The sequence below is a fragment of the Candidatus Pantoea formicae genome (assembly GCF_011752625.1).
In the GTDB taxonomy this organism is placed as follows: domain Bacteria; phylum Pseudomonadota; class Gammaproteobacteria; order Enterobacterales; family Enterobacteriaceae; genus Pantoea; species Pantoea formicae.
Window position 1 is genome coordinate 171,386 of record NZ_VWXD01000002.1, and the last position, 461,373, is coordinate 632,758.

The following is a 461,373-nucleotide window of genomic DNA, read 5'->3' on the forward strand; positions in this document are numbered from 1 at the left end:
CGGCACTGTCGCTTCAGTTTGCCATGCATCGTGCCGCTGTCTTCATGAGCCTACAGCAACCATTCCACCGGCAAGCGCCACACCAACCGGACCAGCAATCTTTGCAATACCGTACACTGGGGTTCGTGCTTGTGCACAATTTCCCCTGATTCACCTGCATACTCTACCCAGTTAACACGTCCCCAATTATCCAGACGCAGTGTCCAGGCACGATCGCGCATCCCAGCGATGAAACGCTGATGGGTTTGCTGAGCCAGCGTTTCACTTTCAATTACCAGCCCCATTTCCGTATTGAGTACCGCTGAACGGGGATCAAAATTGAACGAACCGATGAAGACTTTACGGTTGTCCACCGTGAAGGTTTTGGCATGCAAACTGGATCCTGAATTACCGGTAAGGCCACGATCGTGCGGGGCTTCCCGGCCATTGTCCTGGGGCTTCATTTCATACAAAGCGATGCCATGACGCAGGAGTTTTTTGCGCCAGCGCGCATAACCCGCATGCACCACTGAAACGTCGTTAGCGGCAAGGGAATTGGTCAACACGGCGATTTTTACCCCGCGACGCTTAAGCGCCACCAACTGCGCCACACCGGCGCGCGTCGGCACAAAGTAGGCTGAAATAATGTCGAACTGCTGCTGAGGTGTACCGATAACCTCCAGCATGCGCTGCGGTAAGAGGCTGGAGCGTTTGGCCTTGCCCAATCCCTTGCGCGGATCGTCACTAAGCAAGCGCGATTCAGCCCACGTCATCTGCATCGAGCCCTGTTCCATTTGGCTGACAAATGAAGAGTGTTCCAGCCGCGCCAGATAGCGTTGAACGGCCTCACTCTGCTGCCACTCAGCGGGCAAACGCACCGCCTGATGCGCATCACCCGATACATCCACCACACTGCGCAATGGTGACACCGCTTTGCTCTGCCAATAGCGCTCAAAATCATGGGCGACCTGCTGTACCACGGGGCCAATCGCCAGCACATCCAGATCGGTGAACAACGGCTCATTACCCGTGCCGAAATATTCATCACCAATATTGCGTCCGCCCACCAGCGTCGCTGCGCCATCCACCGTCAGGCTCTTATTGTGCATGCGGCGATTCAAACGCGCGAAATCGGTCAGATAACCCAGCGCTCGCAGCGTGCGGAAAGAAAAGGGATTAAACAATCTCACGGCGATATTTGGATGGCGATCAAGTTCAGCCAGTGTGTCATCCAGACCGGGTGTGTTGTTATCATCCAACAGCAGACGCACTTTTACTCCGCGCTCGGCTGCATCCAGCAAGGCGCTGAACAATAAACGCCCAGACATATCGTTGTGCCAGATGTAGTACTGCACATCAATAGTATGTTGCGCCATGCCCATTAGCAGGTAACGCGCAGCGAAGGCGTCCAGTCCATCGTTTAGGGGATGAATGCCACTCATGTCAGGATGCAGCGCACAGCGCGCATCAACAATCTCTCGTAGCCCATCGCCTGCTGGCGACGGGGGTTGCACAGATGCTGCTTCACTCATACCGAATCCCTGAATTCACTGGATCTTTTATTGTTGGTATTCCTACGCCTGAAACCAATCAGAGACTTCTGCATCGGCTCGCTGACGCGACGTTAGTTTAGAGTCTAGACTTAGGCTTGCGTTCTGCATCCGGCGTTTACCGTGAGGAGAGGATTATGACTCAGCAATCCCCACACCATCACCCGCATCTTTTTAACAGTTTCTTCCAGGGCAGTTTCCCCTGCTCCACCGCCTGTCGCAGCGGAGGGCGTCGAATTGATATGGTCATCAGCAGCGGTCATGACATGCTGCTGGAAAAAGATTACGCGGCGCTGGCGCAAGAAGGTTTACTCACTGCCCGGGATGGCGCGCGCTGGCACCTCATTGAAGCCACACCTAATGAATATGACTGGCGCAGCTTCCTACCGATGATTCACGCTGCGGCCCGCCACGATATGCAGATCATCTGGGAGCTGGCGCATTTTGGCTATCCCGATCACCTCGATATCTGGCGCACCTCGTTTATCGATCATTTCGAGCGCTTCGCACGCGCGATGGCGCAACTGATGCGCGATGAGGGCGTACAACACCCCTTTTTTACCCCCATCAATCAGATCTCATTCTGGTCTTGGGCAGGGGCTGATGTCTCGTGGCTCGATCCCTATGCCAGCGAACGCGGGCGCGAACTCAAGCGCCAACTGGTGCGCGCGACGCTCGCGGCCATGCATGCGATCCGTGATGTTTATCCTGATGCCCGTTTCGTACTCACTGACCCACTGGTGCAGATTGCCCCCGATCCCGATAATCCAGACAGTAAGCCCTACGCTGATGCGCAAAATCAGGCGCAGTTTGAAGCCTGGGACTGGATTGCCGGACGGGATGCACCTGAGTTGGGCGGACGTGAGGATTTTCTGGATATCCTTGGCCTGAATTACTATCCGGATAATCACTGGTTTTTATCCGGAGATACGCTCTCCGCACAACATGCAGCCTATCAACCGCTGCATCAGTTACTGCTGCAGTGCTGGCAACGCTACCAGCGTCCGCTGCTGCTGGCTGAGACGGGGGCGGAAGGTGATGCACGCGCGCCTTGGTTAAGGCATGTGACCGAAGAAGCGATACTGGCGCTGGCGCAAGGCGTTGCATTGGAGGGAATATCGCTTTACCCGGTAGTCGAATATCCCGCGTGGGCCGACGATCGTCGTTCACCTGGTGCACTGTTTGGCCTTGGCGATCCTAATGGCAATCGGACGCTGCATGAGGCACTGGCGCTGGAGTTACGCAGCCAGCAGATCAAATGGCGTAATCAGAACTAAGTGTGTTGTGAAGGTACGGTTTTAGGCGGGCAGGTTTGGACATCTAGTGTGGGATCGGCCGGGTGACGCACATCAGTCAGCCAGGTCATGGTGAACAGAAACACCACACCAATTAAACAGGCAGAGAGCAAGCCAATTATGGCTATCAGTTTGTCATCTCGGGCTTCCATCGACATCTCCTTGCAGGCTTCCTTGAACCGTTGCTGACCTTAGCTCATCCATAACGTCACCATCAGGACGAAGATTATAAGGGTAACAGAGGTCACTGCAAGCACCACAATGGCGAAGTGTGCGTCGTCCAATGACTGCCGTATGGGTTCGTCTTGATCGTTAGGAGGCGCGGGTGAACTCATGTTCGCTCAATGAAAGAGATACTTTTTAGTGCAGGATTGCCGTACTGAGTGTAATGGATTACGTCATAAGATACAGAATTATTTCAGAATGAAATGACAACGGGGCGCAACCGCACCCCGTTAAGAGCAGATTAGAAATCGTAGCTCATAGAGACTTTCAGCGTACGTGGATCGCCCTGCGCTAAATAAGTACCGGTACCATCGACGTTAGCCCAGTACTTTTCATTGGTGACGTTATCTACGCCAACACGCCATACCAGATCGTTTTGACTGACTTTCATCCGGTAGCGCACACCAAGATCCAGCGTGGTATAACTGTCCAGCTTCAAGGTGTTGGCAGAGTTAGCATACTGAGAACCCGTATGGTTGAGCATCGCTGTTGCCGTCAACCCTTCAATAGGTTTGATGTCATATTCCGCACCTATTACATAGTTGTAACGCGGTACACCGACGGCTTGTTTACCATCATAGGTGCCACCTGAGGTTTTGGTCATCACCGGGTCAATCCAGGTCGCGCTGGCATTCAAACGCAGCCCCAATATCGGCTCACCAAATACGTTGGCTTCCAAACCGCGATGGCGCTGCTCTCCGTCCATCACATATGCACCATCGCTATTAAGCAGGCCAGAAGGCTTCTTGATTTCGAACAGACCCAACGAGCCGCCCACGCGGCCAAAGTCGGTCTTCACACCGATTTCGTTCTGCTTGGAGTGCGCCACACCGGTAACACTGCCGTAGTTTGTCGCCGTATTCGGTGCCACATCACCCGGTTGGAGTGCTTCAGTATGGTTCGCGTAGAAGGAGACTTCTTTCCATGGCTTATAAACTACGCCGTAAGTGGGCATCCAACGGTCATTCGTGTAACGAGAAGCAACATCCTCAGCTCCTGTGCCGTAAGCATAGTTGCGTACCACCACTTTCTGATGACGCGCCCCCACGGTGAACAGCAACGTGTCATCAAATACGCCCAATGTATCGCTCAGCAGATAACCCTGAGTACGGGTACGTGAGGTGGTTAATGGATCAGAGAACTTGCCACCCGCGAAAGTCGCTGCTGGCTCAGCGACATCACCGCTGTTGTAGATGTTAAATGGCGTACCGACCAGCGACATGTTGTAGGCGTTCTTCGCATTGGTGGTCAATGCAGAGTAACCCACGTTCACTTTGTGGCTCACGAAGCCAGTATGGAAGTCGCCGCGCAGCCCCACCATACCGCTCATGTTGTCCTGAATACGGTTGGAGTAGAAGCTGCTGATGGTGCCATCGCCATTCGTACTGGTAACGGTTGGCGCACCATAGTTACCGGTCTCATGGGCGTGTTGTGCACCCAAACCTGCATAGGCGGTCCAGCTATCAGTGATGTCGTATTCTGCTTTCGCCATACCGAATTCAGATTCCATATCGCTGTACACCCATTTCTGGCTGTAGTTATGCGAGTTGGAAGGCACGTCTGGAATGAAGTTGCCAAACTTAATGCCCTGCAGCGCATCATGGTAAGTCTTTTTCTGGTAGCCCACGTCCAATGAAGTACGCAGACGGTCACCACGATAATCAAGACCCAAGGATGCGGCAGTGGTACGTTTCTTCTCGCCATCAACACCGGTTTCACCTTCACGGTGTACTGCGTTGAAACGTACGCCGAACTGGTTGTTATCGCCAAAGCGACGACCCACATCCAAGGTTCCGCCAATTTGCGAAGAGGAGGTGTAATCCACACCGACACGCGTGATTGGCGTGTCTTCGGCGTGTTTAGGTTCAAGGTTAATCATTCCACCGACGCCGGAGGAAGCTGCCCCGTTCACCAGACTGTTGGCCCCTTTAAAGATCTCTACGCGGTCGATCAGTGACGCATCCATCACCTGGCGCGGGACAACCCCCGGCAAACCGCCAAAGGTCATATCATCCCCGTCCAGTTCAAAACCACGGATGCGGTAAACCTCAGCAAAGTTGCCGTAGCCCTTTACATTTTGCACACCTGCGTCGTTACGCACGACATCCGCGATGGTCTTCGCCTGCTGGTCCTGAATCATCTTCGAGGTAAAACCAATAACGTTGAACGGTATATCCATCGCATTCTGCTCACCCAGCATGCCGAGGCGGCCGCCATGGGCGATCTGACCATCCAGGTAAGCTGGCACTAAGTCATTGCCGCCCGGCTTGAAGTCCGATTGCGGTGTGGCGGTCACGACGAGCGTCTGCTGATCATTTTTTGCAGCCGTTGAAGGAGTACTGGTGGTGTTGGTGGTAGCAGCCATCACTGGCAAACAACCGGCGCTGACCATGACGGCAAGCAGCGTCGGTTTCAGTCCGGGATTGAAAGGCGTAGAACGCATGAAGAACCCCTGATTAAGAAGGAAATTGATAATCATTTTTATTACGGTTTGCGATTATGCGTTCTGCTAAAAGGAAATCAAGAAAAATCTTGGAACTTTTAAGACCACAAAAGGTCAGGGGAAAAGCCGAAGTTATCGATTTGAACTCATTAAGGGGTGTTGTGAGAAAATATCGTCACTTTCACACAGGCTATGTAGGGGATTTTAGGCGGGTCATCACCGAAAAACAGCGGCCTCCAGACCGAAAGCCGCCTTGCAACTGGGGTTAGGCCTCGCACCAGCGTTTAAACACCAAAGAAGTGTTAATACCGCCAAAGGCAAAGTTGTTAGACTGGATGTAATCCGTATTAATCTGCCGGGGTTCGCCGACGATGTAATCCAGTTCGCCGCACTCTGCCGCCGGTTGCGACAAATTCAATGTAGGCGCAAACCACCCTTCGCGCATCATCTCGATACTCATCCAGGCTTCCAGCGCACCACAAGCCCCTAAGGTATGCCCAAAGTAGCTTTTCAATGAAGATATCGGTGTCTGTCGGCCGAAAATCGCCGCCGTCGCCTGGCTTTCCGCGATATCGCCGCGATCGGTAGCCGTGCCATGTGCATTGATATAACCAATCTGGTCTGGCGCCACGCCCGCGGTCTTCAACGCTCTCTCAATGCAAATTTGCATGGTTTCACGCTGCGGCTGGGTAATATGCGCCGCGTCACAGTTAGTGTGGAACCCCACCAGCTCGGCATAAATGGTTGCGCCGCGTGCCTGCGCATGTTCCAGCGATTCGAGGATCAGCGTACCGGCACCTTCACCAATCACCAATCCATCGCGCTGCTGGTCAAACGGTGCCGGTGAGGTATGAGGCGCATCATTGCGCTGGCTGGTGGCAAACAGGGTATCAAACACCGCCGCTTCAGACGGGCAAAGCTCTTCTGCCCCTCCCGCGACCATGACGGTTTGATAACCATGACGAATCGCTTCCCACGCATAACCAATCGCCTGGCTGCCTGAGGTACAGGCACTGGAAGTCGGGATCACGCGACCCCGTAAACCAAAAAATAGCCCCGCATTCACCGCCGTGGTGTGTGGCATCATCTGCACGTAAGTGGTGCCGGTAATATTATTAGTGTGCTTTTCCGTCAGCATGGTGGCGAATTCACTCACCGGGCCGGTACTGCCGGTGGACGAGCCATACGCAATACCGGTTTCACCGCTGGTCAGCACCGGATGGTCAATCAGCCCCGCTTGTTCCAGTGCGAGTTCAGTCGCACGCGTCGCCATCAATGAAACGCGGCCCATGGCGCGAATGCGTTTACGGGTGTAGTGCGCAGGCAGAGCGAAGTTATCGACCGGGGCGCCGAGTAAGGTATGGAGGCCATCATAAATCTCCCACTCAGGCATCTTACGCACGGCATTTTTCCCCTGCTTCAGACGCGCAGCCACTTCAGGCCAGCTTTCACCAAACGCCGTGACGCCGCCCATGCCGGTTACCACTACACGCTGAATCACAACATACCTCCGTTAATTGAAATCACCTGACGTGTGACATAGCCCGCGATATCTGACATCAAATAGCTGGCCAGCCCGGCGACTTCATCCGCCGCGCCCATACGCTTCATCGGAATCATCTTCAGCGCTTCATCGATCACCAACGGCTCCAGATCGGTCATCCCAGTGTCGATCAACCCCGGTGCGATACAGTTGACGGTGATTTTTCGTTTCGCCAGTTCTATCGCCAGCGCTTTGGTTGCACCGATAATCCCGGCTTTCGCTGCGCTGTAGTTCACCTGACCACGATTGCCCATCAAGCCAGATACCGATGACAATGTAATGATACGTCCGCCTTTACGCAGACCAATCATTGGCATCACACAGGGGTGGATGACGTTATAGAAGCTGTCGAGATTGGTATGGATCACCGTATCCCACTCCTCTTCGGTTAGCGCCGGGAACGCACCGTCCCGCGTGATACCCGCATTGTTTACCACACCGTAGTATGCGCCATGGGCAGCAATATCCTGTTCAATGGCTGAGCGTGTCGCCTCGCGCTGTGCGACATCGAAAGCCAGCAGGCGCCCGTTGCCGCCTGCCGCTTCAATCTCCGCCAGCGTCCGCTGCGCGCCCTGCTCATCACGGTGATAATGCACTACCACCTGAAATCCATCCTGCGCCAGACGCAATGCGATGGCACGGCCAATACCTTTACTTGCACCGGTCACTAATACGTTGCGTGTCATGGCTGAGTTCCTTGTTGTGCTAATCGAGTAAGTTCCTGTTCATCCGGCTGATAGGTATTCAGCCGACCACTGGCTATCACCTTGTCCTGACTTCGGATCTCACCTTCAAAACTGCCGAGTTTGTCATCCCGCATCAGCAGGTGCATAGCAACGCGTAACCTGCTGTTCGCCGCAAAGCTGGGCGCGGTTGCACGATAGCCACGCCCCCCTAACAGCATGCCGGGACGAATATCTTTATCGCCGCGTTGGCGGGCATGAAAGCCGGACCAGACGCCCACCGTTTGCGCCATGATTTCAACGCCATACCACGCGGGTAATTCACCTTGCGCGGTCAGAAAAGGAGCCAGCACGCCTAAGTTATTCACTGTCACTTCACACACAACACTGTCTTCGGTGACCTGAAGGACGCGGTCTAATAACAACATCGGTGCGCGGTGCGGCAAATATTGGCTCACCGGCAGAAAATCAGTCATGTGGCTTTCCTACAATCAGGCAGGTATTGTTCCCGCCAAAAGCAAAAGAGTTTGAAGCAATAATGGGACGTGCCAGCGGCTGTGGTGACGTGAGTAACCCGCAGGCTGGCAACGTAGAATCCTGGGTGCTTGCGCTAAAATCCTGCGGCGGTAAGGGCAAGTTTTGCTGCACAATCAGCGCTGCCAGGGCGGCTTCCGTCGCACCAGCGGCACCCAACGTGTGGCCCGTGAGATGTTTGGTCGAGCTGCATGGCACGCTGTCGCCAAACAGACGATGGATAACACCGGCTTCGACCTGATCGTTGAGCGGCGTAGCCGTACCGTGCAGATTGATGTAGCCCATATCCTGCGGCTGCAAACCCGCCTGCTGTAGCGCCATCCGCATCGCGCGCTCGGCCCCCTCACCTTCTGGATGCGGTGCTGACATATGCCAGGCATCCGACGACTCGCCAGCCCCAAGCAGTGCCAGTGGCTGGGGTTCACGCGTGAGTAAGATCAGCGCCGCGGCTTCCCCGATGGAGATGCCATCACGCTCGGCGCTGAACGGCGCGCACTGGGATGCAGAGAGTGAATCCAGGCTGGCGAAACCGTTAATCGGCATACGACTGAGGGAGTCGGCTCCCCCCACCAGCGCCACGTCCGCCAGTCCAGCCTGAATCAAGCGTTGCCCGCTAATCAGAGCACGAGCGCTGGAAGAGCAAGCTGTAGAAATGGTGTAAGCCGGGCCGTCGAGTTCAAGGTAGTGCGCCAGGAAACGTGAGGGGTCGCCTAACTCTTGCATGCGATAATCGTAACCCGCCAGGCCTTCATCGACCTGCCGATCACCCTCATCCACACCCGACGTACTGGTGCCGAGCACAATTGCCACGCGCTCACGCCCATACTGAGCAATGGCGGCCTCGACGGCTGGCCGCATCTGAGCCAGTGCCGCTAACAGTAGTTGGTTATTGCGTGTGTTATGCGCAGCAAGTGCCACCGGAATCGGCGGTAACTCGCCCTGCACTTCGCCGAGCCAGCAACCTTTCCCCTGTTGCAACCACCCCTCGCGCAGCTGCATGCCAGGAGCACGGCCTTGCGTCAGCTGCGCAGCAATCTGTGCCAGGCTGTTGCCCAGCGCATTCACCATACCGAAAGCCGAGATGTAGATCATGAAGAAGCGTCCAGATGCTGGATGTCAATGTGATAACCAAAGGCGCGCTGATCGATGCTGATCGGCTCACGGATCTTCCCGCGTTGCAGATAGCGAATCAGCGTCACCAGCTCGCCGGACGCATCGCGCAACTCGCGACGGTCGCCAATGTCGACCAACTGCCAGCCTGGCGGCAACTGCGGCTGCCAGGCGCTAACGGGCCAGTGGCTGAGCATCACATCTGCCAGCACCTGGCTCGCGGGTGGCATCTCTGGCAGTGCCATCATTTGCTGCGTATGAATACCGTTTTTATCATAGGTCACGCGGAACAAGCGAATCCCCAGCGAGGATAATCCCGCCAGGCTGATCTGTTGTGAGTCAGCACTCAGCAGCACCAGCAGCGACTGGGTTTTCCCTTTCGCGTGACCGGTCAACAATTGCTGCTGCTGAAACGCAGGTGAAATACCCGGAGCCGGTAACGTGACGCGCACGCCTGGCTTGAGCCATGCGGTTGGCCGATTGGACTGACTCTCATGCTGCGCACAGCCGCTTAACAGCAGGCTCAGCATCAGCAGAAATACACCCGTTCTCATCGTTGTTTCCTTTTCCCCGGAGCCAGCGCCATTGGCGCCAGCAAGAATGCACAAAAAATACCGCTACACAGCACCGTACCAAAGCCACTGATCGCCGCCGTGCTGCTGAACACCAACATGCCCAGCGTTAACAGCGTAGTCATCATCGCCATTGTCACGGCCAGCATCGACGTCAGCGGTGTGCCGCGCGGATTGCTGAAGAACAGCGTGTAGTTGATCCCAATGCCGAGCACCAGAATCAGCGCCAGCAGCGCGAATAAGTTTAAACTCGCCCCAATCCACCCCAGCGTTGCCAATGCCGCCGCCAGCGATAGCCACGACGGCAAGGCGCTGCGTAAGCCCGCTTTAAAACCAAGGCGCACGGTGTAACTCACCGTGATCAAGAGCAACGCCAACGCCAGTAAGCCACTCAACAGCGTGCGCCAGAAACGGAACAGTTCATCATAGCTGGCTTTGCGATCGACCCAGCTAACGCCAGATTGCTGGGTTGCCAGCTCCAACAGCGCCGCACTGTTTTTCACCCCATTAACCGGGACCAACACACTGCTGCGCCCATCCGGCAACGACAGCCAGAGCAATCGCCAGCCCTCACTCAGTGGGCTGGCCAGCCAATCTTGCGGGGTGACCGACATCGCATTCAGATCGGCGTTCTCGCCGGTGATACCCGCCTGCTGTAAACGGTGCAAAATGGTCGGTGCTGCCTGTTGTAACAGCGCCATATCTTGCTGCTGCTGTGCCAGTGAATTGAGCGGCAACACCCGATAACCGGTAAGCCACCCCTTCTGCTGGGCCTGTTGTAACTTTGGTGACAGTGCACTTAAGCGCTGAAGCGCCTGCTGCTCATCATCGCCCCAGACCACAAACCAGGTTTGATCTGCCTGCTGTCCAGTGAGCTGCGCCAACTGGCGATCCTGGGCTAAAAGTTTGGCCGGCGCACTTTGCAGGTGGGCAATATCATCATCAACACGCAGTTGGATCATGCCGCTCATCGCATAAATAGCCACCAATAGCGGCAAGCCAAACTTCAACCCGTTGTGACGACGCCACGCCGCTAACCAGCGTGCTAGCCACACCATGGCAGGAACCGGGCGTACGGGTAAACCGCGCACCAGCCAAGGGTAGAAAAAAATCACCGTCAGGCAGGATGCGCTTAACCCACTGGCGGCAAAGACCGCAAGCTGACGCAGGCCAGGGAACGGCGCTAATAGCATGAGCAACCAGGCTATCGCAGTGGTGCCCAGTGCCAGCAGCAAGGTCGCACGCACTTTATGCAAGCTTTGCCAAGGTGTCGCGTGCTCGCCATGCACCATCCGCTCCGTCAGATAGTAGAGGGTATAATCGGCAGAGATACCGACGATACTGAGGCTCATGACTAAGGTGGTGAGATGCAGCTCACCAAAAAACAGCAACGTCAGGACGGTTCCTGCCATCGCGCCGATGGCTACGGATAAAGCGCACAGCGCCAAAGGTCGCAGCGAGCGGAACACCAGCCAAACCAGCAGCAGCAAACCGCCCAAGGTCACACTGCCCAGCGTTTCAACATCATGTTGTGCCCGCTGGCTGGCATCATCGCTAAACAATACCGTGCCACGCGTCAGTAACTGCGCATCCGGCCATCGGGTTTTCAACTGTTGTTCTAACTGATTCAGCGCGGTGACCAGTTGATGGCTCTGCTGGATACTGAACGCGTTGTTCGCCAGTTCACCGTGCAGGAAATACCAGCGACGCTGCTGCGCGTCATTCACCGTGAGCCAGCCGTTGTGCAACACCATTTTGCTGGCGTTCTGTTGCAGCGCCAATTGCGCACCACGCACCAGCAGCAGCGGATCATTTTGGATCTCTTTGCTACCCACACCGGCAAAGGCTGAAAATAGCTGCGCCAAAATCCAGTCTGCCTGCGCCCCACCGCCATTTTGCAAGCGTGCGCGCGTCAGCGGATCAATCAGTCCATTACGATGCTGAAAGGCGTAGCTGCCCCAACGTTGCATCTGGTCATCATCCAGCGCACCACTCACTTGTTTCAGCATCGGCAACGCCTGTAACTGCGTTTGCCACCACTGTGCTACCGCATCACCCTCCTGCGGATTGGCGCTGAACAACCACACCAGTTGACGATCCAGGCGCTGCATAAAGCCTTGCTGAATTTCAGCCGGTGCCTGCCCCAGATTTTGCTGGGGCAGCAAGGCCAGCACGCTGCTGTTTAACTGGCTGCGTGGCAGTAAGATTGCCAGCGCGACCGCCAGTGCCAGACACACCGCTAACCACAGCAATGCGAAGGTTTTTTCACTGCGCTGGGGCAAAACGCGCTCGCTCTTCATCAGTCAGTTGCTTGGGTTCAGTTCGGGTATCGCTGAGGGTAATCACCGTTTTATCGCCCTGTTTGTCATCCAAAGTGATGCCATTCAGGAAGGCCGCGCCTTGCAGATCGATACGATTAAAGATTTTATTCAGCGGTGCCGCCTTCGGTATCAGGCTGAGCTGCCAGCTATCGTTACCCCGGTCCTGAAAATCGAGGTCAAAATTCTCCCGCAAAACCTTTTCATCGGCCTGAAAAAGCGCGCGCAGTAGGTGATTAAACTGGAACATCTGCGGGTTGCTGTCAGCGGTGATCACCTGTGACGGCTGGCCGCTCATGCTCTGCACCATACGTTTGTCGTCAAGGATTAACGTCATGACAAACGGCGTGACCTGATGCCACCACAGGCCCTGTTGCTGGGCAATCAAAAGCTGGCCGCGCGACACCAGCGGCTGCGACATGCCGGAAATGGTGCGCACCTGTTCGAAGTTAGCTCGAATCACCGGCTGGCTAGCGAAGCGTTGCTGTAACTGGTCGAGCGTGACGGCGTGGGCACCGGCAGCCACCAGCGTGAGTAACAGGCAAAAGATTCTGATCACGGTTTCACCCCCAAGCGTTCAAACAAAATGTCGGGGGAAACGAATTGCATCTCCTGGCTCTTCGCATCCACCGCCACCTGCAAAGTATGTGCTTTGGTGGTAACCTGCCCTGCGCCATTGCGGATCACATAATCGATGCGCAGGCGGTTCTCATATTCGCTGATGCTGGCTTCTACGCTGATAGCCTCTTCACAGCGCAGCGGTTGGCGGTATTTCACACGCGTATCCACCACCGGCCAGACAAATCCGCTGGCGGCCATCTCGCCATAGCTGTAGTTGACGCTGCGCAACAGCGCTTCTCGCGCCACTTCAAAAAAACGGAAGTAGTTGCCATGCCACACGACGCCCATCGGATCGCAGTCGTGGAATGACACGGTTAATGCAACTTCAGCGCGCCAGATGCGTTCACTCATCGCGGCTTTTCTCCTCTGGTAAGGTCCAGAAATCGTAAAAGTTAAACCAGTCCAGCGGCGCCATCAGCGCATGCTGTTGTAATCGTTCGGCATAGCGATCCACCGCTGTTTGCAACGCCTGTTGGCGCTGGGCACGTGGCAGCAATAGCGGATCGGCGAAGGGTTCACAGTGCACCCGCAATATGCCCTGTTCACGCAAAGCAAACATCAGCAGTACGGGACAGCGCAGCGCGGCGGCCAGCACAAAGGGCCCTTGGGGAAACGGTGCCGGACGCCCCATAAACGGACTCCACACCACACGACGTTCACCGCCGCGTTGGCGATGCACTGCGGTACGATCGCCCACGATGGCCACCCACTCGCCGGCATCCAGTTTCTGTTGCAGCAGGATCGCCGTATCGGGGCCAATATCCGTCACCGGCATCAGGTTAACCCCGGCCTGTGGCGCGATGCTCTCTAACACCTCGCGAAAGCGCTGCGCGTTATCGGTAAACACCAACGCATTAATCACCAGCCCGCTCACCTGTTTCGCCATGGCGCGACAGGCTTCGATATCACCCAGATGTGAGGCCAGAATCAAATGCCCTTTACCGTCAGCTGCACGAATAACCTGTTCAGCACCTGGCGCAAAATCGATATCACGCCCCCATTGCACATCACCGCGCCAGCTAGCGACTTTATCCAGCATGCTATAGCCGAAACGCAAAAAGTGCTGATAGCTGTTAAGGGGGGCAGGCAATGTAATCTGTTGCTTGCTGGCTTCCGCTTGCACACGCGCCAGCCATTGTTGGGATGCCGCACGCGCTTCACGCCCGCTCAGCCAATACACCGCCACCACTGGCCACAGTAACAACATAAACGGCAATCGCCCGGCACGACGATATAACCACAGCATGAAGCGTAAGCCATGCTGACCACGACGTTCCGGCGTGGCTGACCAGTGCTGCTTCGGGTCGCGTCGGCGCAACAGTTGAGGGATGCGCGGCAACATGCCAAAGAACAGACGCGTGTGCATCCATGAAATACGCAGGTTGTCACGCAGCGCATCGAAGTGTGACAGACCGGTGGCGGGATAGGTTACGCGCGTGCTGATAAAGCGGCTTGGCGTACCCTGCCAATACAAACGCACCATGATTTCGGTATCAAAGTCCATGCGATGGCCGATCGCTCGGCGATCGCACAGTGAGAGCGAAGGTTGCAGTGGATAAACGCGAAAGCCGCACATGCTGTCTTTCAGTGAGAATGACAGTGTTTCAACCCATACCCAAAAATGGGTGATGTAGCGGCCATATAAACGAGATTTGGGAATGGAGGCATCGTAAATCGGTTGGCCGGAGATCAGGCAGTGAGGATGACGTTCAGCTTCCGCCAACATCCGTGGTGTATCCTCAACCTGATGCTGGCCATCTGCATCAAGTTGCAGCACATGGGTGTAGCCTGCCGCTGAGGCTTTACGCATCCCCGCAATCACGGCTGCGCCTTTACCCTGGTTGTGCGGCAAAGTCAGTATCTCTAACTGTGGCGCAGTCAATGCGGCGATATGCTGTTTCGTCTGTGCATCACTGCCATCATCAACGATGATCACCGGCAGATTAAAGGGGGCAAGTCGTGCTAACACCGATGCCAACATTGCACCGTGGTTGTAGCAGGGAATCAAAACACAGGGCTTCAGCACAGGCGAATCTTCCCGCTGCTCGCAACGTCAACGCTGTCATGGCCTGGCAGGCTATAGCTAAAGCTCAGCAGCGATTTCTCTTCCTGCCAATGGAGTTGCAGCTCCAGTTCCGCATCCGGCGGGACGGGCTGCTGGAATTTGATGTTATCAATGGAGGCAAACGCTTTGCCGGGTGCCAGCCGAGTTAAACCGTAGTGCATTACCCAGTCAAGTTGCGCCACACCGGGCAAAATCGGCAACGTGGGGAAGTGGCCGCGAAACCAAAAAAGATCGGCGGAGGCGCGCAGGCGCAACGTCAGCGTCGTCCCCTGCTGCTGGGCGTCTAGTTCAACCGGCAACATCAAATAACTCCTCAATTTGTGGCCATGCGCGTTTGCTCTGCGCCGTGACGGGAATACTGGTCACCACGCGCCAGTAACGCGGCATCGCCACCGGTTCAAGCCAAGGCTGTAACGCGTTTTTCCACTGCTTCTTATATTGTGACAGCGTTGCCGCATCCGGGATGTCAGGCAAGGCGAGCACCACACCGATCGCATGACGACCATGGCGCTGAATCGCCAGTGCCGCTGCATCTTCGACGCCAGACAACGCTAACAAACGGCGTTCAATTTCGCTCAACGAGACACGCTTATCTTCAATTTTGACCACGCGATCCTGGCGACCAGCCAGCTGAAATTCACCAGTAGGCTGTTGAATAATACGGTCATCAAGCGGCCAGCCGGCTTCGGTTTCCAGCAAGGCGGAAAAGACCCGCCAGCGTCCAGCCTCCTGCTCACGCAAGGTCACATCGGGAAAACAGCGCCACACTGCCTGCTCGGCATCGGCATGGCGCCAACCAATCACCCCAGTTTCGGTGCTGCCGTAGATTTCATCCACGACACAGTGCAAAGCGGCTTGTGCACGCTGCGCATCAGGCCACGGTAAGGCGCCTCCGGCAGAGACCACCAGTGCACAAGGCGGAGTGGTTAACGACGTGTCCAGACGGCGTAAAAAGGCTGGGCTGCTAATAAAAAGGTAGCGCCGATCGCGGCGCTGATCGGCCAGCTGTTCACTGTAGAAGATTTGCTGTGCGGCGAGTGGCAAACTGAGCGCCATTGGCAGCACGATGCGGAATGTCAGCCCATACAGATGTTGATGGCTGACGGAAGCGATAACATGGCACTGCTGTAAGCGCTGGCCCCATAAGGCAGACAGCCATTGCGCTTCCAAATCCAACGCCCGTAAGGATTTTACCACCCTACGTGGCGTGCCCGTTGACCCTGATGTGAACAGTACTAGCTCGGCGCTCTCGTCTATTACCGGCAATTCACCCAGCGCTAACGCCCCGTCCCAGCGTATTTGTGGCAGCGAGATGGCTAACGGCATATCACTGATGACGCCATCAAGATGTTCCGCCATCTCTTCAAGTTGCGCCGCGCGGCAATGTCCCGGGATCACCGGCGTCTTACCGGCATACCACAATGCCAACAGCGCGGCGGTGAAATGGTAGCTGTTATCGAAGCACAATGCCCAGTGTGGGCCGGGTTGGCTGCGGAGCTTATCTGCCAGCGCCTGCACCTGCTGACGCATTTCTGATAACCAGTGTTGCTGCTGCCCTTGCCAGGCGACCACGCGATCCGGTGCGGTAAACCAGTCGCGGATACTCAAAACCTTCATGTCTTGTTCCTTAAGCGCTGGCGTAACAGCCATTCGCCGCCCATCAGCGTCCCCATTAACAGGTAGCTGATGCACCCATTCCAGAGTGTCCATAGCGTGACATCATTGAGCAGGCAGGTGATCAGCGCCACACTGCCATTGCCGATAAAAAAAACGCACCACACCTGCGTAACGCGTCGCGTGTATTGCACCGCTCGCGGCGGCAGTTCTGGCTCACGTAGTCGCGCCAGCCGCTCAATCAATGGCATTGGACTCCATAAGGAGCCACCAAAAAGCAGCAGCATCAGTACATTGACCACCACTGGATACCACAGCAGCAGATGCTGGCTACGTAACAGCACACTGGCCATGCACAACAGGGTGCCAACCAACGCCAGCAGCAGCATCACGCGGCCCATCGCACCCTGCGCATGCCGCAAATTCCAGATCCGCCAGCCAAACACCAGTGCCAGCAGGACAATCACTCCGCGCCACTGCGGGTGTGTCACCGCCAGCCAGACCAAAAATGGCCATGCCAGCAGCGCCAGCGCATTCAGCAGGCGCAGAAGTGCAGGCATAGGGCTAATCAGGCCTCGTGGCGCATGAGTTGGTCAACGGCGTCAACCACGTCCTGCACCGTGCGCACTGCGCGGAAGGCTTCCGGTTTGATTTTGCGTCCAGTACGCTTTTGCAGATGGACGACCATATCGACCGCATCAATGCTGTCTAGCTCAAGGTCTTCATACAAACGTGCGTCCGGACGGATATCATCAGCATCAATTTCAAACAGCGAGGTCAGCAGCGTAGCCACTTCCTGGTAAATTTCGTCTTTGTTCATCATTTTGACTGTTCTCAGGCTTGCTGTTGTTCAACAAACGCGGCCAGTGTGGCCACGGAAAAAAAGTGCGCGCGCAAGGTTTCGCTCTCTGCTGAGAGCTGTACGCCGAAGCGATTTTTCACTGCCAGCCCTAGCTCCAGCGCATCGATGGAATCGAGGCCCAGCCCCTCGCCAAACAGTGGCGCGTCGGTTTCTATATCGTCCGGGCTGATATCTTCCAGATTCAGCGTGTCGATAATCATGATTTTGATGTCGTCAATCAGTGCTTGCATGCTTACTTCGTCTCTTTAGGGACCAGCGCCTGTTGCAGGTGACGCGTCAGGCGACGTGCGGCCAAGGGCTGCGCATCTTCATCCGCTTCGCAAAAGGCCTGGCTATCAATACGCGATTGTACGCGTACAGTAAAAAGCGGTTTAACCAGCGGAATCTGATACCAGCGGCTTTGTTTGTCGAGCATACGCTGGGTACAGCTAATATGAACCACGCGCAGATCGCATCCGGCACGTACCGCAATGTTGGCCGCACCGCGTTGTAGTTTTAACGGCTCGCCGTAACGGGTGCGGGTGCCTTCTGGAAAAATCAGGATGGTGTCGCCCCGCGCCAAGCGTTGTTGGCTATCAGGCAGGAGCGTATCGGCTTCGCTGTTAATTAAATAATCGGCAGATTTAATCACACCATTAAAAAAAAGGTTGTGCTGCAATTCGGCCTTCACCAAGCAATCCATTTCTGGCAATACAGAGGCAATCATCACGTAGTCGATGAGCGAGGGATGATTGGCGACAATCAGGCATCCGCGATCTTCACGCAGCCAGTCTGCACCGATAATCTGATAATCAAACACACCAACGAAGCGACAAAAGCGCAGGAAACAGCGGAAGCTCCATGCAATACTGCTGCGCGCAATGTGTCGGCGACGCAGACCATCCCGCTGCACCAGCAATAACAGATTAAACCAGGTGAGGGAGAGCAATAAGCCCCCCAAGCTGAACAGCGTGAAACTGATGGCTGTCATGACCAGACGCCAGTAATAATTAAAACCAGGCCGGCGCGGCATTGGCTGTGAATTATCATTCATGACGGCGTTCCCAATGCCACTGATGACGTTCACCGGGGATGGTCATATGCTCGGCATCCTGTAAGAGCGCACGCAGGAACTGCAAACTTTGCGGTAGAGCAGCGGCTTGAGGTTGCGCAGCCTGCCCTTTACAACACCATGATTCTCCGGCACGCAATAGCAAGGCAACGGCATAGGGCGCATTAAAGTGCTCCGTTTCCGGCAGCCAGGGACGGTAGTAGCCCGGCACCGCACCTTCAAAATCCACCAGTAATACTTGCTGATACCCCGCCTGATGCAACGCGGTCACGTCGATTAACCCCTGCTGGAAACTGTCGATGCCAGCGGAGAGGGAAGAGGAAACCAGTGGCTGACGTGCAGCGATGGTTAAACTGCCGACGGCTGAGTTGTGTACTGACATGGCGAAATCCGTCGGCGATAGCGCCTGCTGCTCTGCGAGCGCGGTCAGGATACGTAAGTTCCGTTCGAGTTCCCCATGACGGCTGGTGAAGACCACGGCATCAACTGATTGGCGCGACAGAAGCGTTAACCCGCACTCGACAGCAGCACGGCTACCGGCACTGAGACGACGCGCAGTCATCATGGGTAAGCATTGCGGTTTTGCGATGGGTTGGCTGGCATCCAGCACAGGCGCGTGTTCAGCCCAATAACGCCATTCATCGGCGGTGCTGTGGCCCGGAGCTATTGCGTGCCAGTCAACCAAGGTGTAAGCGAGTTTCATACCAGGATTCTTTCTTCAGCCTCGGGAATGGTCAGATTTCGCTGCGCGGCATCCCTTCCCTGCTTGTATGCTATTCCTATCACCCGTCTTATGCGGATGTCACCGATTAACAAGGCGGGCACATGGCCCGCCTGTTTTCAATTTCGGCAGCGTTTTGGCTAACTTTATATCAATCTGTCAGCCAAAATGCTTGGCGTTTATTTCACCGCCTGAACGGCAAGACGAGTCTGAATGCCCTGATTCAGGTTCTGAATCCAGCGATTGTAATTACGGTGAATCTGACCACTGCCCGCTTTCAGATTGGTGCTGCTCACGTAATCAATACGATAGCTGTTCGCCGTGTAGGCGATGCGAATGTTGGCAGTATGGCCACGCTCGGCCAGTTGACCGTTCATCACACCCGGTCCCGCGGGTGAAATCACCCAGTGGTTCGCTGCGCCCGCTTCGACAATCGCACGTTGCATCTGGCTGTCTGTATAGTTCTGACCAACGGTCTGGCTCACGTTTTGAATCGGTGCGGTACGCGGTGCGCAACCGCCCATCAGTGCAGCGGTCACCACTAATGCGAGAACGGCTTTTTTATTCATCATTTCCTTTATTTCCCCTGTCATGGCAAGTCGCGTATTACCGCGACCGTGCAAGTCAACCCAAGTGCACTATTCCGTTCAGACTTTGTAAAGCGGGCGAATAATACCACTATATGTAAAGACAAGTAAAAAAAAGCACGAATGCCTAAAGAACGGACGCGCTTTACGGCAAAAACAGAATTTAACGGGTTTACCGCGCTGAAAATGCCGCAAAATCCCATTACCGCATAAAATTCAACCCTGCCAGCCGCCCCCCAACGAACGGTAAAGTTCGATTTGTGAGAGCAAGAGCGTATTTTTCACTGAAACGATATTTAACTGCGTGCTGAACAGCGTGCGCTGCGCATCCAGCTCATCCAGATAGGAGGCATAACCATTCTGATAACGATTCTGCGCGATACGGTACGCCTCGGCGACGTAGCCCTCTTGTTTCTGCAACTCGTCTAGTTGCTCCTGACTACGCCTGATCGCGTCAATCGCGTTATCGACATCGGAGAAGGCGCTGCGCACCACTTTTTCATATCCATAAAGCGCCTGATTGCGCGTCGCCATCGCGACATCGACCTGAGCCGTAAGCGCTTCACGATTAAGCAGCGGGGCCAGTATGCTGCCGCCAATACTCCACAGGCGGAAAGGATTATCCAGCAGCTGATGTAACTCGTTGCTTTGTAACGTACCTGTGGCCGTGAGATTGAGTGACGGCAACAGGTTGGCTTGCGCTGATGCCAGTGAGGCATCCGCTGCAATGAGTTGGCGCTGTGCCTGCACAATATCCGGTCGACGATTCAGCAATTGTGAGGGTAACAAAGATGGCAATGTTTGCGGCTTGATGTGGTCGAACTGACTGGTGCGCGCAATCTCACGCGGATTCATGCCCACCAGCACGCTAAGGGCATTCTCCTGTTGCTCAATCTGGTGCTGCAACTGGGGGATCTGCGCTTTAGCAGTTTGATACTCTGATGCCGCTTGCATCCACTCCAGTCGCGAGGTGTAGCCGGTTTCAAACTGACGTTGTGCCAGATTGAGGGCGTTTTCACGTGTGGCCAGCGTCGCCTGTGTGACACGCAGTTGCTCGTCCAACGCACACAGGCTGAGATAGCCTGACGCAACGGAACTGGCTACCGTTAACTCCGCCGCTGAGGCTGCTGCGCGCTGCGCATCCAGCGTGGCCTCTGCTGCCCGAATGCTGTTGCTGCGGCTACCCCAAAGATCGACTTCATAGTTCGCCTGCAGCAACCCCTGAAACACGGCGTTTTCATAGGGCAGCCCGGTGGCGGCCGACAAGGCACGTTGATGCGTTGCGGCAACACCTGCTGATAAGGTAGGGAAATTATCCCCCTGTGCGGCCCGCAGTTGGGCACGATACTGATCAACCCGTGAACGAGCCGTGAGAATATCGCTGTTGTGGTTTAAGGCCTGATTGACGAGTTGATTCAGGTTATCGTCACCGAAGCTCCGCCACCACTGTGCTTCTGGCGCAGCAGTAGGCCCAACTTGCTGCCGCCAGCCATCAGGTATCGGTAATGATGAGGGGGCTTTTTCGACTTCCGTCGCACAGCCGCCAAGCAGGAGTGCAACCCATGAAGCCAGTAATATCCGCTTCATTGTGCATCCTTTTGCGATTCTGCTGCGGTATCAATATTCACTTCCACTGACATGCCAGGGCGCAGGTCTTGGGTGTCACCGAGTATGCTGATGCGTACCGGGATACGCTGAGCAATCTTCACAAAGTTGCCCGTGGCGTTGTCTGGTGAAATGGCACTAAATTCGGAGCCAGCAGCAGGGGAAATGAACTCTACGCGTCCGTCAAAACGCCGCCCTTCCAGCGCATCGACACGAATGGTGACCGGCAAACCAGGTCGTACACGTGCCAGTTGGGTCTCTTTTAAGTTGGCGATCACCCATTTGTTGTCTGGCACTACCGATGTCAGTCGCGTGCCCGCGGTGACGTAAGTCCCTTTGCGTACCGACAACTGCCCTAACTGACCACTGTCTGGCGCAATAATCCGGGTGTTGGCCAGATCAATATTGGCCAACTCCAATGCGGCTTTCGCGCTAGCAACATCCCCTTCTAACGAAGCCCGATTCACCACGACGGTTTGCAAACTCTGTTGCGACACGGCAACTTGCGCTTCCGCCTGGCGCAGCGCGGCTTGCGCTTGGGCATTAGCGGCGCGTGAGGCATCGCGCTCACGCACAGACAGCGACCCATCGGCCGCCAGATTCTCCACGCGTTTAAGATCAAGACTACTTTTTAACGCCTGGGCTTTGGCGTTTTCCAGCGCGGCTTTGTTGCTCAGGATGGTCGCTTCGGCGCTACGACGCTGCTGTTGGTTGTTATTCTGCGCGGCAATCTTCATATCCAACTGCGCCTGCGCCTGATGTACCCGTTGACGATAGATTCGGTCGTCAATGGTCATGAGCAACTGCCCTTTCGTCACGGGTTGCAGGTCCACTACCTGTACATCGGTGAGGTAACCGCTCACCTGTGGGCTGATAAAGGTCACCTGACCGCGCACGTAGGCATTTTCCGTGGACTGAATGGTGCTGGTGAACGGCCAGAGTTGCCAGGCATACAGAATGACCAGTACACCAACAATCGCGATACCGCTGCCGAAAGCGATAGAAAGAATGCGTCGGCGGTTAGCGCGATCGCGTTCCGCGGCCTGAAGATCATCCTGTTGGCTCATGAATTCTCCGTCTGATTTGATGCTTGATATTGTTGTTCTGCTAGATTGTGGCGCGCCTGACGCCAATTGATATAACGCAGCCGCGTGAGTCGCCATAGCACCCACATAAGAGTAATGAATGCCACAGCGGCGGTGAGTAAGTAGGTGTCGTTGTAAGCCAACACGTTCGCCTGTAGGGTGGCGACGGTTTGTAACTGGCTGGTGCTTTGCGCGCTGAGCAGCACGTTGTCAGGTAGCTGGCTGCTGAACAGCGAGCTGTATTGGCTCAGCCGCTCGATGACATTGGGATCAAGCTGCGATAGCTGATCGCCCAACTGGCTGGAGTGGTATTTCTCACGCCATGTCTGAAAGGTGCCGAGAATGGCGGCGCCAATCAATCCCCCCAAGTTTTGGCTCATGCCAAATAGCACCACGAAGCTCACCAGGTTTTTCGGCTGCGTCACCACACCGCCAATCCCTAACAGCATCGCGGGTGCAAGGAAGAAAGCACTACCGAAGCCAAGCAAAAACTGGCTCACATACAAATTGTTGCCACGCGTCACTGGGCTGGATTGCGCATCCATGTATGACGCTATAATCATCACCACCAGTGAAGTCACAATCGGCCAGCTGAGGTGCGTGGGTTTAATGGTGAGCGCACTGGCCACCATGCCACAAATCACACCCGCTATAATCGCCAGTGCCAGCCCACGCATCTGATCATTCAGTAAGCCCAGCTGCTGCAGAAAGCCCACTGCACCAGTGTTCTGCTCAGCCAGCACGATACGCATCATAATCATCACAATGCCGAGTCGGACAATCATGCCGTTGCTCAGCCAGCGTGTATTGATCAGCGGGTTAGCTCGGTTGTGCTCCACCACGACGGCCGCGACGATCAGCACTAAAGACATGGCCAGCGCGATACCCAGCCAAGGCGTAGTGAACCACCACTCAATGCGCCCTCGCGATAGCACAGCGCACAGCAGCGCCATACCCGGAGCCAGCAGCATGAAGGTGACAAAATCCATTTTCTCGAAGGCTTTGATGCGGTCACCCGGTGGCAGTTTCACCACCAGCACGCACCCCAAAGCAATCATTGCCAACCCCAGCTCAAACAGATACAGGCCGCGCCACTCTTCTAACTGCAACAGCTCGGTGGAGAACAGGCGTGCCAGCGGAATCGCCAGCTGTGAGGCGGTAATACCGATGACTAAGGCTTTGAGTCGATGTTTCGCCGGCCACGCCTGGATTTGGTAATAGATGCCAAGGGAACTCAGTGCTGCTCCGACCATACCGTGTGCCGTCCGCACGATGATGGCCGAGCTCAGATCGTTCGCCAGAATGTGGAAGAACGCCACAATCACATACAGCACCAGAAACGCTTCGGTAAACAATCGCAGACCAAACTGTTGGCGGAATTTCACCAGCAATAAATTGATGGAGATATTGCCCATCACATATACCGCCGGTAACCAGGCGATCTCGTTGGTATAAGCCCCGAAAGTGCCTTGCAGATTGGTGAGATTGGCCGTCACCAACGCGTTACTCAGTGCGCCGGTGATCGAAATAAGGAGACCAATGATCCCAAAGGCTACCCGTTTTGACGGCGAATGGATCGGCGTGGAGGGCGACCCTGGCAGCATGGGTTTTTCATGGGGTAGCCATTCACGCTGTGCATAAGGATTGCGTTTGGCCACGTTCAGCTCGTTCCTAGCCGGGTCAGCAGTTGTTGCAGCACTTTTTCAGTGACAGCAAGCGCTTCAGGATCAATATCTGCCAGCAGCTGCGCACGTAATGCATCCGCCTGGGTCTTCACCTCGGCGAAAGCCACACTGCCCTGCTCCGTCAATACCAACAGGCGCTTACGGCGATCTTCTTTGGGTTGTACGCGGGCCAATAGCTGTTGTCGGACCAGCCGATCAACCAATGGCACGACGCTCGCCTCTTCCAGACCCAACAATTGTGCCAGCGCTTTTTGCGTGGGTGGTTCAGTGGCCGTGGCAACCGTGGCAATCGCCATCCAGCTGCTCATACTGAGCCCACTCTCTTTCAGGCGGCGATCCACCGCCAGCCGCCAAGCGTGGGCCGTCAGATGAAGTAAACGTGAAAAAGGTTGTGGATAGTCGCTCAAAACGTAGTAGCCTAATGGTTAGGTATCTAACTAAACGGGTGCGTTATTATAATCAAAGCATGAGGCCATTGAAAAGATTGCTTACAACCTCAAATTTAGACGCTCACCTGCTATAAAACCAATTTTCAGTTTTTCGAACGACAAAACCGCAACAATACGATCCTGTACAATTATCCTGTATAGTTTTAAAGTCCAAACCCCAGCCCATTACATTGATTTATAACAAATAGCACAAAATACTTAAAATTTACCTTGTACAACTTACCTGTAATTGTATAACTTTAGTCCCCGTGAGCTAGCGAATAGCTCCGTAACGAATGATGCAGTTTGCGTCGCCTCTGAAGGTGCAGTGGATTTCCACCTTCAGAGGTGTCTTTTTTGCGTTGGTTGATGAGTTTGGGTTTTACGTGCCTGTCCGCACGTAAATTTTTTCATCATGGCGCTGTGGGCAGCACGCCCTCGCTCCAATCCTAAGGGCTTCACTATGCAAAATGCTGTCTCCAGCGGCGAAGCTATCGCTGACTATTTTAAATTGCCGGGTAACAGCGACAGCGCTGAGATGGAAGTTTTCGGTCAGATCATCGCTGAAATCCTGCAAACCGGTATGCCGGTCACCAATAAAGCGATTATCTCATCACTTATCTATCGCCTTGAGTTGGAGAGTGATGTAGTACAGCTGGATATTTATCGCCATTTGTTGGAATTAGTCGTCAATAAAACGCCTGACGACCTTTCCGTCTAATGTCTGATTCCAAGGATGGAATCTTCTTTGTTTACCCGCCATTGCTACTGGTATCCCTCTTCATTGCCCGGTAACATCATTTCCGTCTAATTCCTGTCTGGTGACTGCCATGTCGTGACGGCATGCGCAAAAAAATAAAAGAGCCTGCAAAATTTATGAGCCAACCCGCTGAACACGCCCCTGCGGCGAACGATATCACCGTGGGCAGCGTCCTACGCTCGCCCGCTTTATTGACCCGAGAGTGTCTGGCAGGTGTCATCACTGCGCTGGCACTGATCCCTGAAGTGATCTCCTTTTCGGTGATTGCCGGGGTTGATCCCAAGGTAAGCCTGGTGGCATCGGTGGTGCTGTGTTTGACCCTGTCAATCCTTGGCGGACGCCCAGCCATGGTGACCGCTGCCGCCGGATCGGTCGCACTGGTTATCGGACCGATGGTGCATGCCCACGGCGTGGAATACATTCTTCCTGCCGTGATTCTCGGCGGAATCATCCAAATCATCTTTGGCCTGGCTGGCCTGTCACGCATGATGCGCTACATCCCTCGTTCGGTGATGATTGGCTTCGTTAATGCCTTAGGTATTCTGATCTTCTTTGCTCAAGTCCCTCATGTTTGGGGGCAGTCGGGGTTGGTTTGGGCATTGTTCGCCGTGACGTTAGCCATCGTGCTATTGCTGCCGAAAGTTCTGAAGAGCGTTCCCTCCCCGCTGGTGGCGATTGTGGTGGTGACCGGCGTTGCGTTGCTCATGGGATACCGCGTACCTAATGTTGGAGACGAAGGCCCAATGAGCTCAGGCCTGCCTGGCTTCACCACCCTGTTAGTGCCTTTTAATCTGCAGACGCTTTCGATTGTCTGGCCCACGGCGTTGAGCATCGCCTTTGTGGGTTTAATGGAATCGCTGCTGACCGCCAAATTGGTGGATGACATTACTGATACGCCTTCAGGTAAACGCCGCGAGTCGTGGGCACTGGGCGTAGGTAATATACTCGCCGGTTTCTACGGTGGCATTGCCGGTTGCGCAATGATTGGTCAGACGATTGTTAACGTTGAACTTGGCAAGGCACGCACCCGCATTTCAACCATTGCGGCGGGTGTGGTGTTGCTTTTGCTGGTGACAGGGCTGAGCCAAATCATGGCGCAAATTCCCATGGTGGTACTGGCTGGGATCATGATGGTGGTGGCGGTGAAAACCGTGAACTGGCATAGCCTGCAGCCCGCCACCCTCAAGCGTATGCCGTGGTCCGAAACCTCAGTGATGGTCCTCACCGTCGCGGTCACCGTGTGGACAGGTAACCTGGCGCTGGGCGTGCTGATTGGCGTGATCCTTGCCATGATGCTCTTCGCCCGCCGCATTGCGCACGTTATCCATGCTGAGCGCCGGTTAAGCGATGATGGTGAGCAAGTGCATTACACCGTGCGTGGGCCGCTGTTCTTTGGCAGCAGCAACGATCTGTTTGAACATTTTGATTATGGTCACGACCCGAAAAACGTCACCATTGATCTGACCCATGCGCAAATTTGGGATGCCTCCAGTGTTGCCGCGCTGGATGCCATTGAGTACCGCTATCAACGGCACGGGGCATCAGTGCACTTTATTGGTTTGGATAACCGTAGCAGTAATTTCCGCGACCGCTTGAGTGGGAATTTAGGCTAGCCCTTTCTCACCCAGGTTGATCACTGAAACGGCCATCTCTCACGCGATGGCCGTTTTTTTATCGGCGTAAAGGGCAATGCACATCGATGGTGATGGTGATAGTGAAGGTGATAGTGCGATATCAACTACGCTTAAGGAGCAACACTGGGTTGCTGATTAAAGGACGCTGTTATGCATCACATCTTAGGTGGGATACTGATTGTCACTTGCCTGACGGCATTGATGGGCTGCCAACAGCCAGAAAGACCTATCGGCCCAGATGGTCGCCCAAATGTACCTACTGAGCAGCCGATTCCCGGTGGCCCAATGAGTAAAGGCCCGGTCGGACAGCCGCAAGCTTAAAAAGGCTTGTCAGATTCATCTGCGACAAAAACCAAAAAACCGCCCTGGGGCGGTCACGACATTGCTGCTTATTGCTTTGATTTTATTTGGTTTTAGCGGTTACTAAATATGGTGCCCGGGGCGGGACTTGAACCCGCACAGCCATAAGCCGAGGGATTTTAAATCCCTTGTGTCTACCGATTTCACCACCCGGGCAGGGTGTAAATTGGAGGCGCGTCCCGGAGTCGAACCGAGGTAGACGGATTTGCAATCCGTTGCATGGCCACTCTGCCAACGCGCCTTTATTCTGATGTGTTATCCGTTAAAAACGGATGACTAAATTTGGAGCGGGAAACGAGACTCGAACTCGCGACCCCGACCTTGGCAAGGTCGTGCTCTACCAACTGAGCTATTCCCGCATAATCTTCGTCTTTCACTTTGCTGCCGCGTTAGCTTCCTTCACTCACACAGGTCACTTACTGGAGTAAGCTCTCTGTGATTCGTTCAGTTGCTGCCTTGCTGCAAACCGAAATACTCGATTCTGGAACTTCGTCTTCCACTTTGCTGCTGCGTTAGCTTCCTTCACTCACACAGGTCACTTACTGAAGTAAGCTCTCTGTGATTCGTTCAGTTGCTGCCTTGCTGCAAACCGAAACACTCGATTCTTCAATCTACCAAACTTACTGATTTTACTCAGCTTCTTGCAGACTCGCTGCCGTTCGATGCGATGCATTCTACTTATCTGACGCAATGAGTCAATAGAATTATCCACACACTGCGTCCGTTTGCTGCTTTTTAAATCGTATCGATCAGCTATCGAGCAAATCACCGCGCGCAGCGCTCAAATACTGGAACATCGACCAGAACGTCAGAACCGCAGCGATATACAACGCAACCACGCCCACACCGACTACCGTCGCATCTGGGCGCCACAGCAAGGCAAAAAGCGAGAACATCTGCGCGGTGGTTTTCACTTTACCGACCCATGACACTGCGACGCTGCTGCGTTTACCAATCTCAGCCATCCACTCACGCAAGGCCGAGATAATAATTTCGCGGGCAATCATGGTAGCAGCGGGCAAAGTGATCCACCAAGCGTGGAAATATTCTGCCACCAGCACCAAGGCAATCGCGACCATCACCTTATCGGCAACCGGATCGAGAAAAGCACCAAAACGGGTGGTCTGCTTCCAGCGACGAGCAAGAAAACCATCAAACCAGTCAGTGACAGCGGCAACCACAAAGATCAATGCGGTGACAAAAGGTGCCCAGTGAAATGGCAAATAGAATGCCAGCACAAAGAAAGGAATCAGTACAACTCGAAACAGGGTAAGACACGTCGGAATGTTAAATTGCATATGCCAGTAACTGTCTGGTGTGAGTAGGATTTAACGTATGTTCCTACATTGCCCACACTGTTTCAACGTTAGTGTTTCAGCGAGTGGTAGATTTTTTCTGCCAGTGCGAAAGAAATTCCCGGCACTTTGGCAATCTCATCCACGCTGGCATTCATCAGCGGTTGCAGGCCCCCCATGTACTTAAGCAACTGTTGACGGCGTTTTGGCCCTACTCCTTCGATGCTTTCCAGGGCACTGGTGTTCTTCACTTTGGCGCGTTTTTGTCGATGTCCCGAAATTGCGTGATTGTGAGAGTCATCACGAATATGCTGAATGACATGCAGTGCGGGTGAATCTGGCGGCAGCGAGACCCCCTCACCTTCGGCTTCAAAGAACAGCGTTTCCAGACCTGCTTTACGATCGCTGCCTTTTGCTACCCCAAGCATAATCGGTCGATCTTTATCCCAAGGCACATCCAGCTCAGCAAACACTTGCTTTGCTTGCGCCAGCTGACCCTTGCCGCCATCAATGATAATCACATCGGGGATCTTGTCCTCTTCCAGCGCTTTGCCGTACCGACGGCGTAGCACTTGATTCATCGCCGCGTAGTCGTCTCCCGGCGTGATCCCCTCAATGTTGTAGCGACGATAATCGGATCGCAGCGGACCATCGCGGTTGAAGACTACGCAAGAAGCAATGGTCTGTTCACCCATGGTGTGACTGATATCGAAGCACTCCATGCGTTTGATGCTATCCAGTTCAAGAAATGCCGCCAGTGCTGCCAGCCGCTGTTGGATGGTGGAGTGCTGAGAGAGTTTAGTGGTCAAAGCGGTGGCCGCATTAGTGCGTGCCAGTTTAAGATACCGCGCGCGATCGCCGCGTGGTTTGCTCTGAATGTTGACCTTGCGCCCCGCCAGTTCACTCAACGAGTCGGCCAGCAAGGCACGTTCCGGCAAATTGAAATCAAGTAAAATTTCAGCCGGCAAAGTGCGCGCTTCACTGCCCTGCAAATAAAACTGACCAACGAAAGTTTGCACCACTTCGGTCAAATCCGTATCAGCAGGCACTTTCGGGAAATAACTACGGCTACCCAACACTTTGCCCTGACGAATAAATAGCACATGCAGACATGCCATTCCCGCATCAAAGGCCACGCCCATCACATCCAGGTCGTCTCCCTGGTTAGAAACAAACTGCTTCTCTGTCACACGGCGCACCGCCTGAATCTGATCGCGTAGACGTGCTGCCTCTTCAAAGCGAAGCGCATGGCTGGCGTCTTCCATACGTTTAACCAACTGGTTGATGACCTGATCATCTTTACCCGCCAGAAACAACCGCACGTAATCGGTTTGCTGTGCATATTCATCTTCTGAAACCAACCCCGCTACGCAGGGTCCCAGGCAACGCCCAATCTGGTATTGCAAACAGGGACGCGAGCGATTGCGATAGACGCTGTTCTCACACTGGCGGATGGGAAAGACTTTCTGCAACAGCGCCAGGGTTTCACGCACCGCGTAGCCGTTGGGAAACGGCCCAAAGTACTCGCCTTTGGCATGTTTGGCTCCCCGGTGCATCGCCAGACGCGGGTGAGTGTCTGCGCTTAGAAAGATATAAGGGTAGGATTTATCATCGCGTAACAATACGTTGTAACGCGGCTGATAGAGCTTTATATAGTTGTGCTCAAGCAACAGCGCTTCCGTTTCAGTATGGGTAACCGTGACATCGATGTTCTGGATGTTACTCACCAACACTTCGGTTTTGCGACTGCCTACCTGAGTCCGGAAATAGCTGGTCAGGCGTTTTTTGAGATCTTTGGCTTTACCAACATAGATCACCGTGCCTGTCGCGTCGTACATGCGGTAGACGCCGGGCTGACTGGTCACGGTGCTGAGAAAGGCTTTAGAGTTGAAGACGTCACTCACTACTGATTAATGGCTCCGCATTGTACAAGCCATGACGAATGGCTAAATGCGTTAACTCTACATCTCCGCTGATATTCAGTTTACTGAACATGCGATAACGGTAGCTGTTAACGGTTTTCGGGCTCAGATTAAGCTGTTCGGAAATCTCCGTCACTTTCTGCCCGCGGGTAATCATCAGCATAATCTGCAATTCCCTTTCCGACAAACAGCTAAAAGGCGATTCCGTCTTTTGTGGCTCGATTTGACTTAGCGCCATTTGCTGAGCGATATCTGAAGCAATATAGCGCTGACCAGAATGCACGGCACGAATGGCACTCACCACTTCCTGCGGCGCGGCGCCTTTGCTCAGATATCCAGAAGCGCCGGCCTGCATGACTTTTGCTGGCAGCGGGTTTTCTGTGTGAATGGTGAGCATAATGATACGAATGTCTGGATTAAAACGCACAATCTTGCGCGTGGCTTCCAGGCCGCCAATACCGGGCATGTTCATGTCCATTAACACCACGTCAACCGGGGTATTGCGACACCATTTTACCGCATCTTCACCACACGCCGCTTCCCCGGCAATCACCAGTCCCTTCATATCTTCAAGTACGCGGCGAATACCGGCGCGTACCAGTTCATGGTCATCAACAAGAAGCAAGCTGATCAACGGGACGTACTCCGCAGGTTAGTGAAGGGGAAATATATTACAGGGAGGCCATCTTACCGGGTTTAAGGCTGAAAGAACATCTGGTGATGCAGATAAATCCCTAATGAAATGATGCAAATCAATTAGGCCCCTACGGCGCTTGTTTTTTTAGTAAAACGCAATAACATGCAAGAATTAAAATGTGAAATTGTGACTAATATCATTATGTTATAATTTATAACGCTTTTACTGATTGATTCGTTGTAGGCACATTTAATAATTCTCTATTTTCGATTTTCTTCTGCTGACAAATACATCAAATCAGAATTAACCCCCTCCCTCTCATTACCGCTTCGCCTACAATAAATTCATCCAACAAGCTTATGATATACTCTGTTTTTTACACACACAGGTAATGTGTCAACGTTCAGTAACACCACCAAGGAGTCAATGATGAGTGATGAAGATTTTGCAACTTCACAGGATACCCAAGCGCTGGCGGATGAAGTCGCCTGCCTGAAAATGATGGTGACACTGATTCTGAAGGGAATGGGCCAGGCAGATGCTGGTAAAGTGATCATCAATATGGAGCGCTATGTGCAGAGCGCATTAGTGGATAAGCCTCAGGCGGAAGTGTTTAGCAACACCATTCGTCAAATCAAAACCGCTTATCGTCAATAAGCGGTAGTCCCCGCGCATTCTGCGCGGGGGAATTAGCTGTGCGCCTGCCAGTTAACGGACACACCCAGCGAGGGCAACACCTCTTCAGGACTAAAGCGTCGTGTACCGCGATATTTCTCGGCGAGTGCAGGTTGTTGAACTGGAATACGAATAGCGAACAGATTGTCTTCAGATTGAATTAAGCCCGGTGATAACGGCTCGTAAACGACCTGATGCTTTTCAAACATCTTCTCTAACATCGGCGTCGCTGAGCTGATCAGGAATGCCATCCCACTCAATTCTGCCAACTGTACCGAATGCCATAAAATATTGAGCGGCAACTCTGCGTCCACTTCGAGACGAGCTGAAAAACGCGACATCTCCCAGACTTTATCTTGATCGAATGGCAGCACCAATCCTTCAGGCACTTCAGGCTCGTGCCAGGGCAGCAGACGCGCACAGCCACAAATACCCTGACGCGCGTTCCAGGCAATCAGCCAGGTCACATCTGAACGATCGAAACGATCGTACTCCTGACCCGGCGTACTCAATCGCGGCGGAATAGACCAGCCCTCGCCGCGCGCAAAAACGCTGTAGCGATAGGTTCCCAATTCAGCCAACAGAGAGGACGGCATATCCTTAAGCTGTGTTTGAATTATTTTCATCATGCGCCCCTGACATCCCCATGTTTGCAATGATTTCTTTGCGCCAGCCTGGCAAAGTCCCGGCGCAGGGTAGACAACAGACTCAACACTGGGAACTACTAAAATTAGTAGTTGCCTTTTTGCTATATCAAGCCAATCGCTGCTGCGTAACAGGCAATCTGCGTTTTATTGGAAACATTAAAACGCTTTTGCATATTCTTTTGGTGAAAATTCACCGTGTGTTCAGATATCGCTAAAATAAGTGAAATTTCAGCAGAGGTTTTTCCTTCTGCCGTCCATTTCAGAATTTCCAGTTCGCGTTGGCTAAAATCGTTAGATAAAACTGCCATTGAACCGTCATTTAGTCTTTCCAGCACGCGCAAACTCAGTTCCGCCAGGAAGTGTAGTTTCACCTCCAGCTGGATACGTATATGTTGGGTATGACTATGAAGCGACGATGCAATAGATAATATACCAATGGCACGATTTGGTGCCATTGCCGAGCAAGAAAAGCCACTATTGAGGCCCGCCGCATTGGCTTCTGCCCATAAATTGCCCGCACCAGTAAATAAATCACGCGTCCATTCCACGCCTCGCCCCGGCCGCTGGCAAAGCAGCAATACCGGATCCACAGCGTAATAATTTTCGCTTTCATAACGCTTAACCCAGCTGTCTGGGTAAGTGCTAAACAAAAACACACGTGGCCGGGTAAAAGGCACTGGATGCTGAACCAGAAAAGCGAATGAATCAAAACCCAACGCTTCGATATGTGTTTGTAATAGCGATTTTACTTGTACTACTTCCGTCAGCGCCTGAAATTCATTTTCAGTCTCGCCGCGCCAGACGAAATAATTATCGGTTGTCATTATTGCCTCAGCGTTGTTTCACGCTTTAACCTTGTTATTCGATCTGATTAACACAAAAAAATAAATTAACCTGAGAAAAAATATTGATTGAAATGAAATCAGCCCGGTCAGTAACAATCATAACTATCCAGTTGTCAATGCGTTACCATAGCGGTGCTGCGCAAACGGGTGTTTTTTGAAAACAGCTTCATAACTTTAATCGACTTTTTCAATTAGAATAGGATTTTTCTGAAGATGTTTCAATCACCCTATTCATCGAAAATTATCATTAGATTGATAAATTTTTAGCATCGTCGTTAACCAAAATCACCCACATTTCGAACGGATACTGAGGTACGAGGCTGATTTACAAGCAGGTGCGCTTCGCTCTTTCCGTCATATCCGTTATTTCCATGATGAACATAAGAGCGTGATTTTCGTCACCCTCTTTTTCCAGCTACTCTTAGAAGATAAGCTGTGAACGTGCCATAAGATTTTGCAAAGGGGAGACAATGACGCAGGACGCCTCAGGCGCATTGTCGCGCGTATTCGGGAAACTCAGCGGGACTGACTATGTTGAACCAGTTGGCATTACCTTTACTTGTTCTGGGCGGTTGCACGGCCCTGATGATTTTAAAAGATCTTTTCCGTCACCCGCACCCTGTGCCGGTAATGAATATCATCTGGCCATTGACGGGCTTGTATTTACCATTCATCGGCTGGCTAGCCTGGTGGTATCTGGGACGCAAACCGTCTCGTCAGGTTAAACTCGCCGTGCTCGTTCCGCAAAAAATACAAGGCTATGCCAGCTGGCAAACTATATTTATTTCTACTTCATTATCTGCCGCCGCCTGTATATTCGGTGACCTGATGACCTTGCCAATAGTCACCCTACTAAATCAGTTCGCAATTAACCCAACAATCTGGATGCAGGGTCTTATTTGTGTGCTCATTTCGTTAGTGGTTGGATATTTTTTGCAGTTTCTAGCTATTCGGCAACGTGAAAAACGTTCATTCATCAGCGCCTTATTATTAGCATTAAAGACGGAAACTTTTCCGCTTTTGATTTATCAATTAGGTATTTTTATCTTTATGGCGCTGGCCCTAAAATTCATTCTTAACCAGCAAATCAACCCATTACTGGTGACATTCTGGTTTATGCTGCAAATGGCGATGTTTATCGGCTTTGTATTCTCCTGGCCTGCTAATCATTTCCTCATAAAGCGTGGGCTTAATCCCGCCGTTTAGTTAACGACAGTAGCCCGCCCCGCGCATGCCGAGGTGAAAATGCCCGGCATGTGCGGCGTTATAGTCCGGTCCGAGCACGTTGCCGAAAGTGGCACATCCCTCCCTCCACAGTGCGTGTAATCCCGCTGCTGCTTCTGTGGGTTGTCGCCAGTTTTTCCCCACCATTAACCACTGACCATTCGCCAGTTGGAATCCACTGATATCCCACGCCTCAGCCGTGGCATGTTCACTTAATCGTCCCTGCTGACGATGATAGATATTGCGGCAAGCGTAACTTCCCACGTGCGCGATACGGCTCAACCGATTGTTGATGCCAGCCTGTAGTAGAGCCTGGTGGCTGTTAACCACAAATACTGTGCTACTGACGGCCATCGGACAACTGGCGAGAAAACTGCTACTCACCGAAACCTCGCCAAAACCGCTCACACGTAGAGGTTGTTCAATCGGACAATCGCCTTGCTGTGGTGGAACGCGACGGAACTGCACAAATCCTTGTTGGCTGGCACGCTGCATCACCGCCAGACACGCTGCGGGGTCGTGGCTGAGTCGCTGTAATTTATACCGCATCATCCATCCTGGCGGATCGGTCACCGCCAACGGCGTAAAAGGATTCCATTGCGGCGGCAGATGCGATTTGAGCCAGGGAAGCCCCCACCATCCACACAGCGCCAGTAACACTATGGCCATGAATACACGCACATCATTTCACTTTTACTTATACATGATGTCGTTAAGTGTAGGCGCCACACGGGTGAAAATCGGCAGAAAAGGCTTAATTGTTGAAGATTTACGCAAAATGCATGGCAATTATGCCATGTAAATTTTTACTGACAGAGCAAAGCGCGTAAAAGGTCACAATTGTAAAAAAACAATTACCGAGAGTCGCCGCCTTTCCACTATCTTATGCCACTTGCCCTATACAACGGCACCTTATCAAACAGCCAGTAGAGCTGACACAACATCAAAACAGGAAAGACATATTTATGGTTGACCAATCTAAAGAGGCGCTTATTGAGGCCGAACAGCCGGAAAAACTCCGGCGTAATCTGCATAACCGTCACATCCAACTTATCGCTATCGGCGGCGCCATTGGTACCGGGCTGTTTATGGGCTCCGGAAAAACCATCAGCCTGGCGGGTCCATCGATCATTTTTGTCTACATGATCATTGGCTTTATGCTGTTTTTTGTTATGCGTGCAATGGGTGAGTTGCTGCTCTCCAATCTCGAATACAAATCCTTTAGCGACTTCGCTGCCGACCTGCTCGGCCCCTGGGCCGGCTACTTCACCGGTTGGACCTACTGGTTCTGCTGGGTGGTCACCGGGATCGCAGATGTCGTGGCCATCAGCGCCTATTTCCAACTCTGGTTCCCCGGCTTCTCCATTTGGATGAGCGCATTACTGTGTATCTTTGCGTTCCTGGCACTGAATATCGCAACGGTGAAACTGTTTGGTGAGATGGAGTTCTGGTTCGCCATTATCAAAATCGTGGCAATTGTTGCGCTGATTGTCACCGGTATTGTGCTGGTCAGCATGCATTATCCCTCCCCCAATGGCACCACGGCTTCACTGAGCAATATCTGGGATCATGGTGGCATGTTCCCGAAAGGTCTGAGCGGATTCTTTGCCGGCTTCCAGATTGCGGTCTTTGCCTTTGTCGGGATTGAATTGGTCGGTACTGCGGCGGCAGAAACCAAAGATCCTCACAAGGTTCTGCCGCGCGCGATCAACGCCATCCCCGTCCGTATCATTATGTTCTACGTACTGGCACTGCTGGTGATCATGGCGGTCACGCCGTGGAACCAGGTGCTGCCAAACCGCAGTCCTTTTGTTGAAATGTTTGTGCTGATCGGCCTGCCTGCTGCGGCAAGCATCGTTAACTTTGTGGTATTGACCTCTGCTGCGTCATCGGCCAATAGCGGTATTTTCTCTACCAGCCGCATGCTGTTCGGTCTGGCCGAGTTGGGCGTTGCGCACAAAGCCTTTGGTCGCTTGTCTGCACGCGCCGTACCTACAACAGGCTTGTTCTTCTCCTGTTTATGCTTACTGGGCGGTGTGGCGCTAATTTACCTGATCCCCGATGTGATGACGGTGTTCACTATGGTGACCACGGTGTCAGCGATTCTGTTTATGTTCGTCTGGACCATCATTCTGTGCAGCTATCTGGCGTATCGTAAGCAACATCCACAACGCCATGCGGCGTCGAAATTTAAGATGCCGCTGGGTAAATTTATGTGCTGGGTGTGTATGGCCTTCTTTGCCTTTGTACTGGTGCTGCTGACTTTACAGGAAGATACCCGTCAGGCCCTGATGGTCACGCCACTGTGGTTTGTTATCCTGACCATGGGTTGGTTGTTACGTCGTCGTAAAGCCTGATTCTGCCTGCCATAAAAAAGCCCCATCCGGGGCTTTTTTTATAACCTTTCTCGTAACTTATGCCACGCCTGCGCCAATGAAGGTCGCACCGAAGCTCCCCTTTCCGGGGCCATTGCAGGGGCTGTCGGCGAGCCCAGGTTGAAGGTAAAGGTATAATTCGGCGCCTCACCCATGCGCAAATCCGATATCAGCGTGTCATCACCCTGCTGTTGCATGGCATAAAAACCGTGGCTGAACCACGCCACGCGCTCCGCATGCCACTGGCCTCTAAAGGCGTCGAACAGCTCGGGATGGCGTGGATACCAGCGAATCTCTAACGGACGCTCAGGGGACATCAATGACCAGTAAGCTTCACCGTATCGTTCGGGTGTCAGGATGACCGTACGCCAAACCAAAGTATTAAACGCGGTGGGCGTGACCAACACTTGTTGGGGCATTACGGATTGATGCACCAAATCCTGCTCAATATGCCGCGTAGCGATGCCCTGTATCACCATGCTCCAGGCAAGATAGAGGGTGCTGACCAGCAATCCGAGCTGATTCCAGCGCAAATTATGCCGCCATAACGTCACCACCAGCGCCACCAATAAAGGCAAGGTATAGAGTGGATCGATGATGTACATACTGCCGATGGCGTAGGGGAAATCTGTGAAAGGTAAGCCCAGTTGCGTACCGTACACGGTCGTAAGATCGAGCAACGGGTGGGTGATCAGCGCCAGCCAAATCGCCAGACACCAGCCTCGCCAGTAGGGGCGGCTATGTGTTACGCCGGCCACTAGCCACGCCAGCAGCGGTGCAACCAGCGTCAGCAAGATCAGCGCATGGCTTTCGGTACGGTGCAACGTCATGTTGCGGATCGCGTCACCGTGATCGATAAAGACATCAAGGTCTGGCAATGTTCCCGCAATGGCCCCCACCAGCGCCGACTGCCACAGCGGTACGCGTTTGCCCATTACGGCAACCGTGACGGCTGCACCCAAGGTTAACTGCGATAGCGAGTCCATGCACTCTCCTGGTCTAAGCGGGATCAGCGCACGCGGATCCCTTCGATAATCATGCGCTGCACATTTTCCAGCGTCTGCTCAAAGAAATCTGGATCATTCAAGGTTTGCCCGGTAATGGCTTCAACCTGTGAGGCAAAATCGGCGTAGTGTTGCGTGGTGGCCCACAGCAGGAAGAACAGATGTTGCGGCTGCACCCCTGCCAGACGCCCCTCAGCAATCCACTGCTCAATAATCGCCGCTTTCTCATCTACCAGCGCTTTTAAATCACCCGCCAGTTCGCCTTTCAACAAAGGCGCACCTTGCAGCATTTCCAGACAGAACAGGCGTGAAGCCTGTGGATGGTCGCGCGACACTTCCAGCTTGAGGCGAATATATTTTCGAATGGCGGTCAACGGGTCATGATCATGTTGCAACGCACGCAGCGGGGCGAGCCACACATCCAGGATCTCTTTTAATACCGCCACATACAGCGCTTCTTTTGACGGATAGTAATAAAGCAGATTGGTCTTTGAGACATCGGCACGCTCCGCGACTTTATCGAGGCTGGTGCCATGAATCCCGTATTGCGAGAAGAAGGCCAACGCTGCTTCCAGAATAGCTGCCCGTTTTGCCGCTACCGCTCGCGACCGTCGTCCTGGCTTTTTTTCATCGCTTTTCACACTGTTACCTCTTCCATCCTACATATCCGCATCATAACAAAGCCCCTCTTTCCTGCCTAATCGCTCTCCCTGCACCTTTTTTGACCGCAGTGCGCATGAAAAACGTGCAAAAAGTTTTGACCAAACGGTCTGATTTAGACCAACCACTCCACTTTCACCACCAGGTGGTTTTTAACACATTGTTGTATAAGACATTTAAAAATGTGGCACAGGCTTTGCAATTTTGTGACTGAGCGCCGCTCGCAGGATGCGTGCAAGGAGCAACGCAGCGCGTAGAGCAATGCCCGTTCAACGCAGAGAGGTTTCACATGAAAATTGGCGTATTTATCCCGATTGGCAATAATGGCTGGCTCATCTCCACCCATGCGCCGCAGTACAAACCGACTTTTGAACTGAATAAAGAGATTGTGCTGAAGGCCGAGCACTATCACTTCGACTTTGCGCTCTCGATGATCAAATTGCGTGGCTTCGGAGGTAAAACCGAATTCTGGGATCACAACCTCGAATCCTTCACGCTGATGGCGGGACTCGCGGCGGTGACCTCACGGATTGAAATTTATGCCACGGCAGCCACCCTGACGCTGCCTCCAGCGATTGTGGCACGTATGGCCGCCACCATCGATTCGATATCCAATGGCCGTTTCGGTGTCAATCTGGTCACCGGGTGGCAGAAACCCGAATACGAACAGATGGGATTGTGGCCCGGTGATGAGTACTTCTCCAGCCGTTACCAATACCTCACAGAATACGTCACTGTACTGCGTGATTTGTGGGGCACCGGTCAGAGTGACTTCAAAGGTGAATTTTTCACCATGAACGACTGCCGTGTCAGCCCGCAACCGCAGAAACCGATGAAGGTGATCTGCGCCGGACAGAGCGATGCCGGTATGGCGTTCTCCGCGCAGCATGCGGATTACAACTTCTGCTTCGGCAAAGGGGTCAATACCCCCACTGCCTTCGCTCCGACCGCCAGCCGCATGAAAAACGCAGCGGATCACGTCGGGCGCGATGTCGGCTCTTACGTGCTGTTTATGATTATCGCCGCCGAAAGCGACGAGGCCGCGCGTGCCAAATGGGAGCATTACAAAGCGGGTGCCGATGAAGAAGCACTCGCCTGGCTCACCACGCAAAGCCAGCAGGACACCAAGTCGGGTAGCGATACCAACGTGCGTCAGATGGCCGATCCCACTTCAGCCGTCAACATCAATATGGGCACCCTAGTGGGTTCATACGCCAATGTGGCACGAATGTTGGATGAGGTTGCAGAGGTTGACGGCACACAGGGCGTCCTCCTGACCTTTGATGACTTTCTGCAAGGCATTGAAGATTTCGGCGAGCGTATCCAGCCATTAATGCAGTGTCGTCAAAACGTTATCACTTCGCAGAAGGAGGTTGCCTGATGAGTACCGTGACTTGCGCCCATACGTCGAGTTTGCCCCAAATCACCCTGCCCGCTCGGCCAGAAGCTATCGCACTGCCGCCGGCGCAAAGTGCATTGATTGTCGTGGATATGCAAAACGCCTATGCCACCGAAGGGGGTTATTTGGATCTTGCCGGCTTTGATGTCTCCGCCACAAAACCAGTGATCGCCAAAATTCATCAGGCGGTGACCGCGGCACGCGCCGCTGGCATGCAAATTATCTGGTTCCAGAACGGCTGGGACGATAAGTACGTCGAAGCGGGTGATGCTGGCTCGCCTAACTTCCATAAATCGAATGCACTGAAAACCATGCGTAAGCGCCCAGAGTTACAGGGCACCCTGCTGTCAAAAGGCGGCTGGGATTACGCGCTGGTGGATGAACTGGTGCCGCAGACAGGAGACATCGTTCTGCCTAAACCGCGCTACAGCGGCTTCTTTAATACCCCACTCGACAGCATGTTGCGCAGCCGCGGCATCCGCCATCTGGTGTTCACCGGCATAGCCACCAACGTGTGTGTCGAATCCACGCTACGTGATGGCTTCTTCCTCGAATATTTTGGCGTAGTGCTGGAAGACGCCACTTATCAGGCCGGCCCCACGTTTGCTCAGCAGGCAGCCATTTTCAACATCGAAACTTTCTTTGGCTGGGTCAGCGACACGGACACCTTTTGTGAAGCCCTGAAGGCATAAGGCCAATTTCACCTGCAAGACCATAACGATAAGGAACTGCGACGATGCCTAAAAGTGTGATTATTCCTGCCGGTAGCGGCACCCCGATTGCGCCATTTGTGCCGGGAACCTTGGCAGACGGCGTGGTGTACGTCTCCGGTACACTACCGTTCGATGGCAATAACAATGTGGTACACGTTGGCGATGCGGCGGCACAAACCCGTCACGTACTGGAAACCATTAAAAAGGTGATTGAGACCGCTGGCGGCAACATGAGCGATGTCACCTTCAACTCCATTTTCCTTACTGACTGGAGCAACTACGCCGCGATTAATCAGGTTTACGCCGAGTATTTTCCCGGTGACAAGCCCGCGCGCTTCTGTATCCAGTGCGGATTGGTTAAACCAGACGCACTGATTGAAATTGCCAGTGTCGCGCACATCGGGCCCCAGGAGGCGTAATGCACCTTGAGATTCATGGTTTGACCGCTGCCGACGCGCCCACGCTGGTGCTGTCTTCTGGTCTTGGTGGTGTGGCGGGCTTCTGGCAACCCCAGTTATCCGCACTCACACCTCATTATCGCGTGGTGACTTACGACCAACGCGGCACCGGTCGCAGTGCCGATACACTGCCAGAAGGCTATAGCATGGCGATGATGGCCGCAGAGCTGGCTGAGCTACTGGCGCAGCATGACATTCAACATTACGACATTGTTGGCCACGCACTGGGAGGCCTGATTGGTCTGCAACTGGCGCTGGATTATCCCGACCGTGTCGGCCGCATCGTGGTGATTAATGGCTGGCTTTCGCTGGATCCTCACACCCAACGCTGTTTCCAGGTACGGCAGGATTTGCTGCTCAACGTGGGCGTCGAAGCCTTTGTGCGCGCGCAGCCGCTGTTCCTCTATCCGGCCGAGTGGCTGGCACGCCATCAGGCACGCATTACAGCTGAAGATGCCCATCACGTGACCCATTTTCAGGGTATGGAGAATCTGCTACGTCGACTACATGCATTGATGAACTGTGATTTCCGTGCCCATGCGGCGCGGATTCAGCAACCGGTGTTAGCCATCTGCAGTCAGGACGACCTGCTGGTGCCGTGGAGCTGCTCTCCGCTGCTGGCACAAGCGTTACCTAACAGCAGTCTGATTGAGATGCCGTGGGGTGGGCATGCGATGAGCGTGACCGATGCCGATAACTTCAACGCACTGCTGCTGCAATGGCTGGCCGAAACGGCTGCACCCGCACAGCGCGCCGCAAGTTGAACAGAGGAGTTGAATCATGAGTGTGCATGAACTGCCACTGCTGCCAAATGTTGACCGCGATGCTTTTCGCCATGCCATGGCGCGATTGGGTGCGGCGGTAAACATTATTACCACCGATGGACCCGCCGGTCGCGCCGGATTCACGGCTTCAGCAGTTTGTAGCGTGACAGATACGCCGCCCACTTTGCTGGTGTGTCTGAATCGTTCGGCATCGGTCTGGCCGATCTTTCGTGACAATGGCTATCTGTGCGTTAACACCCTGGCAGCCGGTCATGAGGGTCTTTCAACGCTGTTTGGCGGCAAAACGCCGATGGAGCAGCGCTTTGCTGCCGCTGACTGGCATAGGCTCGCCAGCGGCTCACCGCTGCTGGACGGCGCCACCGTGTCGTTTGACTGCAAAATCACTCAGGTGGTCAGTGTTGGCACACACGACATTCTGATTTGTGAAGCGCTGGCGCTGGTGCGTAACGATGAAACGCATGGCCTGGCGTGGTTTGACCGTGGATATCATCACCTTTTACGGCAGGACGCCCGCTAACGCCGCCTTGTGCGGCCCAGTTCCACCGCTACCCTGGAGAAGACGATGGCGAATTCCTGGTTCCCCCGCTGGCAGAAAAAGTCAGCCATGACCGAAGATGGGCTGATTGCACCGGATGAAACCCTGCCGTTTGGGCAGACGTTTGTCCTGGGCCTGCAGCATGCTGTAGCAATGTTTGGCGCGACGGTGCTAATGCCGTTGCTGATGGGACTGGACCCCAACCTGGCGATTCTGGTTTCCGGTATCGGCACGCTGCTGTTCTTTGTGGTCACTGGCGGCCGCGTGCCGAGTTATCTGGGATCCAGCGCCGCCTTTGTCGGCGTGATTATCGCGGTGACCGGATTCAACGGCCAGGGATTGAACCCTAATCTGTCGCTGGCGCTAGGCGGTGTCATTGCCTGCGGCGCGCTTTATACCTTCATTGGCCTGATCGTCATGAAGGTGGGCACGGGTTGGATTGAGCGGCTCATGCCCCCTGTCGTCACGGGTGCAGTGGTGATGGCAATTGGCCTGAACTTGGCGCCAATTGCTGTCCATGGCGTATCAGCATCAATGTTCGATAGCTGGATGGCCGTCATGACCGTGCTGTGCATCGGCGTGGTGGCGGTATTTACACGAGGTCTGGTTCAACGTCTGCTGATTTTGGTTGGGCTGATTGTTGCCTGGGCCATCTACGCCCTGCTCACCAATGTGATGGGTTTAGGAAAACCCGTCGATTTCAGCGCGGTGGCCAGTGCGCCTTGGTTTGGTCTGCCACACACCACAACACCGGTGTTTGATATGCAAGCCATAGTGATGATCGCACCGGTTGCCATCATTCTGGTGGCAGAAAATCTTGGGCATATTAAAGCCGTTGCGGGTATGACGGGACGCAATCTCGATCCTTGGATGGGGCGTGCGTTTGTTGGCGATGGCCTCGCCACCATGCTATCAGGTTCCATGGGGGGCAGCGGCGTCACCACTTACGCCGAAAATATTGGGGTGATGGCTGTCACTAAAGTCTACTCAACACTGGCTTTCGTCGCGGCCGCCATTATTGCACTGGTGCTGGGCTTCTCACCTAAATTTGGGGCTTTGATTCATACCATACCCGGCCCAGTGATTGGCGGTGCATCTATTGTGGTATTCGGCTTGATTGCTGTAGCAGGTGCGCGGATATGGGTGCAAAACAACGTTGATTTCAGTCAGAACGGAAATTTAATCATGGTGGCCACCACGTTAGTGCTGGGCGCGGGCGATTTCGCCTTAAAGATTGGCAGCTTCACCATTGGAGGTATTGGCACCGCGACCTTCGGTGCCATCATTCTTAATGCGATCCTCAAACGTCGCGGCGCCGCGCTGGCAAACCAGGCGGCAAGGCAGCATCCTTAAGGTTCCTGCGGTGCCTGTTCGGGCACCGCTTTCTTGCGACGCAGTTTTAATTCACTCACGATCACACCGCAAACAATCAGCACGCCGCCTAATAATGCAGTGGCCGGTAAACGCTCCCCTGCAATACGCCCAACGATACCGGCCCAAACGGGCTCTCCAGCGTAGATCACTGTCGCACGTGTTGGCGACACGCTGCGCTGTGCCCAGTTCATGGTGATCTGAATTAATGCACTGGCAGCCCCCATACCCATTGCACTGAACAGCAGCGGCGCAGACATCGTTGGCACGGATTCACCATTGGGTATCATAAAAACGAAAGCACAGGCGGAGGCCACCATCAGCTGAACCAGCGTGACCCGGCGAACATCGACTTGCCCCGCATAGCGACCAATCAAAATAATCTCAGCGGCAATCGCTAACGTACTGAACAGCGTTGCAATTTCACCCGCATTCAGTGCTAAGCCACCCTCTTGCGGCCCTGCCACCAGCACTAAGCCTATAAACGCCAACAGAATACCGATCCAGGCCATCAATCCGGGTGGTCGACGCAGGAACAGCCATTGCAGCAGCGGCACCACCGGTACATAAAGTGCAGTCAGGAAAGCGGACTGGCTACTGGAAATAGTTTGCATCCCCCAAGTCTGCAAACCGTAGCCGCCAGCAATTGACAGCCCGATCAACGCACCAGCTTTCACTTCGAGCCAGGTCATCTGTTTGAGATAACGCCGGAAGAAAAACGCCAGCAGCAGTGAGGCCGTAGCGAAACGCAGCCCGACAAAGAAGAAAGGACCTGAGTGCGCCATGGCCCGGTGCACAACTAAAAAGGTGCCACCCCAGACCATGGTAATGAAGATAAGAACCAACTCCTGCCGGGAAATACGCAGGCTGAGACGGGAAGTTGAAGCGGACATAATGCACCAGAATAATCAATTAGCCGTTATTCTTGCGCAGTAGACGGGGAAAATGCAATGTTTGTGACCGCCGGGAAGGCCCGGCGGCAAGGGAACGCTCAATAGCCACGTTATTTCTTACTGCGGCTGCGTCCCCCTTTTTCACCTGCTTCGGAAGCGCGTTGCGGGTCGTTTCTAAAATTACCGCCGCTGTTCTTGCCGCCTTTGCGACCGGCTTCCGCAGCTCTTTCACGGTCTTCAGCGAAATTGCCTGATCCTCCACGATGTTGTGCCATCATTTCCTCCAGGGATTGAGCATCTGTGGTTAGGACTTTTCATCCAGTTTGGTGAAAAGCAGGGTGGCAAATTTTCCGTACCACCAGAGAAAAGATTAGACAATCATGCCTGATATTTGGCTGACATTAACAACTTGAAACATATAAATCACTTATTTTCCACTAACAAACCCGATAAACCGCCATTCAACAAACAGTTATCCGCGTAAATCACGTCGCGCTTAATTCACATCATTAAGCGCGCCCCAGCACCTCGCGCAGGCTCTTCTATACTTCTGAATACTTATCACCCTCAGTAGGATGGAAAACCATGGCAAAAGTTTTGGTGCTTTATTACTCCATGTATGGACATATTGAAACCATGGCGCACGCCGTGGCCGAAGGCGCAAAAAGTGTGACGGGGGCTGAAGTCACGGTGCTTCGTGTGCCAGAAAGTATGGACGCCGAACGCTTCGCGCAGGTTGGCGGCAAAGTAAACCAAGCGGCAGCGGAAGCCAAACCGGAAGACCTGACGCAGTATGACGCCATTATTGTGGGCACCCCGACCCGCTTCGGCAACATGGCAGGCCAAATGCGCAATTTCTGGGATCGCACCGGCGGCTTGTGGGCCTCAGGTGCCCTTTATGGCAAGCTCGCCAGCGTATTTGCTTCTACCGGAACCGGTGGCGGCCAAGAACAAACGATAACCTCAGTCTGGACCACTCTGGCCCATCACGGCATGGTGATCGTACCTATTGGTTATGGCACGAAAGAACTCTTTGATATCTCACAGGTCCGTGGCGGCACACCTTATGGCGCCACCACCATTGCGGGAGGTGATGGTTCACGCCAACCTTCTGCTGAAGAGCTAGGAATTGCCCGCTATCAGGGCCAATACGTCGCCGGACTGGCGGTAAAACTGCAAGGATAAATTCACTACAGGAGACCTTTATGGCCACAGATCAGTCGAAAGCTCACCACGTTGGCGAATGGGCTACGTTACGCCACACCTCGCCAGAAATTGCTGAAGCCATATTTGAAGTGGCGAACTACGACGAACGGCTTGCGGAAGAAATATGGCGTCAGCAAGGTAGCGATGATGTGCTGCTCCGCGCCTTTGATAAGACTGACCAAGACGTTCTGACGTGGGACGACAAAACGGTCGAGCGCAAAAACGTTTAACGTGCAGGCGGGCTGGTCCCGCCTTTGTCATTTTTACCCGCCAAGGAGCCTATATGTCAGCCTATCAAAGTATCAATCCGGCCAACAACCAGCTGCTGAAAACCTGGCCTACGCATGATGACACCTCCGTTCAACACGCACTCACCACGGCAGACAACCTCTACCATTCAGCCTGGTGTAAAGGGGATATGCAGCCGCGGTTACAGGTGCTACATCGGCTTGCGGATCTCATCGATCAGCGTGTTGACGAACTGGCCACGATTGCCAGCGTTGAAATGGGGAAATTGATTGGACAGAGCCGAGGCGAAGTAAAAATCTGTGCTCAGATTGCGCGCTACTATGCTGAGCACGCGGCGAATCTGTTGCAAGCGCAGCCCTATCCGAGCGCGGTAGGGGATGCATGGTTGGAATATCACCCGATTGGTGTGGTCGTGGCAGTTGAACCCTGGAATTTCCCCTACTACCAATTAATGCGAGTACTGGCACCCAATCTGGCGCTCGGTAATCCCGTGCTGGCAAAGCATGCCAACATCGTGCCGCACTGTGCTGATGTTTTTGAAAAACTGGTGGAAGAAGCCGGCGCGCCGCAAGGTGCCTGGACCAATCTGTTTATCTCTAATGAGCAGGTAGCCGATCTGATCGCCGATCCGCGGGTGCAGGGTGTCGCGTTAACCGGTTCCGAACGTGCCGGAAGCGCCGTAGCCGAGCAAGCGGGTAAGCACCTGAAAAAATCCACGCTTGAACTGGGCGGCAATGATGTGTTTGTGGTGCTGGATGATGCCGACCTCGACGAAGCGGTCAGACAGGGTGCTCAGGCGCGGTTAAGCAACTGCGGCCAGGTTTGTACTGCGGCAAAACGTTTTATTCTGCACGAAAAAATCGCCAACGAGTTTATGGCGAAGTTCAGCGCAGCGTTACAATTGGCCACGCCCGGTGATCCACTCGATGAGAAAACCACCTTGGGTCCACTCTCTTCCAAAGAAGCACGCGATCGACTGGAGAAGCAGGTAGATGATGCAGTGAAACATGGTGCTCACGTGGAGTTCGGCGGCAAAGCGATAGAGGGCGTCGGTTGCTATTATCAGCCCACGATCTTAACCGGCCTGACACCTAATAATCCTGCTTACTATCAAGAGTTCTTTGGCCCCGTGGCGCAAGTGTATGTAGTCGCCGACGATCGCAGTGCCGTGGCTCTGGCGAATGATTCACACTATGGATTAGGAGGATCAGTGTGGACGCGCGACATCCTCAGAGGCCGTCAGATGGCGTCGCAGATTGAAACGGGCATGGTGTTCATCAACTCGCAGAGCGATACCGCCGCAGAGTTGCCGTTTGGTGGCGTCAAGCGTTCCGGTTACGGCCGCGAGCTATCAGATCTGGGCTTGAAAGAGTTTGCTAACCAAAAGCTGGTCGTTGTCGCCGGTTAACCGGCATAAAAAAACCCCGTCTCGACGGGGTTTTTTATGCCAACCAGCCGATTAATTACTGGCTGGCGCCGCTTGCTGAGCAGGTTTTGCTGCATCACCTTGCGGTTTGGCTGGCGTTGCATCAGCCTGTGCTTTCTGAGCGGCTGCGGCATCTGCTTTGGCTTTATCTTCCGCCGCTTTCTGCGCAGTGGCTTTCTCTGCCTTGGCTTTATCTTCAGCAGCCTTTTGCGCGGCCGCTTTGTCCGCTTTCACTTTCTCTTCCGCTGCTTTAGCGTCAGCCGCTTTCTGAGCCGCTGCTTTATCCGCCGCGGCTTTATCTGCTGCCGCTTTATCTGCAGCAGCCTGATCGGCCTTCACTGTCGCATCGTCATTGGCTGGAGCGGCTGGAGCCGGTTGCGCTGGAGCGGGTTGCAGTGGTGTGCCCTGCAGTGCCGTATTTAATACGGTCGCAAATTGATCCCAACTGCAGTAACCATTGGCATCGGCATCACAACCTGCCAATTGCAACGTGACACGTTTTGGTGGGTTTTTCAGGCTCAACATATCGGCATCGCGCAGTTGTTCGGCAGTCTGATAAACGTACTCGACCTTCAACAGGTCTTTGTTGTTCTTGGCATCGTGCCAACGTTCAAACACTACCTGACCGCCAATCGGTGTTTTTTCATCGTTGCCTGGCAGTTCATAAGGTTTAACCTGCAATGCACTGAGCAAGGACGCAATATTCGAATCGTGGCCGACCATCACCGTGACTTTCGGCGCGTTAGCCTTATCTTGATCAATTAACTGGCTACGAATGTAATCCACCAGCGGAGCCGCGACTTCACGCGCCACTTCCGGCGACGCGAAGAGGGCATCCTGGTAACCATTCTTAATCGCTGCGAGTGCTTTCCACTGTTCTGGCGTTTTGATTTGACCCCAAGCTACCTGATCGGCCGGGAAACCTTCGTAATACTGCAGGGTGAAGGCGTCAACCAGCGAGTTACACACTTTCAGCGGGCCATTCACGTTAGGTTCTTTACCATTCTCAGCGCTGAAAGTGTTATCACCGCTACTCAGGTCGCACTGTTTTTTACCGTTACAGGCAGGCGCAGATTTGTAATCAACAATCTTTTCCAACTGCTGGAAGGCAGGTTTCAACGCAAGCTTCTCATTCGCCGCAGTCATAGCCGCCAACGCTTTCTTGTTGAAGTCATCGCTGCCATCAGTAATGACAGGATTGAAGATCGGATCCATGGTTCCCATCGCATCCTGATGGGTCACTGGGATATCACAACCCGGGAAGGCACCGGTAATGAAGTACTGCGCGGTCGCCACGGTACGCTGCAGACTGTTTGCGTACACAAAAACATTACTGCTGTCGGGACAGGTCCCCTCTTGCACCAGACCCTGTTGTGCCAGCCACTGACGGGTATATTTACCCATGTAGACTTCCAGCACACCACCTTTGGTGGTCAACTCTCCGCCGGGAACATCCCATTGCGGCCAGCTTTTCTTGGTTGATTGCTCCAGCACGCTACCATTGTTCGCCAACGGTGCGCGTAAATTGTGACGACTCAGTACCAGCACCTGCTGCAGCTGCATATCCCCTTCTGCCGCATAAGCAGACATACCCATCGGGAGCGCAGCGATAACTGACAACGCGCAAAGACTCAGTTTCTTGATCATTGTGCCTATTCCATAATTCATCAGTGAAACACTCTGGCATTCAAACGATTAGCTCGCCATTGAGCGAATTACCGCACAGTGTAACCCAGCTTGCCTCGGAAAATCGCCAGATGTTTGCAAAAACCGTGAATGGAATATAGCAGTAAACGTGCGTGCCGTCGGGGTTCGGCAGCAGATTGAAAAGCAACGGGATGTTTTTCGGATTCTATGAATGCAGAAAAGCAAAAAGCCCGCATTGCTGCGGGCTTCTTTAATATGGCGGAGGAACAGAGATTCGAACTCTGGGATGGTTTCCCATCGACGGTTTTCAAGACCGTTGCCTTAAGCCACTCGGCCATCCCTCCGGAAATTTTTTTGTAACTTCACTCTGCAAGAGTGATGGCGGAGGAGGAGAGATTCGAACTCTCGGATGGTTTCCCATCGACGGTTTTCAAGACCGTTGCCTTAAGCCACTCGGCCACCCCTCCGCAATGAGGCGCACTATAAACATCCCCCTTAACGATGTAAAGCATGGATTGAATCGTTCGCCTGAAAAACAGCCAAAATGCGTTTTTTCGCTGTCAAAATCACCATTCTGCTCAGTGAAACAGCAATTTATCGCGTAAAGATGGGTAAAACGTCTTTGCTGCCTGCCAGCCGTTGCGTATCCTCAGCTCATATTTGGTGTTCTCTCTCTATTAAGGAGCGCATAGTGGATAGAATTATTAGCTCGTCGCAGCAACAGTCGCTACTCAGCACGCATAAAGTACTGCGCAATACCTATTTCTTACTGGGTCTGACACTGGCATTTTCAGCCGTCACGGCCACTCTTAGTACCGTTTTCGCCTTACCGTCACCGGGATTAATTCTGATGCTGGTTGGCTTTTACGGCCTGATGTTCCTGACCTATCGCTTAGCCAATAGTCCGGCAGGCATTCTGGCAGCCTTTGCTTTCACCGGTTTCCTTGGCTACTGCCTGGGTCCGATTCTCAGCTCCTTCCTCGCGGCAGGCATGGGCGATGTGATTGCCATGGCGTTGGGGGGTACGGCGCTGGTGTTCTTCTGCTGTTCGGCCTACGTCCTGACCACACGTCGTGATATGTCGTTCCTTGGCGGCATGATGATGGCCGGTTTTGTCGTGCTGCTGGTTGCGGTGGTAGCGAATATCTTCCTGCAACTGCCAGCATTACATTTGGCGATTAGCGCACTGTTTATTCTGTTCTCAGCGGGTGCCATCCTGTGGGAAACCAGCAATATCATTCAGGGCGGCGAAACCAACTACATCCGCGCGACCGTCAGCCTGTATGTGTCGCTGTATAACATCTTTGTCAGCTTGCTGAGCCTTTTAGGCTTCGCCAGCAAAGATTAAGCTGCAGACGTAAATGTCCAAAACCCCGCTTCGGCGGGGTTTTTGCTTTTTAATAGCCGGCCAACTTACAATATGCCGATTAATGCTGTGAGGAATGACTGTGATTTTTGCCGGTAAAGAGATCGCCACCGATGCGGAAGGCTACTTAAAAAATGGTGCAGACTGGAGCGAAGCACTCGCTGCGGTGATTGCGCAAAACGAAGCGATTGAGATGAGCGACGCACACTGGGAAGTCGTGCATTTTGTGCGCGCCTTCTATCAGGAGTTCAATACTTCCCCTGCGGTGCGCATGCTGGTTAAAGCCATGGCGCAGAAGTATGGCGAGGAAAAAGGCAATAGTCGTTACCTGTTCCGTCTGTTTCCAGAAGGTCCGGCAAAACAAGCCACCAAAATTGCCGGGTTGCCAAAACCCGCCAAGTGCCTGTAATTAGCCAGTCGTAAATCGCGTGGGAATCGGCGTGGGTTGATGAGGCTCCACCAGCACCTTATCAACCCGTGCACTTGTCGGCCCACCCGCTTTCAACCAAGCGATTAACGCATCCACCTTTTGTTCATCACCAGCGGCCAGCACTTCAACACTGCCGTCGCGCAGGTTATGCGCATAGCCAGTAACGCCTAATTTATTGGCCTGTGACTGGGTGTAATATCTAAAGCCCACGCCTTGCACGATACCGTGCACCCAAATTTTGTAGCAAGTGTTCGCCATGGCGATCTCCCCGTTGTGCGTTGCAATTTGCCGCCATCCACCGGAAAATGGCGCCTCATTTTTTCAGGTAAGCATAGCAAACATGACCGTTCGATTGATTCTCGCAAAGGGACGTGAAAAATCCCTGCTCCGCCGCCATCCGTGGGTATTCTCTGGTGCCGTTGCACGTATGGAAGGGAAAGCCCAGTCTGGTGAAACTATTGATGTCTGCGACAGCAATGGCAAATGGCTGGCCCGTGCCGCTTATTCCCCACAATCACAAATTCGCGCGCGCGTCTGGAGTTGGCAGCAGGATGAGTCAATCGACATCGCTTTCTTCGTGCGCGGTTTCGAAAAGGCACAACAATGGCGTGAGTGGCTGGCACAACGTGATGGCCTTGACAGTTATCGTCTGATTGCTGGCGAATCCGATGGGATGCCAGGCGTGACCATAGATCGCTTCGGCAACTTCCTGGTATTACAGTTGCTGTCTGCCGGTGCGGAATATCAGCGCCCTGCTATTCTTTCCGCCTTGCAGCAATGTTTCCCTGACTGCGCAATTTACGATCGCTCAGATGTCGCCGTACGTAAAAAAGAGGGCCTTGAGATGACGCAGGGGCCGGTCACTGGTGAGCTGCCACCGCCGCTGTTGCCTATCACCGAACACGGTATGAAATTGCTGGTCGACATTCAGGGCGGCCATAAGACGGGCTATTATCTCGATCAGCGTGACAGCCGTTATGCCACACGTCGCTACGCAGAAAACGCACGTGTGTTGAACTGTTTCTCTTACACCGGCGGTTTTGCTGTGTCTGCACTGATGGGCGGTTGCCGCGAAGTCATCAGTGTTGATACCTCACAGGATGCGCTGGACGTCGCAAAACAGAACGTAGAGTTGAATGGTCTCGATGTTTCACGTGCCCAGTTTGTGCGCGATGACGTGTTCAAACTGCTGCGTCGCTATCGCGACAGCGGTGAAAAGTTTGACGTGATCGTGATGGACCCACCGAAGTTCGTCGAAAACAAGAATCAACTGATGGGCGCTTGCCGTGGATATAAAGATATCAATATGCTGGCGATGCAGTTGCTCAACCCGAACGGTATCCTGCTGACCTTCTCCTGTTCCGGCTTGATGGCAACCGACCTGTTCCAGAAAATCATCGCTGATGCCGCAGTTGATGCGGGTCGTGATGTACAATTTGTGGAGCAGTTCCGTCAGGCAGCCGACCATCCTGTAATTGCCAGCTATCCTGAAGGGCTTTATCTGAAAGGGTTTGCCTGCCGCGTACTGTGACTTGAAAACCTGAACCCTGCCTCCATATTGGTAGCAGGGCACAGTTTTGGGAGGTCACAATGATTACCAGTAAATTTGGAATTGGACAGCAGGTCCGTCACCGTCTCTCCGGGGTGCTCGGCGTTATTGTGGATGTCGATCCGGAGTTTTCACTCGATGAACCCGAGCAGGATGATGTGGCCGCCAGTGAAACACTGCGCGCCGCACCGTGGTATCACGTGGTGATGGAAGACGAAGAAGGCGAACAGGTACACACCTACGTTGCCGAAATTCAGCTAGCGGGTGAAACGTCGTATGAGCATCCTGAGCAACCGTCAATGGATGAACTCGCCGCCTCCATCCGGCAGCAGTTGCAGGCGCCAAGCCTGCGCCATTAATGCCAACGGCGACTCAGGTCGCCGTTTCTGTTTTAGTGCGCTTAAGGTGTGATGCCTAACCGCGGTATTTCAATTTTTGGGCAGCGATCCATAATCACCGTCATCCCTGCATCGCGTGCCAATACCGCCGCCTGCTCGTTAATGACACCCAGTTGCAGCCACAACGTATCTGCGCCGATGGCAATGGCTTCTTGCGCCACCCCCCAAGCCGCTTCCGCATTACGGAACACGTCAACCATATCGACTTTGCCCGGAATATCCGCCAATGAGGCATAAGCGGTTTGCCCCAATAACTGCTGCCCAGCCAGTTTGGGGCTAACTGGTATCACTTCATATCCCTGATCAAGTAAGAATTTCATCACGCCGTAGCTTGGGCGATCAGCGCGATCGCTAGCACCCACCAGCGCAATGCGTTTCGTTCTACTCAATACATCGCGAATCGTTTGATCATTCATGCATTTTCTCCTTGTCCAATCGCCTGAGTGTAGAGGGCTATGCCTTGCCTGACGCAAGTATTACAGGTGAAAACTTTGCGCAGCAGCACGAATAAATATGTAAAAATGTAAATTTACTGCCATAATGTAATAATTTGCTACACATCACCGATTTATCCCCCCCACTTCCGGGAGTTGAAATGAAGCTGTCATTGGCTGTTACGGGTTTACTCGTGTTGCTCGTATCGGCATCCTGCCATGCCATCACCCTCAAGCTCGATCCAGAGATCGACCTGCTGGTGCTGGATGGTCGCAAAATCTCAGGCTCGCTGCTGAAAGGCGCGGACAGCCTTGAGCTGGAGCGCGGACAGCATCAATTTCTGTTTCGTGTAGATAAGCCCTGCGCCGATGCGACACACTTTCAGTCGGTGCCAATGATTGTCACCTTTAATGCCAGTGCCAACTCAGTCGCCATCCGCCTGCCTTCGCTTGGCAATCGCCGCGAACGCACCCTTTTCGATAGAGCACTCAATTTCCAACTGATTGACGAGCATGGCAATGAAATTGTCAGCGTTCGCGACCATCTGCCACAAGGCAGCGACAGCGATCTTGAGAAAGCCATGGTGAATTATAACCGCAATGCACAGGCCGCTTCGGTTCCGCGCTTTGCGATGCAATCAGCAAGTTTACCCGCCGCGCAGATGGATCTTGATTTTGCCTGGCAAGACGCGAGTGACCTTCCCTCTTTACAACGTTGGTTTCAGCGCTTTGACGCTGCAACACGTCAGCGTTTCATCAGTTGGATGAAAACCTTACGCACAAGTTGATAGTCATGAAATGCCAAGGGTAAACTCATGCCTCAATAACGATGACATGAGAAGAAACAGGAAGCCCTATGGAGCAGACCGTTCGTACCCTTGAAGAAAAAAAACATATTGCTCTGGTTGCTCACGACCACTGCAAAGCCTCCCTGCTTGAGTGGGTGAAAGCCAACCAGAGCGCGCTACAACCTCATGTACTTTATGCCACCGGCACTACCGGGAATCTGATTAATCGCCATACGGGATTGGATGTTAACGCGATGCTAAGCGGTCCAATGGGCGGGGACCAGCAAGTGGGGGCGTTGATTTCAGAAGGGAAAATTGATGTGCTGTTCTTCTTTTGGGATCCGTTGAACGCCGTTCCTCACGACCCCGATGTGAAAGCACTGCTGCGCCTGGCCACCGTATGGAATATCCCGGTGGCGACCAATCGCGCCACCGCAGATTTTATTATTAAAGCACCGATGTTTGCCCAGCAGGTTGAGATCCAGATCCCTGATTATCAGCGCTATCTTACTGACCGCCTGAAAGGCTAATCATCAGGCCTTCCGACTCTGCGGCACACCCAATTCGCGGAAGTGCTCGACAAAGACGGAAGGCTGTTCTTTATCAAACATCATCCATACTTGTTGACGCGCACGCGTAATCGCCACATAGGCCAGCCGTCGCTCTTCAGCATCAGGGAAATCTTCCGGTTGCGGCAATAGCCCCTCTTCCATGATGGATTCACGCGTCTGAGCGGGGAATCCATCACGCCCTTCATGCAGCCCAAGCACGATGACAAAATCGGCCTGCTGCCCCTTGCTGGCGTGTATCGTCATAAAATCAATCTGCAACTTTGGCCAGCGCGTTTTGGCTTTTTCCAGAATCTCCGGGCGCAGATGATGATAACGCGCGAGCAGCAATACACGCTCGTGTGGCTTGGCATATCCACTTAACTTATTCAGCAGAGGTTCCAGTTGATCCTGCGGTAATAGGGTGACCGATTTTTTGTTCCCCTTACTGAGGCTGTTAAGGGGTTTCCGCAATTGATGCGGGTTTTGCTGTACAAAACGGTTAGCAATCTCACCAATACGATCATTAAAGCGGTAAGTGGTGTCGAGCACACAACGATCCCCTTCGCCGAAATAGTGGTGAAAGGCAGTCGTGAGGCTCATTTCCGCACCACTAAATCGATAAATAGCCTGCCAGTCATCTCCGACGGCGAACAAACTGGTGCGTTTATTTTGCTTGCGTAATGCCGTCAACAGCGCCGCTCGCTGCGGTGAAATATCCTGGAACTCGTCAACCAGAATGTCTTTCCACGGGCTGATAAATCGACCCTTTTCGAGAATGGCGATGGCTTGATGAATCAGGCCAGAGAAATCAACCGCGCCTTCTTCTTTCAGCGCACTCTTCCAGGCTTTTAAAAGTGGTGCCATCAACTTAATGCGTTTGCTGAAATTCTCACGTATCTCTTCAGGAACATCTTCAATCATCGCGGCCTGCGCGCCGCCGTGCATACGCATCAAACCCAGCCAGCGTTCTAAGCGCGAAGCAAGGCGTTGTGCCAATTTGTCATCCTGCCAGAAAGGTCCCTCGGCCACATCCCATTCCATCTCATCTTGCAACCATTGTCGCCAGCCGCTCGCTTGGGCCTTCTTGCTATTACACTGCTCTCGCCAGGTATCGATAAGTAACTGACGACGGGCCTTGCTGTCACTTTCCAGCTTACTGATAACGGGCTGTTTATTGCTGCCTTCACGGATAATGTGCATCGCCAGTGCATGAAAGGTTTGCGCCTGGATAGCGCTTTCACCCAATCTCGCCTGAATGCGTTCATTCATCTCATCCGCAGCCTGGCGACCAAAGGCCAGCAGCAGTATCTGGTCCGGCTGGGACAGTTTACGTTCCAACAGCCAGCCCGCACGCGCAACCAGTACCGATGTTTTTCCACTACCTGCGCCCGCCAGCACCAGCAGAGCGTCTTCCCCATTCACCACGGCTTCACACTGAGAAAGATTGAGTGGCGTCGTTTCAACGGTAGAGAAGAAATCGTGATACTCCTTGATAACTTTCGTTGTCCATTCGCGGTTACGCTGCCGAATGGCCGTTTCGCCCTGCTCCAGCCACTGCTGGCAGAATTGCCACAGCGCACGGCAGTTATCAAATGCTTCCAGACGCGCCAGCGGAAGAGGTAACGCTGAAAACTGACGCCTGATACTCTCTTTCACCGCCGATAACTCACGGCGTTTTAGCCAGCGATCCTGCTGAGTAAACGTCAGGATCTCCTGCTCCAACGCCGTGAGCACCTCGGCGCTCACATCGCTCATCTCCTGGCTCCACTGCTGCCAGGCCTGCTGCAAATAATGGAAAAAACGTTGGGTTTCCTGCCACTCCGTCCCGTGCAGGCGCACCACTTTATCTTCGGGGAGCTGAAATTCTAACTCGCCCCAGACCATGCCGCGTTTACAGGTAATGTCCATTAATTGGTTAAAGGGGATCAGATATTCATGGCGATCGCCACTGACTTCCACTCCGGCGGCCAGCAGACGTACCCGATTATAGGGATGCTGAGCCAGACGCTTGCCCATTGATGTTGCTTTCAGTTCCATGCCCGCACCGTCATGTGGAATTCGATTATCGCGCAGTTTACCTGTCAGACCCTTGGCGCTCCAGCCTTAAAACAGGCTAAACTTGGCGGCACATATTGCGGATTGCAAAAGGAAAAACGCGTTATGCGCACCGTACTCAATATCCTCAACTTCGTTCTGGGTGGCGTGTTCACCACCTTAAGCTGGCTGTTTGCCACCCTGGTGAGCATTGTGCTGATTTTTACTCTGCCATTAACGCGATCATGCTGGGAAATCACCAAACTTTCACTGTTGCCGTTTGGTAATGAGGCTGTACATGTTGATGTGTTGCGCCCAGATAGCAAGAGCCAGGTGTTAAATGCCGGTGGCACTTTCCTGAATATCTTCTGGCTGGTGTTTTTTGGCTGGTGGCTGTGTCTGATGCATATCTCAGCGGGCATTGTGCAGTGCCTGACCATCATTGGTATTCCCGTGGGTATTGCTAACTTTAAAATTGCGGCCATTGCGCTGTGGCCTGTGGGTCGACGCGTGGTGTCAGTGGAAGAAGCACAAGCTGCGCGTGAAGCCAATGCGCGCCGTCGTTACTGAGGCCGCCCCCTGATGCGACAAAACGCAATGCCAGGCTGGCGACACTATCTGTTCAACAGTAGCCTGCGCTATTTGTTGCGCATCCTATTTGCACTGGCCGGTTGTGCGGCCGTGCCCTGGTGGTTGCAACAGATAGAATGGACCATTCCTTTGACACTCGGCGTGGTGGCTGCGGCGCTGGCTGATCTGGATGACCGCTGGACGGGTCGCCTGCGTAATTTGCTGATTACATTGGTGTGCTTCTGTGTTGCCTCCGTCTCAGTTGAGCTGCTTTTCCCCTATCCTTGGGCCTTCGCAATTGGCCTGGCGCTCTCCAGTTGGGGTTTTATTCTGCTCGGTGCATTGGGACAGCGTTATGCCACCATCGCTTTTGGTGCGCTGTTAATTGCGGTCTATACCATGCTGGGAATCGGGCTATTTCCACAGTGGTGGATGCAGCCCTCTCTGCTGTTAGTGGGCGCCGTGTGGTACAACTTGCTCACCTTTATTGGGCATCTCATTTTTCCCGTACGCCCCGTTCAGGAACAGTTGGCCGCCAGCTTTTCGCAGTTGGCGCGTTATCTGGAAGCGAAGGCAAATCTGTTCGATCCTGACGCAGGCGAACAGGATGATGCAACGATGATTGCCACCGCGATGGTGAACAGCCAACTCGTCGCACAACTTAACCAGACGAAAACCACAATTCAGAGCCGGTTACGGGGTGACCGCGGTTCACGCAGCACGCGCCGCAGTTTGCACTACTACTTTGTCGCACAGGATATTCACGAACGCGCCAGCTCTTCCCATCTGCAATACCATTTATTACGTGATGATTGGCGCTATAACGAGATTCTGTTTCGCTTTCAACGTTTGCTTAATATGCAAGCCCAAGCCTGTCGCCAGTTGGCCGAAAACATTTTGATGCGGCAGCCATGGCATCACGACACGCATTTTGAGCGCACTTTTGCGCGACTGGAGACCGCGCTGGAACGTCTGGCACAAAGTGAGCCGCAAGACCCTCACCTTCGCCCTCTGTCCTGGTTATTACGTAATCTTCGAGCGATTGATGCACAATTAGCATCGATTGAATCAGAGCAGATGCTGGCAGAGCCCCCCTCCTCTGGCGATAATCATCTCTCACGAGAAGGACTCAGCGGTTGGCCTGATATTCGCTTGCGCCTGAGCCGTCACCTTAGCCCGGCATCTGCGCTGTTTCGCCATGCCATTCGCATGTCGCTGGTACTTTGTGTGGGTTACGCATTCATTCAAATAACAGGCGTGGAGCGCGGTTACTGGATTTTGCTCACCAGCCTATTTGTCTGCCAACCCAACTATAACGCCACACGACGCCGTCTTGCGTTGCGTATCGGCGGCACGCTAGCAGGTATTGCTATCGGCTTGCCCGTACTGTGGTTGGTGCCCTCCATTGAAGGGCAGTTGGTTTTGATTGTACTCAGCGGGGTGCTGTTCTTTGCTTTTCGTCAGGTTCAATATGCGCAGGCAACCTTGTTCATCACCCTGCTGGTGTTACTCTGCTTTAATCTGTTGGGTGAAGGCTTTGAAGTCGCGTTGCCACGCATCGTTGATACTCTGCTAGGTTGCGGGTTGGCCTGGCTGGCGGTGGCTTTTGTTTGGCCAGACTGGCGCTTTCGCAAGATCAGCGCCGTGGCGGATCGTACGCTCAACGCCAACTGTCGCTATCTTGATGCCATTATGGAACAGTACCATCAGGGCAAAGATAATCGTCTGGACTATCGCGTTGCACGTCGCGATGCGCATAATGCCGACGCAGAACTCGCTTCTGTGGTATCGAATATGAGCAGCGAACTGAAACTGCAACAACCCCTGCGCGAAAATGCTTTTCGTCTGCTGTGCCTCAATCACTCATTCCTGAGTTATATCTCTGCATTGGGCGCGCATCGTGAAAAGTTGTCAGATAGTGAACTGTTAAAGATGCTGGATGATGCGGTCTGTTTTGCCGAAGATGTCCTGCAAATCGAGAGCGTTACCGATGCGCAAGCGCTGGAGATGCAACAGCAGTTGATCCTGCGATTAAGTGCGCTTAAAAACAGTCCCGAAGTGCAGGCGCCGTTAGTGATGCAGCAGCTAGGTTTGCTCATCACCCTGCTGCCGGAAATTGCCCGCCTGCGTCGTACGTTATCCAGTGATTAATGTCAGAAATGCTCCACTTTAGGGTCAAGGTGGAGTGTTTTCACATACCACGCACTAAGTGCTTCTCGTGTTGCCACAGGCAGAGCCGCTTGATGATGGCCGGAGATTGCCCCCTCTAGTGAAAACAGGGTTTTCAAACCAATATGTTTGTTCTTTGCGCGTAGTTTTAGCCAGGTCTGCCTTGAACCCGTTTCACAGAGCAATTTCACTGAACTAATGCCCACTTTATGCAGCATCATCTCCATGCGTAAACTGAGGTTAGGCAGATCTTTTAAGCGTAGCGTGACAGTACGCGTTGCCATTTCATTCTGAGCGGCACGCAAAGAACTGGCTGAAAGGCGCAATAATTGCTCAGGGTCTTGCCATAACTTCGCGTCCACTTTGTAGTAATTTAACTGCACTGGCATACCGCGCTTGCTGTACACCAAAGGCTCCAGTGCCCGTTTAGCGTGATACATCTGCAGCGCTTCGCTGGCTCGCAAATACAGCGCATCCTCATTGATATAGGCAAAAGTCACCTTTTCTACTGTCAGGGCATAGCCCCCAAATTGGGTGCGAGACTCGATTTTCCCTAGCGAAGCCAACTGCATTTTCGATTGTTCAACGACGGGATTGCGGTTTTTCATTACAGCTCCTTTCCGTAAATTCTCATGTGAGAAAATTCCTTAAAACTCTGGTTAATCATCTGGTTAGAAGATAAAAAAAACAAATTAGCTGTTCAATGAATAAAAGCGTTTAGGGTAAGAGTTGTTGAGAATTTGCGAGGTGTTTTCAGAAATTGAGGTTGATCTTTATCCAGGGAAACATTACTGTACATCCATACAGTTCATTACTGAGTGATTAAATTATGCGTACTCAATTCTCTGGCTTTGCTGATCGTTCTTCCCCTTTTGCTAATGCTGGCTTAACGCAACCTGCTCTGGGTGGAATCACTGAACTGCGCTATAGCGAACAACCAGGAATTATGCAGATGTTGCTGCTCCCTGTGCTTAAGCAACTTAGCGAACAATCACGTTGGCAGCTATGGTTAACCCCCGCGCACAAGCTAAATCGCAGCTGGATGCAGCAGTCGGGCCTGCCGTTAGAGAAAAGTATGCATATCACTGAATCTGAACGACTCAGCACGGTTGAAAGTATGGTGAAAGCCCTGCGTACCGGTAATTACAGCGTGGTACTGGCCTGGATTCCCTACGAATTGAATGACGAAGAGCGTCTGGAACTGGAATTGGCAGCGTCGGAAGGGGAAGCGCTTGGGCTGATTATGCGTCCACAAGGTCATGAACGTGTCCTGACAAGACAATCAAATCCGTCAAAAATTCCCTCGGATTTGTTTCATTAAGTAAAACCAGGAATTTTCTCACGCTATTTTTTCTTTAGAATGCGGCTAAGCCACTGATTCTTTTCCCGCCAGCTTTGACAATGGTTTAGACGCATTTTCTCAATTTGCTAGCGAAGATTTTGCCATGTGATTTGTTAAAATGTGTGTATAAATCCCTGTTTTTTTGCTGGCTAGCCTCACATCATACTTGTAACTTTCCAATCTCGTTGTAGACTTTATCTCGCCAGGGTGCTCAATAACCTCCGTTTTTTCGGTAGAGTCAAAAGCGAGCGTTTAGACCCGGCGAAGGATTAACACAAAGAGCAACCTTTTTGCTCATTGCCTATTTGGATGATAACGAGGCGCAAAAATGAAAAAGACAGCTATCGCAATTGCAGTGGCACTGGCTGGCTTCGCTACCGTAGCGCAGGCCGCTCCTAAAGATAACACCTGGTATACCGGTGCTAAACTGGGCTGGTCTCAGTATCACGATACTGGTTACTACGGTAACAACTACGTGAACAACAACGGTCCAACCCACGAATCTCAGCTGGGTGCTGGTGCTTTCATGGGCTATCAGGCTAACCCGTACCTGGGCTTCGAGCTGGGCTACGATTGGCTGGGCCGCATGCCTAACAAAGGTTCTGTGACCAATGGCGCATTCAAAGCACAAGGCGTTCAGCTGGCGGCTAAACTGAGCTACCCAATCACTGACGACTTCGACGTGTACACCCGTCTGGGCGGCATGGTATGGCGTGCAGACTCTACTCAGTACAATGGCAACACTGATGTTCGTCGCAGCAACCACGACACCGGCGTTTCTCCGCTGGCTGCTGTTGGTGTTGAATACGCACTGACCAAAAACTGGGCTACCCGCCTGGACTACCAGTGGGTTAACAACATCGGTGACGCAGGTACCGTTGGTGCGCGTCCAGACAACAGCATGCTGAGCGTCGGCGTTTCTTACCGTTTCGGTCAGGATGAAGAAGCTGCACCAGTTGTTGCTCCAGCACCAGCGCCAGCGCCAGTTGTTGAAACCAAGCGTTTCACTCTGAAGTCTGACGTGCTGTTCAACTTCAACAAAGCAACTCTGAAGCCAGAAGGCCAGCAGGCTCTGGATCAGCTGTACAGCCAGCTGAGCTCAATGGATCCTAAAGATGGTTCTGTTGTCGTACTGGGCTTCACTGACCGCATCGGTTCAGAGCAGTACAACCAGAAACTGTCTGAGAAACGTGCTCAGTCTGTAGTTGATTACCTGGTTTCTAAAGGTATCCCTTCTAACAAGATCTCTGCACGCGGTATGGGCAAATCTAACCCAGTTACTGGCAACACCTGTGACAGCGTGAAAGGCCGTAACGCCCTGATCGACTGCCTGGCGCCAGACCGTCGCGTTGAAATCGACGTGAAAGGTATCAAAGACGTTGTAACTCAGCCACAGGCTTAAGTTATCACGCAATAAAAAACCCCGCTAAGGCGGGGTTTTTTTATGTATGAGATACAGCAAAAAACAAAAACGCTATTCGCTTTCCGTTCCGCCTTTGCCCAGAATCGCCTGGAGATCTTGCTTCAGGGTAGACATTTGGCTGGCATATTTCTCTTTGCGTTCGGCATCTTCAATCAGTTGCACGATCGTTTCTGACAACGTATTACTCCGACGCTGAGCCAAACCCGCCAGACGTTGCCAGACCAAATACTCCAGGTCGATAGACTTTTTCCGCGTATGTTGATGCTCCGCGTTGAAATGGCGCTTACGGCGCGCGCGGATCGTTTGCTTTAGGCGATTCTCAAGATCGGGATGAATATGCTGAGCAATCCACTCATTGACGTCTACTGGGCTGTTTTCCATCGTCAGTAACGATTCAACCGCAGCCTGCGCAGCACTGAGTTCAAGATGACGCGTGATCAGCTCACCCTCCCGATGCTTTTTCACCAGGTATTTCCACTTCCATCCACTTTCAAGATTTTCGAGTTGCTGGTATTTCATCGGAATCTCATCGTGATCACGTAACAAACTAAGAATAACAGCTTTTTTCCCGGATGCAGCAAGGAAAAAACATGTTGTAGCCATCACATTTCGGGCCGGAACTCCGCAGTGCTTAACCAGGTCGATTCCTGTATAATCGCGCTTTTCCTGAATCTGACTAATGCGAATATTTTGACCAGCACTCAAATTACGTGGCAAGCCCTGCAGCCGGATAGCACCCGCTACCAATCCATTTTCTCAAATGTCTCACTGGAAGATAGCGATAGCCTTGCCGCGGTTCAGCCGCGTCTGCTGAATGCGCTGGCGCATTTGCATCATCAAACCTTAGGTTTTCCGCTGCTGTTACTGCGCAGCCAGGAAAACAGCGATTATCTCGCCTGTATCGCTGAAGCAGCGCAGCGCTTTCAGCCAGATGAAGTCAGCCTGTATGGCGGTGACTACCATGTCATGGGCGATACCGTCAGCCTGATGCCAGCCAGTGATGCAAATCGCCCTTTCACCAGCCAGGGCGGTGTACATTTCGCTGACTGGATTGAACCTGAGCAACTTTTCGGTTGTGTCCGTCAGTATAAAGATCGCATTCAGCCTGAACCAGGCCTGATTCATCGCGCCAACGGCGGAACGCTCATTCTTACCGCCAACACCCTGCTGGCGCAGCCACTGCTGTGGTTACGCCTACGTAAGTGCATTGAACAAGGTCGTTTTGACTGGTATTCACAAGACGAGCGTCAGCCCCTGCCCGTTGCCATTCCTTCCCTGCCACTTCAACTGCGCCTGATTTTGTGTGGCGACCGTGATGCGCTAGCCAGCTTCCAGGAACTGGATGCAGAAGTGCATGAGATGGCCCTGTATAGCGAGTTCGAAGAGAACCTGCAGATTAATGATGAAGAGGACATGACCTTCTGGTGTCAATGGACTCTCACGCAAGCCGAAGAAGCCGGACTGGATCAGCCTGATGCCGACTTTTGGCCGCTGCTGATCACAGAAGCCGTTCGCTTTACGGGCGATCAAGAAACGTTGCCGCTCTGCCCACGGTGGCTGCGTCGCCAGTTGCAGGAAACCGCCCTACATGGCGATAGCATCAATGCGGAAGCGTTGAAAGATGCGTTGGAAGCACGTGAGTGGCGTGAAAGCTACCTTGCCGAACGCATGCGCGACGAGATTTTGCTTAATCAGATCATGATTGAGACCGAAGGTGATGTGGTCGGGCAGATTAACGGATTATCCGTGGTCGAGTTCCCTGGCCATCCACGCCCATGGGGCGAGCCTTCACGTATTACCTGTGTCGTGCACCCAGGCGATGGTGAATTTACCGACGTTGAACGCAAGGCGGAACTGGGTGGCAACATTCATGCAAAGGGCATGATGATCATGCAGGCCTATCTGATTGCTGAGCTGGAACTTGAACAGCAATTGCCCTTCTCTGCTTCGCTGGTATTTGAACAATCCTACTCCGAAGTTGATGGTGATAGTGCCTCCCTGGCCGAACTGTGTGCGTTGATCAGTGCACTGGCAAATCAACCACTCAGCCAACAGATTGCGGTCACCGGCTCTGTGGATCAGTTTGGTAATGTGCAACCGGTCGGTGGCCTTAATGAGAAAATCGAAGGTTTCTTCCAGATTTGCCAGTCACGCGAACTGACCGGTAAGCAGGGTGTGATCTTGCCTGCCAGCAACGTTCGTCATCTGAGCCTGAGTCAGGCCGTGGTGGACGCCGTTAAAGAAGAGCAGTTCCATATCTGGGCGATCGAAAGCGTAGATGAAGCCTTGCCGTTGCTGACCGGTATTGCATGGCAGAGTGAGAATGGTGAGTCACTGATGGATACCATTCAGGAACGTATTGCACAGCTGAATCAGCAGGAAATTCGTCATCGTCCTTGGCCATTACGTTGGCTTAACTGGTTTAACCACAGCTGATTGATTTGCCCAGCGTACAACTGTTCGCTAATATTCGGGCTTCACTAAAAGAAGGCATATTGAGAACATGGTAGATAAACGCGAATCCTATAGCAAAGAAGACCTGGTTGCCTCAGGTCGCGGCGAACTGTTTGGCGAAAATGGACCGCCGCTTCCCTCTGATAACATGTTGATGATGGACCGCGTGGTCATGATGACCGAAGACGGCGGTAAATTTGACAAAGGTTTTGTGGAAGCCGAACTGGATATCCGCCCTGACCTGTGGTTCTTCGACTGCCACTTCAAAGGCGACCCGGTGATGCCAGGCTGCCTCGGCCTCGACGCAATGTGGCAGCTGGTGGGTTTCTACCTCGGCTGGTTAGGCGCAGAAGGTAAAGGGCGCGCACTGGGTGTGGGCGAAGTGAAATTTACCGGTCAGGTACTGCCAACCGCGAAAAAAGTCACCTATAAAATTCACTTCAAACGCGTGATCAACCGTAAACTGGTGATGGGCGTGGCGGATGGTGAAGTCTTTGTTGACGGTAATCTGATCTATACCGCAACCGATTTGAAAGTGGGTCTGTTTAAAGACACTTCAGCTTTCTAATCCCCCAAACGAAAACCTCCGCACTCAGCGGAGGTTTCTTCCTTATTCATAGACACCCGACAGTGCTAGGCCACTGCCGACCTGTCCTCCATGGCTTGACGCCAACCTCCCAACCAGTAAGACCGCGCATCGATCATTTGATAAGGGCATATCTCTTTTGAGCGGCCCGTAATACCGGCTTGATAGCCTCGTGAGTGTGCTCGTTCCAGGCGGTCTCTCTTCTGTCTCTTCATGCCTCGTTTCCCTCATTTCAGGTCTGGTGGAATCTGGGTGGAAAGAAAGAGTGGCGATATAATGTTCAACCACAGTAATGTTCTAACCCCAAGCAGAAGAAAGGTCAATGCGCAAAATTCACGCCAATGTCATCATTTCGACGTTAAATCGACATATATAATTGTCAACTGCACGTATATCTGGCTGATTCGGCAATAAAAAAGCCCCTGATTTGACTGCGATCACACAGCAGCAAATCAAGGACTTAGCATAAGCTTCGAACAAATCTTAATTTAGCGAAATGACACTATTTGCGATTTGTTGCGCCGTTTGCTGCCAGCCGATAGCGAGCGTGCGCACCAGCGCGTCATAACCGTCTTCTGTTTGCGGCAGTGTCAGATTAAAGCCATGTTTGATTAGACGCCCTTGATGTTGCAGCAACCACTCGCCGCTCACCACCACCTGACCATCGTAACGTCCCTGGAATCCGGTGACATTCACTGTCAGTGTATCGTGAGTGTCTCCTAGCGGTGTGCTGGCAACGAGACGGCCTGGCAAGGCTTTGCTTAGGTTGGTCACCAGCGTTTGCTGCAGTTGTTGATCTAAGGGGCTGGCCCAAAGATTATTCGCCGCAATCACGTATTTCACATCACTGGTTTGGTACACCAAGCCGTTCCCCGCCATAAAATCGGGTACGGTGACCTGTTCGACCCAAATCATTGGCTGGTTGCCGTTAGCTGTGCTTTCCACCCGCGCCATATTGCTGCCCGAAGGCAGCTGATAATAGGTATTTTCAATCGTACTGCTGCAGCCTGCCAACAGTAGCAGCGCAGCCATAATCAGCCCTTTTCTCACTGTTTCGCCCTCTTTGGCTGGGGATCCTGGCCCGGTTTGGCTTCAAACACCAACGCGTTGCTCTTGGTATTGAGCGTTTTCAGCACTGGCTGCAACTCGCGCAGCACCTGATCAAGCCGCTGCATGTCACCCACCAGCTTGTTGTAGGCTGGCGATCCTGGTTGCAGACCTTTCATGCTGCGATTCAGCTCACGCAAGGTTTGCTGCATATCTGCTGGCAGCGTTTTCATTGCCGGGCTGGCCGTGATTTGATTGAGGTTATCCAGTGTCTTCTGCAACTGTTGCAGCGTGCGCTGGCTCTCTTTCAAGGTTCCCGTCGCTTCATTCAACATTGGATTGAGTGGCAGACCGTTGATCTTATCCAGTGCCGCCATCAGTTTCTGTTGAATCTGGTTCAGGCCACCGCTGACGGTTGGGATGACTTCCAAGCCCGCCACTTCATTCGGCCCTTTATACGCTGGGGCGTTGTCATAGAAATCCAAATCAACAAACAGCGCACCCGACAGCAGATTGCCGGTTTTCAATGTCGCACGCAGACCACGCTTCTTACCGTCTTGCAGGTGCTGTTCAAGGTTGAAGTCGCCACCCAGTCGATTGATAAAGCGGTCCGGCTCAATACGAATTAGCACCGGTACGCGATAGTCCGTATTCAGTGCCTGATTCACACCCGGAATCGTGTAAGGCACCTGGGAAACGGTTCCCAGACGAATACCCCGGAACTCAACCGGTGCGCCCACCTGCAGACCACGAATGGAATCGGTAAAGAACAGCAGGAAGTCGGTGTGATTGGTGTACAACGAGTCCTGAATGCTGCGTTGATCGTCAAACAGATGGTATTCCGCTTTGTTTTCAGCGACCTGCCCCAGCTCAGCGCCGTCTGGTACGTCGAAACTCACACCACCGCTAAAGAGCGTGGTTAATGAGCCCATTTCCACACGCATACCTGAGGCTGACATATCCACGGCGATCCCGCTGTCCTTCCAGAAACGTACATTGGTGGTCACCAGACGGTCATAAGGGGCCGCAATAAACAGCTGATACGTCATCATGCGCTTGTCAGTATCGAAGGTACTGGTTTCCACCGTCCCTACACGATAGCCGCGGAACAATACCGGATCGCCTGCGTTTAACTGCCCCGCTTTCTTACTGTCGAGGGTCACACGAATACCCTTGGCATCCGGTGGTGCCAGCGGTGGCGCATCCAGCAGCGAATAGCGCTCGGGCTGATCGCCCTTAGTGCCCGGTTGCAGTTCAATATAGGCACCTGACAGCAAGGTGCCGAGGCCAGTGATGCCCTCACGACCAATCTGCGGCTTTACTACCCAGAATACGCTGTCACCATGCAGCAGCTTTTCCATACCCGAATTGAGTCGAGCCTTGATCTCAACATGATGCAGATCGTCAGTCAGCACGGCGCTCTCCACCACGCCGACATTCACACTGCGGCTTTTGATGGTGGTTTTTCCGGCCTCAATACCCTCAGCGCTCTCGGTGATCAACGTCACTTCCGGGCCTTGATGGCTAAAATGATAAAACAGGATCCATCCGCCAATTAATAGCGTGACGATGGGTACAATCCAGACCGGTGACCAGCGTTTTATCTGGTCAACTTCAGCAGTCCCGTGATGGTTGTCCGTCAAGACGCGGCTCCTTACGTTCAGTTTCCCGTAGTCGATCCCAAATCAGGCGCGGATCAAATGTCATGGCTGCAAACATAGTGAGAATCACCACCATGGCAAACAGCAGCGCGCCTGGCGCAGGATAAACACTCATCAACCGTCCCATGCGCACTAACGCGGACAGTACGGCTATTACAAACACATCAATCATTGACCAGCGGCCAACAAACTCCACCACCTCATAAACCAGGTGCATTTTCTCATCATCACGCTGACCACGGCCGCTGGCATGCCAGCATAGCCAGGCAATCGCCAGCATCTTTAGCGAAGGCACCATAATACTGGCGATAAAGATCACCAGCGCTACCGGCCATGAACCATCGCTCCACAGTAAAATCACGCCTGCCATAATATTGGAGGGATACTGGGAGCCAAGCGTTTCAGTCACCATGATGGGCATAATGTTAGAGGGAATATAGAGCATCACCGAGGTGATCAGCAGCGCCAGCGTCCATTGCAAACTGTGCTTACGACGCGGCTGTGCGGTCACACCACAACGCGGGCAATCAACCTGAGCGACGGGTAATATCGCGGTACAACAAGGGCAACTGCGCAATCCTTGCTTCAGGCCGCTGGTACCCGCAATGGGTATCATAGGCAGAGGCGGAAGCGGATCGATGGATTGCCACATCCAGCGGCGGTCAACACACTGGAAGGCGCGCAACTGCAAGAGACAAAACAGGCACCATGGCCAAAAACTAATGCCAAGACCAATCTCACCATAGGCCATGAGTTTGACAAAACTCACCAGCACGCCGGCCATAAAGATCTCAGCCATACCCCAGCTACGTAAATGAAAAAGAATACGCGCTAACCCAAGACGCAGGCTGTGCGGCATGCGCACCCGATTCACCAGCAGAATAATGCTCAACATGCAGAAGGCAGGAATGCCTTGCACAAAAAGCAGGAACAGCGTGGCCAAACTGCGATAGTCCTCGCGGTCCATCACTTCCGGGATTTCAGGCAGCGAAATCTGACTACTCAAGCCAGCGACATGCATAGTGATGAAGGGAAAAAGGTTCGCCAGTACTAGCATGAACAGTGCCGCGCAAGCATACCCAGTAGGACGTTTGCGCGGTTCATGCCAGTTAGCTGTCAGTGTGGTGTGACAACGGGGACAACGCGCCCGACTGCCCACCGGCACGGCAGGCAGTTTGACGGTTAAATCACATTGTGGACAGAGTATCCACTGCTGCGCCTGGCCCGTTGCACACATGATCACTTCCTCTGTATTACGCGCCGTTTTTCAGCGCTTCCAGCTCTTCCCAGCGTTCGAAGGCCACTTCCAACTCCTGCTCCGTTTGCGCTAACGCATCCAGAACCGGCTGGGTTTTATCGTGTGGCTGGCTGAAGAAGTCAGGATGGCTCATCTTCGCCTGCAGTTCACCAATACGCGTTTCCAGTTGCTCCAGTTTCTGTGGCAACTGTTCCAGTTCACGCGTCAGGTTATAACTGAGTTTGTTCGCGCTACGTTTGGGCTCCTGACTTTTATCTGCCGCTTTAGGCGCAGCGGATGACGTTTTCACCGTGGCGGATTTGGTTTGCTTATAGGCACTACGCTGCAGCTGCGCATCGTGATAGCCGCCCACAAAGGCACCAATCTCACCGTTGCCTTCAAAGATCCAGCATTCGGTGACGGTGTTATCGACGAATTGACGATCGTGGCTCACCAGCATGACGGTGCCCTGATAACCATCCACCAGCTCTTCCAGCAGCTCCAGCGTTTCCACGTCGAGGTCGTTGGTCGGTTCATCAAGAATCAACAGGTTGCTGGGCTTCAGGAACAGACGTGCCAGCAGCAGGCGGTTACGCTCACCACCGGACAATGCACGTACAGGCGTCATCGCGCGTTTTGGATGGAACAGGAAGTCCTGCAGATAACCCAGCACATGGCGCGGCTTGCCGTTCACCATGACTTCTTGCTTACCCTCAGCAAGGTTATCCATCACGGTACGATCCGGATCCAGTTCAGCACGGTGCTGATCGAAGTACGCGATCTCCAGCTTAGTCCCGCAGTGCACGCGACCACTGTCCGCTTTTAACTCATCCAGCATCAGACGCAGTAAGGTGGTTTTACCACAGCCGTTCGGACCAATCAGGGCGATCTTATCGCCGCGCTGCACCTGTGTGGAGAAATCACGCACCAACGTTTTGCCATCCACGCTGTAGTTGACGTTTTCCATCTCAAACACAATCTTGCCTGAGCGCGCCGCTTCGCCGACCTGCATGTTGGCTTTGCCCATCACATCACGGCGTTCTGAACGTTCACGACGCAGCGCTTTTAATGCGCGCACGCGGCCTTCATTACGGGTACGGCGCGCTTTGATGCCCTGGCGAATCCAGACTTCTTCCTGCGCCAGCTTGCGGTCAAACTCCGCGTTCTGCATCTCTTCGACGCGCAGTGCTTCTTCTTTACCCAGCAGGAATTGATCGTAATCGCCCGGCCAGGAAACCAGTTTACCGCGGTCGAGATCGACAATACGCGTCGCCATATTGCGGATAAACGAACGGTCGTGCGAGATAAACACGATGCTGCCTGTAAAGGTCTTGAGGAAGGTTTCCAGCCAGTTGATAGTTTCAATATCGAGGTGGTTAGTCGGTTCATCAAGCATCAGCACGCGTGGATTGCTCACCAGCGCACGGCCCAGCGCGGCTTTACGCAGCCAACCACCGGAGAGTGAGGAAAGCTCAGTGTCAGCTTCCAGACCAATCTGCTGCAATACGTCATTGATACGGCTATCGAGCTGCCACAAATTCTGATGGTCCAGAATGGTTTGCAGACGGCCCATCTCGTTGAGGTTTTTCTCGCTCGGATCTTCCATCACCAGATGGGAAATCGCATGGTAGGCTTTCAGATGCTCGGCCTGTTCCGCCACGCCCTCAGCCACGAAATCGTAGACTGAACCGGTAATGTTGCGCGGTGGGTCCTGTTGCAGACGTGCCACAACCAAATCTTGTTCGTAAATAATGCGGCCATCATCCAGCGGTTGTTCGCCGTTGATGATTTTCATTAGTGTGGATTTACCGGCACCGTTACGGCCCACCAGACAGACGCGTTCGCCCTCTTCGATGTGCAGTTCGGTGTTATCCAACAGCGGCGCATCGCTGAATGAGAGGTAAGCGCCATGGATACTGATCAGTGACATAAAACTTATTCCTTACCGGCGTGGCTAACCAGCCAGCAGTTGTGAATTTGACGGTTGCGTGCGAAATCTTGCGACAACGTTTTTTGGGTAATTTCCTGCGCCTGCAGACCGAGAGCAGCTAAGCCGTCGAGGTCCATTTTGAAGCCGCGCTTGTTATTCGAGAACATAATGGTGCCACCGCGACGCAGCAGACGTTTCAGATTCTGCATCAGCATCATGTGGTCACGCTGCACGTCAAAATCGTCTTCCATTCGTTTGGAGTTCGAGAACGTCGGCGGATCGATGAAGATCAAATCAAATTGTTCGTCGCTGTCACGCAGCCAACTCAGGCAATCGGCGTGCATCAGTCGATGCTGACGTCCGGTCAGACCGTTAAGACGCAGGTTGCGCTCGGCCCACTCCAGATAGGTACGCGACATATCGACGGTGGTGGTGGTTTTCGCGCCGCCTAATCCCGCGTGCACACTGGCGGTACCGGTGTAAGCAAACAGGTTCAGGAAGTCTTTGCCAGCGCTCATTTTGCCCAGCATCTGACGCGCCAGACGGTGATCAAGGAACAAACCGGTGTCAAGATAATCGGTCAGATTCACCAGCAGGCGCGCGTCAAACTCCTGCACTTCGAAGAAGTCGCCCTTCTCGCCCAGTTTTTGATACTGATTTTTTCCTTTCTGGCGTTCGCGGGTTTTCATCACCAGGTGGTTGGCCGGGATCTCCAGCACGCTCAAGGTTGCGCTGATCACATCGAACAGACGCTGACGCGCTTTGTTAACATCCACGGTTTTGGGTGGGGCATACTCCTGAATCACCACCCAGTCGCCGTAACGGTCTACCGCGACGTTGTATTCTGGCAGGTCGGCATCATACAGGCGATAGCATTCAATGTTGGACTGCTTCGCCCACTTTTCCAGCTTCTTGATGTTCTTACGCAGACGGTTGGCAAAGTCTTCGGCAATCTGCGCACTGCCTTCTCCGCTGGTCGCGGCCAGCTGATAGTTTTTCTGCACACATTCAAGTGGGCCATTTTTGGCTTTGAACTGGCGATCGGCACGCAGTTGCAAACAGCTCAGCAATTCCGGTGACGCACTGAACAGTGACAGATTCCAGCCACCAAATTGCTGCTTCATGATGCGTCCCAGCAGGCTGTGCAACGCAATCAACGCCGGTTCACTTTCCAGACGCTCACCGTAAGGCGGGTTGCTCAGCACGGTGCCGGTGATCTCCTGGCCTGCCAGCGGGTTCTTCAGCTTAATCACATCCTGCTGGGCAAAGGTGAACAGTTCGAATACCCCTGCACGACGCGCATTGGCACGCGCGGATTCCAGCACACGGCTGTCATTGTCGTAACCGAAGAAACGCGCGGTGGTGGCCGCCGTGCCCACACGGGCACGCTCTTTCGCCTCAGCCAAGACCTCTTGCCAGACCGCCTGATTATGGTTTTTCCAGCGGTTGAAGCCCCAATGGGTACGCAGCAGGCCCGGCGCGCGATCGGTGGCGATCAATGCCGCTTCCAGCAGTAAAGTACCGGAACCGCACATCGGATCGATCAATGGCGTGGTGCTCTGCCAGCCAGAACGCATCACAATCGCGGCTGCCAGCGTTTCTTTCAGCGGTGCCTGACCGGTTTGCTGGCGATAGCCACGCTGATGCAGCGCATCACCGCTCAGATCCAGTGCGATGCTGACACGATCTTTATTCAACCAGGCATTAACACGGATGCCCGGCTGTTCACGATCCACGCTTGGACGCTCCAGATTCTGACGCGTAAAGCTATCAACAATCGCATCCTTGATACGCAACGCACCAAACTGACTGTTGCGGATTACCTCGTTCGTGCCGCTAAAGTGAATGGCAAAGCTGGTATTGCTGTCGAACATCTCGGTCCAGGGAATGCTCTGCGCACCCACATACAGATCGAGATCGCTCCAGACGCCAAATTCTCCCAGCGGCAGCAAAATACGCGAAGCCAGTCGGCTCCACAGCAGGCTTTGGTACATGACACGGTCATCGGCACGGAAGTGGACGCCGCCCTGCACCACCTGCAAATCCTGCGCACCCAGCGCGTCTAGCTCAGTTTTTAACAGCTCTTCGAGCCCACGCGCCGTACTGGCAAACAGAGAATTCATATCGTCACTTTTTACTCTTGCTAAAATTGTTGCGCATTATAGCGAATCAGCGTCCTATGTCATAAAGTTAGCTTCTTTTTGTCAGTCTGGAGGTGCGATGATCACCCTGTCCCGTCTTTATATTCACCCGGTCAAATCCATGCGTGGCTTGCAACTGTCTCATGCACAGGTGCTGGAGAGCGGTTTAGGGTTTGATCGTATCTTTATGGTGACCGAACTGGACGGCACTTTTATCACCGCAAGACAATATCCAGAGATGGTACGTTTTACCCCGGCATTGTTGCCTGACGGCCTGTTTCTGAATGCGCCGGATGGCACTCAGGCGCTGGTGCGCTTTAGCGACTTCACCTCACAGCCATCACCGACTGAAGTCTGGGGCAACCATTTCACCTCATATATTGCCCCAGACGAGATAAACCATTGGTTGAGCAATTTCTTTCCCCGCCCGGTACAACTGCGCTGGACCGGATTAACACCGACACGGCGTGTAAAACGCTTTGACGATGTGCCTCTGAGTTTCGCTGATGGTTTCCCCTTCCTGCTGGTGAATATGGCGTCATTGCAGGATCTGCAACAACGTTGCCCAGCCAGTGTTCGTGTTGAGCAATTCCGTCCTAATCTGGTGGTCAGCGGCGCCGACGCCTGGGATGAAGATAGCTGGAAGCGGGTGAAAATTGGCGATATTACCTTCGAAATGCCCAAACCTTGTAGCCGCTGCGTCTTTACGACCGTGGGAACAGAAAGCGGGCGTAAGCACTCGGAAGGTGAACCCCTCGCCACGCTTCAACGCTTCCGTAGCGGCCAGGATGGCAGTGGGGATATTGATTTTGGCTTGAATCTTATTGCGCTGAACAGCGGTGTTATTCGCGTAGGCGACCGGGTGAGCGTGGTTGAACGCCAGACCCCGCGTGCCTATGGGCCAGGTTTGGTGGTTGAAACATTGAAACCTGCTGCCAGCCAACAAGCTGAAGTGGTGATTGGCTATCAGGGACGAGAATTTACCGGTGACAATCAGCAAGTGCTGCTAGAACAGCTGGAGATGCAGGGTTTTCGTATTCCCTACTCATGTCGCGCCGGGATTTGCGGCAGTTGCAAAATGACTTTGGTCAGTGGCGAGGTGAAAGCACTCAAGAAAAGCGCAGTGCGCACGGATGGCACCATTCTGAGCTGTAGCTGTATCCCAGTAGGCGATATCGAACTGGCGTAAACGCTTAAACCGCTCGCGCCAAATGGGCAGCTTGCTCCAACTGATGTGGGCGCAAACGATCGTTCATGATCTTGATTGCATCACCCAGCTGCATGCCTTTGCCTGCCACGGAAAGCGCATTTTGCGCCAGCAGACACAAAGCTGCATTTTCACCGCTTTCCACTACCAGCAGTTGCGCCTGCTCACCGCTGTCGGCCAGCGTCACCGCGACCATATCACCCGCGGTAGGTTGCCAGCTGTGCGCATGAGAGGTGAAATGCCAGCTTTTTGGCATCAGGGGTTTAAGAAAACGGCTGGCAACTAAGGCATTTAACACGAGTTCGGCACGTTGATCGCCTTTTAATCCGCTCTGACGGCAACGCTCTTCGAAAGTAAAATAGAGTGCGGCATCATCCACGCAAAAGCCGCTTTCATTAAAGGCATCCGGCGTCAGCATTTTACGTGAATAGCGCGAGCGAAATAGCATCCCATCAGCCAAATCCAGCATCATGCGGTCATGCTCTGCGTCAAAATACCAACGCCAGTTATCATCAGGTTTAAACTTCATGATATGCCCTGTAGTTATCGCTGCGCTAACCCCGTCATGCTTCACTTCTCAATTGCGCTGGCTAATGTTTTCACCCCAGCACTTACTTAAGTAAGTTCGAGGGATTCACTCACTTGCCGCCTTACTGTAAAGCGAATTATTTAGGGCTCTGAACGCTTAATTAAAAAAATATTGCGCTAAGGAAAAGCTGAAAAAAACATCAGCAGAACAAAATATAAACGAGCCGAAGGGATAAATAAACCCCCCGGCGCGGGAAAGTGAGAAATGTCTTAGAGGTGGGTCACGATATCTTTAATTAAACCCGGGCCTTTATAAATAAAACCGGAGTATATCTGCACCAAGGTAGCGCCTGCGGCGATTTTCTCACGCGCAGAAACCAGTGAATCAATACCACCGACACCAATAATAGGCAGGCGTCCTTGCAGCTCTAATGACAGACGGCGAATCACTTCAGTACTGCGCGACTGCACCGGGCGGCCACTTAATCCCCCCATTTCGTCTGCATATTTAAGCCCAGCAACCAGCGCGCGATCGAGGGTAGTATTTGTAGCAATCACACCATCAATTTCATGACGCACTAAGCTGTCGGCAACCTGGATCAATTCTTCCTCAGAAAGATCCGGCGCGATCTTCACCGCCACTGGAACATATTTAAGATGCCGTTCTTGCAGCTCTTTTTGTTTTAATTTGATGGCGGATAACAGATCGTCCAGCGCTTCGCCATATTGCAGCGTGCGTAATCCTGGCGTGTTGGGTGATGAAATATTGATGGCAATATAACCGGCATGGGCATACACCTTTTCCATGCAGATCAGATAATCGTCTTTGCCCTGCTCCACCGGCGTATCTTTATTTTTGCCAATATTGATACCAAGGATGCCTTTAAAACGCGCTTTTTTAACGTTCTCAACTAAGTGGTCAACGCCGTGGTTATTAAAGCCCATGCGATTGATAATCCCTTCCGCTTCCACTAAGCGGAACATCCTCGGCTTGTCATTACCTGGCTGCGGACGAGGCGTCACCGTTCCCACTTCAACGAAGCCAAAGCCCATCGAACCAAAGGCATCAATGCACTCCGCGTTCTTATCAAGCCCTGCAGCCAGTCCAAGTGCATTGGGAAAGGTTAATCCCATGCAGTTCACAGGACGTGACGGCAGCGACTGACGAATCAATCCCTCCAACGGTGTACCGCTGATGAAACGCAATTGTTGAAAGGTGAGTTCGTGCGCACGCTCTGGATCGAGCTTAAACAGTGCTGGCCGGACGATAGGATATAACATGCACTCTCCTGAATAGCGGAAGCAAGGGAAGTCGGGTGCACGAAATTTTGTGCGCCAGAATGGTAAAGGCCTCTGGCGCAAAAGTAAATTCAATCAGGTGAACAGGTGTTGATCAAAATCAGCGCTTAACGGTATAGCGCGCTAACAGGCTGCGGCTCGCCTTCAAGCCGTTGTAAAGCGTGGGATAATACCATTGCAGTTTCATGCGTTTACTCTCACTCGTCACTTTGCGGATCAGCTGGTCGATGGTGACATGCCACTCCTTTGGGACGTCAATGTTGTTTTTGCGCATCTCAATCAAACAACCATACATCACCGGTTCGTAATAGCGGTCCAGCAGCCATTCGTCGGCAGGCATTCCCCACGTTTGCATAAAACCTTCGCTGTTGCCGCGGGCAATAAAGTAATTTTCCACCCAGGCAAACGTCGCTTTACGTTGCGATAACGATGTCACCATAAATCGCTTGTAGTAATAGCTTTCGCCTGTGAGCACCACTTCCTGTGCTTGCATGTACAGGGCAAACATATAAGGCGCATCTTCATGGTTTTGAATCGGCAAAAACTGTACGCCCACGCGCTCAATGAGATGGCGGGAAACAATGCTGCTCCACAACACGCGGTGCGCAGATTGTTGGGTGATCATATTACGTAGCGTGGTACTCCCGCCCGGAAAAGCACCATGGATGTTGCGCTGGTGAAACAGCTGATACTGACGCTGGGCAACGGGCGAATCTGTAAACATTTTTGCGCCAAAGCAAAACAGCTCCATTTCAGGATGCTTTACCTTGGCACGACGGAAATCGGCAAACAGCGTTTTGCCGACGAAATCATCCGCATCCATAAAATAGATGAAATCCCCGGAGGCGATCTCCAGCCCACGCGTTCGCGCGGCGCTGACACCACCACGCTCAGCCTGCAACAGGTCGATTTGAGGATAGCGAGCGGCCATTGCCTGCAGCAGTGCAACGCTGTTATCCGTTGAGCCATCATCAATTACAATAATTTGCTCAGGGGGGGAAGATTGTCCCACCAGCGAATCCATTGCTTCCTCAAGCCACGGCGCACAGTTCCAATTCGGGATGATCACCGTGATGGTCGCAGCAGCCGCTTTCTGACTCTGGCCGTTCATTCTCTCTCCTCAACGCTAAAGCCTTTATTGAACGGCAGTTGCAGGCGCTTTAGCACCAGACTGTGCAACAAACAGCACACCGCCAGGTTCACCATGCCAATCAGACCAAGCCACATTAGATTCAACCAGCGATTTTGGTCCCAGCTAATCGGTAACAACGTACAGAGCCAAGCGATAAACCCGGCCACCACCCACACCAGCAGCACGTCTCGAGTTAACCAGGTGAAATGAATACCCGGAGCGAAACGGCGATGTACCAGCCACGCCCAACCCAACAGGTAGAACACGTTTTGACCTAACCACAACCAGCCAGTGCCGAGCGCACCAAAGTGAAGTGCTGCAAATATGTTGAGCGGTACCAGGATAACGGCAAAGCATGAGAAGCCTTTCACGTGTAGCTTGAGGTTGCCGTTGACGTACTGCAGGTGATAAAGCAAACCACAGATAGCCTGCACGCCACTGCCCAACGCATACAAACTCAGTACAAAAGACATCTCATTTACAACTTGCTGATTTTGTGTCCACGCCCACAACAGGGGGGCAGCAAAGCAAGCAATGGTGATGCTGAGTGGTGCCATGAAGATCGCTACCGCCTGTGTGGTGTAGCGATAAAGCACCAGCGACTGCGAATCACCCTCTTTCTTCGTTTTCATCCCGGTCATGCGTGGCACGATGGCCTGCATAATCGGGCTACTGAGTAAGATGATGCCGGTGGCTGCGGTCGCTACCACCGTAAAGGAACCGTACTCACTCAATGGCAGGGTTTTCGACAGCACCAGGCGGTCAATCTGAGAGATGAAAGTCCAGACCGCACTGGCGTAGGCTGCACTGAGTGCAAAGCGAATGAACGGCTTTAATACTTCTTTTAAATTCTCATGCTTCTGTTTGCGCGCAGAAGCTGGCACCAGTTGGAAACATTTGTAGATAAGGCAAACGGCTTCGGCAATTGAGACCAGTAACTGCCAGATAAAGAAGCTCAGCACCGGATTAGCAAACAACTGAATGACCACTACCGCACCAAAGGTACGTAGCGTCACGATCACCAGATTGACGCCATTCAGCCACACCTGATGTTCGAAACCCACGATCACGCTACGGTATGGGCTGGTTCGCCAACGAATGGCGGCAGTAATCACCATGATCGCCACGGCGGTGACCACATCAGAGGAAGGCAGATGCTGTGCGTCCAGCCAGTGATGCGCAATCCAGGGCGTTGCCAGCCAACCGATGACCACCAATATCACCGTGGAAATCAGGAAGAATTTGGACAGCGCGGCAAATAAAGAGGGGAACCAGATAAACTCAGATTGGTTGGCACGATAACGCGCGGCTTCACGCATCAGCGTGGTCGAGACACCCGCATCCAATAGCTGCAACCAGGTTAATAAAATCGAAAAGAATCCGACTAAACCATACGCTTCCATCCCCAAATGATGGATATAAAGCGGTACAACCAGAATACCCGAGAGCGTCAGGTAAATCTGGCCTACATAGTTGGCAATAGCGTTACGTTTAATTGACATAAGTATTGAGGCGTCTGGGAAATTTCGCTAAAAAATAGAGCCTGACACAGAACATCATGACTGCCTACCAGACTTATTCTTAATTTTATCCTTGGTGCTAAAATGACAATACAGGCATAACGACACACTTTTAAAAAAAAGCTTGTCAACGATGAAAAATAAACACCCTCCCTTCTTCTTATCGATAGCAGAAAGGATGACATTAAGATGAAATGCACATTACCTGAATCATTTTTAACAGCAAATAACGTAACGCTTACACTTTAAGTTCAACCGTCACTGATATGGCTATTTATCTGGCATGGAATAAAATGGAATTACGCCGCGCTTCGCAACGCTTTGTTCACTTTTATATTCTGTAATCGGATAAACATGTGTGGGCGGTGTATAAGTAGCCACTCTTTGATATTTGCTGGTTCATGCTGACCGCCTAAAAAACGAATGGCGTTAACCACATACTCGGGCACGGCGGTACCGTTATACAGTGAGAGATAAATCATCAAACGGAAAGAGTGCATTAAATACTCTTTCTCAAGTTTTTTTCTCAATGGAGAACGCCCTAACGCAACCTTTAACGTGCTGTAGGCACGCATAAATGCGTTATAGCGTTGCAGGAAATAGTCATCGCTTTTTCTGCTGTTCGTCAACGAACCGTGACGTACGCGCTGATGGTAATAAATTTCCTTACTCACCCATGCATGCTGCGAGCAAACATAGGCCGCCAGTGTGAACTGATGATCCTCATGCACACGGTCACGAAAACGCATCCGATGTTGTTCTACCAAGTTTCTTTTTACAGCATAACTCCAAGCGGCTGAGGTATAGCTGCCGTTGCACAGCAGGCTTGAGAACACCTGTTGAGAGGCCTGTTTACCCACCATATTATGTTGGACTTTAGAGCGAGTGATGTGCCGCTGGCCCTCTTCAAACATCTGCGAGTTAAAGCAAAAGAGCTCCGTTTCTGGATGCGCTAAGAAAACCTGTTGCAGTTCATGCACAAACCCATCAACAACGATATCATCCGGATCGCAAAAGAAAAGAAATTCACCTTGTGCTGCTTCAATCCCCGTATCGCGTGCTTGGCCAGCACCGCCATTGACCGTGGTGATAATTTTCACCTGAGGCAAATGGCCATAATGCTGATTGACTAATGCCAGTGTTCCATCTGTTGAGCCATCATTAACGATAATAATCTCATTGGGTGCGCTTATTTGTTTCAACAACGCGTCCACGCACTCAACAATATAGGTTTCCACATTATAGGTAGGAATAATCACAGATAACAGAATGTTAGACATAAACGCTCCCCGAATACGGTTAAAAGAAAATGAAAATACCACAGTGAAAAGTCCCTGTGTAAAAGCATTGCGTCAAAGAGTTAAACGCAATATAAACGACCAGTTTTTAAATTCTGGTTCAGTTAAGCAGATGGATTTTTTATTTTACAGGACCAATAAATAATTAAGTTAATTAAATCATTCTCGACACATTACTCTTACTAACCTCTTCATGTGCTCAACCTAAAATCGCATTAATACTATTTAGCTTTGTCGCAACTCTGAGGGGGAAGTTACATATTTATGTGTACACCAATGTAAGCAAATGCGTACTCATGAAAAATAAGAAGTTAGGCGAAATGTTTCTATTGAGAAATAACATTAAACGGTAGCTAAACGATGAAGCACTCGATGCTGATTTATCTCATCTTTTTTTAACGTCATAACAGCATGCGCTCATGTTAATTCTCCCACCGCCCATCAGCCTATTTTTAACCAAACGTAACCGTGGTTACACTTACCTTAGGCTCGATATATCATTTCAGGGATAATCATTAGCCACGGATTGATTCGCTGCCATTAATCAATGAAGCGGGTCGCAATCGCTGTTTTTAAGATTATTCGTAAATGGCTTATACCAGCTCAATGACCAAGGCGCTGAGGGCAAGCGCCTATTTGCACTTTCCACCTTTTGATTGCCAGATAAATCATTTAAGCCCATCCCCCTGCTCTGCCAGTATTGACCACATCAGTTCTCAATAACAGATAATCAATAACTTTCAGTTATAAGGAGTGACCATGCGAGTTATTACGCTGGCGGGCAGCCCTCGCTTCCCTTCACGCTCTACCGCGCTGCTGAGCCTGTGCCAGCACGCCCTTGAAGCACGCGGTGTGGAAGTCATTCCGTGGAATATTCATAACTTCCAGCCAGAAGACCTGCTTTATGCACGCTTTGACTCTCCCGCGTTGGCGGCACTCAAAGCAGACCTGCTGTTAGCGGATGGCCTGATTGTCGCGACCCCTATCTATAAAGCCTCGTTTTCCGGTGCGTTGAAAACGTTGCTCGACCTGCTGCCAGAACGTGCACTCGAGCATAAAGTGGTTCTGCCATTAGCCAGTGGCGGCAGTGCATCACATCTGTTAGCAGTGGATTACGCCCTCAAACCCGTGCTCAATGCGCTGAAAGCGCAAGAAGTGCTGCACGGCGTATTTGCCACTGACGGCCAAATCATAAATTACGACCGTCAGCCGGAGTTAGATCAGCAACTCGCTGAGCGCCTTGATGATGCGCTGGATACCTTCTGGCACGCGCTGCATCGTCGCCACCCACCCTACGCCCAAGCGGTATAAAGGAAGAGTAATGAAAAGGATGTTTACAGGTTTACTGTTGCCGGCATTTGCTGCCCTGTTTGCCATCAGCGCCACGGCAGCCGATGCCCCTGCTGAGTTGCGGATTGGCTATCAAAAGGGGTCGGTCAGCATGGTGTTAGCCAAGTCGCATCAACTGCTGGAGCAACGCTTTCCGCACACCCACATCAAGTGGATCGAGTTTCCTGCGGGGCCACAGATGTTGGAAGCCTTAAACGTCGACAGTATTGATTTGGGCAGCACCGGTGATATTCCCCCGCTCTTTGCCCAAGCTGCGGGGGCCGATTTGCTCTACGTGGGTGCTGAGCCACCGAAGCCACAGGCTGAAGTCATTCTGGTACCGAAAGACAGCCCGATTCACAGCGTGGCCGATCTGAAAGGCCATAAAGTCGCCTTCCAGAAAGGCTCCAGCTCGCACAACTTGTTACTGCGCGCGCTGGAGCAAGCAGGGCTGAGTTTTAAAGACATTCAGCCCACGTATCTGACGCCAGCAGATGCGCGTGCCGCATTCCAACAGGGTGATGTCGATGCCTGGGCGATTTGGGACCCTTACTACTCTGCCGCGCTATTGCAAGGCAATGTGCGGGTGCTGGTTGATGGCAGCAAACTTAATCAGACCGGTTCCTTCTATTTAGCCACGCGCCCCTACACCGAAGCCCATGGTCCGTTTGTACAACAGGTTCTACAGGTCTTTAGCGAGGCCGATGCGCTAACCCTTAGCCACCGCGACCAGAGTATTGATTTGCTGGCACAAGCGATGGGGTTACCTAAGCCGGTTATCGCCAGTTACCTTGACCACCGTCCACCGACCACTATTACGCCGGTCAGCGCCCACACCGCGCAGGCCCAACAGCAAACGGCCGATCTGTTTTATGCCAACCATTTGATGCCGGTAAAAGTGAATATCGCTGACCGCATCTGGCATCCACAATCTGCCCAGCCATAAGGAATTGAATCATGAGCGTATCCGTATTCTGGTTTCTCCCTACTCACGGCGATGGACACTACCTCGGCACCGCTGAAGGTTCACGCCCGGTTGACCACGGTTACCTGCAGCAAATTGCTCAGGCCGCCGATCGTCTCGGTTTTGGCGGCGTGCTGATCCCGACTGGCCGCTCTTGCGAGGATGCATGGCTGGTGGCTGCGTCACTGATTCCGGTCACACAGCGTTTACGTTTTCTGGTGGCGCTGCGTCCTGGGGTGATTTCACCCACGCAAGCTGCACGCCAGGCCGCCACACTGGATCGTCTGTCAAATGGTCGCGCACTGTTTAACCTGGTGACGGGAGGTGATCCCGAAGAACTGGCGGGCGACGGCGTGTTCCTTGATCACCGTGAGCGTTACGAGGAGTCCGCTGAGTTCACTCGCGTGTGGCGTCGCGTCTCCGAAGGTGAAACCGTTGACTATGAAGGTAAGCACGTCAAAGTACGGGGTGCGCGCCTGATGTTCAAACCGGTACAGCAACCGCGTCCCCCCCTGTGGTTTGGCGGTTCATCGGATGCAGCACAAGACCTCGCTGCGGAACAAGTCGATGTCTATCTCACCTGGGGTGAGCCGCCAGCCTTAGTCAAAGAAAAGATTGAACAAGTGCAGGCAAAAGCCGCAGCACAAGGACGCAAAGTGCGTTTCGGTATTCGTTTGCATGTGATTGTGCGTGAAACCAATGCGGAAGCGTGGCAGGCAGCCGAACGCCTGATTGCGCATCTTGACGATGCCACCATTGCCAAAGCACAAGCGGCATTTGCCCGTACTGATTCAGTGGGACAACAACGCATGGCAGCGCTGCATGGCGGCCGTCGTGATAAGTTGGAGATCAGCCCCAATCTGTGGGCAGGTGTGGGACTCGTACGTGGCGGTGCGGGTACTGCGCTGGTCGGTGACGGCCCCACTGTCGCCGCACGCATGCAGGAGTATCAGGATCTCGGTATTGAAACCTTTATCCTTTCGGGCTATCCGCATCTTGAAGAAGCTTACCGCGTCGGTGAACTGCTCTTCCCACACCTCGATTTAGCTGTACCAGAAGTGCCAAAACCGCGCGTAGTGCAAGCCCACGGCGAAGCGGTGGCGAACGATTTCACGCCGCAAAAAGTGTCACAGAGTTAAGGGGTTCAAGATGGCTAAAGTTCAAAAACAGCTGAGTAATGCGCTGCTCCCTTGGGTGTTGCCCGTGCTGCTGGTTGCCGTCTGGCAGCTGGCTTCACAAATTGGCTGGCTCTCGACGCGCATTCTGCCTTCACCTGAAAATATCGTTATCACCTTTTGGAGTCTAACGGTTAGCGGTGAACTGTGGCAGAACCTGGCGATCAGCAGTTGGCGTGCCGCCATCGGTTTCGCTATTGGTGGGTCGATCGGCCTGATTCTCGGTTTGATTACTGGCACCTCACGGATCGGTGAACGCTTACTGGATACCTCAGTGCAAATGCTGCGTAACGTGCCGCATCTGGCCCTGATTCCGCTGGTCATCTTGTGGTTCGGCATCGACGAATCGGCAAAAATTTTCCTGGTGGCACTCGGCACACTGTTCCCGATTTATCTCAACACCTACCACGGTATCCGCAATATCGACCGTGGCTTGGTTGAGATGGCACGCAGCTATGGTCTCTCCGGTTGGAGCCTGTTTATTCAGGTGATCCTGCCGGGTGCGCTGCCATCCATCATGGTGGGAGTGCGTTTTGCCCTTGGATTAATGTGGTTGACGCTGATTGTTGCGGAGACCATCTCCGCTAACTCAGGCATTGGTTATCTGGCCATGAATGCCCGTGAATTCCTGCAAACCGATGTGGTGGTGGTTGCCATCATTCTCTATGCGCTACTCGGCAAGCTGGCCGATGTCGCCGCCCAACTGCTGGAGCGCGTATGGCTGCGCTGGCATCCAGCGTACCAATTGAAGGAGACCGCATGAGCAACGTAACTTTGAGTCCATCACGTCTAAACAGCGGTACGCCCGTCGGTGTCAACGGCGTCAGCAAACTTTATGGCGACCGCACGATTCTCAATAACATCGATCTGCACATCCCGGCGGGACAATTTGTGGCAGTTGTTGGCCGCAGTGGCTGCGGTAAAAGTACCTTACTGCGTCTGCTTGCCGGTCTGGAATCCACCACCCGCGGCGAGTTACTGGCAGGCACTGCGCCGCTGGCTGATGCACGCGAAGATACGCGCTTGATGTTTCAGGATGCCCGTCTGCTGCCGTGGAAAAAAGTGATTGATAATGTCGGACTGGGTTTGAAAGGGCGTGAGTGGCGTACCGCCGCGCTAGAAGCCCTTGAAGCCGTCGGCCTGGCCGACCGCGCCAATGAGTGGCCTGCCGCCTTATCTGGCGGACAAAAACAGCGTGTGGCCTTAGCCCGTGCGCTGATCCACCGTCCCGGCTTATTGTTGCTGGATGAACCCTTGGGGGCGTTGGATGCTCTGACCCGTATTGAAATGCAGGGGCTGATCGAGTCCTTGTGGCAGCAGCATAACTTCACCGTGCTGCTGGTCACACATGACGTGAGCGAAGCCGTCGCTATTGCCGATCGCGTGCTGCTGATTGAAGAGGGGAAAATTGGCTTGGACTTAACAGTGGATTTGGCACGACCTCGCCGCCGTGGGTCGGCGCGCTTAGCCGAGTTAGAAGCCGAAGTGTTAGATCGTGTGATGAAGCGAAATCACTCTGACCAACCGCTGAAATTCGCCCAGCAGCGTTAAGGCAAAATTGCGCCGACACAGACAGCAACGCTGTGGCGGCGCAGTTCTATTGCGCGGTTTTTATTTATGCATTCAAGGCTTTACTGATCTTCTCATACAGATCGCCTGACAGCTTATCCAACCCTTTTAAGGTCTCCAGCGCCTGACGCATCAGCGCCTGACGACCGGCATCGTAGCGCTTTAAGCGAATCAGCGGCTCAATCATTCGCGCAGCAACTTGCGGATTACGTGTGTTGAGGTCGGTCAACATCTCCACCAGGAACTGATAGCCACTGCCATCTTTGGCATGGAATGCCGCTGGATTGCCCGAGGCAAAGGCACCAATCAGAGAGCGGATACGGTTCGGGTTGCCCATGGTGAATGAGCGGTGATTGAGCAGCTTACGCACATGACTCAACACATCCTCCGCTGGACTGGTCGCCTGCAATACAAACCATTTATCCATCACCAGACCATCCTGATGCCACTGCTCATCATAAGCAGCCAGTAAGGCTGCACGACAAGGCAGTTGTGCAGCAACCGCTGCCGAGAGCGCCGCCAGCGCATCCGTCATATTGTTGGCATTATGGTACTGCGCCTGCACCAATTTATCCGCCTGCTCCGCATCTGCAAATGCCAGATAGCTCAAGCAGACGTTCTTCAGTGCGCGTCGACCAATTTCCGCATGTTCAACTTTGTACTCCTGGCTTTGATTGGCCAGATACACCGCGTAAAACTCATCACTGAGCTCCGTCGCCAGCGCGTGCACCAGCGCGGTTCGCACTGCGGAGATAGCAAGAGGATCGATCACGTCAAACAGTTCAGCGATTTCGTTCTCAGAAGGCAGCGAGAGGATCAGTGCCATCAAGGCCGGATCGCCCTGCTGATCCAGCAGCACGGCACGGAAAGCGTCGGCGACATGAAGCGGCAGTGACAATGGCTGTCCCTGCTGATGGCGTGCCACATTCAGGCGAATGTAGGTGGCCAACAGGCTTTGTGCGGCATCCCAGCGGGAGAAATCATTGCGCGCGTGGCGCATCAGGAATGTCAGCTGCGCATCGCTCCATTTATAGTCGAGCTTCACCGGCGCAGAAAATTCGCGCAGCAGTGACGGCACTGGCTGGAAGTGAACGTTATCGAAAATAAAGGTCTGGAACTCTTCGGTGACATTCAGCACGTGATGCACCGGATGGCCGTTGTGCTGCAACGGAATCACCTTGCCTTCGTTGTCGTACAGTTCGATATCCAGCGGAATGTGCAGCGGTAACTTTTCTTTCTGCTCGGCCGTTGCCGGCGTATGCTGCGTCACATGCAACGTGTACTGTTCCAGCTCTGGATTGTAGTCATCACGCACCGTCAGCACCGGTGTACCCGCTTGACTGTACCAGCGACGGAACTGCGACAGATCGACATTAGACGCATCTTCCATCGCCTGCACGAAATCGTCGCAGGTCGCGGCACTACCATCATGACGTTCGAAGTAAAGTTGCATGCCTTTCTGGAAATTCTCTTCACCCAGTAGGGTATGCATCATGCGAATGACTTCAGAGCCTTTCTCGTAAACGGTCAAGGTATAGAAGTTGTTCATCTCGATGACTTGATCGGGACGGATCGGATGCGCCATTGGGCTGGCATCTTCGGCAAACTGCGCGCCGCGCATCACACGTACGTTGTCGATACGGTTTACCGCACGCGAGCCGAGATCAGAACTGAACTCCTGGTCACGGAATACCGTTAAGCCCTCTTTCAGGCTGAGCTGGAACCAGTCACGACAGGTGACGCGGTTGCCGGTCCAGTTATGGAAATATTCATGCCCAATCACCGCCTCAATGCCGAGGTAATCTTTATCGGTCGCGGTTTCGGCTTTCGCCAGCACATATTTGGAGTTAAAGACGTTAAGGCCCTTATTCTCCATCGCGCCCATATTGAAGAAATCCACCGCAACGATCATGAAGATATCGAGGTCATATTCCAGATTGAAGCGCTCTTCATCCCACTTCATGCTGGCTTTCAATGAGGTCATCGCCCAGTCGGCGCGATCGAGATTGCCACGATCGACAAAGATCTCCAGCGCCACATCACGGCCTGAGCGCGTGGTAAAGCTATCACGCAGCACATCAAAGTCACCGGCCACCAAGGCAAACAGGTAGCAAGGTTTCGGGAACGGATCCTGCCACTTCACCCAGTGACGACCATCCTCGTGACGACCACTCTCCAGTTTGTTGCCGTTTGACAGCAAGAACGGATATTTCGCGGCATCAGCAATAATGGTGGTGGTAAAACGTGCCAGCACATCTGGGCGATCAAGATACCAGGTAATATGGCGGAAACCTTCAGCCTCACACTGGGTACAGAGCGCATCACCCGACTTGTAGAGCCCTTCCAGCGCGGTGTTTTTGTCCGGATGGATGTCATTAATGAGGGTCAGCGTAAAGTTTTCCGGCAGTTGGCTTAACACCAACGCACCTTCTTCCTCACGATAGTGTGACCAAGGATTGCCATCCACTGCCAGCGAGATCAGCGTGAGATCTTCGCCATCAAGACGCAGGTCAGCATCCGCAGCACCGAGACGCTTCACCTGACTGACGGCGGTCACGCGCGTGGAAGCCGCATCGAGGTCAAAAGTCAGGTCAATATCAGTGATGGTGTAATCGGGCGCACGATAGTCGTGGCGATATTTAATTTGCGGCTGTTGCGTCATAAGTCCTTCTCGCATCGTTGAAATGTCTACCCGTCAAAGTCTAAGCGGGTTGTGCCTTCGTTGCCACGCACAATGCGTGCCTTTGCTGAAAAGGCTACAATTCATTAACAATGGCACAAATGACCCTCGACCTGCCACCCGCAATTATGGTGTGATCCCGGTCATTACTGTTTTATACTCCTGCGTCTTTATGACTTTGTTGACACCGGGCTCTGCTCCGCGGAAGAGGATGCTGAAACGCACCATGACTGGACACGCTTCCCCGATTTTGACCACGCTGCTTGATACCGATGCGTATAAGCTTCATATGCAGCAGGCCGTTTATCATCGTTATTACGATGTCCCGGTTACGGCAGAATTTCGCTGTCGCGGCGATGAATTACTCGGCCAGTATGCCGATGAGATTCGTGCGCAAATCGATATGCTGCCCTCCCTCGCCCTGAGCGACGACGAATACAACTACCTCAGCGGCTTACCTTTCTTTGAAACCGACTACCTCAACTGGCTGCGTCAATTCCGTTTTGATCCTTCCCAAGTCCATGTCCGTAATGACAATGGCCGTCTGACCATTCAGATCAGTGGTCCGTGGCGCGAAGTGATTTTATGGGAAGTGCCGCTGCTGGCGCTGATCAGTGAAGTGGTACACCGCCATCGCACACCACAGATGGGTGTTGAGCAAGCCGTCGCACACTTGCAACACAAGCTGGTGGATTTCCGTCAACAGGTAGGCGACCTTGATATGTCGCGCTTCCAACTCATGGATTTCGGCACTCGCCGTCGTTACTCCAAAGGGGTGCAGGAAGCGATTGTCAGTACCCTTAAAGCTGAATTCCCGTGGTTGGTCGGAACCAGTAATTACGATCTGGCGCGCCGCTTACAGCTTAATCCTGTTGGGACCCAAGCTCATGAGTGGTTCCAGGCACACCAGCAGATCAGTCCTGTATTGGCAAACAGCCAGCGTGCGGCTTTGCAATCGTGGCTGGATGAGTACGATGACCAGCTCGGCATTGCGTTGACAGACTGCATCACCATGGATGCCTTCCTGCGTGATTTCGGTCCAGGCTTTGCAAATCGCTATCAAGGCTTACGCCATGATTCGGGTGATCCGGTGGAATGGGGTGAAAAGGCCATTGCGCACTACCAGCGTCTGGATATTGACCCTAGAAGCAAAACGCTGGTGTTCTCAGACAACCTCAATCTGGATAAAGCCCTGGTGCTCTATCGTCACTTTGGCCAGCGAGCCAATGTGGTATTTGGCATCGGCACACGCCTCACCTGCGATATCCCTGGCGTTACGCCACTCAATATTGTGATTAAACTGGTGAGCTGCAATGGCAAACCGGTGGCGAAACTTTCCGACAGTCCGGGTAAAACCATCTGCCAGGATAAAGCTTTTGTCCGCGCCCTGCGCAAAGCTTTTGACCTTCCACTGGTGAAAAGAGCCAGCTAATTGATGATGCAGGGTGCTCACACCCTGCTCTCTTGCAACAAATCTCCCCTGCTCCCGGCAAAATTGCTTGTTTCCTGTTGGCTCGCAAGTAACATAGCAAAACCCTAATTTGGGCTTTTATCCACTTCTATATATAGAGAGATATTTATGAGCGTAGTGCCTGTAGCGGATGTACTGCACGGCCGTGTCGCGGTTGACAGTGAAGTCACCGTACGTGGTTGGGTGCGTACCCGAAGAGATTCCAAAGCCGGTCTTTCCTTTATCGCCGTTTATGACGGTTCCTGCTTTAATCCCGTTCAGGCCGTCGTCAATAATTCTCTGAATAATTATCAGGATGAAGTGCTGCGTCTGACCACGGGCTGTTCTGTGATCGTCACCGGTAAAGTGGTTGAATCCCCTGGTGAAGGCCAGGCATTCGAACTGCAGGCGACCAACGTAGAAGTCACCGGCTGGGTAGACGATCCGGACACCTATCCGATGGCGGCAAAACGCCACAGTATCGAATACCTGCGTGAAGTGGCACACCTGCGCCCACGCACTAACCTGGTCGGTGCGGTAGCCCGTACACGCCACACGCTGGCGCAGGCGTTGCATCGCTTCTTCCATGAGAACGGCTATTTCTGGGTTTCTACCCCGCTGATCACCGCTTCAGATACCGAAGGTGCGGGCGAGATGTTCCGTGTTTCTACGCTGGACATGGAAAACCTGCCGCGCGATCCACAGGGCAAAGTCGATTACGATAAAGACTTCTTTGGCAAAGAGGCTTTCCTGACGGTTTCCGGTCAGCTGAACGCCGAAACTTATGCCTGTGCGCTGTCAAAAGTTTATACTTTTGGCCCAACCTTCCGTGCAGAAAACTCCAACACCAGCCGTCACTTAGCGGAATTCTGGATGCTGGAGCCTGAGGTTGCCTTCGCTAACCTGGACGACGCCGCCGCGCTGGCAGAAGCCATGCTGAAATATGTGTTCAAAGCCGTATTGGAAGAGCGTGCTGATGACATGGCGTTCTTTGCGGAGCGCGTAGACAAAGATGCGATTGCTCGCTTAGAACGTTTTGTCACAACCGATTTCGCGCAGGTGGACTACACCGATGCGGTCGACATTCTGCTGAAAAGCGGTCAGACATTCGAAAACCCGGTCTCCTGGGGCGTGGATCTTTCCTCCGAACATGAACGTTACCTCGCAGAGAAACATTTCAAGGCGCCGGTGGTGGTGAAGAACTACCCGAAAGACATCAAAGCCTTCTATATGCGTATGAACGACGATGGTAAAACCGTGGCAGCGATGGATGTTCTGGCGCCGGGTATTGGTGAAATTATCGGTGGTTCACAGCGTGAAGAGCGTCTGGATGTACTGGATGCGCGTCTGGCAGAAATGGGCCTGAATAAAGAAGATTACTGGTGGTATCGTGACCTGCGTCGTTATGGCACCGTTCCACATGCTGGCTTCGGATTAGGTTTCGAACGATTAATCGCCTATGTCACCGGCGTACAAAATGTAAGGGATGTTATCCCCTTCCCACGTACTCCACGTAACGCCAATTTCTAAAATTCGCGATTAAATATAAGTAATTCATATATATAACGAGGTCGGCACTGCCGGCCTTTTTTATTTTTGTAAATTTTGAGTTCTCTCACAAAGTTCCCGATATTTTACAAATTGTAATACAAAATTTCTTTTTGATACGTAATTGCGAGATTTGAATCATTTTCGGGCTAGAAATAGCAACCCCGTGATGGAAAGATGCGTGCAGACACAGGAGACATCAAACTTCTTTCAAGGTTCCGTAAAGGTTTCTTGACGGCAGTGGCAGATGTCCAAATAACTCCAATGAGGGTAATAAAAAATGATGAAGCGCAACATTCTTGCAGTGGTTATCCCTGCTCTGTTAGCTGCCGGCGCAGCAAACGCAGCAGAAATCTATAACAAAGACGGCAACAAACTGGATCTGTACGGTAAAGCTGTTGGTCTGCACTACTTCTCTGATGATGCTGGTAGCGATGGCGACCAGACTTATGTTCGCTTCGGCTTCAAGGGTGAAACCCAGATTAACGACCAGCTGACCGGTTACGGCCAGTGGGAATACAACATTCAGGCGAACAACTCAGAAGGCGGTACCGACGCGCAGTCTGGTAACAAAACCCGTCTGGGCTTTGCTGGTCTGAAATTCGGCGATGCCGGTTCATTCGACTACGGTCGTAACTACGGCGTAGTGTATGACGCAATCGGCTGGACCGACGTACTGCCAGAGTTCGGTGGCGATACCGGTTACTCTGATAACTTCCTGGTTGGCCGTTCTACTGGTCTGGCGACCTACCGTAACACCAACTTCTTCGGTCTGGTTGATGGCCTGAACTTTGCTCTGCAGTATCAGGGCAAAAACGACCGTGACGACATTCGTCGTGCAAACGGCGACGGCTGGGGTACCTCTGTTTCTTACACCTCACCAATCGGTGTAGGCATCGTTGGTGCTTATGGTTCAAGCGACCGTACCAATGCTCAGAACAGCGCCTTCTATGGTAAAGGTGACAAAGCTCAGCAGTGGGCAACTGGTCTGAAATATGATGCGAACAACGTGTACTTGGCTGCCATGTACAACGAAACCCGCAACTCTACCTACATCTCTAACAGCAACGTCAACAGCGTTGACAATGGTCAGGTTGGTTTTGCTAACAAAACCCAAGGTTTTGAAGTTGTAGCTCAGTACCAGTTCGACTTCGGTCTGCGTCCATCCCTGGCATACGTTCAGTCTAAAGCCAAAGACGTCGACGGTATCGGCGATGTTGATCTGGTTAAATACTTCGATGTGGGCGCAACCTACTACTTCAACAAAAACATGGCGACCTACGTCGACTACCGTATCAACCAGCTGAAAGACGACAACGCGCTGGGTCTGAACACCGACGATATCGTAGCTGTTGGTCTGGTTTACCAGTTCTAATCATCTGATTAGTGACTTGTAACACCCTATAAACGGAGCCTTCGGGCTCCGTTTTGCGTTTCAGTGATCGCCCTCTCAATTAGCGCCACTACTTTATACATGTGGCTTATTTCTTTTTTATGTCAGCGGTTGGCAAGCGTATCATCTGACGCTACCCTGATAGCTCATTTTGCTAAAGTTCACCCAAACGGAACTGACTCATGTTTGAATCGATCTCTGCCGCACCCGCCGATCCTATTCTGGGACTGGCTGACCTGTTTCGCGCCGACGACCGCCCGAATAAAATCAACCTTGGCATTGGTGTCTACAAAGATGAAACCGGTAAAACACCGGTGCTGACCAGTGTTAAAAAAGCTGAGCAGTATCTGCTGGAAAATGAAACCACCAAGAATTACCTGAGCATTGATGGCTTGGCTGATTTCGCCCGCTGCACTCAGGAATTGTTATTTGGTAAAGAGAGCAACCTGATCGCTTCTGGCCGTGCATGCACTGCACAAACGCCAGGTGGTACCGGTGCGCTGCGCGTGGCGGCAGATTTCCTGGCAAACCAGACCAACGTTAAACGCGTCTGGGTGAGCAATCCAAGCTGGCCGAACCATAAGAACGTGTTCAACGCTGCGGGTTTGGAAGTCTGTGATTATCAGTATTACGATGCTGCCAGTCACAGCCTCGACTTTGCTGGCATGGTCGCCTCTCTGCAAGAAGCAAAAGCGGGTGATGTGGTGCTGTTTCACGGTTGCTGCCATAACCCAACCGGCGTAGACCCGTCTGCTGAACAATGGCAGCAGCTGGCTAAGCTGTCACAGGAGAAAGGCTGGCTGCCGCTGTTCGACTTTGCCTATCAGGGCTTTGCTCGTGGCTTAGATGAAGACGCCGAAGGTCTGCGAATCTTCGCGGCATCCCATCAGGAGTTGCTGGTTGCCAGCTCCTACTCCAAAAACTTTGGCCTGTATAACGAACGTGTCGGTGCGCTGACGCTAGTCGCGGCCAATAACGAAGTGGCTAAAACGGCGTTTAGCCAGGTGAAGTACAGCATTCGTGCTAACTACTCGAATCCACCTTCTCACGGTGCGGCTGTGGTGGCCACCATTCTCGGCAATGATGCGCTGCGTACCATCTGGGTGCAGGAGCTGAGCGATATGCGACAGCGTATTCAGCGTATGCGTCAGCTGTTTGTGAACACGCTGGCAGAGAAAGGGGCAAACCAGGACTTCAGCTTTATCATCAAGCAAAACGGTATGTTCTCATTCAGCGGCCTGACCAAAGATCAGGTGGTGCGCCTGCGTGAAGAGTTCGGCGTCTATGCGGTCAATTCCGGGCGCGTCAACGTTGCCGGCATGACGCCAGATAATATGTCTGCGCTGTGCGAGGCGATTGTCGCTGTGCTTTAATCTCTGAATGTTCAGTATGAAAAATGGGCCATAACGGCCCATTTTTTTATTGCAGGAAAGGATTACTGATCCGCTCACGGCCCAACGTCGAAATTGGACCATGCCCTGGTACAAAGGTCACATCATCACCCAGCGGTAACAGTTTGGTGTTGATTGCATCGATTAAATCGCTGTGGCTGCCCTGCGGGAAATCAGTACGTCCAACACCGCCATTGAAAATCACATCACCAGATATCAACAGCCGACCGATACGGTCAAAGAAAACAATGTGTCCCGGCGTGTGGCCAGGGCAAAGCAGGATTTCCAGCGTGACATTCCCGACCTGTACCGTTTCACCCTCTTCCAGCCAGCGATCGGGCGTCAGTGGCGCACACTCAGGCAAACCAAACATACGGCTTTGCGTGGGCAGATTATCCAGCCAAAACGCATCCAATTTATGCGGCCCAACGATAGGCACCTGGTAGTGTGACGCCAGTTCAGCGGCAGCACCCACATGGTCAAGGTGCCCATGCGTCAGCAAGATTTGCGACGGGGTCAGCCCCTTCTCTGCCAGAATAGCGATAATCGTCTCGGCATCACCGCCGGGATCAACCAACGCTGCCTGCTGGGTATCTTCATCCCAAATAACCGAGCAGTTCTGAGAAAAAGCCGTAACCGGAATAATGTGATAATTCATAGCGCTCCATGACCGACACACGCAGCGCTGTCGGTATCAGGACCAGTGCCTTGCAGGCCCGGTATCAATGTGTACGAAGTTGCTGCGAGGGTAATATCCTACACCACCCGCGCGCATTGATAACGCCGCTTTGCGAACATTGCTCAATGAAATCCCCTCAATGTGGAAGTCCATCGCCTGTCCTTTGGTGTGATAACTGTGTTTCGCCACGCCAGGCCCCGATTCACGCAACATATTATTCGTTGCCAGCGTACGGTAGCCCGAAATCAGCTGCACCGGCTTACGGGTGTTTAACACCATCTGTAAACGATAAAGCTGATCAAACAGATGCGGATCAATGTGTTTCACTTGATTGGCGCGGTAATCACGGAAGAAGTGGTTTAACCGGGCTAACTCATCCTTGTCATAACTCTTACCGTTAAAAAACTCCGTTTTAAGGGTTTCACCGGTGTGAAGGTTATTAAGCGTCAATACTCGGGGACGGGCCGTGGAAAGCGAAGCCAGTGCTGAACCAGGAAGCAGTGACAGACCTGCCGCTGCGCCTCCAATCAGGAGTAATCGACGACGTTGGGAATCAAAATTAGCCATGTAGCGGGGTTACCTAATCTAAAGCGACAAAAAAATGTGTAAAAAGTACACAAGGCCGAACAGTAACCGCAGCCTGGAAGTCAGTCAACCCGCAATGTGTCACAGAATGACCAAAACCAGCGCAAAATCGGAAATTTGCGACTGGTCTTGGTCTTTTCGAAGAGAGGTGAAAACTGGCAAATCAATGACTAGAGGAGAAGTTTTCCTGCTTTTGACAGCACCTGGCTACCAGAGCGCGCAGGATTATCATAATTGTAAATATCTGTACGATACTGCGGCTGGCCATCCGCCGCGACCCACGCAGTTAAGTAATAAAGATTCACCGGGATGCGGTGACGAATCGGCACGTAGCGCGTGTCGCCCTGCTTTAACGTGTCGGAGATGCGGCTGTCATTCCAGCCCACATCCTGCAACAGCAAATCGGCCAGTTCCGAGGCTTTATTGACGCGTACGCAGCCAGAACTCAACGCACGGATATCTCGCTGGAACAAGCCATGGTTGGGTGTGTCATGCAGGTAGATAGCATCCGAGCTAGGCATATTAAATTTATAGCGTCCCAGTGAGTTCATTGCCCCCGGCGCCTGGCGAATGCGATAAGGGAAACTCGCGGCGGAAACCATATGCCAGTCAATCATCGACGGATCGATCACTTCTGCATCTGCACTCCAGCCCGAAAGCAAGGTATAACCGTGCTTATAAAGGTAACCGGGATCCTGCTTGACCTTGGGTACAATATCCTGACGCACCAGCGTGGTGGGCACATTCCACGGTGGATTGAGCACCACGTTATTTAACGCACTGCGCATCAGTGGCGTTTTACGATCGGGACGTCCTACGATCACCCGTGATGACAGAATCGTGGCACCATTGTTGTAATAGGTGAGTGAATAGTTGGGAATGTTCACCATAATGCCGTTGTGCATATCATCCGGCAGCAGACGCAGACGCTGGATGTTCAGCGCCAGCAACGACGCTCGCATTTGCGGTGACACATTTAGCCACTCACGTGTACGAGGACCTATCGCCCCATCATCCGCTAAGCCTTGCCAGTGCTGGAAGCGTTTTACCCCTTCCACCAGCGCGTCGTCATAAACATTGTCGCCAGCGGGTGTTGCACTCGCCACAACGTTGTCGGTCGCAGCAGGTGCCTGCGCAGACAAATCATTGACGCTGGCAGCCGATGGGCTCACCGCAATCGGCTGATTGCTCTGGCTGACCGGCACAGGCGCGGTTGGCACGGCATCGTCGGCTGGGGTCGGTGTGCTGCTGTGCGTGGCAGCCGTCAACATACCGGTGCGCTGCAAAATCTCACGCAGTGCGGGCACATCGTTACTGATTTGGCCGGGGCGCAGCGTTCCGCTATCGCGCAACTGCGGCCATGGGCGATGATCGGTCAGCAATGCTTTAAGCGCGCTGTGCATCGGTGCATATTGCGGATGCTGCGGCGCCAGAGAGACCACAAACGAACGGCTACCTCCCCCATTCACCGCATTCTGCCATTGATTGATTGCAGCCACTGAAGGCATGGTGAGTTTGTAAGGTACGTTACTGTAGAGCCAGGTTTCACCCTGTGTTGGCACATTAGCCACAAACTGCAAATATCCCAACATCGCATCGCTCAGAACGATATCACGCGCCAAGCCCTTGATTTCGGGGTTAGTGAGCCGTTCAACCCAACGCGTAAACTGCGGCTGCACACCTGAAAGCGCGACTTCCGCCAGCTGCTGCTGAAAAGCCTGTACTGCCTCGCGATCCTGCCACAGTGGCGCCATATTGCGTGAGGCATAAATCCCGGCCAGACCGGGCAGATAGAAAGGTTGTTCGCTGGGGCTAAATGCTTGCTGGATCTGATGCTGGCTGGCTGCCACTGACATAACGCTATGTGACGTGCCCGGCAATGCGGCGATAATCGCGGCATGGCTGGCAGCCAACGGCGATAATCCCCATGCAACACTGAGTGCTAATACAGCACGACTGACTCTGCTTCTTTTGTTCAGCAACATCCCTGCCCCCTTCTCACCTAAGACACAGCGCCCTGTTATCGCCATGTACAGCCTTACTCTTATTGTTGAGTATACAAATAAAAAACGGCATCTGCCTCAGTGTGCAAATGCCGCTTACAGATTAAACGGTGCGCTGTTTTTTAACCAGATTCGGCGCTAGGTATTTTCTGTTTCTAAATTGATATCGCTGTTCACAGTCTTCACTGGGGTTGGGTCAGCCGAGAAACCGCGCAGGCCGACCACATGGACGTGTTCAGTGTTGTTGAACACTTTACGTACCAGTTTGTAAGTCGTGCCTTTTTCTGGGCTGATGTTCTCTGGCGCAGCAATGACCAGCTGCATCTCCAGACGCTCGCACAGCTCGAACAGGGTGGCGATGGAACGAGCATCCAGACGCGCCGCTTCATCCAGGAACAGCAGACGGCACGGTGAAATATCTTTACCGCGCAAGCGTCGTGATTCCTCTTCCCAGCTCTGTACCACCATCACCAGAATTGACATACCGGTACCGATCGCCTCACCAGTCGACAGCGCACCACTCTCTGCGCGCAGCCAACCGTCAGAACCACGGTTGACCTCCACTTCCATCTCCAGATAGTTGCGGTAGTCGAGCAGCTCTTCACCGATGGTTTGCGGCGTACGCTGACCCATATCGATTTGCGGGTTGAGACGCTGATACAGTTTTGCCAGTGCTTCCGAGAAGGTCAGGCGATTGCTGGTGAACAGATCCTGGTGCGCCTCATGCTCCTCTGACAACGTATCCAGCAGCGTGGAGTGCGCTTCACGGACGTTAACATTAAGACGCACACTGCGCACCTGGCCGAAGCTCACGGCCTGCAGGCCTTGGTTCAGCTGACGAATACGGTTCTGCTCGCGCTGAATGGTTTTGCGAATAATATTCGCCGCACTGCGTGAGCTGATGGCCAGCGTCTGCTCACGGGCGGTCAGCTCTTCCGTCAGACGATTCAGCTCGATCTCCATCTGTTCGATGGCTTCGACAGGATCATCGGTACGGATGATGTCCTGGCGAATACGCTCACGCAGATGCTGATACACCGCGATAAAGAACTGCACCTTACGTTCAGGACGTTTGGGGTCTTCCGACATGCGTAACACATCGCGAAGGTGTTCGTTATCCGCCACCGCCAGGCGCAGCGCACCCAATGCCTTATCCGACATCGAACGCAGCTCATCACCGCCCAGATAGGCCATCTCACGGCGATGCAGTCGACGCTCCATACCGTTCTCTTTCACCAGACGCAGCACCGTACACCAGCCCGCTTTAGCACTGACGACCTGCTCACGAATCTGATGATAATCGCGCTCCAGCTTGCGCAGTTTTTTCTGCAGGCTATCCATCTCGGCTTCACAGAAGGTCAGCTGTTTTTCCAGCTGATTGCGGCGCGCGCGATTGTGGCTTAATGCGGTATAGAGTTCATCGCGGCGGATACGCGCACGCTCTTCAGCGCTGGCATCGGCTTGAACGCCAATATCCTGCATCTCCTGCTGCAGCTCCTTCAACATGTCGCGCTTGGCGTCATAGGAGCTTTTCAACGAGGCCAGCACTTGTGAATACTGCGTCAACTGAGCCTGATGCTCACGCAGACGCTCACGAGCGCGACTGCGCTCGCCTTCTGCCTGCTCCAGACGCTGGCGCAGCTTGTCGTTGAGATCGCTGTTGCCCGTCAGCATGCCTGCTGAATCTTCATAGCTGAAGTGAGCGCGACGCTGCACCACTTCCGTCAGCGCAAAGGCTTGCTGACGTGCATCACGCTGCTGCTGCTGTGCTTGTTGGTAATCGCGTTCCAGCTGATCGTGCTGCTGCGGGTCGCTCTGCAACACTGCCACCAGCGGCTCCAGCTTACTGAGTTTGTTGCTGTGTTGATGCAGGAAACGCGCCGCTTCTTGTGCTTCTTCGACGCGCTCGCGAATCTCTTCACAGCGGTCGCCTAGCGAATCATCCAACAGCAGGTTAACGCGCGGCAGCAAACGGTTAAGCTGGCTGACGCCCTCTTTCGCCTGCTCGAATTGCGCGCGCTGCTGTTGGTTATCATTTTCATGCTGTGCCAGTGCACGCTCCAGCTCACCACGGCGACTGTTCAGCTGACGGATAAGCGCTTCGGGATCCTCATCAAAGGCCACAGCCAGATGACTGCCGATAAAACGGCTGAAGGATTGGTGCAAACGCTGAGTTTTCTGCACATCAAATGACAAGGTGGCGAAGCGTTCAGCCAACTGCTCACGCTCATTGCCGAGTAGCTCCAGCTGATTTTCACGCGCCGCGCGGCCAAATAGCGGCACTTTCGGGAAGCGGGAGTAGCGCCACTGGCGCTCGGCCACTTTCACCACCACGGCATTTTCCAGCTCATCGACGCTGAATACGCTGTCGTCAAATGACTGCGGATCCCCTTCAATCAGGTAGAGATCTTCTGGGCAATCGTCGAGGCCATCAAGCAGATCGCGCACCAATGACAGGTCTGGCACCACAATCGCGTGGCGTGATGGGCCATAAAGTGCGGAGAAGTACGGTGCATCATCCAGTGTCACGTCATCGTAGATTTCTGACAACAACACGCCACCAAAGCGTTCAGCGAGTTGCGTCAGTCGCGCATCCTCGGCACCACCAGGCTGGCTGAGACGCTCAATCTGCTGTTCGACTTCACGTTTCCGTGCCGCCACATTGTCACGTTCAACGGTGGTCTCACGCTCACGCTCCAGCAGTTGCTGCATAAATTCGGTGATCTGCTGGCTGCTGGTCAGCTCTTGTCCGGTCTGCTCGCTCAATTGCGTCAGGATTTCCTGCGCCGCCAGCCAGTGTGGTGCGCGCGCCGTGAGCGCGGTAATGCGTTCACGCAGCTGTTCCAGCTCCTGACGCATCAGCATGCGGCGTTCACCGGCATCCGCCACGCTTTCATTCAGCTGTTCAATCTGTGCTTCCAGCTCACGTTGCAGCCCTTCCAGCGCGTCGGCGTCATACTGCTGCCCCTGACGTTTGCAGAAGTCAGCCAACAGACGCTCGGCCTCGTGCTGCTCACGCAGGCGGGTTTCCAGCTCATTCAGGCGCAGGCGCAGCGAGGAGAGCTGGTCAGCATGATGGCGCTGGTTGGCCGCATCGCGCAGCAAATCACGCCCTACCTGCCAGGCTTCCTGGCGACTGACTTCACCGGCAATGCTGGTGACCAGTGCTAACGCTTGCTCAAACTGGCTGTGTGCCGCTTCAGCCACGCTGAGTTTCTGTTCCAGACGCAGCAGGTGTTCGGTGGCTTCTTCTTCACGCGCCTGGAAGGTTTCCTGCCATTCGGCCGCGTTATCGATAGTCAGATCCGGTAACTGGCATTGTGCACGGGCTTTTTCCAGCGCCTGCAACGCTTGCTGATATTGAATTGCCCGCGTTTGCTGCACATCGAGCGCCTGCTGGAAATCGGCCAGTTGGCTTTTCAGTTCATCAACTTCAATTTCAGCCGCTTCCGATCGCGCTTCATTCTCTTCCTGCACTTCACGCGCTTCGGCGACCACTTCGTTCTGTTCTTCGAGACGGTAAGTCAGCTCTTCAAGATCGGCATCATAGCGTTCGATCTTTTCCTGCTGACGCATCGCTGTCTGCACCAGATTCAGGTGATCGCTCGCACCTTGATAATCGGTTTCCAGATCGTTTTCTGCGCCGTTGTGCTCGGACAGCTCACGCGCCATCTCAATATGGCGATACTGTTCTGATGCCAACTGGTTACGGCTGGTAAACAGCTCATTGCGCAGTTGCAGTGCCCCATCAAGGTGGATGCGACGCTCGTTGGCGTGGCGCATATAATCCGCCGACACATAGCTGGTGGCTTCAGAAATCAGATGCTTAAACAAATCGCGATCGGACTGCGTAACGCGAATGGCTTCCAGCGTCATGCGGTTTTCACGCAGCGCCGCTTCCATATCCTGGAAGGCTTTACGCACGCCGCCATTCTCTGGCAACAGATAATCACGCAGTGAACGGGTGATGGCGCTGGAGATACCGCCATACAGCGAGGCTTCAATCAGGCGATAGAATTTACTGCGGTCACTGGCAGTGCGCAGGCGACGCGGCACCACACCCAGCTCAAACAGCACGGCATGATAGTCAGTGACGGAGTTGTACTGACGGAACTGCACACCTTCCTGCGCTTCAACACGTTCTTTGACTTCCGCCAGCGGCAGTACACGCGCCTGGCGGCTATTAAGAATCTCGGTCAACATATCCGTCGGCAACGAATCAGTCGGCAGGCCATGGATACTGAAAGGCTTGATATCCACCTTCTTATCGCGACCAGCCACCTGTTGCAGACGGACACCCACCACGACGCGCTGATGCCGGGAGTTGACCACATCCAGCACCGCATAACAGACGCCGGCGCGCAGTTTACCGTGCAGGCCTTTATCGCGTGAGCCTGAGGTGGCCCCCGCTTCGGTGGTGTTACGGAAATGCAGCAAGGTGAGATCGGGGATCAATGCCGTGACGAAAGCCGCCATGGTGGTCGATTTACCCGCACCGTTACCACCGGAAAGCGTGGTCACCAGCTCATCGAGATCAAAGGTTCGCGCAAAGAAGCCGTTCCAGTTAATCAGCGTTAGCGAACGAAACTTACCGCGTTCAATCATTCCTGTTCATCCTCCGCGTTATCATTCGCATCGCTTTCAACGTCATTCTCGTTATCTGCATCATCACTCTCGTTGGCCGCGGCTTTGTTCTCCAGCGTCATGGCTTCGCCATCGCGGATGAGACGCAGCTGTGCTTCACGCGCATCATCACCGCTGCGCACATCCGCGCCGAAGCGAAACACCGACTCCATGATGCGGAACTTGCTGCTGTCATTGCCCATGTACCACACCATACCTAAGCGGCGCAGGCGGCTGATCGAAGCACGCATTTTTTCCTGCAGCTTGGCGCGATCCAAGTCAGAGCCGGTCGAACGCTGGTTCACCAGCTTGAGCAGTTTGCTCTCATCCGCCAGTGACAGCAGCTCGTCATACAGCTCCTGCTGGGTGAAAATCCCCTCATTGGCCAGACGCTCTGGGCTGAGGTAGAGATAACACAGGATCTTACCGACCATCATATCCAGCTCGGACAGCACCGAGCGTGGAATCAGGGTGGTGGAACGCGGACGCAGATAGAAGAAACCTTCCGGCGCTCGCATCAACTCAACGTTGTAGCGCGCATAAAACTCTTCCAGGTACTCCTGGTAATCCATCAGAAAAGCGTGATTATCCAGCTCTTCAATACCAATGTGGCGTCCCGCGCGTAACTGGCTATCGAGCGCCGGGAAAATCGGGTTTGCCAGTGCCAACGCCAGTTTAACTGGCATCACTTGTTCAATATTTGTCGATGACATGTGCCTGCACCTTGGCTCCGTAATCATTAATAGTCTGCCATTCTGCCGGCAGACCGGCTAAATCAGCTTCGGCGACACCGAGGCGTACTGCCTGATCGATGACGATACGCGCCAAATCAAAGTGGCGCGCACGCGGGTATTGCGCCAGATAATCGCGCATCACCGTAGCGAGATGGAGCGGCTTTTGCTCCAGCTTATAAATCTGCAATGCTTCTTCGATCATCGCGGCAAGCTGCTCACGAATCTCGTTAAACTCTTCGTACTCCATCTCCGGCGGCAGTTCGCCCATCACCTCATCATTACGCAGCGTCATCTCTTCATCGCGCATATCGTATAGACGGTCGGCATTCGCGTAGGTCAATGCCCAAGGCTGGTCGAAATAGTTCTGCACCGACAGGCGTAAACGTTGCGCGAAGACGCGGTTCTTATCCATGTCGATGGCGGTACGGATAAATTTATGCACGTGGCGGTCGTAGCCAATCCATAAATCAATGGCCTGTTGACCCCAACTGATGATGCGGTCCAGCTTATTTTGCAGGTCAAACACCAGCTTATCGACAAAGCCCAGATCCGGGCTGCTCAGCGTAGCGTCCTGAATGCGCAACAGATTAGCCTGCAATTTGTCACCCGCCGCTTCCAACGTATCCTGCAGTTCACGCAGTGTGCCGGAGGTTTCGGACAGCAGCAGTTCACAGCTTGAAATCGCGGCACGCCAGTCTTTGTTGAGCAGGTCAGCGATATCGGTTTTCACCGCTTGTTGCTGCTCATCCATCAGACGTTGTGTCATGTCGATGCTGTCGAAGATCTCTGCCACGGAATATTTCAGCGGGGCAAAGACATTGCGATGCCAGTGAAATTCATCACCGTCTTCTTCAGCAGCATCGGCGGCGCGTTTCAGTTCCTGTGCCACAATCGACAGCTGCATTGACAGGCGCAGCGTGGAAAACTCGCGCTGGCGAATGTAGTAATCGGTAATGCCGATGGCCAGCGGCGTCAGACGATAAATCGCATGGCCTTCGGTTAACTCGCTGGTAAAGCGATTGAGCAGGCGCTGACGCACCATATCATTGATGGCGTTGTTGGCACGCACCTGCACGGTTTCGTGGGTTTGCTCAAAGGCTTTACTGACGTGACGAAACGCGTCGATCAGTTCACCTTCACTCATTTCACCGTCCATGCGCTCACCGTTTAGGGTGGCGATAGCCAGCAAAAAGGCCAGACGTTCTACCGGCAACGCAAGTGAAAAGTCATTCTTGCGCGCCCATGCCACCAATTCGGGGACCGTCTGGGAAAATTCGCTCATAGTTGATCCTTCTACCTGGGTTTGCGCGCGGTCACGTGGATATAACGCCCTAAACTCAAAAAGGGCTCCTGACGACAGTAGCGCCGTTCCATCTCAATAATGTCTTCTACGCTTTTCACGATGCCGGGCGGTGGCGGTTTCATGTAGTCAGAAAACACGCGAATTCCCGCACGGCATTCAATCTCAAAGCCTGCATCGACTAGCCAGCGATTGACATCCTCAGGATCGCGGGGGAAATCGGGCGACAACGTGCGTTTTTTGCGTTTAGTCATATTGGCACGCAGATAGCCGAAATTGCCGAGCTGAAGTGTGCGAAACGTCAGGCTGTGCGCGTTGTAAAACATCAACGACAGCACGCCGCCGGGCTTCAGCGTTTGCCACAGTGCTCGTAATACCGCTTCCGGTTCCGCGACCCACTCCAATACAGCGTGAAACAATACCAGATCAACCGGCTTATCCAAATGTTCGCCAACCTGCTGTGCGCTAATTTGTTTGAATTGCATGTTGTGGCTCACACCCTCGGTGTGCGCATGCGCTTCAGCCAGTTTAAGCATTTCAGCAGAGAGATCGCACAACAGGACCTGATGACCGCGCGCGGCCAGACCACAAGAAATTTGTCCGACTCCGCCACCGGCATCCAGCACGGCAAGAGGGCCGTCCGGCAAGGTCGGCAGTAGTGCATCAAGTTCGTCCCAAAGGATCGCCTGACGCACCAGCCCCTTACGGGTGCCATAAATGTTCTGCGAGAATTTGTCCGCCAGATCGTCAAAGTTACGATCCTGCATGATGATGGCTCCGGTTTGCTGCATTCAACTTGTGCTATTTTGTCACAGGCTCAACAAGAATGAACCTTTCACGCCACAGTAACTGTCTGGCTGCTGTTTTTTCGGACAAAAGGAGCAATTTTCCATGTTTTTTGCATTAAAGAAATGGATTGGCGCGATGTTATTGCCTTTGCCACTGCTGTTGTCGCTGATGGCGGCGGGACTTTTACTACTCTGGTTTAGCCGTTGGCAAAAAAGCGGCAAAATCCTGATCTCTGCCAGTTGGCTACTGCTGTTACTGCTCAGTTTGCAACCCATCGCTGACCGTTTGCTGCTGCCTCTCGAACGACAATATCCCACCTGGAACGGCACTGAACCGGTGGATTATATCGTGGTGCTGGGCGGTGGCTATACCTTCAATCCGAATTGGGCACCGAGTTCAAACTTGCTCAACAATAGCCTGCCACGCGTCACCGAAGGTGTGCGGCAGTGGCGCCGTTACCCGCAAGCTAAAATGATTTTCACCGGTGCTGCCGCTGGCTTTAATCGTCGTAGCAATGCCAGCGTAGCGGCCGCCGTCGCAGAAAGTCTGGGTGTACCGCATGATGCGATCATCACACTGGACCAACCGCACGATACCGGCGAAGAAGCGCAGGCAGTGAAACAGACAATTGGGCAACACCCGTTTCTGCTGGTCTCCTCAGCCAACCATCTGCCGCGTGCGATGCACTTTTTCCAGAGTGCAGGGATGAATCCATTGGCCGCTCCTGCCAACCAGTTAGCGATTACGTCGCCAATCAGCGTATGGGATCGCCTTCTGCCGTCACCCTACTGGTTGAGCCACAGTGAACGTGCAATTTATGAAACCTTGGGGCGCATGTGGCAGAGACTGAGGGGGGATGAACTCACCTCAGCCGAGCCAGGGCAGTAACTGCTCGCGGGCATGATTAAAGCGTGGGCGGTCAAACTGCCCACTGCTCACTAACGTATCGACACAATCCCACAACTGATAGAGCCAGCGACGCCAGAGAAAACCTTCTGCGACAGGTGCGCGCTGCAAATAGTGGCGCAGTAGCGACGCTTCAGCCCCGCTGTCTGCCAGCCGCATCAGCTCATACTCACGCGGTGCCCACAGAATATTCCCCGGTTGCATCATCGCCACCAGTTGATCGCTGTGCGCATCCTTCAACATGCTGGCCAGGCGCAAATTACCGTGCATCAGCACGCAAGGGTCATCGAAATCGACAAACAATTTGCTGAGCTGCTGACGACTGCGAAATAAAATCTGTCGATCTTCCAGTGTAAAGGCGGGAGGAGAGAGATAACCCAGCGTTGACCACAGCACCTCAACACGCTGGCGATACCAGGCAGGCCAGCTGTTTTCCTGCACACTGTCCACGCGCCCCACCAGGCCGTGGCTATCGATGCGGTGCCAGCCCAGTACCCCTTCAACAATTTGCTCACACAGCTGTTCCCAGCGCAGTGCGGTGCGTGTCGGTGCTTCAGCGGAGACACCATTGAAACGCGCCATCAGTAGCATTTCGTGTGCAGGTTGCTGTTGGCTTAAGACCAAACCAAACACGGCAGGCACCGCGACCAGTCCGTCATGGCCCAACATGGTGAGTTTTTTAGCTTCCAGCGCGGCACGGCCCTGATGACGGAAGTACTTCGCCACCAGCGGCATGGGTTTACCTTCGTTATCGTAGAGAGCGTACAGCCGCGATTGCGCCTGTTCACTGATGGTTTCGAGGCGGCTGATACCTTCTCCCAGTACCAGCGCCAGTTCTGAACGGAGCTGTTCCATGCGTTATCCTCCGCAGTCAAATGACTTCACTATCCTGGAGGCCATGGTCGCGTAAAACTTAGCGCCAGATCAAACTTTGTGGCCAGCATCGAAAGCTGGCCGATAAGATATCAGCGCTGCATGGCTGCACGCACGCGTGCCAGATCTTCCGGCGTATCCACGCCAACACTTGGCACCGTCTGCGCCACAGCGACGTGAATTTTTTCGCCGTACCACAACACACGCAACTGCTCGAGCAACTCAATGTGCTCTAGCGGGCATGGCTCCCACGCAATGTAGCGACGGACAAAGCCGGCACGATAAGCATAGATACCAATGTGTCGCAGCAGGGTATCACCAATTTGCTCGCGCGATTGGGCATAGCGTTCGCGATCCCAGGGAATAGTGGCGCGCGAGAAGTACAGCGCATAGCCTTTCGCGTCCATCACCACTTTCACTGCATTCGGGTTAAACGCTTCTTCTGCATCGGTAATGGGTACCGCCAGCGTCGCCATTCCCGCCTCGGCTTGTGCCAGGTTGTCGGCAACCTGACGCACAATTTCAGCTGGAATCATCGGCTCATCGCCCTGCACGTTGACGATAATGGTGTCATCGGCAAACTGGAATTTCTCAATCACTTCCGCCAGGCGCTCAGTACCGGACTGGTGATCGGCGCGTGTCATGCAGACTTCACCGCCCGCTGCCGTGACAGCCGCCGCCACTTCCGGATGGTCAGTGGCAACAATGACACGGTCTGCGCCCGACTCACGAGCACGCTCCATCACATGCACCACCATGGGTTTGCCTTGAATATCGACCAAAGGTTTACCTGGCAGACGCGTAGAGGCATAACGCGCGGGAATAATGGCAACGAAACTCATGGATGGATCTCTTCAACCGACAGCGTACGCGCTTCCACTTCCAGTAACACAGGAATGCCATCACGCACCGGGTAAGCCAGGCCATCAGGTTTGCAGATCAGTTCCTGCTGTTCTTTATTGAAATACAGTTTTCCGTTGCAAACCGGACAGGCAACAATTTCAAGTAAACGGTGATCCATCATTTTCTCCTTTCAGCACCGACTATTCAGGCGCTAAGCATACCATAGCGTACCCGACGGCAGTGCGCTGGGTACGGCAAAATTAGGGGGATATCAACTGTTGATGGCCCATTGATGAGACCAAGCCGCGAGTATCTCTGGCGGCGCATTTTCGAGTATGACGTGATTCGCACCTTGCCACTGCGCAAATCGGTTAATGGCTTTTTGCACGTCATTGAGAAAGGCGTTGCTGATACGCACTCCGGGTTCCAACCAGAATGCCCGAATCACGAGCTGCTGAGCCTGCCGCTCCATTTTCGCATCAATACGTGCCTTTAACGCGCCACGATGCAGAACCGGCAGGACAAAATAACCATATTTGCGCTTCTCTGCGGGTGTGTAACACTCAATGCGGTAGTCAAAATCGAACAACTCCAGCGCCCGTCGACGATCCCACACCACCGGATCAAAGGGTGAAAGCAAAGTGGTATGGGTCGCAGAGGGCAGGTTTTCCAACAGCGGCAACAGGCTATGGTGAAGCCACATTTCACCCAGTTGCTCGACCTCAACCCGCACGATTTCATCACGCGCTTGTGCAGCAGCCAACCAGCTCTTGAGGGGGGCGCGTTTCAAACGATAATAATCCGCCAGCCAGCTAGCACGAAAAATGCCGAGGCTGCGTGCGCTGTGACTGAGCATCGCCTGCACGGCATCGTCTTCACTTAATGCATGCTGCGCGTCATCCCATGACGGCATCACGCGGCTGCGCAGATCGTAAACGCGCTGGAAGTTACGGCGCTCAACCACCATCAATTCACCGGCACTAAACAAATTTTCCAGGTGACGTTTGTGCGGTTTCCACGCCCACCAACCCGGTTTGGTCTGTTTATCATTGGCAAAATCCGCTGCACGTACCGGACCTTGTTGCGCGATATGTTTCAGTAAATCAGCAATCTCCTGCTGGTGTTCCTCCACCCACTTTTCGCTGTATTTCCAGCCCAGACGTTGAGGTTCGAGCATGCGATGACGCAATAGCGGATAATCTTCAAAAGGAATAAAGCAGGCCTCATGCGCCCAGTACTCAAACAGCGCCCCCGAGGCTAAGGTCTCTTCCAGCCAGTTAGCCGGGTAAGTGCCCAAGCGGCTAAACAACACCAGATAGGGACTGCGAGCCACAACGTTGATGGTGTCGATTTGTAGCAGGGACATTTGGCGTACGCTGGCGTGAACATCAGCAAAGCGCGCACGGCGGCCCAGCGGACGTAACAGCCCCTGTGCCGCTAAGTGGAGATGACGTGCATTTTGCAGAGAGAGGGAATCAGTGACAGTCATAAACTCAGTTCCCTTTCACAGTGTTAGCGCGAGGCCATGCAGAGTTGGGTAAGATCGTCCAGAAGCGCAGCGAGTGGCACACCTGACAGATGCGCATCAACAGGCAGATACCACCAGTTAGCACGAGCGAAACCATGGCATTTCACCGCATCTTTTTCGGTCATCAGCAAACATTGGTGGGCTTGTGTTAAACGCGACAATTCGTCTTCGCTGTAGGCATGGTGATCGGCAAAGGCCACTTCCGCCACGGGCTTCACGCCTTGGTGTTTTAAGGTGTTGAAGAATCGGGGCGGATGCCCGATGCCTGCCATCGCGACGATCTCAGGCAGTTGGTTTAATGGCGCCGTCTCACCACTCAACAGATTCACGGCTAACCCTGGCTGCAGCGTCATGGCAATTTCATTCACCTGCGCCTCACCGCCATTGACGATAATGGCATCGACGCTCTGCAGGCGTGATGCACGTTCACGCATCGGCCCGGCAGGCAACCACCAGCCATTACCAAAACGCCTCATACCATCAATGACCACAATTTCCCGGTCTCGCTGTAACGCATAATGCTGCAGCCCGTCATCCGTGATGATGACATCCAGATCCTGTTTGGAAAGAAGACCTTCAACCGCCTGACGGCGTTTAGGTGCCACGGCAACCGGTGCTTGAGTGCGCTGTGCGATAAGCACTGGCTCATCGCCGGCCAGTGCCGTCGCGGTTTCCGCCGTGACGAACAAGGGATAATGTTCAGATTTGCCACCGTAACCGCGCGACACAACGCCAGCACGAATACCACGCTGCTGCAGTGCCTGGACCAGCCAAATCACGACAGGCGTTTTCCCATTTCCCCCGGCGGTGAGATTCCCCACCACGATCACTGGGCAAGGCGCCCGCCAGCTTTTACGCCAGCCACGTTGATAGCTTAGGCGAATCAGCGTACTGATGGCCCCATACAACAGGCTGAGTGGCCACAAAAGCAGCCACAAAGGCGAACGCCCGCTCCAGATGCGATCAATCATTGACCAAACTGCAGCTTATGAAGTTGCGCATAGGCACCCTTCTGAGCCAGTAACACAGGATGTGTGCCGCGTTCTACAATTCGGCCATCTTCCACCACCACAATTTCATCGGCTTTTTCAATGGTTGAAAGGCGGTGTGCAATCACGAGAGAAGTACGGTTTTTCTGTAACTCGTCCAGTGCGGCCTGAATCGCGCGCTCAGATTCCGTATCCAGCGCTGATGTGGCTTCATCGAGAATCAGGATCGGGCAATCACGTAGCAACGCACGCGCGATGGCGATACGTTGACGCTGGCCACCCGAGAGCAGTACACCATTCTCACCAATGACAGTATCCAGCCCGTTATCCATCTTCTTGATGAAATCCATCGCATGCGCCATGGTTGCAGCCTGTTCAATCTGCTCACGGGTATACTCGCCATTACGTGCATAGGCGATGTTATTAGCAATGGTGTCATTGAACAGATGAACATTCTGGGAAACCAGTGCGACCTGATTACGCAGCGAACGCAGGGTGTATTCACGCAGGTCGTGCCCGTCCAGCAGAATCTCACCTGAATCGATGTCGTAAAAACGGGTGAGCAAACTGGCCATGGTCGATTTGCCCGACCCTGAGCGTCCCACCAACGCCACCGTTTTGCCTTCGGGCAATGAGAGATTGATGTCGCGAAGTGCAGGGACTTCACGCCCCGGATAGGTGAAGGTGACATTACGGAATTCGACATCGCCTTTTGCACGCGTCACTTCACGCTTACCGTTATCAATTTCCTGTTCGCTATCCAGAATGGAGAACAGCGTCTGGCAAGCTGCCATACCGCGCTGGAACTGTGCGTTAACGTTAGTCAGTGACTTTAACGGACGCATCAGTGCAATCATCGAAGAGAACACCACGGTGATGGTACCCGCAGTTAATGTTTCCATCACGCTTGGGAAGCTGGCGGCATAAAGGACAAATGCCAACGCCAGTGACGCAATCAGTTGGATCACCGGATCAGAAATCGAGGAAGCAGAAACCAGTTTCATGCCCTGCTGACGCATTTTATTGCTGACCTGAGAGAAGCGCTCTGATTCAACTTCCTGGCCACCAAAGATCAGCACTTCTTTATGCCCTTTCAGCATCTGTTCTGCACTGGTCGTCACCTGCCCCATGGTGTTCTGCATATTTTTACTGATGCTGCGGAAGCGCTTGGAGACGGTACGGATGGCAAAAGAAACAATCGGTGCCAGTACCACCAGAATCAACGACAGCTGCCAGCTATAGTAGAACATCATGATGAACAGGCCGATGATAGAGGCCCCTTCACGTACCACCGTCACCAGAGCACTGGATGAGGAGGAAGCGACTTGTTCCGAGTCGTAGGTGATACGGGAGAGCAGCGTACCGGTAGATTGCTGATCAAAAAACGCGACCGGCATGCCCATCATATGACCAAACAAACGACGGCGCATATTCATGACGACGTTGCCGGAAACCCAAGAGATACAATAGCTAGAGATATAACTGGTGACGCCGCGGATCAGCATCAGGCCAATCACCGCCAATGGCATCCACAGCATCACGGACTTATCGGCTTTCCCGAAGCCATCATCCAGTAAAGGCTTCAACAGCGACAGCATTAAGGTATCGCCAGCCGCATTGAGAATCAGCGCCACCGCAGACACCAACAGTCCAGCTTTGTGCGGCGCAATCATCGGCCAGAGTCGGCGGAATGTCTGCCACGTTGAGAGATCTTTGTCTTGATGCATTATTTATTCACGCTGTTTGAAATAGCCGCTCATTCTACCTGGAATCGCGTTTGACGCCAAACCACTGATGATACCAGCGGGGCATTATTTGCTCTCTTAACCCCTTAATCTGCCAGCGGCCTTGCCGAATACCGATATGAATCTGGCCTGATTGTGCAGTGTCGTACCAAATGTAACCCTGTTGGTGGTAGCGGCCCACTACGGCTTGTGCTGGCATTCGCCATGCGTTGTAGCGTGCTACAGAGGCCATTGCCACTTCTCCAGCAACACTACGTAACAGTAATGCTCCCGAAGATGTGCGACTGCCATGATGTGGAACCTGTAAAAAAGTACTGGCTAGCTGTTCTTTTTCCAGTGCGACCAATTTTTTTTCTGCTTCTAGCTCGAGATCGCCAGTGAGCAGCAGGCTGATGGTGCCATCATCCACGCGTACCACACAGGAATCATTATTTTGCCCGCGTGTATTGCCTGCCGGTGGCCATAGTGCGGTAAAGGTCAGCTTCCCCCACTGCCATTGTTCTCCGCGCTGACAAGGTAGATGCCCTGCGTCTGCTAATGCACTGCGAATCGCCACGCTGGGATTAGCCTTACGCAGCGAAGACAATCCCCCCTGATGATCCAGATGCTTATGACTGATGATCACCGTTTGCAGGTTTCGCCCGTGATAATGCAGCCAAGGAAGAATCACGCGCGACCCGGCATCGTCCTTAGACCAGCGCGGGCCTGCGTCATACATCACCACCTCATTCCCTTGAGTAATCGCGATAGCTAACCCATGGCCGATATCAATCATGTCGACCTGCCAGTCGTCTTGTTCCGCCTGACTGCGCCAGAGAAGGAAAGCCAAGGCCGCGCAGCCGAGTGACATCACCACTTGGTAAATGACGCCAATTCGCCATAGCAGCAATCCTAACCACAACACCGCCATTGCTGGCCATGCTTGATTAAGTGGCCACCAACCATCAGGAAGCAGCATTAATCCTTGCATCACCTTATGGACGGAGTGATCGGCCAGCCACCATAAGGCCGCAGAAACAGAAGACACGGGAAACAAGAGCGCCAGTAAAATCAAAGGAACGGTAATCAATGACACCACCGGCACAGCCAGCAGGTTGGCGAGTATTGCGCTTACACTGATACCCTGAAAAAGGAAAATCTGCAGGGGGGCCATCAAAATCATCATGCCGAGCTGCAAATGCAGTAAACGTAACGGCAGCCACCTTTTAGCTTTGCTGAACCGGGCTGGCAGTGCAAACCACTGGAACCAAATGATGAGCATCGCCACCGCGAGAGCAGACAACCAAAAGCTTTCTGACAGCACAGTAAGAGGATCAAACCACAGCAGCCCGCCGATACATAGCGTCCAGATTTGCCATCCGCTCAGCTGCCAGCCCGCAAGCCGCATGACCATCCACATCGCCAGTGCCACCATTGCCCGTTGTGCAGGAGCATGGCTGCCCGAAATCCAGCAGTAAATCGCGGCGGTGATAAAACTGCCTAACAGCGGTAAACAGTAGCCAATGTAACGAGCAGGAAAGATAATTTGCAGGCCACGAACTGCTAACCACCCCACGCTTGCGGCCAATGCGATGTGCATGCCTGAAATTGCCATCAAATGTGCGGTTCCGGTTTCCCGTAATAGCTGGCGTTGAGTCTGGGTCAAATTTCCTCGTTCACCAAACGCTAACGCTTCTAATATCGCGGGCTGTTGCAACCCTTCCAGCATCGGTGAGTGATAGCCGATTAATTGCGATCGCGTGCTGCAATGCAATGACTCAGCGTGTTGGCTGATGATACGTCCCTGCAATGGCGTATGGTTAGCCAACGCAAATCGTTGTGCATCAAATCCACCTTCATTTAAGCGCCCATGCACCGCGCGCAGGCGCAGTTTCATTTGCCAGCGCTGTCCAACACAGAATGGGGGTTCGGATGAGGTCGTGCTGATCGTGGCGAATATGGGTGGGAACTGGTATCTATCGCCGACGCGTATAAGTTGCGCCGTTATTTGCTGGCTAGCGGGTTTCACTTCGGTGATACGTAATGTCACTTCAGCGGGGGCCGCCGTCAGCGTTTCAATCGCATTGAGAACCTGTCGTGCTTCACCCAGCGTCCATGCCAGCAGGAGTAGTGCGATTCCGATAACTCGTAACACTGGCTTTGAAACCAATCCGGCGATTAAGCCCCCTGCCCCAATCATGGCGATAGTTTCGGTCGAGGGTATTTGCGGCAGTATCGTTAACGGTAACGCTGCTAAAATCATCGTTCGAGCCAGCACAATCCATGTCACGCGCATTCCTCTTCTCCCTAATGGAGGAGCGAGTGTGTGGGACGTGAGGACAAATAGCTTGTCGCGGAATTGGCTTTTTCGGTAGAGGTTCAGAACTTTTTGCGGGTATTACAAGATATTAGCTTGCTTATGGGAGTCGGATCGCATCTTTCATTTAAGCAAAAAAAAACGACACCCTAGAGTGTCGTTTTTGTCGTTCGGTAACGGCTTAGCCGTAGATATTTGCACGGTCACGCAATTCTTTGCCTGGCTTGAAGTGGGGAACGTACTTACCTTCCAGATCCACTTTGTCACCCGTTTTCGGGTTACGACCAGTGCGCGGTGCGCGGTAGTGCAAAGAAAAGCTGCCGAATCCCCGGATTTCAATGCGCTCGCCTTGTGCCAACGTAGTGGCCATATGCTCGAGCATCTCTTTAACAGCATCCTCAACGACTTTCGCCGGAATATGAGTGTGCTGTCCAGCAAGTCTTTCAATCAGTTCTGACTTGGTCATGTAACCTCCGGTTAATCCTTAATGGGAAAGGTATGACAGCTTTTACCGAAACCGGACGATATATATCGTCCGGTGCTTCGGGTCGATTACTCGCCTTTAGCCGCTTTGAACGCTTCAGCCATAGCGCTAGAGAAGTTGCTTTCTTCCTGTTTGGTGTTAACAGTGTTGATAGCTTCTTTCTCATCAGCCTGGTCTTTAGCACGAACAGACAGGCTTACAACGCGGTTCTTACGGTCAACGCCGGTGAATTTAGCTTCAACGTCGTCACCAACACTCAGAACCAGAGTTGCGTCTTCGATACGGTCCAGTGAAGCTTCTGAAGCGCGCAGGTAACCTTCAACGCCATCAGCCAATTCTACTGTAGCACCTTTAGCGTCTACTGCAGTCACTTTACCGTTAACGATAGCGCCTTTCTTGTTCAGGGTGATGTAGTTGTTGAATGGATCTTCAGCCAACTGCTTCACGCCCAGAGAGATACGCTCGCGCTCTGCATCAACCTGCAGTACAACAGCGGCAATTTCGTCGCCTTTTTTGTACTCACGAACAGCTTCTTCGCCAGTCGCGTTCCAGGAGATGTCTGACAGGTGAACCAGACCGTCGATGCCACCGTCCAGGCCGATGAAGATACCGAAGTCAGTGATTGACTTGATTTTACCTTCAACGCGATCGCCTTTGTTGTGGGTCTCTGCGAACTGCTGCCATGGGTTGTTTTTGCACTGCTTCAGACCCAGGGAGATACGACGACGCTCTTCGTCGATGTCCAGAACCATAACTTCAACAACATCGCCCACATTAACAACTTTAGATGGGTGAATGTTCTTGTTGGTCCAGTCCATTTCAGAAACGTGTACCAGACCTTCAACGCCTTCTTCGATTTCAACGAAGCAGCCGTAATCAGTCAGGTTGGTTACACGACCAGTCAGCTTGGTGCCTTCTGGGTAGCGCTTAGCGATAGCAACCCATGGATCCTCGCCCAGCTGTTTCAGGCCCAGAGATACACGAGTACGTTCGCGGTCGAACTTCAGCACTTTAACAGTGATTTCGTCGCCCACGTTGACGATTTCGCTCGGATGCTTAACGCGTTTCCAAGCCATGTCAGTGATGTGCAGCAGGCCGTCAACGCCACCCAGATCCACGAATGCGCCGTAGTCAGTGAGGTTCTTAACGATACCTTTAACTTCCATGCCTTCCTGCAGGTTTTCCAGCAGCTGATCGCGTTCAGCGCTGTTTTCAGATTCGATAACTGCGCGGCGAGAAACAACCACGTTGTTACGTTTCTGATCAAGCTTGATTACTTTGAACTCAAGCTCTTTGCCTTCCAGGTGCAGAGTATCGCGAACCGGACGAACGTCAACCAGTGAACCTGGCAGGAACGCACGAATACCGTTCAGCTCAACTGTGAAGCCACCTTTAACTTTGCCGTTGATAACACCGGTAACAGTTTCAGCTTCTTCGTAAGCTTTTTCCAGCGTGATCCAAGCTTCGTGACGCTTAGCTTTCTCACGGGACAGCAGGGTTTCACCGAAGCCGTCTTCAACTGCGTCAAGCGCAACGTCAACTTCGTCGCCAACCTGGATTTCCAGTTCGCCGGCTGCGTTCTTGAACTGCTCTGCAGGAATTGCAGATTCAGATTTCAGACCCGCATCAACCAGGACTACGTCTTTGTCGATAGAGACAACAACGCCACGAACGATGGAACCCGGACGGGTTTCGATTTCTTTCAGTGATTCTTCAAATAGTTGAGCAAAAGATTCAGTCATATTGATAATCTTAGGATTCTTCAATTTAACGTCCACCTGACGTCATTGTCGGATGGGGTTGTTTCACATGCCCAGCACCGGATCCTTGGTACAGGGTTACAGCAATTCAGTTACCGAATAGATTAAATGCCCAGCTTTTGGCGGGCATAATCTAGTGCCTTTTCAATTACTTGCTCAATGGACATACTGGTTGAATCCAGCACCAGAGCATCAGCGGCAGGCACTAAAGGCGCAATTGCGCGATTACGATCGCGGTCATCACGTTCCTTTATCTCGGATAAAAGGCGATCAAAGTTAACACTAAAGCCCTTCTCCTGCAACTGTAGCATACGACGATGAGCACGCTCTTCCGAACTTGCATCAAGAAAGATTTTAACCGGTGCGTCGGGGAAAACCACCGTCCCCATATCACGACCATCGGCGATCAGACCAGGCTCTTCGCGGAAGGCACGTTGGCGGCGCAGTAGCGCTTCGCGAACACGTGGGAAAGCAGCAACGCGCGAAGCAGTATTACTGACTTCCTGCGTACGGATTTCACCCGTTACATCTTCACCTTCCAAAATCACCTGCATTTCGCCTTCAACCGATAAGAAACGCACATCCAGGTGTGCCGCCATCGGGACTAAGGCTTCTTCAGATTCAATATCGACCTGATGATGAAGTGCAGCCAATGCTAAAACGCGATAAATGGCACCAGAATCCAGCAAGTGCCACTGCAATGACTCCGCCATCGCTTTACACAAAGTCCCTTTACCTGCGCCACTTGGCCCATCAATGGTAATTACCGGGGCGATTGCCGTCATTGTTTTCTCCTGTTGCTGCGTGCTTATTATCAGCCTTCTTGGCTGTCTGGATTGCGCGGCATTATACGCTGCCCGCGTCAGGTTAGTTACCCCTTAGCGTAGACAGCGCTAGAAATTTCGACAGATTCAGAAGAATTTCCGCCCAACGAGACCAGAAATAGGCTTAGAAACCCGGTACAAGCGTACCGGGTAGAGAAATCAGGAGGCGTGACTTATTTTTTCTAACTGCTGGAAGTAGTCTGGGAAAGTTTTCGCCGTGCAACCAGGATCAAGAATAGTCACAGGTGTGTCTGACAAGGCCACTAAGGCGAAGCACATTGCCATGCGATGGTCGTTGTAAGTTCCAATGTCTGCATGCTGCAACTGAGCCGGAGGTGTAACACGAATAAAATCATGCCCTTCTTCCACTTCAGCACCCACTTTGCGCAGTTCAGTCGCCATCGCTGCTAAACGATCCGTCTCTTTAACGCGCCAGTTATAGATGTTGCGCATCAGGGTCGTCCCTTCTGCAAACAGCGCCGTGGTCGCGATGGTCATCGCCGCATCGGGAATATGGTTCATATCCATATCGATGGCGGTCAATGTGCCACGCGTACAGGCAATGTAGTCATCACCCCACTCAATTACCGCGCCCATTTTTTCCAGCACGTCAGCAAAACGGATGTCGCCTTGCACGCTATTACGGCCAATACCTGTGACGCGAACCGTTCCACCTTTTATGGCTGCCGCAGCAAGGAAATACGAGGCTGAAGACGCATCGCCTTCAACCAAATAATCGCCAGGAGACTGATACTGTTGCTGGCCTTTAACTACGAAGCGTTGGTAGTTCTGGTTATCCACTTCAACACCAAAGCAACGCATCAGATGCAGAGTGATATCAATATAAGGCTTGGAGACCAAGTCACCTTTGATAGCGATCACCGTGTCTTTTGGGGCCAAAGGTGCGGTCATCAGCAAGGCCGTCAGGAACTGGCTTGAAACACTGCCATCGACACTGACATCACCGCCAACAAAGCCACCGTTCAAGCGCAATGGCGGATAATCCGTTTGCTCCAGATAATCAATATTTGCTCCACCCTGACGCAGCGCATCGACCAGATGACCAATTGGGCGCTCTTTCATGCGGGGTTCGCCAGTCAGCACGATGGACTGTTGGCCTAAGCACAATGCCGCAGCCAGCGGACGCATGGCGGTACCGGCGTTGCCCAGAAACAGCTCAAGAGCCTGGTCACTGTGCAGCGGTCCTGCATTTCCCACCACTTCGCACACGGTACGATCGGCAGAGAGCGTGTAATTAACGCCCAGCGCCTTCAGCGCATTCAGCATGTGTTTAACGTCATCGCTGTCCAGCAAGTTCGTCAGGCGAGTCGTGCCGTTTGCCAGCGCGGCGAGTAACAACGCGCGGTTAGAGACGCTTTTTGAACCCGGTAAGTTCACCGTGCCGTCAACGCGGGCAATCGGTTGTAGAGTCAGGGAGTCCTGCATGTGAAACCAAATCTCCAGAAAAGACGAGACCCCGTCCAATAACGGGGCCAGATGCCAGCCAGGCTGGCATTAATGAGCAATTAGCCGTGGCGACGTTCGAAATCGATCATGAATTCAGTCAGGGCTTTTACACCTTCCAGTGGCATCGCATTGTAGATCGATGCACGCATGCCGCCAACCACACGGTGTCCTTTCAGCGCATGCAGGCCAGCCTGCAGCGACTCTTCCAGGAATACTTTATCCAGTGCGGCATCAGCCAACTGGAACGGCACGTTCATGCGTGAACGGTTAGAAGACGCGACATCATTGCGATAGAAGTTGCTGTTATCAATCACGCCATAGAGAAGATCGGCTTTCGCTTGGTTGATCTTATCCATCTCGGCCACACCGCCGTTCTCTTTCAGCCATTTGAAGACCAAACCTGAGAGATACCAAGCAAATGTTGGTGGGGTGTTGAACATGGATTCGTTTTCAGCCAGCACCTTATAATCAAGGATAGAAGGCACGTGACGTTGCGCTTTGCCTAACAGGTCTTCACGCACGACGACCAATGTCAGACCGGCTGGGCCAATGTTTTTCTGCGCGCCAGCGTAAATCACACCGTAACGACTGACGTCGATGGGACGAGACAGGATAGTGGAAGAGAGGTCGGCCACCACTACTTTGTCACCAAAGTCCGGCTCTTCATCAATAGCAATACCATCAATGGTTTCATTTGGGCAGAAATGCACATACGCGGCATCATCGCTCAACTGCCATTCACGCATTGGTAACAAAGCACGTTTACCTTCATGCGTGGTTTTGATGTCGATGGTGTTCGGCGCACAGAATTTTTCTGCTTCCTTGATCGCGCTATGAGCCCAGTAACCGCCATCAATGTAATCTGCGGTTTTCGCTTCGCCCAGCAAGTTGCCCGGAATTGCAGCAAACTGCGCGCGCGCGCCGCCATGGCAGAACAAAACTTTGTAGTTAGACGGGATCTTCAGCAGATCGCGAAAATCCTGTTCTGCTGCTTCAGCAACAGCAATAAACTCTTTACTGCGGTGACTGATCTCCATCACCGAGGTGCCTAATCCGTGCCAGTTTGTCAATTCTTGTTCTGCACGACGGAGCACTTCTACCGGCAGCATCGCTGGGCCGGAGCTAAAATTATAAACCTGCGTCATTTCCCCTCACCACTGTCATATCGAACGGTTATGAATACCCCATCGGTTTTATCATTGCCTCCGAATAGCTGCAATCATTAATCGGGGGGCGATCACATTTCCAGAGCTGTCACAGCCGCAGCTTATGTCACAAATGCAATAACCCACGGAATTTTGTGAGGTGCTTTCCTGAAGTAAAATCAGAATGCAGCCACTCGATGAAAAAGCCGTAACAATACCGCGATAAATTTGGACCACTGAATAGCGAAGCAGGCGCAAAACCCGTATCATTGCGCGCTTTACGCCCACCCCATCGACTTGAGAGAGCGCCAACATGACGCAAACGTTTATTCCAGGAAAGGACGCCGCACTGGAAGACTCCATCGCACGCTTCCAACAGAAACTGCAAGACCTTGGTTTCAATATTGAAGAAGCTTCCTGGCTTAACCCTGTTCCACATGTCTGGTCTGTGCATATCCGCGATCGCGACTGCCCGCTATGTTTTACCAATGGTAAAGGTGCCAGTAAGAAAGCGGCACTGGCCTCAGCGTTAGGCGAATATTTTGAGCGTCTCTCAACCAACTACTTCTTCGCCGATTTCTGGCTCGGTCAGTCCATTGCCAACGGCGATTTCGTTCACTACCCGAATGAGAAGTGGTTCCCATTGACCGACGATGACAGCTTGCCAGCAGGCATTCTGGATGCACGTCTGCAGAAGTTTTACGATCCTGAAGATAGCCTGAGCGCCTCAGATCTCATCGACCTGCAGTCCGGTAATGCCGACCGTGGTATCTGTGGCCTCCCCTTCACCCGTCAGTCAGACCAACAGACGGTTTATATTCCGATGAACATCATCGGCAACCTGTACGTTTCTAACGGCATGTCCGCAGGTAACACCGCGAATGAAGCGCGCGTGCAGGGGCTTTCTGAAGTCTTTGAGCGTCACATCAAAAATCGCATTATCGCGGAATCCATCAGCCTGCCGGAGATCCCTGCTGAAGTCATGCAGCGCTATCCGGGCGTGATTGAGGCCATTGAACGTCTGGAAGCTGAAGGTTTCCCTATCTTCTCTTACGATGCCTCACTCGGCGGCAAGTATCCGGTTATCTGCGTGGTGCTGTTCAACCCAGCTAACGGCACTTGCTTCGCCTCCTTTGGTGCGCATCCAGACTTCGGCGTTGCACTTGAACGTACCGTGACGGAATTGCTGCAAGGCCGTGGTCTAAAAGATCTCGACGTCTTCACACCACCGACGTTCGATGACGAAGAAGTCGCTGAACATGCCAATCTGGAAACCCACTTCATTGATTCAAGCGGTTTAATCTCCTGGGATATGTTCAAAGACGATGCGGATTATCCGTTCGTTGACTGGAGCTTCGCAGGAAACACTCATGAAGAGTTCGATACGCTGATGGCGATCTTCCGTGCGGAAGATAAAGAAGTTTACATCGCTGACTACGAACATCTGAGCGTGTATGCCTGCCGTATCATCGTTCCTGGTATGTCTGATATTTATCCAGCGGAAGACTTGCTGCTAGCAAATAACAGCATGGGTGCCCCGCTGCGTGAAACCCTGCTCGCGTTGCCTGCTAGCCAGTGGGAACCTGAAGCCTACCTGAACCTGATCGAACAGCTGGATGAAGAAGGCCATGACGACTTCACTCGCGTCCGTGAACTGTTGGGTCTGGCATCAGGTAAAGATAATGGATGGTACACCCTGCGTATTGGCGAGCTGAAAGCCATGCTGGCATTGGCGGGCGGCGATCTGGATCAGGCATTGATCTGGACCGAATGGACCATGGAGTTTAACCAGTCAATCTTCAGCGAAGAGCGTGCCAACTACTACCGCTGCTTGCAGACGTTGTTGCTACTGGCAATGGAAGAAGACCGCGATCCAATGCAGTATCATCGCGCCTTTGTACGCATGTATGGTGAGAAAGCAGTAGATGCCGCCTCAGCCGCCATTAGCGGTGAAGCGCCATTCTATGGCCTGCAAGCGGTTGACCTGGACTTGAAAGCTTTCCCTGCACATCAGGCGCTGTTAGCTGCTTACGAAAAACTGCAGACGGCTAAACGTCAATACTGGTCTAAAAATTAAGACGATTATTGAAGCCGATAATTCGGTTTAAATAATAAAGGGCGCTGGTTAACTCCAGTGCTTTTTTTTTGGATAAATATAATTGTCACGCCGCATTAATATTTAACAACCCCTCTTCATTTGACTGAATTTAATTAACACAAAAAAGCTTTACCAGACCATCGCTTAAACTTTTTTCGCATAAATTAAAAAACTTTTTATTATTTATTTTCAGTGCGTTAGATACCTACAAAGCGCTTCAACGGCTTCGCTTACCGCCTATCGCACTGCCATTTATGATCCACATCAATTCCTGACCTATACTCCTTTGTTAGTATCTTTACAGACAATTTCTGGAGAGCGTTAGTGTGAAAGCTGACAACCCTTTCAATGCATTATTACCAGCGGCAATGGCCAAAGTTGCAGAAGATGCTGGTGTCTATAAAGCGACTAAAAATCCTTTAACCACCTTCTTTCTTGCCATCACCGCCGGCGTATTTATTTCAATAGCATTCGTCTTTTACATTACTGCCACCACCGGTACTGGCGCGCTGCCATACGGTATCGCCAAACTGATTGGCGGCATTTGCTTCTCACTGGGTTTGATGCTGGTCGTGGTGTGTGGCGCGGACCTCTTCACTTCCACCGTACTGATCGTCGTTGCGAAAGCCAGTGGTCGCATCACCTGGCTGCAACTCGGCCGCAACTGGTTGTATGTCTATATCGGCAACCTGTTTGGCGCCCTGTTCTTTGTCGCACTGATTTGGTTCTCTGGTGAGCATATGGTGGCCAATGGTGCATGGGGTTTAAACGTGCTACAGACGGCCGACCATAAAATGCATCACACCTTTATCGAAGCCGTAAGCTTGGGCACGCTCGCCAATCTAATGGTGTGTCTGGCCGTGTGGATGAGCTACTCCGGTCGCAGTTTGTTCGACAAAATGTTCGCGATGATTCTGCCTGTCGGCATGTTCGTGGCCTCTGGCTTCGAACATAGCATCGCCAATATGTTCTTGGTTCCAATGGCCATTGTTATTCGCGATTTTGCCAGCCCAGAGTTCTGGCAAATGGCCGGCTCCAGCGCCGCACAGTTCCCCTCTCTCAGCGTTGGCGACTTTATTATCAACAACCTCATCCCGGTGACGATTGGCAATATCATCGGCGGAGGATTGTTAGTCGGCTTGACCTACTGGGTTATCTATTTGCGCGACGGTGCGCCAGAGCATTAATACATTGATACGGGCGTGCTGAAGAGCGCGCCACCGTCAGAGTCTCCCTAAATAAGGCAGGTATATTATGTCCGAACTTAACGAAAAAATGGCGTCAGCCTGGGAAGGATTTAGTGCCGGTGAATGGCAGAACAGCGTCAACGTGCGCGACTTTATCCAGAAAAACTACACCCCGTATGAAGGTGACGAATCCTTCCTCGCGGGCGCAACTCCAGCCACCACCAAACTGTGGGACAGCGTGCTGGAAGGTATCAAAATAGAGAACCGCACCCACGCACCGGTTGATTTCGATACCGACCTGGCTTCTACCATCACGTCACACGATGCGGGTTACATCAATAAGTCTCTTGAGACCATCGTGGGCCTGCAAACCGAAGCGCCGTTAAAACGTGCCATCATTCCCTTCGGTGGTATCAAAATGGTTGAGGGGTCATGCAAAGTCTATGGTCGCGAACTCGACCCTGCGCTGAAAAAAGTCTTTACCGATTACCGCAAAACCCATAACCAAGGTGTGTTCGATGTCTATACACCAGACATCCTGCGCTGCCGTAAATCAGGCGTGTTAACAGGCCTGCCAGATGCCTATGGCCGTGGCCGTATTATCGGTGACTATCGTCGCGTTGCGCTGTATGGCATCGATTATCTGATGAAAGATAAAGTGGCGCAGTTCAATTCACTGCAAAGCGATATGGAAAATGGCGTCAATCTTGAGGCCACCATCCGTCTGCGTGAAGAGATTTCTGAACAACACCGTGCGCTAGGCCAGATCAAAGAGATGGCGGCAAAATATGGTTTCGACATCTCTCTGCCAGCTGAGACTGCACAACAAGCCGTACAGTGGACTTACTTTGGTTACCTGGCTGCCGTGAAATCTCAGAACGGTGCCGCCATGTCATTTGGCCGCGTATCAACCTTCCTTGACGTCTATATCGACCGCGATATTAAAGCCGGTAAACTGACGGAAGAAGGCGCGCAGGAACTGATCGACCATCTGGTGATGAAGCTGCGCATGGTGCGTTTCTTGCGTACCCCAGAATATGATGAACTCTTCTCGGGTGACCCAATTTGGGCAACGGAGTCGCTCGCAGGTATGGGCGTCGACGGGCGTACGTTGGTGACTAAAAGCACTTTCCGCTTCCTCAACACCCTTTACACTATGGGTCCTTCACCAGAGCCTAACATGACCATTTTGTGGTCAGAGAAACTGCCGGTAAACTTCAAAAAATACGCGGCGAAAGTCTCCATCGATACCTCGTCATTGCAGTATGAAAATGATGACCTGATGCGCCCTGACTTTGACAATGATGACTACGCCATTGCCTGCTGTGTGAGTCCAATGATTGTCGGCAAACAGATGCAGTTCTTCGGCGCACGCGCCAACTTGGCAAAAACGCTGCTGTACGCAATCAATGGTGGCGTGGACGAAAAACTGAAAATGCAGGTTGGCCCGAAAGAAACGCCAATTACTGATGAGATTCTGGATTTCGACACTGTTATGGCACGCATGGATCACTTCATGGATTGGCTGGCAAAACAGTATGTCACCTCGTTGAATATCATCCACTACATGCACGATAAGTACAGTTACGAAGCATCACTGATGGCGCTGCACGACCGTGACGTTTATCGCACCATGGCATGCGGTATCGCTGGATTGTCAGTGGCAGCAGACTCCCTCTCAGCCATCAAATATGCCAAAGTAAAAGCCGTGCGTGATGCTGATGGCTTGGCGGTTGATTTTGAAATCGACGGTGAATACCCGCAGTTCGGGAATAACGATGCGCGCGTCGATGACATGGCATGTGACCTGGTTGAACGTTTCATGAAAAAAATTCAGAAACTGCAAACCTACCGTAATGCGGTGCCGACTCAGTCCGTTCTGACCATCACCTCGAATGTGGTTTATGGTAAGAAAACCGGTAATACACCTGATGGCCGTCGCGCAGGTGCGCCATTTGGACCGGGTGCTAACCCCATGCACGGACGCGATCAGAAAGGTGCGGTTGCCTCACTGACTTCTGTTGCCAAACTGCCGTTTGCCTACGCCAAAGATGGTATCTCTTACACCTTCTCCATCGTGCCAAATGCGCTGGGTAAAGACGATAATGTGCGTAAAACCAACCTCGCAGGTCTGATGGATGGGTACTTCCATCACGAAGCGAACATTGAGGGCGGTCAGCATCTTAACGTTAACGTCATGAACCGTGAAATGCTGTTGGATGCGATGGAACATCCAGAGAAATATCCACAGCTGACCATCCGTGTTTCTGGTTACGCTGTACGTTTTAACTCGCTGACGAAAGAGCAGCAGCAGGATGTGATTACCCGTACATTCACTCAGTCCCTGTAATCCCCCTTGAGATTTGAAGGCTCCTGCGGGAGCCTTTTCTCCACAAGTCTGTTTTGCCAGTTTGCTTTCGCTGGCAGCCTGGCAAAATCGACTTTAATCCAAGAGCACAACACAGATTGTGCCGCCTGATGTTAGGGCTAAACCGGAGAACTCATCGCAATGTCTACCATCGGTCGTATCCACTCATTTGAATCTTGCGGCACCGTTGACGGTCCGGGTATCCGTTTTATCACTTTCTTCCAAGGCTGCCTGATGCGCTGCCTTTATTGCCATAATCGCGACACTTGGGATACCCACGGTGGCAAAGAAGTCACGGTGGACGATCTGATGAAAGATGCGTTGTCGTATCGCCACTTTATGAATGCCTCAGGCGGAGGAGTGACGGCATCCGGTGGGGAAGCGATATTACAAGCCGAGTTTGTACGTGACTGGTTCCGAGCCTGTCAGGCAGAAGGCATTCATACCTGTCTGGATACCAACGGTTTTGTACGCCGTTACGATCCGGTGATCGACGAACTGCTGGATGCCACAGACCTGGTGATGCTCGACCTGAAACAAATTAATGATGATGTGCACCAGATTCTGGTCGGCGTCTCCAACCATCGCACCCTCGATTTCGCCCGCTACCTGCAGAAGAAAGGCAAACGTACCTGGATTCGCTTCGTCGTCGTGCCGGGATATTCCGATGACGATGACTCTGCCCATCGCCTCGGCGAATTCACTAAGGATATGGATAACGTCGAGAAGATCGAGCTGCTGCCCTATCACGAATTAGGCAAACATAAATGGATTGCTATGGGAGAAGAGTACAAGCTTGATGGCGTAAAACCGCCAAGTAAAGACACCATGGAGCGGGTAAAGAACATTCTCGCCAGCTATGGTCATGAGGTGATGTATTGACACAAAAAAGGGGAGCATTCGCTCCCCTTCTCAATTCTGCAGAACCTTATGCGTGCGCCACTGGCGTCGCGTGATGGTCGGCCTTACGTAACAGCATGACTAAATAGACCAGCGCCACTGCGGCAATCATCACAAACAGCAGGCGGTCAGAGTAATTCTGCATCAACATGGATGTCATCCCAGGTCCCACCAGACTGCCTATGGTGTAGCTGAACAACAACGCCTGGTTCATCGCAACCAGTTCATGGTGGGATACGGTTTCACATGCCCAAGACATGGCGACTGGATACAGCGTAAAGCCGGCCAGTCCCAGCACAAACAGCGCCGGTGCCATCGCGGTGTCACCCAGCATGGCAATCGCACCCAGAATCACCACAAATACTTGCACGCGCAGCACCATTAAGCGACCAAAACGATCGGCGAGACGCCCTACAGGCCACTGCCCAACAATGCCCGCGCTGACCAGTAACGCCATCCAGTATCCGATGTTGGCATCACTCAAGCCGCGATGCGAGAGATACAATGGCATCAGTCCGTACAGCGAACCCAGTACAATACCTGAAATGATGCAACCGTTAATCCCTAGACGAGAACTACGGCGACGTAACATGCTCCAAATACGCCCGGTGGTAGCTTCTTCCGGTGCCTCGCTGGTATTGACGCGCAGAAACACCACTGGCAATACCGCACAGACAATCAATGCAGTGACCCATGGAATAACATGCAACAATTCAGTAGAAACACGGCTCACTAGCAGCTGACCCGCAACAGTGCCAAGGTAATAGACAATCATATAGGCGGCGAGCAATCGACCACGGTTACGTACGGTGCCGCTACACAGTAACGCGCTTTCCACTACCACCCAAATCAATGCACAACCTAAGCCCGCGATAAAACGCAGGGTTGTCCAGCTGTAGAAACCTTCGAACAGCGCCATCGCCACAGTGGCTGACGCAAACAACACGCTCGCCAGATAAAAACAGCGATTGAAGCCATAGCGACTAATCAACCAACCTGCCAGCAAGGTCCCCAACAGGTTCCCGGTGTAATAGGCTGAGCTGGCCATACCCACCTGCCAGGTTGGCAGTTGATCGTGAGTAAGCCACAGTGGTACCAGCGTATTAAGCACAGCAATAGACACCGTCATCAGCATTAAGCCGCAAAGCAGCAGCACGACGGGTCGCGACCAGGTTGACATAGGGATAAAAAACCAAAGAAATGAAGATAATTGCGCGCAGTTTGCCATTCGCTATTTTAAAGTCAATGTGCAAAAAATAGCCGCCGCACAATTTGCTGCTGAACAATTTATTTTTTTTATCTTCAGCAGGTTAGAGAAGATATCGGCTTGTTAAAGCTGTGAGCTATCTATATGAATTAATGGGTTTTAGTCTTTTAAAGCTATCTGCTGTCGATAACGTTTATTTCTGATTAATTCTTACTGAATAATAATCGCGAAAGACTAAAAATAAAAAACCCGGCATTGCCGGGTTTTTATGCAGAAAACATCGATTAACCAATGATTTCCAGACCGCCCATGTAAGGACGCAGTACTTCTGGCACTTCAATACGGCCATCAGCTTGTTGGTAATTTTCCAACACCGCAACCAAGGTACGACCTACAGCCAAACCGGAACCGTTCAGCGTGTGCACCAAACGTGGTTTCTTATCGGTTTTGTTACGGCAGCGAGCCTGCATGCGGCGCGCCTGGAAATCCCACATGTTTGAGCAAGAGGAGATTTCACGGTACGTATCTTGCGCCGGTAGCCACACTTCCAAATCGTAGGTTTTGGCTGAACCAAAGCCCATATCGCCGGTGCACAGCAGCACTTTACGATACGGCAGGTTGAGTAACTGCAGCACCTTCTCAGCGTGGCCAACCAACTCTTCCAGTGCGTCCATTGAAGTCTCTGGCGCAACGATGTGTACCATCTCAACTTTGTCGAACTGGTGCATACGGATCAGACCACGCGTGTCTCGTCCATAAGAACCCGCTTCAGAGCGGAAGCATGGCGTGTGCGCCGTGAGTTTAATCGGCAGGTTTTCTTCTTCGACAATCTCGCCGCGCACCAGGTTGGTCAACGGCACTTCCGCCGTTGGGATCAGCGCATAGTTACTGCTACCCGCTTCTTCACCCAGCGGCTTGGTGTGGAACAGGTCTTCACCAAACTTAGGCAACTGACCGGTGCCAAACAGCGTTTCATGGTTGACCAGATAAGGCACATAAGTTTCAAGATAACCATGCTGCTCAGTATGCAGATCGATCATGAACTGGCTCAGGGCACGATGCAGACGGGCAATTTGACCCTGCATCACGATAAAACGTGAACCTGTCAATTTAACCGCTGCAGCGAAATCCAAGCCTTTAGCCGCTTCGCCCAGCTCAACGTGGTCTTTTACCGGGAAATCAAACTGGCGCGGCTGGCCCCAGCGGCTGACTTCCTGATTCTCGCTGTCATCTTTACCCAACGGAACTTCATCGACCGGCAAGTTAGGCAATGCCAGAGCAAAATCGCGGATTTCGTTTTGCAACGTATCCAGCTCAGCTTTTGCTGCATCCAGACGTTCACCCAGCGTATTCACTTCCTGACGCAGTGGCTCGATGTCTTCCCCACGTGCTTTGGCCTGACCGATGGATTTGGATCGGGAGTTACGCTCTGCCTGCAGATTTTCAGTTTCTACTTGCAGGACTTTACGGCGTTCTTCAAGCGAACGCAGCGTATCCACATCCAGTTTAAATCCTCGGCGTGCCAGTTTTTCTGCGACTGCGTCTGGCTCATTACGCAGCAGATTGGGATCGAGCATGCTTATCCTGTGTAATTAAGGTTGGTTGAACGAATGAAGGGATGCATCCCACTGGAATGCATTGAAATACTTGCTCACCTTACCGTAAGGTGTTTATCAGCGGTAGCGTTTTATCGGGCTATTTTGATCCTGTTCAGCCAACCAGGCGAGTTTTTCGCCAATTTTACCTTCAAGTCCCCGGTTGGTCGGCTGATAGTAGCGCGTTTGCGCCATTTCAGGCGGGAAGAACACCTCTCCCGCAGCGTAAGCGTTGGGCTCGTCATGCGCATAACGGTACTCTTTGCCCAGCCCCATCTCTTTCATCAATTTGGTCGGGGCATTACGCAGATGTTCTGGCACGTCGTAATCGGGGAATTCACGCGCGTCACGCATCGCGGATTTAAAAGCGGTGTAAACAGCATTACTTTTAGGTGCGCAGGCGAGGTAAACAATCGCCTGTGCAATCGCTCGCTCACCTTCGGCTGGCCCAACGCGGGTGAAACAATCCCATGCAGAAATAGCGACTTGCATACCGCGTGGATCGGCGTTGCCGACATCTTCAGAAGCGATCGCCAGTAAACGACGAGCAACGTAAAGCGGATCGCCACCGGCGGTGATAATGCGCGCATACCAGTACAGTGCCGCATCCGGTGCGGATCCACGCACCGATTTATGCAGAGCGGAAATCAGATCGTAAAAGCGGTCACCTTTGTTATCAAAACGCGCCGCCCTTTCACCGGATACTTCATTTAATAATTGTGGCGTAAGTTCACGCTGTCCTTGCGCGTTGCTCTCTGCCATATCCGCCATCATTTCCAGCGTATTCAGCGCACGGCGCGCATCGCCGTTAACCAGCTCAGCAATCATGCGGCGGGTGTTTTCTGGCAGCAATATATCGCTGTTGCCGTAACCTCGCGTACTGTCCTGCATCGCTTGGGATAGCACCTGCTCGATATCTTCAGTGGTAAGAGATTTCAGCAGATAGACGCGCGCCCGCGAGAGCAATGCGGAATTGAGTTCAAATGAGGGATTTTCGGTGGTCGCACCAATAAAGGTAATGGTGCCATCTTCGATATGCGGCAGAAACGCATCCTGCTGACTTTTATTGAAGCGATGGACCTCATCGACGAACAGAATGGTACGACGGCCAAGCTGACGATTTTGCCGCGCGCGCTCGATCGCCTCACGAATCTCTTTCACGCCGGAGGTCACTGCGGAAATGCGCTCTACATCAGCTTTGCCGTAGTGCGCGATGATTTCCGCTAGTGTGGTTTTCCCTGTTCCTGGCGGCCCCCACAAAATCATCGAATGCAAATGACCAGCCTCAATCGCGCGTGGCAAGGGTTTACCCGCTGCCAGCAAATGCTGCTGCCCTATATACTGCTGCAACGTCGCTGGCCGCATACGCGCGGCCAGAGGTTGGAACTCATTCGAGGAGGCAAAATCCAGGGACAGGTTACTCACTACGACCTCACTGACGTTGATCGTCGACCGTTACCCCTTTTGGCGGCGTAAAGGTAAACTTATCTGGACTAATCGCGCCGTTTTTCTGGCTTTTCAGCTGATAATCACTGTGCTGACCATCTTGCTCAATCGCACTGAATTTATTAATGGTGCCTGAGGCAGAGACATTGATGGTGAACTGCTTCAAATTGCCATCGCTACTCTTAGGCGTCAGCTCAAAGTTGTCACCCTGCTGCTTGATGTTGTACTGCTGCCAATCGCTCGGTTGGTTACGCGCAATCAGCATGAACGGTGTGTTACTGGTCGCGTTTTGCAGCAAGCTGACGCTCGCCTGCTCAACGAATGGATTATAGAACCACAAGTTTTTGCCGTCGGAGATGATGACGCTTTCGTCTGGTGCGGTCATATGCCAGTTAAACAGGCTCGGGCGCTTAACCCACAGCTCACCCTCTCCGTCCTGCACATTGGCACCGCTGCCGTCGGTGACCTTCTGGCTAAAGCTGGCATGGAAACTGTTCACTTTGTTCAGACGCTGCTGCAAATCGCTCGATGCATCCGCCAGTACTGACGAAGAAACAAAACCGGCCAGCAGGCCGCAGGCAATAACGTGTAATTTCATCTGATTCGATTCCTTATTCATTGTTTCCCGACACTTACTGCATTAAACGTAGTTGCCGCCCTGTCACTTTGACAGGAGAAAAAGCCGAAAGCTCCCGAAGATATGGGGATCGTTTCGCAGATAAACAACGGGCCAGTGTTAACTGGCCCGGGAGTAAGTCACTGCTTGCGCTAGATTACATCTCGTGCGGTGGCGGTGAGAGCACTTCACGGTTGCCGTTGTGGCCCGGTTCAGAAACAATCCCCTGCGCTTCCATCTGTTCAATAATACGCGCTGCACGGTTATAACCAATACGGAACTGGCGCTGTACACCAGAGATCGAGGCGCGACGCTTCTCCACCACAAACGAGACGGCCTGATCGAACAGCGGATCCAGCTCTTCATCAGCCTCCAGTCCGTTTGCTGCGCTCTCGCTCTCTTCACCGGCAGTAATGCTGTCGATGTATTGTGGACGTCCACGCGCTTTCCAGTCTTGCACAACAGCATGCACTTCCTGATCGCGCACAAAGGCACCGTGGACACGCACCGGCATAGAGGAGTTTGGCGGCATATACAGCATATCCCCCATACCCAGCAGTGATTCTGCACCCCCTTGATCAAGGATCGTGCGTGAGTCAATTTTACTGGAAACGGTAAAGGCAATACGCGTAGGGATGTTGGCTTTAATCAAGCCAGTAATCACATCCACTGATGGACGCTGCGTCGCCAGTACTAAGTGAATACCGGCTGCACGGGCTTTCTGTGCAAGGCGAGCAATCAGTTCTTCCACTTTCTTGCCCACTGCCATCATCAGATCGGCAAACTCATCCACCAATACCACGATGTAAGGCAGCTTCTCCAGAACAGGTGGCGTGATATCCATGCTGTCACCCGGTTTCCAGAACGGATCGGGAATCGGACGTCCCATGGCCGCAGCCTGCTCAATTTTCTCGTTGTAGCCCGCCAGATTACGGACGCCCAGCGCAGACATCAGCTTATAGCGACGCTCCATCTCACCCACACTCCAGCGCAGCGCATTCGCCGCATCTTTCATATCGGTGACCACTTCAGTCAGCAAATGCGGAATGCCTTCGTAAACGGACAGCTCCAACATTTTCGGGTCGATCATGATAAAGCGCACTTCTTCCGGCGTCGCTTTATACAACATGCTGATAATCATGGTGTTAACGCCGACCGATTTACCGGAACCGGTGGTACCTGCTACCAGTAAATGTGGCATCTTCGCCAGATCGGCGACAACGGGCTGACCGGAGATGTCTTTACCCAATACCACTGAGAGTGGTGACGGGTTATCGCGGAATTTATCGCAATCGAGGACTTCGCGCAGATAGACGGTTTGACGATGTTTGTTCGGCAATTCCAGGCCAACGTAAGGCTTACCGGGAATCACTTCTACCACGCGCACGGCAACAGCAGAGAGCGAACGCGCCAAATCGCGTGACAAATTGGAAATACGCGCGGCCTTCACACCCGGTGCGAGGTCAAGCTCAAAGCGGGTGATGACCGGGCCCGGCGAGATCCCCACCACTTCCGCTTTAACGCGATAGTCCGCGAGGCGTGCTTCAACCAAACGCGCAGTTTGTTCAAGGGCGAACATATCCACCGGCTCCTCTTCAGAAGGCGGTGATGTGAGCAAATCGAGCGTCGGCAACGGCGTAGAAGGCTTTTCCAACGGACGTTCATGGCGGACCAGGAACGGGTGGAACAAGCTATCCTGAGCTGGCGCTACGGGTTTTGGCGTTTCAGCAGGTGCGGCATAGCTTTCCGGCTCAGCCGATGACCATGGGCTGTTTTGCTCAGTCAAAGAAGGCATCGCTTCTGGCTGTGGTGTTGCAGGCTGCTGCCACTGTGATGGCGCTTCAGGCTCTGGGGTCGCAGCAATAGTGAATAAAGGCTCGCTTGGGCTGTCATCCACCAGATCTTTCATCGGAGAAAAATCAAAGGCAGCCGAGGTATCCAGATTGAACACTGGGCCATCATCCGCTGCTTGATAACGCTGCTGTTGCTGAGCTGCAAACTGATTAGCAAGCTGGGCCTGATGCAATGCTTCTTCATCATCTTCTTCAGGTTGCTCATTCCAACTTTCGCCATAACGCTGCTGTTGTTGAGATTCAAAGGCCTGACGTAACTGCGCTTGTTGCAGCGCAGCATCATCTTCTTGTTCATGCTGCGGTTCGTGGTAAGTCGCTGTCATCTCTGGCAATGATGACTCAGCTTCTTCTTCCCGTGCTTTCTCTTCTGCCATTCGCTGCGACGGCAGTTTAATGCCATACGAGGCCAGCTCTCGCCGCGTCGGCAATTTGACTTTATTAGGACGCGGTAACTCAGGACCGATGCCCTGTTTCACCTGCGGATTGTAATCACGCTCTGGTACCACATCGAAAGCAGGCGTGTAAGCGGATGCCGTCTTCGCTGCCGCAGCACCCAATGCCGCCGCCGCCGCGGTATTCAACGGCGCAGAAGATTGCGCGGCATCTTGCCAGTTGCCCATGCGCGGGCCGTCATCCTCATCCGCCGGCGAGAACATGGCCGGTGCGGGCTCATTCGGCACTTCAAAGCGATACAGCGGTGGCGCGGGTTGAACTGTCGGCTCAGGTACAACAGGCGCTGGCTCAACAACCGGGGCGCTTGGGCGAACAGCCGTCGGCTCTGATGCGACGGCATCCACCGCCGGCGAAACGACGACTGGCACATGCTGTGCAGCTTCTGTGGTAACCGCAATAGCAGCGGCAGTCGCAGCACTGGCTTTCGCCAACAGCGGATCCTCAGGCAGTTGTTCTGCTATAGGCTCAGCGACTTTGCGCGGTTTCGCCAACAGGACATCATCATCTTCATCATGCGATTGCGCAGCACGCAGAGGTGGAGTGGCATCTTCTGCCGACTCGTCCTCTTCATATTCGTCTTCTTCCTGCCAAGGTTCATCATGACGCGAACGATTACTGGCAAAGGTCAACACACCCATCACCACACCGCCGATTCTTTCGGCAATGGTGAGCCATGACCAGCCGGTATACAACGTAATACCCGCGGCCCAAACGCACAGCAGCGTCAGCGTGCCGCCCGCAGAGCTGAACCACGGCGCCATCGCATTGCTTACGAGGCTACCAATGACACCGCCGGAAGCGAAGTACCAGATATCATCAACATTTAATGCCGCCAGGCCACAGGTGGTGACCACCAGCGCCAGCACGCCAATTAGGCGTAAACCAACAGCAAAATAATCGATGTAATCCTGGCGATCGCGCTGACGGAATGTAATCCAGCACAAGCCAATAATGACCGGAGGAATGGCATAGGCCATCACGCCAAAAATGAACAGGAGTGTATCTGCCAGCCATGCGCCGACACTGCCGCCCAAATTATGGATCGGTTCATGCCAGGCGGTCTGAGACCAGCTTGGATCTGAAGGGTTGAAGCTAACCAGCGACACCATCAAATAGATGGCGAACAAGGCCACAAGGATGAGCAACGCTTCCAGCAGCCTGCGTCCACTGCTCAGCGGTTGTAACGAAACGTCTTTATCTTCTGTATATTCCTGGCTCAAGAGAACTCTCCAGGTGCCTGTAAATTAAGAAGGCAACAGCGCCGGGCAAGCCCGACGCTGGTCCTGTATGAATTCACAGGAGTGTACCGAATTCCTGCAAGCTTTGCACCTGTCCCACATTAACGGGTTTTGATCACCAGGCGGTTACTCTGTTTGACCTCTTCCATCACCACGTAAGTACGGGTGTCGTTTACACCCGGCAGGCGCAGCAAGGTTTCACCCAACAACTTACGATAGGCGGACATGTCCGGCACACGGGTTTTCAGCAGGTAGTCAAAGTCACCGGAAACGAGGTGACACTCTTGAGTTTCCTCAAGTTTTTGTACGGCGGCGTTAAATTGCTCAAACACATCGGGCGCACCACGATTCAGAGTAATCTCAACGAACACCAGCAGTGAAGCATCCAGATAATGTGGGTTTAACTGTGCGGTATAGCCCAGAATAAAGCCTTGGCGTTCCAGGCGACGTACACGCTCAAGACACGGCGTCGGAGATAATCCAACACGTTTCGAAAGCTCAACATTGGAAATACGACCGTCTTTCTGCAGTTCATTCAGAATGTTTCTGTCGATACGATCCAGGTCTTTTCCGGGGCGTTTCTTATTGTCTACCATTATTATTGTCTCTCTTAATTCCTTCCCTTTACCTGCCACACCCTGAAAACGTTCATTGTTCAGGGCCTTACTGATGTGAAGCCGATAAGTCTGTGCAGTAATGCGACCATCCGTATGACGCATGTTGTCTGTCCACATCATGCGTCATTACCAATGTCAGACTGAGTTTATTTGGCAAAATCGCCCAAATCAGAAATGAAATTCTGTTTTGAATCGCTAAATATTCTCCGCTTCTGGTAATGTTTTCGCAAAACAGCAGGCGATTGTCAAAGTAAAACATCCAAATTCAGTACAAGATGCCAGACAGAGTTCTGGGGTGCTGTATTTAATGAGATTTTTTGTACGACTGCACCAGAAATTACCGAGCAATGCCCCCTTTTGGCGCAGACCGCGTGCAGAATCGGCTTTCATCGACTACGCCGCTTACAGCGATTGTTAACAAAATCGTTGAAACCTTTTTTTGCGACGCTAATTTCCCTACAATCAAAAACTATGTTGTCAGAAAAAACTGAGGAACGCATGAGTACGGCCAAACACAGTAAGCTGCTCATTCTGGGCTCCGGCCCTGCTGGTTATACCGCTGCAGTCTATGCCGCACGCGCTAACCTGAATCCGGTATTGATCACCGGGCTGGAAAAAGGTGGTCAGCTCACCACAACAACTGAAGTTGAGAACTGGCCTGGCGATCCGCATGATCTGACCGGCCCATCACTGATGGAACGCATGCACGAGCATGCTGAGAAGTTCAACACCGAAATCATCTTTGATCATATTCACACGGTGGATTTGCAGAACCGTCCCTTCCGCCTGACCGGTGACAGTGGTGAATACACGGCTGATGCCCTGATCATCGCAACAGGCGCATCTGCACGCTATCTTGGCCTGCCTTCTGAAGAGGCTTTCAAAGGCAAAGGCGTTTCCGCCTGTGCAACCTGTGATGGCTTCTTCTATCGCAACCAGGAAGTCGCTGTTATCGGTGGCGGTAACACCGCTGTGGAAGAAGCGCTTTACCTGGCGAACATTGCATCGAAAGTGCATTTGATTCACCGCCGTGACAGCTTCCGTGCTGAGAAAATCCTCATCGACCGTCTGATGGACAAAGTGCGCAACGGCAATATCGTGCTGCACACCGATCGTACGTTGGAAGAAGTCGTCGGCGATCAGATGGGCGTTACTGGTTTGAAACTCCTCTCTACCAAAGGTGATGAACCGGAAGCGTTAGAAGTTGCAGGTTTATTTGTGGCTATCGGCCACAGCCCAAACACCGCCATTTTCGATGGACAACTGGCGCTGGAAAACGGCTATATCAAAGTGCAGTCCGGTTTGCAGGGTAATGCAACACAAACCAGTATTCCTGGCGTGTTTGCCGCGGGTGATGTGATGGACCATATTTACCGTCAGGCGATTACCTCCGCGGGTACCGGCTGTATGGCCGCACTGGATGCAGAACGTTACCTTGATGGGCTTGTTAAAAACGATTTGTAACTTGTTAATAAGCTGATCATAATTGCTGTCAGGCGACCTGTTTAGGTCGCCTTTTTTATTTCCTGCATGCTAAAGTTCAAACGCCCAATAATGGCCGGAGAGTTTATCCGGTATTTGCCTCTCTCCATCAGTGATCAAACGGCTTCGCATGGAAAAATCACGGCAGCAACACATTCTTCGCTGGCTTCGTCAGCAACGCAAACATGGCGCGCGCGGTTTACGTGCAGCATCACTCTTGGGTTTTGCTGGCGCATTGGTGATTATTGCCCAAGCGTGGTTACTGGCTTCACTGCTGCAAAACCTGATTGTGGCGCAACAACCACGCGGTGCGCTGCTGTACGAATTCATTCTGCTGTTATTCTGCTTCATTCTGCGTGCGGGGCTGAATTATGCGCGTGAAATGGCGGGTTATCGCGCCGGTGTGGCTATCCGCCGGGCATTACGTCAGCAGGTACTGGATCGGCTGAATGCTCTTGGTCCAGCATGGATTCAGGGAAAACCCGCGGGTAGTTGGGCAACGCTGCTGCTAGAACAGATCGAAGAGATGCAGGAGTACTATGCACGCTATCTGCCGCAAATGTCTCTGGCCGTTTTTGTTCCCTTTGCCATTCTGATGGCGATATTCCCGATCAACTGGGCTGCCGGCCTCATCCTTCTCGCCACCGCACCGCTCATTCCCTTGTTTATGGCAATGGTCGGTATGGGCGCAGCGGAAGCAAATCGACGCAATTTTGTCGCACTCGCACGCCTCAGTGGCGATTTTTATGATCGCCTTCGCGGACGTGAGACCCTGAGATTATTCCATCGCGCCAAAGCTGAACAGCAAGCCATCGCAGAAAGCACGACGGATTTCCGTGAACGCACGATGGAAGTGCTTCGCCTTGCTTTTCTCTCTTCAGCCGTACTCGAATTTTTTGCCTCGCTGGCGATTGCTGTCGTTGCGGTTTACTTCGGATTTTCCTATCTCGGTGAATTGAACTTTGGTCATTACGGCAGTGGCGTCACGCTATTTGCTGGTTTTCTTGCGCTTATTTTGGCGCCGGAGTTTTTCCAGCCCTTACGCGATCTGGGTACTTTCTACCATGCGAAGGCGCAGGCCGTTGGCGGTGCCGATGCGCTGGAGCGTTTTCTGACAGAAAGCCTTGACAATACGGTCTCCAATGGCACCGCTACCGTGGCTTTCGATACCCCTGTGACGCTACAGGCTCGGGATCTGGTCGTGATGACACCCCAAGGCGGGGCGCTGTCGCAACCGCTGAACTTCACTTTGGCTGCCGGCAAGCGGGTGGCGCTGATTGGCCAAAGTGGTGCGGGGAAAACGGCTTTAATGAATGTATTACTGGGCTTTCTTCCCTATCAAGGCGAACTGCGGGTTAATGGCCATGAGCTGCGTGATATCAGCCGCGATAGCTGGCAACAGCAGCTCGCATGGGTAGGACAAAATCCAACGCTACCCGCCACAACGCTGCGGGAAAACCTGCTGCTGAATAGCACAGTGGATGAGACCACCCTGAACCGCGTGCTGGAGTGTGCGGGTGTCAATGCCTTTTTGGCACGTTTACCCCAGGGGCTGGATACCCCATTAGGCGATGGTGGCCTCGGCTTATCTGTGGGGCAGGCGCAGCGTATTGCGGTTGCTCGAGCACTGTTAAAACCCGCAAGGTTGCTGCTGTTGGATGAACCGGGTTCTGGGCTTGATAGCCAAAGTGAACAGCACGTGATGAATGCATTGCAACAAGCCGCTACTCAGCAAACAACGTTGATGATCACCCATCAACTTCATGATTTAGCCAGTTGGGATGAGGTGTGGGTCATGCAGTCAGGGCAGTTGGTACAGCAGGGTAGCTGGCAACAATTGATGGCTCAAGATGGCCTGTTGCGTGAAATGGTGCAACATCGCCAGCAGGAGATTGTGTGATGAAAAATGTATTGCCATTCCTACGTCTATATCGCCGTCATCCCTGGCGATTGGGATTGGGCATCATCCTTGCCATTGTGACGCTGCTCGCCAGTATTGGTCTGCTAACGCTCTCCGGTTGGTTCCTGGCCGCGTCCTCGCTGGCAGGGGTCGCTGGGCTTTATAGCTTCAATTACATGCTGCCTGCAGCAGGTGTACGCGGCGCAGCCATTACGCGCACTGCCTCACGCTATTTTGAACGCTTGGTTAGCCATGACGCGACGTTCCGTGTGTTGCAGCATCTGCGTGTCTTTACCTTTAGCAAACTGATCGCCCTGTCACCTGAACAACTGTCACGATTTCGTCAGGGGGAGTTGCTGAACCGCTTTGTCAGCGATGTTGATACGCTTGACCATCTCTACCTGCGGGTCATCTCCCCACTGGTCGGTGCTGCGCTGGTCATTATTGTCGTCACTTGCGGCTTGGCATGGCTGGACGTGCCACTGGCTCTGCTGCTGGGGGGCATTATGCTGCTCACGCTGCTCGTTATACCGCCCCTTTTTTGGCGGCTCGGGATCTCTGCTGGACAGCATATTTCTCAGCGCCAGGCTAACTGGCGCTTACAACTGACGCAATGGATCACGGGGCTAGCAGAATTACGCATTTACGGCGCGGCGGCCGCATGGCGCGGCAAGCTGGACGCTGAAGAAGTCGAGTGGCAGCAAGCACAGCAGCGCCAGCATCGTTTACAGGCGTTTGCGCAAAGTTTGCTGATGTTGATTAGTGGCACCACCGTGGTTTTATTGCTGTGGATTTCAGCCTCTGGTGTAGGTGAAAATACCTCACCGGGGGCGCTTATCGCGCTCTTCGTTTTCTGCGGGCTGGCCGCATTCGAAGCACTGGCTCCGGTCGCTGGCGCATTTCTGCCGCTGGCGCAAGTCACAGGGGCAGCTCGCCGTGTCCGTGAGTTGGTTGAGCAAGAACCGCGTATCCGTTTTCCTGAAACCTCCGTCCCCTCTTCGTCCGGTTTCAGTCTGAAGTTGGAAAATATTGTTTTCAATTATCCACAACGCCCGGAATCGGTGTTGAATCACCTCTCGCTGACAATCCAATCCGGTGAACATCTGGCGCTGCTCGGTCCTACTGGCTCTGGTAAATCCAGCTTACTCTCTTTAATCACACGCGGTTGGGAAGCTCAACAGGGTGAAATTGAATTCAACAACATCCCGCTTGCGGCATGGGATGAAGCCAGTCTACGCCAACGCATCAGCGTCGTGACGCAACGAGTACATCTGTTTAGCCAGACACTGCGTGACAATCTGCTACTGGCCAAGCCAGCCGCCAGCGATGCGCAATTAAACGACGCGTTGCACCAGGTTGGACTCAGCCATCTGGTCGAGCATGATGAGGGGTTGAATGCCTGGATGGGCGAAGGTGGCCGCCCATTGTCCGGCGGAGAGTTACGTCGATTGGCGATAGCCCGCGCCCTGTTGCACAACGGCGACTTATGGCTGCTGGACGAACCCACCGAGGGTCTTGACGCCACCACTGAACAGCAAATTCTGGCGCTATTACAACAGGTTGCTCATGGCAAAACGCTGATCATGGTGACGCATCGCCTGAGCGGTCTCTCTGCTATGGACCGCATCTGTGTGATGGACCAGGGGCAAATCATCGAATCAGGTAGCCACGACGAATTAATCTCAAAAGAAGGACGCTATTGGCGTTTCCACCAGCGCTTTGCGCTATAGTCTTAGCGAACAGCCCGAAGGGTAATTGACGCAATGAGACTGGTACAACTTTCACGGGATTCATTAAATTTCCCCCCGCCGGAGATGGCGCTACGCGAACCTAATGGACTGCTGGCGATGGGGGGCGATCTCTCCCCTGCCCGCCTGATGAATGCTTATCAGCGGGGCATTTTCCCATGGTTCTCGCCGGGCGATCCGATCTTGTGGTGGTCGCCGGACCCCCGCGCGGTGATGTTGCCAGAATCTTTCCATCTCAGCCGCAGCATGGCGCGGTTTCATCGGCAATCACCTTACCGTGTCACCATGAACCAGGCCTTTCCTCAGGTGCTGGAAGGTTGCGCCAGCGGTCGCCAGGAAGGGACATGGATTACCTTTGAAGTTAAGCGTGCATGGTTACGCTTATACGAACTGGGGCATGCGCACTCCATTGAAGTCTGGAGCGATCACCGTCTGGTCGGCGGCATGTATGGATTAGCACTGGGGCAGATTTTTTGCGGTGAATCGATGTTCAGTCGCCAGGAAAATGCGTCAAAAACCGCGCTGTGGGTTTTTTCGCAGCATTTCCTGGCACATCAGGGGCGCTTAATTGATTGCCAAGTACTTAACCCGCACACCGCTTCGCTCGGCGCCGTTGAAATCCCGCGCGTTGATTATTTACAGTATGTCCAAACACTGGCGTGGCAGCCCGTTTTAAGCGGTTGCTGGCAAACACAAACCCTTTTTTGAACCTCACGGCAGATGTTTTGCACACAATTCCCGACAAAAGTGATATAATGAGCGAGTTTGGTATGTCGTCCGCGCTTCGCTGTGGCGAGCCGGAATTGCCAGGTTGGGAATCTCATACATTTCCCGAAGCTGTCTCAGTCATACACTGATGCTGATTAAGACAGATTCTTAGCCCGCTAATCCCCCGCAGACGTCAAAAAACACCCGAATTTATCCGTAATGCACGCGCAGTGGCGCGACGCACGGCGAAGCGTTGGCAAAATCACCAACGGTTCTTTACATAAATCATGGAATTCGGCATTATCTTGCCGGTTCAACAGTTTGGTAGTTCACCCAGAGGATTCGATGGCCAAAGAAGACAATATTGAAATGCAAGGTACCGTACTGGATACGCTACCTAACACCATGTTCCGCGTAGAACTTGAAAACGGGCACGTGGTTACCGCTCATATCTCCGGTAAAATGCGCAAAAACTACATCCGCATCCTGACGGGCGACAAAGTGACTGTCGAGTTGACCCCGTACGACCTGAGCAAAGGCCGCATTGTCTTCCGTAGTCGCTAAGTTGTAGTCCACATCTCGCGTTTGTGGCATTAACTGAGCGCGAAAAAAAAGGCCGGATTCTCATCCGGCCTTTTCTTATCCAGCACTCAGCACATCAGTGCACAGTACCTTCGGTTTTACGTTTTTCCGCGCTCAGGAAGTGGTAAGTCAGCTGGTTTTTCTCTTTATCCAACCCGACCGATACTGAACCTCCGTCAACCAATGAACCAAACAGCAGTTCATTCGCCAAAGGTTTCTTGAGATTTTCCTGTACGGCACGTGCCATCGGACGTGCACCCATCGCTTTGTCATAACCTTTATCAGCCAGCCAGTCACGAGCGTCATCACTGACTTCCAGTGACACACCTTTTGCATCCAACTGTGCCTGCAACTCGACGATAAATTTATCCACTACCTGATGAATCACCTCGGTATCCAGATGACGGAACCAGATAATGTTGTCGAGACGGTTACGGAACTCCGGAGTAAAGATCTTTTTGATCTCTTCCATGGCGTCAGTGCTGTTGTCTTGCTGAATCAGGCCAATCGATTTACGTTCGGTTTCACGGACGCCGGCGTTGGTGGTCATCACCAGTACCACGTTACGGAAGTCCGCTTTACGACCATTGTTATCGGTCAGCATACCGTTATCCATCACCTGCAGCAGCAGGTTAAAGACATCTGGGTGCGCTTTCTCGATTTCATCCAGCAGTACCACCGCATGTGGATGCTTGATCACCGCATCGGTCAGCAAACCACCCTGATCGAAGCCCACGTAGCCCGGAGGTGCACCAATCAGTCGGCTGACGGTATGACGCTCCATATATTCGGACATATCGAAACGCAGCAGCTCAATGCCTAAGGCTTTGGCCAACTGCACCGTCACCTCGGTTTTACCGACACCCGTAGGACCGGCAAACAAGAAGGAACCCACAGGTTTACGATCCTGACCCAAACCTGCACGGCTCATCTTGATGGCTTCAGTCAGCGCTTCAATCGCGTTGTCTTGTCCAAACACCAGCATTTTCAGACGGTCGCCGAGATTCTTCAGCGTGTCACGATCGGTGGCCGATACGCTCTGCTCTGGAATACGCGCAATACGCGCGACCACAGACTCGATATCAGACACATTAACCGTTTTCTTACGCTTACTGACGGGCACCAAACGTGCACGCGCACCGGCTTCATCGATCACATCGATCGCCTTGTCAGGTAAATGACGATCGTTGATGTATTTCACCGCCAGCTCAACCGCCGCACGCACCGCTTTCGCGGTATAACGCACATCGTGGTGCGCTTCGTATTTCGGTTTCAAGCCATTCAGAATCTGGACGGTCTCTTCCACAGAAGGCTCAGTAATGTCGATCTTCTGGAAACGACGCGCTAAGGCACGATCCTTCTCAAAGATATTGCTGAACTCTTGATAGGTTGTTGATCCCATCACACGGATTTTACCGCTGGAAAGCAACGGTTTGATCAGGTTCGCCGCATCCACTTGGCCACCAGATGCTGCACCCGCACCAATGATGGTGTGGATCTCATCGATGAACAGAATGCTACTGGTGTCCTGCTCAAGCTGTTTCAGCAGCGCTTTGAAACGTTTTTCAAAATCACCACGGTACTTGGTGCCTGCCAGCAGCGAACCGATATCCAGTGAGTAAATCGTACAGTCTTTCATCACTTCCGGGACGTCGCCCTGCACAATACGCCAGGCCAGACCTTCCGCAATCGCCGTTTTACCTACGCCAGATTCACCCACCAGCAGCGGGTTGTTCTTACGACGACGGCACAGTACCTGAATGGTACGCTCCAGCTCTTTATCGCGGCCGATCAGCGGATCGATTCCGCCGACACGAGCAAGCTGATTAAGATTGGTGGTGAAGTTTTCCATACGTTCCTCCCCGCCTGCTTGCTCTTCGTTAACCGGATTCTCCACATTGTTCTGCGGCTGGCCCGGTTCGTCTTTACGCGTACCATGGGAGATGAAGTTCACCACATCAAGGCGGCTCACTTCGTGTTTGCGCAGCAGGTAAGCCGCTTGCGACTCCTGCTCGCTGAAAATAGCGACCAGCACGTTCGCACCCGAAACTTCGCTGCGACCCGATGACTGAACATGGAATACCGCACGCTGCAATACGCGCTGGAAGCTGAGCGTCGGTTGGGTATCGCGCTCTTCTTCACTGGCTGGCAGCACCGGTGTGGTTTGTTCGATGAAGGCTTCGAGTTCTTGCCGCAGAGCCACGATATCTACCGTACAGGCTTCCAATGCCTCTCTGGCCGACGGGTTACTGAGCAATGCCAGCAACAGATGCTCGACGGTCATAAACTCATGACGGTGCTCGCGCGCTCTGGCGAAAGCCATATTTAAACTGAGTTCCAGTTCTTGATTGAGCATTTGGCACCTCCCCCAATTATCGCTCTGACAACCTTTCCCCTATATGGAGACGGGCTCAGGCTTTTTCTAGCGTACACAGCAAAGGATGTTGATTCTCTCTCGCGTAATTGTTCACTTGGGCGACTTTGGTTTCCGCCACTTCTGCAGTGAATACACCACAGATCGCCTTTCCATGGTAGTGAACTTTCAACATCAGTTGCGTTGCACGTTCAACATCATAAGAAAAGAACTTTTGCACGACGTCAATAACAAATTCCATAGGTGTATAATCGTCATTATTCAAAATGACTTTATACATTGAAGGCGGCTTTAACCCTTCGCGTACTTTGTCTTCGGCTAGATGTTCAAAATTAAGCCAGTCGTTTGTGTTTGCCATAATGTTCCGTCGAAATTCTGCGTTACGATTGTGCACATTGCTGCGCCCATTCCTAAGTTTAACATGTCTGTCAAGCCACCTTTCCACGAATTAAAAACGGCACTAAAAGCCCATGCGCGACCTGTATCACAAAATTTGCAATAGCGTTAACTGCCTCAAATTTTGATGAATTTCTCCCCTTGTGCCAGGGCCGTTTGCTTGACGATAAGGTCCGTTTCTCTACATTCTACTTACACAAGCTGATGGAGTTTTAAACAAACTCGACTCACAGCTTCAATGACCTCACCTACTTATCAAAATGTCTTGCGAGGGAAGTAAAAGCATGGAGACGGGTACTGTTAAATGGTTCAACAACGCTAAGGGCTTCGGCTTTATCTGTCCGATTGGCGGCGGCGACGATATCTTCGCACACTACTCCACGATTCAGATGGAGGGATACAGAACGCTGAAGGCCGGCCAGCAGGTTCAGTTCGATGTCCATGAAGGGCCAAAAGGCAATCACGCCAGCCTGATTGTGCCCTGTGAAGCCACGCAAGTTGCTTGACGCGCGTGCCTCTTCATTCATTCTGACCACTCCCGAAAAAAAATGCCAGCCGCAGATGCTGGCATTTTTCTTTTGCGAATTATCCCGTGTTTATTAGTCCGCCCGTCCCCGAGCCAGCCACATCACGCGTGCAAACAATTGATCCAACAACGGCGGTATCGCCTGCGGACCGCGCTCTGCTGCTGCCATTGCAACGGCAATCGCTAACTCTGGCTTCGAGCTGTGATGAATCGCTTTGGTGATAATACGCCGGGCATTCATGGGCGCGTTTAACGGCAGGTGCGCAGTCTGGTGATAAACTTCGCTAAATCCGTGCTTATAGAGAAAATGCTCAATGTCAGGTGCCGGGAATTGCGTGAGGTGATCGGCCTCCTGCTCATGATCCTGAAGCTGACTACGCGCGCTAGCCGCATATTTGGCACCCGCTTCGTCCCCATCGGTGAGCACGTGCCAGGCAATGCCCATACGCCGGGCAAATTTCAGTAATGGCTTCAGCCCGGATTGGGCAAACTCTATCACTTTGACGCCTTCGGCCGCGAAGTGATAGCCACGCTGCCGCGCCAGTTCATTGATAATCCACACTTCCGTTTCCCCTTCCACCAGCAACCAACAGCGGGCAAACAGCGCTGAAGGACGGTTAACGCGGATGTGGAAACCAATACGACGACTCTCCTCCGCGCTCAACCCTTCCGGCCCAATACGCCATGCGGCTACTCGGGTCGGTTCGCGCACCAGTCGGCAAATATTCTCTAACGGCACCTGTGATAACAGCTCACCCGAATTAGTCGTGGTGATTTTTTGTAGCGGCATCAGCTCCAGCAAATTCCAGGCGACGGACAACATAATCGGGTGCAAGCGTGTTTCTGGGTCTTCCACCAAGAGCAAGGGATGCGCGCCCGCAGGCAATGCCTCATTGCCATGTGCCTGAATCAGCAATGAGAACATGCGCAGTAAAATCACCTGACGGCTACGCGATTCCGTGCCCGCAATCAGGTGATTAAGTTTATCCAGTGAGCGCCACCCCTGGCTGCCGTCACGCGTTTCAGGTGCCACGCGCGCCGCGCTGCTGCCCGGTTGCTGCACGAGAAAATAGTGTTCCAGCAGTTGCTGCATGGTGTGCAGGCCCTGACGCAATAAATCATCACTCAGGTTCTGTGGGCTCACAACCAAATCACGTGTCAGCTTCTCGACTTCCTGCGTTAACTCGCTCAGGGTGGAGGCGCGACGGTCCGCGTCGTTTTCACTGTGCCTTCCACGGCGCCCAAAGCGTGCATCGCGCAGGCGCAAAACTGGATAGTAGGCCCGTAAATGCGCCAACGCGGCTTCCGTCCCCTCCACCGGTAGCACATCACCGCCTTGATCGATAAAACGCCAGGTGGTTTTCACCCCGTGATCGTTACGTCGGGCACGCGTGCTAAAACTGATAAAGCGCCCGTGTTCATCACGCTGCCAAAAGGGTTGAAATACCGCTTCGTCATCATCGCCTTGCGCGCGAAAGCGAAACACCAGTTGCAGTTGACGTAGGCGCGCCTCAAGGTCCCCAGGGGGAAAGTGAAAGTCGTGCTCAGTAAACTGGTAGGGTTCAGCTGCAGGCGCCAGCAATAACGTGAGCGCATCCAGCAGGCTTGATTTACCCCAGGCATTTTCACCAATCAATAAATTGGTGTCGGTGAGCGGCAATGAGAGCCGATTGATGCCACGAAAACCGCGAATATCGATATGTTCCAGAAACATCATGCCATTCCTTGAGTGCTTTGCCTGAGCATGGTCTGCCGCGTTAGGTTGGTCAAGTTATCGAGCCGGGAAAAGGTTTACACTTCAAATGTTTTCCGCTAGCGTTCGCCCTCTTCCCATGGATGGACATCTTATATGTATGGTTTAATGATCATTTTGTTGCCGCTGATTGCCGGCTATCTGTTGCATGTGACGCGTGTCAGCCTGCTACGCCGCGTGTCTCAAATGCTCAGTGCATTGGTGTACATCATTCTGTTTTTTATGGGCACCAGCCTGGCGTTTCTCGATAACCTCAGCAGTAATTTGCTCGCCATCTTCCATATCGCTTTTATCAGTATGCTATGTATTCTTGCCTGTTCACTGTTGGCCTTATGGCTGCTGGAGCGACGTGTTCCCTGGCATCACCCACACAAGCAGCAAGCCTTGCCCTCTCGCCTGCATATGGCGCTCGAATCGCTCAAACTCTGTGGTTCGGTGTTAGGCGGTTTCCTACTCGGCTTAAGCCAATGGTCATTGCTACGCCATGCCTCCACCGTGAGTGAGTACGCATTAATGTTAATGCTGTTTCTGGTGGGCATTCAGCTTCGTAGCAGCGGCATGACACTACGCCAAATCACCCTGAATCGTCGCGGTATGCTGGTAGCAGCCGTGTCGTTGTGCAGTGCGCTGCTCGGCGGCATACTGGCCGCGCTGTGGCTTGGTCTGCCGATTAAAACTGGTTTGGCGCTGGCGAGCGGCTTCGGTTGGTATTCACTTTCCGGCATTCTGATGACCGAATCTTTTGGTCCGGTGATCGGTAGCGCAGCCTTCTTTAACGACCTGCTGCGTGAGTTAATCACGATCATGTTGATTCCGGTGCTGATTAGCCGTCAACGTAGCATGACGCTGGGATTGAGCGGTGCCACGTCAATGGATTTCACCCTGCCCATCCTGCAACGTACCGGTGGCATGGAAATTGTGCCCGCTGCGATTGTGCACGGCTTCATCATGAGTTTACTGGCGCCGATCCTTATCGCGCTGTTCTCAGCCTGACAGCACAGCGCATTTTTTCACGGCTGCGCATAAAATCCTTCGTCTAAGCTTTCTGACTGACACGTTTCCGCCATCGGGATGGATGGCCAACACCAGAAAGGAGCGAACGATGAAACAAACTGTGGCGGCACTGCTGGCCAAAACACTTGAGAGTGCGGGCGTCAAACGCATCTGGGGCGTAACGGGTGACTCCCTCAACGGGCTTAGCGACAGCCTTAACCGCATGGGTACCATCGAATGGATGCCCACGCGCCATGAAGAGGTTGCCGCTTTCGCCGCCGGGGCCGAGGCGCAAATTAGCGGTGAGCTGGCAGTCTGTGCTGGCTCCTGCGGCCCCGGTAACCTGCATCTGATTAATGGTCTCTTCGATTGTCATCGTAATCACGTGCCCGTGCTGGCGATTGCCGCGCACATTCCTTCCAGCGAAATCGGCAGCGGTTACTTCCAGGAAACTCACCCACAAGAGCTGTTCCGTGAATGCAGCCACTATTGCGAGCTGGTTTCCAATCCTGAACAGTTGCCGCAGGTATTAGGGATTGCGATGCGCAAGGCCATTCTCAATCGCGGCGTCTCGGTGATTGTCCTGCCTGGCGATATCGCGCTAAAACCCGCACCGGAAAGCGCACGCAGCGAATGGTATCCGCCTCAGCTCCCTCATATTGTGCCGTCGGCCAGCGAAATTGCGCGTCTGGCTGAAACCCTCAATGGCGCGCAAAATATTACATTGATGTGCGGCAGTGGTTGCGCGGGTGCGCACCCAGAAGTCGTGAAGCTGGCGGAAACCCTGAAAGCACCTGTGGTCCACGCCATGCGCGGCAAAGAACATATCGAGTACGACAACCCTTACGATGTTGGTATGACAGGTCTGATCGGCTTTTCGTCCGGCTATCACGCCATGATGAACGCAGACACATTGGTGCTGTTAGGTACCCAATTCCCCTATCGTCCGTTCTATCCTGCGGACGCCAAAATTATCCAAATTGATATTAATCCTGGCAGCCTGGGTGCCCACAGCCATGTGGATATGGCGCTGGTGGGTGACATCAAAGCCACCTTGCAGACGTTACAACCTCAGCTGAGCCGCAAAAGCGATCGTCATCATCTTGATAGCGCACTGGAGCACTATGTGGATGCGCGCAAAGGGCTGGATGAGCTGGCAACCGCCAACGATAAACAGGCCATTCATCCGCAATATCTGGCACAACAAATCAGTCACTATGCCGCCGATGATGCCATTTTTACCTGCGATGTCGGCACGCCAACGGTATGGGCGGCCCGTTATTTGAAAATGAACGGCAAACGCCGCCTGCTGGGTTCGTTCAACCACGGCTCGATGGCCAACGCCATGCCACAGGCGCTGGGCGCGCAAGCAATTGATAAGCATCGCCAAGTGGTCGCACTGTGTGGCGATGGTGGATTTAGCATGCTGATGGGGGACTTTATCTCGGTGGCGCAGCTGAAATTGCCGGTAAAACTGGTGATCTTCAATAACAGCGTATTGGGTTTTGTGGCCATGGAGATGAAAGCAGGTGGTTACCTGACGGATGGAACTGATTTGGAGAACCCTGACTTCGCCGCTATTGCTGCTGCCTGTGGAATTAAGGGTATCCGCGTGGAGAAAGCCTCAGACCTGAATGGCGCGTTAGAACAGGCGTTTGCCCATGATGGTCCCGTGTTGGTGGATGTCATCACCGCCAAAGAAGAACTGTCGATGCCGCCACAGATCAAGGCCGAGCAAGCCAAGGGGTTCAGCCTGTATATGCTGCGCGCGATCCTGAACGGTCGCGGTGATGAGATCGTGGAACTGGCGAAAACTAACTGGCTGAGGTAAAACGGATAACCCTGCCAGATTAATAACAACGCGGGCGCTATGCCCGCTTTTTTGTTTCAGGAGAGCGATGTGATCGATTTACGCAGTGATACCGTAACCCGCCCAAGTGCCGCCATGTTGGATGCGATGATGGCCGCCGAAACTGGCGATGATGTCTATCGCGATGATCCCACCGTTAATACGCTGGAAATCGAAGCCGCGCGCCTCAGTGGTAAAGCCGCTGCGCTGTTCTTCCCGACCGGTACGCAAGCGAACTTAGTGGCATTGCTGTGTCACTGCCAGCGTGGTGACGAATACATCGTGGGTCAGCAGGCGCACAACTACAAATACGAAGCAGGCGGTGCAGCGGTACTGGGTAGCATCCAACCCCAACCCATTTCACACGCTGAAGATGGCTCTCTGCCGTTGGCTGATATTATTTCCGCCATTAAACCGGATGACCTGCACTTTGCCCGCACACGCCTGCTCAGCCTCGAAAATACCCATCACGGAAAAGTGCTGTCGCAACGCTATCTGGAACAGGCATGGAATTTAACCCGCGAGCGTAAACTGGCGCTGCACATCGATGGCGCGCGTATTTTTAACGCTGTCGTCGCGCAGAATATTGAGCTGAAGGATATCGCACGTTTTTGCGACTCGCTGACCATCTGCCTGTCGAAAGGGCTCGGCACCCCGGTGGGTTCGCTGCTGTGCGGTGACGAAGCCTATATTGAGCAAGCGCGCCGCTGGCGCAAAATGACCGGCGGTGGCATGCGCCAGGCCGGGATTTTGGCGGCCGCAGGTCTATACGCACTAAAAAACAACGTGGCGCGTTTAAAAGAGGACCACGACAATGCGGCATGGCTGGGTGAGCAACTGAGTGCGATTGGCGTCGAAGTCCTGAATCAGCACACCAATATGCTGTTTGTGAAGGTGCCCGCCGAACAGGTTGAAGCGTTGAAGAGCTGGATGCAATCAGGCGATGTTTTGATCAGCGTGGGGCCGGTAACGCGTATTGTCACGCACCTTGATGTCAGCCGTCAGGATCTGCAACGTTTAGTCGCACACTGGCAGGCGTTCCAACAGTAGTCACTTGGCGGCGCGTTACTGCGCCGCCCCATATTTCGCCAGCAGAGCACGGGCAATCGCCAGCGTTTCTGCATCGGCGATGCCTCGATAATCCCGCGCACGGAAGTGCATCTGAAACGCCGCAATTAACTTACGTTGCATTTGCGGGGTATTCGCTGAATTGACGTCGTAACCGTAGCGCTGCAATGCATCCAGCAGTTCGGCCTGATCGGCGGGCTCATCTGCCGCGTGTCCATCGAGATAGCGCTGCACGGTGGCGTGATCGGGCCATGCGCCCACCCCTTGTTCGGCCAACTGCTGCCACGGGAATAATGGGCCAGGATCCTGCTTACGCTGCGGGGCAATATCACTGTGACCCACCACATTTTCAGGCGAGATGGCATAGCGCTGCGTAATGTCTTTCACCAGCGCGATCAGCACGCTGATTTGTGCCGCCGTAAAAGGCTGCCACTCTACTCCCGTCAAGGTACGCGTGTAGCCGCGATTGACGATCTCGATGCCAACGGAAGTATCATTAATACGCGTTGCCCCGCGCCAAAAGCTGGGCCCGGCATGCCATGCCAGTTGACACTCTGGCACCAGTTGCCAAATCACACCCTGCCCGTTTTTCTGCGCAGGTTGTTGTGGAATCAGATAATGAGCGCTCACCTCACGGTCTGTCAGCGTCGCCAAAGAGGAAGGGAGATCTTCAGCGGTGTAGTGGATCACCACCACTTTAATGCGCGGCCGGGCGCCCTGTGCCGGATGTGCGCTATCAACCCAGTAACCGTGGCGAGGCTCAATGGATGACTGGCAGGCACTCAGCAGCAGCGCCATCGCCAGCAAAACACCCCACCGCATCAGCGAATGATCACTGCGGTACCGGTGACACTGACCATCAGCATACTGCTGTCTTTGCCCACCGTTTCATAGTCGATATCAATGCCGACCACCGCATTCGCCCCCAGCGCTTTGGCCTGCTCCTCTAGCTCCTCAAATGCAATCTGCCGCGCTTTGCGCAGCTCTTTTTCATAAGCACCAGAACGTCCGCCGACGATATCGCGGATACCCGCAAAGAAGTCACGGAAGATGTTGGCCCCGAGAATCGCCTCGCCGGTGACCACACCACAATATTCGCTGATGCTGTGTCCTTCTAAGGTGGGCGTGGTGGAAAATTTCATCGTGGTCTCCTTGTTTGAGTGAGTTCAATTTGCAACCAACGCACCTGCATCTTGATGAATAACGGTTACAGCGCTAACGGCTTAAAAGCACGACTATACTCTATGTTAAAAATGGCGCTCTGCCAGTGAACTATAAGGAAATCGAGATGAGAAACAATGCCTTTGCGCTGCTTGTTCCCGCTGCGTTACTGCTCAGTGCCTGTACCACCGTTGAGCCAGTGATTAAAGACAATGGACCGCGTACTGCCAGCTGTGTGGATGGCGGGCCCGATAGTGTCGCGCAGCAATTTTACGATTTACGTATCAGCCAGCCCACTCAGGGTCTGCCAGATACCACCACGCTGGCAAAATATCGCCCGTACCTGAGCGATCGTCTGTATCAGAAACTGTTAAATGCCAGCACGCAGAGCAACAAACCTGCCGCGTGGAGCCAGGGCGATCTTTTCTCCAGCCTGGCGCAAGGCCCAACGTCAGCCGATGTTGCCAGCGCTTCGACCATTCCCAACCGCGATGCACGTAACATCCCGCTGCGCGTCGACCTGAGTCGTGACGGCAAAAGCTGGCATGATGAAATTTTGATGATCCATGAAGGGAGCTGCTGGGCTGTTGATGATGTCCGCTATGTGGGCGACTGGCCGCATGCGGGTGGTGGATCGCTCAGCCAGCTGCTTGAAGAGAAAAAATAGCCGTACGTTTTTCCAGCAATCGCTGGCAAACATTAGCGCGCCGCAACGTTGCGGCGTTTTTTTATTAATTTTCTGTGAATTCAGAGGTGCAAGTCAGCCCTTACCGGCATTGACTTGCACGATATTGTGCTACGCTTTGGGGACTTCACTGCTGTTTAATAAATTTTAACCCACTACAATTGCATAAGTATTCTGGTGACGTTAAGATTTGCGGCACTAATTACTATTCATTTTTTGCGCATGAGTATTCAACTAAACGCCATTAACTGTTTTTACGGTGCCCATCAGGCACTGTTCGATATCAACCTGGCTTGCCCGCAGGGAGAGACGCTGGTGTTGCTCGGCCCGAGTGGCGCGGGTAAAAGTTCGCTCCTGCGCGTGCTCAATCTGCTGGAACAGCCGCGTTCGGGTAGCCTGCAGATTGCCGGTAACCACTTTGATTTCAGCAAAGCACCCTCTGACAGCGCCATTCGTGAACTGCGCCAGAACGTGGGCATGGTGTTTCAGCAATATAATCTGTGGCCTCACCTCACCGTGGTTCAGAACCTGATTGAAGCCCCTTGTCGTGTGCTGGGTCTCAGCAAAGAGGCCGCGCATGCGCGGGCTGACAAGTTGTTAGAACGTCTGCGTCTGACGCCCTTTGCCGATCGTTTCCCGCTGCACCTTTCCGGTGGTCAACAGCAACGCGTGGCCATTGCGCGCGCACTGATGATGGAGCCGCAGGTATTGTTGTTCGATGAGCCCACCGCCGCACTCGACCCTGAAATCACCGCGCAGATTGTCAGCATTATCCGTGAGCTGGCGCAGACGCAGATTACCCAGGTGATTGTGACCCACGAAGTAGAAGTGGCGCGTAAAACCGCCAGCCGCGTGGTGTACATGGAGAACGGCCATATCGTTGAACAAGGCGATGCCAGCCACTTTACACAGCCGCAAACCGAAGCGTTTGCACATTATCTTTCGCACTAAGTCAGGATGCATCTAATGAAAAAAGTCGTACTTGCTGCACTGCTTGCTGGTCTGAGCCTCAGCGCCTCTGCTGCGCAGACACTGCGTTTCGCCACTGAAGCCTCTTATCCTCCATTTGAATTTGTCGATTCCGACAATAAAATTCAGGGCTTCGACGTTGATCTGGCCAATGCACTGTGTAAAGAGATTGATGCAACCTGTACTTTCACTAACCAGGCGTTTGATAGCCTGATCCCAAGCCTGAAGTTCCGTCGTTTCGACGCCGTGATGGCCGGAATGGATATCACACCAGAGCGTGAAAAGCAGGTGCTGTTCTCTAAGCCTTACTACGACAACTCTGCAATTTTCATCGCGCAGAAAGGCAAACTGGCTGACGTTGCCGCGCTGAAAGGCAAACGCGTCGGTGTGCAAAACGGGACCACCCATCAGAAGTACCTGTCTGACAAACACAGTGATATCACCGTGGTACCTTATGACAGCTACCAAAATGCGGTTCTGGACCTGAAGAATGGCCGTATCGATGCGGTATTTGGTGATACTGCTGTGGTCAACGAGTGGTTGAAGCAGAATGCTAACCTCGCGCCACTGGGCGAAAAAGTCACCGACAAAGATTACTTCGGTACCGGTTTAGGTATCGCTGTGCGTCAGGGCAACACCGATCTGCAGAGCAAGTTCAACACCGCTCTGGAGAAAATCAAAGCTGACGGCACTTACAAAACCATCTACAACAAATGGTTCCAACAGTAATTTCTGATGAATGAAATGATCCCACTCGCAAGCGCCGCCGGCATGACCGTCGGCCTTGCTGTTTGTGCATTAATCGCCGGCCTTGTGCTGGCGATGATTTTTGCTGGCTGGGAAACGGTTCGCTGGAAACCCCTGGCGTGGCTCGGTACCGCACTGGTCACGCTGATCCGCGGCCTACCCGAAATTCTGGTGGTGCTGTTTATCTATTTTGGCGCTTCTCAGCTATTACTGACGTTGTCCGACGGTTTCCACATTAATCTAGGCTTTTTCAGTATTCCGGTTCAGGTGCAGATTGAAAACTTTGATGTCAGCCCTTTCCTGTGTGGTGTTATTGCCCTGGCGATGCTCTATTCGGCTTACGCCTCACAAACGCTGCGTGGCGCACTGAAAGCGGTGCCTGTAGGGCAATGGGAATCAGGCCAGGCGTTGGGCATGAAAAAGTCAGCGATTTTCTTGCGCCTGATCATGCCGCAGATGTGGCGCCACGCCCTACCGGGCCTTGGTAACCAGTGGTTGGTGCTACTGAAAGATACGGCACTGGTGTCACTGATCAGCGTGAATGACATCATGCTGCAAACCAAAAGCATTGCGACCCGCACCCAAGAGCCTTTCACTTGGTACTTAGTGGCGGCGGCTATTTATTTGATCATTACGCTGTTCAGCCAGGCGATATTACGCCGCATTGAATCGCGCACCACGCGTTTCGAGCGGGGGGCCTGACGCATGCTGGATTACTTACCCGAACTGCTGAAAGGATTACACACCAGCCTGACACTCACCCTAGCCTCGCTGATCGCGGCATTGGTGCTGGCGTTAGCTTGTACCATCGTGTTGGCACTCAAAGTCCCGGTTCTTAATTGGGTGGTGAAAGCCTATATCACGGTGTTTACCGGCACCCCCTTGCTGGTGCAAATCTTCCTGATCTATTACGGACCTGGCCAGTTCCCGAGCATTCAGAATGTGCCGTGGCTGTGGCACCTGCTATCACAGCCCTGGCTCTGTGCGCTGCTGGCCCTCTCAATGAACAGTGCAGCCTACACCACACAACTGTTCTATGGCGCAGTGCGTGCCATCCCGTCCGGTCAATGGCAATCCTGTGCCGCTCTGGGGATGAACCGCAAAGATACGCTGCGAATTCTGCTGCCTTATGCGTTTAAGCGCGCCCTCTCCTCTTACTCCAACGAAGTGGTATTGGTGTTTAAAAGTACCTCTCTGGCGTACACCATTACGTTGATGGAAGTGATGGGACATGGACAGTTGTTGTACGGACGCACTTACGACATCTCAGTCTATGCCGCGGCGGGTCTGATTTATCTGGTGGTCAACGGTTTGCTCACGCTGATGATGCGCTTCATCGAGAAGCGTGCTTTGGCTTTCGAACACCGTAATTAAAGGGTCGCGGCGCGATTTATTGCACAACTCAGCAGCGAAGAGTCTGCTGACAAATGCGCAATAATTTGCGTCGCTACGCTTCATGATGATTTCGTTAAATTAATTTTTTAATCATATTTATTGCATATAAATTCATTAGCTGGCATCTTGTAATCCATTCTACTTCTGGCTTGGTTTACAGGAATTCTATAATGAAAAAATGGATTATTGCGGCAGCATTAGCAACACTGACAATGAATGCTTATGCGGCAGAAAAAATTCGTTTCGCCTCTTCTGCTACTTATCCCCCTTTCGAATCTCTTGACCACGACAATCAGATCGTCGGCTTTGATATTGATCTGGCCAAGGCGCTATGCCAGCAGATGAAGGCCGAGTGCACCTTCACCAACAATGCTTTTGACAGCCTGATCCCGTCGCTGAAATTTCGTCGTTATGATGCGGTGATCTCTGGAATGGATATTACGGCTGAGCGCAGCAAACAGGTCGATTTCAGCCAGCCCTATTACGCTAACTCGGCGATTGTGATCGCGCACAAGGGTCAGTTTACCGATTTTAGCCAGTTAAAAGGTAAGCGCGTGGGCGTCGAAAATGGCACGACGCACCAGAAGTATTTGCTGGAGAAACATCCTGAAGTGATCGCCGTCGCCTACGACAGCTATCAGAACGCGATTCTTGATCTGAAAAACGGTCGCCTGAACGGGGTGTTTGGCGACACGGCGGTCGTCAACCAGTGGTTGAAAGCCAATGACGATCTCAGTGCGGTGGGTGAACACATTACCGATACCGAATACTTCGGCACCGGGTTGGGCATCGCGGTACGTAAAGGCAATGAGCCGTTATTGAAAGCGCTGAATAGCGCGTTAGAAGCGCTGAAGGCCAACGGTAGCTGGCAACAGATTAACCAGAAGTGGTTCCCTGAGTAAGCATTATGGAACGGTGTGGCCTGCAACCTGGCAGGTTCTGCACGTCCTCAGTCCCGGCTGCGGCTACGCTGTTCCACCCTTCTTCACCAGTAAAGTCAGCACTTCAAAATGCGCCGTGTGCGGGAACATATCAAACAGCTGTACTCTGCTGACCTGGTAGTCCGCCAAACGCGCAATATCTTGCGCCATGCTGCTCGGGTTGCAACTGGAATAGAGAATGTAATCCGGTGCCATTTGGCTGAGATAGGCGCAGAGTTCCACACCAATCCCACGGCGCGGAGGATTGACCAGTACCAACTGCGGCACTTGCTCACGCGAGGTGGCAAACTGTGTAGAGTCCAGCGCAGCGAAACTCACCTTGTCTAACCCCAGTTGCAGCGCCGATTGTTGCGCGCAGGCAATGGCTTCGGCACTGATCTCAATGCCGGTAAGCTGCATCTCTGGCGTAGCGCAGTGCAAGCCAAAGCCACCCACACCGCAAAACAGATCCCACATGCTGCTTACTGGCAGCTCAGCCACCCATGCGCGTGCGGTTGCATAGAGATCGGCAGCGACGTGCGGATTGGTCTGGAAGAAACTCTGCGGGCGAATGTACAGCGGCACCTGATTGAAGTTCTCCGCCAGCGCCTGTTCTGTCGTCAGTGCAATCTCTTCTTCACCTTCCAGAATCGCCATATGCACCGGCTGAATGTTGGCAGAGATCACCTTCAACTGCGGCAACTGCTGTTGCAGCCATGGCAGCGCAGCGCGCAGCTGTGCCAACTTGCTGGTCGAGCGCAGCACAAATCGCAGCATCATACCGCCCTGGCTGCTCTCAGTGAGCAGCAGAAACTTCAGTTCACCCCGTTTGCGCGCCACATTGTAGGGTGTCAAACCGGCACGTGCGATAAAGGGTTTAAGTACCTCGAACACGGGCGTAAAGCTGGCGGGATAGAGTGGACAGCCACAGAGATCAACGGGTTCATCATCACGCGCAACCATCCCCAAAATGGGGCGCTCTACACTACCACTCACCACCATCTTGGCTTTATTACGAAACCCCTGCTGCGCGGAAATCACCGGTGGTAAATATTCGGCAACCGGCATCTGCGCCAGCAACTGCTCAAGCAGCGATTGCTTATCACTGAGCTGTTGCGAATAGGGTTTTTCCAGCCACTGACATGAGCGACAGCGACCGGCATTATAAAGCGCGCAATGCATGGAGAGGCCTGTATCCAAATTCGGGAGAAAAATCGGGGGCAGATTGTATCACCGGCGACGGAAAAAAGCGCGGCTGGTGGCGGGCACAAACAGCAGCAAAAGTACCATGAGATCCGGCACCTTCTGCAACAGCGTGTGGTGAACGATCTGTGCGTTGGACTCGCCAGGTATGCTAAAGATTTCCGGATAGATCCAACCGACGGATGCCATCAGCATATAGATCAGCACAATCACCTGCGTGAAGACATAGCCCCAGCGCCCGCGGTTACTGCCACGCATCAGGGTGAAAGCACACCGAAGTTCAAACAGGAAAATCAGTTGGCTGGCGATGAAGATCAGTGTGGAATCCCAGGCTTGCGCACTGCGATGGACAAAATTAGCGATTTCCTCGAAACCCAACTCGTTTGCCAGCATCAGTACGCTTAGACAGCGCGTGGCAATGATGGCGATCCCCGCGACCATCACGGGTGCAGGTGTAGAATTTGCCATCGCATTTTTAAGGGTTTCCGACATCACTGAGCTCCGTAACCATAAAAAAACGGGCAGGTCTTTCCCCAAAATAATTCACGTTTTAGGAAGGCGGCAACTGTGTGAATCCCCAGAAGCTTACCTGAGTAAGTGACTGGGGTGAACACAGGTAGCCAACGCACCTACAACGTGAAGTATGAAGGGTAAACCGGCCCGTTATTATATTGGCAAATGTTACGGCTTTCAGCCACGTCTGGCTTTCTGAATATCGCGCAAACGCTGCTTTTCTTCGTGCGCCATAAAGCGCCAGGCGATAAAGCCAACCAAACCGACGACAAACAGAATCAGCGAAGCCAACGCATTGATCTCAGGATTCACACCACGACGCACCGTGGCAAAAATAGCCATTGGCAATGTGGTCGCACCCGGACCGGTAACAAAGCTGGCGATCACCAAATCGTCGAGCGACAGGGTAAAAGCCAATAGCCAGCCGGTAACAATAGCCGGTGCGATCATCGGGACCGTAATCACAAAGAACACTTTGATCGGCGTTGCACCTAAGTCCATCGCCGCCTCTTCAATCGAGCGGTCCAGTTCACGTAGACGCGAGTTGATCACCACCGACACATAGGCAGTACAGAAAGTCACGTGCGCCAACCAAATCGTCAGCATGCCGCGATCGCTCGGCCAGCCAAAGGTGTTGCCCATGGCCACAAACAGCAGCAACAGGGATAAACCGGTAATGACGTCTGGCATCACCAGCGGAGCGGTCAACATAAAGGCAAAACCGCTGTGACCACGGAAACGCCCAAAACGTACGATGATCACCGCCGCCATGGTGCCCAGTACCACCGCCATGGTGGCTGAAAGGGCGGCAATGGTCAGACTGAGTCCTACCGCATCCAGCATGGCATCATCCTGGAACAGCACCTTGTACCAGTGGAAAGAGAAACTCTCCCACACCGTCACTAACTGGGAGCTGTTGAAGGAGTAAACCACCAGCAGCAACATCGGCGCGTACAGGAACATAAAGCACAACACCAGAATCGCAGTACGCCACGGAGATCGGATGGTCGGTAACTGATTCATTCCTTCTCTCCCAATTCACGGTTTTGATGCTTGTGGAACCAGATAATCGGCAGAATCAGAATCAACAGAATAATCACCGCCAGCGCCGAAGCGACGGGCCAGTCACGGTTGTTAAAGAACTCCTGCCACAGGATGCGTCCGATCATGATGCTATCAGGCCCGCCAAGCAGTTCCGGGATCACGTACTCGCCGACGGCCGGGATAAACACCAACATCGAACCGGCGATAATGCCGCCTTTGGTCAAGGGAACAATCACGCTGAAAAAGGTCTTCAACGGACGGGCACCGAGGTCCAAAGAGGCTTCCACCAGTGAATAGTCGATACGCGTCAGTGCGGTATAAATTGGCAGTACCATAAACGGCAAATAACAGTAAACGATACCGATATACACGGCGGTATTGGTGTAAAGGATCACCAGCGGATGGTCGATAACACCGAGCCACATCAGAAAGCGGTTAAGAATCCCGTTGTTGTTCAGTAACCCCATCCAGGCATAAACGCGCACCAGGAACGACGTCCACGACGGCAAAATCACCAGCAGCAGCAAGATAGTCCGCATCGAGGGCTTACTGTGCGCCACCGCCCACGCCAGCGGATAACCGATCAGCAAACAGATCACGGTGGAGATCGCCGCCACTTTTAGCGAAGTCAGATAGGCTTCGGCGTACAGCGGATCGTCGGTCAGCGTGATGTAGTTGCCAAGGTTTAAGACCAGATTGAGCTGGTCGTCAGCCCAGGTGACCAAATCGGTATAGGGTGGAATGGCGCGTGCAATATCAGCAAAGCTGATCTTCAGCACAATTAAAAACGGCAGCAGGAATAGCAGCGTTAACCACAAGTACGGCAGCGCAATCACCAGTTTGCGGCCATGACGCATCTTGAGGCGCGTGCCCCAGCGCTGTAACGGCGTGCCGACTAATTCAGGCTCTCTGCGTTGAGAAATCTGGCTCATTACGCCTCCTTAAACCGTCAGAACCACACAGCTGTCGGCATCCCAGCACAGGCGCACTTCATCGCCCCATGTTGGCGCACCTTTGCGGTAACGATGGGCATTCTGCAACTGCGCACTGATCATCTGGCCGCTTTGTAACCGCACATGGTAGATAGATAAATCACCGAGATAAGCGATATGCACCACTTCACCCACGGCAAAGTTGCAGCCATCAGCAGGCACCTCTTCACACAACATCACTTTCTCAGGACGTAATGCGACATGCACTGGCACGTTATCCACGATGGAAACATCGGTCTGTACTTTCAGCGGATGCACTAAACCTGGCGCATCAATCACCACGCCATCGTCGGCGCGTTCACGCAGCAGGCCGTCGAAGACATTAACTGAACCGATGAATTCCGCGCTGTAACGACTGGTCGGATGCTCATAAATCTCTTCCGGCTCACCAATCTGTACAAACTTGCCACGGTTCATGATGGCAATACGCCCCGCCATGGTCATGGCCTCTTCCTGATCGTGCGTGACCATCACACAGGTCGCGCCTACGCGCTCAAGAATATCCACCACTTCATGTTGCATGCGGTCGCGCAATTTCTTATCCAGCGCGCCCATTGGCTCATCGAGCAGCAGCAATTTAGGCCGTTTCGCCAGGCTACGTGCAAGTGCCACACGCTGACGTTGGCCTCCAGAGAGCTGGTGCGGTTTACGCTTGGCGAACTCCTGCATGTGAACCAGCGTCAGCATCTCTGCCACGCGGCTGCTGATTTCGCCTTTCGGCAGCTTGTCCTGCTTCAGACCAAAGGCAATGTTCTGCTCCACTGTCATGTGGGGGAACAGAGCATAAGACTGAAACATCATATTGATCGGGCGTTGGTACGGCGGCACGTGCGACATATCCTGGCCGTCGAGCACTATCTGCCCACTGGTGGGCGGCTCAAAGCCTGCCAGCATGCGCAGTAAGGTCGATTTACCGCAGCCGGAAGCACCCAGCAGCGCAAAAATCTCACCTTTGTAAATGGTCAGGCTGACATCATCCACGGCGTGCTGGCCGTCAAAAGATTTGGTCAGGTTGCGAATTTCCAGCAGCGGCGTTAACGCCTTAGCCGTTTTATTTGGGGGGCGGGGAATCGCGTCGTTCACTAACATTTCTCCGGCGCTAAGCGGTGTAGCGCGGCACAGCCAGCCGCTAAAATGGCACAACAGAGGCCATCACCGCGCCTCTGTTGTCGTCTACAGGTGAATGAATTCGTTTATAACGAATTACTTACCACTTTTTACTTTAGTCCATGCACGGGTACGCGCACGATCCAGTTTCGGATCCTGGACTTTCAGCACAAACAGCTTCGCCATCGCATCAGGCGTCGGGAAGATGCCTGGGTTATTGCGCACATCGGCATTAATCAATGGCAGTGAGGCCTTATTGCCGTTGGCGTAGTTCATTTTGTTGGAAACATCAGCAATCACTTTTGGATCCATGATGTAGTTAAGCCACTGATAGGCTTCATCCAGATTCTTCGCATCTTTTGGAATCGCCATCATGTCGAAGAAGGCCAGAGCACCCTCTTTAGGTACGCTGTAACCCAAGTGCACGCCATTGTTCGCTTTGTTAGCACGATCTTTCGCTTGTAGGATGTCGCCAGACCAGCCGATAGCCACACAGATGTTGCCGTTAGCCAGATCGTTGATGTATTGAGACGAGTGGAAGTAACGAATATTTGGACGCAGTTTCAGCAACAGGTCGGTGGCTGCCCCTGTATAATCCTTAGCGTCAGAGCTGTTTGGATCTTTGCCAAGGTAGTTCAGCACGGTAGCAAAGATCTCTTCCGGCGCGTCGAGGAAGGAAACACCACAGCTTTTCAGTTTTTCCAGGTTTTCTGGTTTCAACACCAGATCCCAACTGTTTACCGGTGCGTCAGTACCCAGTGCCGCTTTCACTTTATCGATGTTATAACCGATGCCCGTGGTGCCCCACAGATAAGGAATCGCATACTTGTTACCCGGATCGTGTTGGGCGACTTTCGCCATCAAGTCAGGATCGAGGTTTTTATAGTTTGGCAGTTTGCTCTTGTCCAGTTCCTGGAAGACGCCTGACTGCAACTGGCGAGCAAGGAAACTTGAAGAAGGCACCACCACGTCGTAACCGGTTGAGCCAGCCATCAGCTTGCCTTCCAGTACTTCGTTGGAGTCAAAGACGTCGTAGACCACTTTAATGCCGGTCTGCTTTTCAAAATTTGGCACGGTATCGGCCGAGATATAATCGGACCAGTTATAGACGTGCAGCGTTTTATCCTCTGCCTGAGCACTTACGGCCGTAGCCATCAGCACACCAGCAACCACACCTGGCAACCATTTTTTACGTTGGTTGATCATGTTTTCCTTCCTCCTGAGCGGGTCATCACAACGCTGCATACACGCGATCCTGACGTTGCGTTTCTATTTAATAACAGACACACAATGAATCAATATTCAGCGGGAGTTTAATAGCAAAAACCTATACTTCAGCTGGGGTTGCAGGTCCCAAGCAGCCCCGCAAGAATAGCCCTACAGCTCCCCTCGTGCCAGATCCCAGCGTAAAAAACGCCTTTTAGCGATATCTTATGCATGTTTCTGCTATGGGGTTTGGCACAAGCGGCATAAAGCACGACTAATATCTGGCAATAAAGGGTTAAATGCAGAATAAAAAGTGGTAGGGCTAAAATGAAAACTGCCGCAAAAAGCGGCAGTTAGCGAGACGGGAAGGATTAGTGCAGCATCGCGTGGCTGCTGGAACTGGGCTGTCGTTCTTCCTCTTCGCCTATCATCAGTAAATTGTTGGCAAAGGCTTCCATGATCACCATGGAAATGCCCTCTTCGCTCTGCTTCATAAAGTGGGAGAATTGGCCAAAGGTTAAACCTGCGGTAGTACTCAATGACTGGCAGACGATAAGCTTCGGCAGATTGTCGTCCTGAATGTCGATAAAGGCTTTAACCGTTAGCGAGCTGGCATTAATTTGCGACAAGTCCCCTACCAAAGGAATTAGCGCAGTGGGCTTCACTTCAGCCAGCGCGGAGAAGAGGATGACGTCATCCACCAGGTCGATTTTTGCATCAAACACCCCGTCAAAATTCTGCATATGCGGCAGATGCAGTGCCTGGCAGGCATCGCATTCGAACCAGGTGATATTTTGTTGATCCAGCCAACGACGCAGAATGTCGATGTCAGGAACGACCAGTGAATCCATCGTTATATCCTGTGGGGTGAAGAAATAAGCGCCCTAGCTTACGGAAAAAGTCACACTGATGCCATGAAAACCGCGTAAAAGCGCGGTCAACCGCCGGTTTTAAGACGATAACCAGGGCACGCGTGCTGCTCTACCCAATGAATCATCATCGTGGCGATGTCTAAACCCGTGTTACCTTCAATCCCTTCAAGGCCTGGCGAGGCATTGACCTCCATCACTAGCGGCCCTCGGTTGGCACGCAAGATATCGACCCCCGCGACTTCAAGCCCCAGCGTAGATGCCGCTCTGACGGCAATGTCGCGCTCCTGAGCCGTAATCGTCACCGCGTGCGCTTTGCCACCGCGATGCAAGTTGGAGCGAAAATCGCCCTCTTTCGCCTCACGCTCAATCGACGCCACCACTTCATTGCCAATCACCAGGCAACGAATATCGCGTCCTTTGGCTTCTTTAATAAATTCCTGTACCAAGATATGCGCATTGAGTCCACGAAATGCATCGATCACGCTTTCAGCTGCCTGCCGCGTTTCCGCCAATACCACACCAATGCCTTGGGTGCCTTCTACCAGCTTCACCACCAACGGCGCGCCCCCTACCATGGCGATCAAATCCTGCGTATCGTCGGGCGAGGAGGCAAAGCCCGTGATCGGCATATCGATGCCTTCACGCGCCAGCAGTTGCAGCGATCGTAGTTTGTCCCGCGCTCGAGCAATCGCCACCGACTCATTCAACGGATAGCTGCCTAACATCTCAAACTGGCGTAACACCGCCGTGCCATAAAACGTCGTGGCGGTGCCAATACGCGGAATAATGGCATCAAAATGCCCGAGTGGTTCGCCGCGATAGTGCACTGCTGGCGAATCAGAATTGATGTTCATATAGCAGGAGAGCGGATCGATGATCTGCACATGATGACCACGCTCTTCCGCGGCGTCACGCAGGCGTTTACACGAATAGAGTGACCCATCGCGAGTGAGAATGGCCATTTTCATTGCTGTGTTCCTTGTGCTTAGCGCGTTGCCCAGCCCTGCTGATGCAGGTAATCCAACATGAACGGACGCGTTTCTTTGATAATCAGTCGCTGAATCAGCTCGCTCCAGGTTTCGGAACGTTGATTGCTGTCGCGCTGCTGATAATAAGCGGTAATTTGATTATCGTACTGTTTCAGCACATTTTTATCGACAGGCTGATAACGGTTTTCATGCACTAACATTGCTTGCGGTATACGAGGTTTGACGTCGGGTGCAGAAGCCGGATGTCCAATACAGAAACCGAACAGTGGCAATACAAACTGAGGTAACGCCAGCAACTCGGTGACCTGCGCAATGTTGTTGCGAATGCCGCCGATAAATACCCCACCCAGCCCCAACGACTCCGCTGCCACCATCGCGTTTTGCGCCATCAACGCCGTGTCAACGCAGCCCAACAACAACTGCTCTGCGCGTCCCAGATGCGCATCCGGGCAAATTTGCTGGTGACGATTAAAGTCGGCACAAAACACCCAGAACTCAGCGGCTGCACTCACCCACGGCTGGCCGCCAGTGAGTTGTACCAACTGTTCCCGCGTTTCCCGGTCGGTGATGCGGATAATTGAAGAGCACTGTAAAAAGCTGGAGGTTGAAGCCGCTTGTGCTGCAGCAATGATCGCGCTGCGCTGAGCATCTTCTATGTTTTGCTCAGTGAACGCGCGAATAGAACGGTGGCTGCAGAGTAAATCGATGGTCGGCGTCATAATCCTCTCCGGTTACTTCTTTTTGTTTGATTGATTGAACAACTGCGGTGCCATGGCTTTGGCCGTGCGCCACATCATGAGCCAGGCAGCAGGAAGCATCAGTGCTATGCCAAGAAAGAACAGCAACGTCGCCAATGGCTTCTTTGCCATAAAATTCGGGGCGCTGACCCAATCGTTGACCAGCAGCAGTGCACTGATGACGGCCAACACACCAAGCACTTCCAGCAGCAAAACCGGTTTGGGCAGAGTCGCCAGATTACGCATGCAATGTTTCCTTTGTTGTTCAACGGGTTCTGTCAGATTTTAACCCAAGCGAGTGGGTCTATAGACATTGGGTATTAGATTAACAGGGAATGACTACTTTCATTAAGCAGGATGGGCGGGCATGATATGAGCCATTATTCACGCTGTAATGTGAAACTGGTCACAAAACAGCAGCGGAAGGAGAGAAGCAATGATTGCAGTGATTTTTGGCCGTTCAAGCTGCCCTTACTGCGTGCGTGCGAAAGAGTTAGCCACCAAGCTGACCAGCGAACGCGACGATTTTAACTATCAGTACGTTGATATTCAGGCCACCGGTATTACCAAAGCCGACCTGGAAGCGCGTGCAGGAAAACCTGTCAGCACGGTGCCGCAGATTTTCCTGGATGACCAGCACATCGGGGGTTATACCGAATTTGCTGCCTGGACTAAAGAAAACCTGGGTGTAGAAGCATAATGATAACGGGCCTGCGGGCCCGTTTTTGATCGCGTCATTCCGCACGCATCGCCAGCATAATCCGCAACAAGCGCACCAGCAAAGCGCCACATCCGGCCCAGAACAGTGCACTCAGGCTCCAGGCTACGATCAATAGCCAACTGTGCGTCATAGGAACGGTGATCCAAACCCACGCCATACCTAACAATGTGCCACTCAATGCGATCCAAAGCGTACTGATCAGTGGGCTCTCAGGGTACAACAATGCCATGAGTACGCCGGGCAATAAAAACAGCAATAATTCAGGCTGTCCGCGCACCGTTTGTTCAGCGGCGTCCGCCCAAAAATGATGTGCAAAAATAAACACCAGCGTATAAAGCATCATACCCAGAACCGATGCTGGCCAGCGATTATTGCGCTGCAACATAACCATCCTCAACTTTGACGTTAACAATATTGAAACGTTTACTGCCCTGATGCGCATAAGTGGAAATAAAAAGAAACAGCCGCTGGCAGAATGAATGAAAACTGCTGATAGCTGAGGGTGTTAATTATGATTAGAATGACGCCGCTCCTCATTAGGGCCTCCACCTTGCTGGCGGTAAGGACGCTTGCTGCTGCCACAAGATAGCGAAAAAAGGCCTTTTCATCAACTCGTTACAGGTAAATAAGAAGTTAAACCGTGAACATTAACGTCGCAGAATTGTTAAGCGGAAATGACGTTCTGTTATTATTTGTCGTCTTAGCCTTGGGGCTGTGCTTAGGTAAATTACGCCTGGGTTCTGTCCAACTCGGTAATTCCATTGGTGTACTTGTTGTTTCATTGATTTTAGGCCAGCAGCACTTTGCGATAAATACTGATGCATTAAGCCTCGGCTTTATGCTGTTTATTTTTTGTGTCGGTGTTGAAGCTGGGCCAAATTTCTTCTCAATTTTCTTCCGCGACGGTAAAAACTACTTCTTTCTCGCCATTGTTATGGTGATCAGTGCGCTGTTAATTGCTTTAGGTCTTGGCAAAGTCTTCGGATGGGATATCGGTCTAACAGCAGGCATGCTGGCAGGGTCAATGACCTCCACACCCGTGCTGGTTGGCGCAGGTGACACGCTGAGGCAAAGCATCAGTGATAGCCACCAGCTGAATATGATGCAGGATAACCTCAGCCTCGGTTACGCCCTCACCTACCTGATAGGTCTGGTAAGCCTGATTTTTGGTGCGCGCTATCTGCCCCGCCTGCAACATCAGGATTTGCCGACTTGCGCCCAACAAATCGCCCGTGAACGTGGCCTTGATGCTGATAGCCAGCGAAAGGTCTTCCTGCCAGTGATCCGCGCTTATCGCGTGGGTCCAGAGTTGGTTGAGTGGAGCGGTGGTAAAAACCTTCGTGAACTGGGTATTCATCGCCAGACCGGCTGCTATATCGAACGTCTGCGCCGCAACGGTATTCTCGCCAGCCCGGATGGTGACGCCATGCTGCAACTGGGTGACGAGATTTCGCTGGTGGGCTATCCCGACGCGCATGCGCGACTGGATCCCAGCTTCCGTAACGGCAAAGAAGTCTTTGATCGTGATTTGCTCGACATGCGCATCGTCACCGAAGAGATCGTGGTGAAAAATCATAATGCGGTGAACAAACGGCTGAGCCATCTCAAACTCACCGATCATGGCTGTTTCCTTAACCGCGTGATCCGCAGCCAAATTGAGATGCCGATTGATGACAGCATCATGCTCAATAAAGGCGATGTACTTCAGGTCAGCGGCGAAGCACGTCGCGTCAAAAGCCTGGCTGACCGCATCGGTTTTATTGCTATCCATAGTCAAATCACCGATCTGCTGGCCTTCTGCGCTTTCTTTATCATCGGTTTGATGATCGGCATGATCACCTTTCAGTTCAGCAACTTTAGCTTTGGTATTGGCAACGCAGCGGGTCTGCTGTTTGCCGGCATCATGCTCGGTTTCTTGCGCGCCAACCACCCCACCTTTGGCTACATTCCGCAAGGTGCGCTAACCATGTTGAAAGAGTTCGGTCTGATGGTGTTTATGGCCGGCGTAGGATTAAGCGCCGGTAGCGGCTTGCAACATGGTCTTGGCAGTGCGGGCGCTTTGATGCTGCTGAGCGGCCTGCTGGTGAGTTTGTTGCCGGTGGTGATTTGCTATCTGTTTGGCGCTTATGTACTGCGCATGAACCGCGCACTGCTGTTTGGCGCGATCATGGGTGCAAGGACCTGCGCACCAGCGATGGAGATCATTTGTGATACTGCGCGCAGTAGCATTCCGGCACTGGGCTATGCAGGAACTTATGCGATTGCTAACGTTTTGCTGACGCTCGCGGGCACTCTGATTGTGATAATTTGGCCCGTTTTGCCTTTTTAAAAATTTTTTTACGGCGTTCAGAACTTTCTTTTTAGGGCGCAGTCTGAATAAGTGCCACTGCTTTTCTTTGAAATCCCCAAATTGTGGAGCCCGCCAGTCTCTGACTTGCGGGTTTTTTTCTGCCTGCTGTTCCTGCCGCTTAAGGTTCTCCTAAGCGAAAATTGCGACCCTGCGACTCTGGTTTCGCTATTTTCAAACATTCATGCAACTTTCATCAAAGTTAAACACTCCAACAACCCGCAATGAAATTAAGAACTCGACTATTTATTGTTTGTCGGGTCGATTTTACGCTATCAACTTTATTTTACTGGCTTTTTTAGCACTGGTTTTTTTGTGGTGGTCACGCAACGAAAGCCTGGATATTGCCATCAGCCAGATGTGGTTCGATTCCGCAACAATGACGTTCCCATTACAGCACAACCGCTGGCTGGACCTGATCAACCATCGTCTGTTGAAAGATGTGATCATTGCGGGTGCGGTACTGCTCTTATTACGTGGCCTGTACCAGCGTAATGGGCGTCGGATACTGGTGGGCCTGCTGTTCGGCATGGGTCCGTTGGTGATTGGAATTTTGAAAGCACATAGCGCGCACTCATGCCCGTGGGATTTGGCGATGTTTGGTGGTAAAGCGGCCACCTTTGCCTTGCTGGATGCCGCACCGGTCAATAGCGGCCCAGGGCAATGTTTTCCTGGCGGGCATGCCTCCAGCGGGTTTGCTGTGATGGCCTTGTTCTTCCTGTGGTGGCCTGAACGCCCTGGACGTGCACTGCTGGCACTGTGTGCGGGGATCGCTCTAGGTTTGCTGATGGGCTATGGGCAGGTGATGCGCGGCGCACACTTCTTCTCACATAACCTGTGGGCGGGCTGGTGGGTTTGGCTGAGCCAGATGCTGATTTTTGCTGGTGTTTCTTATTGGGTAAACAAGACGAGGAAGACGAAACGTGATGGAAGCACTTAACCACACGGTTTTTTTATGGATTAACGCCACGACTGACTCACCGCAGTGGCTGATTCATTTAGCCACTTTTATCGCGAAAGATGTCATTGCGATAGTGCCGTTACTGATCGTGGCGTTATGGCTGTGGGGCCCCCGTGATCAGGTGCAGTCACAGCGTGCGCTGGTACTGAAAACCGGGATGGCACTGATTTATGCCTTGAGCATATCCTGGTGCGTTGGCCAGTTGCTCCCGCATCCGCGCCCCTTTGCCATCGGGTTTGGGCATCAGTTCCTGGCACATGCTGCTGATGATTCTTATCCCAGCGATCATGGCACCACTATTTTCACCTTCGCGTTGGCCTTTATCTTCTGGCATCGCCTGTGGTCAGGCGTGATTTTGCTGGCCGTGGGCAGCGCTATCGCCTGGTCACGTGTCTATCTCGGCGTACACTGGCCGATGGATATGCTAGGAGGATTTTTGGTGGGTTTACTGGCGTGCCTGGCATCGCACATGGCTTGGCAGTTGTACGGCGAACGTATGCTAGGCTTCACCCATCAGGTTTACCGCGCCTTGTTTGCCATGCCGATTAAAAAAGGCTGGATCCGCGGATAATATTTTGGGCGGCCAATTGGCCGCCCAAAAACTAACTAAACCACTTCCCAAACCAGCCGTTGAATTTCATCATAATGAAATCCCAGATACGGCCAACGAATCCCCCTTCCGGTACATCTTCCATCACCACCAGCGGACGCTGATCCACCGTTTTGCCATCCAACTGGAAATCGATAGTACCAACCACCTGATTTTTCTGTAATGGCGCTTCCAGCTGCGGTGAATTTAACGTGAAACTCGCCTTAAGATTTTTCATTTGGCCTTTTGGTACGGTGATAGCCGCGTCTTTAGCGACGCCCAAATTGACCTGACTGCGATCGCCAAACCAAACGCGCTGCTGCGCAAAAGGCTTGTCTGCTTTGATTGGCGTGACGGTTTCATAGAAACGAAAGCCCCACGTCAGTAATTTTTCACTCTCGCGGAAACGGATCGCGTCAGTTTGCGTACCCAGTACCACCGAGATCAAACGCATATCGCCATCCACCGCTGACGCCACGAGATTGTTACCCGCCCCCGAGGTGTGACCGGTTTTAATCCCATCCACCTTCAGATTGCTGCTCCACAATAAGCGGTTACGGTTCAGCTGTTTGATGTGGTTGAAAGTAAACTCTTTCTGACTGTTCAATGCATATTCATCGGGTACATCACTGATCAGACGTTGACCGATAATGGCCATATCGCGTGCGGTACTGTACTGCCCTTCAGCATCCAGACCGTGCACCGTCATAAAGTGGGTATTTTGTAAGCCGAAGGCTTTCACATAGTTGTTCATCAGCCCGATAAAGGAGTCCTGGCTGCCGGCAACGTAATCCGCAAGTGCAATACAGGCATCATTTCCAGACTGTATGACCACTCCTTTGTTCAGCTCAGAAACGGGAATGCGGTCGCCGGGCTTGAGAAACATCAATGATGAACCACGAAGCTTTGGATTACCGGTTGCCCACGCATCCTGACCGATAGTCACAAGATCATCGTTATGAATTTTCCCTGCTTTGAGCGCCTGCCCTACCACGTAGCTGGTCATCATTTTGGTCAGACTGGCCGGGTCAAGACGCTGGTCAGCATTGGATTCCGCCAGCACTTTACCGCTGTTGTAATCCATTAACACCCAAGCTTTGGCCTCAATCTGTGGTGCATCAGGTGCCTGTTCAGCCTGAGTGGTGACGGGAAGGAAAAGCACTAATAATGAAGTGGCAGCCAGCGGCCGCAATTTGGAAATGACGGAGTTTTTTCTCATGAGCGTGACCAGATTGTCCTTGTTAAATCATGGTTTTCTTGCGGGTAAGACATGTCTTAACAAAAGCTACACGCTAACTACCTGCGAACAAAACCGTCCAACCGTAAAGTTTTATAGAGTTTATTAGAGTAACCCTGGCACCAACCCCGATGCGCTGCCACTTTTGATGTGTTGCGCAAGATGAAAAATTGCGAGAAATTCCGATTTTTCGCAGAACGGTTAAGCCAGTCACAAAATTCCGCTAACCTGATGCCAATCAGCCCGAGGAGAACCACGATGGACTTAGCCGTTTTCGATTTGGACGAAACCCTGATTTGTGAAGACAGTACCAGCCTGTGGCTGCGCTGGCTGGTATCACAAGGGTTTGCGCCTGAAGCATTGATCTCTCAGGAACAAGCATTGATGGCGAAATACCATGCCGGCACCCTCTCTATTGAAGAGTACATGAGTACCACGCTTGCCCCCCTCGCCGGTATGGCGACACTGACCGTTGAGGGCTGGGTAAGGCGTTTTATCCATCGCGACATCTTGCCGCGCGTCTTCCCCGCCGCGCGTGAGCGTATTGACTGGCATCAGCAGCGTGGCGACACGGTCATGATCATTACTGCCAGCGGCGACCATCTGGCCGTCCCCATAGCCCAACGCTTGGGTGTACATGGTGCTTTGGCGATAGGCGTGGAAGTGGTCGATGAGCGTTACAGTGGACAGATTTATGGCACTGCCACCTACCGCGAAGGCAAAGTCACACGTCTGAGCGATTGGAAAGCCTTGCAGCAGGATCAGCGCTTCGAGCGTACCTGGGCTTACAGCGACTCCATGAATGACCTGCCGCTGCTTGCCCACGCCGATCATGCCTGGGTTATCAACCCCGATGCATCACTGCAGCAAGAAGCCCAGCAGCGCGGTTGGGAAGTGTGTAACTGGGTGCGATAAGCTACCCGCGAGGGGTGCTGGCCTCACCTGCCAGCCCCACTTTTAACAGCTTGCCGTTGGCTTCATCGGTCAGCACATAAAGATAGCCATCGGGGCCCTGTCGCACATCGCGAATGCGTTCATCATGATCCTGAAGCAAGCGCTGTTCTTCCACCACTTTTTCGCCATTGACCTGCAAGCGAATCAGGCTTTTCTCTTTAAGCGCACCGATAAACAGCGAATTTTTCCATTGCGGGAAGCGTGCACTGTTGTAAAACGCCATGCCGCTGATGGCGGGTGAGACTTTCCACCAGAACAGTGGTTGCTCGGTGCCATTCACATGCGTGCCCTGTGATTCCGGTACTTTCTGTCCGCTATAATCAATGCCGTAGGTCGCCAGTGGCCAACCGTAATTTTTTCCTTTCTCAGGAATGTTCACCTCATCACCACCGCGCGGGCCATGCTCACTTTCCCAAATTTGCTGGGTCCACGGATTGAGCGCTAAGCCCTGGGGATTGCGCATGCCATAAGACCAGATCTCTGCACGTGCATTTTTTTGCTGCACAAACGGATTATCCGGTGGAATTTGACCATCCTGCGTCAGGCGCACAATTTTGCCCGAGAGCTTGTCAAGTTGTTGAGCACTACTGCTGGCGAAGTTGTCACCAAAGGCGATATAGAGGTAGCCCTGATGATCAAACGCCAGCCGAGTGCCAATGTTGGCACCGCTGGAGAGTTTTGGCGTTTGCTCCAACACCACCTTGAAGTCGCTTAACTGACGGTTGTCATCGCTCAGCCGGCCGTAGCCCACGACGCCACCCGCCCGCCCTTCGGCATCAGCGGTGGTGTAACTGAGCCACACCCGGCGACTTTGAGCAAAATCGGGCGCTAATACCACATCCAGCAAACCGCCCTGTCGATTCGCCCAGACTTTTGGCACGCCGCCGATAGGTTGCGATAACCCTTTGCCCGGTTGCCAGCTGCGCAGTTGCCCGGATCGTTCGGTGATCAGCAGGGTTTGATTATCGGGCAGAAACGCCACCGACCAGGGATGATCGAGCTTGTCCTGCAATACCTGAACTTGCACATCAGCGGCCAGAGAAGAATAAGAATAACTCAACGCGCCAAGCAGCAGCGCGACAGGCAGTAAACGCATGGGATTCTCCTTTTTACGGTCTGCCGTTAAGGGTAGTCAGCCCGTAAGAAAGGATGTGCAGGATTTACAAAACATTAAGCCCGGCGCAGAGGCCGGGCAGCAAATCAAGGTGCAGAGAACGCGACGGCATCGCGCACCATTTCGTCGATGCCAGGGCGGACATCGTTGAGGGTGATCGGTGCACTGTTGTTCGGCAAAGACTTGCCGAAAGCTTTACGCACCACTTTGATCAACGGCTTACCGGTTTGTGCATCGACCGCTTCCACCTCCAGGAACAGCGCACTGTTTTGCGTACGATGCCCTGTCGCGGCCATGGTGCTGGCCACGACGGCGGCAATCGGCACCACCTCATAGAATTGCATACCCTCATTTTCCGCTGTCACCGCAGTAATAGCGCTCCTCACACGTAGGGTATGCGCACCTGGCTTCGCGACCACCGGTTTACGCGCAGCCACGGCTTGTTTTAACTGGCTATCAGTGTATTGGCGAATTTGATCCAAGGTCTGCTGGCTAATGCGCTCATTGGGACGCGCGGCGGGATAATAGACCACAGGCTCAAACACCACGTTGGTGTAATCCGCGCTGTGGTAATCCGGCGAGATCCAGCGCAACGTCGGTTTACCGCTCGGCGACTGGGCCGGCTTTAACTGGCTGTAATCGCCTAGAAAACCCGAGAACTGTTGTTTATCGGCAACATGAGAAGTACAGCCGACGGCCAGCATCGCTAACGTTAAAGCGGGAATATAAAGACGAAATCGCATGAGTGAGCCCTTATAAGAGGTAAACGCTTCTCAAGTGTAGATTGCGCGCTGATAACTCAAATAAAAATTTTCCACTCAACCAAGCGAAGCGTGATCGGATAAATGATTTTGGCTATAGAGGGCACGGAATAGTGCAATTAACCTGGTTAAACCCAAAGTTACACAATCATTCAAATAGAAACACAAAGACACACACAGCGCTTAATAATGTTAACAGCTCGGCGCGAACCAAAAGGTACAATTACAACGCATATCAACTTCTTACAATTCCCCCATGAAAACCAACGATTTTAAAGTCAAACCTCTTATTGCAACGCTACTGTTTGCTTCAACGCTCTCTGCAGCACAAGCCAGTGATTTTTTTCATCAGGATACCCTTACCGGTGACTGGGAAGGTGCACGTAGCGCACTCGTTCAGCAAGGTGTGACACTGAGCGGCGATTATGTTTCTGAAACGGCAGGCGTGCTTAACGGCGGCCAGTCTTATGGCACCCGCTATGCACAACAAATTCGTCTGGGAGCCACCTTCGATTTAAACCGACTGTTTAGCGCAGATCACGCGGGTACGATTCAACTTACCCTCAACGATCGCCGTGGTCGCAGCACCTCAGGTGACTTGGTAGGTAACCGTTTACCTGTTCAGGAAGTTTATGGCGGTGAATATACCCGCCTGAGCGAATTCAGCTATGCCAACTGGTTAGTCACACCCCAATTGCAATACAAGTTGGGACTGCTGGCGATGGGCAATGACTTTGGTGGCTTATCCATCCTGACCAATTTTATGAACGCCGGATTTTGCGCCCACCCGCTCTCGATGTCAGGCGGCAGTGGCTGGGGAAACTATCCTAACGCACACTTGGGTGGTGAGCTTAAATACAACTTTAACGATAGCTGGGCATTACAAACCGCGGTGTTTAACGTGAATCCCGAAGAAAACAGTGAATCCTCGCGCGCCTTCAAACCCTTTGCACCTGGCACAACAGGCTATATCGTCCCGGTTGAGCTGATCTACAACTTGCACAGTGCATTGCCGGGACAATACAAGCTGGGATATTACTTCGACAGTTCAAATGTGGCTCGCATTGACCAGCCAGAACGACGGGCGAATAAACGCTGGGGTGCCTATGTGCTGGCCGATCAGACCGTGTGGCAATCTTCGACTCTACGCAGCCAAAATCTGCATGTTTTCGGTCAAGCCACCACCACGGATGAGGCCACTTCCACCTTCCGTCATTGGTACTCTGCAGGGCTGGTATTAAATGGTCCGTTTGCTGCGCGCCCGAATGACGCCATTGCCATTGGCTATGGTCGAGCCGTTTACAATCAGCACAGCCGTGACAATGCGGTGGAGGGATTGCGCGCCAAAGACGAGCTGGCGGCGGCTGACGCCATGAACAGTCTGGATATCGGTGAGCAACTGATTGAGATGACCTACACCCTGCAAGCGACACCTTGGTTGTCAGTACGCCCAAGCGTACAGTACATCAAGGAGCCAGGAGCCTTTTCTAACAAAGAGATCAAAGATGCTTGGGTGACAGGCGTTCAAGTCAAAGTGAAGTTCTGATCAAAATCGCCTTCTGCGACTTTCGCAGAAGGCGTGCTAGCGCTTTATTCGAAGCAGGTTTCTGGATTATCTGACAGAGAAATAAACGACTCACCGCCTTTGGTCAGAGCGATAATGCCGCCGCTCTCAATATCATAAACCCACCCATGCAGGCGAACTTTGCCTTTACGCAGCGCGACGGCCACAGAAGGGTGTGTTTTGATATTGTTCAGCTGGGCAATGACGTTCTCTTTCACCATCTCTTTCAGCCGCGTTTCCACAGACTCGTACTGGCGTTCTTCGACCACGGCTTTCGCCGCGTTGGCGTAATGCAACCAATGATCTACCGCAGGCATGCTTTCCAGGTCGGCATTTGCTGCAATGGCATTCATTGCTCCACAGTTGGAGTGACCGCAGATGATAATTTCGGAGACGCCGAGTGCCACCACCGCATATTCAATCGTGGCTGACACACCGCCAGGCTCTGGCCCAAACGGCGGTACGATATTACCGGCGTTACGGATCACGAACAGCTGACCCGGTTCCGACTGCGTTACCAGCTCCGGCACCAGACGGCTGTCTGAACAGGAAATGAATAACGCTTTAGGATTCTGGTTAGAAGCCAGACTTTTGAAAAGATCCTTCCTTTCAGGGAACACATTCTGTTGAAAATTCAGAAAACCTTTTACGATCTCTTGCATTTGTCTGCTCTCACATTATCCACTTCTGCTTAGGCTATGAGACACTGCCGTCCGCGCGAGTTAAAATTCTTCAGTGACGAGAATAACTTACAATCACCAATCAAATATTTAAGCAAAACGGGTTGGATTACACAACTCGGATCACCCAATCCGAAAGTAAAACTAACTGTAGAATTGTCGATAATAATAGCGACTCTACAACCTCTACACCTCAGATAAGGATAGCGATGAGTATGAAAAAGTTGCTGGTTATTTCTCTGCTGGCCCTCAGTGGGCAAGCTATTGCCGCCGATGCAGATATTGCCAAACCCCTTGATGACACTCTGCAAGCCTGTAAGAACAATGCCAATAACACACTGGAAAGCGCAGATTGCTATCAGAAGGCCACCCAAGCCTGGGACAAGATGCTCAACGTGCAATATCAAGCGCTGTTGAGTGGCCAAAGTGAGGCATTCAAACAGAAAATGAAAATCTCCCAACGCAGCTGGATCAAATACAAAGAAGACTATTTTGCAGCGATGGAGAGCTTCTACCAGCAACAGCAGGGCACCATTTGGGGGCTGGTTGCAGCGGAATCAAAATTGAATGTTATTCGTGATAAAGCATTGGATTTATATCGGTTGCGTAACAGTACCAATATGGAAGGATAACGTTGTCGCGGAGAATACGCTCCGCGCTTCATCTTCCCTATACATTTTCTTCAGCAACCTCTGTACAATCGCCCCCCTATCCACACTAATTATGATGAATTCTTATTCTTATGAGCCATGTCAAAAATCCGCCGCGCGTGGGCTTCGTCTCACTCGGCTGTCCAAAAAACCTCGTCGACTCTGAACGCATCCTGACGGAGCTGCGTACTGAAGGTTACGATGTGGTGCCACGCTACGATGATGCGGAGATCGTCATCGTTAACACCTGCGGATTTATTGATAGCGCCGTACAGGAATCACTGGAAGCGATTGGTGAAGCACTGAACGAAAACGGCAAAGTGATCGTGACTGGCTGCCTGGGTGCCAAAGTGGATCAGATCCGCGAAGTGCATCCTAAAGTGCTGGAGATCACCGGTCCACATAGCTATGAGCAAGTGCTGTCACACGTTCACACCTACGTGCCGAAGCCTGAGCACAACCCCTTCCTCAGCCTGGTGCCAGAACAGGGCGTGAAGTTAACGCCGCGCCATTACGCTTACCTGAAAATTTCTGAAGGCTGTAACCATCGTTGTACCTTCTGCATCATTCCATCGATGCGTGGCGATCTCGATAGCCGCCCCATTGGCTCGGTACTCGATGAAGCAAAACGTTTGGTAGAAGCAGGCGTAAAAGAGCTGCTGGTGATTTCACAAGATACCTCTGCCTACGGCGTGGATGTGAAGCATCGCACCGGTTTCTGGAATGGATCCCCAGTGAAAACCAGCATGGTCGGCTTGTGTGAGCAGCTGGCTAAGCTTGGCGTTTGGGTACGTCTGCACTACGTCTACCCCTACCCACATGTGGACGATGTGATCCCACTGATGGCGGAAGGTAAAATCCTGCCGTATCTGGATATTCCACTACAGCACGCCAGCCCGCGTATCCTGAAGTTAATGAAACGCCCTGGGGCCGTTGAGCGTACGCTGGAGCGCATCAAGCGCTGGCGTGAAATTTGCCCAGAATTGACGCTGCGTTCGACCTTCATTGTCGGCTTCCCAGGTGAAACCGAAGAAGATTTCCAGATGCTGCTCGACTTCCTGAAAGAAGCACGCCTGGACCGCGTCGGCTGCTTCCAATACAGCCCGGTTGAAGGTGCAACTGCCAACCAGTTGCCGGATCAGGTGCCCGATGACGTGAAGCAGGATCGTTTCGACCGCTTTATGCAACTGCAGCAGAAAATCTCCAGCGAACGTCTGCAGGAGAAAATCGGCCGCGAAGTACTGGTCATCATCGATGAAGTGGATGAAGAAGGCGCAGTTGGCCGCAGTATGGCCGATGCACCTGAGATCGACGGTGCGGTGTATCTCAATGGCGATCGTCAGGTGAAAGTCGGTGATGTGGTGCGTGTCAAAGTGGAACACGCCGATGAGTACGATTTATGGGGTACGCGCGTTTAACCGTGCTTCTGCTGGTGCGCACGTTTGCGCGCCAGATAATCGGTGTCCAATCTCAGCCGATCCCAGCAAGATTTGAAAATGGCCGCCGCAGCGGCCTTTTCTTTTTCTGTGGTACGCGGCAGCTCATTGCCGTCCTCATCATATTTTCGCCCGCCTTTATGATTACTGTAGCGACGTGCGCGGGTATAGCCCATCTGAATAAATTTTCGCGCCATATCCATGCCAACAAAGTCGTCCTGTGCGCGATAGTCCTCAAACAGTTGCATGATCTGGACAGAAGATTCCTGCGCCAATTCCACGGTACGAAAGCGCCAGAACGGCAGAATTTCGCTCTTATAAGGCTCCACCATTAGTACCCCCTGCTCACCGCGCCCCACCTGATAAAGGTCTGGCCGCTGTCGGAAATCGATATTCTTAAAGTCTTGTTCGTAATCAAAGGGTTTCACTGCATTTCTCCTACACGACATTATCACATGTTGCAATTATTTTTTTCCGGCACTTAAGCAATACGCTTCCACACCGATAACCTCTCTACCAGCCTACTTTGCTCAGAGAGAATCATGTTGACGAAAATGAAAATTGTGACTGCCATCATCTTGATGCTGTTGGTATTCACCGCCATGCAGGCCATCTCCGGCTCGCTATTTTTATCTTCCCTAATCGCTGGTCAGCATAATTTCACTGCCAGTAACCAACTGTCGCATCAACAGCGTGAGTTCTCCGACAGCTGGCAAACACTGGTGAAAACACGCGTCATTATCAACCGCGTCGCGATTCGTATTCTGAAAAATCAGACCGATGATGCTTCACGCGCGGCCATCAACAAGCTGCTGGTTTCTGCCGGTGCATCGCTTGATGAAGCTAAACAGCACTTTGACCGCTACAAAAGTGTCCCGCGTATTACAGGGCAAAGTGCAGCTTCCGCCCAGCTTATCGAAAATCAATTCAACAACTACTACCAACTGCTGAATCAATCTGCGGCCTTCCTGAAAGCCAACAACTATGCCGCCTATGGCGAGTTGGATGCACAGCAGGCGCAGGATGATTTGGAGGCGGCCTACAAGCAATGGCGTGGTGACAATGTTCAACTGATCAATGCGCGCGCTGCAGATAACGATAGCACTTATCAGCATATGCTGGTGATGGTCGCGGTGATGGCGGTGATTGTGCTGCTGTTGCTGGTGGTGGTGTGGCAACTGGTCCGCCGCATTCTGCTGGCTCCAATGAAGCAGGTGCAGCAGCAAATGGAGCGTTTTGCCGACGGCGACCTCTCTGCCAGTCTGAAGATTGAAGGACGCAGCGAAATGGCCGCCATCGCCGCGAGCCTCAACCATATGCAACAGGCCTTGTTGAGTACCATCAACAATGTCCGCGACAGTGCCGATGCCATTTTTGGCAGTGCCAGTGCGATCGCTAACGGTAACAACGATCTCTCCTCGCGTACCGAACAACAAGCCGCCTCGCTGGAAGAGACCGCCGCGAGCATGGAGCAGTTGACTGCCACCGTCAAACAGAATGCTGATAACGCGCGCCAGGCCTCGCAATTAGCGAAAACCGCGTCGGAAACCGCAGACAAAGGCGGCAATGTGGTCGATGGCGTCGTAAAAACCATGCGCGATATTACCGACAGTTCGAAAAAAATTGCCGACATCACCAGCGTGATCGATGGTATTGCTTTCCAGACCAACATTTTGGCGCTCAATGCTGCCGTTGAGGCGGCGCGCGCGGGTGAACAGGGACGCGGCTTTGCCGTGGTAGCGGGCGAAGTCCGTAACCTCGCGCAGCGCAGTGCCCAGGCAGCGAAAGAGATTAAGCTGCTGATTGAGGGCTCCGTGCAGCGCGTCAATTTGGGTTCACAGCAAGTGAGCAGCGCCGGCGATACCATGCAGGAGATCGTCAGTGCGGTAACGCGCGTGACTGACATCATGGGCGAGATTGCATCTGCTTCTGACGAGCAAAGTCGCGGTATCGACCAGATTGGTGTGGCGGTAAACGAGATGGATCGCGTGACGCAGCAGAATGCCACGCTGGTTCAGGAGTCGGCTAACGCCTCGGCTTCGCTGGAGCAACAAGCGAGCAGCCTGTCGTCTGCGGTCGCACGCTTCAAAACCGGCTCACGTACTGTGACAGTGGTAGCCCCGGTGACGAAAGCGGTTAAAGCCCCCATCGCAGCAGCGCCACGTGCCCTACCCGCTGCCGGTGCGCAAAGCAATGACAATTGGGAAACCTTCTGAGTCGACAATAAAACCTGGTCGCCATGAATGGCGACCCTACGGGAACAAGTGCGGGTTTGTAGGGTGCGCATTAATGGCGATCCAATCTGCGAAAGCGGGATTTCGTAGGGCGCGCATTTATGCGCACCTCTTTAACATTTTAAGTTTTTAACTTCGGATCTAACGCATCTCGCAGCCCATCACCCAGCAGATTGAACGCCAGCACGGTCAGGAAAATCGCCAGACTCGGGAAGATCGCCACATGCGGCGCAATCACCATATCGGCTCGCGCCTCATTGAGCATCGCGCCCCACTCCGGTGTTGGCGGCTGTGCGCCCAGTCCGAGGAAAGACAAACTTGCTGCCGTGATGATTGAGGTGCCAATACGCATGGTGAAGTAGACCACGATAGACGATACGGTACCCGGTAGAATATGACGCATGATGATGGTCCAGTCGGATGCACCAATGCTGCGGGCAGATTCAATAAAGGTTTGATGCTTCAGTACTAAAGTATTACCGCGCACCAGACGGGCAAAGGCTGGGATACTAAAAATCGCCACCGCCACAATCACGTTACTCATGCCGCTTCCCATGATCGCCACCACCGCAATCGCCAGCAAGATGCCGGGAAAGGCGAATAGCACATCACAAATACGCATGGTGATACGATCCCACCAGCCTTCGTAATATCCCGCCAGTAGGCCCAGCATCGTGCCAATCAGTGCGCCGATCGCCACCGAGAAGAACCCGGCAATCAATGAAATTCGCGTCCCCACCAGCACACGACTAAAAATATCGCGTCCCAGCGAATCAACGCCAAACCAGTGCATCATCGACGGCCCTTCATTCAGCCTGTCGTAATCAAAATAGTTTTCTGCATCAAAAGGGGCAATCCAGGGCGCGACAAACGCGACCACAATTAACAGCAGCACAAACAGGCCCGCCACCATCGCCACATGTTGATGGCGAAAACGGCGCCAAAATTCACGCCACGGCGTACGTACCCGGGTTTCCGTCATCATTGGCATGGTTTTCAATGCCGCTGCGCGTCGCCAGTTCTTCAAAGTGCGGCTCCTTACCTGTAACGAATGGCCGGGTTAATTGCCGCGTACAACATATCGACAATGAGATTGATCAAGATAAATTCCAGCGAGAACAGCAAGACTTCAGCCTGAATCACCGGATAATCACGCATCTCCACGGAGTCCACCAGCAGACGGCCTAAGCCGGGCCAGTTGAACACCACCTCCACCACGATTGAACCTCCCAGCAAAAAACCGAACTGCAGGCCCATCATGGTCACTACGGGAATCATGGCATTACGCAGGCCGTGCTTCACCACCACCAGCGATTCGCGTACCCCTTTGGCGCGTGCGGTGCGCATGTAATCTTCCTGCATGACTTCGACGAAGGAGGCGCGAGTAAAACGCGCCATCACGGCGGCAACGGCTGCACCCAAGGTAATGGAGGGGAGAATGTAATGTTTCCAGCTATCTGCACCCACGGTCGGCAACCAGCCCAATTCCACTGAGAAGACCTGCATCAGCAGCATCCCCAGTGCAAAAGCCGGGAAAGAGATGCCCGATACCGCCAGCGTCATGCCGATACGATCCGGCCAGCGATTGCGCCACACGGCGGAGACAATGCCAATCGCCATACCAAAAATCACCGCCCACACCATACTGGTGAGCGTCAGCCACAGCGTGGGGAAAAAGCGCGCAGCAATCTCTGCGGATACCGGACGCTTCGATACCATCGACTGACCGAAATCCCCCTGAACCGCATTGAGAATAAAGTGCCAGAACTGTTGGATGAGCGGCTGATCGAGGCCCAAATCCTGACGCACCAGCGCGACGACGGACGCATCCGCTTCCGGGCCAGCAATCAAGCGCGCGGGGTCGCCTGGCAGCAGGTGAACGAACAAGAACACCAGCACAGCGACAATCAGCAACGTGGGAATCAATCCCAGAATACGTTTGAGAAAATAATTGAGCATGCAAAATCCTGCGCAGCATCGGCCAGCCTCGCAAGGCTGGCCGCGTCTGTTACTTCAGATCCGCCTCATCAAAATTGAATGAGGTATCAGGCATGACGTAAAAACCAGTGAGGCTTTTATTGTTAGCAGAGAGCAGTTGCTCCACCACCAGTGGGATCCACGGATGGTCATTCCAGATACGATCCTGCGCGTCTTTGTACAGTTTCGCTTTCTGGTCACGATCGGTGGTCTTCAGCGCATCACTGAGGTCTTTATCCACTTGTGGATTACTGTAGAACGCGGTGTTGAAGATCGCCGGCGGCCAAGACGTGGTAGCGAACAGCGGCGTTAGCGCCCAGTCAGCTTCGCCAGTGGAAGCTGACCAGCCTGTGTAGAACATTCGTACACCGCTTTCTTTCTGCCCCTTACTTTCAACTTCTGCCGCACGCTGGCCGGCATCCATCGCCGTCACTTTCACCTTCACGCCGACCTGCGCCAACTGCTGTTGAGTAAATTGCAGCACTTTCTGCGCGGTACTGTGGTTATGTGAGGACCAGAGTGTGGTTTCAAAACCGTTCGGGAATCCCGCTTCCTTCAACAGTTCGCGCGCTTTCGCTGGATCATATTTGATCGCTGGATAGGTTTGCGCAAAATCGATGGCGGGCGGCACAATACCGGTCGCTGGCGTGGCATAGCCGGCGAAAGCCACTTTGGCTAAGGCCTGGCGGTTGATAGCGTATTCCAATGCCTCACGCACTTTTGGGTTGTCGAACGGCTTCTGCGTGACGTTAAGGCTGATATAACGCTGCATGATCGAAGGCGTGGTCACCACATCAAGCTTGCTGTTGCCTTTTAACAGGCTGGCCTGCTCAAAGGGAACGGGGAAAGCAAAAGTCGCTTCGCCGGTCTGCAACATCGCCGCGCGGGTGTTGTTATCCACCACCGGGCGGAAGGTGATGCTATCCAGCTTCGGATAGCCCTTCTTCCAGTAACCGTCCCACTTCTTCACTTTAACAAAGTCGGTCTGGTTCCAGGTCACAAACTCATACGGCCCGGTGCCCACCGGATGGAAGCCGATGTCCTTGCCATATTTTTTAAGCGCGGTGGGCGAAATCATTACCGCAGCAGGGTGCGCAAGGTTATTGATAAAGGCCGAGAACGGCTGCTTCAGCGTAATCTTCACCGTGGTTGGATCGACCGCCTCGGTGCTGGCGACATACTTGAACAGGTTGTAGCGCTTGAGGTGATTATCTGGATTGCTGGCGCGATCGATATTGGCTTTCACCGCTTCAGCATTGAAGTCCGTACCATCCTGGAACTTCACGCCTGAGCGCAGCTTAATAGTGTAGGTCAAACCATCGCTGCTGGTCTGGTAACTCTCGGCCAACACGTTTTGCAGCTTCATGTCTTTATCGAAGCCAAACAGCCCTTGATAGAAAGCCTTGGCTACCGATTGCGACAGCGTATCGTTAGCATCATACGGGTCCATCGTCGTAAAGGTCGACGCCACAGCAATCACCGCGTCCTTCGCTGCCCACGCCGGCAATGCCAGCGCCGAACTCAACAACCCGGCAGTGATAACCCCTTTTCGCATAATGTGGTGCATTGTTATCGTTCTCCTGTAATCCCTGTCATGCGCGACATCCTGAGATGACGCGGTTGCTTGCTGCTAGGCACCGCTGATGGCGTGGCGGGCGACAAAATGCCCCGGCGCCACTTCCAGTAACGGTGCCACTTCCGGCTCATCGCCCAGCGGGCGAATCGGGCTGGGGATCTCATCCACCATTAACGCCCGCTCACGGTGACGGTGCGCCGGATCGGCGACCGGCACTGCGGCCATCAGTTTCTTGGTGTAAGGATGGCGCGGCTGCTCAAACACCGCCTGGCGTGGCCCCATCTCTACAATCTGTCCGAGATACATCACTGCAACACGATGGCTGATGCGTTCTACAACCGCCATATCGTGCGATATAAACAGGAAGGCGATGCCAAACTCGCGCTGCAAGTCGAGCATCAGGTTAATGATTTGCGCCTGTATCGAGACGTCCAGCGCCGAGACCGACTCATCGGCAATCACCACTTTCGGGTTGAGTGCCAGCGCGCGGGCGATACAAATACGCTGCCGCTGGCCGCCGGAAAACTCGTGCGGATAGCGCTGGGCATGCTCAGGCAAAAGACCGACTCGCTCCAACAACCAGGCCACGCGCTGCTCCGCCTGACGTCGATCCATGGTGTTGTGCACCAACAGAGGTTCCATAATGGAAAAACCTACCGTCAGGCGGGGATCGAGTGAGGCATAAGGATCTTGAAAGATAAACTGAATATCACGGCGCAACGAGGCCAACGCATGCCCCTGAAGCGCATCAATACGCTGGCCGTTGAAGGTGATGGTTCCCCCCTGGCTGGCCACTAAGCGCAGCAATGAACGACCGATAGTCGATTTGCCGCAGCCCGACTCCCCGACCAGCGCCAGCGTCTCCCCGGCGTAAAGGTCGAAGCTCACCTTCTCCACCGCATGCACGCGCCGCTTCACGCGGTTGAATACACCACCGCGAATATCAAAACGCGTCACGAGATCGCGCACCTGCAAAATCGGCGGTTCACTGGCACGCACCGTATCCTGCGGCGTCGCCGCTTCTTCACGGCCATTGGTATGCAGCAGCGGGAATTTTGCCGGCAATGGCTGGCCGCTCATCGCACCCAGTTTTGGCACCGCCGCCAGCAAGGCCCGCGTGTAAGGTTGCTGAGGGGCGTCAAACAACTGCTGTACTGGCGCACGCTCGACGACATCGCCGCGATACATTACCTGTACACGGTCAGCCATCTCCGCTACCACGCCCATGTCATGGGTGATAAAAATCACCCCCATCTGCATCTCTTTTTGCAGCACACGGATCAGTTGCAGAATTTGGGCCTGGATGGTGACGTCAAGCGCGGTGGTGGGTTCATCCGCAATTAACAATGCGGGCTTACATGACAGCGCCATCGCGATCATCACGCGCTGGCGCATGCCGCCAGAGAGCTGATGGGGATAGCGTGATAGCACATTGTGAGCTTCAGGAATACGCACCAGATCCAACATGCGCCGTGCTTCAGCCTGCGCCTGCTGGTGACTTTTCCCCTGATGTAAACGAATAGACTCCGCGATCTGTTCACCCACGGTGAAGACCGGATTGAGCGAGGTCATCGGCTCCTGGAAAATCATCGCCATATCAGCGCCGCGGACTTTACGCATCTGACTGGAAGACGCTCGCATCACATCCAGTACTTCGCCGTTGCGCCGCCGCAGTTGAATCTCGCCGGTCACTTCACCGCCCGCCTGTTGAATCAGGCGCATCAATGCCAGTGAAGTGACCGATTTTCCTGAGCCCGACTCACCGACCAACGCCAGCGTTTCACCACGATGCAAATCCAGAGACAGATTACGCACCGCTTCGGTAATGCGGCCTTCATGTTGAAATCGGACATTAAGGTCACGCACCGCCAAAACCTGCTCAGGCGCAAACTGCTGATGATCCGTCATGCCTGCTCCTTAGCTGTCGCGGTAAATCGCTACCTCTACTTCGCCACCTACATAGGCGAATCCTCGGTACATCCCCTCGCTGTTGAACGGCAGTGCCACATTGCCGTGGCTATCGATGGCAATCAGCCCGCCACTGCCTTCCAGCTCTTGTACTTTGTCATGAATGACATTGGCGGTGGCTTGTTGCAAGGTACGTCCGCCGTATTCCATCTGGGCCGACACATCATAAGCCGCCAAGGTGCGAATAAAGACTTCGCCCGTGCCGGTGCAAGATACGGCGACCGTCTCATTATTAGCGTAGCAGCCTGCTCCCACTAGCGGGGAGTCACCCACGCGTCCAGCTTGCTTGTTCGTCATGCCGCCGGTCGAGGTCGCGGCGGCCAGATTACCCTGAAGATCGAGCGCAACAGCACCTACGGTACCGAATTTGCGATCCGGGTCGAGCGGGTCATCGCCGTGAGACTGCGCTGCGCCGTCGTGATCGAGCAACATTTGCTGGCTGCCCAGCGCACGCTGCAATTGCTCCCAGCGTTCCGGCGTGGAGAAGAAATCGGCATCAACCTGTTCCAGCCCTTGCTCTGCCGCAAAGGCTTCTGCGCCAGCACCAATGAAAAGGACGTGAGGGCTGTTTTCCAGCACCTTACGCGCCGTCAAGACTGGGTTACGGATGTGACTGACACCCGCCACCGCACCAACGTCAAGCGTACGACCATCCATAATGCTGGCATCTAGTTCATGCGTCCCCTGATGGGTAAATACCGCACCTTTACCGGCATTAAAGAGGGGACACTCTTCCAGTAAACGCACCGCTTCGGTGACCGCGTCGAGCGCGCTGCCGCCCGCCGCGAGGATTTGCTGTCCAGCGGTAACGATTGCGTTCAATTGCTGACGATAATGCTGTTCTTTTTCGGCGCTCATCGCTGCACGTGTAATCGCGCCTGCGCCGCCATGAATTGCGATAACTGCTTTAGCCATAACCGGTACCCTGTCCAGGAATCAGAGCCAAAAATACTGATTTAGAATGGTTTTCATCTTTTTTTGGCAATTTTCGACTATAGAAAGCCACTTCCAGCTTGTAAAGCAGAAAGTGTATCAGCGGTCATAACCTTTTAATGTGGATTATGCTTTTTTTGTCACATGTGACTCCGTAGAGAAATGCCACCATAATAGGCAGCAATTGAAATTAACCAGGCAGAGATGGACATGGAACCTTTTACCGCAGGATTGATCTCCCTTGAAGATGCGCAGCAAAAGATGCTGCAACAGCTCACCCCCATCAGCGATTGCCTGAGCGTATCGCTGTTTGAAGCCGCCGGGCGTATCACCGCGAAACCAATCAGTTCACCCTTGGATGTGCCGCCATTCGATAACTCAGCGATGGACGGATACGCCGTACGTCTTCATGACGTGGCGGCCGATCGCCTACTCCCCGTCGCGGGCAAAGCCTTTGCCGGCGCCCCTTTTAATGGTGTGTGGCCTGAAGGCAGCGTGATTCGCATCATGACCGGCGCACCCGTTCCTGCGGGTTGCGATGCGGTGGTGATGCAGGAACAAACCGAGCAGCGCGATGGCGGCATCGTCATCACCGCTGAGGTGCGCAACGGACAAAATATTCGCCGTATTGGTGAGGATATTCAGGCGGGAAAACAGGTGCTGGACGCCGGTGTTCGCCTGGGTGCTGCCGAGTTACCGTTGTTAGCTTCATTGGGCATTGCAGAAGTCAGCGTGCTGCGCAAACTGCGCGTGGCGATTTTTTCTACCGGTGACGAACTTCAGGCTGTGGGACAACCGCTGGCAGAAGGCCAGATATACGACACCAACCGCTTTACCGTCTCCCTGATGCTGAAAAAACTGGCGTGTGAAGTGATCGATCTGGGCGTGATTGCCGATGATCCCGAGGCATTACGTCAGGCGTTCAGCGAGGCGGATCGCCAGGCCGACGTAGTGATCAGCACCGGTGGCGTATCAGTAGGCGAAGCCGACTTTACCAAAGCGATGCTGGAAGAACTGGGCGCCATCACCTTCTGGAAGCTCGCTATCAAACCTGGCAAGCCTTTTGCCTTTGGTCGTCTGGCCAACAGCTGGTTCTGCGGCTTACCCGGCAATCCGGTTTCTGCGGCGGTGACCTTCTATCAGCTAGTACAACCGCTCTTAGCCACCTTGACCGGCCAAACCACACGCATCATGCCACTGCGTCAACGTGCGCGCGCCAGCCAGCGCCTGAAGAAATCACCCGGCCGACTCGACTTTCAACGCGGCATTCTCAGCCGCGGTGAAGATGGCGTATTGGAAGTCCGCAGCACCGGCGCGCAGGGTTCACATGTGTTCAGTTCCTTCGCACTGGCCGACTGTTTTATCGTGTTAGATCGCGAGCGTGGTGATGTTGAAGCCGGGGAATGGGTGGAGGTTGAAGTCTTCAACAACCTGCTGGAGGGCTAATGGACAGTGAGCTGAGTAATGAAGAGATGCTGCGCTACAATCGCCAGATTGTGCTGCGCGGCTTCGATTTTGACGGGCAAGAGAAGCTGAAAGCCTCGCGCGTATTGGTGGTCGGCTTGGGTGGCCTTGGCTGTGCCGCAGCCCCCTATTTGGCCTCCGCGGGCGTAGGGCATCTTACCCTGCTGGATTTCGACACCGTCAGCCTGAGCAATTTGCAGCGCCAGATTCTGCACAGTGATGCCACCATTGGTCAGCCCAAGGTGGAGTCTGCGCATCAGCAGCTGACGGCGATTAATCCGCATTGCCAGCTTGAAGCGATGAATGCCCAATTGGATGATGCACAACTCAGCGCACTGATTGCCCGTCATGATGCGGTAGTCGATTGCACCGACAACGTCAGCAGCCGTGAACAAGTGAACCGCTTATGCTTTCAGCACAAGGTTCCGCTGATCTCGGGCGCGGCCATTCGTATGGAAGGCCAGCTCAGTGTGTTCACCTGGCAACAAGGCGAGCCTTGCTACCGCTGCATTAGTCGTCTGTTTGGTGAGCAGACGTTAAGCTGCGTAGAAGCTGGCGTGCTGGCACCGCTGGTCGGTGTCATGGGTTCAATGCAAGCGTTAGAGACGATAAAAGTGCTAACGGCGTGGGGACAACCTGCCAATGCACGATTGCTGATGTATGACGCAATGAGCGCGGAGTTTCGCAGCCTGAAGGTGGCGCAAGACCCGCACTGTGAGGTGTGCGGGAACTAAAAAGGTGCGCATAGCTGCGCACCGACGCCATTACTCCTGCGGGAAGATAGTGCCCTTGTTCATGATGCCGTTCGGGTCAAACGCAGTTTTCAGCGCCTGAAGAATTGGCCATGCGCTGCCATGTTCCTGCTTCGCCCACTGCACACGATGCTTGCCAATGCCATGGTGGTGCACCATGGAACCGCCCAGTTTCAGCGTCTCCTCCACAATCATCCCATTCAGTGGCACATGGTATTTCGCCATCTCCTCTTCTGGACGGCAATCCACCACGTTGTAATCATAAACGAAGTACATGTTGGTACCGTTAATGTAGCTGTGGGAAGAGTGTCCCCCCAACATGGTGATGTCTTTGGCATGCGGAAATTCGTTACGAATACGCTTCAGTACATTTTCATAAATCGCGTTGATCGTTGACCAGTCACCGGACACTTCTGTGGTAAAGCCCATATTGCCGGTGCGCTTGATAAAATCGCGTTCCGCTTGCACTTTCTCAGGGCCCCAATTCAGGTTTTCAAACCAGGTTTGAATGAGCTTGCTGTCAACCTGCTGGCACTCGCTATGTTGAGCGACAATGGCTTCGATCCCTTTGCCATTGGCTTCACTGATACCCGCGCTTCCTTCCGCCATGAAAATCAACACGCACTTATTGTTTGAGAAATGACTAAAGTGTTGGTTTGCATCTTCAGGATCGTAAAGGCGCGCAATCGATGGTCGGTAACCGTCTACCATGACTTCGCGTAAAATTGAGAAACCGGTTTTCATTGAGTCCAGTAAATAGCCATAAAAGCGGTTGTTCTCTGGCTGATATTTAAAGATCTTCACTGTCACTTCGGTGATGTAACAAAGCGCCCCTTCATTGCCGATAATCACATGGCGAATATCTGGGCCCGCAGCGCGACGCGGTACGTTTTTAATGCGCGTAATATCCCCGTTAGGAAATACAGCTTCCAAGCCGACTACCATATCTTCAATCGCACCATATAGCGTCGAGAACTGTCCAATACTGCGCGTCGCCACCAGGCCGCCCATCTGCGCCAGCGGCTTCGACTGCGGTGAGTGACCGGTGGTGTAACCCTGTGCTCGCAGCTGGTTTTCCAGCACTTCGAGCGTAACGCCGCACTGTGCGGTGACCTGCATATTTTCGATATCAATCTTAAGGATCTGATTCATACCCGAACCGTCCAACACCACCGAGTTTGGCGCAGCCGTTTCCAGCCCTCCTTCTGTGGCAGATGCCCCGGTGCGCGGAACACCATTAATTTGATGGCGATTCATAAAAGCTAAAATATCGGATACCTGTTGTGTATTCTGTAATTTCACTACGGCGGCGGGGATAGGCATGGTGTAAACGCCATGAATATCGGCATATTTACGAAAACGATCGTGGCTACTACGGCGTAATTCCGCTTCGTCAGTTACCACTTGCTGCGGACCAGCGATCTCTTTTAATTGCTCAACAATAGCTTCACGTGACAGCGTCATAATCTATTCCTCTCAATTAACGAACTCGATATCCACCATCAACTACCAGCAAATGGCCGTTGACGTAATTCGATGCGCGACTGGCTAAATAAACCATCGCGCCCATTAAATCTTGCGTATCACCCCAACGGTTGGCAGGAATATGGTCCAGCACGCGTTGATTCGTTTCAGGATTACTGCGTGTCGCCGTGGTAATGGCCGTGGCGTAATAGCCTGGCGCGATCCCATTGACCTGAATATTATATTGACCTAACTCATCACAATACGCTTTGGTTAATCCCGCCAGTGCATGCTTGGTGGCGGAATAAGCCGGTGACCATTGACCACCCAACCAAGAAAAAAGTGAGCAAATATTAATAATCTTACCGCTCTTCTGCGGCACCATTATTTTGGCGGCCTGATGGCTCATTTCGAAAGCAGCGGTCAGGTTAACGGAGATCATCGGATCCCAATCCTCTCGCCCAAAATCGAGCACCTGATTGAGCTTACAAATACCGGCGTTGTTGACCAGAATATCCAGCCGACCAAACCGCTCCAGACACTCGGCAACAATGCGCGCGGGCTCACCGGCCTGGGTGATATCAGCTTGCATAAACTCAGCTCTAACACCCTGCTTTTCAATGAGTTGTTTTGTTTCTGGGTTAGCAGGTGCCAGGTCGGGAATAAAAACATCGGCCCCCGCTTTTGCCAGCGCGATCGCAAAGGCCTGGCCCAGGCCGGTGTTGCCGCCAGTGACGATGGCGCACTGCCCTTGTAGTGAAAAGAAATCGAGTGAAAATGCATCGAGCGATTCCGTCATGGTTCCATCTCCTGGTCTGAATAACGGGCAATAAAAAAGGAGAAAAGCAAGCTCCTTCGCAGTGAAGCGAAAGAGTTACTTTTCTCCTGATCTCGAGTAACTGTTAATTACGCTAGCACGGGCATTTAAAAATAAAAAGCGATCGACATCACAAAAAGGGGTATAACAAAAAGCACGCTTAAATAAGCATCAAGGGAGGTTAAGTTCATTAAAATATATAAGAAAAAACCGAGTCACAGTATAAAACGCATTCTGTGATTTTCTTCACAGTGCGTTGATATCCTGCTGTGCTAAAAATGTCGCCTGTTACTGTCTGAGACCAAGAGAAAAGTAACTTTCCGCTACTGCGGAAAGGACGCTTTTCTCTTTTTTTTGTTTCTAATTTGGGGGCGAAGATGCAAACCAAAAACTTAACCCGCTGGTTAACATTAGCGGTAATTAGCATCAGCGGTGGCATCAGTTTTGATTTGGCCTATTTACGCTATATCTATCAAATTCCCATGGCGAAATTTATGGGATTTTCAAATACTGAAATCGGCATCATTATGAGCACCTTTGGCATTACTGCTATTTTGCTGTATGCGCCAGGCGGTTTAATTTCTGATAAATATTCCCATCGCAAAGTGATGTCAGGGGCCATGATCGCCACTGGCATATAGGGTGCCATCATGGCGACCTATCCACCGCTGTGGGCCATGCTGCTGATTCAAGTCGCCTTTGCCATAACCACCATACTGCTGCTGTGGTCTGTATCGATCAAGGCGGCTTCCCTGCTGGGTTCTCGCGATGAACAAGGCAAAATCATGGGCTGGATGGAAGGTCTACGCGGCGTCGGCGTCATGGGGTTGGCACTGTTCACGGTTTGGGTATTCGCTCAATTCCATCCTGACGATCCCAGCAGCCTGAAAGCGGTGATTCTGATCTACAGCAGTACCTACGTCGCCCTTGGCATTGCCTGCTGGTTCCTGGTGAGTGACGGCTTTGCGCACGAGGAGCTGGAGGAGCAATCCACTTTCAGCCTGCACCATGCGCTGGGTGTGCTAAAAATGCCCACCACCTGGTACTGCAGCATGATCATTTTTGGCGTGTATACCATCTACGCCATTCTCAGTTACTCCACCAACTATTTGTCCGAAATCTATGGCATGTCACTCGTGGCGGCCAGTTATATGGGCATCATTATCAACAAAGTGTTCCGCGCCATTTGCGGTCCACTCGGCGGCATGGTCACCAGTTACAGCCGCTGGCGTTCACCGACTCGCGTGATCCAGTTCCTTTCTGGTCTGTGTCTGGTGGTGATTGCTTCGCTCTATTTTGTAACCCGTTCCCCGGTCAGCCTGGCACTGGCAATCGGCTTGATTTTGTTGATGGGTTTCACCTGCTACGCCTCGCGCGGCCTCTACTTTGCGTGCATTGGCGAGGTGGATACACCTAAACAAATTCTTGGCACCACCATCGGTATCTGCTCAGTGATTGGCTTCCTGCCCGATGTGTTTGTCTATCCACTGGTGGGTTACTGGCAGGATACTCTGCCGCCTGCCCTTGCCTACCGCAACATGTGGATCATGGGAGGCTGCGCCAGCCTGCTGGTGCTGTTGTTTACCGCATTACTCATTAGCCAAATCAAGCGGGTCTCACCTGCTGGTCAAGCCGCGCCATTAAAAGGAGTCTAATATGTCTGCGCGTTATTTGATGGGAATTGATGTCGGCACACAGAGTGCCAAAGTGGTGATTTTCCGCACCGATGGCGAGGTGATGTGCAGCGCACAGCAGCCGCTGCGTGCACTCGAGATCCCTCAGCCCAATCGTGCCGAACATCCTGATGACGATCTATGGTATTCGGTGCAGCAGGCCTGCCGTGCAGCAATGACGCGTTTCCATCAGCTCGGTGGTCAAGACCATCAACTGCTGGCCGCTGGGCTGTGCGTGATCCGCTGCTGCCGGGTACTGATGCGTCAAGACGGCGAACTGGCATGGCCGGTGATCAACTGGATGGATGCTCGGCTCAACCAGCCTTATCAACCCGCACCGGAATACGGTGACGTGCGCTGGATCACCACCACCTCCGGATATATCACCCATCGTCTCACCGGTCAGACACGCGATACCAGCGCTAATTACATTGGCTGCTGGCCAATGGATGATGCCAGTCAGACGTGGGACGACAGCAAAATGGCGAGCTGTCATCTGCGTCGGGATCAGCTGTTTGATGTGGTGCGCCCTGGTGAAATGCTGGGCGAAGTCACGTCCACCGCCGCGCGGGCGAGCGGGTTACCGCTGGGTTTGCCAATTATCGCCACCGCCCATGATAAAGCGGTGGAAGCCTTAGGCGCTGGCGCGCTGGCTCAGGGCGAGGCGTTGATATCACTGGGCACTTATATAGGTGCGATGGTGCATGGCGACACGCAACCGCACGCCAGCGAGCACTTCTGGCCGTTCCAGGCTGCGCTGCCAGGCCATTTTCTCTACGAGTGCATGGGCGTTCGGCGGGGGATGTGGACGGTCAGTTGGTTCCGCGATCAGTTTGGTGCAGCGGCACTGCAGGATGCAAAAGATACCGGTGTGGATATCGAAACCCTGCTCGGTGCTGAAGCCAGTGTGGTTGCGGCCGGCAGCGACGGACTTATCACGCTGCACGACTGGGCCGCTCCGGCCGAAGCACCGTGGCGCAAAGGGGCGATCATTGGCTTTGATGGACGTCATACCCGCGCGCACCTGTTCCGCTCTCTGCTGGAAGGCATCGTGTTCACCATGAAAAACCATCTGGATCCGATGATGCAAGCGCTGGATCGCCCTCTGACACAGTTAGTGATTTCCGGTGGCGGCGCCAACAGCGATCTGTTTATGCAACTGTTCGCAGATATCTTTGGGGTGCCTGCACGCCGCAATGCGATGCGCAGCTCCGCCGCTATCGGCTGTGCTCTCAATGCGGGCATGGCATTAGGCGTGTGGCAAAGCTATCAGGAAGGCGTGACGGCACTGGTGAAAACTGGCGAGACATTCCTACCGAATGCCCGCCATCATGCGCTGTATCAGCAACTCAATCAGCAGGTTTACCAGCAACTTCACAGCGTGCTCGATCCCCTGCTTAAGCGCCTTAGCCCACTCGTGGAGGCTTAGCGTCGCTGCGCCAATGGCCAGACGCCAGCGTTGGTGGTCGAGACTGCCAGCGCGCCTGCTGCTAACGCCAGCTGTGCATCCTCTTCGTCGCACACCAGCCCGCCAGCAATGATCGGCTGGCTGATGCGCTCGGTGATCCAGCCCAGCACTTTCGGCATGCAGCCAGGGAGGATCTCCACAATATCGGGCTGCGACTGCGCCACCTGTTTATCAATGTTGTTGAAGGAGATGGAGTCCAGCACAAACAGGCGATGGATTGCCCAGAAACCGTGCTGACGGGCGGCTTTCAGCATCGCTGGTTTGGTGCTGATGATGCCATCGGCCTGCGTCACGATTTTCAGGAACTGGATCACCACTTCCTGACGCGAGCTGCCTTCCAGCAGATCAACGTGCACAAAGGCGATTTTCCCAGCCTGTTTTATCTGCCCGACGATACGCCCGATGTTGCATATGTTGCCATACAGCACCGACACCACCTGGCAAGGTGAGTCGATCGCCTGTTGCAGGCTTTGCGCATCTTTGACGGCGGCCACCACCGGCGAGCTCTTTAACAATTCAACTAAATCCACTGCACACCCACCTTTTCACTAAAGGATAACGCTGGCTGCGGGCGTGGCAGCGTTGAAACGTTGCATCTCCGCCAGCAGCCAATCCCGAAATACCGCCACGCGCGGTAACATCTGTTTACCGTAAGGCACCTCCAGCCAGTAGCCGTTAGCGCTGGAAAGCAACTGTGGGGAGATCTGAACCAACACGCCGTTGCTGAGTTCGTTACGCACCATGGCACGATCCAGCACGGCAAAACCTGCACCGGTGACACAGGCGTTGATCACCTGATCCTGCGTGCTAAACGCCAGTCCGTTATCTTCCGGCGGCGCAGTTTCGCCGCAGGCCTGATACCAGCGCGACCAGTTATCCAGCCGACTGTCGCCGTTCAGCACATGCAACTGTGGCATCAGGCAGATATCTGGCCAGATGCCATCCAGCATCAACAGCGGACTGCCCACCAGCACCAAAGTTTCATGGCACAGCCATTCCCCTTCCGCGCCCGCCTCTTGCGCATCCTGCTGCGTGCCAAAGCGGATAGCGCAGTCGAAATCGCTGTATTTCTGCCGCGCTTCACTGATCAGCATGATTTGCAGTTGACGATGCTGTTGACGCAATGAAACCAGACGCGGCGCTAACCAACGCGTGGCAAAGGTAGGAGCGACCTGCAAACGCAGGTGCTGGCGGGGGTTGTGCTGTTGCACGCTGCGTACGCCCTCTTCCAGCAGATCCAGCGACTGACGTACCACGGGTAGCAGCTGGATGGCTTCCGGCGTCAGCATCAATCCACTGTGGCTTCGCACGAACAGATCTTTGCCAAGGAAGGTTTCCAGCTGGCGCATCTGGCGGCTGGCGGCGCTCTGCGTCATGAACAAGGCATCGGCGGCTTTACTGAAGCTCAGCGTACGACAGGTCTCTTCGAACAGCCGTAACATACTGAGTGAAGGCAACTTTCTCATTCTGACTCCAGCAGCCAGGCGGTAAAACATCGCGCCAATCTAATCACAACCCAGACGGTAACGGAGAACGTAAACCTAAATTTTTGAGTGCAATCACAGGAAATTGCGGAATAGGGGTATGACTTTTTCGCACTGGCCTGCACCCGGCTCCAATGTCACAGTAATTTCTCATCCAGATAACAATAAAATAACAACCATCTCTCCCCGAAGGAGGAAGGAACATGACGCAAACGACTCTGATGGATGATGTACCCTTAAATCGCTTTCACCTCAAAATCACCGGGCTCACCTTCGGTGCGCACCTCACCGATGGCTATATTCTCGGTTCCGTTGGCTTCGCGCTGACACAAATGACGCCGCAAATGTCACTCACGCCGTTCTGGCAAGGCATGATTGGCAGCTCGGCGTTGATTGGATTGTTCCTCGGTAGCCTGATTCTCGGCTGGATCGCCGACAGCGTCGGCCGCCAGAAGATTTTCTGCTTCAGCTTTATCCTGATTACCCTGGCATCCGGCATGCAGTTTTTTGTCCAGTCGGCGGAGCAACTGTTCCTGTTGCGCGTACTGATTGGCTTTGGCTTAGGCGGTGACTTCTCAGTCGGCCATACCATTCTGGCGGAGTTCGCCCCGCGCAAACATCGCGGTGTGCTATTGGGTGCCTTTAGCGTGCTCTGGACAGTCGGCTACGTCGCCGCCAGCTTTGCCGGACATCTGGCACTGCAGGCGCACGTCGATGGCTGGCGCTGGTTATTAGCGTCCTCTGCCCTACCAGCGCTGGCGATCTTGTTGTTGCGCATTGGTACGCCGGAATCTCCGCGCTGGTTACTTCGTCGCGGTCGACGCGAAGAAGCCATGGCTATCGTTCATCGTTTGTTTGGCTCACACGTCACCTTGCAGGAAGAGAAACAGCAGGAGCAGGATGGCAGCCTAAGCGCACTGTTCCGCCCGCGCTATCGTCGCCGCACCGCCTTTAACTGTCTGTTCTTTGTCTGCCTGGTGATCCCCTATTTCGCCATCTACACCTTCCTGCCCGCCATCCTGCGCGAGATGGGGTTGGATCAAGGCTTTGCAACTGATCTGCTGTTAAGCGGTCTGCTGCTGATGGGTGCCGTGCTCGGTATCGTGCTAACGGCGATGTGCTCGCGTCGAGGCTTCCTGATCGGTTCCTTTATTTTCCTTGCGACCTGTTTGCTGCTGCTGAGCCTGCTGCACACCAGCCCCGGCATCTGGCTGATTCTGCTGTTTGCCGCCTTTACGCTGATTATGTCGGCCGTGAGCAACCTGGTGGGCGTGTTCCCGGCAGAGAGCTTCCCGACCGATGTGCGCTCTCGCGGCGTGGGTTTCGCCACCTCAATGAGCCGACTGGGCTCGGCGGTCGGCACGCTGCTGCTGCCACTCGCCATCGTCAATTACGGCATCGCCGGCACCATGGGTTTGCTGGCGGCGATTCTGGTGCTCGGCGCGCTGGTGTCCATCGCCTGGGCACCCGAGACCAAAGGCCTGACGCTCACTGACGCCTCTCAGGAGACCCCGGCAGTGGATAAAGCGCTCAGCCCTAACGCTTCAACTTCAACACAACATCCGTAACTGGAGGCAATGATGGAAATGTATATCGGTGAAGGCTTTGCAGGCGACGGCGTTAACGCTTCGCATATCAATATCATGATTGGACCGCGCAACGGCGTGGTGGGTCAGGCGTTCTCCACCAGCCTGGCGACGCCCTCACAAGGCCACTGCCCGTTTATGGTGGTGATTAAACCCAATGTGCCAGCCAAGCCGATGACGCTGTATGTCAACAAAGCCGCTATCAGTAGCGATCTGCACGGCAATGCCACCTGGGGCGCATCACAGGCTGCGATTGCTAAAGCCGTGACCGAGGCGCAGTTGCAGGGCACGCTGCCGCCGGAAGCCGAAGATGAGTGGTGCATTGTCACCGCTAACTGGGTCAATCCTGGCTGTACCGATCTCGATGAAGTGTTCGCTAACAACTATCGCGCCTGCAAAGTGGCGATAGAAGCGGCGATGGAAAAGCTGCCGGGCCGCCAGCAGTTGATTAATGCCCTGCCCGAGTTGGGCAATCCCTTTTATTCCCCGAAGTAGCAGGAGTTGCAGCATGGAATACATCAAACTGGGCCACAGCGGTTTGCAGGTGTCGCGTCTTTGCCTCGGCACCATGAATATGGGCAGCAAGAGCTGGAAACCCTGGATTTTTGACGAGGCGCAAAGTGAGCCCATCATTCGCCACGCCCTTGAGAATGGCATTAACTTTATCGATCTTGCCGATTTCTACTCCAGTGGTGCCGGAGAGGAAGTGGTCGGTCGCGTATTGAAGCGTATCGCTCAGCGCGATGAACTGGTGCTGACCACCAAAGTCGGTTACCCGCTTGGCGGCGGTCAGAACAATCAGGGCCACTCGCGCAAACACATTCTCGACAGCATCGACGGCAGTTTGCGCCGCCTTGGTACTGATTATGTGGATATCTACATGCTGCATTACTTTGACGTCAATACGCCGATTGAAGAGACGTGGGAAACCATGAACAGCATCGTGCGCAGTGGCAAGGCGCGTTACGTGGGTGTTTCAACCATGTATTGCTGGCAACTGGCGAAGATCTTGTGGTGCTGCGAGCGCAACGGTTTTGTGAAACCCATCAACATGCAGCTGCAGCTGAACTGCGCCTACCGCGAAGAAGAGCGCGAAATGATCCCGTTCTGCCGCGATCAGGGCCTGGGCGTTTCCGTATTTAGCCCACTGGCACGCGGGCTGTTAAGCGGTGATGCGCAATCCATCCGCAATCAAACTGATTTCTTCACACGTGAAATGTATGCCGATGAAGCCTCGATTCAGATTGCAGAATCCGTCGGCCGTGTTGCCGCCGCACGCGGGTTAACCAGTGCGCAAGTTGCTCAGGCCTGGGTGCTGTCCCATCCGGGAGTGGATTCGATGCTGGTCGGTGCAGACAGTGTTGCCCAGCTGGATAGCGCCATTGCGGCACTGCACACCCCGCTGGATAGCGAAGAGCGCTTCGAGCTGGAACGCAACTATACGCCATGCGATGTGATCAACGATTACACGGCGGGCAGACGTATCGCTCGCCACAGCCGTGCTGCACGCACGGTGTTTACTGATAACTCACTTCAATCTGCAAGGAATATCGCATGACATCTTCACTGCTGCGTACCGGCTGGTATTGCAATGGACAATGGCTGGAAAGCGATCGCACCTATGATGTGACTAACCCCGCCGATGGCAGTGTGGTAGCACAGGTTGCCAATGTCGGTGCGCGGGAAACCACGCGCGCTATTGAAGCGGCGGCGGCGGCCCTGCCCGCCTGGCGTGCCTTGACCGCCAAGGCGCGCGCGGTGATCTTGCAGCGCTGGTATCAATTGATTATTGAGAATCAGGAACCACTGGCGCAGCTGGTGGTACAGGAACAAGGGAAAGTGCTGGCTGAGGCGCGCGGCGAAGTGCTTTACGCCGCCAGCTTTATCGAGTGGTTCGCAGAAGAAGGGAAACGTGCCAACGGCAAGACCATTCCATCGACCAAGGCCGGTAATCTGATCCTGACGTTGAAACAGCCGGTGGGCGTGGTCGCGGCGATTACACCGTGGAATTTCCCACTGGCGATGTTAACCCGCAAGCTGGGCCCGGCACTCGCTGCAGGCTGTACGGCCATCGTCAAGCCCGCCAATGAAACACCCCTCTCCGCCTTTGCGTTGTTGGTGCTGGCCGAGCAAGCTGGCGTTCCGGCTGGGGTGTTGAATGCGGTGAGCGGTGAAACCGTAGAGATCGGCCACACTCTCACTCACCACGATACGGTTCGTAAAATTTCCTTCACGGGTTCAACCGCCGTGGGGCAATTGCTGATGCGTGATGCAGCCAGTTCGGTGAAGAGACTGTCACTGGAGCTGGGAGGTAATGCACCCTTTATCGTGTTCGATGATGCCGATATTGATGCTGCAATCGAAAGCGCAATGGCAGCCAAATTTCGCAATAGCGGACAGACCTGTATCTGTGTGAATCGCTTTTATGTGCAGGAGGGTGTTTACGATCAATTCGTCTCCAAGCTGGCTGCTGCCGCGAATGCCTTGAAAGTCGCTTCGGGCCTGACGCCTGGTGCTCAGCAGGGTCCACTGATCCACCTGCGTGCCATGGAGAAGGTCGAAGCACATGTGCAGGATGCGTTACAACAGGGGGCGCGATTGGTCTGCGGCGGCGAGCGTCATGCGTTGGGTGGCAGCTTTTATCAGCCTACAGTGCTAGCCGATGCTAATGAACAGATGCGTCTGGCACATGAAGAGACATTTGGTCCTGTGGCAGCCTGTTTCCGATTTAGCTCAGAACAGGAAGTGATTGAGCGCGCTAATAATACGCCCTATGGTCTGGCAGCCTATTTGTTTACGCGCAATCTTGCTCGGGCACTGCGTGTCACTCCGCAACTGGAGAGCGGCATGGTCGGGGTTAATGAAGGGATTATCTCGACAGAGGTGGCGCCGTTTGGTGGCGTGAAGGCGTCAGGATTGGGGCGTGAAGGTGCAGATGTTGGGCTGGAGGAGTATCTGGAAACCCAGTATGTGAATATTGGGCAGATTGGGTAGTTTGGTGTGTGCGCTGAAGATCGGGCGCAGGGTCAGATAAGGTCCGCCCGATTGCAAAGTCATTAAGGATTTAGCAGCCGCGTCTGCATGGATGATGGTGGGTTTGGCTGTTTTCGCTGAAGGTCAGGTGCTGGGTCAGATAAGGTCCGCCCGATCGCAAAGGAAACCGGCATCCATGCCGATCGGCTGGGCCATCCTTGGCCCAGACGCTTTGCTCTTCGGGCGAACCTTATCTTCCCTTCAACCTATGGTGTGGCTGTTTAAACCGCACAGGCTGTGAAGGCTGAGCAGACCGCACAAAAGTTGATAAAGGCAGGTAGGGTGGGCCCGGAGTAAAGCATACGCCGCATGGATGCGGCGGCAGAGGCTACAGGGATGTATTTACGCCGTCTTTACGGAGCGGCCCACCCTTCCTGCCTGAAGGCGCAGTATTTTCAGACAGCAAGGGTGAACCAGAGCAAAGTGTCCGCCGCATAGATGCAGCGGCAGAGGCTACAGGGATGTATTTACGCCGTCTTTGCGAAACGGCCCACCCTTTCTGCCTGAAGGCGCAGGACTCTCAGGCAGGAATGATTTTATACAATACCCTGACTACGCAGATAATCTTCGTAGTTGCCGGTGAAGTCGATAATACGGTCGCCCTTCATCTCCATCACGCGAGTCGCCAATGAGCTCACAAACTCACGGTCATGCGAAACGAAAATCAGCGTACCTTCATAACCTTCGAGCGCCAGGTTAAGTGACTCGATGGATTCCATATCGAGGTGGTTGGTCGGTTCATCCATGATCAAGATGTTCGGCTTCTGCATCATCAGCTTGCCAAACAGCATGCGGCCTTTCTCACCACCCGATAGCACTTTGGCTGGCTTCTTGATTTCATCATGACCAAACAGCAGACGGCCCAGAATACTGCGCACTGCTTGCTCGTCGTCACCTTCCTGCTTCCACTGGCTCATCCAGTCGAAGACACTCAGGTCATCGGCGAAATCTTCTGCGTGATCCTGCGCGTAATAACCAATCAGCGCATTCTCGGACCATTTAACCGTGCCACTGTCAGGTGTTAACTCGCCCACCAGTGTTTTCAGTAAAGTGGTTTTACCGATACCGTTGGCGCCTAAAATAGCCACTTTCTCGCCGACTTCAACCATCAGATTAAGTTTGCTAAACAGCGGACCGTTATCGAAACCTTTGGTCAGCGCTTCAACTTCCAGCGCGTTACGGAACAGTTTCTTGTCTTGGTCAAAACGAATATACGGGTTCTGACGGCTGGAGGCTTTCACTTCATCAAGTTTGATTTTATCAATCTGCTTGGCACGTGAAGTCGCCTGGCGCGATTTAGAGGCGTTGGCACTAAAACGGCTCACGAACGACTGCAGGTCAGCAATTTGCGCTTTCTTCTTGGCGTTATCAGAAATTAAACGTTCACGCGCCTGAGTTGCCGCGGTCATATATTCGTCATAATTACCTGGATACACGCGCAGTTCGCCGTAATCCAAATCCGCCATGTGTGTGCACACCATATTCAGGAAGTGACGGTCATGCGAAATGATAATCATGGTGCTGTTACGTTCGTTTAGCACCTGCTCCAGCCAACGAATGGTATCAATATCCAGGTTGTTCGTCGGTTCATCGAGCAGCAAAATATCCGGGTTTGAGAATAATGCCTGCGCCAACAGCACACGCAATTTCCAGCCTGGAGCGATTTCGCTCATCGGACCGTAATGCTGTTCCACTGGAATACCCACGCCCAGTAATAATTCACCGGCACGAGATTCCGCGCTGTAACCATCCATTTCACCGTATTCGACTTCCAGGTCGGCAACTTTATAGCCTTCCTCTTCGCTCATTTCTGGCAAAGCATATATACGGTCGCGCTCTTCCTTCACCGCCCATAATTCGGCGTGACCCATAATCACCGTATCCAGCACGCTAAATTGCTCAAACGCAAACTGGTCCTGGCGTAACTTACCGATACGCTCGTTAGGGTCGAGTGAAACATTACCGTTGGTCGGGACCAGGTCGCCGCCCAGTATTTTCATGAAGGTCGATTTACCGCTGCCGTTCGCACCGATTAAACCGTAACGATTACCGCCGCCAAACTTAACGGAGATATTCTCAAACAGCGGCTTACTGCCGAACTGCATAGTGATATTGCTGGAAACTAACACGGCATTGACCTTTGTTACGCGATGGAGGAAAAAACAGCGGGCATTATGCCAGAAACGGACACCTTGACGCCACCTCTGCGCCTGCTGGTGGTTCACAGGGGAACTGAACGTGTTGTTGCTTATAAAGAAATAAAAAAGCCGAAGGCGATGTCGCCTTCGGCTCCCACTTACAAGGATTGTGCAGATTATTTGATCAGGAAACTATCCAGGCTTTTACCTGAGTCCAGTGCTTTTTTAATCGCAGCTGGGGTACGGCCCTGGCCAGTCCATGATTTCTCTTCACCGTTTTCGTCGGTGTAAGAATATTTAGCTGGACGCGGAGCACGCTTGGCGCGTTTTTTACCGGTTTCCAGTGCACCCAGTAATTCGTTCGGGTCAATACCATCAGCCAGCAGCATTTCACGGTATTTAGACAGCTTCTCTTCTTTCTCGCGGTTCTGTGCTTCTTCAGCATGAACTTCGTCACGACGCTCAGTCACAACGACAGTTAATTTTTCCAGAATCTCTTCCAGATCGCTCAGTGGCAGTTCACGAGCCTGTGCACGTAATGTGCGAATGTTGTTCAGAACTTTAAATGCGTCACTCATCACAATGTCCTTGCTTAAGGGGGTAAATAAACTGTAGTGGCAAGATTACCCAATTCAAATAAAAAAATAAATTAATTTATTCGTGCGGATAATTCAGAGCTGATTAACATATTCTCTCTGTCGAGGGTTAAGCCCAACGAGCCCCTTTAATTAACGGTGAATTAACAACACACATTTTGTGCCGTATGTTGGAACTGGTACCGATTTCAGAACTTATTCCCGCGTAATAAACAAGCATTTAGCGATAAATGCGTTAAGCAGTTAACTACGGAAAAAAGGTAAAAAAGGATTAATGATGTAAGCGAAAATCTATTTTCACAGGTGATTATTATATTGTCGTAGTTGAGAGGAAAATCTCATTTTTCTGATCGACTCGTGATAAAAAGTCAGTGCTGCATCGGTCAGTGGCTAGAGAAAAACAGCCTTTATCTTGAGATGTTTTCCTCACCGCGGAGGTTGAACCTGTTGACTGTTCTTCCTCTGACAGCCCTTCGTGCAAATAATGGTCAATTTACTCGGCGCACGCTTGCCGGTTTAGTGAACATTAGCGGCATATGCAAATTGGCCTGTTTTATGGGCAATACGGCACGCCAGGAATCGGCAAAACCTGATACCCACAAATGCCATTAATATCGAAATAACACCCTGTGTGGCTATTCGCACAATGAAATCGAGCATATATGCCACTCAGGGTATTTGCATAAAAGTTGAAAGCGCTTTTTTTCAAATAGCACTCAGGGCGCCTTTACGGCCGCCCTCTTTGTTAGGGCACCGTTGTCGCAGGGCCAAACACCGAATAATCAGGGAGGGTAACGTTCTGATAAGCCTCCCAGCCACCACCCAATGCTTTATAGAGCGCCACTAAATCCAGCGCGCTTTGCATCCGCGCCTGAGTCGATTGCGCTTGCGCCTGCGCCAATTGACGCTGTGCATCCAATACTTCGAGGAAAGTTGAAATTCCTTGTTTATAACTATCGCTGGCAAGATCAAACGCATGCTGCAGTGCCCCGGTGGTTTCATCCAGCGCAGTCACCTGTTGTTGATCGGCGCGATAGCTTACCAATGCATTTTCCACATCCTGCAGCGCAGTAAGCACCGTCTGGCGATATTCAAGCGCGGCATTGGCTTGCTGCGCACGGGCCAGTTTCACACTCGAAACCAACCGTCCGCCTTGGAAAATAGGAATCGAGAGCGAAGGCCCAATGCTGTAGAAATGGCTGCTCCAGTCGTCCAGATAGCTGGCATCGGTATTGCGCACCCCTAACTGTCCAGTGAGTGATAAACTGGGGAAAAGATCGGCCACCGACACGCCAATATTGGCAGTTTGTGCATGCAGGTTGGCTTCAGCCTGACGAATATCCGGTCTGCGCCGTGCCAGCGTGGAAGGAATGCCCACCGCCACCATTTTCGGCAATACAGGCAGGGCTTTCTTGTTCATGAGTTCATTATCCAGCGCGCCCGGTGTTTTGCCTAACAGCACCGCCAGCCCATTCATCGCCTGACGCTCTTGTGCCTGATATTGTGGCAATTGCGCATTTAACGAACCGAGTTGCGCGCGCGCATTTTCCACATCGGTCAAGGGTGCCAAGCCGTTGCGTTGCTGGCTTTGCGTCAGTTCCCAGGTCTGCTGCGCGACGCTAATCTGCTGTTGCAAGGTATCAAGCACAGCCTGTGATCCACGTAATTGCAGATACGCACGCGCTACTTCGGCCTCCAACGACACCAGTGCGTCATTACGCTGCTCGATTGCCGCTTGCTGCTGCGCATCTGCTGCTTCCATCTGGCGGCGCACTTTGCCCCACAGATCCAGCTCCCAACTGGCATCAAAGCTGCCCTGATATAAGGTCACCGAATGGTCTAAGCCATTCAGTTGGTTCGCCACATCGCTATCAACCTGATCGTACACTCCGTTTGATTTCAGCAACCCTTTCAAACCCAACTGCTGGCGTGTCACTTTGGCCGATCCATTCACTGAAGGAAAAAGCCCGCCGCGCGCCTGCGCCAACTGCTCGCGAGCCCCGGCAATACGCAGGACGGATTGCTGCAAAGTTAAATTGCCCGCAATGGCGCGTTCTATCAGGCTATCCAGTTGCGGATCGTTAAAACTTTTCCACCACAGCGGGTTAGTGGCTGCTGACAGTGGCTTCGACGCTTCCTGAGACGGCAAGTCACGATAACTGCCAGGCGTCTGCGCATGGGGTGGCTGGTAATCTGGGCCCACGGCGCATCCCGCTAATAACAGGGCCAGCGCCATGAGGCTCAAACGCGGAGAGGTGATCATTTTAGTGTGCTCCTGCACTGCCTTCGCTCTTGATCGGCGAAAGCAACCAACAAAAAGGAATCAACAACAAGGCCACAATACTCAGCCCCATAAACACATCGATATAAGCCAGAATACGCGCCTGGGCGATCATTTCTTTGTACAGCTGGCCCGTCGCCAGGGTCAGCGGATCGCCGGCTGCCGTCGTAAAGTCGCGAATCGCTTGCGCCCAGTGCTGTAGCGTAATGTTGAATGGCTCATTCAGCGGCGTCATGTTGTGGATCATGCTGGCCGAACGCGCCTGCATGCGCTCGGTAATACCGGCTGTCGCCAGTGAAATGCCTATCGATCCGGCCACATTACGGAACATGGTAAACAGTGCGGAGGCATCGGCATTCAACCGCTGAGGCACGGTGATGAAGGCGATGGTGGTCAGTGGGACAAACAGGAAGCCAAGCCCGATGGACTGCGCGCTACGCATCAGCACCAGCGTGGTGAAATCGACGTTGGGTGTTAAGGTGGTGGAGTAGAAAAACGCGCTGGCAAGGCAGGTGAAGCCAAAGGCGATAATATAGCGCGTCTGCACAATGGGCATCAGCTTCAGTACCAACGGGATAGTGAGCACAATCAATACCGCACCGGGCGAGAGCACCAACCCTGACCAAGTGGCGGTGTAGCCCAGATCCTGCTGTGCCAGTTGTGGAAGCACCACCGAGCTGCCATACAAAATCATCGCCATGCCGGCCATCAACAAACCAGCAACCCAGAAGTTGCGATCTTTCATCACCGTGATGTCCACCACCGGCTTGCGGGCGTATAACAACCAGTAGATCGCCCCAACAATCCCGATAGCGGCCAACATGGCAAACAGCCGGATGAAATGGGAATCAAACCAGTCAGCATCCTCACCACGGTCGAGAAACACCTGCAAGCAGCCTAATCCCAAGGTGATCAAACTGATACCGATGTAATCGATCTTCAGCTTGCCCTTTGCCCACTTGCGCTCCCAAGGTGGATCCTCCAGCAGTTGGTAAATGGCCAGTACCGTCAAAATGCCCACCGGGATATTAATAAAGAACACCCAGCGCCAGCTGTAGTTATCGGTTATCCAACCGCCCAGTGTCGGGCCAATTACCGGCGCGACGATAATCGCAATCGACGAGAGGCCAAAAGCTTTACCGCGATCTTCCGCTTTGAAGTAATCGAGCAGTACCGACTGCTGCACAGGCTGCAAACCGCCCCCGAAAAAACCCTGCAAAACGCGGAACAGGATGATTTGCCACAGCTCCGTCGCGATGCCGCACAGGAACGAACAGAGGGTGAACATCACGATACAGATCAGGAAGAACTGCTTGCGGCCAAACAGACGGCTAAAAAAGGCAGAAATGGGCAGTACAATCCCATTCGCCACCAAGTACGAGGTGAGAACCCAAGTCGATTCGTCGTAACTGGAAGAGAGTGAACCGGCGATATGGGGCAATGCGACGTTAACGATGGTGGTGTCAAGGATCTCCATAAACACCGCCAGCGTCACCGTGATGGCAACCAACCAGGGATTACTGGCTGGACGCCAGCTTTCGCTCGCACTCATTCTACGGTGACCTTGGGTTCAACCGACAAACCAAGCGGCACGGGGTGATTCGGGTCCAGACCTTTGTCGATCACGATTTTCACCGGTACGCGCTGTACGATCTTCACGTAATTGCCGGTGGCATTTTCAGCTGGGAACGTCGAAAAGCGCGAGCCGGAACCCATTTGAATACTGTCCACGTGCCCTTCCAACTTCATATCCGGCCAGGCATCAATGGTGATATCCACTTTATCGCCAGGATTCATACGCGCCAGTTGCGACTCTTTAAAGTTGGCGGTGATCCAGATATCCGGTGATACCAGCGAGAACAGCGCCGTCCCTGCCTGCACCAGAGAGCCAATATGCACATTACGCTTGGTGACGAAGCCATCATAAGGTGCGCGCACCTGGGTATATGACAGATTAAGATCGGCAGTATTGAGCTGCGCCTGTGCCTGTTCGACTTGTTGCTGACGCGCCTCTACATTGGTTTCCTGCTGGCGAATCTGCAGCTGAACTTGTGAAGCCACTTCAACCTGCGCTTTGGCACTTTGCAACTGCGCTTCAGCGGATCGCAACTGTGCTGCTGCAGTATCAATATTGCGCTGTGAAGTCGCGCGCGGGTCAACGCCGCGCTGACGACGATAATCAGCCTGCGCATTCAGCAAATTAGCCTGGGCTTTAGCTTGTTCAGCAATTGCCTGATCGCGCTGCGCCGGATACTGCACGCGAGACAAGGCTAACTGCGCCTGGGCCTGATGCAATTGCGCCTTCGCCAGACCCAGCTGTGCTTGCGCCTGAGCGCGCTGAGCGGTGTTATCTCGGGGATCGATTTCCACCAGCAAATCACCCTTCTTCACCCGCTGGTTATCATTAACCAGCAGCTTCACCACGTAACCTGCGGCTTTCGGCGCAATGGTCACGGCGTTACTTTCGGTAAAGGCATCGTCGGTGGTTTCGATGTTGCGAGTCGTGAACCAGAACCACAATCCCACCAGCAGCATGATCACCACCACCACAGCAAGAATGATCAGTGGCTTTTTGCCTGGGCGTTTACGTTGCGGTTCGGCGTTCTCTTGATTGTTTTCTGAAGCGTGCTGCGCATCCTGCTGCTCGCGTGCGGGCGGCTGACTTTGGTTATCACTCATAGGTTATCATCGCTGGCTGTGATCCCGATCCACGGGCAAAAACGGTCAACTTAACCTTAGATGGGAAACTGACAAATGCCAGTGCAACTTTACACAACCCGACAATCAACGCATTTTCTGCCACCAGCAAAGATAACACGCTGAATAATCAGCGCGTCAGTCAGGGCGACAGTGCAATATTCTCGCTTCAGCGCAGCCAGTGTAGCAGGAGCCATCCGCACAGCATTGACCACGCCAGCATCGGTAATGAGAAGAGATGAAAACGCCACCAGACACGGGCGTCTTGCGCCATACGCAGCGCGATTAGGTTTGCCAGAGAACCGGGTAACAAACCGAAACCGCCGATATTGACGGCCCAGGCTAATACCTCTGATGGGGGGACTTTTTGCAACAATAGTATGGTCGCAGGCACATTACTGATCACCTGAGAAAACCCAATAGCCAGCAGGTACAATCCGCCTTCACCTAACTGGCTAATGGCGGCGAAATGCGGCTGCAGCAGGGGCAGATGCATGAGTAAAAACACATCAATGAACATGGCAATGAACACCAGCAGCAGGCTCCAGTCGATACTGGCTAACACGCTACGAGCGATTATCAGGAAGCAACCCGCTACCAACAATAGCGCCCAACCGGTCATTTTTAGTTCCAATGCCGCTACAAAGACTAAGTAGAGTAGCACGCTAATGATAAATAACGATTTTTCCCACTGATGCGCTTCGCTTTGCGCATGTTTTTGAATAGTGCGTGCGGAGAAACTCCACCACGTCAACGCCATAAGGGTGATTATTAATACGGCTGCGAGGGGCGCCATTTGCAAGATGAAGCCGGACACACTCAGCGTGCCATGGCTCCATAACAAAATATTTTGCGGATTACCGACCGGCGTCAAAAGCGATCCGGCATTGACCGCCAGCGCTTCGAAAATGATTAAGCGCGAAATCGGTAAGCGTGAGAATTTTCGTAACGTCAGGGTGAGCGGCACCAGAATAAACAGCGCGACATCATTGGTCAGAAAAGTAGAGAGCAAGGCAGCAGCACACACCATGAACAACGCCAGCGCACGTTCATGCTGGAAACGTTGTATCAGGCGTGCACCCAGCACATCGAAATAGCCGCTGTTTTCCAGCCCTTTGGTCAACATCAGTAAGCCGGTTAGCGTCATGATGGTGTGCCAGTCAACAGCAACGGGCAATTGCGACCAGCGATAGTCGGCCAGCGGCAATAAAATCACACCCAACAGCAACAACAAATGCAAAATACGATCACGCATTAAAGAGCGAAGCACGATGGGCATGATGGCGAAAGGCCTTGTAGGTTAACGACTCTCGTAAAATTGCTTGAAAACAGCCAGTGTTTCATCACTGACGTGATGTTCAAGGCCTTCAGAATCGCGGCGGGCAGTTTCAGGGCTGACGCCCAGCGCCAACAGGAAACTTTCAACAATGTGGTGACGCACGCGGCTTGCCTCAGCCAGTTTCTCACCTTCGGCCGTCAAGAAGACCCCCCGGTAGGGCACCTGCTCAACCAGCCCAGTCGTCCCCAAACGCTTCAGCATTTTGGCCACGGTAGGCTGAGATACGCCCAAGCGAGCCGCCATATCGACTTGACGGGCTTCACCAAATTCACGAATTAAATCAGAGATTAACTCTACATAGTCATCAATAAGTTCACGTCGATGCGCTTCGCGCACTTGGCGAAATCCTTCGACATGCTCCTCAATATCTTTAAGCGGCCCCTGGGGCGTGTTATTGGCGCTCTTTGCACGACGACTCATTCAGCTTCCTCATTATTATCTGCCGCACTTTAACTGCGGTGCGGGCCTGGCTGCGCTCATTGTAAACCAGGCACAAATAAGCACAAATTTTTCCTAAATAGTGTTGGCTAAAGAGTATAGCCAGTGCTATCTTTGTTCGTAATGTAAGCGAATAGCTTATTAAGGAGGCAACGATGAACGAACCTTATCTGCTGTTGCTCCTTTTCCTGCTGTTTATTGCAGGTTTATGCTTACTGTTACGTCGTCATTCATTCGGGAGGTGAACATGACCACCATGAAAAACTGCCTCGACTGTGGTAAATGCTTCCAGGTTGAGCAAAGCAAACCGGCATTTGAGCTGAAATCGCTATTGTGCATTTTTAAGCGTTCGCCGTTTGCCTTGCGTCTGATGCTGATTGAAAAGCTGACCGGCAAGCAACTCACAGAGCGTCCTTGCCCCAATCTGATCTGGCGCGGCTAAATCCTCCATAGCATTTCTCCTTGGATCCGTTTTCCCGACGGATCCTTTGCACGATCTCACATTTTGTTACCTTTTTAGTCCCACTCTTTCCATTGTTATTGAACTAAAGCCTAATCCTCATTTTTCCTGTGGCTGAATCGGTTCAAGTTTTCCCAACCTCTCTCCTTCAATGACGCTTAAACGATTAGGCTGCTAACATTTAGCTTGCAACCGATTGTCACGGCTGATTAATCTCCTCATAACAAAAAATTACATACTTATAACAAAATCAACCCAGGGTGGGTTTTTCGTAAGGAAGATCAGCAATGTCACAAAAAAAGCCTGAAGAGCAACCGTCGGGCCGGAGACGATTTTTACAAAAATCGCTCTCGCTCATTCCGCTCGCCGCCGCAGCCAATACCGGTGTGGTTTCTCTCTCCTCCCCCGCAGCCGACAAGCCCCAAGGCGTGTTATCTGACTATGTTCCGGCCTACTTCAACGATAAAGAGTGGAAATTTCTGCTCGCTGCACTGGATCGCCTGATCCCCGCTGACGCGAATGGCCCCGGTGCCGTAAGTGAAGGGGTGCAGGTATTTATCGATAAGCAGATGGAGTTGCCTTACGGCTATGGACGTCTGTGGTATATGCAGGGTCCGTTCGCCGATTCCATTCCAGAAATGGGTTACCAATCCCATCTTGTCCCACGCGACACCTATCGCTTAGGCATCGCTTTAGCTGACCAACATTGTCAGCAGCAATTTCAAAAGGATTTTTATCAGCTGGAAACCGCGCAGCAGGAAGACGTACTGCGCGCGCTGGAAGCCGACAAACTGCATAACGATGCCATTCACGGCAAGCTGTTTTTCGAGCAACTGCTGGAGAACGCCAAAGAGGGTTATCTCGCCGATCCGATTCACGGCGGCAACCAAACGCTGGCCTCGTGGAAAATGATTGGTTTTCCCGGTGCACGTGCGGATTTCGTCGATACCGTACAGCAGCCAAATAAACCCTACCCTCTTGGCCCAGTCAGCATTTCCAGCAAAAGGAGCGTGTAATGGCGGCAGTAAAAAAAGCGCCCGTCGATGTGGTCATCGTCGGGTTCGGCTGGACCGGTTCGCTCATGGCGATGGAACTGGCCAGTTCTGGTTTGAATATTTTGGCACTGGAGCGCGGCGAAAATCGCGATACCTACCCCGACTTCTCCTATCCGCGTATTGCCGATGAACTGACTTACGGCATTCGCTTAAAACTGTTCCAAAACGCCTCAAAAGAGACCGTGACGGTTCGCCATACCACGCAGGAAACGGCACTTCCCTATCGCCGCTTCGGCTCTTTCCTACCCGGTGATGGCGTAGGCGGCGCTGGAACGCATTGGAATGGACAACTCTGGCGTCCACTGGAAGCCGATCTGAAAATGCGCAGCACTGTGATTGAGAAGTACGGTGCCGATTTCATTCCAAAGGACATGACGGTACAGGATTATCCGTTCACCTATGCTGAGATGGAGCCGTATTTCGACAAGTTCGAAAAAATCTGTGGGGCAGCAGGCCAGATTGGCAATCTCAACGGTGAGAAAGTCGAGGGCGGTAACCCCTTCGAGGCACCCCGTAAAAATGGCTATCCGACGAAACCCCTGGAAACCCTTTACGCTGGAGAACTGTTCTCTAAGGCTGCCAAACAGCTGGGTTACCATCCGTTCGAATGTCCTGCGGCTAACTGTACCGAAGCCTGGACCAACCCTTACAACGTGCAGCTTGGCGTGTGTAACTACTGTGGTTACTGCGAACGCTTCGGTTGCTTCAACTATTCCAAAGGTTCACCGCAAAGCTGCGTCATTCCTGCTCTGAAACCGTTCAGTAACTTTGAGTTGCGCACTCAGGCACACGTGATCCGCGTCAATACCGATAGCAGCGGCAAAAAAGCCACCAGCGTAACCTACATTGATGCACAAGGCAACGAGGTCGAGCAACCGGCGGATCTGGTGATCCTGAGCGCCTTCCAGCTGCACAATGTGCGTTTACTGTTGCTGTCTAAAATTGGCAAGCCATACGATCCGCAAACCGGTGATGGCGTAGTGGGCAGGAACTATGCCTATCAAATGACCGGCGGCATCAAGCTGTTCTACGACAACGACAACTGGTTCAATCCCTTTGCCGCCACTGGTGCCACCTCCACCGTTATTGATGATTTCAATGCTGAAAACTTTGATCACAGCAAAGTCGGTTTTGTCGGCGGTGCCACCATTTCGGCGGCTTTCTCCGGCGGACGTCCAATCCAGCAGATGGGCATCCCTAAAGATGCGCCGCGCTGGGGTTCCGGTTGGAAACAGGCCATCAAAGATAATTATCTGCACAACATGAATGTCGGCTCGTCCGGTTCGGTGATGCCTTATAAGCAGTGCTATCTCGACCTTGATCCTACGTATCGTGATATCTACGGCCAACCACTGTTGCGTATGACGTTCGACTGGCAACAGAACGAGCTGAAGATGACCAACTTCATCAAAGATAAGGCCGAGGAGATCGTCAAGGTGATGAATCCTAAGCACTATGAAGTGGGCTTTAAAACACTCAACAGCCATTACGATGTCCGCCCTTACCAATCAACGCACACCACAGGCGGTGCCGTAATGGGTGACGATCCGCGAACCAGCGTCGTGAACAAGTTCCTGCAAAGCTGGGATGTGCCGAACGTGTTCGTTACAGGCGCATGTTGCTTCCCGCAAAACCTGGCGTACAACCCAACCGGGATTGTCTGTGCCACCGCATTATTCGCGGCGGATGCGATTCGCAACCGCTATCTTGCTAACCCTGGTCCGCTGGTTCAGGCCTGATAAGGAGCGTTACAGTGAAATTTTCCGCACTCTTTCTCGCTCTGAGCGGCGCGTTGGTCAGCCACGCGGCACTGGCCGCCAGCGAAGCCTCGGTTAAACAGGGTGAATATCTGGCAAAAGCAGGCGATTGCGCAGCGTGCCATACCTCAGCTGGCGGGCAGCCTTTTGCCGGTGGACTCAAAATGAGCACGCCGATTGGCGCCATTTACTCCACCAACATCACGCCAGATAAAACGCACGGCATTGGCGACTACAGCTACGACGACTTCGTCAAAGCGGTACGTGGCGGTGTGGCGAAAGATGGTCGCTCGCTCTACCCCGCCATGCCGTTCCCGTCCTATGCAAAAATCAGCGACAGTGATATGCACGCCCTGTATGACTATTTCATGCAAGGCGTTAAACCGGTCAGCCAGGAAAATCGCAAAAGTGACATTCCCTGGCCGCTCAGTATGCGCTGGCCGCTGGCGTTCTGGCGCTGGACTTTCGCCGATGACAGCGCCTTTGCACCGGTTGCAGGCCAATCGGAACAGTGGCAGCGCGGCGCTTATCTGGTACAGAGCCTTGGTCACTGCGGGTCTTGTCATACCCCGCGCGGTATTGCTTTCCAGGAGAAAGCCATGGATCAGAGCGGTAAAGGCTATCTGACTGGCGGCACGCTGGAAGGCTGGCATGCACCGGATCTGACCGCCAGCCCAGCGGCAGGCTTGGGGAGCTGGTCAGAACAGGATATCGCGACCTTCCTGAAGACCGGCGCGAATAAGCAAGGCGCTGCGTTTGGTTCCATGACCGATGTCATCGCGCACAGTACCCAGTACCTCAGTGATGAGGATCTGAATGCGATTGCCGTCTATCTGAAGTCTCTTCCTGCAGCAGATACTTCGGCTGCACCGGCAAGCAGCGATGCCACTGCCCAGGCACTGTTCAAAGGGGATGTCAGTCAACCCGGTGCGCAGGTTTACGTGGATAACTGTGCTGCCTGTCACCGCACCGATGGTAAAGGTTATACCAGCACCTTCCCAGCGCTGGCGCACAACCCTGCTTTGCTGAGTGAGGATCCGTCATCGGTGATCAGTGTGATTCTTAAAGGTGGCCAGCGTGCGATCACGCAACAGGCGCCCACCGGATTCACCATGCCTGATTTTGCCTGGCGTCTTGATGACCAACAGGTTGCTGATGTCGCCAACTTCATCCGTAATGGGTGGGGTAACAAAGCGGCGCCAGTCACGGCTGACCAAGTTAAAAAGATCCGTGCGACCTTGCCGGCTCCGCCTCCCGCTTCACCGCAATAAGCAAAAAAAAACGGCCCGTAATGGGCCGTTTCTTATGCAACTCTGGTCTAAGCAAAAACTTAGAAGCTGTAGCCTACGCCAGCAATCCAGGTGCCAACGTCTACACTGCGGATACGGCTCTGCTCGTAACCCACATCCAGAGCAACGTTCTGGATTGGGTTGAACTGCATGCCTGCACCGTAGGAGAAGCCGTAATCGCTGGTGTCAGATTTAGACTGAGCAGCAGCGTCGTTCGCCTGGTATTTGCCGTAACCGATACCGATTACGCCGTAGATGCTTGCCCAGTCGTTCAGACGGTAAGCAGGACCACCGGTGATACCGTAGTACTGGCCTTTGTTGTAAACGCCAGCATCAGTACGGTCTTTCTCGGTGTAAGTGAAAGAACCGATCCAACCCAGTGGGTTAGTACCGTCTTCGTAACGGTATTTCAGGTTGAAGCCGTTTGCTTTGTTAGCAACGCCTTGATAATCGCTCTGCGCGTAACCAGCAGAAACGGTGCTCTGTGCCATGGCTGAACCTGCAGAAACTGCCAGTACACAAGCCAGTGCTGAAAGACATGCAATTTTTTTCATAACCACCTCAAATGTGAATATACTTCTCTCCTGACAACGCTAAAAATATAACAAAAAATAGCGAGAAACTCTGCCCGCAATTTGTTGTCTAACAGATTGTTTGGTGTAACAGAAAGTTAATGAACTTTCGTATGTCATTCATTTTACTTATAAAAAGCGTCATCTTTCTGCAATATAATTTCGGGCTTAAAATAATACCTTTAAGTAAATTCCTAAACTAACCTGACATTTCTTTACTGAAATGGCGCTAAAAGTGACTATTTTGTCGCCTGCCGCTGCGTTTGTTTTGCGTTTCTCTCTGCTCCTTATTTGCCTCGGATTCATTTACACTGGCTTTTTGTTGCTTCGCTGTTAATGAATACAAGAATGGATCCCCTCATGTCCGCACCTCTGACAACACCCAAAATGGCTTCGGTGTTATTCCCGATTTCCGTACTTCTGATCGCTATACTCTCGGTGCAAGGCGGCGCCTCGTTGGCAAAATCGCTGTTCCCAACAGTCGGCGCACCCGGCATCACCGCACTGCGCTTGGGACTCAGCACGCTGATTCTGTGTGTCATCTTTAAGCCGTGGCGCCTGCGCTTCACTCGCGAGCAGCGCAAGCCGCTATTGCTGTATGGCTTGGCGCTCGGTTGCATGAATTACCTCTTCTATTTATCTATACGCACCGTGCCTCTCGGCGTCGCCGTCGGCCTGGAGTTCTTAGGCCCCCTGACTTTGGCTCTGGCAGGTGCGCGTCGCCCACTCGATTTCCTCTGGGTGGTGCTGGCGGCGACCGGGTTATGGTTCTTGCTGCCTATTGGTGATGGCATCAGCCATATCGATCCACTGGGGGCATTGTTGGCAGTATGTGCGGGTGCCTGCTGGGCGGTCTATATTTTGGCGGGGCAACGGGCAGGTGCGGAGCATGGTCCGGCTACCGTTGCGATGGGATCGTTAATTGCGTCCGTAATCTTTGTCCCTCTCGGCCTGACCTTTGCCGCGCCCGGTATCTGGCATTGGGAAATTCTGCCCCTGGCTTTAGTCATCGCCCTGCTCTCCAGTGCGATTCCCTATTCACTGGAGATGATGGCGCTGACACGTCTGCCAGCCCGCATTTTCGGTACACTGATGAGCCTTGAACCTGCGATGGCCGCGCTCTCTGGCATGCTTTTCTTGGGAGAGTTGTTGACGTTGAAGCAGTGGGCTGCCTTACTGGCGATTATCGCCGCTTCTGCCGGATCAACACTGACCATGAAACAAAAGAGCGCAAAAATAAACGAAGTGGATATTACTCCACCTCAATAAATAAATCTGATTCAGCCTGTTATATTGCAGGCTGAATAAATAACCATTCTCATTTAATTCCTCCCCTTTACTCGCCTTAGCAATGTTATTATTTTGCAACATCATTGAAAAATAATTAACACAAAACCTATCACTCTGATTTATATAAAAATCATGCACACCCTACACATCCCATCTAACGTTAAGATTTATCTATTCCTGTCATTGGTTTAAACAATCCGGCACAACCAAAAACTGCTGCTATACTTATTCCCGTGCTTGATTAGGACAACCATCAATTAGAGGACATTAATGATGAGTACCGCAAAACTGGTTAAAACTAAATCGTCTGATCTCATTTACACCCGTAATGATGTTGCTGATAGCGATAAGAAAGCGACCATCGAGGTGCTCAACCGTCTGGTAGTGGAATTCATCGACCTGTCACTGATCACTAAACAGGCGCACTGGAACATGCGTGGCGCCAACTTTATCGGTGTACATGAGATGCTGGATGGCTTCCGTACCGCGATTACCGACCATCAGGACACCATTGCAGAACGCGTTGTGCAGTTAGGCGGTGTTGCACTGGGTACGACCCAGATCGTCAACGATAAAACACCGTTGAAAAGCTACCCACTTAACATCCACACCGTGCAGGATCACTTGAAGGCGTTAGCAGACCGTTATGCGGTAGTGGCTAATGATACGCGTAAAGCGATCAGTGAAGTGAGCGATGAAGACTCCGCAGATATTTTCACGGCTGCTTCGCGAGACCTCGATAAATTCCTGTGGTTCATCGAATCCAACATCGAATAAAGCGAGAAAAAAAAGGCGGGTTGTCCCGCCTTTTTTATATTTGTAACATTATGGTGCTTTTTTTGACGTCGTTAACAATTTCTTAATCCTGCCTTTCCCTTGCCAATCCCTTGGTGCACACTGTGCCCGCACCACAACAGCACATTGCACCATTTTGGTGAGCGAAAATGGTGCAAGTCTTTCATTTGATGCAAAATCGGTTCAGCCTGGCCCTGCATCCTGCTGATTACGATTGAAATGAAAAGTTGGCATAGTTTTTTCATATGATTAGCCGTACAACGGGCCATTAGGCTTGTAGGGTAATAAGGAAAATAATGATGAAGTCACTGATTAAAGTCTCCGTGGCCGCGCTGGCGCTGGCCTTCTCGCTTTCTTCCACTGCAGCAGATAAAAAACTGGTTGTCGCCACTGACACCGCCTTCGTTCCGTTTGAATTCAAACAGGGCAACGATTATGTCGGCTTCGATATCGACCTGTGGGCCGCTATCGCCAAAGAGCTGAAACTGGATTACACCCTGAAGCCAATGGATTTCAGCGGTATCATTCCTGCGCTGCAAACTAAAAACGTTGACGTTGCTTTAGCCGGTATCACCATTACCGACGAACGCAAAAAAGCCATCGACTTCTCTGACGGTTACTACAAAAGTGGCCTGTTAGTGATGGTGCGTGAAAATGAAAACAACATTAAAGGCATCGACGATCTGAACGGCAAAGTGGTTGCGGTGAAGAGCGGTACCGGTTCTGTTGATTACGCGAAAGCACACATCAAATCTAAAGATCTGCGTCAGTTCCCGAATATCGATAACGCGTACATGGAGTTAGGCACCAACCGTGCTGACGCCGTGCTGCACGATACGCCAAACATCCTGTACTTCATCCACACTGCAGGTAAAGGCCGCTTCAAAGCGGTTGGCGAGTCTATCGAAGCTCAGCAGTATGGTATCGCCTTGCCTAAAGGTAGCGACGACCTGCGTAACAAGATTAATGGCGCGCTGAAAACGCTGCGTGACAACGGTACTTACAACACTATTTATAAAAAATGGTTCGGCAGCGAGCCAAAATAATTCCGGCTTAAGCCGATTTTTCCAGCAGGGAGCTTCGTCTCCCTGCTTTTTACATTTCCATTGCAATTGATTCTGGAGTCACACCATGGAGTTTGACTGGAGCGTCATTTGGCCAGCCCTGCCGATTTTGATCGAAGGCGCCAAAATGACCCTGATAATTTCCGTACTCGGCCTTGTCGGCGGATTGATCATCGGCTTGGTTGCGGGTTTCGCCCGCGCCTACGGTGGTTGGATTACCAATAACCTCGCGTTGGTGTTCATCGAGCTGATTCGTGGTACGCCAATTGTGGTACAGGTGATGTTTATTTACTTCGCCCTGCCAATGGCTTTCCCAGACCTGCGAATTGATCCGTTCACCGCAGCCGTGGTCACCATCATGATTAACTCAGGCGCCTATATCGCGGAAATCACGCGCGGTGCCGTATTGTCCATCAACAAAGGTTTCCGTGAAGCAGGCCTGGCGCTGGGTCTGTCAAGTCGCGAAACTCTGCGCTATGTCATCATGCCGTTAGCGCTACGTCGTATGCTGCCGCCGCTGGGCAACCAGTGGATTGTCAGCATCAAAGATACCTCGCTGTTTATCGTGATTGGTGTGGCAGAACTGACGCGTCAGGGCCAAGAGATCATCGCCGGAAACTTCCGTGCGTTGGAGATCTGGAGTGCTGTTGCCATCATCTATCTGGTTATTACGCTGGTGTTGAGCTTTGTGCTGCGCCGTATTGAGAAAAGGGTGAAAATCCTGTGATTGAATTTAAAAACGTCTCTAAAAACTTCGGCCAGACCCAGGTTCTGCACGACATCAACCTGAAGATTAATCAGGGTGAAGTGGTGGTGATTATCGGGCCATCAGGCTCCGGTAAATCAACCCTGCTGCGCTGCATCAACAAGCTGGAAGAGATCACCACCGGTGACCTGATTGTTGATGGTATGAAGGTTAACGACCCTAAAGTCGACGATCGTCTGATTCGTCAGGAAGCCGGCATGGTGTTTCAACAGTTCCATCTGTTCCCACAGATGAGCGCGTTGGATAACGTGGCTTTCGGACCGATTCGCGTACGCGGTGCGAAGAAAGCCGATGCACAAAAGCTGGCACGTGAGCTGCTGGGCAAAGTCGGCCTCGCCGAACGTGCCCATCACTTCCCAGCGGAATTGTCAGGTGGACAACAGCAGCGTGTGGCGATTGCCCGTGCGCTGGCGGTCAAACCCAAAATGATGCTGTTTGATGAGCCAACCTCAGCGCTGGATCCAGAACTGCGCCATGAAGTCCTCAAGGTCATGCAGGATCTGGCCGAAGAAGGCATGACGATGGTGATCGTGACGCATGAAGTCGGCTTCGCCCAGAAAGTCGCCTCACGTCTGATCTTTATCGACAAAGGCACCATTGCGGAAGATGGCAACCCGGATGAGTTGATCACCAACCCACCGAGCGATCGTCTGCGCGAGTTCCTACAGCACGTGTCGTAATACCTGGGGGCGGTCACCAACGGCCGCCCTTTCCTCACCCAAACCATTTTCCTTTCAGAATCTTCACCTTCCATTGCTGACTATACTTTTTCACTTGTGCCGCCGTGCGTTGACCAAGGAGAAAGTCATGTCGTTTGCCCGCCCATCATGGCACTTAGCCATGTGGATGATGCTCTGCCTGTTTCTTGTTCCCACTGCCAATGCAGTCAATCTGCCCCAGGCGGCCGTTGCCGCACAGCAAACGCAACCTGCCGCAGCCACACCCAACGGCGAACCCACTCTGGATGAAAAGAAAGCGGCCTATGCCGCGCTGGCCAATATTCTGGAAAATAATGACTCGCGCCAGGAGTTGATTGAGCAACTGCGGCAGGCAGCCAACAGCAAAGCGGTGAACGAACAACCAGTATTAGCCCCGCCACAGGCGAATCAAGAAGACCCGACCGTGCTGGAAAGCGTCACCAACGTCACCCGCGAATATGGCGGCGCGGTGGCTTCGCAGTTTGTTAAGCTGCACGACAATATCGCTAATGCCCCGCATAAAGCTTTCAATCAGCAAACCTTTTTCAATGCACTGAAATATTTCGTCGGGCTGGCTGCCGCGGTGTTTGCCTTCTACTGGCTCACCAGACTGTTGATGTACCCCATTTGGCAACGCATGGGGCGCTGGGGACGCAATCACAATCTGGAGCGCAGCAAATGGCTGCATTTGCCGGCCACCATTGTGTCTGCCTTTATCATTGATTTACTGCTATTGGCCCTCACCCTGTTTGTCGGTCAGATCATCAGTGACAATTACCACAGCAACAACCGCACCATTGCTTATCAGCAAGGACTGTTCCTCAATGCGTTTGCGCTGATCGAATTTTTCAAAGCCGTACTGCGTCTTATCTTTTGTCCGCGCTTCCCTTCTCTACGATTCTTTCATCTTTCCGATGCGCGCGCCGCCTACTGGAACACACGTCTCAGCTGGCTCAGCGGCATTATTGGCTACGGGTTGTTAGTGGTCGTACCGATTGTGGGCAATCAGGTCAATATGCAGGTCGCGGCACTGGTGAACGTGCTCATCATGTGCATTATGACAGGCTGGGCATTGTGGCTAATCTTTCGCAACAAACGCAACATTCATAATGAGTTATCGCGTTTGGCCGACCGTAGCATGAGCTTTTTTGCGTTGTTCATTCGCGCCTTCGGTATGGTGTGGCACTGGCTGGCAAGTGCCTACTTTATTGCGTTATTTCTGTTCTCCATTTTCAACCCCGGCGATAGCCTGAAGTTTATGATGTCCGCCACCGTGCGCAGTTTGGCGATTATCGTTATCGCTGCGCTCGTCTCCGGCATGCTGACCCGCTGGATAGGTAAAACCTTGACGCTGTCGCCGGACCTGCGCCGCAACTATCCTGAACTGCAAAAACGCGTCAATGACTGGGTGAAAGCCCTACTGAAACTCGCACGGGTGGTCACCGTCTTTGCCACCCTGCTGTTGCTGCTTAATGCCTGGAACCTGTTCGACCTCTGGCACTGGTTGACGCTCGGTGCCGGGCAGAAAATGGTCGATGTGCTGATTCGAATCGTGATGATTTTGCTGCTCTCGGCGATTGGTTGGACGTTACTCGCCAGTCTGATCGAAAGCCGCCTGGCTTCAGACTCACACGGCCGTCCGATGCCGAGTGCGCGTACCCGCACCTTGCTGACGCTGTTCCGTAATGCGCTGGCGGTGGTGATCAGCACCATTACCATCATGATCTTATTGTCCGAGGTTGGGGTTAATATCGCGCCGCTGCTGGCAGGTGCCGGTGCGCTGGGTCTGGCCGTTTCATTCGGTTCGCAAACGCTGGTGAAGGACATTATCACCGGTATCTTTATCCAGTTTGAGAACGGGATGAATACCGGCGACTTGGTCACCATCGGTCCGATTACCGGCACAGTTGAAAGAATGTCGATTCGCTCAGTGGGGGTACGCCAGGACACCGGGGCATATCACATCATTCCCTGGTCTTCGATCACCACTTTTGCCAACTTCGTGCGCGGCATCGGCTCGTTCGTGGCGAACTATGATGTGGACCGCAGTGAGGATACGGAGCGCGTCAATGCCACGCTACAAGCCGCAGTAAAAGATTTGCTGGAAAATCCGGATATTCGCGGCATGGTGATTGGCGAACCGAGCTTTGCGGGTCTGGTGGGTTTAACCAACCAGTCCTTTACCGTACGCGTGTCATTCACCACCCAGCCATTAAAACAGTGGACAGTGCGTTTTGCGTTGGATGATAAGGTCAAGAAGCATTTCGATGCCGCTGGGATCAAAGCCCCGCATCAAACGGTGGAAGTGATGCAAACCGGCAGCGATGTGGCGTCAGCTGCCAGTGTCCCCGCGCTGCCACCGCCAATGTAATGGCTGCCAGATGCGCAATGTGTTGCGCATCTGTCCTCTGCACTGTTGTGGCAGAAAAGCGCGATAAATCGCATCGCCACGACAGCCGGAAACGTTAACGCGCGAGGCGTTTAGCTCGAGCGGCAGGCGGTAAGAAGGTCCAGGCAATAAAGCGGCTCTGCTTCTGTCCCTGTGCCATCTCGATGATACGCACTTCATACGCATCAAGATCACGCAACTGATCGCGCAGTGCAGGCAGGTTCTCTTTACGTGACACCAGAGAAGTAAACCAGACAACGTGGTCAGCGAAAGTCACACTCTCATTGATCATCTGGCCAACAAACTGACGCTCGCCGCCTTCACACCACAACTCGTTGTGCTGGCCGCCAAAGTTGAGTGGGGCATTTTTTCCCAAGCCAAGATTGCGCGTTTTACGCTGTCCAACCATAGCCGCTTCCTGCGCTGAGCCGTGGAACGGCGGATTACACAACACCGCATGATAGCGTTCGTTTTTGTGCACGACGCCGGCAAAAATGGCCGATGAATCTTTCTGACGGCGCAGGCGAACACCGCGCTGCAAGCCAGGATTACTCGCCACAATCTGATTAGCGGCCGTGATCGCTTCGGCAGTAATATCGGTGCCGGTAAAACGCCAACCGTATTCAGCGTTGCCGATCAGTGGATAGATCAGATTCGCGCCGCAGCCGATGTCCATGATATCTAAATCGCGGGGGATCTTACCGCCATTGTCGCTCGCCAGTAAATCGGCCAGGGAGTGAACATAGTCAGCACGACCAGGCACCGGCGGCGTCAAATACCCCTCTGGCAGCTGCCAGTTGAGGTTATAGAACAGTTTGATCAACGCCTGGTTCAGCAGCATAACCGCTTCAGGATCGGCGAAATCCACCGACAGATCACCATAACCATTTGGGCGTACTTTCACCGCCAGTGGCGGATGAGCCGCAGTCAGAGCAGCAAAATCATAACGGCCCTGATGGCGATTACGTGGATGGAATGGCGAGGCAGCGGCTGGCTTGTTCATAGTTTCTCCGAAAAATAGCGCGGGCGTAAGATACGCTGGATGGCGGCATCGCACAATCCGCTTACACAATTATTGCCGTTGCGCCTGAGGCTAAACCGTTAAGATAACGCATTGTTCATCACTGGGAGCAGAAATGACACGTCAGAGATATTCTTATCAGCCGCGCGCAGGACATGGTTTGCCGCACGACCCGTTGAACGCCATCGTTGGCCCGCGCCCGATTGGTTGGGTCAGTTCACTCAGCGCTAGCGGCCAACGCAACCTGGCCCCTTATAGCTTCTTTAACTGCTTTAACTATCATCCGCCGATTATCGGTTTTGCCAGTAGCGGCTGGAAAGACAGCGTGCGCAACATCAGCGAGAGCAAAGAGTTTGTCTGGAATCTGGCAACGCGCCCGCTGGCCGAAGCGATGAACGAAAGCTCCGCCTCAGTACCGCCGGAACAGGATGAGTTTGCCCTGGCCGGATTGACGCCCATTGCCGCTTCGCACGTTAACGTCAGTATGGTGGCGGAAAGCCCGGTGAATTTTGAGTGCCGTCTTACTCAGTTGATTCGCTTACAGGATGTGCAGGGAACCGAGCTGGAGAGCTGGCTGGTATTAGGTGAAGTGGTGGCGATTCATATTGATGAGGCGCTGCTGGAAAACGGCATTTATCAAACAGCCAAAGCGCAGCCCATCTTGCGTGCCGGTGGCCCGTCAGCCTATTACGGCATCAGTGAAGATCTGCGCTTTGATTTAGTGCGCCCGGATGCGCGCCGCGTTTAATGTTTTCTGGTTGTCTGTTCCGGGTGTGCAGGTTGGTTTAAAACAGAGATTACGCAGCCCAGAGCAGCTTGGGCGCTGATGGCTACAGACTGTGCACACTCTTCAGTGCGTTTCGCCACAAGGGGCACAATGTGAATGGCCGTAACGCCTCTGATGTTGCAAGGGCTATCCGCAGCGCTGAGGCTTTTACGTTGGGCCAGGAGCCAGCCGCATGGATGCGGCAGGCAGTTCGGGTAGGCCTGGATGGCCGTACCCGAACGATCCGTCGGCACGACGTGGAAGCCGAGGGCACCGCGTCAGCGGCGCGAGGACTGCCCGGCAGCAGCAGAGGTGTTACGGCCCGCACCCAGCCCAACCCAGACCTACCCAGACCTACCCCAGCAGTATTCAACTGCTTAGCGCCATCCATCAAGCACCGTTTTTCATCACTTCAACCGCCCTGGCAATTTCCGGTGCCAACCAGCGATCTTCCTGCCAGTTCGCCACCACTGCCCGTAAACGACGTAAGGCCTGCTTCGTCCCTTCGGCCAACTCTGCCTCGCCGTGAAAATCCAGTGCCTGCGCCGCCAGCAGATACTCAATCGCCAGTATCTGCCACACGTTACCCACCAGCTTCAGCAGTTTCAATGCTGCACCCGTACCGAGACTGAGATGATCCTCCTGCAAACCTGACGTCACATAGTTATCCAGCACCGCCGGTTGAGCGAGCTGTCGGTTTTCAGCGCACAGCGATGCCGCCACATACTGGGCAATCATCATGCCGGAGTTCACACCGGGTTGTGCAACGAGGAACGCCGGTAAACCACTGACCAGTGGATTCACCAAGCGATCCAGCCGCCGTTCGGCAATACTGCCTACTTCCGCCATGGCTATCGCCAGCAAATCTGCCGCCATCGCCACCGATTCGCCATGCGGATTAGCCTGTGATACCACGCGCCAGTTATCCACCGTGCCAAGCACCAGCGGGTTATCCGTGCAGGCATTTAACTCGGTATCAACCTGACGGGCCGCGTGTGTGAACTGATCGCGACTGGCACCATGTACTTGCGGCATAGAGCGCAGACTCAACGCATCCTGCGTGCGAATGCCAACACTCTTCACCAGCAGCGGGCTGTCGCTCAACAGCTGACGTAAACGCCGCCCACTGACTTGCATGCCCGGACTGGCTTTCAAGGCAATCACTTCGGCATCAAATGCCACCGATTGCCCACGCAGCGCCTCAAAACTCATTGCACCCGTGACATCAGCCCAATCGAGCAGACGCGCGGCATCATCCAGTGCCAGGCACGATAACCCGGTCATACAGGGCGTGCCGTTCACCAGGCTCAAACCCTCTTTGGCACCGGGACGATAAGGTTTTGATCCAGCAAGCGCCAGTGCCTGTTCGGCAGGCATGATTTGTTGCTGATACTCCACGTCACCCACGCCAATGAGCGCCAGACCGATGTGTGCCATGTGGCTGAGGTAACCCACAGAGCCCTGCGATGGCACCTGCGGGGTGACCTGTTGATTCAGCAGCGCCAGCAAATGCTGCACCAGTGCCACGGAAACGCCCGATTTGCCATGACTGTAGTTGGCGATCGCCGCACACAGAATGGCACGCACCTGCTCACGTGCCAGCAACGGCCCCACCCCACAAGCATGGCTGAGCAGCGTATTACGAGACAACTGACTAAGCTGTTCTTCCGGCAAGCTGATGTTGCACAGCGCACCCAACCCGGTGTTGATGCCATAGGCAATGTGGCCGGTCGTCACAATCTGCTCGACGATCTCACGCCCTTGGGCGATACGCTGCCAAGCGCTGGCGCTCAACGTGAGTTCTGCATTGTGTCGAGCCACCTGTACCACGTCCTGCCAGGTTAATGGCGCATCGCCCCATTCAATGGTCATGCGGGCTGCTCCGTGTGATGGCTCTGATGGCTGGAAATAAATTGCTTAAAACGCTGTGAACCCTGCGCACCAAACATCTCCTCCGGCGTTCCCTGGCAATCGATGGTGCCTTGATGCATAAACACCACACGATTTGAAACGTTACGCGCAAAGCCCATTTCATGAGTGACCACCAGCATGGTACGCCCCTCTTCAGCCAGGCTACGCATCACTTTCAGCACTTCACCCACCAGCTCTGGGTCCAGCGCGGAAGTCGGTTCATCAAACAACATCACTTCCGGGTCCATCGCCAAGGCGCGGGCAATAGCCACACGCTGCTGCTGTCCACCAGAAAGCTGTGCAGGATAAAAATCTTTGCGATTCAGCAACCCCACGCGGTCCAGCAACTGTTCTGCCTGCGCGATACAACTTTTCTTATCGCGCTTCAGCACATAGTGAGGACCTTCAATCACGTTCTGCAGCACTGTCATGTGCGACCACAAGTTAAAACTCTGGAACACCATGCCCAAACGAGAACGCAGGCGCTCAATCTGTTTAGGATTCGCCGCCAACTGATGGCCGCGCGCATGGCGCTTCATTTCGATGGTTTCGCCCCCGACGCTGACCAACCCGGCATCCGGTGTTTCCAACAGATTAATGCAGCGCAGCAAGGTACTTTTGCCCGATCCACTAGCACCGAGAATTGAGATGACATCGCCTTGGTGCGCCTGAAGCGAAATGCCTTTTAAAACTTCCATCGCGCCAAAGGATTTATGGATATCGGTGGCGCTTAAGGTTACGGGGGATGTGGATTGCATATTACTCTCCGGCAAGCGGTTTAACGGCGGGTAACGGCTTTTTTTCAACGCGATGCACCGGGGTTAAACGGCGTTCTAACAACGCGTAAAGCTGGACGATAATGAAATTCAGGATCAGGTAAATCGCGGCAGCGCAGATAAACACTTCCATGGTGCGATAGGTGCGCTGAATGATCTGCTGTGCCACGCCAGTGACATCCCAAACGGTGACCAGGCTGGCAAGGGCGGTGGATTTCACCAACAGGATGGCTTCCGTGGAATAGGCCGGCAGCGCATAACGCAGCATGATAGGCGCAATGATGCGACGCAGTAGCAGCCAGCGCGACATGCCGCAGGCCAGCCCGGCTTCGACTTGTCCGGGCGGCACCGCTAGCAAGGCACCGCGTAAGATCTCTGCGGTATAAGCCGCGGTACACAGCGACAGCGCCAGCACTGCGCAGGTAAACGGCTCGCGCAGGAAGGGCCAGACAAAGCTATGCCGGATGACGCCAAACTGGCCTAGCCCGTAATAGATCAGGAATAGCTGGATCAGCAGCGGTGAGCCGCGAAACACCAGAATGTAGCCGCGCGCAAAGCCGCTCAGCACCCGCCAGCGGCTCATGCGCAGTGACAGGATACCGATGGCGAGAATGCCACCGCAGAGAAACGCACTGATAAACAGGCCGAGCGTCACCGGCAATGCCGCGCTCAGCTTGAGGAAAGTGTCGGTCAGAAAGGCGAAGTCGATCATGCTGCTGCTCCTTAATGCTGTGCCGCAGTGCGACTTTGCCAGGCGCGTCCGAGGCGCGTCTCCGCACGACGAAACGCATGATTAGACAGCAGTGTCAGCACTAAATAGCAGGCACCACCAATCAGATAAAAAGTGAAGTAATCGCGCGTGGATCCCGCAGCCACTTGGCTGGCACGCATCAACTCGACGATGCCAGTGACAGACACCAGCGCCGAATCTTTCAGGCTCATCTGCCAGACGTTCGACATGCCCGGTAGCGCATAGCGCACAATCTGCGGTAACAGAATGCGCTGTGCGATGCGCCAACGTGGCATACCAATCGCCACGGCGGCCTCGACTTCGCCTTTAGCCAGCGCCAGACGCGCCGCACGATACACTTCACCTTGATAAGATCCAGAGATGAGCCCAATCGCCAGTGCACCAATCAGGAAAGGGGGCGCTTCGATAAAACCATCCGCGCCAAACATTTGCCCCACCAGCGTAATCAGTCCCGATCCACCAAAATAGAACAGGTAGATCACCAGCAGCTCCGGAATACCGCGAAACACGGTCGAATAGGCTTCACCCAACCAGCGGACCCAGCGCTGCGGCGACAGCTTGGCCGCTGCCACGCCAGACCCCACCACTGCACCAATCATCAGCGCGGCCAGCGACAGCAGCAACGTGGTCACGGCTGCGCCTAAAATCAGGCGGCCCCAGCCATCAGCACCAAAACTCAGCAGGCTCATCATCTTTCACCTCACTTACGGGGTTACGTCAGTTTTAAACCACTTCTCACTCAGCTTTTTCACGGTGCCATCAGCCAGTGCAGCTTTGATCGCCTCGTCGAGCTTGGCTTTCAGATCGTTGTCTGCCATACGCACGCCCATTGCTTCGCCCTCGCCCCAAATCGGACCACCCAACTGCGGGCCGCTGAAGATCAGGTTATTGTTCTCTTTACGCGCCAGCATCGATTGGGCAAAGGTCACATCGTCGAACACGGCATCAATACGACCAGCCTGCAGATCGAGAATCGCATCTGCTGAGGAAGTGTATTCGCGCGCGTCAGCGACGTCTTTGAAGTACTTATCAATGAAGGGCGTGTAAACCGTGCCGGACGCGATGCCGATGGTTTTGCCTTTTAACGCCGCTTTCAGTGGCGCAATCGCCGTGTTGATCTCTTTCTCATCGTCATGCAGTTTGATGATGTTGTGATCGGCTGGCAGCAGCGGGCTATCTTTGGTGGTGATGAAGGTGGCTGGCGTGGAGGCATAAGGCACGGTGAAATTGACCACCTTTTTACGGTCTGGCGTAATGACGATCGCATCCATGATCACATCATATTTGCCGGCGTTAAGCCCGGCGATCATGCCATCCCAGTTCTGCACCACCAACTTGCACTGAATACCCATGCGCTTGCACAAGTCTTCCATCAGCTCAGGTTCAAAGCCGCCTAACTTGCCGCCTGGCAATGTCAGGTTCCAGGGTTCATAGCTACCTTCAGTAGCAATGGTGATCGATTTCCACTCTTTGGCCTGCACAGCAACACCGCTGATCATCAGGCTGGCAAACAGGGTCGTGAGGCAAAAACGGCGAATTGGGGCGCGATGCGTCATGCGGCTTCTCCTGGTCATTAATCGAATTGGCTGTCTCTGTTAGCTGATACAACGCAGATGACATTTCATGTATATACAAGTTAGCTTGCGGCAGATCATTGTCGGCATGAGCTTTTTGTGAGCCAGCCAGAATAAAAAGTGATAATCGCCTTGTGGTCTTTACTTGTACATACAACCTAGCAAGCACTGTGCCAGATCGGTAAAGGCGGGAAATTGGGGGTATGGTCACGCCGTGGACATATCAATGCACATTCTTAGGGCATGAATGCACTGTCATGGGGATGCATTAACAGAGTGAGGTTGAAGCGTCATTGATTTGGCATGTGGCTTAAACCCGCATTTTCATCCCAATGAAAAAGGCTGCCACATTTTTAAAGGTGGCAGCCTGATGAAAATTCGCCCTTAAATACATGGCGTCTTACGAGACAACTCGGTTAATTAAAGTGGTTTGCCCGCCTGTAAAAACGCCTGCATCATTGGTTTTAACACCTTCTGCAACTGCGCGGCGCGATCCTGCTGCCAGGCAAACGGCGGGGTTTCATCCATATAATTCAGCTGCGCCAGTTCCAGCTGCACGGCCTGTACGCCCTGTTGCGGCTGACCATAGGCACGCGTGATATAACCGCCTTTGAAACGCCCGTTCACCACCCAGCTGTAATCGCTTTGCGCCGCGCAGACGTCCTTGATCGCTTCAATCACCGCGGTTGAGCAACTCTCACCGCTGTTGGTGCCAATGTTGATATCCGGCAACTGGCCGTCAAACAAGCGTGGAATCACCGAGGCGATGGAGTGAGCGTCGAACAACAGCGCATAGCCGTGTTCGGCCTTCAGTCGCGCCAGTTCTTGCTGAATCTGCTGATGATATGGCTGCCAGATGTTATCCAGATATTCCTGACGGGCAGCAGCACTCGGTGTTTTACCCTCAGCAAACGTCGGCGTGCCATCAAATAACGTCTCTGGGTACAGCCCTGTCGTCGCGGTGGTATACAACGGCTGATTATCTGCCGGGCGATTCAAGTCGATCACAAAACGTGAGTAGTGACCAATCAGCACGCTGGCACCCAGATCGCGCACAAAATCATACAGTAACGGAATATGCCAGTCGGTATCCGGCAAACCGCGCGCGGCGTCGCTCAATCCAGCGTCGACTTCTGGGGTGAGTTGGGTACCTGCATGCGGGATGCTGACCAGCAGCGGCAGCTTACCGGCGGTGAAATGAAAAGGTGTCATTGCGCTTCTCCACGATAGATAACCTGGCACGGCAGTTCGCCGCCCAGCCAGTAAACTAACTCGGCTGGGCGAGCCAGCGGCCAGTGCACAAAATTCGCCACTTTACCCGGCTCCAGCGAACCGTGTGACTGCTGTAATCCCAACGCTTTAGCGCCCCATAAGGTCACGCCAGCCAGCGCTTCTTCCGGTGTCATCCCAAACAGCGTGCAGCCCATGTTCAACATCAGACGCAGCGACAACGCCGGAGAAGTCCCCGGATTGGCATCGCTGGCCAGTGCCATCGGCACACCGTGTTTGCGGAATAGATTCACAGGCGGGCGTTGCGTCTCGCGCAGCAGATAGAAAGCGCCCGGCAGCAGCACCGCAACCGTGCCATGCTGTGCCATCGCTTCAGCGTCAGCTTCGGTGGCGTATTCAAGGTGGTCTGCAGACAAGGCGCCATATTTTGCCGCCAGCGTGGCGCCGCCGAGCGCAGAAAGCTGCTCCGCGTGCAGTTTGACCGGCATCCCCAACGCTTTGGCTTTATCAAACACCGCGCTGACCTGCTCAGGGGAAAAAGCCAGGTGTTCGCAGAAAGCGTCCACGGCATCCGCCAGACCCTCCGCCTTCACCTGTGGCAATAGGCGATCGCAGATGATATCGATCCAGCCTTGTGGATCCTCTTTAAATTCTGGAGGGAAACCGTGTGCAGCGAGGCAAGTGGCGAGCACATCGGCGGGGACCGTTTCCGCCAATTCGCGGATGGCACGCAGCATGGTGAGTTCACTGGCCTCATCAAGGCCGTAACCGGATTTGATCTCGACGGTGGTGACCCCTTCAGCCAGCAGTCGCTCCAGTCGCCAGCGGGCACTCGCCACCAACTCCTGCTGTGATGCGGCACGCGTGGCACGCACCGTCGAGAGAATACCGCCGCCCTGCGCGGCGATCTCAGCATAGCTAACACCGTTCAATCGCTGCTCAAACTCCTGGCTGCGGTTACCGCCAAACACCAGATGCGTATGGCAATCCACCAATCCCGGCGTGATGATGCCGCCGTCAAACTGATGCTGCTCACGCGGCGTAAAGTTTGGCAATTCACTGCGTGGTCCAACCCAAATCAGTTCACCGTTATCGACCGCCAGGGCACCGTCGGCAATCAGGTTATAGCGCCCTTCTCGCATCGTCACGATATCGGCCCCCAGCCACAGGCTGTCGATCTGCTTCGCTTCTGCCATCCTACTCCCCTTCACGTCTGACGATTTACACTGCGCATTAAAGTATGTATATGTATATACAACTTTCCGCCATTAAGGATCAACCATGGCCGCTTTTTTTGCCCCACGCGCGCTGCTGGCCGACGGCTGGCATGAAAACGTTTTGATCACCACTGATGCATCTGGACAGATTACCGAACTCGTGCCTGACAGCGCCCCCGGCAGCGCCTCGCGCCTTGCGGGACCGGTGATCCCGGCTATCGCTAACCTGCATTCACACGCTTTCCAGCGCGCCATGGCGGGGCTGGCCGAAGTGGCGGGCGATCCACAGGACAGCTTCTGGACCTGGCGCGACCTGATGTATCGCATGGTGCAACGCCTATCCCCCGAACAGGTCGGTGACATTGCCACACATCTCTATATCGACATGCTGAAAGGTGGCTACAGCCAGGTGGCGGAGTTCCACTATCTGCACCACGATCCTCAGGGTCAAAATTATGCCGATGATGCGATGCTGCTTAATCTGATCAACGCAGCCGAAACCGCAGGCATCGGCCAGACGCTGCTGCCCGTGCTCTACAGCTACAGCGGTTTTGGTTCGCAACCCGCCAGCGACGGGCAGCGCCGCTTCATCCAGCAAACTGACGCCTACCTGCATCAGCAGCAACGTGTGGCGCAATGGAGTGCCGCTCAGCCACTGCTCAATCATGGCATCTGTTTCCACTCACTGCGCGCGGTGAGTGAAGCACAAATGCGTGAAGTGCTGTCCGCCAGCCACGCCGCTGTGCCGGTGCATATTCATGTGGCCGAACAGGAAAAAGAGGTCAATGACAGCCTGGCGTGGAGCGGCGAACGCCCGGTGGCCTGGCTTTACAATCGCTTTGAAGTGGACCAACGCTGGTGTCTGATCCACGCTACCCATCTGGATAGTGATGAGATTCAGCGCATGGCCGCCAGCGGTGCCGTCGCGGGACTTTGCCCCACCACCGAAGCCAATCTCGGCGATGGCATCTTCCCGGCGGTGGACTATATTGCACGCGGTGGACGTTGGGGCATTGGCTCAGACAGCCATGTATCGCTCAGTACGTTAGAAGAGTTGCGCTGGCTGGAGTATGGTCAGCGCCTGCGCGATCGTCGTCGCAATCGCATCACGTTGCCGAACCAGCCTTCCGTGGGCGATCTGCTCTGGCAGCAGGCCGCACAAGGCGGTGCACAAGCCTGCGGCATTGCCACAGGCGAGTTGGCCGTGGGCAAACGTGCTGACTGGCTGGTGCTGGAAAATGACGCCTTCCTCAGTAGCGTAAGTTCGGCTTCGCTGCTCAATCGCTGGCTGTTTGGCGGCACGCAACGTCAGATTCGCGATGTGTTTGTCGCGGGTAACCAGGTGATTAGCGAAGGCCATCATGCGGCAGAAGAAGCCGCCGCCGCGCGCTTTGCCAAAGCCATGAGTGCACTGCAATGAAAACACGCTTTGACTATAGCGAACTGCCGGTCAGTCGCTGGCGCAATGGCGGCGGTGAAACGCGTGAGATTGTCAGCTTTCCGCCAGGAGAGGCGCAGTTCGGCTGGCGGGCCAGTATTGCCACCATTGATGCCGACGGACCTTTCTCCCCTTTCCCCGATATCGACCGGGTGATTACGCTGCTGCACGGTGACAGCGTGCTGCTAAGTAGCGAGCAAGGCCAACAGCGTTTGTTGCCGCATCAGCCTTGGGCGTTTCCCGGCGAATGGGCAATTGATGCGCAGATCAGCGGTAGCTGTCAGGACTTCAATATCATGACGCGCCGAGACAGCTGGCAAGCTCGGGTGGAAGTGGTACTGCAGACTGCCGTCAGTCATCATGGCGTGGCATGGGTTTTGGCGGGGGAGTGGCAAACTGCAAACGGAGAAACATTGGCGGTGAATCAGGGCATGTGGTGGCTGGATGAAAATACGCAGTTGGCTCCGGTTTCCGCCGAAGCCAGCCTGCTGTTTGTGACGCTTAGCCGTGTCCTCTAAAGCGCCCCAGTAGCTTATAGCGCGAGCCAGGATAAAGCAGACGCGCGTAAGTCACAATCTTGTTATCGCTCCAGGTCTGACGGCGAATTAACAAGCAAGGTTCGTGTTCATCAAGCGCCAGATGCTTACGCTGGCGCAGATCGGGCAGTACCGCTTCGACAATATGCTCACCGGCCGTCAATGGCGCGACACGCATCAGGTACGTGTAAGGTGTAAGCTGGTGATAATCCTGGCTGAGATAATCCGGTGCCACCAACGGGTTCACCAGACGATCTTCCAGCTGAACCGGCATGTCGTTTTCGTAGTGTACAATCAGTGAATGATACAGCGTTTGTCCCGTGGATAGTCCCAGCACCGCCGCCTGTTCCGGGTCGGCTTTCATCTGCCCAATAGACAAAACTTTGCAACTGTGACGATGACCACGCTGAGCAATTTCATCAGCAATGTTGTGCACTTCGAGCATTGCGGTGTAGCCCTTCATCTCAGCAACAAAGGTGCCTACCCCCTGCATACGCACCAGGAAACCTTCGCTGGTGAGTTCACGCAGTGCTCGGTTAATGGTCATACGGCTGACGCCCAGCTCATTTACCAGTTCACTCTCAGATGGCACGCGCTGGTTAGCTTTCCAGTGGCCCTCACGGATCTGGCTGATGATCGCCTGTTTCACCCGCTGATAAATCGGTGCTGGCTCATCGCCCATCGCTGCGGCTAGCTGTGCTACTGCCGTTTGCTCCGCCATGTCCTGTTCCTTTTCCGAGTAATGACCAAAGTTTACTGTCTCAGCACGTAAATGTATATACATCCGATTGTGCAGACAGCACGCCAACAGTGCAGATTTCTCCCTGTTTCGGTGCAATGCGTTACACGCTTCGCCTGCTAAAGCGCATTGCGGCGCATTTCACAGAATCAGATCAATCTGGCATAGCGCTTGCTACTTGTATAGACAAGATTAGACACTTATGCTTCACTCACAACATTCCATGGTCGTCCAGGTAAGCTCATCGCGAAATGAAGGCTACCGGGCAGCACCAGATCACTTGTATAGACAGGAGTAGACTATGTCAGGTTCGGTTCAGGAAATTCGCCTTGTTCCCGGTGAAGTGGACCTCGCCACCTTGCGGACCATTTATCAAAGCAAGGTGACGCTCACATTGGCAGATGACGCCCGTGCAGCCATCGACCGCGCGAATGAAACCGTTGATGCCATCGTGGCATCGGGCAAAGTGGTGTATGGCATTAATACCGGTTTTGGCAAACTGGCGCAGACGCAGATCCCCGCAGAACGCCTGGCGGAACTGCAACGGAACCTGGTGCTGTCACACAGCGTGGGATTGGGCAACTTACTGCCCGATAACGTCACGCGCTTAGTGGTCGCCACCAAAATTATCAGCCTGGCACGCGGCCACTCCGGCGTACGTATCCAGTTAATCGAAGCCCTGCTGGCGCTGTTTAATGCCGGTGTGATGCCGTGCATCCCGGAAAAAGGTTCGGTTGGTGCATCCGGCGATTTAGCCCCGCTGGCCCATCTGTCATTGATGTTGCTGGGTGAAGGCCAGGTACGCGTCGACGGAGAACTGATTCCCGCCACCGAAGGGCTGGCGCGCGTCGGCCTGCAGCCGATTGTGCTGGGACCGAAAGAGGGTCTGGCACTGCTGAATGGCACCCAGGTTTCCAACGCGCTGGCACTGCGTGGCCTGTTTGAAGCTGAGAATCTCTTCGCCGCAGGCCTGATGGCCGGTGCGCTGTCACTGGAAGCGATCAAAGGCTCGGTAAAACCTTTCGATGCACGTATTCATCAGGCGCGCGGTCAGCACGGGCAAATCGCGGTGGCCGCTGCCGTTTCTTCCTTACTGGAAGGCAGTGAAATCCTCAGCTCACATACGAATTGTGGTCGCGTGCAGGATCCCTACTCGATTCGCTGCGTTCCGCAGGTGATGGGCGCGTGTTTAGACAACCTCAGCCATGCGGCACGCGTACTGCAAATCGAAGCCAACGCGGCCTCTGATAACCCATTAGTCTTCAGCGACAGCGGCGATGTGATTTCTGGCGGCAACTTCCATGCTGAACCTGTCGCCTTTGCCGCCGATATCATCGCGCTGGCGATCGCCGAAATCGGTGCCATCTCAGAACGCCGTATGGCGCTGCTGCTGGATACCGGCCTCTCTGGTTTGCCCCCGTTCCTGGTCCGTGACGGCGGCGTGAACTCTGGCTTTATGATCGCGCAAGTCACTGCTGCGGCACTGGCCTCGGAAAACAAATCACTGGCACATCCCGGCAGCGTTGACAGCCTGCCGACCTCTGCCAACCAAGAGGATCATGTATCAATGGCAACCTATGCCGCACGCCGCCTCGGTGACATGTGCTTTAACACCGCCGCCGTGGTGGGCATTGAAGCGATGGCCGCAGCGCAAGGCATTGATTTCCATCGCCCGCTGCAGAGTTCCTCAGCACTGGAGCAGGAACTGAGCCGTATTCGTGAAAACGTAGCCTTCCTCGATCAAGACCGTTTAATGGCGCCGGATATCGAATCCATGCGTCTGTGGGCCAGCAGCCATGCCTGGCCTGAATCTTTGACTGCGCTGCTGCCAAGCCAGCGTTCAACTACCCATTAAGGAACCGATGATGAGCGAAACTTTGTCTCAGGCTGTAGCCCGTGAAATCCGTGCGCCGCGCGGTAATGAACTGCACTGCGCGAACTGGTTGATTGAAGCGGCTTACCGCATGATCCAGAACAACCTCGATCCTGATGTAGCCGAGCGCCCAGAGGATCTGGTGGTGTACGGCGGCATTGGTAAGGCAGCGCGTAACTGGGAGTGCTTCGAGCAGATTCTGCGTTCCCTGCGTGCCTTGCAGCCGGAAGAAACCCTGTTGATCCAGTCTGGTAAACCTGTGGGTGTGTTCCGTACCCATGCAGATGCACCGCGCGTGTTGCTGGCCAACTCCAACCTGGTGCCCCATTGGGCCACCTGGGATCATTTCCACGAACTGGATAAAGCCGGCCTGATGATGTATGGCCAGATGACCGCCGGTTCATGGATCTACATCGGCGCACAGGGCATCGTGCAAGGTACGTTTGAAACCTTCGCCGAAGCGGGCCGCCAGCATTATGACAGCGACCTGAGTGGCCGCTGGATCCTCACTGCCGGTTTGGGTGGCATGGGCGGTGCCCAACCGCTGGCAGGCGTGTTGGCCGGTGCGTGCGTGCTGGCGATCGAGTGCCAGGAATCGCGCATCGATTTCCGTCTGCGCACCCGTTACGTGGACCACAAAGCCTATACCTTAGACGAAGCGCTGGAGCTGATTGATAAAGCCACCAAAGCCAAGCAGGCCATTTCAGTGGGTCTGTTGGGTAATGCCGCAGAAATCGTGCCGGAACTGGTGAAGCGTGCCAAAGCGGGTGGCATGAAACCCGATATCGTCACCGACCAGACTTCCGCTCACGATCCAATCAACGGCTATCTGCCAGTGGGTTGGGATGTCGAACGCTGGCAGTCTGAGCGCGTCAGCAACCCGAAAGGCGTCGAAAAAGCCGCGCGCGCCTCCATGGCGGTACATGTCCAGGCGATGCTCGACTTCCATCATATGGGCGTGCCGACCGTGGATTACGGTAACAACATCCGTCAGGTGGCGCTGGACGAAGGGGTGAAGAATGCCTTTGATTTCCCAGGCTTCGTTCCTGCTTATATTCGTCCACTGTTCTGCGAAGGCAAAGGACCGTTCCGCTGGGTGGCGCTGTCAGGTGATCCGGAAGACATCTACAAAACCGATGCCAAGCTGAAAGAGCTCTTCCCGGACCACAAGAATCTGCATCGTTGGCTGGATATGGCGCAGGAGCGTATCGCCTTCCAAGGCTTACCGGCGCGTATCTGCTGGCTGGGGCTGGGCGAACGACATAAAGCGGCGCTGGCATTCAATGAAATGGTGCGTAATGGCGAGCTAAAAGCGCCTATCGTGATCGGCCGTGACCACTTGGACTGCGGTTCTGTTGCCTCACCTAACCGTGAAACCGAAGCGATGAAAGATGGCTCAGATGCCGTCTCTGACTGGCCACTGCTTAACGCCTTGCTGAACACCGCAGGCGGTGCGACATGGGTCAGCCTGCATCACGGCGGCGGCGTCGGCATGGGCTTCTCTCAGCATTCTGGCGTGGTGATTGTCTGCGACGGTACTGCGGAGGCGGATGCGCGTCTGGGCCGTGTGCTGTGGAACGATCCGGCAACCGGTGTGATGCGTCATGCGGATGCCGGCTATGAACTGGCACAGAGCTGTGCGAAAGAGCATGGCTTGAATCTGCCGATGCAGAAGTAACCTTACCTCCTCATGAATGTTGCCCGTCACAGGGCAACATTCATGCCGAGCTGCATTCAGTTCTGATGCGTAGCGGCGCGATTTTCCGCGCTGATTGAAGCGATGCAGTCGCTGCCAGATGCACGAAAAATCGCGTCGCTACGTTTAGCCACACGCTGTGAATCCGCTGTATATTCCATTCCGCTATAGTCTATAGCCAAATTATTCCGTTCCACGATAGACGCCGCCCTGCGCTTACCACTACAGTGGACACATCACTTAGCGTGTCAGAGAAATCGCAGCCCATGCTGCTGATGGAGAGCCTTACTTTATGAGCCTGCCTGCCGTACTGCTGGAAAACGCCCTGAACTGGCGTCGTCAGTTACACCAACATCCTGAATTGGGTTATCACGAACAGCACACCAGCGACCTGGTGGCGAAAGTGCTGACCGAAGCAGGATTACAGGTGTTTCGCGGACTCGCAGGTACAGGGGTGATCGGCACGCTGGAGAACGGCCCAGGCCCCGTCATTGGCTTACGTGCCGATATGGATGCCCTGCCGATTACCGAGAAAGGCACGCCGCAGTGGAAATCAACCCAGCCTGGCGTCATGCACGCTTGCGGTCATGACGGGCATACGGCGATTTTGCTGGCTGCGGCCTGCCAACTGGCCGCGACGCGTAATTTCCAAGGGACGGTGCACTTCCTGTTCCAGCCCGCGGAAGAAAATTTAGGCGGGGCTCGCAAAATGGTGGAAGAAGGCTTGTTTACGCGCTTCCCGATGGATGCCGTGTATGCGATGCACAACTGGCCGGGTTTACCGGTGGGTTCGCTGGCGGTTAACCCTGGGGCGATGATGGCCTCGCTCGATTCATTTGAGATCACCCTGAACGGCAAAAGCTGTCATGCAGCGATGCCAGAGAGCGGCGCGGATCCCATGGTGGTCGCGGCGGAACTGATTCTGGCGCTGCAAACCATCCCTTCACGTCGCCTGTCCCCGCTGGCATCGGCGGTGGTGAGCGTGACGCAGATCCACGGCGGCGAAGCGATAAACGTGATTCCAGAACAGATTGTGTTACGTGGCACAGTGCGATGTCTACAGACTGACGTACGTAATCGCGTACGCGGTCTGATTGAAGATTTTGTCACCACGCTGCCACGCCCGTTTGGCGTCAGCGGTGAAATTCACTGGTATCCCGGCTATCCCGTGACCGCCAACCATGCTGCCCCGGCTGAGCAGGTGCGCGACGTCGCCAACCGCGTGTTAGGCGAGTCGCAGGTGCACTGGCAGGTCAATCCCTCCATGGCGTCTGAAGATTTCGCCTGTATGCTCGAAGATTGCCCTGGGGCTTATTTCTGGCTGGGTGCGGATGGCGCGGAGCCCTCTGCCCCGCTGCATAATGCCCATTACGATTTTAACGACGACCTACTGCCCATTGGCATCACCTTCTGGCAGCAGTTGGTGGAAAGTGTATTGGTTAAATCCTGCCGCTAAATCCCGGCCTGCTGCAGTCGCGTTTCGGCCTCGTCCAGGCTTGCAGATTCACCCGTTGCCACTAAGCAACAGGCCAACTGCAAGCGCAGGGCTTGAGGTACAGCACGTTCACCGGCCAGCACCTGTTGGATCCAGTCGGCAGTATCTTGGGCATTTTTACTTTCCGGCAGTTCTACGCTGACCTCTGGTTGGCGCTCAACCCACATTTCAGCTTCCGCGTTCGCACCAGCAATGTAGTTGATCGTCGGGCAGCGCTGTGGATTGGCATAAACTTCCCCTTCGGTGCCGTTCAACAGAATGGCGGGCGCATCAATGTCCTGGAAGAATTTACCCACGCGCGGCACATACTCGGGATGCGACACACTCGCCAGCCGCAGTGCAGCGCGTTCGGCAAACGGCGTCGCCAGCTTCGCCAGCGTATGCGCACTGTTACGCACACCCATGCGCCAGCGCAGCGACAGCTGTTTTGCCATCGGCGCACAAAGATGGTCGATAGTGATAAAGGCCAGATCACCGTTATCCAGTTTCGCCTGCGCCTGTTCCGCGTTCATGACCGGGGCGATACCCAGCGCGGCCAGCACCGCTTCCGTTGTGATGCGGGTAGGATCATCACTGACGCCGTGCAACAACACCGGAAAACCGAGTTTGGTTAGTAATAAGGCGAGCAACGGTGTGAGATTTCCCTGACGGCGAGCCCCATTGTAGCTAGGGATAACGATGGGCATGGGGCCATGGGCAGGCGGCTGCAACTGCATCATCTGCTGCTGCATAGCCTGGTAAAAGCCGCGCATCTCCTCTTCACCTTCACCTTTAATACGCAGCGCAATCAGCACGCCACCCAACTCCAGCTCAGGCACCTCACCCGCCAGCATAGCGCTGTAGAGCGCGAAGGCGGTGTCGAAATCGATATCGCGCGCGTGGTTTTTACCGCGCCCAATCTCTTTGATAATTTTATTCAGTTCCATCAGGGCATTCCCGCTTCCAGGGCGCGCCGATATCCGGCTGCCAAAAGGTCATTGATGTGCACCTGAGCACACCTAAGATTTCTTACTTTTACGCTTCGCTGGTTTTAACGCTGCTTTAACATCGGCTTTAACATCTGATTTTTTACTGGCTGCGGGCACCACCGGTTGTTCAATCGGAAATACCGGCAAGGCGGCCAACAGTCGGCTGCCGTACGCTTTGTTCAACAGGCGTCGATCGTAAATCACGATCTCGCCAAAGCAGCTGTGGCTGCGAATCAATCGGCCAACCTGCTGAATCAGCGTAAAGGAGGCACTCGGCAAACTCTGCACCTCGAATGGGTAGCGTTTGAGGCTCTTCAGCCACTCCCCTTCGGTCAAAATTACCGGACTGTCCACCGGGGGAAAAGCAATTTTATGGATATGCACCTGCGACAGCAGATCCCCTTTCAAATCCAACCCTTCCGCAAAGGATTGTAGCCCCACTAAAATACTGGTTTGGCCTGCTACCACCCGCTGGCGGTGCAGCTCCACCAGACGCGAGCGCGGCTGGTCACCCTGCACCAGCATCGATAAGCGCAGTGAGGTGAGGTGACTGACAAATTGCTGCATCGCACGCCCACTGGCAAACAGCACCAACACCCCTTTGTGCTTTTCTTCCGCCATCTGGTGCAGGAAGAAGCGCGCCATCTCCGCGATATGCTCTGCTTCATTGGCCATCAGCGGCTCATAACGCATTTGCGGGATAACCAGCTTGCCTTGATCGATGTGATTAAATGGTGAATCCAGCGCCACAAAGCGATCGCCCGCCTTCTCGCTCAGACCTGACATTTCCTGTAAACGGTTGAAACTGTTGAGCGAGCGCAGCGTGGCGGATGTCACCACCACATGCGGGATTTTACGCCACAGCAGCTTTTCCAGCTGATCGCTGACACGGATGCCTGCACAGTGAAACAGCAAGTGCGCCTGACCATCACGAATCTCACGGGTGATCCATTTTGAAACAGGCGCATTGGAGGCTTTCTCCATGGCCGCCAGACGCCACAGTTTGCTGATTGACTCGAACCAGCCGAAGTGGCGATTAAGCTGAATAATCGCCCTGTGCAGACGCATAATATCGGCTTTGCCGGTTTGATCGCCCAGCTCATTGAGTAACCCCTCGCTTAAGCCGCGCAGGGCGTCGCTCAACTTAAACAGCCGCGCGCACATCGACATCAATTCCTCCGGCAACTCGCCGAGCACAAAGCGAAACTCGCCGGGCTGGTTGTTGGAGGGCAATAGCGGATTCAGCGCATCGCACAGGATCTGCAACAGCTCACGCATCTCATCGCAATGGCCCTTGAGCCGTTCAGGGTTGGTAAGTGGTGGCGGCGATTTTGGACGGAACTGCGCCATGATGGTTTCCACCAGCCGCACGAACAGATCGAGCTGCAAGCTACTCCAGCCGGGGGTGATTTCGGCGCTCATCTCTAGCGCATCACGCGCCACTTCCGGCAGATGATGGCCTTCATCGAGCACCAGCATCAGGTGTTTAGCAGGCGGCAACACAGATTCATTCTCCATCGCCGCCATCACCAAAGCATGGTTCGCCACCACCACATCCGCCTGTTCAATCTCACGTCGCGCGACAAAGAAGGGACATTCGCGATACCAGCGGCAGTGATGGCCGAGGCAATTGGCTTTATCGGTGGACAGGCGTTGCCACAGGTGATCCTGAATGGTGACATCGGTGTGGTCGCGCAGACCATCCCACTTATAACGGCTGAAATCTTTTTCCAGCTTGGCGCAGAACTTCTGCTCTTCTTTCGAACCGGTTACCGCCTCTTCATCGAGATAGAGCAACAGATCGCCTTGCTGATCTTCAGTTGCCGCCAGGGCCGCGAGATTGCGCGGACAGACGTACCGACCGCGACCGAAAGCCGCGGTGAACGTCAGGTCAGGAATGATTTTTTTCAACAGCGGCAGGTCTTTGCTGAAGATTTGATCCTGCAACGCCACGTTGGCGGTGCTGATCACTAAACGTTTCTCCTCGGCGCGACTCACCGCAATGCCGGGGATCAGATACGACAAGGTTTTACCCACGCCGGTCGGGGCTTCAATCGCCAGATGGCGGCCTTCATCTCCAGCCAGACTTTTCGCCACTTCGGCGATCATCTGGCGCTGGGGCGCGCGCGGGATAAAGTCAGGAACCTGCTGCTGCAGCGCCTTATACCATTGCGCAATCTGGCTTTTTATCGCTGCTGTCAGGGCCATGTTCATTACTGTTTGCTGAATTGGCCTGTATTTTTACACAGTATCGTCGTAGCGTCAGCCTTCACTGCTATTTTTTCGCGCTGGATTCAGAATTTCACGCATCGCGCGGATCAGCGTTTCGCGCGCGCGCCCACGGCGGAAGGCAAAGGAAAAAGGCGCGCGGAAATGGAAATGCTGCGGTAACAAACGACACAGCATGCCCTGCTGCTCCCAACTGTGCGCATAGTGCTCGGGCAGATAGCCGATAAACCGCCCAGAGAGGATTAGCGTCAACTGCGCCTCAATGCTCTCGACCGAGGCATTGCTTTGGCGAAATCCGCGCTTGTTAAGCTCCTGCTGGTTCCAGTAGCGCCGGGTCACCATGCCGGTTTGCTGCACCGTTCGCACATCCGGCTCTCCCTGCGCCAACGGATGCGCCGGGCTGCAGTAAAGCCAGTGCTGCTCCTCGTAGAGCGGAATCGTCACTAAATTGCTGGCACGCAGCGGGAAGTGGCCAATGGCGAGATCGAGCCGATCCTCCAGTAGTTGCTGTTGTAACTCGTTGGGGTCGCGCACACTGAGATTGAAAAACACTGCCGGAAAACGTTGGTTAAAACGTGCAATCGCCGCCGGTAAATCCAGCGTGCTGTCCGTCACCGTGGCATCCACTACGCCCAGCGAAAAGGTCCCGCCCTGGGCACTCTTTAGCGTTTCCACTTGCTCCTGCCAACCAGCCAGCGTTGCCAACATCTCCTGACTGTAACGATGAAACTGCTCGCCTTTGGTGGTTAAGGTAAACCCGCCACGCCCACGCTGGCACAGGATGAAACCGAGCTGCGTCTCCAGCTCGCTCATGTAAGCGCTGATAGCCGGTGTCGTCATGTTTAGCGCCTGCTGTGCACGAGAATAGCCTTGGTTTTCCACCACGCTGGCAAACACCTGCAGCAGTTTGAGATTGGGGAGCGTTTGCACTGCATTTCCTTCAGTGATTACTGACTAAAGTTAACCAATCTATGAAGTGATTATTTGCTGTCAAGGATTTTTCCCGCGCCCCCATCAGGCCATGATGAGGCTCACTCAGCCGAAGGAGTTCATGATGACCGATTTTCCTCAGCCGCAGGGCGGCAATGACATGCCACGCTTCGCCGGACGCGGCACCATGATGCGTTTGCCGGCGGCCGAATCACCCGCCGGTCTTGATGTCGCCTTTGTTGGTATTCCGCTGGATATCGGAACATCGCAACGCAGCGGTACACGATATGGTCCACGCGCGATTCGCGCCGATTCGGTGATGATTCGTCCGTATAACATGGCAACCGGCGCAGCCCCTTTTGATTCGTTGCGCGTTGGTGATCTCGGCGATGTACCGATCAACACCTACAGCCTGCTGAAGTCGGTCGATATCATCGAAAACTATTATACCGAGCTGAACAATTGGCCGATTATCCCGTTAACGCTCGGTGGCGATCACACCCTGACACTGCCGATTTTGCGCGCCCTGGCGAAAAAACATGGGCCGGTGGGCTTGATCCACATTGATGCGCACACCGATACCAATGATGAGATGTTCGGTGAAAAGATTGCCCACGGCACCACATTCCGCCGAGCGGTGGAAGAAGGCCTGCTCGACTGTCAGCGTGTGGTACAGATTGGTCAGCGAGCACAGGGCTATGCAGCCGGTGATTTTCAATGGGGTGTCGATCAAGGCTTCCATTTGGTGCCTGCCGAGCAGTGCTGGTATCGCTCAATGGCACCGCTAATGGCCGAGGTACGCGCCCGCATGGGCACTGGCCCGGTTTATCTCAGCTATGACATTGACAGTTTCGATCCTGCATGGGCACCCGGTACCGGTACGCCAGAAGTGGGCGGATTGACCTCAATGCAAGGGTTGGAGATCGTGCGCGGCTGTCGCGGACTCAATGTGATCGGCGGTGACCTGGTCGAAGTATCGCCGCCCTATGATATCAGCGGCATGACTTCGCAGCTGGCGGCCAATATCCTTTATGAGATGCTGTGCGTGTTGCCCGGCGTCCGTTACTCAGAGAACAAGCAATGACACAACAGAATTTAGTGTTTCCGGCGCGCGTGTTGCGCGGTGCGGGCGTAATCAACCAGCTTGGCGAAATTTGCGCTGGGCTGGGCAAACGCGCCTTACTGATCGGCGGGCACCAGGCGCTGCAAGCCGTGGAAGCACAAGTGCATGCACAGTTGCTGGCCGCCAATGTCACGCTGCTGGCACAGGAGTGGTTTGGCGGCGAAACCTCGATCAACCAGATCAACCGTCTGGCGGCCATCGCCACTGAACTGCAAGCTGAAGTGATCATTGGTGTCGGCGGCGGCAAATCGCTGGATACGGTAAAAGCGGTCGGTGCCCAGCTGGGTTTGCCGTTTGTGACGATTCCAACTATCGCCGCCACCTGTTCGGCGGTGACGCCATTGAGTATTCGCTACGATGATAACGGCAACTTTTTTGACATTTTCCCGCTGCCGCAAGCTCCTGCAGCGGTAGTCATCGACAGCGAGCTGTTGGCTAAAGCCCCGGCCCGCTGGCTTGCCGCCGGGCTGGGTGACACCCTGGCCAAATGGTACGAATTCCGCGCGGTCAGTACGCGTCACCCGGCACGCGAAGGCAATGCTTTGTCTTCACTGGCTCACAGCCAGATTTGCTATGACGTGATTGCCGAGCACGGCCCAGCCGCTTATGCCGCCGTGTTGCGTGGTGAGAGCAGCACCTCACTGGATCAGGTGCTGGATGCCATCTTCACTTGGGCTGGTTTGACTTCGCTGATGAGCAACGGCGCACATGCCGCAGCATCCCATGCGATTTATGAAGGTTTCACCTTCTGTGATAAGACACGTGAATTCGGCCACGGCCTGTTGGTGGGTTTTGGCAACCTGTGCTTGCTGGCGCTGGAAGATCGCAGTGACGAAGAAGTGTTGGATGAAATGCGTCTGGCGCGCGACTGCGGTGTTCCCCTGACGCTGCGTGAGATTGCTCAGTTGGATGATGCAGAACTGGCGTTAGTGGTACGTGAATCGGTGCATGCACCCGATATGGAAAATATGGCGGAAACGGTGACCGAAGCGCGTCTTTTGGCCGCAATGCAGCGGATTGAGAAGTTGGTAGAGCGGGTTTAGTTATCAGTAATTTGTAGATACTGTCTTGCCAGTGGCCTGGCAAGACAGACATAGCGACCGGGTTGTCAGGCAGTGGGTTGTAACAATGAAACCACTTCCCGCACATCTGCCACCTCTTCCAGCTCCAGGCAAATCGCTTCTAACTGCGCAACCTGCTCCAGTGGCAATACCCGTCCTGCCAGGCTCCGATATTTTGCCAGTAGAGCGTCAAGACTGAGCGGATTCGCCGGAGCACCCGATGGCACAGCGACATGCTGCTGCCACTGCTCGCCTTGCTGAGTTTCTATACGCACCCATGGCTCATCGTCGCGGCTTTGCTGCTCATCAATCACTAACACAATTCGCGCCATCAAGGCATCAATCTGCGGATGCAGCCGTTTTGCATCGTCGTAACTTGCCAGTTCGGCGGAACCGTAGAGCGCTCGCGCGGCCAGCGCGTACGGCAGGCTCATCTGCGCACTTGCCAGGCTGTGCAACTCGCGTCCACCACACATCTCCAGCAGGAACGGATTCAGCCCCACAACAATACGTTCGATATTCTCAACGTTGACCGGATGCTGTGACAACAAGATGCCCAGTGCATCTATTGCTGAATGGGTGCCACGACAGGCGGCATAGGGTTTGATTGAGCAACGCGCTAATTTCCACACGCTGCCGAGATCGGCCGTCAAGGCGTCCGGCTGCTGCGTCTCTGGTGCCAGCGTTTGCAGGAAGCCGCCCCACTTGGCTTCAAACACCGCCGACGGGCCATTAATGCCTCGCTGTGCCAACAGCGCCGCCTGTACTCCACCTTCTGCCGCACGGGCCGCATGCAATTTTTTGGTATGCGAACCGTCGTGAATAAAGCCCCACAAACCCCCACTGAAGCTGGCCGCAATACCCAACGCAGAGGCACACTTCTCAGGTTCTAGTTGCAACAAGTTACACACCGCAGCCGCCGCACCAAACACACCGCAACTGGCGGTGGAGTGCCAACCCGCGCCGTTGTGCGCTGAATAGCCACCGCAGGCTTCCAGCACCCGACGCCCCACATCGTAGCCCACAATCATCGCGGCGATCAGCGCCCGACCATCAACAGGATGCGAAGCCAACGGCAGTGCGGCCAATAGCGCCGGGATCACCACCGCGCCAGAGTGATCACAACCCCCGGTATCATCCAACTCATACATGTGCGCCGCCACACCATTGAGCCATGCCGCCTGCCGTGGTGAAACCTGCTGCTCGCCGCCCCACACACTGACCAATGCTCTGCCGCCCTCTTCGCTCACCAAGGCCAGGCAGTCGCGCCAGATAGCGCTGTCCGTGCCCGCCAGTGACGCGCCGAAGGTATCCAGCAAATGACGTTTTGCCTGCTCCACCAGCGACGGTGGCAACTGTTCAAAATCGGTATCGGCAATGAACGCCGCCAGTTGTTCAAGCGTTGAGGCCATGCGCACCTCCAATAATGCGAGTAAAGACTTCGGCCGGATGGGAGAAATCGTTGTCCGGCTGTGATTGCCAATGTGCGGCAATCTGTTCCCCGGTGGCGATCCATACGTTGTGCTGTTGTAACGTCTCGATCAGTTCGCGCAGCAATCCAATGCGCCCGGCGGTGCCGATGATTTCCGGATGCAGGCGCAGCAGATAACACAGGCCAAAACGGTGGAACCCTTGGAAATCCTGCGTCATGTTGGCCAACGTCTCTGCGTAAGGTGCAATCCGCGATTGACCCGGCGGAATCGCAGGGCTGAGGTTGAAGGCAAAATAGGGTTCGTCTTCCAGCGTATAATGCATGGGCAGTTCGACTAAGCGTGTGCCCGGATGAAAGTACGGTAAATCGTCGCCACGCCAACTGGATGACCAGCGAATCCCTTTTTCCACCAGCGCTTCTGCCAGACCGGTTTTCCACTGTCCTGCGGGTGTGCGGAATCCCTGAATGGGCTGGCCGGTCAACTGCGCCAGCTTGTCACAGCCGCGTGTAACGCTGGCTATCTGCTGTTCCAGTGAGAGCACCGAAAAATCTTCATGGCGGTCGCCACTGCAGGCGATTTCATGCCCCTCGCTGACGATGCGGGCAATCAGTTCGGGTTGTTCCTCAGCGACAATCGCCGGGATGCACCAGCTCGCTTTTAACTGCTTTTCTGCCAGCAACGTCAATAAACGATCGACCCCGCGCAGCGTGCCGTAACGCCAGACGGACAGCGTTTTATCCCGTCCGGCCACAGCGGGGGCCTGGGTCAAAATACCGTGAATATCGTTGAAATCAATGGTGAGGAGTGCGGCTGACTGGAAGCCCAGCGGCCAGCGGGAAGATTCAGTCATACTGTTGCTCCTGCAAAAACCACTGCGCCACCGCATCACAGCGGGCAAACCACACGTCATCACGGGCGGTCATATGTTCAAACAACTGTTCCAGCAGCAGGATACGTCCCGGCTGGCCAGAAATTTTCGGATGGAACAACGTGGTGAGGCACAAGCCTTCATCCATTGCGCCGTCAAACTCGCGCTGCCAGTTATCACGCGTCTGCGCATAGCTGGCGATACGATCGCCCCCTTTAGGGAAGTCAGGCTGGCGGGTGTAAGCCAGCGAGGCGTAGTCGTCCATTTCCCACTTGCCGGGGATCTCGACCAACGGAGTATGACCTGCGACTGGCATTGCGTAGGGACGATCGTCACCGCGCATGCTGCTGGAGTAAATTACGCCCGCTTCTCGCAGAATTTGCGGCGTCTCGGCATGCCAGTCACCCGACGGCGTGCGGAATCCACAGGCGGTAATACCCAGATGCTGTTTAAAGATCTCGGCCGATTTCGCCATCACCGCACGTTGTTCTGCCGGTGAGATCGCCCAGAAGGATTCATGACGGTAGCCGTGATAGGCCACTTCGTGGCCCTGTTCGATAATCGTCTGACACTGCTGCGGCCACTGCTCCACCACCCATGCTGGAACAAAAAAAGTGGCGGGCAATTTAAATGCGCGCAGCAGATCGAGCAGACGCCCGAGCGCGCGGTACGGGCCATAGGCCCCAAAGGTAAAATACTCTGGCGTTGACCACAGGCTGCCATTCAACATGGCATCGCCGGTGGGACCGTCAAGGTCAAACGCCAGCGCCATACAGCCGCGTTTACCCTGCGGCCAGCGTACTGCGCCCGGTTGTTGCATCTGCTTGCTCCTTTAGCCCTGATTGATCTGCGCTTTGGTGATGCCGTTGTCGGTCAAGCCCCACTTGCTGAGGATCTTTTGGTAGCTGCCATCGGCAATCATGGCATCAATCGCCGCCTGCACTGCCGTCGTCAACTCAGTGGCGTCTTTGCCCATCGCCATGCCGGTGTATTGGAAGGAGAAGGCTTTATCCAGCGGCTTAAAGGTGCCTTTTTCCAGATTCATGATGTACGGCAGCGTTTCACTCCCCTGCACCGCGCCATCCAGTCGCCCCTGCCGCAATTGGGTACGTGCATCCGCAGTCCCTTCTGCACCGACCACGACAATCGCAGGTTTGCCGGCAGCTTCGCAGTGTGCTTTTGACCAGTTGGCAATCTCTTGCGGGAAGGTGGTGCGACGGCTGGTGCCGACTTTCTTGCCGCACAGATCCATCGCACTATTGATCTCACTGTGTGAACTCAAGGTGTAGAACTGCGGACCGGTTTTGAAGTAGTCGATAAAGTTGACCACTTTCTGGCGCTCTTTAGTGTCGGTCATACCGGACATCACCAGATCGACGCGTTTGGTCACCACCGCGTTGACCATCTGCTCAAAGGCGATCTCTTGCCAGTTGATCTTCACACCCAATTTTTCACCAATCGCCTGACCGAGATCGTAATCCACACCCGTCAGTTGATTCGTCGCGGGATCTTTAAAATCCATCGGCGGGTAGTTCGGCATGATGGCCACCGTCAGCCCTTTCTCTTTGATCGCGGCCGGTACGGCAATGTCCGCCCAAGCCGAAGATTGCAGTAACAGCGCGGCACTGATGGCACTCAATAACAGTTTTTTCATTTTTTCACCCCGGTCATGTTAAAGAAGAATCGCGTTAATAAAGTTTTTCATCCGTGGGTTTTGCGGGTTCAGCAGAATGTCTTCTGGTGCGCCCTGCTCGATAATGCGTCCCTCGTCCATAAACACCACCTGGTTAGCCACCTCACGGGCAAAGCCCATTTCGTGCGTGACGACCAGCATAGTGGTGCCCTCTTTTGCCAACTGGCGCATCACCGCCAGCACTTCACCGACCATCTCTGGATCCAGCGCCGACGTCGGTTCGTCGAACAACATCAGTTTGGGTTTCATCGCCAGCGCACGCGCAATCGCCACACGCTGCTGTTGCCCGCCAGACAGCGACTGCGGATAGTCATGTGCTTTGTGCGCCAGACCCACCCGATCCAGCAGCGCCATCGCCTCTTCACTGGCTTCGCGCTTGGGACGCAGCAGCACCCGGCAAGGCCCTTCGATAATGTTCTCCAGCGCAGTTTTGTGCGGGAACAGGTTAAAGCGCTGGAACACCATGCCGGTCTGCAACCGCTGGCGAGCAATCTGCTTATCGCTCAGCGCATGCAGTTTGTTGCCCGCAATGCGATAGCCCGCTAATTCGTTGTCGACCCAGATGCCGCCCTGATCGACCTTCTCCAGCTGGTTGATGCAGCGCAGGAAGGTACTTTTACCGGAGCCGGATGGCCCGAGAATGCACATCACCTCGCCGTAATTCACTTCGAGGCTGACATCCTTCAGCGCATGGAACTGGTCGAAATATTTGTTCACCTTGACGGCGCGCACGATGTTTCTCATCTCTCTCTCCCAATTACTGACGCTGGCGGTGGCCGCGTGAGAAGAAGCGCTCAAGGCGACTCTGACCAAACGACAGCACGGTGACGATGATCAGGTACCAGATGCCCGCCACGAACAGCAGTTCCATCACGCGCGCGTTGGCGAAGTAGATGGTCTGCGTGTTGTAGAGCAGTTCGGAGTACTGGATCATGCTCGCCAGACTGGTGGTTTTGATCATGCTGATAAATTCGTTACCCACAGGCGGCAAAATCACGCGCATCGCCTGCGGCAGAATGATGCGTTGCAGCGCCTGCAGACGCGGCATGCCAATGGCTTTTGCCGCTTCATATTGACCGGTATCCACTGACAACAAACCGGCGCGCACCACTTCCGAGGTGTAAGCCCCTTGGTTAATGCTCAGGCCAAGCAACGCCGCCAGGAATGGCGTCATGATGGTGACAGTTTGCACGCTGAACAGGCCGGGGATGGCGATAGTGGGGAACACCAGCGCAAGGTTGAACCACAGCAGCAATTGCAGAATCAACGGCGTGCCACGGAAGATCCATGCGTAGCCCACAGCGATGTAATGCAACACCGGGTTCGGCGACATATACATGATGGCGGTGACCACACCGAACAGAATGCCCAACCCCATCGCCAGCACTGACATGATCAGGGTATTCACCACGCCATTGAGGATCGCCTGCGCGGTAAAGAACTGGCCGACGAATGACCACTCAATGTTGCCATGTGCGAACGCATTCACCAGCAGTGCCAGCAGAATCAGGATCACTGCCGATGCGGTGATGCGTCCGTAGTAACGGCGTGGCACCACCTGATAACGATCCAGATCGTAGTGTGTCTGCTCACGGCTATTGTTGATGCTGGGTTCAACCGGGGTTGATTGCGACATAAGCGTCTCCTCAGGCACGCGGGCCAGCGTAATCTTCAGTCCAGCGCTGCTGGTCCTGCATCAGCGTTTGCAGACGCGCCAACTGTTCACGCACACGTTCCGGTGCAGTCCCGCCATAACCACTGCGTGCCGCCAAGGCGGCTTCCAGCGTCAGCGCGCTGCGCACCTCTGGCGTTAAACGCATATCGACCGCCTGCAACTGCGCATCGCTGAGATCTGACAATCCACAGTTTTCGCGCTCGCAGAGTTGCACCAGTTGGCCGGTAATTTCATGGGCTTCACGGAACGGCACGCCACGCATCGCCAGCCAGTCGGCCACTTCAGTTGCCAACGTAAACCCATCGGGTGCCTGTTCGCGCATCACATCCGTGTTGAACTTCAGGGTGGCCATCATGCCCGCCATGGCAGGCAGTACCAGCAGCAGGGTGTCTACGGCATCTATTACGTTGCGTTTGTCATCGCTGAGATCGCGGTTGTAGGAAAGCGGCATGGCTTTCATGGTGGTGAGCAGTGCCATCAGGTTACCGACCAGACGGCCTGAACGACCGCGCGTCAGTTCAGCGATGTCCGGGTTTTTCTTCTGCGGCATAATTGAGCTGCCGGTGGCGTAGCTGTCGTGCAGCTCCACCCAGCGGAACTGGCGCGAAGCCCACATGCACACTTCTTCGCACAGACGCGACAGGTTGATACCGATCATGCTGGTGACGAACAGAAACTCTGCGGCGTAATCACGGCTGGCAACCGCATCAATCGAGTTTTCGCACGGTGCGAGGTAAGCCAGATCTTCAGCCGCTTTTTCCGGCTGGCGCGCAATCGCCGATCCCGCCATTGCTGCGGCACCGAGTGGGCAGCGCGCACTGCGGCGATCCCAGTCCTGCATCCGTTCGATATCACGTGCAAACGACTGGGCATGCGCCAGCAGCTGATGGCCAAAGACAATCGGCTGCGCTTGCTGCAAGTGAGTGAAACCCGGCGCCACGCTTTCCGTGTGCTGCGCAGCCTGCTCCACCAACGCTTGCTGCAACGTCAGTAAGGCGGCAACCACCTTGCGGCCGTTATCACGCAGGTAGAGACGCAGATCGTTGACGGTCTGGTCGTTCCGTGAACGTCCAGCGCGCAGTTTGCCGCCCAATGGACCTAAACGTTCTGTCAGCGCACGCTCGATAAAGGTGTGCACATCTTCATCGGCTGCAATCGGATGCAGTTTTCCCGCACGGTAATCTGCGTCTAGCGCCTCGATCGCCGCAAGCATGGTCGCAAGCTCATCAGCGCTAAGCAGGTCACCACGCGCCAGTTCACGTGCATGTGCCCGGCAGCCCGCTAAATCGTAAGGAGCCAACGCAAAGTAATAATCCGGGCTACGTGACAGCGCGGTTAAACTGGCCGCCGGTGCCGCTTTAAAACGCGCGCCCCATAACAGTTCGGCATTATCAGACATGCTATTTCCCCTTACAGATAATCGTCAGCAATATGAAAAAGATATGGTTAGCCCAAGGGTGATAATAAAAACTTATTTTATTGCCACGCTGGTAAATACGTCATATTTCAGGTTCACTGTACTTTCACCGCAATTATTCCGGAGTTGAATAGCAAAGATGGAAAGTAAAGTTTCCCAGCCTGGAAACAATGCGAATAATCGCGGCGACAATGCGGTTCTGGCACTGAGTAATATCGATTTAAAATTGCTGCGAGTATTTAAATGTGTGGTAGAAGCCGGGGGATTAACGGCTGCCAGCCACGAATTGAATATTGGCTTGGCGGCAATCAGTAAACAGGTTTCCGATCTGGAGATCCGGCTTGGCATGACGTTATGCAGCCGTGGGCGTGAAGGCTTTGAGCTGACGCAATACGGTATCAATGTCTATCAGGCCACGCTGGAGCTGTTCGTATCGCTGAATTTGTTCCGTGAGCGCTTACACAACAGCCGTAACGAACTGCTGGGTGATATCGCCATCTGCGTGGTGGATAACACCATTTCCGATCCCCAATCCCCCGTCACCGCCGCGGTGCAGCAGTTGCACCAGAATGCGCCAAAAGTGCAAATCCGATTACAAACCGCGCAATTAGATGATATTGAACGTGGCGTTAGCGAAGGCCGTTTTCATTGTGGCATTGCACCAGTTTATGAAATGAAAAGTGATTTTGATTACTTCCCGCTTTATAAAGAGTATTCGAAATTATATTGCTCTATGTCACATCCTTTATATTCTGGGTCTTGTGATAAAAAAGTATCAGTGGAAATATTACGTGAGCAGAAGATTATAAATCATTTATATGTTACCCCGCGTGACGATCGCCGCATCATTCCGCTGCAAGATAGCGGCGCGCAAGCCGTGCAGGTTGAATCTGTCGCTATGCTGATTTTAACCGGTCATTTTATTGGTTATTTGCCCGAACATTACGCCACACCCTTTATTGCACGCGGTCAGCTCTGCGAGTTAGGTGATGAAACCGTGCGACGTGAAAATCCGTTTTGTCTGATAATCAAAAAAGGTCGGAAAATTAATCCCATTATTCGTTTGTTTATGCAGGCGTTAGGGCTCAGTGACGCCGAAGGCGCGCACTGAGTTGGTGCAAGTCACTGCGGCTTGGCGCGTTTACTTCAACCATTTAAACATCACGGTGGTGGCATCCAGCACCCCTTCCGTTGACTCCGCATAGTACGGGATCGAACCTGCAACCTGCCAGTCCATCGACAGATAGAGGTCGGTCGCGACGTCGCCGCTGCGCGTATCCAATACCAGCAGCGTTTTACCCCGATCTACAGCCAGCTGTTCGGCCTGCTGCATCAGACGTCGTGCGATCCCCTGACGCCGCGCCCCAGGGTGCACCAGTAATTTGCTGATCTCCGCGCGATGACGCCCATTTGGCATGGCGCTGTAGCCCACCATCACCGTTGCCACAATCACGCCCTGCTGCCAGGCCACCAGCAGCTGATTGTCACCGCTTGCCAGGCTGTAAATTTTGTCCTGCCAGAAGCGTTCTATTGCCTGACGGTCTGCCGCATCAATAAAACCCACGCTGGCGCCGTCCGCCACGCAGCCCTGTAACACATCGGTCAGCGCCGCCAGTAACGGTTGCGCTTGGGTCGCGGATAATTGTTCGATCTCAATCATGGTTTACACACCACCAAGATGTAACGCGCCCCGCCTTCCGCGTGGGCAGTAAAAGAGGATTTACCGGTGAGATGAAAACGCAGGCAATCGCCCGCCTGAAGCGTCCAGCGCTGATCCTCCATAGCGAAGGTCAACTCGCCAGATTGCAGCCAGATATGCTGCTCCAAACCCTGCACCGGCGGCGCGTCATACTCAATACGAGCGCCGGGTCGCAATACCCCTTCCACCACTTCTGCCTTAAAATGACTGGCAGGGGGTGACACGCTGCGGCGTTGATAACCGCTGGCATCATCATGCCACACTGTTTGGTCAGCGACTTTTAACAACAGCGCCGCCTCCTCTTCCACTTCGCTTAACAGGCGCGACATGGTCAATCCATAGGCCACACACAGCCGGTTAAGCAAAGCGGCTGTGGGGCTAGTCTCTGCACGCTCGATGCGCGACAATGATGCCCGGCTAATGCCTGTCGCCATCGCCAGTTCGTCTAGCGACCAGCCGCGTTGCACGCGTAACTCAGCCAGCCGGGCAGCCAATCGATCATCGGAATTTGAAGCTGTCATCGTCACCTCTCATTTATGGGAATTAAATCTCACATATGAGATGTGACCAAAAATCGTGCACTCCGTCAAGTTGTACAGAAAAAAAATCATTGTACAACCAAAGCGTGACGGTTAAGGTGTTGTAATGCAGGTCAGAATTTTTGAGGATGCTATGGCCTTATACAGTATCGGCGATGTTGCCGAGCGCTGTGGAATCAACCCGGTAACACTTCGCGCCTGGCAGCGCCGTTACGGTCTGTTAAAACCCCAGCGCACCGAAGGCGGACACCGCCAATTCGATGATGAAGATGTTCAGCGTATCGAAGAGATCAAACGCTGGATTGAGAGTGGTGTGCCTGTCGGTAAGGTAAAAGCCCTACTGGAAGGCGAAACGGTCAATGTGCATGACGGCTGGGGGGCGCTTCAGGAAGAGTTAATGAGCGTTCTGCGTCATGTTCGTCCGGCAAAACTTCGTACGAAAATCGCCACGATCGGACGCGAACATCCGGTGGATGCGCTGATTGATCACGTCTTTGTTCCGGTGCGTCAACGCCTCGGCTTAGACCAAAACACCGCTCGCACCATGTGCAGTTTGCTGGATGGTGCGCTGATTGATTACGTTGCATTTTGCTTGGCTGCCGGTCGTAAAAAAGCCGGTAAAGACGCGTTAATGATTGGTTGGGGCGTGGAAGATCGCACGCGCATCTGGCTGGAAGCGTGGCGCTTGTCGCAACAGGGTTGGCGTCTTGATGTGCTTGCCGAGCCGTTGGATATGCCACGACCCGAGCTGTTTCCAGGCCAGAATCTGTTTATCTGGACCGGTAAAAAGCCCACCCGCCGTCAGCTTGAGCAGTTTGAACACTGGCAAGCACAAGGATTCGCCATTCATATTCACGATCCTTCCTAGCGAAAAATCGCACACACGGCCTTTGCCTGACCGGGTGTGCGCGTTATCATGCCGCACTCCATGACTTTTCTCAGGTTTCCGATATGAACTGGAATAAAATTTTCATCGGCACGCTGTTTGCCGTGATGGCCATTGGTGGCATGGGCGGCATGATGTTAGTGGGTTACAGTCTTATCCTTCCCAGCCACTGAGTTTTCTCTGCACGCGCTCCAACACGCGATCGCAGATTAACGCCAGCAGTGCCACCAGTAATGCCCCTTGGATGACGTAGGCGGTGTTAAAGCCGCTCAGTCCGATAATCACCGGTGAGCCCAGGCTCTCTGCCCCCACGGTGGAAGCGATGGTTGCGGTGCCGATGTTGATCATCACTGAAGTGCGCACCCCCGCCATGATAACCGGTGCGGCCAGCGCCAACTCAATCTGCCACAAACGCTGCCATGACCCCATGCCCAATCCAATGGCAATCTCGCGGTTGCTATCCGGTACGCTGTCTAAACCGGCTAGCGTGCCCTGTAAAATCGGCAGCAGGCCGTAAAGAAACAGCGCCATGACCGCCGGTGCTGCACCAAAGCCCATGACCGGAACCGCAATCGCTAACACCGCGACGGGTGGGAAGGTTTGCCCCGCAGCCGCCAGCGTCTCCAGCAAGGGGCGAAAGGCTCGCCCAGCCCGACGCGTCGCAAACACCGCGCAACCTATGCCAACCACGACCGCCAAGGTACTGCCACTGAGCACCAGTGTGAGATGCGCCAAGGCTAACTTCCAGAAGCTTTCCTGCTGATACAAGGGACGTTCCAGTTGCGGAAACCAGTGGCCGAAAAGCGGGCCACTGTGCGGTAATCCCCACAGCAAAAGCAGAAATGCCAACAACAGCCAAGAGAGTGGATCGCGCAGTAAGCGCATCAGTTCGTCTCCCGCTGGCGCAGCAGATCGCTGAAATGCAGGACCCCTAACGGCTGCTGTTGCTGATCGATCACCGGCAGTTTGTCCGTACGCCGGGCAATAAACTGCGACAACGCTTCACGCAAGGTCAAAGTTGCCGCAATGGGTTCCCCCTCAAGCCACTCCCCTCGCCGGGCAGCACTGCCTGCACGCCCCAACGCCAATAAGCGGACACCTAACTCACTGCGTCCAAAAAAATCGCGGGCGAAAGCATTAGCGGGCTGCGTTAGGAGTTCGACAGGACGACCCTGCTGAACAATTTCACCGCCGTCCATCAACACCAGCTGGTCGGCCAACGTTAAGGCTTCATCGATATCATGCGTGACCAGAACCACCGTTCGCCCTGACAGTTTCTGAATGCGCAACATCTCTTGCTGCAGCGCCTGACGGTTTACGGGATCAAGTGCGCCAAAAGGCTCATCCATTAATAACAGTTCCGGATCGGCCGCTAGCGCACGTGCTACACCGACACGCTGCTGCTGTCCGCCTGAGAGCTGGTGTGGAAAGCGTGACGCCAGCTGAGTGTCCAGATTCAACAGTGCGAGCAGTTCTTCGACGCGCTGATTGATCTTTGCCTTCGGCCAACCCAGTAGTGCAGGTACGGTGGCAATGTTTTTCGCCACGTTCCAGTGCGGGAACAGGCCAATCGACTGGATGGCATAGCCAATGCGTCGTCGCAATGCACGGGCATCCATCCGTTCGATCGCCTCCCCGGCAAAGCGGATCTCTCCGCTGTCATGCTCGACCAAACGATTGATCATCTTCAGCGTGGTGGATTTGCCTGATCCGGAAGTGCCAATCAGTACCGTAAAGCTGCCCTTCTCAATATGCAGTGTCAGATTACGCACTGCCTCCTTACCCGCGAACACTTTACTTACCTGGTTAAACTCAATCATGTGCTCTCTCCAGCAGTGCCGACAGTAAGCGTAATGCGGCATCAAAAATCACCGCCAACGCCACCACCGGAATCACGCCAAGCAGCACCAAATCCAGTGCACTGCTCAACAATCCCTGAAACAGAATCGCGCCAAATCCTCCCGCGCCAATCAACGCCGCTACCACTGCTAACCCAATGGTTTGCACCACCACGACACGTAAGCCAGAAAGCCAAACCGGTAACGCCAGCGGCAGCTCGGCGTGCCAGAACTGTTGCAGTGCGCTCATCCCCATGCCACGAGCGGTTTCCCGCACCTCTTGCGGCACCTGTTGCAGCCCAGCCACCACGCTGCGAACCAAAGGTAGCAACGCATAAAGCACCAGGGCAATCAGCGCGGGTGCCAGCCCAATGCCGCTAATCCCCCAGCTCGCCAGCAGCGGAAACGCGGCTGCTAAGCCCGCTAAGGGCGCAATCAACAGGCCAAACAGCGCCACCGAGGGCACGGTCTGAATCAGGTTAAGGACGTTAAAGGCTGCACTTTGCCAGCGGGGTCGTCGTGCAATGGCGATGCCCAATGGCAATCCCACCAGCAACGTGGGTAACAAGGTGCCACCCAACAGCAACAGATGCTGGCTAAAAGCGGCATCAAACACCGCCTTACGGTTGGCATACTCCTTCAACAGGGAGAGTTGGTCGAGGTAACCGCTGAGTAACAGTATCAGCGGCACAAGCCAGATTTGCAGATTCAGCAAGATACGCCAGGACGTGCTAGCGGTGAGCTGGCGAATCGTTTCTGCCGCCAGCAATAATGCTAGCGCTGCGGCACACCATAACCCACTGCCAAAAGCCGTGCGTGCTAGCGTGCTGCCGCTGTTCGCCAATGCGCTGGCCGTATGGCCGCCGATGGCGACTAACAGCGCGAATAGCACCTCCGTTGCCAGCAACGCCGCAAACGCATTGCGGCGGCTGGGTTGCCACCACAATCTCAGCCACAGCACCAGCAGGGGTAGCAGCAATAACCAGGACTGCGCCACCTGCCAAAGCATCAGAGGCTGACCGGAGACCAGTCGATTCGCGGCGAAGCTGAGTAACGGCAATGCAAACAACGCCAGCGTGATAAACAGCGTCAGCGTCAGCAACACCGGCTGCTGACGCGGTTGTAGGAACCGAGACGTCACCGCTTACAGCAACTTATTCTGCTGCAACCACTGCTTCGCGACCTGGCTGGCATCTTGCCCATCCACCGCGATCTGCGCATTTAGCTGCTGCAACGTCTTCTCATCCAGTTTGCTGAAGACCGGCTGTAACCAGTTACCGAGGTCGGGATACTGCTTTAACACGCTTTCACGCACCACGGGGGTGGGCGCATAGATCGGCTGGACGCCCTTTGAATCGGTCAGCGTTTGCAAGCCAAGCGCGGCCACTGGACCATCGGTGCCATACGCCATCGCCGCATTGACGCCCGAAGTTTGTTGCGCCGCAGCCTTGATAGTCACAGCTGTATCACCGCCAGCCAGCGACAGCAGCTGCGCTTGATCCAGCTTGAAGTTATAGGCTTTTTCAAAGGCAGGTAGAGCATCACTCCGTTCGATAAATTCCGCTGACGCGGCCAGTTTAAAGGTGCCGCCTTTTTTCAGGTAAGCACTGAGGTCGTCGAGGGAGTTAAGGTTATTTTTCTGCGCCACATCGCCTCGCACGGCGATGGTCCAGGTGTTGTTGGCCGGTGCAGGCGTCAGCCATACCAAGTGATTTTTATCCGCATCGAGCTTTTTCACCTTTTCATAGCCCTGTTGCGCGTTTTTCCACGCCGCATCCTTCTCATCGTTAAAGAAGAACGCGCCGTTGCCGGTATACTCTGGATAAATGTCCAACTCGCCTGCAGTAATTGCTCCGCGTACAACCTGCGTGGTGCCGAGCTGGATTTTATTGACGGTTTTCACGCCGTGTTTATCCAGCACCTGCAGGATAATATTGCCCAGCAGCGAACCTTCCGTATCGATCTTTGAACCGACCTTCACCGGATCGGCGGCATTGGCCGCACTCACGCTCATCGCTAATGCGATCATCCCCAATAAACCCTGCTTAATCATGTCGCTTTCCTCTGCTTATGTTTCGCTCTGTGACTATCAAGCGTAGCCTGGCGAAACAGGATAGGGACGGTCAAGCACTGAACTTCGAGCTTTTTCTGCAATCCATTGCGCATTGTTTATAACCATTACGCAGGACTTATAACCAAATGGAATTTTTAAAGCGCTAACTGAGGATTATTCTCATAGGCCCACTCTTTACAATAAAATACACAACATCATGTCCGACTTAGCATCTCCGGCGCACGTTGCGCTGACAGGGAATAGGCCAACCGGCGAAACCAAATGGATTCGCAGCGCGGCTGACGTCTCCAGTCTCGTCAATAACAGTAATGAATCACGTAGCAATGCGCGCATCGTGGTCGCCATCGCCTTGGGCGGTGTGTTTCTCGATGCCTATGATTTGGGCGCACTGGCCTTTGGTATTAAAGACGTCACTCGCGAGTTTAATCTCACCCCGACCGGTACAGGGATGGTGGCATCAGCCATCACCTTTGGCGCTATCGTCGGTGCGCTGATCGGCGGTTATCTCACCGATAAAATTGGCCGTTATCGCGTGTTTATGGCCGATATGTTCTTCTTCGTGGTTGCCGCACTGGCCTGCGCCTTTGCCCCCAACGAATATGTGTTAGGTGGCGCGCGTTTTGTGATGGGTCTGGGTGTGGGCATCGATCTTCCAGTGGCGATGGCGTTTCTTGCTGAGTTTTCCAAATTACGCGGGCAAGGGAATAAAGCGGCCAGCGTGGCGATGTGGTGCCCCACCTGGTACGCGGCGATCAGTATTTCTTATCTGCTGGTGTTGCTGTTGTACGCCGTGCTGCCCGAGAGTCACACCGATTGGCTGTGGCGCTTGATTCTTGGTTTTGGCGCCGTGCCTGCACTTCTGATCATTGCCATCCGCAGTCGTTATATGAGCGAGTCTCCGGTATGGGCGGCCAATCAGGGCAATCTACAAGGTGCGGCGGAGATTCTGCAGCGCTCTTACAACATCAATGCACAAGTGGCGGATGATGCCGACCTGACGCAAAGCAAACCCGTTCGCAAGGCCAGTTGGCGCAACTATGGCGCGCTGCTGCAGGGTGTTTATCGCCGTCGCACTATTTTAGCGACCGTCACCTCCATCGCCTCCTCCTTTGCCTATAACGCCGTCGCGTTTGGCTTGCCCGTGATTATCTCCAGTTTCTTCGCACAATCCATGCTGACCACCATTCTGGTGTCGCTGGCGTTAAACCTGCTCTTCGCCTTTGTCGGTGGATTGTTGGCCGTGCGTCTGGTGCCGCGCCTCGGGGCATGGAAGATGTCGGTGACGGGTTACACTTGCCAGTGCGTGGCACTGCTCGGGCTGGCGCTGATTGGTCGTCCTGAAGGTGGCGAACAGGCCGCCGTGGCGATCGCGATGCTGGCGCTATTCCTGTTTGGCCAGGGGTTTGGTCCTGGATCTCACACCATGACCTTTGCGTCGTTGAGCTACCCGGCTTCACTGCGCGGCGTCGGCGTGGGCTTTAACCAGACGCTGATGCGTGGCAGCTCAACGGTGTCACTGTTTGTCTTCCCGTTGCTGGTGGCAGCCTTCGGCACCGGCGTATTCTGGGTGATCTTCCTCGCACCGCTGATTGGATTACTGGCGCTGTTGGCAATCCGCTGGGAGCCATCGGGCTACGACGTGGATGCAGAAGACTTCAATTGAGATCACAACACCCTAATCATGGGTAATGCTTGCCAGTTAAGTATAGGGTGATTGCGCAGTCTGGTGCCGCTCTGGGGCTGGCGGTCCTCGCGCCGCTCACGCGGTACCTTCACTTCACTCGTCAGCCTGACGGACCGGTGCAGACGGGACTTTCCCTGTCCCGGCTGCACCTTTCGCCAGCATCCATGCTGGCTCTCCTGGCTTCCTCATTCCGTTCAGCGCTGCGAAATGCCAGCCCCAGAGCGGCACCAGCCTGCTTGCTGACTTCCGTGTACGCTGTTTGAAAGGGCACGATGACTCAGGCGATAGCGCTTTTATTGCCACAAAGGGCACAGTGTCTGAGGCCACAGCGCCTCTGATGCTGCAAGGGCTATTCGCAGCGCTGAGGCGGAGACGTTGTGCCAGGAGCCAGTCGCAGGGATGCGACAGGCAGTTCGGGTAGGCCATGGATGGCCGTACCCGAACGTTCCGGCCGGCACGACGTTGCAGACGAAGGCACCGCGAAGCGGCGCGAGGACGGCCCGGCAGCAGCAGAGGTGCTGCGGCCCGCACTAAAACGCGCATAAGAAAGGCCGTCACGACAGAACATGACAGCCTTAACTGAACAGGGCCTTTACTGGCAAACATGGCCCCAACCATGGGCAATTTATTATGCCGTCAGGCGGAAATCACCGAGCGTGTGGGGAATGCGCGGGAAGGTATGCAGGAACCAAGGGGTAAATTGCTCAGGTTGGTCCTGCATCTCCTGCTGAATCTGCTCAATCGAGCGATAGCACCAGGCATCGGCCTCTTCAGGATTCAGTTTTGGCTCTGCATCGCTGATGGCAAAGAACACGTGACCATATTCGTGTTCAGTTAATCCGTTGCTCAATGGCAGGTTGTAGCTCAGTTCAAATACCGGCGTCAGGGCCAGTTGCATGCCCATCTCCTCGCGCAGACGACGTTCAGCGGCATCACGCGTCGATTCTTGCGGATAGGGATGGCCACAACAGGTGTTGCTCCACAAGCCGCCACAGTGATATTTACCGTTAGCACGGCGTTGCAGCAGCAATTCATGACGCGAATTGAACACGTAAACCGTCACCGCACGATGCAGCAATCCTTTCTCATGTACTTCCAGCTTTTCCATCTTGCCGGTGGGACGATCGAGGTGGTCAACGAGAATAACTTCAATGGCGGGCATGACAACTCCTTCGGATAATTCTCAGCCATTGTACACAATCGAGCGTACCGTGGCGGAGAAAAAAGCGCACATTCCGTGCGCTGGTACGATGAAGATAATCTTAGCAGCCCTAAGTCAAATGATGTGGGAATGTATGAAGGTTTGCCTGACGTGCATCACTGCACGCCAGGCAGATTGTTGCGTGACTGCCTCTGAATAAGCGTAGACACCACCGCGATTACAGCTTAAAGCTCTGCACCACTAACTCCAGCTGCACGCTTTGTTCTTCCATGGCACGGGCTGCAGCGGAAACTTGCTCCACCAGCGCAGCATTCTGCTGTGTGCTGCCATCCAACTGAGTAATCGCAACGTTAACCTGCTCAATGCCCATGCTTTGTTCACGGCTGGCAGACATGATTTCGCTCATCAATGTGGTCACACTACTCACACCTTGCATCAGCTCATCCATGGTTTGCCCCGCCTGCTCGACCAGTTGGCTACCGGTATCGATGTTGGCGACAGACTCCTCAATCAACTTCTTAATCTCACGTGCTGAGTTGGCCGAGCGTTGCGCCAGATTACGCACTTCGGACGCCACCACCGCAAATCCTCGCCCCTGTTCGCCCGCACGCGCAGCTTCAACCGCAGCGTTTAGCGCCAGAATATTAGTCTGGAAGGCAATGCTGTCAATCACGCTGATAATATCCACCACTTTGCGTGATGAGTGATTGATGGCACCCATGGTACTGACGACCTGGCGTACCACATCGGTGCCGCGCGCCGCCACTTGTGATGCACCATCTGCCAGCTGATTCGCATGAGTCGCATTGTCCGCGTTCTGACGAACGGTGCCCGTCAGCTCTTCCATCGAAGCGGCAGTCTCGACAATCGAACTGGCCTGAGATTCAGTACGGGCAGAGAGATCGGCATTACCACTCGCAATTTCACGCGACGCTGCGGTGATCGCCAGCGCACTGTCGCCCACCTGACGCATCAGCCCCTGTAAATACTCGATAAACTGGTTGAAGCTCTGCGCCACAGCGTTAAATTCCGGGCTGTTGCTGGCCGGCAAACGCTGGGTCAAATCAGCACCGCCCGTCGACAATGCTTCAATGTTGCGATTCAGCAGACTCAAGCGCTTCATCATGGCACGCACAAAGCCCAGCAATACCAACAGCAGAATCACTGCCAGAGGGATCTGTACCAGGCCCAGGCGCGTCAGCATGCTGTGGGTTTGCGCATCCAACAGGCTGGAAGGCACATCGCTGGCGAGATACCACGGGCTCCCCGCAATGGCTTGCAGAAACAGCGTGTGTTCGCCATCTTCGCCTTTAAAGGTGGTTTGTGTTGGCTGCGTACCCGCCTGCGCCAGCAGACCTTTTAACGCGGAGGCCATCGGCAACTGGGTATCGGACAGATTCTCCAGTTTTGGTGTACCTTCTACCAATGCGGCATTGCCCACCACCTTACCGTCGGCCTCAACAATCAGCACACGCCCGTGAATCGCCTCACCCATCTGTTTTGCCAGCTGGTTAAAGAACCCAAGCGTTACGTCAATGGTCGCCACTCCCCATACGGCGCCATCGCGATAAATCGCCATGGCGCAGTTGGTGCGCGGTTGTGGGCTAGCCGCATCCTGGTAGGCTTTTGCCCAGGCACATTGCCCTTTTGCTGCCGCCATGCCGTCTTTGTACCACGGCTGCTCCCAGTATTTATCCGCCGCATCGGAGTTCCAGTAAGTGTTGACCTGCAACTGGTTACTGGCGTTACGCGCGAAGAACGAGCTGTCTTTCTCTTTAGCCGGATCGCGACGGTTGGGCAACGGCCAGATACCGCCGCCAAACACGTTGCTGTCCTGATATTGGTTCACCAGGGCAGGCAACAAAGTATCGATCGCGGTACTATCCATCACACCCGCGGCTTCCGTAATGGCACGCTGCTGGGCTTGTACCCGGTTCATCTGTTCAACAATACGTCCCGCCAGCCCGTCCACTTCATAACGCACCAGGCGGCTTTCATTTTGGCTTAGTTGCGGCGCAATAAACTGGTTTATCACCACCACGGTCACCAGCATCAGGACCACGAAAAAGGCGACTAAAGTCGCGGTAAAACGAGATTGTGTAGTTTTTAACATCGATGTGCCCTTACCCTGGTTGGCGAGTTGCCTGATCGAGGTTAACGGCGTGTTATCGGGGAACTTGAGGTGAGACAGATCACAAAAATGCAAATAGTTGATTTAAGTGATCATTAGCTGGGTTATTAACGGTGCGCTTATGTACGAAAACACCGTTGCATCCTGTAGCGGCGCGGTTTGTCGCGCCTGTTTGGCACAGGATTATCGATGACCAGTGCGTAATAAATTGCGCCTCTACCCGGTGAAAATCATCATCATTAGGCAGAGGGCGGGTCCACCACTTCCTGGCGAGGTCGGAAAACATGATCGTTCCCTTCCGCCTGCAAACGCTGCAAGAGTTGCTGACCACCGCGTTCATCAGACTGGGCAAACTGGCGTTCCGCTTCGGTAATCGGGGTTGCCCACAACAGATTCGGCCTGTCGCCATCGCGCTTCGGCAAACGGAATTGCGCCACTTCAGGTGCCAGCCCATTCGCCAGCAGAAAGCTCTCGAAACCGACCGGTGCCACTTCAGAGGCCAGCGTGTGGCCTTCTCCAATCCATGTCAGGCGTGCCCAGGGGAGATGGGCGAACTCGGCCAGTGCGCTCGCCATCTGCACGGCGTTAGCTTCGTTCATCACTTCGCCATCGACCGCCATCGCCAACTCCACACGACGATACTGTGGAGCCAGCTCATCGAACAAATAATCCACCTGCGGCATCGGGCGGATCCCCATGCCGAGCGTCAGAAAATACCACACGCCTTGGTGCCAGTGCTGGGAGATGGCCATCGGCGGCCAGTTACCTTGGTCGATGGCGTAATACTTCACCGATTCACCAAACTGGGCCTGATAGCACTGCATCAGTTCGCTCTGAACCGCATCCCACAGGTGGCCGTCATGCCAGTCTCGCCAAAAGTGACGCTGTTGCTCGGCTCGTGCGTAGTAATCGTTGGTCGAGGCCGAGCCGAGTGGCGCAGTCAGGCGATTCTCTTTAATACAACCCGCAGAGAAACTCACCTGCTTGTCCTGATACAAACTCCAGCCGGGGATCACTGCCAGCAGCTGACCGTAATACCACAGCGCGGCGCCGTCATCACTCGGCTCCCAGAGAATTTGCAAACCGGCAGGATCGAGCATCGGCTCAGCTTCCAGTGTACGGCAATATTCCGCACTCAACAGCGGTGCAATGCCCTGCTCCATCGCTTCACGATCTTCGCGTGCCGGTGCCGGCAGTAAGTTGCGCAGCCAACAGCCGCGCACGGCATACTGACTGCGGAACAGGTCGTTGGGCCAGATGTAGAAATAGGCGGTACGCGCGTCCTGTTCAACGATCGCGGTAAGTGTATTTTGCTGATTCGGCACCTCAGCAATCAGAGGTTGGTGTGTCATAACGCCTCGACAAAGCCTTGAGGGATCCATTTTCCCTGAGAATAGAGCAGGATCGACACTCGCACCATGTGACACAAGGGTAAAACTCTCAAAGTGCTGATTTGAAACGTGAGGAGTGTTAATCATTGCCAGCAGGATGCGCTGACAAGCATCAAATTAATTCGCCATTCTTTTGCCGCTGGGCATGCTATTGTCAGCGTATTATCCCCCCACGGACAAACCCAGCATGGTGCTGCAAAACCTCGATTTGAACCTGCGCGATATCGTGATTTTCGCGATTTTGGTGTGGCTGTTTATACGCTACACCTGGGTCATGTCGGCACTGACGATCATGCTGGCTGGCGCGGCATTGTTGGTACTGTTGCCGCTCGATATCTATTACAGTTTGCTTCCACTGGCCCTGCTGGGATTAGGCCTGGGTATGCTGCTCCATCATTATCAGCAGCGCCAACTCACGCTAAAGCGAGAAGCACGCACTCCCCGGACTTATACGAAAAAGCAGGACGAGCTTCATCTGTAATGCGCAGCGCGCCCCATGCGTGTCATGGCGCGCGCATAAGCACCCCGTTGAATCGACCACCGCAGTAAGCCCGCAATCACCGCGATCTCTTTATCCACGCACCACTGCGCCAACGGGCTTATCGGCTGCTGAATTTGCTGTTGTGCCCAATCCGGTAGCAATCCCATCCCGGCTTTCAGCATCACCCTCATTGCCGGTTTGGCTTGCCAGCTTGGCGCAGGAGCGTTGATCAGCAGCTGCATGACTTCCAGCGTGCGCTCATCACAGATCAGTTCCGGGCGCATCGCCTGCAGATAATCTTCCACCGCCTGTACCGTTTTTGGCACCTTTTCCGCCCCTAAGGCCTCGGCAATAAGCGCCGCCTCATCGTAATAGCGATCCTGTTCCGCCAGACTCAACTGGGGATTTTTGTAGCGGAGATGGGCGGCAAGAAAACGGCTGGTTTCCGCTACGTGCACCCATGTCAGCAAATGCGGATCGCTGGCGGCATAAGGTTGCCCTGCGTTGTCGATGCCGGTGACCCGCAGGTGAATGCGCTTGACGCGCTCAATCAGAATGTTGGCATCCACGGTATTACCAAAGGTGGTAACGGCAATAAACTGGCTGGTACGGCGCAGGCGGCCCATCATATCCTGGCGGAAATTTGAGTGATCCCACACGCCCGCCAGCGCAGCCGGGTGCAACATTTGCAGCATCAGTGCGCTAATGCCACCGCAGAGCATTGAGGGAAAATCACCGTGTACCTGCCAGATGACATGGTCAGGACCAAACAGCCCCGGATCGCCCGGAGGTTGCGAGATGTCGAATTCGTTGAGTGACAGGCCGTTGAGGCGAAAGACTTGCTGCTCGATGCGGTTTCGGAGGTTCATGGTGATTTGAGGTTATGCCCGTTGGCAGGATTCGCTGAGGCATATCATATACTGCGATCGGGTGCGGCGCGATAAATCGCGCCGCCACGTTAGGTGCAAAACTAGCACTTAAAGATAATCAAACTGCCCATCTTGTGTCCGCACGGAATCCAGACCAATCATCACATTGAATTTGCCCGGCTCAGCAACGTGCTGCATTTTCTGGTTCCAGAATTTGAGCGCATCCACATCGATCTTGAAGCTCACAGTCTGTGACTCGCCCGCTTTTAGCATAATGCGTTTGAATCCGCGCAGCTCCTGCACCGGACGGCTGATGCTGGCCACCGGATCGTTGAGATACATTTGCACCACGGTCGCACCATCGCGCTTGCCGGTATTGGTGACCGTGACGCTGGCTTCCACCGTGCCGTTGCGTGGCATGGTTTTCGCCGACATCTTCACTGGCGAGACGGTAAAGCTGGTGTAGCTCAGACCATAACCAAACGGATAGAGTGGACCATTAATCGCATCATAATAGTGAGAGGTGTACTTGTTCGGCTTCGCGAAGTTGTACGGGCGGCCCGTCGGTAAGTGATTGTAGTAAATCGGCAACTGGCCCACCGAACGTGGGAATGACATCGGTAATTTACCCGATGGGTTGTAGTCACCAAACAGCACATCGGCAATCGCGTTACCGCCTTCGGTGCCGCTGAACCAGGTTTCCACCATCGCATCTGCCATGCGATCTTCGTTCACCACCGTCAACGGACGACCATTCATCAGCACGATCACCAACGGCTTGCCGGTGGCTTTCAGCGCCGCCAGCAGTTTTTGCTGGCTAGGTGGGATCACCAAATCGCTGCGGCTCGAGGCCTCATGCGCCATGCCCTGCGCTTCGCCGACAGCAGCCACCACCACATCGGCTTTCTTCGCCTGAGCGACGGCCTCATCGATCAATTCCTGTGGAGAACGTTTATCCACACTGACCGCCTGCTCATACAAATTGAGGAAGTCCTGAATCCCTTTGTTATCGGTGATATTGGCGCCTTTGGCATACAGCAACGTGCCTTTACCCGCCATTGCCGTTTTCATGCCTTGCAGCAGCGGAATCGACTGCTTCGCCACGCCCGCCGCTGACCAGCTGCCCATGATGTCACGCTGGCTGTCCGCCAGAGGGCCGACCAAAGCCACGGTGGCCTCTTTCTTCAACGGCAGGGTTTCATGCCAGTTTTTCAGTAGCACGATGCTTTTACGTGCCACGTCGCGCGCTTCGGCACGATGCAGGCGGCTCTCGGCATTGGTATCCTGGGGATCGCTGCCTTTCGGGCCTAAATGGCTGTAGGGATCGTTAAACAGCCCCATGTCGTATTTCACGTTGAGCACATGGCGTGCAGCATCATCAATCTCGGCCATGCTCACCGCGCCGCTTTTCACCAGGCCCGGTAAATATTTGCTGTAGTACTCATCGCTCATGCTCATGTCGATGCCAGATTTCAGGGCGATGCGCACCGCATCCTGCGGATCGCTGGCTACGCCGTGTTTCAGCAGTTCCTTAATGGCACCATGATCGCTAATGGTGATGCCTTTGAACTTCCACTCCGTGCGCAGCAGGTCTTTTAACAACCAGCTATCCGCGGTGGCAGGCGTACCGTTAAGCGAGTTAAGGGCCACCATCACGCCACCGCTGCCTGCATCTAATGAGGCTTTGTAGGGTGGCAAGTAGTCCTGGAACAGACGCTGTGGGCTCATATCAACAGTGTTGTAATCGCGCCCACCTTCCACCGCGCCATAAGCGGCGAAATGTTTCACACTGGTCATGATGGAGTAGCGATCGGCGGCACTTTTGCCCTGCATCGCCTTCACCATGGTGCTGCCCATTTGCGAGCTAAGGAACGTATCTTCACCGAACCCTTCGGAGACACGCCCCCAACGCGGTTCACGTGATACATCGACCATCGGCGCCCACGTCATGTTCAGACCATCATCAGCCGCTTCATACGCCGAAATGCGCCCCACTTCGCTGATCGCATCCAGATCCCAGCTAGCAGCAAGGCCCAACGGGATCGGGAAAATGGTGCGCTGACCGTGCACCACGTCATAGGCAAAAAACAAAGGAATCTTCAGGCGACTGAGTTGCATCACCTGATCCTGCATCACGCGAATATCAGGACGCGTGACGGTATTGAAAATTGCGCCGACCTGACCGTGCTGAATCATGTCGCGAACCGCCTCTTTCGGCGTATCTGGCCCCACGCTGATCAAACGCATTTGCCCGATTTTTTCATCAAGGGTCATTTTGCTGAGCAGTTGATTCACAAAGGCGTCGCGCGCCTGTTCAGTCATCGGATGGGGCCCAAACAAGTCATCTGCGAAGGCAGGTTGCATGGCAAGGGAGACAGCGAGGCTAACAGAGCAAATCCATTTCATCAGGTCGGGTTCTCTTAAGTGACTGCGCAATATAAAAATAACCGGGGCAGTGTGCCATAAGATGAGGATAGCAGGTAGCCACTGATGTCACACCGCGACCATGTGATTGACGCGTGCTACAGTAGAAGCGCTACGTAAACGACAAGGACAGGTTCATGAATAACAACACCTCACACCCTACACTGCTCGCTGAACTGCGTCGCCTCGTCGGGCCTTCGCACCTGCTAACAGAGGCGGAACAGACCGCGCGTTATCGCAAAGGTTTTCGTTCTGGTGAAGGAGATGCGCTGGCGGTGGTGTTCCCAGGTTCACTGTTGGAGCTGTGGCGCGTGCTACAGGCGCTGGTGCAAGCCGATGCGGTGATTCTGATGCAGGCCGCCAACACCGGTTTGACCGAAGGCTCCACGCCGAATGGCAACGATTACGATCGCCCAGTGGTGATCATCAGCACCCTGCGTCTTGATAAACTGCAGCTGATTGATGGCGGCAACCAGATTCTCGCCTTCCCCGGTAGCACCCTTTATCAGCTGGAAAAAGCACTGAAACCACTGGGCCGCGAGCCGCACTCGGTGATTGGCTCCTCGTGCATTGGGGCATCCGTGATGGGCGGGATCTGTAATAATTCTGGCGGGTCGCTGATTAAACGCGGTCCAGCCTATAGTGAAATGGCGCTGTACGCGCAGATTGATGCCGAGGGCAAACTCAAGTTAGTGAACCATCTGGGCATGGATCTCGGCCACTCACCCGAAGAGATACTGGGCCGCCTTGATGACGATCGCTGGCAGCAAAATGATGTGCGCTGGGATGAACGTCACGCCTCGGATCATGAATATGCCGAGCGCGTGCGTGATATTCACGCCGATACGCCTGCGCGTTTCAACGCCGATGAACGCCGTCTGTTCGAAGCCTCAGGCTGTGCCGGAAAACTGGCGGTGTTCGCAGTACGACTTGATACCTTCCCCGCCGAGCCCAAGCAGCAGGTCTTTTATATCGGCACCAACGATCCGGCGGTACTGGGCGATCTGCGCCGTCACATTCTGGCCGAATTTAAGCATCTGCCGGTGGCGGGCGAGTATATGCATCGCGATATTTTCGACATTGCCGAGGTCTACGGCAAAGATACCTTTGTGATGATCGATAAACTCGGCACCGACAAAATGCCGCTGTTCTTCACCCTGAAAGGTCGTGTGGATGCCTGGCTCGGTAAGCTGAGTTTTGTTAAACCGCACTTCACCGATCGCCTACTGCAACGCGTTAGCGGTTGGCTGCCCGCCCATCTGCCAAAACGTTTGAAACAGTATCGCGATAAGTTTGAGCATCACTTGATGCTGAAGATGTCCGGTGACGGCGTAGCCGAGGCGCAAGAGTATCTGCACGAGTATTTCCGTGAAGGCGGCGGCGAGTTCTTCGCGTGTGATGGCAAAGAAGGCGCACACGCGTTTCTGCATCGTTTTGCCGCAGCCGGGGCCGCCGTGCGTTATCACGCAGTGCATGCCAATGAAGTGGAAGATATTCTGGCGCTGGATATTGCGCTGCGCCGTAACGATCAAGAGTGGTTCGAACGTTTACCGGCGGAATTCGACCAAGACATCAGCCATCGCCTCTATTACGGTCACTTCTTCTGCCATGTGTTCCATCAGGACTACATCGTGAAGAAAGGCGTGGATGCCCACGCATTAAAAGAGAAGATGCTGGCGATTCTGAGCGAGCGTGGTGCCGAGTACCCGGCAGAGCATAATGTCGGACATCTGTACCAGGCCAAACCGCAGCTGCAGGCGTTTTACCGCCAGCTGGATCCCACCAATACCTTTAATCCGGGGATTGGTAAAACCAGCAAGCAGAAAGGATGGGCAGTGAAAGTTTGATACGCAGGAGCGGCGCAATCAGCGTGTTTCAACCACGCTGATTGCGTCAGAACAGCGCGATAAATCGCGCTTCAGTCAAACTATGGCAAAGCTTCACCTTCATCGTGCGCCGCAGCAGGCACTGCGCGGCGTTCGATGATCATCGTTTGTGGTGTAGACAGCACAATGCCCTCTTTGCGCAGACGCGTCAGAATATCGAACAGCAAATCACTCTTGGCGCTGGAAATCTGGCGCTGACCCGCGACGTTGCCGGTCACGCTCAACACAATCCCTGCTGAGGTGAGATCTTTGAACGAGACTGACGGTTCCGGCGTCTCCAGAATACGCTCGTTTTCCTGATAGACCTCCAACAGAATTTCACGCACCCGCACCGGATCGATATCCAACGGGAACGTCAGCAAGATGGTCACCACGCCTTGCGCATTGCCCATGGTGGCGTTGCGTACGTTTTGCGAGATGAACTGTGAGTTCGGCACAATCACTGTGGATTTGTCGCTGAGCTGAATTTCGGTGGCGCGTACATTGATGCGACGAATATCGCCTTCGATGCCGCTGATGGTCACCAAGTCTCCCACTTTTACTGGGCGTTCTGTCAGCAGAATCAGGCCGGAGATAAAGTTCTTCACAATCTCTTGTAAGCCAAAACCGATACCCACTGACAAGGCGCTGACGATCCACGCCAGTTTGTTCCACTGCAAGCCCATAATCGACAGGGTTAGCAGGATGATCAGCACATAACCGATATTGCTGAACAAGGTCACCAGCGACACGCGCATGCCAACGTCCATGGTGGTTTTTGGCAGGAAATCTTTATCCAACCAGCGACGCACCGAACGCAGCACGTAAATTCCGACCACCAGGCAAAGAATGGCATTCACCATGTGCGCTGGCACGATGTTCAACGACTCAAGGCCTTTCCCGCCCCAGAACTCAATCACTTTCTGAATCAGTTCAATCGGCGTGGATGACGCAAAGGTGCCGTTGAGCAACGCCAGGGCGACAAAGCCGATCAGCACAGTTTTGCAGATGGCACCGAGTAGGGTTGCCGCCTGCTGCAAATGACGTTCGTCGATGTTCAACGAACTCTGCAGGCGTTTGCCGGTGGCATTATTGGTAGAGAACAGGCTTTCACAGCCATCATTCACTAAATGGCTGAGGAAGTAGAAGGAGCCGAACAAAATGCCACACCAGATCACTTCATAACTCAAGAAGCGCGCCAGGGTGACATAGCCAACGATCAGTGAAATCAGGATCGCCAGCGCCGTAATCGTCAGCGCAAGCTGCACCAATCCGACGATAGTCGGCCTCGCTTCCGGCGCATTGCCCTCTTGCACCATACGACGACGCACACGGTTAGTGCGCATGCTAATCGCCAGCCCGGTACTCCCGATCAGCAACGCGGTCAGCCCGTTGGCGAAAATGGTGGTGTTCAAGCTGGTGCCAACGCTGTAGTTAAAGGATTCGGCGGTTTGGAAAATAAATACCAGCGCAGCAGTGATCGGTGGGAACGGCTTCAGCGCCTGCGCCACTTCATTAGAGATGCTCGGCAAACGCCAGCTTGGGCGGCGTGTTGACAGGAAGGCGCGGCCTAAACCGGCAATCAACCCGCAATAGACGCTGAGTTGCACCAGACGCTCGACAAAATCCTGCACGTCGGTGGAAACTTCATCACGACGCGTAAAGGCCAGCGAGATAAAGTTAAAGGTCAGCACCACGGCTGCCAAGGTCGTCAGGGCAATTGCCGCCGCGAGGAAACTACGACGCAGACGCCCTTCTGGCATTTTATGAATACTCACCCACGCCAGAAACTCTTCGCTGTAGCGGCGGCCTAGCGTCATCACCAACATCGCCGCAATCAACCAGGCGATGGTGCCGAAACGCCAGCCCGGCTCCCAGGAAAGCGCGGCGGTGTCCTGCAATTCAGCGATAAAATCGCTGATTTTCTCACCATCTAAATCCTGGCGGCTCACCAACGGTGACCAGAATCGCGGACCGAAAATACTGCCCGAGTTAAGTGCCAACTGGCTTTTCAGCTGGTCACGACGCAGGTTGACGATCTGTGAAGACAGCACCAACGCACCGTTCTTAATCCCGTCGGCCTGCTTGATTTGGTCATCCAGCTTACTTTTCTGGCTCTCCAGCGCGGCGCGTTTGCGCGTGACTTCCGGTGTCTCTTTAACACCACTGTCGGCTTTTGGCGCAGGGCCCAAGACCGCCAACTGAGCGTCCAGTTGCTGACGCTGCGGCACCAACGCCTGGCCGAGCGTTTCCGCGTTTCCTGACAGTTCCAGCGCCATCTCATTGAGCTGGTTCAGCTGGCTTTCATTGGTATCGCCAGAGACTTGGCCTTTAATCTTGTCGAGGATTTTCTGCATTTTCGGCAGCTCGACCGACGGATTCACTTTCGGCGTGGCGTCCTCTTGCTGAGCCGCAGCGGCCGTGTTGTCATCCGCGTAACTTAGTGCCGGGCTTAACAGCACCAGCAGCAGTAACAGTGGGGTAAAGAGCGAACGAAGCTTGAACATAGGAGTAAGATTCCAGCGTAATAACAGCCGATAATTGCCAGTTAACCATGAATGGCGGCCAGTGTAGAGCCTAGCCGAAGCGGAAACTATAGGAATGAAGCGGTAAATCATTGGTGCTAACGATAAGGGATTTTGCTTATAAAAAGGTCGCCATAACGGCGTAATGCCGCTCACTTTAGCCTATGGGTGCGTATATACCCAGGTACGCATGAATGCGCTCCTTACGACAACGGCACCGAGCAACGTAGGGTCGCCATTAATGGCGACCGAAACGCACCTAAGTGACAAGCATTACGCCATGAATGGCGATGACAACAGCCCACAGTGGGTGCCGGATTATTCGTTGTTCGCCGTCTGCGAAGATTTCTGTTTTTTGTACGCTAGCGCAGCAGCAGGCACAGGGGCGGCTTTGCCGGTTTCCAGCCAGTCTCGCAGACGGTTGGCATCCGCAAAGTGGGTGTACTTGCCAAAGGCATCCAGCACCACTAACGCCACCGGGCGGTTGTTAATGACCGTGCGCATCACCAGACAGTGTCCTGCTTCATCGGTATAACCGGTTTTGGTCAACGCGATACGCCAGTTATTGTTGTAAACCAGATGGTTGGTGTTACGGAACGGCAGCGCATAGTTAGGATGCTTAAATACCGCGGTGTCTTCCTTGGTGGTACTCAGTTCACCAATCAACGGATACTGGCGCGTGGCTTTAACCAGTTTGATCAGATCTTCCGCATTCGAGACGTTTTGAATCGACAAACCGGTGGGCTCAACATAATGAGTGTGCGTCATGCCCAGCGCGCGCGCTTTGGCGTTCATCGCGCGGATAAACGCATCGTAACCGCCCGGGTAGTGATGGGCCAGGCTGGCTGCCGCACGGTTTTCCGACGACATCAGCGCCAGCAACAGCATATTACGGCGGCTGATTTCACTGTTCAATTTGACGCGAGAAAACACCCCACGCATTTCTGGTGTGTGGCTGATGTCCACAGACAGCATCTCATCCATCGGCAGCTTCGCATCCAGCACCACCATGGCGGTCATCAGCTTGGTCAGTGACGCAATCGGACGCACGCGATCGGGGTGGCTGGAGTACAGCACTTTGTTGGTTTCGAGATCGACAATCATGGCACTGCCGGAGGCGATTTGCGGTTGAGCAATCGGCGCCAAATTAGACAGCGCGGCAGGCGCGGCCAGTGCCGGAGTTGTTACAGCCGGCGCAGCGACAAACAGCGCCAGCGACAGCAAAGAAATACGCATTTTTACAGACATCGTGTCAAAAAAATCCGGTGAGGAGTTTTGCGCTGTGTGAATCACACAGGCCGCGCGCATCAGACCAGACGGGATGCGGGCTGGCAGCAGCATCATACCCACTTCCCTACGAAATTTCTTAGGTAGATTGTTTCTGAGCGTTAAAAAGGGAGGCCAAATGGCCTCCCTGATTGATGTCTTATTCTGTGCTAGAAAAGACGGGGGCCATAGCCCCATAAAACCACCGTCAGCGCCAGCAGCACTTCAAACACCAGCACACCAATCGCAAGCGTTGAACCGGAGAAGCGCATGCTCTCTTCACGGTCAATGTTAAGGAACACCGGAATGCCGACGTAGAGCAAATAACCGGTATAGAGCAAGGCTACTGCTCCCACCAACACACACAGCCAGACCAGGGGATAGAGCGCAACCAGCCCGCTGATAAACAGCGGTGTCGCCACGTAACCCGCGAACACCGTACAGCGTTGAATGCTGGGACGCTGCGGATAATCGCGCGCCATCCAGTGAATCACGCGGCCCATGACCGCCACGCCACCTAAGATGATCAGATAAAACAGAATGCCGAGACCGATGCCGGTCAGCATGTTGAGTTGAACAAACTGCCCTTCGCCCAGATTCCAGCCCAGTTGTGTCGTACCGATAAACGCGCAGATCACCGGGATCGCGGCCATCATCAGAACATGGTGGGTGTAGTGGTGCGAAACGCTTTCGTTTTCCTGCTTGATATCGCGCATTTCCTGGTTCGGATGCGCCAGTAGACCCCAGACATGATTCATAAAATCACTCCTCTGATGCGACGGGCTGCCACTTCAGCGATCAGGCTGTCCCACTCAGGCAGCTTCCCTTCAAGTATAATCGGCGCTGCTGTTTTTGCGGACAGCGGCACAAAAAAAGCCGTTGGCGTATAAACTGTTAGCTAAGCCACTCGCAACAGGGAGGAAAATTTGCACATCGATATCAATGGATTAATTACGCAGTACGGCTATTTGGCTCTGCTGATTGGCTGTATTGCGGAAGGGGAAACCTTCACCCTGCTGGGCGGCGTCGCGGCGCATGAAGGCTTGCTGCACTTCGGCGGCGTGGTGCTGGCCGCCATGACAGGCGGGATTATTGGCGATCAGCTGCTGTTCTGGCTCGGCCGTCGTTACGGTACGCGTATTCTGCGCCGTTTTCGTAAACATCAGGACACCATCCGCAAAGCCAACCATTTGATTCAAAAGCGCCCCAGCCTGTTCGTGATTGGCGTGCGCTTTATGTACGGCTTTCGTATCGTCGGACCCATCATCATTGGCACTAGCCGTTTGAAACCGCTGCGTTTCTTTGTGCTGAACGTGATCGGCGCTGCGCTTTGGTCGCTGATTTTTGTTACCCTGGGCTACTTTGCCGGTGAAATCATCACGCCGTGGCTGCATAAACTCGATCAGCACTTCAAACATCTGTTGTGGCTGGTGGCGGCGATTGTGTTCGGCATTGTGCTGCGTTATGTCATTCGCCGTTGGAATCGCCGCCGGGCGGGTTAATGGTGATAGCCCTTAAACTGAGGATTGGCGAGCATAAAGCCGCCATCCACAATAAAGGATTGTCCGGTGGTGTAGGTCGCCCACTCTGAACAGAGCCACGCCACTAAACTCGCCACTTCACGCGTATCGCCAGGACGGCCAATCGGAATTTCTGGCATACGCGTGCTGCGGGCCTGGTCGTTGGTTAAATGGTTCATGGCAGTCGCAATGGCGCCTGGCGCCACCGCATTCACCAAAATGTGATGCGGCAATAAGCTGAGCGCCATCGATTTGGTTAAGCCTCCCAGCGCGTGCTTCGCCGCCGTATACGCGGTGGCATCCGGCAGCGGCGTATGCTCATGCACCGACGTAATATTGATGATGCGGCCGCCATCGCCCTGGTCGACCATATGGCGCGCCGCTATTTGTCCACAAATAAAGGAGCCATCCACATCCACGCTGAAGGTCTTACGCCAGTCCTCAAAGGTGACATCAAGAAAATCGGCTTTCAGCATCACACCCGCGTTATTGACCAGAACGTCGATGCGCCCCAGTGAATTAATCAACTGTGCCAGCTGTTTACCCCCGGCTTCAGGATCGGACAGGTCCAGTTGGCGAACTTGAGCCGTTTGACCTTTGCTCTCCACGAGCCGCGCCGTTTCTTGCGCCCCCTCTTCGTCTGAGCGCCAGGTAATGCCCAAGGTGAAGCCAGCTTCCGCCAGCATCAGTGCACAAGCGCGGCCAATGCCGGAATCCGATGCGGTCACGACAGCCACTTTCTGTTTTCCGAGTGCCATAACATTCTCCTGCGTGATGGGTGTCTTCACAGTATAGAGGTTATCGTTCTGTGCCCTTGCTCAGCCGGGAATCCCGTTTCGTCTATAGTTAACAGTTAAATAGCGCAAAGGAGGCAGGATGAGCGAGATTAAACGCAGAATAGATGATCATGGTGTGATTGGAGATTTACGCACCTGTGCGCTAATCGCAAGCGACGGCACTGTTGATTATCTCTGCTGGCCGGAACTGGACAGTCCCTCCGTTTTTGCCGCGCTGCTGGACAGCGACGAGGCGGGACTGTTTTCCCTTGCGCCAGACTGGAAAAACGCACGACGACAGCAGCTCTATCTGCCCGACACCAACATTCTGCAAACGCGCTGGTTAGATGACAGCGGCGTGGCAGAAATCACCGATTACATGCCGATTTGCGATGAACACAGCAAAGTGCCGCGCCTGGTGCGTCGGGTGAAAATGGTGCGTGGCTCGGTGAAATTCCATCTGCTGTGCGCGCCGCGTCACGATTACGCGCGCGCGGAAACCCGCACTGAAATCCGACCCGGCGGTATTGCTTTTTTAGCAGACGGCCAACCGACCCTACGCCTGAGTGGCACGGTGGTGATGACGCGGGAAAATCACAGCGCGGTGGCGGAATTCACCCTACAGGCAGGGGAAACGGCGGAGTTTATTTTTGGCAGCGATGAGGATCCGCATCTCGATCATATCGCTACCGAACGCTGCTTCAAAGACACCCTCGACTACTGGCGGCGCTGGAGCAGCCACAGCTCCTATCGTGGCCGCTGGCGGGAAATGGTCACACGCTCCGCATTGGCGCTGAAACTGCTCACATCACATCAACACGGCTCAATTGCCGCTGCCGCCACCTTTGGTTTGCCGGAAGAATTGGGTGGCGAACGTAACTGGGATTATCGCGCATCCTGGATCCGCGATGCATCATTCAGCATGTACGCACTGATGCGGCTCGGTTATGTGGAGGAAGCGCGTGATTTTACCCATTGGGTAGGTCGTTGCGTTGAACATAGCCATGACGACCCCCCCCATTTGCAGGTGATGTATCGCCTTGACAGTGGCACCGAGTTGCATGAAACCGAGTTGTTGAATCTTTCCGGTTATGCCAACTCACGCCCGGTGCGCATTGGGAACGATGCGTGGCGGCAAACTCAGTTAGATATCTATGGCGAATTGATGGATGCGATCTACCTTGCCAATAAATACGGTGAAGCCATATCGCAGCGCGGCTGGCGGCATGTCTCCAACATGATTGACTATGTCTGCGCCAACTGGAATCAGCCCGATGCGGGCATTTGGGAGATGCGTGGCGAACCCGAACACTTCCTGCATTCGCGTCTGATGTGTTGGGTGGCGTTGGATCGCGCCTTGCGTCTCGGCCTGAAGCGCTCGCTGCCGATGCCTTACGAACGCTGGGATCGGGTGCGTAGTGAGATCCGTGACGATATCTGGCAGAACTTCTGGAATCCCGAACTTGGACATTTTACGGCGACGCGCGGCGGTAAATTCCTTGATGCCTCTATGCTGTTAATGCCGTTGGTGCGTTTCGTCAGCTCTACCGATCCCGACTGGATTGCCACATTAGATGCCATTAAAACTCATCTGGTGAGCGACGGTTTAGTGCGCCGCTATAACATTAGCGAGACGCCTGCCGATGCGTTAACCGGAGGTGAAGGCTCCTTTGCCGCCTGTTCGTTTTGGTATGTGGAGTGTTTAGCGCGGGCGGGTCGCGTGCAGGAAGCGCATTTTGAGTTTGAAAAGCTGCTGAGTTATGCCAATCCGCTGGGGTTGTATGCCGAGGAGTTTACCGCGCATGGCAACGCGTTGGGCAACATGCCACAAGCCTTGAGCCATTTAGCGCTGATCAGTGCCGCTTTTTTCCTCAATCGTAAACTGAGCAATGAGGTGACGCTGTGGCAGCCTTAAGAAAATTCACAATTTGGGCGACTTAACCAAGAGAGGGATCCGGATCTGAGGATTATTTAGGTAAAGTATCATCAGCTAATAAAATCCTGATTCCCATCATCGCGCCTATGCACATATAATGCGCACCGGGTCATTTAGACCGAGATGGATTCGACACACTGACTAGCCTGAAAAAATGGCCATAACGACTTGAAAAACATGAAAAAGAGCATTCGCGCGTTCGCTTCACTCGCCTTGGTACTGGCGGCTTTCAGCCAGTCGGCATTCGCAGTAGTCTATCCGCTGCCGGCGGCTAACAGCCGTTTGATCGGCGAAAACCTTGAAATCACTGTGCCTGATGACAGCCGACTTCCGCTGGAAGCTTTTGCTGCGCAGTATCAGATGGGCCTCAGCAACATGCTGGAAGCCAATCCGGGCGTTGACGTGTATCTGCCAAAAGCAGGCACTAAAATGGTGATCCCACAGCAGCTGATTCTGCCTGACGCACCGCGTGAGGGTATCGTGATCAACAGCGCTGAAATGCGTCTTTACTACTATCCGAAAGGCACCAAGACCGTCGTGGTGTTGCCAATCGGTATCGGTGAACTGGGTAAAGACACGCCAGTGAACTGGACTACCACGGTTCAGCGTAAAAAAGCTGGCCCAACCTGGACGCCAACCAAAGCGATGCATGCCGAATACGCATCACGTGGCGAAAGCATCCCAGCGGTCTTCCCTGCCGGTCCAGACAACCCAATGGGTCTGTATGCGCTTTACATCGGTCGTCTGTATGCCGTTCACGGCACCAACGCCAACTTCGGCATCGGCCTGCGCGTGAGCCACGGTTGTGTGCGTCTGCGTGCGGATGACATCAAATGGCTGTTCGACAATGTGCCAGTGGGTACGCGCGTGCAGTTCATCGATCAGCCGGTGAAAGCCACGGTTGAGCCAGACGGTTCGCGTTATGTCGAAGTACATAACCCACTGTCGACCACCGAAGAGCAGTTCAATTCGCGTGAAGTGGTGCCAATCACCCTGACCGCTGCCGTGACCAAAGTGATTGCTGATGCCAGCACCAACCAGGATGCCGTGAACAACGCTATCCAGGCGCGTAACGGTATGCCAACCAAAATTAACGGTCCGCAAGGTGAAGTGATGCCAGCGCCGGTACCAGTGCAGGAATCTTCTGACGCCACGCCGAAAGAAGAGCCAATGACACCGCAAGGCGCCAATGCGGTGGCACCGCAGACTGATGCAGCACCTGCTGCTCAGCCAGCGACCGGTAACAGCCTGTAATCTCATATTGAGAAGCAGTAAAAAGCCAGCCCAATGCGGCTGGCTTTTTTTATGGGTGCGCATTGATGCACACCTGAATCGACAGAGGTTATTCTCGCCGCCGTGTCAGCGCCAGCCAACCGGCTCCCAGCGTAAACACCAACACCACGATCACCAGCAGCAGGAAACCGTGCGGATTGTTCGCCAGCGGAATACCGCCCACGTTCATCCCGAAAAAACCGGCCACGATGTTGATCGGCAGCGCCAGTACGGTAATCACCGTCAGCAAGAACAGCGTGCGGTTGCTCTGTTCCATCAGGCTGGCGGCGATCTCTTCTTGCAGCAGGCGGATGCGCTCCATCAGCCCGGCTAAATCACTGAGCGCCACGCTGAACTCTTCGGTAAAGATACGCAGTTCACTCAGCGGATCGCGCTTCAGCCATTTAGGCGGGCGATTAAGCAGACGGAACAGTGCAGCAGGTTCTGGTGCCAGCAATCGCTGCACGCGCAACAACATGCGCCGCAGATGTCCCAGTTCGCTGCGGTTGGTTTTTATCGCCGCACTGAGCAGTCGCTCTTCAATCGCATCCACGGCCTGACTGGAGCGACGCACCACTTGCTCCAGTTGCGCCTCTTGCTCACCCAGCAACCAGAGCAGCATGGCATCCGGGTCGCTGAATTCCAGACGGTCGATCTGCTGATGCATACGTTCGATCATCCCAACGGGCCGATAGCGCGCAGTTACGATGATGTGTTCACAGCACCAAATCCATAACGTGGCATTCTGCGTGCTGCGTTCTTCTTTACTGAAGGTCACATCATTGAGCACCGCCAGCAGCGCATCGTTTTGATGGGCTAAACGTGTACGGGGGGAGGCTGAATGGATCTCATCGAAAAAATCATTGTCTACACTGAAGTGGTCCTGAACCCAGCGCTCGGCTCGCGCGTGGTTAAGGTTAATGTGTAGCCAAAGAAAATAGGATTCAGGCAGGCTTTGCTGCGCCAGCTGCGCAGCTTCACGCGCATTAAGCCGCTGTGGAGGTGCTTCTGGCGTGAACAAGTAACCATGAATAAGACCGGCAACTTCATTATTGAAGTCCGGCAATGAGGCAAGCGGCAAGACAGGCTGGAGCATAGCAGCGTGATGATCCCGAAGCGGTCAGATCCACAGACTGCGACAGCCGTGTTACAGCAAGATGACAGAGCGTGATCGTCATCATCATTCTGTCATACAAACGCCGTATCAAACTGTGGGTAACGGATGCCATTCGAGCATCGTCAATCCACACCGGGGTGTGTTATGGCTGAAAACAGTTTACCTGCATCATCGACATCATCGTCCCAAGGCGGACGCCCTAATCTCAACCAAGGCAACGGGAAAATCTCACGCATCATTTTCCTGGTGCTGCTGTGCGGCGGTCTGCTGTTTACCGCCATCAATCTGTTCAATGACGTTGAAGAGACCGGTGCACCGGTGACCAGCTACACGCCGTTCCTGCTATTGGGCGTGGCGCTAGTGATTGCACTTGGCTTCGAGTTTGTTAACGGTTTCCACGACACCGCCAACGCGGTGGCCACTGTGATTTATACCCATTCACTGTCGCCGGGCGTCGCTGTCGTCTGGTCAGGCTTCTGCAACTTCCTGGGTGTGCTGCTCTCCAGTGGTGTGGTGGCCTTTGGCATCATTTCGCTACTGCCGGTGGAGTTGATTCTGCAGGCGGGCAGCGGCAATGGCTTTGCCATGGTTTATGCCCTGCTGTTCTCCGCGATCATCTGGAACCTCGGCACCTGGTATTTTGGGCTGCCCGCGTCTTCCTCCCATACGCTGATTGGCTCGATCATCGGTGTGGGTGTGGCAAACGCCTTGCTGCACGGTCGCAGTGGCACCAGCGGTGTGGATTGGGACCAGGCGATCAAAGTGGGTTACGCGCTGCTGCTCTCGCCGGTGGTGGGCTTTATCTGCGCCGCCCTGCTGCTGCTGGCAATGAAAGCCTTTATTCGCAACCGTCAACTGTATGAAGCACCGAAAGGCAATCAGCCGCCGCCTGCGTGGATCCGGGGTCTGCTGATCCTGACCTGTACTGGCGTCTCCTTTGCTCATGGTTCGAATGACGGCCAGAAAGGCATGGGCCTGATCATGCTGATTCTGGTGGGTACCATGCCCATCGCCTACGCATTGAACCGCTCACTGCCGCCGGACCAAATTCCGCGCGTTGCGGCCTTAACCCAGGTCACTGAACAGCAGCTGCTGACGCTACAGCCAGCCCCTGCTGCGATGCCTGCCCCGCGTGATGTGCTGACTGAATATGTCCGCACCAGCCAGAACCGTCCACAAGTGTTGCCAGCTCTGGGCATGATGCTGGGCGATATTGGTGAGCAAATTCGTCAATACGGTGCCGTTGAAAATATTCCCGCACAGGCGGTCACCAACACCCGTAATGACATGTACCTCGCTTCGGAAACCATTAAACACCTGCAATCGGCCAAAGTTGCGCTGCCGGAAGAGATCGCCAGTAATCTGACCGCGGTGAAAAAGGAACTGGATGCGGCGACACGCTTTATTCCGATGTGGGTGAAAGTGGTGGTGGCGATTGCCTTGGGTCTCGGCACCATGGTGGGCTGGCGCCGTATTGTGGTCACCGTGGGTGAACGCATCGGTAAAACCCATCTGACCTACGCACAAGGCGCCAGTGCTGAATTAGTGGCCATGGCCACCATCGGTGCTGCTGACGTCTTCGGCCTGCCCGTCTCCACGACGCACGTCCTCTCATCGGGCGTTGCCGGTTCCATGGCAGCCAACAAATCTGGCTTGCAGCTCTCTACCATCCGCAACCTCGCGTTGGCATGGGTGTTGACGCTGCCGGTCTCAGTCTTACTTTCAGGGCTGCTTTACGCTCTGTTTATTCATCTGTAACGGGGAAAAGTCATGGCGACACACGACAATAGCTTCCGCAGCGAGACTTTTAATGCACGTCTGCTGCAGGAGTTTTATGACAGCTACGACGAAGAGCTGGAAATGGAGTTGGATGATCTGCGCTTCAAGGATAACGGTGAACCTCAGGAAGAAGGCGATAAAGCGTTCCGTCGCCGCTATTTCCGTGAGTTGTTACATTTGCAGGGCGAGCTGGTGAAAATGCAGGATTGGGTGATGCGTACCGGTCACCGCATCGTGATTCTGTTTGAAGGCCGCGACGCAGCGGGCAAAGGCGGCGTCATCAAACGTATCACACAACGTTTGAATCCGCGCACCTGTCGCGTGGCTGCCCTGCCCGCACCGAACGATCGTGAGAAGACGCAGTGGTATTTCCAGCGCTATATCGCGCATCTGCCCGCTGCTGGTGAAATCGTGATGTTTGACCGCAGCTGGTATAACCGTGCCGGCGTTGAGCGCGTGATGGGCTTCTGCAATGAAGCCGAAGTCGAAGAGTTTTACCGCAGCGTGCCGGAGTTCGAAAAAATGCTGACGCGCAGTGGCATTCAAATCGTTAAGTACTGGTTCTCAATTACCGACGAAGAGCAGGAGTTACGCTTCTTGAGCCGCATTCACGACCCGCTGAAACAGTGGAAACTGAGCCCAATGGATCTCGAAAGCCGTCGTCGCTGGGAAGATTACACCGAGGCCAAGGAAGAGATGCTGGAGCGCACCCACATCCCTGAAGCGCCTTGGTGGGTAGTGCAAGGTGTCGATAAGAAACGTGCACGCCTGAACTGCATCAGCCATCTGCTGCAACAAGTGCCGTACGAAGAGAGTGAATCGAAGACCATCATGTTACCGACGCGCGAACGTCATGAAGATTATCGTCGCGCGCCAGTCCCAGAAGACATGGTGGTGCCAGAGAAGTATTAATTAACAGTTTGCACGGCTGCCTGGCGGCCGTGCTGCTGTTGTAAACGCAAGGTAATAACAAATGCGCCCAGCACCATTAGGGCCGCTGCCAGATAGACTGACTGCATGCCCCAGTGACCAATCAGCAACCCCGCCACCGGCCCGGTTAATCCCAAGCCTAAATCAAGAAATGCCGAGTATGTGCCGAGCGCTGAGCCTTGATCCTGCTGCTGTACCCGCTTCACCGCTTCTACGCCCAAAGCAGGGAACACCAGCGAGAAGCCGCCGCCGGTGAGGAAAGCACCGATATCCACCAGCCAACTGCTGTCAGCCTGCCAGATCAGCAACAAGCCCGCACACTCCAGCACAAAAGAAACCAGCGACACTTTTATCCCGCCAAACCGGGTGATATAGCGGCCACCCGCCAGTCGCACGATGACAAAACCCAGGCTGAACAAGGTCAACGCAAATGCCGCCCCGCTCCAGTCGCGGCTGGCAAAATAAAGGGTAATAAAGGTGGAGATCACACCAAAGCCGATGGTGCCGAACCCCAGCGCCAAACCAAACAACCAGACGCGGCTGACCACGCGGTGAAATGGAATACGCACACCCGCAGTCACGCGAACGGGCGCTTTACGGCTCGCCATGCAAAAACCAACGATGCCCATCAGTGCCACCAAACCAGCAAAGCCGCTGATCCCAAAGACCTGGTTAAGCAATACGCCCAGTGGCGCACCGATCGCCATGGCGAAATAGGTCGCCACGCCGTTCCATGAGATCACTCGAGCGGTCTGTAAGGGCCCGACGATATTCATGCCCCACAGTGTGGAACCGGTGCTGCTAAAACTTTCACCCACGCCCAAAAATAAGCGCCCTGCAGCCAGCAGTGCCAGACTCAACATCGGCATGCCGCTAAACAGTGCAGCGATGATCGATAGCACGCCGCTCATCCCACAGCACACCAATCCCATCATCACCACGCGCTTGGGACCGTAGCGGTCGGCGAGACGGCCTGAATGTGGGCGGCTCAGTAGAGTGGCGAAATATTGCAGGCTGATAATTAATCCTGCGATAAACGAGCTAAAACCGAGTTGGTTATGCACAAATCCTGGAAGTACTGCCAGAGGCAATCCCACCGAGAGGTAGCAGAAAAAGGTGAAGACGATGACGGAGATGATTCGTTTATTTAACTGAGCATTACTCAGTACAGCGGCGTCAGGCATATGTGATGGCATTACAAATGAATGTGAATCACTACTATAGCGCAAATAGCGTTCAGCTTGAACCTGACTTTACATGGAACTGTGTAATAGCATAATTCTGTATATCACAGATTAAATAATGCTATCGATATTTATCTTCACTGAGAATTATCAGTAATTCACTTTAATAACGATGTTCAATTTAGAAGTATTAAACCATCACCCTCACAAATCCGAAAAAACACTCACATCACCCCAATATTAAAAATTAAATGATAGAAAATACATAACAAAACCAATTATTAACGCTTTTCTTTTTCAATCATTATTATGATTAATATTTTAGCACTGCATTAATGCATAGATTCTGCGATGTTCAGGCTTTAGCTTAGCCATCATACAACCAAACTGAGTTCACTACGCTCGGCACTTAACATCCCCCATTACCCGTGAAGCGGCGATTCAACTGACCTGCTTTATTTCAATCTGTTCCTTACCGGTCTGGAGAGATTATGAAGATAATCATCAGTGGAAGCGGATATCCAGAAAAAAGAAATATCATGACCCAATCTCACCATAACTATGTAGATTGTCGGAAAAAGAATATTTATTTCTATCTCAACGCCATAAGGTCGAAACTCCTGCATAAAAATAAGCAATTTATCTTTCATCCCTTGCCCGGCACACTGCCAAATGACGCAGATGTGATCCATCTTTTCAATGAAGTTGCTCATACCAACAGAAACTGGATCGCGACCTTTGAAACAGAAATCCCACGTGTCTTGCCCGTGCCTGGCGTGGCGAAGACCGCTAATCCTGAACTGCACTCGCAGCTTCAGCTCATCGCCAGAAGTGAGTGCCTCTATTTGATTGCCATCTCGCAGGCCACGTTAAACATTCAGCTGAAATTGCTGGAGGCGTTTCCAGCCATTAAAAAGGCGGTGGCACATAAGCTGATTACGCTGCATCCGCCACAAGCCCTGCTCTGTACAAAACCACGTTTAATGACACCGGGGAAAATTCATTTCACTTTTATCGGCAGTGAGTTCTACCGCAAAGGCGGTGCAGAAGTGGTGTTGGCTATCTCTCAACTTACGGAAGAGGATGTTTTTACCCGTAGTCAGATTCAAGTGACGCTGATTGGTGATCTGACGCTAAGACATAATATTGCCCATCGGCAATTTCAGGATGATGAAGCGTTTTATGCCCGCATTGAGCATCTGATCAAAACCTCACCACATATCCAGCACTTCACCGCGCTACCCAACCCCCAAGTGTTGGCATTGTTGCAGGTTTCGCACGTGGGGTTATTGCCGAGCTGGCAGGATACTTACGGTTTCTCTGTGTTGGAAATGCAGGCCAGCGGTTGTCCAGTGATCACCACCAACGTCCGCGCATTACCGGAGATTAATCCTGAAGGGAGTGGTTGGCTTATCCATCAACCGCTTAACGATGAATTTGAGTATGTCGTGGATTCAGATGAGAAGAAAAAGCACATCCGCCAGCAAATTGTCCAGCAACTCAAAACACATATCGTGGATATTTTGCGTAATCCGGGGTTGATCACACAGTACTCGGCACAATCACTGAAGAGAATTGCGGAACAACATGACCCAGAGAAATTCAGTGAGCAACTGGCCCGCTATTATTCATCCAGTAAGCAGACGCAATATACCGCGGCCTTCAAATGAGGGGGCTATGCGTGTGCGGCTAGCTGATACGCATGGCGTTCAATCGCAGTGGCGATTTCGGCTGAAACGCGTAAGGTGCGAATTTCGCTGAACAGACCATCGGCCTCGTCATAGGCTTTGCGCAAGTACCCCAGCCACTGCTTGATTCGGGCAACGTGGTACATGCCGGTATCGCCCTGTTTTTCCAACTGGGTATACTTCAGCAGCAGTTCAACCACTTCTGACCATGGCATGGGGGCTTCGTTGTACTTCACCACACGACCGAGGTTGGGGATATTGAGCGCACCGCGCCCTAACATCACCGCATCGCAGCCGGTAATGCGCATGCAATCCTGTGCATCCTGCCAGCTCCAGATCTCACCGTTGGCGATCACCGGAATCGACAAGCGCTGGCGAATCTCGCCAATTGCCTGCCAGTTGATGCTTTCAGCACGGTAGCCCTCTTCTTTGGTGCGCCCATGTACCACCAGTTCGCTGGCACCTGCCTGTTGCACCGCATCGGCAATTTCAAAGCGGCGCTCACCGGAATCCCAGCCAAGGCGCACTTTTACCGTCACCGGCAGATGTGCCGGAACCGCTTCACGCATCGCTTTCGCGCCGCGGTAGATCAGTTCAGGATCTTTTAGCAGCGTTGCACCGCCGCCGCTGCCGTTAACCAGCTTTGACGGGCAACCGCAGTTGAGATCGACGCCCCAGGAGCCTAGCTCCACCGCACGCGCGGCGTTTTCTGCCAGCCACTCGGGATATTGCCCGAGCAGTTGCATACGCACACGCGTTCCAGAGGGCGTACGGCTGCTGTTATGCAGCTCAGGACATAAACGCCAAAAGGATTTTACTGGCAGCAACTGATCGACCACGCGCAAAAACTCCGTCACGCACAGATCATAATCATTTACCCCGGAGAGTAATTCGCGTACTAACGAATCCAGTACGCCCTCCATCGGCGCCAGCAACACCCTCATGCGTTATACGTTCCCGCTCTTTTTCGCTGCCGGGCGACGACGACCGCTGTTAGCAGCTGGCGCAGACTGACCGGCACTCGCGCCCTGGCGACGAGCTGGGCGTGCTTCGCCTTGTGGACGTGCGCCACTTCCGCCTTGCGGACGCTGGCCGTTACCACTGTGCGGACGAGAAACGTTACCGCCCTGTCCACGCCCCTGGTTTTGCCCACGACCCTGGCCCTGACCACGACCTTGCTGCTGACGACCATTTTGGATCGGCTCCGCTTTGATGCTGGGATCGACTTCAAAACCTGGCAGCTCAATGCGTGGAATTTCGCGCTTCAGTAGACGCTCAATGTCACGCAGCAGTTTGTGTTCATCGACACACACCAAGGACAGCGCAGCACCGGTTGCTGCGGCACGACCGGTACGACCGATACGGTGTACGTAATCTTCCGCGACATTTGGCAGCTCGTAGTTCACCACGTGAGGCAGCTCTTCGATATCCAGACCGCGCGCGGCGATATCCGTCGCCACCAGTACGCGAATGCCGCCGGATTTAAAGTCAGCTAACGCACGGGTACGCGCGCCCTGGCTTTTGTTACCGTGGATCGCGGCGGCAGTGATGCCATCTTTGTTCAACTGCTCAGCCAGATGGTTTGCGCCATGTTTGGTACGGGTGAACACCAGCACTTGCTGCCAGTTATCACGACCAATCATCAGCGACAGCAGTTCCCGCTTGCGCTTCTTATCAACGAAATGCACCTGCTGAGAAACCTGCTCAGACGCAGTGTTACGACGCGCAACTTCAACCTGCTCTGGGTTGGTCAGCAGTTTTTCTGCCAGCGTTTTGATCTCATCCGAGAAAGTGGCGGAGAACAGCAGGTTCTGACGTTTGGCTGGCAGACGCGCCAGTACGCGGCGAATATCGTGGATGAAGCCCATATCGAGCATGCGATCCGCTTCGTCCAGAACCAGAATTTCGACCTGTGACAGATCAACCGCATTCTGATGCGCCAAATCGAGCAGACGGCCCGGGGTTGCCACCAGCACGTCGACACCACCACGCAGTTTCATCATCTGCGGGTTGATGCTCACGCCGCCGAAGACCACCAGCGAACGGATGTTGAGGTACTGACTGTACTCACGCACGTTTTCACCCACCTGCGCCGCCAGTTCACGGGTTGGCGTGAGGATCAGTGCGCGCACTGGCCGACGGCCGCGTGCAGTGGAAGGATTTGCAGTGAGACGCTGCAGCAGTGGCAGCGTGAAACCGGCGGTCTTACCGGTACCGGTTTGGGCGCTCGCCAGCAGGTCACGACCAGCCAGCACCACAGGAATCGCCTGACGCTGAATCGGCGTCGGTTCTTGGTAGCCTTGTTCCGCTACCGCACGCAAAATATCGGCACTTAAGCCGAGAGAGTCAAATGACATGCAGGTGTATTACTCCGAACCGCCCTGTTCGCCGTGGGCGATGTAGTTTTTCAGGGGGTACTATGACGCAAGCCTGAGGCTCACGTGTGAAAAGGGCACAAACTACCATGCGTAAGGGCGAGAGTTTATCAGGTTTCGGCTGTTACTGCGAATCCCAATAGTCACTGTTCTGTAACAAAGAGCCGCGTGGTGAATCGCACCTGCTGTCGCGCCGCAATGTATATTGCGCACAATAAAAAAGGAGCCTGATTAGGCTCCTTTCTCTTCGCAACATCGCATTTGCTTAGCTGCGTTTTTTCTCCACGCGGTGCGTCGGCTCTTTGACCAGCAACGACACCAGTGCCGGTCCCACCAGCATCACCACACCTAAGCAACCAATCAGCAGGTTGTTGTGGATAAAACGTGAAATCAGGAACAGCGTCAACATTGCTGCACCGAAGTAATACGTTGTCGTGACTTCTTCCAGAGAGTCACCCATTCTGCGTAAACGGGCACTACGCTGCAGAGCCAGCATGGCGATAAACACCAGCGCATAAGCTGCTACCAGGGTACTGCTCACTTCAACCAGTGCCTTATGCTTCCAACCCCAAACCAGCGCCGCGATCACCAGCAGGTGCATCGCAATATGCAGACAAGTTTGACCGGTAACAATCTGAACACGATTAGACCATTTCATTCTCTTCTCCTGGCAGACCCAACAGGTCGCCCAAGTGTATCTGGCTGCGGCCAGACGGATTTCCTCAATGTAAAGCAAATTTCGGATAACGCCCTAATTTTCTGCCCTGTTCACCACCCATTTGTGACAAAGACTACACTTTGTGCTGTTGATGATGAAAAGGAGCGCGTCGCAGTATGCCACAAAATAGCCACGGATTTTCATTTAAAGTCCTGACGATCAATACCCACAAAGGGTTCACCAGCTTTAACCGCCGCTTTATCCTGCCGGAATTGCGCGACGCCGTCCGTGCAACATCAGCGGATATTGTCTTCCTGCAAGAGGTGATGGGCACCCACGCTATCCATTCGCTTCACATTGAAAACTGGCCGGAAAATTCCCACTACGAGTATCTGGCCGACACCATGTGGCATGATTTTGCCTATGGGCGTAATGCAGTTTATCCCGAGGGCCATCACGGGAACGCGATATTGTCACGTTTTCCTATTGTTGAATACGAAAACCTCGATATTTCTGTGGCTGGAAGTGAAAAGCGCGGCATGTTGCACTGCCAAATTCGTCTGCCAGACCGGTCCGAACCGCTGCATGTGATCTGTGTGCATTTAGGGTTAAAAGCGCAGCATCGTCAGGCGCAAATGAAGATGATGTGCGACCGTATTAACACTCTGCCGCACGATGCACCGCTGGTGGTGGCCGGAGATTTCAACGACTGGCAGGTTCACGCCAACCGCTTCCTGAAACGCAACGCGGGTCTGGAGGAAGTGTTCAGCATGAAAACCGGACGTCCGGCGCGGACCTTCCCGGCCCGCTTTCCCCTGCTGCGGCTTGATCGCATCTACATTCGTAACGCCACCGTGAGCCAGCCCTGGGCACTGCCGGTGAAACCCTGGTCGCACCTTTCCGATCACGCCCCTCTGGCCGTGGAGATTTTCCTATGAATTTCAGCTGGCGTGATGGCAACCAACTGCGTCTGCTGGAAAATGGCGATCAGTTCTTTCCCCGCGTTTCCGCCGCCATTCAACGCGCCGAGCGGACGCTGTTGCTGGAGACCTTTATCCTGTTTGAGGATGACGTCGGCAATGCACTGCATGCGGATTTACTGGCTGCTGCTCAGCGCGGCGTAAAAGTTGAAGTGATGGTCGATGGCTATGGTTCACCCGATCTTTCAGACCATTTTGTTAATCGTCTGACCGAAGCTGGCGTACGATTTCTCTACTACGATCCGCGCCCGCTGGTGTTAGGCATGCGCACCAATGTGTTCCGCCGACTGCACCGTAAAATCGTGGTGGTGGACGATACCCTCGCCTTCGTTGGCGGCATCAACTTCTCTGACGAACACAACACTACCTATGGTGCGCAAGCGAAGCAGGATTACGCGGTTGAAGTCACAGGACCGGTGGTGCTGGATATTGCACGCTATGTGCAACAGGCCATGGGCAGCGAGCAGGTGACCCGCCGCTGGTGGGGAGGACGTTCGCAGCGCGTGGCAGTCAATGCTATGCCGGGTGATGCGCAGGTGCTGTTTGTCTACCGTGATAATGATGAACACCGCGACGACATTGAGCAGCATTACCTGGATATGCTGCGTAAAGCAAAGCACGACGTCATCATCGCCAATGCCTATTTCTTTCCGGGTTATCGACTGTTGCGTGAAATGCGTAACGCAGCACAACGCGGTGTGCGTGTGCGTTTGATCGTGCAGGGAGAACCGGATATGCCAATTGTGAAAGTGGGCGCAGAGATGCTCTACAACTATCTGGTGGATGCCGGCGTCGAAGTGTATGAGTATTGCCGCCGTCCGCTGCATGGCAAAATTGCGGTGCAGGATCAGCACTGGGCCACAGTGGGCTCCAGCAACCTTGATCCCCTCAGCCTGTCGCTCAACCTTGAAGCCAATCTGATAGTCCACGACCGCGCCTTCAACCAGACGCTGCGCGATAATCTTGAAGCCCTGATCCAGCGGGACTGCGAACGCGTAAACGATGAAAAACTGCCGCCACGCACTTGGTGGCATCTCACTAAAAGCGTGATGGTGTTTCACTTCCTGCGCCATTTCCCGGCGATTGCCGGTTGGTTGCCCGCGCATACACCGCTGTTGAGCCAGGTTGAACCGCCGGTACAGCCGGAAATGGAGACGCAGGATCGGGTCGAACCCGACAATGAAGGAGCCAAACCCTGATGAGCAAAAAACATTCACGCTGGCAATGGGCCAAGAAAATCCTGACCTGGCTATTTTTCATCGCAGTCATTGTGCTGCTGGTGATTTACGCCCGTAAAGTGAACTGGCAGGACGTCTATCAGGTGATTGTCGGTTACAACCGTTACGTAGTGATCGGTGCGGCGGCACTGGTGGTGGTGAGTTATCTGACCTATGGCGTCTATGACTTGATTGGACGCGCGTACTGCGGACACAAGCTGGCCAAGCGACAGGTGATGCTGGTGTCATTTATTTGCTACGCCTTTAACCTGACGCTCAGTACCTGGGTCGGTGGCGTGGCGATGCGCTATCGCCTCTATTCACGCTTAGGCCTGCCCGGCGGCACCATCACCCGCATCTTTTCCATGAGTATCGCCACCAACTGGCTGGGCTACCTTCTGCTGGCCGGCGTGGTGTTTGTCGCGGGAATGGTGCCGATTCCACCGCGCTGGTTTATCGGCGAAAACACCCTGCGCATTATTGGTGCAGTGTTACTGGTGCTGGTCGCTATTTATTTATGGGCCTGTGCCTTCGCCAAAAAACGCCAATGGACGGTGAAAGGTCAGCATCTGCAGCTGCCGTCGCTGCGCATGGCGGTACTGCAATTTGCTGTTTCAAGCGCCAACTGGTTGGTGATGGGTGCCATTATCTGGCTACTGTTGGCCCGACAGGTGGATTACCCGCAGGTGCTCGGCGTATTGCTGATCAGCAGTATCGCGGGGGTAATCATTCATATCCCGGCGGGGATAGGCGTACTGGAAGCGGTGTTTCTGGCGCTTTTGAGCGGGGAAAATTTATCACACGGCACCATTATCGCTGCGCTGCTGGCTTATCGTGTGCTCTATTTTATTCTGCCACTGCTGCTTGCACTGGTGCTTTACCTGCTGTTGGAGAGCCGGGCGAAACAGTTACGGCAGAAGAATGAGCGCAAGATGGCGGCACGTTCATGAGAAGAGTAGCTTGTCGCGGTGAATATTCGTATTGAAGGAGTGCGGCGCGATAATTCGCGCCGCAACCAAATGTGCTGTAATTAGCGGCGGTTGCCGAAAATACGCAGCAGCATCAGGAACAGGTTGATGAAATCGAGATACAGCGTCAGCGCACCCATAATCGAGTAGCGACGTAGGTTCTCTTTGTCATTAACGTTAATGTTCTCACCAATCGATTTCAGCTTCTGCGTGTCATAAGCTGTCAGACCTACAAACACCACCACACCAATGTAGGTAATTGCCCACATCAGCGCGGGGCTTTTCAGCCAGAAGTTCACCAGTGATGCCAGCACAATACCGATCAGCGCCATAAACAGCAGGCTGCCGAAACGGCTTAAATCGCGCTTAGTGGTGTAACCGTAGAAGCTCATGGCACCAAACATGCCTGCCGTCACAAAGAAGGTGCTGGCAATAGAGGAGTAGGTGTAGACGAGGAAAATACTCGCCAAGGTCAGCCCGGTCAGAGCGGAATAGAGCATGAACAGCCCAGTCGCGAGTGTGCTACTCAGGCGATGCACCATACCTGAAAGCACAAATACCACGGCCAATTGCGCAATAATCAGTCCGAAGAAGGTCATGCGGTTAGCAAACACCAGCTCCATGATGGCAGGCGTACGCGCTGCATACCAAGAGACAAACGCCGTTAACAGCAAACCACAAGTCATCCAGCCATAGACCTGCGCCATATAGGTTTGCAGCCCGGTTGATGCCTGCTGCACGATTGAATCATTACGTGGATATCGGTCCATGATGCACCTCATTAAGTTAGACAAACGCTCTAAGTGTGGAGTCTACACTTCGCTGCGTCAACGGCGCGTCAAGCACTGTTGATATCGGCCATTCACGCGTTGAGCAAACCACGCGGTGGTCAGGTTGCGGGTGATTTTCGGGCTTTCCAGTTTGATGCCCGGCAGCATCTCGCGCGGCAGGCGCTTACCGGCCATTTTGTCGGCCAGAATAAACGTCTGCTTCCATAATGTGCTGTTGCTGAAGCTTTCGCTACCTCCCTTTTCCAAATCGCGACGAATTTCCCGGTTGCTCATGTCCAGTTGCTTGCTGAGCGTACGCACCGCCAACTCCGTCGAACCGGCTTGCTCACTGCCGTACATAATCAAATCACCATCCAGGGCCAGTTTAATGCCGCTGGCTCGCGCCACAGCGGCCTGGAATGCCGCGTTGCGACTGGCGTACCACCCGGCGTTGAAGTCGGCAAAGCGGTAGAGCATCTGGCTGTAATCCGCCGGATAGCCCAACAGGTGCAAAGTGCCGAAATAGATCCCGCCGCGGCGGGTAAACACTTCACGACGAATCGAACCATCAATTGAATACGGGTAACCTTTGACGTGCGCTTCGGCAAATTCGATGCTGACCTGCATCGGGCCACCGGTGTGAATGGGGTTTAGATTACCAAACAGCTTCTGCCCCATCGGCACCATATCGATGAAGTCATCAAAGATAGCGCTGAGCTCTTTCTCACTGCGCACTTTATCCAGACGTGCGGCGTAACTCTCACCGGTTGGGGATTTGATCAGTAACGCGGTACGCACTAAAAAGGCAGGAACATGCACTTTCGCGGCCCGACGATCGATTTCTCCCCAGGCAATCTTTGGCAGCCCTGGCACCGGGGCATCGGCATTGAAGTTAGATTCCTGATCGGCCACCGCGATCACTGCGCACACATTGCTGGCGCTAGGATCGATCTGCTGGACGCGAAACGCCGTATAGATATCATCCGCCCACGCGCTCTTTTGCGTCACATCACTGGGCAGTAACTGCTGGATTTGGCTTTTGACGTCGGCGGGTTGACGTGCGGGGGCCTGCGGCTCTTTTTTGGTACTACATCCGGCCAGTATCAACGCGCTAAGCAGCGCCGCACCTTTCAGTAATCTTATGGTTTTCATCCTGTTCCCTGACAAGCCAGCAAAACCTTACCTTAGCGTTTTCAGTGGACTGCGGCTATCAGAGTGGGAGGATTTTGCACGTTACTTCCAGCGCTCGGCGGCCTGATGGTCGCTGTCACGCGCATCGACCCAGCGTTCGCCCAGCTCGGTCGCTTCGCGCTTCCAGAAAGGGGCGCGGGTTTTCAGGTAATCCATAATGAATTCTGTTGCTGCGAAGGCGCTGCTGCGGTGTGCACTGCTGACACCGACAAAGACGATTTCATCGCCGGGGAAGAGTGCACCCACGCGATGGATCACGGTCACCTGTTGTAAGGCCCAACGCTGGCGCGCCTCTTCAACAATCTCTGCCAGCGCCTTTTCCGTCATGCCCGGATAGTGCTCAAGCGTTAAGGCTGCCACGCTCGCGCCAAGATTGTGATTACGCACTTTGCCAGTGAAGGTCACCACTGCCCCATCGCTGTCATGTGCCGCCAGCCGCTCATATTCTTGTCCAACATTGAACGGCTCGACGCCCACGCGAATGCGCGTTTCCATGCTCATCCTCCGGTCACCGGCGGGAAGAAGGCCACTTCATCCCCAGCACGTAACGGGTGGCTCATCGGCACCAGCGTCTGATTCACCGCCGCCAGCAACTTGCCGGATTCCAGCGCCAGCGCCCAGCGCTCGCTCTTCCCGGCCAGTGCCGCACGTAAGGTGGCGACATCCTGGTATTCTGGCGCCAGCTCTAATGCGCTGGTACCGGTGAGCTCGCGCACTTGCGCAAAAAACAGCACTTTAATCATGCATCACCGCCTGGAAATCGCCGGATTTGCCGCCGCTTTTACTCAGCAGACGCAATTGATCGATAACGATGTCTTTCTGCACCGCTTTACACATGTCGTAAATAGTTAAGGCGGCCACCGATGCGGCGGTCAGCGCTTCCATCTCGACACCGGTTTTACCGGTCAGACGGCAGCGGGACGTCACGCGCACGCGGCTGTGTTCCGGCTCGGCAACCAGCGTCACCTCCACTTTGCTCAACATCAGCGGATGACAGAGCGGAATCAACTCCCAGGTGCGTTTCGCCGCCTGAATGCCGGCAATCCGCGCCGTGGCGAAAACGTCGCCTTTATGATGGCTGCCGTCGATGATCATCTGCAGCGTTTCCCGGCTCATCAGCACCAGCGCTTCCGCTTGGGCTTCACGAACTGTTTCGGTTTTACCGGAGACATCCACCATATGGGCTTCGCCTGCGGCATTGATATGCGTTAAGGATGACATACTTACAACTTCTTCAAATGAGAGACAAAATTACAGGGGCGCGTGCGTGCATCCAGCTGTTCTTCAATGATGCGTTCCCAGGCGCTACGACAGGCGTTGGTGGAGCCAGGCACGGCGAAAATCAGCGTCTGATTAGCCAGTCCGGCTACAGCACGTGATTGCAACGTTGAGCTGCCTATCTCTTCGTAGGAGAACATGCGAAACAGTTCGCCAAAGCCGTCGATTTCACGGTCAAACAGGGGCAACAGCGCTTCTGGCGTGCTGTTTTTACTGTTAAAGCCGGTGCCACCGTTAACGATCACCACCTGTACATCTTCACTGGCAATCCAACGCGATACGGTCGCGCGAATGCGGTAGCGGTTGTCCGGCACAATGGCACGATCCACCACCTGATGCCCCGCTTCGCTCAGCGCCTCACGCAGATAATCACCCGATGTATCATTGCTGGCATCACGACTATCCGAGACGGTCATCACCGCCACATTCAAGGCGACAAATTCGCCGGTAGGTTTACCCATGGCTGTAACTCCTGTGTTTAGCCGCCAATGAAGGAGAGGTTTTGTGTAATGCCGGTGTTGCCCTGATGCAGGAAGTGCGTCTGTTTTTTCTGCCCCAAGCTATGGGCGATACGTTCCTGCAACTCATTTTGCTGGGCATCTGACGCCAGCAGATCGCGCAGCGGCACACCGTTATCGCCGAACAGGCACAAGTGCAGATTACCGATGGCAGAAACGCGCAGACGGTTACAGCTGGCACAGAAATCTTTTTCGTAAGGCATGATCAGCCCCACTTCGCCCTGATAGTCAGGATGGCGGAACACCTGCGCCGGACCGTCGCTACGTCCACGCGGTTGGCGCTGCCAGCCTTGCATCAGTAGCTGATCGCGAATGACTTCACCCGAGATATGGTGACGGCGAAACAGATCACCGCCCTCCCCGGTTTCCATCAGTTCGATAAAGCGCAGTTGAATGGGACGCGTGCGAATCCAGTCGAGGAAGGTGCTCAGACTGTGGCTGTTGAGATCGCGCATCAGCACGCTATTGATTTTGACCTTTTCGAAACCGGCTTCAAAAGCGGCATCAATTCCGGCCATCACCTCAGCGAATTTATCCTGACCGGTGATGGCATGAAACTGGCGTGCATCGAGGCTATCGACGCTGACGTTGATGTTGGTCAGTCCCGCATCGCGCCACGCACGCACGTCGCGCGCCAGACGATAGCCATTAGTGGTCACCGCAATCTGACGGATGGCGGCATTTTCACGTACCGCAGCGATGATATCGGTGAAGTCACGACGCATAGAGGGTTCGCCTCCCGTGAGACGCACTTTCTCAGTGCCCGCGGCCGCAAAGGCACGCGTCACGCGGCGGATCTCGTCCAGCGAGAGAAAACTTTTGTTGTGCGTGCCGTTCGGTTTGTAGCCGTCAGGCAGGCAGTAGGTACACCGGAAGTTACACACGTCCGTGACCGACAGGCGCAGATAGTAAAAGCTGCGCGCATAGGCATCTGTAAATTGTGGCACCTGAACACCTTTCCAAATACGGGAGATGCAGTCATTTCTTTCTGCACCCTGGCAGCTTACGCTACGGCCAGGCATCCTTATCTTGACGACTTAGGTATGCAAGGCTTGGGAGTCTGTTGCCGATTTCGACAACACGGTTAATACGAATGGTAGCGCGATTTGCCCCTCGCATCCATCAGTGAATTTCGCTATATATACTGATACATAACGTTTTTTCACCGCATTTTCGCTGCAGGATACGTTAAAATGCGCGGCAGATATTGATACACATCACCTCAACTGCGCCTCAATGCGCAGTTGTCCGTCAAAAGGAAAAGCATGAATCGTACCTTGGCAGATTTAGATCGCGTGGTGGCGCTGGGCGGCGGGCATGGCCTTGGCCGTGTGATGTCAGCACTGGCACCACTGGGTTCGCGCCTGACCGGTATTGTGACCACCACCGATAATGGCGGATCTACCGGGCGCATTCGCCGTTCGGAAGGCGGCATTGCCTGGGGCGATATGCGCAATTGCATTAATCAGCTCATCACCGAACCCAGCGTAGGATCGGCGATGTTTGAGTATCGCTTTACCGGCAACGGAGAGCTGGCCGGACATAACCTCGGAAATCTGATACTCAAAGCGCTTGATCACTTGAGTGTTCGCCCCCTGGAGGCGATCAACATCATTCGCAATCTGCTGAAGGTCGATGCATTTCTCATCCCCATGTCTGAACAGCCAGTAGATCTGGTCGCGCAAGATTCCGAAGGCAATACCGTTTATGGTGAAACCGCGATTGATGAAATGCAGCAACCCCCGCAGGATTTGATGCTGCATCCCAACGTCATCCCGACGCGAGAAGCACTGGATGCCGTTGCCGAAGCCGATTTGATTCTGATCGGTCCAGGCAGTTTCTATACCAGCCTGATGCCGATCCTGCTGATGGAAGAGATGGCCCGTGCGCTGCGCCGCACCCCGGCTACCATGGTATTTATCGGTAATCTCGGGCGTGAATTAAGCCCGGCAGCCGCCAGTTTAACCGTAGCCGATAAGCTCGCCATCATGGAGAAAGCGATCGGCAAACGGGTGATTGATGCAGTCATCGTCAGCCCAGCGGCGGATATTCGAGGAGTGGAAGAGCGACTGATTGTGCGTGAACCGCTGGAGGCTGCGGATATCAAGTATCGACACGACCGCCAGTTATTGCGCATTGCACTGGAACATGCGATTCAGGCGTTTTAAGCTCGGGAAGGCAGTGCGCATGAATGCGCACCCCAACGAAAACCGAACCGAACAATGTAGGGTCGCCATGCATGGCGACCAAAACCATCGCTCATCTATCAGGATGCCGCGATAAACAGCTCGCGCAGTTGGTGTAGCTGATCGCGCACGCTGGCCGCTTCTTCAAACTCCAGATTCTGCGCATGCTGCTGCATCTGCACTTCCAACTCGTGGATCTTCTTCTGCATCGCCTGCGGCGTGAGCGCCAGATAGTTGGCCTCTTCTTCTGCCGCCACACGTGAGGCTGTTTTGCCCTTACCGCGGGTTTTGACCACATTTTTGCCTAACTCAAGAATATCGGTGATTTTCTTGTTAAGACCTTGCGGGACGATGCCATTCTCTTCGTTGTAGCGCTGTTGCTTCTCGCGGCGGCGCTCGGTTTCTCCCATTGCACGTTCCATGGAAGGCGTGATCTTATCGGCGTAGAGAATTGCTTTGCCGTTGATGTTACGCGCCGCACGACCAATGGTCTGGATCAAAGAACGTTCAGAACGCAAGAAGCCCTCTTTATCCGCATCCAGAATCGCCACCAGCGACACCTCTGGCATATCCAGTCCTTCACGCAGCAAGTTGATCCCCACCAGCACATCAAACTCACCCAAGCGCAAATCACGAATGATCTCCATACGCTCTACGGTGTCGATATCAGAGTGCAGATAGCGCACCTTCTCACCGTGCTCCACCAGATACTCAGTGAGATCTTCCGCCATGCGTTTGGTCAGCGTCGTGACCAGCACACGTTCGTTAATCGCCACACGTTTGCGGATCTCCGACAGCAGATCATCAACCTGGGTAGCGACCGGGCGCACTTCCAGAATGGGATCCAGCAGCCCCGTCGGACGAACGACCTGATCGATCACATCGTTACCAGATTTCTCCAGCTCGTAATTGCCCGGCGTCGCCGAAACATAAATGGTTTGCGGTGCCAGCGCTTCAAACTCTTCAAAACGCAGTGGGCGGTTATCCAGCGCTGAGGGTAAGCGGAAACCATATTCCACCAGCGTCTCTTTACGCGCACGGTCACCGCGATACATGCCGCCAATCTGTGGAATGGTAACGTGGGATTCATCGACCACCAGCAATCCATCTGCCGGGAGGTAATCAAATAGCGTCGGGGGCGGCTCGCCCGGCCCGCGCCCTGAAAGGTAGCGTGAGTAGTTTTCGATACCTGAGCAGTAACCCAACTCATTCATCATTTCCAGATCGAACTGGGTGCGCTGGCTAATGCGCTGCTCTTCCAACAGCTTATTATTTTCCAGCAGCACCTTCTTGCGCACCACCAGCTCATCTTTGATCTCTTCCATCGCCTGCAGAATACGTTCACGTGGCGTCACGTAGTGCGTTTTCGGGTAGATGGTGAAACGCGGGACCACTGACTCGACCTGACCGGTGAGCGGATCAAACAGCGATAAGCGCTCCACTTCTTCATCGAACAGCTCAACACGCAAACCAATGTCGTCGGACTCCGCCGGGAAGATGTCGATGACCTCACCGCGCACGCGGAAGGTGCCGCGCTGGAACACCTGGTCGTTGCGGGTGTATTGCAACTCCGCCAGACGACGCAGAATACTGCGCTGATCGATAATCATGCCGCGCGTTAAGTGCAGCATCATTTTCAAGTAGAGATCGGGATCGCCCAAGCCGTAGATAGCAGATACAGAGGCCACCACGATCACATCGCGACGCTCTAACATCGCCTTGGTGGCTGACAGGCGCATCTGCTCAATGTGTTCGTTAACCGCAGCATCCTTCTCGATAAAGGTATCGGAGCTTGGCACATAGGCTTCAGGCTGGTAGTAGTCATAGTAGGAGACGAAAAACTCCACCGCGTTATCCGGGAAGAACTCTTTCATCTCTCCGTACAACTGAGCGGCCAGCGTCTTGTTCGGCGCCATCACCATCGTGGGCCGATTCAGATCGGCGATGACATTGGCAATGGTAAAGGTTTTGCCCGAACCGGTGACGCCTAACAAGGTCTGATGCGCGAGTCCATCTTCCAGCCCCTCTTCAAGACGGCGAATCGCCTCAGGTTGGTCACCTGAAGGTTTGAAAGCGGAGTTGAGTTTAAAGGCTTTACTCATGGTTTTGCGGTTCCTGCGGAAGAAGTCAGCGGGCAGGCTGCTAATTCTACTCTGCTGTAGCGAATTTGCCAGAAAAAAACACTGGATATATTTACATATGTATTGCACGATATCGGGGAAAATGAGGCGACGGCTTCAGTGCCATTGAAGCGGCAAACAGCAAAATGTTGTTGCGCAAGGTTATCCCCAGAGCCGTGAGGCTTTTAACATTTGTCAAGAGAGCGTCATTAAATTGCAGTCTGATGACAAGCCAGACAAATCTCAGGCTTGATTTTAAATAACCTGCTGATTTTTATCATAATGACTCCAAAGTCCAGTTTCTCAGCATAATGTATGCAAGCCGCGTATTTCCTCGCTTCCGACCAGTTTTCAGTCGCTAATACACAAGGTTATCCACAGGAATAGTGGATAACTGAATCCAGCCCCGCTGCCATCTACTGTGTATAATTTTCCCCACGTCGATCCAGGCGAGCGAAATATTTTTTTTTGCGATTATTTTGCCCCCATCTCAGTGCGCTTTAACTATCCTTTTTCCTACTTAAGCGAAAGTTTTTGTCGAAAAACCGGACGTTAAGACCATTCATTTCTTCAGTCATTGCCTTACAAATGAACAGATGCACCAGAAACGTTAAGCAATCAGCACCGCCAAAGTGCAACCCAGTGGTTACTAAATGGAATTATTAAGCATCGCTCATCTTTAATGGCTGTTTTAGCGCGATTCTGATGCAGATACCTCGATTGTTCTAACCTGGCCTGGGAATTGCAGGAATATCCTTATGGGGTGACGAGTCCATAGGGCCTGCAAGCAGGCCGACAGCCGTAATCATCATCACTCATTGTGCATGACTGTATGCCAGACGACACAGAGCGGGAGCATTCAGGCTAAAAATCTGGAAGGAGTAAGTCAGATGCTGAGTTTACGTTCGGTGAATCAATTTTATGGTCCTAATCATATCCTTTGGGATGTGGACCTGGATCTCCCTCCGGGTACCTGCACGGGCGTGCTCGGTAGCCCCGGTATGGGTAAAACAACCCTGGTGAACTGCATAATGGGGCGTTTACCCATTAATAGCGGTTCAATGATCTGGCAAGAGGACGGATCGCCGCCTGAAGATCTGCTAGTACAACCCGCCGAGCAACGTGCCCGCATGGGCATTGGCTATGTCCCACAGGGGCGCCATATTTTCTCGCAGATGAGCGTGGAAGATAATTTGCTGATTGCGCTGATGGCGGCACAAGACGATCGCAGCCGTGCCATCCCGGAGATGGTGTTCGACCTGTTTCCCGCGCTCTATTCACTGCGCCATCAACGCAGTGGTGAGTTACCGATGGATCAGCAGCAGCAGTTGGCGTTAGCACGTGCACTGGTCTTACAGCCCAAACTGTTAATTCTGGATGAACCTACGGAAGGGATGTCGCCTTGGTTGGAGGAGGAAATGGGCAACCTGATCCGCCGCCTCAATCGTGATTACGGCCTGACGATACTGTTGCTGGAACAGCATGTGTCGTTTATCCGCCGCGTGGCGGATTATTTCCTGCTGCTGCATCGTGGGCGTAATGTGGCACAGGGACGCGTGGCGCAGTTGGACGATATCACTGTCAGCAAGTGGTTAACGGCCACCTAGTTTTGAGTGCAGTTCAGGAAGGGCAACCCTACGACGACCGTCCACGGTTTTCGTAGGGTGCGCGTTGAAGCGTATCGGGAAATGATCTGGCTATTGCGGCAGGGTCAAATAGCGCCCGCACTCTGCCTGCTGTGCTTCGCTGCTGAGATAGGGGATTTCACCGAGGAACGGCGCGTCAATGCGCTGACGTAGCGAAGCCATATATTCCGCATGGCGTTTACCCGGTGGTTGAATATCGTTGGCAATCCATCCCGCCAGACGCAACCCACGCGCTTTCACCGCTTCTGCAGTTAACATAGCATGATTGATACATCCCAGCTTCACACCCACCACCAGAATCACCGGCAGTTGCTCAGCTTCAACCCAATCAGCATAGGTTTGGGTCTCCGAGAGTGGCGTAAACCAGCCGCCCGCGCCCTCTACCAACACCCATTCGGCCTGCTGCTCCAGCGCACGTAATCCTGCGGATAAGGTGGCGAACTCAATCGGTCTGCCCTCTTCTGCGCTGATAATATGCGGTGATGTGGGTTCCACAAACGCCAACGGATTCACCTGCTCATAGCGCAGTTCAAGGCTGCTATAACGCTGTAAGGCCAGCGCATCACTGTTGCGGATGCCTGCGGGAGTGATATCACATCCCGATGCCACCGGCTTATAGCCTGCAGTACGCAAACCCGCCGCGCTGGCCGCTTGCAGCAGCGCACCGCTTGCCACGGTTTTGCCGACTTCGGTGTCTGTTCCGGTAATAAACCAGCGTGTCATTTATTCAAAACTCCATACATCAAGTGATAACTCAGGCGATAACCCTGCTCATCCTGCGGCCAGTACTGCTCAAGTTTGGCCAGTTGCTTACGTGTCAGCACCGACGTGCCGCGCCCTTCGTGCAGATGTGTTGCGCCAATACCTTTGAGTGAACGCATGGCACTCAAGGCGCTGGGAAAATGCAGCGTGATCACCTGTTGCTGACAGGTGAGCGGCAACCCAAGGGTGGCCGCAGAGAACTGCTGTTCGCTGAGAAAACGGTTGGCATGCTGACGGCCATCAAGCTGTGCCCAGGCGTAGTGGACCTCATGCAGCGAGCCATCCAGCAGGGTTGAAAACAGCACCGAGCCGCCAGCGCGGGTCACGCGTAGAAACTGTTGCAGCGCAAGGCGCAAATCGCTGCTCCACTGCACCGCCAGATTGCTCCATACACCATCAACACTGTCATCAGACAGCGGCAACGCATCGATATCGCCTTGCTGATAGTGCTGGGCTGAGTGCTGCACGCGAGCGGCTTCCAGCATGTTGGCCGAGAGATCGAGGGCGGTCAGCGTGCGTCCGCGATCGCGCCAGTAGCGGCTGTACCACCCCGTGCCACATCCCGCATCCAACACATGGGGGCCAAAACCCGCCGGTGCTAACGCTAATAGTGCATCACCGCTCTGCCGTTGCAGCTCGGCATGCTGTTCATAGTGCTGTGCCGCACGGCCAAACGCCTGCGCCACCGCCTGCTTATTAACCTGCAGCGTCATACAGCGCCTCCAGCAGACGATCAATATCGTCCGTGTGGTGTGCAGCGGTGAGCGTAATGCGCAGCCGCGCCGTGCCCGGCGGCACAGTGGGCGGCCGAATCGCACTGACCCAGCAGCCCGCCTGAGCCAGACGCTGCGATAACGCCAGTGCTGCACTGTTTTCACCCACAATCAGCGGCTGAATCGCACTGGTTGATGGCATCAACTGCCACGGAAGATCGGCGGCTCCCGCGCGGAAACGTGCGATATGACTATGAAGCCGCGCGCGAAGTTCATCGCCCTGCTGAATCTGTTGCAACGAGGCCAGCAACGCACAGCACTGGGCTGGCGGCATGGCAGTGGAATAGATCAGATGGCGCGAAAACTGTTCAACGTAATCCGCCGTGGCGTCATCGCACAACAGCGCTGCGCCGCTGACGCCAAACCCTTTGCCAAAGGTGACGATCAAGAGTTCTGGCTTCACGCCTTGTTGCCAGCAACTGCCGCGTCCTTGTTCGCCACACACGCCAATACCGTGTGCATCATCCACCAGCAGCCAGCCGTTGGCGCGCTGCGTCTCTTCAGCCAGGGCGGCGAGTGGTGCACTGTCGCCATCCATACTGAATACCCCTTCGGTCACCACCAGCGTGCCGCCATCAGAGGGTGTAGCCAATAATTTCGCCAGGCTATCAGGCTGATTATGCGCAAAGCGGCGTAGCGTCGCAGGGCTGTGACTGGCGGCATCCAGCAATGAAGCATGTGCCAGTTTATCGGCGAGGATGCGGTCCTGTTTCTCCGCCAGCAGGTGAATTACCGCCTGATTCGCCGCAAAACCCGAGATAAACAGCAGCGCGCGCCGGTAGCCCAACCAGTCAGCCAGTTGTTCTTCCAGCTGTGCATGATGGCGACTGTAGCCCGTCACATGACCCGATGCGCCCGCCCCTGCCCCCGCTTCCGCAGCACCCTGCTGCCAGGCCGCAACTACCGCAGGATGTTGGCTCAGGCCGAGATAATCATTGCTGGAGAAGTGACGATAGCGCTGCCCATCCAGCGTGATTTCACGCACGCTGTTGAGTTCAACCCGGCGGCGCAGACGCCAGCCATCGGCATCGCGCCGCGCGGCCAGCGCCTGTTCGATTCGTTGTGACCAGCCCATCACACCGCCGCGTTATAGAACTGTTCAGTGTCCGCGTGCACCAGCTGTTCGCTGAGCTGATACTGCTGCTCATTGTCACCTGCGGTGGTGGCGGTATGTTCTGGATTGAGGCCAAGTTTACGGAACAGGATCAGATCTTTGTCCTCTTCCGGGTTAGGCGTCGTCAGCAGCTTGCAGCCGTAGAAGATGGAGTTAGCACCGGCCATAAAGCACATCGCCTGGGTCTGCTCGCTCATCTGCTCACGACCCGCAGAGAGTCGTACATGTGACGATGGCATCATGATACGCGCCACGGCGATAGTGCGGATAAAATCAAACGGCTCAACGTCATCGTTATCCGCCAGCGGCGTGCCTTTGACCTTGACCAGCATGTTGATTGGCACACTCTCCGGCGGTGTAGGCAAATTCGCCAACTGCACCAACAATCCTGCGCGGTCTTTCACCGTTTCACCCAAACCGACAATGCCACCCGAGCAGACTTTAATGCCCGCGCCGCGCACTTTATCCAGCGTATCTAAACGTTCCTGATAGCTGCGTGTGGTGATGATGCTACCGTAGAATTCTGGCGAGGTGTCGAGGTTATGGTTATAGAAATCGAGACCTGCGCTGGCCAGACGTTCAGCTTGCGTGTTGTCCAGCGTGCCTAGCGTCATGCAGGTTTCCATACCCATGGCTTTGACGCCCTGCACCATCTGCTCCAGATACGGCATGTCGCGTTCATGCGGGTTTTTCCACGCTGCACCCATACAAAAACGGCTCGATCCGGCCGCTTTCGCTTTGCGCGCCGATTCCAGCACCGCTTCCACTTCCATCAGGCGTTCGGACTCCAGCCCGGTTTTGTAACGTGCACTCTGTGGACAGTATTTGCAGTCTTCCGGACAGGCACCGGTTTTAATCGACAGCAGCGTACTGACCTGCACCTGACGCGGGTCAAAATGCTGACGGTGAACTTGCTGTGCTTCGAACATCAGCTCAAGAAAAGGTTTATCGAACAGTGCCTGAGCTTGTGTCAGTGTCCAGCGGTTTGCCATTGCTTACTCCAGAAAAAGGGTTCATCCCGACGAATAACGTGGTTATACTTGTAAACTAAATTTTTGTAAAATGGTTTACAATGCACATGTTCACTCAGGACGACCTCAACTTTGACCGCCAGCACATCTGGCATCCCTATACCTCGATGCGCGATCCGCTGCCTTGCTATCCGGTTGTGGCGGCTCACGGTTGTCAGTTGCAGTTGGCCGATGGGCGCGAGTTAGTGGATGGCATGTCTTCGTGGTGGGCTGCGATTCATGGTTACAACCATCCGCGTCTGAACCAGGCCTTACAACAGCAAATGGCGCAGATGTCCCATGTGATGTTCGGTGGCATTACCCACCCCGCGGCGGTGGAACTGAGTCGTCAACTTGTCGCCATGACCCCCGAAGCGCTGGAGTGCGTGTTCCTTGCCGACTCGGGTTCAATCGCAGTAGAAGTGTCGATGAAAATGGCCTTGCAGTACTGGCTGGGACGCGGTGAAACGCGACAAAAATTCCTGACGTTGAAACGCGGCTATCACGGCGACACCTTTGCCGCCATGTCGGTGTGCGATCCCGAAAATTCCATGCACAGCTTATGGCGGGGCTATCTGCCTGAGCACCTGTTCGCTGCAGCGCCCCAGTGTGGGTTTGACGGCGAGTGGAATGAGGCGGACTTTGCAGATTTCGCCCAGCTCGCCGAGACGCACCATCGTGAGATTGCCGCCGTGATTCTCGAGCCTATCGTGCAGGGTGCAGGCGGGATGCGTTTCTACCATCCACGTTACTTGCAACAGGTGCGCGAGCTGTGCGATCGCTACGGCATCTTGTTGATTGCCGATGAGATTGCCACGGGATTTGGCCGCAGCGGCAAGCTGTTTGCCTGCGAACATGCGGGTATCACACCTGATATTCTCTGCTTAGGTAAAGCACTCACCGGCGGCACGATGACGCTTTCTGCCACACTCACCACGCGAGAAGTGGCTGACACTATCAGCCGCAGTGCCGCAGGTTGCTTTATGCATGGCCCCACCTTTATGGGCAATCCTCTGGCCTGCGCGGTCGCGGTCGAGAGTCTGAAGATGATCAATGAAGGACACTGGCCAACGCAAGTGGCGGCGATTGAGCAGCAATTGCGCCGTGAGTTGCTGCCGCTGCGTGAGCATCACGCGGTAGCGGATGCCCGTGTGCTCGGTGCGATTGGCGTCATTGAGACCCATTCCCCCGTCAACATGGCGGCGCTGCAACAGTTCTTTGTGGAGCGCGGCGTGTGGATCCGTCCGTTCGGCAAGCTGATCTATCTGATGCCACCTTATCTGATTTCTGCCGCTGAACTGGCCCAGCTAACCCAGGCGGTGCGCGCAGCTCTGGATGTCGAGGCACATTTCCTGACATGAGTACGCTGGCAGTACTGACCATTTTTCACCATGATGGGAGGCACTGCACAATCGAGAAAAGGAGAGATCATGCGCGTATTTAGCCAAGACTTTAACGATGGCGACAAGATGCCAGAGCGACACGTTTTCAATGGCATGGGGTATCAAGGCGATAATCTGTCACCGCATCTGGCTTGGGATGATGTGCCTGCCGGGACCAAAAGTTTCGTGGTGACCTGTTACGATCCTGATGCGCCAACCGGTTCAGGCTGGTGGCACTGGGTGGTCGCCAACATCCCCGCAGAAGTCACCGTGCTGCCGCAAGGTGCGGGATCAGGCGTGGCTGAGTTGCCGGAAAGTGCGATTCAGACGCGTACCGATTTTGGACAAACTGGTTACGGTGGCGCAGCCCCCCCACAGGGCGAATCCCATCGTTACATCTTTACCGTGCATGCGATGGACACCGACAAGATTGACGTAGATGCTGGCGCAAGCGGCGCCATGGTCGGCTTTAACGTGCATTTCCATGCACTGGCGAGCGCGTCGATTACGGTGAAATATTCGTGATGTGAAAACGGTGCCCTTCGCTGTAATGCTTGTTAGTTTAGAGCTTGTTTGGTTAAGGCTGTCATTTTTCAGGAATGGCAGCCTTTTCTATTGCACGATTGAGCATGTTGGTGCGGGCCGCAGCACCTCTGCTGCTGCCGGGCCGTCCTCGCGCCGCTTTGCGGTGCCCTCGGCTGCAACGTCGTGCCGGTCGGACCGTTCGGGTACGGCCGTCCTGGCCTACCCGAACTGCCAGTCGCATCCCTGCGCCTGGCTCCTGGCACAACGTCTCCGCCTCAGCGCTGCGAATAGCCCTTGCAGCAGCAGAGGCGCTGTGGCCTCAGGCATCGTGCCCTTTGTGGCATTAAAAGCGCTATCGCCTGAGCCATCTAGCCCTTTGTAATAGTAAAAACGCTATCGCCTGAGTCATCGCGTCCTTTCCAGCAGCGTAAACAGATGTTAGCAAGCAGGCTGGGGCCGCTCAGGGGCTGGCATTTCGCAGCGCTGAACGGAATGAGGAGGCCAGGAGAGCCAGCATGGATGCTGGCGAAAGGTGCAGCCGGGACAGGGAAAGTCCCGTCTGCACCGGTCCGTCAGGCTGACGAGTGAAGTGAAGGTACCGCGTCAGCGGCGCGAGGACCGCCAGCCCCTGAGCGGCACCAGACTGCGCTATCACCTGTACCGCCAGCCCCCTAAGCGGCACCAGATAGCGTTATCACTAAATACTTAATAGATCAGAATCACGCTACCCAGCGCCATTTCTCATTTTTAATCCAACGCGTGAATCACCACCCACATCGGGCCTTGACCCACGGCGTAACGCGCCAGCGGTTGCAACAGGCCGCGATCGGCAATCTTGTACACTTCGATATGGTGCGATTTCTGACCCGCCGCCACCAGATACTGGCCGCTGTGGTCGATATTGAAGCCGCGCGGCTGGGTTTCGGTTGGCTGGTAGCCTTCAATCGCCAGTACTGAACCATCTTCGCTGATGCTGAATGCAGTAATAGTGCTGCTAGTGCGATCACAGGCATACAGGAAACGGCCATCTGGAGTGATATGAATATCCGCTGCCCAGCGCGTATCACTGAAATCTTTCGGCATCATATCCAGGCTCTGTACGCGCTCAACTTGACCATTCACGTTGTTTAACGCCCAGACATCGACAGTACTATCCAGTTCATTCACCACATAGCCATAAGCGCCGTTCGGATGGAATGCCATATGACGCGGGCCTGCACCTTCAACCGTAGTAACTTGCGCCTGATCACGCGGGGACAGCGTGCCGTCAGCGTTCAGTTGGAACAGACAGATGCGATCCTGCTTGAGTGCCGGAACAAACAGCGTTTGGTTACTGAGATCGATATTTGCGGAGTGGCAGCCATCTAAACCACCGATGACCTGGCTCGGAGCCTGCGGCACGCCGTCGCTGCCGATCGGGCTGATGCTCACGCACGCATCGTTATAAGAACCACAGAACAGGTAACTCCCCTGACGATCGGTAGAAATATGCGTTGGGCTGCCCGGCAGTGGCGCTTCACCCGCCAGGCTCAGGGAACCATCGGCCGCAATGCGATACGCTAACACGCGAAAATTCGGACGAACGCCGACATAGAGGAAATCTTTCTTCGGGCTCACCACCATCGGCTGCACCTGACCGGCCACATCCGTGACCTGCAATAACGTCAGTGCGCCATCTTCCTGCAACTGCCAGGCATGGATCTGCTGGCTCTCGGGACTGGCGGTATACACGACTTGTTTCATGCGTTTTTCCTTGTTCGCTGCCTGATGAAAGGGATAACTGTAGCGCGTTTCATTTTGTCGCGCTGGATTCATTTGTGCCCTGTTTTTTGTCTCAGGGCCGCTGCCGGGTGTAGACTTAACGTTTTGTTAACTCCCGGACGGAAAGAGTAATGAGCTACCGCGTAATCGCCCTTGATCTTGACGGCACCCTGCTGACCCCGAATAAAACCATTCTGCCAGAATCAATTGAAGCACTGGCCCGTGCGCAACAGGCCGGTGTCAAAGTGCTGATCGTCACCGGTCGCCACCACTGTGCTATCCATCCTTTTTATCAGGCACTGCAGCTGGATACACCCGCAATCTGCTGTAATGGCACCTACTTGTACGATTATGCAGCAACGAAGGTGCTCGCTTCCGATCCCTTGGAGAAAAGCCAGGCGACTCGCGTCATCGAGATGCTCGATCAGGAAAACATCCACGGCCTGCTGTATGTGGATGACGCCATGCTGTATCAGGAACCCACCGGCCACGTCACGCGTACCCTGAACTGGGCACAATCGCTGCCGGAAGCGCAACGTCCTGTGTTCCTGCAAGTGCCGAGCCTGGCGCAGGCAGCGCTGGATGCTCGTTCCATCTGGAAGTTTGCCCTCTCCCATCCTGACACCCGCGCATTACAGCAATTCGCTGAACGCACTGAATCCGAGTTGGGTCTGGCGTGTGAGTGGTCGTGGCATGATCAGGTCGATATCGCTCAGGCAGGCAATAGCAAAGGTAAACGCCTGCAGCAGTGGGTGGAAAGCCAAGGCTTCAGCATGCAAGATGTGCTGGCGTTCGGTGACAACTATAACGACCTCAGCATGCTAGAACAGGTTGGATTAGGTGTCGCAATGGGCAATGCCGATGACGCGATCAAAGCGCGCGCTAAAAAGGTAATTGGCACCAATCTGGAACCCGGGATTGCAGAAGTGATTTATAAAGAGGTTCTGTAAGGCTTTGATTCAGTAGGTGCGCAGACATGCGCACCCTGCAAATGACTCTCGGCCGTCATTGATCGCGTCCGTGACTACGTCGTGATCGACACGCTCTTGATTTGGGCGTACAGCCATTGATCGGGCCGAATGCCCAACTCGTCTCTGGCCCAAGGCGAAATCCGCGCCCACAGTTCACTGATACCAATACGCAGTTTCACTTCTACCTGATCGTCAATCTCCAGCAGTTCAACCACCTGCGCCGGCAGGATATTGCGTACCGAGGTGTTTTGCGGCGGCTGTAAGGCCAACGAAACGTCGCCGGAAGCGATGCGAATGCGCAACGCTGTTTTCAGCGGTTGATTCACTCGGCTCACCCAGATGTGTTGATCGCCCAATGACAAGGCGGTCATCGGGTAATCGGGATGCTGCTCCAGCACCTGCACGCGTAGCACACTGGTGCGATCGGCAATCGGTAGCCAAGGGCGCATCGCCGCGCTGCTCCACACCTTTTCCAGCGAACCAAAGGCTTTCACTTTGCCACTGTCCAGCACTAACACGTTATCGGCCAGTTGCAGGATCTCATCCAGACTGTGAGAAACGTAGAGGATGGGAATATCGACCTGTTTCGCCAGCTTTTGCAGATAGGGCATCAACTCCCGTTTGCGCGGCAGATCCAGCGACGCCAGCGGCTCATCCATCAACAAAATGTCTGGCGCGGTTAGCAGTGCACGGCCAATCGCCACCCGCTGCTTTTCACCGCCAGAGAGCGAGGCCGGAAAACGGTTCAGCAGCGGTTCCAAACCGAGTAATGCTACCAGGTTATTGAATTGCGACTTCATTGAGGCCGCCATGCCATATTGCAAATTGCCCCGCACGCGATAGTGCGGGAACAGGCGGGCGTCCTGGAATACATAGCCAATGCGACGTTTTTCTGGCGGAAGATTCACGCGGCTGGCGGAATCAAATAGCAGACGATCGTTCAACTGTATCTGTCCACTCTGCGGTTGCGTCAGGCCACCGATCGCATTAATCAGCGAGGTTTTGCCCGCTCCCGACACGCCAAAAATCGCGGTGATACCACTTCCGGGAATCTGCACATTCACGTCAAGCTGGTGATCGCCCAGCAGTTGAGAAATATTCAAATTGAGCATCAGGCCGCCCCTAACCGCTTGCGGCCCCAGCGTGCCAGCAGCTCAGAGGCCACCAGCGATAACAGTGCCAGCGCAATCGCCACCGCACACAGGCGCGCGGCAGTGCCTTCCGCGCCAGGGGTTTCAATCAGGGTAAACATGGCTGAGGGGATGGTGCGCGTTTCGCCGGGAATATTAGACACAAAGGTGATAGTGGCACCGAATTCGCCGAGCGAACGCGCAAAGGCCAGCACCGTACCCACAATAATGCCAGGCAACGTCAACGGAATAGTGATGGTAAAGAACACGCGCCAGCGGCCTGCGCCTAACGTGCGCGCCGCCTGTTCCAACTTCGTGTCCACGGCTTCAAGTGCCAAACGAATGGCCCGCACCATCAACGGAAAAGCCATCACGGCGGAGGCTAACACCGCACCGCGCCAGCTGAAGGCGAAGGTAAAGCCAAACCAGTCATATAACCATTCGCCGATAAATCCGCGACGACCCAAAGCAATCAGCAGCAGATAGCCCACCACCACCGGCGGCAACACCAAGGGGAGATGAATCACACTATCGAGCAGGGTTTTGCCCGGAAACCGGCAACGCGCCAGAATCCAGGCCATCATGATGCCAAACGGCAAGCTGCACAGCACAGCAACGCAGGAGACTTTTAGGCTGAGAAATACGGCCTGCCATTCGGGATCGCTTAATATCATTTCTTCGGCGTAAATCCATACTGTTTAAACACGGCAGCGGCATCCGGCCCCTGCAGATAGCTGTAGAAGGCGTTAACCGTTGCGTTCTGATGTTCTTTCACGACCGCCATCGGATATTCCACTGGCTTATGGCTGTCTGCCGGGAAATGTCCCACCACCTGCACTTTGTCACTGGCAACCGCATCAGAGCCGTAAACGATGCCATAAGGCGACTCGTTACGTTCCACCAGCGCCAGCGCCGCTCGGACGTTATTAGCCGGTGCTAACATCGGCGAGACGGTATCCCATGCACCCAGTTTTTGCAGTGCCTCTTTGGCATAAATCCCCGCCGGCACATGGTCCGGGTCACCCACCGCCAGACGTTCGCCCTTCAACAGGCTTTTCCAGTCGGTCTGTGCATTGATGGTCACGGCTTTCGCACTGTCACTCTTCGGTGCGATTAACACTAAATCGTTGCCCAGCAGCGTGTAGCGTGTGTTCTCTACTACGCTCTTTTTATCCACCGCATAATCCATCCACTGCTGATCGGCAGAGATAAACAGATCGGCGGGTGCGCCCTGCTCAATCTGGCGCGCCAGCGTCGAAGAGGAAGCAAAGGACGAGACCACTTCCACGCCGCTCTTTTTCTGATACTGCGTCGCAATATCCTGCATCGCATTGGTTAACGATGCCGCAGCGAACACGGTAATCTTCTCCGCAGCCACAGCGTGGCTCACCATAGAAACACTTAATACAGTTGCAGCAGCCCAGCGGTAATTGATTTTCAGCATTTTTTACTCCTTGTTACGTTATATATTTGATAATACAACGTGAGAATTAATGCTGTCATGAGCTTTATATCGGCAGAAATTGACGGAAGTTAAGGACAAAACGCCCGCAGGGTGCGGGCGTTTAGAAATCAGTGGTGTGTGCTGTTGGCAGGACGATCGTCGCGGCGGCCAAATTTTGAGATGACGTTGAAAACTTCACCCAAGCCGTAAATCAAACCGAGCATAATGGCCATCACAATTGGCACCATGATCACAGCCACAGCCAAGCTTTTAAGCAGTTCCAGCATGGAAACCTCACGCAGAAAATAAAAAAGTGATTGTAACGGTTAGGGAAAAAAACGCACTGCCCTTTTCGTGCTTTTACTTTTGGCCTTACACTTGTCGGACTAACCTAAGGAGCTGACATGCAGGCAGAACTCTCTCTCCACATTCGTCTTCAGCAGAAGCTGTTTGCCGATCCTCGCCGCATCGAACTGCTGAAACGCGTGCAGGAAACCGGCTCCATCAGTCAGGGCGCCAAACTGGCCGGCATCAGCTACAAAAGTGCCTGGGATGCCATCAATGATATGAATCAGATGGCTGATCAAACCTTAGTCGATCGCGCAACTGGCGGCAAAGGCGGCGGCGGTGCGCAGCTGACACGTTATGGCGAACGTCTGATTCAGCTGTTCCACCTGATGGAGCAAATTCAGCAAAAAGCCTTTGATGCACTGCAAAATGACAGTCTGCCGCTCGACAGTTTGCTGGCGGCGATTGCGCGTTTTTCATTGCAAACCAGTGCGCGTAATCAACTGTTTGGTACGGTGATGGCACGCGATCACCATCAGGTACAACAGCATATTGAGGTACAGTTAGCGGACGGCGTGACGCGATTACAGGTGGCAATCACCGAACGTAGCGCCGAACGCCTACAGCTCGACAGCGGCAAAGAGGTATTAGTGCTGATTAAAGCCCCATGGATTCAGCTTAGCCGTGAGGCATCGGGGAGCGATAATCAGCTCCAGGTGGCGATTAGCGCGATCGAAGCAGGGAATCAGGTGAGCGAAATCCTGATGGCATTGCCAAGCGGTGAATCCCTGTGTGCCACCGTGAACAATGCACAAGTGCAGCAGCAGAATCTACAGCCAGGCGACAGCGTGACCGCCAGTTTTAATGCTGAACACGCTATCATCGCCACACTGCTCTGAAATCCAGGCCATGATTTGACTTCGCTTGCTTCGCTCGCTAAAACTGAGAGCACGATGCATAAAACGGAATGAATAATGGCTTCATTGCAAATTTCGCAAGGCATATTTCACCTTAGCGACACTCGAGCACTGTCCCTTAACGATCTTACCCTCAACAGCGGCGAAAGCTGGGCTTTTGTCGGCGCCAACGGCAGCGGAAAATCGTCGCTGGCGCGTGCACTTTCCGGCGAAATCACGGCGGGCAAAGGCAGCGTAACCCAGGACTTTCAACGTCGCACCCGCCTGTCACTTGAGCAATTACAAAAGCTGGTGACGCAAGAGTGGGAACGCAATAACACCGACCTACTCAGCGAAGGCGAAGACGATACCGGCCGCACCGCTGCCCAGATTATTCAGGATGAAGTCAAAGATGAAGCGCGCTGTCAGATGCTGGCGCAGCAGTTTGGCATCACCTATTTGCTGGATCGCCGCTTCAAATACCTGTCCACTGGCGAAACGCGCAAGACGCTGTTGTGTCAGGCATTGATGGCTCAGCCGGATTTATTAATCCTGGATGAACCCTTCGACGGACTGGATGTTGCCTCCCGCGCGAGCCTTGCAGAAACGCTCAGCGACCTGCATCAGCAAGGCTATGCCGTGGTACTGGTACTCAACCGTTTTGATGATATTCCTGACTTTGTACAGCAGGTGGGCGTGCTGGCGGAATGTACCTTGACCCACGTGGGTGAACGCAAGGCAATATTGGCCGAAGCGCTGGTGGCCCAACTGGCACACAGTGAGAAACTGCAAGGCATGGCGCTGCCGGAACCCGATGAGCCGGATCAGTTACCGCATCTCGCTGATGATGCGCCGCGTGTGGTACTGCGTAACGGCGTGGTGTCGTATAACGATGTGGCGGTGATTGATGGACTGAGCTGGCAGGTCAATCCCGGTGAGCACTGGCAGATTGTCGGTCCAAACGGCGCGGGTAAATCCACCCTGCTGAGCCTGGTGACGGGCGATCACCCGCAGGGCTACAGCAATGATTTGACGCTGTTTGGCATTCGTCGCGGCAGTGGTGAAACCATTTGGGACATCAAACAACATATCGGTTATGTCAGCAGCAGCTTACACCTTGATTACCGCGTAAGTTGTAACGTGCGCACCGTGGTGCTTTCCGGCTTTTTCGATTCGATTGGCCTGTACCAACCCGCTTCTGACCGTCAGAAAGCGCTGGCACGCCAGTGGTTGGCACTGCTGGGCATGGACAATCATCTGGCCGATGCGCCGTTCCACAGCCTTTCATGGGGTCAACAGCGTCTGGTGCTGATTGCGCGCGCGCTGGTCAAGCACCCAACACTGCTGATTCTGGATGAGCCGCTGCAAGGGCTGGATCCGATTAATCGCCAGTTGGTGCGTCGCTTTGTCGATGTGCTGATTGGCGAAGGCCGCACCCAGCTGCTGTTTGTCTCACACCACGCTGAAGATGCACCGCAGTGTATTACTCACCGCCTGAGTTTTGTGAAACAGGATGTGGGTTACGGCTATCAGCAGGACGATCTGCGTTAATCCAGGCGCCATAAGTGGCGCCCTACACCGTAGAATGCACATGCATACGATCATTCGGGCGTCGTAAATAGCGCCCTGACATTGTCGGTGCGAATCTAAAAGATAATCCAGCGCCATAAATGACGCCCCTACATCTAGAGGCGTGCATTTATGCGCACCTCAATGAATACGTGATGTAACCGCTACCATTTACCCGCCTGGTATTTCAGCAAACACTCGCTTTAACCCCACAAAATGAGAATCGTCACCTTGTGTAAACGATACCATTTATCCAGACTGGATCACGCTTTCACGTTGGCCTTTGTGCTACTTTGATCGAAGTCATTTTGATCCGTTTGCCGTTTACCAGGACTTGTTATGGAAAAATTTAATCCGGTCGATCACCCACATCGCCGTTATAACCCATTGATCGATCAGTGGGTGCTGGTCTCACCGCATCGCGCTAAACGTCCGTGGCAAGGCGCTCAGGAAACCCCTGCCTTGGAACAACTGCCTGCACACGATCCGGACTGCTTCCTGTGCGCAGGAAACACGCGTATCACCGGTGACAAAAATCCCGATTACAAAAGCACCTACGTCTTCACTAACGACTTTGCCGCGTTGATGACGGACACCCCAGATGCGCCAGAGAGTGAAGATGTGCTGATGCGCTGTGAAAGTGCGCGTGGCACCAGCCGTGTGATCTGCTTCTCGCCCGATCACAGCAAAACCCTGCCCGAATTGCCACTCAGCGGGCTGGAAGACATTGTGCGTACCTGGCAAGAGCAGACCGCCGATCTTGGACAGCACTATCCGTGGGTGCAGGTGTTTGAGAACAAAGGCGCGGCAATGGGTTGTTCAAATCCCCATCCGCACGGCCAGATTTGGGCCAACAGTTTTCTGCCAAATGAAGCGCAAAAAGAAGATGATAATCAGCGCCGCTACTTTGACGAGAAAGGTTCGCCAATGCTGGTGGATTACGTGGTACGCGAGCTTAAAGACGGCAGCCGCACTGTAGTGGAAACCGAACACTGGCTGGCCGTGGTGCCGTGGTGGGCCGCATGGCCATTTGAAACCCTGCTGCTGCCAAAAACCCACATCAAACGTATCACCGATCTCACAGCAGCACAGCGCACCGACCTGGCGTTAGCACTCAAGCAACTGACCAGCCGTTACGACAACCTGTTCCAGTGCTCCTTCCCCTATTCGATGGGCTGGCACGGCGCGCCATTTAACGGTGAAGCCAACGATCACTGGCAGCTGCATGCTCATTTCTATCCGCCGCTGCTGCGTTCAGCTACGGTACGCAAATTTATGGTTGGCTACGAAATGCTAGCCGAAACCCAACGAGATTTAACGGCGGAACAGGCAGCAGAACGTCTGCGTTCTGTCAGCGATATCCATTTCCGCGAGGCGCAATAAATGTCATTAAAATCCATCACTCAACAGGTTTTCGCTGACACTTTTGGCTATCAACCGACGCACAGCATTCAGGCACCAGGCCGTGTGAACCTGATTGGCGAACACACTGACTACAATGACGGTTTTGTTCTGCCCTGCGCCATCGACTACCAAACCGTGATTGCCTGTGCCAAGCGCGACGATCGCCAGGTGCGTGTGGTCGCGGTTGATTATGACAACCAACAGGACTGTTTCTCGCTGGATGCACCGATTGAAGCCTTAAAAGAGCCGATGTGGGCCAACTACGTGCGTGGCGTGGTAAAACATCTGCAAAAGCGTGATGCGAGTTTTGGCGGAGCCGATCTGGTGATTAGCGGCAACGTACCACAGGGTGCGGGTCTGAGTTCATCGGCATCACTGGAAGTGGCGGTCGGCACCGTATTCCAGCAGCTCTATCAGCTGAAACTGGATGGCGCGGCCATTGCCGTGAACGGTCAGGAAGCGGAAAACCAGTTCGTCGGCTGTAACTGCGGCATCATGGATCAGCTCATCTCTGCACTCGGCCAACCTGACCACGCGATGCTGTTGGATTGCCGCACCCTCGGCACACGCGCCGTCTCCATGCCGGAAGATGTCGCCGTGGTGATCATCAACTCCAACTTCCGTCGCAGCCTGGTCGGCAGCGAATACAACACCCGTCGCGAACAGTGTGAAACCGGCGCGCGCTTCTTCAACAAGCCCGCACTGCGCGACGTCACGCTGGCCGAATTTGAGGCCGCTGAATCGCAGCTGGATGCGCTGGTGGCAAAACGCGTGCGCCATGTCATCACCGAAAATGCCCGTACGTTGGAAGCCGCCGATGCGCTGAGCAGTGGCGATCTGAAGCGCATGGGTGAATTGATGGCTGAATCCCATGCCTCAATGCGTGATGATTTTGAAATCACCGTTCCCCCTATCGATCAACTGGTTGAGATCGTTAAAGCGGAAATCGGACCGCGTGGCGGCGTACGCATGACGGGCGGCGGCTTCGGCGGCTGCATTGTGGCCTTGATGCCAACCGATCTGGTGGATCAGGTGAAAGCTGCCGTCGCGCAGAAATATGAAGCACAGACCGGCATCAAAGAAACCTTCTACGTATGCAAAGCTTCTGCAGGAGCGGGCCAATGGTAAGTGATGTCAATTCACATGCGCCAGACGGGCAACCGTGGCGCATCACCGTATTACGCAATCACAACGGCATGGTAGTGACGTTTATGGATTGGGGCGCGACCTGGCTCTCCGCGCGCGTACCCATGCAAGACGGCAGCGTGCGTGAAGCGCTGCTCGGCTGTGCCACACCTTCCGATTATCTGCACCAGGATGCTTATCTGGGCGCGACGGTGGGCCGCTACGCCAATCGCATCGCCTCGGCAGAGCTAAAACCGTTAAACCTGCTGCTGGCCGCTAATCAGGGTGCGCATCAACTGCACGGCGGCCCAGATGGGTTTGATAAACGCCGTTGGCAAATCGTCAGTCAGAGCGAGACCGAAGTGCACTATCGCCTCGATTCACCGGATGGCGATCAGGGTTTCCCCGGCAATCTGATTGCAGACGTGGTTTACCATCTTGACGATGATAACTGCCTGTCTATCCGCTATGAGGCGCAGACCGACAAGCCCTGCCCGGTGAACCTGACCAACCATGCTTACTTTAATCTTGATGCGCATCATGGCGATGCACGCCAGCATCGCTTACAACTGCACGCGGACCGTTACTTACCGGTCGACAGCGAAGGCATTCCTAACGCGCCACTGAAAGCGGTGGCCGGCACCAGCTTCGATTTCAATCAACCGAAGTGTGTGATGGATGACTTCCTCGCCGATGACGATCAAAAAGCGGTGAAAGGCTATGACCATGCGTTTCTGCTCAACACCGCGGGTGACAGTACTCAGCCCGCCGCCCAGCTCTGGTCGGCCGATGGCAAACTGGCGCTAACCGTATTTACCGCTGCACCGGCGCTGCAGTTCTACTCAGGCAACTATCTGGATGGAACACGCGCCCGTGAACAGGGCAGCTATACTGCTTTCCAGGGCATCGCGTTGGAGAGTGAATTTTTACCGGATTCGCCCAACCATAGCGAGTGGCCGCAGCCTGATTGCTGGCTGCAACCTGGCGACCGCTGGCAGTCTGAGACGCGTTATCGCTTTACGCCGCAGTAAGACGCCGGATGAAAAACGCGCACTGTGTTGCCGACAGGCTTACGCCGTGCGTTGTTTTCCGCTATGGTATGGCGCTATTAGTGAGCCGCTTGTTCAGGTGGCCGCAGCCGGTTTCTATAATCATCGAAACATCAAGCATTAAGGAGTTAAGCTATGGCCGTAACTAAGCTGGTTCTGGTGCGACACGGCGAAAGCCAGTGGAACCAGGAAAACCGCTTCACCGGATGGTATGACGTGGATCTGTCTGACAAAGGTCGCACCGAAGCCAAAGCAGCCGGTCAGCTGCTGAAGAAAGAAGGTTTCGTGTTTGATTTCGCCTACACCTCCGTGCTGAAACGTGCCATCCACACCCTGTGGAACGTGCTGGATGAGCTGGATCAGGCTTGGCTGCCGGTTGAGAAAACCTGGCGTCTAAACGAGCGTCACTACGGTGCGCTGCAGGGTCTGGATAAAGCAGAAACCGCTGCCAAATATGGTGACGAGCAAGTTAAACAGTGGCGTCGTGGCTTTGCCATCACTCCACCGGAACTGGACCGTGCGGACGAGCGTTTCCCTGGCCACGATCCACGTTACGCATCACTGACCGATGCACAGCTGCCAACCACCGAAAGCCTGGCACTGACCATCGAGCGCGTAATCCCTTACTGGAACGAAAACATTCTGCCACGCATCAAAAGTGGTGAGAAAGTGATCGTTGCTGCACACGGTAACTCTCTGCGTGCGCTGGTAAAATACCTCGATAACCTGAGCGAAGACGAGATTCTTGAACTGAACATCCCAACTGGCGTGCCATTGGTGTATGAGTTCGACGAGAACTTCAAACCGCTGAAGCGTTACTACCTGGGTGATGCAGACGAGATTGCCGCGAAAGCTGCAGCCGTTGCTAACCAGGGTAAAGCCAAGTAATTCCCGGCTGAAAACAAAAAGGCCAGACGCGAGTCTGGCCTTTTTTATTGCGCGTTAAGGGTTAGCCGCGACGCTGTTTGATCGCCTGCGCCAGTTGACGCAATGCCTTCTCAGTGTCATCCCAGCCGATGCACGCATCGGTCACGCTCTGGCCGTAAACCAAGGGTTTACCGCTGTCGAGGCTTTGATTACCTTCCACCAGGTGGCTCTCAATCATCACGCCGGTAATCGCCTGCTCACCGCCTGCGATCTGCTGCGCAACATCTTCTGCCACCACCATTTGACGCTGGAACTGCTTGCTGCTATTCGCATGGCTAAAGTCGATCATCACCTGCGGACGCAAGCCCGCTTTCTCCAGACCGGTTTTCACCGCTGCCACGTGTTCTGCACTGTAGTTCGGCTCTTTGCCGCCGCGCAGAATGATATGGCAATCTTCGTTACCGCTGGTTTCGACAATCGCCGAATGACCGAATTTGGTGACGGAGAGGAAACAGTGCGGCGCACTGGCTGCCCCGATCGCATCGATGGCCACTTTGATGGTGCCATCGGTGCCGTTTTTAAAGCCAACCGGGCAAGAGAGACCAGAAGAGAGCTCGCGGTGTACCTGTGATTCAGTGGTACGTGCGCCAATTGCGCCCCAACTCATCAGATCCGCCATATACTGCGGAGTGATCATATCCAGGAACTCACCTGCTGCTGGCAGGCCCGTATCATTGATATCCACCAGCAGCTTACGCGCCAGGCGCAGGCCGTCATTGATCTGGAAACTGCCATCCATAAATGGATCGTTGATCAACCCTTTCCAGCCAACCGTGGTGCGTGGCTTTTCGAAATAAACGCGCATCACCACTTCAAGCTCGCCTTTCAGCTCATCACGCAGCGTCAGCAGACGGCTCGCGTACTCTTTAGCGGCTTCGGTGTCGTGGATCGAGCAAGGACCGATCACCACCAGCAGGCGATCGTCCTGGCCGTGCAGAATGCGGTGAATCGCCTGACGTGCCTGAGCAACGGTTTCAGCGGCTTTATCGGTGGCGGGGAATTTTTCGAGCAAAGCAACAGGGGGTAATAATTCTTTGATTTCTCTGATGCGTAAATCGTCGTTCTGATAATCCATACATAATTCCATTCAAATTTCTGGCCCAGCGTTCGCCGGGCGCAACCTGTTCAATGTATCCCTTCAGGCATCAGGTGTAAATTCCACTCGCGCGGAAATGCATTTGTTAAATTTGCATTTATGCGGTCATCGACTAAGCTTTTTAAACGTAAGCACTGAGGAATAGTCTGCTTGCGATATTAAATTTTTAAGCGAAGCGTTAATGGTGGAATTATATTCCGTCATGACCAGTTTCATGCGTCGCTCAGCACCAGCGGGTGTAAGACGGCAACTCTCCATCGATTAAAGGAGCATAATGATGAATAAGTTTGCAATTATCTTTCTCACGGCAGCGATGACGTTAGGCAGCGGTGCAGCCATGGCCGCAGACAACAACGGTGAAGCCAATGCTTCAGCCGATGCTGGCGCGGCAGCGGGTGGTGCAAAACAAAACCTGCCACCGAACAAAGTGGATAACAGCAAAATTAATAATGGCAGCATGAATACCAACAGTGCAGCAACATCAGGGATGAGTAGCGGAAATATGTCTGCCGATGAAATGCACAAAAATACGATGTGCAAAGACGGTAAATGCCCGGACATGAATAAAAAGGTCGACACCAAAAAAGGTGGCGGCCACGTCAAACATAAAACCGATGGCACAACGCAGTAAGCGTGTCGCTCATCACACCAAGGGAGAGCTTTCGCTCTCCCTTTATTTTTCCAGTCTCCCTTTTCCGCTATGCTAAAGCCATGAATTTCACAGGAACTGTTTCATGGCTTCACTACTGCTTATTGACGACCATCCCTTAGTTGAAGTCGCGCTGGAAGCGGCCTGCGTTAATGCCCCCATTCCCTTGCAGTTGCACGCAGCGGCTGATGAGGCACAGGCAAGGCAGTTGCTGCAGCAGCATAAAATCGATCTTATCGTGCTCGATATTGGCTTACCGAACAGTGATGGGTTAGAGCTGCTCCGTCGGCTGCGCGCACGCGATGAACGCTGCCCCGTGCTGATTTACTCAGCCCAACAAAATCGACACACGTTACTGAGTGCGGTCTCCTTGGGTGCATCGGGCTATGTGGTAAAAAGTCAGAGTATGGCGCAGCTATTGAGCGCGATCCTGGCTGTACTGGGCGGTCATCAAGCATTCCCACCGCTGCCGGGACCTATCGAACTGCCACTCACCGAAAAAGAACAGCAAATTGTCGCCCTGCTGGTGCGTGGATTGTCGAATTTGCAGATTGGCGAACAGCTGCACATCAGCAATAAAACCGTCAGCACCCACAAGAAAAACATCCTTGAGAAAACCGGTGTGCAGTCGGTAGTTGAGCTGGCTGAACTGTGGAAAGCACAGCAGTGAGAGTCATCATGCTGCTGTGCGTGCTGCTGATGAGCTTCGCCGCACGTGCCGAGTTACAGCCCGCCAGCAGCGTGATGCTCCCCGCGATGATGCCAGCCCCACACGCAGAACCTTGGCCGTCGCCGACGCTGCGGGTTGCCGTACCGGCACAAAACAGTGCGCCCTGGGCGATGCGCATTGGCGATCGCATCTGGGGTATTGATGCGGATTACCTCAGTGCATTAAGCCAACTCACAGGCACCCATTTTATCCTGCAAAGCTATCCCGATCGCATTCAGCAACTGGCCGCATTGAGGGAGGGTAAAGTCGATTTCGTATTAAGTAATGAACACGCTCAACTCCCTGATGACCTCCTGTTGAGCGACAGCTGGTACAACAGCCCTGTTCGCATCTATCGTAACCGTGATAACCAGCGCGCCGTGATGTTCAACAGTGATAACGCGCAACTCACCATTGCCGAGGCAACACTGGCACAGTTGCCCGATACCTTTGTGCGCAGCCATCAATGGCATCGCCTGCCGGGCGATTTGCAGGCCATGTATGCCCTGCTCAACCAGCAGAGCGATTATCTGGTTGCGGATGAAGCCAGTGCGGGTTTTCTGTTAAGTCAGTTACAACAGGGCCAGATTTACCAAATCACCGCCGATCCCGGCGCCGGTGAACTCTCCTTGCGCGCGCTGGCACGCGATCCCACTTTGATTCACTGGCTCAACACGCAACTTCGACTGCTGCCAGCTGAATTCAGCAATCGCGTGCAACAGCGCTGGAGTCCACCGCTGTTGCGTTACCAGGATACGCAAACGCTGATGCTAACCCGCGATGAAAAACAGTGGCTGGCGCAGCAGCAGGAGATTCCCTACGCGGTTGAAGCGGACAACGCGCCCTGGAGCTATCGGGATAGCAGCGGCAACGCACGCGGTTTCGGTATCGATTTACTTAATGCCTTGAGCCAAAGCACAGGCCTGCGCTTTACGCCACGCTGGGTGAGTAGTCCGCAACAGGCTGAGGTGCTGTTAAAGCAACATCAGGTGATGCTCAATCTTTTGCAACCGCTGTATGGCGACGATGCCAGCAGCAACACCCTGCCCGTCTGGCGTGCCATCTGGGGGATTTACACCCTGAATACTCAGCAACCCATGGGATGGCAATCTTTACAGAGTGGGCGGGTGGGCGTGTTACGAGGTGATTTAGCCCAGCGCTTATTGCCTGCGAGCCTTACGCCACAGCTGTTCGATGATCGTGCACAATTGTGGCAAGCCCTCAACAGTGGCCAAATCGATGCGCTGGTGGATAACGTGTTATCGGCGCGCTGGCGTATGGCCAGCCACACCGACAATCGCGTACATCTGGCCTTTGCCGCCAGTGATATTGCGTGGCCGCTCGCCCCACAAGTCAGCGGCGATCAGCCGCAACTGCGCGCGCTGCTGGATCATGCCCTACAGCAAATTCCTCCGGATACGCTGAATCAGATGCGCATCAGCTGGTCGCAGCCGCCACAGCCCGGCACCAGCATGGCAATGCGCAATATCCCGCTGATGATCCTGATCGCCTCTGGCCTGATTATCCTGCTGCTGCTGTTTCTGCTGCTACGGCGTTATCTGCAACAGCGTCGAGATCGGTTACAGCGTGAACAAGCCGAACGCGCCAACGCGGCCAAAAGCCAATTCCTTGCCACCGCCAGCCATGAGCTACGCACACCAATGCAGGCCATTTTAGGCCTGCTGGAGCTGGAGCAACAGCAACATCCCAGCGAGCGGCTGACCTTGATGCACAGCAGCGCTCGCTCACTGATGGCCCTGCTCAACGATCTGCAAGATCACGCGCGCATTGAGAATCAGAGTTTCCGCCTGACACCGCGCCCGCTCAATCTGGCGCATTGGCTGCAACAGCAGCAACAGCTCTACCATCCACTGATGCGTGACGCAGGACCGGTGCTGATTGTTGAAGCGCTAACCCCACTGCCCGCTTGGGTGATGTTGGATGGCGATCGCTTACAGCAGGTGATTAACAATCTGGTGGCGAACGCACTGAAGTTTACCCGCAGTGGCGAAGTGCGTTTAACACTGGGGGTGGATGAGCAAATCCGGTTCACCGTCGCTGACAGCGGCAGTGGTATTCCACGGGATGAGCAGGCGCAGCTGTTCGAACCTTGGTATCAGGCCCCCTCCGGCAGAAGCCACGCGGTGCAGGGCAGCGGTCTGGGCTTATTTATCTGCCGCGAGATTGTGCAGCGTATGGGGGGAAGCCTGGCGCTCACTTCAGAACCCGGAAAAGGCACGCAGGTGAACGTTCTACTGCCGCTGGAGGTGTGCGAAAGCGTTCCCGCCGATCTCCCAGACAGCTGGCCGCGTTACCCCCATCTCCGTGTGGCGATTGTTGATGACCATCCCACCAATCTGTTGGTGATACAGCAGCAATTAGCCTGCTTTGGTATCACCGCTGAGTTGTTTGAGGAAGGACGCAGTTTGTTGCGCGCCGATGCGCACCAGCCCTTTGATGTGCTGCTGATCGATCAGATGATGCCGCGACCTGATGGCTTATCACTGCTGCGTATATTGCGTCGTCGTCAGCGACATCGCGCCAGCCCCGCATTGCGCATACTCTGTTCGGCTGATGTGCAACTGCTGAAATTTACGCTGCAGGAGCATGAGGCTTTATTATTGAAACCGATTACGCTGACTGACTTGGCACCACTGCTGGCACGGGCGGTGGCCGATCCCCTCAGTCGCTTACCGGAAAGCCTCCAGATTCTGGCACAGCACAATGACGCCTTTATTCCCCGCATCTGCCAGACGCTGCAACGGACATTACATCAGGATCGCGATGCGCTGCTCGATGCTAGCGCGAACCGTGACTGGTCGGCACTGGAGAGTGCCGCGCATCGTATGAAAGGCAGTTGGCTACTACTGGGCATGGATCACATCGCTGATCAGTGTCAGCAACTGACCGAGCGTGCTAAACAGCAACAGGTGGACGCTGATGCGCTCAATTTACTGATATCATTAACGAACAGGCTATTAAAACTACTGGAAAGTTATGGCACACACTCATTCTCACAGCGAGCATAACGGTAACCGCACGCGCCTGGCGGCGGCATTTGGCGTCACGGCGGTGTTTATGGTGGCCGAAGTGATTGGCGGCGTGGTGTCAGGATCGCTGGCGCTGCTGGCCGATGCCGGGCATATGCTGACCGATGCCGCAGCGCTACTGATGGCGCTGCTGGCGGTACAATTTGCCCAGCGCAAACCGAATGCCCGCCATACCTTTGGCCTGCTGCGACTCACCACGCTAGCGGCCTTCGTCAATGCCATCGCGCTGCTGGTGATCACCGTACTCATCGTCTGGGAAGCCCTTCGCCGCTTCTATCAACCGCAGCCAATTGCTGGCGGCCTGATGCTGGGCATCGCCATTGCCGGTTTGCTGGCTAATCTGCTGTCGTTCTGGCTACTGCATCGTGGCAGTGAAGAGAAGAACCTCAACGTGCGCGCGGCCGCTTTGCATGTGCTGGGCGATCTGCTTGGCTCCGTGGGCGCGATTGTCGCCGCAGTGATCATTATGCTGACCGGCTGGACGCCGATTGACCCGATTCTGTCCTTGCTGGTGTCTTTGTTGGTGGTTCGCAGTGCATGGTCACTGCTGCGCGAAAGTTTGCACGAACTGCTGGAAGGCGCACCAAGCAACATTAACGTCGATAAGCTGGCGCGCGAGTTGACACGCAACATTGCGGAAGTGCGCAATGTGCATCACGTGCATGTCTGGCAAGTGGGTGAGAAGCCGGTGCTGACGCTGCATGTGCAGGTGATTCCGCCATACGATCATGACGGGTTGCTGCGCAGCATTCACAAGTATCTGCATCAGCATTATCAAATTGCCCACGCCACAGTGCAGATGGAGTATCAGCCTTGTGTAGGGCCTGATTGCGAACTCTGTGCTGTGAACAGCTCAGCGCAGCACGATCACCATGAACATGCTGCGCTGGATGGCCACGCTCACCACCATCATTAATTCGACAGTGCGCGTGACCCATGTTCACGCGCGCTTTGCATCCACAGACGCGAACCGTTTAGCGCAATCAAGGTGAGAATCACGTACTCCAACGACATCGCGTACACGCCCTGGCGTGCAAAGATCATTACGCTAATCACGTTGATCACCACCCACAGCAGCCAGTTCTCGACATATTTACGCGTCATCAAGATCATCGCCACAATCGACAACACCATCATGCAGGAATCCCAGAACGGGAACGCATCGGGCTGCAATTGTGGCATCGTCACGTTCAGGCCGAGACTCTGCATGATACCGACGGCAGTTTTGGTCAGAAACGCGAATACCGGGTCGATGTACAGCGTCATCAGCGCAATGGCGATGACGCACGCCGCGCCCCAGCCGAGCGCTTTTGGCAACGGCAGCCAGCGAATCTTCAGTGCGGCCTCATTGGCGGTGTTTTGTCGGCTCCACGCGTACCAGCCGTAGACATTGGCGACAAAGAAGAACAGCTGCAGCAATAAACTGGCATACAGCTGAATCTGGAAGAAGATCACCGCAAACAGCGTGACGTTAATCAGCCCAAAGAAGTAGTTGATAATCTTTTCCAGGCTGGCGAGCCAGATGCACAGCAACCCCGCAATCGTACCCACGGCTTCAATCCACGACAGGTCATAGCCGCCGACGCCAATGGGAATGTGAACCAGAATATTTTGTGTGCTGAAGAAGTCCATGATCTGCACCTGTATGAAAGCCGCTTACGCGTTCCCTTTCACCTTGAGTTTGAGTTGTGCTGCAAAGTCTAGCATGCGGTTAAGCGGTATCAACGCAGCTTCTCGCAGCGCGTTATCAACGTGAATTTCATGTTCACTGCCACCGTTCTCCAGGCCTTCAGCGATGGCTTGCAGGCCATTCATCGCCATCCACGGGCAGTGCGCACAGGTGCGACAGGTGGCGCCCTCGCCCGCTGTTGGCGCTTCCAGCAGCTCCTTATCGGGCACTGCCTGCTGCATTTTGTAGAAGATGCCGCGGTCGGTCGCCACGATCATTTGTGGATGCGGTAAGCTTTTCGCTGCCTGAATCAGCTGGCTAGTGGAACCTACGGCATCGGCGAGGTCGACAATTGCCTGCGGTGACTCGGGATGGACCAAGACGGCGGCTTCAGGATACAGTGCTTTCATGCGCTGCAACGCCTGCGTTTTGAACTCGTCATGTACGATGCAGGCGCCCTGCCAGCACAGTACATCAGCCTTGGTCTGCTGGGTGACGTAACGACCCAAATGACGATCCGGTGCCCAGATAATTTTCTCGCCGAGGCTGTCGAGATGCTCGATCAGCTCCACCGCTATACTCGATGTCACCACCCAATCCGCGCGTGCTTTCACCGCTGCTGAGGTGTTGGCGTACACCACCACCGTGCGATCCGGATGCGCGTCGCAGAAACGGTTAAACTCTTCAATGGGGCACCCCAGGTCCAGTGAACATTCAGCCTGCAAGGTCGGCATCAACACGTTTTTTTCCGGACTGAGGATTTTGGCGGTTTCGCCCATAAAACGCACGCCCGCCACCAGCAGCGTTTTCGCTGGATGGGTGCTGCCGAAGCGGGCCATTTCCAGCGAGTCTGAAACGCAGCCACCGGTCTCTTCTGCCAACGCCTGAATTTCGGGATCGGTGTAATAATGCGCGACCAACACCGCGTCACGTTCTTTCAGCAAACGTTTGATTTCAGAGATGTAATGGGATTTTTCATCTTGGCTGAGACGCGCCGGTTTCGGCGGGAAAGGGTAAATCGCGCTTTCAGGATCAAACATCAGGCTCATGACACGGCTCTCGTTTTCTTAATTTAACAAAATCGCCTTTTGGAGCGATGATGCGGCATAAAAACCGCTATCGTGTTTTATATGCTAAACAAGATAGCGGAAATGCGCGAGAGTGTCGTCTCTTTTTTATGCGATCTAAAAGCCATTCAACGCTTTTTGCGGGTTTTCCAGTTCGAGCAGGAAAGCTTTCACATCCAGACCGCCAGCAAAACCGGTGAGTTTGCCGTTGCTGCCGATGACTCGATGGCACGGCGCCATAATTGACAAAGGATTTTTACCGTTCGCCGCCCCTACCGCGCGCACTGCCTTGGGGTTACCGATCTGCTGCGCAATCTGCAGATAGCTCCGGGTTTCGCCAAATGGGATGGTCAGCAAGGCAGCCCATACCTGTTTTTGGAATTCAGTGCCTACCGTGTCGTACGGCATATCAAACTGCTGGCGTTCACCTGCGAAATATTCCCGCAACTGACGCTCAGCCTCGCACAAAATCGGGTGTTGGTCGTTGCGGCTGATCGGCTTCAAGGGGACGCGCTGGGATCCTTCGTTCTCCCATAGAATCGCCGACAACCCTTTGTCAGTCGCAATCAGTGTCAGTTCGCCCACCGGTGTGGGGATGATTTTGGCATGATACATAGTGCACCTCCGGCGTAAATCAGAGTGCCATTATCGCACTTTTATCGCGATAGACTGGCTGTTTTCGGTCATGAGCATAAACTGGTTAGCTGTCCGAAAGCAGCGAGTTTTACTGCGCTTCTTGCGCGACGATGCGTTTTATTTGCTGGAGACGATGATGTTTGATCCTGACATTGCTTACCAGGCGCTGACCTCGCGCGATAGTCGCTTTGATGGCGTCTTCTTCGTCGGCGTGACCTCAACCGGCATCTACTGTCGACCGATTTGCCCGGTAAAAGCCCCGATGCAGAAAAACTGCCTGTTTTTCACCAGTGCTGAAGCTGCTGAGAAAGCGCACTTCCGTCCTTGCCTGCGTTGCCGCCCCGAGTTAGCGCCAGGGTCCGCGCCGGTGGACAGCCATCACCGCATCGCCGACCGCCTGATTCGACGCATTGAGGAGGGCTTGCTCGAAGAGCAGGAAACCTTGGCCGATATCGCCAGTGAGTTTGCCTTGAGTGAGCGCCAACTGCGCCGTGTCGTACAGCAGGAGCTGGGCGTCTCGCCAATCGAGTTACGGCAAACGCGACGTATGCTACTGGCGAAGCAGTTACTGACCGAGACCTCGCTGCCCGTCACCGAAATCGCCTATGCCAGTGGGTTTCGCAGTTTGCGCCGTTTTAATGATGTGTTTCAGGCACGCTATCGTATGACGCCCTCGCGCCTGCGTAAGCAAAGTCAGCCCGAGAGTATGGCAACGGTGCAAGAGAGCGCTGAGTTGCGTCTCAGCTATCGTCCGCCCTATGACTGGGAGGCGATACTCGATTTCCTACAACAGCGTGTGATGAAAGAGGTGGAGTGGGTCAACGAAGGGGCTTATCACCGCACCGTGTCGCTGGGCAGCAGCCGGGGGTGGGTGCGCGTCAGCCATCTGCCGGAGAAGCAGGCACTCAAAGTCCAGTTCACCACGACGTTAACGCCGGTTCTGCCTGCCCTGCTGCGTCGTCTGCGTGACCTGTTTGATCTCGATGCCCAGCCACAACGCATCAGCGAGCAGCTAAGCCAGGATCCGCTATTAGCTGAGAGTCTGGCACGTTATCCAGGATTGCGCGTTCCTGGGGCGTTTGACGGCTTTGAGTTGGGTGTACGAGCAATTCTTGGCCAGCAAGTGACGGTTAAGGCTGCGACCACCTTGAGCAGTCGTGTGGCGCAGCGTTTCGGCGAGCCTCTCGTTACTCCATGGCCGGAACTCTCTCGCCTGCCCCCGACTGCGGAATCGCTCACTACCGCAACCATTGATGATATCGCCAGCCTCGGCATCGTGAGCGCTCGCTCGCAGGCGATTCAGGCGCTCGCGCAGGCCTGCGCCTCCGGGGCGCTGCGCTTTAACGGCGCAGTGAATCCTGACGTGGTGCAGCAGCAACTGCTGGCATTAAAGGGTGTGGGCCCCTGGACAGCGAGTTATATTGCGATGCGCGCCCTACGCTGGCCGGATGCGTTCCCGAAAGAGGACATTGCGATTCGCAATAATCTGGGTGGGGTAAGTGCCAAAGTGGCGGAACAGATATCGCAGGTATGGCGACCGTGGCGCAGCTATGCGGTGCTGCATATCTGGAAGAGTTTGACGCCGGGTAAATCGGCTGCAAGCGATAACAAAGTATGACTGTGTATTCCAGTGGACCGTCAAAACGTGATGGTGCGTTCCAGCTGACAATTAAACCGTGATGGTGCGTTCCAGTCGGCAATAAGGGGCGGTTACGTAAAGACGCCGTAAATACATCCCTGTAGGCTCTGCCGGCGCATCCCTGCGCCGTACGCTTTACTCCACCGCCCCTCATCACCGCCTTTATGAAACATCTGCGCGTTTTTCAGGAAGCATTAACCAAAGCTACACAAGCCCGTCAAGGCGGGAGCGGAAGAGCGAAGCGTCCGAGCCATGGATGGCGAGGCCGATCCACAGGGATGTGAGATTCCTTCGCGATCCGGCCCGCCTTGACGGGCTGACGCACGGACTCACAGCAACCACTACCAAACTTTGGATTATGAGAGTAATACATCTAAGCCAGAACTAGACGTGCAATTTTATGCAGCAGCAACTATGCCTCTTAAGCCAGTCAAGGCGGAGGCGGAAGAGCGAAGCGTCCGAGCCATGGATGGCGAGGCCGATCCACAGGGATGTGAGATTCCTTCGCGATCCGTCCCGCCTTGACGGGCTGACGCACGGATTCACAGCAATCCCAGCTAACTTTTTTAGAAACGCAGATTTAATAAACGCAGAAAAGCAAAAAGGCGCCTTTAGGGCGCCTTTCTACATAGTGGTGGGTCGTGCAGGATTCGAACCTGCGACCAATTGATTAAAAGTCAACTGCTCTACCAACTGAGCTAACGACCCGCTCGAGGAGCGGCTTACAACTTTAAACTTGATGGTGGGTCGTGCAGGATTCGAACCTGCGACCAATTGATTAAAAGTCAACTGCTCTACCAACTGAGCTAACGACCCATCAAGGTTGTGAAGCTTCTGAAGAAAACATCTAACATACAGCAGGTTAAGATGGTGGGTCGTGCAGGATTCGAACCTGCGACCAATTGATTAAAAGTCAACTGCTCTACCAACTGAGCTAACGACCCATCTTCAGGCTGCCGGACGCTTTGTTAAACTGCCCGGGCAACGGCGGCATATATTACTGATTTAGCGGGAGGGCGCAACCCTTATTTTTCACCAAATCACTCAATTGCTTACCTTTCATGCTGCAAGACCAGAAATCATACGAAATCCGGTCTTTGCTGCACAAATTACATCCCAGCCAGACGCTTTTGCGCCAGCTTGGCAGATTCGCTGCTTGGGAATTGTTTGATCACTTGTTGATAGACCGCTTTAGCTTTCGCCGTGTCGTTCTTCTCTTGCATGATCACGCCAACCTTAAACAACGCTTCTGGGGCCTTCGGTGATTTCGCATAATTTTTTACCACAGTGGCAAAATAGTAAGCGGCATCGTCCTTCTTGCCCTTGTTGTAATACAACTGACCGAGCCAGTAATTGGCATTGGGCTGATAGGTGGAGTCAGGATACTTCTTCACCCACGCCTGCAAGGCAGTAATAGCCTGATCGAACTGCTTCTTCTCGAGAATCAGTGCGACTGCTGCGTTGTAATCGGTATTGGCATCGCCGGTTTGCGCAGGGGCAGCAGAACTTCCACTTGCATTACTGCCGCCTGCATCACCGTTTCCCGCTGCACCTGCTCCCGCTGCTGCGGCATCACCGCCAGCGCTCGCCTGTGCACCATTGCTCCCGCTGCTCAGACTATCGATCTGCTGATAGAGCTGCTTCTGGCGCTCAATCACCTGATTCAGTTGATAGCTGTTTTGCTGGATTTGGCCGCGCAGCGAATCGATATCGCTTTGGTTGTCGCTCATCTGCTGCTGCAATTGCTGCAGAAGCTGAACCTGGGCATTGGAGATGCGTTCAAGATTGGTGACACGGTCTTCGACCGAGCCTGAGCCAACGCTACTGATTGACGCTTGGGCATTAGCGGCCCAAGGAGCCGCTACGCCAACCAGTAACGACAGACTCAACAGATGAAGTCTGAAGTTACTCATCATGTGATGCTCTTAGTAAACCAGTACGGCACGACGGTTTTTAGCGTAAGCCGCTTCGTCATGACCCAGTACAGCTGGTTTTTCTTTACCGTAAGAAACGATAGACATCTGGTCAGCAGACACGCCTTTACCCTGCAGGTACATTTTAACGGCGTTTGCACGACGTTCGCCCAGGGCGATGTTGTACTCTGGAGTACCGCGCTCATCCGCATGACCTTCGATGGTCACTTTGTAAGACGGGTTGCCACGCAGGAAGTTAGCGTGCTGATCCAGCATCTGAGCATAGTCAGAAGACACGTCGTACTTATCCAGACCGAAGTAAACGATGTTGTTCTGCTGCAGCTGCTGCATTTGCAGACGCGCTTGCTCGTCAGAAGACATGTTACCGTTCTGGCCAGCACCGTAAGCGCCGTTGTCTGCGCCCATACCAGTCTGGTCATTGTTGTTGTTTTTGTGCGAGCTACATGCAGCTACCGCGATTACCGGCAGAGCCAGCATCAAACCCTTCAGCACTTTGTTCAGTTGCATTTCTTTATCCTATTATTTTGTTTGCTATACATTGTCATCCCCCGCTATGCAGGGGACTCATGCATTACAGATACGGCGACCAGGCAGGGAATTTGACCTGTCCATCGGTTGCCGGAAGACGCGCTTTGAAACGCCCATCTGTTGAAACCAACTGCAACACGGAACCCATCCCCTGAGTAGAGCTATAGATTACCATCGTGCCGTTAGGCGCCAGACTTGGCGTCTCATCCAGGAACGTGTCCGTTATTGTTTGAACGGCTCCCGTTACCAGATCCTGTTTGGCGACATGCTGAGCACCACCGGCGCTGCTGATCATCACCATGGTTTTGCCGTCGGAAGACACATCCGCATCCTGGTTCTGCGCACCTTCCCAGGTAATACGTTGTGGCGCACCGCCGTTAATACCAATCTTATAAATCTGAGGCGCACCTGCCTGATCCGAAGTGTAAGCCAGTGTCTGGCTGTCCGGGAACCAAGTTGGTTCGGTGCTGTTGTAGCGACCATCGGTCACCTGACGCGTCTGGCCAGAAGCCAAATCCATCACATACAGGTTCAGGCTGCCGGTTTTAGACAACGCGAACGCCAGTTTAGAGCCGTCCGGCGAGAAGGCCGGTGCACCGTTGTGACGTGGATAAGAAGCGACCTGACGAATCGCACCGTTTGCCAGCGTTTGCACTACCAGCGCCGATTTGCCGCTCTCAAAGGTCACGTAAGCCACTTTGCTGCCGTCTGGAGACCAGGCCGGAGACATCAGCGGTTCAGGTGAACGATGCACGGTAAACTGGTTGTAGCCATCGTAGTCGGACACACGCAGCTCATACGGGAACTGACCGCCGTTGGTCTGCACCACGTAAGCAATACGCGTACGGAATGCGCCTTTGATACCCGTCAGCTTCTCAAACACTTCATCACTGGCAGTGTGGCCTGCATAACGCAACCACTGCTTGGTGACTTTGTAGGAGTTCTGCGCCAGCACGGTACCCGGTGCACCACCGGTATCCACCAGCTGGTAGGCGATCTGATAGCTGCCATCTGGATTAGGCGTTACCTGACCCACAACAACCGCATCAATACCCAATGCGCTCCAGGCAGCAGGTTGTACTTCCTGCGCGCTGGCAGGTTGCTGAGGCAGACGTGAACGATCCAACGGGTTGAATTTACCGCTGTTGCGCAAGTCAGCCGCCACGATGCCGCCAATATCTTCAGGTGCCGCACCTGGGCCAGCCCATTTGAACGGCACCACACCAATTGGGCGTGCGGTATTCACGCCCTGCGTAATTTCAATGCGTACTTCTGCGTGCAGCATCGCCGCCCACAGCAGTACAAAAAAACCTAAGGTTACACGAAGTGCCTGCTTCATCTTTTCTCCCTTATCTGAACCTGAGTCCACGATAATTCGCACAGTTCCTGAAAAAACACGAGTACTCATAAATTACGGCAAGCTAACCTTAGTTCAACCTGCCGTGGGTTACTGCATTATTCCGGTTTGAAACGCATTGGGGCGTTTTTAAACACTTCATACACCGCTTGCGATGGCGGCTTAGGAATATGAGCCTGTTTCGCAGCCGTGATAGCAGCCTGGCACAGAGCCGGATCACCACCTTCTGCTTTCACATCAATCAGCAAACCATCCGGCGCCAATTTGATACGCAGGTTACACTCTTTTCCCTTGTACGTATCCGCATCATAGAAGCGACTTTGAATCGCGCCAACGACCTGGCCCATATAAGAGTTAATCTCTGCGCCGGACGCACCCGCTTTCTTCTGATTCCCCTGCCCTGCCGCACCGCCAGAAGCCGTGCCACTTTTCGGTGCATTCTTACCAGACGAGAGTCCACCTAACAGGTCATCAACGTCACTTTCATTCTTCGCTGCCTCAGCTGCCGCTTTCTTTTTGGCATCTGCTGCTGCTTTCGCTTTCGCGGCCGCATCGGCTTTCGCCTTGGCTGCGGCATCGGCTTTGGCCTTGGCTTCCGTGGCAGCTTTCTCTTTCGCTGCCTCAGCGGCTTTTTCTTTCGCTTCTGCCGCTGCCTGCTCTTTCGCTTCTTTCGCTTCCTGAGCCGCTTTCGCTTTAGCGTCCGCAGCAGCCTGTGCTTTGGCCTCTGCGGCAGCTTGCGCTTTCGCTTCGGCAGCGGCTTTGGCTTGCTCTACCGCTTTCTCTTTCGCCGCTTCAGCCGCAGCCGCTTTGGCCTGCTCATCCGCTTTCTTCTTCGCGTCTGCGGCGGCCTGCTTCGCCTCTTCTACCGCTTTGGCTTTGGCATCTGCAGCCGCTTTCGCTTGGGCATCGGCTTCTGCTTTCGCATCGGCTTTGGCTTTGGCTGCAGCAGCCTCCGCCGCTTTCTGTTGGTCCTGAGCCTGCTTGGCAGCCGCTTCAGCGGCTTTCTGCTGCTCAGCCTGCTGTTTCGCCTGCTCTTTCGCTTCTTGCTGGGCCTGCAGTCGCTCTTTTTCCATCTCTTTCAGACGCTGCTGCTCGGCGGCTTGCTTCTCTTGCAACTCTTCAGCTTGTTGCTGAGCCTGCTTCTGACGTTGTTGTGCAGCTCGTTGGCTGTCACGCTGCTGATTCTGCTGACGGTTATATTGCTCAACCACGGCGCCAGAATCGACCATGACTGCGTCAATATCGCTGCCACCGCCACCGCCGCTGGATTCGATCTTTTCGTTAAACGAGCTCCAAATCAGCAGGGCAATCAGCACGATGTGCAGAATCACCGAAATGATTATCGCGCGTTTTAACTTGTCGTTCTGCTCGGTTACCTTCGACACTCTCGGATCCCAAAAACGGTTCGCTTTAAATCGGCTGTGTCATCAAACCGACAGATTTCACGCCAGCCTGATGTAACAGGTTCAGCGCCTTGATGATTTCGTCGTAAGGCACGTCTTTCGCACCACCAATCAGGAACACGGTCTTCGGATTGGCTTCGATGCGACGCTGTGCTTCGCTCACCACCTGTTCCGGCGGCAACTGCGTCATACGATCGTGATCCACCACCAGGCTGTACTGACCGACACCCGCCACTTCAACAATGACAGGGGGGTTATCATCCGTTGAGACCGTTTTCGAATCGGTCGCGTCAGGCAGATCCACTTCCACGCTTTGCGTGATGATCGGTGCCGTTGCCATAAAGATGAGCAGCAACACCAACAGCACGTCCAGCAGTGGAACAATGTTGATTTCCGACTTAAGGTCGCGGCGCCCGCGACCACGGGTTCTGGCCATCGTTAACCTCGACTTACTTCGTGTTGTCGGTGGAGAAGGCCTGACGATGCAGGATAGCCGTGAACTCTTCCATAAAGTTGTCGTAGCCCTGCTCCAGCTTATTCACTCGCTGGTTCAGACGGTTGTACGCCATAACGGCAGGAATGGCCGCAAACAGACCAATAGCCGTGGCGATTAGCGCTTCGGCAATACCCGGCGCAACCATCTGCAGCGTGGCCTGCTTCACCGCACCCAGTGCGATAAAGGCATGCATGATCCCCCACACCGTACCGAACAGACCAATGTACGGGCTGATGGAACCGACGGTGCCAAGGAAAGGAATGTGATTTTCCAGCGCTTCCAGTTCACGGTTCATGGAAATACGCATCGCGCGGCTCGCGCCCTCCACCACCGCTTCGGGTGCGTGGTTATTGGCACGGTGTAAACGCGCAAACTCTTTGAAGCCCGAATAGAAAATTTGCTCAGAGCCGCCCAGTTCATCACGGCGTCCCTGGCTTTCCTGATATAGGCGCGATAATTCGATACCTGACCAGAACTTATTTTCAAAGGCTTCGGCTTCACGGCCCGCCGCATTCAGGATGCGCGTGCGCTGAATAATGATCGCCCAAGAGGCAATAGAAAAGCCGATCAAAATCAACATGATAAGTTTGACCAGAAGGCTCGCCTTCAGGAACAAATCAAGAACATTCATGTCAGTCACTGCTTGAACTCCGCGACAATAGACTTGGGAAGCGCAATCGGCTTCATTAGATGTGGGTTGATGCAGGCAATCAGGACTTCTGCTTCATTCAGCACTTTGCCTTCTGCATTCACGATACGCTGCGAGAACGTCATGGTTGCGCGCGTCATGGCAGTCACTTCACTCTGGATATCCAGAAGATCGTCAAGACGTGCTGCGGCAACAAAGTCTATCGTCATGCGTCGTACCACAAACGCCACCTGTTCTTCCAACAGGGCTTGTTGATTGAAATGATGCTGGCGCAACATCTCGGTACGTGCTCGTTCATAGAAAGCAAGATAACTGGCGTAGTAAACCACACCACCGGCGTCAGTGTCTTCGTAATAGACCCGAACCGGCCAGCGAAACAGCGTTGTACTCACTCTACATCCCGGTCTCATTTTAAACGTTGCTACTATACGCAAGTGAGATCAGCTTGGGAATGGTCCGCCAGAGCCTGGAGAAAATAATTATCACACGTTAACAACTGGAAGGATTTTTGGGATATTTCTTGACCAGGCGCTGACAAAAACTCACGCCAGCTCCTGAATTTAGACATAAAAATGCGCGGATTTTGGTCCTGAGGCAGGATTTAATGATAGAACCAGTAGATTCCCAGAATCAAAACGATCATCGCAGGCATTGGCGCGAAAACGCCCCGCCAGCGTGTTTGCTGCGGACGAAATCCCGTGCCATGCACTACGCCAGCACACACCGCTCAAATCAAGAGTAATCCGTGCCAGATGGCTAACTCGCTGGTGCGGGCAGCAAAACGGGACGGTTGCCAGATAACACAACCGGCCAGCCACAGTGCCAGAATCAGCGAAAGGGCCCGCAATGGGCCCTTATCCATCAGACGGTAAAGCGTCTGAATAAGTCTGCGCATCAGTGCTGTTTGTCCTTCGCGCCACTCTCTTCTGCTTGCTCAATCGCCAGCGCCGTAATCACGCCAAACGCACAGGCCAGCAAGGTGCCGAGAATCCAGGCAAAATACCACATGCTCAATCTCCTTAATCAGTACAGGGAGTGCGTATTGCTCTCAATGTGTTCTTTGGTGATACGGCCAAACATCTTGTAGTAACACCAGGTGGTGTACACGAGGATGAGCGGAACAAAGATGGCGGCAGCGAAAGTCATGACTTTTAACGTCAACAGGCTAGAGGTGGCATCCCACATGGTCAGGCTAGTTCCTGGCACGGTACTGGATGGCATGATGAACGGGAACATCGCAATACCCGCTGTCATAATCACGCAGGCCAGTGTCAGAGAGGAGAAGATAAACGCCCACGCCCCTTTTTCCATGCGAGAGCACAGCACCGTCAACAATGGCAACAGCACGCCCAGTACCGGGAACAACCACAGGACAGGTGTCTTCTTAAAGTTTACGAGCCATGCACCGGCTTCACGTACCACTTCTTTACCCAGCGGATTAGATGCTGCATGGTGATCGATGACGCTCTTTATCACATAGCCATCAATACCGTATTTCACCCACACACCTGCCAGCACGAAGCACACCATCATCACTAACGCACCCATTTGCGCCGCACCACGAGCACGCAGGTGGAGTTCGCCATTGGTACGCATCTGCAAGTAGGTTGCACCTTGTGTCAGAATCATCGCCACGCTGATCACCCCCGCCAGCAAGCCAAACGGGTTCAGCAACTGGAAGAAGTTACCGGTGTAGAACAGACGCAGATATTCATCCGCATGGAATGGCACGCCCTGCAACAGATTGCCAAACGCAACACCAATCACCAGAGGAGGCACAAAACTGCCGATGAAGATGCCCCAGTCCCAGGTGTTACGCCAGCGCGTGTCTTCAATCTTCGAACGGTAGTCAAAGCCTACCGGGCGGAAGAACAGTGAAGCCAGCACCAGAATCATCGCCACATAAAAACCGGAGAACGCTGCGGCATACACCATTGGCCAGGCAGCAAACAACGCACCACCGGCCGTAATCAGCCAAACCTGATTGCCATCCCAGTGCGGTGCGATGCTGTTAATCATAATACGACGTTCGGTATCAGTGCGGCCGAGAATGCGTGTCAGCATCCCCACACCCATATCAAAACCATCCGTCACAGCGAAACCAATCAGCAAGATGCCAATCAGCAACCACCAGACAAAGCGCAAAACTTCATAATCAAACATGGTTGCTCTCCTTATCCACGTGCTGGCTGAGCGGCCGCTTTCACGGTTTCATGATGGTAGCGGCCCGTTTTCAGGCTGCTTGGCCCCAGTCGGGCAAATTTGAACATCAGATACATCTCTGCCACCAGGAACAGCGTGTAAAGACCGCAAATCAGAATCATCGAGAACAGCAGATCGCCCACGGTGAGTGAAGAGTTCGCCACTGCAGTCGGTAGAACTTCACCAATTGCCCAAGGTTGACGGCCATACTCAGCGACAAACCAGCCTGACTCGATGGCGATCCACGGCAGCGGAATGCCATAGAGTGCCGCTTTCAATAGCCAGCGGCTCTTGCCAATGCGGTTACGAATCACGCTCCAGAAGGACAGCGCGATAATGCCCATCAGCAGCACGCCACACAGAACCATAATGCGGAAAGCAAAGTAGAGAGGCGCGACGCGTGGAATCGAATCCTGCGTGGCTTTCTGGATCTGTGCTTCAGTGGCATTGGCAACATCCGGGGTATAGCGTTTCAGCAGAAGGCCATAACCGAGATCCTGTTTACTGGCTTCGAACTGGCTGCGAACTGTGGGGTCTTTACTGCCCGCGCGCAGTTCATTCAGCAACGCGTAGGCTTTCATGCCGTTACGGATGCGCACTTCATGTTGCGACAGCAGATCTTTCAGACCGGTGACCGGCGTATCCACCGATCGCGTCGCAATCAGCCCGAGCAAATACGGGATTTGAATGGCGTACTTGTTCTCCTTCGAATCCTGATCGGGAATACCAAACAGCGTGAAGGCAGCAGGTGCAGGCTGCGTTTCCCACTCAGCTTCTATTGCTGCGAGTTTGGTTTTCTGTACGTCACCCATTTCATAACCAGATTCATCACCCAGCACGATCACCGACAAGATCGCGGCCATGCCGAAGCTGGCTGCAATACCGAATGAGCGCTTAGCGAATGCCACATCACGGCCTTTCAGCAGATACCAGGCACTGATACCCAGCACGAACATCGCGCCGGCGGTGTACCCTGCCGCGACGGTGTGAACAAATTTCACCTGTGCAACCGGGTTGAGCACCAGTTCAGAGAAGCTCACCATCTCCATGCGCATGGTTTCGAAATTGAATTCAGAGGCGATCGGGTTTTGCATCCAACCGTTTGCCACCAGAATCCACAGTGCGGACATGTTAGAACCGAGCGCCACCAGCCAGGTCACCGCAAGGTGCTGGACTTTGCCGAGGCGATCCCAACCGAAGAAGAACAGACCGACAAAGGTGGATTCAAGGAAGAACGCCATTAAGCCTTCAATGGCGAGCGGCGCACCAAAGATATCGCCGACGTAGTGGGAGTAATATGACCAGTTGGTCCCGAACTGAAACTCCATAGTGAGACCGGTTGCGACACCAAGGGCAAAGTTAATACCAAACAACTTGCCCCAGAACTTGGTCATATCCTTATAAATTTGCTTACCCGTCAGGACATATACGGTTTCCATGATCGCCAACAAAAACGCCATACCCAGCGTTAAAGGGACGAACAGGAAATGGTACATCGCCGTCAGGGCAAACTGTAAACGCGACAGCTCGACAATATCTAACATGATGACTCCTTGCTCCTCGCATGAATTTATTCTGCGGCAGACAACGGTAAACAACGAACATTGACGTGCAGAATAAGATCCAGGAACGACTGATTATTGATTCCAGTTTTATTACTGACAGAACAGAGAAATCTGTAGCCCGAAATGAGTGAGTAACAGTGTTGAAAACTTCCCGAAAAACCGATCGCTTCAATCTGTTTCGAGCAAGAGTGTGATGCGTGGAGGCGGCAGAATTGCGCTAACAACGCCTGGCTCAAACTCCTGAAAAATGTCGGAAAAGACTGAATTGATGCAGCGCAATTTATACCGTTTGTCGTGCGTGATGCCAGCAGTAAAGTTTGTTATATCTCACGCTTTATTGATCTGGATTAACACAATAATTTTTCAGATATGTAGTGTTAGCGTTGTTGTTAATTAGTTGTCATATACGCGTGATGCAATTAAGAAAATAATTACTTCTCCCGTATTTTTTTAACGTTAATACCGGATGCTAAGAATTAATTTCTTATGTGAAATCACGCACATTTTCTTATCTTTACCTTACCAACCCAGTAAGCATAGCCGCAGATTTTATCCCCGTTAGGGTTTTTCCCTGCTTTTTGTGTGACTCTGCACAGGGCGTTGTTGCCAATGGCCTCCCCTGCCCTTTCAGACAAAAAAAAGCCACCCGAAGGTGGCTTCATGCTCATCACAAGTGACGGCTTATTTGATTGGCAGAACCGCTTTAACTGCGTCGCCGATGTCAGCCAGACTGCGTACGGTTTTCACACCAGCTGCTTCCAGCGCTGCGAATTTCTCGTCAGCGGTGCCTTTACCACCGGCAATGATGGCGCCTGCGTGGCCCATACGTTTGCCTTTAGGTGCAGTCACACCGGCGATGTAACCCACAACTGGCTTGGTCACGTGCTCTTTGATAAAGGCTGCGGCTTCTTCTTCAGCGCTACCACCGATCTCACCGATCATCACGATCACTTCGGTCTGTGGGTCATCCTGGAACATTTTCAGGATATCGATGAAGTTTGAACCTGGGATCGGGTCACCACCGATGCCGACGCAGGTTGACTGGCCGTAGCCGATGTCAGTGGTCTGCTTAACGGCTTCATAAGTCAGGGTGCCTGAACGGGATACGATACCGACACGGCCTGGCTGGTGAATGTGGCCCGGCATGATACCGATCTTACATTCGCCTGGAGTGATCACGCCTGGGCAGTTCGGGCCGATCATGCGCACACCAGCTTCATCCAGTTTCACTTTCACGGTCAGCATATCCAGCGTTGGGATACCTTCGGTGATGGTGATGATCAGTTTGATGCCTGCGTCGATGGCTTCCAGGATACCGTCTTTGCAGAACGGAGCTGGAACGTATATCACAGTGGCAGTTGCGCCTGTGGCTTCTACCGCTTCACGCACGGTGTTGAACACCGGCAGACCCAGATGCGTGGTGCCGCCTTTGCCTGGCGTGACACCGCCGACCAGCTGCGTACCATAGGCCAAAGCCTGCTCAGAGTGGAAAGTCCCCTGGCCACCGGTGAAACCCTGGCAAATGACTTTGGTGTTTTTGTCGATAAGAATGGACATTATTTACCCTCCGCGGCAGCAACAACACGCTGCGCAGCGTCTGTCAGGCTGGTTGCTGCAATGATGTTCAGACCGCTGTCGGCCAGTTTCTTCGCGCCCAGCTCGGCGTTGTTACCTTCCAGACGTACCACTACTGGCACGTTCACACCCACTTCTGCAACTGCACCGATGATGCCGTCTGCGATCAGGTCGCAACGCACGATGCCGCCGAAGATGTTCACGAATACCGCTTTAACGGCATCGTCAGACAGGATGATTTTGAAGGCTTCGGTTACGCGCTCTTTGGTCGCGCCGCCACCCACATCAAGGAAGTTAGCAGGCTGGCCACCGTGGTGTTTCACGATGTCCATGGTACCCATTGCCAGACCGGCACCGTTTACCATACAGCCGATGTTGCCATCCAGCGCAACGTAGTTCAGTTCCCACTGTGTCGCGTGTGCTTCACGTGGATCTTCCTGGCTTGGATCGCGCATTTCACGCAGCTCAGGCTGACGGAACAGTGCGTTACCGTCGGCACCCAGTTTGCCATCGAGGCAGATCAGATCGCCCTGCTTGGTGATCACCAGCGGGTTGATCTCAACCATCGCCAGGTCGCGCTCGAGGAACATGGTCGCCAGACCCATGAAGATTTTGGTGAACTGGCTGACTTGCTTACCGGACAGACCCAGTTTGAACGCCAGTTCACGGCCTTGATAAGGCTGAGGACCGGCCAGCGGATCCAGCGCCATTTTGTGGATCAGGTGCGGGGTTTCTTCCGCCACTTTCTCGATTTCCACGCCGCCTTCAGTTGAAGCCATGAAGATCACGCGACGGGTAGCACGGTCAACCACCGCACCCAGATAGAGTTCCTGGTCGATGTCAGTCGCTGCTTCAACCAGAATCTGGTTTACCGGCTGACCATCAGCATCAGTTTGGTAGGTCACCAGACGCTTGCCCAACCAATGCTCAGCAAATGCACGGATATCTTCCTTGCTGTTCACCACTTTCACGCCACCCGCTTTACCGCGGCCACCGGCATGTACCTGACATTTTACTACCCACGGACCTGCGCCAATTTTAGAGGCGGCTTCTTCTGCTTCACGTGGCGTAGCGCAGGCGTAACCAGTTGGAGCTGGCATGCCATAGCGAGCAAACAACTGCTTCGCCTGGTATTCATGTAAGTTCATGATGTTCTATCCATTCAGATATGAGTTTGGGCGCACCGTTGTGCGATGCGCCCGGCGAAAATTAGACGTCCAGCAACAGACGTGCCGGATCTTCCAGCATCTCTTTCACCGCGACCAGATAGCCAACGGATTCACGGCCATCGATCAGACGGTGGTCGTAAGAGAGAGCCAGATACATCATTGGCAGGATGACAACTTGACCATTGACCGCCATCGGGCGCTCTTTGATCGCGTGCATGCCCAGAATCGCGCTCTGCGGTGGGTTGATGATCGGGGTAGACATCAGGGAACCGAACACACCACCGTTGGTGATGGTGAAGTTACCGCCGGTCAGCTCGTCAACCGTCAGCTTACCGTCACGGCCTTTCACCGCCAGTTCTTTAATTTTCTTCTCGATGTCAGCCATGCTCAGCGCATCAACATCTTTCAGCACTGGAGTTACCAGGCCACGCGGCGTAGAAACCGCGATGCTGACGTCGAAGTAGTTGTGGTAAACCACATCTTCGCCATCGATAGAAGCGTTCACTTCTGGATAGCGTTTCAGGGCTTCAACCACCGCTTTGATGTAGAAGGACATGAAGCCCAGACGTACACCGTGACGTTTCTCAAACGCGTCACCGTACTGCTTACGCAGATCCATGATCGGCTTCATGTTGATTTCGTTGAAGGTGGTCAGCATCGCGGTGCTGTTTTTCGCTTCCAGCAGACGCTCAGCCACACGCTTACGCAGACGCGTCATCGGTACGCGTTTTTCGCTGCGGTTAGCCACAGCAGCCTGTGGTGCCGCGGCCGCTGCTGCAGGCGCCGCTTTCGCGCCGTCGGCTTTCTTCGCGACATGCTTCTCAACATCTTCACGCGTCAGACGACCGCCGACACCGGTGCCTTTAATCTGGCTCGCGTCGAGGTTGTTTTCAGCGATCAGACGACGAACCGCTGGGCTCAGCGCATCGTTGCTCTCTTCTTCCAGAGACGCGGTTTTACGCTGCTCTGGGGTCGCTTCTTTCGTTTCTACTTTCGCAGACGTCTCTTTGCCAGCGCTGTTGCCTTCCACCAGGCGGCCTAACAGCTGGCGCGAGAGCACCGTAGCGCCTTCGTCTTCCAGAATCGCTTCCAGTACACCGTCTGCTGAAGCAGGCACTTCAAGCACAACTTTGTCCGTTTCAATCTCAACCAGTACTTCATCGCGACTAACCGCATCGCCGGGTTTTTTGTGCCAGGTTGCAACCGTTGCGTCCGCTACGGATTCAGGCAAATCGGGAACCAGAATTTCTACGCTACTCATTTTCTTTCCTTTTAATTAACCAAGGTTCAGCGCGTCGTTAACCAGGTCTTGCTGCTGTTGTTGATGTACGGACATGTAGCCCACGGCTGGTGAAGCAGAAGCCGGACGACCTGCGTAACGCAGTGACGCTCCGAATGGAACCACTTCGCGGAAATGATGCTGACTGCAATACCATGCGCCCTGGTTCAGTGGCTCTTCCTGACACCAGACGAAATCCTGCACATGTGCATAATTTTTCAATACGTCCTGCACCACTTTATGCGGGAACGGATAGAGCTGTTCGATACGCACGATGGCGACATCGGTCTGCTCATTCTTGCGACGCTGTTCCAGCAGATCGTAATAAACCTTACCGGAACACATCACCACGCGTTTCACTTGTTTCGGATCCAGATCGTCAATCTCGCCAATCGCCGGTTGGAAGCTGCCATTGGCCAGCTCTTCCAGGCTGGAGACCGCCAGTGGATGGCGCAGCAGCGATTTCGGTGACATCACAATCAGCGGACGGCGCATACCGCGCAGCGCTTGACGGCGCAGCATATGGTAAACCTGCGCTGGCGTTGATGGCACGCACACCTGCATGTTCTGTTCAGCACAGAGTTGCAGATAGCGTTCCAGACGCGCAGAGGAGTGCTCTGGCCCCTGACCTTCATAACCGTGTGGCAGCAGCATCACGAGGCCACACATACGGCCCCACTTCTGCTCGCCGGAGCTGATGAACTGGTCGATTACCACCTGAGCACCGTTGGCGAAGTCGCCGAACTGCGCTTCCCAAATGGTCAGCACGCGCGGTTCTGCGGTGGCATAGCCGTATTCAAAGGCCAGTACCGCTTCTTCTGACAGCACGGAATCCCAGACCTTGAACTGACCCTGGCCGTTATGGACATGGTGCAGCGGGGTGTAGGTTGAGCCGTTGGTTTGGTTGTGGATCACCGCATGACGGTGGAAGAAGGTGCCGCGGCCGGAGTCTTCACCCGACAGACGAACAGGAATGCCTTCATCTACCAAGGTCGCGTACGCCAGGTTTTCCGCGCCGCCCCAGTCAAATGGCTTGTTGCCTTCCGCCATCTCTTTACGGTCGTTGTAAATCTTCGCCACGCGCGACTGCACTTCGACGGCTTCCGGTACGCTGCTAATGCGACGCGCCAGCTCTTGCAAGCGTTTGTACTCAACCGTGGCAGGATAGTTTTCATCCCACTCGTGGTTCAGGTACGGCGACCAAGTGAAGGAGTGCAGGCTCATCGGACGCCATTCTGGCACCACGCATTCGCCTTCATCCAACGCATCACGGTAGAGATTGACCAGTTCGGTCGCATCTTCTAACGTCGCCACACCTTCGCTTTCCAGCTGATCGGCGTAGATCTTACGTGGCGTTGGGTGTTTCTTGATTTTCTGGTACATCAGCGGCTGGGTTGCACTTGGCTCATCCGCTTCGTTATGGCCGTGACGGCGGTAGCACACCAGATCGATAAACACGTCGCGTTTAAAGGTGTTGCGATAATCCAGTGCCAGGCGAGTCACGAAGGCCACCGCTTCTGGATCGTCCGCATTCACGTGGAAGATTGGCGCCAGCACCATCTTGCCGATGTCGGTGCAGTAAGGCGTTGAACGCGCATCTTTCGGGTTGGAGGTGGTGAAACCGACCTGGTTGTTAATCACGATGCGAACGGTACCGCCCACTTCGTAACCGCGCGCCGCAGACATGTTCAGGGTTTCCTGCACCACGCCTTGGCCGATCACCGCCGCATCACCGTGAATGGTGATCGGCAGAACTTTGTTGCTGCTTGGCTCAGCCAGGCGATCCAGACGTGCACGCACTGAACCCATGACCACTGGGCTAACAATTTCGAGGTGTGACGGGTTAAACGCCAGCGCCAGGTGCACTAAACCACCTTCGGTTTCAACGTCAGACGAGAAGCCCATGTGGTACTTCACGTCACCGGTGCCGAGGTGCTCTTTGTGTTTGCCTGAGAACTCGTCAAACAGATCCTGTGGCTTTTTACCCAGTACGTTGATCAGGACGTTGAGACGACCACGGTGCGCCATCCCGAGAACCACTTCACGCGTACCGCTTTTGCCTGCATGGCGAATCATTTCGCGCAGCATCGGCACCAGTGCATCACCACCTTCCAGTGAGAAGCGTTTTGCACCTGGGAATTTCGCGCCGAGGTATTTTTCCAGACCTTCAGCCGCGGTCAGCTCTTTCAGGAAACCTTTTTTCTCGTCGCTGCTAAATGACGCATGGCCGACCACCGATTCCAGACGCTGCTGAATCCAGCGCTTCTCATCGGTGTTGTTGATGTGCATGTACTCTGCACCAATCGAGCCACAATAGGTCTGCTGCAGCGCCGCGAACAGATCAGCCAGCTTCATGGTCTCTTTGCCAATGGCAAAGGAACCTACGTTAAAGCTTTCCTGAAAATCGGCGTCGGTGAGATCGTGATAAGCCGGATCAAGATCCGCCACTCGATCCTGTTTCCACAGGCCGAGCGGATCGAGGTTAGCGTGCTGATGGCCGCGGAAGCGGAACGCATTGATCAGCTGCAGCACTTTAACCTGTTTGGAATTAGTAGCCGGATCGGTGACTGAGGATGTGTAGCGGGTCGCATCTTTTGCCAGGCGGCGGAAGTAATCACGCGTGGTGGAGTGAAATTGCTCAGGTTTCACGCCAGTGCCGGGCAGCTGTTGGAACAGCTCGCGCCACATTTCATCAACTGAGTCAGGATCGGTCAGGAAATCCTCATAGAGTTGCTCTATGTAAGATTGGTTCGCGCCGGCCAGCCAGGAGGAGTCCAGCCAGGGTTTCATCGCGCTGTTCTGCATTGTGATCCCTTAAGCATTAATCTGCTTTTTATGAGGTTTCATTTGTTGCCGCTTTCGCGGCTTGCCGTAGTGAGTTCAGCGATACGAACCTTAACTGGCCCGTAAGGGAACCTTTATAAGCGTGGTCAGTACCGCGCTTATAGAGGCTTCCGTAAACTGCCGGGAACCTAAGTTCCCGGACAGTGACTTCAGTATGTTATGCGCCGCGTTGCAGCAACATGGACTTAATATGACCGATGGCGCGCGTCGGGTTTAGTCCTTTCGGGCACACGCTCACACAGTTCATGATGCTGTGACAGCGGAATACACTGAAAGCATCGTTCAGATTGTCCAGTCGCGCATCGGTTTCGGTATCGCGGCTGTCGATCAGGAAACGGTAAGCGGCCAACAAACCTGCCGGACCGATGAACTTGTCCGGGTTCCACCAGAACGATGGGCACGAGGTTGAGCAGCAAGCGCACAGAATACACTCGTACAGTCCATCCAGGTGCTCACGATCTGCCGGGGTCTGCAGATGCTCGCGTGCTGGCGGATTTTCCCCATTATTCAACAGGAAAGGCTTAATCTTCTCATACTGCGTATAGAATTGTCCCATATCAACCACAAGGTCGCGGATCACCGGCAAACCAGGCAGCGGACGGATAACAATTTTCTTCGTGCCATTACCCAGCGCGGAGACTGGCGTGATGCAGGCCAAGCCGTTTTTGCCGTTCATGTTGAGGCCGTCAGAACCGCAAACACCTTCACGGCATGAGCGACGGAAGGCCAGCGTTGGGTCCTTCTCTTTCAGACGAATCAACGCATCCAGCAACATCATGTCACGGCCGTCTTCTGACTCCAGCGTGTACTCCTGCATACGCGGTTTGTCATCGACTTCCGGGTTGTAACGATAGATAGAAAATTCGAGTCTCATGATGATCTCCGCAATTAGTAGGTACGCGCTTTCGGCGGGAAGGCCGCACGCAGTTTCGGTTGCATGTTCACCTCACGGCGCGTCATGCTTTCCGTTTGCGGAACATAGAGGCTGTGACACAGCCAGTTTGCATCATCACGTTCCGGGTAGTCGAAGCGGCTGTGCGCGCCACGGCTTTCGGTACGGAAGTTTGCCGCGACCGCCGTGGCGTAAGCGGTTTCCATCAGGTTATCCAGCTCAAGGCACTCGATACGCTGGGTATTGAAATCTGGCGAACGGTCATCAAGACGCGCTGACTTCAGGCGTTCACGAATCACTTTCAGCTCTTCCAGACCTTCACGCATCGCATCACCTTCGCGGAATACCGAGAAGTTGTTCTGCATGCAACGCTGCAATGCTTTACGGATTTCAACCGGATCTTCACCCGTGGTGTTGTTTTCCCAGCGGTTAAAACGCGCCATGGCGGCATCGATGTTTTCCTGCGTGGCTTCACGCAGTTCACCCTGCTCTTCCAGGCACTCCAGCAGGTGTACACCCGCCGCACGGCCAAATACCACCAAGTCCAGCAGCGAGTTACCACCGAGACGGTTGGCACCGTGTACTGATACACAAGCAATTTCGCCTACCGCGAACAGGCCTGGAATCACTTCGTCTTCACCCTGCTCATTCACGCGCAGCGCCTGACCGGTCACTTTGGTCGGCACGCCGCCCATCATGTAGTGGCAGGTTGGAATAACCGGAATCGGCTCTTTAATCGGATCGACGTGCGCAAAGGTACGCGACAGTTCAAGGATACCCGGCAGACGGGATTCCAGCACTTCTGCGCCCAGATGATCGAGTTTCAGCTTGATGTGCGGGCCCCACGGACCATCGCAACCACGGCCTTCACGGATTTCCACCATCATGGAACGTGCCACCACATCGCGGCCCGCCAGATCTTTGGCGTTTGGCGCATAACGTTCCATGAAGCGCTCGCCGTGTTTGTTCAGCAGGTATCCACCTTCACCACGGCAACCTTCAGTGACCAGCACACCCGCACCAGCGATACCCGTTGGGTGGAACTGCCACATTTCCATATCCTGCACCGGCACACCGGCACGTAGTGCCATGCCTACACCGTCGCCGGTGTTGATGTGTGCGTTGGTGGTGGATTGGTAAATACGGCCTGCACCGCCCGTTGCCAGGATGGTGGCTTTGGCTTTGAAGTAGACGGTTTCGCCCGTTTCCATGCAAATCGCCGTACAGCCGACAATCGCACCGTCTTCATTCTTCACCAGATCCAGCGCATACCATTCTGAGAAGATGGTGGTTTTGTTTTTCAGGTTCTGCTGATACAGGGTATGCAGCAGTGCGTGGCCAGTACGGTCGGCTGCCGCAGCGGTACGCGCCGCCTGCTCACCACCGAAGTTCTTCGACTGACCACCAAACGGGCGCTGATACACGCGGCCGTCATCAAGACGAGAGAAAGGCAGTCCCATGTGTTCCAGTTCCAGAATCGCTTCTGGACCGACGTGACACATATATTCGATCGCGTCCTGGTCACCGATATAGTCGGAGCCTTTAACGGTATCGTACATATGCCATTCCCAGTTATCTTCATGGGTGTTACCCAGCGCAACGGTAATACCGCCCTGCGCAGACACCGTATGAGAACGGGTTGGGAAAACTTTAGATAACAGAGCACAGGTCTGGCCTGATTGGGAGATTTGCAGAGCCGCGCGCATTCCCGCGCCACCCGCGCCGATCACCACGGCATCAAATTCTCTGACTGGCAAACTCATTTACACACCCCACACAACAACGATTCCATAAATTGCATACGACAACAGCGCGACCACAATCACAAACTGCAGCAGCAAGCGGGTTGCTACCGGTTTGACGTAGTCGGTCAGGACCTGCCACATGCCAATCCAGCCGTGGATCAGAATCGAGAACAGCGTCAGCATCGTGAACACTTTAGTGAAGGCAGAGGCGAAGAAGCCGTGCCAGGCGTCATAGGTCAGGGTGCCGGTCATCACCACAAAACCAAGCAGGTAGATGATGTAGAGCGTCATTAAGATTGCAGCAGCACGCAGCAACAGCCAGTCATGAATACCGTTGCGTCCTAATGCAGAAGCATTGCTTACCATACGAGGACTCCAGCCAAAATTGAGAGCACGACAGTGATACCAAAAGCCGCTTGCGCGGAACGGGTTCCCACCTGCAGGGTTTCTTCCATAAAGCCAAAATCAGCCAACATATGGCGAATGCCGCCCACGACGTGATACGCCAGCGCAGTCAGGATGCCCCACATGATGAATTTGGCGAAGAAGCTATCCATGATGGATGCCGCTTGCTGGAAGCCTTCAGGAGAAGAGAGAGAGAGACCCAGTAACCAGAGCAGAATTCCGAGGGCGACAAAGGTGATCACGCCGGAGACGCGGTGGAGAATGGACGATATTGCAGTAACGGGAAACCGGATCGTCGAGAGATCCAAGTTAACAGGTCTTTGTTTTTTCACGGTTTTGCCCACACAGCTCTTTTTTATTTTGCTTCCTCCGGACCTGAGTCGCATCAGAGCACAGCGCGTGTTCAGACTGCAACCGCCACCAAAATAGCAACATCCAGTGTTATGTGACGCGGGTAAAACGCTGGGTGGCTCCTGGTGTCAGGGTATTCCGGAGACCTGGCGGCAGTATAGGAGGATCACATTCTGATTACAATTCCCCTACAATCTCTTTGGTCACATTTAAGCTGAACAGTGATCCCCCTCACGAATTTCACAATTCATACATTTTTAATTATCTGATTTGACAATAGATCAACATTTCAGTTACAAACAAACGCATTAAAGCCCTATGATGCACAAAAGTTATGGGGATACACTTTCCCCTAAGCTCAAGTTATGTAACATTGCCTTTACGAGCAACACAAAGCATCAGGTTATTGGTTACCAAGAAGTTATGTCGTGACAGGATCTTTAACATCCGCGCTGTTGAGCATGTCATGCTCGAACGCCACCGACTGGCCCTAATACATCTCCCTGTAACCCTGCACGACAAACGTTACCGCAGAGTGATACTGTGAAGATTGTGGTTTTATACAACATGAAGGCTATTCTGGTGTCTAAGATCCTTACCTACTAAGGCGCTATGGAGACGAAAAATGACAGATAAAAAAGTGACGCTAACCCTACAAGATAATGCTTCCGTTGAACTGGATGTGATGCAAGGTACGCTGGGACAAGATGTTGTTGATGTCCGCACACTCGGCAATCACGGCCTGTTCACTTTCGATCCCGGCTTCACCTCTACTGCGTCATGCGAATCTAAAATCACTTTTATTGATGGTGATGAAGGCATTCTGTTACACCGCGGCTTCCCGATTTCCGAACTGGCAACCCACTCCAACTACCTCGAAGTGTGTTACATCCTGCTGAATGGCGAAGCTCCGACCCAAGCCCAGTTTGAAGAATTCCGCACCACCGTTACCCGCCACACCATGATCCACGAGCAAATCACCCGACTGTTCCACGGCTTCCGCCGCGATTCGCATCCGATGGCGGTAATGTGTGGGGTAACGGGCGCGTTGGCCGCGTTTTATCACGATTCATTAGACGTTAACCTTGAGCGCCATCGCGAAATCGCCGCGTTCCGTCTGCTGTCGAAAATGCCGACCATGGCGGCGATGTGCTACAAATATTCGATTGGTCAGCCGTTTGTCTATCCGCGCAACGACCTGTCGTATGCCGGTAACTTCCTGCATATGATGTTCGCCACGCCGTGCGAAGAGTACAAAGTGAATCCGGTGCTGGAACGCGCCATGGACCGCATTCTGATTCTGCACGCTGACCATGAGCAAAACGCGTCCACCTCAACCGTGCGTACCGCCGGTTCATCTGGCGCCAACCCGTTTGCCTGTATCGCGGCCGGTATCGCTTCGCTGTGGGGGCCGGCACACGGTGGCGCCAACGAAGCCACCCTGCGCATGTTGGAAGAGATCAGCACCGTTGAGCACATTCCTGAATTTGTGCGTCGTGCAAAAGACAAGAACGACTCGTTCCGTCTGATGGGCTTCGGTCACCGTGTTTACAAAAACTATGACCCGCGCGCGACCGTGATGCGTGAAACCTGTCACGAAGTGCTGAATGAGCTGGGTATGAAAGATGACCTGCTGGAAGTGGCGATGGAGCTGGAACACATTGCGCTGAACGACCCGTACTTCATCGAGCGTAAACTTTATCCAAACGTCGATTTCTACTCAGGCATCATTCTGAAAGCGATGGGCATTCCTTCTTCCATGTTTACCGTGATCTTCGCGATGGCGCGTACCGTGGGTTGGATTGCACACTGGAAAGAGATGCACGACGAAGGCATGAAAATTGCGCGTCCACGTCAGCTGTACACCGGTTACACCGAGCGTCCATTTACCTCGGCGCTGAAGAAATAACATTGAGGGCGGGTTATCCCGCCCTTCTCATTTCTGGCATCCCGGACACCAGTAAAACGGTCGCGATGACAGCACGCCTTTCTCAATCACCCCACCGCAACGCCGACACTTCTTACCCTGTCGATGAAATACCTCGAAACGAAACGCCGCCTCTTCGTGATACTTTTTCATGCTGCCGCGCATCTGATACGACAAACGTGGCACCGCCAGCATGGCTTCACCTAGCGCATTAAGCTGATCTTCAGTCAAATCCTGCGCCCGGTGCGATGCCAGTATTCCGGCATGCCATAATATCTCCACCCGCAGATAGTTACCCAATCCCGCCAGAAAAGCCTGATCCAGCAGGAGTCCGCTAAACAGCCGACGACGAAAACGGGGCGATAACAGCCGCTCACGTACCTCTTCCACCGTTAAAGTGGCATCCAGTACATCGGGGCCAACGCGTTGTAAAAAAGGATGGGCGCCCAAGGTATCGGCATTGAGCAGTTCGATATCCGAAGCGCTGTACAGCAGGATGGTTTGATCAGCATTGGCTAAACGCACGCGCAGCTGCCGCGAAGTGTTGGGTTCAGTACCGGTCGGCACCACCCGCCACACCCCATACAGTTGGTTATGGCTGTAAAGGATTAAGCCATTGGAGAAGTGCGTCAGCAGCGCTTTGCCGCGCGTTTCAAAGGCCGTAATGGTTTCACCCATCAGTGCCGGTTCGTAGGTTTTCAGTTCAGGAAAGGCAAACCACACGTCGGTGAGTGGCTTGCCTTCCATCGCCGCTGCCAGTTGATCCGCCGCGCGGCGGATCTCCGGTCCTTCAGGCATAACGTCTCCTGTTAATGCGTCGCTCCGCCGATCACGCGAATGTCATTCTCGGTACTCAAAATCACCTGTAGGGAGGTTTCCAGCGCCAGAATCACGCTCGCCGTCGCCATGCTCGCCACGCCAGGGTGATTCACCGCCTGCTCCGGCATATAGGGAATATGGATGAACCCACCGCGCGCTGCACTGTTGGTGGTTTTCAGCCAGTGCAGCAAGCTGTACATCACGTTGTTACAGGTGAAGGTTCCCGCAGTTTGGGATACCGACGCTGGCACGCCAACCTCACGCAGGGCTGCGACCATCGCCTTGATCGGTAAGGTGGAGAAGTAGGCTGCGGGACCATCCGCGACGATCGGTTGATCGATGGGCTGCTGATTATCGTTATCAGGAATACGCGCATCATCTACGTTGATTGCCACACGTTCGACGGTGATATCGCTGCGTCCCCCCGCTTGCCCCACGCACAGCACGCGATCCGGCTGAATCTCGTCCAGCGCTTGCGCGAGAACCTTACCGCAGGTGGCAAACACCACCGGCAGCTGGCGCACCACGATACGGGCTCCGGCAATCTCTTTGCCATCAAAGCTGCGTACCGCTTCCCATGATGGGTTAATCGTTTCGCCACCAAACGGCTCGAAGGCCGTCATCAATACCGTTTTCATTGCAACCTCATAAGAACATCAGGAAGTAGAGCAGGAATACGTTTACCACCAACAGTAGCACACCGGTTGGCACCTGAGCCTTGATCACCGCATTGCGGTCCGGCAGCTCCAATAAGCGGGCAGGTACGATATTGAAGTTAGCGGCCATCGGCGTCATTAAGGTGCCGCAATAGCCAGAGAACATGCCGATCGCCGCCATCACTGCAGGATTGCCGCCGTGTTGCAGCACCAGAATCGGGATGCCGATACCCGCTGTGACAATCGGGAAAGCGGCAAACGCATTCCCCATCACCATGGTTAACAGCGCCATGCCAATCGCATACACCGCAACCGCAATCAGTCGATTGTCCACTGCCAGATATTGCTCTGTGAGATGGGAAATCGCAGTGCCGACACCCGCGCTGGTGAACAGCAGGCCAAGCGTGGCAAGGATTTGTGGCAGGATAAAGGCCCAGCCCACCGCATCAAGCAAGCGGCGCGTTTCCTGAATCGATTGCAGCGGTTTTTCATGCGTGAATTTCAGCGCAATCACCCAACCCAACACGCAGCCCACCATCATCGAGAACAGCGTCACTAAGGTGGAGTGGTTACCCGGACCAAACACCGCATCCTGCAAACCGGGAATATTGTTGAACGCCAGTACGCCAATCACCGTGACCACAGGAATCGCCAGCGCAGGCAGGAACAACTTATTACGCAAGCGCTTAGCGCTCTCCTGTTTCTGCTCGTCGCTGCGTTGGTGATAGCGCCCCAAACGCACGCCACCGAAACCGGCAATTAGTGCCATTAACACCACGGCCACGCCGACACCAATGTGCAACCAACGCTTGCCGAGTGCCGCATCACCTGCCCACTGCCCCATTAGTTGATAAGCGCCATCGCCAAGCAGGAAAATCAGACCATACAACGCCCAGAACAGACCGGTGGTGAAGCGGCGTGGGTTGGCGCTGTCACGCCAGGAGAGCACGGCAACGATCAGCAGGATGACGCCTGCCAGCCACATCAAATATTGTTGCTGGAACATTACTTCCCTCCTTTGGCATTCAGCGCTTGTTGGTTCAGTGCGCCTAATTCTCGCGACAGCTGACGATCAAGGCGCACTAAGCGTGCCGAGTGGATCAGGAAAGCACAGAGCGCGGTAGGAATGCCCCATAAAGCGATATGCAGCGGTTCGGTGCTGATGCCTGCCGACTCTTGCATAAAGTTGTGCATGAAGATAATGGCGCCGAACGCAACGAAGATATCTTCTCCAAAAAACAGGCCAACATTATCGGTGGCAGCCGACATGGCGCGCAGGCGATAGCGGACCTCTTCCGGCACCTCGCCATAGCGGTTTTCTGTCGCCCCTTCGGCCATAGGCGCGAGCAGCGGACGCACCATCTGCGGGTGCCCGCCCAGGCTGGTTAACCCGAGTGCGGCCGTGATTTCACGCACGAACAGATAGACGATTAACAAACGGCCCGCCGTTGCAGTCTTGATTTGGGCAATCCAGGTTTGCGCACGCTCTTTTAAACCGTGACGTTCCAGCAAGCCAATAACCGCCAATGGCAGCAGCAGAATCAGCGGTAAGTTGCGCGTATTCAGGAAGCCTGAACCCAACTTTTCTAAAATGTCCGCCAACGGCAGGTGTGCCGCCAGCCCGGTGACAAAACCGGCAACAATCACCACCAGCACCGGGTTAAAGCGCAATACAAATCCCAATACGATGGTGGCAATGCCGAGTAACGGCCAGAGATTGACCACATGATCCATTTGTTTCCCCTCATCAGAAATAAAAAGCCCGGCAGGTTGCCGGGCGGCTGACTTATCGTTATGCGCTGGTGACAGCAATATGATGTGTTGTAAAAGCAGCACGCAGCGCACGGGCAAATTGCAGCGCGTGCGCGCCATCACCATGCAGACAGACGGTTTCCGCGTTGACCTTCACCCATTCGCCGCTGATGCTTTGCACCTGGCGTTGCTGCACCATGGCAAGGGTCTGTGCCAGCGCCCGATCGGCTTCTTCAATCATCGCGCCCGGCTGGCTGCGTGGCACCAGTGCCCCACTCGCCAGATAGCCGCGATCGGCAAACACCTCTTCACGCGTGCGTAAGCCATGATGCGCAGCCGCCTTGATGGAGGCACTTCCCGCCAGGCCGACCAGAATCAATGCCGGATCGACCGCTTTGACGGCGCGGGCAATCGCATCTGCCAACGGCGCATCCGCCGCTGCCTGGTTGTAAAGCATGCCGTGCGGTTTGACGTGCACCAACCGCTCGCCTTCGCTTTCTGCGATGCTCTTCAAGGCACCAATCTGATAAATCATCTGCGCGTAGACGGTTTCCGACGGCAGTTGCATCGCGGTACGTCCGAAGTTCTCCCGATCGGGGAAACTGGGATGCGCACCAATCGCCACGCCACTGGCCTTGGCCCAGCGCACCGATTGCAACATGGTTTCCGCATCACCCGCGTGAAAACCGCAGGCGATGTTGGCCGAACTCACCAGCGTCAGCAGTTCCTGATCGCTGGCGCTGCCTTCGCCGAGATCGGCGTTAAGATCAATTTTCATGTTCCAATCCCCAGGCGATTTGGTCGAGTGAGCGCTGCTGCTGCTTCCTGGCATCAAGTGCTTCTTCCAGCGTGCAGTGGATAAAGTGGATCGGCTCACCGAGTCGAATTTGCGCCAGCTGGTACAAATCGGCTTCGATAATGCAGGCAATCCGCGGATAGCCCCCGGTGGTTTGCGCATCCGCCATCAACACAATCGGCTGCCCATTAGGCGGCACCTGCACCACACCGGGCACCAGCCCATGCGATAACAAATCGCGGGTGGCTTTGCGATGCAATTGACGGCCCTGCAAGCGATAGCCCATACGGTTACTCTGTGGGCTGAGCTTCCACGGACTGCGCCAGAAACCTTCCTGCGCTTCACGGGTAAATTCACTGTATTCCGGGCCAGGAAGCGCACGAATTCGATTGCCCCACAGTAACTGACGGACACCGGCTTTGCCTTTAAAGGTCCGCGTGGCTTTACCCAAGGGTATCTTATCGCCATCCTGCAATTTACGTCCCTGCCAGCCCCCGAAGGCCGCTTTGAGATCGGTACTGTGCGAGCCCAGCATGTCATCAATAGCAAAGCCACCGTTCACAGCCAGATAGCTACGCATCCCGCGCGTTGGCATGCCTAATGACAGCACCTGCCCTTTTTTCACCGGCAGACGCCAGCCTGTCCACACTGGTTTGCCATCAAGTTCGGCATTACATCCCGCACCGGTCAGCGCGAACCAGCCATCACGTTTAAATTCGGCTTTAAACTGGCCCAGCACGATTTCCAGTACCGCGCTCTCATCTGGATTCCCCACCAGCATGTTGGCGGTACGCATTGAAGGCTGATCAAGCGCGCCACTGACACTGATGCCATATTGCCGCCAGCCGGTGCGCCCGGTGTCCTGAATCGACGTCATTAACCCAGCGCGAAGAATATTTAACATACGCCCTCCTTTTGCGGCACAAAGCGCACGCTATCGCCGGGACGCAGTAAAGTGGGCGGTTGCTGCAGTGGGTCGAACAAGCTGAGTGGCGTATGGCCAATTAACTGCCAACCGCCCGGCGCGGCCAGCGGATAGATGCCGGTTTGGCTGCCACCAATTCCCACGGATCCGCCAGGCACGATCACCCGAGGTTCGGCACGGCGCGGTGTATGCAGCCGTTCGTCCAATCCGCCCAAATAGGGGAAACCTGGCTGGAAGCCGATGAAATACACCACGTAGTCAATGCTACTGTGCAGTTCTACCACCTGTGTTGGCGTCATCGTCGCCCTGTCAGCCACCACCTGCAGATCGGGGCCGCCTGCCCCGCCGTACACCACAGGAATTTCAATCCGGCGTGATTCTGGTACCTGCTCTTCACTCTCTTCCCACCAGCGCTGTAAACGCTCGATGGCATCCAGTGCATTCAATTGTGGATCGCGTAGCAACAGCGTCAGGTTATTCATTCCCGGAATCACTTCCTGAATCTGCTCATGATGCTGCAGGCGCTGGCACAATCCCCAGATGCGCTGCTGGCTGGAGAGGGAAACGGGGGGTTCCAGTTCCATGACCACCGCTCGCTCACCTAGCAGATAACAACGTGCTCGTTGCAAAATCCACCTCCTGGTCATTGTCAAAACACATAGCAAACGGGTTTCGCTATGCGAAAAGTCAATAAGTTATGCGAAAGTGACAGAGGTGTGTCAACAGATTTGCGTCCTTAACGAGAGTTAAGGACGTGAGAGGCGAGAAATCAGGCGGGATTATCGATATCAATAAAAGTGACGTCGAGGCCGTAGCTCTGCGCCAGCCACTCCCCCAATGCTTTAATACCCGCTCGTTCTGTCGCATGGTGTCCGGCTGCGAAAAAATGCAGACCTTGCTCACGCGCGCTATGGATGGTTTGTTCTGACACTTCGCCACTGATGAAGGCATCCACGCCGAAGGCCGCAGCGCTATCGATAAAGCCCTGACCACCCCCGCTGCACCAGGCCACGCGTTTGATCAATGCCGGCGCATTATCGCCGCAATGCAGCGGAGTACGGCCAAGTCGTTCGGCGATTTTTGACGCCAGTGCTGCACCGCTCAGAGGTTCAGCCAGTTCGCCCCAAGGCACCAGCGGTTGAATCTCCCCTTTCACCTCAATATCAAACAGCTGAGCCAGTTGCGCATTGTTGCCCAGCTGCGGATGCGCATCCAGCGGCAGGTGCCAGCCATACAGATTGATATCATTGATTAACAGGGTGCGCAGACGCTGACGCTTCATCCCTTTAATCAGCGGCGATTCGCTTTTCCAGAAGTAACCATGATGCACCAGGATGGCATCGGCGTTGCGCTTTACCGCTTCATCCAGCAGCGCCTGGCAGGCGGTGACACCCGTGATAAGGGTTTTCACTTCTGGACGACCCTCCACCTGCAAACCATTAGGGGCATAGTCGCTAAACGCGGCAGTGTTCAACTGCTGATTCACGATGTGTTCTAATTCGACATTCTTCATTCCGGCTCCCTGACCGCCTCAGGCCGCGCTGCGCGCGCGCTCAAAGGCGTCTAGTGTCTTTTTACGTGCGTCCTTATGTTCCACGATTGGCTCAGGATAATCGAGTGTCTTGTTATTTTTCTTCGCCCAGACGTGTGGCTGGTGAATGTCGCTGTCCGGCACCGTTTTCAGCTCCGGCAGCCATTGGCGAATAAAATCGCCTTGCTTATCGAAGCGTTCGCCTTGGGTGGTAGGATTGAAAATACGGAAATACGGCGCAGCATCGGTCCCAGTTGATGCCGCCCACTGCCATCCACCATTATTGGCGGCCAAGTCACCATCAATCAGCTGCTGCATAAAATAGCGCTCGCCGTCATGCCAGTCGATCAACAAATCTTTGACCAGAAAGCTGGCGGTGATCATCCGCAGGCGATTGTGCATCCATCCCAGGTGATTTAACTGGCGCATCGCTGCATCGACAATCGGATAGCCGGTTTTACCTTGTTGCCAGGCGGTGAGATGCTCGGCATTTTTTTGCCACTCAACGTTTTGCGTCCAGTCGATAAAGGGTTGGTGTTTGCACAACGCGGGGAACGCTACCATCAGATGGCGGTAGAACTCTCGCCAGATAAGCTCATTCAACCAGGTAAAGGCTTTGCCCTCGTTCAACGCATCGGGGTGCTCTTTGAGGACACGATGTAAACATTGACGCGGTGAAAGCACGCCAATCGCCAGATAAGGCGATAAACGGCTAGTGCCATCCAACGCGGGTAAATCCCGCACATCGGGATAGTGTTGCACCGATTGCTTACCAAAGTGCCGCAGTTGCTTGAGCGCCGCCTCTTCTCCGGCGGGAAACAGTGAGGCGTCAATTTCCTCCATCGGATAATCAAAGACGGGGATCTTTTTACCGGGGCTCAGCGGCGCCTCCGCGCGCGCTTGCGGTGCATGGTGGCATTCAGGCAATCCTTGATGTAGTCGTCTGACAAAAGCACGACTGAAAGGCGTAAAGACTTTGAACATAGTATTGCTGCCGGTCTGTACGCTACCCGGCGGCAAGAGCAGGCTGTCATCAAAGCCTTGGCAAATCACGCCCTGGGCATCAAGGCGTTTTTCTGCCGCCGCATCGCGCTCACGCTCGTTAATTTCATATTGATAGTTGTAATAAAGCGCATCGACCTGATGCGTTTCACAAAATTCGGCAAGATATTCCACAGACGTCGTAAAGTCATCGCACTGGTGGTAATGCAGCCGGATACCGCGCTCCGCCAGGGTTTGCTGCAACTCACACAAATTTTGATAAATAAATGCGGCCTGTTTGGGTGCCATATGATGCTGCTGCCACTGCTTGGGGGTGGCGATAAACAGCGCCAGCACCGTGGCTTTGCCGTCGCGGCACGCGGCGGCAAGGGCTGTGTTATCATTGATACGCAAGTCGTTGCGCAGCCAGACTAAATGGGTGGTCATATTATTATTGTCCGTAGCGCAGGCGCAGCGCTTCTGGGTAGGGATCAAAGTAACGTTGCTGCGCCAGCCACGGATGCGGGAATTCTGCCATGTAGTGTTTCAGCATGGTGATGGGCACCAGTAAGGGCTGTACGCCGGTACGGTAGCGGTCAATCAACTGCGCCAGCTCCTGACGCTGCGGTGACGTCAGCTGAGGACGGAAATAGCCCTGAACGTGCATCAACACGTTGGTGTGGTTTCGACGTGACGCAGGATGCGACATCAAATGCATCAGGCGAATTCTGTACTCATAGGCGTAATCGTCGAGCGAGTCCCACTGCTCCATCGCCGCCACAAAACGCCCCATCTCCCGATACTCATCCTGCGCATGCGACAGCAGCAGCAATTTGTAGCGGCTGTGGAAAGCCATCAGCTTGTGGCGCGTTAACCCGCCACGCCACATTTCATTGAATTCATGTAACGCATAGACCCGACCCATGAAGTTTTCACGGATAGCGTCATCATGCAGGCGACCATCTTCTTCCAGCGGTAACCACGGCATTTCTTTCTGCAGGAATTCAGTGAAAATTCCGGTGCCGGCTTTACGGTTGTCGTTGGTTTCAGGTTTGTAGATGCGTACGCGTTCCAAACCACAGCTGGGCGATTTAGCACAGAGAATGTAGCCGCAAAGATGATGGAGGGATTTTACGCGCTCGGCGGACCAGCGCTGCATCTCATCCGTCACCTCCTGCCCCCCATCCTTACTGAAGCAAAGATGGATTTGATCGTCTGACTCTTTGACCAAACGCAGAGCTGGACGGGGCGTCGGTAAGCCAATGGCCATCTCCGGACAGACGGGTTCGAAGCGGATAAAAGGGGTCAACTCGTCAGTTGCAAAAGCGAAACGCTTGTGGCCACCGTCGAACCGGACCTTGTCTCCGAGCAGGCATGCACTGATGCCGACAGGAATTTTCTCGCTCATACTTGTACAACCTCCAAAATCTTGTAGAGGTTTTAAGTGTAGCTGAAATGAGGGGCAATAACAGTGGGTGCATATCGGAGAACTGAAAATTTCAGATAAAAAAACCCGGCGCTTCATCAGAAGCCACCGGGTTTAGTCGCGAGGCAAAAAAATCACCAGTAAATGCCAGCAGCCGCTTCCGACTGCGCTAACCAGACTGGCTTAGTGCTGGTTTTACACCAAATGCGGTGTAGGTAACTGTAGAAACGCGCACGATCCTCGCGCAACAGCATGACCGGCAGCGCGAGCAGGCCAACCAATATCACCAGCACTCGGCGCAACACGATTTTGTAAAGTGGATATGCCTGATACATCATTGCCTCCTCGTGATAACTTTTGCGTTGAAATGTGATCTGCCTCTGATATTACGCGGTGCTGTGTAATTTTACTACTCATCCGACCACTTATTTTGATCTTTTTTGCGCTTATCGGGCATATCTGAAAGTTAGTTACACAATTGTAAAATTAACGATGCGATAGCGTTACGAACATCAAGACGGACGCGATGCAAGATTCTTGATAAAGTGCCGTGTTAACTTTACCTGTGGCAGGAGTCAGCGTGACGACCATCTTGATTGTTGAAGATGAAAAAGAAATTCGCCGTTTCGTGCGCCTGGCGCTGGAGAGCGAAGGCCTGAAGATTGTGGAAGCAGAACAATTACAGCGCGGGCTGATTGAAGCCGCCACGCGTAAGCCGGATTTGGTCATTCTGGACCTCGGTCTTCCCGATGGTGATGGCAATGACTTTATTCGTGAAGTACGCCAGTGGAGCAGCATGCCGGTGATCGTGCTGTCGGCACGCAGTGATGAGCAGGACAAAATCGATGCACTGGATGCCGGTGCGGATGACTATCTCACCAAACCCTTCGGCATTGGGGAATTGCTGGCACGTGTGCGCGTGGCCTTACGACGCCACCAAAGTAGCCAACCTGACCCGATCGTGAAATTTGGCGAAGTGAGTGTCGATTTGGCTGCACGGCGAGTGCTGCGTAACGAGCAGGAAATCCATCTGACCCCTACCGAATTTCGCCTGTTGAGTTTATTGCTGAACAATGCGGGAAAAGTGCTGACGCAGCGTCAATTGCTGAATCAGGTCTGGGGACCGAATGCGGTGGAGCATAGCCATTATCTGCGTATCTACATGGGGCACTTGCGGCAAAAGCTGGAAACAAATCCCACCCAACCCAGCCATCTGCTGACCGAAACCGGCATTGGCTACCGCTTTATGCCATAAAAAAAGACCCATGTTTTCACGTGGGTCGTTTCAGCAAACGCGTTTAAAAGGCGCACAGCAGCGCGCCTCAACGGTTATTACGCGTTTTTCAGCACTTCGCTGACAATCTCTACCGCTTCTTTCTCAATCTGCTGGCGATGCTCAGCGCCAAGGAAGCTTTCACAGTAGATTTTGTAGGCGTCTTCGGTACCTGAAGGACGCGCAGCAAACCAGCCGTTCTCAGTCATCACTTTCAGACCGCCAATCGATGCACCGTTGCCCGGCGCAGCGGTCAGGCGTGCAGTAATCGGATCGCCCGCCAGCGTATCCGCGCTCACCATCTCTGGTGACAGCTTAGACAGTGCCGCTTTTTGCGCAGAAGTCGCAGGTGCCTGCAGTCGGTTGTAACTTGGCGCACCAAAACGTTCAGCCAACTCGTCATAGTGCTGCTGTGGGTTCTTACCGGTAACGGCGGTGATCTCTGCCGCCAACAGGCACAGGATGATACCGTCTTTATCGGTTGACCAAGCGGAGCCGTCGAAGCGCAGGAAGGACGCCCCCGCACTCTCTTCACCGCCAAAACCGAAGCTGCCGTCAAACAGGCCATCAACGAACCATTTGAAGCCAACAGGAACTTCCACCAGCTTACGACCAATGTCGTTGACCACGCGGTCAATCATCGCACTGGAGACCAAGGTTTTACCGACCGCAACATCTTTGCCCCACTGCGGGCGATGCTGGAACAGGTAGTTGATCGCCACCGCCAGATAGTGGTTCGGATTCATCAAACCAGCGGGTGTGACGATGCCGTGACGGTCGTAATCCGGGTCATTACCGAATGCCAGATCGAACTTATCTTTATACGCCAGCAAACCGGCCATCGCGCACTCAGACGAGCAGTCCATACGCACTACGCCATCTTTATCCAGATGCATAAAGCGGAAGGTCTGATCGACAGCATCATTAACGATGGTCAAATCCAGCTTGTAGTGTTCCGCAATACGCTGCCAGTAAGCGATGCCCGAACCGCCGAGCGGATCGACACCGATTTTCAGGCCTGCTTTCTGAATCGCCGGGAAGTCGATAACCTGTGCCAGCCCTTCAACATAAGGCTGAATCAGATCCTGCTCCACGATATGACCACTCACCCATGCCTGATCCAGCGGCAGACGTTTCACGTCTTTCAGTTCGCCTTTGATCAGCTGGTTAGCACGATCTTCCACCACTTTCGTGACGTTAGTATCAGCCGGTCCACCGTTTGGCGGGTTGTATTTGATACCACCGTCTTCAGGTGGGTTGTGCGAAGGCGTAATGACGATACCGTCCGCCTGCGCGCCGCCGCGTTTGTTGTGCTCAAGAATGGCATTAGAGATGGCTGGCGTTGGCGTGTAGCCATTCTCCTGCTGCACGATCACATCAACACCGTTCGCCGCCAGCACTTCCAGCACCGACAGAATCGCTGGCTCGGACAGTGCGTGGGTATCTTTACCCACGTAGCATGGGCCGGTGATGCCATTCTTTTTGCGCTCTTCCGCGATAGCCTGAGCAATCGCCAAAATGTGCACTTCGTTGAAGCTGTGGCGTCCCGCGCTGCCGCGGTGGCCGGAGGTGCCAAATTTCACCGCATGGTCCGGGTTCGCCGCATCTGGCTTCAGGACGTAATACTGCGAGGTTAATTGTGCAACGTTAATCAAATCGCTCTGCTGGGCAGGCTGCCCGGCACGGGGGTGATTGGCCATTGGCGCTTCTCCCTGACGCTTCAGTTTAAATGGTGCCGCGAACTTTCTCTGTCAGTTCCTGTGGGAACTGCATAGCCAGCATGATGTGTTCCACCATGCTGCATTTGCGGCCTGTATTGGTATTGGTGATCACCCAGTACGGTGTGCCGGGAACGTGCTTCGGCTTAGTATGGGTGCCATTTTGCAGCAGTGTGTGCTCGTCACCCGCAAAATAGACGCGAGTGCGGCCCTGCAGCGAGGCAGTGGCTTCAGCAAATGCTGCTGGATCAAGACGATAGAGCGTTGACAGTACCAGCATAAAGCGATTAACCGCCTTATTCTGCTCGGCATACTCATCGGAGAGCAGCAGTTCACGCACGGCGCGTACGCGATCCTGAGGACGCGCTTCGCTGCGCACTGGCTGCGCTTCCTTGACCGAAGCCGAAGCCGCAGCGACAGGTGCAGTCGGTGCGCTCTGGCCCGCGGTAAACTTCAGCATGCGGCGCAAAATATCGGAGGCGCTTTCACCAATGTGCTGCGTGTGGCTGGCAATATAACGGTAGAGTTCTTCGTCAACTTCAATCGTTTTCATCTTATTCCGTACAATTCTGGCAAATGACAGAACCACGCATTATTGCAACGGCCTTAGCAAAATCGAGCTGTGCAAAACGTGAGCGGGCTCTAACATAAGGATTATAAAGTTAAATCCGTGGCAGCCGATAGCGCTGGCGTCGTTTCAGGGCAAAAGTCGGAATATGCCCTAATGCCTGGCCGGCTGGCTCCTGGACAGGTGAATCCATGATACCCTAAGCCAAGGTCACAACCGTAAGAACTTTAGCCATGATTTTGAACGCCCGTCTGCAAACTGAACAATCTTCTCCTGATGCTACCCCCATTCTGTTAATTCATGGCCTTTTCGGCAGCCTCGATAATCTCGGGGTGCTGGCGCGTGGCGTACGTGATGTGCGCCCGACGCTGCAAGTTGATGTGCGTAACCATGGGTTATCCGCGCGCAGTGAAGTCATGAACTACTCTGCGATGGCGCAGGACATTGTCGAAACGATGGATGCGCATGATATCGAACGTGCGGGCGTCATCGGCCACTCGATGGGCGGTAAAATCGCCATGGCGCTGAGTGCGATAGCCCCTGAGCGTATTGAGAAGATGGTGCTGATCGATATCGCGCCGGTGGATTATCAAACGCGGCGCCATGATGAAATCTTTGCCGGCATTCGCGCCGTGACGGCCGCAGGCGTGACGCGCCGCAGCGAAGCCGCCGAAGTGATGCGCCATCACATCGCTGAAGAGGGTGTCATACAGTTTATTCTCAAGTCCTTTGTGGACGGTGAATGGCGCTTTAATGTGCCGGTGCTGTGGGACAATTACACCACTATTTCGGGTTGGGAAGAGATTCCAGCGTGGCCGCATCCCGCGTTGTTTATTCGCGGTGGCGATTCTCCTTACCTGGATAATCAACATCGCGCGGCCCTGCTGCGTCAGTTCCCGCAAGCCCATGCGCACGTCATCAGCGGCGCTGGGCATTGGGTTCACGCGGAAAAACCTGATGCAGTTTTACGCGCTGTTCGTCGCTTTTTTAACCTGTAAAAGCAAAAGCTTGCTGGAAGTGGTTTAGGGTTGGCGTCTCACAGGGCGCTGGAGTATGATGTCGCGCTAAAAATTTGCCGCGGATGATTTTTTCGCCGTGGTCGGGCCGATAATGTATAAATCGCGCAGCGCCTTTCCGCCGTTCGCGCCCACTCAGTTTCACAAATCATGGCAAAAGAACAGACAGACCGCACCACGCTTGATCTCTTCGCAGACGAGCGGCGTCCCGGTCGCCCAAAAACCAGCCTGCTGACGCGTGACGAACAGTTACGCATCAACAAACGCAACCAGCTCAAGCGCGATAAAGTGCGAGGGCTGCGTCGTGTTGAGTTGAAAATGTCCAGCGAGGCAGTTGATGCACTCAACACGCTGGCCGAGCAACAAAACATCAGTCGCAGCGAGTTGATTGAACAAATGCTCTTGGCGCAACTCAAACTGTCTTAATGCGCGCGGACCGCACGTAGGAACACAAAGTTCAGGCTTTACACGTTCCGCCCTTTTACTCGGTCTGCTATTATTCGCTTAAATGTGCAGTCAACTGACTTACTTTCACAATCAGGATTCAAGAGGTTACCTAACCCATGGCAATCGTAGGCATTTTCTTCGGCAGCGATACCGGCAACACTGAAAACATTGCAAAAATGATCCAGAAACAACTGGGTAAAGATGTCGCCGAAGTGCATGACATTGCTAAAAGCACCAAAGAAGATCTCGCAGCGTTCGACATCCTGCTGTTGGGCATTCCGACCTGGTATTACGGCGAAGCACAGTGTGACTGGGATGATTTCTTCCCGACGCTGGAAGAGATCGACTTTAATGGCAAACTCGTTGCGCTGTTTGGCTGTGGCGATCAGGAAGATTACGCAGAATATTTCTGTGACGCGATGGGCACTATCCGCGACATCATCGAACCAAACGGTGCGGTGATTGTTGGGCACTGGCCGACTGAAGGCTACCATTTCGAAGCATCAAAAGGTTTGGCAGATGACAAGCATTTCTTGGGCTTAGCGATTGATGAAGATCGTCAGCCAGAGTTGACCAACGAACGTGTAGACGCTTGGGTGAAGCAGATTTTCGATGAACTGCAATTGAAAGAGATCATCGAAGCATAAGGCTTTTCCCAAACCGATGTGGGCGGTGTCTCACATCGGTGCAACGGAATTTCCTATAAAAATAATAGCTACGGTTTTTTAACTTTTCCCCGCAAATCTGTACAATACCCGCAATGGTCATCCGCTTATTCCTCTGACAGTAGAATGAGGCTGAGTGAAATGGAAATCCAAACCAGCCTGTTTCGCCATGGCTTAGGCAGCATTTATCCTTACAGCCTATGTTGATTTAATGCGATAGCTTGGTTTTCATTTCACTGCTTCAGTTCTATAATGAGACGCAAATGAGAATAGGCGTTGACCTAAACATTCAAGGCCCTTGTGCCACAAGTGACAAGCAAAGTAACAGGACAATATCCGCATGACTGACAACAACTCCGCATTGAAGAAGGCTGGCCTGAAAGTCACTCTGCCAAGATTGAAAATTTTGGAAGTGCTTCAAGGACCCGGCCCTGAGTCCCACCACGTCAGTGCGGAAGATTTGTACAAGCGCCTGATTGATATGGGCGAAGAGATTGGTCTGGCCACGGTATATCGCGTTCTTAACCAGTTTGATGACGCAGGTATCGTAACCCGTCATAACTTCGAAGGCGGTAAATCCGTATTCGAACTGACTCAACAACATCACCATGACCACTTGATCTGCCTGGATTGTGGCAAGGTCATCGAATTCAGCGATGAGTCAATCGAAACGCGTCAGCGTGAAATTGCGACTCGCCATGGCATCAAGCTCAGCAACCATAGCCTGTATCTGTATGGTCACTGTGCTATTGGAGACTGCCGCGAAGACGATACGCTCCACGACAAGTAATCGAGTGTGCTATGCAATATAAAAAAACCGGTGCCTGGCACCGGTTTTTTTATGCCTGCGATCAGGCAACAAAGGTCTCATGAAGATAGCGCCAGCGCGGAATCGTGGTACTGCAATCCAGCACAGCCAGCGCGATGCGGCTTTGGTTGGTGCCATTCATCATTTGCAATTCACGGTATTGAATCGTCACTTCCTGACTCTGCTGAGAGATGATGGCATGTTCGCTGGTCGCAATACGCATCCCCTCACGTCGGCCATGCAACTGGCGGAACAACACTTCAGTGTCGTTAAGATCCAATTGCTTACCCAGTGGCGTCACCATTTTGAATTCAGGGTGAAAGTGAGACAAAAGCAATTCCATGCTGTCATCGCTGCCTTCTGCCTGGTTAAAAATTCGTTCAATCAGCTGATGTAAAACCACCACACTGTGTTTAGCTTCCAGAGCGAGACTGGTCATTTTTTTTCCTTTGATAACCCGCAAAGCCTTATCTGAGAGCGCTAGCCTACCTGAAAAAAAGTTTTTCACACTCGCTAATGGATTAATTTTGCTAAAGTCAGATTAGTCGCAAAATTCACCAACAAACACCATTGAGCTCCCGCAGCATAAATAGCTGGAAGTGGTGGATTGCAGACAATAAAAAAGGGCGAAAACTCGCCCTTTTATGATCATATCGTGCTTTCAACAAGCAGGATTAATCGCCGATTTTGGCAAAGGTATCACGCAGACCTACCGTGCGGTTAAACACCAGCTTAGCTGGCTGCGAGTAGACGCTATCCGCACAGAAATAACCTTCACGTTCAAACTGGTACGGTGCGGAAGCAGTAGCTTCACGCAGACCCGACTCGACAAAGCCCTGTTTGATTTCCAGCGAATTCGGGTTGATGGTGGTCAGGAAATCTTCCGCCGCCGCCGGATTCGGTATGCTGAACAGACGATCGTAAAGGCGGAATTCAGCAGGCAGTGCATGAATGGCTGATACCCAATGAATCACGCCTTTCACCTTACGACCATCCGCAGGATCTTTGCTCAGTGTGTCGACATCGCAGGTTGCGTAGATGCAGGTAATGTTCCCCTCTTCATCTTTGGCTACACGCTCTGCACGAATAACATAGGCATTACGCAGACGCACCTCTTTGCCCAGCACCAAGCGTTTGTACTGCTTGTTGGCTTCTTCGCGGAAGTCAGCGCGGTCGATCCACACTTCGCGGCTGAACGGCACTTGACGCGTGCCCATCTCCGGTTTGTTGGGATGGTTTGGCATGGTCAGTGTTTCTTCGTGACCCGCCGGCAGGTTTTCGATCACCACTTTCAGAGGATCGAGCACCGCCATCGCACGTGGTGCGTTCTCATTGAGATCGTCACGGATGCATGACTCCAGCGACGCCATCTCTACGATGTTGTCCTGCTTGGTCACGCCAATACGGCGACAGAATTCGCGAATCGAAGCTGCGCTGTAGCCACGACGACGCAGACCAGAAACGGTCAACATGCGCGGGTCATCCCAGCTTTCAACGACCTTCTCGGTCACCAGCTGCGTCAGCTTGCGCTTAGACATCACTGCATACTCAAGATTCAGACGAGAGAATTCGTACTGACGTGGATGCTGAGGGATGGTGATGTTATCCAGCACCCAATCGTACAGGCGACGGTTGTCCTGGAACTCCAGCGTACAGAGCGAATGGGTAATGCCTTCAATCGCATCGGAGATGCAGTGGGTGAAATCGTACATCGGATAGATGCACCACTTTTCGCCGGTTTGGTGATGTTCCGCAAATTTAATGCGGTACAACACCGGATCGCGCATCACGATGAAGCTTGAAGCCATGTCAATTTTGGCGCGCAGGCAGGCTTTGCCCTCTGCGAAACCGCCATCACGCATCTTCTGGAACAGCGCCAGGTTCTCCTCCACGCTGCGATCGCGATACGGGCTGTTCTTGCCCGGTGCCGTGAGCGTGCCGCGATATTCACGGATCTCATCGGCGGAGAGTTCATCAACGTAAGCCAGACCTTTATTGATCAGCTCTACGGCGTAGTTAAACAATTGGTCGAAGTAGTCTGAGGAGTAACGAATGTTGCCGCTCCACTCAAAGCCCAGCCATTGCACGTCACGCTTGATGGATTCAACGAACTCCAGATCTTCTTTCACTGGGTTGGTATCGTCGAAACGCAGGTTGCACTGACCTTGATAATCTTGGGCGATACCAAAGTTCAGGCAGATAGATTTCGCATGGCCAATATGCAGGTAACCATTGGGCTCAGGCGGGAAACGGGTATGCACACTGTTGTGCTTACCGCTCGCCAAATCTTCGTCGATGATCTGACGAATAAAGTTCGTTGGGCGGGCTTCAGCCTCACTCATCTCAAAATCCTCAAAACAATAGCGGGTGATTTGTACCACGAAGTAACGGAGTATGATCCACAAAGCGCAGGAGGGAAACAACCGTTTGTTGGTCGTTTTAAAACAAAAAAGGCAGGAATTGCTTCCTGCCTTCTGGCTAAATCACAAGGACTTAGTTTTTCACTTCATACAGCGGTGTCACACCCGCGACGACCGAGCCACTCGCCAGCAGATTCAGACCTGCGAAATCATCGCTATTACTCACTACCACCGGGCTAATCATTGAGCGTGCATTGGCATTGAGGTAGTCCAGATCCATTTCCAGCACGGGCTGACCCGCACTGACCGTCGCACCCTCTTCGACCAGACGCGTAAAGCCTTTACCTTCCAGCGCTACCGTATCCAGACCCATGTGTACCACGATCTCAACACCGTTGGCCGTTTCAAGGCAGAACGCGTGGTTGGTGTTGAAGATTTTCACCAGGGTACCGGCAATCGGTGCGACGACAGTTTTGTCGGTTGGCTTGATCGCCAGGCCATCGCCCACCGCCTTGCTGGCGAAGGCTTCATCTGGCACGGCATCCAACGCCACAATATCACCCGTCACCGGTGCCAGCAGGGTGGCGATGACCGCTTTCTCGCTGTTCAGAACGGCCTGTGGTTTGGCAGCGACGGGCGCTGGCGCCGCGGATGACGCGGTTGCTGCCACAGGGCCTTTACTCAGGACGGTTTTCATCGCGCTCGCAATGAGCTCAGCCTGTGTACCGACAATCACCTGCACACTCTGTTTGTTCAGGCGAATAACGCCCGATGCGCCCAAACGTTTCGCCACACCGTCATTCACCTGCGCTGAATCTTTCACGTTCAGACGCAGACGAGTAATACAGGCATCAATGTTGGTCAGGTTTTCAGAACCACCCACCGCAGCAATATAACGGCGCGCCAGGGATTCAGTTTGGCTTTCACCGCTACCGCTATGGTCGACGTTGACGTCATAACCATCTGTTTCATCGCCCGCAGACAGTTCACGACCCGGCGTCATCAGGTTGAATTTCTTAATCGTGAAGCGGAACACCACGTAATAGACGACGAAGAACACCAGGCCTTGTGGGATCAGCATCCACCAGTTCACCGCCAGTGGATTTCGGGTTGAGAGCACCATATCCACTAACCCGGCACTGAAACCGAAACCGGCAATCCAATGCATGCTTGCTGCGATGAACACCGAAATACCGGTCAGCACGGCGTGAATGACATACAGCACCGGCGCCACGAACATAAAGGAGAATTCCAGTGGCTCAGTGATGCCGGTAAAGAAGGCCGCAAAAGCCGCAGCCAGCATGATACCGCCCACTTTGGCGCGGTTTTCTGGACGCGCACAGTGGTAGATTGCCAACGCAGCGCCAGGCAGACCAAACATCATGATAGGGAAGAAGCCCGCCTGATAACGACCCGTAATACCTGGGATCCCCGTGCCGTTGGCAATAGATTGTGCACCACCAAGGAACTTAGGAATGTCGTTAATTCCGGCTACGTCGAACCAGAATACGGAGTTCAATGCGTGATGCAGACCGACAGGAATCAACAGACGGTTGAAGAAGGCGTAGACGCCCGCACCCACTGAACCCAGTTTCTGAATGTGCTCACCGAAGTTGACCAAGCCACCGAAGATGATTGGCCAGATATACATCAGGATGAAGGCAACGATAATCATCAAGAAGGAAACGAGGATCGGCACCAAGCGGCGTCCACTGAAGAACGACAGTGCTTTCGGCAGCTCCACGTGGCTAAAGCGGTTATACACTTCAGCTGAGAGAATACCGACCAGGATACCAACAAACTGGTTGTTGATTTTACCGAAGGCCGCTGGCACCTGATCCACCGGTATTTTCTGAATCATAGCGACCGCAGCAGGTGAGCAGAGTGTGGTCACCACCAGGAAGCCGACGAAGCCCGTTAACGCGGCTGCGCCATCTTTATCTTTCGACATACCGTAAGCCACACCAATGGCAAACAGCACAGACATATTTTCAATGATGGCCGAACCGGATTTGATCAACAGTGCCGCCAGCGCATTGCCTGCGCCCCAGCTGTCTGGATCAAGCCAGTACCCCACACCCATCAAGATTGCCGCTGCCGGCAGGGTCGCTACCGGCACCATAAGCGCACGGCCGACCTTTTGCAGATATCCTAAAATACTCACCTTATTCTCCCCCTATGAGACTGGCGTTTTGCCGTGGCGTGGGTTGATTTTATTATCCCGACGCTCGGTACCTTGATGACATCATTCACCACGAAGCGCAGTGTAAAGATAAATTAATTCGCCTCGCAAATTAAAACCACGATAACTGTGACTTTAATCACCATAACGGACGTTTATTCCTGCGAAATGCTAGCCACCACCACAAACTTATTTTATGATGAAAAATATCAGGTCGCACTTTTCCCTGCTGGTTACGCTTAAACGGATTACGCTTAAGGGCAGCAACCTAAACCAGAATCGGCGACAACATTTTCCTAATCTTAATTGAGGTGAAGACATGAGACTGATCCCTTTGGCCACACCGACCCAGGTGGGTAAATGGGCTGCACGCCATATTGTTAACCGCATTAACGCGTTTAAGCCTAGCGCAGAACGTCCCTTCGTGCTGGGGCTACCAACCGGCGGTACACCGCTGGAAGCTTACAAGCATCTGATTGAGATGCACAAAGCGGGCCAGGTTAGCTTTAAGCACGTTGTCACCTTCAACATGGATGAGTATGTTGGGCTGCCAAAAGAGCATCCAGAAAGCTATCACAGCTTCATGTATCGTAACTTTTTTGATCACGTTGATATTCAAACAGAAAATATCAATCTTCTGAATGGCAATGCACCTGATATTGACGCAGAATGTCGCCAGTATGAAGAGAAGATCCGCGCTTACGGCAAAATTAACCTGTTCATGGGCGGCGTGGGTAATGATGGACACATCGCATTCAACGAACCCGCCTCCTCCCTCTCTTCCCGTACCCGTATCAAAACGCTGACGCATGAAACGCGCCTCGCGAATTCGCGCTTCTTTAACGGCGATGTCGATCAGGTGCCAAAATATGCACTGACCGTGGGCGTGGGTACGTTGCTGGATGCCGAAGAGGTGATGATTCTGGTCACCGGTCATGTTAAAGCCCAAGCGTTGCAGGCTGCCGTGGAAGGCAACGTTAACCACATGTGGACCATCAGCTGTCTGCAGTTGCATGCAAAATCTGTTGTGGTGTGCGACGAGCCATCCACCATGGAACTGAAAGTGAAAACCGTAAAATATTTCCGCGAAATGGAAGCGGAAAATATGAAAGGTGTGTGAGAACACGTTGTAAAAAACCTGCCACCTAAAGATGGCAGGATTAGCCGGGAGAAAAAACGATGTACGCATTAGTAAACGGCCGGATTTTTACTGGCCATGAAATTCTGGACAATCATGCAGTCGTGATTGCGAATGGCCTGATTGAGCGCGTGTGCCCGCGTGACGCCCTCGACGCGACAATGGCACAGCAGGATGTGGCTGGTGCCTATATCGCTCCCGGTTTTATTGATTTGCAACTTAACGGCTGCGGCGGCGTGCAGTTCAACGATGATATTGAGGCGTTGAGCGTAGAAACACTGGAAATTATGCAACGTGCCAATGAAAAATCAGGTTGCACCAGCTATCTCCCTACGCTGATCACCAGTACCGATGCATTAATGAAGCGCGCCATTGAAACCATGCGCGCCTACCTGGCGAAACATCAGAATCAGGCGCTCGGCCTGCATCTGGAAGGGCCATGGCTGAACAAAGCCAAGAAAGGCACGCACAATCCAGAACTGATTCGTTTGCCCGACGCAGAGATGGTCGATTTCCTCTGTGCCAACGCCGATGTGATTACCAAAGTCACGCTCGCACCGGAAAATGCCGGTGGCGAGGTCATTCGCAAGCTATGTGATGCAGGGATTATTGTTTCTGCGGGCCACTCAAATGCGACTTACGAGGAAGCCAAAATCGGCTTTAGCGCAGGCGTCAGTTTTGCCACCCACCTTTATAACGCGATGCCGACCTTCGCGGGCCGTGAACCAGGCCTGATCGGTGCGCTGTTTGATTCACCTGATGTATACTGCGGCATCATTGCAGATGGTTTACATGTCCATTACGCTAACGTGCGCAATGCAAAACGCATCAAAGGCAACAAGCTGGTCTTAGTGACAGATGCCACAGCACCGGCGGGTGCCTCGATTGATAAATTCATTTTTGCAGGCAAAACAATATACTATCGCGACGGCCTTTGCGTTGACGAAAACGGTACCCTGAGTGGCTCGGCACTGACGATGATTGAAGCCGTTCAGAATAGTGTCGAACACTGTGGTATCGCACTGGATGAGGCCTTGCGTATGGCAACCCTTTATCCGGCACAGGCAATGGGCGTGGAAAAACAGTTAGGTTCGGTGGAAGCAGGAAAAGTCGCTAACCTGACTGTCTTTACCCGCGATTATCAAATCACTAAGACGTTAGTCAATGGAGACGACGTCCTCAGCGAGTAAGTACTGAATGACCACTGGCGGCCAGACTCAAATAGGAAATGTCGATCTTGTCAAACAACTTAACAGTGCAGCCGTTTATCGGCTAATTGATCAACAGGGGCCGATTTCGCGCATACAAATTGCCGATCTCAGCCAGCTTGCGCCCGCCAGCGTCACAAAAATCACGCGTCAGCTCATTGAGCGCGGCCTCATTAAAGAGGTGGAGCAACAAGCCTCCACCGGCGGGCGTCGCGCTATCTCTATCATTACGGAAACCCGTCACTTTCATACCATTGGCGTCCGCTTAGGGCGCAATGATGCGACGCTGACATTGTTTGACCTGAGCGGAAAATCGCTGGCGCAAGAAGACTATCCGCTTCCTGAACGCACCCAGGAAACGCTGGAAAATGCCCTGTTTAATGCGATCGCTGCGTTTATGGCCGCACATCAGCGCAAAATCCACGAACTGATCGCCATTGCCGTGATCCTGCCGGGTTTAGTCGATCCGATTAACGGCATCATCCGTTATATGCCGCATATCACCGTGAGCCACTGGCCACTGGTTTCCAGCCTGCAACAGCGCTTCAACGTCACCAGTTTTGTCGGTCATGATATTCGCAGCCTGGCACTGGCAGAGCATTATTTTGGTGCAAGCCGTGACTGCGCAGACTCCATTTTGGTGCGTTTACATCGTGGTACCGGCGCGGGCATCATCGCCAATGGGCATATTTTTCTTGGCAGCAACGGTAACGTCGGTGAGATCGGCCATATTCAGGTTGATCCACTCGGCGAGCGTTGCCACTGCGGTAACTTTGGCTGCCTGGAAACCATTGCCGCCAATGGTGCGATTGAAAATCGTGTGCGCCATCTGCTCAACCAGGGCTACCCGAGCACACTGACACTCGATAATTGTTTGATGCCGCAAATTTGCCGCGCCGCCAACCAGGGTGATGCATTGGCGTGTGAAGTGATCGAGTATGTTGGGCGTTATCTGGGCAAAGCCATCGCTATCGCGATTAACCTGTTCAACCCACAAAAAGTGGTGTTGGCGGGTGAAATAACCGAAGCGGACAAAGTCTTGTTCCCGGCGATTGAGGGCTGCATTAATACCCAGGCGTTGAACGCTTTCCGCAAAAACCTGCCTGTGGTGCGTTCTGAGCTGGATCACCGCTCAGCGATTGGTGCGTTTGCACTGGCAAAACGCGCGATGCTGAATGGCATTCTGCTGCAGCATCTGCTGGAAGAATAATTGAAGCCTGCCGTCTGGCGGGCCTGACCGGAAGCTATTATGACCATCAAAAGCGTAATCTGTGACATCGACGGCGTGTTGATGCACGACAATACTGCCGTGAAAGGCGCCAACGACTTCCTGCAGCGCATCCTTGAAAAAGAGATGCCGCTGGTGGTGCTGACCAACTATCCATCCCAAACCGCTCAGGACCTGGCAAATCGATTTGCTAACGCGGGCGTCGAAGTGCCCGATTCGGTGTTTTATACCTCGGCGATGGCCACCGCCGACTTCTTGCGCCGTCAGGAAGGCAAAAAAGCTTATGTGATTGGCGAAGGCGCACTGATACATGAACTGTATAAAGCCGGATTCACCATTACCGATGTCAACCCAGACTTTGTGATTGTCGGTGAGACGCGCTCCTTCAACTGGGAAATGATGCACAAGGCCGCGTTCTTCGTCGCCAGCGGCGCGCGCTTTATCGCCACCAATCCGGATACCCATGCGCGCGGCTATGTTCCTGCCTGTGGCGCACTCTGTGCGGGTATCGAAACGATTTCCGGCCGCAAGCCGTTTTATGTCGGCAAGCCTAGCCCTTACATCATGCGTGCCGCGCTGAACAAAATGCATGCTCACTCTGAAGAGACCGTGATCGTTGGAGATAACCTACGCACCGACATCCTGGCCGGATTCCAAGCCGGACTGGAAACCATTCTGGTGCTCTCGGGGGTTTCTACGCTGAGTGATATTGATGCGATGCCCTTCCGGCCCGACTGGATTTACCCTTCGGTGGCGGATATCGATCTCTTCTAAGTTTTTGCTATCGCATTTACTTATCGCCCTGCCCGCACGCTGTGTGAGCAGGGCGTTTGTTTTTACATCTCTTTATCATGATTTTATGCAGCGGTAATTGCGCATGAAATCATCCAAACCGCCAATTCTTTAGATGCCATCTAATTTAATCGTCATTTATTTAGATAAAATTCAATTTTTAAGCCATCACAACAATCTTTTTATCAAAAGATCGCAATTTTACTTGCGTTAACACCACCAGATAGCGCATTTTCTTATACATCACGCAGTCGAGGCTGCCGGACAAACGTAGAAATCACATCGCCTAAAGGTGAGATCAGGAGTCAGTTATGTGTTCGATTTTTGGTGTGTTGGATCTGAAGACCGATCCTGTTGAACTGCGCAAGAAAGCGCTGGAGTGTTCCCGTCTGATGCGTCACCGTGGCCCGGATTGGTCCGGCGTCTACGCCGACGATAAGGCCATCCTGGTGCATGAGCGCCTGTCAATTGTTGACGTTAACAACGGCGCACAGCCGCTGTACAACGCCGACCACACCCACGTACTGGCCGTAAACGGTGAAATTTATAACCATCAGGCCCTGCGTGCTGAGCTGAGCGATCGTTATGCCTTCCAGACGGGCTCTGACTGTGAAGTCATTCTCGCGCTGTATCAGGAAAAAGGTCTGGATTTCCTCGATGACCTGCAAGGCATGTTCGCCTTCATTCTGTGGGACAGCGTGAAACAACAGTATCTGATTGGTCGCGACCATATCGGTATTATCCCGCTCTACATGGGTAACGACGAACACGGTAACCTGTTTGTGGCTTCTGAGATGAAAGCGCTGGTGCCGGTGTGCCGCAGCATCAAAGAATTCCCGCCGGGAAGCTTCCTGTCCAGCAGCGATGGCGAAATCCGCCGCTACTGGCAGCGTGACTGGATGGATTTCTCTGCGGTTGCTGAGAACACCACCGATGCCGCTGGCCTGAAACACGCGCTCGAAGAGTCAGTGAAAAGCCACCTGATGTCTGATGTGCCTTACGGTGTATTGCTCTCTGGGGGTCTGGACTCTTCCATCATTTCAGCCGTCACCAAGCGCTTTGCGGCAAAACGTGTTGAAGATGAAGATAAGAGTGATGCCTGGTGGCCACAGTTGCACTCCTTCGCGGTAGGTCTGGAAGGTTCACCGGATCTGAAAGCGGCGAAATCCGTGGCTGAGCACCTTGGTACTGTGCACCATGAAATTCACTTCACCGTGCAGGAAGGTCTGGATGCCATCCGCGATGTGATTTATCACATTGAAACTTATGATGTCACCACCATCCGTGCATCAACGCCGATGTACCTGATGTCGCGTAAAATCAAGGCGATGGGCATCAAAATGGTGCTTTCCGGTGAAGGCGCAGATGAAGTGTTTGGCGGCTATCTCTATTTCCACAAAGCGCCGAACGCCAAAGAATTCCATGAAGAAAACGTGCGTAAGCTGCTGGCTCTGCACATGTTTGACTGCGCACGTGCTAACAAAGCGATGTCTGCATGGGGTGTTGAAGCTCGTGTACCCTTCCTGGATAAGAAATTCCTGGACGTTGCGATGCGCATCAACCCAGAAGATAAACTGTGCGGCAGCAACGGTAAGATGGAGAAACACATCCTGCGTGAGTGCTTCTCTTCATACCTGCCAGAGAGCGTGGCATGGCGTCAGAAAGAGCAGTTCTCTGATGGCGTGGGCTACAGCTGGATTGACTCGCTGAAAGAAGTGGCAGCAAAACAGATCAGTGACCAACAGCTGTCTACCGCACACTTCCGTTTCCCGTACAACACGCCGAACTCGAAAGAAGCGTATTTGTACCGTGAAATCTTTGAAGAGCTGTTCCCGATTGCCACTGCTGCTGAGTGTGTTCCAGGTGGTCCATCTGTGGCATGTTCTTCAGCGAAAGCGATTGAGTGGGATGAAGCTTTCAAGACCATGGATGACCCTTCTGGTCGTGCAGTGGGCGTGCATCAGTCCGCGTATAAATAAGCTTTTGAATGAATATCATAAGGGGCCGAATGTGGCCCCTTTTTGCTTTATTCGTCGATGTTGCGATCGAAAACTGCCGAATAAATCACCACCCTGGTTATAACCCAGACAAACAGGTGTTTTAAGGCAAAAAACGGCAAAAAACTTGTTGACGCTACAAAGCTCAATACGCATAATGCGCCCCGCAACGCCGATGAAGGTTAGCGAAAAAAGATGGCTACGTAGCTCAGCTGGTTAGAGCACATCACTCATAATGATGGGGTCACAGGTTCAAATCCCGTCGTAGCCACCATCTTTTTTTTTCGCGGGAGTGGCGAAATTGGTAGACGCACTAGATTTAGGTTCTAGCGCCGCAAGGTGTGCGAGTTCAAGTCTCGCCTCCCGCACCATTTCATCTTCGGCAGCCGGATGGGGTATCGCCAAGCGGTAAGGCACTGGTTTTTGATACCAGCATTCCCAGGTTCGAATCCTGGTACCCCAGCCAATCCGACAGTTCTCGTGGATACGACTCGACAGATGGGATATCGCCAAGCGGTAAGGCACCGGTTTTTGATACCGGCATTCCCTGGTTCGAATCCAGGTATCCCAGCCATCGTCGAATGCAGTAAGCAGTAAACTCAGGCTACGTAGCTCAGCTGGTTAGAGCACATCACTCATAATGATGGGGTCACAGGTTCAAATCCCGTCGTAGCCACCAAATTTTTGGGGTGTCGCCAAGCGGTAAGGCTCTGGTTTCTGATACCAGCATTCCGGGGTTCGAATCCCTGCACCCCAGCCATATTAAAGACAATTTGAAAAGCATTATTGGGGTGTCGCCAAGCGGTAAGGCTCTGGTTTCTGATACCAGCATTCCGGGGTTCGAATCCCTGCACCCCAGCCAATTAAAAACAATTTGAACAGTATTATTGGGGTGTCGCCAAGCGGTAAGGCTCTGGTTTCTGATACCAGCATTCCGGGGTTCGAATCCCTGCACCCCAGCCAAATTGAACAATAAAGCCCGCTTTTGCGGGCTTTATTGTTTTCTGCGTTCAGTCAAATCAAGAGCGCCTGACGACGCTCCACAAATTCTTATAAGCCTAAAGCGTACTTCAGTACCTTACGTTTCAGCGCACCGGCATTTTCTGCCGCGATCAATCCCAGATTACGTGCAAAGCGCAACGGCGAAAGCTTATTACTGAATGCAAAGTAGAACAGATCCATCCCCCCCTGCATCAGCAAGTTATCCTTATAACGCTGGCGATGATAACGCTGAAGTACCGCATCCGATGACCACAGCTGTGCCTCACTGCGCGCCTCAACCAGCGTTGAGATCAATGCATCCACATCACGGTATCCCAGATTGACACCCTGCCCCGCGAGGGGATTAATGGTATGCGCGGCATCGCCCACCAGCGCCAGACCCGGCATCACATAGCGCGTGGCGTGGCGTCGAATGAGAGGAAAGGATGCGGCTTGCTTCACATGGAAGCGTCCGACACGTGCCGGGAAATGCGCATGGATCTCTTTCTCCAACTGCGGCAGCGGTAAATTCTGCAACTGGCGAATGCGCGCGGGAGCGTCATACCACACCAACGAAGCGTGGCGTTCGAATAAGGGCAGGAAGGCACGAGGACCTTCTGGGGTGAATTGTTGCCAGGTAGAATCGCCCGCATCATGTTCACATTCCACGCTGATTAGCATACAAGACTGCGCATAACTCCAGCCTCGTACGCCTATGCCAGCCAGCTGGCGAACGCGCGAGTTGGCCCCATCAGCACCCACAACGAGGCGCGTATCCAGTAGGGTGCCGTTATCCAGCTGAACATGCCAGCCACCGCTATGCTGCTGGAGGCTCTGCAAGCTGGCGGGACAGATCAGCGTAATGCCCTCTTCCTGCATTTTCTCCCACAGTGCGCGCTGTAACACGCTGTTCTCCACCATATACCCCAACTCAGGCAGGCCCAGTGACGCGGCATCGAACGTCACGTGCGCACTCTGCCACTCCCAGGTTTCCAGCTTGCGGTAGGGGGCACAGCGCATCGCCTCAACACGAGGCCAGACATTCAACTGACGCAGCAGCGCCACTGACGAGGCACCGATGGCTGAGATACGCACGTCAGGCGGGCTCGCAGCATCAAAACGGGCAGGTTCAGCGCGTTCTATCACCGCCACGCGAAACTGCTGCTGTGCCAGCCCACAGGCCAATGCGGCACCAACCATGCCACCGCCCACTATCACCACATCAAAATGTGAATCCTGCATTGACTCTAATCCTTCTGCTTGCCGTAATGCCTCACAGCATCACGTTGATAGATAAAGTGTACCGGAAATTGGCCGTACAATCTCAAGGCCTGCTGCTCTGGTCACAACAGCAGCAAAGCATTACAATACGCGCCCTGCACTTCGCTCTGATCAATGGCTAGTTCGATGACCAAAAAACTGCATATCAAAACCTGGGGCTGTCAGATGAATGAGTATGATTCATCTAAGATGGCCGACCTGCTGAACAGCACACACGGTTACACCCTGACCGATGAAGCCGAAGAGGCAGACGTGCTGCTGCTCAATACCTGCTCCATTCGTGAGAAGGCACAGGAGAAGGTTTTCGCCCTGTTGGGACGCTGGAAGAAGTTGAAGGCGGTGAATCCTGACGTGATCATTGGTGTCGGCGGTTGTGTCGCTTCACAAGAAGGTGAACGCCTGCGCGAACGTGCGAATTGCGTTGATATTGTGTTTGGTCCTCAAACCCTGCATCGCCTGCCAGAGATGCTAAATCAGGTGCGCGGCACGAAAAGCCCGGTGATTGATATCAGCTTCCCGGAAATCGAAAAGTTTGACCGCCTGCCTGAGCCCCGCGCTGATGGGCCTACCGCTTATGTCTCGATCATGGAAGGCTGCAATAAATATTGTACTTTCTGTGTGGTGCCTTACACCCGTGGCGAGGAAGTCAGCCGTCCGTGCGATGATATTCTGCTGGAGATCGCGCAACTCGCCGCGCAGGGCGTGCGTGAAGTTAACCTGCTAGGACAGAACGTCAACGCCTATCGCGGCACGACCTTTGATGACCAGATCTGCAGCTTTGCGGAATTATTGCGTCTGGTCGCCGCTATTGATGGCATCGACCGCATCCGTTTTACCACCAGCCACCCTATTGAGTTCACGGATGACATCATTGATGTCTATCGCGATACGCCTGAGTTAGTGAGCTTCCTGCATTTGCCAGTGCAAAGTGGTGCTGACCGCATCCTGACATTGATGAAGCGCGCACACACCGCGCTGGAGTACAAAGCGATCATCCGTAAGCTGTTGAAGGCGCGCCCTGATATTCAGATGAGTTCAGATTTTATCATCGGTTTCCCAGGCGAAACGCAACAGGACTTCGAGCAAACCATGAAGTTAGTGGCTGACGTCAATTTTGACGTCAGCTTTAGCTTTATCTACTCAGCGCGCCCAGGCACACCTGCCGCCGATCTGCCTGATGATGTCTCAGAAGAAGAGAAAAAACAGCGCCTGTATATCTTGCAGGAACGTCTCAATCAGCAGGCAATGGCGTGGAGCCGCCGTATGCTCGGCACCACGCAGCGTGTGCTGGTAGAAGGCATTTCGCGTAAGAATGTCATGGAGTTAATGGGACGTACGGATAACAACCGCGTGGTCAATTTCGAAGCCCCTGTCGAGATGATCGGTAAATTTGTTGATGTTGAAATCATCGATATCCATGCTACCTCACTGCGCGGTAAGCTGGTGCGTACCGAAGATGAAATGGCCCTGCGCGTGAACCAAAGCCCAGCAGCCGTCATTGCCCGCACACGTCGTGAAAATGACATCGGCGTCGGTATTTACCAGCCTTGATCCCCGAATCTCTGAGCGACAGTGCACACCGCGCTGTCGCGATTTTCAGTCAGTTACGCTTGTATTCCTTAAGCGACGCCCAAATATCTCCTTTGCAACTTGCACCTGGGCGTGACCCCATAAATAATTCCGTAATGATGCTCAAGTCATTAATCAGAGCATCTGATACCCCTTTTCAACTGGCCCTGAGCGACCCAAAGGATTCATTTGAATATCGAAACTCGTGAAATCGCCCTTGAACCGGCAGATAACCGTCGGCTGTTGAGCCTGTGCGGTCCGTTTGATGACAATGTGAAGCAACTTGAACGACGTCTGGGTATCGAAATCAACCGTCGTGACAACCAATTTAAACTGGTGGGCCGAGCGCTGAGTGTGAACGCTGCGGTGAACATCCTGCGCGACCTGTATGTGGATACCGCGCCAGTCCGTGGGTTGATCCCTGATATAGAGCCGGACCAAATCCATCTGGCCATTAAAGAGAGCCGCGTGCTGGAACAAACCGCGGAGAGCGTGCCAGAGTTTGGAAAAGCCATAAACATCAAAACCAAGCGCGGTGTGATTAAACCGCGTACGCCTAACCAGGCGCAGTATGTGGCCAACATTCTCGACCATGACATCACCTTTGGTGTGGGCCCAGCCGGTACCGGTAAAACCTATCTGGCCGTTGCCGCAGCAGTAGATGCACTGGAGCGGCAGGAAATTCGTCGCATCCTGTTAACGCGTCCCGCCGTTGAGGCCGGCGAAAAACTCGGCTTCCTGCCGGGTGACCTCAGCCAGAAAGTCGATCCTTACCTGCGTCCACTTTATGATGCCCTGTTCGAGATGCTGGGTTTCGAGCGCGTAGAAAAGCTGATGGAGCGCAATGTTATTGAGGTGGCACCGTTGGCGTACATGCGCGGTCGTACCCTTAATGACGCCTTTGTGATCCTGGATGAGAGTCAGAACACCACTATCGAACAGATGAAGATGTTCCTGACGCGAATCGGCTTCAACTCCAAAGCGGTGATTACCGGAGACGTGACGCAGATTGACCTGCCACGCAGCACCAAATCAGGCCTGCGCCACGCCATTGAAGTGTTGGCGGAAGTCGATGAAATTAGCTTTAACTTTTTCCACAGCGAAGACGTGGTGCGTCATCCAGTTGTCGCACGCATCGTGAATGCTTATGAAGCATGGGAAGAAGCTGACCAAAAACGCCGAGACAAACTGGCTGAAGACCGCAAGCGTGAAGCGCTGGCGGCTCAGCTAGCGACCCAACCCAGCCCGCAGGAGCCTTCATGAGCGCGGTGATTTTAGATTTACAGTTGGCCTGTGCCGATGAAAACGGCCTGCCAGCCGAAACCGCCTTTCAACGCTGGTTGGAAGCGGCAGTCACGCCTTTCCAGCCTGAAAGTGAAGTGACCATTCGTTTGGTCGATGAAGCGGAAAGTCATGAGCTTAATCTGACTTATCGCGGCAAAGACAAACCCACAAACGTGCTCTCCTTTCCTTTTGAAGCACCACCGGGTATTGAATTACCGCTGCTGGGCGATCTGATTATCTGCCGTCAGGTTGTTGAGCAAGAAGCGGAAGAACAAAGCAAAACCCTTGAAGCCCATTGGGCGCATATGGTGGTACACGGCACGCTGCATCTGCTGGGTTACGATCATATTGAAGACGATGAAGCCGAAGAAATGGAGGCGCTGGAGACCGAGATAATGCTTGCTCTTGGATATCCTGACCCGTACATTTCGGAGAAAGAAGACGCCTGAAACTCCGTTTCGGGTTATTGCGCTGCTGGCGAGGATGCCAGCAGTTCCTTTCCCTCATTAGAGAGAACGAAATAAAAACGCCATGAGCGACGACCATTCTCAAAACAGCGACGCACCCAGTAGTAAAAAGGGTTTTTTCTCCCTGTTAATCAACCAACTGTTTCACGGTGAACCTAAAAATCGTGACGAACTGCTGGGGCTAATCCGCGATTCTGAGCAGAAAGAGCTGATCGACCAAGACACCCGCGACATGCTTGAAGGGGTGTTAGATATTGCCGAACAGCGTGTGCGTGACATCATGATCCCGCGCTCCCAGATGATCACCCTTAAACGCAACCAAAGCCTTGAAGAGTGTCTTGCGGTCATTATTGATTCCGCCCACTCACGCTTCCCGGTGATCAGCGAAGACAAAGACCACGTTGAAGGCATTTTGATGGCCAAAGACCTACTGCCGTTTATGAGCAGCGCGTCTGAACCGTTCAGCATCGAAAAAGTCCTGCGTACTGCGGTGGTAGTGCCCGAAAGTAAGCGTGTCGACCGCATGCTGAAAGAGTTTCGTTCCCAGCGCTATCACATGGCAATTGTCATTGATGAGTTCGGCGGCGTTTCTGGGCTAGTCACCATCGAAGACATTCTCGAATTGATTGTCGGCGAAATTGAAGATGAATATGACGATGAGGAAGATCGTGATATCCGTCAGCTTAACCGCCACACCTATACCGTGCGCGCGCTGGCGCCTATTGAAGATTTTAATGAGATTTTCGGTACCAGCTTCAGTGATGACGAAGTGGATACCATCGGCGGTCTGGTGATGCAGGCATTCGGCCACCTTCCCGCTCGCGGTGAAAGCATTGACATTGATGGTTACCAATTCAAAGTCGTGATGGCTGACAGCCGCCGTATCATCCAGGTGCATGTGAAAATTCCGGAAGATTCTCCACAACCGCAACTGGAAGACGAATAATTCTATGGCTTTAGCCTCTCTTTACTCGCAGCAGCGGGTTCGCTTGCTGCTGGCGTTAATCACGGGTGCCGTTGGCACCCTTTCCTTTTCTCCTTACGATTTCTGGCCCGCGGCATTAGTTTCGCTGGCTGGTCTGCAACTGCTACTGCTGGATCGGCGTAGCCCTCAGGCGGCAGCAATAGGTTTCGTATGGGGCTTTGGTCTCTTCGGCAGTGGTATTAACTGGGTTTACGTCAGCATCGCCACCTTTGGTGGCATGCCCGGCCCGGTGAATGTTTTCCTCGTCATTCTGCTCGCGGCATACCTTGCCATCTATCCGATGCTGTTTGCTGCGGTGCTAAATCGCCTGTGGCCTCGCGCATCCTTGTGGCGTCTGGCGTTAGCGGCTCCCGCGTTGTGGCAGATCAGCGAATTCCTGCGCGGCTGGATCCTCACCGGGTTCCCGTGGTTGCAGTTCGGTTATAGCCAGATCGATGGCCCACTGAAAGGTATTGCACCTCTGGCTGGCGTCGAAACTATCACTTTCCTGTTAATGGTGATTGCCGGTTTAGGTGTGCATGCGCTTTATCATCGCAGCATAAAGAGCCTGGTCGCCGCCGCAGCCTTGCTGCTACTGCCGTGGCCACTCCGCATGTTGCAGTGGTATCAACCCCTGCCAGAACGCAGCGTGGATGTGGCAATGGTGCAAGGTAACATTCCACAGTCAATGAAGTGGGATCCACAACAACTGTTGAACACCCTGCGCGTCTACACCTCCTACAGCCAGCCTTACATGGGCAAAGCGCCCATTATCATCTGGCCGGAATCTGCTATTACCGATTTGGAAAGTAATCAGCAGCCGTTCCTGAAGGCGCTGGATGAGGAGTTACGCGCACGTGGCAGTTCCCTGATTACCGGTATTGTCGATTCACGGATCGAAGGCGACAACCGCTACCACGATTACAACTCGGTGATTGTGTTGGGCGGCGAGCAGCCTTACAGCTATCAAAGTCGCAACCGTTACCAGAAAAACCATCTGGTACCCTTTGGTGAATTTGTGCCGCTGGAAGACCTGCTGCGTCCGCTGGCACCGTTCTTCGACCTGCCGATGTCATCGTTCAGTCGGGGTGCCTATGTGCAGCCGCAGTTAAAAGTGTCGGGCTATAATCTGACCAGCGCCATCTGCTACGAAATCGTTTTAGGTGAACAAGTACGGGCAAACTTCCATTCGGATACCAACTTCCTGCTGACGGTGTCCAATGACGCCTGGTTTGGTCATTCTATTGGTCCATGGCAGCACTTCCAGATGGCACGTATGCGTGCTCTGGAGTTAGGCCGACCGCTACTGCGATCCACCAACAACGGTGTCACTGCGGTAGTGAATGCCGATGGTGAAGTAGAAAAAGAGATTCCACAATTCACGCGCGAAGTGCTGGAGGCCAAAGTGACCCCCACAACGGGCGAGACACCTTACGCAAAAGCAGGTATCTGGCCGGTGTGGATCCTGACACTGATCGGTATCGTGCTGGCGATCATTCGCCGTCGTAACTGACACCTTGCTCACACTCTGACAGGCGAAGTGCTCACTTCGCCTTTTTTTTGCGCTGTTTTTCGCTCCCATCGGCTACGCTTTACCAGATTCTCTGCTGGCTTTTTTCCTCTTTTCTTCGTGCTGGCACGATCATTGCTATTTATTTCAGTGGTTTTATTAACATCAGTGTTCTGTCAGCGTAATGCCATGTTTATGCACTACTATCTGGCACTGATTCGCACCTTCATAGCGCAAAGGCGTTTTTTTGCCTCTTATTGGTGCGGAGCGGCTCGCAAAAAAGAAACTTTTTTGTTTCATTGCGTTAACAATTCGCTATGTTAATCACTATCCTGCGCGCAGTTGCGCTAAGGGATAATAAGAAAAGCAGCAGGAAATACACACAACATCACAATCTGCGCAGTTTATGTTCTGCGCGACATTCACTCAAAGGAGTAGGAACATGCAGACACGCAAAGTGGCATTATCGCTTCTGCTGTTGGGAGCAGCAGCGGGAGCGGCCCAGGCGGAAGATCTCACCGGCACCCTGAAAAAAATTAATGATAGCGGCGTGATCGTCGTTGGGCATCGTGAGTCATCAGTTCCCTTTTCTTACTACGACAACCAGCAAAAAGTGGTTGGCTATTCACAGGATTATTCCAACGCTATCGTTGCGGCGATCAAAGCCAAGCTGAATAAGCCGGATCTGCAGGTCAAAATGCTGCCGATTACCTCGCAAAACCGTATTCCATTGTTGCAGAACGGGACTTACGATTTCGAGTGCGGTTCAACCACCAACAACCTTGAGCGCCAGCAGCAAGCTGCGTTCTCCGATACCGTGTTCATCATCGGTACACGTCTGCTGGTTAAAAAAGGCGGCGATATCAAAGATTTTGCTGATCTGAAAGGCAAAACCGTTGTCGTGACCTCAGGCACCACTTCTGAAGTTCTGCTGCACAAGCTGAACGATGAGAAGAAAATGGACATGCGCATCATCAGTGCGAAAGACCATGGCGATTCTTTCCGTACGCTGGAAACCGGACGTGCTGTGGCCTTCATGATGGATGACGCGCTGCTGGCAGGTGAACGTGCTAAAGCGAAGAAACCAGATGACTGGCAAATCACTGGCACACCACAGTCGAAAGAAGCTTACGGCTGTATGCTGCGTAAAGAAGATCCGCAGTTCAAACAGCTGATGGATGACACCATCGCGAAAGCGCAGACCTCTGGTGAAGCTGCTAAGTGGTTCGATACCTGGTTCAAACAGCCGATTCCACCGAAAAACCTGAATATGAACTTTGAACTGTCTCCAGATATGCAGGCACTGTTCAAGGCACCAAACGACAAAGCACTCTGAATTAACAATGAAAACAAGGGCAGTTAGGCTGCCCTCTCGATTGCTGAACACGCGGTGAGGACAGACAGACTGCAACAGGTCGTTCCCCTGAAGCAGGACGCAAGACACCGCTCAACAATCTTATGGGTAGCCTCGCTACCCTTTTTTTACCGGAGCTCGTTATGGGTATCGATTGGAACTGGGGCATCTTTTTACAACAGGCCCCGTTCGGCAATACGACTTACCTCGGCTGGCTGTGGTCCGGATTTCAGGTCACCATTGCGGTTTCCTGCTGTGCCTGGATTATCGCCTTCCTGGTAGGTTCCTTCTTTGGCATTCTGCGTACCGTGCCTAATCGCCTGCTGTCGACTATCGGCACTTGCTACGTGGAACTGTTTCGTAACATCCCGCTGATCGTACAGTTCTTCTTCTGGTATCTGGTGGCACCAGAACTGGTCGGGGAAAAACTGGGGATGTGGTTTAAGGCGGGGCTGGATCCGAACGTACAGTTCTTCATCTCTTCCACCATTTGCCTGGGACTGTTCACCGCAGCACGTGTCTGTGAGCAGGTTCGTGCGGCCATTCAGTCGCTGCCACGTGGTCAAAAAAATGCGGGCCTGGCCGTCGGTCTGACGCTGCCACAAACCTACCGCTACGTGTTGTTACCCAACGCGTATCGCGTCATTGTGCCGCCGATGACCTCGGAAATGCTGAACCTGGTGAAGAACTCTGCTATCGCCTCGACCATCGGTCTGGTCGATATGGCGGCACAAGCGGGCAAACTGCTCGACTACTCAGCCCATGCCTACGAATCTTTCACCGCCATCACCTTGGCGTACGTCGGCATTAACCTGGTGATCATGCTGATTATGAGTCTGGTAGAACGCAAAATTCGCCTGCCTGGCAACCTGGGAGGCAAATAATGTATCAGTTTGATTGGAGTTCGATTCCACCCAGCCTGCCCTATTTATGGAATGGCTTGATCATCACTTTCAAAATCACGGCGGTTGCCGTGGTGTTCGGTATCGTATGGGGCACGATTCTGGCCGTGATGCGCCTGTCTCCGTTTGCACCGATTCGCTGGTTTGCCAAGCTGTACGTCAACCTGTTCCGCTCCGTGCCATTAGTGATGGTGCTGTTGTGGTTCTATCTGGTAGTGCCCGCTTTCCTGCAACAGGTTTTAGGGCTCTCACCCAAAACCGATATTCGCCTGATCTCTGCGATGGTGGCCTTTGCGCTGTTTGAAGCAGCCTATTACTCGGAAATCATTCGTGCCGGGATTCAAAGCATTTCGCGTGGACAGTCAAATGCGGCGCTGGCATTGGGCATGACCCAGTGGCAGTCGATGCAACTGATCATCCTGCCGCAGGCATTCCGCGCCATGGTGCCATTGCTGCTGACGCAGGGCATCGTGTTGTTCCAGGATACGTCGTTGGTGTATGTGTTAAGCCTGGCTGACTTCTTCCGTACCGCCTCAACCATTGGTGAGCGTGACGGTACCCAAGTCGAGATGGTTCTGTTTGCCGGTCTGGTCTACTTCGTGATCAGCCTGAGCGCTTCGCTGTTGGTTAGCTATCTGAAAAGAAAAAGGACGGTTTAAATGATTAGCCTGAAAAATGTTTCTAAGTGGTATGGTCACTTTCAGGTGCTGACCGACTGCTCCACCGAAGTGAAAAAAGGTGAAGTGGTGGTGGTCTGCGGACCGTCCGGTTCGGGAAAATCAACGCTGATCAAGACAGTTAATGGTCTGGAGCCAGTGCAGCAAGGCAGTATTCAAGTCAACGGCACCGAAGTGAACAACAAGAAAACCAACCTTGCACAACTGCGTAGCAAGGTGGGTATGGTGTTCCAACACTTCGAACTGTTCCCGCATCTCAGTATTGTCGATAACCTGGTGCTGGCGCAGGTTAAAGTGCTGAAGCGTGATAAAGCTGCCGCGCGTGAAAAAGGCCTCAAACTGCTGACGCGCGTCGGTCTGGCTGCGCATGCTGAGAAATTCCCAGGACAACTGTCTGGCGGCCAGCAACAGCGTGTGGCGATTGCCCGCGCGCTGTGCATGGACCCGATTGCGATGCTGTTTGACGAACCGACTTCTGCACTGGATCCAGAGATGATCAACGAAGTGCTGGACGTGATGGTCGAGTTGGCGAATGAAGGCATGACCATGATGGTGGTCACGCATGAGATGGGCTTCGCACGTAAGGTGGCCAATCGCGTGATCTTTATGGATGAAGGAAAAATTGTCGAAGACACCAACAAAGATGACTTCTTCAACAACCCGCAATCTGACCGTGCGAAAGACTTCCTCGCGAAGATCCTGCATTAATTAGCGCCATCCATTGCGCCACTGTGTGCTTGTGTTTCCCCATCACGCAGTGGCGCGATTTATCACGCGAGTTTACCCCATCAAGGTTCAAAAGGCTGACGCTGGAAATGGTCGTGCCCACACTCCGGGCAACGCGTTAAGCTCTCTGGGGTGTATATCGCACGCGTGAAACCACACTGCTCACACACCAGATTGCCCAATCCGACCACCTCTCCGCTTTGATAAACACCATGGTGGCGCAAATCCTGAAACACCTCACGCCACTCCAATTGGCTCTTATCCGTGATATCGGCCAACTCCTTCCAGAGACTTTCGCGAATCACCCGCATAAACACCGAGTCGCCTAAAACATCTGAGGACTCTTGGTAACTGAGCGCAAACTCATGTAAGTCACGCCTTACGGCCCGCATCACCTCATTAACCTCAGAAGGGGTCAGTGTTTTTTTTGCCAGTAAATCCTGTCGCGCTTCGGCAACCAGCGCATCGACATCACGCTCGCCTTGCTCAAGCCGTTGGGTTAATGCCGCTATCGTTGCACGATACTCCTGCGCCACGTTATTCATTTTGTTCTCCTTTCCGCCGGAATAGCTGCTTTTAAGTTTAGCTGTTCTGTCATATTTGCTGTGCGCTGAGCCGAGGAAATCGTAAAAGGGTGAAAGCAGCGGCGCATTACGCAGAAATCCGGTCGGCAGGGGCGTGAAATGTTGTTGAGGGAGAGCCTTATGGGTATGCTATGCGGATCTAAAAGTATGCAAAACGATTTTCACAAAGGACCACAGGCAGCCATGCAAGAGCAATACCGCCCGGAAGAGATAGAATCCCGCGTCCAACAGCACTGGGACGAAAACGAAACCTTTAAAGTGACTGAGCAGGAAGGTAAAGAGAAATACTATTGCCTCTCAATGCTGCCCTATCCTTCTGGCCGCCTACACATGGGCCACGTGCGTAACTACACTATTGGCGATGTGATTGCACGCTACCAGCGTATGCTCGGTAAAAACGTCCTGCAGCCGATCGGCTGGGATGCTTTCGGCCTGCCGGCTGAAGGTGCCGCGGTGAAAAACAATACTGCGCCAGCGCCTTGGACCTACGACAACATCGAATACATGAAGAACCAGCTCAAACTGCTGGGCTTTGGCTATGACTGGAGCCGTGAGTTAGCGACCTGCCAGCCAGAGTATTATCGCTGGGAGCAGTGGTTCTTCACCAAGCTGTATGAAAAAGGCATGGTCTACAAAAAGACCTCTGCGGTGAACTGGTGCCCGCATGACCAAACCGTACTGGCTAACGAACAGGTTATCGACGGCTGCTGCTGGCGTTGCGACACCAAAGTTGAACGCAAAGAGATTCCACAGTGGTTTGTGAAAATCACTGCCTACGCAGAAGAGTTGCTGAACGATCTCGATAAGCTGGAAGATTGGCCTGAGCAGGTCAAAACCATGCAGCGTAACTGGATTGGCCGTTCTGAAGGCGTAGAAATCACCTTCGACGTGGCTTACAGCGAAGAGAAATTGACGGTTTATACTACCCGTCCAGACACCTTCCTCGGTGCCACCTATGTCGCCGTGGCTGCGGGTCACCCACTGGCCCGTCAGGCTGCCGCCAGCAACCCGGCACTGTCAGACTTCATCGCCGAATGCAGCACCACCAAAGTGGCGGAAGCCGACATGGCGACGATGGAGAAGAAAGGCATGGCCACCGGCCTGTTTGCTATCCATCCGCTGACCGGTGAAGAGATTCCAGTTTGGGTGGCTAACTTCGTGTTGATGGAGTACGGCACCGGTGCCGTGATGGCCGTTCCGGGCCATGACCAGCGTGACTGGGAATTTGCCACCAAGTACAACCTGAATATTAAGCCAGTGATCCTGAATCTTGACGGTTCAGAGCCTGACCTGAGCGAAGCCGCGATGACCGATAAGGGCGCGCTGTTCAACTCTGGCGAATATAACGGTTTGGATCATCAGGCTGGTTTCAACGCGATTGCTGATGCGCTGGCTGCAAAAGGCGTGGGCGTGCGTAAAGTTAACTACCGTCTGCGCGACTGGGGTGTGTCACGTCAGCGTTACTGGGGCGCACCTATCCCAATGGTAACGCTGGAAGATGGCACAGTAATGCCAACGCCAGAAGACCAACTGCCGGTTATCCTGCCGGAAGATGTGGTGATGGACGGAATCACCAGCCCGATCAAAGCCGATCCTGAGTGGGCGAAAACCACCGTTAACGGCCAGCCTGCCCTGCGTGAAACCGACACCTTTGACACCTTCATGGAGTCATCTTGGTACTACGCACGTTACACCTGTGCAGACTACAACGAAGGCATGCTGGATCCCGCTGCGGCCAACTACTGGCTGCCGGTCGATCAGTATGTCGGCGGTATCGAACACGCCATCATGCACCTGATGTATTTCCGCTTCTATCACAAGCTGTTGCGTGATGCGGGTCTGGTGAACTCTGACGAGCCAGCAAAACGCCTGCTGTGTCAGGGTATGGTGCTGGCCGACGCGTTCTATTACACCGGCGCGAGCGGCGAGCGCAACTGGGTTTCACCCGTCGATGTCACGGTTGATCGCGACGAGAAGGGCCGTATCGTTAAGGCTATCGACAACGAAGGCCGCGAAGTGGTTTACGCTGGCATGAGCAAAATGTCGAAGTCGAAAAACAACGGCATCGACCCGCAGCTGATGGTAGAACGTTACGGTGCAGATACCGTGCGTCTGTTCATGATGTTTGCTTCCCCAGCAGAAATGACGCTGGAGTGGCAGGAATCCGGTGTTGAAGGGGCTAACCGCTTCCTGAAACGTGTCTGGAAATTGGCTTACGATCACGTTGAAAAAGGTGCCACCGTGGCACTGGACGTTAATGCGCTGAATGACGATCAGAAAGCGCTGCGTCGTGATCTGCACAAAACCATCGCCAAAGTGGCCGATGACATTGGCCGTCGCCAGACGTTCAACACCGCTATCGCTGCTATCATGGAGCTGATGAACAAGCTGACGCGTGCGCCGCAAGAGAGCGAGCAAGATCGCGCCCTGCTGCAGGAAGCGTTGGTGGCTGTTGTTCGCCTGCTCTATCCGTTCACCCCACACGCCAGCTATGTTCTGTGGCAGGCGCTGGGCGGTGAAGGTAACGTGGATGAGGCGAGCTGGCCGGTTGCTGATGAAGCTGCAATGGTGGAAGATTCACTGTTGGTGGTGGTACAGGTTAATGGCAAAGTGCGCGGCAAGATTACCGTTGCGCCTGATGCTACTCAGGAGCAGGTTCAGGCGCGTGCTGCGCAGGAGCATCTGGTGGCGAAATATCTGGATGGCGTCACCCTTCGTAAAGTGATTTATGTCCCTGGCAAACTGCTTAACCTGGTCGTAGGTTAAGTTCAGGAGGAACTGTGCGACAACTGATTATCAGGCTGTTTGTCCTACTGGCGGTGTTGATCACCGCCGGCTGTGGTTTTCACCCGCGCGGCACCACTTTGGTGCCTACCGAGATGAAAACGCTGATCGTCCAGAGTGGTGACCCCTACGGTCCACTGGCTCGTACCGTGCGTCAGCAGCTGCGTATCAATGATGTGACTATTGTTGATGACAGCAAAATGGCCAGTGCGAAATACCCCACTCTGCGCTTAGGTGCTGAGATGCAGGGCCGTGATACCGCATCGGTGTTTATTAGTGGCACCACTGCGGAGTATTCACTGGTGATGACGGTCACCGCACAGGTTCTGATTCCGGGCAAAGGTATCTATCCGATCAGCACCACCGTGTATCGCTCTTTCTTCGACAACCCGAATGCCGCATTGGCGAAGGATGCCGAGCAGGACATGATCGTGCAGGAGATGCGCCAACGTGCCGCCGAGCAGTTGGTACGTAAACTGCTGGTGGTGCATGCTGCACAGGAAGCCAATAAAGTATCACTGCCGCAGCCGGAGACGATTGCACCGGGTCAGAACTCACCGGAAGTGTCATCTTCGTCAGCTACTAGTCTGCAATGATCAGGATTTATCCTGAACAACTGAGCGCGCAGCTTCGAGAGGGGCTGCGCGCCTGTTATTTTCTCACCGGTAATGAGCCTCTGCTGATTCAGGAAAGCGCGGATGCCATCCGTGCCGTCTCAAGCGCGCAGGGCTTCGAAGAACACTTCAGCGTAACCCTTGATGCACAAACCGACTGGGACGCCATCTTTGCCAGCTGTCAGGCGCTCAGCCTGTTTACCCAGCGCCAAACCTTAACCTTGCAGTTGCCGGAGAACGGCCCCAATGCGGCCATGGCGGAGCAACTGGTTAAGTTGGCCAGCCTGCTTCACAGCGATATCCTGCTGATATTGCGCATGGCAAAACTGACCAAAGCTCAAGAAAACAGCGCCTGGTTTAAAGCGCTGAGTGCACAAGCGGTGCTGGTTCCCTGCCAAACACCGGAACAGGCTCAGCTGCCGCGTTGGGTTGCGACCCGCGCTAAAGCCATGAAACTGAGTGTCGATGACGCCGCCATCCAACTGCTTTGTTACTGTTACGAAGGCAACTTATTAGCCTTAGGACAAGCGCTGGAACGCCTCTCACTGCTCTGGCCGGATGGCAAATTAACCCTGCCACGCGTAGAAGCCGCAGTGAATGATGCCGCGCATTTTACGCCGTTCCACTGGGTTGATGCGCTACTGGCGGGAAAAAGTAAACGCGCCCTGCACATTCTGCATCAACTGGAAAAAGAAGATGCCGAAGTGGTGATTCTGCTGCGCTCGCTACAGCGTGATTTGCTCACCCTGTTGCATTTGCAGCGTAACCAAGCGAAACAGGGCTTACGCACATTGATGGATCAGCAGCGCATTTGGCAAAATCGCCGTGCACTGTTTACCGAGGCATTGCAGCGCCTGGATGCGCGCCGTTTACAACGCGCAGTTCATCTGCTGGCGGAGTTAGAGCTGACCATGAAGCAGGATTATGGGCAAAACCTCTGGCCGCAGTTAGAAACGCTGTCACTGCTCATCTGTCACCGCGATTTTCCCTTGAGTTTTACCGATGTCTAAACTCTATGCGCTGTTTGGCGGCACCTTCGATCCTATCCATTACGGTCATTTACGCCCGGTAGAAGCACTGGCGCAGCTGGTTGGGTTGAAAAAAGTGACGCTGCTACCCAACAATGTGCCACCACACCGCCCACAACCCGAAGCGAGCGCGCAGCAGCGTGTCGCCATGCTGCGTTGTGCCATCGCCGATCGTCCTTTATTCGATATCGATACGCGTGAGTTGGAGCGTGAAACGCCTTCATGGACCGTGGCCACACTTGAAGCATTGCGTGCGGAACGCGGCGCAGAACAGCCCCTCGGGTTTATCATCGGCCAGGATTCTCTGCTAACGTTAGCCAAATGGCATCGTTGGCAAGATTTGCTGTCCCTGTGCCATTTACTGGTCTGTCAGCGGCCGGGTTATGCCACGCAGATGGATACCGATGAAATGCAGCAGTGGCTGGACGCGCATCGGGCGCATAGTCCGCAGCAGTTACATCACTCACCGGCAGGTCACATCTGGTTGGCTGACACCCCACTGTTTGACATCTCCGCCACGGAAATTCGTCAGCGCCGCCACAACGGACGCTCTTGTGCCGATCTCTTGCCGGACGCCGTTATCGACTATATCGATCGCGCTGGCTTATATCGCGGCTGATCGTTGCGTGCTATACTGCGCCGCTTCATTTTCAGCTACGTTTTCCGGGCATTCTGCCTGCTCGTAATCACCTGTTTTTAAGGGGAACCTTTTGCAAGGTAAAGCACTCCAAGATTTCGTTATTGATAAGATTGATGATCTTAAAGGCCAGGACATCATTGCCGTCGATGTTCAGGGCAAATCCAGCATCACCGATTGCATGATTATCTGCACCGGCACGTCGACGCGCCATGTCGTGTCTATTGCCGACCATGTCATCCAGGAATCACGCCTCGCTGGCCTCAAACCGCTGGGTGTTGATGGTAAAGCTGCCGCAGATTGGGTAGTGGTTGACCTCGGTGAAGTGATTGTTCATGTGATGCAGGAAGAGAGCCGCCAGCTGTATGAGCTGGAAAAGCTCTGGAGCTAAGCGTTGAAACTTCAGCTTGTGGCCGTTGGCACCAAAATGCCCGACTGGGTTCAGACCGGCTTCATGGAGTATCTGCGCCGTTTCCCTAAGGATATGCCGTTTGAACTGACCGAAGTGACGGCCGGTAAACGTGGTAAGAACGCGGATATCAAACGCATCCTGGAAAAAGAGGGCGAAGCGATGCTGGCTGCCGTGGGTAAAGGCAACCGTATCGTCACGTTAGATATTCCAGGGCAGCCGTGGGAAACGCCACAGTTGGCACAGCAGTTGGAACGCTGGAAGCTGGATGGCCGAGATGTCAGCTTGCTGATCGGTGGTCCAGAAGGACTGGCTCCAGCGTGTAAAGCCGCCGCTGAGCAGAGCTGGTCGCTGTCTGCGTTAACCCTGCCGCACCCCTTGGTGCGCGTGTTAGTGGCAGAAAGCCTGTATCGTGCCTGGAGCATCACCACGAATCATCCTTATCACCGTGAATAAACGCCTGACAACCTCCAGACAATAAACGCAGCGGATGAAATTACAGAGCAACGCCTTTCGCGACTACAGTGCTGAACAGAAACTCTTTGTCCGCCGGGCTCTGGTAGCTTTTGTTGGCATTTTTTTGCTCTCCAGCGTGCTGGTGGTCAATCTCTACCACCTGCAGATTCTGCGTTTCGACGATTACAGCACCCGTTCGAATGAAAACCGCATCAAGCTGGTGCCCGTCGCCCCCAGCCGCGGCATCATTTTTGATCGCAACGGCGTGCCGTTGGCGCTCAATCGCACCATTTATCAGGCTGAACTGGTGCCTGAAAAAGTCGATGATCTCAAACAGACGTTGCAGGATTTACGTCCAGTGCTGGACCTGACCGACGACGATATCGACGCCTTTGAAAAAGAGCGCAAGCGCTCACGCCGCTTTACCTCTATTCCCGTGAAGACGGCCCTTAACGATGTTCAGGTGGCGCGCTTTGCGGTGAACCAGTACCGTTTCCCGGGTGTGGAAGTTAAAGGCTATCAGCGCCGTTACTACCCCTATGGTCAGACGTTAACGCACGTCGTAGGTTACGTATCCAAAATCAACGACCGTGACGTCAAACGACTCGATGATGAAGGCAAATGGCCCAACTATGCGGCCACGCATGATATCGGCAAGCTCGGCATCGAAAACTTTTACGAAGACGTGCTACACGGTAAGACCGGCTACGAAGAGGTTGAAGTCAACAACCGCGGTCGCGTCATTCGTCAACTGCACGAGCAATCACCTCAGGCCGGGCGCGACATCTATCTGACTGTCGATCTCAAACTGCAACAGTATATTGAAACCTTACTGACCGGCAGCCGTGCCGCAGTGGTAGTGAGCGATCCGCGCACCGGTGAGATACTGGCACTGGTTTCAACCCCCAGCTATGACCCCAATTTATTTGTGGATGGCATTTCCAGCAAAGACTACAAAGCCTTGCTGAGCGATGAAAACCGTCCGCTGTATAACCGCGCGTTGCAGGCATCTTACCCGCCGGCATCAACAGTTAAGCCCTACGTTGCCGTTTCCGCGTTGAGTGCAGGCGTGATTAACCGCAATACCAGCCTGTTCGATCCCGGCTGGTGGCAGTTACCGGGTTCTGAAAAACGCTACCGCGACTGGAAAAAGTGGGGGCATGGTCGCCTGAACGTGACCAAATCACTGGAAGAGTCAGCCGATACCTTCTTCTATCAAGTGGCCTATGACATGGGGATAGATCGCCTGTCCGAATGGATGACCAAGTTTGGTTATGGCCATCGTACCGGCATCGATCTGCCGCAGGAAAGCCCAGGCAATATGCCGACGCGTGAATGGAAACTGAAGCGCTTCAAGAAGCCGTGGTATCAGGGTGATACCATCCCGGTGGGCATCGGCCAGGGTTACTGGACAGCCACACCCGTGCAGATGAACAAAGCCATGATGATTTTGATCAATGACGGTGTGATTAAAGTCCCGCATCTGCTGCGCGCAACGCGTGAAGGCCAGACGATGGTGCCGTACCGCCAACCCCCTGATGCGCCGATTGGCGATATTCATTCGGGATACTGGGAAATTGCTAAAGATGGCATGTATGGCGTGGCGAACCGTGCTAATGGTACGGCACACAAAAGCTTTGCCGATGCGCCTTACAAAATCGCCGCGAAATCAGGTACGGCACAGGTATTCGGTCTGAAAGAGAACGAAACCTACAACGCCCACAAGATTGCAGAACGGCTGCGCGACCACAAGTTAATGACCGCTTTCGCGCCGTATGACAAACCGCGTGTGGCCGTCACGATGATTCTGGAAAACGGCGGAGCGGGCCCAGCGGTTGGCACCGTGATGCGTCAAATTCTCGACCATATTATGTTAGGCGACAACAACACCGTGCTGCCTGAAGCTGCACCGACGCCGCCTGGCTACGAAGGTGAATAAAGATGTCCATGAACGATAGCCCGCAGAAAAGATCGATCTGGACGCGTATCCATATCGATCCCCTGTTTATGTTGATTATCCTGGCGTTGTTAACCTACAGCGCCATCGTGATCTGGAGCGCCAGCGGTCAGGATCCTGGCATGATGGAGCGTAAACTCGGTCAGATTGCGATGGGCATTATCATCATGTTGGTGATGGCGCAGGTGCCGCCGCGCGTCTATGAAAGCTGGGCGCCCTATCTCTATATTGTCTGCGTGATACTGCTGGTAGCGGTTGATGCCTTTGGTCATATCAGTAAAGGGGCGCAGCGTTGGCTCGATCTGGGCTTTGTGCGTTTCCAGCCCTCGGAGATCGCTAAAATTGCGGTGCCGTTGATGGTCGCGCGCTTTATTAACCGCGATGTCTGCCCTCCGACTCTGAAGAATACCGGTATCGCGTTGGTGCTGATTTTCATGCCGACGCTCTTAGTGGCTGCACAGCCTGACCTTGGTACTTCGATCCTGATCGCAGCCTCCGGTCTGTTCGTGCTGTTCCTGTCCGGCATGAGCTGGAAGCTGATTGCGGTGGCGGTCCTGCTGGTGGCGGCGTTTATTCCGGTTCTGTGGTTCTTCCTGATGCACGACTATCAGCGCGATCGCGTCATGATGCTGCTTGACCCCGAGAGTGACCCACTCGGCGCGGGTTATCACATCATCCAGTCAAAAATCGCGATTGGTTCCGGTGGACTGCGCGGGAAAGGCTGGCTGCATGGCACCCAGTCACAGCTGGAATTTCTGCCAGAACGCCATACTGACTTTATCTTCGCGGTGTTGGCAGAAGAACTCGGCCTGGTCGGCGTCTTACTGCTGCTGGTACTCTATTTACTGCTGATTTTACGTGGTCTGATCGTCGCCGCGCGGGCGCAAACCACCTTTGGACGCGTGATGGCCGGTGGTTTGATGCTGATTTTATTCGTTTATGTTTTCGTTAACATTGGCATGGTAAGTGGTATCTTACCGGTGGTTGGCGTACCGCTCCCGCTGGTGAGCTACGGCGGATCGGCATTGATTGTGTTAATGGCCGGATTTGGCATCGTGATGTCGATCCATACTCATCGAAAAATGTTATCTAAAAGCGTTTAAGAGGCTGCACATGCGTAAGGATTGGCTTGGGGTTGCACTGGCATCACTGGTACTGGCTGCCTGTTCCACACCAGAACAGCAGACGAACACGGCACCGCCACAACCGGCCTACAACGGCCCAGTGGTTGAAATTCCAGGCGTGGAGCCGCGCTATGAACCGATCAATCCTTCGACCAGTCAGGATTACAGCGTCAACGGTAAAAACTATCGCGTCATCAAAGACCCATCGAATTACAGCGAAGTGGGCCTGGCAACCTGGTACGGTGCTGAAGCGCAAGGCAATCGCACCGCCATTGGTGAAGCCTACGATCCCGATGCGATGACCGCTGCCCATCCGACGTTGCCGCTGCCAAGCTATGTGCGCGTCACTAACCTTGCGAATGGTCGCCAGATTGTGGTGCGCGTCAACGATCGCGGCCCTTACACACCAGGACGTATTATCGACCTGTCTCGTGCCGCGGGTGACCGTTTGAATATCTCGAACAACTCGCGCGTCCGCGTGGATTACATCAAAGTTGCGCCCGATGGCTCCTTGTCTGGTCCTGGCACCATTGGCACCACCGTCGCCAAACAGAGCTATGCCCTGCCCTCCCGTCCTGACTTAGGCGGCGGCATGGTGATGATGGGCGGCAGCAGTGCTAATGCCACACCAGAACCGGCACCTCAGGATGTCCGCGCCGTAGACAACAGCACGCTGCAAAGCAATGGCAGCCTGGGCGCGCCGGTACAGAGTGGCGGTTTCCTTGGAGCACCACAGCCGTTAGCCAATGGCGTGCTGGAAGGCAGTGAACCTACCCCGTCCCCTGTGGCAGCGCCGGTTACCGCACCTGTTGCTGCCAGTGCTGCGGCACCGGTCAGTCAGACCGCCCATGCTGGCAGTGGCTACGTGGTTCAGGTTGGCGCGGTGAATGATGCTGCGCGTGCTCGCCAGTTGGCGACCAGCCTTGGCAAACGCTTTGGTGTACCCGGTAATGTGGAAGCGAACGGCAACGTCTACCGCATCCAACTCGGTGGTTTTAGTAGCCGTGCCGAAGCCGCCGCACTGCAGCAGCGCCTGACGACAGAAGCTCAAATGAGCTCATTTATTACAACTGCCCGCCCCTAATATCACGGGCAGTGACCTTTACCGCTGAAACTGATTTGCAAAGCAAGATGTCGCCTGATGGGGCGTTTGCTATAGTAAGGCACTTTTTTCACTCTTAGCCCACGGATGTTGTAGTCCTTAACATGAATACGCTGAAACCTTCTCGTTTTCTGAAACGCCTGACAGTGGGATCACTGGTCGCCCTTTCTCTCAGCCATGCCGCATTTGCGGACGATGTTAATCTTAAGACGATGATCCCGGGCGTCCCGGAAATCGATGCTGAAGCTTATGTGCTGATCGATGCCAACTCCGGCAAAGTGCTGGCCGAAAAAAACGCCGATGCGCGTCGCGATCCCGCCAGCCTGACCAAAATGATGACCAGCTACGTGATTGGTCAAGCCGTCAAAGCAGGCAAAATCCATAACGACGATATCGTCACCGTAGGTAAAGATGCCTGGGCAACCGGTAACCCGGTGTTCAAAGGCTCTTCACTGATGTTCCTGAAGCCAGGCGATCGCGTACCGGTTTCTCAGCTGACGCGCGGTATCGTGTTGCAGTCAGGTAACGATGCCTGTGTGGCCATGGCCGACTATGTTGCTGGCAGCCAGGATGCGTTTGTAAGCCTGATGAACAACTACGTGGGTGCGTTGGGTCTGAAAAACACCCGCTTCCAGACTGTGCACGGTCTGGATGCTGAAGGCCAATACAGCTCGGCGCGTGATATGGCGCTGATCGGCCAGGCACTGATTCGTGACGTGCCGGACGAGTATTCGGTCTACCGTGAAAAAGAGTTCACCTTCAACAATATCAAACAGATGAACCGTAACGGTCTGCTGTGGGATACCAGCCTTAACGTTGACGGCATCAAAACCGGTCATACCGATGCGGCGGGTTACAACCTGGTGGCTTCTGCGACGGAAGGCCAGATGCGTCTGATCTCAGCGGTGATGGGTGGTCACACCTACAAAGGTCGTGAAACCGAGAGCAAGAAACTGCTGACCTGGGGCTTCCGCTTCTTTGAAACCGTAGCACCACTCAAAGCCGGTAAAGAGTTCGCTTCAGAGCCGGTATGGTTTGGTAACAGCGATCGCGTACAGTTAGGTGTGGAGAAAGATGCGTATCTGACTATTCCACGCGGCCGCATGAAAGATTTGAAAGCCAGCTACGTGCTGAACAACACCGAACTGCATGCGCCGCTGCAGAAAAATCAGGTAGTGGGCAGCATTAACTTCCAGCTGGATGGCAAAACGATTGAACAGCGCCCGCTGGTCGTCCTGAACGAAGTGCAAGAAGGTGGCTTCTTCAGTCGTATCATCGATTACATCAAACTGATGTTCCACCACTGGTTCGGCTAAGGCGCGCTTGAAAAAACGCCACATTGCCCCCAAATAAGCTACTATATTTGCTCCCGCCTCGGCGGGAGCCTGTTTTTAAGCACCGGAGTGAATAATGAAAACCAAATTGAATGAACTGCTCGAATTCCCTACCTCCTTCACTTACAAAGTGATGGGTCTGGCGCAACCGGAGCTGGTTGATCAAGTGGTTGAAGTGGTGCAGCGCCATGCGCCGGGCGACTACAAACCTGACGTGAAGCCAAGCAGCAAAGGCAACTACCATTCAGTTTCGATTACCATCATCGCCACCCATATCGAACAAGTGGAAACTCTGTACGAAGAGTTGGGTAACATCGATATCGTGCGCATGGTTCTGTAATACCCTCGCTGGCAAAGGCGGCTTTGCCAGCGTTATACTCAAGCCTCCACTCTTTACCGGATCTTCGCTTTGTCAGCTAACACGCTACTTGTTCGTCAACTGGGACTGCGCGACTGGCAGCCCGTCTCCGATGCCATGCATCAATTCACCGATCAACGTGACAGCCACACCGCCGATGAAATTTGGCTGGTGGAACATCACCCCGTCTTTACCCAAGGACAAGCAGGTAAAGCTGAGCATCTGCTGATGCCCGGTGATATCCCGGTGGTGCAAAGCGATCGCGGCGGTCAGGTGACTTATCATGGGCCTGGGCAGCAAATCATGTATGTGCTGATTGACGTTAAGCGCCGCAAAATGGGCGTCCGCGAATTGGTCACCGCACTGGAAGAAACGGTAATCAGTACGCTCGCAGACTATGGTATTGTTGCTCGCGCGCGTGCCGATGCGCCTGGCGTTTATGTGGGCGATGAGAAGATCTGTTCGCTTGGGTTACGCATTCGTAAAGGGTGCTCCTTTCACGGATTAGCCTTGAATATCGCCATGGACCTCACGCCGTTCCTGCGTATAAACCCCTGCGGCTATGCAGGCATGCAAATGACGCAGCTCAGCGCATTACATACTGGCGTCACGCCAGCGGATGTAAGGCCGCGCCTGGTGCAACATTTCGCCCGATTGACCGCTTTTACCCAACTGGAATGGCAAAATGAGGCAAGGGTCTGACCTTGACTGTCTGTGCGCATTTACAAAATTGTAACTTTCGTATGGGCTTATCGGCTGCTTATGGGCGGACGAGATGATATAATTTTTGCCATATTTTCAAAAAAAGTTGAAAGCCTGGTTCTCAGTTTGAGTGAGGAAGCTTTCAAATCGCAATCCCGACCGGAACCTGCAGATTTATGAGTAAACCAATTCAGATGGAACGTGGCGTCAAGTATCGCGATGCCGACAAAATGGCGCTGATTCCGGTGAAAACCGTGATGGTCGAGCGTGAAGAGATTCTGCGTAAGCCGGAGTGGATGAAGATTAAACTGCCTGCGGACTCTAGCCGCATTCAGGGTATCAAAGCCGCGATGCGCAAAAATGGCCTGCACTCGGTCTGTGAAGAGGCTTCCTGCCCTAACCTCGCTGAATGTTTCAACCACGGTACCGCCACCTTTATGATCCTCGGTGCGATTTGTACCCGCCGTTGCCCGTTCTGCGACGTCGCCCATGGCCGTCCGAATGCACCAGACGCCAATGAACCACTGAAGCTGGCTCAAACTATCGCCGATATGGCACTGCGTTATGTGGTCATTACCTCAGTGGACCGCGACGATCTGCGTGACGGGGGTGCTCAGCACTTTGCCGATTGCATCAGCGCTATCCGCGAGAAAAGCCCGAGTATCAAAATTGAAACCCTGGTGCCTGATTTCCGTGGTCGTATGGACCGTGCGCTGGAAATCCTCACCGCAACACCGCCGGATGTATTCAACCACAACCTGGAAAACGTGCCGCGCGTGTATCGTCAGGTTCGTCCAGGTGCTAACTATGACTGGTCTCTGAAGCTGTTGGAACGCTTTAAAGAAGCGCACCCAGATGTGCCGACCAAGTCTGGCCTGATGGTCGGCCTCGGTGAGACCAACGCAGAGATTATTGAAGTGATGCGCGATTTGCGTCGCCACGGCGTCACCATGTTAACGCTCGGTCAGTATCTGCAGCCAAGCCGTCACCATCTGCCCGTCCAGCGCTATGTTAGCCCAGCCGAGTTTGATGAGATGAAAGAAGAGGCGATGGCGATGGGCTTCACGCACGCTGCTTGCGGCCCATTTGTGCGCTCCTCCTACCATGCCGATATGCAGGCGAAAGGGTTGGAAGTGAAATAATCGGCTTATTGGCTGCTGATGTGCGGCAGCCAAATTTATCTGAAGCCAGAAAAACAAAAACCAGACTGGAAGCAGTCTGGTTTTTTTATCGACGTCATAAATTTTTACATTTATTGACGTGTAGTGGTGATATTACTCTTTGTGACTCACGCGTTCAGCAGGTACTTCTTCAGCGGTGCTTTTGGTTGCGGTGGATTCATCGTCTTTCATGGCTTTCTTGAAGCCTTTGATTGCGGAACCCAGATCGCCACCCAGTGAACGTAACTTGTTGGTACCAAACAGCAGCACAATCAGTGCACCGATGATCAGCAGTTTGGCAATGCTGAAACCTTCCATACTTTACCTTTCAACCTTAATGAAAAACGAACATAACTATTAACGCGCAGTTTATCACCTGTCTCAAGTAGAATCTGTAACAGATTACGATCAACATCCAATTAACATTAAATGAAGCGACTGAGAAATGCCTGCGTGCGCGGATGTTGTGGATTGCCAATCACCTGTTCTGGACTGCCCTGCTCCACCACCACTCCGCCATCCATAAACACCACCCGATCGGCTGCCTCACGCGCAAAACCTATTTCATGCGTCACCACAATCATGGTTAATCCGCGATCCGCCAGCGTACGCATCGTTGCTAATACTTCCCCCACCAACTCCGGATCAAGCGCCGATGTCGGCTCATCGAACAGCATCAACGCAGGTTTGATTGCCAGTGCACGTGCAATCGCGACGCGCTGCTGTTGTCCGCCAGAAAGATGGCGCGGCCACGCATCGGCTTTATCACTCAATCCCACCGTTGAAAGCAGTTCCCGGGCATGTTGCAACACCTCCTGACGCGGGAACTTATGCACGCCAATCGGCGCTTCGATAATGTTCTGCAAAACGGTCATGTGCGGATAAAGATTAAACTGCTGAAACACCATGCCGATTTTCTGGCGCTGATGGGCAATTTTGCGCGCCGATAAGCGATGCAAAATCCCACGTTTCAGTTCATAGCCGACTTGGTCATCACCGACCATAATCGAGCCCGCATTCATATCTTCCAAATGGTTAATACAGCGAAGAAAGGTGGATTTACCGGATCCCGAAGGACCTAAAATCACCACCACTTCTCCTGGAAACACATCCAAATCAATGCCTTTCAGAACCTGATTATCGCCATAGCTTTTTTGGACATTACGGGCGCGCACTAGCGGCTGAACATCACTCATACATCCTCCTTCAAGCGCGGGGTGCCCGTCATATTCTGTTCTTCGCTGCCCGCCCGGCGTTTATTCACCACCACCGTGCGTTTGGTACCACGCGCGTAGTAACGTTCAATTGCTGATTGCCCAACATTCAGGATGGAGGTGATAAACAGATACCAAATAACTGCCACCATCAGCATAGGAATGATTTCAAACGTACGGTTGTAGACTGCCTGCACTGAATAGAGCAGATCACCCATCGCAATCACACTCACCAACGATGTCGCCTTGATCATGCTAATCAACTGATTACCCGTGGGCGGAATAATCGATCGCATCGCCTGTGGAATAATGATGCGACGCAGTGCACGACTGCGGCTCATACCAAACGCTTGGGTAGTTTCAACCTGACCATGATCCACTGATAACAACCCAGCGCGGATGATCTCCGCCATATAGGCCGCTTCATTCAGTGCCAGGCCAGCAATGGCTGCCGTTAAGGGTGTGATCAGATCGTTGGTGTTCCAACTGGCAAAAGTGATATCCGTCCAGGGCACCGTGATCGAAATGGACGGGAACAGCGTTGACAGGTTGTACCAAAAGATCAGCTGGACCAGCAGTGGCGTACCGCGGAAAAACCAGATGTAGAGCGACGAGAGCCCACTCAATAATTTATTCTCTGACAGGCGCCAGACCGCCAGAAGCAGACCCAGCAGCGTACCGAGAATCATGGATACCACCGTCAGCCCCAGCGTGACCTGCAGTCCTTTCATCACCGAACCTTCAGTGAACCACTGCAGTACCACTTTCCACTCAAAATTCGGGTTCGTCGCCACCAACCAAAGGAAGTTTGTTCCGATCACCAGTACCACAATCCATGAGATCCAGCGACCATAGGTAGGCGCACTGCGGGCGAAAGCCACATCGCGCTGTTGCACGTCGGCCTTATCCCTGGCTCGCGTATTGTGGGTTGCTGGATTCATTTTGCTGTCCCCTGCGCCAGATTGCGCCCCGGTTGCTGCAATATGTTGCCGTCAAGTTTCCACTTTTTCATAATGGCCGCATAAGTGCCATTGGCGAACAGCTCTTTATAGGCATCCAACACCACGTTCCCCAGTTCAGAGCCTTTCGGGACCACGGTGCCCTGGAAAATATCGCCAAAGCCGTTTTTCTGTCCCTTACCTGACAATTCCAACTGACCATTCGCCTGATCGATGAAATAGGTCAGCGGTGCTTGTGATGAGAAGAAGGCATCCGAACGTTTGGAACGCACCGCCAGAATAGAGGAAGGCTGATCGGTAAAGGATTGCACCTGAACCGCTGGCTTACCTGCGGCAACGCAGGCATCCGACTGCTTACGAATCACCTGCTCGGCAGAACCGGCCGCCATCACGGCGATGCGCTTGCCGCAGGTGTCTTCCAGACCGTTAATTTTGGCTGGATTGCCCTTCTGCACGCCGAACACCACGAATTCCTGCACAAAATCGATGAAATCGACCTTCTGCTGACGATCAGGGTAGTCACCAATCGGACCAATCGCCATCTGATAGCGGCCCGAGTTGATGCCAGCCAAAACACCCGACAAACCGCTCACCGTGGCGTGTTCAATTTTTACGCCCAGCAGCTGTGCCAGCGCATTCGTCAGATCTGCAGAGGCGCCGTCCATCGAATGTGGTCCGTTAACGATCTCATACGGAGGAAAAGAGCCGTTATTTACCGAAATCATTTTGCCAGCGCTTTTAATCTCTGCCGGTAGTCTGTCATGCAGTGCCTGATCGACTTTCTGCGTTGGGATCGTCTCCGCTGCCTGCACCGCGTTGACCGTCAGCCCCAGAGCCAACGCTATTGCTGTTGTTAATTTATTCATTGGCCAGTTTCCCCAAAATCTCTCAAAGTGGTTTTAATTCAGGACGTGCAAAACGGCGGTTTTCCAGCACCGGTAAAACGCTACGCGCGTAAGCAATACGTTGTGGATCGAGATCGGCAAACACCAGCGCAGCAGATTCCGGTGCTTTAGCAATCGCCACACCCAGCGGATCGATCACCAAGCTGTTGCCGATGTTACGCGGCCCGCACTCCCCTACCGCCACCATGTAGCAGGTGTTTTCCAATGCACGTGCACTGCACAGCAGCTCCCAATGCATCTCTTTCAGCGGACCTTTGACCCATGCAGCAGGCAGCACCAATACATCCGCACCGTCTAATACCAGGCGGCGTGCCAGTTCTGGGAAACGAACGTCGTAACAGGTCATCAGGCCGACTTTCATCCCCGCGACGTCCACCAGCGCAGGGACATCATTACCCGGGTTCACGCGCTGCGACTCTTGCATGGCAAAGGCATCATAGAGGTGCAGTTTTTCGTAGGCAGCGATAATCTCGCCGTTACGAATGGCAATCAGCACATTGAGCGCTTTGTTACCCTCAGTAGGCACGTGCACGCTCATCATGGTGGTTAGATCGTTGCCCTTACTCACTGCCAGCAGCTGCGTAACAAACGGGCCATCCAGGGGTTGAGCGGCTTTCAGCACTAAATCAGGATCGGCAATATCACGCGCCAGCACGCCTTCCGGCAGCACCAGCAGATCCGCACCACCCGCCAGCGACTTGTTCATCAAGTCGATGCAGATATCGGTGTTCTCTTGCCATTCACGGCTAACAGCAAATTGACCCATTGCAACTTTCATCATCATTCCCCTTGTACCGCAGCCGGGAAAATCGCTTCCGGCGTCAGTAATGTTTTGGTTAAGCCTTGCTGGAACAGCTCGTTGGCAAAATCGGCAATCATCTTTTTGTTAGCGGAGAATCCGTTCTGATTCCAGTCGGCCGGTAATTCCTGCGCGGTGCGTCGCAAATCATCAAGCAGCCACGGGGTGGTGTCGGCATACTTCTCACGTTTCTGCATCCAGACCTGGTACGACCGATCGATAATGTCACTCAGCGCCTGAGGTAACCACGGGTGCGCTTCCGCCAATGCCGGTTTCATCGCTAACAGATGGATGCCTGGCACATAGCCCACGCGGTTGAAATAGTCACGCTCCGCGCTAACAAAGTCGGCCTGCAACTGACGCAAGCCAGAGTCTTTCAGGAAGAATCCTTCTGGCATAAAGGGGGTGAACACGGCATCCAGTTCTCCCGTCTTCAGTAATTCAATCAGCGGGCGTTCTCCCGGTGCAGGTTCAATGCGTCCCGGACGTCCAAAGCCCGCAAGTCGATCGACAATCGGATGTTCTTCCGTCAGACGGCCCGCAAACCAGTAAGCATCATCAATTTCCACGCCCGCTTCGCGCAGCACGGTACGTGTCCAGGTGTTACCCGAATCTTGCCAACCCGTCACACCAATTTTTTTGCCTTTCAGCTGTGCTGGCGTGGTAATGGGACTGTCAGCGGTGGTGATAATGCAGCGCTGGCGAAAACCGCGCATCAGGAAGTGTGGCAGCCCCAGCAGCCCGTTATCGCCTCTGGCACACGCCTGTGCATAACGGCTGAAAGAGACCTCACCTGCATCGTATTTGTCACTGGTGGCGAGGTTATCGACCAGGGTGCCCACGCGATCAATTTCTAGCGTAAAGCCTTCCGGTTTGATGTCGCCGAGTGCCAGTGGGGTGAAATAATCCCAGTCACGCACCGCCAGTCTGATGGTTACCATAAGTGTACTTTCCCCGTTTGTTCAGCCAGCCGATTAAGCTGCGTCTATTTTTTAAGCAAATAGTGCTTGAATTTGAGTCTAAAACGCGAATACTAATCTGAACAATAAATTCTTTGTTACTGAACAAATGATTTTCTTATGACGCAAAATGTAGACGTAGAGTGGCTTAGCCAACAAATTGAGGATGCTTCGGTAAAAGGCATCGCCCATACCGCATCCAACCTGATTCATGACGGGCTTATCGCTGTCGGCATGCAGATGCCTGCTGTGCGAGAGTTAGCGGAACGGTTGGGTGTCAGCCCGGCGACGGTCTCGGCGGCTTGGGCACAGCTGAAAAAACAGAAAGTGCTGGCGGGTAAAGGGCGAAGCGGCGTCTGGGTCTGTGGCAACAGCGTGTTGCCCCGCCCGATTCGCTTCGAGAAAATTGGTAACTATGGTGAGAATGTTAAGGCTTCGCTGGCGATGGCTTCTCCCGATCCCGCACTGCTGCCCGATCTCAAACAAGCAATGCTGGCAGGGATTGCGTCACCGGGGTTAAACAGCTATCAGCGAGAGGCTGTTTCACCCAATCTGGTGGACGCGATCAAGCCGCGTTGGCCCTATCCGGCGCAAGCTTGGCTGGCTACCGATGGCGGCTTTGATGCGATGAATCTGATCGTGCAAACCTTGCTGTCACCGGGAGACCGGGTGGTTATTGAAGATCCCACTGCCACCCGCCTGTTAGACATGCTCGACAATATTGGGGCTGAAATTCTGCCTCTCCCCTGTGATGAGCAAGGACCTTTGCCAGCGGTACTGGCGACACACCTGCAAAAATCACCGGTCATGTTCATCTATCAACCACGTACGCACTCGGCAACGGGACACAGCGTAAGCCAACGCCGTAGTGCCGAACTGGCTCGGGTGTTGGCGAACAGCCAAACCCTGATTGTTGAGGACGACGGCATTGGCGATCTGTCACGTTGGCCAGTGTGGAGCCTCGGTTACCACTTTCCGGATCGCGTTGTGCATGTCCACTCGTTCTCAAAAGCCTATGGTCCAGACCTGCGCTTGGCTGTGCTGTCCGGTACCGCGGAGATGGTAAAGCGCTTGCAGTCCTGGCGTAATTTTGGCGTAAGCTGGACCAGCCGTATCCTGCAAGATGCGGTGGCATGGATGCTGAAAGATGACACCACGCAGCAGTGCATCCAGCATGCGAAAACGGAGTATGCACACCGACGCCAGCGACTGCTCTCTGCACTGGCAAAACGCGGTATGGTTCTGGAAGAGCGGGATGGATTGAGTGTCCTGATACCGGTGGAGTCCGAGCAATACGCCATGATCACCTTGGCCGCACGCGGCATAGCCGTGCTACCAGGTGAGCGTTGCAGTATTAACAGCATCCAGTTTATTCGCGTCAGCGCGGCCTTGCTGCCTTTTGAACAGCTCGACAGCATTGCTGACGCGATTGTCATTGCATCCGGACGAGAGCTGAATGTCAGCCCAGATCTTTAATGTGATAGCGCGGTGATTCCACATACCCTTCGCGCGAATAAAACTGGTTAGCTTTCAGGCGCGAAGAGTGGCAATGCACTTCCATACGATCGCAACCTCGTTTTCTCGCCAACTGTTCAGCATGGCTCAGCAGTTGTTGCCCGCTGCCTTTACTGCGTTCACCTTCCGCGATGCAGAAATAGCTGATGCGGGCAAAATCGCCAGCAAGCGCCAGTTGCGGAATAAAGTGCAGAGAGAGAAACCCCAACACCTGGCTGCCGTGTTCGGCCACCAATAATACTTCATCGGGATGACTGCTCAATTGCGCCAGACGCGCGTCTATAAATGTTTCCGTATCGCTGTAACCCAGTTCGGTTAACAACGCACTCAAAGCAAAACTGTCTGTTGCCTGTGCCTGACGAATATTCATCCTGCCTCCTTAAGAGCCCTCGCCAGCATTTATATAGCGTTGCGCAGTAAAAAGCTGCAAGTAAGGATTGTTATGCGGATGTTACTGAAGTTATCTGTGAGATACGCCGCAGAATGCGCGTTGTCATGGCAATGTCATGACAGCTTAAGGTTGGCTTAACCTGGCTTTGCCATGCTGGAAGAAACGAACCGGTGAGGCCCAAGATATGAAAAATTTCGTCCCGCGTACCTTCAATGAACTGCTCGCGATGAGTGTCGCCATCGTGGCGGTTGTCGGCTATGCCCACACTTGGTGGCAGCTGTAAAAAGGACAAAAAAAACCCGCCATTAGGCGGGTTTTCAGAATTCTAACTGTTAACTTACAGAGCGATAACGTTAGCAGCAGATGGGCCTTTAGCACCGTCAGTGATTTCGAACTCTACGCGCTGACCTTCAGCCAGAGTTTTGAAGCCATTGCTCATGATTGCAGAGAAGTGTACGAATACATCTTTGCTGCCATCTTCTGGAGTAATGAAACCGAAGCCTTTCGACTCATTAAACCACTTAACGTTACCTTTGATCTTGGACATCTATATTACCTTTACATGAAAAATGGACACTAAACTGTGTCGGCGTCTAGTACAGCAATTGCGGTGACATTTGTCCAGTGCGAATTGATGAAAAAGTGATAAATATTGGTTTTTTCCATCTTCTTCACACTTTCTGGGTGTAATGGTTGGTTCAAAACCGCCTCCCGCTACCACTTGTCACTGACTGAAATGATGCTAAGCCACTGGAAAATCAGTGGTTGCAAAATACCCGGACCGCATCTGCTTGATCCAATAACGAATTTCGCCGCAAGGGGTTATTCATGACAGGTTGAACGCTTCATTCCCCCTGCAAATATTGTCGTTACCGCGATCAAAATCCTGAATTTGAGTGAGAGTTAAGCGAACTTTTACCTGAGAAGCACGGAGAGATATTGCCTAGCATTCAGCGGGTTAAGCCAAATCATTTAGCCTGTAAACAAATTAATTAAATTTATGGTTTGAACTTCACGGACGAATGAGATAAATCTCACTACTCCAGGATGGAGAGAGGGAGAGCGTTGAGATGACCATTCGTTGTAGCGCCTGCGGTAGCGCCAAATTCTTCTTTACGCTGCCAAAGCGAGAAAAGAGCATCAAGCAATGCCACCACGGCGCGTATTGTGCTCGCTGTGGCAAGCCACTCAATTTACGAGACCTGAGTCCACCTGCGGTAACGCAAAACATTTTCGCCACTTTCCGTACCGAATAAGTGAAACAGGCACCAAAAGGTGCCTGTTTTTGTCAGAAAATCAGCTTAAACACGCCAGTAATCGTCAGCAATCCTACAATAAAGATGATGGCAATGATCCACAGGATTATTTTCATTGTTCGCTCCTTCAGGTATGAAAAATAACGCGTCCGTTACTCAGTATAGATGATCATTCTGTGTTCGCTGGAGAGTGCGAGCGCTGTCACGTCCCAGCAGGGTTGTTACTTTCACTTCATGCTTATTTCTGCGAGACGGGTCGCAAGCAGTGATTTTCCTTAATCACATCGGCATAAGGAGTGCCACCGCGTTGTCTAAACTTACAGCGCCTCTAGCAGGCCTCAATGGTTATCACTGCCTACGTAACAAGGAGATTTCTATGAGCACGATTAATACCAGCATGGGTCGTTACAGCCTTAAGGCAAAGGATTATGGCAACCACATCAGTGGCAGCATTGCCATTAACGATGAGGGTGGCACGCAGCTCACCATGCAAGAGTTTGAAGAGCACTACCTTGACGATGTCGTCAACAATGTCATTTACCCGGTCACGGGTGGGAACCGTGAAATTACCCGCGCATTGCGTGAACAAATGGTAAAAGCGGGCTTCGAACAGCCGCACTGAGTTTTTGGGCCACGATTTGTGGCCCATTCCTTCCTAAACACTGACTTGCGGTTATTAATACTTTCGGCGCAGGATGGCTGATTCAACCTGATATGGAGATTGACCGCGTGAGTGCTTTTTATCGTATCCCCCCTTCACACCTGCATCAGTTTGTTCAGGCCATCTGGCTTCACGCCGGCAGCAGCGCAGAAGAGTCACGGCTGGTCGCCGATCATCTGGTGGCGGCTAATCTGGCTGGCCACGATTCACATGGTGTGGGCATGATCCCCAGCTACATGAATTCGCTGGATCAGGGATTCCTGCAATTGAACCAGCACCCTACCCTGGTGAAAGATGCTGGTGCCGTGATAACGCTGCATGGTCACAACGGCTTTGGTCAGGTTGCGGCCCATGAAGCGATGCAACAGGGTATTGAACGCGCCGCCAAGCTTGGCATTGCTGCGGTCGGTTTACACCACTCACACCACATTGGCCGTATCGGACACTGGGCAGAGCAGTGTGCGGCAGCCGGATTTGTCTCTTTCCACTTCGTCAATGTGATGGGTGACCCGATGGTGGCCCCGTTTAACGGCAGCGACCGCCGCTTTGGCACCAACCCGTTCTGCGCGATTTTCCCACGTCGTGATGCCAAACCCCTGCTACTCGACTTCGCTACCAGCGGCATAGCCTTTGGTAAGACGCGTGTCGCCTGGAACAAGGGCCAGCAAGTCGCTCCCGGTTATCTCATCGATAATCAAGGACAACCCACCACCGAACCCGGCGTGATGCATCAAGCGCCATATGGCTCACTGATGCCGTTCGGCTTACATAAAGGTTATGCGCTGGCAACCATGTGCGAAATCCTTGGCGGCGCACTCTCAGGTGGCCGAACCACGCACGATGCCACGCTGGTCAGCAGCCATGATGCCATTTTCAACTGCATGACCACGATTATTGTCAATCCCGAGGCGTTTGATGCACCTGCCATGCAGGAGGAAGCTGAAGCCTTCCTTGAATGGGTGAAACGTTCACCGCAAAGCGGTGATGCCCCTATTCAAGTGCCGGGCGAGTGGGAGGAGCAGAATCGACAGGAGCGTGACCGAGAGGGTATTCCACTCGACAGCAATAGCTGGGAGCAAATCTGTGCAGCCGCACGCAAAGCGGGCATGCCTGAAGAGGAGCTGGCGGCCTTCCGTGCTCTGGCACAGTAGACCGCAGCAAAGAGGCTGAGGCGCAATGCCTCAGCCAGCGTTAGATCACGTTCGCAAGCAGCAAACAACCCACCAGACCACACACCGAAATAATGGTTTCCAGTGCAGACCATGAGCGGATGGTTTCACCAATGGTCAGATTGAAGTACTCCTTGAACAGCCAGAAGCCGGGATCGTTAACGTGTGAGAAAATCACGCTCCCCGAACCGACCGCAATCACCATTAGTTCCGGGCTGGCACCGCTGGTCGCAATCAGAGGAGCCACAATGCCACCGGCAGTAATCGCCGCCACCGTGGCGGAGCCCAATGCGATACGCAATACAGCAGCGATTGACCACGCCATGAAGAGAGGTGAGACATTGGTCTCATGCATCATGCTCGCGATATATTTGTCGACGCCACTGTCAACCAGTACCTGTTTAAAGGCCCCGCCACCGCCGATGATCAACAGCATCATCGCGATGATTTTGATGGAGTCTGTAATGGTGCCCATCACTTCATCCATACTGCGGCCCCGGTTCAGACCAAAAGTGAAGATGGCGATCAGTACCGCAATCAGTGTTGCCATGATCGGGTCACCAAAGAACTCGGCATACGGCAGCAACAGATGCCCTTTCGGCAATACCATTTCCGCGACCGCACGCAGTGCCATCAGGATCACCGGCACCAACGCCGTTCCCACGCTGACACCAAAGCCGGGCATTTCCGCATCGGTAAAGGTTTTGGGGTTCCATAGTCCTTCAGGAATCGGCTTGTCGATGCCTTTCAGGAAACGTGCATAGACCGGGCCCGCCAGAATAACGGTTGGGATACCCAACAGCGTGCCATACAGCAGCGTTTTGCCCATATCAGCATTAAATAAGGTCGCAATCGCCGTTGGGCCAGGATGCGGCGGCAAGAAACCGTGCGTCACAGACAAGGCTGCCGCCATCGGCACGCCGACAAACAGCAAGGGAACCCGTGCCGAGGCCGCGATACTGAACACCAATGGCAGCATCAACACGAAGCCCACTTCATAAAACAGCGCGAAGCCAACGGTGAAACCTGTCAGGACTAACGCCCATTGGATGTGTTTTTGGCCAAATTTAGCGATCAGCGTGGTGGCAATACGCTGTGCGCCCCCGCAATCTGCCAGCAGTTTGCCCAGCATGGCACCGAAGCCCATGATCAGCGCCAGACTGCCCAGTGTGCCGCCAACGCCGGTTTTGATCGATCCGATGACTTTGTTGACGGGCATGCCCTGCATCATCCCCACCGCCAGTGCTACAAGAATCAGTGCAATAAATCCGTTCAGTTTGAAACGAATCATCAGCAGCAGCAGTAACGCCACGCCAATCGCCACATAGAGTAATGGCATAATTTTTCTCCACTTTTGCGTACGACAGAAGTCGGCAGCGGTTTATTTTTTGGTTTCCCAGAGGAATGGGATTCAGCCACATTTGCGAAGGGGACTCGCCGCCATAAGCAATGTTACGGGTATCATGTTAAGGGTAACATTGCGCACAAAGCATCAGGCACGCTCGGTGAATTTCTGTTTTGCGAAGGTGATCAACTTTTTGCCTGGGGGTTATCAGAATGTTTGCAGCAGGGGCGTCACGGCTTTTGGTTACACTAAGGCCTTAACGTCATTCAAAAAGGACATGCAGGTGAGTGAAAATCTGATCGAGTTGTACAGTAATCAACAAACCCTGTTTGGTCGCGGCAGCATTGACCGCCTTGTGCCGTTGCTGGCCGCTTACCCCCAACCTACGCTACTGTTTTGCGGACGCTCATTCCTCAATGGTCCGGCCTGGCAACGACTGGGCAGCGCACTGAACGACCAGATTCTGGGATATGAGATTGTCAGCCATGAGGCATCACCCGATGAAATCGATGCGTGGGTCAATCGCTGGCGCGGGCATGTTGATCGCGTGGTAGCGATTGGCGGTGGCAGCGTGCTGGATGCCGCAAAAGCGTTCAGTGCCATGATGCAGCATCCGCTAAATACCGCGCGCTATCTGGAAAAAGTCGGGGATACGCCGGTCCAGGCTGTCACCCTGCCCTTGATTGCCATTCCGACGACGGCGGGTACCGGCAGTGAAGCCACACAAAACGCCGTCGTGACCGATCAGCAGCATATTCAGGTCAAAGCCTCGCTGCGTCATGCGGTGTTTGTTCCCCAAGTGGCGATTCTCGATCCGGACCTGCTAAAAGGTGCGCCAGATAGCGTACTGGCCACCTGCGCGATTGATGCGTTTACCCATCTTTTCGAAGCCTATCTGTCACGCAAAGGGAATTTATTTACCCAACAAACTGCGCTGAATGGTCTGCAGTTATTCTTCAAAGCCTGGCCGAATCTGAACCGTGACGATCAGCCAGGCGACGAAGCGCGGGAAGCGATGATGATGGCCTCCTGGCTTGGCGGCGTTTGTCTGAGCAGTGCGGGATTGGGCGTGATTCATGGGATTGCGGGTGAACTCGGGGCGATTAAACCCTTCCATCACGGTGAAGTCTGTGGTCGCCTGCTGTTCCCGTTCCTGGAAGTGCTGGCAGAAAGCGAACAGGCCGATCAACAGCGTCTGATGGCACAACTCGGCCAACGGTTGCTACCTGAGGATCCTGCCCCCCCCGCACTGGCGCTCAAGGCCTGGATACAGCAGCACGCCATTGTGCCATTCTGGCAAGACGGACCGACGCTGAACGCCACCGACGTTGACTGGATTGTGGCGCGCGCCAACAGCAAAAACGGTTGGGTGAATTATGATGCCGCGACGATGACCGAAATGATCACCGCCGCGTGGCGAGTTGCATAATCCTGTAGGGCGTGCCACGTGGCGCGCCCGTAAAGGTCAGTGCTATTGCTCAGCCACCTTGAATACAGAGATCTCAAGCGCCAGGTGCGTTGCTTCGTCACGTAGAGCTTGAGTATTCTCCGCAGTTTGCGTCACTAACATCAAGTTTTGCTGAATACCGCGCTCCATTTGCGAAACGGCCAGCGTCACTTCGGCAATGCCCTTGCTCTGCTCATCACCTGCCACGCGCATTTCGCTTACTACCTGTTTCACCTTGTGTACATCACTGACCAGTTGCGTCAATTGCTGCCCTGCATCCTGAACGAGTTTACTCCCTGCCAACACATTGCTGTCTGAATCGGCAATCAGCGTTTTGATCTCTTGAGCCGCCGTGGCGCTCCGTTGTGCCAGCGCGCGGACTTCAGAAGCCACAACTGCAAAACCACGCCCCTGTTCGCCAGCTCTTGCTGCCTCCACTGCGGCGTTCAGCGCCAGTATATTCGTCTGGAAAGCAATACTGTCGATTACGGTCAGGATCTCTGCTACACGTCGTGAGGAAGATTGAATTGAGCCCATGGTGCTCACCACTTCATTCATCATCTTGCTGCTGCTGCGCGCAATGTTTGCAGTCTGTTCGGCTGCCACATCTGCGAGCCGGGTATTTTCGGCGTTCTGCTGAACGGTCGCGTTGAGCTGCTCCATCGCCGCTGCGCTCTGCTCTAGCGCGGCAGCTTGTTCGGCAATCTTTTCTGACAATGCATGGTTGCTGGACGCTAAGCCAGAAGCATTGGCTGCAACCGTTTCGCCACTACCTTGCACTCGCAAAATCACCCCAGCAATTTTATCGACAAAGCTGTTGAAAGCTTCGGCAATGTCTGCCAGTTCATCACGTCCACTTTTCGCCAAGCGGCGTGTCAAATCACCGTCTCCGTGGGCGATGGCATCAAGCGCCAGATGCGTGGCATTAAGACGTTGACCAATACGTTGGGTAAAAATCCAGGTGAGCAGCAGTAACACAACCATCGCGGGGATTAGGAAGGTAAAAATGTCACGCATCATGGTACGAGCCAAGCCGCTCACTACCTTCTCCGGCGTGACCAGTCCTACCACCCAGCCAGTGCCAGGCATGCGGAACAGCGTGACCTGTGCCCGGGTGTGCAGGTACTCATCGTTAAAACCCGCTATTTTCTGCACATCACCGGCACCTTTCAGTTTTGTAATGCTGTCGGTAAGCGGCGCTAACCAGGTAGATTTCTCCGACAGACTTTGCAAGGTGCTTAACGTTTTCATCTGCTGACCAGGATAATAAAGCAGGCTTCCTGCGCTATCCAATGCAAAGGCATAACCACCGGTGACCTGGCCTTTTTGCTGCATAAAGTCGGCCAGGTTGTCCAACTGAACATCCATAGTTGCGACCCCTGCAAAACGCGCCCCTGAAACATAAGGCACGCTGCAGGTTACCATTTTCACTCCTGACACAGGATCCTGATAGACTTCGGACCAGCCACATCGGTCACGAGGGGCACTGCGCACCGTGCTGTACCAACTCTCTTGCTGATAGGCACTGGCATTTGGCTGGTTATAGCCATCAGAATAGGCCATGGAACCATCATTCTGCCTCGCCCAAAAAAAGCTGCGGCGCGCTACACCAGGGATAAAGGCATCGGGCTCCGGCCATATACCGCCCCCAGCGATGGTTTTATCACCGTTGCTGTTGATGATTTGAGGAAAAGAGTGCTGCCACAATGCAGCGTCGTGCGGCAAGACTTCTGCAAGACGCGCCATACTAACGGCTTCGCCTTCGATACGAACCAGTTGCTGATTCAACTGACTGACGAGATTGTTACCGGCCTGTTCAATCAACGTATGACTGGCTTCGATAACACGTGGTTGTCCACGTAACATTAATACGGAAAATACCACTGCGGTAGTGACGCAAAGTAATAAAAGGCCACCCAACGTCATGCGGGTAGCCAAACGGGTTGGCAACATAGTTTATCCTTACTTACCGACTGCATTTTTCGATTGAGATAAGAAAGTGCCGCTCAGCGGCGAGTTGTGCGTTCCGTCACAATCGAGTATCGGCAAAGCAAAGAATAAATTGAGCCTGAAGTTACACTTAGATGACAAAAGGCGGCTTGCCCGCCAGCATCTGTTCAATCACCTGCAACACGCCCTCTTCATTGTTGTTAGGCGCTTCGAAGCGTGCAGCATCTTTGACCTTTTGCGGTGCATTGGCCATCGCAAAGCTGAAGCCAGATTGCTGCAACATCTCCAGGTCGTTACCACCGTCGCCAAATACCAGAATCTCACTACGATCAATGCCCCAGCGCTTGCCGAGCAGGTCGAGTCCATGCCCCTTATGATTGCCGGGCACGATCAAGTCCACCGAGCCATGACCGCTTGATGTCGCCGCCGCCGAACCTTTGTGCAAGCGTTCAATATCCGCCATCAATGGCTCGACATAATCGTCAGACAGGTTGAGTGCGAACTTGAACAGCTTGTCATCGGCGACCTCATCCAGACTGCGAATGGATTTCAGGCGATGGCAATAGTGACGCATCTTCACCAGCCAGCGCTCGTCGAGGCCTTCAAAGTAGTAGGCGCTTTCGCGGCCGCACAGAATATAGCGCAGCTCCGGGTAGTGTCCGTTGTGCAGGGTATCGAGCACCGCATCAATGTCTTCGCGCGAGAAGGCACCGCAAAACAGCTCTTCATCACGATCGATGATCCATGCACCGTTTTCGGCAACGAAGGCAATTTCACTGGAAATGTCAGGGAAGAAGGATTTGAGTTGGTAATACTGGTTGCCGCTCGCCACGACAAATTTGATGCCGCGCCGTTTCATTTCCTCATAACAAGCTTGAAAACGTGCCCGGTTGTACTGTTTTTGATCATCGAGAAAGGTGCCGTCTTTATCCACCGCCACCATTTTTACCACGGTCATCATGACTCCTTAGCGCAACAAAAGAACAACGTGTCGCGTAAAGAATAACCTGGTGAGCGCAGAAAGCAGAGAGAAACACGGATGGCGATTGCCATCCGTGGAGGGTGATTAGTTGAAGGCGCCGTTCAGCAGCAGTGAGGTGATAACGCCTGTCGCCGCAGCAATCAGCACATAGTTACCGTCGACGTAAGACCAGTACTCACCACGTGGTGGCTCTGGCAAACGGCGTTCACGCCAGTCATCTACGCGATAGTGCGGGCCGCGGAATTCGGGAGGCATTGGGTGTCCACGACGGAAATCGTGGCCGTTCCAGGCAAAGTGATCGCCTTCGCGGTGCCCATCCGGCATACGATGATCGGCATAGCCGCCGTGATTATCGTGACCATGGTTGTCTGGACCGCGACCAGGACCACGATCGCCTCCGTGATCAGGCCCACGACCATGATCCTGATGTTGGTCGCCGCCACGCGGCTGCCAGTGTTGATCGCCCGGGCCATCGGCCCAGGAAGCGGCTGAAAACAGTGTGCTGCATGCAATAAGTGACGCAATAAGACTCAATGTTGTTTTTTTCATGATGTTACCTCCAATGATAACGGCAGTTATTGCACCGTCGAATATCACTATCGATGAAAAGGAGGCAAAAAAGCATTTCCAAAACTCTTAAAAACCGCAGACTTACAATAAATTACGCCACATTATCGCTTTCTTAACGATTGTGTCTTTTCTGACATCGTCTGGTCTTAAAACAGACAAAGTAAATTGAGGACAAAGAAGGGAAAAAAACCCGATCGCAAGGATCGGGTGGATAATGCTAATTCCATAAATTGCATAAAGCGGGTAAACCCTGCAAAGGTGAGGGTAAAACTGAAGCACACAACGCCACATCACTAGCATTGCCCGTTAACAATACCATCTTAAAATGCAAAATTCTTTTAAAAAAACCTGCTTTTCGGAAAAAACCGTAAAAATTAAAGGGCAAAAGAAAATAATATTTTTTGGCAGGTTACTTCCCTATGAAATAAGGTCTGTGCTCTGACCAGAGCGCAAAAAAGATAAAGCTGTGGCATCGCTAAAGCGGAGTCGTTTGGGAAACCAAGAAGATGGCGGTAAAGGAAATCATTCAAAAACCTTAAAAATCAACAAGATTAACTTAAAAATGCATTATAAAACTAATTTTTAGGACTAAACTTCAAGCTAATTCATCATTCCCCTACACGTTAATCAGATAAAATACATAGACAGAACCATTAATACACATATGTGATTAATATCGCGCTTAATATTAATCGCTATACGCAGTCCCACTTTTCCTTAATTTCTGCTGACCCGCCCCATTAACAGGTTCATTTTTAATCCAAGCTGTGCTTATCAATAGAAGATTGTCCTTCAGATAAGGATATTTTCAGGAAGAAGATGAGATGGAGAAAATATTAGTTAGCGCATGTCTGATGGGTTTTGCCGTCCGCTATAATGGCAGCGACAAGTTACTCATCTCCCGCACTCTGGCGCGCTGGCGCGAAGAGCAGCGCTTGGTGATCCATTGTCCTGAACTGGCCGCGGGCCTGCACACACCGCGTTTACCTGCTGAAATCCACGGCGGAAGCGCTGAACAAGTGCTGGCCGGCAACGCGCAGATTCTGGAATCAGATGGCCGTGACGTCACGCAACACTATGTGCTGGCCGCCTGGCTGGCTTTACGCGCAGCACAGGCAGGAGAGTGTCGCTTTGCCCTGCTTACCGATGGCAGCCCCACCTGCGGCAGCCAGAAAATCTATGACGGCAGCTTTAGTGGCCAACAAACCTTTGGCAACGGTGTCGCCGCCGCGCTGTTACGTCAGCACGGCATTGACGTTTTTGCCGAGGCTCAGTTACCCGAGCTGATTCAGCGGGTAGACGCTGCCGACAAATGCCGTGTGGTGGACGCGGGATGACGGGCTAAGGCGGCGGCCGGTCTGATTGGCCGACGCACTAATTCGCCACTGCAATTCGGGCAGCGATGATCGAGTCGGGTTTCCACACACTCGACGCAAAAAGTGCACTCAAACGAACACATGCGCGCGTCGGGTGAATCCGGTGGCAGGTCTTTATCACAACATTCGCAGTTGGGGCGAAGTTCCAGCATGGCGATCTCCTCTCAGGTTGAACCTATCATCATCCTCTTCAAAGCAATGCACCAGCCTGCTGACAGACATCATTCGGACAGATCGAGACACACTATTCTCTGCACGTTTCGCTAAAAAAATTACATTCCGGTTTTCACGTTCTATAGTTCAATCGCCACATTTACTCTCGAGGCTATTAAATGAGAATCAAAGGACTTAACTTCGGTTTCTTTATTGTGATTTTGGCGATTGTCACTTTCGCCTTTTTTGATGTGCTGACACCTTACTTTTCTGCCATCTTCTGGGCTGCGATTCTGGCGGTGATCTTCCATCCGTTAAAATCCCTGCTGCGCCGAAAAATGGGCGATCGCAACGGTCTGGCCGCGTTTGTTACCCTGGCGATCATCTGTCTGATCGTCTTCACGCCCTTGGCGATTATCACCTCGTCGATGGTGGTAGAAGTCAACACGGTTTATACCAAGCTACAGAACAACTCTTCGCAGTTCCCCACGGTGTTTGCCGAGCTGATTCAGCATCTGCCGGGTTGGGCGCAGAATTATCTTTCCGACCACAACCTGAACAATGCCGGGCAACTTCAGCAGAAGCTGTCTGAATTTGCCTTAAAGGGTGGCCAGTACATGGCGGGCAGCGTGTTCCTGATTGGCAAAGGCACCTTTACCTTTACCGTGGGCTTTGGCGTTATGTTGTATCTGCTGTTCTTCTTGTTGAAGGATGGCGCATGGTTAGTGAACTTAATACTGGAAGCCCTGCCGCTCTCCACCTATGTTAAACATCATCTGATGGTGAAATTTGCGGCGGTTTCTCGCGCCACAGTGAAAGGCACCGTGGTAGTTGCGGTGGTACAGGGCATCTTAGGCGGTATCGCCTTCTGGATCACCGGCATTGACGGCAGCCTACTGTGGGGAGCACTGATGGCCTTCCTGTCGCTGATCCCCGCGGTCGGTTCCGCCATTGTTTGGGTGCCCGCGGCGATCTTCTTCTTCGCCACCAGCGCCTTGTGGAAAGGATTGTTCCTGGTCGGTTTCTTCGTGGTGGTGGTCGGCTTAGTGGACAATATTTTACGTCCACTGTTGGTGGGTAAAGACACCAAAATGCCAGACTATTTGATCCTGATCGCCACGCTCGGCGGCATGGAAGTTTACGGTATCAACGGTTTTGTTATCGGTCCGTTGATTGCTGCACTGTTTATTGCCTGCTGGAATCTGCTCTCCGGCCGCGATAACCGTGAAAATGCCGAAGAGATCGATGAAGAATTTATCGAAGAGGGAAAAACACGCGAGTAAGTGGTTTCCCATCCGGCGGTTGCTGCGCGGTAGCAACCGTCCGTTTACCGGAGAAGGCACCGATGTACCAGGGTTGGTTAAAATCACTTTCCCCACTTGCGCAAGCGCTGTTTCTGCTCGCGAGCCTCACCCTCGTTTTACTGGGGCTGCGGCTCGCCGCGCCGCTGATTAACCAGGTGCTGTTAGCCATCTTCCTCGCTGTCATGCTCGACCCGCTGATCAGCCGCCTGGCACAGCATCGCATCCCACGCGTGCTCTCCTCTTTACTGGTGATTGTGATCTTACTGACGCTGATCGTCATTACCATCATGTCGCTCAGTGCCTCAGCGCCCGATCTCATCAAACTGAGTCGTCAGGCCCCTAATCTCGTGGCAGCCAAGCTGCAATATCTCACGCAATCATTGAGTCAGATGGGAATCATGCTCACCGCCGATGAGATGCTGAACTTTGTTGATGCCGGTGCCGTGGTGCGCTTCGTGACCACACAGCTCTCCATGATTCCGGGGTTGCTGTCATGGTGGCTTATGGTGTTTCTGATGCTGTTGTTTATGCTGGTTGAACTGCCGCTGCTTAAGCGAGTGCTGCGCGCCAGCGAGCAGCACGCCAAATTATTTAACGCCCTGGAAGAAGGGATTCAGAGTGTGATTGTTTATGCGCGGGTTAAGACGTTAACGGGCTTGTTGGGCGGCGTGATTGTCTGGGCAGTGGCACACATGATAGGGCTGAAGTTCGCTTTTTTATGGGGCGTGCTGATGTTTATCTTCAACTACATTCCGGTGCTGGGCTCGTTTCTGGCCGCGATTCCGCCCGTGATCCAGACCTTCATTCTGTTTGATATCAAAACCAGCCTGATGATGGTGGGATTTTTTGTCGCACTCAATCTGATGTTAAGTTCGGTGCTCGAACCGCTGATGCTGGGAAAACGTCTGAATATGACGCTGACGGTTCAATTACTGGCCTTTCTGTTCTGGCAGGCTCTGCTCGGCATGACCGGGGCCATTCTGGCCATCCCCCTCACCTTTCTGCTGAAAAAAGTCTGGTTGGCCTTACGCCAGCCCGTTTAATTCATCGAGCCGCGCGTCAGCTGTTTCTGATTTCCCCCAGCAGCGCGCTGTGATGAAAAGTGTGCGCGAACGCCCCCAACACTGTCCTGTAGAGAGAAAGCTAAGGTGAGGATGATTTTCGCGCTGAAAAAGGCGCGTCTCGCCTTAATAACAACCCTTCACCTTAACCCCGAAATATCATTAAAAAACAAATCATGAAAAATAGCACCGTGAATTAACGTCAATAAATCTTATTTAAGATTAAATTAAGTCAGGAGTAGATAAATATATTGTAGGGATCACCTTACCAAATTAGTGTTTGCACATGAAAAACTTTAACCATAAAATCCGTCAAAAATAAAACAACCACGCATAAATAGCCTATTCGATTACGCACAGGAATAATATATGAAGGACGTCCTTATTATTGATGATCATCCGGTGGTTCGGATGGCTTTAAAGCTGCTGCTTGAAACAGATAACATGACCGTTGTCGGTGAAACAGATGACGGTTATGAAGCCCTCAATCTCACCAAAAAACTCTCACCGGATTTAATTATCGTGGATATCGATATGCCCTCATACAATGGCATCGATTTGGTCCAGCGGTTACGCAATAACGGCTTCGCAGGCGGCATCTTAGTGTTGACCGGGAAAGACGTTGACCACTACATCAAGCGGAGTGCCAACGCAGGTGCCGATGGCTTTATTAGCAAACGCAATAATATGACGGAATTACATGATGCGATTCGCGCGATTAATGCGGGATACGGTTTTTTTCCCCTGAACCGCAAACGCCATGGCATGCCTGAAGATGAACAGGAAGATAAAGCTAAAATTGCCGCACTCTCCAGTAAGGAATTACAAGTGCTGGTGTTTTTATCCAAAGGAATGAAAGTGGTGGAGATGGCGCAAAAAATGAAAATTAGCGATAAGACCGTTAGCACTTATAAACGCCGCCTGATGGAGAAACTCGATATTGATAATATGGTAGGGCTTTACGAGTTCGCTAAACGTAATAATATTTCCTGATATGATGATGTTAAAAATTCTCTGCCTGGCAGGCCTATTATTCGGCCTGCTAATCCTTCCCGCCAAAGCTGAAGAGCCGCGTTCAATGCAGCTTTTTAGCCGTGAACAGCCTGCATCCTTGACGTTTTTTTTACCTGATAGTGACTGGCGCTGGTTGGGTAAAAAACGTGAAATCAACGTGGGATTTTATGCACCCGAAAATCCCCCTTTTGATCGCATCATCGATTCAAACACCCTCGAAGGTCTGTCACCCGATTACACGCAGCTGGTGTTGCACTCGTTAGGTCTGCGGATTTCCGCTGGCTACTTCTCCAGCCGCAGCGCCGCCTTAGAAGCGCTGCAACAGGGCAGTATTGATATGCTGGTAGATGGCGCAGGCAGCCCGGAACCCCCGCCAGGCTTACTGGTCAGCCCATCGTTTATTGATGATTACCCTGTCATGGTATCGCGAGAAAACACGCTCTCTGTGATGCAGGAGCCCCCTGCACTGCTGCATATTGCTATGCCACGTGGCTATCTCAGTGATGCGTGGGTGGAAAGCCGCTACCCCGAGGCCAAAATCACCCGCTATCCTTCCGCCCTCAGTGCGCTGGCTTCGGTGGCATTTGGTGAAAATGATGTGTTTATTGGCAACTTAAACTCAGCCAGCGATTTAATTGAGCGCAATTACGCATCCACACTCGCCGTGGTTCGCATTTTTGAGCCAACGGACTCTGGCCCTCGATTTGTCTTTCCAGGCACACATGCTCCGCTGCACCGTAGCGTCAATACCGTACTCAATGCGATCCCACAGCCGTTGCATACCGCCCTATTTTACCCGTGGGGACAAAGCCAGCCTGCATCGCTGGCCGCCAAACCGCTCCCGCTTAACGAACATGAACAGCGCTGGTTGCAGCAACACAAAACCTTGCGTGTCGCGATCAACCCTCTCGATGCTCCCTTTACCCTCAAGAACCGGCAAGAGGCCTTTAACGGCATGACAGCAGACCTGTTGCGCTTAATTCATCTGCGTACTGGGCTTGCGTTCGAAATCGTCGAAGCTTCGTCGGTCAATGACATGCTCGACAAGCTGAGTAACCGGCAGGCGGAGTTGGTGGGTTCACTGACGTTTAGCCCACAGCGAGAAGCGCGGGCGCTGTTTTCCCGCCCCTACGTGTTACCGCCCTATGTGTTAGTGAGTAAAAATGCGCTGGGGGCACCCAACGCACTGAATGAGATCACAACGCTGGCGATCACTCCACACCATGAACTCACCTCCTGGCTGGCAGAGAACTATCCCCATATCAAATTGATCAACGTTGAGAACGCCAGCATCGCCCTGCAGATGGTTAATGAAGGACAGGTGGACAGTGCCGTCAATAATCTGATCGCAGCACGATACCTGATCGATCGCTATTTCAGTCATTCACTGCAAATTTCTGCACGTTTGGGGGAGAACCCCGCTCGTATTGCTTTTGCTGTTGGCCGCGATAATCCGGAACTCCAGAGCATCTTGAATAAAGCGCTGGCGGCACTGCCTCCGCGCGATATTTCACTGCTGGCGATGAAATGGCAGGGCACGCCGGATGTCAAACTCGACACCTGGCTCGCCTATCGCCAGGAGTTCTATTTGCTGGTGGGGATCTTTGGGCTATTGGTGATCACCTCGCTGTTCTGGAACTATCATTTGCATCGCGCAGTGCGTCAACGCAAAGAGGCCCAGGCCCGCCTCCAGGAGCAAGCCACCTTCCAGAACACCCTTTTTAACAGCACCCCAGTGCCGATTTATGTCGTTAACAGCATGGGCGTGATGACCAACAAAAACCCGGCATGGAGCCAATTTTTTAACGATGAGCACAACCCCGCCAGCCAACTGCCCCTCAGCGACACCACCCATCCCTTGCATGCTGTTTGTCAGGCGCAAATGGCCTTACTGGCTGATCAAACGTCTTTGGTGATGGTGCCGCAACGGGGTCAGCTTCATAACGGCCGCGAAATGCGCGAGGTGATCCATCAGGCTGAAGCTTTCCGTGATAATCAGGGCAACATCGCGGGGATCATCTGTAGCTGGCAGGATGTGACCGATCATGAAAGGCTGACCACCGACCTCTCTCTGGCCCGAGAACGAGCCGAACAGGCTAACCGTACCAAAAGCACCTTCCTCGCCACCATGAGTCATGAGATCCGCACCCCGATCAGCGCCATTATTGGCTTGCTGGAGCTGGCCGTCACCGACCGTCAGCAGCAGCCCTGTGATAAGGAGTCGGTGCGCGTTGCCTATGAATCAGCACAATCACTGATGGGGTTGATCGGCGATATTTTAGACATGGCCAAGATCGAGTCCGGCAAACTGGAGTTCTCAGCCGAATGGGTGCGCTTCGAAACACTGGCAGAACCTGTGGTGCGGGTGTTTGCCGGTCTGGCCCGACAGAAAGGGTTATTGCTGCACTACCACGTTGATGTGCTCCACCCGGATGAAATCCTGATTGATCCGATGCGCATGCGGCAGATTCTCTCCAACCTGATCAGCAATGCGATTAAGTTCACTCAACGGGGCTCGGTTGAAGTTCAGGTACGCAGCAAGCCCGCTGAAGGTGACCTAATACAGCTGGAACTGATCGTACAGGACACCGGTATTGGCATTAGTGAGGCTGAACAGCAGCTGATTTTCAATCCCTACGAACAATCCGCCTCCGGTAAAAAACAGAGTGGAACAGGATTAGGATTAGCCATCTGCGAACAGATGGTCGCGATGATGTCCGGCACCATTGATCTGCACAGCCATCCGGGACGTGGCACGCGTATTTGTGTCCGCCTTCCCGTATCCAGCCGCGAAAGCGTGGAAGCCTCCGTCGAAAGCGTTCCTCAACAAGAGCGCTGTGATTTGCCCCTCACGATCTTGACGGTTGATGACCACCCCGCCAACCGTTTACTACTGAAACGCCAGCTAAGCCGACTGGGGCACAACGTGATTGAGGCCGAAAACGGCGAGCAAGCGCTGTGGCTGTGGCAGGAAAACGCGATTGATTTGGTGATTACCGATTGCAGTATGCCGGTGATGGATGGCTTTGCGTTGACTCGACAACTGCGCAAGAAACAGCGCGGCCCATTGATGATTATGGGACTGACCGCCAACGCACAACCGGAAGAGCGTTTGCGCTGCCTGGAAGCAGGCATGGATGATTGCCTGTTTAAGCCGTTACGCCTGCCACAACTGGACGCGCTGCTGCATAGAATTCCGCGTTCAGCCACCATCAGCAGCTTCAATTCAAAGCTGCACCAACTGCTTGATCTCAATGCGCTACAGGAGCTGGCCCAGCATGACGAAGAGATGTTGCAGCGTTTACTCAGCGCCACCCGTGAAGAAAACCTGCGCGATATGCAGGTGGCCTGCTCCAGTTACGACAAACGCGATTGGCCAGCGCTGGAGCGAAGCCTGCATCGGCTCACTGGATCGGTGCAGATTATTGGTGCGCTGGACGTGGCAGAGCAATGCCGTTTGCTGGAAGCGGCTTGTGGCTTACCCGTCGATGAAACCCAAATCAAACAACGGCTTGATGAGACGCTGGCCTGCGTGCAAACCCTGAATCAGGCCATTCAGGGATTTCTGCAGGAACCTAATGGCGCTTAAAGGGGCTCATTCTTTGCGAGGGGGATTGATTTGCCTCTCTTAACGCCTGTTAATCCAGATTATGCCGCTGAGTGAAGTCGTAGAGATCAATCATATTTTTGAGTTCTAACTTCTCCATCATGCGGCATTTGTAGGTGCTGATGGTTTTATCGCTAACTTTCATGGCTTTGGCGATGTCGACAATCTTTAATCCTTGTGCCAGATAGCGCATGACGTCAATTTCCCTGGCCGAGAGCGAGGCCATTTTATCCTGAACGCTGTTGTGCGCATCGACCATCATCAGCCGACGAGAACGTGATGAGGGAAAATAACCGTAACCCCGACGCAGCGCCGTTAACGCATCCGCCAGTGCAGTCAAATCTTTGCGCTTGCTGATAAATCCATCGGCCCCGGCAGCGGCACAGCGCCTGAGATAATGCTCGCTGTCTTTGCCAGAGAGAATAAGAATGGCAGTGTGAAAATCTTGATGCCGAATACGTTGAACAACATCGATGCCATTCAAGGAAGGGATATCGATATCAATGATCAGGAGATCGGGTTGCAGATTCTTGACCAATAACAATGCCCTCAAGCCGTCATTATCCTCAGCAATAACCGACATATTCTGCTTTTCAACTAACAGTTTGATAGCAAACCGCGTCACGGGGTGATCATCCACAATCAGTACATTTTTCATTCTTCACCTCGAGCAGAATGCTGATCTCTTTATGTCATCGAGATGCCCGCGTTCGCTGGCTATCTCTCACCTCTGCATCGTTTCTCGTGGCAGCCACTTTGTTATTTGATCTTGTAAAGGTTGTATCGGCATTAAGGCCGGACTTCCTAAAAAAACCTGAGATGCAGAGATGGAGATAGCCGGTGATAAATGAAGAGAGCCTGCTTATTACCCAGCATAATGGTCGCTAAGGATCAGGAATGAAGTCATGGTTCTCAGATTGGGAATAAACGCCAGTTCAGTGATGGAGCGAAATAAATACCGCCGCAGCCTCTAATGCATGCCGTGTGGCATCCAACTGAAGATCGCGCTGGAATACATGATGCATGCCCTCATAAATATCCAGTTGCACCACACCTCCCCTCTCCTTAGCTTTAGTTGCATAGCGCGTTGCGTCACTCAACAACAGTTCCTCACTGCCGACCTGAATCAGTAAAGGTGGCAGCGTACTCGACTTCGCAAACAGCGGTGAAGCACGCTGATCTTTAGCATCAGCCCCCTGTAGATAGGCGCGAGCGGCATCCTGCAAAATCGCGGGTTGGAAAATGGGATCGCGCATGTTGGGATCGTTAAACGACTCACCGCTAAAGGTAAGATCGGTCCAGGGAGAAAACACCACCGCTGAACGAATATGTGCCGCCAGCTGTGGATATTGCAGCGCCATCAGCGACAGCGCCCCACCTGCCGAATCACCTACCAATGCGATGTTCGTGATGCCATCTTCGATCAGCGCACTCAACACCTGAACAACCTTATCCGGTGCGGCAGGGAACGGATGCTCCGGTGCCAACGGATAGTCCAGCACAAAGGTTGAATACCCGGTGCGCACTGCCAATTGGCTGGCGAATCCGCGATACGCCTTTGCGCTGCCGAGCATATAGGCACCACCGTGAATAAACACAATGACACGTTCGCTGCGAGTCGCTTGCGGGTGCAGCCACCAACCCGAGGCATCGATTTGTTCAGCACGCACACCTTGCGCCAGCGGTGTTTGTTCGGTCATCGCGTCATAGTATTCACGCATCGATCCATTGAAACTGCTGCGATGCGCCTGCTGTTCGGCCAGTGATTGCGCAACCTGCTGGCGGTCATGCAGGCTTAAGGGATGTCGTGTTGGGTTCATGATGTTCTCCAGAATTTAGGGTGTGGAGCAACATTAAGCCATTCCAATCCCTGCAACTAGCTGGCTTAATGGAATACCATTTATTCCTATTTGGACTTCATATGGATCGTCTTGATGCCATCCGACTGTTTCTACGCGTAGTGGAGTGCGGCAGTTTTTCCGCTGCCGCCAAAGAGGCTGGCGTCGGACAATCTGCCGTCAGCAAACAGATCGCCACCCTCGAAAGCCAGTTCAACCACCAACTCCTCAAGCGATCGTCACGCGGCATCGCCTTAACCGAGGCGGGTAAAGCTTTCTATGACGGAGCACAGCGGCTTCGCGACGAATTCGAACAGCTGGAAACCCGCGTGAAATACGGTGCAGATGAAGCCTCAGGCACGCTGCGCATCTCCGTCGCGCCGGTGTTTGGTCGCTTCTATATCATCCCCCGCTTGCCTGCCCTGCTGGAGCGGCATCCCGCATTGAATATCGAACTGCGGGTTTCCGAGCGGCATGTGGATTTAATTGAAGAGAATATTGATGTCGCGATCCGTCATGGCGAACTGCAGGACTCCGCTCTAACCCAACGCAAGCTCGCCGACAGCCCACTGATTACCGTAGCCAGCCCCGCGTATATTGCGAGGTGCGGTGAACCCACCTCGCCTGCCGAGTTGAGTGAACATCAGTGCATTGCATTCAACGGCGGACGCGGTGTGCATCCGTGGCATTTTATGGATGGGCAAGGTAAGGCGCTCACTCTTATGCCGCAAGGGCGTTTCCAGAGTAACGACGGCGAGCAACAGCGCGCCGCTGCGCTGGCGGGTCTGGGGATTACACAGATTCCGGCGTGGATCGCAGGAACGGATTTGGCGTCTGGAGCATTGGTGCCGGTGTTAAAGGAGTTCGCTACGGGGACGATGCCGGTGAGTGCGGTGTTTGCGACAAAGCAGATGGCGAATAGTAAGGTGAGAGTGTTTGTGGAGTATTTGCTGCGGACACTGCGGGAGGATTTGCCGCTGGTGACGGGGGATTGAAGATGGAGGGGTGGAGAATGAATCGGAAGATGAGCGTGGAGCCCACATTGCAGCAGGTGATCGATTTTGTGCGTGAGTTTTCCGGGGATGTGAAGTCGGTGATAACAGAGCATACCCGGCTGGAAGCGGATTTGGGGATTACTGGCGATGATGGGGTTGAGTTGCTGGAGGAAGCGGAGAAACAGTTTGGGGTTTCATTTGTGACTGAGGAGAGATCGTTTAAGGAGACTTTTGGGCTAGGGGAGAATGAGTATCTTTTTAATGCTGAGGGGTTAGATTTGTTGGGTGTGCGGAGATTGGTTGGGTGGATTAGGAAAGAGCCGCGTTATGTGGTGAGGGATTTGACTGTGGGGAAATTGTGGCGGGTTTTAAGAGAGTGAAGCTGTAGGATGCGAAAGCCGGACTCGAACATCGTATTTAACCCTCTGTTAAAAAATAATAAAACTTAAAAGATAATTTTCAATACTAACAAATATACCAACAGTCCTCTTCAGTGATTATCGAACTGCGTGATAACTCATTAGTTACCCAACAGCTTTAATCTCTTAACGAGTTATTGGCAAGAACAACTCCGACAGACTTGCTCCCCGTCGATTAAAACAATCTCTTCTGGTTCAGCAAGATGTGTAATCGTAAAGCTTCAAACATCAACGACGATTTCAATATCAAGTTCGCTGAATGTTTTGTAGACTTCAACTACTTCTTTTGGGTGTATGGGTGGGCATTGCTTTATTTATATCTACTAAATGAGCTAATAATAACGACAATGTAAAAAGCTTTCTTATATTTAAAAAATAACGCTAATTCCAATATCTTTGAAATTATCAGGACTAGAACCTGACGAACGACTGAGGTAGGAAATTAATATTGAATAATTTTATTTTCGATAGCACCCACAAAGGCAAAGAGAGTGTTTCACCTCCTGCCGTGAGGTGGGAAAGAAAATTTAAAATAATTAGTAAAAATTGCAGATACTTTTATGCGCGACACAATTAAGAGATTAATTCAATAAATCAGGGGCTAATGTTAATAGGTGAATTTTTTCCATTGATTCTATAAAATAATTAGCACGGAGAGCATCGTATATTTTAAGTTAGTAGTGGCATTCATATGAATTGCTCAATTTTATTTTTAGCCTTTTACATTTTTGTTAACTTTAGAAAACACCACTATTTTTGGATGAATCCCATCGATAATAGGGAAAGCCTATTCAGCATTAATTGTTTTAAAAAACACTTTAACGCAGCACGATTTGATTTTAAATAAAAAATCATCTTGCTGTCTATAGTTTGACCATCAATCTTTTGCATTACATTTTTTTAATAATCATTAGGGAAATTAATTATAAATAAAAATAACAATAACAGAAAACCAATAATAGAAAAAATTAAGCAACAAAAATAGCATCTGCACAGAAGCGACTGACTCGCTTAAAGAGTCCCCCCTGATTAAGAACGCTGAGACACGCCTGAAGATCATGCTCGGGGATGAGGTAGCAAAAGCTGTAAACAGCAATTCTTATGATATTGATAAAGCGTTAGCCCTTGGTTATTTATCAGATATCTCGAGGTTAACCACTTAAGATAAAATCAATATCGAAGTAATGGCTTGTTTTTTTATCAAAGATTAAAGTTCGAAAACCTTGAATCGTTAATTGCTTTTTTCAATATAAAATAATTGTACTGTAAAAGAGAACCCTTATATTAAAATAAACATTAAATTTGTTTTTAAGCATCATATCTATAGAAAAAGCCATCTTTATATGCAAGACCCCTTCTATTTTATAGATAAATCATCGTCACCTTCCCTCAAATAAAAAGGTATTATTGCAAGCTATAAATATAAATGATGAATATTTACCTAAACCTTACATCCTTTAATTAAATCCGTATGAACTTGACATAAGAAAGTTTAGTTTTGAGATTAAATAATTACCATCACATGATATTTTTTATTGAAACATCACCCAAATAACTGTATACTTACACAGTTATGCATGAGTGCATCTCACGCTATTGTTTTGATTTATCACTTTGTAGAGAAATATATGAATAGTTCTGTTAAAAACATCATTAACAAAAATAGATTAACGGATAGCATGCCCTCTATGAATGATTATGCAGAGCTACCATACTCAGCGAATACAGCATCGAGATTATCTGTTGGAAAAGGTGTAAAGGTTCTTAGTTTTTTTACTGGCGCTGGCGGGCTAGATCTTGGCTTTGATTTTGCTGGTTTTGACGTCGTTTATGCAACTGATATTGAGGAAGACTGCTGTAAATCATTAGAAATGAATAAAGGTTATTTGATCTCTGAAAAAACTTTAATTCAGAAGAAAGATATTAGGGAATTGAACCCTAAAACCCTCCCCAAAGACGTTGACTTAATAATCGGCGGTCCCCCGTGCCAGTCTTTTTCTGCTTCAGGTAGGAGAGCAGGTGGGGCTGCTGGACGATTAGATGATCGTGGCACCTTGTTTGAAACATATTGTAGAATAGTTGAGCACGTTCAACCAAAGGCATTTCTTTTTGAGAATGTAAGAGGTATTTTAGGCACTAATAAGGGGGAGGACTGGGAAATAATCGTCAATTCTTTCAAGGATTTAGGTTATAAAATCAACTACAGAATTCTAGATGCTCTTGACTATGGTGCTCCTCAACAAAGAGAGAGGATGATTATGGTCGGCCACAAAATGGATGACGATTTTTTGTTCCCGTTCCCGCTTTTTGGGCCTGACTCAATTGAACAAAAACCACACTTTACACCTAAAGGTGTTTTTTCCAGCATACAAAATGATGACGAAAACAAAGCCTTACTTGAACTTACATCAGGAAAGTATTCTCATCTTTTACCATTAGTTCCTCCCGGTGAAAACTATCTATATTTCACTGAAAAAAGAGGTTATCCAGAGCCTATTTTTGCCTATCGCTCAAGATTCTCTGATTTTCTATATAAAGCTTCACCCAATACTCCAATTAAGACTCTAATTGCAAGCCCGGGTAAATATACTGGTCCCTTCCATTGGGAAAATAGAAGATTTACTATTCGTGAGTATATGCGTCTGCAAGGTTTTCCTGATGCATACAAATTCTTTGGAACTCGTGATTCTGTAATAAAACAAATTGGTAACTCAGTAAGTCCAAAACTTAGTTTTCAATTGGCGTTAAGTATCGCCAATCAAATATTTAAAAAAAATGTTCACATCAACTTAATGCCTAATGACTATACACTTAGTTTTGATAAGCGCAAAGGCAAAAAAGCAGCACAAACAAAGATCATGCATAATTTAGTTCTCGTAAATAAGAACAACGCCGCACCAAGATTTAAAGAACTTGATTATTCCTGCCATATTTCTCCTAATATGGTTCCTGCAAATTATAACAACGTCAAAGTTAGCACTATTGGCAACATTGTTAACATTTCTGTAAAAGCTGATAATTCCAGAAAGATATTCGCAAAAGTTACAATAGCTATTTATAAAGATGAAATAGTTAAAGTTGATGATAAAAGTGATTACGAAGCATTAATTAATGTGGTCTGCTATGGTGTTTCAGATCACTCGATGCAGACAATGTGGAATGCTGTTGACGATTGGGTCATCAAATCCAGCAAATATCATTCACTCTTCGAGCTTTACGGGCATTTCACAGAGCCTCATCCAATATTTGATATAATTGACTTCGACTTAAGAGCAAAAAATCCTGTGGGGCGGTTTGCCAAATATATTTCTAGTTTTGATAATTGTTCGAAACATATTTCTCGGGAACATTTAACAAAACTTTTTAGCGCTGAATTTGGTGAAAAAAGTTTTCTTGCCCTTGTAAAAAAATTGAGATCTTATCGTTTTGATATTCGTTGCAAAGAAACAAATATAGCTATGCCTAAAGATGTATATATGGTTTCATATCCTTTTACACTCCCATTTAACAAACAAATGAACTTTACGGTCAGGGAAGAGGATTTTAGTAATGAATAAAAAAACCAATGAAGTTTCTGACGTTCTTTCCAGTCAGATTATTGGAGCCTTAGATAGAGCATTAAATAATGCCCTAACTCTCTTCAATGATGATTCGGAGCCAAGTCCTAATATATCACTAATTCTAAAAAAATCCCTGATTGAGTTATCAGGATTATCCCAGAAAGCGTCAACTGGATTTACTAATATAGTAACTTGCCTTTCAATCAAAGCAGCAAGAAACAATGTCGATATTCGCTATCATCAAGTTCAAATCCAGAATCAGACAGATCGTCCGGCCGGATTTAATTTCAGAGGTGTGAGTGAGAAAGTAGTTTATCCATGGCTAACTACTAATACTTTCGAAGGTGCAAAATCAGGGTGGCAAACAAGAACATTCGAAAGACCAAAACCATACATGATGGATTATGATGAAAATATTGGTGACATCAAGACCGCATTTTTGAGTGTCTTTGATGAAATAGAATGTAATGATCAATCTGCTGATGAAGCGCTATCTTATCTTATTTATTTACAAGTAAAATTACGAGAATCTAAAAAAATTGTTTTATCAGTCCCAAGAACGGAAGATATATTGTTAATTGTTTCATTGTTCAAAAAACACTTTTTCTATAAGTATAAGGCATCTAAGGGAGCATCAAGATTACCTGTGTTAGCACTTTATGCTATATATGAAGTACTTGTAGAACAAATGACAAGATATAGCGGTATGGAACTTAAACCACTTGAAGAGCATTCTGCTGCTGATTCACAAACGGGTGCAGTTGGTGATATAGAGATTATCAAGACTTCAACTAAAGAAGTATTTGAAGCGATCGAGGTCAAACATGACATACAAATTGATGAAGTTATTATACAAGATGTTGTGAAGAAGGTTAGAGATAAACATCTAGATCGATATTACGTTTTAACGACAAGTAACAAATGTGACCCAGATGAACTAATCAACAAAAAAATAGCAACAATAAAACAACTTTACAACTGCCAAGTTATTGCAAACGGAGTAATGCCATCAATAAAATATTACCTTCGCTTGATTACCGATCCAACTTTAGTCTTACCTAAATATGTTTATTTGCTAGAAAAAGATAAAGCTATCAAGCATGAACATCGTGAAGTTTGGAATAAAATAACAACGACGGACAGTATATAAATAAATTTGGCAGGTAGATGCCATTTTCCTGCCATCTATTAATAAACATCTTACTTTTCGCATGAAAATTACATGAATGAAATTGCAAAAGAAAATTATTTGAGTTATTAGTAGGATATATACATTTAATAATCTAAATTAAAAATCACACCTTGTAATATTTTCTTTACCCCCATAAAAATTTTTTCATTTACTTATATATGAATAGCCGTTTACAGTCCCGTGAAGTGATTAGCGCTCCAAATACTAGGAAAATATTCCCCTATATGGGTGGTGCATTAACTGTTATACCATCGTTTGCTGGTAGATGTTGATATGCACAGGAGATTTTGAAAGACTTGATTGGTGCGAAGGCCGGACTCGCCATTATCATATATGTACTAATTTTTATAAATTAATTTTAATTAAAAATACAATAGACCACCAATCTGCCCCTCAAAATACCTCGCACCATATGAATTTTATTAATTTTTTCTCCAAATATCTTGAAAACTAGGAGAATCAGATTTTGGAGGATATAGCGGTTTTCCTATCTGTATTGTCATAGGGATAGGAAAATCGACGCCAACAAGAGCAATTTCTCCCTGCTTTAAACTGGGTAAAAATGCTGCCGCCGCTCTGTCAATTTCTCCACAGGCTCTTTCAACAACCTCTCTATCTCTATCATTAGTTAATCGATGAACGAGAAGCGTTCCAATTTGACTTAAAACCCCTTCAGTAATATCTCTTGGCCTCTGCGTTGTAAGACATATATTCAGACCATATTTTCTACCTTCTTTAGCAATCATTTCGAATGCGTCTAATTTTACCGAGTGATCCTCTGAGCCAACTCTTTTACCTAAAAAATTATGGGCTTCATCAACGATAACTAATAATGGCTGCTTTCGAAAGGATTCAGATCTAGCTAATATAAGCAACTTTCTTCCTATAACATTAGCTAATATCTCACGGGCATAAAACTCATAACTAACATCACTAAGACAAAGACGTAAAACTCTTTTATCTCCATTTAAAAAATCTTCAAAAACCTCACCAAGACTACTAAGAGTTTCATCCCCATGAAAAACTGAATTTAAAGAAGGTGAGTAAATTACAGCCTGAATTCTAGTCAGAAGTGATGAGCAATAGCCAAGATCATTATTAGCAGCCCCCCACGAATCTTGATTGTCCCAACAACATTCTTGAATTATTTGTGGTATTATTTTTGTCACATCAAATGGTTGAGACGGATTATCAACCAACTTGGAGTTACCACTAGTATTTAATGCCCTTCGGTAATCTGTCTTAAGTTGATTTATTTTAACTAAAACCCCATTAGTTGCTATCCTTGGATAAAGTGTAACTAGACGTAAACTTTTAATGGCTTCTTTTAATTTTGGTCCCTGAACCTTACCTGAAGGATCAAACATTGCGATAAAATCTGACTCAACAAAATCAGTTGGAGGGATCCGAAATTCGATAGAATTACTATGATAATTTAAGGGGTTACCAATATGATAATGAATGACATTATCTGAATCAAAAGATCTATATTCACTTGTAGCATCTATGATAACTATTTTTGAACCTTTATAATTTGAACATTCTTCTATTATCTTGGAAGTTGTCCAACTTTTACCACCTCCAGTTGCCCCTAAGATAGCACAATGCCTACCAAATAACTTCTCGGGAGTAACTCGAACAAAACTATCTATCCCGCCAGAAATCACACCTAAATTAATAGAAACATTATTATCATCTGCTTCATTAATTCCTTTATTTATTAGCTCAGGAATTAGTGAAATAAACTCTAATGGTGCAGAAAAAACTCTATCCCCGAGTCTAGGGAATGATTTGATACCAGACTCTACTTTCAGGTCTGATATATCAATAGAACCAAGTAGTTGTATGTAGCCTATTGCATCAATATTATCTTTCCCTGTTGAACGTTCAGAAACCTCATTACGATCTCTTTCAGGTAGTTTCACTTCAATCATCCGTCCTAAAATGATTGACTGCTGACCTTCAATTAATAATATTTCACCAACCTCACCTTTACCATATCTGTTTCCATGAATATAACTTCCACTCACACTTCCTGCATGAGTCAGATTTACTCTGACCGCCTGAGCAGAAACCGAAGATATAATGCCAACCTTTAGATTACTACGTAGTATTCCTGTAGAAATGAAATTTTGATTATCCACTATCGTTCTACCCCTGCTTGCTTTATTGCTTTTGCTAACTGGTCAGCGGGCGTCAATGCTTTTAAGTCAGGTATCAAGCGAACAAAATCCTTAAATGAGGCATTTACGAAAAATATATCATACCCATTCAATGCTAATTCTGAAAAGAGTTTCCAGTATTTACTTGAGCCATTCTTCCCATCATTCTCAATGTGTGTGGCGCATTTAAAATCAGCAACAATTAATCTTAGGCTAGGATTTGATTTTATAGCTGAGTAAATAGGCTCTGAAAGATGGTCATCATTAAACCCAAAACCAGAAATCACAAAGCAACTATTTTTGACCCTTAATGAGTCAAAGAATCTTGACAATAACTCTAGGTGGGGCTGTATAAATGCTTGCTGATACTTTCCTTTTGCAGGATAAATTAAACATGCAGAACTTGCTGATGGATCATTATTCTCATATATTCCACCATCACTTCTCGACCAACTAACTGAACCATGTAGTTTATATAACTGAAAAACACCCTCTATAAATTCGTGCTCATTTTCATCCCTCTTTATAACATCATAATTAAAATATTTACCATCGAACTTTCTTTTCCCTGTATATGAAAACCCATCAATCACCATCATACCAAGATCAGATGCAGATGTTTCAAAAGTCATATCATAATTTGTAGTAAAGACTTTTAATCGAGGGTCTCTTACTCGGCGCCTCGCCATTTTCTGCAATAACATCATATATGATGATAAATTACTTTTTCTTGAAATTATGAATTTTTGACATTGATCTAATATTATAGATTTAACTTCAGTTAAAAAATCAGACACTGCTTTATCGTTATGAAACGATAAATAAGCATCACATTGTGATAAGAAATGTTCGATATTAGGATATTCTTTTTCAGAATATTTTACTTTATCACATATTTTAGAAGCCGTTTCTTTCAAGCAGCCATAATCAACATCATCTTTTTTTGCTGATGGGTTCTTCCACATAGCTTGAACCCACAGATCCCACATGCTTGGACCACCTACCTCCCCTAAAGAAGTACCACTACCGGCAAAGAATGATAAATTTGGTAACTGGAGAGAGCGAAGCAGAATATCTTTAAAATAATTTCGGTTATCTCTAATAATGTCCTTATCTGAATCCGTTAGTGGCGCTGGAGGTATAACGTCATCATTATCATCAATCAAGTCTAAGCCAATATCAATTTTCTGATCTCGCCAAAAAATGAATGAGTTATCATCTAACGGCAGCCATTTCTTGTTTCCTGGCTTCATGAAAGAGATATATCCATCAGGATTGGTCTCCATCTACTACCCCTTGAATGTATGTGATTTTTCCGGAATTACTTCACAAAATTAACTGGAGGAAATCAACAAAAATACCCTCAATTAATATACTCAAATATGAATATATATTCTCATTAAAAAATAAATTTAATTACCACATTATATATGACCTTTTTTTTACAGATTATACCAACACCTTCAACCCATGCTTCTGCACCACGGTAAGCAGTTTCAGCGATAATCCACTTGGACGCTTAACACCGCTTTCCCATTTCTGCACCGTTGACACACTGGTGTTGAGGTAGCTGGCAAAAACCGGCTAACTAACGTTCAGCTTCTCGCGCAATGCCTTAATCTCAACAGGTTGCAGATCGTCCACGTTATTAAGGCACGCATTATCAAAATTGCGCATCGTTTCCTGTGGGATGGCATCAACGCTGAATAATCCTGCAGCCGCGCTGTGGATGGCCTCAAATGCAGGACTCTTGAATTTACTTTTTGCAGTCATGCCAAATATCCACCAGTTCTTTACTCTTAATCAATGCCGTAATCTTTTAATCAGCAAGGGCAGCGTAGTGCTTTGCTAAATCGCGAAATCCGGCCAGTTCGCGATTATCAATGTTTGCCATATCCTGTTTGGCATAAAGAAATGTGTAAAACCAGTGTTCCCCACCTTTCGCCAGAATAATGGCGCGGTCGCGATTCTGGTTCAGCCGTTTCTTGTAAACTCCCCCGCCGAGGTCGTCAGCCTTCACCTGCACTACCGCCTCAATAGCCTCGCATAACTCACTAACTTTAATTGCGTGCGATTTAGCCGCCTTGCTGAACCATTTGGTTTTGAATACGCGCATCAGGCTGACATCCTGTTACCTTAACTATAGCACCTAGTGATAGGCTACTCCCTTTTCTCACTGATGCAAAAAGCTTAAAACCAGCATAATTTTGCCGTATTTTTAACCATGTATATCTGCTGTCAACGGACAGCCACCAATGTTTCCAGTATCAGGATGATACGAATGGTCAGTGAGAAACGCTTTCGGGTGGTCACAAGCCAAAGTCATAAGGAATGGAGTGTGGTCTGAGACTGACGCCTTCGGGCGACCACCAAGAAAGTTGTCGTAACCTGAAAGACAACGCTGGACGCGGTAAACCTGCTCACCTTTGAAAGGGGTATCGTCAACAAAAACGCATCTATAACGTGACGATGAAGGTTCCTTAAACTTAAGAGACGGCTAATAACGAGCGTTTCCTCGCCGATCGGCATTATGTAAAGAATGCTGTATTCGGTCTTCTCCTCAGTTAATATGCTGCTGCAAGCAAGGCTACAGCTTTTGCCTGCGATAACAGCAATATCATCACCCCCTTAACGACAGGCACATCCCATACTGAAGGGTTATCTGTACCCCAATTCTGGCACGTATTAAACGCCGTTGGTTGCGCTTTGCTATGCCGTCAGACATCTGCATGCGCTTGCCCCGCTGCGCGTTAATACGTCGCGTCACTTTTTGCGTGTTAACGCATGAAAGTGACGCCACAGCACAAAGCTGCTTCAACCGTTTAGGCAAACAATCTCACTTAACGACTCATTAATCTGACACACCAGTTCGGATGCCGAACTGTTCACTTTTACAGGAGATTTGAACCGATACCGAGGCAGGCCAATGGCCTTAGGGGATACGGGAGCTACACGTCACCAGGCGGCAAGCGCATTAAAGAATCTCTTGGCACAGAGAACAGAATGCAAGCGCAGGAGCTCCACGACCTCCTAAAGGCTGAGTTGTGGCGAATAGAGCGTCTCGGGGATTTTCCTGATGTGACGTTTGAAGACGCCTGTATGCGCTGCTTTGAAGAGAAGGCACACAAGAAGTCTATCGATTCAGACAAGGGCCAGGCCGGATCGGATTCTCGCTCATGCATTTTGAAGGGGTTTTGCTGAAGGACATCAGCGAGGCGAAGATTTATGCGGCCGTCAGTAAAATGAACAACCGTAAATCAGAGGAACGCTGGAATCAGCGGGCGGCCACGATGGCGAAGAAGGCGATGGACCTTGGAGCCTATAAGCCGGTGGCGGTATCCCCTTCGACCAAGGCCAAGCACCTTGCACTGATGAAGGCGCTGATGCGCGCGGCAGAGCGTGACTGGAAGTGGATCGAGAAGTCGCCGGTCATTAAAGTGCCACAGAAAAGAAATAAGCGGGTGCATTGGCTCGAACCGCTGAAGCTCAGCGACTGATTGATGAATGCCCCGAACCCCTTGAGTCTAACGTAGAGTTTGCGCTGGCAACAGGCCTGAGCCGCTCTAACATCGTTGACCTGAAATGGCAGCAAATAGACCTTCAGAGGAGGGTGGTATGGATCTACCCTAAGACAGCAAGTCAGGCAGACCAATTGGCGTTGCCCTGAATGGCACAGCCGAGACCGTTCTGCGCAAACAGATTGGGCGGCATCACAACTGGATATTTGTTTACACCGAATCAGCGAAGAGAAGTGACGGAACCACAACGGCGACCGTGAGTAAAACGCGGGTGGATTACAATACTGCATGGCGGGCAGCACTTAAACGGGCGGGCATTGAGGATTTCCGGTTCCACGACCTTAGGCACACATGGGCGAGCTGGCTTATTCAAGCCGGAGTGCCGTTGTCGGCATTACAGGAAATGGGCGGCCAGGAAAGTATCGAAATGGTGCAACGGTATGCTCACTTGGCACCGAACCATCTGACGGAACATACGAGGCAAATTGATGCGATTTTTGGTAGTCGTGTCCCAAATCTGTCCCACGGGAAAAATTTGAAAGCGGAGGGGGAGAGGTAACTCACTGATTTGGCTTGGCACGCCCTACAGGATTCGAACCTGTGACCTACGGCTTAGAAGGCCGGTGCTCTATCCAGCTGAGCTAAGGGCGCATAGTGGTTGCGTCGGATTATACGTTTGCACGCTCTGCCGTCAACGTTTTTGCCGTCCTGCGGCTCCAGAGTGTTGAATCATTGAGCAATCCGTCCTTAATCTCGAACAGAACTACCTAATCTCAAGCCTCCCGCTCTTACCCCCCAACACTCCCCCTACCCTCAATGCCGCTTGCGCCACTCGCTCATCGACACCAGGTTGCTCACCTCGCCAGACTCCCCTTCCAGCTCGATCCCCTGCTGCGTAAACCGCGCATTATACTGCTCACGCAACGCATGCAGCTCCGCACTCTCCGGCTCCAGCTGTCGCAAAAAACCTAACGCTAACAACAGCTGCTGTCGCGAAATCAATCCTGAAAACCCAGCTTTGGTCAAAATCCCGTGCCAGCGCACCGCGTTTGCGTCACCGCCATCGACAATCAGCACCTGCCAAATCAGTAGCACCGCCGCGCCGTTGCCCAGATGGGTTTCGTTATCCCCTGAGATGTAGTCAGTGAACTCTTTGGCCGCGTCTTTGCCCATCAATGAAAGCATGGATTCAACATGCACGGGCGGCAGTTGCAGCCTTTTACTCAGCCCTTGCGCGGCGTGGCGTGAACCCGCCGTCAGCAGTTGAAATCCTACAACAAACACCACTACCAGCGTGGCGAGCATTAACCAAATCATCACGGCATCCACATAATTTCCTGAGGGACATAATACGCGCTAAGGCAGGCTCGCGTCACTGCGGAAAGTCGTGAAACGCACTGGCGAAATGAATCTCTACCTGACAGCCGGACGCGCTTCTGACAGAATAGGCGCCAATCCCCGATTTAACTTTCTACAGATGGATTTCCTCTCTGATGGCAGCAAAAATTATTGACGGTAAAACGATTGCGCAGCAGGTGCGCCTTGAGGTTGCCGAAAAAGTACAGCAGCGTCTGGCAGCCGGTAAACGTGCACCAGGTTTGGCAGTCGTGCTGGTGGGGGAAAACCCCGCTTCGCAGATCTATGTCGCTAGCAAGCGTCGCGCCTGTGATGAGGTGGGCTTTATCTCCCGCTCCTACGATCTGCCAGCCACCACCAGCGAAGCCGAACTGCTGGAACTGATCGATGCGCTGAACAATGACAGCGAAATCGACGGCATCCTGGTTCAGCTACCGCTGCCAGCTGGTATTGATAATGTCAAAGTGCTGGAACGCATCGTGCCAGACAAAGATGTCGATGGCTTCCATCCGTACAACATTGGTCGTCTGTGCCAACGCGCACCGAAGCTGCGTCCTTGTACCCCGCGCGGCATCGTGACGCTGCTGGAACGCTATAACATCGATACCTATGGCCTGAACGCCGTGGTGGTTGGCGCATCCAATATCGTCGGCCGTCCGATGAGCATGGAACTGCTGCTGGCGGGTTGCACCACCACCGTCACCCATCGTTTCACCAAAGATCTGCGTCACCACGTTGAGCATGCCGATCTGCTGGTGGTGGCGGTCGGTAAGCCGGGCTTTATTCCCGGTGACTGGATCAAGCCAGGCGCAGTGGTGATTGATGTCGGTATTAACCGTCTGGAAAGCGGCAAAGTGGTCGGCGATGTGGATTTTGCGTCAGCTTCTGAGCGTGCGTCTTACATCACTCCGGTTCCCGGTGGCGTCGGTCCAATGACCGTGGCAACCCTGATTCAAAATACATTAGTGGCGTGTGAAGAGTATCACGACGTCGAGGAGGCATAATGGCCAGTTTTTCATTGGGCGAACATGCCCACGTTGATTTGTGTGACCTGCTGAAACTCGAAGGTTGGGTAGAGAGCGGTGCGCAGGCGAAAGCGGTGATCGCGGAAGGTGAAGTACGCGTTGATGGCGCAGTTGAAACGCGTAAGCGCTGCAAAATTGTTGCAGGCCAGAAAGTTGAGTTCGCCGGTTATAAAATCACCGTCGTAGCCTAAACGTTCAGGCAAATAAAAAAGGGGCGAACTGTGGTTCGCCCCTTTTGCTATTCTGCGGCCGGTGAATCCAGGTACGCATAAATGCGTACCCTACAATTTTCGGCCTGGGTGCCGATGAAAGCACACCCAAAGCATTACTTACGACGCCAGCTCGACCCCTGCGGACCATCTTCCACAATCACGCCCAGCTCATTCAGCTTGTCACGCGCAACATCCGCCTGTGCCCAATCTTTTGCAGCACGCGCGTCGGAACGGGCTTTGACCCAATGCTCGATTTCCGCCACTTCATCATCGTTGACCTGCGCACTGCTTTGCAGGAACTGTTCTGGGTCCTGCTGCAGGATGCCCAACACATCCGCCAACTGACGCAGTTTCGCTGCCAGCGCATCGGACGCTGTTTTGTCTTCCGTTTTCAGGCGATTCACTTCACGCGCCATGTCGAAGAAGACCGAATAGGCCTCTGGCGTGTTGAAATCGTCATCCATCGCCGCACGGAAGCGCGCTTCAAACTCTTCACCGCCCGCTGCAGTGGCATTGGCATCGGTGTGACGCAGTGCGGTGTAGAGACGCTCCAGCGCCGCACGTGCCTGGTTGAGGTTGTCTTCGCCGTAGTTGAGCTGGCTGCGATAGTGGCCCGACATCAGGAAGTAACGCACGGTTTCCGCATCGTAATGCGCCAGCACGTCGCGCACGGTGAAGAAGTTGCCGAGTGATTTCGACATCTTCTCGCGATCGATCATCACCATGCCGGAGTGCATCCAGTAGTTGACGTACTGGCCGTCGTGCGCACAGGTAGACTGCGCCACTTCGTTTTCATGGTGCGGGAACATCAGATCCGAACCGCCGCCGTGGATGTCGAAGTGGGTGCCCAACTGCTTGCAGTTCATCGCAGAGCACTCAATGTGCCAGCCCGGACGACCATTGCCCCACGGCGAATTCCATGCTGGCTCATCGGCTTTGGACATCTTCCACAGCACGAAGTCCATCGGGTTGCGTTTGATTTCCGAGATTTCGACACGGGCGCCCGCTTGAAGCTGAGTCAGATCCTGGCGCGACAGCACACCGTAGCCTTTGTCACTTAACACATCGAACATCACATCACCGTTGTCGGCAACATAAGCGTGTTTGCGTTCAATCAAACGCTCAACCAGTTCGATGATTTCAGGGATGTGGCGCGTGGCACGCGGTTCCAGATCCGGCGGCAGAATGCCCAGTGCATCAAAGTCTTTGTGCATCTCGGCGATCATACGGTTGGTCAGCGTTTCAATGCTCTCACCGTTTTCGTTCGCACGTTTGATGATCTTGTCATCAATATCGGTGATGTTACGCACGTACTTAAGCTGATAATCCGCATAACGCAGGTAACGCGAAATCACGTCGAATGCGACGAAGGTACGCCCATGGCCGATGTGACAGAGGTCGTAAACCGTAATTCCACAGACATACATGCCGATCTGACCAGCGTGGATCGGTTTAAATTCCTCTTTCTGTCGACTCAGGGTGTTATAGATCTTCAACATTGAACGGTTCCGTTATTTACGTTTGCGGGATACGCCTTTCCAGCGTAGCTGGACATTGTGCCGTATTTTTCTCAGTTGTGCATCGCTCGCTTACCTTCTATAGCTGCCTTACTGACGAGCTATTGGAAATTGTGATATAAGAGGCGTCTACAAAAATGCCCCGCCGCTTCGCAGGCGCGGCAGTTGATACTGACGACACCCGTAACAGGACGAATATAATGGTCACTTTCCAGACGAACCATGGCGACATCGTAATCAAAACCTTCGATGACAAAGCGCCGGCTACCGTGAAAAACTTCCTGGACTACTGCCGTGAAGGTTTCTACGACAACACCATCTTCCACCGTGTTATCAACGGTTTCATGATTCAGGGCGGCGGTTTTGAGCCAGGCATGAAGCAGAAAGACACCAAAGAAGATATCCGTAACGAAGCCAACAACGGTCTGAAGAACACCAAAGGTACGCTGGCAATGGCCCGTACTCAGGCGCCACACTCAGCGACTGCACAGTTCTTCATCAACGTAGCAGACAACGACTTCCTGAACTTCCGTGACGAAAGCCTGCAGGGCTGGGGTTACTGCGTGTTCGCTGAAGTGGTTGAAGGCATGGACGTGGTTGAGAAAATCAAAGCGGTGAAAACTGGCCGCAGCGGCATGCACCAGGACGTTCCGGTTGACGACGTTGTCATCCAGAAAGTGACTGTTAGCGAGTAATGTCGCGCACGCTGTTCATCGCAGATTTGCATCTGTGTACAGAAGAACCGGCAATTACTGCCGGTTTTCTGCATTTTTTGCAGTGTGAAGCGCAGCAGTGTGATGCGCTTTACATCCTCGGCGATCTGTTCGAGGCCTGGATTGGTGATGATGATCCAAATCCGCTGCACCAGCAAATCGCCGCCGCACTGAAAGCACTGCCGGTGCCTAAATTCTTCATTCACGGTAATCGTGACTTCTTGCTTGGCAAACGTTTTGCGCATGAAAGCGGCATGACGCTGTTGCCGGAAGAGCAGGTGTTGACGCTCTACGGGCAGCGCGTGCTGATCATGCACGGCGATACCCTGTGTACCGACGATGAAGGCTATCAACGCTTCCGCGCTAAAGTGCATCAGCGCTGGTTGCAGCGTCTGTTCCTCGCCCTGCCGCTGCGTATACGTATGCGTATTGCCGCGCGAATGCGAGCCGACAGTAAGCAAGCCAATCAACATAAGTCGCTCAGCATTATGGACGTCAATCCGCAAGCCGTTGAAGAAGCGATGACGCGCCAACAGGTGCGTATTCTGATTCACGGGCATACCCATCGTCCGGCGGTACATCAGCTTTCCCTGCAAGGTGAAAGTGCCCAGCGAGTGGTGCTGGGGGCCTGGCATGAACAGGGGTCGATGATTCAGGTTGATGCCGCGGGCGTGCAGCTGATCAAATTTCCGTTTTAATATCGGGCGCGCCTTAGGCTCGCCTTTATCAGTTTGAATCTGCAAATCTTCGCGCAATAGTGGCTGTTTTACTCCTACGCAACCGTTTTCCTTGCTGCCATCTCATGCTATTCTCTGTGCCCTTCTTTACCTGCCCGCCCGGCCAGGTTCGTTCGACTATTCACAGGAGTTGACCACATGTCATCCAACGCCACCCCGGCTCGTATCGCCATCGTCATGGGTTCCAAAAGTGACTGGGCTACCATGCAGTTCGCCGAGGAAATTCTTAACAGCCTGGATGTTCCGTTCCACGTTGAAGTGGTCTCTGCTCACCGTACGCCAGACAAACTGTTCAGCTTTGCCGAAACCGCTGCGGATAACGGTTTCCATGTGATCATCGCCGGTGCAGGCGGTGCTGCGCATCTGCCGGGCATGATCGCGGCGAAAACTCTGGTGCCAGTGCTGGGCGTGCCGGTACAAAGCGCCGCGCTGAGCGGTGTGGATAGCCTTTACTCCATCGTGCAGATGCCGCGCGGTATTCCTGTTGGTACGCTGGCGATTGGTAAAGCCGGTGCGGCAAATGCTGCCCTGCTGGCCGCACAGATTCTGGCGGTGCATGACAAAGAACTGGCGGCGCGTCTTGCCACCTGGCGTCAAACTCAGACCGACGAAGTGCTGAACAACCCAGATCCGCGGGGGGATGCATGAAACCGGTTTGCGTACTCGGTAACGGTCAGTTAGGCCGTATGCTGCGCCAGGCGGGCGAACCCCTGGGCATCGCCGTTCATCCCGTAGGCCTGGATGCAGAACCTTCTGCTCTGCCTATCGCCGAAAGCGTGATCACCGCAGAAATTGAACGCTGGCCGGAAACCGCGCTAACCCGCGAACTGGCGCTGCATCCTGCGTTTGTGAACCGCGATATTTTCCCGCGTCTGGCCGATCGTTTGACGCAAAAACAGCTGCTCGATCAGCTGAATCTGGCGACCGCCCCCTGGCAGCTGCTGGCGGATAAAGCCGAGTGGCCGCAGGTGTTCAGCTCACTGGGTGAACTGGCGATTGTGAAACGTCGCACCGGCGGTTATGACGGTCGCGGTCAATGGCGTTTGCGCGCCAATGAGACCGACTCTCTGCCAGAAGAGTGCTACGGCGAATGTATCGTTGAGCAGGGCATCAACTTCAGCGGTGAAGTGTCGCTGGTGGGTGCGCGCGGTCACGATGGCACCACGGTGTTCTATCCCCTGACCCACAACCTGCATCAAGACGGCATCCTGCGCACCAGCGTGGCGTTCCCGCAGGCCGATGCGGCGCAACAGCAGCAAGCCGAAGCGATGCTTAGCGCCATTATGCATGAGCTGAAATATGTCGGTGTGATGGCGATGGAGTGCTTTGTGACGCCTGAAGGCCTGCTGATCAATGAGCTGGCCCCGCGTGTACACAACAGCGGCCACTGGACGCAGAACGGCGCGTCGATTAGCCAGTTTGAGCTGCATCTGCGCGCCATCCTGGGATTAGCGCTGCCAAAACCGGTGGTGTTTGCGCCGTCAGTGTTGGTCAATCTGATTGGTACCGCAGTGAATGTCGCCTGGCTGCAACAGCCGCTGGTGCATCTGCACTGGTACGATAAGGAAGTGCGTCCGGGCCGTAAGGTTGGGCATTTAAACCTGACCGATAGCGATCAGGCACGCCTCGCGGCGGCGCTGAACGCCTTGGTACCGCTGCTGCCAGAAGAGTACGCCAGCGGAATTGCCTGGGCGGTTGAGAAACTGTAATCGAAAGGCCGCGAAAGCGGCCTTTGATTTATGTGTGCAGGATTAAGCCGCTTCAAACCGTTTAAACAGCGCCTTCCCTTTCAGCAACCGAATGCCCAGCCAGCCACCGCACAGTGACAGCAGCAGCGCACCGCTGATCGGCAATGCCATCCACAATGTCCAGTCGGGTTCCCACGGAAAATCGAAGATCTTGCGCTGTAATCCCCACAATGCCGCTTCGGCCCCTAACGCTGCCGCAATCCCCGACACCACACCCAGCAATGCAAACTCACACCACAACGTGCCGCGCAGCAGGCGTTTGCTGGCCCCCAGCGTACGGTACACCACCAGCTCCTGTCGGCGCTGGCGCATGCCGACCTGAATTTGTGCCAGCAACAGCAGCACACCGCAAACGGTAACCAGCACCACCATGATCTCCAGCGCCTGACTCACCTGCGCCAACACCTGCCCTATCTGCTTCAGCATACTGCCAACGTCCAGCAAACTCAGCGTGGGGAAGGCGCGATTGAGCTGCGCCAGCAGCACCGGATTGCTATCCATGCGGAAACTGGTCAGCCAGGTCTGCGGCTGCTGATCCAGCGCCCCCGGCGGGAAGATAAAGAAGAAATTCGGCCGCAGGCTTTCCCAATCCACTTTGCGCAGGCTGGTAATTTTTGCGCTGAACTGCTGGGTATCGCCGCTAAAGGTCAGGCTATCGCCGAGCTTAAGACCAAGGCGATCCGCCAGCTCCACTTCCATCGACACTTCACCCGCTTTCGGCGGCCAGGTGCCTGCCATCAACGGGTTGTGATCGGGACGATCCGCCTGCCAGGTCAGATTGAGTTCACGATTCAGCGCGTTATCCATTTTCGGATTGGCTTCTTTGCCGTTCAGCTCTGTCAGACGCGCACGCACAATCGGGTAGTAGGATTCCGGTTTGATGTGATGCTGACTGAGGAAGTCGCGCACCTGCGGAACCTGCTCCTGCGTCATGTTCAGCAAGAAATAGTTGGGTGCATCCGCTGGTAACTGCTGCTGCCAGCGATCCAGCAGATCGCCGCGCATCACCAGCAGCAGCGCCAGCAGCATAAAGGAGAGTGAAAACGCGGCCAGTTGGCTCAGCGTCATTGCGGGTTGCCGTAGCAAGCGGTTAATCGCCAGACGCATCGCCAGATTACGCACCACCAGCTTACGCAGCAGCAACAGCGTGCCCCAGCCAAGCAGTGCCAGCAGTAACGCCAGCATCACTACGCCCGCCAGAAGCGCCCACAGCATTTTGCTGCCACCCATCAATAACGCCAGCAGACCCACCACCACCAGCGCCATCACTGGCAGATAAATGCGCAGCGGCCAGATATTGGCGACCGCATCACGCCGCAGAACGCGTAAGGGCTGCGTCGCCATCAACAGGCGATACGGGCGCAGTCCCACCAACAGCGAAATCACAAACATCGTGCCGATGGCCCAAAGCCACGGCCAGAAGCTGGCGGCCGGTAGCGCGGCAGGCAGCACGGGTTTGAGCATCACCAATAAAATGATCTCAATCCCCTGCCCTAGCACGCTGCCTGCAATGGCGGCCAGCAACAGCACCGCCAGCCACTGGCCGATAATCAACCGCTGTAAGGCCTTACGCGTGGCGCCGAGCGTTTTCAGCACCGCCACCAGATCGTAGCGGCTACGGCAGTAGTGGCTCATCGCCACCGCAACAGCGGCAATCGCCAGCATCAGGGTTAGCAGCGCTGAAAGCAGTAAGAACTGCTGGGAACGCTGCATCGAACGTCCTAATGCATCTTCTGAATTTTCGACGCTGATCCAGCGCTCTCCCGCTTTCAACTGCGGTTGAATCCAGCGGTCATAGCGGCCAAGTGGCGCGGGATCGCCTGAGAACTTGTAGCGCCAGCTCAAGCGGCTGCCAGGCTGGATCGCGCCGGTTTTATCGACATCCGCAAGGTTCATCAGCAGGCGCGGTGCAGTCTGGAACGGATTGAAACCGCCATCCGGTTCCTGAATCACTTCACCAGCGATACGTAACGTGGTGTCACCGACATCAACGTTATCGCCGACTTTGAGATTAAGCAGCGCCAGCAGTCGCGGCGCGGCCAGCACCGTGCCCGCCTGCGGTTTTAACCCCGGCGGATCGGTCTGTAAGGTGCCGAACATCGGATAGGCATCATCCACCGCTTTAACGTCTGCCAGCTGCGGTGTTTGATCGGCAAAGGTCATGGTCATAAAGCTGAGTTGGCGACTGACGGAGAGCCCCTCATCGCGCGCTTTGTTCAACCAAGCTTCAGGCGCGGGCGCACTGCTGCGCAAGGTACGGTCCCCCGCCATAAAATCACGGCTCTGCTGGCTGAGCCCTTTCTCCATACGATCGCTAATAGAGCCGAGCGCCAAAACACAGGCCACCGCCAGCGTTAGCGCCAGCCAGACAATCAGCAGCGAAGGCGATCGCCATTCACGCCAGAACCAGCGCCAAATCATGTCTCCTCCCACAGCTTGCCGTCGCGCAGTCTCAGCCGTCGATCGCAGCGCGCTGCCAGTTGCTCATCGTGCGTCACCAAAATCAGTGTGGTGGCGAAATCTCGGTTGAGGGAGAAAAGTAAATCGGCGATGCGATCGCCAGTTTTGCGATCCAGGTTGCCAGTGGGTTCATCGGCGAACAGCAAGCCCGGGCGTCCGCTGAAGGCGCGGGCCAGCGCCACACGCTGCTGTTCTCCTCCAGAGAGCTGGGCAGGCAGATGCTGCAAACGATCTTTCAAGCCAAGCTGCGTCAGTAAATCCACCGCCTGTGCGCGGCTGTCACGATCGCTGTCCCCGCGCAACAGGGCTGGCAACTGGACGTTTTCCAGCGCATTCAGCGTGGGCACCAGCATAAAGGATTGAAACACAAAGCCGACTTCACGCGCGCGCAACGCGGCTCGCTGCTCTTCGTCCATGCTGTGCAGCGGCTGGCCGAGCAGGTGCACTTCGCCGCTGCTGCCATCATCCAGCCCAGCCAGGATACCCAGCAAAGTTGATTTACCGGAGCCGGACTCGCCAATCAGCGCGATGGTCTCGGCTGGTTTGACAACCAGCTCAACTCCGGTGAGGATGGTCAGCTGATGCTCTCCCTGACCGACGGACTTAGTAAGATGATGAACTGCAACAATGTTTTCCGCTGGCATTATCCCTTCCTGTTGTTATTGCTTCTGCTGGTGTCCCGCATTGCTGCCGCCGATACCTTGCTGGTATTGGGTGACAGCCTGAGCGCCGGGTATCGCATGTCCGCCACCGCGGCATGGCCCAGCCTGCTCAATAAAACCTGGCATCAGCAGCCCCAGATTATTAACGCCAGCATCAGCGGAGATACCGCTGGACAAGGGCTGGCGCGTTTGCCGGGCCTATTAAAACAGCATCAACCCCGTTGGGTGTTAATCGAATTGGGCGGTAACGACGGCTTGCGCGGTTTCCCGCCACAGAACATCGCCCAGGATCTGAGCAAAGTGATCGACGAGGTCAAAGCCGCCAACGCGCAGCCGTTGCTGATGCAAATTCGTCTGCCCGCTAATTATGGACGTCGTTATACCGAGGCGTTTAGCGCGATCTATCCGCAGCTGGCACAGCAGTACAACATTCCTCTGGTGCCGTTCTTTATGGAGCAAGTTTATCTGAAGCCGGAATGGATGCAGCAGGACGGTATTCACCCCAATCCGGATGCGCAGCCGTTTATTGCTAACCTGATGGCAAACGAACTGGCTCCGCTAGTAAAGCAGAATTAATGCAGGCGTGTGATTTATAACAGGTAAAGAAATGCAAAAAACGATCTTAATCACCGGCTGTTCCAGCGGCATCGGTTTAGTGGCCGCCAACGATCTGCTGTTACGCGGCTATCGCGTCATCGCCGCCTGCCGCCGTCCAAATGATGTGGCGCACATGGATGCGCTCGGCTTTATCGGCCTCCAGCTTGATCTCGACGATCCTGCCAGCGTGGATGCGGCGGCGGATCGCGTGCTGGCGCTGTGCGAAAATCGCTTACACGGCCTGTTTAACAACGGCGGCTTCGGACAGTATGGGCCGCTGACCAGCGTGTCGCGCCAGCAACTGGAAAAGCAGTTCTCCACCAATGTCTTTGGCACCCATCAGCTCACCATGCGCCTGCTGCCTGCGCTGCAAGCCAGCGGTGACGGACGCATCATTAATACCAGTTCGGTGTTGGGACTGATTTCTACGCCAGGCCGCGGCGCTTATGCCGCCAGCAAATGGGCACTTGAAGCCTGGAGCGATGCGCTGCGTATGGAAGTGCGTGCATCGGGCGTCCGCGTGAGCTTGATCGAACCTGGTCCCATCTCCACCCAATTCACCGATAATGTGCATCAGGGAGAACAGGACAAACCGGTGCGCAACCCAGGGATTGCAGCGCGCTTCACCCTACCGCCGGAGGCCATTTTGCCCAAGCTGCGCCACGCGCTGGAGAGTAAACATCCGCGTTTGCGCTATCCGGTGACGCTGGTCGCATGGATAATGAGTCTGCTGAAACGCCTGCTTCCTGGTTGGTTGCTGGATCGCATTTTGCGCAGCAACTAAACAGCAAGCCAGATTTGAACTTGAAGCGGGGCAGCTTGCCCCCATATCCTCAACACACTTTCTGCAAAGAGACGTATTCATGTCACACGCTTTGATTATCGACATCAACGAATCCAACCTGCATCAGACGCTGGAACAATCCATGCAGATGCCGGTGCTGTTCTATTTCTGGTCCGATCGCAGCCAACACTGTCAGGAGCTGACTCCGGTACTGGAGCGTCTGGCACAGGAATATGCTGGTCAGTTTATTCTGGCCAAGCTGGATTGCGATAAAGAGCAGATGGTGGCATCGCAGTTTGGTTTGCGTTCCATCCCAACCGTCTACCTGTTCCAGAATGGTCAGCCGGTTGATGGTTTCCAGGGACCGCAGCCAGAAGAAGCCATTCGCGCGCTGCTGCAAAAAGTGCTGCCACGTGAGGAAGAGCTGAAAACCCACCAGGCGATGCAATTGATGGAGGAAGGCAAGCCGCTTGAAGCCATGCCGTTGCTGAAAGATGCCTGGCAGTTGAGCAATCAGAACAGTGAAATTGGTTTCCTGCTGGCAGAAGTGCTGATTACCCTTAACCGCAGCGACGAAGCGGAAGCCGTGCTGGCGGTGGTGCCGTTACAGGATCAGGATACGCGCTATCAGAGCCTGGTGTCGCAGATCGAACTGCTAAAACAGGCGGCCGATACGCCAGAGATCCAACAACTGCAGGATCAACTCGCTGGCGATCCCGCGAATGCTGAGCTGGCTGCTAAACTTGCCTTACAGCTGCATCAGGTGGGTCGCAATGAGGAAGCACTGGATCTGCTGTTCAGTTTCCTGAAAAGCGATCTGAGTGCGGGTGAAGGCCAGGTACGTAAGATGTTCCAGGAAATTTTGGCCGCGCTCGGCACTGGCGATGCTCTCGCCACCCGCTATCGCCGCCAGCTTTACTCGCTGCTCTACTGACAGGTAGCGCGCGTTAAACGGGCCGAAGCGACTCGGCCCGACAATCTGACAACCAGGAGGTTATATGTTGACTGTGATTCCCGTGATCATCGTACTCGCTTTAGTCACTGTCTGGGCGAGTGTAAAAATCGTGCCACAGGGCTATCAGTGGACGGTAGAACGCTTTGGCCGCTATACCAAAACGCTGCCGCCAGGCCTGAGTTTGCTTGTCCCCTTCATGGATCGTATTGGTCGCAAGATCAACATGATGGAACAAGTGCTCGACATCCCTTCACAAGAAATCATCTCCAAAGACAACGCTAACGTCACTATTGATGCCGTCTGTTTTATTCAGGTTGTTGACCCGGCGCGCGCCGCCTATGAAGTCAGCAATCTTGAGCTTTCCATCCTCAATTTGACCATGACCAACATCCGTACCGTGCTTGGCAGCATGGAGCTGGATGAGATGCTGTCGCAGCGCGATAACATCAACACGCGATTGCTGCACATTGTTGATGAGGCCACCAACCCGTGGGGCGTCAAAATCACCCGTATTGAAATTCGCGATGTGCGCCCGCCGCAAGAGTTAATTGCCGCAATGAACGCGCAGATGAAAGCTGAGCGAACCAAACGTGCCGATATTCTTACTGCGGAAGGCGTGCGTCAGGCCGCCATCTTGCGCGCCGAAGGGGATAAGCAGTCGCAGATTCTGAAAGCCGAAGGCGAACGAACCTCGGCCTTCCTGCAGGCCGAAGCGCGTGAACGTCAGGCACAGGCGGAAGCTAACGCGACACGTGCGGTGTCTGAAGCGATTGCCGCGGGCGACATTCAGGCGGTGAACTACTTCGTGGCGCAGAAATATACTGATGCGCTACAGAAAATTGGTGAGTCGAATAACAGCAAAGTGGTGATGATGCCACTGGAAGCCAGTAGCTTACTGGGGTCGATTGGCGGCATCAGTGAACTGCTGAAGGAGAGCCGTCAGGAGCGTAAACCGTGATCCTGATGGAACTGATTGCCCATCCGCACTGGTTCTGGCTAACGCTGGGTGGCTTGCTGTTAGCCGCGGAGATGCTCGGCACCAGCGGCTATCTGCTGTGGAGCGGACTGGCGGCAGTGCTGGTTGGTCTCATCGAGTGGATGTTCCCCTTCTCCTGGACCAGCCAAGGCGCACTGTTTGCGGTGCTAACGGTGTTGTGCGTGTTTTTCTGGTATCGCTGGATGCGCTATCGCGAGACTGCCCAGCAGCCGAACACCCTCAATCAACGGGGTTCACAGCTGATCGGCATGCATCTGACATTGGATAATGCCCTAAAAGATGGCTTTGGCCACGTACGTATTGGCGACAGCAGCTGGCGCGTGCAGGCCAAAGAGGATTTGCCCGCGGGTACGCCGGTCATCGTTACCGGGGTTGTCGGCATTACGCTGCTGGTTCAACCGCGTTTTCCTTCAGCTTGATGGCAACAGCCCGCCAGATGATTGATGATGGGGCATTCAGCACTGTCATCGCCTGGGCAGGCTTCCGCCAACTCCAGCAGTCGCGCGCGCATCGCATGCAGTTCTTCGATGTGCGCGGCGATTTCATCCGCCTTTTGCAGTGTCCGCGCCTTTACATCGGCGCTGTGGCGCGCAGGATTATTAAACAGTGTGACCAGCTCGCGACACTCTTCCAGGGTAAAGCCCACCTGGCGCGCCTGGCGCAGCAGATTGAGTTCATCGATATGATGTGCGGCATAGCTACGATAGCCATTGTCACTGCGTAACGGCGGCGTCACCACCCCCTTCTCTTCATAGAAGCGAATCGCTTTACTGGTGAGACCGGTCTTTTTTGCCACATCGCTAATGTTCATCTTTTTACCTCATCACCGCTTGACCTTCCCCTGAATGGAAGGTTTAGGCTCTATAACTAATGCAAAGTTTGCAGACAGTCAAACCTCTCGTTTAAGGAGTTTAAGATGTCACACACACAATTACTGGCGCTCGACGGTTTGTCTTGCGGTCACTGTGTTAAACGGGTCAAAGAAGCGCTGGAACAGCGTGACGATGTTGAACAAGCAGAAGTGACGCAACAGGAAGCACGTATCACAGGGGCGGCCAACGTTGCTGACCTGATCGCCACCGTTGAGCAGGCGGGCTATCACGCGGCAGTCAAAGACAGCCCAAAGCCTAATCCGTTGCCAGCAGCAGAGCCGCAGCCGGAGGCGCTGACAACGGAGCCACGATCGCAACCGGCAGTCGAAAACCTCCCTGTTCACCATTTACTGATTGGCGGCATGAGTTGCGCCAGCTGTGTGAGCCGGGTGGAGCAGGCGTTGCAAAATGTGCCTGGCGTCAGTCAGGCACGAGTGAACCTTGGTGAACGCAGTGCGCTGGTCTTGGGTGATGCGCCAGCGGAAGCACTGCTGGGTGCAGTCGATCATGCTGGCTACTCGGCGGAAATCATCGACGATGAACAAACCCGCCGTGAACGTCAGCAGGTCACGGCACAACAAGCGATGCGCCGCTATAGCTGGCAGGCCGCATTAGCGCTGCTGCTCGGCGTGCCGATGATGATCTGGGGCATGCTTGGCGACAACATGATGCTAAGTGAAGCTAACCAGACGCTGTGGCGTTCTCTGGGTCTGATTACCCTGCTGGTGATGGTGATCGCTGGCGGTCATTTTTATCGCAGCGCCTGGCGCAGCCTGCTGCGCGGTACTGCCACAATGGATACTCTGGTCGCGCTGGGAACCGGTGCCGCCTGGCTCTTTTCCATGAGCGTGGCCCTGTGGCCTGAGTTTTTCCCCCTACAGGCGCGACATCTTTATTTTGAAGCGAGCGTGATGATCGTTGGCTTAATCAACCTCGGCCATGCGCTGGAACAACGGGCGCGCCAGCGGGCATCGAAAGCACTGGAACGTCTGCTGGATCTCACGCCAGCTCAAGCCCGCGTGATCGGCGATCAAGGCGAAGTACTGCTGCCCCTGAGCGACGTACAGCCCGGTATGCTACTGAAACTGGTCACCGGCGATCGTGTCCCCGTGGATGGTGAAGTCGAGAGTGGCGAAGCCTGGTTTGATGAGGCGATGTTAACGGGTGAAGCGGTGCCTCAGGCTAAACAGCCTGGCGATAAAGTCTATGCTGGGACGCTGGTGCAAGACGGTACGCTGCGCTTCGTCGCACGCGCGACCGGAAGCCACACCACGCTGGCACGCATTATTAATCTGGTACGCCAGGCACAGAGCAGTAAGCCCGAGATTGGCCGTCTGGCGGATCGTATCTCCGCCGTATTTGTTCCCGTGGTGGTTGCCATCGCGATGCTGAGTGGCCTGGTGTGGTATCTGGTCGGCCCGCAGCCGCAGCTCGCCTACACCCTGGTGATTGTGACCACTGTACTCATTATCGCCTGCCCTTGCGCATTGGGCTTGGCGACACCGATGTCGGTCATTGCAGGCGTGGGCCGTGCGGCGGAACTCGGCGTGTTGGTCAGGGATGCGGATGCGCTGCAGCGCGCCAGTGAAGTCGACACCATCGTGTTTGATAAAACCGGCACCCTGACGCGTGGCACTCCCCAAGTCAGCGATGTGCTGCTGTATGGCGACTGGAATCGCCAGCAAGTATTAAGTGCCGCCGCGCAGCTGGAACAAGGTTCTAGCCATCCACTGGCAAAAGCGATTCTGGCGGCAGCACCCGATATCAGTGAAGAGGTCTCAAAGCAATTTCGTACAATACGCGGCAAAGGCG

417 protein-coding genes, 17 tRNA genes, 6 pseudogenes and 1 riboswitch (1 of these 441 running past the window's edge) are annotated in these 461,373 nt (G+C 53.4%); of the genes and pseudogenes, 194 read left to right on the forward strand and 246 right to left on the reverse strand.

Translation table 11 applies throughout. The features are described 5' to 3' along the window. Positions 1-50: 50 nt before the first annotated feature. Positions 51-1,511: a phospholipase D family protein gene (locus F3J38_RS05465; RefSeq protein ID WP_167135862.1), complete on the reverse strand. Its 1,461-nt coding sequence runs from the start codon at positions 1,509-1,511 to the stop codon at positions 51-53. A gap of 155 nt (positions 1,512-1,666) precedes the next feature. Here F3J38_RS05465 and F3J38_RS05470 point away from each other — a divergent pair, with 155 nt between their 5' ends. After that, complete coding sequence (locus tag F3J38_RS05470; RefSeq protein WP_167135864.1) at positions 1,667-2,806, forward strand: glycoside hydrolase family protein; 1,140 nt, start codon at positions 1,667-1,669, stop codon at positions 2,804-2,806. On the opposite strand, the gene F3J38_RS05475 is transcribed toward F3J38_RS05470, so the two are convergent. The 23 genes from F3J38_RS05475 to F3J38_RS05585 form a co-directional block, all read right to left on the reverse strand. Continuing rightward, positions 2,803-2,976, reverse strand: a complete 174-nt coding sequence (locus F3J38_RS05475; protein WP_167135866.1) for a hypothetical protein — start codon at positions 2,974-2,976, stop codon at positions 2,803-2,805. The genes F3J38_RS05470 and F3J38_RS05475 overlap by 4 nt on opposite strands. Positions 2,977-3,290: 314 nt before the next feature. Continuing rightward, the gene (locus tag F3J38_RS05480) at positions 3,291-5,492 is read right to left on the reverse strand and encodes a TonB-dependent receptor (protein WP_167135868.1); all 2,202 of its coding nucleotides are present in this window, start codon (positions 5,490-5,492) and stop codon (positions 3,291-3,293) included. A gap of 265 nt (positions 5,493-5,757) precedes the next feature. Beyond that, positions 5,758-6,993, reverse strand: a complete 1,236-nt coding sequence (locus tag F3J38_RS05485; RefSeq protein ID WP_369410989.1) for a beta-ketoacyl-ACP synthase — start codon at positions 6,991-6,993, stop codon at positions 5,758-5,760. After that, entirely contained in the window at positions 6,990-7,721 is a 732-nt protein-coding gene (locus tag F3J38_RS05490) for a 3-ketoacyl-ACP reductase FabG2 (RefSeq protein ID WP_167135870.1), read from the reverse strand. Before F3J38_RS05490 ends, F3J38_RS05485 begins: the two co-directional genes overlap by 4 nt. Continuing rightward, positions 7,718-8,194 (reverse strand): hotdog family protein, encoded by a 477-nt coding sequence (locus tag F3J38_RS05495; protein ID WP_167135872.1) that lies wholly within the window; start codon positions 8,192-8,194, stop codon positions 7,718-7,720. Before F3J38_RS05495 ends, F3J38_RS05490 begins: the two co-directional genes overlap by 4 nt. Beyond that, positions 8,187-9,344: a beta-ketoacyl-[acyl-carrier-protein] synthase family protein gene (locus F3J38_RS05500; protein ID WP_167135874.1), complete on the reverse strand. Its 1,158-nt coding sequence runs from the start codon at positions 9,342-9,344 to the stop codon at positions 8,187-8,189. The genes F3J38_RS05495 and F3J38_RS05500 overlap by 8 nt, the downstream gene beginning before the upstream one ends. Next, complete coding sequence (locus F3J38_RS05505; RefSeq protein ID WP_167135876.1) at positions 9,341-9,916, reverse strand: DUF3261 domain-containing protein; 576 nt, start codon at positions 9,914-9,916, stop codon at positions 9,341-9,343. The genes F3J38_RS05500 and F3J38_RS05505 overlap by 4 nt, the downstream gene beginning before the upstream one ends. Continuing rightward, positions 9,913-12,234, reverse strand: a complete 2,322-nt coding sequence (locus tag F3J38_RS05510; protein ID WP_167135878.1) for an MMPL family transporter — start codon at positions 12,232-12,234, stop codon at positions 9,913-9,915. The genes F3J38_RS05505 and F3J38_RS05510 overlap by 4 nt, the downstream gene beginning before the upstream one ends. After that, positions 12,200-12,811 (reverse strand): outer membrane lipoprotein carrier protein LolA, encoded by a 612-nt coding sequence (locus tag F3J38_RS05515; RefSeq protein WP_167135880.1) that lies wholly within the window; start codon positions 12,809-12,811, stop codon positions 12,200-12,202. Before F3J38_RS05515 ends, F3J38_RS05510 begins: the two co-directional genes overlap by 35 nt. Then, the gene (locus F3J38_RS05520; protein ID WP_167135882.1) at positions 12,808-13,224 is read right to left on the reverse strand and encodes an acyl-CoA thioesterase; all 417 of its coding nucleotides are present in this window, start codon (positions 13,222-13,224) and stop codon (positions 12,808-12,810) included. Before F3J38_RS05520 ends, F3J38_RS05515 begins: the two co-directional genes overlap by 4 nt. Next, positions 13,217-14,899, reverse strand: coding sequence for a glycosyltransferase family 2 protein (locus F3J38_RS05525; RefSeq protein ID WP_167135884.1), 1,683 nt, complete (start codon positions 14,897-14,899; stop codon positions 13,217-13,219). The genes F3J38_RS05520 and F3J38_RS05525 overlap by 8 nt, the downstream gene beginning before the upstream one ends. After that, entirely contained in the window at positions 14,893-15,240 is a 348-nt protein-coding gene (locus F3J38_RS05530) for a 3-hydroxyacyl-ACP dehydratase FabZ family protein (protein WP_167135886.1), read from the reverse strand. Before F3J38_RS05530 ends, F3J38_RS05525 begins: the two co-directional genes overlap by 7 nt. Continuing rightward, positions 15,227-16,555, reverse strand: coding sequence for an AMP-binding protein (locus tag F3J38_RS05535; protein ID WP_205298138.1), 1,329 nt, complete (start codon positions 16,553-16,555; stop codon positions 15,227-15,229). The genes F3J38_RS05530 and F3J38_RS05535 overlap by 14 nt, the downstream gene beginning before the upstream one ends. Beyond that, positions 16,552-17,112: a COG4648 family protein gene (locus tag F3J38_RS05540; protein WP_167135888.1), complete on the reverse strand. Its 561-nt coding sequence runs from the start codon at positions 17,110-17,112 to the stop codon at positions 16,552-16,554. Before F3J38_RS05540 ends, F3J38_RS05535 begins: the two co-directional genes overlap by 4 nt. Positions 17,113-17,120: 8 nt before the next feature. Further along, positions 17,121-17,375, reverse strand: coding sequence for an acyl carrier protein (locus tag F3J38_RS05545; RefSeq protein WP_167135890.1), 255 nt, complete (start codon positions 17,373-17,375; stop codon positions 17,121-17,123). An 11-nt stretch (positions 17,376-17,386) separates the two neighbouring features. Next, on the reverse strand, positions 17,387-17,644 hold the full coding sequence (locus tag F3J38_RS05550) for a phosphopantetheine-binding protein (protein ID WP_167135892.1): 258 nt from the start codon (positions 17,642-17,644) through the stop codon (positions 17,387-17,389). Between the two features lie 2 nt (positions 17,645-17,646). After that, the gene (locus F3J38_RS05555; protein WP_167135894.1) at positions 17,647-18,447 is read right to left on the reverse strand and encodes a lysophospholipid acyltransferase family protein; all 801 of its coding nucleotides are present in this window, start codon (positions 18,445-18,447) and stop codon (positions 17,647-17,649) included. Beyond that, positions 18,440-19,168, reverse strand: a complete 729-nt coding sequence (locus tag F3J38_RS05560) for a beta-ketoacyl synthase chain length factor (RefSeq protein WP_167135896.1) — start codon at positions 19,166-19,168, stop codon at positions 18,440-18,442. The genes F3J38_RS05555 and F3J38_RS05560 overlap by 8 nt, the downstream gene beginning before the upstream one ends. A 197-nt stretch (positions 19,169-19,365) precedes the next feature. Continuing rightward, on the reverse strand, positions 19,366-19,755 hold the full coding sequence (locus tag F3J38_RS05565) for a hypothetical protein (RefSeq protein WP_167137062.1): 390 nt from the start codon (positions 19,753-19,755) through the stop codon (positions 19,366-19,368). A gap of 234 nt (positions 19,756-19,989) precedes the next feature. Beyond that, the gene (locus F3J38_RS05570) at positions 19,990-21,360 is read right to left on the reverse strand and encodes an efflux transporter outer membrane subunit (RefSeq protein WP_167135898.1); all 1,371 of its coding nucleotides are present in this window, start codon (positions 21,358-21,360) and stop codon (positions 19,990-19,992) included. Then, positions 21,357-22,445, reverse strand: a complete 1,089-nt coding sequence (locus F3J38_RS05575) for an HlyD family secretion protein (protein ID WP_167135900.1) — start codon at positions 22,443-22,445, stop codon at positions 21,357-21,359. Before F3J38_RS05575 ends, F3J38_RS05570 begins: the two co-directional genes overlap by 4 nt. Then, positions 22,442-24,121 (reverse strand): MFS transporter, encoded by a 1,680-nt coding sequence (locus F3J38_RS05580; protein WP_167135902.1) that lies wholly within the window; start codon positions 24,119-24,121, stop codon positions 22,442-22,444. The genes F3J38_RS05575 and F3J38_RS05580 overlap by 4 nt, the downstream gene beginning before the upstream one ends. A gap of 2 nt (positions 24,122-24,123) precedes the next feature. After that, a complete protein-coding gene (locus tag F3J38_RS05585; RefSeq protein WP_167135904.1) occupies positions 24,124-24,555 on the reverse strand; it encodes a MarR family winged helix-turn-helix transcriptional regulator in 432 nt (143 codons plus the stop codon). 484 nt (positions 24,556-25,039) lie between these two features. Here F3J38_RS05585 and F3J38_RS05590 point away from each other — a divergent pair, with 484 nt between their 5' ends. The 3 genes from F3J38_RS05590 (at position 25,040) to F3J38_RS05600 (ending at position 27,291) form a co-directional block, all read left to right on the forward strand. Next, positions 25,040-25,297, forward strand: a complete 258-nt coding sequence (locus F3J38_RS05590) for a biofilm/acid-resistance regulator YmgB/AriR (protein WP_167135906.1) — start codon at positions 25,040-25,042, stop codon at positions 25,295-25,297. A gap of 155 nt (positions 25,298-25,452) precedes the next feature. Continuing rightward, a complete protein-coding gene (locus tag F3J38_RS05595) occupies positions 25,453-26,949 on the forward strand; it encodes a SulP family inorganic anion transporter (RefSeq protein ID WP_167135908.1) in 1,497 nt (498 codons plus the stop codon). A gap of 171 nt (positions 26,950-27,120) precedes the next feature. Then, a complete protein-coding gene (locus tag F3J38_RS05600; protein ID WP_167135910.1) occupies positions 27,121-27,291 on the forward strand; it encodes a hypothetical protein in 171 nt (56 codons plus the stop codon). A gap of 109 nt (positions 27,292-27,400) precedes the next feature. Here F3J38_RS05600 and F3J38_RS05605 read toward each other — a convergent pair. The 6 genes from F3J38_RS05605 to uvrY all read right to left on the reverse strand — a co-directional run bounded on the left by F3J38_RS05605 (position 27,401) and on the right by uvrY (position 31,181). Then, positions 27,401-27,486 (reverse strand) — tRNA-Leu (locus F3J38_RS05605). Between the two features lie 11 nt (positions 27,487-27,497). Beyond that, a tRNA-Cys gene (locus F3J38_RS05610) sits at positions 27,498-27,571 on the reverse strand. Positions 27,572-27,613: 42 nt separating this feature from the next. Continuing rightward, positions 27,614-27,689, reverse strand: a tRNA-Gly gene (locus F3J38_RS05615). 390 nt (positions 27,690-28,079) lie between these two features. Then, positions 28,080-28,628 carry a CDP-diacylglycerol--glycerol-3-phosphate 3-phosphatidyltransferase gene (gene pgsA, locus F3J38_RS05620; protein ID WP_167135912.1) on the reverse strand — a complete coding sequence of 183 codons (549 nt, stop codon included), beginning with the start codon at positions 28,626-28,628 and terminating at the stop codon, positions 28,080-28,082. Between the two features lie 68 nt (positions 28,629-28,696). After that, the gene (gene uvrC, locus F3J38_RS05625; protein ID WP_167135914.1) at positions 28,697-30,529 is read right to left on the reverse strand and encodes an excinuclease ABC subunit UvrC; all 1,833 of its coding nucleotides are present in this window, start codon (positions 30,527-30,529) and stop codon (positions 28,697-28,699) included. Continuing rightward, positions 30,522-31,181: a UvrY/SirA/GacA family response regulator transcription factor gene (gene uvrY / locus F3J38_RS05630; protein ID WP_167135916.1), complete on the reverse strand. Its 660-nt coding sequence runs from the start codon at positions 31,179-31,181 to the stop codon at positions 30,522-30,524. The genes uvrC and uvrY overlap by 8 nt, the downstream gene beginning before the upstream one ends. Before the next feature lie 432 nt (positions 31,182-31,613). On the opposite strand from uvrY, the gene F3J38_RS05635 reads away from it, so the two are divergent. Further along, positions 31,614-31,841, forward strand: coding sequence for a DUF2594 family protein (locus tag F3J38_RS05635; RefSeq protein ID WP_084934652.1), 228 nt, complete (start codon positions 31,614-31,616; stop codon positions 31,839-31,841). A 32-nt stretch (positions 31,842-31,873) separates the two neighbouring features. On the opposite strand, the gene F3J38_RS05640 is transcribed toward F3J38_RS05635, so the two are convergent. Continuing rightward, positions 31,874-32,485 carry an acyl-homoserine-lactone synthase gene (locus tag F3J38_RS05640; protein WP_084934653.1) on the reverse strand — a complete coding sequence of 204 codons (612 nt, stop codon included), beginning with the start codon at positions 32,483-32,485 and terminating at the stop codon, positions 31,874-31,876. Positions 32,486-32,607: 122 nt separating this feature from the next. Beyond that, positions 32,608-33,330, reverse strand: coding sequence for an autoinducer binding domain-containing protein (locus F3J38_RS05645; protein WP_167135918.1), 723 nt, complete (start codon positions 33,328-33,330; stop codon positions 32,608-32,610). A gap of 552 nt (positions 33,331-33,882) precedes the next feature. On the opposite strand from F3J38_RS05645, the gene F3J38_RS05650 reads away from it, so the two are divergent. Further along, positions 33,883-34,557: a DUF4396 domain-containing protein gene (locus F3J38_RS05650; RefSeq protein ID WP_167135920.1), complete on the forward strand. Its 675-nt coding sequence runs from the start codon at positions 33,883-33,885 to the stop codon at positions 34,555-34,557. Here the strand turns inward: F3J38_RS05650 and F3J38_RS05655 are convergent, their stop codons facing one another. Beyond that, a complete protein-coding gene (locus tag F3J38_RS05655) occupies positions 34,558-35,256 on the reverse strand; it encodes an extensin-like domain-containing protein (protein WP_167135922.1) in 699 nt (232 codons plus the stop codon). It abuts the gene before it with no gap. A gap of 284 nt (positions 35,257-35,540) precedes the next feature. Between F3J38_RS05655 and cycA the strand changes: the two genes are divergently transcribed. After that, on the forward strand, positions 35,541-36,932 hold the full coding sequence (cycA, locus tag F3J38_RS05660; protein WP_167135924.1) for a D-serine/D-alanine/glycine transporter: 1,392 nt from the start codon (positions 35,541-35,543) through the stop codon (positions 36,930-36,932). A 38-nt stretch (positions 36,933-36,970) separates the two neighbouring features. Here cycA and F3J38_RS05665 read toward each other — a convergent pair whose 3' ends face one another. Both F3J38_RS05665 and rutR read right to left on the reverse strand, forming a co-directional pair. Continuing rightward, complete coding sequence (locus F3J38_RS05665; RefSeq protein ID WP_167135926.1) at positions 36,971-37,936, reverse strand: metal-dependent hydrolase; 966 nt, start codon at positions 37,934-37,936, stop codon at positions 36,971-36,973. Positions 37,937-37,959: 23 nt separating this feature from the next. Next, positions 37,960-38,595 carry an HTH-type transcriptional regulator RutR gene (gene rutR / locus F3J38_RS05670; RefSeq protein WP_167135928.1) on the reverse strand — a complete coding sequence of 212 codons (636 nt, stop codon included), beginning with the start codon at positions 38,593-38,595 and terminating at the stop codon, positions 37,960-37,962. 308 nt (positions 38,596-38,903) lie between these two features. Here rutR and rutA point away from each other — a divergent pair, with 308 nt between their 5' ends. Genes rutA through rutG form a run of 6 tightly spaced genes read left to right on the forward strand, consistent with a single transcriptional unit; the run spans position 38,904 to position 43,857 of the window. Beyond that, entirely contained in the window at positions 38,904-39,995 is a 1,092-nt protein-coding gene (gene rutA, locus F3J38_RS05675; protein ID WP_167135930.1) for a pyrimidine utilization protein A, read from the forward strand. Continuing rightward, positions 39,995-40,705, forward strand: coding sequence for a pyrimidine utilization protein B (gene rutB / locus F3J38_RS05680; protein ID WP_167135932.1), 711 nt, complete (start codon positions 39,995-39,997; stop codon positions 40,703-40,705). The genes rutA and rutB overlap by 1 nt, the downstream gene beginning before the upstream one ends. Before the next feature lie 44 nt (positions 40,706-40,749). Beyond that, a complete protein-coding gene (rutC, locus tag F3J38_RS05685) occupies positions 40,750-41,145 on the forward strand; it encodes a pyrimidine utilization protein C (protein WP_167135934.1) in 396 nt (131 codons plus the stop codon). Further along, the gene (rutD, locus tag F3J38_RS05690) at positions 41,145-41,948 is read left to right on the forward strand and encodes a pyrimidine utilization protein D (protein WP_167135936.1); all 804 of its coding nucleotides are present in this window, start codon (positions 41,145-41,147) and stop codon (positions 41,946-41,948) included. Before rutC ends, rutD begins: the two co-directional genes overlap by 1 nt. A gap of 16 nt (positions 41,949-41,964) precedes the next feature. Beyond that, the gene (gene rutF / locus F3J38_RS05695) at positions 41,965-42,486 is read left to right on the forward strand and encodes an NADH-dependent FMN reductase RutF (protein ID WP_167135938.1); all 522 of its coding nucleotides are present in this window, start codon (positions 41,965-41,967) and stop codon (positions 42,484-42,486) included. A 45-nt stretch (positions 42,487-42,531) separates the two neighbouring features. Next, a complete protein-coding gene (rutG, locus tag F3J38_RS05700; protein ID WP_167135940.1) occupies positions 42,532-43,857 on the forward strand; it encodes a pyrimidine utilization transport protein G in 1,326 nt (441 codons plus the stop codon). On the opposite strand, the gene F3J38_RS05705 is transcribed toward rutG, so the two are convergent. After that, positions 43,854-44,768, reverse strand: a complete 915-nt coding sequence (locus F3J38_RS05705) for a DMT family transporter (RefSeq protein ID WP_167135942.1) — start codon at positions 44,766-44,768, stop codon at positions 43,854-43,856. The two genes, rutG and F3J38_RS05705, sit on opposite strands and share 4 nt — an antisense overlap. 110 nt (positions 44,769-44,878) lie before the next feature. After that, positions 44,879-45,043, reverse strand: a complete 165-nt coding sequence (locus tag F3J38_RS05710; protein ID WP_071845623.1) for a con-10 family general stress protein — start codon at positions 45,041-45,043, stop codon at positions 44,879-44,881. 310 nt (positions 45,044-45,353) lie between these two features. On the opposite strand from F3J38_RS05710, the gene wrbA reads away from it, so the two are divergent. Genes wrbA through F3J38_RS05725 form a run of 3 tightly spaced genes read left to right on the forward strand, consistent with a single transcriptional unit; the run spans position 45,354 to position 47,631 of the window. Next, positions 45,354-45,953 carry an NAD(P)H:quinone oxidoreductase gene (gene wrbA / locus F3J38_RS05715; RefSeq protein ID WP_167135944.1) on the forward strand — a complete coding sequence of 200 codons (600 nt, stop codon included), beginning with the start codon at positions 45,354-45,356 and terminating at the stop codon, positions 45,951-45,953. A 20-nt stretch (positions 45,954-45,973) separates the two neighbouring features. Further along, complete coding sequence (locus tag F3J38_RS05720; RefSeq protein WP_167135945.1) at positions 45,974-46,204, forward strand: YccJ family protein; 231 nt, start codon at positions 45,974-45,976, stop codon at positions 46,202-46,204. A 53-nt stretch (positions 46,205-46,257) separates the two neighbouring features. Next, positions 46,258-47,631: an NAD-dependent succinate-semialdehyde dehydrogenase gene (locus F3J38_RS05725; RefSeq protein WP_167135947.1), complete on the forward strand. Its 1,374-nt coding sequence runs from the start codon at positions 46,258-46,260 to the stop codon at positions 47,629-47,631. A gap of 51 nt (positions 47,632-47,682) precedes the next feature. Here the strand turns inward: F3J38_RS05725 and agp are convergent, their stop codons facing one another. The 3 genes from agp to F3J38_RS05740 form a co-directional block, all read right to left on the reverse strand. Further along, positions 47,683-49,296: a bifunctional glucose-1-phosphatase/inositol phosphatase gene (agp, locus tag F3J38_RS05730; protein WP_167135949.1), complete on the reverse strand. Its 1,614-nt coding sequence runs from the start codon at positions 49,294-49,296 to the stop codon at positions 47,683-47,685. A 256-nt stretch (positions 49,297-49,552) separates the two neighbouring features. Then, positions 49,553-49,640: transfer RNA gene (locus F3J38_RS05735), tRNA-Ser, on the reverse strand. Between the two features lie 35 nt (positions 49,641-49,675). Then, a tRNA-Ser gene (locus tag F3J38_RS05740) sits at positions 49,676-49,763 on the reverse strand. A 224-nt stretch (positions 49,764-49,987) separates the two neighbouring features. Between F3J38_RS05740 and yccA the strand changes: the two genes are divergently transcribed. Then, complete coding sequence (gene yccA, locus F3J38_RS05745; protein ID WP_167135951.1) at positions 49,988-50,644, forward strand: FtsH protease modulator YccA; 657 nt, start codon at positions 49,988-49,990, stop codon at positions 50,642-50,644. 100 nt (positions 50,645-50,744) lie between these two features. Further along, positions 50,745-51,071: a sulfurtransferase TusE gene (tusE, locus tag F3J38_RS05750; RefSeq protein WP_167137066.1), complete on the forward strand. Its 327-nt coding sequence runs from the start codon at positions 50,745-50,747 to the stop codon at positions 51,069-51,071. On the opposite strand, the gene yccX is transcribed toward tusE, so the two are convergent. Continuing rightward, positions 51,072-51,350, reverse strand: a complete 279-nt coding sequence (gene yccX / locus F3J38_RS05755) for an acylphosphatase (protein ID WP_167135953.1) — start codon at positions 51,348-51,350, stop codon at positions 51,072-51,074. An 82-nt stretch (positions 51,351-51,432) separates the two neighbouring features. Between yccX and rlmI the strand changes: the two genes are divergently transcribed. Beyond that, positions 51,433-52,623, forward strand: coding sequence for a 23S rRNA (cytosine(1962)-C(5))-methyltransferase RlmI (gene rlmI, locus F3J38_RS05760; protein WP_167135955.1), 1,191 nt, complete (start codon positions 51,433-51,435; stop codon positions 52,621-52,623). 59 nt (positions 52,624-52,682) lie between these two features. Beyond that, a complete protein-coding gene (gene hspQ / locus F3J38_RS05765) occupies positions 52,683-53,000 on the forward strand; it encodes a heat shock protein HspQ (RefSeq protein ID WP_034820407.1) in 318 nt (105 codons plus the stop codon). Between the two features lie 41 nt (positions 53,001-53,041). On the opposite strand, the gene F3J38_RS05770 is transcribed toward hspQ, so the two are convergent. Then, on the reverse strand, positions 53,042-53,455 hold the full coding sequence (locus tag F3J38_RS05770; RefSeq protein ID WP_167135956.1) for a CoA-binding protein: 414 nt from the start codon (positions 53,453-53,455) through the stop codon (positions 53,042-53,044). Positions 53,456-53,634: 179 nt separating this feature from the next. On the opposite strand from F3J38_RS05770, the gene F3J38_RS05775 reads away from it, so the two are divergent. Together F3J38_RS05775 and mgsA are read left to right on the forward strand one after the other, a co-directional pair. Further along, positions 53,635-54,261, forward strand: a complete 627-nt coding sequence (locus F3J38_RS05775) for a YccT family protein (protein ID WP_167135958.1) — start codon at positions 53,635-53,637, stop codon at positions 54,259-54,261. A gap of 68 nt (positions 54,262-54,329) precedes the next feature. Next, the gene (gene mgsA / locus F3J38_RS05780) at positions 54,330-54,791 is read left to right on the forward strand and encodes a methylglyoxal synthase (protein ID WP_167135960.1); all 462 of its coding nucleotides are present in this window, start codon (positions 54,330-54,332) and stop codon (positions 54,789-54,791) included. A 3-nt stretch (positions 54,792-54,794) separates the two neighbouring features. Here the strand turns inward: mgsA and helD are convergent, their stop codons facing one another. After that, entirely contained in the window at positions 54,795-56,849 is a 2,055-nt protein-coding gene (gene helD, locus F3J38_RS05785; RefSeq protein WP_167135962.1) for a DNA helicase IV, read from the reverse strand. A 123-nt stretch (positions 56,850-56,972) separates the two neighbouring features. On the opposite strand from helD, the gene F3J38_RS05790 reads away from it, so the two are divergent. Continuing rightward, on the forward strand, positions 56,973-57,416 hold the full coding sequence (locus F3J38_RS05790) for a YccF domain-containing protein (protein WP_167135964.1): 444 nt from the start codon (positions 56,973-56,975) through the stop codon (positions 57,414-57,416). A 12-nt stretch (positions 57,417-57,428) separates the two neighbouring features. Next, entirely contained in the window at positions 57,429-59,567 is a 2,139-nt protein-coding gene (yccS, locus tag F3J38_RS05795; protein ID WP_167135966.1) for a YccS family putative transporter, read from the forward strand. Between the two features lie 2 nt (positions 59,568-59,569). On the opposite strand, the gene F3J38_RS05800 is transcribed toward yccS, so the two are convergent. Continuing rightward, on the reverse strand, positions 59,570-60,193 hold the full coding sequence (locus tag F3J38_RS05800; protein WP_167135968.1) for a TfoX/Sxy family DNA transformation protein: 624 nt from the start codon (positions 60,191-60,193) through the stop codon (positions 59,570-59,572). A gap of 221 nt (positions 60,194-60,414) precedes the next feature. On the opposite strand from F3J38_RS05800, the gene sulA reads away from it, so the two are divergent. Both sulA and ompA read left to right on the forward strand, forming a co-directional pair. Beyond that, positions 60,415-60,906 (forward strand): SOS-induced cell division inhibitor SulA, encoded by a 492-nt coding sequence (gene sulA, locus F3J38_RS05805; protein WP_167135970.1) that lies wholly within the window; start codon positions 60,415-60,417, stop codon positions 60,904-60,906. A 349-nt stretch (positions 60,907-61,255) separates the two neighbouring features. Then, positions 61,256-62,329 (forward strand): porin OmpA, encoded by a 1,074-nt coding sequence (ompA, locus tag F3J38_RS05810; RefSeq protein WP_167135972.1) that lies wholly within the window; start codon positions 61,256-61,258, stop codon positions 62,327-62,329. Positions 62,330-62,401: 72 nt separating this feature from the next. Here the strand turns inward: ompA and matP are convergent, their stop codons facing one another. Then, a complete protein-coding gene (gene matP / locus F3J38_RS05815) occupies positions 62,402-62,869 on the reverse strand; it encodes a macrodomain Ter protein MatP (RefSeq protein WP_139810673.1) in 468 nt (155 codons plus the stop codon). Positions 62,870-62,977: 108 nt separating this feature from the next. Here matP and F3J38_RS05820 point away from each other — a divergent pair, with 108 nt between their 5' ends. Further along, positions 62,978-64,786 carry an AAA family ATPase gene (locus F3J38_RS05820; RefSeq protein WP_167135974.1) on the forward strand — a complete coding sequence of 603 codons (1,809 nt, stop codon included), beginning with the start codon at positions 62,978-62,980 and terminating at the stop codon, positions 64,784-64,786. Between the two features lie 67 nt (positions 64,787-64,853). Further along, the gene (fabA, locus tag F3J38_RS05825) at positions 64,854-65,372 is read left to right on the forward strand and encodes a bifunctional 3-hydroxydecanoyl-ACP dehydratase/trans-2-decenoyl-ACP isomerase (RefSeq protein WP_034820448.1); all 519 of its coding nucleotides are present in this window, start codon (positions 64,854-64,856) and stop codon (positions 65,370-65,372) included. A gap of 65 nt (positions 65,373-65,437) precedes the next feature. On the opposite strand, the gene rmf is transcribed toward fabA, so the two are convergent. The 6 genes from rmf to rlmKL all read right to left on the reverse strand — a co-directional run bounded on the left by rmf (position 65,438) and on the right by rlmKL (position 73,388). Next, the gene (gene rmf / locus F3J38_RS05830; protein WP_007887362.1) at positions 65,438-65,605 is read right to left on the reverse strand and encodes a ribosome modulation factor; all 168 of its coding nucleotides are present in this window, start codon (positions 65,603-65,605) and stop codon (positions 65,438-65,440) included. A gap of 268 nt (positions 65,606-65,873) precedes the next feature. Beyond that, a complete protein-coding gene (gene pqiC / locus F3J38_RS05835; RefSeq protein WP_167135976.1) occupies positions 65,874-66,440 on the reverse strand; it encodes a membrane integrity-associated transporter subunit PqiC in 567 nt (188 codons plus the stop codon). Next, positions 66,437-68,080 carry an intermembrane transport protein PqiB gene (pqiB, locus tag F3J38_RS05840; protein ID WP_167135978.1) on the reverse strand — a complete coding sequence of 548 codons (1,644 nt, stop codon included), beginning with the start codon at positions 68,078-68,080 and terminating at the stop codon, positions 66,437-66,439. Before pqiB ends, pqiC begins: the two co-directional genes overlap by 4 nt. Beyond that, positions 68,052-69,335, reverse strand: a complete 1,284-nt coding sequence (gene pqiA, locus F3J38_RS05845; RefSeq protein WP_167135980.1) for a membrane integrity-associated transporter subunit PqiA — start codon at positions 69,333-69,335, stop codon at positions 68,052-68,054. Before pqiA ends, pqiB begins: the two co-directional genes overlap by 29 nt. Before the next feature lie 16 nt (positions 69,336-69,351). Beyond that, positions 69,352-71,265 carry an ABC transporter ATP-binding protein gene (locus F3J38_RS05850; protein WP_167135982.1) on the reverse strand — a complete coding sequence of 638 codons (1,914 nt, stop codon included), beginning with the start codon at positions 71,263-71,265 and terminating at the stop codon, positions 69,352-69,354. A gap of 5 nt (positions 71,266-71,270) precedes the next feature. Further along, positions 71,271-73,388 (reverse strand): bifunctional 23S rRNA (guanine(2069)-N(7))-methyltransferase RlmK/23S rRNA (guanine(2445)-N(2))-methyltransferase RlmL, encoded by a 2,118-nt coding sequence (gene rlmKL / locus F3J38_RS05855; RefSeq protein ID WP_167135984.1) that lies wholly within the window; start codon positions 73,386-73,388, stop codon positions 71,271-71,273. Between the two features lie 97 nt (positions 73,389-73,485). Between rlmKL and F3J38_RS05860 the strand changes: the two genes are divergently transcribed. Then, complete coding sequence (locus F3J38_RS05860) at positions 73,486-74,595, forward strand: YcbX family protein (protein WP_167135986.1); 1,110 nt, start codon at positions 73,486-73,488, stop codon at positions 74,593-74,595. A 4-nt stretch (positions 74,596-74,599) separates the two neighbouring features. Here F3J38_RS05860 and F3J38_RS05865 read toward each other — a convergent pair whose 3' ends face one another. The 5 genes from F3J38_RS05865 to F3J38_RS05885 all read right to left on the reverse strand — a co-directional run bounded on the left by F3J38_RS05865 (position 74,600) and on the right by F3J38_RS05885 (position 80,372). Further along, the gene (locus tag F3J38_RS05865; protein ID WP_084934691.1) at positions 74,600-75,142 is read right to left on the reverse strand and encodes a cell division protein ZapC; all 543 of its coding nucleotides are present in this window, start codon (positions 75,140-75,142) and stop codon (positions 74,600-74,602) included. A 269-nt stretch (positions 75,143-75,411) separates the two neighbouring features. Next, complete coding sequence (gene pyrD, locus F3J38_RS05870) at positions 75,412-76,422, reverse strand: quinone-dependent dihydroorotate dehydrogenase (protein ID WP_084934692.1); 1,011 nt, start codon at positions 76,420-76,422, stop codon at positions 75,412-75,414. Between the two features lie 118 nt (positions 76,423-76,540). Next, positions 76,541-77,551: a glycosyltransferase family 2 protein gene (locus F3J38_RS05875; protein WP_167135988.1), complete on the reverse strand. Its 1,011-nt coding sequence runs from the start codon at positions 77,549-77,551 to the stop codon at positions 76,541-76,543. Continuing rightward, positions 77,548-79,074: a lipopolysaccharide biosynthesis protein gene (locus F3J38_RS05880; protein WP_167135990.1), complete on the reverse strand. Its 1,527-nt coding sequence runs from the start codon at positions 79,072-79,074 to the stop codon at positions 77,548-77,550. Before F3J38_RS05880 ends, F3J38_RS05875 begins: the two co-directional genes overlap by 4 nt. A 317-nt stretch (positions 79,075-79,391) precedes the next feature. Continuing rightward, the gene (locus F3J38_RS05885; protein WP_167135992.1) at positions 79,392-80,372 is read right to left on the reverse strand and encodes a glycosyltransferase family 2 protein; all 981 of its coding nucleotides are present in this window, start codon (positions 80,370-80,372) and stop codon (positions 79,392-79,394) included. Positions 80,373-81,149: 777 nt separating this feature from the next. Between F3J38_RS05885 and ssuE the strand changes: the two genes are divergently transcribed. From ssuE to ssuB, 5 genes are read left to right on the forward strand one after another with little or no spacing between them, the layout of a single operon-like run. Further along, positions 81,150-81,701, forward strand: a complete 552-nt coding sequence (gene ssuE / locus F3J38_RS05890; RefSeq protein ID WP_167135994.1) for an NADPH-dependent FMN reductase — start codon at positions 81,150-81,152, stop codon at positions 81,699-81,701. A 10-nt stretch (positions 81,702-81,711) separates the two neighbouring features. Then, positions 81,712-82,665 carry a sulfonate ABC transporter substrate-binding protein gene (locus F3J38_RS05895; RefSeq protein WP_167135996.1) on the forward strand — a complete coding sequence of 318 codons (954 nt, stop codon included), beginning with the start codon at positions 81,712-81,714 and terminating at the stop codon, positions 82,663-82,665. A gap of 11 nt (positions 82,666-82,676) precedes the next feature. Beyond that, positions 82,677-83,822 carry an FMNH2-dependent alkanesulfonate monooxygenase gene (ssuD, locus tag F3J38_RS05900; protein WP_167135998.1) on the forward strand — a complete coding sequence of 382 codons (1,146 nt, stop codon included), beginning with the start codon at positions 82,677-82,679 and terminating at the stop codon, positions 83,820-83,822. A gap of 10 nt (positions 83,823-83,832) precedes the next feature. Further along, entirely contained in the window at positions 83,833-84,621 is a 789-nt protein-coding gene (gene ssuC / locus F3J38_RS05905; protein WP_167136000.1) for an aliphatic sulfonate ABC transporter permease SsuC, read from the forward strand. Next, entirely contained in the window at positions 84,618-85,409 is a 792-nt protein-coding gene (gene ssuB, locus F3J38_RS05910) for an aliphatic sulfonates ABC transporter ATP-binding protein (protein ID WP_167136002.1), read from the forward strand. Before ssuC ends, ssuB begins: the two co-directional genes overlap by 4 nt. Positions 85,410-85,473: 64 nt before the next feature. On the opposite strand, the gene pepN is transcribed toward ssuB, so the two are convergent. Then, positions 85,474-88,089: an aminopeptidase N gene (gene pepN, locus F3J38_RS05915; protein WP_167136004.1), complete on the reverse strand. Its 2,616-nt coding sequence runs from the start codon at positions 88,087-88,089 to the stop codon at positions 85,474-85,476. A 244-nt stretch (positions 88,090-88,333) separates the two neighbouring features. Here pepN and pncB point away from each other — a divergent pair, with 244 nt between their 5' ends. From pncB to F3J38_RS05935, 4 genes are all read left to right on the forward strand, one after another. Then, complete coding sequence (gene pncB, locus F3J38_RS05920; RefSeq protein WP_167137068.1) at positions 88,334-89,539, forward strand: nicotinate phosphoribosyltransferase; 1,206 nt, start codon at positions 88,334-88,336, stop codon at positions 89,537-89,539. Between the two features lie 147 nt (positions 89,540-89,686). Further along, on the forward strand, positions 89,687-91,087 hold the full coding sequence (asnS, locus tag F3J38_RS05925; protein ID WP_167136007.1) for an asparagine--tRNA ligase: 1,401 nt from the start codon (positions 89,687-89,689) through the stop codon (positions 91,085-91,087). A gap of 298 nt (positions 91,088-91,385) precedes the next feature. Further along, positions 91,386-92,480: a porin OmpF gene (ompF, locus tag F3J38_RS05930; protein WP_304623124.1), complete on the forward strand. Its 1,095-nt coding sequence runs from the start codon at positions 91,386-91,388 to the stop codon at positions 92,478-92,480. Between the two features lie 200 nt (positions 92,481-92,680). Further along, the gene (locus tag F3J38_RS05935; protein ID WP_167136009.1) at positions 92,681-93,871 is read left to right on the forward strand and encodes an amino acid aminotransferase; all 1,191 of its coding nucleotides are present in this window, start codon (positions 92,681-92,683) and stop codon (positions 93,869-93,871) included. Between the two features lie 46 nt (positions 93,872-93,917). Here the strand turns inward: F3J38_RS05935 and F3J38_RS05940 are convergent, their stop codons facing one another. The 7 genes from F3J38_RS05940 to cmoM form a co-directional block, all read right to left on the reverse strand. Continuing rightward, on the reverse strand, positions 93,918-94,547 hold the full coding sequence (locus F3J38_RS05940; protein ID WP_167136010.1) for an MBL fold metallo-hydrolase: 630 nt from the start codon (positions 94,545-94,547) through the stop codon (positions 93,918-93,920). 36 nt (positions 94,548-94,583) lie between these two features. Beyond that, the gene (mepK, locus tag F3J38_RS05945) at positions 94,584-95,135 is read right to left on the reverse strand and encodes a peptidoglycan L,D-endopeptidase MepK (protein WP_039328994.1); all 552 of its coding nucleotides are present in this window, start codon (positions 95,133-95,135) and stop codon (positions 94,584-94,586) included. A 188-nt stretch (positions 95,136-95,323) separates the two neighbouring features. Then, positions 95,324-97,138 carry a L,D-transpeptidase gene (gene ldtD, locus F3J38_RS05950; RefSeq protein ID WP_167136012.1) on the reverse strand — a complete coding sequence of 605 codons (1,815 nt, stop codon included), beginning with the start codon at positions 97,136-97,138 and terminating at the stop codon, positions 95,324-95,326. A gap of 156 nt (positions 97,139-97,294) precedes the next feature. After that, on the reverse strand, positions 97,295-101,761 hold the full coding sequence (mukB, locus tag F3J38_RS05955; protein ID WP_167136014.1) for a chromosome partition protein MukB: 4,467 nt from the start codon (positions 101,759-101,761) through the stop codon (positions 97,295-97,297). Continuing rightward, positions 101,758-102,492 (reverse strand): chromosome partition protein MukE, encoded by a 735-nt coding sequence (mukE, locus tag F3J38_RS05960; RefSeq protein ID WP_167136016.1) that lies wholly within the window; start codon positions 102,490-102,492, stop codon positions 101,758-101,760. The genes mukB and mukE overlap by 4 nt, the downstream gene beginning before the upstream one ends. Continuing rightward, positions 102,473-103,795 (reverse strand): chromosome partition protein MukF, encoded by a 1,323-nt coding sequence (gene mukF / locus F3J38_RS05965; protein WP_034820534.1) that lies wholly within the window; start codon positions 103,793-103,795, stop codon positions 102,473-102,475. The genes mukE and mukF overlap by 20 nt, the downstream gene beginning before the upstream one ends. An 11-nt stretch (positions 103,796-103,806) precedes the next feature. Then, a complete protein-coding gene (gene cmoM / locus F3J38_RS05970) occupies positions 103,807-104,580 on the reverse strand; it encodes a tRNA uridine 5-oxyacetic acid(34) methyltransferase CmoM (protein WP_167136018.1) in 774 nt (257 codons plus the stop codon). 124 nt (positions 104,581-104,704) lie between these two features. On the opposite strand from cmoM, the gene elyC reads away from it, so the two are divergent. Further along, positions 104,705-105,490, forward strand: coding sequence for an envelope biogenesis factor ElyC (gene elyC / locus F3J38_RS05975; RefSeq protein ID WP_167136020.1), 786 nt, complete (start codon positions 104,705-104,707; stop codon positions 105,488-105,490). Here the strand turns inward: elyC and F3J38_RS05980 are convergent. The 12 genes from F3J38_RS05980 to serC form a co-directional block, all read right to left on the reverse strand. Continuing rightward, positions 105,470-106,363 (reverse strand): YcbJ family phosphotransferase, encoded by an 894-nt coding sequence (locus F3J38_RS05980; protein ID WP_167136021.1) that lies wholly within the window; start codon positions 106,361-106,363, stop codon positions 105,470-105,472. The genes elyC and F3J38_RS05980 overlap by 21 nt on opposite strands. Positions 106,364-106,473: 110 nt before the next feature. Then, complete coding sequence (gene kdsB, locus F3J38_RS05985) at positions 106,474-107,223, reverse strand: 3-deoxy-manno-octulosonate cytidylyltransferase (protein ID WP_167136023.1); 750 nt, start codon at positions 107,221-107,223, stop codon at positions 106,474-106,476. Continuing rightward, on the reverse strand, positions 107,220-107,402 hold the full coding sequence (locus F3J38_RS05990; RefSeq protein WP_007887424.1) for a Trm112 family protein: 183 nt from the start codon (positions 107,400-107,402) through the stop codon (positions 107,220-107,222). The genes kdsB and F3J38_RS05990 overlap by 4 nt, the downstream gene beginning before the upstream one ends. Before the next feature lie 93 nt (positions 107,403-107,495). Next, positions 107,496-108,713, reverse strand: coding sequence for a winged helix-turn-helix domain-containing protein (locus F3J38_RS05995; protein ID WP_167136025.1), 1,218 nt, complete (start codon positions 108,711-108,713; stop codon positions 107,496-107,498). Between the two features lie 23 nt (positions 108,714-108,736). Next, positions 108,737-109,723 (reverse strand): tetraacyldisaccharide 4'-kinase, encoded by a 987-nt coding sequence (lpxK, locus tag F3J38_RS06000; RefSeq protein ID WP_167136027.1) that lies wholly within the window; start codon positions 109,721-109,723, stop codon positions 108,737-108,739. Beyond that, entirely contained in the window at positions 109,720-111,468 is a 1,749-nt protein-coding gene (gene msbA, locus F3J38_RS06005) for a lipid A ABC transporter ATP-binding protein/permease MsbA (RefSeq protein WP_167136029.1), read from the reverse strand. The genes lpxK and msbA overlap by 4 nt, the downstream gene beginning before the upstream one ends. A 34-nt stretch (positions 111,469-111,502) precedes the next feature. Then, a complete protein-coding gene (locus tag F3J38_RS06010; RefSeq protein WP_167136030.1) occupies positions 111,503-113,761 on the reverse strand; it encodes a DNA internalization-related competence protein ComEC/Rec2 in 2,259 nt (752 codons plus the stop codon). 202 nt (positions 113,762-113,963) lie between these two features. Then, positions 113,964-114,248 carry an integration host factor subunit beta gene (gene ihfB, locus F3J38_RS06015; RefSeq protein ID WP_003849360.1) on the reverse strand — a complete coding sequence of 95 codons (285 nt, stop codon included), beginning with the start codon at positions 114,246-114,248 and terminating at the stop codon, positions 113,964-113,966. An 86-nt stretch (positions 114,249-114,334) separates the two neighbouring features. Beyond that, complete coding sequence (rpsA, locus tag F3J38_RS06020; protein WP_034820570.1) at positions 114,335-116,008, reverse strand: 30S ribosomal protein S1; 1,674 nt, start codon at positions 116,006-116,008, stop codon at positions 114,335-114,337. A 122-nt stretch (positions 116,009-116,130) separates the two neighbouring features. Then, the gene (gene cmk, locus F3J38_RS06025) at positions 116,131-116,811 is read right to left on the reverse strand and encodes a (d)CMP kinase (RefSeq protein WP_167136032.1); all 681 of its coding nucleotides are present in this window, start codon (positions 116,809-116,811) and stop codon (positions 116,131-116,133) included. A 198-nt stretch (positions 116,812-117,009) separates the two neighbouring features. Beyond that, positions 117,010-118,296, reverse strand: coding sequence for a 3-phosphoshikimate 1-carboxyvinyltransferase (aroA, locus tag F3J38_RS06030; protein WP_167136034.1), 1,287 nt, complete (start codon positions 118,294-118,296; stop codon positions 117,010-117,012). Positions 118,297-118,376: 80 nt separating this feature from the next. Continuing rightward, positions 118,377-119,462 (reverse strand): 3-phosphoserine/phosphohydroxythreonine transaminase, encoded by a 1,086-nt coding sequence (gene serC, locus F3J38_RS06035; protein ID WP_167136036.1) that lies wholly within the window; start codon positions 119,460-119,462, stop codon positions 118,377-118,379. A gap of 313 nt (positions 119,463-119,775) precedes the next feature. Between serC and ycaO the strand changes: the two genes are divergently transcribed. The 4 genes from ycaO to pflA all read left to right on the forward strand — a co-directional run bounded on the left by ycaO (position 119,776) and on the right by pflA (position 125,997). Then, on the forward strand, positions 119,776-121,539 hold the full coding sequence (gene ycaO, locus F3J38_RS06040; protein ID WP_167136037.1) for a 30S ribosomal protein S12 methylthiotransferase accessory factor YcaO: 1,764 nt from the start codon (positions 119,776-119,778) through the stop codon (positions 121,537-121,539). 347 nt (positions 121,540-121,886) lie between these two features. Continuing rightward, the gene (gene focA / locus F3J38_RS06045; protein WP_167136039.1) at positions 121,887-122,747 is read left to right on the forward strand and encodes a formate transporter FocA; all 861 of its coding nucleotides are present in this window, start codon (positions 121,887-121,889) and stop codon (positions 122,745-122,747) included. 67 nt (positions 122,748-122,814) lie between these two features. Then, positions 122,815-125,097, forward strand: coding sequence for a formate C-acetyltransferase (pflB, locus tag F3J38_RS06050; protein WP_167136041.1), 2,283 nt, complete (start codon positions 122,815-122,817; stop codon positions 125,095-125,097). 159 nt (positions 125,098-125,256) lie between these two features. After that, positions 125,257-125,997 (forward strand): pyruvate formate lyase 1-activating protein, encoded by a 741-nt coding sequence (gene pflA / locus F3J38_RS06055; protein WP_167136042.1) that lies wholly within the window; start codon positions 125,257-125,259, stop codon positions 125,995-125,997. Between the two features lie 46 nt (positions 125,998-126,043). On the opposite strand, the gene F3J38_RS06060 is transcribed toward pflA, so the two are convergent. The 6 genes from F3J38_RS06060 to lrp form a co-directional block, all read right to left on the reverse strand. Further along, positions 126,044-127,195 (reverse strand): MFS transporter, encoded by a 1,152-nt coding sequence (locus F3J38_RS06060; RefSeq protein ID WP_167136044.1) that lies wholly within the window; start codon positions 127,193-127,195, stop codon positions 126,044-126,046. Positions 127,196-127,506: 311 nt separating this feature from the next. Continuing rightward, positions 127,507-128,799 carry a serine--tRNA ligase gene (gene serS, locus F3J38_RS06065; protein ID WP_167136046.1) on the reverse strand — a complete coding sequence of 431 codons (1,293 nt, stop codon included), beginning with the start codon at positions 128,797-128,799 and terminating at the stop codon, positions 127,507-127,509. A gap of 96 nt (positions 128,800-128,895) precedes the next feature. After that, positions 128,896-130,242, reverse strand: coding sequence for a replication-associated recombination protein A (locus F3J38_RS06070; RefSeq protein ID WP_167136048.1), 1,347 nt, complete (start codon positions 130,240-130,242; stop codon positions 128,896-128,898). A gap of 7 nt (positions 130,243-130,249) precedes the next feature. Further along, positions 130,250-130,861, reverse strand: a complete 612-nt coding sequence (gene lolA / locus F3J38_RS06075) for an outer membrane lipoprotein periplasmic chaperone LolA (protein WP_167136050.1) — start codon at positions 130,859-130,861, stop codon at positions 130,250-130,252. 175 nt (positions 130,862-131,036) lie between these two features. Beyond that, positions 131,037-134,405, reverse strand: a complete 3,369-nt coding sequence (locus F3J38_RS06080; protein WP_167136052.1) for a DNA translocase FtsK 4TM domain-containing protein — start codon at positions 134,403-134,405, stop codon at positions 131,037-131,039. Between the two features lie 119 nt (positions 134,406-134,524). Then, on the reverse strand, positions 134,525-135,019 hold the full coding sequence (gene lrp, locus F3J38_RS06085) for a leucine-responsive transcriptional regulator Lrp (protein ID WP_006118610.1): 495 nt from the start codon (positions 135,017-135,019) through the stop codon (positions 134,525-134,527). Positions 135,020-135,538: 519 nt separating this feature from the next. On the opposite strand from lrp, the gene trxB reads away from it, so the two are divergent. The 5 genes from trxB to infA all read left to right on the forward strand — a co-directional run bounded on the left by trxB (position 135,539) and on the right by infA (position 141,442). Continuing rightward, positions 135,539-136,504, forward strand: a complete 966-nt coding sequence (gene trxB, locus F3J38_RS06090) for a thioredoxin-disulfide reductase (RefSeq protein ID WP_167136054.1) — start codon at positions 135,539-135,541, stop codon at positions 136,502-136,504. A 148-nt stretch (positions 136,505-136,652) separates the two neighbouring features. Beyond that, positions 136,653-138,422 carry a heme ABC transporter permease/ATP-binding protein CydD gene (cydD, locus tag F3J38_RS06095; RefSeq protein WP_167136056.1) on the forward strand — a complete coding sequence of 590 codons (1,770 nt, stop codon included), beginning with the start codon at positions 136,653-136,655 and terminating at the stop codon, positions 138,420-138,422. Next, a complete protein-coding gene (gene cydC / locus F3J38_RS06100; protein ID WP_167136057.1) occupies positions 138,422-140,152 on the forward strand; it encodes a heme ABC transporter ATP-binding protein/permease CydC in 1,731 nt (576 codons plus the stop codon). Before cydD ends, cydC begins: the two co-directional genes overlap by 1 nt. Before the next feature lie 33 nt (positions 140,153-140,185). Beyond that, complete coding sequence (aat, locus tag F3J38_RS06105; protein WP_167136059.1) at positions 140,186-140,878, forward strand: leucyl/phenylalanyl-tRNA--protein transferase; 693 nt, start codon at positions 140,186-140,188, stop codon at positions 140,876-140,878. Positions 140,879-141,223: 345 nt separating this feature from the next. Beyond that, complete coding sequence (infA, locus tag F3J38_RS06110; RefSeq protein WP_002211347.1) at positions 141,224-141,442, forward strand: translation initiation factor IF-1; 219 nt, start codon at positions 141,224-141,226, stop codon at positions 141,440-141,442. A gap of 94 nt (positions 141,443-141,536) precedes the next feature. On the opposite strand, the gene clpA is transcribed toward infA, so the two are convergent. Next, positions 141,537-143,816 (reverse strand): ATP-dependent Clp protease ATP-binding subunit ClpA, encoded by a 2,280-nt coding sequence (gene clpA / locus F3J38_RS06115; protein ID WP_167136061.1) that lies wholly within the window; start codon positions 143,814-143,816, stop codon positions 141,537-141,539. Between the two features lie 55 nt (positions 143,817-143,871). Next, positions 143,872-144,192 carry an ATP-dependent Clp protease adapter ClpS gene (gene clpS, locus F3J38_RS06120; protein ID WP_167136063.1) on the reverse strand — a complete coding sequence of 107 codons (321 nt, stop codon included), beginning with the start codon at positions 144,190-144,192 and terminating at the stop codon, positions 143,872-143,874. Positions 144,193-144,514: 322 nt separating this feature from the next. On the opposite strand from clpS, the gene cspD reads away from it, so the two are divergent. Continuing rightward, positions 144,515-144,736 carry a cold shock-like protein CspD gene (gene cspD, locus F3J38_RS06125; protein ID WP_167136065.1) on the forward strand — a complete coding sequence of 74 codons (222 nt, stop codon included), beginning with the start codon at positions 144,515-144,517 and terminating at the stop codon, positions 144,734-144,736. Positions 144,737-144,829: 93 nt separating this feature from the next. Here the strand turns inward: cspD and F3J38_RS06130 are convergent, their stop codons facing one another. After that, complete coding sequence (locus tag F3J38_RS06130) at positions 144,830-146,470, reverse strand: ATP-dependent nuclease (RefSeq protein ID WP_167137074.1); 1,641 nt, start codon at positions 146,468-146,470, stop codon at positions 144,830-144,832. Positions 146,471-146,605: 135 nt separating this feature from the next. Between F3J38_RS06130 and F3J38_RS06135 the strand changes: the two genes are divergently transcribed. The 3 genes from F3J38_RS06135 (at position 146,606) to ltaE (ending at position 150,401) form a co-directional block, all read left to right on the forward strand. After that, positions 146,606-147,502: a LysO family transporter gene (locus F3J38_RS06135; RefSeq protein WP_167136067.1), complete on the forward strand. Its 897-nt coding sequence runs from the start codon at positions 146,606-146,608 to the stop codon at positions 147,500-147,502. 109 nt (positions 147,503-147,611) lie between these two features. Next, a complete protein-coding gene (poxB, locus tag F3J38_RS06140; protein WP_167136069.1) occupies positions 147,612-149,333 on the forward strand; it encodes a ubiquinone-dependent pyruvate dehydrogenase in 1,722 nt (573 codons plus the stop codon). Positions 149,334-149,402: 69 nt separating this feature from the next. Beyond that, entirely contained in the window at positions 149,403-150,401 is a 999-nt protein-coding gene (gene ltaE, locus F3J38_RS06145; protein WP_167136071.1) for a low-specificity L-threonine aldolase, read from the forward strand. 15 nt (positions 150,402-150,416) lie between these two features. On the opposite strand, the gene F3J38_RS06150 is transcribed toward ltaE, so the two are convergent. Both F3J38_RS06150 and F3J38_RS06155 read right to left on the reverse strand, forming a co-directional pair. Continuing rightward, a complete protein-coding gene (locus F3J38_RS06150) occupies positions 150,417-151,241 on the reverse strand; it encodes an N-acetylmuramoyl-L-alanine amidase (protein WP_167136072.1) in 825 nt (274 codons plus the stop codon). Next, the gene (locus F3J38_RS06155; RefSeq protein WP_038647859.1) at positions 151,241-151,561 is read right to left on the reverse strand and encodes a heavy metal-binding domain-containing protein; all 321 of its coding nucleotides are present in this window, start codon (positions 151,559-151,561) and stop codon (positions 151,241-151,243) included. Before F3J38_RS06155 ends, F3J38_RS06150 begins: the two co-directional genes overlap by 1 nt. 146 nt (positions 151,562-151,707) lie before the next feature. Between F3J38_RS06155 and F3J38_RS06160 the strand changes: the two genes are divergently transcribed. The 6 genes from F3J38_RS06160 (at position 151,708) to artJ (F3J38_RS06185) (ending at position 156,278) form a co-directional block, all read left to right on the forward strand. Continuing rightward, entirely contained in the window at positions 151,708-152,247 is a 540-nt protein-coding gene (locus F3J38_RS06160; RefSeq protein WP_167136074.1) for a lipoprotein, read from the forward strand. 240 nt (positions 152,248-152,487) lie between these two features. Next, entirely contained in the window at positions 152,488-153,216 is a 729-nt protein-coding gene (gene artP, locus F3J38_RS06165) for an arginine ABC transporter ATP-binding protein ArtP (protein ID WP_167136076.1), read from the forward strand. Between the two features lie 15 nt (positions 153,217-153,231). Next, positions 153,232-153,963, forward strand: a complete 732-nt coding sequence (artJ, locus tag F3J38_RS06170) for an arginine ABC transporter substrate-binding protein (protein ID WP_167136077.1) — start codon at positions 153,232-153,234, stop codon at positions 153,961-153,963. A 6-nt stretch (positions 153,964-153,969) separates the two neighbouring features. Continuing rightward, on the forward strand, positions 153,970-154,683 hold the full coding sequence (gene artQ / locus F3J38_RS06175; RefSeq protein ID WP_167136079.1) for an arginine ABC transporter permease ArtQ: 714 nt from the start codon (positions 153,970-153,972) through the stop codon (positions 154,681-154,683). Between the two features lie 3 nt (positions 154,684-154,686). After that, positions 154,687-155,355, forward strand: coding sequence for an arginine ABC transporter permease ArtM (gene artM / locus F3J38_RS06180; protein ID WP_167136081.1), 669 nt, complete (start codon positions 154,687-154,689; stop codon positions 155,353-155,355). A 191-nt stretch (positions 155,356-155,546) separates the two neighbouring features. Then, a complete protein-coding gene (artJ, locus tag F3J38_RS06185; RefSeq protein ID WP_167136083.1) occupies positions 155,547-156,278 on the forward strand; it encodes an arginine ABC transporter substrate-binding protein in 732 nt (243 codons plus the stop codon). 63 nt (positions 156,279-156,341) lie between these two features. Here the strand turns inward: artJ (F3J38_RS06185) and rlmC are convergent, their stop codons facing one another. The 10 genes from rlmC to F3J38_RS06235 form a co-directional block, all read right to left on the reverse strand. Continuing rightward, positions 156,342-157,478, reverse strand: coding sequence for a 23S rRNA (uracil(747)-C(5))-methyltransferase RlmC (gene rlmC, locus F3J38_RS06190; protein WP_167136085.1), 1,137 nt, complete (start codon positions 157,476-157,478; stop codon positions 156,342-156,344). Between the two features lie 48 nt (positions 157,479-157,526). Then, the gene (locus F3J38_RS06195; RefSeq protein ID WP_167136087.1) at positions 157,527-157,991 is read right to left on the reverse strand and encodes a YbjO family protein; all 465 of its coding nucleotides are present in this window, start codon (positions 157,989-157,991) and stop codon (positions 157,527-157,529) included. Positions 157,992-158,189: 198 nt separating this feature from the next. Then, on the reverse strand, positions 158,190-159,035 hold the full coding sequence (gene potI, locus F3J38_RS06200) for a putrescine ABC transporter permease PotI (protein ID WP_167136088.1): 846 nt from the start codon (positions 159,033-159,035) through the stop codon (positions 158,190-158,192). Beyond that, the gene (potH, locus tag F3J38_RS06205) at positions 159,032-159,988 is read right to left on the reverse strand and encodes a putrescine ABC transporter permease PotH (RefSeq protein WP_167136090.1); all 957 of its coding nucleotides are present in this window, start codon (positions 159,986-159,988) and stop codon (positions 159,032-159,034) included. Before potH ends, potI begins: the two co-directional genes overlap by 4 nt. Before the next feature lie 9 nt (positions 159,989-159,997). Continuing rightward, complete coding sequence (potG, locus tag F3J38_RS06210) at positions 159,998-161,131, reverse strand: putrescine ABC transporter ATP-binding subunit PotG (RefSeq protein ID WP_167137077.1); 1,134 nt, start codon at positions 161,129-161,131, stop codon at positions 159,998-160,000. 120 nt (positions 161,132-161,251) lie between these two features. Next, positions 161,252-162,361 (reverse strand): spermidine/putrescine ABC transporter substrate-binding protein PotF, encoded by a 1,110-nt coding sequence (gene potF / locus F3J38_RS06215; protein ID WP_167136092.1) that lies wholly within the window; start codon positions 162,359-162,361, stop codon positions 161,252-161,254. 371 nt (positions 162,362-162,732) lie between these two features. Next, entirely contained in the window at positions 162,733-163,212 is a 480-nt protein-coding gene (locus tag F3J38_RS06220) for a YbjN domain-containing protein (RefSeq protein ID WP_167136094.1), read from the reverse strand. A gap of 86 nt (positions 163,213-163,298) precedes the next feature. Then, positions 163,299-164,201, reverse strand: a complete 903-nt coding sequence (gene rimK, locus F3J38_RS06225; RefSeq protein WP_167136096.1) for a 30S ribosomal protein S6--L-glutamate ligase — start codon at positions 164,199-164,201, stop codon at positions 163,299-163,301. Between the two features lie 17 nt (positions 164,202-164,218). Continuing rightward, positions 164,219-164,941 (reverse strand): oxygen-insensitive NADPH nitroreductase, encoded by a 723-nt coding sequence (gene nfsA / locus F3J38_RS06230; RefSeq protein ID WP_167136098.1) that lies wholly within the window; start codon positions 164,939-164,941, stop codon positions 164,219-164,221. A gap of 12 nt (positions 164,942-164,953) precedes the next feature. Beyond that, a complete protein-coding gene (locus tag F3J38_RS06235; RefSeq protein WP_167136100.1) occupies positions 164,954-165,205 on the reverse strand; it encodes a DUF1418 family protein in 252 nt (83 codons plus the stop codon). 190 nt (positions 165,206-165,395) lie between these two features. On the opposite strand from F3J38_RS06235, the gene F3J38_RS06240 reads away from it, so the two are divergent. Beyond that, positions 165,396-165,659 carry a GrxA family glutaredoxin gene (locus F3J38_RS06240; RefSeq protein WP_167136102.1) on the forward strand — a complete coding sequence of 88 codons (264 nt, stop codon included), beginning with the start codon at positions 165,396-165,398 and terminating at the stop codon, positions 165,657-165,659. A gap of 34 nt (positions 165,660-165,693) precedes the next feature. On the opposite strand, the gene ybjM is transcribed toward F3J38_RS06240, so the two are convergent. Then, positions 165,694-166,065: an inner membrane protein YbjM gene (ybjM, locus tag F3J38_RS06245; protein WP_167136103.1), complete on the reverse strand. Its 372-nt coding sequence runs from the start codon at positions 166,063-166,065 to the stop codon at positions 165,694-165,696. A 255-nt stretch (positions 166,066-166,320) separates the two neighbouring features. On the opposite strand from ybjM, the gene F3J38_RS06250 reads away from it, so the two are divergent. The 3 genes from F3J38_RS06250 to ybjG all read left to right on the forward strand — a co-directional run bounded on the left by F3J38_RS06250 (position 166,321) and on the right by ybjG (position 169,559). Continuing rightward, positions 166,321-168,009, forward strand: coding sequence for an aspartate:alanine antiporter (locus tag F3J38_RS06250; RefSeq protein ID WP_084934757.1), 1,689 nt, complete (start codon positions 166,321-166,323; stop codon positions 168,007-168,009). A 202-nt stretch (positions 168,010-168,211) separates the two neighbouring features. Beyond that, positions 168,212-168,967, forward strand: coding sequence for a phosphatase PAP2 family protein (locus F3J38_RS06255; RefSeq protein WP_167136105.1), 756 nt, complete (start codon positions 168,212-168,214; stop codon positions 168,965-168,967). Next, on the forward strand, positions 168,954-169,559 hold the full coding sequence (ybjG, locus tag F3J38_RS06260; RefSeq protein WP_167137079.1) for an undecaprenyl-diphosphate phosphatase: 606 nt from the start codon (positions 168,954-168,956) through the stop codon (positions 169,557-169,559). Before F3J38_RS06255 ends, ybjG begins: the two co-directional genes overlap by 14 nt. Before the next feature lie 31 nt (positions 169,560-169,590). Here ybjG and F3J38_RS06265 read toward each other — a convergent pair whose 3' ends face one another. After that, positions 169,591-170,796 (reverse strand): serine hydrolase, encoded by a 1,206-nt coding sequence (locus tag F3J38_RS06265; protein ID WP_167136107.1) that lies wholly within the window; start codon positions 170,794-170,796, stop codon positions 169,591-169,593. Between the two features lie 276 nt (positions 170,797-171,072). Between F3J38_RS06265 and F3J38_RS06270 the strand changes: the two genes are divergently transcribed. Further along, entirely contained in the window at positions 171,073-171,729 is a 657-nt protein-coding gene (locus F3J38_RS06270) for an HAD family hydrolase (RefSeq protein ID WP_167136109.1), read from the forward strand. A 1-nt stretch (position 171,730) separates the two neighbouring features. Here F3J38_RS06270 and F3J38_RS06275 read toward each other — a convergent pair whose 3' ends face one another. Next, on the reverse strand, positions 171,731-172,864 hold the full coding sequence (locus F3J38_RS06275) for a PQQ-dependent sugar dehydrogenase (RefSeq protein WP_167136111.1): 1,134 nt from the start codon (positions 172,862-172,864) through the stop codon (positions 171,731-171,733). Between the two features lie 104 nt (positions 172,865-172,968). Continuing rightward, entirely contained in the window at positions 172,969-173,625 is a 657-nt protein-coding gene (locus F3J38_RS06280) for a DUF3313 domain-containing protein (RefSeq protein WP_167136113.1), read from the reverse strand. 274 nt (positions 173,626-173,899) lie between these two features. Here F3J38_RS06280 and F3J38_RS06285 point away from each other — a divergent pair, with 274 nt between their 5' ends. Further along, a complete protein-coding gene (locus F3J38_RS06285; protein ID WP_167136115.1) occupies positions 173,900-175,189 on the forward strand; it encodes a carbohydrate porin in 1,290 nt (429 codons plus the stop codon). 44 nt (positions 175,190-175,233) lie between these two features. Here the strand turns inward: F3J38_RS06285 and F3J38_RS06290 are convergent, their stop codons facing one another. After that, positions 175,234-175,869 (reverse strand): carbonic anhydrase, encoded by a 636-nt coding sequence (locus F3J38_RS06290; protein WP_167136117.1) that lies wholly within the window; start codon positions 175,867-175,869, stop codon positions 175,234-175,236. 227 nt (positions 175,870-176,096) lie between these two features. Here F3J38_RS06290 and F3J38_RS06295 point away from each other — a divergent pair, with 227 nt between their 5' ends. Together F3J38_RS06295 and rimO are read left to right on the forward strand one after the other, a co-directional pair. Beyond that, positions 176,097-176,519 (forward strand): lysozyme inhibitor LprI family protein, encoded by a 423-nt coding sequence (locus F3J38_RS06295; protein ID WP_240155913.1) that lies wholly within the window; start codon positions 176,097-176,099, stop codon positions 176,517-176,519. 110 nt (positions 176,520-176,629) lie between these two features. After that, positions 176,630-177,955, forward strand: coding sequence for a 30S ribosomal protein S12 methylthiotransferase RimO (rimO, locus tag F3J38_RS06300; protein ID WP_167136119.1), 1,326 nt, complete (start codon positions 176,630-176,632; stop codon positions 177,953-177,955). Here the strand turns inward: rimO and F3J38_RS06305 are convergent. After that, entirely contained in the window at positions 177,952-178,401 is a 450-nt protein-coding gene (locus F3J38_RS06305) for a DUF4385 domain-containing protein (RefSeq protein WP_167136121.1), read from the reverse strand. The two genes, rimO and F3J38_RS06305, sit on opposite strands and share 4 nt — an antisense overlap. A gap of 114 nt (positions 178,402-178,515) precedes the next feature. On the opposite strand from F3J38_RS06305, the gene F3J38_RS06310 reads away from it, so the two are divergent. After that, on the forward strand, positions 178,516-180,189 hold the full coding sequence (locus tag F3J38_RS06310) for a methyl-accepting chemotaxis protein (protein ID WP_167136123.1): 1,674 nt from the start codon (positions 178,516-178,518) through the stop codon (positions 180,187-180,189). A gap of 139 nt (positions 180,190-180,328) precedes the next feature. Here the strand turns inward: F3J38_RS06310 and gsiD are convergent, their stop codons facing one another. The 5 genes from gsiD to F3J38_RS06335 form a co-directional block, all read right to left on the reverse strand. Further along, a complete protein-coding gene (gsiD, locus tag F3J38_RS06315; RefSeq protein ID WP_167136125.1) occupies positions 180,329-181,234 on the reverse strand; it encodes a glutathione ABC transporter permease GsiD in 906 nt (301 codons plus the stop codon). An 11-nt stretch (positions 181,235-181,245) separates the two neighbouring features. Beyond that, the gene (gene gsiC / locus F3J38_RS06320) at positions 181,246-182,166 is read right to left on the reverse strand and encodes a glutathione ABC transporter permease GsiC (RefSeq protein WP_167136127.1); all 921 of its coding nucleotides are present in this window, start codon (positions 182,164-182,166) and stop codon (positions 181,246-181,248) included. A gap of 49 nt (positions 182,167-182,215) precedes the next feature. Next, positions 182,216-183,751, reverse strand: a complete 1,536-nt coding sequence (gene gsiB, locus F3J38_RS06325; protein WP_167136129.1) for a glutathione ABC transporter substrate-binding protein GsiB — start codon at positions 183,749-183,751, stop codon at positions 182,216-182,218. 63 nt (positions 183,752-183,814) lie between these two features. Then, complete coding sequence (gene gsiA, locus F3J38_RS06330; protein WP_167136131.1) at positions 183,815-185,668, reverse strand: glutathione ABC transporter ATP-binding protein GsiA; 1,854 nt, start codon at positions 185,666-185,668, stop codon at positions 183,815-183,817. A gap of 9 nt (positions 185,669-185,677) precedes the next feature. Further along, positions 185,678-186,643: an isoaspartyl peptidase/L-asparaginase family protein gene (locus F3J38_RS06335; protein ID WP_167136132.1), complete on the reverse strand. Its 966-nt coding sequence runs from the start codon at positions 186,641-186,643 to the stop codon at positions 185,678-185,680. A gap of 228 nt (positions 186,644-186,871) precedes the next feature. Here F3J38_RS06335 and moeA point away from each other — a divergent pair, with 228 nt between their 5' ends. Both moeA and moeB read left to right on the forward strand, forming a co-directional pair. Continuing rightward, positions 186,872-188,107 carry a molybdopterin molybdotransferase MoeA gene (gene moeA / locus F3J38_RS06340; protein WP_304623125.1) on the forward strand — a complete coding sequence of 412 codons (1,236 nt, stop codon included), beginning with the start codon at positions 186,872-186,874 and terminating at the stop codon, positions 188,105-188,107. After that, positions 188,107-188,859, forward strand: a complete 753-nt coding sequence (gene moeB, locus F3J38_RS06345; RefSeq protein WP_167136136.1) for a molybdopterin-synthase adenylyltransferase MoeB — start codon at positions 188,107-188,109, stop codon at positions 188,857-188,859. The genes moeA and moeB overlap by 1 nt, the downstream gene beginning before the upstream one ends. 30 nt (positions 188,860-188,889) lie before the next feature. On the opposite strand, the gene F3J38_RS06350 is transcribed toward moeB, so the two are convergent. After that, entirely contained in the window at positions 188,890-190,341 is a 1,452-nt protein-coding gene (locus F3J38_RS06350; protein WP_167136138.1) for an FAD-binding oxidoreductase, read from the reverse strand. A 16-nt stretch (positions 190,342-190,357) separates the two neighbouring features. Further along, positions 190,358-191,140: an SDR family oxidoreductase gene (locus F3J38_RS06355; protein ID WP_167136140.1), complete on the reverse strand. Its 783-nt coding sequence runs from the start codon at positions 191,138-191,140 to the stop codon at positions 190,358-190,360. 395 nt (positions 191,141-191,535) lie between these two features. Here F3J38_RS06355 and F3J38_RS06360 point away from each other — a divergent pair. Together F3J38_RS06360 and F3J38_RS06365 are read left to right on the forward strand one after the other, a co-directional pair. Further along, positions 191,536-192,813: pseudogene (locus F3J38_RS06360) on the forward strand (MFS transporter). Position 192,814: 1 nt separating this feature from the next. Next, entirely contained in the window at positions 192,815-194,260 is a 1,446-nt protein-coding gene (locus tag F3J38_RS06365) for an FGGY-family carbohydrate kinase (protein WP_167136142.1), read from the forward strand. Here F3J38_RS06365 and F3J38_RS06370 read toward each other — a convergent pair. Beyond that, a complete protein-coding gene (locus F3J38_RS06370) occupies positions 194,257-194,829 on the reverse strand; it encodes a glycerol-3-phosphate responsive antiterminator (protein WP_160869700.1) in 573 nt (190 codons plus the stop codon). The genes F3J38_RS06365 and F3J38_RS06370 overlap by 4 nt on opposite strands. An 18-nt stretch (positions 194,830-194,847) precedes the next feature. Then, positions 194,848-195,765: a LysR substrate-binding domain-containing protein gene (locus tag F3J38_RS06375; protein ID WP_167136144.1), complete on the reverse strand. Its 918-nt coding sequence runs from the start codon at positions 195,763-195,765 to the stop codon at positions 194,848-194,850. A 221-nt stretch (positions 195,766-195,986) separates the two neighbouring features. Here F3J38_RS06375 and F3J38_RS06380 point away from each other — a divergent pair, with 221 nt between their 5' ends. From F3J38_RS06380 to F3J38_RS06395, 4 genes are read left to right on the forward strand one after another with little or no spacing between them, the layout of a single operon-like run. Further along, positions 195,987-197,351 carry an MFS transporter gene (locus F3J38_RS06380; protein WP_167136145.1) on the forward strand — a complete coding sequence of 455 codons (1,365 nt, stop codon included), beginning with the start codon at positions 195,987-195,989 and terminating at the stop codon, positions 197,349-197,351. 12 nt (positions 197,352-197,363) lie between these two features. Next, entirely contained in the window at positions 197,364-197,864 is a 501-nt protein-coding gene (gene fae, locus F3J38_RS06385; RefSeq protein ID WP_034820831.1) for a formaldehyde-activating enzyme, read from the forward strand. A 13-nt stretch (positions 197,865-197,877) separates the two neighbouring features. Further along, positions 197,878-198,927, forward strand: a complete 1,050-nt coding sequence (locus F3J38_RS06390; protein WP_167136147.1) for an aldo/keto reductase — start codon at positions 197,878-197,880, stop codon at positions 198,925-198,927. Further along, a complete protein-coding gene (locus tag F3J38_RS06395; RefSeq protein WP_167136149.1) occupies positions 198,924-200,363 on the forward strand; it encodes an NAD-dependent succinate-semialdehyde dehydrogenase in 1,440 nt (479 codons plus the stop codon). The genes F3J38_RS06390 and F3J38_RS06395 overlap by 4 nt, the downstream gene beginning before the upstream one ends. Positions 200,364-200,938: 575 nt before the next feature. On the opposite strand, the gene F3J38_RS06400 is transcribed toward F3J38_RS06395, so the two are convergent. From F3J38_RS06400 to mntR, 7 genes are all read right to left on the reverse strand, one after another. Further along, the gene (locus F3J38_RS06400) at positions 200,939-202,531 is read right to left on the reverse strand and encodes an ABC-F family ATPase (protein WP_097119365.1); all 1,593 of its coding nucleotides are present in this window, start codon (positions 202,529-202,531) and stop codon (positions 200,939-200,941) included. Between the two features lie 185 nt (positions 202,532-202,716). Then, the gene (locus tag F3J38_RS06405) at positions 202,717-203,118 is read right to left on the reverse strand and encodes an H-NS family histone-like protein (protein WP_167136151.1); all 402 of its coding nucleotides are present in this window, start codon (positions 203,116-203,118) and stop codon (positions 202,717-202,719) included. Between the two features lie 763 nt (positions 203,119-203,881). Next, positions 203,882-205,399, reverse strand: coding sequence for an efflux transporter outer membrane subunit (locus F3J38_RS06410; RefSeq protein WP_167136153.1), 1,518 nt, complete (start codon positions 205,397-205,399; stop codon positions 203,882-203,884). A 1-nt stretch (position 205,400) separates the two neighbouring features. Further along, the gene (locus F3J38_RS06415) at positions 205,401-206,969 is read right to left on the reverse strand and encodes a DHA2 family efflux MFS transporter permease subunit (protein ID WP_167136155.1); all 1,569 of its coding nucleotides are present in this window, start codon (positions 206,967-206,969) and stop codon (positions 205,401-205,403) included. After that, positions 206,966-208,096, reverse strand: a complete 1,131-nt coding sequence (locus tag F3J38_RS06420) for an HlyD family secretion protein (protein WP_167136157.1) — start codon at positions 208,094-208,096, stop codon at positions 206,966-206,968. The genes F3J38_RS06415 and F3J38_RS06420 overlap by 4 nt, the downstream gene beginning before the upstream one ends. Before the next feature lie 187 nt (positions 208,097-208,283). Further along, on the reverse strand, positions 208,284-209,393 hold the full coding sequence (locus F3J38_RS06425) for an SLC13 family permease (protein ID WP_167136158.1): 1,110 nt from the start codon (positions 209,391-209,393) through the stop codon (positions 208,284-208,286). A gap of 21 nt (positions 209,394-209,414) precedes the next feature. Further along, positions 209,415-209,873 carry a manganese-binding transcriptional regulator MntR gene (gene mntR / locus F3J38_RS06430; protein WP_167136160.1) on the reverse strand — a complete coding sequence of 153 codons (459 nt, stop codon included), beginning with the start codon at positions 209,871-209,873 and terminating at the stop codon, positions 209,415-209,417. Positions 209,874-210,138: 265 nt separating this feature from the next. On the opposite strand from mntR, the gene F3J38_RS06435 reads away from it, so the two are divergent. From F3J38_RS06435 to F3J38_RS06450, 4 genes are all read left to right on the forward strand, one after another. Continuing rightward, complete coding sequence (locus tag F3J38_RS06435) at positions 210,139-210,333, forward strand: hypothetical protein (protein WP_084938124.1); 195 nt, start codon at positions 210,139-210,141, stop codon at positions 210,331-210,333. 305 nt (positions 210,334-210,638) lie between these two features. Next, on the forward strand, positions 210,639-211,367 hold the full coding sequence (locus F3J38_RS06440; RefSeq protein ID WP_167136162.1) for a gluconate 2-dehydrogenase subunit 3 family protein: 729 nt from the start codon (positions 210,639-210,641) through the stop codon (positions 211,365-211,367). After that, positions 211,367-213,145 carry a GMC family oxidoreductase gene (locus tag F3J38_RS06445; protein ID WP_167136164.1) on the forward strand — a complete coding sequence of 593 codons (1,779 nt, stop codon included), beginning with the start codon at positions 211,367-211,369 and terminating at the stop codon, positions 213,143-213,145. Before F3J38_RS06440 ends, F3J38_RS06445 begins: the two co-directional genes overlap by 1 nt. Before the next feature lie 14 nt (positions 213,146-213,159). Then, a complete protein-coding gene (locus F3J38_RS06450; RefSeq protein WP_167136165.1) occupies positions 213,160-214,434 on the forward strand; it encodes a c-type cytochrome in 1,275 nt (424 codons plus the stop codon). Positions 214,435-214,493: 59 nt separating this feature from the next. Here the strand turns inward: F3J38_RS06450 and ompX are convergent, their stop codons facing one another. Continuing rightward, entirely contained in the window at positions 214,494-215,006 is a 513-nt protein-coding gene (gene ompX, locus F3J38_RS06455) for an outer membrane protein OmpX (RefSeq protein WP_167136167.1), read from the reverse strand. A 378-nt stretch (positions 215,007-215,384) separates the two neighbouring features. Between ompX and rhtA the strand changes: the two genes are divergently transcribed. The 6 genes from rhtA to ybiO all read left to right on the forward strand — a co-directional run bounded on the left by rhtA (position 215,385) and on the right by ybiO (position 222,008). Continuing rightward, positions 215,385-216,293 (forward strand): threonine/homoserine exporter RhtA, encoded by a 909-nt coding sequence (rhtA, locus tag F3J38_RS06460; RefSeq protein ID WP_167136169.1) that lies wholly within the window; start codon positions 215,385-215,387, stop codon positions 216,291-216,293. A gap of 294 nt (positions 216,294-216,587) precedes the next feature. Then, positions 216,588-217,091, forward strand: coding sequence for a DNA starvation/stationary phase protection protein Dps (gene dps, locus F3J38_RS06465; RefSeq protein WP_084938139.1), 504 nt, complete (start codon positions 216,588-216,590; stop codon positions 217,089-217,091). A gap of 317 nt (positions 217,092-217,408) precedes the next feature. Then, positions 217,409-218,155, forward strand: a complete 747-nt coding sequence (gene glnH, locus F3J38_RS06470; protein WP_167137085.1) for a glutamine ABC transporter substrate-binding protein GlnH — start codon at positions 217,409-217,411, stop codon at positions 218,153-218,155. Positions 218,156-218,240: 85 nt separating this feature from the next. Then, positions 218,241-218,900, forward strand: coding sequence for a glutamine ABC transporter permease GlnP (gene glnP, locus F3J38_RS06475; protein ID WP_084938144.1), 660 nt, complete (start codon positions 218,241-218,243; stop codon positions 218,898-218,900). Continuing rightward, entirely contained in the window at positions 218,897-219,619 is a 723-nt protein-coding gene (glnQ, locus tag F3J38_RS06480) for a glutamine ABC transporter ATP-binding protein GlnQ (protein WP_167136171.1), read from the forward strand. Before glnP ends, glnQ begins: the two co-directional genes overlap by 4 nt. Before the next feature lie 160 nt (positions 219,620-219,779). Next, positions 219,780-222,008, forward strand: a complete 2,229-nt coding sequence (gene ybiO / locus F3J38_RS06485; RefSeq protein ID WP_240155931.1) for a mechanosensitive channel protein — start codon at positions 219,780-219,782, stop codon at positions 222,006-222,008. Between the two features lie 94 nt (positions 222,009-222,102). Here the strand turns inward: ybiO and rlmF are convergent, their stop codons facing one another. Continuing rightward, positions 222,103-223,029, reverse strand: a complete 927-nt coding sequence (gene rlmF / locus F3J38_RS06490) for a 23S rRNA (adenine(1618)-N(6))-methyltransferase RlmF (protein WP_167136175.1) — start codon at positions 223,027-223,029, stop codon at positions 222,103-222,105. Positions 223,030-223,162: 133 nt separating this feature from the next. Between rlmF and F3J38_RS06495 the strand changes: the two genes are divergently transcribed. Further along, a complete protein-coding gene (locus F3J38_RS06495; protein WP_084938154.1) occupies positions 223,163-223,795 on the forward strand; it encodes a flavin reductase family protein in 633 nt (210 codons plus the stop codon). 408 nt (positions 223,796-224,203) lie between these two features. On the opposite strand, the gene F3J38_RS06500 is transcribed toward F3J38_RS06495, so the two are convergent. The 7 genes from F3J38_RS06500 to hutI all read right to left on the reverse strand — a co-directional run bounded on the left by F3J38_RS06500 (position 224,204) and on the right by hutI (position 231,251). Next, positions 224,204-225,685, reverse strand: coding sequence for an HAL/PAL/TAL family ammonia-lyase (locus F3J38_RS06500; RefSeq protein WP_167136177.1), 1,482 nt, complete (start codon positions 225,683-225,685; stop codon positions 224,204-224,206). Then, positions 225,682-226,482 (reverse strand): ABC transporter ATP-binding protein, encoded by an 801-nt coding sequence (locus F3J38_RS06505; protein WP_167136179.1) that lies wholly within the window; start codon positions 226,480-226,482, stop codon positions 225,682-225,684. The genes F3J38_RS06500 and F3J38_RS06505 overlap by 4 nt, the downstream gene beginning before the upstream one ends. Before the next feature lies 1 nt (position 226,483). Then, positions 226,484-227,212, reverse strand: coding sequence for an ABC transporter permease (locus tag F3J38_RS06510; protein ID WP_034820924.1), 729 nt, complete (start codon positions 227,210-227,212; stop codon positions 226,484-226,486). 11 nt (positions 227,213-227,223) lie between these two features. Beyond that, positions 227,224-227,943 (reverse strand): ABC transporter permease, encoded by a 720-nt coding sequence (locus F3J38_RS06515; protein WP_167136181.1) that lies wholly within the window; start codon positions 227,941-227,943, stop codon positions 227,224-227,226. A 12-nt stretch (positions 227,944-227,955) separates the two neighbouring features. Further along, positions 227,956-228,807, reverse strand: a complete 852-nt coding sequence (locus tag F3J38_RS06520; protein WP_167136182.1) for a transporter substrate-binding domain-containing protein — start codon at positions 228,805-228,807, stop codon at positions 227,956-227,958. A 438-nt stretch (positions 228,808-229,245) separates the two neighbouring features. Further along, entirely contained in the window at positions 229,246-230,037 is a 792-nt protein-coding gene (gene hutG, locus F3J38_RS06525; RefSeq protein WP_167136184.1) for an N-formylglutamate deformylase, read from the reverse strand. Beyond that, the gene (gene hutI / locus F3J38_RS06530; protein ID WP_167136186.1) at positions 230,034-231,251 is read right to left on the reverse strand and encodes an imidazolonepropionase; all 1,218 of its coding nucleotides are present in this window, start codon (positions 231,249-231,251) and stop codon (positions 230,034-230,036) included. The genes hutG and hutI overlap by 4 nt, the downstream gene beginning before the upstream one ends. An 85-nt stretch (positions 231,252-231,336) precedes the next feature. Here hutI and F3J38_RS06535 point away from each other — a divergent pair, with 85 nt between their 5' ends. Further along, a complete protein-coding gene (locus F3J38_RS06535; protein ID WP_167136188.1) occupies positions 231,337-232,692 on the forward strand; it encodes a formimidoylglutamate deiminase in 1,356 nt (451 codons plus the stop codon). After that, complete coding sequence (locus tag F3J38_RS06540) at positions 232,689-233,228, forward strand: HutD/Ves family protein (protein ID WP_167136190.1); 540 nt, start codon at positions 232,689-232,691, stop codon at positions 233,226-233,228. The genes F3J38_RS06535 and F3J38_RS06540 overlap by 4 nt, the downstream gene beginning before the upstream one ends. Here the strand turns inward: F3J38_RS06540 and hutC are convergent. Further along, a complete protein-coding gene (gene hutC, locus F3J38_RS06545) occupies positions 233,212-233,967 on the reverse strand; it encodes a histidine utilization transcriptional repressor HutC (protein WP_167136192.1) in 756 nt (251 codons plus the stop codon). The genes F3J38_RS06540 and hutC overlap by 17 nt on opposite strands. 319 nt (positions 233,968-234,286) lie before the next feature. On the opposite strand from hutC, the gene hutH reads away from it, so the two are divergent. From hutH to F3J38_RS06560, 3 genes are all read left to right on the forward strand, one after another. Beyond that, on the forward strand, positions 234,287-235,840 hold the full coding sequence (hutH, locus tag F3J38_RS06550) for a histidine ammonia-lyase (RefSeq protein WP_167136194.1): 1,554 nt from the start codon (positions 234,287-234,289) through the stop codon (positions 235,838-235,840). 10 nt (positions 235,841-235,850) lie between these two features. Beyond that, the gene (gene hutU, locus F3J38_RS06555; protein WP_167137088.1) at positions 235,851-237,536 is read left to right on the forward strand and encodes a urocanate hydratase; all 1,686 of its coding nucleotides are present in this window, start codon (positions 235,851-235,853) and stop codon (positions 237,534-237,536) included. 310 nt (positions 237,537-237,846) lie between these two features. Then, positions 237,847-239,010 (forward strand): M20 aminoacylase family protein, encoded by a 1,164-nt coding sequence (locus F3J38_RS06560; protein WP_167136196.1) that lies wholly within the window; start codon positions 237,847-237,849, stop codon positions 239,008-239,010. Here the strand turns inward: F3J38_RS06560 and ybiB are convergent. From ybiB to F3J38_RS06575, 3 genes are all read right to left on the reverse strand, one after another. Beyond that, positions 239,007-239,975 (reverse strand): DNA-binding protein YbiB, encoded by a 969-nt coding sequence (gene ybiB, locus F3J38_RS06565; protein ID WP_167136198.1) that lies wholly within the window; start codon positions 239,973-239,975, stop codon positions 239,007-239,009. The two genes, F3J38_RS06560 and ybiB, sit on opposite strands and share 4 nt — an antisense overlap. Before the next feature lie 72 nt (positions 239,976-240,047). Further along, positions 240,048-242,225: an ATP-dependent DNA helicase DinG gene (dinG, locus tag F3J38_RS06570; RefSeq protein ID WP_167137091.1), complete on the reverse strand. Its 2,178-nt coding sequence runs from the start codon at positions 242,223-242,225 to the stop codon at positions 240,048-240,050. A gap of 54 nt (positions 242,226-242,279) precedes the next feature. After that, positions 242,280-243,176, reverse strand: a complete 897-nt coding sequence (locus F3J38_RS06575; RefSeq protein ID WP_167136200.1) for a LysR family transcriptional regulator — start codon at positions 243,174-243,176, stop codon at positions 242,280-242,282. Between the two features lie 124 nt (positions 243,177-243,300). On the opposite strand from F3J38_RS06575, the gene speB reads away from it, so the two are divergent. Then, entirely contained in the window at positions 243,301-244,260 is a 960-nt protein-coding gene (gene speB / locus F3J38_RS06580; RefSeq protein WP_167137094.1) for an agmatinase, read from the forward strand. Further along, entirely contained in the window at positions 244,257-245,342 is a 1,086-nt protein-coding gene (locus F3J38_RS06585) for an iron-containing alcohol dehydrogenase family protein (protein ID WP_167136202.1), read from the forward strand. Before speB ends, F3J38_RS06585 begins: the two co-directional genes overlap by 4 nt. 65 nt (positions 245,343-245,407) lie before the next feature. Here the strand turns inward: F3J38_RS06585 and F3J38_RS06590 are convergent, their stop codons facing one another. Genes F3J38_RS06590 through argH form a run of 7 tightly spaced genes read right to left on the reverse strand, consistent with a single transcriptional unit; the run spans position 245,408 to position 252,428 of the window. Further along, positions 245,408-246,772 carry an MmgE/PrpD family protein gene (locus tag F3J38_RS06590; RefSeq protein WP_167136203.1) on the reverse strand — a complete coding sequence of 455 codons (1,365 nt, stop codon included), beginning with the start codon at positions 246,770-246,772 and terminating at the stop codon, positions 245,408-245,410. Beyond that, a complete protein-coding gene (locus F3J38_RS06595; RefSeq protein WP_167136205.1) occupies positions 246,756-247,643 on the reverse strand; it encodes a polysaccharide deacetylase family protein in 888 nt (295 codons plus the stop codon). The genes F3J38_RS06590 and F3J38_RS06595 overlap by 17 nt, the downstream gene beginning before the upstream one ends. Beyond that, the gene (locus F3J38_RS06600; RefSeq protein ID WP_167136207.1) at positions 247,636-248,481 is read right to left on the reverse strand and encodes a polysaccharide deacetylase family protein; all 846 of its coding nucleotides are present in this window, start codon (positions 248,479-248,481) and stop codon (positions 247,636-247,638) included. The genes F3J38_RS06595 and F3J38_RS06600 overlap by 8 nt, the downstream gene beginning before the upstream one ends. A 12-nt stretch (positions 248,482-248,493) precedes the next feature. After that, positions 248,494-249,315 carry an ABC transporter substrate-binding protein gene (locus tag F3J38_RS06605; protein ID WP_084936059.1) on the reverse strand — a complete coding sequence of 274 codons (822 nt, stop codon included), beginning with the start codon at positions 249,313-249,315 and terminating at the stop codon, positions 248,494-248,496. Positions 249,316-249,333: 18 nt separating this feature from the next. Beyond that, a complete protein-coding gene (locus F3J38_RS06610) occupies positions 249,334-250,098 on the reverse strand; it encodes an amino acid ABC transporter ATP-binding protein (RefSeq protein ID WP_034820986.1) in 765 nt (254 codons plus the stop codon). 13 nt (positions 250,099-250,111) lie between these two features. After that, positions 250,112-250,990, reverse strand: a complete 879-nt coding sequence (locus F3J38_RS06615; protein WP_084936036.1) for an amino acid ABC transporter permease — start codon at positions 250,988-250,990, stop codon at positions 250,112-250,114. A 10-nt stretch (positions 250,991-251,000) separates the two neighbouring features. Beyond that, on the reverse strand, positions 251,001-252,428 hold the full coding sequence (argH, locus tag F3J38_RS06620) for an argininosuccinate lyase (RefSeq protein WP_167136208.1): 1,428 nt from the start codon (positions 252,426-252,428) through the stop codon (positions 251,001-251,003). Positions 252,429-252,585: 157 nt separating this feature from the next. Between argH and F3J38_RS06625 the strand changes: the two genes are divergently transcribed. After that, positions 252,586-253,557: a LysR family transcriptional regulator gene (locus F3J38_RS06625; protein ID WP_167136210.1), complete on the forward strand. Its 972-nt coding sequence runs from the start codon at positions 252,586-252,588 to the stop codon at positions 253,555-253,557. A gap of 30 nt (positions 253,558-253,587) precedes the next feature. Here F3J38_RS06625 and F3J38_RS06630 read toward each other — a convergent pair whose 3' ends face one another. Then, a complete protein-coding gene (locus tag F3J38_RS06630) occupies positions 253,588-254,106 on the reverse strand; it encodes a GNAT family N-acetyltransferase (RefSeq protein WP_167136212.1) in 519 nt (172 codons plus the stop codon). After that, the gene (locus F3J38_RS06635; RefSeq protein ID WP_167136214.1) at positions 254,103-254,666 is read right to left on the reverse strand and encodes a helix-turn-helix domain-containing protein; all 564 of its coding nucleotides are present in this window, start codon (positions 254,664-254,666) and stop codon (positions 254,103-254,105) included. Before F3J38_RS06635 ends, F3J38_RS06630 begins: the two co-directional genes overlap by 4 nt. A 151-nt stretch (positions 254,667-254,817) precedes the next feature. On the opposite strand from F3J38_RS06635, the gene F3J38_RS06640 reads away from it, so the two are divergent. Both F3J38_RS06640 and F3J38_RS28505 read left to right on the forward strand, forming a co-directional pair. Then, on the forward strand, positions 254,818-255,552 hold the full coding sequence (locus F3J38_RS06640; RefSeq protein WP_167136216.1) for a MerR family transcriptional regulator: 735 nt from the start codon (positions 254,818-254,820) through the stop codon (positions 255,550-255,552). An 83-nt stretch (positions 255,553-255,635) separates the two neighbouring features. Next, complete coding sequence (locus F3J38_RS28505; RefSeq protein WP_231568843.1) at positions 255,636-255,743, forward strand: YohO family small membrane protein; 108 nt, start codon at positions 255,636-255,638, stop codon at positions 255,741-255,743. Here F3J38_RS28505 and F3J38_RS06645 read toward each other — a convergent pair. Genes F3J38_RS06645 through osmF form a run of 4 tightly spaced genes read right to left on the reverse strand, consistent with a single transcriptional unit; the run spans position 255,724 to position 259,461 of the window. Further along, positions 255,724-256,455, reverse strand: coding sequence for an ABC transporter permease (locus F3J38_RS06645; protein WP_167136218.1), 732 nt, complete (start codon positions 256,453-256,455; stop codon positions 255,724-255,726). The two genes, F3J38_RS28505 and F3J38_RS06645, sit on opposite strands and share 20 nt — an antisense overlap. Continuing rightward, on the reverse strand, positions 256,455-257,390 hold the full coding sequence (locus F3J38_RS06650; protein ID WP_167136220.1) for an ABC transporter ATP-binding protein: 936 nt from the start codon (positions 257,388-257,390) through the stop codon (positions 256,455-256,457). The genes F3J38_RS06645 and F3J38_RS06650 overlap by 1 nt, the downstream gene beginning before the upstream one ends. Next, positions 257,383-258,549, reverse strand: coding sequence for an ABC transporter permease (locus F3J38_RS06655; protein WP_167136222.1), 1,167 nt, complete (start codon positions 258,547-258,549; stop codon positions 257,383-257,385). The genes F3J38_RS06650 and F3J38_RS06655 overlap by 8 nt, the downstream gene beginning before the upstream one ends. 3 nt (positions 258,550-258,552) lie before the next feature. Continuing rightward, positions 258,553-259,461: a glycine betaine ABC transporter substrate-binding protein OsmF gene (gene osmF, locus F3J38_RS06660; protein WP_167136224.1), complete on the reverse strand. Its 909-nt coding sequence runs from the start codon at positions 259,459-259,461 to the stop codon at positions 258,553-258,555. A 217-nt stretch (positions 259,462-259,678) separates the two neighbouring features. On the opposite strand from osmF, the gene F3J38_RS06665 reads away from it, so the two are divergent. Then, on the forward strand, positions 259,679-261,145 hold the full coding sequence (locus F3J38_RS06665; protein WP_167136226.1) for an MFS transporter: 1,467 nt from the start codon (positions 259,679-259,681) through the stop codon (positions 261,143-261,145). Positions 261,146-261,794: 649 nt separating this feature from the next. Here F3J38_RS06665 and idi read toward each other — a convergent pair. The 3 genes from idi to F3J38_RS06680 form a co-directional block, all read right to left on the reverse strand. Further along, the gene (gene idi / locus F3J38_RS06670) at positions 261,795-262,328 is read right to left on the reverse strand and encodes an isopentenyl-diphosphate Delta-isomerase (RefSeq protein WP_084936027.1); all 534 of its coding nucleotides are present in this window, start codon (positions 262,326-262,328) and stop codon (positions 261,795-261,797) included. Between the two features lie 217 nt (positions 262,329-262,545). Further along, positions 262,546-264,441: a methyl-accepting chemotaxis protein gene (locus F3J38_RS06675; protein ID WP_167136228.1), complete on the reverse strand. Its 1,896-nt coding sequence runs from the start codon at positions 264,439-264,441 to the stop codon at positions 262,546-262,548. 257 nt (positions 264,442-264,698) lie between these two features. Continuing rightward, entirely contained in the window at positions 264,699-265,811 is a 1,113-nt protein-coding gene (locus tag F3J38_RS06680; RefSeq protein ID WP_167136230.1) for a suppressor of fused domain protein, read from the reverse strand. A gap of 226 nt (positions 265,812-266,037) precedes the next feature. Here F3J38_RS06680 and F3J38_RS06685 point away from each other — a divergent pair, with 226 nt between their 5' ends. Continuing rightward, positions 266,038-266,331, forward strand: coding sequence for a hypothetical protein (locus tag F3J38_RS06685; RefSeq protein WP_167136232.1), 294 nt, complete (start codon positions 266,038-266,040; stop codon positions 266,329-266,331). Here F3J38_RS06685 and F3J38_RS06690 read toward each other — a convergent pair. Together F3J38_RS06690 and bglX are read right to left on the reverse strand one after the other, a co-directional pair. Beyond that, entirely contained in the window at positions 266,322-267,200 is an 879-nt protein-coding gene (locus F3J38_RS06690) for an oxygenase MpaB family protein (protein WP_167136234.1), read from the reverse strand. The genes F3J38_RS06685 and F3J38_RS06690 overlap by 10 nt on opposite strands. Positions 267,201-267,308: 108 nt before the next feature. Continuing rightward, entirely contained in the window at positions 267,309-269,606 is a 2,298-nt protein-coding gene (gene bglX, locus F3J38_RS06695; protein ID WP_167136236.1) for a beta-glucosidase BglX, read from the reverse strand. Positions 269,607-269,761: 155 nt separating this feature from the next. On the opposite strand from bglX, the gene dld reads away from it, so the two are divergent. Further along, positions 269,762-271,471 carry a D-lactate dehydrogenase gene (dld, locus tag F3J38_RS06700; RefSeq protein WP_167136238.1) on the forward strand — a complete coding sequence of 570 codons (1,710 nt, stop codon included), beginning with the start codon at positions 269,762-269,764 and terminating at the stop codon, positions 271,469-271,471. A gap of 80 nt (positions 271,472-271,551) precedes the next feature. Here the strand turns inward: dld and F3J38_RS06705 are convergent, their stop codons facing one another. From F3J38_RS06705 to F3J38_RS06715, 3 genes are all read right to left on the reverse strand, one after another. Next, positions 271,552-273,996 carry a DUF3772 domain-containing protein gene (locus F3J38_RS06705; protein WP_167136240.1) on the reverse strand — a complete coding sequence of 815 codons (2,445 nt, stop codon included), beginning with the start codon at positions 273,994-273,996 and terminating at the stop codon, positions 271,552-271,554. Positions 273,997-274,332: 336 nt separating this feature from the next. Next, positions 274,333-275,262, reverse strand: coding sequence for a D-alanyl-D-alanine endopeptidase (gene pbpG, locus F3J38_RS06710; protein ID WP_167137097.1), 930 nt, complete (start codon positions 275,260-275,262; stop codon positions 274,333-274,335). 188 nt (positions 275,263-275,450) lie between these two features. Next, on the reverse strand, positions 275,451-276,038 hold the full coding sequence (locus F3J38_RS06715; protein ID WP_167136242.1) for a Yip1 family protein: 588 nt from the start codon (positions 276,036-276,038) through the stop codon (positions 275,451-275,453). 168 nt (positions 276,039-276,206) lie between these two features. On the opposite strand from F3J38_RS06715, the gene F3J38_RS06720 reads away from it, so the two are divergent. Next, positions 276,207-276,782: a DedA family protein gene (locus tag F3J38_RS06720; protein ID WP_167136244.1), complete on the forward strand. Its 576-nt coding sequence runs from the start codon at positions 276,207-276,209 to the stop codon at positions 276,780-276,782. Here F3J38_RS06720 and F3J38_RS06725 read toward each other — a convergent pair. Beyond that, complete coding sequence (locus F3J38_RS06725) at positions 276,779-277,558, reverse strand: SDR family oxidoreductase (RefSeq protein WP_167136246.1); 780 nt, start codon at positions 277,556-277,558, stop codon at positions 276,779-276,781. The two genes, F3J38_RS06720 and F3J38_RS06725, sit on opposite strands and share 4 nt — an antisense overlap. A 118-nt stretch (positions 277,559-277,676) precedes the next feature. Between F3J38_RS06725 and F3J38_RS06730 the strand changes: the two genes are divergently transcribed. Together F3J38_RS06730 and F3J38_RS06735 are read left to right on the forward strand one after the other, a co-directional pair. Beyond that, a complete protein-coding gene (locus tag F3J38_RS06730) occupies positions 277,677-279,491 on the forward strand; it encodes a glycoside hydrolase family 15 protein (RefSeq protein WP_167136248.1) in 1,815 nt (604 codons plus the stop codon). Positions 279,492-279,689: 198 nt separating this feature from the next. Further along, a complete protein-coding gene (locus F3J38_RS06735) occupies positions 279,690-280,766 on the forward strand; it encodes a L,D-transpeptidase family protein (RefSeq protein WP_167136250.1) in 1,077 nt (358 codons plus the stop codon). 88 nt (positions 280,767-280,854) lie between these two features. On the opposite strand, the gene F3J38_RS06740 is transcribed toward F3J38_RS06735, so the two are convergent. Further along, complete coding sequence (locus tag F3J38_RS06740; RefSeq protein ID WP_167136252.1) at positions 280,855-281,880, reverse strand: transporter; 1,026 nt, start codon at positions 281,878-281,880, stop codon at positions 280,855-280,857. Positions 281,881-282,045: 165 nt separating this feature from the next. Between F3J38_RS06740 and F3J38_RS06745 the strand changes: the two genes are divergently transcribed. Next, entirely contained in the window at positions 282,046-283,659 is a 1,614-nt protein-coding gene (locus F3J38_RS06745; protein WP_167136254.1) for an inorganic phosphate transporter, read from the forward strand. 12 nt (positions 283,660-283,671) lie between these two features. Then, the gene (ppk2, locus tag F3J38_RS06750) at positions 283,672-284,592 is read left to right on the forward strand and encodes a polyphosphate kinase 2 (RefSeq protein ID WP_167136256.1); all 921 of its coding nucleotides are present in this window, start codon (positions 283,672-283,674) and stop codon (positions 284,590-284,592) included. Here ppk2 and F3J38_RS06755 read toward each other — a convergent pair. Then, positions 284,589-285,794, reverse strand: a complete 1,206-nt coding sequence (locus F3J38_RS06755) for an MFS transporter (protein ID WP_167136257.1) — start codon at positions 285,792-285,794, stop codon at positions 284,589-284,591. The two genes, ppk2 and F3J38_RS06755, sit on opposite strands and share 4 nt — an antisense overlap. 491 nt (positions 285,795-286,285) lie before the next feature. On the opposite strand from F3J38_RS06755, the gene F3J38_RS06760 reads away from it, so the two are divergent. Next, positions 286,286-287,464, forward strand: a complete 1,179-nt coding sequence (locus tag F3J38_RS06760) for a glycosyltransferase family 4 protein (protein WP_167136259.1) — start codon at positions 286,286-286,288, stop codon at positions 287,462-287,464. Between the two features lie 5 nt (positions 287,465-287,469). On the opposite strand, the gene dusC is transcribed toward F3J38_RS06760, so the two are convergent. From dusC to F3J38_RS06775, 3 genes are all read right to left on the reverse strand, one after another. After that, a complete protein-coding gene (dusC, locus tag F3J38_RS06765; RefSeq protein WP_167136261.1) occupies positions 287,470-288,426 on the reverse strand; it encodes a tRNA dihydrouridine(16) synthase DusC in 957 nt (318 codons plus the stop codon). A 3-nt stretch (positions 288,427-288,429) separates the two neighbouring features. Continuing rightward, the gene (rhlE, locus tag F3J38_RS06770; RefSeq protein ID WP_167136263.1) at positions 288,430-289,839 is read right to left on the reverse strand and encodes an ATP-dependent RNA helicase RhlE; all 1,410 of its coding nucleotides are present in this window, start codon (positions 289,837-289,839) and stop codon (positions 288,430-288,432) included. A 283-nt stretch (positions 289,840-290,122) separates the two neighbouring features. Continuing rightward, positions 290,123-290,515, reverse strand: coding sequence for a YbhQ family protein (locus F3J38_RS06775; RefSeq protein WP_167136265.1), 393 nt, complete (start codon positions 290,513-290,515; stop codon positions 290,123-290,125). A gap of 176 nt (positions 290,516-290,691) precedes the next feature. Between F3J38_RS06775 and F3J38_RS06780 the strand changes: the two genes are divergently transcribed. The 3 genes from F3J38_RS06780 to F3J38_RS06790 are packed head-to-tail and all read left to right on the forward strand — an operon-like array spanning position 290,692 to position 293,662. Continuing rightward, the gene (locus F3J38_RS06780) at positions 290,692-291,453 is read left to right on the forward strand and encodes an endonuclease/exonuclease/phosphatase family protein (RefSeq protein WP_167136267.1); all 762 of its coding nucleotides are present in this window, start codon (positions 290,692-290,694) and stop codon (positions 291,451-291,453) included. Beyond that, a complete protein-coding gene (gene clsB / locus F3J38_RS06785; RefSeq protein ID WP_167136269.1) occupies positions 291,450-292,694 on the forward strand; it encodes a cardiolipin synthase ClsB in 1,245 nt (414 codons plus the stop codon). The genes F3J38_RS06780 and clsB overlap by 4 nt, the downstream gene beginning before the upstream one ends. Next, on the forward strand, positions 292,694-293,662 hold the full coding sequence (locus F3J38_RS06790) for a lysylphosphatidylglycerol synthase domain-containing protein (protein ID WP_167136271.1): 969 nt from the start codon (positions 292,694-292,696) through the stop codon (positions 293,660-293,662). The genes clsB and F3J38_RS06790 overlap by 1 nt, the downstream gene beginning before the upstream one ends. Before the next feature lie 80 nt (positions 293,663-293,742). On the opposite strand, the gene F3J38_RS06795 is transcribed toward F3J38_RS06790, so the two are convergent. The 7 genes from F3J38_RS06795 to moaA all read right to left on the reverse strand — a co-directional run bounded on the left by F3J38_RS06795 (position 293,743) and on the right by moaA (position 298,384). Further along, entirely contained in the window at positions 293,743-294,450 is a 708-nt protein-coding gene (locus F3J38_RS06795) for a Bax inhibitor-1/YccA family protein (RefSeq protein ID WP_167136273.1), read from the reverse strand. A gap of 57 nt (positions 294,451-294,507) precedes the next feature. Next, positions 294,508-295,602 carry a DUF1615 domain-containing protein gene (locus F3J38_RS06800; protein WP_167136275.1) on the reverse strand — a complete coding sequence of 365 codons (1,095 nt, stop codon included), beginning with the start codon at positions 295,600-295,602 and terminating at the stop codon, positions 294,508-294,510. 81 nt (positions 295,603-295,683) lie between these two features. After that, a complete protein-coding gene (gene moaE / locus F3J38_RS06805; RefSeq protein ID WP_167136277.1) occupies positions 295,684-296,136 on the reverse strand; it encodes a molybdopterin synthase catalytic subunit MoaE in 453 nt (150 codons plus the stop codon). A gap of 2 nt (positions 296,137-296,138) precedes the next feature. Further along, positions 296,139-296,384 (reverse strand): molybdopterin synthase sulfur carrier subunit, encoded by a 246-nt coding sequence (gene moaD / locus F3J38_RS06810; RefSeq protein WP_167136279.1) that lies wholly within the window; start codon positions 296,382-296,384, stop codon positions 296,139-296,141. Next, positions 296,377-296,862 carry a cyclic pyranopterin monophosphate synthase MoaC gene (gene moaC, locus F3J38_RS06815; RefSeq protein ID WP_167136281.1) on the reverse strand — a complete coding sequence of 162 codons (486 nt, stop codon included), beginning with the start codon at positions 296,860-296,862 and terminating at the stop codon, positions 296,377-296,379. The genes moaD and moaC overlap by 8 nt, the downstream gene beginning before the upstream one ends. A 2-nt stretch (positions 296,863-296,864) precedes the next feature. Further along, positions 296,865-297,380 (reverse strand): molybdenum cofactor biosynthesis protein B, encoded by a 516-nt coding sequence (gene moaB, locus F3J38_RS06820; protein ID WP_167136283.1) that lies wholly within the window; start codon positions 297,378-297,380, stop codon positions 296,865-296,867. A gap of 17 nt (positions 297,381-297,397) precedes the next feature. Then, positions 297,398-298,384, reverse strand: a complete 987-nt coding sequence (moaA, locus tag F3J38_RS06825) for a GTP 3',8-cyclase MoaA (RefSeq protein WP_167136285.1) — start codon at positions 298,382-298,384, stop codon at positions 297,398-297,400. Then, positions 298,374-298,507, reverse strand: a riboswitch (molybdenum cofactor riboswitch). Its footprint overlaps the gene before it by 11 nt. Positions 298,508-298,702: 195 nt before the next feature. On the opposite strand from moaA, the gene F3J38_RS06830 reads away from it, so the two are divergent. Continuing rightward, the gene (locus F3J38_RS06830) at positions 298,703-299,605 is read left to right on the forward strand and encodes a gluconeogenesis factor YvcK family protein (protein ID WP_167136287.1); all 903 of its coding nucleotides are present in this window, start codon (positions 298,703-298,705) and stop codon (positions 299,603-299,605) included. A 98-nt stretch (positions 299,606-299,703) separates the two neighbouring features. On the opposite strand, the gene uvrB is transcribed toward F3J38_RS06830, so the two are convergent. Next, entirely contained in the window at positions 299,704-301,725 is a 2,022-nt protein-coding gene (gene uvrB, locus F3J38_RS06835) for an excinuclease ABC subunit UvrB (protein WP_167136289.1), read from the reverse strand. A 908-nt stretch (positions 301,726-302,633) separates the two neighbouring features. Here uvrB and F3J38_RS06840 point away from each other — a divergent pair. Then, positions 302,634-303,350: an ABC transporter ATP-binding protein gene (locus F3J38_RS06840; protein ID WP_167136291.1), complete on the forward strand. Its 717-nt coding sequence runs from the start codon at positions 302,634-302,636 to the stop codon at positions 303,348-303,350. A 90-nt stretch (positions 303,351-303,440) separates the two neighbouring features. On the opposite strand, the gene bioD is transcribed toward F3J38_RS06840, so the two are convergent. From bioD to bioB, 4 genes are read right to left on the reverse strand one after another with little or no spacing between them, the layout of a single operon-like run. After that, the gene (bioD, locus tag F3J38_RS06845) at positions 303,441-304,112 is read right to left on the reverse strand and encodes a dethiobiotin synthase (RefSeq protein ID WP_167136293.1); all 672 of its coding nucleotides are present in this window, start codon (positions 304,110-304,112) and stop codon (positions 303,441-303,443) included. After that, positions 304,109-304,864 (reverse strand): malonyl-ACP O-methyltransferase BioC, encoded by a 756-nt coding sequence (gene bioC / locus F3J38_RS06850; RefSeq protein WP_167136295.1) that lies wholly within the window; start codon positions 304,862-304,864, stop codon positions 304,109-304,111. Before bioC ends, bioD begins: the two co-directional genes overlap by 4 nt. Then, positions 304,848-305,999, reverse strand: coding sequence for an 8-amino-7-oxononanoate synthase (gene bioF, locus F3J38_RS06855; protein WP_167136297.1), 1,152 nt, complete (start codon positions 305,997-305,999; stop codon positions 304,848-304,850). The genes bioC and bioF overlap by 17 nt, the downstream gene beginning before the upstream one ends. Continuing rightward, positions 305,999-307,030 (reverse strand): biotin synthase BioB, encoded by a 1,032-nt coding sequence (gene bioB / locus F3J38_RS06860; protein ID WP_034821141.1) that lies wholly within the window; start codon positions 307,028-307,030, stop codon positions 305,999-306,001. Before bioB ends, bioF begins: the two co-directional genes overlap by 1 nt. Before the next feature lie 86 nt (positions 307,031-307,116). Here bioB and bioA point away from each other — a divergent pair, with 86 nt between their 5' ends. Further along, entirely contained in the window at positions 307,117-308,409 is a 1,293-nt protein-coding gene (gene bioA / locus F3J38_RS06865) for an adenosylmethionine--8-amino-7-oxononanoate transaminase (protein ID WP_167137101.1), read from the forward strand. A 69-nt stretch (positions 308,410-308,478) separates the two neighbouring features. Then, positions 308,479-308,955 (forward strand): kinase inhibitor, encoded by a 477-nt coding sequence (locus F3J38_RS06870; protein WP_167136299.1) that lies wholly within the window; start codon positions 308,479-308,481, stop codon positions 308,953-308,955. A gap of 747 nt (positions 308,956-309,702) precedes the next feature. On the opposite strand, the gene pgl is transcribed toward F3J38_RS06870, so the two are convergent. Beyond that, entirely contained in the window at positions 309,703-310,698 is a 996-nt protein-coding gene (gene pgl, locus F3J38_RS06875) for a 6-phosphogluconolactonase (RefSeq protein WP_167136301.1), read from the reverse strand. 149 nt (positions 310,699-310,847) lie between these two features. Here pgl and F3J38_RS06880 point away from each other — a divergent pair, with 149 nt between their 5' ends. Further along, positions 310,848-311,666: a pyridoxal phosphatase gene (locus tag F3J38_RS06880; protein ID WP_167136302.1), complete on the forward strand. Its 819-nt coding sequence runs from the start codon at positions 310,848-310,850 to the stop codon at positions 311,664-311,666. A gap of 74 nt (positions 311,667-311,740) precedes the next feature. On the opposite strand, the gene modC is transcribed toward F3J38_RS06880, so the two are convergent. The 4 genes from modC to F3J38_RS06900 form a co-directional block, all read right to left on the reverse strand. Beyond that, on the reverse strand, positions 311,741-312,799 hold the full coding sequence (gene modC / locus F3J38_RS06885; RefSeq protein ID WP_167136304.1) for a molybdenum ABC transporter ATP-binding protein ModC: 1,059 nt from the start codon (positions 312,797-312,799) through the stop codon (positions 311,741-311,743). Further along, positions 312,799-313,491 carry a molybdate ABC transporter permease subunit gene (gene modB, locus F3J38_RS06890; RefSeq protein WP_167136306.1) on the reverse strand — a complete coding sequence of 231 codons (693 nt, stop codon included), beginning with the start codon at positions 313,489-313,491 and terminating at the stop codon, positions 312,799-312,801. The genes modC and modB overlap by 1 nt, the downstream gene beginning before the upstream one ends. Next, positions 313,488-314,261, reverse strand: a complete 774-nt coding sequence (gene modA / locus F3J38_RS06895) for a molybdate ABC transporter substrate-binding protein (protein ID WP_167136308.1) — start codon at positions 314,259-314,261, stop codon at positions 313,488-313,490. Before modA ends, modB begins: the two co-directional genes overlap by 4 nt. 128 nt (positions 314,262-314,389) lie before the next feature. Further along, on the reverse strand, positions 314,390-314,548 hold the full coding sequence (locus tag F3J38_RS06900; RefSeq protein WP_167136310.1) for an AcrZ family multidrug efflux pump-associated protein: 159 nt from the start codon (positions 314,546-314,548) through the stop codon (positions 314,390-314,392). Positions 314,549-314,665: 117 nt separating this feature from the next. Here F3J38_RS06900 and modE point away from each other — a divergent pair, with 117 nt between their 5' ends. The 6 genes from modE to gpmA all read left to right on the forward strand — a co-directional run bounded on the left by modE (position 314,666) and on the right by gpmA (position 321,480). Continuing rightward, positions 314,666-315,448: a molybdenum-dependent transcriptional regulator gene (gene modE, locus F3J38_RS06905; protein WP_167136312.1), complete on the forward strand. Its 783-nt coding sequence runs from the start codon at positions 314,666-314,668 to the stop codon at positions 315,446-315,448. A 75-nt stretch (positions 315,449-315,523) separates the two neighbouring features. Beyond that, complete coding sequence (gene modF / locus F3J38_RS06910; RefSeq protein WP_167136314.1) at positions 315,524-316,996, forward strand: molybdate ABC transporter ATP-binding protein ModF; 1,473 nt, start codon at positions 315,524-315,526, stop codon at positions 316,994-316,996. A gap of 357 nt (positions 316,997-317,353) precedes the next feature. Beyond that, positions 317,354-318,397, forward strand: a complete 1,044-nt coding sequence (gene galT / locus F3J38_RS06915; protein ID WP_167136316.1) for a galactose-1-phosphate uridylyltransferase — start codon at positions 317,354-317,356, stop codon at positions 318,395-318,397. After that, positions 318,398-319,546 (forward strand): galactokinase, encoded by a 1,149-nt coding sequence (gene galK / locus F3J38_RS06920; RefSeq protein WP_167136318.1) that lies wholly within the window; start codon positions 318,398-318,400, stop codon positions 319,544-319,546. After that, positions 319,540-320,574 (forward strand): galactose-1-epimerase, encoded by a 1,035-nt coding sequence (galM, locus tag F3J38_RS06925; RefSeq protein ID WP_167136320.1) that lies wholly within the window; start codon positions 319,540-319,542, stop codon positions 320,572-320,574. Before galK ends, galM begins: the two co-directional genes overlap by 7 nt. A 153-nt stretch (positions 320,575-320,727) precedes the next feature. Further along, complete coding sequence (gene gpmA / locus F3J38_RS06930; protein WP_007890623.1) at positions 320,728-321,480, forward strand: 2,3-diphosphoglycerate-dependent phosphoglycerate mutase; 753 nt, start codon at positions 320,728-320,730, stop codon at positions 321,478-321,480. A 61-nt stretch (positions 321,481-321,541) separates the two neighbouring features. Here the strand turns inward: gpmA and aroG are convergent, their stop codons facing one another. After that, on the reverse strand, positions 321,542-322,594 hold the full coding sequence (aroG, locus tag F3J38_RS06935; protein WP_167136322.1) for a 3-deoxy-7-phosphoheptulonate synthase AroG: 1,053 nt from the start codon (positions 322,592-322,594) through the stop codon (positions 321,542-321,544). A gap of 295 nt (positions 322,595-322,889) precedes the next feature. On the opposite strand from aroG, the gene F3J38_RS06940 reads away from it, so the two are divergent. From F3J38_RS06940 to zitB, 4 genes are all read left to right on the forward strand, one after another. Then, a complete protein-coding gene (locus tag F3J38_RS06940) occupies positions 322,890-323,246 on the forward strand; it encodes a YbgS-like family protein (protein ID WP_167136324.1) in 357 nt (118 codons plus the stop codon). A 103-nt stretch (positions 323,247-323,349) separates the two neighbouring features. Further along, the gene (locus tag F3J38_RS06945) at positions 323,350-323,934 is read left to right on the forward strand and encodes a response regulator transcription factor (RefSeq protein WP_167136326.1); all 585 of its coding nucleotides are present in this window, start codon (positions 323,350-323,352) and stop codon (positions 323,932-323,934) included. An 8-nt stretch (positions 323,935-323,942) separates the two neighbouring features. Continuing rightward, positions 323,943-327,002: a hybrid sensor histidine kinase/response regulator gene (locus F3J38_RS06950; protein ID WP_205298180.1), complete on the forward strand. Its 3,060-nt coding sequence runs from the start codon at positions 323,943-323,945 to the stop codon at positions 327,000-327,002. Then, positions 326,971-327,939 carry a CDF family zinc transporter ZitB gene (gene zitB, locus F3J38_RS06955; RefSeq protein ID WP_167136329.1) on the forward strand — a complete coding sequence of 323 codons (969 nt, stop codon included), beginning with the start codon at positions 326,971-326,973 and terminating at the stop codon, positions 327,937-327,939. The genes F3J38_RS06950 and zitB overlap by 32 nt, the downstream gene beginning before the upstream one ends. On the opposite strand, the gene pnuC is transcribed toward zitB, so the two are convergent. From pnuC to F3J38_RS06970, 3 genes are all read right to left on the reverse strand, one after another. Next, on the reverse strand, positions 327,936-328,655 hold the full coding sequence (gene pnuC / locus F3J38_RS06960; RefSeq protein ID WP_167136331.1) for a nicotinamide riboside transporter PnuC: 720 nt from the start codon (positions 328,653-328,655) through the stop codon (positions 327,936-327,938). The two genes, zitB and pnuC, sit on opposite strands and share 4 nt — an antisense overlap. A gap of 24 nt (positions 328,656-328,679) precedes the next feature. Continuing rightward, positions 328,680-329,741 (reverse strand): quinolinate synthase NadA, encoded by a 1,062-nt coding sequence (nadA, locus tag F3J38_RS06965; RefSeq protein WP_167136333.1) that lies wholly within the window; start codon positions 329,739-329,741, stop codon positions 328,680-328,682. Between the two features lie 135 nt (positions 329,742-329,876). Next, entirely contained in the window at positions 329,877-330,374 is a 498-nt protein-coding gene (locus F3J38_RS06970) for a methylated-DNA--[protein]-cysteine S-methyltransferase (protein WP_167136335.1), read from the reverse strand. Positions 330,375-330,531: 157 nt separating this feature from the next. On the opposite strand from F3J38_RS06970, the gene F3J38_RS06975 reads away from it, so the two are divergent. Further along, on the forward strand, positions 330,532-332,013 hold the full coding sequence (locus F3J38_RS06975; protein WP_167137104.1) for an AlkA N-terminal domain-containing protein: 1,482 nt from the start codon (positions 330,532-330,534) through the stop codon (positions 332,011-332,013). 653 nt (positions 332,014-332,666) lie between these two features. On the opposite strand, the gene F3J38_RS06980 is transcribed toward F3J38_RS06975, so the two are convergent. The 22 genes and pseudogenes from F3J38_RS06980 to sdhC form a co-directional block, all read right to left on the reverse strand. Beyond that, positions 332,667-332,742 (reverse strand) — tRNA-Lys (locus tag F3J38_RS06980). Between the two features lie 32 nt (positions 332,743-332,774). Then, positions 332,775-332,850, reverse strand: a tRNA-Lys gene (locus tag F3J38_RS06985). 52 nt (positions 332,851-332,902) lie between these two features. Beyond that, positions 332,903-332,978 (reverse strand) — tRNA-Lys (locus F3J38_RS06990). Positions 332,979-333,143: 165 nt separating this feature from the next. Next, a complete protein-coding gene (gene cpoB / locus F3J38_RS06995) occupies positions 333,144-333,950 on the reverse strand; it encodes a cell division protein CpoB (protein ID WP_167136337.1) in 807 nt (268 codons plus the stop codon). A 9-nt stretch (positions 333,951-333,959) separates the two neighbouring features. Further along, positions 333,960-334,475, reverse strand: coding sequence for a peptidoglycan-associated lipoprotein Pal (gene pal / locus F3J38_RS07000; protein WP_160832593.1), 516 nt, complete (start codon positions 334,473-334,475; stop codon positions 333,960-333,962). Between the two features lie 64 nt (positions 334,476-334,539). After that, positions 334,540-335,835 (reverse strand): Tol-Pal system beta propeller repeat protein TolB, encoded by a 1,296-nt coding sequence (gene tolB / locus F3J38_RS07005; RefSeq protein ID WP_167136339.1) that lies wholly within the window; start codon positions 335,833-335,835, stop codon positions 334,540-334,542. A 116-nt stretch (positions 335,836-335,951) separates the two neighbouring features. Then, on the reverse strand, positions 335,952-337,238 hold the full coding sequence (gene tolA, locus F3J38_RS07010; protein ID WP_167136341.1) for a cell envelope integrity protein TolA: 1,287 nt from the start codon (positions 337,236-337,238) through the stop codon (positions 335,952-335,954). 25 nt (positions 337,239-337,263) lie between these two features. Then, positions 337,264-337,692, reverse strand: coding sequence for a colicin uptake protein TolR (gene tolR, locus F3J38_RS07015; RefSeq protein ID WP_034829164.1), 429 nt, complete (start codon positions 337,690-337,692; stop codon positions 337,264-337,266). Positions 337,693-337,705: 13 nt separating this feature from the next. Continuing rightward, the gene (gene tolQ, locus F3J38_RS07020; RefSeq protein ID WP_167136343.1) at positions 337,706-338,392 is read right to left on the reverse strand and encodes a Tol-Pal system protein TolQ; all 687 of its coding nucleotides are present in this window, start codon (positions 338,390-338,392) and stop codon (positions 337,706-337,708) included. Further along, positions 338,389-338,793, reverse strand: a complete 405-nt coding sequence (ybgC, locus tag F3J38_RS07025) for a tol-pal system-associated acyl-CoA thioesterase (RefSeq protein ID WP_167136346.1) — start codon at positions 338,791-338,793, stop codon at positions 338,389-338,391. Before ybgC ends, tolQ begins: the two co-directional genes overlap by 4 nt. 209 nt (positions 338,794-339,002) lie before the next feature. Next, a pseudogene (ybgE, locus tag F3J38_RS07030) lies at positions 339,003-339,296 on the reverse strand (cyd operon protein YbgE). Then, complete coding sequence (gene cydX / locus F3J38_RS07035) at positions 339,296-339,409, reverse strand: cytochrome bd-I oxidase subunit CydX (protein ID WP_058962355.1); 114 nt, start codon at positions 339,407-339,409, stop codon at positions 339,296-339,298. Before cydX ends, ybgE begins: the two are co-directional and overlap by 1 nt. Before the next feature lie 15 nt (positions 339,410-339,424). Continuing rightward, positions 339,425-340,564, reverse strand: a complete 1,140-nt coding sequence (cydB, locus tag F3J38_RS07040; RefSeq protein ID WP_167136348.1) for a cytochrome d ubiquinol oxidase subunit II — start codon at positions 340,562-340,564, stop codon at positions 339,425-339,427. A gap of 11 nt (positions 340,565-340,575) precedes the next feature. Next, positions 340,576-342,147, reverse strand: a complete 1,572-nt coding sequence (cydA, locus tag F3J38_RS07045; RefSeq protein ID WP_167136350.1) for a cytochrome ubiquinol oxidase subunit I — start codon at positions 342,145-342,147, stop codon at positions 340,576-340,578. A gap of 702 nt (positions 342,148-342,849) precedes the next feature. After that, positions 342,850-343,725: a succinate--CoA ligase subunit alpha gene (gene sucD, locus F3J38_RS07050; protein WP_034829155.1), complete on the reverse strand. Its 876-nt coding sequence runs from the start codon at positions 343,723-343,725 to the stop codon at positions 342,850-342,852. Beyond that, complete coding sequence (gene sucC / locus F3J38_RS07055) at positions 343,725-344,891, reverse strand: ADP-forming succinate--CoA ligase subunit beta (RefSeq protein WP_034829153.1); 1,167 nt, start codon at positions 344,889-344,891, stop codon at positions 343,725-343,727. The genes sucD and sucC overlap by 1 nt, the downstream gene beginning before the upstream one ends. 61 nt (positions 344,892-344,952) lie before the next feature. After that, positions 344,953-346,173, reverse strand: a complete 1,221-nt coding sequence (gene odhB / locus F3J38_RS07060; RefSeq protein ID WP_167136352.1) for a 2-oxoglutarate dehydrogenase complex dihydrolipoyllysine-residue succinyltransferase — start codon at positions 346,171-346,173, stop codon at positions 344,953-344,955. Positions 346,174-346,188: 15 nt separating this feature from the next. After that, positions 346,189-348,996: a 2-oxoglutarate dehydrogenase E1 component gene (gene sucA / locus F3J38_RS07065; RefSeq protein ID WP_034829150.1), complete on the reverse strand. Its 2,808-nt coding sequence runs from the start codon at positions 348,994-348,996 to the stop codon at positions 346,189-346,191. Between the two features lie 196 nt (positions 348,997-349,192). Then, on the reverse strand, positions 349,193-349,909 hold the full coding sequence (locus tag F3J38_RS07070) for a succinate dehydrogenase iron-sulfur subunit (protein WP_034829149.1): 717 nt from the start codon (positions 349,907-349,909) through the stop codon (positions 349,193-349,195). A gap of 14 nt (positions 349,910-349,923) precedes the next feature. Next, positions 349,924-351,690, reverse strand: a complete 1,767-nt coding sequence (gene sdhA, locus F3J38_RS07075) for a succinate dehydrogenase flavoprotein subunit (RefSeq protein WP_034829148.1) — start codon at positions 351,688-351,690, stop codon at positions 349,924-349,926. Beyond that, entirely contained in the window at positions 351,691-352,038 is a 348-nt protein-coding gene (sdhD, locus tag F3J38_RS07080; RefSeq protein WP_084937734.1) for a succinate dehydrogenase membrane anchor subunit, read from the reverse strand. Beyond that, on the reverse strand, positions 352,032-352,421 hold the full coding sequence (gene sdhC, locus F3J38_RS07085) for a succinate dehydrogenase cytochrome b556 subunit (RefSeq protein WP_034829146.1): 390 nt from the start codon (positions 352,419-352,421) through the stop codon (positions 352,032-352,034). The genes sdhD and sdhC overlap by 7 nt, the downstream gene beginning before the upstream one ends. Before the next feature lie 632 nt (positions 352,422-353,053). Between sdhC and F3J38_RS07090 the strand changes: the two genes are divergently transcribed. After that, complete coding sequence (locus F3J38_RS07090; protein WP_167136354.1) at positions 353,054-354,337, forward strand: citrate synthase; 1,284 nt, start codon at positions 353,054-353,056, stop codon at positions 354,335-354,337. 27 nt (positions 354,338-354,364) lie between these two features. Here the strand turns inward: F3J38_RS07090 and nei are convergent, their stop codons facing one another. The 11 genes from nei to F3J38_RS07145 all read right to left on the reverse strand — a co-directional run bounded on the left by nei (position 354,365) and on the right by F3J38_RS07145 (position 363,576). Beyond that, positions 354,365-355,153, reverse strand: a complete 789-nt coding sequence (nei, locus tag F3J38_RS07095; RefSeq protein WP_167136356.1) for an endonuclease VIII — start codon at positions 355,151-355,153, stop codon at positions 354,365-354,367. Positions 355,154-355,164: 11 nt separating this feature from the next. Further along, positions 355,165-355,812 (reverse strand): pyroglutamyl-peptidase I, encoded by a 648-nt coding sequence (gene pcp / locus F3J38_RS07100; protein ID WP_167136358.1) that lies wholly within the window; start codon positions 355,810-355,812, stop codon positions 355,165-355,167. A 7-nt stretch (positions 355,813-355,819) separates the two neighbouring features. After that, on the reverse strand, positions 355,820-356,836 hold the full coding sequence (locus tag F3J38_RS07105) for a DUF979 domain-containing protein (RefSeq protein ID WP_167136360.1): 1,017 nt from the start codon (positions 356,834-356,836) through the stop codon (positions 355,820-355,822). Then, complete coding sequence (locus tag F3J38_RS07110; protein ID WP_167136362.1) at positions 356,836-357,564, reverse strand: DUF969 domain-containing protein; 729 nt, start codon at positions 357,562-357,564, stop codon at positions 356,836-356,838. The genes F3J38_RS07105 and F3J38_RS07110 overlap by 1 nt, the downstream gene beginning before the upstream one ends. A gap of 58 nt (positions 357,565-357,622) precedes the next feature. After that, positions 357,623-358,360 carry a 5-oxoprolinase subunit PxpA gene (gene pxpA, locus F3J38_RS07115; RefSeq protein WP_167136364.1) on the reverse strand — a complete coding sequence of 246 codons (738 nt, stop codon included), beginning with the start codon at positions 358,358-358,360 and terminating at the stop codon, positions 357,623-357,625. Beyond that, positions 358,350-359,282: a 5-oxoprolinase subunit PxpC gene (gene pxpC, locus F3J38_RS07120; RefSeq protein ID WP_167136365.1), complete on the reverse strand. Its 933-nt coding sequence runs from the start codon at positions 359,280-359,282 to the stop codon at positions 358,350-358,352. The genes pxpA and pxpC overlap by 11 nt, the downstream gene beginning before the upstream one ends. Next, complete coding sequence (gene pxpB / locus F3J38_RS07125) at positions 359,276-359,932, reverse strand: 5-oxoprolinase subunit PxpB (RefSeq protein WP_167136367.1); 657 nt, start codon at positions 359,930-359,932, stop codon at positions 359,276-359,278. The genes pxpC and pxpB overlap by 7 nt, the downstream gene beginning before the upstream one ends. Before the next feature lie 140 nt (positions 359,933-360,072). Further along, on the reverse strand, positions 360,073-360,816 hold the full coding sequence (locus F3J38_RS07130) for a type 2 GTP cyclohydrolase I (RefSeq protein ID WP_167136369.1): 744 nt from the start codon (positions 360,814-360,816) through the stop codon (positions 360,073-360,075). 18 nt (positions 360,817-360,834) lie between these two features. After that, positions 360,835-362,262 (reverse strand): deoxyribodipyrimidine photo-lyase, encoded by a 1,428-nt coding sequence (gene phrB / locus F3J38_RS07135; RefSeq protein WP_167136371.1) that lies wholly within the window; start codon positions 362,260-362,262, stop codon positions 360,835-360,837. A gap of 4 nt (positions 362,263-362,266) precedes the next feature. Further along, a complete protein-coding gene (locus tag F3J38_RS07140) occupies positions 362,267-363,223 on the reverse strand; it encodes a YbgA family protein (RefSeq protein ID WP_167136373.1) in 957 nt (318 codons plus the stop codon). Between the two features lie 152 nt (positions 363,224-363,375). Next, positions 363,376-363,576 carry a YbfA family protein gene (locus F3J38_RS07145; RefSeq protein ID WP_167137107.1) on the reverse strand — a complete coding sequence of 67 codons (201 nt, stop codon included), beginning with the start codon at positions 363,574-363,576 and terminating at the stop codon, positions 363,376-363,378. 245 nt (positions 363,577-363,821) lie between these two features. On the opposite strand from F3J38_RS07145, the gene kdpE reads away from it, so the two are divergent. Continuing rightward, a complete protein-coding gene (gene kdpE / locus F3J38_RS07150) occupies positions 363,822-364,496 on the forward strand; it encodes a two-component system response regulator KdpE (RefSeq protein ID WP_167136375.1) in 675 nt (224 codons plus the stop codon). Positions 364,497-364,573: 77 nt separating this feature from the next. On the opposite strand, the gene pgm is transcribed toward kdpE, so the two are convergent. Together pgm and seqA are read right to left on the reverse strand one after the other, a co-directional pair. After that, positions 364,574-366,214 carry a phosphoglucomutase (alpha-D-glucose-1,6-bisphosphate-dependent) gene (pgm, locus tag F3J38_RS07155; protein WP_167136377.1) on the reverse strand — a complete coding sequence of 547 codons (1,641 nt, stop codon included), beginning with the start codon at positions 366,212-366,214 and terminating at the stop codon, positions 364,574-364,576. A gap of 25 nt (positions 366,215-366,239) precedes the next feature. Next, entirely contained in the window at positions 366,240-366,785 is a 546-nt protein-coding gene (gene seqA, locus F3J38_RS07160) for a replication initiation negative regulator SeqA (RefSeq protein ID WP_167136379.1), read from the reverse strand. Between the two features lie 248 nt (positions 366,786-367,033). Here seqA and ybfF point away from each other — a divergent pair, with 248 nt between their 5' ends. From ybfF to fur, 4 genes are all read left to right on the forward strand, one after another. Then, positions 367,034-367,798, forward strand: coding sequence for an esterase (gene ybfF / locus F3J38_RS07165; RefSeq protein WP_167136381.1), 765 nt, complete (start codon positions 367,034-367,036; stop codon positions 367,796-367,798). Positions 367,799-367,966: 168 nt separating this feature from the next. Continuing rightward, positions 367,967-368,242: a LexA regulated protein gene (gene ybfE, locus F3J38_RS07170; protein ID WP_034829114.1), complete on the forward strand. Its 276-nt coding sequence runs from the start codon at positions 367,967-367,969 to the stop codon at positions 368,240-368,242. A gap of 137 nt (positions 368,243-368,379) precedes the next feature. Further along, entirely contained in the window at positions 368,380-368,910 is a 531-nt protein-coding gene (gene fldA / locus F3J38_RS07175; RefSeq protein ID WP_034829111.1) for a flavodoxin FldA, read from the forward strand. Positions 368,911-369,268: 358 nt separating this feature from the next. After that, positions 369,269-369,718 carry a ferric iron uptake transcriptional regulator gene (gene fur / locus F3J38_RS07180; protein ID WP_084937785.1) on the forward strand — a complete coding sequence of 150 codons (450 nt, stop codon included), beginning with the start codon at positions 369,269-369,271 and terminating at the stop codon, positions 369,716-369,718. Positions 369,719-369,779: 61 nt separating this feature from the next. On the opposite strand, the gene F3J38_RS07185 is transcribed toward fur, so the two are convergent. The 3 genes from F3J38_RS07185 to nagE all read right to left on the reverse strand — a co-directional run bounded on the left by F3J38_RS07185 (position 369,780) and on the right by nagE (position 374,254). Next, positions 369,780-370,175, reverse strand: a complete 396-nt coding sequence (locus F3J38_RS07185) for a hypothetical protein (protein ID WP_167136382.1) — start codon at positions 370,173-370,175, stop codon at positions 369,780-369,782. 235 nt (positions 370,176-370,410) lie between these two features. After that, complete coding sequence (glnS, locus tag F3J38_RS07190) at positions 370,411-372,078, reverse strand: glutamine--tRNA ligase (RefSeq protein ID WP_167136384.1); 1,668 nt, start codon at positions 372,076-372,078, stop codon at positions 370,411-370,413. A 151-nt stretch (positions 372,079-372,229) separates the two neighbouring features. Next, complete coding sequence (gene nagE / locus F3J38_RS07195) at positions 372,230-374,254, reverse strand: N-acetylglucosamine-specific PTS transporter subunit IIBC (RefSeq protein ID WP_167137110.1); 2,025 nt, start codon at positions 374,252-374,254, stop codon at positions 372,230-372,232. Positions 374,255-374,597: 343 nt separating this feature from the next. Between nagE and nagB the strand changes: the two genes are divergently transcribed. The 13 genes from nagB to F3J38_RS07260 all read left to right on the forward strand — a co-directional run bounded on the left by nagB (position 374,598) and on the right by F3J38_RS07260 (position 381,604). Further along, positions 374,598-375,398 carry a glucosamine-6-phosphate deaminase gene (nagB, locus tag F3J38_RS07200; protein WP_084937793.1) on the forward strand — a complete coding sequence of 267 codons (801 nt, stop codon included), beginning with the start codon at positions 374,598-374,600 and terminating at the stop codon, positions 375,396-375,398. Between the two features lie 59 nt (positions 375,399-375,457). After that, positions 375,458-376,606, forward strand: a complete 1,149-nt coding sequence (gene nagA / locus F3J38_RS07205) for an N-acetylglucosamine-6-phosphate deacetylase (RefSeq protein ID WP_167136386.1) — start codon at positions 375,458-375,460, stop codon at positions 376,604-376,606. A 7-nt stretch (positions 376,607-376,613) separates the two neighbouring features. Further along, positions 376,614-377,834 (forward strand): DNA-binding transcriptional regulator NagC, encoded by a 1,221-nt coding sequence (gene nagC, locus F3J38_RS07210; protein ID WP_167136388.1) that lies wholly within the window; start codon positions 376,614-376,616, stop codon positions 377,832-377,834. A 39-nt stretch (positions 377,835-377,873) separates the two neighbouring features. Then, on the forward strand, positions 377,874-378,626 hold the full coding sequence (locus tag F3J38_RS07215; protein WP_167136390.1) for an HAD-IIA family hydrolase: 753 nt from the start codon (positions 377,874-377,876) through the stop codon (positions 378,624-378,626). A gap of 329 nt (positions 378,627-378,955) precedes the next feature. Beyond that, complete coding sequence (gene asnB / locus F3J38_RS07220; protein ID WP_167136392.1) at positions 378,956-380,623, forward strand: asparagine synthase B; 1,668 nt, start codon at positions 378,956-378,958, stop codon at positions 380,621-380,623. A 215-nt stretch (positions 380,624-380,838) separates the two neighbouring features. Next, positions 380,839-380,915 (forward strand) — tRNA-Met (locus tag F3J38_RS07225). A gap of 12 nt (positions 380,916-380,927) precedes the next feature. Beyond that, positions 380,928-381,012, forward strand: a tRNA-Leu gene (locus tag F3J38_RS07230). 20 nt (positions 381,013-381,032) lie between these two features. Next, positions 381,033-381,107: transfer RNA gene (locus tag F3J38_RS07235), tRNA-Gln, on the forward strand. A gap of 33 nt (positions 381,108-381,140) precedes the next feature. Further along, a tRNA-Gln gene (locus F3J38_RS07240) sits at positions 381,141-381,215 on the forward strand. A gap of 28 nt (positions 381,216-381,243) precedes the next feature. Beyond that, positions 381,244-381,320: transfer RNA gene (locus F3J38_RS07245), tRNA-Met, on the forward strand. Between the two features lie 6 nt (positions 381,321-381,326). Further along, positions 381,327-381,401: transfer RNA gene (locus F3J38_RS07250), tRNA-Gln, on the forward strand. Between the two features lie 27 nt (positions 381,402-381,428). Continuing rightward, positions 381,429-381,503, forward strand: a tRNA-Gln gene (locus F3J38_RS07255). Positions 381,504-381,529: 26 nt separating this feature from the next. Continuing rightward, positions 381,530-381,604, forward strand: a tRNA-Gln gene (locus F3J38_RS07260). An 87-nt stretch (positions 381,605-381,691) separates the two neighbouring features. On the opposite strand, the gene ubiF is transcribed toward F3J38_RS07260, so the two are convergent. Continuing rightward, positions 381,692-382,864: a 3-demethoxyubiquinol 3-hydroxylase gene (gene ubiF, locus F3J38_RS07265; protein WP_167136394.1), complete on the reverse strand. Its 1,173-nt coding sequence runs from the start codon at positions 382,862-382,864 to the stop codon at positions 381,692-381,694. Between the two features lie 165 nt (positions 382,865-383,029). On the opposite strand from ubiF, the gene miaB reads away from it, so the two are divergent. The 9 genes from miaB (at position 383,030) to F3J38_RS07310 (ending at position 392,338) form a co-directional block, all read left to right on the forward strand. After that, a complete protein-coding gene (gene miaB / locus F3J38_RS07270; RefSeq protein ID WP_167136396.1) occupies positions 383,030-384,454 on the forward strand; it encodes a tRNA (N6-isopentenyl adenosine(37)-C2)-methylthiotransferase MiaB in 1,425 nt (474 codons plus the stop codon). Positions 384,455-384,661: 207 nt separating this feature from the next. Beyond that, positions 384,662-385,735, forward strand: coding sequence for a PhoH family protein (locus tag F3J38_RS07275; protein WP_167136398.1), 1,074 nt, complete (start codon positions 384,662-384,664; stop codon positions 385,733-385,735). Beyond that, entirely contained in the window at positions 385,732-386,205 is a 474-nt protein-coding gene (gene ybeY / locus F3J38_RS07280; protein WP_167136400.1) for an rRNA maturation RNase YbeY, read from the forward strand. Before F3J38_RS07275 ends, ybeY begins: the two co-directional genes overlap by 4 nt. 82 nt (positions 386,206-386,287) lie before the next feature. Beyond that, positions 386,288-387,169: a CNNM family magnesium/cobalt transport protein CorC gene (gene corC / locus F3J38_RS07285; protein ID WP_084935401.1), complete on the forward strand. Its 882-nt coding sequence runs from the start codon at positions 386,288-386,290 to the stop codon at positions 387,167-387,169. 4 nt (positions 387,170-387,173) lie between these two features. Beyond that, complete coding sequence (gene lnt / locus F3J38_RS07290; RefSeq protein WP_167136402.1) at positions 387,174-388,700, forward strand: apolipoprotein N-acyltransferase; 1,527 nt, start codon at positions 387,174-387,176, stop codon at positions 388,698-388,700. A 439-nt stretch (positions 388,701-389,139) separates the two neighbouring features. Then, the gene (locus F3J38_RS07295; RefSeq protein WP_034829071.1) at positions 389,140-390,033 is read left to right on the forward strand and encodes a glutamate/aspartate ABC transporter substrate-binding protein; all 894 of its coding nucleotides are present in this window, start codon (positions 389,140-389,142) and stop codon (positions 390,031-390,033) included. 161 nt (positions 390,034-390,194) lie between these two features. Beyond that, positions 390,195-390,935 (forward strand): amino acid ABC transporter permease, encoded by a 741-nt coding sequence (locus F3J38_RS07300; protein ID WP_167136404.1) that lies wholly within the window; start codon positions 390,195-390,197, stop codon positions 390,933-390,935. Beyond that, positions 390,935-391,612 (forward strand): glutamate/aspartate ABC transporter permease GltK, encoded by a 678-nt coding sequence (gltK, locus tag F3J38_RS07305; protein ID WP_167136406.1) that lies wholly within the window; start codon positions 390,935-390,937, stop codon positions 391,610-391,612. The genes F3J38_RS07300 and gltK overlap by 1 nt, the downstream gene beginning before the upstream one ends. After that, on the forward strand, positions 391,613-392,338 hold the full coding sequence (locus F3J38_RS07310; RefSeq protein ID WP_039330504.1) for an amino acid ABC transporter ATP-binding protein: 726 nt from the start codon (positions 391,613-391,615) through the stop codon (positions 392,336-392,338). It begins immediately after the preceding gene. A gap of 80 nt (positions 392,339-392,418) precedes the next feature. On the opposite strand, the gene F3J38_RS07315 is transcribed toward F3J38_RS07310, so the two are convergent. Continuing rightward, entirely contained in the window at positions 392,419-392,901 is a 483-nt protein-coding gene (locus F3J38_RS07315) for a zinc ribbon-containing protein (RefSeq protein ID WP_167136408.1), read from the reverse strand. Between the two features lie 222 nt (positions 392,902-393,123). Here F3J38_RS07315 and leuS point away from each other — a divergent pair, with 222 nt between their 5' ends. From leuS to lipA, 13 genes are all read left to right on the forward strand, one after another. After that, the gene (leuS, locus tag F3J38_RS07320) at positions 393,124-395,706 is read left to right on the forward strand and encodes a leucine--tRNA ligase (RefSeq protein ID WP_167137113.1); all 2,583 of its coding nucleotides are present in this window, start codon (positions 393,124-393,126) and stop codon (positions 395,704-395,706) included. Between the two features lie 14 nt (positions 395,707-395,720). Beyond that, on the forward strand, positions 395,721-396,320 hold the full coding sequence (gene lptE / locus F3J38_RS07325; RefSeq protein WP_167136410.1) for an LPS assembly lipoprotein LptE: 600 nt from the start codon (positions 395,721-395,723) through the stop codon (positions 396,318-396,320). Then, positions 396,317-397,348, forward strand: coding sequence for a DNA polymerase III subunit delta (gene holA / locus F3J38_RS07330; protein ID WP_167136412.1), 1,032 nt, complete (start codon positions 396,317-396,319; stop codon positions 397,346-397,348). The genes lptE and holA overlap by 4 nt, the downstream gene beginning before the upstream one ends. Continuing rightward, positions 397,341-397,985, forward strand: a complete 645-nt coding sequence (gene nadD / locus F3J38_RS07335; RefSeq protein WP_167136414.1) for a nicotinate-nucleotide adenylyltransferase — start codon at positions 397,341-397,343, stop codon at positions 397,983-397,985. Before holA ends, nadD begins: the two co-directional genes overlap by 8 nt. A 91-nt stretch (positions 397,986-398,076) precedes the next feature. Beyond that, positions 398,077-398,394 (forward strand): ribosome silencing factor, encoded by a 318-nt coding sequence (rsfS, locus tag F3J38_RS07340; RefSeq protein WP_167136416.1) that lies wholly within the window; start codon positions 398,077-398,079, stop codon positions 398,392-398,394. 3 nt (positions 398,395-398,397) lie between these two features. After that, positions 398,398-398,868, forward strand: a complete 471-nt coding sequence (rlmH, locus tag F3J38_RS07345; protein WP_013357098.1) for a 23S rRNA (pseudouridine(1915)-N(3))-methyltransferase RlmH — start codon at positions 398,398-398,400, stop codon at positions 398,866-398,868. Between the two features lie 34 nt (positions 398,869-398,902). Next, positions 398,903-400,807: a peptidoglycan DD-transpeptidase MrdA gene (gene mrdA, locus F3J38_RS07350; protein ID WP_167136418.1), complete on the forward strand. Its 1,905-nt coding sequence runs from the start codon at positions 398,903-398,905 to the stop codon at positions 400,805-400,807. A gap of 8 nt (positions 400,808-400,815) precedes the next feature. Continuing rightward, entirely contained in the window at positions 400,816-401,928 is a 1,113-nt protein-coding gene (gene mrdB, locus F3J38_RS07355) for a peptidoglycan glycosyltransferase MrdB (RefSeq protein ID WP_167137116.1), read from the forward strand. Positions 401,929-401,938: 10 nt separating this feature from the next. Then, positions 401,939-403,033: an endolytic peptidoglycan transglycosylase RlpA gene (gene rlpA, locus F3J38_RS07360; RefSeq protein ID WP_167136420.1), complete on the forward strand. Its 1,095-nt coding sequence runs from the start codon at positions 401,939-401,941 to the stop codon at positions 403,031-403,033. A gap of 122 nt (positions 403,034-403,155) precedes the next feature. Then, positions 403,156-404,367: a D-alanyl-D-alanine carboxypeptidase DacA gene (dacA, locus tag F3J38_RS07365; protein ID WP_167136422.1), complete on the forward strand. Its 1,212-nt coding sequence runs from the start codon at positions 403,156-403,158 to the stop codon at positions 404,365-404,367. 94 nt (positions 404,368-404,461) lie between these two features. Beyond that, a complete protein-coding gene (gene ybeD, locus F3J38_RS07370) occupies positions 404,462-404,725 on the forward strand; it encodes a DUF493 family protein YbeD (protein ID WP_084935415.1) in 264 nt (87 codons plus the stop codon). A gap of 69 nt (positions 404,726-404,794) precedes the next feature. Further along, positions 404,795-405,445: a lipoyl(octanoyl) transferase LipB gene (gene lipB, locus F3J38_RS07375; protein WP_167136424.1), complete on the forward strand. Its 651-nt coding sequence runs from the start codon at positions 404,795-404,797 to the stop codon at positions 405,443-405,445. A gap of 176 nt (positions 405,446-405,621) precedes the next feature. Beyond that, entirely contained in the window at positions 405,622-406,587 is a 966-nt protein-coding gene (gene lipA / locus F3J38_RS07380) for a lipoyl synthase (RefSeq protein WP_167136426.1), read from the forward strand. Positions 406,588-406,719: 132 nt separating this feature from the next. Here lipA and tatE read toward each other — a convergent pair whose 3' ends face one another. The 6 genes from tatE to F3J38_RS07410 all read right to left on the reverse strand — a co-directional run bounded on the left by tatE (position 406,720) and on the right by F3J38_RS07410 (position 411,423). Then, positions 406,720-406,923: a twin-arginine translocase subunit TatE gene (gene tatE, locus F3J38_RS07385; RefSeq protein WP_167136428.1), complete on the reverse strand. Its 204-nt coding sequence runs from the start codon at positions 406,921-406,923 to the stop codon at positions 406,720-406,722. Positions 406,924-407,030: 107 nt separating this feature from the next. After that, positions 407,031-407,801: an amino acid ABC transporter ATP-binding protein gene (locus F3J38_RS07390; RefSeq protein ID WP_167136430.1), complete on the reverse strand. Its 771-nt coding sequence runs from the start codon at positions 407,799-407,801 to the stop codon at positions 407,031-407,033. Further along, positions 407,798-408,760 (reverse strand): amino acid ABC transporter permease, encoded by a 963-nt coding sequence (locus tag F3J38_RS07395; RefSeq protein WP_167136432.1) that lies wholly within the window; start codon positions 408,758-408,760, stop codon positions 407,798-407,800. The genes F3J38_RS07390 and F3J38_RS07395 overlap by 4 nt, the downstream gene beginning before the upstream one ends. After that, on the reverse strand, positions 408,757-409,644 hold the full coding sequence (locus tag F3J38_RS07400; RefSeq protein WP_167136434.1) for an ABC transporter substrate-binding protein: 888 nt from the start codon (positions 409,642-409,644) through the stop codon (positions 408,757-408,759). The genes F3J38_RS07395 and F3J38_RS07400 overlap by 4 nt, the downstream gene beginning before the upstream one ends. A gap of 22 nt (positions 409,645-409,666) precedes the next feature. Continuing rightward, positions 409,667-410,461: a deaminated glutathione amidase gene (locus F3J38_RS07405; protein WP_167137119.1), complete on the reverse strand. Its 795-nt coding sequence runs from the start codon at positions 410,459-410,461 to the stop codon at positions 409,667-409,669. 2 nt (positions 410,462-410,463) lie between these two features. Next, a complete protein-coding gene (locus tag F3J38_RS07410; protein ID WP_167136436.1) occupies positions 410,464-411,423 on the reverse strand; it encodes an ABC transporter substrate-binding protein in 960 nt (319 codons plus the stop codon). 138 nt (positions 411,424-411,561) lie between these two features. Here F3J38_RS07410 and F3J38_RS07415 point away from each other — a divergent pair, with 138 nt between their 5' ends. Further along, positions 411,562-412,917: an aminotransferase-like domain-containing protein gene (locus tag F3J38_RS07415; RefSeq protein ID WP_167136438.1), complete on the forward strand. Its 1,356-nt coding sequence runs from the start codon at positions 411,562-411,564 to the stop codon at positions 412,915-412,917. On the opposite strand, the gene F3J38_RS07420 is transcribed toward F3J38_RS07415, so the two are convergent. Together F3J38_RS07420 and cspE are read right to left on the reverse strand one after the other, a co-directional pair. Beyond that, the gene (locus tag F3J38_RS07420; protein ID WP_167136440.1) at positions 412,901-413,326 is read right to left on the reverse strand and encodes a GNAT family N-acetyltransferase; all 426 of its coding nucleotides are present in this window, start codon (positions 413,324-413,326) and stop codon (positions 412,901-412,903) included. The two genes, F3J38_RS07415 and F3J38_RS07420, sit on opposite strands and share 17 nt — an antisense overlap. Before the next feature lie 358 nt (positions 413,327-413,684). Then, complete coding sequence (gene cspE / locus F3J38_RS07425; RefSeq protein WP_034829024.1) at positions 413,685-413,894, reverse strand: transcription antiterminator/RNA stability regulator CspE; 210 nt, start codon at positions 413,892-413,894, stop codon at positions 413,685-413,687. 523 nt (positions 413,895-414,417) lie between these two features. On the opposite strand from cspE, the gene F3J38_RS07430 reads away from it, so the two are divergent. After that, positions 414,418-414,603 (forward strand): hypothetical protein, encoded by a 186-nt coding sequence (locus F3J38_RS07430; protein ID WP_167136442.1) that lies wholly within the window; start codon positions 414,418-414,420, stop codon positions 414,601-414,603. 32 nt (positions 414,604-414,635) lie between these two features. Here F3J38_RS07430 and F3J38_RS28480 read toward each other — a convergent pair whose 3' ends face one another. Beyond that, entirely contained in the window at positions 414,636-414,719 is an 84-nt protein-coding gene (locus tag F3J38_RS28480) for a small membrane protein YohP (RefSeq protein ID WP_017346848.1), read from the reverse strand. Between the two features lie 260 nt (positions 414,720-414,979). Here F3J38_RS28480 and F3J38_RS07435 point away from each other — a divergent pair, with 260 nt between their 5' ends. Together F3J38_RS07435 and F3J38_RS07440 are read left to right on the forward strand one after the other, a co-directional pair. Continuing rightward, positions 414,980-415,225 (forward strand): hypothetical protein, encoded by a 246-nt coding sequence (locus F3J38_RS07435; protein WP_039330540.1) that lies wholly within the window; start codon positions 414,980-414,982, stop codon positions 415,223-415,225. Positions 415,226-415,317: 92 nt separating this feature from the next. After that, positions 415,318-416,415, forward strand: a complete 1,098-nt coding sequence (locus F3J38_RS07440; RefSeq protein ID WP_167136444.1) for a malate/lactate/ureidoglycolate dehydrogenase — start codon at positions 415,318-415,320, stop codon at positions 416,413-416,415. Between the two features lie 40 nt (positions 416,416-416,455). Here the strand turns inward: F3J38_RS07440 and gntT are convergent, their stop codons facing one another. Then, positions 416,456-417,772: a gluconate transporter gene (gene gntT / locus F3J38_RS07445; RefSeq protein WP_167136446.1), complete on the reverse strand. Its 1,317-nt coding sequence runs from the start codon at positions 417,770-417,772 to the stop codon at positions 416,456-416,458. 289 nt (positions 417,773-418,061) lie between these two features. On the opposite strand from gntT, the gene F3J38_RS07450 reads away from it, so the two are divergent. Beyond that, positions 418,062-419,207: an iron-containing alcohol dehydrogenase gene (locus F3J38_RS07450; RefSeq protein WP_167136448.1), complete on the forward strand. Its 1,146-nt coding sequence runs from the start codon at positions 418,062-418,064 to the stop codon at positions 419,205-419,207. Between the two features lie 42 nt (positions 419,208-419,249). On the opposite strand, the gene F3J38_RS07455 is transcribed toward F3J38_RS07450, so the two are convergent. The 3 genes from F3J38_RS07455 to F3J38_RS07465 all read right to left on the reverse strand — a co-directional run bounded on the left by F3J38_RS07455 (position 419,250) and on the right by F3J38_RS07465 (position 422,706). After that, positions 419,250-421,178, reverse strand: coding sequence for a methyl-accepting chemotaxis protein (locus tag F3J38_RS07455; RefSeq protein WP_167136450.1), 1,929 nt, complete (start codon positions 421,176-421,178; stop codon positions 419,250-419,252). Between the two features lie 127 nt (positions 421,179-421,305). Then, positions 421,306-422,133, reverse strand: coding sequence for a Cof-type HAD-IIB family hydrolase (locus tag F3J38_RS07460; protein WP_167137121.1), 828 nt, complete (start codon positions 422,131-422,133; stop codon positions 421,306-421,308). Positions 422,134-422,241: 108 nt separating this feature from the next. After that, positions 422,242-422,706, reverse strand: coding sequence for an RcnB family protein (locus tag F3J38_RS07465; protein ID WP_167136452.1), 465 nt, complete (start codon positions 422,704-422,706; stop codon positions 422,242-422,244). 845 nt (positions 422,707-423,551) lie between these two features. Between F3J38_RS07465 and F3J38_RS07470 the strand changes: the two genes are divergently transcribed. Next, on the forward strand, positions 423,552-424,064 hold the full coding sequence (locus tag F3J38_RS07470; protein WP_167136454.1) for a 2-thiouracil desulfurase family protein: 513 nt from the start codon (positions 423,552-423,554) through the stop codon (positions 424,062-424,064). Here F3J38_RS07470 and F3J38_RS07475 read toward each other — a convergent pair. After that, entirely contained in the window at positions 424,016-424,255 is a 240-nt protein-coding gene (locus tag F3J38_RS07475) for a DUF1272 domain-containing protein (protein WP_167136456.1), read from the reverse strand. The genes F3J38_RS07470 and F3J38_RS07475 overlap by 49 nt on opposite strands. Before the next feature lie 180 nt (positions 424,256-424,435). Here F3J38_RS07475 and F3J38_RS07480 point away from each other — a divergent pair, with 180 nt between their 5' ends. The 4 genes from F3J38_RS07480 to F3J38_RS07495 all read left to right on the forward strand — a co-directional run bounded on the left by F3J38_RS07480 (position 424,436) and on the right by F3J38_RS07495 (position 431,224). Then, positions 424,436-425,539 (forward strand): AI-2E family transporter, encoded by a 1,104-nt coding sequence (locus F3J38_RS07480; RefSeq protein WP_167136458.1) that lies wholly within the window; start codon positions 424,436-424,438, stop codon positions 425,537-425,539. Positions 425,540-425,601: 62 nt separating this feature from the next. Beyond that, positions 425,602-426,603 carry an AI-2E family transporter gene (locus F3J38_RS07485; protein ID WP_167136460.1) on the forward strand — a complete coding sequence of 334 codons (1,002 nt, stop codon included), beginning with the start codon at positions 425,602-425,604 and terminating at the stop codon, positions 426,601-426,603. 387 nt (positions 426,604-426,990) lie between these two features. Beyond that, positions 426,991-427,614: a response regulator gene (locus F3J38_RS07490; RefSeq protein WP_167136462.1), complete on the forward strand. Its 624-nt coding sequence runs from the start codon at positions 426,991-426,993 to the stop codon at positions 427,612-427,614. Positions 427,615-427,699: 85 nt separating this feature from the next. Continuing rightward, complete coding sequence (locus F3J38_RS07495; protein ID WP_240155915.1) at positions 427,700-431,224, forward strand: ATP-binding protein; 3,525 nt, start codon at positions 427,700-427,702, stop codon at positions 431,222-431,224. A gap of 49 nt (positions 431,225-431,273) precedes the next feature. Here the strand turns inward: F3J38_RS07495 and F3J38_RS07500 are convergent, their stop codons facing one another. Together F3J38_RS07500 and F3J38_RS07505 are read right to left on the reverse strand one after the other, a co-directional pair. Next, positions 431,274-431,900 carry a response regulator gene (locus F3J38_RS07500; protein WP_167136464.1) on the reverse strand — a complete coding sequence of 209 codons (627 nt, stop codon included), beginning with the start codon at positions 431,898-431,900 and terminating at the stop codon, positions 431,274-431,276. 277 nt (positions 431,901-432,177) lie between these two features. After that, positions 432,178-433,062, reverse strand: a complete 885-nt coding sequence (locus F3J38_RS07505; RefSeq protein WP_167136466.1) for an alpha/beta hydrolase — start codon at positions 433,060-433,062, stop codon at positions 432,178-432,180. A 101-nt stretch (positions 433,063-433,163) separates the two neighbouring features. Here F3J38_RS07505 and F3J38_RS07510 point away from each other — a divergent pair, with 101 nt between their 5' ends. The 5 genes from F3J38_RS07510 (at position 433,164) to F3J38_RS07530 (ending at position 439,204) form a co-directional block, all read left to right on the forward strand. Then, positions 433,164-434,075 (forward strand): LysR family transcriptional regulator, encoded by a 912-nt coding sequence (locus tag F3J38_RS07510; protein ID WP_167136468.1) that lies wholly within the window; start codon positions 433,164-433,166, stop codon positions 434,073-434,075. A 17-nt stretch (positions 434,076-434,092) separates the two neighbouring features. After that, the gene (locus F3J38_RS07515) at positions 434,093-434,455 is read left to right on the forward strand and encodes an acyl carrier protein (protein WP_205298149.1); all 363 of its coding nucleotides are present in this window, start codon (positions 434,093-434,095) and stop codon (positions 434,453-434,455) included. A 1,097-nt stretch (positions 434,456-435,552) separates the two neighbouring features. Beyond that, complete coding sequence (locus tag F3J38_RS28445) at positions 435,553-435,657, forward strand: hypothetical protein (protein ID WP_370661718.1); 105 nt, start codon at positions 435,553-435,555, stop codon at positions 435,655-435,657. A 414-nt stretch (positions 435,658-436,071) separates the two neighbouring features. After that, positions 436,072-438,051 (forward strand): DNA cytosine methyltransferase, encoded by a 1,980-nt coding sequence (locus F3J38_RS07525; protein ID WP_167136470.1) that lies wholly within the window; start codon positions 436,072-436,074, stop codon positions 438,049-438,051. Then, positions 438,044-439,204, forward strand: coding sequence for a hypothetical protein (locus F3J38_RS07530; RefSeq protein ID WP_167136472.1), 1,161 nt, complete (start codon positions 438,044-438,046; stop codon positions 439,202-439,204). Before F3J38_RS07525 ends, F3J38_RS07530 begins: the two co-directional genes overlap by 8 nt. 464 nt (positions 439,205-439,668) lie before the next feature. Here F3J38_RS07530 and F3J38_RS07535 read toward each other — a convergent pair whose 3' ends face one another. From F3J38_RS07535 to F3J38_RS07550, 4 genes and pseudogenes are all read right to left on the reverse strand, one after another. Continuing rightward, positions 439,669-441,390: an ATP-binding protein gene (locus F3J38_RS07535; RefSeq protein WP_167136474.1), complete on the reverse strand. Its 1,722-nt coding sequence runs from the start codon at positions 441,388-441,390 to the stop codon at positions 439,669-439,671. Further along, on the reverse strand, positions 441,390-442,694 hold the full coding sequence (locus tag F3J38_RS07540) for an SIR2 family protein (RefSeq protein WP_167136476.1): 1,305 nt from the start codon (positions 442,692-442,694) through the stop codon (positions 441,390-441,392). Before F3J38_RS07540 ends, F3J38_RS07535 begins: the two co-directional genes overlap by 1 nt. Before the next feature lie 163 nt (positions 442,695-442,857). After that, positions 442,858-443,181, reverse strand: a pseudogene (locus F3J38_RS07545) (helix-turn-helix domain-containing protein). A gap of 49 nt (positions 443,182-443,230) precedes the next feature. Further along, positions 443,231-443,524 (reverse strand): annotated as a pseudogene (locus tag F3J38_RS07550) (type II toxin-antitoxin system RelE/ParE family toxin); the annotation flags it as partial. Positions 443,525-444,318: 794 nt separating this feature from the next. Between F3J38_RS07550 and F3J38_RS28450 the strand changes: the two are divergent. Further along, a pseudogene (locus F3J38_RS28450) lies at positions 444,319-444,675 on the forward strand (integrase); the annotation flags it as partial. A gap of 74 nt (positions 444,676-444,749) precedes the next feature. Next, positions 444,750-445,485, forward strand: a pseudogene (locus F3J38_RS28455) (site-specific integrase); the annotation flags it as partial. A gap of 15 nt (positions 445,486-445,500) precedes the next feature. Here the strand turns inward: F3J38_RS28455 and F3J38_RS07560 are convergent. Together F3J38_RS07560 and F3J38_RS07565 are read right to left on the reverse strand one after the other, a co-directional pair. Next, a tRNA-Arg gene (locus F3J38_RS07560) sits at positions 445,501-445,577 on the reverse strand. 162 nt (positions 445,578-445,739) lie between these two features. Continuing rightward, a complete protein-coding gene (locus tag F3J38_RS07565) occupies positions 445,740-446,243 on the reverse strand; it encodes a DUF1198 family protein (RefSeq protein ID WP_084935499.1) in 504 nt (167 codons plus the stop codon). 176 nt (positions 446,244-446,419) lie between these two features. Between F3J38_RS07565 and folD the strand changes: the two genes are divergently transcribed. Further along, positions 446,420-447,286, forward strand: coding sequence for a bifunctional methylenetetrahydrofolate dehydrogenase/methenyltetrahydrofolate cyclohydrolase FolD (gene folD, locus F3J38_RS07570; protein WP_167136478.1), 867 nt, complete (start codon positions 446,420-446,422; stop codon positions 447,284-447,286). Next, on the forward strand, positions 447,286-447,498 hold the full coding sequence (gene ybcJ / locus F3J38_RS07575; protein WP_167136479.1) for a ribosome-associated protein YbcJ: 213 nt from the start codon (positions 447,286-447,288) through the stop codon (positions 447,496-447,498). The genes folD and ybcJ overlap by 1 nt, the downstream gene beginning before the upstream one ends. 134 nt (positions 447,499-447,632) lie before the next feature. Here ybcJ and cysS read toward each other — a convergent pair whose 3' ends face one another. Further along, positions 447,633-449,018, reverse strand: coding sequence for a cysteine--tRNA ligase (gene cysS / locus F3J38_RS07580; RefSeq protein ID WP_167136481.1), 1,386 nt, complete (start codon positions 449,016-449,018; stop codon positions 447,633-447,635). Positions 449,019-449,236: 218 nt separating this feature from the next. Between cysS and ppiB the strand changes: the two genes are divergently transcribed. From ppiB to purK, 4 genes are all read left to right on the forward strand, one after another. Beyond that, positions 449,237-449,731, forward strand: a complete 495-nt coding sequence (gene ppiB, locus F3J38_RS07585; protein WP_034828227.1) for a peptidylprolyl isomerase B — start codon at positions 449,237-449,239, stop codon at positions 449,729-449,731. Beyond that, positions 449,731-450,447, forward strand: a complete 717-nt coding sequence (gene lpxH / locus F3J38_RS07590; RefSeq protein ID WP_167136483.1) for a UDP-2,3-diacylglucosamine diphosphatase — start codon at positions 449,731-449,733, stop codon at positions 450,445-450,447. The genes ppiB and lpxH overlap by 1 nt, the downstream gene beginning before the upstream one ends. A 177-nt stretch (positions 450,448-450,624) precedes the next feature. Beyond that, positions 450,625-451,134 carry a 5-(carboxyamino)imidazole ribonucleotide mutase gene (gene purE, locus F3J38_RS07595; RefSeq protein ID WP_167136485.1) on the forward strand — a complete coding sequence of 170 codons (510 nt, stop codon included), beginning with the start codon at positions 450,625-450,627 and terminating at the stop codon, positions 451,132-451,134. Beyond that, on the forward strand, positions 451,131-452,195 hold the full coding sequence (purK, locus tag F3J38_RS07600) for a 5-(carboxyamino)imidazole ribonucleotide synthase (protein ID WP_167136487.1): 1,065 nt from the start codon (positions 451,131-451,133) through the stop codon (positions 452,193-452,195). Before purE ends, purK begins: the two co-directional genes overlap by 4 nt. Positions 452,196-452,237: 42 nt before the next feature. On the opposite strand, the gene ybbP is transcribed toward purK, so the two are convergent. Together ybbP and ybbA are read right to left on the reverse strand one after the other, a co-directional pair. Further along, entirely contained in the window at positions 452,238-454,655 is a 2,418-nt protein-coding gene (gene ybbP, locus F3J38_RS07605; RefSeq protein WP_167136488.1) for a putative ABC transporter permease subunit YbbP, read from the reverse strand. Then, positions 454,652-455,338 (reverse strand): putative ABC transporter ATP-binding protein YbbA, encoded by a 687-nt coding sequence (ybbA, locus tag F3J38_RS07610; RefSeq protein WP_167136490.1) that lies wholly within the window; start codon positions 455,336-455,338, stop codon positions 454,652-454,654. The genes ybbP and ybbA overlap by 4 nt, the downstream gene beginning before the upstream one ends. Between ybbA and tesA the strand changes: the two genes are divergently transcribed. From tesA to F3J38_RS07635, 5 genes are all read left to right on the forward strand, one after another. Further along, positions 455,306-455,932: a multifunctional acyl-CoA thioesterase I/protease I/lysophospholipase L1 gene (gene tesA / locus F3J38_RS07615; RefSeq protein WP_240155916.1), complete on the forward strand. Its 627-nt coding sequence runs from the start codon at positions 455,306-455,308 to the stop codon at positions 455,930-455,932. The genes ybbA and tesA overlap by 33 nt on opposite strands. A 31-nt stretch (positions 455,933-455,963) precedes the next feature. Beyond that, positions 455,964-456,737, forward strand: a complete 774-nt coding sequence (locus tag F3J38_RS07620; protein ID WP_167136492.1) for an SDR family oxidoreductase — start codon at positions 455,964-455,966, stop codon at positions 456,735-456,737. Between the two features lie 79 nt (positions 456,738-456,816). Then, positions 456,817-457,671 carry a co-chaperone YbbN gene (locus F3J38_RS07625; RefSeq protein WP_167136494.1) on the forward strand — a complete coding sequence of 285 codons (855 nt, stop codon included), beginning with the start codon at positions 456,817-456,819 and terminating at the stop codon, positions 457,669-457,671. A gap of 64 nt (positions 457,672-457,735) precedes the next feature. After that, positions 457,736-458,650, forward strand: coding sequence for an SPFH domain-containing protein (locus F3J38_RS07630; protein ID WP_167136495.1), 915 nt, complete (start codon positions 457,736-457,738; stop codon positions 458,648-458,650). Next, positions 458,650-459,108 carry an NfeD family protein gene (locus F3J38_RS07635; RefSeq protein WP_167137129.1) on the forward strand — a complete coding sequence of 153 codons (459 nt, stop codon included), beginning with the start codon at positions 458,650-458,652 and terminating at the stop codon, positions 459,106-459,108. Before F3J38_RS07630 ends, F3J38_RS07635 begins: the two co-directional genes overlap by 1 nt. Here the strand turns inward: F3J38_RS07635 and cueR are convergent. After that, complete coding sequence (cueR, locus tag F3J38_RS07640) at positions 459,084-459,500, reverse strand: Cu(I)-responsive transcriptional regulator (protein WP_084935465.1); 417 nt, start codon at positions 459,498-459,500, stop codon at positions 459,084-459,086. The two genes, F3J38_RS07635 and cueR, sit on opposite strands and share 25 nt — an antisense overlap. Before the next feature lie 105 nt (positions 459,501-459,605). Here cueR and copA point away from each other — a divergent pair, with 105 nt between their 5' ends. After that, positions 459,606-461,373 carry the 5' portion of a copper-exporting P-type ATPase CopA gene (gene copA / locus F3J38_RS07645; protein WP_167136498.1) on the forward strand. It continues 737 nt past the right edge of the window, so only the first 1,768 of its 2,505 coding nucleotides appear in the window; the start codon lies at positions 459,606-459,608; its stop codon lies beyond the right edge, outside the window.

Coding starts and splice junctions, on each gene's coding strand:
- F3J38_RS05465 (WP_167135862.1), bottom strand. CDS start 1,511: ATGAGTGAAGCAGCATCTGTGCAACCCCCGTCGCCAGCAGGCGATGGG.
- F3J38_RS05470 (WP_167135864.1), top strand. CDS start 1,667: ATGACTCAGCAATCCCCACACCATCACCCGCATCTTTTTAACAGTTTC.
- F3J38_RS05475 (WP_167135866.1), bottom strand. CDS start 2,976: ATGGAAGCCCGAGATGACAAACTGATAGCCATAATTGGCTTGCTCTCT.
- F3J38_RS05480 (WP_167135868.1), bottom strand. CDS start 5,492: ATGCGTTCTACGCCTTTCAATCCCGGACTGAAACCGACGCTGCTTGCC.
- F3J38_RS05490 (WP_167135870.1), bottom strand. CDS start 7,721: ATGACACGCAACGTATTAGTGACCGGTGCAAGTAAAGGTATTGGCCGT.
- F3J38_RS05495 (WP_167135872.1), bottom strand. CDS start 8,194: ATGACTGATTTTCTGCCGGTGAGCCAATATTTGCCGCACCGCGCACCG.
- F3J38_RS05500 (WP_167135874.1), bottom strand. CDS start 9,344: ATGATCTACATCTCGGCTTTCGGTATGGTGAATGCGCTGGGCAACAGC.
- F3J38_RS05505 (WP_167135876.1), bottom strand. CDS start 9,916: ATGAGAACGGGTGTATTTCTGCTGATGCTGAGCCTGCTGTTAAGCGGC.
- F3J38_RS05510 (WP_167135878.1), bottom strand. CDS start 12,234: ATGAAGAGCGAGCGCGTTTTGCCCCAGCGCAGTGAAAAAACCTTCGCA.
- F3J38_RS05520 (WP_167135882.1), bottom strand. CDS start 13,224: ATGAGTGAACGCATCTGGCGCGCTGAAGTTGCATTAACCGTGTCATTC.
- F3J38_RS05530 (WP_167135886.1), bottom strand. CDS start 15,240: ATGTTGCCGGTTGAACTAGACGCCCAGCAGCAGGGGACGACGCTGACG.
- F3J38_RS05535 (WP_205298138.1), bottom strand. CDS start 16,555: ATGAAGGTTTTGAGTATCCGCGACTGGTTTACCGCACCGGATCGCGTG.
- F3J38_RS05540 (WP_167135888.1), bottom strand. CDS start 17,112: ATGCCTGCACTTCTGCGCCTGCTGAATGCGCTGGCGCTGCTGGCATGG.
- F3J38_RS05545 (WP_167135890.1), bottom strand. CDS start 17,375: ATGATGAACAAAGACGAAATTTACCAGGAAGTGGCTACGCTGCTGACC.
- F3J38_RS05550 (WP_167135892.1), bottom strand. CDS start 17,644: ATGCAAGCACTGATTGACGACATCAAAATCATGATTATCGACACGCTG.
- F3J38_RS05555 (WP_167135894.1), bottom strand. CDS start 18,447: ATGAATGATAATTCACAGCCAATGCCGCGCCGGCCTGGTTTTAATTAT.
- F3J38_RS05560 (WP_167135896.1), bottom strand. CDS start 19,168: ATGAAACTCGCTTACACCTTGGTTGACTGGCACGCAATAGCTCCGGGC.
- F3J38_RS05565 (WP_167137062.1), bottom strand. CDS start 19,755: ATGAATAAAAAAGCCGTTCTCGCATTAGTGGTGACCGCTGCACTGATG.
- F3J38_RS05570 (WP_167135898.1), bottom strand. CDS start 21,360: ATGAAGCGGATATTACTGGCTTCATGGGTTGCACTCCTGCTTGGCGGC.
- F3J38_RS05575 (WP_167135900.1), bottom strand. CDS start 22,445: ATGAGCCAACAGGATGATCTTCAGGCCGCGGAACGCGATCGCGCTAAC.
- F3J38_RS05590 (WP_167135906.1), top strand. CDS start 25,040: ATGCAAAATGCTGTCTCCAGCGGCGAAGCTATCGCTGACTATTTTAAA.
- F3J38_RS05595 (WP_167135908.1), top strand. CDS start 25,453: ATGAGCCAACCCGCTGAACACGCCCCTGCGGCGAACGATATCACCGTG.
- F3J38_RS05600 (WP_167135910.1), top strand. CDS start 27,121: ATGCATCACATCTTAGGTGGGATACTGATTGTCACTTGCCTGACGGCA.
- pgsA (WP_167135912.1), bottom strand. CDS start 28,628: ATGCAATTTAACATTCCGACGTGTCTTACCCTGTTTCGAGTTGTACTG.
- F3J38_RS05635 (WP_084934652.1), top strand. CDS start 31,614: ATGAGTGATGAAGATTTTGCAACTTCACAGGATACCCAAGCGCTGGCG.
- F3J38_RS05640 (WP_084934653.1), bottom strand. CDS start 32,485: ATGAAAATAATTCAAACACAGCTTAAGGATATGCCGTCCTCTCTGTTG.
- F3J38_RS05645 (WP_167135918.1), bottom strand. CDS start 33,330: ATGACAACCGATAATTATTTCGTCTGGCGCGGCGAGACTGAAAATGAA.
- F3J38_RS05650 (WP_167135920.1), top strand. CDS start 33,883: ATGTTGAACCAGTTGGCATTACCTTTACTTGTTCTGGGCGGTTGCACG.
- cycA (WP_167135924.1), top strand. CDS start 35,541: ATGGTTGACCAATCTAAAGAGGCGCTTATTGAGGCCGAACAGCCGGAA.
- F3J38_RS05665 (WP_167135926.1), bottom strand. CDS start 37,936: ATGGACTCGCTATCGCAGTTAACCTTGGGTGCAGCCGTCACGGTTGCC.
- rutA (WP_167135930.1), top strand. CDS start 38,904: ATGAAAATTGGCGTATTTATCCCGATTGGCAATAATGGCTGGCTCATC.
- rutB (WP_167135932.1), top strand. CDS start 39,995: ATGAGTACCGTGACTTGCGCCCATACGTCGAGTTTGCCCCAAATCACC.
- rutC (WP_167135934.1), top strand. CDS start 40,750: ATGCCTAAAAGTGTGATTATTCCTGCCGGTAGCGGCACCCCGATTGCG.
- rutD (WP_167135936.1), top strand. CDS start 41,145: ATGCACCTTGAGATTCATGGTTTGACCGCTGCCGACGCGCCCACGCTG.
- rutF (WP_167135938.1), top strand. CDS start 41,965: ATGAGTGTGCATGAACTGCCACTGCTGCCAAATGTTGACCGCGATGCT.
- rutG (WP_167135940.1), top strand. CDS start 42,532: ATGGCGAATTCCTGGTTCCCCCGCTGGCAGAAAAAGTCAGCCATGACC.
- F3J38_RS05705 (WP_167135942.1), bottom strand. CDS start 44,768: ATGTCCGCTTCAACTTCCCGTCTCAGCCTGCGTATTTCCCGGCAGGAG.
- F3J38_RS05710 (WP_071845623.1), bottom strand. CDS start 45,043: ATGGCACAACATCGTGGAGGATCAGGCAATTTCGCTGAAGACCGTGAA.
- wrbA (WP_167135944.1), top strand. CDS start 45,354: ATGGCAAAAGTTTTGGTGCTTTATTACTCCATGTATGGACATATTGAA.
- F3J38_RS05720 (WP_167135945.1), top strand. CDS start 45,974: ATGGCCACAGATCAGTCGAAAGCTCACCACGTTGGCGAATGGGCTACG.
- F3J38_RS05725 (WP_167135947.1), top strand. CDS start 46,258: ATGTCAGCCTATCAAAGTATCAATCCGGCCAACAACCAGCTGCTGAAA.
- agp (WP_167135949.1), bottom strand. CDS start 49,296: ATGATCAAGAAACTGAGTCTTTGCGCGTTGTCAGTTATCGCTGCGCTC.
- yccX (WP_167135953.1), bottom strand. CDS start 51,350: ATGGCGAACACTTGCTACAAAATTTGGGTGCACGGTATCGTGCAAGGC.
- rlmI (WP_167135955.1), top strand. CDS start 51,433: ATGACCGTTCGATTGATTCTCGCAAAGGGACGTGAAAAATCCCTGCTC.
- hspQ (WP_034820407.1), top strand. CDS start 52,683: ATGATTACCAGTAAATTTGGAATTGGACAGCAGGTCCGTCACCGTCTC.
- F3J38_RS05770 (WP_167135956.1), bottom strand. CDS start 53,455: ATGAATGATCAAACGATTCGCGATGTATTGAGTAGAACGAAACGCATT.
- F3J38_RS05775 (WP_167135958.1), top strand. CDS start 53,635: ATGAAGCTGTCATTGGCTGTTACGGGTTTACTCGTGTTGCTCGTATCG.
- mgsA (WP_167135960.1), top strand. CDS start 54,330: ATGGAGCAGACCGTTCGTACCCTTGAAGAAAAAAAACATATTGCTCTG.
- helD (WP_167135962.1), bottom strand. CDS start 56,849: ATGGAACTGAAAGCAACATCAATGGGCAAGCGTCTGGCTCAGCATCCC.
- F3J38_RS05790 (WP_167135964.1), top strand. CDS start 56,973: ATGCGCACCGTACTCAATATCCTCAACTTCGTTCTGGGTGGCGTGTTC.
- yccS (WP_167135966.1), top strand. CDS start 57,429: ATGCGACAAAACGCAATGCCAGGCTGGCGACACTATCTGTTCAACAGT.
- F3J38_RS05800 (WP_167135968.1), bottom strand. CDS start 60,193: ATGAAAAACCGCAATCCCGTCGTTGAACAATCGAAAATGCAGTTGGCT.
- sulA (WP_167135970.1), top strand. CDS start 60,415: ATGCGTACTCAATTCTCTGGCTTTGCTGATCGTTCTTCCCCTTTTGCT.
- ompA (WP_167135972.1), top strand. CDS start 61,256: ATGAAAAAGACAGCTATCGCAATTGCAGTGGCACTGGCTGGCTTCGCT.
- matP (WP_139810673.1), bottom strand. CDS start 62,869: ATGAAATACCAGCAACTCGAAAATCTTGAAAGTGGATGGAAGTGGAAA.
- fabA (WP_034820448.1), top strand. CDS start 64,854: ATGGTAGATAAACGCGAATCCTATAGCAAAGAAGACCTGGTTGCCTCA.
- rmf (WP_007887362.1), bottom strand. CDS start 65,605: ATGAAGAGACAGAAGAGAGACCGCCTGGAACGAGCACACTCACGAGGC.
- pqiA (WP_167135980.1), bottom strand. CDS start 69,335: ATGTGTGCAACGGGCCAGGCGCAGCAGTGGATACTCTGTCCACAATGT.
- F3J38_RS05850 (WP_167135982.1), bottom strand. CDS start 71,265: ATGTCACTGATCAGTATCCATGGCGCTTACCTCTCATTCAGCGATGCG.
- rlmKL (WP_167135984.1), bottom strand. CDS start 73,388: ATGAATTCTCTGTTTGCCAGTACGGCGCGTGGGCTCGAAGAGCTGTTA.
- F3J38_RS05860 (WP_167135986.1), top strand. CDS start 73,486: ATGATCACCCTGTCCCGTCTTTATATTCACCCGGTCAAATCCATGCGT.
- F3J38_RS05865 (WP_084934691.1), bottom strand. CDS start 75,142: ATGAAGTTTAAACCTGATGATAACTGGCGTTGGTATTTTGACGCAGAG.
- pyrD (WP_084934692.1), bottom strand. CDS start 76,422: ATGTTATATCCTATCGTCCGGCCAGCACTGTTTAAGCTCGATCCAGAG.
- F3J38_RS05875 (WP_167135988.1), bottom strand. CDS start 77,551: ATGAACGGCCAGAGTCAGAAAGCGGCTGCTGCGACCATCACGGTGATC.
- F3J38_RS05880 (WP_167135990.1), bottom strand. CDS start 79,074: ATGTCAATTAAACGTAACGCTATTGCCAACTATGTAGGCCAGATTTAC.
- F3J38_RS05885 (WP_167135992.1), bottom strand. CDS start 80,372: ATGTCTAACATTCTGTTATCTGTGATTATTCCTACCTATAATGTGGAA.
- ssuE (WP_167135994.1), top strand. CDS start 81,150: ATGCGAGTTATTACGCTGGCGGGCAGCCCTCGCTTCCCTTCACGCTCT.
- F3J38_RS05895 (WP_167135996.1), top strand. CDS start 81,712: ATGAAAAGGATGTTTACAGGTTTACTGTTGCCGGCATTTGCTGCCCTG.
- ssuD (WP_167135998.1), top strand. CDS start 82,677: ATGAGCGTATCCGTATTCTGGTTTCTCCCTACTCACGGCGATGGACAC.
- ssuC (WP_167136000.1), top strand. CDS start 83,833: ATGGCTAAAGTTCAAAAACAGCTGAGTAATGCGCTGCTCCCTTGGGTG.
- ssuB (WP_167136002.1), top strand. CDS start 84,618: ATGAGCAACGTAACTTTGAGTCCATCACGTCTAAACAGCGGTACGCCC.
- pepN (WP_167136004.1), bottom strand. CDS start 88,089: ATGACGCAACAGCCGCAAATTAAATATCGCCACGACTATCGTGCGCCC.
- pncB (WP_167137068.1), top strand. CDS start 88,334: ATGACTGGACACGCTTCCCCGATTTTGACCACGCTGCTTGATACCGAT.
- asnS (WP_167136007.1), top strand. CDS start 89,687: ATGAGCGTAGTGCCTGTAGCGGATGTACTGCACGGCCGTGTCGCGGTT.
- ompF (WP_304623124.1), top strand. CDS start 91,386: ATGATGAAGCGCAACATTCTTGCAGTGGTTATCCCTGCTCTGTTAGCT.
- F3J38_RS05935 (WP_167136009.1), top strand. CDS start 92,681: ATGTTTGAATCGATCTCTGCCGCACCCGCCGATCCTATTCTGGGACTG.
- F3J38_RS05940 (WP_167136010.1), bottom strand. CDS start 94,547: ATGAATTATCACATTATTCCGGTTACGGCTTTTTCTCAGAACTGCTCG.
- mepK (WP_039328994.1), bottom strand. CDS start 95,135: ATGGCTAATTTTGATTCCCAACGTCGTCGATTACTCCTGATTGGAGGC.
- ldtD (WP_167136012.1), bottom strand. CDS start 97,138: ATGTTGCTGAACAAAAGAAGCAGAGTCAGTCGTGCTGTATTAGCACTC.
- mukB (WP_167136014.1), bottom strand. CDS start 101,761: ATGATTGAACGCGGTAAGTTTCGTTCGCTAACGCTGATTAACTGGAAC.
- mukE (WP_167136016.1), bottom strand. CDS start 102,492: ATGTCATCGACAAATATTGAACAAGTGATGCCAGTTAAACTGGCGTTG.
- mukF (WP_034820534.1), bottom strand. CDS start 103,795: ATGAGCGAATTTTCCCAGACGGTCCCCGAATTGGTGGCATGGGCGCGC.
- cmoM (WP_167136018.1), bottom strand. CDS start 104,580: ATGCAGGATCGTAACTTTGACGATCTGGCGGACAAATTCTCGCAGAAC.
- elyC (WP_167136020.1), top strand. CDS start 104,705: ATGTTTTTTGCATTAAAGAAATGGATTGGCGCGATGTTATTGCCTTTG.
- F3J38_RS05980 (WP_167136021.1), bottom strand. CDS start 106,363: ATGGAACAGCTCCGTTCAGAACTGGCGCTGGTACTGGGAGAAGGTATC.
- kdsB (WP_167136023.1), bottom strand. CDS start 107,223: ATGAGTTTCGTTGCCATTATTCCCGCGCGTTATGCCTCTACGCGTCTG.
- F3J38_RS05990 (WP_007887424.1), bottom strand. CDS start 107,402: ATGGATCACCGTTTACTTGAAATTGTTGCCTGTCCGGTTTGCAACGGA.
- F3J38_RS05995 (WP_167136025.1), bottom strand. CDS start 108,713: ATGACTGTCACTGATTCCCTCTCTCTGCAAAATGCACGTCATCTCCAC.
- lpxK (WP_167136027.1), bottom strand. CDS start 109,723: ATGATTGATCGCATCTGGAGCGGGCGTTCGCCTTTGTGGCTGCTTTTG.
- msbA (WP_167136029.1), bottom strand. CDS start 111,468: ATGCATCAAGACAAAGATCTCTCAACGTGGCAGACATTCCGCCGACTC.
- F3J38_RS06010 (WP_167136030.1), bottom strand. CDS start 113,761: ATGCGCGTGACATGGATTGTGCTGGCTCGAACGATGATTTTAGCAGCG.
- ihfB (WP_003849360.1), bottom strand. CDS start 114,248: ATGACCAAGTCAGAACTGATTGAAAGACTTGCTGGACAGCACACTCAT.
- rpsA (WP_034820570.1), bottom strand. CDS start 116,008: ATGACTGAATCTTTTGCTCAACTATTTGAAGAATCACTGAAAGAAATC.
- cmk (WP_167136032.1), bottom strand. CDS start 116,811: ATGACGGCAATCGCCCCGGTAATTACCATTGATGGGCCAAGTGGCGCA.
- aroA (WP_167136034.1), bottom strand. CDS start 118,296: ATGCAGGACTCCCTGACTCTACAACCGATTGCCCGCGTTGACGGCACG.
- serC (WP_167136036.1), bottom strand. CDS start 119,462: ATGACGCAGGTTTATAATTTTAGCTCCGGCCCAGCGATGCTGCCGGTA.
- ycaO (WP_167136037.1), top strand. CDS start 119,776: ATGACGCAAACGTTTATTCCAGGAAAGGACGCCGCACTGGAAGACTCC.
- pflB (WP_167136041.1), top strand. CDS start 122,815: ATGTCCGAACTTAACGAAAAAATGGCGTCAGCCTGGGAAGGATTTAGT.
- pflA (WP_167136042.1), top strand. CDS start 125,257: ATGTCTACCATCGGTCGTATCCACTCATTTGAATCTTGCGGCACCGTT.
- F3J38_RS06060 (WP_167136044.1), bottom strand. CDS start 127,195: ATGTCAACCTGGTCGCGACCCGTCGTGCTGCTGCTTTGCGGCTTAATG.
- serS (WP_167136046.1), bottom strand. CDS start 128,799: ATGCTCGATCCCAATCTGCTGCGTAATGAGCCAGACGCAGTCGCAGAA.
- lolA (WP_167136050.1), bottom strand. CDS start 130,861: ATGAAATTACACGTTATTGCCTGCGGCCTGCTGGCCGGTTTTGTTTCT.
- lrp (WP_006118610.1), bottom strand. CDS start 135,019: ATGGTAGACAATAAGAAACGCCCCGGAAAAGACCTGGATCGTATCGAC.
- trxB (WP_167136054.1), top strand. CDS start 135,539: ATGAGTACGGCCAAACACAGTAAGCTGCTCATTCTGGGCTCCGGCCCT.
- cydD (WP_167136056.1), top strand. CDS start 136,653: ATGGAAAAATCACGGCAGCAACACATTCTTCGCTGGCTTCGTCAGCAA.
- cydC (WP_167136057.1), top strand. CDS start 138,422: ATGAAAAATGTATTGCCATTCCTACGTCTATATCGCCGTCATCCCTGG.
- aat (WP_167136059.1), top strand. CDS start 140,186: ATGAGACTGGTACAACTTTCACGGGATTCATTAAATTTCCCCCCGCCG.
- infA (WP_002211347.1), top strand. CDS start 141,224: ATGGCCAAAGAAGACAATATTGAAATGCAAGGTACCGTACTGGATACG.
- clpA (WP_167136061.1), bottom strand. CDS start 143,816: ATGCTCAATCAAGAACTGGAACTCAGTTTAAATATGGCTTTCGCCAGA.
- clpS (WP_167136063.1), bottom strand. CDS start 144,192: ATGGCAAACACAAACGACTGGCTTAATTTTGAACATCTAGCCGAAGAC.
- cspD (WP_167136065.1), top strand. CDS start 144,515: ATGGAGACGGGTACTGTTAAATGGTTCAACAACGCTAAGGGCTTCGGC.
- F3J38_RS06130 (WP_167137074.1), bottom strand. CDS start 146,470: ATGTTTCTGGAACATATCGATATTCGCGGTTTTCGTGGCATCAATCGG.
- F3J38_RS06135 (WP_167136067.1), top strand. CDS start 146,606: ATGTATGGTTTAATGATCATTTTGTTGCCGCTGATTGCCGGCTATCTG.
- poxB (WP_167136069.1), top strand. CDS start 147,612: ATGAAACAAACTGTGGCGGCACTGCTGGCCAAAACACTTGAGAGTGCG.
- F3J38_RS06150 (WP_167136072.1), bottom strand. CDS start 151,241: ATGCGGTGGGGTGTTTTGCTGGCGATGGCGCTGCTGCTGAGTGCCTGC.
- F3J38_RS06155 (WP_038647859.1), bottom strand. CDS start 151,561: ATGAAATTTTCCACCACGCCCACCTTAGAAGGACACAGCATCAGCGAA.
- F3J38_RS06160 (WP_167136074.1), top strand. CDS start 151,708: ATGAGAAACAATGCCTTTGCGCTGCTTGTTCCCGCTGCGTTACTGCTC.
- artP (WP_167136076.1), top strand. CDS start 152,488: ATGAGTATTCAACTAAACGCCATTAACTGTTTTTACGGTGCCCATCAG.
- artJ (WP_167136077.1), top strand. CDS start 153,232: ATGAAAAAAGTCGTACTTGCTGCACTGCTTGCTGGTCTGAGCCTCAGC.
- artQ (WP_167136079.1), top strand. CDS start 153,970: ATGAATGAAATGATCCCACTCGCAAGCGCCGCCGGCATGACCGTCGGC.
- artM (WP_167136081.1), top strand. CDS start 154,687: ATGCTGGATTACTTACCCGAACTGCTGAAAGGATTACACACCAGCCTG.
- artJ (WP_167136083.1), top strand. CDS start 155,547: ATGAAAAAATGGATTATTGCGGCAGCATTAGCAACACTGACAATGAAT.
- rlmC (WP_167136085.1), bottom strand. CDS start 157,478: ATGCATTGCGCGCTTTATAATGCCGGTCGCTGTCGCTCATGTCAGTGG.
- F3J38_RS06195 (WP_167136087.1), bottom strand. CDS start 157,991: ATGTCGGAAACCCTTAAAAATGCGATGGCAAATTCTACACCTGCACCC.
- potI (WP_167136088.1), bottom strand. CDS start 159,035: ATGAATCAGTTACCGACCATCCGATCTCCGTGGCGTACTGCGATTCTG.
- potH (WP_167136090.1), bottom strand. CDS start 159,988: ATGAGCCAGATTTCTCAACGCAGAGAGCCTGAATTAGTCGGCACGCCG.
- potF (WP_167136092.1), bottom strand. CDS start 162,361: ATGATCAACCAACGTAAAAAATGGTTGCCAGGTGTGGTTGCTGGTGTG.
- F3J38_RS06220 (WP_167136094.1), bottom strand. CDS start 163,212: ATGGATTCACTGGTCGTTCCTGACATCGACATTCTGCGTCGTTGGCTG.
- rimK (WP_167136096.1), bottom strand. CDS start 164,201: ATGAAAATGGCCATTCTCACTCGCGATGGGTCACTCTATTCGTGTAAA.
- nfsA (WP_167136098.1), bottom strand. CDS start 164,941: ATGACGCCGACCATCGATTTACTCTGCAGCCACCGTTCTATTCGCGCG.
- F3J38_RS06235 (WP_167136100.1), bottom strand. CDS start 165,205: ATGCGTAATCTGGCGACTCTGCCCAAACCGGTTTTGCTGCTGGAAGTG.
- F3J38_RS06240 (WP_167136102.1), top strand. CDS start 165,396: ATGATTGCAGTGATTTTTGGCCGTTCAAGCTGCCCTTACTGCGTGCGT.
- ybjM (WP_167136103.1), bottom strand. CDS start 166,065: ATGTTGCAGCGCAATAATCGCTGGCCAGCATCGGTTCTGGGTATGATG.
- F3J38_RS06255 (WP_167136105.1), top strand. CDS start 168,212: ATGCAACTTTCATCAAAGTTAAACACTCCAACAACCCGCAATGAAATT.
- ybjG (WP_167137079.1), top strand. CDS start 168,954: ATGGAAGCACTTAACCACACGGTTTTTTTATGGATTAACGCCACGACT.
- F3J38_RS06265 (WP_167136107.1), bottom strand. CDS start 170,796: ATGAGAAAAAACTCCGTCATTTCCAAATTGCGGCCGCTGGCTGCCACT.
- F3J38_RS06270 (WP_167136109.1), top strand. CDS start 171,073: ATGGACTTAGCCGTTTTCGATTTGGACGAAACCCTGATTTGTGAAGAC.
- F3J38_RS06275 (WP_167136111.1), bottom strand. CDS start 172,864: ATGCGTTTACTGCCTGTCGCGCTGCTGCTTGGCGCGTTGAGTTATTCT.
- F3J38_RS06280 (WP_167136113.1), bottom strand. CDS start 173,625: ATGCGATTTCGTCTTTATATTCCCGCTTTAACGTTAGCGATGCTGGCC.
- F3J38_RS06285 (WP_167136115.1), top strand. CDS start 173,900: ATGAAAACCAACGATTTTAAAGTCAAACCTCTTATTGCAACGCTACTG.
- F3J38_RS06290 (WP_167136117.1), bottom strand. CDS start 175,869: ATGCAAGAGATCGTAAAAGGTTTTCTGAATTTTCAACAGAATGTGTTC.
- F3J38_RS06295 (WP_240155913.1), top strand. CDS start 176,097: ATGAGTATGAAAAAGTTGCTGGTTATTTCTCTGCTGGCCCTCAGTGGG.
- rimO (WP_167136119.1), top strand. CDS start 176,630: ATGAGCCATGTCAAAAATCCGCCGCGCGTGGGCTTCGTCTCACTCGGC.
- F3J38_RS06310 (WP_167136123.1), top strand. CDS start 178,516: ATGTTGACGAAAATGAAAATTGTGACTGCCATCATCTTGATGCTGTTG.
- gsiC (WP_167136127.1), bottom strand. CDS start 182,166: ATGCTCAATTATTTTCTCAAACGTATTCTGGGATTGATTCCCACGTTG.
- gsiB (WP_167136129.1), bottom strand. CDS start 183,751: ATGCACCACATTATGCGAAAAGGGGTTATCACTGCCGGGTTGTTGAGT.
- gsiA (WP_167136131.1), bottom strand. CDS start 185,668: ATGACGGATCATCAGCAGTTTGCGCCTGAGCAGGTTTTGGCGGTGCGT.
- F3J38_RS06335 (WP_167136132.1), bottom strand. CDS start 186,643: ATGGCTAAAGCAGTTATCGCAATTCATGGCGGCGCAGGCGCGATTACA.
- moeA (WP_304623125.1), top strand. CDS start 186,872: ATGGAACCTTTTACCGCAGGATTGATCTCCCTTGAAGATGCGCAGCAA.
- moeB (WP_167136136.1), top strand. CDS start 188,107: ATGGACAGTGAGCTGAGTAATGAAGAGATGCTGCGCTACAATCGCCAG.
- F3J38_RS06350 (WP_167136138.1), bottom strand. CDS start 190,341: ATGACGCTGTCACGTGAAGCTATTGTTGAGCAATTAAAAGAGATCGCT.
- F3J38_RS06355 (WP_167136140.1), bottom strand. CDS start 191,140: ATGACGGAATCGCTCGATGCATTTTCACTCGATTTCTTTTCACTACAA.
- F3J38_RS06365 (WP_167136142.1), top strand. CDS start 192,815: ATGTCTGCGCGTTATTTGATGGGAATTGATGTCGGCACACAGAGTGCC.
- F3J38_RS06375 (WP_167136144.1), bottom strand. CDS start 195,765: ATGAGAAAGTTGCCTTCACTCAGTATGTTACGGCTGTTCGAAGAGACC.
- F3J38_RS06380 (WP_167136145.1), top strand. CDS start 195,987: ATGACGCAAACGACTCTGATGGATGATGTACCCTTAAATCGCTTTCAC.
- fae (WP_034820831.1), top strand. CDS start 197,364: ATGGAAATGTATATCGGTGAAGGCTTTGCAGGCGACGGCGTTAACGCT.
- F3J38_RS06390 (WP_167136147.1), top strand. CDS start 197,878: ATGGAATACATCAAACTGGGCCACAGCGGTTTGCAGGTGTCGCGTCTT.
- F3J38_RS06395 (WP_167136149.1), top strand. CDS start 198,924: ATGACATCTTCACTGCTGCGTACCGGCTGGTATTGCAATGGACAATGG.
- F3J38_RS06405 (WP_167136151.1), bottom strand. CDS start 203,118: ATGAGTGACGCATTTAAAGTTCTGAACAACATTCGCACATTACGTGCA.
- F3J38_RS06410 (WP_167136153.1), bottom strand. CDS start 205,399: ATGATCACCTCTCCGCGTTTGAGCCTCATGGCGCTGGCCCTGTTATTA.
- F3J38_RS06415 (WP_167136155.1), bottom strand. CDS start 206,969: ATGAGTGCGAGCGAAAGCTGGCGTCCAGCCAGTAATCCCTGGTTGGTT.
- F3J38_RS06420 (WP_167136157.1), bottom strand. CDS start 208,096: ATGAGTGATAACCAAAGTCAGCCGCCCGCACGCGAGCAGCAGGATGCG.
- F3J38_RS06425 (WP_167136158.1), bottom strand. CDS start 209,393: ATGCCCATCGTGCTTCGCTCTTTAATGCGTGATCGTATTTTGCATTTG.
- mntR (WP_167136160.1), bottom strand. CDS start 209,873: ATGAGTCGTCGTGCAAAGAGCGCCAATAACACGCCCCAGGGGCCGCTT.
- F3J38_RS06435 (WP_084938124.1), top strand. CDS start 210,139: ATGACCACCATGAAAAACTGCCTCGACTGTGGTAAATGCTTCCAGGTT.
- F3J38_RS06440 (WP_167136162.1), top strand. CDS start 210,639: ATGTCACAAAAAAAGCCTGAAGAGCAACCGTCGGGCCGGAGACGATTT.
- F3J38_RS06445 (WP_167136164.1), top strand. CDS start 211,367: ATGGCGGCAGTAAAAAAAGCGCCCGTCGATGTGGTCATCGTCGGGTTC.
- ompX (WP_167136167.1), bottom strand. CDS start 215,006: ATGAAAAAAATTGCATGTCTTTCAGCACTGGCTTGTGTACTGGCAGTT.
- rhtA (WP_167136169.1), top strand. CDS start 215,385: ATGTCCGCACCTCTGACAACACCCAAAATGGCTTCGGTGTTATTCCCG.
- dps (WP_084938139.1), top strand. CDS start 216,588: ATGAGTACCGCAAAACTGGTTAAAACTAAATCGTCTGATCTCATTTAC.
- glnH (WP_167137085.1), top strand. CDS start 217,409: ATGAAGTCACTGATTAAAGTCTCCGTGGCCGCGCTGGCGCTGGCCTTC.
- glnP (WP_084938144.1), top strand. CDS start 218,241: ATGGAGTTTGACTGGAGCGTCATTTGGCCAGCCCTGCCGATTTTGATC.
- ybiO (WP_240155931.1), top strand. CDS start 219,780: ATGTGGATGATGCTCTGCCTGTTTCTTGTTCCCACTGCCAATGCAGTC.
- rlmF (WP_167136175.1), bottom strand. CDS start 223,029: ATGAACAAGCCAGCCGCTGCCTCGCCATTCCATCCACGTAATCGCCAT.
- F3J38_RS06495 (WP_084938154.1), top strand. CDS start 223,163: ATGACACGTCAGAGATATTCTTATCAGCCGCGCGCAGGACATGGTTTG.
- F3J38_RS06500 (WP_167136177.1), bottom strand. CDS start 225,685: ATGACCATTGAATGGGGCGATGCGCCATTAACCTGGCAGGACGTGGTA.
- F3J38_RS06505 (WP_167136179.1), bottom strand. CDS start 226,482: ATGCAATCCACATCCCCCGTAACCTTAAGCGCCACCGATATCCATAAA.
- F3J38_RS06510 (WP_034820924.1), bottom strand. CDS start 227,212: ATGATCGACTTCGCCTTTCTGACCGACACTTTCCTCAAGCTGAGCGCG.
- F3J38_RS06515 (WP_167136181.1), bottom strand. CDS start 227,943: ATGATGAGCCTGCTGAGTTTTGGTGCTGATGGCTGGGGCCGCCTGATT.
- F3J38_RS06520 (WP_167136182.1), bottom strand. CDS start 228,807: ATGACGCATCGCGCCCCAATTCGCCGTTTTTGCCTCACGACCCTGTTT.
- hutG (WP_167136184.1), bottom strand. CDS start 230,037: ATGACACCTTTTCATTTCACCGCCGGTAAGCTGCCGCTGCTGGTCAGC.
- hutI (WP_167136186.1), bottom strand. CDS start 231,251: ATGGCAGAAGCGAAGCAGATCGACAGCCTGTGGCTGGGGGCCGATATC.
- F3J38_RS06535 (WP_167136188.1), top strand. CDS start 231,337: ATGGCCGCTTTTTTTGCCCCACGCGCGCTGCTGGCCGACGGCTGGCAT.
- F3J38_RS06540 (WP_167136190.1), top strand. CDS start 232,689: ATGAAAACACGCTTTGACTATAGCGAACTGCCGGTCAGTCGCTGGCGC.
- hutC (WP_167136192.1), bottom strand. CDS start 233,967: ATGGCGGAGCAAACGGCAGTAGCACAGCTAGCCGCAGCGATGGGCGAT.
- hutH (WP_167136194.1), top strand. CDS start 234,287: ATGTCAGGTTCGGTTCAGGAAATTCGCCTTGTTCCCGGTGAAGTGGAC.
- hutU (WP_167137088.1), top strand. CDS start 235,851: ATGAGCGAAACTTTGTCTCAGGCTGTAGCCCGTGAAATCCGTGCGCCG.
- F3J38_RS06560 (WP_167136196.1), top strand. CDS start 237,847: ATGAGCCTGCCTGCCGTACTGCTGGAAAACGCCCTGAACTGGCGTCGT.
- ybiB (WP_167136198.1), bottom strand. CDS start 239,975: ATGGAACTGAATAAAATTATCAAAGAGATTGGGCGCGGTAAAAACCAC.
- dinG (WP_167137091.1), bottom strand. CDS start 242,225: ATGGCCCTGACAGCAGCGATAAAAAGCCAGATTGCGCAATGGTATAAG.
- speB (WP_167137094.1), top strand. CDS start 243,301: ATGACCGATTTTCCTCAGCCGCAGGGCGGCAATGACATGCCACGCTTC.
- F3J38_RS06585 (WP_167136202.1), top strand. CDS start 244,257: ATGACACAACAGAATTTAGTGTTTCCGGCGCGCGTGTTGCGCGGTGCG.
- F3J38_RS06590 (WP_167136203.1), bottom strand. CDS start 246,772: ATGGCCTCAACGCTTGAACAACTGGCGGCGTTCATTGCCGATACCGAT.
- F3J38_RS06595 (WP_167136205.1), bottom strand. CDS start 247,643: ATGACTGAATCTTCCCGCTGGCCGCTGGGCTTCCAGTCAGCCGCACTC.
- F3J38_RS06600 (WP_167136207.1), bottom strand. CDS start 248,481: ATGCAACAACCGGGCGCAGTACGCTGGCCGCAGGGTAAACGCGGCTGT.
- F3J38_RS06605 (WP_084936059.1), bottom strand. CDS start 249,315: ATGAAAAAACTGTTATTGAGTGCCATCAGTGCCGCGCTGTTACTGCAA.
- F3J38_RS06610 (WP_034820986.1), bottom strand. CDS start 250,098: ATGAGAAACATCGTGCGCGCCGTCAAGGTGAACAAATATTTCGACCAG.
- F3J38_RS06615 (WP_084936036.1), bottom strand. CDS start 250,990: ATGTCGCAATCAACCCCGGTTGAACCCAGCATCAACAATAGCCGTGAG.
- argH (WP_167136208.1), bottom strand. CDS start 252,428: ATGTCTGATAATGCCGAACTGTTATGGGGCGCGCGTTTTAAAGCGGCA.
- F3J38_RS06625 (WP_167136210.1), top strand. CDS start 252,586: ATGGAAAGTAAAGTTTCCCAGCCTGGAAACAATGCGAATAATCGCGGC.
- F3J38_RS06630 (WP_167136212.1), bottom strand. CDS start 254,106: ATGATTGAGATCGAACAATTATCCGCGACCCAAGCGCAACCGTTACTG.
- F3J38_RS06635 (WP_167136214.1), bottom strand. CDS start 254,666: ATGACAGCTTCAAATTCCGATGATCGATTGGCTGCCCGGCTGGCTGAG.
- F3J38_RS06640 (WP_167136216.1), top strand. CDS start 254,818: ATGGCCTTATACAGTATCGGCGATGTTGCCGAGCGCTGTGGAATCAAC.
- F3J38_RS28505 (WP_231568843.1), top strand. CDS start 255,636: ATGAACTGGAATAAAATTTTCATCGGCACGCTGTTTGCCGTGATGGCC.
- F3J38_RS06645 (WP_167136218.1), bottom strand. CDS start 256,455: ATGCGCTTACTGCGCGATCCACTCTCTTGGCTGTTGTTGGCATTTCTG.
- F3J38_RS06650 (WP_167136220.1), bottom strand. CDS start 257,390: ATGATTGAGTTTAACCAGGTAAGTAAAGTGTTCGCGGGTAAGGAGGCA.
- osmF (WP_167136224.1), bottom strand. CDS start 259,461: ATGATTAAGCAGGGTTTATTGGGGATGATCGCATTAGCGATGAGCGTG.
- F3J38_RS06665 (WP_167136226.1), top strand. CDS start 259,679: ATGTCCGACTTAGCATCTCCGGCGCACGTTGCGCTGACAGGGAATAGG.
- idi (WP_084936027.1), bottom strand. CDS start 262,328: ATGCCCGCCATTGAAGTTATTCTCGTTGACCACCTCGATCGTCCCACC.
- F3J38_RS06675 (WP_167136228.1), bottom strand. CDS start 264,441: ATGTTAAAAACTACACAATCTCGTTTTACCGCGACTTTAGTCGCCTTT.
- F3J38_RS06680 (WP_167136230.1), bottom strand. CDS start 265,811: ATGACACACCAACCTCTGATTGCTGAGGTGCCGAATCAGCAAAATACA.
- F3J38_RS06685 (WP_167136232.1), top strand. CDS start 266,038: ATGGTGCTGCAAAACCTCGATTTGAACCTGCGCGATATCGTGATTTTC.
- F3J38_RS06690 (WP_167136234.1), bottom strand. CDS start 267,200: ATGAACCTCCGAAACCGCATCGAGCAGCAAGTCTTTCGCCTCAACGGC.
- bglX (WP_167136236.1), bottom strand. CDS start 269,606: ATGAAATGGATTTGCTCTGTTAGCCTCGCTGTCTCCCTTGCCATGCAA.
- dld (WP_167136238.1), top strand. CDS start 269,762: ATGAATAACAACACCTCACACCCTACACTGCTCGCTGAACTGCGTCGC.
- F3J38_RS06705 (WP_167136240.1), bottom strand. CDS start 273,996: ATGTTCAAGCTTCGTTCGCTCTTTACCCCACTGTTACTGCTGCTGGTG.
- pbpG (WP_167137097.1), bottom strand. CDS start 275,262: ATGTCTGTAAAAATGCGTATTTCTTTGCTGTCGCTGGCGCTGTTTGTC.
- F3J38_RS06715 (WP_167136242.1), bottom strand. CDS start 276,038: ATGAATCATGTCTGGGGTCTACTGGCGCATCCGAACCAGGAAATGCGC.
- F3J38_RS06725 (WP_167136246.1), bottom strand. CDS start 277,558: ATGGCACTCGGAAAACAGAAAGTGGCTGTCGTGACCGCATCGGATTCC.
- F3J38_RS06730 (WP_167136248.1), top strand. CDS start 277,677: ATGAGCGAGATTAAACGCAGAATAGATGATCATGGTGTGATTGGAGAT.
- F3J38_RS06735 (WP_167136250.1), top strand. CDS start 279,690: ATGAAAAAGAGCATTCGCGCGTTCGCTTCACTCGCCTTGGTACTGGCG.
- F3J38_RS06740 (WP_167136252.1), bottom strand. CDS start 281,880: ATGCTCCAGCCTGTCTTGCCGCTTGCCTCATTGCCGGACTTCAATAAT.
- F3J38_RS06745 (WP_167136254.1), top strand. CDS start 282,046: ATGGCTGAAAACAGTTTACCTGCATCATCGACATCATCGTCCCAAGGC.
- ppk2 (WP_167136256.1), top strand. CDS start 283,672: ATGGCGACACACGACAATAGCTTCCGCAGCGAGACTTTTAATGCACGT.
- F3J38_RS06755 (WP_167136257.1), bottom strand. CDS start 285,794: ATGCCTGACGCCGCTGTACTGAGTAATGCTCAGTTAAATAAACGAATC.
- F3J38_RS06760 (WP_167136259.1), top strand. CDS start 286,286: ATGAAGATAATCATCAGTGGAAGCGGATATCCAGAAAAAAGAAATATC.
- dusC (WP_167136261.1), bottom strand. CDS start 288,426: ATGAGGGTGTTGCTGGCGCCGATGGAGGGCGTACTGGATTCGTTAGTA.
- rhlE (WP_167136263.1), bottom strand. CDS start 289,839: ATGTCATTTGACTCTCTCGGCTTAAGTGCCGATATTTTGCGTGCGGTA.
- F3J38_RS06775 (WP_167136265.1), bottom strand. CDS start 290,515: ATGAAATGGTCTAATCGTGTTCAGATTGTTACCGGTCAAACTTGTCTG.
- F3J38_RS06780 (WP_167136267.1), top strand. CDS start 290,692: ATGCCACAAAATAGCCACGGATTTTCATTTAAAGTCCTGACGATCAAT.
- clsB (WP_167136269.1), top strand. CDS start 291,450: ATGAATTTCAGCTGGCGTGATGGCAACCAACTGCGTCTGCTGGAAAAT.
- F3J38_RS06790 (WP_167136271.1), top strand. CDS start 292,694: ATGAGCAAAAAACATTCACGCTGGCAATGGGCCAAGAAAATCCTGACC.
- F3J38_RS06795 (WP_167136273.1), bottom strand. CDS start 294,450: ATGGACCGATATCCACGTAATGATTCAATCGTGCAGCAGGCATCAACC.
- F3J38_RS06800 (WP_167136275.1), bottom strand. CDS start 295,602: ATGAAAACCATAAGATTACTGAAAGGTGCGGCGCTGCTTAGCGCGTTG.
- moaE (WP_167136277.1), bottom strand. CDS start 296,136: ATGGAAACGCGCATTCGCGTGGGCGTCGAGCCGTTCAATGTTGGACAA.
- moaD (WP_167136279.1), bottom strand. CDS start 296,384: ATGATTAAAGTGCTGTTTTTTGCGCAAGTGCGCGAGCTCACCGGTACC.
- moaC (WP_167136281.1), bottom strand. CDS start 296,862: ATGTCATCCTTAACGCATATCAATGCCGCAGGCGAAGCCCATATGGTG.
- moaB (WP_167136283.1), bottom strand. CDS start 297,380: ATGGGTAAACCTACCGGCGAATTTGTCGCCTTGAATGTGGCGGTGATG.
- F3J38_RS06830 (WP_167136287.1), top strand. CDS start 298,703: ATGAATCGTACCTTGGCAGATTTAGATCGCGTGGTGGCGCTGGGCGGC.
- uvrB (WP_167136289.1), bottom strand. CDS start 301,725: ATGAGTAAAGCCTTTAAACTCAACTCCGCTTTCAAACCTTCAGGTGAC.
- F3J38_RS06840 (WP_167136291.1), top strand. CDS start 302,634: ATGCTGAGTTTACGTTCGGTGAATCAATTTTATGGTCCTAATCATATC.
- bioD (WP_167136293.1), bottom strand. CDS start 304,112: ATGACACGCTGGTTTATTACCGGAACAGACACCGAAGTCGGCAAAACC.
- bioC (WP_167136295.1), bottom strand. CDS start 304,864: ATGACGCTGCAGGTTAATAAGCAGGCGGTGGCGCAGGCGTTTGGCCGT.
- bioF (WP_167136297.1), bottom strand. CDS start 305,999: ATGGGCTGGTCACAACGAATCGAACAGGCGCTGGCCGCGCGGCGCGAT.
- bioB (WP_034821141.1), bottom strand. CDS start 307,030: ATGGCAAACCGCTGGACACTGACACAAGCTCAGGCACTGTTCGATAAA.
- bioA (WP_167137101.1), top strand. CDS start 307,117: ATGTTCACTCAGGACGACCTCAACTTTGACCGCCAGCACATCTGGCAT.
- F3J38_RS06870 (WP_167136299.1), top strand. CDS start 308,479: ATGCGCGTATTTAGCCAAGACTTTAACGATGGCGACAAGATGCCAGAG.
- pgl (WP_167136301.1), bottom strand. CDS start 310,698: ATGAAACAAGTCGTGTATACCGCCAGTCCCGAGAGCCAGCAGATCCAT.
- F3J38_RS06880 (WP_167136302.1), top strand. CDS start 310,848: ATGAGCTACCGCGTAATCGCCCTTGATCTTGACGGCACCCTGCTGACC.
- modC (WP_167136304.1), bottom strand. CDS start 312,799: ATGCTCAATTTGAATATTTCTCAACTGCTGGGCGATCACCAGCTTGAC.
- modB (WP_167136306.1), bottom strand. CDS start 313,491: ATGATATTAAGCGATCCCGAATGGCAGGCCGTATTTCTCAGCCTAAAA.
- modA (WP_167136308.1), bottom strand. CDS start 314,261: ATGCTGAAAATCAATTACCGCTGGGCTGCTGCAACTGTATTAAGTGTT.
- F3J38_RS06900 (WP_167136310.1), bottom strand. CDS start 314,548: ATGCTGGAACTGCTTAAAAGCTTGGCTGTGGCTGTGATCATGGTGCCA.
- modE (WP_167136312.1), top strand. CDS start 314,666: ATGCAGGCAGAACTCTCTCTCCACATTCGTCTTCAGCAGAAGCTGTTT.
- modF (WP_167136314.1), top strand. CDS start 315,524: ATGGCTTCATTGCAAATTTCGCAAGGCATATTTCACCTTAGCGACACT.
- galT (WP_167136316.1), top strand. CDS start 317,354: ATGGAAAAATTTAATCCGGTCGATCACCCACATCGCCGTTATAACCCA.
- galK (WP_167136318.1), top strand. CDS start 318,398: ATGTCATTAAAATCCATCACTCAACAGGTTTTCGCTGACACTTTTGGC.
- galM (WP_167136320.1), top strand. CDS start 319,540: ATGGTAAGTGATGTCAATTCACATGCGCCAGACGGGCAACCGTGGCGC.
- gpmA (WP_007890623.1), top strand. CDS start 320,728: ATGGCCGTAACTAAGCTGGTTCTGGTGCGACACGGCGAAAGCCAGTGG.
- aroG (WP_167136322.1), bottom strand. CDS start 322,594: ATGGATTATCAGAACGACGATTTACGCATCAGAGAAATCAAAGAATTA.
- F3J38_RS06940 (WP_167136324.1), top strand. CDS start 322,890: ATGATGAATAAGTTTGCAATTATCTTTCTCACGGCAGCGATGACGTTA.
- F3J38_RS06945 (WP_167136326.1), top strand. CDS start 323,350: ATGGCTTCACTACTGCTTATTGACGACCATCCCTTAGTTGAAGTCGCG.
- F3J38_RS06950 (WP_205298180.1), top strand. CDS start 323,943: ATGCTGCTGTGCGTGCTGCTGATGAGCTTCGCCGCACGTGCCGAGTTA.
- zitB (WP_167136329.1), top strand. CDS start 326,971: ATGGCACACACTCATTCTCACAGCGAGCATAACGGTAACCGCACGCGC.
- pnuC (WP_167136331.1), bottom strand. CDS start 328,655: ATGGACTTCTTCAGCACACAAAATATTCTGGTTCACATTCCCATTGGC.
- nadA (WP_167136333.1), bottom strand. CDS start 329,741: ATGAGCCTGATGTTTGATCCTGAAAGCGCGATTTACCCTTTCCCGCCG.
- F3J38_RS06970 (WP_167136335.1), bottom strand. CDS start 330,374: ATGTATCATGCCAAAATCATCCCCACACCGGTGGGCGAACTGACACTG.
- F3J38_RS06975 (WP_167137104.1), top strand. CDS start 330,532: ATGTTTGATCCTGACATTGCTTACCAGGCGCTGACCTCGCGCGATAGT.
- cpoB (WP_167136337.1), bottom strand. CDS start 333,950: ATGATGAGTAACTTCAGACTTCATCTGTTGAGTCTGTCGTTACTGGTT.
- pal (WP_160832593.1), bottom strand. CDS start 334,475: ATGCAACTGAACAAAGTGCTGAAGGGTTTGATGCTGGCTCTGCCGGTA.
- tolB (WP_167136339.1), bottom strand. CDS start 335,835: ATGAAGCAGGCACTTCGTGTAACCTTAGGTTTTTTTGTACTGCTGTGG.
- tolR (WP_034829164.1), bottom strand. CDS start 337,692: ATGGCCAGAACCCGTGGTCGCGGGCGCCGCGACCTTAAGTCGGAAATC.
- cydX (WP_058962355.1), bottom strand. CDS start 339,409: ATGTGGTATTTTGCCTGGATTCTCGGCACCTTGCTGGCCTGTGCGTTT.
- cydB (WP_167136348.1), bottom strand. CDS start 340,564: ATGTTTGATTATGAAGTTTTGCGCTTTGTCTGGTGGTTGCTGATTGGC.
- cydA (WP_167136350.1), bottom strand. CDS start 342,147: ATGTTAGATATTGTCGAGCTGTCGCGTTTACAGTTTGCCCTGACGGCG.
- sucD (WP_034829155.1), bottom strand. CDS start 343,725: ATGTCCATTCTTATCGACAAAAACACCAAAGTCATTTGCCAGGGTTTC.
- sucC (WP_034829153.1), bottom strand. CDS start 344,891: ATGAACTTACATGAATACCAGGCGAAGCAGTTGTTTGCTCGCTATGGC.
- odhB (WP_167136352.1), bottom strand. CDS start 346,173: ATGAGTAGCGTAGAAATTCTGGTTCCCGATTTGCCTGAATCCGTAGCG.
- sucA (WP_034829150.1), bottom strand. CDS start 348,996: ATGCAGAACAGCGCGATGAAACCCTGGCTGGACTCCTCCTGGCTGGCC.
- F3J38_RS07070 (WP_034829149.1), bottom strand. CDS start 349,909: ATGAGACTCGAATTTTCTATCTATCGTTACAACCCGGAAGTCGATGAC.
- sdhA (WP_034829148.1), bottom strand. CDS start 351,690: ATGAGTTTGCCAGTCAGAGAATTTGATGCCGTGGTGATCGGCGCGGGT.
- sdhD (WP_084937734.1), bottom strand. CDS start 352,038: ATGGTAAGCAATGCTTCTGCATTAGGACGCAACGGTATTCATGACTGG.
- F3J38_RS07090 (WP_167136354.1), top strand. CDS start 353,054: ATGACAGATAAAAAAGTGACGCTAACCCTACAAGATAATGCTTCCGTT.
- nei (WP_167136356.1), bottom strand. CDS start 355,153: ATGCCTGAAGGACCGGAGATCCGCCGCGCGGCGGATCAACTGGCAGCG.
- pcp (WP_167136358.1), bottom strand. CDS start 355,812: ATGAAAACGGTATTGATGACGGCCTTCGAGCCGTTTGGTGGCGAAACG.
- F3J38_RS07105 (WP_167136360.1), bottom strand. CDS start 356,836: ATGTTCCAGCAACAATATTTGATGTGGCTGGCAGGCGTCATCCTGCTG.
- F3J38_RS07110 (WP_167136362.1), bottom strand. CDS start 357,564: ATGGATCATGTGGTCAATCTCTGGCCGTTACTCGGCATTGCCACCATC.
- pxpA (WP_167136364.1), bottom strand. CDS start 358,360: ATGAAAATTGATCTTAACGCCGATCTCGGCGAAGGCAGCGCCAGCGAT.
- pxpC (WP_167136365.1), bottom strand. CDS start 359,282: ATGTTAAATATTCTTCGCGCTGGGTTAATGACGTCGATTCAGGACACC.
- F3J38_RS07130 (WP_167136369.1), bottom strand. CDS start 360,816: ATGAAGAATGTCGAATTAGAACACATCGTGAATCAGCAGTTGAACACT.
- phrB (WP_167136371.1), bottom strand. CDS start 362,262: ATGACCACCCATTTAGTCTGGCTGCGCAACGACTTGCGTATCAATGAT.
- F3J38_RS07140 (WP_167136373.1), bottom strand. CDS start 363,223: ATGAGCGAGAAAATTCCTGTCGGCATCAGTGCATGCCTGCTCGGAGAC.
- F3J38_RS07145 (WP_167137107.1), bottom strand. CDS start 363,576: ATGTATCAGGCATATCCACTTTACAAAATCGTGTTGCGCCGAGTGCTG.
- pgm (WP_167136377.1), bottom strand. CDS start 366,214: ATGGCCAATCACCCCCGTGCCGGGCAGCCTGCCCAGCAGAGCGATTTG.
- seqA (WP_167136379.1), bottom strand. CDS start 366,785: ATGAAAACGATTGAAGTTGACGAAGAACTCTACCGTTATATTGCCAGC.
- ybfF (WP_167136381.1), top strand. CDS start 367,034: ATGATTTTGAACGCCCGTCTGCAAACTGAACAATCTTCTCCTGATGCT.
- ybfE (WP_034829114.1), top strand. CDS start 367,967: ATGGCAAAAGAACAGACAGACCGCACCACGCTTGATCTCTTCGCAGAC.
- fldA (WP_034829111.1), top strand. CDS start 368,380: ATGGCAATCGTAGGCATTTTCTTCGGCAGCGATACCGGCAACACTGAA.
- fur (WP_084937785.1), top strand. CDS start 369,269: ATGACTGACAACAACTCCGCATTGAAGAAGGCTGGCCTGAAAGTCACT.
- F3J38_RS07185 (WP_167136382.1), bottom strand. CDS start 370,175: ATGACCAGTCTCGCTCTGGAAGCTAAACACAGTGTGGTGGTTTTACAT.
- glnS (WP_167136384.1), bottom strand. CDS start 372,078: ATGAGTGAGGCTGAAGCCCGCCCAACGAACTTTATTCGTCAGATCATC.
- nagB (WP_084937793.1), top strand. CDS start 374,598: ATGAGACTGATCCCTTTGGCCACACCGACCCAGGTGGGTAAATGGGCT.
- nagA (WP_167136386.1), top strand. CDS start 375,458: ATGTACGCATTAGTAAACGGCCGGATTTTTACTGGCCATGAAATTCTG.
- nagC (WP_167136388.1), top strand. CDS start 376,614: ATGACCACTGGCGGCCAGACTCAAATAGGAAATGTCGATCTTGTCAAA.
- F3J38_RS07215 (WP_167136390.1), top strand. CDS start 377,874: ATGACCATCAAAAGCGTAATCTGTGACATCGACGGCGTGTTGATGCAC.
- asnB (WP_167136392.1), top strand. CDS start 378,956: ATGTGTTCGATTTTTGGTGTGTTGGATCTGAAGACCGATCCTGTTGAA.
- ubiF (WP_167136394.1), bottom strand. CDS start 382,864: ATGCAGGATTCACATTTTGATGTGGTGATAGTGGGCGGTGGCATGGTT.
- miaB (WP_167136396.1), top strand. CDS start 383,030: ATGACCAAAAAACTGCATATCAAAACCTGGGGCTGTCAGATGAATGAG.
- ybeY (WP_167136400.1), top strand. CDS start 385,732: ATGAGCGCGGTGATTTTAGATTTACAGTTGGCCTGTGCCGATGAAAAC.
- corC (WP_084935401.1), top strand. CDS start 386,288: ATGAGCGACGACCATTCTCAAAACAGCGACGCACCCAGTAGTAAAAAG.
- lnt (WP_167136402.1), top strand. CDS start 387,174: ATGGCTTTAGCCTCTCTTTACTCGCAGCAGCGGGTTCGCTTGCTGCTG.
- F3J38_RS07295 (WP_034829071.1), top strand. CDS start 389,140: ATGCAGACACGCAAAGTGGCATTATCGCTTCTGCTGTTGGGAGCAGCA.
- F3J38_RS07300 (WP_167136404.1), top strand. CDS start 390,195: ATGGGTATCGATTGGAACTGGGGCATCTTTTTACAACAGGCCCCGTTC.
- gltK (WP_167136406.1), top strand. CDS start 390,935: ATGTATCAGTTTGATTGGAGTTCGATTCCACCCAGCCTGCCCTATTTA.
- F3J38_RS07310 (WP_039330504.1), top strand. CDS start 391,613: ATGATTAGCCTGAAAAATGTTTCTAAGTGGTATGGTCACTTTCAGGTG.
- F3J38_RS07315 (WP_167136408.1), bottom strand. CDS start 392,901: ATGAATAACGTGGCGCAGGAGTATCGTGCAACGATAGCGGCATTAACC.
- leuS (WP_167137113.1), top strand. CDS start 393,124: ATGCAAGAGCAATACCGCCCGGAAGAGATAGAATCCCGCGTCCAACAG.
- holA (WP_167136412.1), top strand. CDS start 396,317: ATGATCAGGATTTATCCTGAACAACTGAGCGCGCAGCTTCGAGAGGGG.
- nadD (WP_167136414.1), top strand. CDS start 397,341: ATGTCTAAACTCTATGCGCTGTTTGGCGGCACCTTCGATCCTATCCAT.
- mrdA (WP_167136418.1), top strand. CDS start 398,903: ATGAAATTACAGAGCAACGCCTTTCGCGACTACAGTGCTGAACAGAAA.
- mrdB (WP_167137116.1), top strand. CDS start 400,816: ATGAACGATAGCCCGCAGAAAAGATCGATCTGGACGCGTATCCATATC.
- rlpA (WP_167136420.1), top strand. CDS start 401,939: ATGCGTAAGGATTGGCTTGGGGTTGCACTGGCATCACTGGTACTGGCT.
- dacA (WP_167136422.1), top strand. CDS start 403,156: ATGAATACGCTGAAACCTTCTCGTTTTCTGAAACGCCTGACAGTGGGA.
- ybeD (WP_084935415.1), top strand. CDS start 404,462: ATGAAAACCAAATTGAATGAACTGCTCGAATTCCCTACCTCCTTCACT.
- lipA (WP_167136426.1), top strand. CDS start 405,622: ATGAGTAAACCAATTCAGATGGAACGTGGCGTCAAGTATCGCGATGCC.
- tatE (WP_167136428.1), bottom strand. CDS start 406,923: ATGGAAGGTTTCAGCATTGCCAAACTGCTGATCATCGGTGCACTGATT.
- F3J38_RS07390 (WP_167136430.1), bottom strand. CDS start 407,801: ATGAGTGATGTTCAGCCGCTAGTGCGCGCCCGTAATGTCCAAAAAAGC.
- F3J38_RS07395 (WP_167136432.1), bottom strand. CDS start 408,760: ATGAATCCAGCAACCCACAATACGCGAGCCAGGGATAAGGCCGACGTG.
- F3J38_RS07400 (WP_167136434.1), bottom strand. CDS start 409,644: ATGAATAAATTAACAACAGCAATAGCGTTGGCTCTGGGGCTGACGGTC.
- F3J38_RS07405 (WP_167137119.1), bottom strand. CDS start 410,461: ATGAAAGTTGCAATGGGTCAATTTGCTGTTAGCCGTGAATGGCAAGAG.
- F3J38_RS07410 (WP_167136436.1), bottom strand. CDS start 411,423: ATGGTAACCATCAGACTGGCGGTGCGTGACTGGGATTATTTCACCCCA.
- F3J38_RS07415 (WP_167136438.1), top strand. CDS start 411,562: ATGACGCAAAATGTAGACGTAGAGTGGCTTAGCCAACAAATTGAGGAT.
- F3J38_RS07420 (WP_167136440.1), bottom strand. CDS start 413,326: ATGAATATTCGTCAGGCACAGGCAACAGACAGTTTTGCTTTGAGTGCG.
- cspE (WP_034829024.1), bottom strand. CDS start 413,894: ATGTCCAAGATCAAAGGTAACGTTAAGTGGTTTAATGAGTCGAAAGGC.
- F3J38_RS07430 (WP_167136442.1), top strand. CDS start 414,418: ATGACCATTCGTTGTAGCGCCTGCGGTAGCGCCAAATTCTTCTTTACG.
- F3J38_RS28480 (WP_017346848.1), bottom strand. CDS start 414,719: ATGAAAATAATCCTGTGGATCATTGCCATCATCTTTATTGTAGGATTG.
- F3J38_RS07435 (WP_039330540.1), top strand. CDS start 414,980: ATGAGCACGATTAATACCAGCATGGGTCGTTACAGCCTTAAGGCAAAG.
- F3J38_RS07440 (WP_167136444.1), top strand. CDS start 415,318: ATGGAGATTGACCGCGTGAGTGCTTTTTATCGTATCCCCCCTTCACAC.
- gntT (WP_167136446.1), bottom strand. CDS start 417,772: ATGCCATTACTCTATGTGGCGATTGGCGTGGCGTTACTGCTGCTGCTG.
- F3J38_RS07455 (WP_167136450.1), bottom strand. CDS start 421,178: ATGTTGCCAACCCGTTTGGCTACCCGCATGACGTTGGGTGGCCTTTTA.
- F3J38_RS07460 (WP_167137121.1), bottom strand. CDS start 422,133: ATGACCGTGGTAAAAATGGTGGCGGTGGATAAAGACGGCACCTTTCTC.
- F3J38_RS07465 (WP_167136452.1), bottom strand. CDS start 422,706: ATGAAAAAAACAACATTGAGTCTTATTGCGTCACTTATTGCATGCAGC.
- F3J38_RS07470 (WP_167136454.1), top strand. CDS start 423,552: ATGGAGAAAATATTAGTTAGCGCATGTCTGATGGGTTTTGCCGTCCGC.
- F3J38_RS07475 (WP_167136456.1), bottom strand. CDS start 424,255: ATGCTGGAACTTCGCCCCAACTGCGAATGTTGTGATAAAGACCTGCCA.
- F3J38_RS07480 (WP_167136458.1), top strand. CDS start 424,436: ATGAGAATCAAAGGACTTAACTTCGGTTTCTTTATTGTGATTTTGGCG.
- F3J38_RS07485 (WP_167136460.1), top strand. CDS start 425,602: ATGTACCAGGGTTGGTTAAAATCACTTTCCCCACTTGCGCAAGCGCTG.
- F3J38_RS07490 (WP_167136462.1), top strand. CDS start 426,991: ATGAAGGACGTCCTTATTATTGATGATCATCCGGTGGTTCGGATGGCT.
- F3J38_RS07495 (WP_240155915.1), top strand. CDS start 427,700: ATGCAGCTTTTTAGCCGTGAACAGCCTGCATCCTTGACGTTTTTTTTA.
- F3J38_RS07500 (WP_167136464.1), bottom strand. CDS start 431,900: ATGAAAAATGTACTGATTGTGGATGATCACCCCGTGACGCGGTTTGCT.
- F3J38_RS07505 (WP_167136466.1), bottom strand. CDS start 433,062: ATGAACCCAACACGACATCCCTTAAGCCTGCATGACCGCCAGCAGGTT.
- F3J38_RS07510 (WP_167136468.1), top strand. CDS start 433,164: ATGGATCGTCTTGATGCCATCCGACTGTTTCTACGCGTAGTGGAGTGC.
- F3J38_RS07515 (WP_205298149.1), top strand. CDS start 434,093: ATGAATCGGAAGATGAGCGTGGAGCCCACATTGCAGCAGGTGATCGAT.
- F3J38_RS28445 (WP_370661718.1), top strand. CDS start 435,553: ATGCTCGGGGATGAGGTAGCAAAAGCTGTAAACAGCAATTCTTATGAT.
- F3J38_RS07525 (WP_167136470.1), top strand. CDS start 436,072: ATGAGTGCATCTCACGCTATTGTTTTGATTTATCACTTTGTAGAGAAA.
- F3J38_RS07530 (WP_167136472.1), top strand. CDS start 438,044: ATGAATAAAAAAACCAATGAAGTTTCTGACGTTCTTTCCAGTCAGATT.
- F3J38_RS07540 (WP_167136476.1), bottom strand. CDS start 442,694: ATGGAGACCAATCCTGATGGATATATCTCTTTCATGAAGCCAGGAAAC.
- F3J38_RS07565 (WP_084935499.1), bottom strand. CDS start 446,243: ATGATTTGGTTAATGCTCGCCACGCTGGTAGTGGTGTTTGTTGTAGGA.
- folD (WP_167136478.1), top strand. CDS start 446,420: ATGGCAGCAAAAATTATTGACGGTAAAACGATTGCGCAGCAGGTGCGC.
- ybcJ (WP_167136479.1), top strand. CDS start 447,286: ATGGCCAGTTTTTCATTGGGCGAACATGCCCACGTTGATTTGTGTGAC.
- cysS (WP_167136481.1), bottom strand. CDS start 449,018: ATGTTGAAGATCTATAACACCCTGAGTCGACAGAAAGAGGAATTTAAA.
- ppiB (WP_034828227.1), top strand. CDS start 449,237: ATGGTCACTTTCCAGACGAACCATGGCGACATCGTAATCAAAACCTTC.
- lpxH (WP_167136483.1), top strand. CDS start 449,731: ATGTCGCGCACGCTGTTCATCGCAGATTTGCATCTGTGTACAGAAGAA.
- purE (WP_167136485.1), top strand. CDS start 450,625: ATGTCATCCAACGCCACCCCGGCTCGTATCGCCATCGTCATGGGTTCC.
- purK (WP_167136487.1), top strand. CDS start 451,131: ATGAAACCGGTTTGCGTACTCGGTAACGGTCAGTTAGGCCGTATGCTG.
- ybbP (WP_167136488.1), bottom strand. CDS start 454,655: ATGATTTGGCGCTGGTTCTGGCGTGAATGGCGATCGCCTTCGCTGCTG.
- tesA (WP_240155916.1), top strand. CDS start 455,306: ATGATGAACTGCAACAATGTTTTCCGCTGGCATTATCCCTTCCTGTTG.
- ybbA (WP_167136490.1), bottom strand. CDS start 455,338: ATGCCAGCGGAAAACATTGTTGCAGTTCATCATCTTACTAAGTCCGTC.
- F3J38_RS07620 (WP_167136492.1), top strand. CDS start 455,964: ATGCAAAAAACGATCTTAATCACCGGCTGTTCCAGCGGCATCGGTTTA.
- F3J38_RS07625 (WP_167136494.1), top strand. CDS start 456,817: ATGTCACACGCTTTGATTATCGACATCAACGAATCCAACCTGCATCAG.
- F3J38_RS07630 (WP_167136495.1), top strand. CDS start 457,736: ATGTTGACTGTGATTCCCGTGATCATCGTACTCGCTTTAGTCACTGTC.
- cueR (WP_084935465.1), bottom strand. CDS start 459,500: ATGAACATTAGCGATGTGGCAAAAAAGACCGGTCTCACCAGTAAAGCG.